This is a genomic window from Streptomyces sp. NPDC001135 (genome assembly GCF_053598395.1).
Window position 1 is genome coordinate 1 of record NZ_JBSFKD010000002.1, and the last position, 436,923, is coordinate 436,923.

Below are 436,923 nucleotides of genomic sequence, written 5' to 3' on the forward strand. Positions count from 1 at the left end.
ACGAGCCCGACTCCGGGACCTCCGCGTCCTGTCCCGTCGCGTCCGGTGTGGTGGCCGCGGTGCGCTCCCAGCTGCCCGTCTCCGAGCTGTCCCCGCCCGGTGCGGCCGGAGCAGCCGGCCCCGGCCGCCGCACCGGCACCTCCGGCACGACCGGCACCTCCGGCACGACCGGCCCCCACGCGACCACCGGCAGGAACACCACCACCGGCGCCGCGGCCACCACCGCCCCCGACCAGGACACCACCGTCCTCGCCGCCACCCCCGGCGACGGCCGGCCCGCCGGAGGCGACGGAAAGGGCAAGGGGAAGAAGCCCAAGCGGCCCAAGCGGACCGGGTGGCGGCGGATCATCCCGACCTGGCGCATGGTGCTCGGCACCGTCGTCATCGGGATCCTCCTCCTCGTCGGGCTCTTCGTTCTCGGCTACTCCCTCGTGAACATCCCGCCCGCCAACGCCCTCGCCACCAAGCAGGCGAACGTCTACTTCTACGCCGACGGCTCCCAGATCGCCCGCGACACACGCGACAGCCAGGTCAACCGTGAGAACGTCGGCCTCGCCGAGGTCTCCAAGGACGCCCAGCACGCCGTACTGGCCGCCGAGGACCGCGACTTCTACACCGAGTCCGCCGTCGACCCCAAGGCCATGCTCCGCGCCGCCTGGAACACCGCCACCGGCAAGGGCAAGCAGTCCGGCTCCACGATCACCCAGCAGTACGTGAAGAACTACTACCTGGCCCAGGAGCAGACGCTCACCCGCAAGGCCAGGGAGTTCTTCATCTCGATCAAGCTGGACCGGACCAAGTCCAAGGACCAGATCCTGGAGGGCTACCTCAACACCAGCTACTTCGGCCGCGGTGCCTACGGCATCCAGGCCGCCGCCCAGGCCTACTTCGGCGCCGACGCCAGGGACCTCGACCCGGCCCGCGCCGCCTACCTCGCCGCGCTCGTCAACGCGCCCAGCGAGTACGACGTCGTCGCCCACCCGGAGAACAAGGCCGCGGCCGTCGCCCGCTGGAACTACGTCCTGGACGGCATGGTCAAGAAGGGCTGGCTCAGCGAGTCCAAGCGCGCCGGCATGAAGTTCCCCATGCCGAAGGAACAGACGGTCTCCACCGGCCTGTCCGGCCAGCGCGGCTACCTCGTGGACGCGATCAAGCACTACCTGGCCGCGAACAACATCCTCGACGCCGACCAGCTCGCCGCCGGCGGCTACCGCATCACCACCACCATCCAGAAGAACAAGCAGGACGCCTTCGTCAAGGCGGTCGACGACCAGCTGATGTCCAAGCTGGACAAGAAGAACAACCCGAAGGACAAGTACGTCCGCGCGGGCGGCGCCTCCATCGACCCGAAGACCGGCAAGGTCGTCGCCATGTACGGCGGCATCGACTACGTGAAGCAGTACACCAACGGCGCGACCCGCGGTGACTTCCAGGTCGGCTCCACCTTCAAGCCCCTCGTGTTCACCTCGGCGGTGCAGAACGGCTCCACCACCCAGGACGGCCGCACCATCACCCCGAACACCGTGTACGACGGCACCAACAAGCGGCTCGTCGAGGGCTGGAGCGGCGCGCCCTACAACCCGGAGAACGAGGACCAGAAGTCGTACGGACCGATCACCGTCACCAAGGCGACGGACCTGTCCGTGAACTCCGTCTACGCGCAGATGGCCGCCGACGTCGGCCCGTCCAAGGTCAAGCAGACCGCGATCGACCTCGGTATCCCGGCCGACACCCCGGACCTGTACCCGTCCCCGTCGATGGCGCTCGGCACCGCCACCGCCAGTGTCCTGGACATGGCCGAGGCGTACGCGACGATCGCCAACCACGGCAAGCACGGCACGTACACCCTGATCGAGAAGATCACCAAGGACGGCACCAAGGACGTGTCGCTGCCCGACCAGCCGGTCAAGCAGGCCGTCAGCCGGGAGGCCGCCGACACCACCACGTCGATGCTGCAGAGCGTCGTCGACAACGGCACCGCCGTCGCCGCGCAGGACGCGGACCGCCCGGCGGCCGGCAAGACCGGCACCGCCGAGAACGACACCGCCGCCTGGTTCGCGGGCTACACCCCCGACCTGGCCACGGTCGTCTCCGTCATGGGCCAGGACCCGGTGACCGCCAAGCACATGCCGCTGTACGGCGCCCTCGGCCAGCCCCGTATGAACGGCGGCGGCCCGCCCACCCAGATCTGGGCCCAGTACACGCGCACGGCCCTCAAGGGCACCCCGGCGAGCGACTTCGACCTGCAGCTGCAGCAGGGCGCCGACCAGCCCCAGCCGCCCAGCACCGGCTCCTCCGCCCAGCCGGGCACCACCGGCAACCAGAACACCGGCGGTACGACCACCGGCGGCGGCCCGGGCAACGGCGGAGCGACCGCGAGCCCGACCGGCGGCGGCACCACCACCGGGACCCCCACCACCGGCGGCGCGACCACCGGCGGTGACACCACGGGCACCACCACCGGCGGCACCACCGGGACCCCCACCACCGGCGGCGGCACCACCACCGGTGGGGACCCCACGGGCGGTGACACCACCGGCGGCGACACGACCGGGGGCGACACCACCGGCGGCGGTACGGACACCGGCGGTGCCACCGACGCCGGCAATACGACCGGTACGACCGCCGGCCCCGGAGGCGGCCCCGTCACCTGACGTCCGACCGCTCCCGGTCAGTGACCGCTGGTCGCCTTCAGCCCCACCACGGCGACCAGCAGCAGACACACGAAGAAGACCCGGGCGGCGGTGACCGGCTCACCCAGCACCACCATGCCGAGCACCGCCGCACCGGCCGCCCCGATGCCCACCCACACGCCGTAGGCGGTACCGATGGGCAGCGACTTCGCGGCGTACGACAACAGGACCATGCTGGCGACGATCCCGGCACCGGTGCACACACTGGGCACCAGCCGGGTGAAGCCCTCGGTGTACTTCATCCCGATCGACCAGCCCACTTCCAGCAGACCGGCGACGACCAACACCACCCAGGCCACGACAGGCACCTCCAGGACGAACGACGACTCTCTTCTCGCGGTGCGTCGTCTTTGCCTGCATCCCGGTACGGCGCGTCTCGTCGGGCTCGCTCCCGAACATAGCAAAGGCAGCGCGAAGGGGCCGGTGAGCGTCGTCACCGGCCCCTTCGCGCTGCCGAATTACAGCCAGGCCCCGTTACAGGTACAGACCCGTGGAGTCCTCCGACCCCTCGAACCGGTCCGCGGCCACGGCGTGCAGATCCCGCTCGCGCATGAGCACGTACGCCACACCCCGCACCTCGACCTCGGCCCGGTCCTCCGGGTCGAACAGGACCCGGTCACCCGGCTCCACGGTCCGTACGTTCTGCCCGACCGCGACGACCTCGGCCCAGGCCAGCCGCCGTCCGACCGCCGCGGTGGCGGGAATCAGAATGCCGCCCCCCGACCGCCGCTCGCCCTCACCGGTCTCCTGCTTGACCAGAACCCGGTCGTGCAGCATCCGGATCGGGAGCTTGTCGTGATGAGGGGTGCTGTGCTGGTTTCTGTTGGCGCTCACGCCTCGAACCTACCTGTCCTCGCCCTGCCCGTACGCGCCCGGGTCAGCCCTTGCGCCGCCGCGAGCCCACGGTGAGCAGCCCGACGACGCCGACGGCCAGCAGCGCGACCGGCACGACCCGCTCCACCCGCAGCCCGCCCTTCTCGTCGACGAACTGCGCCCGCACCTCACTCACCACGCGATTGACCTGGACGTACGCCCGGCCGACCGTGTGATCGATGTTCGCGACGACCTTGGCCTTGGCATCCCCGACGATCGTCTTCGGATGCACCCGCACCCCGATCTCGTCGAGCGTCTCGGCCAGCACTTCACGGCGGCGCTTGATGTCCGCCTCGATCTGCGCCGGGGTTCTGGTGTCCGACGTGTCCGCCACCGTACGGCCTCCGAAGTCTCCTGATGCTGTCCCGGACAGTCTGTCAGCTTCTGCGCCCGGCGCACCGCAAGGCCCCCCGGTTACCCTGGCCCGATGAGCGAGCGACTCCAGCCGGGGGACGTGGCCCCCGCCTTCACCCTCCCCGACGCCGACGGCAACGACGTATCCCTCGCGTCACACAAGGGCCGCAAGGTCATCGTCTACTTCTACCCGGCCGCCCTGACCCCCGGCTGCACCAAGCAGGCCTGCGACTTCACCGACAACCTGGAGGTCCTGGCCGGCGCCGGCTACGACGTCATCGGCATCTCGCCCGACACCCCGGAGAAGCTGGCCAAGTTCCGCGACAAGGAATCCCTCGAGGTCACACTGCTGGCCGACCCGGAGAAGAAGGTCACCGAGGCCTACGGCGCGTACGGCGAGAAGAAGAACTACGGCAAGACCTACCTGGGCGTCATCCGCTCCACGATCGTCGTGGACGAGGAGGGCAAGGTCGAACGGGCCCTGTACAACGTCCGCGCCACGGGCCACGTGGCAAAGATCATCAAGGATCTGGGCATCTGACCGACGGGTCCCACTGCCCGGCCGCTAGCATGGCCGGGCAGTACCACGCGGCCGTGGTGGAATTGGCAGTCACGCTGGGTTTAGGTCCCAGTGGGGTAACTCCCGTGAGGGTTCGAGTCCCTCCGGCCGCACCAGAGTTCAGTCGAGCAGCTCCCGGACGACCGGCACCAACGCCCGGAACGCCTCCCCCCGATGGCTGATCGCGTTCTTCTCCTCCGGGCTCAGCTCGGCGCACGTCCGCGTCTCGCCCTCCGGCTGGAGGATCGGGTCGTAGCCGAAGCCGTTCGTGCCGACCGGGGCGTGACGGAGGACGCCCCGGAGCCGGCCCTCGACCACCCGCTCCCTCCCGTCCGGCAGCGCCAGGGCCGCCGCGCACGCGAAGTGCGCCCCCCGGTGCTCCTCCGCGATGTCGGCGAGCTGGGCCAGGAGGAGGTCCAGGTTGGCCTTGTCGTCGCCGTGGCGGCCGGCCCAGCGGGCGGAGAAGATGCCGGGGGCGCCGTTGAGGACGTCGACGCAGAGGCCGGAGTCGTCGGCGACGGCGGGCAGCCCGGTGGCCTGGGCGAGGGCGTGTGCCTTGAGCAGGGCGTTCTCGGCGAAGGTGACGCCGGTCTCCTTCACGTCGGGGATGTCCGGGTAGGCATCCGCACCGACGAGTTCATGCGGCAGGCCTGCTTCGGCCAGGATGGCCCTCAGTTCGGTGATCTTTCCGGCGTTGCGGGTGGCGAGGATCAAGCGGGTCATGCCCGCCAGTATTCCTCGCCCCGCCCTCACAGCTCCGCCTGGCCCGCGCCGTTGAGGGTGCCCAGGTCGAACACCTCGGCCATCCTGCCGAAGCCCAGGTCGCTGGGGTGCAGGTGGTCGCCGGAGTCGTAGTCGGGGCGGAGGCGGTGGGGGGCGTAGGGGTCGCGGAGGGCGCTGTCGAAGTCGACGACCGCGTCGTAGACGCCGCCGGACCGGATCTGTGCGTTGATCTGCTGGCGTACCGCCTCGCGGGCCGGGGTGTAGCCGCGGTGGCCCTGGAAGGGCGTCAGTGTGGCGCCGACGACCTTCAGGCCGCGTGCGTGGGCCTGGCGGACCAGGGTGCGCAGGCCGTTGAGGATGCGGTTCGGGTCGGCGAGGTCGGGGTTGCGCAGGATGTCGTTGATGCCCAGGTCGATGACGGCGACCTTGACGCCCGGGTGGGAGAGCGCGTCGCGGCCGAAGCGGGCGAGTCCGGCCTGGTTCTCGGGGGGACGGCCGAGGCCGTCGGCCAGGACCTGGTTGCCGCTGATGCCCTCGTTCACCACGCTGTAGCGCGGCAGGTGCCGGCCGCCCTCGAGCGCGGTGCGCAGTCGGCCCGCGAGGAGGTCCGGCCAGCGGTGGTTGGCGCCGGTGGTGGAGGTGATGCCGTCGGTGATGGAGTCGCCGAAGACGACGACGGTGCCGTCGGCCTCGTTGCTGAGGACGTCGAGGCCGGTCAGGTAGCGCCAGTACGGCGTCTGTTCGGTGTACGGGGTGCCGGTGGAGTCCTCGGTGCGGTCGCCGTCGGCGACGTAGGAGATCTGCCGTGCGTGCGGGTGGTAGGTGACCGGGCCGGACGGGGTGGGGGAGTAGGTGGTGACCAGGACGTCGCTGTCGTGCGGGACGGTGAGGCGTACGGCGTCGCTGGTGATCTGTCCGCCGGCGGGTATGACGACGCCGGTGGCGCCGTCGAAGGTGAGGCGGCGCATCGAGTCCGGGTCGGCCGCGGCGGTGGCGTCCCCCGCGGACAGGGCGATCGAGGCGTGCGTGAGGGTCAGCGGGGCCTGGCCGTAGAGGTTGGAGAGGGTGATCCGGGCGCTCGTACCGCCGGTGCTCGTGTGGACGATGTTGCGCACCGAGTGGCCCGCGAGGCCCGTGGTCTCGGTGCCGGGCTCGCCGCCGACCGGGGCGGTGGCCCAGGCGCCGACCCAGGTGCCGGTGGAGGCGGGGGCGACGGAGGAGCCGTGGTGGGGGCGGTTGTCGGCGAGAGTGCCGCGCGGGGTGCCGTCGTCGGCGGCCACGGTGAGGTAGATGGCGGCGGACACGGCCAGCACCAGGGCGACGAGCGCGCTGAGCACCGCATAACCATGACGCTTGGTCATGCTTGTGTTGTTCTCCTCGGGATGGGAGCTCAAAGCTCCGATCTTGACGAGCCCATGATGCGTCATGGGCCGGCGAGACCTGTCAGGGCCCTGCCCAATCCCCCGCTCTGACAGACGCCGGGAACTCGTTTTCCGTTCCGGGAGTCGGTCAGGAAGGGACAATTGTGGGCGGGATCACCGACCGGGTGGAGCTGAACGGGTGGAGCTGATGGGACCTACGGAGACCGGAACGGCGCCGGCGCGGGGTGTGTCGTACAAGACCATGACGGCCTTCACCCCGGCCGACGAGGAGCGCCGGCGCGGGGTGCGGCGGATGAAGCTCACGGCGACGGCCATGCTGCTGTTCGTGGCGGTGGTCTACGTCCTGGCCAAGGTCGCCGCGCACGAGGGCGCCGGCCCCTGGGCGGGGTATGTGGCCGCCGCGGCGGAGGCCGGCATGGTGGGCGCGCTGGCCGACTGGTTCGCGGTCACCGCGCTCTTCCGCCACCCGCTGGGGCTGCCCATTCCGCACACCGCGATCATCCCCACCAAGAAGGACCAGCTGGGTGTCTCGCTGGGGGAGTTCGTCGGCGAGAACTTCCTCTCCGAGGACGTCGTACGGCAGCGGTTGCGCGCGGTGGGCATCGGCAGCCGGCTCGGGGCGTGGCTGGCCGAGCCGGAGCACGCGGACCGGGTGACGGCGGAGCTGGCCACGGCGTTGCGGGGTGCGCTGACGGTCCTCAGGGACTCGGACGTGCAGGCGGTCGTCGGTGAGGCGATCACCCGGCGGGCGAACGCGCAGGAGATCGCGCCGGGCATCGGCAAGACGCTGGAACGGATCGTCGCCGACGGCGGGCACCGGCGGGTGGTGGATCTGGTGGTGGCCCGTGCGCACGACTGGCTGGTACTGCACCGCGACGACGTGATGGTGGCCGTGGAGGGCGGCGCGCCCGGCTGGACGCCGCGGTTCGTGGACCGCAGGGTCGGCGAGCGGGTCTACAAGGAGTTGCTGCGGTTCGTGATGGAGATGCGGGACATGCCCTCCCATCCGGCGCGCGGCGCGCTCGATCGTTTCCTGACCGACTTCGCCTCCGACCTGCAGTCCGACACGGACACCCGGGCGCGGGTGGAGCGGCTGAAGGGGGAGGTGCTGGGCCGGGGCGAGGTGCAGGACCTGATCGCGTCCGTCTGGACGGCCGTTCGGTCCATGATCGTGGCGGCGGCCGAGGACGAGCGCAGTGAGCTGCGGATCCGGGTGCGGGCGGCGCTGCTGTCGCTGGGTGCGCGGATGGCGACCGAGCCGAAGGTGCAGCAGAAGGTCGACAGCTGGGTCGAGGGCGCGGCGGTGCACGTGGTGACGACGTACCGTGCGGAGATCACCTCGCTGATCACGGAGACCGTGGCGGGCTGGGACGCCGAGCACACCACTCGGAAGATCGAGGCGCACATCGGCCGTGACCTGCAGTTCATCCGGATCAACGGCACGGTGGTGGGGTCGCTGGCGGGGCTGCTGATCTATGTGGTGACACGGACACTGGGTGCCTGAGTCCGGGGCCGGGCCCGACTGATTCCGCGGGGTGCGGGCACCCGTGCCGCTGTGTCCCCCTCTGGTCGGGGGGCCCTTCGACGAGGAGGGAGCCCATGAGCGCAGCCGAGGCGACATCGCCGGAGTCCGGCAGGAGCATCACCACCGACATCCCCGCCCGGCTGGACCGCCTGCCCTGGTCCCGCTGGCACTGGACGATCGTGATCGGCCTGGGCACCGTGTGGATCCTGGACGGCCTGGAGGTCACGGTCGTCGGCAACATCGCCGGCCGGCTGGCCGAGCCCGGCAGCGGGGTGTCGATCACCTCGGGCCAGATCACCGGTGTGGCCGCCGCGCTGTACGTGGCCGGCGCCTGTTCGGGCGCGCTGTTCTGGGGCCGGCTGACCGACCGCTACGGCCGCAAGAACCTCTTCATGATCACGCTGGCGGTGTACCTGGCGGCGACGGCCCTGACGGCGGTCTCCTGGGAAGCCTGGTGGTTCTTCCTCTTCCGCTTCCTGACCGGATTCGGCATCGGCGGCGAGTACGCGGCGATCAACTCCGCGATCGACGAGCTGATCCCGGCGCACTACCGCGGCCGGGTCGACCTGATGATCAACGGCAGTTTCTGGCTGGGCGCGGTCGGCGGCTCGCTGCTGTCGATCGTCGCGCTCGACACCGACCTGCTGGCCCGGAACGTCGGCTGGCGGCTGACGTTCGCCCTCGGTGCCGTACTCGCCCTGGTCATCCTCCTGGTACGGCGTCACGTCCCGGAGAGCCCGCGCTGGCTGCTGATCCACGGCAGGGACGGGGAGGCGGAGCGGATCGTCTCGGGTATCGAGCGCCGGGTGGAGCGGGAGAAGGACGTGACGCTGCCCGAGCCGGAGGGTGAGTGGGAGATCCACCAGCGCAGGAGCGTGACGTTCCTGGAGATCGCCCGCACGGTGTTCGGCCGTTACCGGCGCCGGGCGGTACTCGGCTTCTCCCTCTTCATCGGCCAGGCGTTCCTGTACAACGCGATCACCTTCGGCTTCGGTGCCATCCTGACCAGGTTCTTCGACGTGCCCTCCGGCCACACCGGCTACTACTTCGCGGTGATCGCCGTCGGCAACTTCTGCGGTCCGCTGGTGCTGGGCAAGCTGTTCGACACGGTGGGCCGCCGGGTGATGATCTCCTCGACCTACCTGCTCTCGGGCCTGCTGCTGTTCGGTACGGCCTGGCTGTTCGACCGGGGTGCGCTGAGCGCGGGCACGCTGACGGCCTGCTGGTGCGCGGTGCTGTTCTTCGCCTCGGCGGGCGCGTCCAGTGCCTACCTCACCGTCTCGGAGATCTTCCCGATGGAGACGAGGGCGATGTCCATCGCCTTCTTCTACGCCCTGGGCACCGCGGCCGGCGGCATCAGCGGCCCGCTGCTGTTCGCCGATCTGACGGGTACGGGCAGGACCGGCGACACGGTCCTGGCGTTCTCCATCGGCGCGGCCCTGATGTGCGCGGCGGGCCTGGTCGCCGCCTTCCTGGCCGTACGGGCCGAACGCCGCTCCCTGGAGGACATCGCCCGCCCGCTGACGGCGGTGGCGGGCCGGGCCGGGGCGGTGGCCCGGGGTACGCGGGGCACCTCGGGTACGCCGGGTACGCCGGGCATGCAGGGGCCCTCGGCACCGCCGGCGCCGAGCACGCCGTGACGGACGGGTGTCGGGTACCGGTGGTGGGGCCGGGCGCGCACGATCACCAGGACGGTGACGGCGGCCTTCAGGCCTTGCGGTCGGCGACGGCCCAGGAGGCGAGGGCGACGGCGCCGGCGACGCCGAGGACGGACGGCCAGGCGCCGACCTTCTTCGCCAGCGGGTGGGACCCGGCGAACGCGGCAACATAGGCGGCGGTCAGCGCACCAGCGGCCTTCCCGCCGGCCTGCTTGCGCCACTGCTGAGCGGCCGCAGCCCCCGCGACGGCCAGCACAGCCCCGCCGAGCTGCCGCTTCTTGGTCCACCGGGCGACGCCGTACCCGCCGACGAGCCCGCCGCCGGCGATGACCGCACTGGGAACCCTGGCCATGACTGCCTCCTCTTGTTCGGTTTCGCCGAGGCTAACCCAGAGCCGACCAGACTCCCCTGACTTGAGTCTAGGCTTGTCAAGTCTGAGGCATCGAGCTATATAAGAAGCCGTAGGGCATCGCCCCCAGTTCCTGAAGAAGAGGAGTGACCTGTGATGCTCATGCGTACGGACCCCTTCCGTGATGTCGACCGTCTCACGCGACAGCTCTTCGGAGACACGACGCGCCCGGCAGCGATGCCGATGGACGCCTACCGGGCAGGTGACGACTTCCTCGTCCACTTCGACCTGCCCGGCATCGACCCCGAGACGATCGAGCTGGACGTCGAACGCAACGTCCTCAACGTCCGCGCCGAGCGCCGCAGCCCGGCCCCCGAGAACGCGGAACTGCTCGTGGCGGAACGCCCCACGGGCACCTTCACCCGCCAGCTGTTCCTCGGCGACACCCTCGACATGGACCGCATCGACGCGTCGTACGACGCCGGCGTACTGACCCTGCGCATCCCGGTGGCCGAACAGGCGAAGCCACGCCGCATCCAGATCACGGGCGGCGACGCGGGCCGCAAGCAGATCAGCAGCTGACGGCGCGTCGGCCGGCCGACGAAACCACGCGTCCCGGGCTCCGGACGAGCCCCGGGACGCGGTGGCCTGCCCAGACAGCACCGCACCGCATGCGACCGACACCACACCTCCACCACTCAAGCCACCTGCGACCCGAATGCCACACCTTGGCCGAACCCCCACTCATGACCGAGGCGTTACGGGGTACCGGGGGCTCTGCCCCCCGAAGCCCGCGGTGCCGAACGGTCGAACGGCCCAACTGAACAAGCCGAACGGCCCAACTGAATAAAGCGTCGAAGCGTCCGGAGGAGAAGCACGATGACGGTGACGACCCCGCAGCCGAGAACGACCCTTCCCACCCCGCCCCCTCCGGCCCGTGACGCCGACATCACGCGCTGGGCCGAACTGACCGAGGCGGTACGCGAGGCAGGCCAGTACGCCACGCGGACGGAGGCGGAACGCGTGACCCGCACGGTCCTCTCGGCCCTGGGCGCCCACGTGACCGGCGACGAACGCGTGGCCCTCGCCCAGGCCCTCCCCCAAGAGGCAGCCCGAGTGATCGCCTCCCAGATCCCCACCAACCACCCCCTGACGGCAAGGGAGTTCGTGGAGTCGGTGGCAACCCGCATCGAGGGCTCCACGCCCGCAACGGCCCGCTGGGACGTCAGCTCGGTCCTGAGCGTCCTGGCGAACTGGGTGGGCACCGGCCTGACCACCCGCCTCCTCACCCAGCTCCCCCCGGGCTACGCCCTCCTCTTCGGCCGGGCGGACCTGGCCCCGACGGCATAGCACACGGACCCGGGCGCCGCACACCTCCTGCGCGGCGCCCGCCGTCCACGACCGGAGATCCGCACAACCGTTCGCGTCCGTCAGGGGTCTTGGGGGTGCAACCAATCGAGTTCTTGTATCGGGCTCTTCTCTGTCGAGCCCTTCTATGGGGGGAACGGACGTGCGCAGCCATATCCGTCACGCAGTCGTGATCGTCGCAGCCGCCACGACGACCATCACCGGGGTCTTGCTGACCTCCACCGGCGCCCAGGCCGCCACCACGACGGGTCCCGCGCCCACCCGGTACACCGACGACTTCAACGGTGACGGGTACCACGACCTCGCGATCGGCGCCCCGGACGGCGCGGTGGACGTCCCCGGTCCGGACGGGACCCCCGCCCGGGCCCTGAACGCGGGCTACGTCACCGTCTCGTACGGCTCGAAGTACGGCGCCCAGCAGACCGGCCTGAAGGCCGTCACCCAGAACAGCCCCGGCGTGCCGGGCGACGCGGGGCAGGACCAGCGGTTCGGCCGGACCCTCGCCAACGGCGACTTCAACGCCGACGGCTACGCGGACCTCGCGGTCGCCTCACGCTCCAAGGACCTCGACGAGGTCACCCTGCTCTGGGGCGGCCCCACCGGCCTCAAGGGCGGCGTCCGGATGCCCGGAAGCGAGGCCGCGCCCGGTTTCGGCGCGGTGCTGAAGGCCGGCGACTTCACCGGAGACGGGAAGAGCGACCTGATCGTCGGCTACTCCACGTCGATTCGCCTGTACCGGGGGCCCTTCACGGCGGACGGCTCGCCCGCCTCGGTCCAGCCGGTGGACGTGGGCGCCTCGTTCCTCTACACCGGCGCCCAGAAGCGGCTGGCCGTGGGCCGGATCAACAAGGGCACCACCGACGACCTCGTGGTGCTCGGCGAGGACCGCAGACGGGGCCGGGTGCTGCTCGGCGGCGCGTCCGGGCTGCGTCAGACCCCGGCCACCGTCCGGGGTGGCGACAGCGTCGTGATCGCCGACTTCGACAAGGACGGCTACGGCGACATCGCGGTGGGCGACCCGGCGTACGAAACGGGCTCCGAGCGCCACGCGGGCCGGGTCCAGACAGCTACGGCGCCTCCGGCGGCGTGGACGAGAACCGCGGCACCAAGGTGTTCACCGAGGACAGCACCGGTATCCCGGGCGGCGTGGAGGCGGGGGACAACTTCGGCGCCGACGTCGCCGCGGCCGACCTCGACCGGGACGGCTACGCCGAGCTGATCGTCGGCGCTCCCGGTGAGCGGCACGCCACCTGCGAGCACTGCTACATCAGCGGGGGCGGAATGTACGTCCTCAAGGGCTCGGCCCGGGGGGCGACCGGCACCGGTGCCGCGTTCTACGGCTACGACACGGCCGGCCTGCCCCGCCCCGCCGGCGTCTACCGCATCCCCCAGCTGCTCAAGACCACCGACCTGAACGGGGACGGGCAGCCCGAGATCACCTTGCCGGTCCGGGCGAACACGTCGGAGGTCTGGTCGGTCGGAACGAAGGCCGGCAAGATCGCCGGCACCACACCCACCCGCGTGGTGAAGCCCCCGGTCGACTCCCAGGTCCCCTGGCCCGGAAACGAGTTCGGCGTACTCACCGACTGACGCCCCGGCCTCACGCCACTCGAAGTCCCCAGGGCCCGTGCTCGCCCCGCCGGCGGCACGGCCCCTGGGGCACCACCAAGCGCGGACCCCGGAAGACGCCCCGAGTGACCGCTTTCCAGCCCCTCACCGACCGCCCTCCGCCGCCGAACGCCCTGGCATGCAAGCGAGACGCCCCTGCACCCCGGCCGCCGCCGCGAACGCAGCCGCCCCAAGGGCCCAACCTTGCCGAGCCGCCCACTTTCCCCGGCTGCCCGCTCGCTTCTTCCCCGTGCCGGAGCGAGCCGTGTCAGGGGGCGGCCCTACGGCACCTTCGCCGCCGACGGCATCCTCGACACCGTCTCCGCGACGTCGGAGGTACGTCAAGCCAGTGACTTCCGAACTGCGTCGACCAGGGACTGTGGACGTGTGTCGCCGCAACCACTGATGATGTGGTTCGTGACGTAACAGAAGGTGATGCCGTGTTCAGGGTCGGCGAAACCGAGTGAGCCGCCCCGCCCCGTGTGGTCGAAGGCACTCGGTCCGGTCATGGGGTTGGTCTCGGTCGGCAGAATGTATCCGGCGCTGAATCGGCTCGGCACCAGCATCACCCGGTCCTTCCCGCTTGCCTGCTCCCTGGTCGCCGATGCGAGGGTTTCCGGGGCGAACAAGCGCACACCGTCCACCTCGCAGATCAACGCGGCATACATGCGTGCGAGTGACCTGGCGGTGCCGATGCCGTTGGAGGCAGGAAGCTGCGCGGCCTGAACCTCGGGCAGGTTGAAGTCGATTTCGGCCGGGTCGGTGACGGCGTACGCCCTGTTGCTGAGCGAGTCCGGGTTGCGCCAGGCCGCGACTTGCTCGTGAAGTTCCTCGGGGATCGACCCGGGTGGCAGAGTGGTGAGATCGAGGTCCGGCTTACGGAAAACCATGCGGCTGACACGATCGCGTTCAGTTGCGGGAAGTCCGATGAAGAAGTCCAGTCCGAGGGGTGAAGCGATCTCGTCGGCAAAGAAGGGGCCCGGCATACGTCCCGACACCCGGCGGATCACCTCGCCGACCAACCAGCCCCAGGTCCTGCCGTGATAGCCGTGTGCGGTTCCCGGAGCCCACACCGGACGTTGAGCGGCCAGCGCGGCGGTCATCGGATGCACGCCAACGCCTCGGCCAACGGTACCGGTCGGTCCAATGCCACCAGGCCGGCTTGGTGGGACAGCAACAGACGGACCGGAATCTCTGCCTTGCCCATCGCGGCGAACTCGGGCCAGTACTCGGCCACCGGGGTGTCCAGGTCCAGCAATCCGCGCTGGACCAGCAGATGTGCTGCCGCCGCGCTTGTCCCCTTCGTCGCTGAATAGACCAGTTGCATGGTGTCCCGCGCCCATGGACGAGACGTGTCGGAATCCGCGACCCCGCCCCGCGCTCGGTGAAGTTCTCCGCGAACGCCTCGCGCACGGCTTCGAACCCGGCTTCGACCTCGCCGTCGATCCTCGTCATACCGCCCATCCCGGCACTTCGCCCGTCGGCTTCGACGGGTTGGGCTCGCCGTCGGCGGACGGGGGCGACCGCTGTCAGAACCCGGCGGACAGTGCTTGAAGACGTTCGCGGAACTCCCTGACGGACGGCACGGACTTGTGTGGTTCGAGCCGCAAGGAGAACTCCTTCAGAGGGTCCACCGCCCGTACGGAGCCGACCTTTTCCTCGAGAAGCCGGGCGCCCTGGTTCGCAGCGTCCACGGCTCCGTCCAGGTCACCACCGGTCAGCCGGGCCTCGGCAGGCTCGGGCAGAACACGAGTCTGAAGACCTGAAGATCCCAGCGGCTCCCCGCTGGGCTCGTAACGCCTGAGGCGAGTCGAGCCCTTGAGACAGCAGCGTTCATACGGCTTATCGTATTAACTCTGTCACCTATGAGGGGGTCGAAGTGGCCGGTGCAGCACCACAGTTGGAGATTCGCTTCCGGGGTAGGGTCATCGAGCACCTGGGCATCGACATGTACCAGTCGCCGGTGGCGGCCATCGCCGAGCTCGTCTCCAACGCCTGGGACGCGGACGCGACCGATGTCCGGGTGACCCTACCTGGGAACGTCAGAGACGAGAACGCATCGATCGTGATCGTGGATGACGGCGAGGGAATGACCCTGCGTCAGTGTCAGGACCGCTATCTCAACGTGGGCTATGACAGGCGCCGGGACAGAGGGACGGAAAGAACGCCCTTCGGTCGGCCGATGATGGGTAGGAAGGGAATTGGCAAGTTCGCTGGCTTCGGCATCGCCCGCTTCGTTCAGGTCGACACGGTCAGCAAGGAAACTGGCGAGCGTACTGTCTTCCGGCTGGATGCAGAGCAGTTGATCGGCGAGTCGGCCGGCTATGCGGACAGCCAGCCACTGAAGGTTGACGTGCTGACATATGAGGGTCCATCTGAGGAACGGAAGAACGCTCACGGCACGAGGATTACGCTCGAAGACCTTACACTTAAGGTGACGCCGAATTCCAGTCGATTCCGTGTCAGTATGGCCCGTCGGTTCCTGCTCCTCGAACGTGCTGATCAGTTCAAGGTATGGGTGAACGACGAACCGATCGGCGAAGAAGAACAGGTCGAAAAAATCGAGTTCTCCTTCCCCAAGGCTTATCGTGAACATAATCTAAAATCGCCGGACGGCCTGACGATCGAGGGAGAGTGGGGGGTTGAAGAAATTTCGTCGGGGCATGTGATTCGCTGGCGTTTCGTGTTCTATGAGCAGCCCATCTCCGATGAGGAACTGGTCGGGGTATCAGTCTTCAGCCACTACAAACTGGCCCAACGGCCCTTTCTCTTCAACCTCACGGGTGGTCTCGGCGGACAGCAGGGGACGCATTATATTTCGGGTCGCATAGAAGCCGACTTCTTGGACGAGCAGCCGAAGGACTTGATTTCGACGGAGCGTCAGCGTGTCAATTGGGACGTTGACGAGTCACGCCCACTGCTTGAATGGGGGCAAAATCGTGTCCGAGAATTGCTTCGGCACTGGCAGAATCTGCGCGCACAAGGAAAAGTGGATGCAATCCGTAACCGCGTACGACCTTTTTCTCAGAGGCTTGGCAGGTTGGAGCCGCATGAACGCCGAATCGTTGACAAGGCCCTGAATTCGCTGGCGAAAGTGCCGTCGCTGACCCAGGATCAGTTCGCAGACTTGGCCGAGTCGACACTGCAGGCCTGGGAGGGTGGCCGTCTCAAGGAGCTCATAGATGACCTGGCTCAGGCCGAGTCGATGGACGCCGAGAAATTGGTGACGATCCTCGCGGAGTCGCGCGTGATGAGCGCATTGCACGCCGCCGAGCATGTCAAGGGTCAGTTGAACCTTATAACTGGCTTGGAAGAGCGTGTGCGGCTACGTGCCTTGGAGCTGGAGGTACGGGACTACATCGCGGAAAACCCGTGGCTGATCTCACCGGAGTGGGAGACGTTTCGTGTCGAGCGTGGTATCGAGGGGCTTGTCAATGAAATTGCGAAGGTCGCGTATGGCGGGGATTGGAACGCTCGCGTTGACCTGGTGCTCTCCTCGGGTTCTCAGCTGCTCGTCATAGAGTTCATGCGACCGGGGTTGAAGGTCGATTGGGATCATCTGAACAGATATGAGCGTTACGTAACCAAGTTGCGTCACGCGACGATTGCTCGCACCTCAGATTTCAAGCTTGTGTCGGGACTCCTTGTGGCCGACAAGATTGATCAGAGTGCGGATGTGATGGGCAAGATTGCGAGCCTGCGAAAGGATGGCATGGACGCCACGGACTGGGCGGGCCTCTTGCGAGGAGCTCGAAAGCAGTGGCAGAACTACTTTGATATTTTGTACCATCGCGCACCCGACGACCCGCGTATGCAGCAGTTGGGTTCTGGTCGGCAGGCGACGGCCTAGCCGGCAGGGTTGAGGCGCTGTTCGGCCGGTGCCCGTCAAGAACGCCGGCCGGACACACACCGTCACTGCATGAGAGCCGCACGGGCATCGCGCCGGACAGCCTGGATCAGGCGGTCGAGTTCGTCGTCGGACTGGGCGTCGAGATCCACGAACGCGGTAAGTCTCAGTAGTCGAACAAGCGTTTCGCGTAGTACCTTGCGGGACGGAACCGATGCGTCTTTGTGCGCCGCTTCGTCCCGGTGGCTGCGAACGACGGCCCGGACAAGTGCCGGAGATCCGGCCAGGGCCGAACGCCTGGCCATGATCTGATCGAGGTCCGCTTCGCCGAGCACAGACAGGAGTGCATAAGGATCGGCGGTGTGAGGCTCGTGCAGTACGTGGGCACGTGTCCAGAGACGAGCCAAAGCATGGCGTGTGAGGTCGGTTCCCTTGAACCGGTCGGCTGTGTAGCGTCCCTGTCCGTCGGCCGGCCAGCGCCACGCGCACACATCAGGTAGCAGGATGAGTGCGAGAAACGCCCAGACCTGGCGCTGCGCCGCCTCCCCCGGCACCATCGCGCTCTGCTGATGCAGAATCCTGGCGACTCGTTGATCGAAAGAGTTCCGCCACGCCGGACGAAGAGGGCTGGGGTGGCCGTGATCTCGAGCGGCGAGGAGAACGCTGCTTCGCAGTCCGTCCAACTCTTCTCTCGTGGCTCTTCTCCCGCCAGTTGCCGCGTAGACGGCTCGAGCGGAATGATTGGCGACCAAGGTCACGTGCTGGTCGACAGGCGTCTCATGAAGGAGACGGAACCGGCGTTCGGCCTCACCCGGAAGTAGCCTTGGATATAGGAGACTCATGCATGTTCCCTGGGGAATCTGACACCTGCTTGGACATTGGCGCGGAATCGTGACGGATCCCTTCGTCGCTCGTCGCGGAGACGTTTGACCGACTGCTCCGTGGTTTCACCAGGCCGTGCCAGATAGGTTCGTATCAGGGCACGTACAAGTCCTGCCATGGTCACTTCGTCGTCTGAGTCGCCGGCCGATTCCTCGTCCGTGAATGCCTCGTCGTCCAAAGCGCGGCCTACAAGATCGGAAACGATGTCTGCCTCCAGTATTCCCCACAGAACGGCAGAGGTCTCGTCCCCTTCAGCGTTCATCGCCCGCTTTACAGTGAGGTTGTCCTCATTCAGGAGCACGAGCAGGCTCCCCATCGCTGCCTGCTGCCAGTCACCGCTGTCCATACTCACGTACCAAGCTGCGCACTCGGGAAGTCCGGCCTCTCGGAAGGAGACAGGAGCAACGGGGAGAAGCCCCGATGCTCCCTCCAGATGAACCGTAGTCCGGTCGCTCCAGAGAATGGAGCCCAACCTGGTGGCCACGAATGGGTCTGAATACGGAAGATCGCTGGCCAGCTCCAGGGTCGTTTCTACCGTGAGCATTCCGCCGAGATCCGTACCGGTCGCAGTGAAATGCAATTCAGAGGTGACGGCGTCCTCTCCAATGGGCAGGACTTCCTGTACTACTGACACGCGTATCTGCGAGGTGGAAGGCCAGTAGCGGACACAGAGCCGCAACGGAGCATCCGCTGGAAAACCGCAGTCCTCGCGGGCCCCTGTCTGGTTCACTCGTATCAATCGGGTGACCGTGACGTCGGTTGCGTAGTCCCACGCCGGGAGAGCCACCGGCATGGGAGAGCCGGCAGGATCGTCGCGTCTCCACGGCTCAGCGCTGACACGCCCCGATGGTCGGCGATAGGGCCAGACGCGAATGCTCATGATCGCCCCACCACACTGATGTCGATAAGGACGTCTGCCACCGCGGTGATGACGACCTCCACCTCGGTAGCACCCCCTGAGTGGTACAGGACTTCACCGGGAACGAACTTGCTGTCGGCCGATCGCCATCCCAGCACCGTAGGCACTGCAGCGCCCGTAGGTGTTTCGTTTTCGGTGCTGCCGTCACCCGTGAGTACTCGTACCAGTGCTTCCGCATAGGAAGGCCCATGCAGTTGAACGCGCTGGACCACAACTGGCCGACCGGACATCACGTCGAACATGGGGGTGCCAGTCAGAGTTGGTCTACGAGTCCTTGGGGTGCTCGGGGCCGATACAGAGCCCGGCTCGGCGACATCCCGGCCATTGAAGCGGGCACCCTGATCCGACTCGCCAGAGTTTCCGGTGGGAAGCGGACCTCCGCCATCTGGGCCCACGAACCCTGTGCCATGAGGTGAGATCTGATGCAGTACAGCTGTTCCGGTACCTCCAGGGCCGGCCAGGAGGTGGCCGAGTCGTTGTGCCACCGAGCCCATGGCGTACTGCCCTACCTTTACGGCCCGTCTGGCCTGCGCGCCACTCAGGACATCGCAGCGCTCCTTCAGTCTCCGCCCCGCAGTCCGAACGAAGGTCGCCTCACGTCCCTTCAACTGTTGGTATTCCCACGCGTCATGGGAGGGGGGCTCGGCACGGGCAAAGGTGCCGTCCAGGTCGTCCGTCACCTTGAAGACACCGACATAACCAGAGTCCGGTGCCAATCGCTCGGGTCCGGAATGGTACCGGCTCACCAGCTCAGGGCCTCGGAGGAGACAGATGTGGTGGGGTGCACCTTCGAGACCGAGTTCGCGGGCCGCCGGCGAACCCACGACGGCACCGTAGGTGAACTGCGATGAAAAGAAGCCGAGCTGTTTCTTGGGGTTGCCACACATCAGCATTTCTCCTGAGCCGTCGATGACTTGACGGTAGGCCTCTGAGAAGAATGCCAAGGTCGCGTCGGTATCCGGCCCGGGTACCTGGACGTCTACGCCGTTCGCCGTGACCGTGACGGACATCTGCCTTTCGCGTCCCATCAGCATGATGGGCCACAGGTTCCACGCTGCCGCATCGGCCAAGTAGATGCCGGCATCCTCCATGGTGAGCTCGGCGGCCTGTTCCGTGTCGGGCAACGTCGGATCAGTCAGGTCCGGATCCACCACGACGATCGTCGTGCCTGTATCGTCTCCGGCGAAGCCCCTGATGCCGAGACGACGTGCAGCTGTATCTGCGTCTGCATCGTGCAGAGGCTCGCAGTGATCCTGTTCTGGAACGCCCCACCAATGCCTACCTGTGAAGCGAGTGGTTCCCTTCCAGAACGCAGAACGCATCATGATTCCAATGAAGCGTGACCGAAGGGACCCGGTTTCATCCCTGAACCGAGTATGTACCAGTACGCATCCGGCCTTGGACATACGGAACAAGGCGCCTTTGCCGTACCCGAACGTCCCGCCGCTTGGAGCGTCGCCGGAACCCTCGCGATCGCCGCTGTTGAGGACAAAGCGAGGCCATTCGCGCCGCGCGCTCGGGCCCGCGTCCGACCTGGTTGGGCCGGCAAGACCACGTGTCCCACGGTCAGAGATGGACAAGTAGCGAAGGCTGTTGGTTGTACTCAGGTGGCTGTATGACCTTTCTTCCTCACTTCCCCTGAACAGACCGGGGTCGAACAGCCGACGCCATTCCCTGATGTGACCCGCACCCACGGTGCCGAGGTCGAGGCGAAAGTGAACGACTGACTCCTCCGGCAGACGTGCGTCCCACGAATTCTGAGCGGCCTCTCGAACGAGCAAGGTGAGCTTGGACAGACTTGGTCGTCCCAACTGGTTCAAGAGCCCATCGGCTGTGATACCGCCGTCAGCACGGAAGGGCTGCGCATACCAGGCACTTTCAGTCACAGATCCGCCCCCAGTCTGTCCAACACCCTCTGCGCCTCCGCGGTGACAGGCGTGGTGTCGAGATCTACCGAATACTCGATGTCTGTTACGCCAGCAGGGGAGGATCGGCGTGCGAAGCTGGTGGATATGATGCGAGGGAATGCATCGTCTACTTCGTACCAGCGTCGTTCGGTAGCCAGGAAACGGTTTCCGCTGATTGAACTGGTATCCGTCGGATCCAGCCCCAGGGCGAGCATGCGCGCATCGATCTGGCCGGGGTCGTCTGCTTCGGCGCGACAGGAGTCAATTACTTCGACGACCGTACGGGCAGCTGGAGACGAGGACTCGACAACTCTGAACCAGGCCAGAGCAAGCGTTCCATCGGTTGGTGCTTCCAGCTGGTCGATACCGTGCACACGAATGACCCGGCCGTTCATCGAAGTTGAGGCTTTGACTTCGATGGCGTGATGAGTACTTCGGAAATCCTGTGCACATCCGAGGGGGCCGAGCCAAGTTCGTACAGCGCTTGGATTGCGAGACAACAACTGCTCAAATACCAGGAGCTCGGCGAAGAGGCCGGCCAGGCGCGGAACCGTCCACCTCTGCGTCCCGCTTCCGAACAACAGGCGCCAGGAGCTCAGTGCTCGAGCAATCTGGACTGCCGGACCTTGAGGTTCGATGGCTATTCGCGAGCAGATGTCAGCAATCAGTCCGGTGAATGTGCCGGCCAGGTCCGCCCGCTTGCAGGCTACGTCGGCGTAGCGCACCGGCAACGCGTCTCCGAGGAGGAGCGTTCGAGTCGTGAGGTGAACGCCGGCACTGCGTTGGTCGTCAACCAGCCGTTCCGAGGCAGACATGGGAACCAACAGGTGCCGCATACCGTCCGAGTCGCGGCCCAGACGAACCGGACCCTCGGGGGTCGATATCTGCAATTCTGCCGAGAGTAGTACGCCGGTCGCCGTGGAGGCGGCTTCATCGTCCAGGCGTGCCCACAGTTTTTCCAGCAGTTCTCGTAGTCTTTTGGAAGCTGTTGGCAGAATCTGTTCGGTCATGCGCTGTGCTCCGGACAGGTGTCGAGGTCCAAATCCAGGACGGAGGCGTCGTCATCCATGTCGTCTTCGGCCGAGGACGGAAACACCTTCGACAGGTCGGCCTGTAGGTAGTCGTATTCGATCGTCGCGTCAGTTCCTGTTGGCTGAGGAAAAACGACAGCGACACCCCAGACGACGTCGCCGGGAGCGTTCAGGGGGGCTCGTCCCGGGACAGCTTCTTCCACACCGTTTCGTTTCCTTGTTGGCACCGGGGATTCGGCGTCGATCGGGTAGAGGAGGATCAACCCACGATCTGCCTGCTGTTTTACTCGCAACCGTTGGAGCAGCGAGCGATTGACCTTTCCCTCGTCTTTGGGAATCTCGAGGTCCAGAGCCTCGTCTCGGGAACCGGTGAGCGTCTTGATGTCGGCGACGGGGTCGCCGGCGTTCGAACCGAGTCGGGTGCGGATCACCCGTCCGACAACGAGTCCGTTCGGCAGCAGTACGGGTGCATGGCCGGTTGCCGGTTTGTTACCGACCACGCCGACGTTCCAAGTAAGAAGAGCACCTGACTTGTTGCGTCGTTTGATGTATTCACGCACGAGGTCCCGGTCCGCCTCCACCGTATTGCGATGGAATCGATAGGAGCCCAGGAAGTCGAGGACCGGGTCCATGGGGACCTCTCGCCAGAGAGCCCGGCCAGGTGAGACCTGACTGTCGACCCGGCCATCGCGCTGTGACGCCCTCAGGAGCTCCTGTACCGAAGTTGCATTGTCAGCGTGCCACTGTTGGTCGTGCTCTGTCTCCCGACAAGGGAAATACCGGGTCTCCATCAACTGCCCCCCGTAGGAGGCGGCGGCACGGACCGCGTCCCTGGACTTCGAAGGTGCGGTCACACGCATCTTCGGATGACATTGGATTCTTACCGCCATATCCAGGGGACTCTGATGCTCTGTGAGATATCGGTCGATGTCGAGGCGCATCTCGGCTTCGACGGTCGCCAGGTGTGTGAACCATCGTCGCGTTTCGTCGGGCATGAAGATCCGCGGAAGGTCCTCGTAGCCTGGCCGGTATCCGAACCAGCGTCCCATTTGAAGGAGTGAGTCATAGACGTTCGAGGATCGAACGAAGTAACTGACGACGAGCCCTTCCAGCGTGAGACCCCGGGACAGTGTGTTCCCGCCTACGGCGATCACGTTCACGGGGCCGGAGTCGTAGTCAAGGCGGTGCGTGCTTCGATAGTGGTCCATGATGACGCGTGTGGTGGCGACGACACCCGGCAGGCGATCCAGAACCGCTTCGTAAGCCAGGACGCTGTTTCCCCACTCGTTCGGGTCTACTCGTACTGCTTCCTCTTCCCAGAGCCGACGCATCTCGTGCAGGATTTCCGATCCCTCACTCAACCCTTGTACGACTTCGGTGCGCAGAGCTTCGAGCAGGGGGCCGTAGGAGTCGTGGACTCTGGTATCGGAGTGGGCATGGATCAGCATCGACGAGTGCTGGTCGATCTGTCCGCGACAGTGTCGGGCCGCAGTGGCCAACCAGAACCACAGAACAGCGCGCCGCAGGGATGGCGTAATGCCGGGAGTGAACCCGGAGATGGCGGCCCTGTTCGCGGGGCGAAGGTAGTTGAGCTCGGCGGGTGCAACGGTTCGAATCATGTCCCGCCCGCCAGGGACCTCAGCCGGGTCTTCCCCGTCGAGGGGATTACGGCCGAACAGTGCTTCCGGACCCTGATACGCCTCGCTGCGCGGCAGACTGAGGATGAAATCCCTCGGGTAGAAGTCCTCTTGGTTGGCGGGATCTATCAGAAGGTTGGCGAAAGGTGTAGCGGTGTAGCCGGCGTAGCAGACTTTGGTGAGTCGCCCGATGACATCCCGAATAAGAGGATTGATTCTTCTGGTGGCGACTGTCGCCTGGTCGGCCTCATCGTCGATGATCAGGGTTGGGCAATTCACCAATTGCTCACGCGCTTCTTCGAGCCAATCGCGCAATTTTCGCAGGACTGGGCCGTTCTTCTTGACGACCAGGAGGAGGCGCTGATCCTTGGAGGCAAGGAACGACTGGGCGTTGGGGGGTGGAACGAAGTCATGTTCGGGTTTGGTGATCTGGTGCCACAGCGGAGGGTTGAGATCAACGAGGTCCCGGATGAGGCGCGTCTGCGTTTGGCGGCGAAGGGAGTTGGTGATTCCTGAGAGTACGATGAACATGCGATAGCCGCGGTCGGCTGCTTTGCAGACGACGGCGTTGAAATTGCTCGTCTTGCCCGATTGGACATGGCCCAATACAAGGCCGCGAGAACGGAACGCAGGTGTGGCTGGATGGTCCATCATTGCGACCACGCGGTCCGACGCCTCGTCGATCTTTTTGACCTCAGCGGAGTCGAGAGTGCGGAGCAGGTGCTTCTCGTAAGCCGGCCAGTTCTTGTCATCGGCGCGTGGTCCCGCATACCAGTGCAGTGCGTTCTCCCGCCCGAGGCCCAGGGGCTCCTCAAGCGTGGCGATCCGTGCCGTCGAGGCTTCGTGGCGCCGAACCATCTCCTCGATGATGTCGTCGGGGACGCAGAAGTCGTGCAGTTGCTGCGTCGCCTCGTGCGGCAGCATGCCGTCGATCATGCTCTGGAAGCGCTTCCATGCCGCGTCCATGCGTGGGTCGCCCACAGTCCCTCACAGGTGCCTCGGGCCGATCCGCGCACCGCAGTGCGCGGATCGAATACGACAACGGTGTACGAGACTTACGTTACCCACTGTCGCAGATGAGGACCTCCGAGAAGGAGTTCGACTCTCGTGTGGGTGGTCGGCCGATGACCGACCCAGAAGCCGCTATGGATGATGGCTTGACGGATGCAGCGGTCGAGGTGGACAAGTACTTCTGTCCCCGCAGCCGTAACGCCGTAGTTCTTCTGTGACTTCAGGTGAGACGGCAGGCCAACTGTCCATCTTTGCAAGCGCGGATTTGACGTGCGCCTCGTCCAGTCCGAGCGCTGCGGCGATCAAGTGCACGCCGAAGCGGGGTGGGACCGCGTTTCCGACCTGTTGTGCTTGGTCCCTTCCGGACCACGGGAAGTTGTGGGGGAAGGTCTGAAGCAGGCCTGATTCGGAGATCGTGAATCTGGGGAGCGTGCGGCCGTCCTCCGCTATCACGGTGTTGCGCGACACCTTGCCGGTGACGGTGAACGCCGGCTCCGAGGAGAGGCGGCGTCCTCGGTTTCGGGGATCCCCGCCGGATCCGTAGTTGGAGACGACGACGAACGAAGCGGGGCGGCCCAACTCCTTGCTGGTCGACGCGAGAGCCTGCCCCATGGATACCCAATTGCGCCTGTGGCGTACGCGGGTGACTGCGTCATGGGCGGGATCCGGGTCCAGGGCCGAGTCAAGAGTAGGTGCTGCGTCGGCCTTGGGGCGAAGGAAGGCGTGATGCGTGGGAGTGGGCAGGGAGACCTTGCCCTTGCGGTCGAGACGGGCGATGAGTACTGCCCGACGCCGTGATTGAGGGACGCCGTACTCCTCGGTCCTCAGGACATCACATTCAGCCTGATACCTGACATTTCTGGGCAGGCGGCCGCTCTCCAGGACGTCCTTGTAGACCTGCCACAGAGGAAGAACCGTGGGGACCTGTTCGAGGATGATGGCTTCATAGGGTTTGTCCGCTTCAATGGCCGCCATCAGCCAACGCAGAGGTTCGAGGACCAATGCAGTGCGTGGATCTCCCAGGTCGGCCAACTCTTTGTCGATGACCTCCGGCGACTCATTGCCGTCCACCAGGCGCGTGATAAAGCCCTTGACCTCTTCCAGGGCTCGACGTCCGGCGCCCTTTCCGGCGACGGAGAACGTCTGGCATGGAGGGCCTCCTGACAACACGTTGAAGTCATGGGAGAGGTCGGCGAAACGCTGTTGGCGAACGGTGCTGACGTCGGCGTGCAGCGTGCGCAAACCTGCCGCGTAGCGGGTCTCGCACGCGTTCGCGTCCCACTCGATGCCGGTGCTCTCGACTCCCAGGAGCCGTGCAGCCACATCCAGCCCACCGGGCCCGGCAAAAAGATCCACCATGTGGAAATCGCCGGGATGCGAGTGCTGCGCTTGGGGGCTGGTCATGGGGGTGAAGTGTAGCCGGCGGTGGGCCGTGTGCTCTCCGTCACTTCGGGCGGGCGGTTACTCGCCTGTCTCGATCGTCGAGGCATTGGATCGCTGCTTCTCGATGATCTCTCGCACCTTTTTGGTGACCTCGTCTGGCGCCTCGTGCTCCCAAAAGCGCAGAACTGTCCAACCTGCAGCAACAAGATGCTCGGTCGTTTCTCGGTCGCGCGCCATGTTCTTGTCGAGCTTCGCTCGCCACCACGTAGCGTTCGCCTTCGGATGCGTCGCGTGTTCGGGGCAGCCGTGCCAGAAGCAGCCGTCCAGGAAGATCGCGACCTTGGCTTTGGTGAACACGATGTCGATCGTCCGCCGAGGCATCCCCGGCACCGGCCGGTTCACTCTGTAGCGCAGTCCTGCTGCGTGAAGGAGGCGGCGGACTGCGACTTCGGGCGCCGTGTTGCGCGACCCTTGTCGGCTCATGCGAGCTGAAACAGCGGCGGAGGAGGGCACTACATGTGGCACGGCAGCATTCTGCCGGCGCGATCGGAGCAGTGAGCTTGCCCGGCAGGAAGCGTCTCGGAACAAGAGTCGTAGACGCAGCCGACCAGGCCGCCCGCTTCTCGGCATTGTCGTGCTTCCGTGGCCCGCCTCAAGGGCGCTCCCGTTTCGCTGCGCTCCACTCCCGCGTCGGCTGGCGCCGCTGGCCCTTCGGGCCACCATTGACCCGGGCCGCTCCAGCACAGGAAGGATGCGAGCGAGCGGCCCGGTGAAGGCGGGGCCCAGGGGTGTGGTCGTTCGGCGGGCCGGATGGACAGCCGGAGTGAGGGGCGCGCCGGCTGGGTGGCGGCACGCCGGGTCGGGTTGGCGGCTTGCGGTGGTGAAGGACGGGGCGTCCTGCCGGAAGCCGGCTTTATGCGCCGTGGCACTCCGCATAGACCTGCCCCGCCCCGCACCAGCACTCGGCCCCTTGCTGAGGCGGCCAAGCCGCGGCCCGTCCCCGGGCCGCCAGGGTTGTCGCGTACTGCGGGAGCAGGGTGGCGTCCGTCGGGGACGAGCCCTCCGACGCCGCGAAGGCCTCGTACGACGGGACCGTGCCCGTGACGATGCCCAGGTTGGCCGTGCCCGAGGAGGAGAGCTCGCGCAGCGAGGACTCTATGGTCTGCAGGTGGGTCTCGTGGGACGGGTACTCCGAGGACAGAGGCGGGTACGCCGACAGCAGCTCCGCCAGTTCCGGCGCCGGCCAGTGCAGGACCGCCACCGGGAAGGGGCGGGAGAGGGCCTCTCGGTAGGCGCCCAGTTCGGCTCGCAGGCGGGAGATCTCCGCCGCCAGTTCCGCCGGGTTGTCCGAGCCCAGGGACCATACGCGTTTGGGGTCGTGGAGTTCGTCCAGCGACACCGGGGACGTGTGGAGCGTGTCGGCCAGGGTGTCCCAGGCGTCGTGCGGCAGGCCCCGCATGCGGCGGACGCGGTGGCGGCCGTAGAGGAGGGGGTGGGTGGAGGGGGCCACACCCTCCGGTGTCCCGGCCGTGTCCGGCAGGAGGAGGCGGGCCGCCTCCGTGAAGGTCTCCTCCGCCGCCTCCAGCTCGTCGTGCGACTCCAGGGACTCCGCGATGATCACCCAGGGGGCCGGGTCCCGGGGAGCGGTCGTGCGGATGCCGTCGATGATGGCTCTCGCCTCCGCCTCGTGGCCGTACTCCCACAGGTTCGACGCCTTCAGGGCGCGGACCAGGGGAGGGTTCTCCAGGCCGTCCGTCGTGGACAGCAGGCGGTCGTAGAGCGCGGTGGCCGCGGGGCGGTCACCGGACAGTTCGAGATGGGCCGCCGCCCTCAGCAGCAGGGCCTCGGCGTCCTCGGGATACAGTCCGGCGGTCCGCTCCAGGCGTGCCGCTTCGGCGGTGTGGTCGACGTTCTCGGCAGGCGTGTCGGGGCGCATGGGGGACACCGTACTGCCGAGCAGGGACGGAGGGGGGTATGTGCTGGTCATCGGCTCCCCGTCCCCCTGCGGCGTCACTCCGCCCGAAACCGGTCGATGAGGGCCGGCGGTTCCGGGGACGTCTTCTCGTGTGCGGCTATGGCCAGTTGTGCCCGGTGCGCCTATCGTGCCGTCGGCTCCCGTGGAGGTGGATGCGGATGCCGATCCGGTCGGGCGTGCGGGTCGTACGGCACAGCGATCGGCGCAGGCGTGCCCGGCGCCGGCGGGTGCTGTGGGGCGGGGGCGAGGCGCTCGTCACCCTCGGCGTGCTGCTCATGCTGCTCGTCGTGCACCAGCTGTGGTGGACCAACCGTGAGGCCCGGCGCGGGGCCGAGCGGCAGGTGGAGGCGCTGGAACGGGAGTGGGGCCCGGCCACGGGCACCGGCCGTGCCTCCGCGTCGCCGGACGCCTCCGTCTCGCCGGAGCCCTCCGCCGCGCCCGCGTCCGACGCCGGCTCGCCCGGGTCCCGTGCGCCGCGGCGGCCGTACGTCCCCGCCGCCCTGCCCCGGCGGTCCCAGGCGTACGCCGTCCTCACCGTCCCCCGGCTGGGGCTGCGCGTCCCCGTCGCCGAGGGGGTGGGCAAGGCCGACGTCCTCAACAAGGGGTACGTCGGCCATTACCGGGGGACCCAGCAGCCGGGCCAGGCGGGGAACTTCGCGCTCGCCGGGCACCGGAACACGCACGGCGAACCCTTCCGGTATCTGCCCCGGCTGCGGCGCGGGGACGACATCGAGGTGGAGACGCGGACGGCGACCTACACGTACGAGGTCGACCAGATCCTGCCGCGGACCTCGGCGGCGGACTCGGGGGTCGTCCGCGCCGTGCCGCGCTCCCTCGTCCGGCCCGCGTACGGGTACGACGCGCCCGGCTACTACATCACCCTGACCACCTGCACCCCCGAGTTCACCTCGCGGTACCGGATGGTGGTGTGGGGGAAGCTGGTGTCCATGCGGCCCCGCTGACCGGCTACTGCGCGGCCCCACCGGCCGGATACGGCTACCGCCGCTCCCGCGGCACCACCACACTCACCGCCCCCACCGCCCCCAGCCCCGCCGACACCAGCAGGGCGAGGTTCGCGCCGGCGGTCGGGGTGTGGGCGGAGGTGGCGACGGCGATGGTCAGGGCGACGCCGGCGCTGGAGCCGATGTAGCGGAAGGTCTGCTGGGCGCCGGAACCCATCGCGGCGCGTTCGCGCGGGACCGATTCGACGGCGAGCAGCGGCAGCGCGCCGTTGAGCAGGCCGCTGCCCACGCCGCCGACGACCAGGCCGGGCAGCAGACGGGTCCAGGAGCCGGAGGCGGCGGCTCCGAGCATGGTCAGGACGGCGACGGTGTGCAGGGCGAAGCCGACGGCGAGCTGGACGCGCGGGGCGATACGGCCGGCCAGGTGCTTGACCTGGAGGGCCACCGCGAAGCTCAGCCCGGACCAGAGCAGGAACAGCCAGGCCGTCTCCATGGGGGACAGACGCAGGGTCCGCTGGAGCAGGGTCGGCAGGAAGCTGAACAGGGCGATCACCGCGAGGCCGGTGAACAGACCGCCGGCGGCGGAGGCCAGGAAGCGGGCGTGGCGCAGCAGGCCGAGGTCGATCATCGGGGTGCGGGTGCGGTGTTCCACCGTGGCGAAGAGTGCGATCAGGACCGCGGCTGCCGCGAGGAGGAGTCCGACCGGGGCGCGCAGCCAGCCGTCGCGGCCCAGGGCCAGGGCGGCCAGCAGGGCCACCAGAGCCAGGCCGAAGGTCAAGGCTCCCAGGACGTCCGGGCGGCCGTCGCGCGGGGCCCGGGACTCGGTGAGCGCGCGGGTGCCGAGTGCCGCGACCAGGAGGGCGGCGGCGCCGAGGACGCCGTATGCGATCCGCCAGGTCGGCAGGGCGCCCGCGACCAGCGGGCCCACCGCGATGCCGCCGCTGACGAAGGCACCCCACACGCCGGTCGCGTGCAGGCGGCCGCGCGGCGACGGGTAGGCGGCCACCAGCAGGCCGAGGCTGCTCGCCAGGATCGCCGCGCTCGCCGCTCCCTGGGCGATGCGGGCGAGGGTGAACTGCCAGGTCGAGGTGGTGAGGGCGCCGAGGGCGGTGGTGAGGCCGAGGGCCAGGGTGCCGGTGAGGAAGATCCGGCGGCGGCCGTGGTCGTCGGCGAGGCTGCCGGCCACCAGCAGCAGGGCGGCGAGGCCGAGGGGGGAGCCGTTGAGCAGCCAGGCCTGGGCGGAGACGGGGGTGTGCAGGGCCGTCGCCGTGTCCCGGAGGGTGACCATCGGGGCCGTGTACGTCATCAACGCGACGGCGGTGGCCGCACTGGTGACGGCGAGGGTGGCCCGGGGGTGTCCGGGGGCGTCCCGCGTGGGTTCGCCGCGTACGGCTGTGGGGGCGGGGGCGGGGGAGTCGAGCCCGGTCATGGCGTGGTCCTGTCCTTCCGGGGACTGCGCGGGGGCACCGAACGCGTCACGGTTCGGTCATTGAACTGACCCCGTCCCCCTTACCGTAACACCTAAGTTCGGTCACCGAACCGAGGTGTCGGAAAGTGGCTACAGTGGACGGCATGGCACTGGGCAAGGACTACGCGACACAGGAGTGCTCGATCGCCCGCGCGCTCGAGATCGTCGGCGAACGCTGGACGCTGCTCGTCGTCCGCGACGCGCTCTACGGCGTGCGGCGGTACAACGACTTCCTGGTCCACCTCGGCATCCCGCGCGCCGTCCTGGCCGCCCGCCTGCAGGCCCTGACCGCCGAGGGCATCCTCGAAAAGCGCCGCTACCAGCAGTCGCCGCCGCGCGACGAGTACGTCCTCACCGAGCGCGGCCTCGCCCTGTGGCCCACCCTGCGGGCCCTCGGGCTGTGGGGGCGCGAGCACTTCGGCGAGAGCCAGCTGCGGTACTTCCGGCACGTGGCCTGCGGCACCGAACTCGGGCCGTACGGCGAGTGCGCGGTGTGCGGAGCGGTCGTACCCGTCGAGGACGTGGTCATGGAGCCCGGTCCGGGGCTCGACCCGAATCCGGCGGATCCCGTCAGCCGGGTGCTGCTGAAGCCGAAGCGGCTGCTGGAGCCGCTGGAGACGGAGCCCGCCTGACCACCCGGGCGTGGCTCAGGAGGCCCCGGAGCCGCCGCCCGCCACCAGCTCGACACCCATGCGGTCGGTCCGGTTCGACCGGCCGCCCAGCCGGTGGACCACCACCCACCGGCCGTCCGTCATGGCCCCGGCGAACAGCGAGGCGTGCCGGGTGGCGCCGTTGTGCCAGCGCAGCCGGCCGGTCGTCACCCAGGAGGGAGCGGGATCTCCCAGCCGGCGCTCCACCGCCAGCCGGACCAGCAGATCGGCGACGGCGCGCGGGGTGGCCCACAGGCCGCCCGCCGGGAGGATCGCCCCGTCCATGGTCCAGGGCCTGCGCTCCCTGCCGAACAGCCCGCGGGCGAGCAGACGCCGGCCGGGGGCGGGCCGGACGCTCACCTCGTCGACGTCCAGCGGTCGCAGGACGTGTTCGGCGAGCAGCTCCTCGTACGGCGCACCGGCCGCGCTCACCAGCGCCGCGCCCAGGACGGCGTACCCGAGGTTGGAGTACTCCTCCTGCTGTCCCGGCGGCCGGACCGCGACCTCGTCCAGCCGGCCGACCAGCCGGTGCAGGGCGGCGTCGTCGAACGGGGCGTAGGGGTCCAGGGGACGGGTGCCGGGCGGGAGGCGCGGCAGCCCGGAGGTGTGCTCGGCCAGGTGCCGCAACGTGATCCCGGTGCGGGGCGCGCCGGGGAACCAGCGCTCGACCGGGTCGTCGGCGTCGAGCAGACCCGCGGCGGCCATGCGCATCAGCGCCGTACCGGTGAGCACCTTGGTGAAGGAGCCGATCTCGACGAACCGGTCCACCGCGTGACCGCCGCTGACCCGTGCGGGAGACGCGTCGCTCAGGACACACGTGGGAATGCGCGGCATGTGCGGGCCCTTCGGGGTGCGGCGGGCGGTGTCGTAGGGCCGGTGGGCCCCGCCCATTGTCCGTCGGGGACGCGGCGACGCGAGCGTGTTCTTCGTCATCACCGGCCGCTCTACTCACCGTTCACGCAGGTCAGGTATAAAGAGCAGGCAGGTATGGGCAGTTGTGGCCGTGGGGAGGGGAGCCGAGTGGTCCGCAGTCTTGCGCGGTCGCGTGCGCTCGCCCCGCTGCTGCTTCTGCTGCTGCCGGTCATGCTGCTCGACACCGGCAGCCTCTCCGCGACCGTGGCCCTCGCCGCGACCGCCGCCGCCGGTTCCGCGCTCGCCCTGTGCTCCCTCCTCAGCGCCCGCTCGGCACCCGCCGTCCCGCCGACCCGGGTGCGCACGGCGATACGCGACCGGGCCCGCCGTACGGCCTTCCTGCCGCAGCGCGATCCCGACGCGCCCGGCCGGCGCCGGCCGAGGGCACCCGGGCGCGCCCTTCCGGCGACCGCCGCGTAGGGCACCTCACCTTCCGTACGTGACCCCGCGCGGGTCGTCATGCCGTTCTGCTCATCTCCAGCACGCTTCCGGCACGACGAGACCCCCGGAGGGCTCACCCATGTCCGTCTTCTCCCTGTTCGCCCACCTGGTCGAGCAACTCGCCGACCTGCTCCAGCCGCTCTTCCACGCCTCCGCGGCCGCCGCCGCGATCGTCCTGTTCACCGCGTTCGTACGACTCCTCGTCCACCCCCTGTCCCGCGCCGCCGCCCGCGGCCGGCGCGCCCGCGCCGCACTCGAGCCGCGCATCGCCGTCCTGCGCGAGAGGCACGCCGGGGACCCGCGGCGGCTGCAGAAGGCGGTGCTGGAACTGCACGCCGAGGAACAGGTCTCGCCGCTGTCCGGCTGCCTGCCCGGCCTGCTCCAGCTGCCCGCCTTCTTCCTGCTCTACCACCTCTTCTCCAGCCCCACGATCGGCGGCGAGGGGAACGCCCTGCTCAGTCACCGGCTGTTCGCGGCGCCGCTCGGCGGGCGGTGGTCCGACGCGCTCGGCGGGGACGGGGTGTTCGGTCCGGCCGGGCTGGTCTACCTCGGGCTCTTCGTCCTCGTCGCCGCCGTCGCCACCTTCAACTACCGGCGTACCCGGCGGATGACGGCGGCCGGTCCCGTCGCGGGGGGCGCCGGGGGCGGTGAGCAGGTGCCGGGGCTCGGCGCGGTCAACAAGGTCGTGCCGTTCATGTCCTTCTTCACGCTCGTCACCGTGGCCGTCGTACCGCTCGCCGCCGCGCTGTACGTCGTCACCAGCACGGCCTGGAGCACGGTGGAGCGGGCCGCTCTCTATCGGTAGGAGCCGTGGTGACGGTCCAGTACCTGAACAGGGTCTTGCGGAGTGGACAGCGGGATTGGAGGATCAGCCAGTCCTCCGATGGCTGCACCCATCGGCCGGGCGCCCGCGATCGAGGGAGATGCTGACCATGAAGCTGCTGCGAGTCGGGACGGCGGGGGCGGAGCGGCCCGCGCTGCTGGACGCCGGGGGAACCCTCAGGGACCTGTCGGGGATCGTCGAGGACATCGACGGCGCGCTTCTCGCGGACGAGGCCGCGCTCGGCCGGGTGCGGGCCGCCGCCGAGGGCGGTGCGCTGCCCGCGCTGGACGCGACGGGCCTGCGGATCGGGCCGCCGCTCGGCCGCATCGGGAAGATCGTGTGCATCGGGCTCAACTACCACGACCACGCCCGTGAGACGGGCGCCGAGCCGCCCGCCGAGCCGGTGGTCTTCTTCAAGGCGCCGGACACGGTGGCCGGGCCGAACGACACGGTGCTGGTGCCCCGCGGTTCGGTGAAGACCGACTGGGAGGTCGAGCTGGCCGTCGTCATCGGGCGTACGGCCCGCTATGTGGAGTCGGCCGAGGCGGCGCTCGGACATGTCGCCGGGTACGCGGTGGCCCACGACGTGTCCGAGCGGGAGTTCCAGATCGAGCGCGGCGGGACCTGGGACAAGGGGAAGAACTGCGAGACGTTCAACCCGCTGGGCCCGTGGCTGGTGACGGCGGACGAGGTTCCGGATCCGCAGGAGCTGTCGCTGAAGCTGTGGGTCAACGGGGAGTTGAAGCAGGACGGTACGACGGCCGAGCAGATCTTCCCGGTGGGTGAAGTCGTGCGGTACGTCAGCCAGTTCATGACGCTGTACCCCGGGGACGTCATCAACACCGGGACGCCGGCCGGGGTGGCCATGGGGCAGCCCGAGCCGAAGCCGTATCTGCGGGCCGGGGACGTGGTCGAGCTGGAGATCGCCGGGCTCGGCCGTCAGCGGCAGGAGTTCAAGGACGCCTGACGGGGCGGGGTTGCGCGGGCCGGGCGGCCGACGGGTCCGTCGTCGCCGCTCGCGCCCACGCGGCGGCGGCCGCAGATCCGGTCCCGCCCCGCGCCCTACGGGGCGCCGCCCGCCCCGTGCCGGCCGGGCGGCGGGTCGGTCGCCGCGAGCAGGGCGAGCACCGCGGTCCGCATGGCGCGGCGGGCGGTCCCGGTGTCGAGGCCCGCGCCGCGCCAGTGGTGCCAGGCGGACCATGTGGTGACCGCGTCCAGGGCGTTGAGGAGATCGGACCTCTCCGCCTCGGGCAGCCGGTCGAGTTCGGCGCGGAACACCTCGGCCAGGCGTGAGCGGGCGAAGTCCAGCAGCTGCTGGGTGGTCTGCCGGACGCGGGGGGAGGGGTCGTCCAGGCGCAGGACGGCCAGGTAGGCGGGGGTGAGCCACTCCAGGATGCGGGCCCGCTGCTCGGTCAGGGCGTCGACGCGGGCGGCGCGCGCTCCCTCGGTCGGCAGCGGCCGGACCTGGGCGGCGATCTGCTGCAGCCGGCGTTCGATGGCCGCGTCGGCGAGCGCCGACATGTCGGCGAAGTGATGGAACACCAGGCGCCTGGACACCCCGGCCCGTTGGGCGACCTGCTCGGCCGGGAACTGGCTGTGCCCCTCGTCGAGGAGTGCCAGCACGGCGTCGGCGATCTTCTCCCTGGTGCGTCTGCCGCGCGCCGCGGGACCGGTCCCGGTGCCCGCCGCGTCCGGATCCCCGGAGAACAGCACGGACGGCAAGTCCGCCGACTCGCCCGCGCGCCCGGCCGGTGTGCCGCTTCGTTTCGCCGTCATGCCCTCTCCTCGCCCGCTCGGATTGACATTATTGCACTACGAGTGCAACCTGTGCCGGTCCCGGTTCATTGCACGGTGAGTGCAATAAGTCGGGTGCAGGTTGTCTCTCGTCACGAAAGCCGAGCGCATGTTCTCTGCAGTGGGGCGCCGGTGCGCCCGCAGACCCGGAACGGTCGTCGTCGCCTGGGTCCTCATGCTGGCCGCCGCCCTGGGGGCCGCCGGCTGGTTCGGCCGGGCCGTCACGGACGTCGTCTCACTGCCCGGCAGCGACAGCCAGGCCGCCGTCGACGTGATCGACAAGGCCTTCCCCGGCTCCGGGACCGGCGCACAGCCCGTGGTCCTGCACACCTCGGCCGACGGGCCCGCGCTGACCACCGACCGGTCGCGGTCGGCCGTCACCTCCGCCGCCCGCGCGATCGCCGCGGTGCCCCACGTCACCGCCGTCACCACGCCCTACGAGACGGCCGGGCGGGCCGCCATGAGCAAGGACGGGCACACCGCGTATCTCACCGTGCGCCTGGACGTCTCCGGCCGGAACATCACGCCCGACCTCACCCGTCGCGTCACGGCCGCCGCGCACCCGGCCGCCGACGCGGGCATCGAGGTCACCCCGGGCGGCCAGCTCGCCGCCGCCGTCGACAAGGGCACCACCGGCCGCAGCGAGGCCATCGGCGTGGCGGCGGCGTTCCTCGTGCTCGCCCTGGCCTTCGGCGGTCTCCTCGCCGCCGTGCTCCCCCTGGCGCTCGGCGCACTCGGCCTGGGCATATCCCTGTCCCTGCTCGCCCTCCTCGGCCACCTGACGGACGTCCCGTCGTCGGCCGAGACCATCGCGGCGATGATCGGCCTCGGCGTCGGCATCGACTACAGCCTGTTCTCCCTCAGCCGGTTCCGGCAGCTGCGCGCCGCCGGGGCCGGTATCGAGGACGCCGCCGTACGCACCACGGCCGGGTCCGGCAAGTCGGTCGCCTTCGCGGGGACCGCCGTCATCGCGGCCCTGGCCGGCCTCGCCCTCGGCGGACTGCCCCTGCTCGACGCCCTCGCGCTGGCGCCCGGCATCGCGGTGCTCACCGCACTCCTCGTCAACCTCACCCTGCTGCCCGCCCTGCTCAGCCTGCTCGGCCGCCGCCTCACTCCCAAGAAGGCGGCGCCCGCGGAGGAAGCCCGCGGCTGGGCCCGCGTGGCCGAGCACGTCGCGGCCCGCCCCTGGCGTCTGCTGTTCGCGGCGACCGCCGTCGTCGCGGTCTGTGCGGCCCCGGCCGCGACGCTCGCCTTCGGTCAGCTCGACGCCGGCACCAAGGCGGCCGGCACCGACAGCCGTATCGCCTACGACCGTATGACGGACGCCTTCGGCCCGGGCTCCAACGGCCTCCTCCAGGTCACCGACACCCTGCCCACCCCGGCGTCCGGCCCCACCGACCCACGGCTGACCGGGCTCACCCGGGCCCTGCGCACCACGCACGACGTGGCCTCGGTTGCGGAACCGCAGCTGAGCACCGACCGCCGCACCGCACTGTGGCAGGTCACTCCGGGTACGGCGCCCGGCGACCCGGCGACGGCCGCGCTCGTACGGCACCTGCGCGACACCACCCTGCCCCGGGCGGGAGGGCACGGCGGACAGGCCACCCACGTGGGCGGCACCCCGGCCACGCAGACCGACCTGAACGCCCGGATCGCGGCACGGATGCCCCTGGTCGGCGGCTTCGTCCTGGCCGTGGCGGGCCTGCTGTTGCTGCTCGCCTTCCGCTCGCCGCTGGTCGCCGCGAAGGCCGCCGTCATGAACCTGGTCTCCGTCGCCGCCGCGTACGGCATCCTCACCGCCGTCTTCCAGTGGGGCCGAGGAGCCTCCCTGATCGGCCTCGACGGCGCGGTGCCCATCCCCGGCTATGTGCCGCTCCTGATGTTCGCCGTCCTGTTCGGCCTCTCGATGGACTACGAGGTGTTCCTGCTCAGCGCCGTGCGCGAGGCGTACCTGAGGCACGGGGACAACCGGCGCGCCGTGGTCGACGGCCTCGGCTCCACGGGGCGGATCATCAGCTCCGCCGCGCTGATCATGGTGAGCGTCTTCCTCGGCTACCTGCTGTCCGACGACCCCGTCGTGAAGATGTTCGGGATCGGCCTGGCCTGCGCGGTCGCGCTGGACGCGACCGTCGTCCGGGGGATCCTGGTCCCGGCGAGCATGGTTCTGCTCGGCCGTGCCAACTGGTGGCTGCCGAAGTGGCTGGACCGGGTGCTGCCCCACGTGGACGTCGAGGGCGCCTGAGGGGCCGGGCCGGTCACCCCAGCAGAGAGGCGAGCCTGCGCCACTCCTGCCTCGGGAGGTCCTCCCTCTCCCCCTCTGCCACCACCTGGAGGGCCACGTGGTCGGCGCCCGCCCGGTGGAAGTCCTCGATGCGGTCGCGGATGCGCTGGTCGTCGCCCCAGGCGAAGAGCGCGTCGACCAGGCGGTCACTGCCGCCGTCGGTCAGGTCGTCCTCGGTGAAGCCGAGGCGCAGGAAGTTTCCGGTGTAGTTCGGCAGGGCGAGGTACATGGCCAGGGTCCCGCGGGCCAGGGAGCGGGCGCGGGACGGGTCGGTCTCCAGGACGACCTTCAGCTCCGGCGCGAGCAGCGGGCCCTCGCCGAGGATCCCGCGGGCCTGGGCGGTGTGCTCCGGGGTGACCAGGTACGGCACCGCGCCCGCCGCCCGGTCGCCGGACAGCTGGAGGGTCTTCGGGCCGAGGGCGGCCAGCACCCGGCGGTCCGCGGGCACCCCGGCCGCGTCGAGGGCGTCGAGGTAGGAGACGAGGGCCGAGTACGGGCGGCGGTACTGGTCGGCGAGCTTGGCGTGGCTCACCCCGAGGCCGAGCAGGAAGCGGCCGGGGTGGGCGGCGTCCACCTCGGCGAAGGCCGCCGCGCTCGCCTCGGCGTCGTACTGCCAGATGCTCTGGATGCTGGTGCCGACGGCGAGGGTGGTGGTGGCCTCCAGGAGCGGTACGGCGTGACGGGCGGCGCTGCTGCCGCCCAGCCAGGCGGCGCCGTAGCCGAGGCCCTCCAACTCCGCTGCCGCGTCCGCCAGTTCACCGCGCCGGGAGGGGTCCTCCGTGCGCAGGCCGACACTCCAGATGCCGTACCGGCCGATCCTGTCCTTCACGGTGCTCATGGGTCGATCCCTCCGGGTGGGGCCGTGATCGTCTACGTCTGCAGCCATCCCAACCGGAGGGATGCCTCAGGTGATTCCCGAGGGCGTTGACTCCCGAGGGTGTCACTCCTTCAGGAACCGCTCCAGCGCCTCCACGACGAACCGGTGGTCCCGCAGCTGGGGAAGGCCGGAGACGGTGACCGCGCCGATGACGCCCGCGTTCTCGACGGTGATCGGGAACGAGCCGCCGTGGGCCGCGTAGACGTCGGGGTCCAGGCGGGAGGAGTCCTCGAAGGTCGTTCCCTTGGCGCGGAAGCGGGCGCCGACCAGGTAGGAGGAGGCGCCGTAGCGCTCCACCACGCGGCGCTTGCGGGCGATCCAGGCGTCGTTGTCCGGGGTGGAGCCCGGCAGGGCCGCGTGGAAGAGCTGCTGCCCGGCGCGGTGGATGTCCACGGCGACCGGGAGCTCGCGCTCCCGGGCCAGCTCGACGAGGAGCGAGCCGAGGGCCCAGGCGTCGTCGGGGGTGAACCGCCGGAAGACCAGGCGGCGTTCCTGTGCCTCCAGCTCCGTGACGGACAGGTCCGCGACGGACGGGGCAGGCCCCGGGGCGGTCCTCGCGGTGGTCGGCGAAGGGTGCTGAGGGCTCTGCTGGTGCTGCTGGTGCTGCATCAGAGGGTCACCGTCACCTTGTCCCGGGCGGACCTGCGGGCCGCTTCCAGTACGTCCAGGGCGGCGGCCGCCTCCAGCGCGGTCACCGGGTTGGGGCCGGCGCCGGTCAGGGCACGCGCGACGGCCGCGTAGTAGGCCGGGTAGTCGCCGCGCAGGGTCGGTACGGGGGTGCCGCCGCCGGTCAGCGGGGACTCTCCGGCGCCGATACGGCCGTGGAGGGACTCGGGCTCCGCGCCCCACTGCGGACCCGGGCGCAGCCCCTCCCGCAGGGCCGCCTCCTGCGGGTCGAGGCCGTACTTCACATAGCCGGCGCGGGAGCCGAGGACCCGGAAGCGGGGGCCGAGCTGGGCGGTCGTCGCGGAGACGTAGAGGTGGGAGCGGACGCCGTTCGCGTGGGTGAGCGCGATGAAGGTGTCGTCGTCGGTCTCGGCGCCGGGGCGGCGGATGTCCGCCTCGGCGTACACCTCGGCCGCCGGGCCGAAGAGGACCAGGGCCTGGTCGACGACATGGCTGCCGAGGTCGTAGAGCAGACCTCCGATCTCCGCCGGGTCGCCGGACTCGCGCCAGCCGCCCTTCGGCTCGGGGCGCCAGCGCTCGAAGCGGGACTCGAAGCGCCGGACGTCGCCCAGCTCCCCCCGGGAGACCAGCCGGCGCACTGTCAGGAAGTCGTTGTCCCAGCGGCGGTTCTGGAAGACGGACAGGAGCAGGCCGCGCTCCTCGGCGAGGGCGGCGAGGTCGCGCGCCTCGGCCGCGGTGCCGGCGACCGGCTTGTCGACGACGACCGGCAGGCCCGCCTTCAGGGCGGCGGAGGCGAGCGGTACGTGTGTCCTGTTCGGGGAGGCGATGACGACCAGGTCCAGCCGGTCCGCGCGGTCGAAGAGCTCCTCGGGCGTGGCGACGGGCGTCACGTCCGGGAACTCGGCGCGGGCCTGTTCCTGCCGCTCCGGGCGGGAGGTGACGACGGTGTCCAGGGTGAGGCCGTCGGTGGCGGCGATCAGCGGGGCGTGGAAGACGGAGCCGGCGAGGCCGTAGCCGATCAGGCCGACGCTAAGGGGGGTGGCAGTCGTGCGTCCTGTCATGGGACCCACTTTCGCAACGCTGTTGCCAAAGTGCAAGCGGTGGGGACAATGGGTGGCGTGAACAGCACGAGGGCGACGACGAGGACGGGCGGCGGGGCCGGGGGTGCCGGGCCGGCGGGGGCGAATCTCGGCGTGGTGCGCAGCCACAACACCGCGCTGGTGCTGGGGCTGCTGCGGGACGCCGGGGCCGAGGGCATCAGCCGGCTCGAACTGGCCGAGCGGACCGGTCTGACCCCGCAGGCCGTCAGCAAGATCACCGCGCGGCTGCGGGAGGAGGGGCTCGCGGCGGAGGCCGGGCGGCGGGCCTCGACGGGCGGCAAGCCGCGCACCGTACTGAGGCTCGTACCGGAGGCCGGACATGCGGTGGGGGTGCACCTGGACCGCGACGAGCTGCGGGTGGTGCTGGCCGATCTGGACGGGGCCGTGGTGGGGGAGCGGCGGGCCGGGCTGGATCTCGGGGCGGGGGCGGAAGCCGTGCTGGGGGCGGTCGTCGGCGCGGTGGAGGGGGTGGTGCGGGACGGACTCGGCCCGGGTGCGCACGGGACCGCCGGGGCCGGGACGCCGGCCGGCGCGGGGACGCTGCTCGGGGTGGGAGTGGCGCTCCCGGGGCCGCTCGACCACGCGCGGGGGGTGCTGCACCGGGTCACCGGGTTCCCCGAGTGGGACGGGTTTCCGCTGCGCGACGCGCTCGGGGAGCGACTGGGGGTGCCGGTCGTGGTCGACAAGGACACGAATGCGGCGGCGCTCGGGCTGTCGGTCGGGGGCGAAGGGGGATCCTTCGCCTATCTGCATCTCGGGACGGGGCTCGGCGCCGGGCTGGTGATCGGCGGGCGCGTGCATCGGGGGGCGCGGACGGGGGCCGGGGAGTTCGGGCACCAGGTGATCCAGCTGGACGGGCCGCTGTGCGAGTGCGGGAACCGGGGGTGCGTGGAGGTGCTGTGCCTGGCGGCGGTGGGGCGCGGGGAGACCTCGGAGGCGGCGCGGGTGCTGGGGGTGGGGGCGGGGAATCTGGCCGGATTGCTGGACATCGACGTGGTGCTGCTCGGGGGGCGGACGGTCGCGCGGGCGCCGGGGGCGTTCGTGCGGGGGGTCGACGAGGTGCTTCGGGCCCGGGCGGCGCGGGAGGGGATGCGGGGGGAGCCGGTGCCGGTGCGGGTCGCTCCGCGGGGGGAGCGGGCGGTGGCCGAGGGGGCTGCGCAGCTGCTGCTGGCGCCGGTGTTCGGGCGGGGCGACGCCTAGGGGGTTTCGTCTGGACCGGGTCGGACCAGGCCGTGCCGGGCGTCGCGGACCCGGGCTGACCCACACGCCCCCCGGGTCCTCTCGTCGCACGCCCGTCGTCGCCCGGAGGGCGGCCCTGCGGCGTCGGCCGCGTGCTCTGGGGCCCCGGCCGGAGGCCGGGAAGTGCCGGGCGGAAGGCCTCGTACTGGATGTACCCGGGCTTTCGCCCGGTGCGGCGCGAGCGCGTGCCTGGCGGCGGGGGCAGGCGGGAGATTGACGACAGGGCCTGGGCGGGGCCCCGCGCCGGGGCCGGCCGGGGAGGGAGCCGCTCGACGGCGCCGGCCGGGTGGCCCGGCCCCGGTTCGGGGTACCCCCAGCGCCCACCGCCGGGGGTCCTCCCAGGCCCTGGGACACCGGGGGAGGTACGACTTCCGTGGAGTTTCGCGGGCACCTCGGTACGTGGGCCGGGGGCGCGCCCTGGGTACTCGGTGCGCCGGGCTTTCCCCGGCAAGGAGGTAGCACGTGCACGCGACCAGGATGGGAACGGTCGCCGGTCTGCTGGGGGCCGCCGCGCTCTGCCTCGCGGTGCCCGCCCAGGCTTTCGCCGACACCGGCGCGGACCGGAGACCCACCTCTTACTGCGGAACGGACCGGGCCTCCGGGCTCGGCGTGTCGGCCACCGGGAACGTGCCCTGCACCACCGCGCTCCGGACGGCGGCCGCCTACACCGAGGTCTGGCACGGCACGAAGGGCGCGCCCGTCGAGGTGCGTGCGGCCGGGGCCACGTGGACGTGCCGGGAACGCCGGGGCGACCCCGACCCGTACCAGGAATGCGCCGACACACAGGACCCCACCCGGCTGGTCCTGCTGTCCTCCTGATCCCGCACTTCGGAGGTGTCATCCCATGACGTCCCCACGTCTGCCGGCGGCCGTTGCCGCGGCCGGTGCCGCGCTGCTCCTCGCGTTCCCCCCGGCGGCCCATGCCGCCTCCGTGCGCACGGACACCGCGTGCGACCAGGCCGTGTCGGCCGCCGCGACCGCCGAACACGACTACGAAGCCCTGAAGAACGGCATCCAGCGCCAGGTCGCCGATGGCGGGCATCCGGACCAGTCCCAGCTGCAGGCGCTCCAGGACGCCGACGCCCGGCGCGTCGCGGCGGCCACCCAGGCCCAGCGCCTCTGCGGTTCCTGACCCCCCGCCCGCCGGACCTCCGCCGACCGGGCGGAGTTCCGGCCGGCCGGCGGAGTGGCGTCCGCGGTCCCCGCCCGCCACCCGGCATGGTCATGTGTTCATGCGACTGTGCACGCCCCTGTCCCTCTGCCTTGCCGCAGCCGCCGCCGTGGTCGTCCCCGTGTCGTCGCCGGCACCCGCCTTCGCCGACACACCCCCCGCCTGCGTCGGCGCCGACGCGCACGCCTTCCCGCTGACCACCCGGATCCGCGGCGGCCCGGCCTCCTACGAGGCGGGCGGCGGATACGGCACCTGGTACCTCGACCTCACCAACACCACCCGCCGGACCTGCACCGGCGTCCACCCGGTGGTCGTCCTCGTCGACGACAAGCGCGCCCTGAAGCCGGACCGGGCCGAGCTGGAGTTCTACGACGGCCCCCGGGCCCGGCCGGTGACGTTCGAGAGCACCGACGAACAGGAGCTGGTCGGCGTGCTCGACGGCGAGGGGTTCGACGGGTTCGCCGTACCGCCCGGCGGGACCGTCAGCGTCAGGCTCAGGCTCGCGCTCCGCTCCGACGTCGTGGCCGACCGGGTCACCGCCACCGCCGCCGTGGTCCAGCGCCGGGGGGACGACGGGGACTGGGTCGGGGAGTCCAACGCGTACCGGTTCGGGGTCGCCCGGGACGGCGAGGAGCCGCCGCAGGACGCGACGCCGGGCCCGGCCGGCACACAGGAGGGCGATGGTGTGGGCCCCAGTGCGTCCGCCGGCCCGCAGGCCACCTCCGGCACCGGAGCCCCCACCCCCGCCCCCACCCCCGCCCCCGGCACCGGGACCCCCACCGCCACGCCCGCCCCGTCCCTGCCGTTCGCCCAGGAGGTGGAGGCGGCCGGGGAGTGGGCCCACGAGCTGGCCCGTACCGGACCCGGCCGCGCCGGCGCGCTGCTCATGGCCGCCATCGCGCTCCTCGGGGCCGGCGGCGGAGCCCTGCTGCTGGCCCGCAGACGCCGCTGAACCGTGAACCGGGGTCCGCTGGGGCGCGACCCGCCCCGTCTGCGACGATCCCTGCGTGGACTACCCGAACGACCAGGCCCCCGGCGCCCCCGTCCGCTCCGGCATTCCCGAGCACGGCCGCATCCCCAAGTACTACGCGGTGAAGGCGCGGATCGCCGCCCTGCTGGAGGAGCTCGGGGAGGACAGCGTCATCCCCACCGAGCGGGACCTCGCCGAGCGCTACGACGTCGCCCGGGAGACCGTGCGGCAGGCCGTACGGGAACTGGTGCTGGAGGGGCGGCTGCGGCGCCGGGGCCGCGGGACGGTCGTCGCCGGGCCCAAGCTCGCCCAGCCGCTGTCCCTCGCCAGCTACACGGAGGGCGTGCGCCGCCAGGGCCGTACGCCCGGACGGACCCTCGTCACGCTGGACCGCTTCCCCTGCCCGGACGCCCTCGCCGCCGAGACCGGGCTCACCCGGGGCGAACCCGTCTGGCACCTGGAGCGCGTGCTGCTCGCCGACGAGGAACGGGTCGGCCTGGAGAGCACGTACGTCGCCGTCGAGCGGGTGCCGCGGCTGGACAGCGACTTCGACCCCGACTCCTCCTTCTACGGCTACCTCACCACCCAGGGCATCACCTTCGGCGACGCCGACGAGCGGATCGAGACCGTGCTGGCCACTCCCCGCGAAGCCCTCCTCATCGGCACCCCGCCCGCCCTGCCCATGCTGCTGATCCACCGGATCTCCCGGGACACCGAGGGGCGGCCCCTGGAGCGTGTGCGGTCGCTGTACCGGGGCGACCGGTTCTCCTTCACCACGCGTCTCAACGGCTGAGAAACGTCCCGCGCGACAGGGTGCCGCATTGTAACGAAAGGATAACGGGTCTAGCCCAAAGGTGATGGGTCGTTCACGCTCTCGTTGTCAGCCGGACCCTTCCGGTTCCCCGATCGCGAGGAGCGTTGCAGCCGTGAGAGTGACAGTCGTCGGAGCCGGCGTGGTGGGCACCATGCATGCCTGGCACGCGGTGGAGCGCGGCCACCGGGTCGTCCAGATCGAGCGCGAGGCCGAGGCGCGCGGCGCCTCGCTGCGCAACTTCGGGCAGATCTGGGTCAGTGGGCGCGCCGGTGGGGAAGAGCTGGAGACCGCGCTGCGGGCGCGGGAGCTGTGGGAGGACATCGGCGCGCGCGTGCCGGCGCTGGGCTTCCGGGCCAACGGGTCCCTGACCCCCGTCCGGGGCCCCCTGGAACTCGCCGTCGCCGAGGCCGCCGCGGCCCGCCCGGACGCCGCCGCCCGCGGCTACAAGCTCCTCACCCCGGGCGAGGCCCGTGACCTCAACCCGGCCCTGCGGGGCGACTGCACCGCCGCCCTGTACTGCGAGCGGGACGCCGCCGTGGAGCCCAGAACGGCCCAACTCGCGCTGCGGACAGAGCTGTTGAGGCACCCGAACTACACCTTCCTGCCGGGCCGGGAGGTGCGCGACGTCGTCGGCCCCGGCACCGTCCGCGACGACCACGGCGACGTGCACCACGCCGACGCGGTCGTCCTGTGCACCGGCGCCTGGCTCGGCGGCCTGGTCCGCGAACTCGCCGGACCGGACCTGCCCGTGCGCCGCGTCCGCCTCCAGATGATGCAGACCGACCCGCTGGGCGAGCCGCTGACCACCTCCGTCGCCGACGCCGACAGCTTCCGCTACTACCCGGCCTACGCCTCCCCGGCCCTGGACCGGCTCAACGCCGGACAGCCGCAGCCGAAGACCGCCGCCACGCACAGGATGCAGCTGCTCATGGTGCAGCGCGCCGACGGCGGCCTGACCATCGGCGACACCCACGAGTACGAGCACCCCTTCGCCTTCGACACCGTCGAGGAGCCCTACGAACACCTCACCGGCGTCGTCGAGTCCCTGCTCGGCCGGCCGCTGCCGCGCATCCGCCGCCGCTGGGCGGGCGTGTACGCGCAGTGCACCGAGCCCGGCCGGGTGGTGCACCGCCAGCAGGTGCGCGAGGGGGTGTGGCTGGTCACCGGGCCCGGCGGGCGCGGCATGACCTGCGCCCCCGCGATAGCCGAGACCACCGCGAACGAACTGGACTGGTGAGCACGTTGAACACCACGACCGACATCCGTCTCGTCGTCCTCGACATGGCCGGTACGACCGTCGCCGACGGCGGACTGGTCGAGCGCGCCTTCGAGGCGGCGGCCACCGAAATGGGCGTCACACCCGGCTCGGCCGAGCATGCCGACCACCTCGCCCACGTCCGTGCCACCATGGGCGAGTCCAAGATCTCCGTCTTCCGGCACCTGTTCGGCGCCGAGGAGCGCGCCCGGCGCGCCAACGCCGTCTTCGAGAAGGCGTACGGCGCGCTCGTCGGGGAAGGTCTCGTCGCGCCCGTCCCCGGCGCCCGCGAGGCCATCGAGGCACTGGCCGGCAGCGGCCGTACCGTCGTCCTGACCACCGGGTTCGCCCGTGTCACCCAGGACGCCGTCCTCGACGCCCTCGGCTGGCGCGACCTCGTCCCGCTCACCCTGTGCCCGGCCGACGCGGGCGGGCGCGGGCGGCCCTTCCCGGACATGGTGCTGGAGGCGTTCCTGCGCACCAAGGCCGCCGAGGACGTGACCCAGGTCGCCGTCGTCGGCGACACCTCTTACGACGTGCTCAGCGGCGTACGGGCGGGCGCCGGCATCGTCGCCGGCGTGCGCACCGGCGCACACGGGGACGCGGAGTTCCGCGCCGCCGGCGCCACCCACGTCCTGGACTCCGTCGCCGGCCTGCCCACCCTGCTCACGGGAGCCCGGTGAGATGAGCATCCGCTTCGACCCCGTCACCGTCGCTACGACGGCAACGCCGTCCTCGAATCGCTCGACCTGACCGTCGAGCCCGGCGAGGTCATGGCGCTGCTCGGGCCGTCCGGCTCCGGCAAGACCACCGCGCTGCGGGCGGTCGCCGGGTTCGTACGGCCCGTGTCCGGGCGGGTGCTCCTCGGCGGCCGGGATGTGACGGACCTGCCGCCGTACCGCCGGGGCATCGGGATGGTCGTCCAGGGCTACGCCCTCTTCCCGCACATGCGGGTCGACGAGAACGTCGCCTTCGGGCTCAGGGCGCGCAGGACGGCCAGGAGCGAGATGCGGCAGCGGGTCGCCGAGGCGCTGGAGATGACCGGCATGGCCGCCTACGCCCGCCGGTACCCGCGTGAGCTGTCCGGCGGGCAGCAGCAGCGGGTCGCCATCGCCCGCGCGCTGGCCGTCCGGCCGGACGTGCTGCTCCTGGACGAGCCGCTGTCCGCGCTGGACGCCCGGCCACGGTCGGGGATGCTGGCGGAACTCGCGCGGCTGCACCGGGAGTTGCCGGACGTGACGATGCTGTACGTCACCCACGACCAGGTCGAGGCGCTGACCCTGGCCGACCGGACCGCGGTCATGGACAAGGCGCGACTGCGGGCCTGTGGGACGCCGAGGGAGCTGTACCGGGCGCCCGCCGACGCGTTCACGGCGTCCTTCCCCTGGTGGGGCTGGGGACCGGTCCCAACCGGCTCGACGGTGTCGTACGGGAGATCCAGTGGCGAGGAGCCACACACCGGCTGGACATCGACAAGAACCTCACGTCGTACGTCGAGGACCGGAAGTCGGCCACCGGCAGCTGATCGCGCCCACGCGGCGGAGTACCGGCAGGTGTCCCCGCAGAAGGGCGCGCGTCCGCTTCCGCTACACCGGAGGCAACAACTGGTACTGGGTGATCGACGGGGTCCGGATCACACAGGTCTGACTAGGCTGGGGGCGTCGGTACGCCGTGGTTCCGGCGCCCCCCGTTTTCTTGACCGTACGTACGCCAGGAGACGCACAACATGGCAGACCGCAAGCCGATCGAGTCGTGGCTGACCGACATGGACGGTGTCCTGATCCACGAGGGCGTCCCGATTCCCGGAGCCGACGCCTTCCTGAAGAAGTTGCGCGAGTCCGGCCGGCCCTTCCTGGTGCTGACCAACAACTCGATCTACACCGCCCGTGACCTGCACGCCCGGCTGCGCCGGATGGGCCTGGACGTGCCGGTGGACAACATCTGGACCTCCGCCCTGGCCACCGCCCAGTTCCTGGACGACCAGCGCCCCGGCGGCAGCGCCTACGTCATCGGCGAGGCGGGCCTGACCACCGCGCTGCACGACATCGGATACATCCTCACCGACCACGAACCCGACTTCGTGATCCTCGGCGAGACCCGCACCTACTCCTTCGAGGCCCTCACCAAGGCCGTCCGGCTGATCAACGACGGCGCCCGGTTCATCGCCACCAACCCCGACAACGTCGGCCCGTCCACCGAGGGCGACCTGCCCGCCACCGGCTCGGTCGCCGCCCTGATCACCGCCGCGACCGGCAAGAAGCCGTACTTCGTGGGCAAGCCGAACCCGCTGATGATGCGGGCCGGGCTCAACGCCATCGGCGCGCACTCCGAGGCCTCCGCGATGATCGGCGACCGCATGGACACCGACGTCCTCGCGGGCCTGGAGGCCGGTATGCGCACCTTCCTGGTGCTCAGCGGCGTCACCCAGCCCGACGACGTCGACCGCTACCCCTTCCGGCCCTCGCGGGTCGTCGACTCCATCGCGGACCTGGTCGACCTGGTCTGACCGGTCCCAACCGGGTTTGACCTGGGGTTTTCACCCCCCGATCCACCCATTCGGAGCAAGGGGGCGCCCCCCTGGGATGCGGGGGCGCTCCGGCCGGGGGAGCCTCCTGATATCTGGAGGTTCACGATGGGCTCACTACGCCTCACGTTGTGTACAGGAATCCTGGCCGTCGCCGCGTTCGCCCCGGCCGCCCACGCGGCCGACGGAGCCTCGGTCTCCGTGACCCCCGCCTTCCCCGGCCCCGGCTCCGACGTGTCCCTGCGGGTGCGCGGCTGCTCCGGGCAGCAGGGCACCGCCACCTCGGCCGCGTTCGTCTCCGACGCGCGGCTGACCGGCAGCCAGGGCGCCCTGTCCGGCGAGACCCGCGTCCGTTCCTCCCTGCGGCCGGGTGTCTACGACGTCAGGATCACCTGCGCCGACTCGGTGATCACCGGCAAGGTCACGGTGGGCGGCGCGGGAGCCGGGCAGTCCGCCGAGCCCGGCCGGCAGCCCACCGCGGACACCACGCCCGTCGCCCCCGTCAACGCGGGCGGCGGCGGCACCGCGCACTTCGCCACGGTGGCCACCAGTGGGTCCGGACCCGACACCGTCCAGTCGGTGACCGGACTCGCCCTCGCCGGGATCGCGGCCGTCGCCGTCGGGCTCGGCGCCCGCCGCAGTCGCCGTACGCGCTGAAGCGGCCCATGTCCGACGACCGCGGGCGAGCCCCCGGCACCGGGCGGCTCCTCACCGGCCTCACCTGGACCCTGCTGCTGCTCGGGCTGTGGCTGTGGGGGCGCGGGCTGACCGGCGTACCGCAGGGCACGGCCGGCCCCGCCACGGGTGACCTGTTCGCCGTCGGACCCGCCGACCCCGCCCGGCTGCCCCGCCCGGCCACACCGCTCGGGGACGCCGTACCCCAGCGGGTGGACATCCCGCAGCTGCGGGTGCGGGCACCGGTGGTGAGCCGCGGCCTGGACGCCCAGGGCGCCGTCGACCCGCCACCCCTCGACCAGCCGGGTGTGGTCGGCTGGTACGGCGCGGGCACCGCCCCCGGTGCCCGGGGTGCGGCGCTCCTGGTCGGGCACGTCGACACCGCGACCCGGCCCGCGGTCTTCTACCGGCTCAGCACGCTCACGCCCGGCGAGACGGTCCGGGTGGTCCGCTCGGACGGCACGGTCGCCGAGTTCACCATCGACGACGTCCGTGTCCTGCCCCGCGCCGGCTTCGACGCCGATCAGGCCTACGGCCCCCACCGGCCCGGCCGCGCCGAGCTGCGCCTGATCACCTGCGGCGGCTCCTTCGACCGCACCGGCCACCGCTACACGGCCAACGTGGTGGTCTCCGCGTACCTCACCGGAACCACCCGCTGACCCCCGTACGCCCCGCCACGCGACCTCGTGACGCACCGGCCGGATATGCCACGATTGGCACCCTGACCAGATCGCCCAGGGGGCCAGGGGGAATCGTATGTACGACAGCAGGGGGGCCCGTTCTTCCGCGCGCGCGTCGGCGGCGATGGTGCTGGGAGCGGCACTGCTGCTCGCCGGATGCTCCTCCGGAGGCGGGGACGAGAAGGGGGATCCGGCGTCCCGCATCACCCAACAGCCCAAGGCCGCCGACCCGTTCTGGGTCAACCCGGACGGCACCGCGGCCCGCCAGCTCGCCGCCTACGCCACATCCGGCAGGAAGTCCGAGGCCGAGCAGGTCAGAAAGATCGCCGAGCAGCCGGTGGGGGAGTGGATCGGCCCCGAGAACCCGGAGAAGGAGGCCCGGGGCTTCACCGAGGCCGCCGAGAGGTCCGACCGCACGGCCCTGCTCGTCCTGTACAACATCCCGCACCGCGACTGCGGCCAGTACTCCCAGGGCGGCGCCGCCGACGGCAACGCCTACCGCGCCTGGATCGACGGCGTGGCCCGGGGCATCGGCGACCGCTCCGCGATGGTCGTCCTGGAACCCGACGCCGTCCTGCACCTCGTGGACGGCTGCACCCCGGCCCAGTTCCGCGAGGAGCGCTTCGACCTCCTCAAGGGCGCGATCAACAAGCTCAAGTCCCTGAAGAACACCAAGGTCTACCTGGACGCGGGCAACGCGGGCTGGGGCCACCCCGACCAGATCTACCAGCCCCTCCGGCAGGCGGGTGTCGACCGGGCCGACGGCTTCTCCGTCAACGTCTCCAACTTCTACTCCACCCAGGACTCCGTCGCCTACGGCAAGCAGCTCTCGGCCAAGGTGGGCGGCGCCCACTTCGTCATCGACACCAGCCGCAACGGCAAGGGCCCCTACACTGGCGGCGACCCCGCCCAGCGCTGGTGCAACCCACCGGGCCGGGCCCTGGGCGAGACCCCGACGACGAAGACGGCCGACCCCCTGGTGGACGCCTACCTGTGGGTCAAGCGCCCGGGGGAGTCCGACGGCACGTGCAAGGGCGGACCGAAGGCGGGGAACTGGTGGGCGGCCTACGCTCTTGAACTGGCGAGGAACAGCCGGCCCTAGGGCGCGGGGAACCGCGCGGCACGCCACGACGAGCCCGCGGCCGTCGAACCGGCGCGGTTCCCCACCCCTTCGGCTACGGCACCTTCACCCACTGCGCCTTCGACGGCGTCCCCTGGTCGTCGTCCACGAACAGCATGTACCACCCGGACTGCACCAGATTCCGGTTCCTGGGGACGGTCACCGTGATCTTGTTCCCGGCGGTCCTGAAGTCCAGCGCGATCGACCGCTGATCCACATCGGTCACGTGGGTCGAGGCGCTGGGCCGGATCAGCCGTACTTTCCTGATGCCGGCCGTGTGATCCGACGTGAACGTCCCCGAGGCGCCGCGGGCGATCGTCTGCGGGCCTCCGCTGAGCGTCGGCCGGGAATCCCGGTACAGATAGGGCGGCGTGTAGATCTCGATCCGCTGCTCGAACTTCCCCGGCTTGGTGTTCGCCTTGTCCCCGTACAGCGAGTCGGACCCGAAGAACATCACCCGCCCGTCCGGCAGCAGGATCGACCCGGAGTGGTAGTTGCGCCCCACCAGCGGATCGGCGACCTGCGTGAAGCTGTTGCTGTCGGGGTGGTACAGCCGGGCCTGGAGGATGTCGGAGTCGCTGCGCCCCCGGTAGTCCTCCGAGCCGCCGGACACCAGCACGGTGTCGTCGGGCAGGACCGAGGACTGCGGATACCGGGTCCCCTTCTGCAGCTCGGGCCCGTCCACGAACTTCGGGTTCCGGGCCTTCAGGTCGATCAGCCGCGTCTTGTTGCTCGACAGCTTCGACTCGCCGACACCGCCGCCCCCGATCACCATGAACCTCTCGTTCTGCGCCGGAGGCAGCAGCACGGTCCCGGAGGTCTCCATCCTGTCCGGATCGCTGAGGCCGGGCAGCTTCGTGAACCTGTTCGTGTCCACGTCCCAGATCCCGGGGTCACGGCCCACGTCGTCCGGCCCGTACCCCGCGTTCGACCCCGAGTAGAAGATCTTCCCGTTCTGCATCAGGAACAGCGCCGGATACGTCGGGAACTGCCGGATCGTCTTCGTGTACGTCCACTTCCTGGTCTTGGGGTCGAAGATCTCGTTCTTGCCCGGCACCAGCTGGCCGATGTCGTCCAGGCCGGACACACTGAGGATCCTGCCGTCCGACAGGGTCGTGAGCGTCGGGTACCAGCGGGCCTCGTTCATCGGGTCGACCTTGATGTACCGCTCGGCGACCGGGTCGAACTCGTAGGCGTCGCGGATGCCCTGGAAGTCCTTCTTGTCGAGGGCGAGTTTCTGCGCGATGCCGTACGTGTTGCGCGCGTCGACGCCGGTCAGACCCTGGATCCGGTAGTTGTCCTGGGTACCGGTCTCGTACTGGGTGCCGCTCTTCTGGGCCTCGACGTAGATCCGCCCCAGGCCGGGATCGTTGCGCAGGAACGCGCCGGTCTTCGGGTCGAACACCTTCTTCGCCCGCGGGACGAGCACCGGGTCCTTGGACACGAACGCCTTGCCGTTGGTCCTGCCGGTGAACTTCGTGCCGGCGGGCAGCGTGATCGGCTTGTCCGGGTTCTCGTTGTGGACGATCATCAGGCCGCCGGCCTTGGTGACGTCGCCCTTGAGCTTCTCGTACCGCTTGGTGCCGCCCGCGATCAGCAGGTTGCCGTTGGCCAGCTGGGTGTGGCCGGTGCAGAACAGGTCGTTGGGCGTGGGGACCTTCTTGATCGTGCCCTTGACCGGGTCCCAGATCCGGGTGTCGAACTTCTTCTTGTCGAAGTTGTCCTGGTTGTTGCCCGACCCGGCGACCAGCAGCACCTTGCCGGTGTGCAGGAGCGCCGCGTGGATGGTGTCCTGACGGTACTCCGGCGGGAACTCGATGATGTCCCAGTGGCCGTTCTCGGCCTTGTACTCGGGTCTGTTGATCTTGTACTGGTGGTACTGCGCGGTGCCGAAGCGGTACACCCACGGCCCGTTCATCCCGGCCAGCGCGAGTACCACCGCCGTACCGATCGCGAGTCGACGGGCGCGACGGCGGCCTGCCTGGTCCTTCATTCCTTACGTCCCCCAAGTCCGCCAAGGGCGATCTGCATGGTCTGTTCGTTCTCCCCGGTCCGGTTCCGGTCGCCGTGCCCGGCGGTCGCCCAGCTGGGCCGCTGCTGTGGCACGTGCGGCGCGTGGGCCGCGTGCGGCGCCGGTACCGCGTCCTGCGGTTCGGCGACCGGTCCGGCCGCCGCCGGCTTCGGCTGCCGCTTCTCCCGCCGCAGCGTGTACTGCCAGGCGAAGACCGGCGAGGCGGTGATCAGCAGGGCGAAGCACGCCCAGGTGATCATCGCGGGGTGGGAGTGCCCGAACGCGAAGCCGGCCGCGAGGGAGCCGGCGAAGACCAGGATGAAGAACCAGTGGATCCGGAAGGTCCCGAACAGCGTGTCGGGGCTCGCCGATTCGCCCTTGGGCGTCACCACGAACTTGCTCTTGCGGCGCAGTACGGCGTCCATGAGGGAGCGCGCGTAGATCGGGGCGGACAGGGCGGACATCACCATGCCCGCGACACCGCCGGAGCCCTCCGGCTCGTGCGGGGAGACGTTGTGCCGCCGGTTCCAGACGTACAGGCCGATCTGCAGCGCGGAGGCGTTGCCGTACAGCATCAGCCACACGGTCGGGTCGATGTTCACACCCGAGGCGCCCAGGCCCAGGAACAGCGCGCAGCTCAAGGCGGCGAGGATCCAGTTGAGGGCGGACATCGGGTAGAAGATGATCATCATGGTGTAGTTGAAGAGCTTGCCCGGCCCCAGCGTGAACAGGCCCTTCCAGTACTGCTTGAGGATCGTCTCGTACGTGCCCCGGGACCAGCGCAGCTGCTGGGTGAAGAAGTCGGTCCAGGCGTTCGGGCCCTCACCGACGGCGAGCACGTCCGGGGTGTAGACGGACCTCCACTTCCGCCCGGTCGCCGGGTTCTTGGCACGGTGCATCTCGAAGCCCGTCGCCATGTCCTCGGTGATGGAGTCGTACAGGCCGCCGATCTGCTTGAGCGCCTTGATGCGTACGGCGTTGGAGGTGCCGACGAACATGGGGGCGCCGTAGCGGTTGCCGGCGCGCTGGATCAGGGCGTGGAAGAGGAACTGCTGGGACTCGGCGGCCTTGGTGACGAACGTGTCGTAGTTGCCGTAGACCTGCGGGCCGATGACGAAGCCGACGTCCGGGTCGCGGAAGTAACCGAGCATCCGCTCCAGGTAGTTGGGCAGCGGCACGTGGTCGGTGTCGACGGAGGCGAAGAAGTCGTAGTCGTCGCCGTGCGCCTCCAGCCAGGCGTTGTAGTTGCCGTGCTTGGTCTTCGCCCGGTGCGGGCCCTTGGGCTGGTTCCACTGCGCGACACCCTTGCGGGAGAAGTGGTGCACACCGAGCCGGGCGCAGACCTCCTTGACCGCCGGGTCGTCGCCCTCGTCCAGCAACCACACGTGCAGCAGGCCCCGGTGACGCAGTTTCACCGCTGCCTCCAGGGTCTTCGTCACCATCTCCAGCGGCTCCTTGCCGGGCACGAAGGAGGTGAGGAAGGCGACGCGGGTGCCGGTCTCGGGGACGACCGGGACCGGGTCGCGGGCGACGAGCGTGGCGTGCGCGTTGGACAGTACGTTCATGCAGCGGAAGAACTCGATCAGGCCGATCGAGACGAGCATGACGGTGTCGAGGGCCGGCAGGAAGTCGTGGGCGGGGTAGTCGCGTTCGGTCCAGTGCTCGGGCTGGAGCAGCCAGAACAGCAGCACCAGGGAGAGCACGGGGGCCGCGCCCAGCATGAGCGCGGCACGGATGCGGTGCGGCTCCTGCGAGAGCAGCGACCGGTACTGCACCCTGTACGGCTGGGTCGGGTCGGGCTGGGTCAGGGGGCCCGCGAGCCGGCTGTAGTGCTCGTAGTCGTATCTCGGCAGGCTCTTCCTCATCCGGCGGAACTGGCCGGTCCGGTGTGCAACCGCCCGAAGCTGTGTGGTCTGTGACGGGTCGTTGTGAGTGTGGCTCGGTCCGGCGCCCGGCGGCGTCGACGTCATGAGTCATTCCCCCCACACGCAGGTCACCGCGTGTTTCGTCGGTCCTTTCCGCCCGGCCGGCTCCCCTTAAGCCCGCGCGCGGATCAGTGGTGGCTCGCAGTCCCCACGTCTTCATCACCTTATAGACATGGGACGGCGAGCTTCCGGTTGCATGATGCCCCCCTCGGCATCGATTCATGAGCGGGGCCCCCTCCCCGCCGTTCGGCAACCGCTTGATTCCCCCCAACTGGCGCCAAACGGCGGCAGCTTGGACATCCAGAGTTCTACGGTGCTCCGCATGATCGCAAGACGCGAAACGCGGTGTTTACCGGTCAAACCCGTTCATTGTGGCGCGCGTGGGGGTCGGGAGGCGGGGGTGCGCCGGTGGTCTTCGGTGGCCGGGGCGCGCCGGTGGTGGAGAGGCGGACACGGATGTTGCCGAAGTGGTCCCGTATGGCCTCCTCCGCCCGCAGTGAGTCGCCGGACCGGACCGCGTCCAGGATCTCCCGGTGCTGGCGGCAGGTGACCCTGGGGTCCTGCGGCACGTCCACCAGATCCCGCTGCACCCGGTGGAAGGCGTCCCAGAACGCCTCCAGCACCTCGCTCAGCAGCACGTTGTCCAGCCCCCGGTAGAGGGTGGCGTGAAAGGCGCGGTCGGTCTCGGCGAGGCCCGCCCCCTCGGCGGCCTCCTGTTCCATACGGTCCACGAGGGCGTCCAGTTCAACGAGGTCCGCCTCGGGCAGCCGTCCGGCCAGCCGTGAGACCAGCCCGGTCTCCACGGCCTCGCGCAGCTCCAGCAGCTGCAGCAGGGAGTCCTCGCCCCGGTAGTGCCCGGCGACGGTGCGGAAGGCGAGCCCCTCGATCATGGGCGCGAACGACATCGAGCCGACGTACGTCCCGAAGCCGTGCCGGATCTCCACGATCCCCATCGCCTGCAGCGCCTTCAGGGCCTCACGCACCGAGTTCCGGCTCGCGCCGAGGTACTCCATCAGCTCCGGCTCGGTCGGCAGCGGGGCTCCCGAGGGCAGCCGCCCGTCGACGATCAGCTTCTTGATCCGCTCCTGAAGGTCCCGGGCTGCCATGGCGAGAGGGTATCCGGCCAATCGGGGCATGCGAAAAGCCCCCCGCTTGCGCGAGGGGCCTTCCGGTCGGTGCGCCGCCAGGGACTCGAACCCCGGACCCGCTGATTAAGAGTCAGCTGCTCTAACCAACTGAGCTAGCGGCGCCTGCTGACGGAGATAACTCTACCCGACCTTTCGGGGTGCCTCCGACCACCTGCCGGGGCCGGACGATCACCTCGGGGGCCGCGTACATCGTTCGGACCGTCAAAGTGGCGGTCGGATGGACAGTTGAGAAACTGATCATCGTGCACAAGCGTGGACAAAACACCCATGAATGTGAGGTAGATCGCATGACCACTCCGGTGTTCGAGGAAGTCGAGCCCGCGAGGGACTGCGACTGCCCCGGTTGTGTCGAAGGGCGACGGACGAGCCCCCGTCCGTCGTCCGGGCGACCCGGCGGCCGCCCGGCGGCCTGCGGAATCGTTGTCGTGGCCGCCGCGTCGGCCGTCCTCGGCGCGGTCACCCCGGCCGCCGCCCTCACCCCCGGCCGGCCCGCCGGTCAGCGCCCCCACGTCCCCGCCGACGGCGAGACCGAGACCCCCCAGGGCGGCAGGGCCCCGCTGCACGGCGCGGCGGGCAAGCCGGCCGAGCTCACCGCTGTCCCCATCCCCGCGACCACCCGGGCCGACATCATCAAGCGCGCCAAGGTCTGGGTGGCCGCCCAGGTGCCGTACAGCATGTCGGACTACTGGTCCGACGGCTATCGCCAGGACTGCTCCGGCTATGTCTCCATGGCCTGGAACCTGGGGAGCAACGAGTGGACGGGCAGCCTCGACCAGTTCGGCGTGAAGATCACCAAGGACGAGCTGCAGCCCGGGGACATCCTGCTCTACCACAACCCCGACAACCCCGAGAAAGGCTCCCACGTGGTGATCTTCGGTGGCTGGACGGACTCCGCGCACACCTCTTACACGGTCTACGAGCAGACGCCCCCGCACACCCGCAGCCAGCCCACCCCCTACCCCTACTGGAGCAACGCCGACAAGTACGTCCCCTACCGCTACAAGGGCGTGACCGCGGAGGCGGCGGGCGCGCAGCGGACCGACGGCAAGGCCGGTGGTCCGGGCCGGCCCGCCTCGCACGGGGTCCCCGGCTATCCCGGCCGGAACCTCTTCCGTCCGGGTGCGGAGAACACGTACGTCACACAGCTGGGCCGCCGGCTGGTGGAGAAGGGGTTCGGCAGGTTCTACGCCACCGGTCCCGGTCCGCGCTGGGGCGAAGCGGACCGGCGTGCCGTGGAGGCCTTCCAGCGTGCCCAGGGCTGGCGCGGCGGCGCGGCGGACGGCTACCCGGGGCCGGAGACCTGGCGACGGCTCTTCGCGGACGCGGCCACCGGCCACGAGAGCGGCCGGTGACCGCCTGACCCTTCCATCCCCCCTGTTCATGACGTATCTGGCGCGGAGGCTGGAGCAACGCATGAGTACGACCACGTCACACACGCCGCCCGAGTCCGAGGGGCAGCCGGAGGGCGCACCGGTGCCGGGCGGGCGTCCGGCCCGGCTGATCCAGAACGAGGTGACCACCGAGATCCCCGTCCATCTGCTCTTCCGTGACGACCCCGACCCGGTGAACCCGGTGAAGGTGCCGCTCAAGCCCGCCGTGGTGGGCCGCCGGCAGGGCACCGGCGAGCAGCCGCGCCTGGGACGCCCGGCGCCGGTGCGCCGCCGGCCGCTGCCGGAGGTCGACCCGGAGCTGGTGGAGCGTCCGGCGCGGGTCCTGCCGGGGGTGGCCGGGGTGCTCGCCGGGGCCTGCGGTTTCATCGGGTGTCTGGCGACCTCCTGGTGGGCGGGGCTGCTCCCGCCGGCCGTGGCGGAGGCGCTGCGGCTGCCCGCGTGCGCGGGCGCGGGACTCGGCCCGGCGCAGTGGGCGGCGTACGCCGGGGCCGGGGCGCTCGGGACGCTCGGCCTGGCCGGGCTGGCCCGGGGGCGGTCCGGGCGGGCCTGGGTGCTCGGGATGTTCGGCGGTTACCGGGGGACGGTCCGGCGCACCGGGCTGCTCTGGGTGAACCCGCTGCTGCCGCGCCGCCGGGTCGATGTGCGGCTGCGGCACTGGCGCAGTGAGGCGATGCCGGCGGCGGATCCCGACGGGATGGCGCTCAGGGTGTCGGTGCTGGTGGTGTGGCGGGTGCGGGACACCGCGCGGGCCGCGCTCGGCGTCGAGGACCACGAGAAGTATCTGCGCGAGTGCGTGGAGGCGGCGCTCGCCCGGGTGCCGGTGGAGCCGGCGGGCGGGCCGCGGGGCGGGGTGACGGCGGCCGGGGACGCGCTGACCCGGCTGGTGGCGGAGGAGGCCGCGCCGGTCGGTGTGCAGGTGTTCTCGGTGCAGCCGGTCCGGGTGGAGTACGCCCCGGAGGTCGCCGCCGTGATGCACCGGCGCAGGATCGCCGCGCTGGACGCCCGGCAGCGGGCCAGCATGCTCAGCTCGGTGGTGGACTCGGTGGAGGACACGGTGACCCGGCTGACCGTGCGCGGCCTGGTGGAACTGGACGACTACGAACGGAAGGTGCTGGTGCGGGACCTGACGGTCGCCTTCTGCTCGGGGCGCGGGGAGCCCTTGTAGCGGCGGCGCGGTTGGTGCCCGTCTTTTGTATGGACACAGTCAACCAACGGCAATAACCTGACACTTGGTCTAGACCTACCTGCACGGCTCACCGAACTCCCCACGTTCTCCAGGAGCGGCAGTATGCACACCAGGACCAAGGTGTCCGCGGTCGTGCTGGGCGTGGTGACCGCCGGAGCGTTCGCGCTCTCCACCGGCGGCGCCAGCGGGCACGGCTACACCGACCTCCCCATCAGCAGGCAGAAACTCTGCGCCAACGGCACCGTGACGGGCTGCGGCGAGATCCAGTACGAGCCGCAGAGCGTCGAGGGCCCCAAGGGCTTCCCGGCCGCGGGGCCCGCCGACGGCCAGCTCTGCAACGGCGGCCTGAGCCGGTTCGCCCAGCTCAGCTCGCCGACCACCCCGTCCGGCGGAGCCTGGCCCACGACCAGGGTGACGGGCGGCCAGTCGTACACCTTCCGCTGGCAGTTCACCGCCATGCACGCCACGACGGACTTCAGGTACTACGTCACCCGGCAGGGCTGGAACCAGAACCACGCCCTGTCCCGCTCGGACCTCGACCCCACCCCGTTCCTGACGGTCCCGTACCACGGTCAGCGCCCGCCGCAGACCCTCAGCCACAGCGGCACCTTGCCGACCGGGCTGAGCGGGCACCACGTCATCCTCGCGGTGTGGACGATCGCCGACACGGGCAACGCGTTCTACGCCTGCTCGGACGTCACCTTCTGAGGACCGTTTCGCCACAGCACGGAAACTGAGGTTCTCCTGAGGCCGGTCGCCCCTACCGGCGGGTACGTTCCTCGCACGCCGACCGAGCGGGGACGGCGTACCGGACCTCGGGGGAACCTCATGTTCGAGCTGCTCTTCTACGCCGTACCGACCCTCATGATCGCCGTGGCGGTCTTCGCCCTGGTCGGGCTCCTTCGCCGGTCGCGGGAGGTGCGCAGGGTCTGGGCCGGCGGGCTGACGGCCGAGGCGCGCTGTTTGCGGACGTACACCACGACCAGCGGTGGCGGCGGTGACACCTCCGTGAGGACGACGCTCCACCACGTGTACGAGTTCACCACCCGCGAGGGCCGTACCGTGCGCTTCGAGGAGGCCAACGGGCCGGGGACGACGATCGCGGGCGACATCGTCACCGTGCACTACGCGGCCGAGCGCCCCGAGCGGGCGACGGCCCACGCCCCGGCGCGCGGGAGGCTCGCCGCCGAATCCGGCTGCCTGGTGGCGTTCTTGGGCGTGTTCATCGCAGGCTGCGTCCTCTTCATGGCCACCGCCCACTCGGTGTTCTCGACGGCGGACGACTTCATGCCCTAGCCTCCCCATCTGACGTCAAGTCAGCTACCGTGCGCTCCCATGGAGTCCGAGGCGCGCACGGTCGCCGAGCTGGTCGCGGCGCGGTGGGGCGACCACCGGCCGGGGCTCAGCTGCGAGGGCCGGTCGCTGACGCAGCACGAGATGGCCGCCGGTGCCGCCGCACGGGCCGCGCTGCTGACCGACCTGCTGCCACCCGGTGCCCCACCGCATGTCGGCGTGCTCCTCGACAACACCGAGGAGTTCCCGCTGTGGCTCGGCGCCGCCGCCCTCGCCGGAGCGGCCGTCGCCGGGATCAACCCCACCCGCAGGGGTGGTGAGCTGGCCCGCGACATCCTGCACACCGAGTGCCCGCTGCTGGTCACCGAGCGGGCCCACCTCCCCCTGCTGGCGGGCCTGGAACTGCCGGGGGTGCGGATCCTCGTGACGGACGGGGACGAGCACGGCGAGGAGTACGGGGCCCTCCTCGCCCCGTACGCCGGCGCCGTACCCGACCCGTCCCGCGCCGCCCCCGCCGACCGGCTGCTGCTGTACTTCACCTCCGGGTCGACCGGCGCGCCCAAGGCCGCGCTCTGCTCCCAGGGCCGGCTGGCGGCGGCCGGGCAGTCACTGGTCCGGCAGTTCGGGGTGCGCCCGGACGACGTGCACTACATCTGCATGCCGATGTTCCACGGCAACGCGGTGATCGCCGACTGGGCGCCCGCGCTGGCCGCCGGTGCGGGGGTCGCGCTGCGGCGGCGGTTCTCGGCGTCCGCGTTCCTCGCCGACGTACGCCGCTACCGGGCGACCTACTTCACCTATGTCGGCCGGGCCGTCCAGTACGTCCTCGCCACCGAGGAGCGCGCGGACGACCGTGACAACCCGCTGCGGACGGGCTTCGGCACCGAGGCCGGTGCGGTGGACGCCGCTGCCTTCGAGCGGCGCTTCGGGGTGCGGCTGGTCGAGGGCTACGGCTCCTCCGAGGGCGGCGCGGCGATCCGGTGGACCCCGGGCACGCCGAAGGGGGCGGTGGGACCGGCCGGGCCGGGGCTGGCGGTCCTCGCCCCGGGCACCAACCGCGAGTGCCCGCCCGCCGTGTTCGACTCCGCCGGGCGCCTGCTCAACGGGGACGAGGCGATAGGGGAGCTGGTGAACCGGGGACCCAACCCCTTCGAGGGGTACTGGCGCAACCCGGCCGCGGAAGCCGAACGGCGCCGGGGAGGGGCGTACTGGACGGGCGACCTCTTCTACCGGGATTCGGCGGGATACCTGTACTTCGCCGGGCGCACCGACGACCGCATCCGCGTCGACGGGGAGAACCTGGCCGCCGCGATGATCGAGAACATCGTCGCCCGGTACGAGGGTGCGGCGGCCGTCGCCGTGTACGGGGTGCCGGACCCGGTGACCGGGGACCAGGTGATGGCGACCGTCGCCGGGACCTTCGACCCGGAGGGCTTCGCACGGTTCCTGGCGGCCCAGCCCGACCTGGGGACGAAGATGGCACCCCGGTTCGTGCGGGTGGTGGAGCGGATGCCGGTGACGGCGACGAACAAGATCCACCGGGCGCAGCTCAGGCGCGAGGGGTACGGGTGCTCCGACCCGGTGTGGTGGCGGCCCCCGGGGGAGACCTCGTATCGACGCCTCACCACGGAGAACGCCGAAGGGCCCCTCGCTTTCGCGAAGGACCCCTCGTCCATGTGCGCCGCCAGGGACTCGAACCCCGGACCCGCTGATTAAGAGTCAGCTGCTCTAACCAACTGAGCTAGCGGCGCATGACTCTCGCCTGCTGCGGTTTTCTGCCTTCCGCGGCTGGCGACGAAGAAAATACTACCTGGTCCTGGGGGGTGCTCGTGACCACCCCCGCGTGCGCCCTAGATCGTCAGCGAGAGCAGCACCGGGGTCGCGCTCCGGTTGAGCGTGTCCGCCGCCTGCTTCAGCCGGTGCGCGTGTTCCACGGGAAGCGACAGCGCCAGGCAGCCCACCGAGGAACCCGCCGTGATCGGGACCGCCGCGCAGACCGTGCCGACCGCGTACTCCTGGAGGTCCAGGACCGGCACCGTGGGCGGCTGGGACTCCAGGCGGGACAGCAGCAGCTTGTCGCTGGTGATGGTGCGCGAGGTGAGACGCGCCATCTTGTACCGGGAGAGGTGGTCGCGGCGGGCGTTGTGGTCCAGCTGGGTCAGCAGGCTCTTGCCGACCGCCGTGGCGTGGGCGGAGCAGCGGAAGTCGACCCACTCGTTGACCGCCGGGGTGGTGGGCCCGGCGGCGTACTGGGTGACCTTGACCTCGCCGTCGACGTACCGGCTCATGTAGACCGCCGCGCCGACCGAGTCGCGCAGCCGGTCCAGGGTGTGCTGGAGCTTGTCGCGCAGGGCCCGCTCGCGGTCGTGCGAGGAAGTGAGGCGGCGCAGGGTGTCACCGGTGACGTACGCCCCGCCGGTGATCTGCTCGACGTAGCCCTCGCGGCGCAGCATCCGCAGCAGGGCGGTGAGCCGCTCGGAGCCGAGGCGGGTGCGGCGGGCCAGCTCGGTGTCGGTGACACCGGCGGAGTGGCGTGCGACGGTCTCCAGCACGCGCAGCGCGTCCTGGGCGGAGTGGTACGGGGCGGTAGGCTCGTGCATCAGCGCCACGGTGGTCCCCCTGCGCTCGCCTGTCGGTGGCCGCGAGATCCGGTTCGCGGATCGCTTCCACGATAACGGGCAAACCCCCTGGCGGGAGAGGGGGTTGGCGAGATTCTCCGGCCCGCCCGCCCCTCCCGACCGCGGGGTGGATCCGCTGACATATGCCGACGGCACGCCCCAGCGGCCGGACCTCGGCATCTTCCGGATCCACACGCCGCGGTCACAGCACCGCGCTGAGGAATTCCCGGGTCCGGTCCTGCTCCGGCTCGGTGAAGATCTTCTCCGGCGGGCCCGCCTCGATGACCCGGCCCCCGTCGAACATCAGCACCTGGTCGGAGATGTCGCGGGCGAAACCCATCTCGTGGGTCACACAGAGCATCGTGATGTCCGTGCTGCGGGCGATGTCCCTGAGCAGATCGAGCACGCCCGCGACCAGCTCCGGGTCGAGCGCGGAGGTCACCTCGTCCAGGAGCAGCACCCGTGGCCGCATCGCCAGCGCCCGGGCGATCGCCACCCGCTGCTGCTGCCCGCCGGACAGCCGGGTCGGCCTGGCGTCGCACTTGTCGGCCAGCCCCACCAGGTCCAGCAGCTCCCGGGCCCGCTCCTCGGCCTCGTCCCTGGGCATCCCGAGGACCTGCACCGGGGCCTCGGTGATGTTGCGCAGCACGCTCATGTTCGGGAACAGGTTGAACTGCTGGAACACCATCCCGATCTTCTTGCGGACCTCCCGGACCTGTTTCTCCGGCGCCGGGAACAGCTGCTCCCCGTCGACGGTGATCGTGCCCTCGTCCGGCTTGGTCAGGGTCATCAGGAGTCTGAGGATCGTGGTCTTGCCGGACCCGGAGGGGCCGATCAGGGTCACGTGCCTGCCCGGGTCGACGGTGAAGCTCAGGTCGTCGAGCACGGTGTTCGCGCCGAACCGCTTGGTGATGTTCGCGAGGCGGATCAGCTCGCCCGGCTGGGCGTCGCTCGGGGACGGATGGGGGCGGGTCTCAACGGACAAGGCGTCGCTCCAGGGCTCGCAGGAGAAGGGAGGCCAGGTAGGAGATGAGGATGAAGGCGGCACCGATCACGGTGATCGGCTCGGTGAACTGGAAGTGCTCCTGGGAGAAGAGCCGGGCCTGCTGGAGCATCTCGGGCACGGTGATCACCATCAGCACGGGTGTGTCCTTGAGCATGGCGATCACGTAGTTGCCGAGCGCGGGAACCACCCGGCGGATCGCCTGCGGCAGGATCACCGCGGTCCAGGTCCGGTGCCGGGGCAGGTTCAGCGCGGTCGCCGCCTCCCACTGGCCGGCCGGGACCGCCTCGATACCGGCCCGGTAGACCTGCATGGTGTACGTCGAGTAGTGCAGGCCGATCGCGACGACCCCGGTGGTCAGCGCCGAGAAGGTCAGGCCCCACTCGGGCAGCACGTAGAACAGGAAGAACAGCTGCACCAGCAGCGGGGTGTTGCGCACGAACTCCGTGACCACCCCGACCGGCCAGCGCACCCACCGGGCCGGTGTCCGCATCAGCAGCGCCCACACCAGTCCGAGGGTGAAGGACGCCAGCGAACCGAGGGCGAGGGCCTGCAGGGTGACCAGCAGGCCGTGCCAGAAGGCCGGCATGAAGTCGCCGACGGCGTTCCAGTCCCACTTCATGCGGCACCCCCGCCCACACCCACGCCGCCCGCGGCGCCCACTCCGGTCGTCTGGGCCCGCTTGAGCTCACGTGCCGCCGTCTCGGTCCCGGGATCCTTGCCGACCCCGGCCTTCAGCCGCTTCTCCACCGAGCGCATCAGCCGCGTCAGCACGAAGGCGATCGCGAAGTAGATCAGCAGGATGTACGTGTAGATCTCCGCGCTCTGCTGCAACGCCAGCCGCACCAGGTTCGCGCTGAACGTCAGATCGCCCATGCCCATGACCGACACCAGCGCGGTGCCCTTGAGCAGCTCGACCAGCAGATTGCAGAAGGTCGGGATCATCTCCGGCACCGCCTGCGGCAGCACGATCAGCCTGAGCCGCTGCCAGGGCGTGAAGCTGAGCGCGATCCCGCCCTCCTTCTGCGCCGGGTCCACCGCGTTCAGCGCGCCGCGCACGATCTCCGAGCCGTACGCGCCGTACGTCAGGCCGAGCGCCAGCGTGCCCGCCCACATCGGCACCAGCTGCCAGCCGAAGGCGAGCGGCAGCACGAAGTACGTCCAGAAGATCATCACCAGCGCCGAGGTGCCGCGGAACACCTCGGTGTAGAAGCCGGCGACGAACCGCACGATCCACAGCCGGTGGGTGCGCGCGACGCCGACGACGAAGGACACCGCCACGGTCAGCAGTGCGCTGAACACCAGCAGCTGGATCGTGGTCCAGACGCCCTTGAGTACGAGTTCCCACAGTCCCGGGGTCATCCGCCGCACAGCTCCTTCGCGGTGAGGTCGGTCATCTCGGCCCCGGTGAACCCGAAGGGCCGAAGGATCCGGAACAGCTCCCCGCTCTTCTTCAGCTTGTGCAGCTCGACGTTGAAGGCGTCCCGCAGCGTCGTCTCCGCCGGCCGGAACGCGAACGCGCCGCCGTCGACGTGCGGTTTGCCCTTGACCAGCGGCGCGAACGGCGCGGTGGCCTCCGCCTTGCCCGACTTCTTCACCACTTCCCGCGTGGTGATCGCCGTACCGGCGAAGACGTCGGCCCGGCCCGTCTCGACGGCGTTCAGCCCGGCGACCTGGTCCGGGACGATGAGGATGTCGCCCCGCTCGTACCCGGCCTCGACCGCGTACTGGATGTCGGCGTATCCGGTGCCGGTGGCGAACTTGGCCTTCTTCGCGACGACGTCCTTGTAGGAGTGCAGGCCCAGCGGGTTGCCCTTGCGCACGATGAACGAGTCCAGCATCTGGTAGTCCGGATCGGCGAAGATGACCTGCCGGCAGCGCTCCGGATTGACGTACATCCCGGCCGCCACGACGTCGAACTGCTGCGAGTTGAGCCCCGGGATCAGCGAACCGAACTCGGTCGGCACCGGCTGGATCCGGTCCACCCCGAGCCGCTTGAAGATCACCTTCGCCAACTCCGGCGCCTCACCGGTGAGACGGCCGTCCTTGTCGATGTACCCGAACGGGACCTCGCCGGCGATCCCGAGCCGTACGACGCCCTGCGCGCGCAGCCGTTCCAGCAGGTCGCCGCCCGGCTTGCCGGAGGCCTCGGCCACCCGGGTGCAGCCCGTCGCGCCCAGCACACCGAGGGCGGCGAGCCCGCCGAGCACGGACCGCCGGGTGTGTCTGTGTTCCGACCGAATGGTGTGTACGTCGTTCCCAAGTGGTGGAGCCATGGCGGCGCGGCTACCCAAGCGCTCTGCGGCTATGCACCCTGGGTTTCATGGCCGATCGATTCGTCACCGTCTCGCTCGACAAGCGGGACGTGCGCTGCACGGCACGACTGCTGACCGACCGCGCGCCCCTGACCTGCGCCGCGGTATGGGAAGCCCTGCCTGTCTCGGGCGACGTCTACCACGCCAAATACGCCCGCAACGAGATCTACGCCCTCTTCCCGCCGTTCGCCTCCACGGAACCCCCACTGGAGAACCCGACGGTCACCCCGATTCCCGGCGACCTCTGTTACTTCTCCTTCGCGGGCGCCGAACTCGGCACCAGGGCCTACGGCTACGACCGCGAGGTCCGCCCCGGCACCACGGTGGTCGACCTGGCCCTGTTCTACGAGCGCAACAACCTGCTGCTCAACGGCGACGTGGGCTGGGTGCCCGGGATCGTGTGGGGCCAGGTGGTGGAAGGGCTGGAGGCGATGGCCGAGGCCTGCAACGACCTGTGGCGCACGGGGGCGGCGGGGGAGACGCTCGGTTTCCGGCGGGCGTGAGCGCGCCACCCCGGCGGTAGTCTTCTTGTCAAGATCACGCCATCGGGGGAGGCGGTTCGGGTCGTGGGCTGTCCTCCGCGCAACGGAAGGGGCAGTGCATGAGATCGGTACTCGCCAAGGCGTCCGTCGCCGTCGTCGCCATCGGGTCGCTCGCGGCCTGCGGCGGCGGATCGGGCACGGCGAAGACCGCCGGCGGTGACAAGAAGCCGTCCGCGCACGCCTCGGCACCGGCGCCCCTGCGCAAGCTCGCCGTCCCGGCCGGGTACGACACCTCACGGGGCTGGCAGCTTTCGCAGAAGCAGCTCGGTTCGTACGTCATGCTGCCGAAGTCCGGCGCGGTGGCCACGACGACCACCGAGGGGTCCGGCGACGGATCCGCCTACCGGGTGACCGTGCGGGACGCGGTGACGGGCCGGGTCCGCTGGACGGGCAAGCCGTTCAAGAACATGTTCGAGGGCGAGGCGCCCCGTGTGTTCGTCGCCACGGCCGGCGGCAGGGAATACCTGGTGGCCTGGTCCCGGGGGAAGCAGGGCGAGGACGCCCTGTCCAAGGCGAAGAACGTGTACGCCGTGGACATCTACGCCGCCGACGGCTCGGGCGACGCGGTCGCGCCCGCGCACCACGTCGAGCTTCCGGCGACCGAGTTCGACGAGGACGACGTCACCGACGGCGGGGAACGCCTGCTGGTGCCCGTGGCGGACAAGCGCAGGATCGCCGTGGACGTGGCCACGGGCCGCACCACCACGTACGACACGGGTTCCCTCACGCCGCCCGCCTGCCCGGCGTGTTCCGGGGACATCGGCAACGACATCGCCGCCCTGACGGAACGGGACCCGGTGGTGGCCAACGAGGGCGCCGGCGCGTTCGGCATACCCGGTTCCTGGAACGACGACCGCATCGCCCCCGCCGAGGCCGATCACGCGACCGGTGAGGTGTGGCCGGGCACCGGCGGGTACCTCGTCGCCCGCTGGGAGCAGAAGAACTTCGGCAACCACAACGTGTGGGCCGTGCTCGACGGCAGGACCGGCCGGGTCCAGGCGTCGGTGCTGTGCGCCAAGCCGCCCACCCCCACACCGGACGCCCCCCACCCCGTGCTCTCCCCGAACGGCCGGTACCTCGTCTCGGAGCACCTCGCCTTCGACCTCAAGGCGAAGAAGGGCTACTGCTTCGAGGAGACCGACGACAGCAAGCCCCTCAGCTTCGTCTCCGTCACCGACGACGGCACCGCCTACGGCACCTCGCTCACCAAGGACAGCCTGACGGGGACCACGGCCCCCGTCCAGCTCCCCCTGGCCACGGGTACCCCGAAGGCGCTGCCCGGTGGCTCCGAAGTACCGATCGCCGACTTCGACGGAGTCGGTGTCTTCGCCCACAACGAGGGCAACGTGCCGTATCTGGTCGTCTACCGGCACAAGGGCTAGGGAGGCTTGGCGCCAGCGCGACCAGCCCCGTCAGGTCCCGGTGACCGGCGGTGCCGAAGCCGCGCCGGCCTCGTACAGGGCGTGGGCCGCGCGCAGTACCAGGTCGTCGCGGTGGCGGGCGGCCACGAGCTGCAGGCCGACCGGGAGGCCGTCACCGTCCTTGCCGACGGGGACCGAGGCGGCCGGCTGCTGGGTCAGGTTGAACGGGTACGTGAACGGGGTCCAGCCGGTCCAGCGCCGGAAGGCGGAGCGGGCCGGCACCTCCGGCCCCGCCTCGAACGCCGTCACCGGCAGGGTCGGTGTCACCAGCAGGTCGTAGCGCTCGTGGAAGCGGCCCATGCGGCGGCCGAGGTCCATGCGGACGTCCACCGCGGCCAGATAGTCCAGCGCGCTGTACCGGGCGCCCTGGACGCAGATCTCGCGCAGACCGGGGTCCAGGAGCTGGCGGCGGCGCGGGGAGAACCGCTCGGTGAGGCGGGCCGCTCCGCTGAACCACAGGACGTGGAACGCCTCCACCGGCTCGCTGAAGTCGGGGTCCGTCTCCTCGACGTACGCACCGAGGTCCGCCAGGCGCGCCACCGCCCGCCGGACGGCCGCCGCGACCGCCGGCTGGACCGCGACCTGGCCGCCGAGGGACGGGGAGTACGCCACCCGCAGTCCCCGTACGCCCCCCTCCAGCGCCTTGCTGAAGGGGCCCGCAGCGGGCGGCAGCGCGGACCAGTCGCGCGTGTCGGGCGCGGCGATGACGTCCAGCAGCAGGGCCGCGTCCGCCGCGTCCCGGGTCAGGGGACCCGCGTGCGACAGCGTGCCGAACGGGCTCGCCGGGTAGAGGGGCACCCGGCCGTACGTGGGCTTCAGGCCGAAGACGCCGCAGAACGAGGCCGGGATACGGATGCTGCCGCCGCCGTCCGTGCCCAGCGACAGAGGGCCCGCGCCGAGCGCCACGGCCGCCGCGCTCCCCCCGCTGGAGCCGCCCGCGGTGCGCGAGGGGTCGTGCGGGTTGCGGGTGATGCCGGTGAGGGGGGAGTCCGTCACGCCCTTCCAGCCGAACTCGGGGGTCGTCGTCTTGCCGAGGAAGACGGCACCGTGCTCGCGCAGGCGGGCCACCGAGGGCGCGTCCTCGGTCCAGGCGCCCTGCTCGGAGACCGTCTTAGAGCCGCGCAGGGTCGGGTGGCCGCGCATCAGGAGGAGGTCCTTCACCGTCACCGGCACCCCGTCGACCAGCCCGGCCGGCTCACCGCGCCGCCAGCGTTCCGCCGACTCCCGCGCGCGTGCCAGCGCGTCCTCCTCGGTGAGCCGCACGAACGGGTTCACCCCCGGCCGGCTCCGCCGCGCCCGCTCCAACGCCTGCTCGGTCGCCTCCACGGGACTGAACTCGCCCTTGCGGTAACCATCGAGGAGTTGTACGGCGGTGAGGTCGGTGAGCTGCATGCACCCTCCAAGGGGGGTCAGTGACCGGGGACGTAACCACGCTGTTTGTCGACCACGTTCACCAGTGATCTGCCCGCCGCCCAGCGGTCGTACAACTCGACGAACTGCGCGCCCAGTTCGTCCCGCCAGCCGACCGTGTCGCCACTCATGTGCGGGGAGACGATCAGCCCCGGCAGGGTCCACAACGGGCTGTCGTCGGGCAGGGGTTCGGTGGTGAACACGTCCAGTGCGGCGCCCGCGATCCAGCGCCGGGCCAGGGCGTCGGCGAGGGCCTCCTCGTCCACCAGGGCACCCCGCCCGACGTTGACGAAGAACGCCGACGGCTGCATCACGCCGAACCGGCGGCGGTCGAACATGCGGTAGGTCTCCTCGGTGAGCGGGGCCGCCGCGATCACCCAGTCCGCGCGGGAGATCAGCCGGTCCAGGTCGGCCGGGCCGTGGATGCCGGTCCGTGGCACCCGCCCGACCAGCGCCGTCGTCACGCCCAGCGCCTTCAGGGTACGGACGATCGCCCGGCCGATCGGGCCCGAGCCGACCACGCACGCGCGCGTGCCCGCCACCCGCCGGCCCTCCCGGTGCCGCCAGGTCCGCTCCCGCTGGTACTCCAGCGTGCGCGGCAGGTCCTTGGCGACCGCCAGCACCAGGGCCGCCACGTACTCGGCGATCGGCTGGTCGAAGATCCCGCGCGCGTTGGTGACCACCGTGCCGGACGCGGCGAGTTCCGGGCACATCAGATGGTCCACGCCCGCGCTCGCCGTGTGCACCCAGCCCGGCCTGGGCCCGTCCCCCGGCCAGGCCTCGCGGACCGCGGACGAGGTGAAGTCCCAGACCAGGAGCACGTCCGCGGCCGGCAGCCGCTCGGCCAGGTGGGCGGCGTCGGTGTGCACGAGCCGGGCGCGGCCGGTGAGCCGGCCGAGCCGGGGCGGCGGCTCGGCGTCCAGGACGAGGACGGTGGGGAGGGTCGTCATACGGGGCGGCTCCCGGCGTCTGTCAGACGTCTGACGTATGCGGTGACATGCGCGGATTGACCACGCTCGCACCCGAATCTACCTTCGTCAACACGGGCGTACTCGCGATCCGTTGCCCACTCGTCTCCCAGCGTGAGGCCGGTGCCAGCCATGGACGTCTCCTTTCTCGGCGGCCCCCGCCCCCAGCGCGGTGTCGGCGTGGTGGCTCCCTTCGACTTCGCCCTCGACCGCGAGCTGTGGCGCTGGGTGCCCGACGAGGTGTCGCTGCATCTGACCCGGACCCCGTTCGTGCCGGTGGAGGTGAGCCTGGACCTGGCCCGGCTGGTGAGCGAGCACGAGACCCTCGGTGACGCCGTGCGCGCGCTGACCGCCGTCGCGCCCGAGGCCGTCGCCTACGCCTGCACCTCCGGCAGCTTCGTCGGCGGGATCGCCGGGGAACGGGCGATGCGCGCGGCGATGAGCCTGGCGGGCGCGCCACCCTCCGTGACCACCTCCGGTGCGCTGCTGGAGGCGCTGGCCGAGCTGCGGGTACGACGGGTCGCGCTGGTCACGCCGTACACGGTGTCCGTGACCCGGGCGCTGGAGGAGTTCGTCGCCGAGGCGGGGGTGCGGGTCGCCGGCTGTGCCTTCATGGGGCTGACCCGGCACATCTGGCAGGTGCCGTACCGGGACGTCGTCGCCATGGCGCGGCAGGCGGTCGTCCGTCCCGGCGCCGCCGACGCGCTGTTCATCTCCTGCACCAACCTGCCGACGTACGACGTGATCCCCCAGCTGGAGGCCGAGCTGCGCATCCCGGTCCTGTCCGCCAACCAGGTCACGATGTGGGCTGCGCTGCGCCGACTGGGTACCCGAGCCGTGGGGCCCTATCAGGCGCTGCTGGACGAGGCCGCGCGTGCCTGGCCCCCGGTACTGCCGGAAGAGACGCAGGAAGGCTGGACATGACCGCACTCGGATTCCTCTACCCGGGCCACTCCGCCGAGGACGACTATCCACGCATCGAGCAGCTCCTGGGCAGCGACATCCGGGTGGATCTGGTCCACACCGACATCGGTGAGGACGCGCACCGGGTGGCGTCGCTGCGCGAGATGGGGTCCGCCGAGCGGCTCGCGGCGGGCATGGAGGGGCTGCGGCTGACCGGTGCCGAGACGGTGGTGTGGGCCTGCACCAGCGGCGGCTTCGTGCACGGCTGGGAGGGCGCGCAGGAGCAGGTGCGCACACTCGCCCGGCTGGCCGGGATGCCCGCGTCCTCGACGTCGTTCGCCTTCGTGCACGCGGCCCGGGAGATCGGCGTACGGCGGGTCGCGGTCGGGGCGACCTATCCGGAGGACGTGGCCGCGCTGTTCGCGGACTTCCTGAGGGCCGGGGGCCTGGAGGTGGCCGGGATGCGGTCGTCCGGGATCGTCACGGCCGCGGAGGTCGGCACGTGGGGCGAGGAGGACGTGCTGACGCTGGCGCGGGCGGCGGACGTCCCGGACGCGGAGGCGATACTGCTCCCGGACACGGCCCTGCACACGGTCGCGCATCTGTCGTTGCTGGAGAAGGCGCTGTCCAAGCCGGTGCTCACGGCTAACCAGGTCACGGTGTGGGAGGGGCTGCGGCTCGCCGACCGCCGGGTGAACGCGCCGGCACTGGGGACGCTGTTCACGAGGGAGCCGATCGTCCAGGTCCGCTGACCGGCGGGAGGGGAGAGGAATAAGCGGAGACCGCCTCCTGTTACGGCACCTCAGGACAGCCACGCCACAAACAGGAGGCCCACACCGTGTCGGCAGACGAGATCCGGGGCACGACGCACGGGACCGCCCCCGTCCCCCTCTCCGTACTGGACCTGGTGACCGTCGGCGCGGGCAGTACCGCCACCGACGCCCTGCGCACCAGCGTGGCGCTGTCCCGGCTGACGGAGGCGCGCGGCTTCCACCGGTACTGGGTCGCCGAGCACCACTCCATGCCCGGCGTGGCCTCCTCCTCGCCCGCCGTGATCCTCGCCCACCTCGCCGCCCGCACCGACCGCATCCGGCTCGGCTCGGGCGGCGTCATGCTGCCCAACCACGCCCCGCTGGTGATCGCCGAGCAGTTCGGCACGCTGGAGGCGATGGCGCCGGGGCGGATCGACCTGGGCCTCGGCCGGGCGCCGGGCACGGACGGGGCCACGGCCGCCGCACTCCGCCGTACCGACACGCTCGACGAGGGCGCCGACGACTTCCCTCAGCAGCTCGCGGAGCTCATCCGCTTCCTGGACGACGACTTCCCCGACGGGCATCCGTACCGGCGTGTCCACGCGATCCCCGGCCCGGTGCAGGGCAGCGCCCCGGGCGGTGTCCAGTCCCCGCACCGGCCGCCGGTCTGGCTGCTCGGCTCCTCCGGCTTCAGCGCCCGCCTGGCCGGAATGCTGGGCCTGCCGTTCGCCTTCGCGCACCACTTCTCGGCGCAGAACACGATCCCGGCCCTGGACCTGTACCGGCAGACCTTCCGCCCCTCCGCGGTCCTGGACGAGCCGTACGCCCTCATCGGTGTCTCCGCCCTCGCCACCGACGACGCGCGCGAGGCCCGCCGCCAGACCCGCGCGGTGGCCCTGAACATGCTCCGGCTGCGCACCGGACGGCCGGGCCTGTTCCCCGACCCGGACGAGGCCGAGAAGCACGAGTTCGGCCCGATGGAGGAGGAGTTCATCACCTCCTGGACGGCCAACATCGTGCACGGCACCGCCGACGAGGTCCGCTCGGGCCTGGACGATCTGCACAAGCGCACGGGCGCCGACGAACTGATGCTGGTCAGCCACGCCCACCGCGGTGAACTGCGCCTGCGTTCCTACGAGTTGATCGCCAACGCCTACGGGTTGCCGACCGCGTAGGTCTGCTCGCCGAGGAGTTCGGAGATACGATCCGGCGGCACCGGGCGGGAGTACAGCCAGCCCTGGCCGGTGTCGCAGCCGATGCGGCGCAGCCGGGTGGCCTGGGCGGAGGTCTCCACGCACTCGGCGGTGACGGTGATGCCGAGCCGGTGGGCGAGCTGGATCATCGCCTCGACGATGACCATGTCGGCGGGGTTGGCGGGGATCGCGGGGTTCTTGTCGGCCTCGTACTGGAAGCCGCGCACGAAGGACCCGTCCAGCTTCAGTGTCGAGACCGGCAGCCGGCTGAGGTAGGCGAGGTTCGAGTAGCCGGTGCCGAAGTCGTCGATGGCGATGCGCACGCCCATGTCGCTGAGCGCCTGCAGGGCCTGCAGCGGCCGGCCGGCCGAGCCCATCACCGCGGACTCGGTCAGCTCCAGCTGCAGCAGATGCGGAGCCAGTCCGGTCTCGGCCAGGACCTCCGCCACGTCGGCCACCAGGTCGGAGTCCCACACCTGCCGTACGGCCACGTTGACGCTGACGAAGATGGGCGGCTCGTCGGGATGGTCCAGCTGCCAGCGACGGGCCTGGCGGCAGGCGGTGTTCAGCGCCCAGCGGCCGAGTTGCACGATCGAGCCGTCCTCCTCGGCCAGTCCGATGAACCGATTCGGCGTCAGTGTGCCGAACTGAGGATGATTCCAGCGGATCAACGCCTCGACGCCGGACAGGCGTCCGTCCTCCATGCCCACCAACGGCTGGTATTCGAGCGCGAATTCGTCGCGGTCGATGGCGGGGCGCAGAGTGGACGACAGGGCCTGGCGGGTCATCCGGTGCGCGTTGCGCTCGGGGTCGAACAGGGTCCAGCGGCCCTTTCCGTCGGCCTTCGCCCAGTACAGGGTCGTGTCCGCGGCCTGCATCAGGCCGGTGGCCGTCGTACCCGCCGCGTGCCGTTCGACGACCCCGATGGAGGCGGTCAACGACAGCCGCTGCCCGGCCAGATCGAAGGGTTCCTCCAGCGCCTTCAGCGCCGACTCGGCGAGTTCGGCGAGCTGCTCGGTGCCGGTGGAGTCCTCCACGAGCAGGGCGAACTCGTCGCCGCCGAGGCGGGCCACCAGCGGGGTCACGGCGCGGGCGTAGCCGGCCTCGTCGGCCACCCGGGTCAGGCGCTCGGCGACGGCCGCGAGCAGCCGGTCGCCGACGCGGTGGCCGAGGGTGTCGTTGACCGCCTTGAAGCCGTCGAGGTCCAGGTAGCACAGGCCGATCCGGCCGGTGCCGCTCTGCTCGTACGACTCCGCCTCCAGCGCGGCCGACAGCCGCTCGAAGAACAGCGTGCGGTTGGGCAGCCGGGTCACCGGGTCGTGCATCTGCAAGTGCCGCAGCCTCGCCTGGAGTTCACGGCGGGCGCTGATGTCGGCGACGGACAGCAGCACCCCGGCCTCCCCGCTCAGGGGGGCCACGGTCACCTGCACCCACAGCGAGTGCCCCTCGGGATGTTTCAGCCGGCGGGTGCAGCGCAGCTTCGCCTGCCGGCCGCGCAGCACCTCGCGGTAGGCGTGCCAGCTGCGGGTGTCCGAGGCCAGGTCCACCAGGTCGGCGGCGACCCGCCCGGTGAGCGTGTCCGGATCGGTGCCGAGCAGCTCGCCGAAGGCCGCGTTGGCGCCGGTGACGAGTCCGGCGCTGTCCACGACGGCCATGGCGAGCGGGGCCGTCGCGAAGACACGGTGGTAGGTGGTGTGGTCACTGTCTGTGACGGCTGACCGGTCGAGGTCTGCCGCGGGCGTCGGCCCTTCGGACGTTCCGCTCACCGCTCGCTCCCGCAGTGCACTCGATCGATGTCCGTGCCGGAAAGTGTGCCGATCATAGAGGCTGGCCCCGGGCCCTTCCAGCCGGTGTCCAGTGTCCCGGACCGAACACCGGTTCTGACAGATCGTTTCTGCCCGCGCCTGGACGGGTTCTTCAGGCCCCCGACCAGTTGTGACGTTCCGTGAGTGTTCCGGGGTGTCGGGCGCCGGAGCGCGCCGGAGCAATCAGGGGGCGCACTCACCCTTGTGGTGCAGGTAAACAGGGCATAACGCAACACATCACAGCAATCTGGATGCTGGTCCCGCCGAACCGCGTCCGGAGGTCATGTCCGTGCCCAAGCTGCGCAGCACCGCCGCCGTGTGCACCACGCTGTCGGCGCTCGCCGCGACGTCGATCCTCAGCGGCCCGTCGGTCGCCGAACCCTTCTCCACCACCCCCTGCGCCCTGCACCGCACCGACGCCCACCACTCCGAGGGCGTCGACACCTGGAACACCGGCTACACCCGCCCCACCGGCGTGCTCGACGCCGTGATGGTCTTCCTGTCCTTCCCGGACTCCGCCCCGCGCACCACCCCCGCCCAGCTGGCCGCCGACCACTTCCCGGCCACCAGCCGCTACTTCGAGCAGGCCTCCTACGGCAGGTTCACCCTCCGCCCGCACCCGGTGAAGCAGTGGCTGCGCATGCCCCGGCCGTCCACGGCGTACGCCATAAGGCGGGACTGGAGCGTGGAGGACCGGGCCGCCTATCTGCGCGACGCGTTCTCGGTGGCCGACCGGGAGGTCGACTTCTCCCGCTACCAGGTCGTGTACCTCGTCGCGGACCCGGACGCACCCGGCGTCGACTCGGACGCCACGAAGGTCGTGAACCTCGACACGCCCGTGCACGCGGACGGCACGGACATCCGCCGGGTCGTCACGGTCTTCGAGAAGCACCCGCCGGACCGCCTCGTCCTCGCCCACGAGACCGGCCACGTGTTCGATCTGCCGGACCTCTATCACCGCCCCGTCGACGGCAAGGGCGACTGGGACACCTACGTCGGCGACTGGGACCTGATGGGCAGCCAGTTCGGCCTCTCGCCCGACCTGTTCGCCTGGCACAAGTGGAAACTGGGCTGGCTGGATCCGCGCCAGGTGATGTGCGTGCGCGGCGCGGGGTCGACCCGGCTGACCCTGGAACCGCTGGAGGCCGGCCCGGAAATCCCGGCGCTGGGCACGGCGGGCGCCCCGGCCTTCGGTCTCGGGCACGGGGTGAAGCTGGCCATCGTGCGCACCGGGCCCGACAGCGCCCTGGGCTTCGAGGCGCGCGGCCCGGCCGGCAACGACCGGGCGGGCTGCCGGCAGGGGGTGCTGGTGTACCGGATCAGGAGCGGGGCGGAGTCCGGCGGCGGCCCGGTGGAGGTGGTGGACGCCCACCCGCACACCGAGGGCTGCTGGGAGGACTCGGTCTACCCGCCCCTCGCCGACGCCCCGGTCGCCCTCGGCGAAAGCTTCACCGTGCCCGGGCAGGGCGTACAGGTGGAGGTGGAGGGGAGAACGGCGTCGGGGGCGTGGACGGTACGGATCACGCCGCGCGTCGCCGGCTGATGCCGGCTGGATGTGCATACGAAAACGGCGGGCCGGATTCTTTCGAACCGGACCCGCCGTTTCCTTCGCGTGCGCCGCCAGGGACTCGAACCCCGGACCCGCTGATTAAGAGTCAGCTGCTCTAACCAACTGAGCTAGCGGCGCCTGCTGACGTCGTAGACCTTAGCATCCTGGTCGGCGGGAGGAAAAATCGAAATCCGTACGGCCGCGCGGGCCGCCCGTACGGCCGCCCAGAGCACCACCTCGGGGCCCGGCAGCCAGGGGTGGCGCGTGTCCGGGGCGACCAGCCAGCGGGCGGTACCGGCGCCGTCGTCCCCGGTGGGGGCCGGGACGGTCACCGCGTCGCCGGTGCCGTGGCACAGCAGCGGCGGCACCGCCTCCGTGCGGTTCGAGCCCCATTCCTCCCACGCCAGCAGCGAGGGCAGCCGCTGGGCCGTGCCCGGCGCGGCGAACAGCAGCACGCGGCCCCGGAACACCGCGACCGGCCCCGAGCCCGGGCCGTCGTCCCAGAGCCGGTCCAGCATCCGGCGGCCGAAGATCGCCGGCGCGCTCACCACGTCGAAGACGGTGCCGCAGGGCAGGACGACAGGGGCGTCCGGGCGCTCCTCCCAGAGAGCGAGCGTGCTGCGTGGATACGTTGCCGCCGAAGCGAGCCAGTCGACTCCGTCGGAGGTGACCCGGGTGACGTGCGGTGCGCTGCTCATGCCACCCAGGTGTACCCGGGGTGAGCGGGCCGTTCTTCTGAGTTGCCGAAACTCGGGACAGGGGCGGTGGGGGAGGAGTATCTTGCCCCCCTGGCATATGCCAGACGGGTTAATCGCGGGCTCCGTGTTGACGCGGCCTGGGGGTCACACGGGGTCGGGGTCACACGGGGTCGGCGGTCGTCCGGCCCTCGGTGTTGCCGCGCAGGAGGTCCCGCCCGAACTCGACCATCCTCTTCGCGTAGTCCTCGGTCCACTCCGCGCGCTCGGCGATGTCCGCCGGGGTCAGCCGGTCGAACCGGCGCGGGTCGGCGAGCTGGGCCGCCGCGACGGCCTGGAACTCCACGGCCCGGTCGGCGGCCGCGCGGAACGCCTGGGTCAGCTCCGTGGCCCGGGCCAGCAGCGCCCGCGGATCCTCGATCGACTCCAGGTCGAAGAAGTGCTCGGGATCGGAGGCCGCCTCCGCGGGCTCGAAGATCAGAGGCGCGGGGCGTAGCCGCGGTTCGTTACGACGCGGCGTGGGCTCCGCCATGTCTTGTCTCCTCCTCGTACGGTTCGCTGGGCACCGCCTTCAGGTGGGCCACCGTCCATTGTCCCGCGCGGGCGCAAGGCCCCCTCATGGCCGCCGGTTCACACGGTGTTCCGTCAGACGGGCCGACAGGACCGCGTGGTTCGCCTCCCAGCCGTCCGGGCTGTTTCCCGTGGCCGCCTGCGGCGGTTGGTGCGGGGTGGCGCTGATCCTGTGCCTTGGCAGGTGCCGGGGGAGTGGTCAGGGTCGCCAGATCACCCGGTGTTCGGACCAGTGGTCCCATGTGGACATCATCGCCTCCCAACCGTCCGGAAACTTCACCAGTGTGCCCAGCTGGACCGGTTCCGTGGACGGGTAGGAGTCCAGGAGGTCGCTCACGCCCGCGCGGCAGACCACGATGCAGGCGTGGCGGTGCCGGGAGGCCAGGACGCACAGGCGGCCGGTCTCCAGGTGGAAGGCCGTGGCGTCGGGGCGGCCGGACAGCGGGTGCAGGACGACCGTGATGTCGTACTCCCGGCCCTGGAGACGGTTCGCGGTGTCGACCGTGACCCCCGCCACGCCCAGCTCGGCCAGGGCCGCGCGGACCGCCGCCGCCTGGTCGCGGTGAGCGGTGCCGACGGCGATGCGGTCGGCCGTGAGGGGGGTGGGGGCCGAGGACCGTTCCGAGGCCGCCGCGCCGCCCCTGTCCAGCAGACGGCGTACGACCGTCGCCACCGCCCGCACCGCCTCCGGGTCCGTGCGCGGGGTGTGCCGCGCGGGCAGTTCCAGCAGGCCCCAGCCGGATTCCGCCGCCTCGTCGATCACCTGGTCCGGGCCGGAGCCGTCGGAGGCGACGGCGAAGGCGAGGCGGCGGTCGCCGTGACCGGTGCCGCTGCGGAACGGCGTGTAGGGGTAGAAGGCGTCCGAGACCAGGGGCGCCGCGGAGGCCGGCAGGCGCCAGGAGACGGGCAGGCGGTGCTGGGGCAGGCCGGGGTTGTGGGCCAGGAGGGTGGTCACGGCGGACGCCGAGGGGTCGTACGACAGGCCCGCCCACTGCTCGCTGCCGACGACCGCGAACGGGTCCAGCTGGCCGGGGTCGCCGACGAACAGCGCCCGCTCGAAGAGCCCCGCCACGGCCAGCAGGGAGTCGGAACGCATCTGGTACGCCTCGTCCACGATCGCGTGCCGCCACGGCTCGTCGACCTTCACATGCGCCCACTTCGCCGCCGTGGACAGCACGACCGGCAGGCCGTTCAGGTCGGCCGCCTTCGCTGACGTGCGCACCTGCGGCAGATCGTCCAGCGCCTTGTCGTAGGCGTCGGTGTCGCTGCTGTGCAGCCGGCCGACCGGCAGATCCGGGTTCTTCTCGGCGAGCCGGAGCACGAGATCGTCCACCTGGGCGTTCGTCTGTGCCACCACCATCAACGGGCGGCCCGCCCCGGCCAGTTCCAGGGCCGCGCGGACCACCAGCGTCGACTTGCCCGCGCCGGGCGGGGAGTCCACGACCACACCGCGCTCGCCGCCGTGCAGGGTGTCGTGGAGGATCGCGTCGGTGGCGCGGGCGGCGGCGGCCCCGGGATCGAAGTCGACGGTCGTCACAGCACGTCCTCCGCGGTCACGGTGTCGGGTGCCTCCGGTACGGCCTCACCCGGCGGGCCGCCGTGTGTCCACGGGGTCTCCTCCGGGTCGGGCAGCTTCGCGCCACCGCGCTGCTCGTGCTCGAAGAGGGTGAAGCACACCCGGTCGCCCTTCTCCGGCACCGACCCGGGCTCGGGCTCCTTGCCGCGCCCCATCTTGTCCACGATCCGCAGCACGACGGCGTCCTCCGAGTCGTGTCCGACGAACTCCGCCGACTGCGGCTTGCCGCCCAGCGAGCGGTACACCTTCGCGCGCTCGGCGAGATGCGGCCGGTCGTCCGTGCGGACCGTCACCAGCGGGCGCGGGCTGGGCCGCCTGCCCTCGCTGTACGCCATCACGACATCGGTCACCTCGCCCGTGAACGCCTCCCCGGCCAGCCGCCGCCCCGCCATCACCAGCGGATCGTCCAGCGCCTCCTGCGCCTCCAGCCGGCCCTGCTCGCGCTCGCGCGTGGCCAGCTTGTTCGCCGCCGTCACCGCGTCGTCCCGGCGCGGCTGCGGGGGCTCGCCCGCCAGCACCCGGTCGCGGTGGCCGGTGAACGACCAGCGGTCCCGGGTCCAGCGCTCCTCGACGTGTGCCCCCTCCGGCAGCGCCCGCAGCAGGTCCAGGCCCCGCCACACCGCGTCCCAGGTGGGCCGGGTGCGGCTTTCCACCAGGTCGCGGATCTCCCGCTCGGCCGCCGTGAGCGCGGCCAGCCGGTCGTCGGCGGCCGGGGCGTCCTCGGCGGCGGCGAGTGCCCCGCGCGCGCGGTCGTAGCGCTCGATCGCCGGGGCCAGCAGCTTGTTGTCGAACGCCGGGTCGGTGGCGGGACCGGCCGGCGGGCACAGCAGCTGGCCGGTCGCGTCCCGCGCCAGCTCGGCCCGGTGCGCGGCCTCGGTGCCGGAGGTGCCCTCGGGAGGGTCGATCCAGGCGAGCAGCGCCCCGAGGTGCTGGTCCTCCAGACCGGACTGGCCAGTCGCCCAGTGCCGGGACAGGAGATCGGTCAGGGCCAGCAGGAGCGAGGACCCCGGGACCCGGGACCGCTCGCCGTAGTGGGTCAGCCAGCGGCCCAGCAGCGGCACCCGGGGCGGCGCCGGGTAGGGCGCCTCCGGGTCCTGCTCGGCGGTACGGCGGAACCGCATCGAGCGGCCCAGCAGCCGTACGAAGTCCAGGCCCGCGCGGCTCGGCACGATCAGCTGGGGCGCGTCCGCGCACAGTTCCACCTCGACCTTGACCCGTTTGCCGGTCTCCGGGTCGGTCTCCGTGCGCTCGGCGGCCTCCACGGCCTCGGCACAGGAGTCGATGTACGGCAGGACGACGTCGGCCAGGTCGGCGAGGAACGTGAAGCGCAGGTCGCGGTCGCGGGGCTGCGGTACGACCAGCAGACGCGGCGCGTCCCGGTCGGTGCCGACGAGCGCGCCGAGCGGGGCGCCGGCCTCACCGGCGGTGGTGAGCGGTACGAACACCAGGGGGCGCGTGGACAGATGCCGGTGCCGGACGGTCGCGGCGGGCTGGGCCCGGCCGGTGGCGACCGCCTCGAGCCGGGCCAGGGTGGTGATCAGGGACACGGGGCGGCCTCCCGGTGAGCCGCGTCCGCCAGTGCCTCCGCGCGCAGGACGGCCGCCCGGCGCAGCGCCGCGACCGCGGGGTCGTCCGGGTCGCCGGTCTCGCCGCGGGCCGCCGCGAGGACGTCCCCGACCGTGGTCAGACCGCCCAGTTCGGCGCGCAGGGGACGGCCGAGACGGGTGACGGTGCCCTCCGCGCGGGAGCGTTCCCGGCAGTGGAAGGCCAGCTCGCACGCGGACAGGCACTCGGGCGCGTACGCCGCCGGGACCGCCTCCACGGCCGCCGTCAGCTCCTCGGCGCCCCGGTCGGGCGCGAAGCACAGGCCCTCGGGCAGAGCCCTGGCGATCTCCTCGATCCGGGTGAGCCGGGCCAGCTGACGGGCGGTGACCGCGCGCTGCTTGCGGACGTCCACGGCGGAGCCGGCGGGCAGGTTCGAGAAGTCCTTCGGACACACCAGCAGGATCCGGTGGTGCACGCGCGCAGGGGCGTCGAGACGCGCCGCGACCTCCTCCAGCGCCAGGACGTACACCGCCGCCTGCCGGGCCGCCGCGCCGACCTTCGCCGGGTCCGCCGAGCCGTCCAGCAGGGGGAAGGACTTGATCTCCACCACCGACCAGCTGCCGTCCGGGTGCACCACCACCGCGTCCGGCTCCAGGAAGGCGAGCGAACCGGCCACGTCCAGCGCCAGCATCGGATGGTCCAGCAGGGTCCAGCCGCCCGCGCGCGTGGCCTCGCGCAGCGCCAGCGCCGTGCGCGCCGTACGCCCCTCGGGGCCGTGCGCGGTCAGATCGGGTACGGCGGCCCCTTGCGGCGCCGCGGCGTCCGGGTCGAGGCGGGCGTGCGCCAGCCGGAGCAACTCGGCGCCGCCGTCGGCCTTCACCTTCGCCTCGAACGCGTTCCCGCGCGTCAGCGCGAACTGCGACTGACCGAACGCGGACGGCGCGCCCAGCGCACCCGCCAGCCGCGCCTTGTCCACCCCGGCGCCGTCCAGGATCGCGCGCCGGGCGCACCCGGGGTTCGCGGCGAGCGCCGCCAGGGCGCGCGCGTCCAGGGCCTTGGCCGGTACGTCGGGACCGCGCAGCTCAGCGAGCCGGTGTCGGAGCCTGTTCTCCCGCGTCGCTGCGGGAGGTGTCCGGTTCGGCCCCGGCGTCGAGCTGCGACTGGCGCTGCCGTGGAATTCGCTCACCCGCGGAAGTCTGGCATCCGGCACTGACAATCGGGGACCCGGTGCCGTCCGTGACCGGGGTGCGGCGCGGGAACAGCCGGGGCAGGCGGGCCCGGAGCAGGTCCAGGGCCCGCATCACGGGCGACGCCAGCAGGAGGCCGGCGCCCATCACGGCGACACCCGCGACCGCGTCGAGGAAGTAGTGGTTGGCGGTGCCCATGACCACCAGCGCGGTCCCCAGCGGGTAGCCGACGGCGAGGACCTTCGAGAGGCGGGTCCGGCCGTGGCGCCACAGCATCACCCCGCACCACAGCGCCCAGCCGACGTGCAGGCTCGGCATCGCGGCGTACTGGTTGGTCATCCCGCCCATGCCGCGCGGCGCGCTCGCCTCGCCGCCCCACCAGCCGTACGAGCTGTAGTGCGCCATGGTGTCCACGAAGCCGTGGCCGGCGGAGAGCAGCCGGGGCGGGCAGGTGGGCAGCAGCGTGAAGCCGATCAGGCCGATGAACGTGGACGCCATCAGCCAGGTGCGGGCCCGCCGGTAGTGCTCGGCGTGGGCCCGGAACAGCCAGATCAGGAGTGCGGGCGTGACCAGGTAGTGCAGCGAGGCGTACCAGAAGTCCGCCGGCACACCGAGCCAGGGCTCGCGCGTGAACACGCGGTTGAGGGGGTGCTCCGCGTTGAGGTGCAGGGCCTTCTCGAAGCGCAGGATCGCCAGGCCGTGGTCGACGGCGGAGGAGACGTCACCGCGGGCGAGGAGGCGGCCGGCCGAGTAGCAGCCGTAGACCAGGAGGATCAGTGGCAGCTCGGTCCACCAGCGCAGCCGGGTTCGCGGGGTCACCTCGGTGCCCGGTGTCTCGGTCTGCGGCATCCGATCGCCCTCCCCCTTCTGCAGTGCGGCGCGCCCTCGGAGGGCGACCGTGCCACCTTACGGTGTCCGTATCTCGCCGTTGAGGGCGCTCCGGCCCACAAAGACGTCGAGATCGCCCTCCGGGTTGCCCCGAGCGGGTGTGAGCGATGATGGAGAGGTCCTCCCTTGTCGTTCTCGCGGCGTCCCTGTGGCGTCCACCTCCCGGAAAGGCCTCCCATGGCACCGCGCATCCTGCTGGCCCGGCACGGGCAGACGGAATGGTCGCTGTCCGGCAAGCACACCGGCAGGACCGACGTGCCGCTGCTGGAGGAGGGCCGGCGGGGAGCCAAGCTGCTCGGCGAGCGACTGCACCGCCCTCCGCTGGACGGGCTGCCGGGCGTGGAGGTGCGCACCAGTCCGCTGGTACGCGCGCGTGAGACGTGCGAACTGGCCGGCTTCGGGGACCGGGCCACCGCGTGGGACACGCTCCTGGAGTGGGACTACGGCGCCTACGAGGGGATGACGCCGGCCGAGATCCAGGCCGTGCGGCCGGGGTGGCTGATCTGGCGGGACGGTGTGCCGCAGGGCGAGAGCCTCGCCGAGGTGACCGCACGTGCGGACGAGGTGGTCTCCTGGGCCCGCTCGTCCGACCGCGACGTCCTGGTCTTCGCCCACGGGCACATCCTCCGCTCCATAGGCGCGCGGTGGCTGGGCCTGCCGCTGGACTTCGCGGCACGGATACGGCTGAACCCGACCTCGCTGTCCGTCCTGGGCTGGGCCTACGGGGAGCCGGCGATCGAGAGCTGGAACGACTTGGGGCACTTGGCGGGGTAATCGGAATGCGGGGGCTGGGCAGCGTCCCGGAACGGCGCGGGGAACTGCGCGGGCAACCCCCACGCACCTGGCCCGGCGACCACCGGCAGGCCCTCCCCGGACCGCTTACGCCCTCCCCGTCCTCGGCACGGAAGCGTGCCGGTCCAGGAACTCCGACACCCCCGACGCCCGCCGGTGAGGCAACAGCACCCGAGCCGTCCCCGCCAGCATCGCCTGGATGCGGGAGGACTGGACCTGGTCCAGCAGGGCCAGCACCCGCAGCCCGGCCGCGGCCGCCTCGTCGGGACGGCCCTCGCGGGCCAGGTCGTCGGCCAGCTCGGCCATGTACAGGGCGATGTTCCGCGTGAAGTGCGGATCCTGCAGATGCGCCGCCCGGCGCGCGTGCCGGGACGCGCGCCGCCAGTCACCCAGCGTGGACCAGCACTGCGCTTCGAGCCCCTCCAGTTCGGCCTCGCCGTAGAAGCTCATCCACTCGGGGTCGGCGTCCGAGCGGCCCCGGGCGAAGAGCGTCTGGGCCCGGACGAGTGCCTGTTCACAGCCCGTGCGGTCGGCGAGCCCCGCCCAGCCGCCGGCTTCGCGCAGCGCGAGCAGGGACATCAGACGCGCCGAGCCCAGCGGAGCGGCGGCGCGCTGGGCGGCCTGCGCGGCACGGACCGCCTCCCGGGGGCGGCCGGCGTCCCGCGCCAGGAACGCGGTGTTGCAGAAGGCGTGTGCCTCCAGTGCCGGGTCCCCGGTCATCCGGGCCGTGGCCAGCGCCTCCGCGTAGTGCGAGCGGGCGTCGTCGAAGCGGCCGGAGTCGTGCGCCAGCCAGCCCACGGAGATGGCGAGTTCACCGGCGCCCGAGTGGAGCCGGTCGGCGGTGGTCTGCCGGGTCGCGCCGGCGTCCAGCAGCGCGTAGGCCGCGCGCAACGGAGCCGCCGCGCGCCGGTACAGGCCGTCCGCGCCGTGCCGGTCGTCGAGCAGCCGGATCCGGCGGACCGCCTCCTCCAGGGCGGCCGCCTCGGGAGTTCCGGGCCGGCGCGCGGTCCGGACCGCGGCCGCGGCGTCCGTGGTGAGCCCCAGCGGGCCCAGCGTGGCGGCGGCCACCGTGGCGCCCCCGCCGGTCATGAATGCGCGACGCAGCACGTCGCTCTCCTCGTGGTTCAGATGGTCTTTCGCGTACGGCTCGTGCGGGCCGTACGGGTCCTGCGTGTCATACGGTTCGAACGCCGCCGGAGTCTCACCGGCCCCCTGGCCCGCACCGGTGATCAGCGCTTCGGACGTGTCCGCCGTCGGCCGCGCCGCGCGCCCGCGGACGGACGAGCGGGGCGCGAAGCCGAGGTCGGTGAGCGTGCGACCGGGGAACATATGCAGGAACACCCGTTCGTACGCGTAGTTCGGGCAGCGGATCTCGCCCGCCTCGACCCTGCCGACGTAACGCGCGTCACAACTGACCCGCTCACCGATCTCGCGCGCGGCACGGCGTACCAGTGCCGCGAACTCGGCCGGTGAACGACTGCCGCGCAGGTGCCGGAAGGCGAGGTTCGGCCGGGGTGGCCGTTCGGGCTGTGACGCGGTCTCGGTTGACGACGCCATGGCCGGGTCCTCTCGTGCGAACCGTCGAACCATGCCGGATCCGGGACGGATTCGGGACGAGTTGTCCGAGTGACGCCCTGGTTCCGGCGGGCATGAACGTACCTGCTGTGAAGGCCCCGCCACGCTGTGTTTGGCTACAAACCGGATATCTCATCCACGATCTGCCATGAACTGCCATCCTTTGCGGCGCACTTGTGCCGTAGCCGTTGACGCGTTCACGCGTTGGACCCCGTGGACCGCAACAGGGCTGTGTGGTGGAGGCCGGCATGGAGACCAGCCAGAGCAACGAACCTTGTACCTCGCCGTCGTCGGCCGTGCAGACCGAGGCGGCGGCGTCGGCCTGCGACCTGGTGACGGTACCGGCCCGGCAGGGCCTCGAGGCGGTCGACATCCTGCGGCGCGGCGCCGGCGACGCGATGGGGCCCGTGCTGCACGACGGCAGCTGCGCCACCCTCGGCTTCCTGGTTCCGGCCGGCACGGCGGCCTGCTGGGACGTGCCGGGCAGCACCTGCACGGAGACGGACGGGCGCGGACTCAGGCTCGACCCCGAGCCACCGGTCGAGGGCTCCGACTGGCTGCTGCCGCCGGGTGAGGCCGACCTCGCCACCGACCCGGTGGTGCTGCGCCGGGCCCTCGGGGAGGCGGCCCGGATGATCGAGGCGGCCGACAGCCGCCGGTGAGGCGGCCGCCCGGACGGGCTGCGAAAATGGTCCGATGGGCAGGTCCAGGAGCACACGGCGGACACGGGACACGCGGCGCGGGCCGGCCGCCGTCGAAGCCGTCGTGGAGGCGGTCGACGGCGGGCTCGCACAGCTCGTACCCGACCCGGACCGCAGCCGGGCCTGGACCCTGCTGATCGACGGCGCGCCCCAGTCGCACGTCGACCTGGACGACCCCGCGTATCTCTCCTTCGAGTACCAGCGCCGGCTCGGCCATGTCATCGACCTTCTCGCCCCGCCCGGCAAGCCCGTGCACGCCGTGCACCTCGGCGGCGGCGCGTTCACCCTCGCCCGGTACGCCGCCGCGACCCGCCCCCGGTCCACCCAGCAGGTCGTCGAGCGCGACGCGGCCCTGGTCCAACTGGTCCGCCGCGCGTTGCCGTTGGACCCGAACGCGCGGGTCCGGGTGCGCTCGGCGGACGCCCGCGCGGGGCTGGCGAAGGTCCCGGACGGGTGGGCGGACCTGGTCATCGCGGACGTCTTCAGCGGCGCCCGCACCCCCGCCCACCTCACCTCCACCGAGTTCCTGGACGAGGTCCGCCGGACCCTGAAGCCGTCCGGGGTCTACGCCGCCAACCTGGCCGACGGCCCGCCGCTCGCCCATCTGCGCGGCCAGATCGCCACCGCCGCCGCCCGGTTCGCCGAACTCGCCCTGATCGCCGACCCGGCCGTCCTGCGCGGCAAACGCTTCGGCAACGCCGTCCTGGTCGCCTCCGACGCCCCGCTCCCGCTCGCCGACCTCACCCGCCGGGCCGCCTCCGACCCGCACCCGGGCCGGGTCGAACACGGCAGGCCGCTGAGGGACTTCACCGGCGGCGCACTCCCGGTGACGGACGCCACGGCGGCGGCCTCCCCGGCCCCACCACCCTCGGTGTTCCGCTGACGCGCCGCACCGGGCGGTCAGGGGACTCCACTGCCCCCGTCCAGTCGTCCTTCTCCGCCCGGGGCTGCGACCAGGACCCTCAGTAGGTCCCCACCTCCACCCGCGGCGGCCCGTCGTGCCAGGTGCAGAACACCGACACCCGGTCGGTGCCCCTGCTGAACTCCACGCGGATCCACGTCTGTGTCTTCCACACCTGCATCGACCAGCCGGTCCCCGGCGTCGCCGACACGAGGGTGGCGCTGGACGCGCCCAACTCGAACACCGCCCGGCCGCCGTCGGTGTCGTAGGACTTGACCCGGCCGGACGCGGACGCCGACGCGGTGGAGTGGCTCGGCGTGCGGGGGGACGCCGAGGGCGTGGCCGGAGGTCGCTTCGACGGGGACGGCCGGCGCGTCGGCGGGGGCAGCGCCTTCGTGCCCCGCGCGGTGGCATCGGTGTTTGTGACGGGCAGGGCGCGCGGCGGGTCGTACGCCGTGCCCGCCATCACCGTGTGCACGCCCCACCACGACAGCGTGACCGCCGCTCCCGTCGCGAGCAGCCACGCCAGTACGTGTACGAGTCCTCTGCGCATCGCGGGCCATACTGCCTCACGGTCACCGCGGTGCGCACATGCTCCGAGTTGTCCACAGGCGCCCGCCCGGTGTGGTCCCCATGGCGTACGGTGCGGCGCATGGCAAGTGTGCTCGTGGTCGAGGACGACCAGTTCGTACGCTCGGCGCTCATCCGGCATCTGACCGACGCCGCACACACCGTGCGCAGCGTCGGTACGGCACTGGAGGCGCTGCGCGAGGTCGCCCATTTCCGCTTCGACGTGGTCATCCTCGACCTCGGACTGCCGGACCTGGACGGCTCCGAGGCGCTGAAGATGCTTCGCGGCATCACCGACGTGCCCGTCATCATCGCCACCGCACGGGACGACGAGACGGAGATCGTCCGGCTGCTCAACGCCGGTGCGGACGACTACCTGACCAAGCCGTTCTCCGTCGAGCACCTCTCCGCCCGGATGGCGGCCGTGCTGCGCCGGGCCCGCTCCGGCGGCGGGGAGGCCCCGCCCTCGTCCGTGCTGCGCGTCGGCGGCCTGACCGTCGACCCGCTGCGCCGCCAGGCCGAACTGGACGGGATCCGCCTCGACCTGACCCGCCGCGAGTTCGACCTGCTCGCCTTCCTCGCCGGGCGGCCGGGGGTCGTCGTCCCGCGCAAGGAACTCCTCGCCGAGGTCTGGCAGCAGTCCTACGGCGACGACCAGACCATCGACGTGCATCTGTCCTGGTTGCGCCGGAAGCTGGGGGAGACGGCCGCCCGGCCCCGCTACCTGCACACGCTCCGGGGTGTCGGCGTGAAGCTCGAACCCCCCGTGGAGCCGTCCGCGGACGGGGAGCCGGTGCGATGAGATGGGCCCTGGTCAAGGTCTGCCTGGCGGTCACCACGATGGTCGTCGTCGCCTTCGCGGTCCCGCTCGGCCTGGTCGTCAGGGAGATGGCCCGCGACCGGGCCTTCTCCAACGCCGAACGGGAGGCCGCCGCGGTGGCGCCCGCGCTGTCCATCACCACCGACCGGGACAAACTGGAGCGCGTCGTGGCCTCCGCCGGCGCCGACTCGGGAATGGCCGTGCACCTGCCCGCAGCCGACGGCCGCTCCGCGCTCGACCTCGGCAAGCAGCGCGCCGCCGGCCGGGACATCCAGGCGGTGCGGAAACTGGGCCGGGCCTCCACGACCTCCGTCTCCGGCGGCTCCACGCTGCTCCAGCCGGTCGCGCTCGGCTCCGGAGCCATAGCCGTCGTCGAGGTCTACGTCCCCGAGTCCGCGGTGACCAACGGCGTCGGCACGGCCTGGGCGGTCCTCGCGGCCGTCGGCCTCGCGCTGATCGTCGGCTCGGTCGCGGTCGCCGACCGTCTCGGAGTGCGCATGGTGCGGCCCGCCCAGCGGCTGGTCGAGGGCGCGCACGAACTGGGCGAGGGCCGGCTGGGCGCCCGGGTGCCGGAGGACGGCCCGACCGAACTCCGGCTGGCCGCCGTGGCGTTCAACTCCATGGCCGACCAGGTCGTCCAACTCCTCGCCAACGAGCGGGAGCTGGCGGCGGACCTCTCCCACCGGCTGCGCACCCCGCTCACCGTCCTGCGGCTCAACGCGGCCTCCCTGGGTGCGGGGCCGGCCGCCGACCAGACCCGGGCCGCCGTCGCCCAGCTGGAGCGCGAGGTCGACACCATCATCCGTACGGCCCGGGAGGCCAAGCCGCAGACGGTCGCGGCCGGGCCCGGCGCGGGATGCGACGCGGCCGAAGTGGTGCGCGAGCGGATGGAGTTCTGGTCGGCGCTCGCCGAGGACGAGGGCCGCAAGTGGCGGGTGGCCGGCGTCGAGCGGCCGGTGCGCATCCCCGTGGCCCGCGCCGACCTGGCCGCGGCCCTGGACGCCCTGCTCGGCAACGTCTTCCGGCACACCGCCGAGGGCACCGCCTTCGCGGTCGACGTGCACAACGGCGAGGACGCGGTGATCGTGCTGATCTCCGACGCGGGCCCCGGCATACCCGACCCGGACGCCGCGATGGCCCGTGGCCGCGGTTCCGGGAGCACCGGCTCGACCGGACTCGGCCTCGACATCGTGCGCCGGCTCGCCGAGGCCACCGGCGGGGACGTCCGGATCGGTTCCTCGGTGCTGGGCGGCACCGAGGTGCGGATCTGGTTCCAGCTGGACGGCCGGGGGCCGGTGGCGCGGGGCCGGACGAGAAGACGCCGATCAGGCAAACCGGTCCCGACTGGTCTCGACCATTAATCGTCCCCGATCCCTTCCTTAAGCGAACCCTAAGGTCTGCAACGGCCGTCCCGATCAGGCCGTTTGTCCGATTCCGGATCGCTAGCGTGCTGCCGCACCTCACCCCGTGAACAGCGAAGGCAGGCACGCGCATGAGCACGCACCGGCGCAGGATCAGTGGCAGGAACAAGGCGATAGGCGGTCTCGTGGCAGCGGCCGTCGCCGGCGGCGGCGCGGTCCTGCTCACCGGCACCGCCAACGCGGCCGGTGTGAACGCCGCGTACACCAGGACCAGCGACTGGTCGACCGGCTACACCGCCCAGTACGTCGTCACCAACAACAGCGGCCAGCGGGAGAAGACCTGGACGCTGGAGTTCGACCTCCCGGCGGGCGCCACACTCAGCTCCCTGTGGAACGGCGAGTCGAGCGTCAGCGGTTCGCACGTCACCGTGAAGCCGGCGAGGTGGGACACCGAGGGCCTCGCCCCCGGCAAGTCGGTGACCGTCGGCTTCGTGGTCGAGGGCAGCGGCGCCCCGACGGGCTGTCGTATCGACGACACCCGGTGTTCCGCGGACGCGGGACCCACCCCCGAGCCGAGCGGCCGCCCCACCGGGACCCACTCGCCGGCTCCGACCGCCACCCCCACCAGGAGTGCCACCCCGACGCCGACCAGGACGGCCACTCCCACGCCGACCGCCCCCCACACCACCGGCAGCGGAACCACAGCCTCGGCCGGTTTCGCCCCGTACGTCGACACCTCCCTCTACCCGGCCTTCGACCTGGTCGGGACGGCCGACGCGACCGGCGTGAAGACCTACAACCTCGCGTTCATCACCGACGGCGGCGGCTGCACCCCCAAGTGGGGCGGTGTGACCGACCTGACCAGCGACGCGGTCGCCGCGCAGATCGGCTCCCTGCGCGCCAAGGGCGGTGACGTCCGGGTCTCGTTCGGCGGCGCGTCCGGCTCCGAGCTGGCCACCACCTGCTCCTCGGCGGACGCGCTGGCGGCGGCGTACGGCAAGGCGGTCGACGCGTTCAAGCTGACCAAGGTCGACTTCGACGTCGAGGGTGGCGCGCTGCCGAACACGGCGGCGAACACCCTCCGGGCGAAGGCGATAGCGAAGCTCCAGGCGCAGCACCCGGACCTGGACGTCTCCTTCACCCTCCCGGTGATGCCCGAGGGCCTCACCCAGGACGGCGTGAACCTGCTGTCCGACGCCAAGTCCAACGGCGTGAGGACCGGCACCGTCAACATCATGGCGATGGACTACGGCCCCTCGTACAGCGGCGACATGGGCGACTACGCCCAGCAGGCCGCCACGGCCACCCAGGCGCAGGTCAAGAGCGTCCTGGGCCTGTCCGACGCCGCCGCCTGGAAGACCGTCGCGGTCACCCCGATGATCGGCGTCAACGACGTCTCCTCCGAGGTCTTCAAGGTGGACGACGCCACCCAGCTGGTGAACTTCGCCAAGTCCAAGGGCCTGGGCGGCCTGTCGATGTGGTCCGCGGCCCGCGACAAGCAGTGCGCCGGCGGCGCCAAGAACTCCGCCGACCCCACCTGCAGCTCGATCCTCCAGGACAAGTTCGCCTTCTCGAAGGCGTTCGGCGCCTTCAACTAGCGGAGGCCATCCGCCGACGGGTCGGCAAGCGTGAGTTCTCGGCCTTGTCTCCGAGCAGTCCAGGGAGCGGGCCCGGCAGGTCTTCGACGAGGTGTTCGCCGAGGAGGGCCAGTGGCCCGCCGCAGGCTGAGCCACGAGGGCACCCTCGTGCTCGACTGCTCATCGGGTCCGCGCACAGTCGCGTGAACAAGGCGCGGCTCGCCTGGGCGTTGTCCGGTATGCGGATCGTGCCGGTCGGCGACGAGGAGGCGAAGGCGGCCTCGGCCCTGCTGATCGGCGCCGGTCTGCACGGCCACGAGTACGCCGTCGTCGCCGAGATGGCGCTGCGGCAACGCCGACCAGCGGTGATGCTCACCTCGGACGTGGACGACATGACCAAGCTGTGCGGCGGCGGGGTACGGCTGGTCGCTGTGTAGCCGGGCTTGTGCCGACCGCTGGGCACCGGGTGACCGGTAGCATCTGAGCATCCGTGCACAGGGGAGGCGCAGTGATCGAACTGTCCGACATGCTCCGTGAGTTGAGGGGGCAGCTCACGTCGGCCGTGGCAGACGGGGACGGGCAGCTGGTGCGGTTCGAGCTGGGGCCCGTGGAGGTTGAGGCGACGGTCGCGGTCACGCGTGAGGCGGGCGCGGACACCAAGGTGAAGCTGTGGGTCGTCGACGCGGGCGCGAACGGCAAGTACGCACAGGCGCAGACACAGCGGATCAAGGTCACCCTGACCCCGAAGGCCTTCCCGGCGGACGGCGGTCCGGTTCGGCCTGTACTGATCGCAGGCGGCGAGGTTGAGGGCGAGCGCTGACCAGGGCCTTCGGCCGGAGCTTGTCGCTGAGATCATCGTCGGTCTGCCGGATGGCGGGGGCCGGCGGGGGACCGGGTATCTCGTCTCACCGGACCTGATCCTGACCGCCGCGCACGTGGTCGACGGCGGCGTGGAGATCCGGGCGCGGTTCCAGGCCGACCGTCCCGAGCAGTGGAGCGCCGAGGCGGCGGTGACCTGGCGGCATCAGGGCATCGACATCGCGATTCTCGCCGTAGAAGCCGTAGAAGCCGTAGAAGCCGTAGAAGCCGTAGAAGCCGTTGCCCCCGGCGTAGGCGTCCCGCCGGTCTCCTTCGGCCGGATCGGTGAGCTGGACGCGGTGCTGACGTGTACCACCCTCGGCTTTCCCCGCTTCAAGCTCCGCGCAGGCGATGACGGTTCGCGCTTCCGGGACGCCGAGCACGTGCAGGCCACCTGCGCGGTCCTCTCCAACCGGCGCGAGGGAACGCTCGACCTGGCGATCGCGTCGCCGCCTCCGGACGACCCGGACCCCGAGCGCAGTCCGTGGGAGGGCATGTCCGGCGCACCCGTCCTCAGCAACGGCCGACTGGTCGGGGTAGTGGCCCGTCATCACCGCAGCGACGGTCCGGGACGCCTGGCCGCAAGCAGGGTGGACCGCTGGGCCGACGACTTGGACCCAGCGGAACAGACCGGACTGGAGCAGCTGCTCGGCCACGAACTGCGCTCCTCCGCGCTGCCCGCTGCCGCGCCGGTCGACGGGGCCGAGCTGGTCCAGGAGATCTACCGCGCCCAGCTCGCCGACGTCGCACCACACCAGTTGGAGGACAGACGGACCGAGCTGGAGGACCTGGTCTCCTTCTGCGCCGGTGCCCAGCCCTATCTGTGGCTCCAGGGTCCGCCATGGGCGGGCAAGACCGCGCTCGCGGCCTGGTTCGCCCTTCACCCGCCGCGCGGCGTCGTACCGGTCTGGTTCTTCATCACCGCCCGCTACGCGAGCCAGTCGGACAGCTCGGCGTACACGGACGCGGTGATCGACCAGCTCGCCACCATCGCCGGCCGGGAACCGGTCCGCAATGCCTCCGCCGTGGCACGTGACGGAGAGCGCCGACTGCTCCTGACCAAGGCTGCCGAACGGGTCGCCGAGCGCGGTGGCACCCTGCTCCTCGTCGTGGACGGCCTCGATGAGGACCAGTCCCTGGCACCTGGCGGCGGCGTGGCGAGCATCGCCTCGCTCCTGCCGGAGCGGCCACCGCCGAACGTCCGTGTCCTGGTGACCAGCCGGACCAGCCCGGGTATCCCGGCCGACGTCGGGGGCGCACATCCGCTGCGGCACTGCCAGGTGGAGAAACTGTCCGCGGCCCCCGCAGCCCGGCACACCGAGTACGAGGCGAAGTACGACCTTCAGCAGGCCCTCTCCGGCGACCGGCTCCAGCGCGATCTCGTCGGCCTGCTCACCGCCGCACGCGGCACTCTGACCATCGACGACCTGCGCGAACTCACCGATGAGCCGGTCTACGAGCTGCAGCGGCGGCTGGGCAGCGCGTTCGGGCGCATTCTGCGGCTGAGGGGAGGCGCGTACACCGGAGGTTTCGTCGGCAGCGCCGGTCTCGACAGCTCCGGTCTCGATGGCTACGGCTACGGCGGACCCAGTGACGACGTGACGCTGTATGTGTCCAGCCGCGGCTATCTCTTCGCTCACGAGACCCTGCTGACAGCGGCGCAGGACGCGTTCGGTCCGGATGTGGCCACGTACCTGGAGCGCCTGCACGCCTGGGCCGGGAGCTACCAGCGGCGAGGCTGGCCGGAGAGCACCCCGCTCTACCTGCTCCAGTCCTACGGCCGCCTGGTCTCCTTTCTCCGGGACACCACGCGTGCCCTCGCGCTCGCCACCGATGCCCGGCGCAGCGACCGGCTGCGCGCGGCGACCGGCAGTGACGCGGCGTGCCTCGCGGAGATCGCGGCGGTCCGGGAGAACATCCGCAGTGTCACCCCGGACGACCTGGGGGCGCTGGCGGCGCTCGCGGTCGCGGAGGATCTGGTGGCACGCCGTAACCAGTCCCTGCATCCGGCTGCCCCCGAGGTGTACGCGCGCCTCGGCCGTGTCCGGCAGGCGATCGGTCTCGCGCGGAGCGTCTTCTGGCCGATGAGCCGGGGGCTGGCCCTGTCCCGCGTGGCTCGCGTTCTCGCCGAGGCCGGTGATCGCCGCGCCGTGGGACTGGCGGAGGAGGCCGTAGGGCTGATCGCGACGGCGTGCGAGGAGGGCGCCGGGGTCTACGACGACTTCTACCCGCTGGTGGCCCTGGGCCGGATGGCCACGGTTCTGGCCCTGGTGGGGAGAGAGACGGAGAGCTTGCGCAGACTCCGGGAACTGCCCCTGTCGGGTCACGGCACAGGGGCCGGCGTGGTGGTCCGTGCGTACGTCGAGACCGCCGCAGCGCTCAAGGACACCTCGTCCGCCGCCCGTCTGCTGCGTGAGGCCGAGGTCTGTGCCGGGAGCATCGGATTCCTGCCGTACCGGATCCGCGCTGTGGCGGCCGTCGCCGAGGGATGGCAGCTCATCGATGAGCCGGGCCACGCGACAAGGCTCTACGACTGTGTGGAGAAGCTCGCTCGGAATCACGCCGATCACGGCGACGTGCTCGGTGCCGCCGCCGAGGTTCTGCGTCAAGTCCGTCCCCGTGTGGTGGAACGCGCTGCCCGACTCGCCCTGGACCGTGTGGACACGGCGCTGCGTGAGCCCGAGGGTGGGATCGACTGGTGCGAGGGGTCCGGTGTGGTGCGGGCGCTTGTCGCGACGGGACGGGTGGATGAAGCCCAGTCGTTCCTCGAAGCCCTGCGGGAGACGGTGCTTCCGACCGAACCGGACCCCTGGGCAGACGCCTGGCTCACGATCTCGGAAGGACGCGCCCGGGAAGGCCGGGCCGAGGACGCCTGGGCAGCCTTGGCCGCCTTCCAGGAGGGCGCCGAGGAGTTCTTCGGCGAGGACGATCACCCTGCCGCCGGTGTCGCTGGTCTGCTCGCTGAGGCCGGAGCCGCCGACCGGCTGGAGTCACTGCTGTCGGCCTCGACGGAGATGTCGCCGTGGACCGTCGCCGAAGCGTTCGCCGCCCTCGCCCTCCACTTCACCGACACGGATCCGGAACGGTCTCTGCGCCTGCTCGACGCGGCTGAGCACGCGCGGCAGACAGGGCGCCGGGTCGCCTACAGTGCCCTGCCCGGTCGACTCGCCGTCCTGGCGGGGGCGCTCGCTCGCGCGGGCCGTCCCGACGAGGCAGAGCGCATCGTGGGGGAGATCGGCACACCGGATGTACGTGCCTGGGGGTACGCGGCCGTGTCGGTGGCCCTCGCGGACCAGGACACCCACCGTGCGCGGCGCTGCGCCCACCACGCGGCCGGGGTGACGGGCGTGTCGGACCGCTCGCTGGTGAGCGTCCACACATCGACGGCGATCATTCAGGCACTGGCGTGGTCGGGGGCGACGGAGCCCGCCGTTGCGGCGATCGGACAACTCTCCGGGAGGCTGGCGGACTTCCCCATGGGGGCGCGCTTCCTCAGCCGTGCCTCCGCGGTGGCCGCCGAGGGACTGTGGGCCCATGACCCGGAGGCGGCGGAGCGGCTCGTCGACCGGTTCCTCGCCGGCACGCCTCGTCCTTCCGTGCCGGGAGCGGCGGACTTCCTCGCCTCGGCACAGCCCTACGACCCCGCGCGCAGTCGGCTCCTCATGGGGCTCCTGCTCCGCGCGGCGGACGCGGCCCAGCGCCCGTCGTACGAGGAAAAGGCGCTGGACTGTCTGCTCACCGCGACCACGGATTTCGCCTTCGCCCAGTGGAGCTTCGAACAAGTGATGCTCGATTGGGAAAGAGAGAAGCTCCATCACGACAAGGTGACCGGACTCGCCGTCGTGTGCGCCGCGCTCCGCGACCCCGGGGCGGCCCTCGCCCTGGCGCTGGGCAGGGCGACCGAGGAGGAACGCTCGGAGACGCTCGCAGGCCTCGCCGCCTACACGGCCGACGTACCGGGCGACCCTATGGTCACCTGGCCGACGAGGCAGCCTCGGAGCCTCTGCCATACGCTGCGGCGCCTCGCCTCGCTCCTCCTCCCCCCACCAGGGGGCCCGGACCTCCCCCGTGCCCGGGCACTGCTCGCGGACGCGCTCACGCGGGACGGCTGGCACCACGCCGTACCGGTCCTCGCCTCCATCGACCCCGACGCGGTCCTCCGCATACGGGACGTGGTCTTCGCCCATACGGGGCTCAGCGAGTGAACAGACGGCACGGGGTGCGGCCCGCCCCCACGGCGGGCCGCACCCCCCCCGTCTTCAGGCGGCGGAGTCCGCCGCCGGCAGCACCCCCGTCCGCGCCACCTCGCCGTACCACCGCGCGCTCGACTTCGGCGTCCGCTCCAGGGTGGCGTAGTCCACGTACACCGCGCCGAACCTCTTGCCGTAGCCGTACGCCCACTCGAAGTTGTCCAGCAGGGACCACAGGTAGTAGCCGCGGACGTCGGCGCCGTCGGTGAGGGCCCGGCGGACCGCCGCGAGGTGGTCGTGCAGGTAGGCGATGCGCTCGGGATCGTGCACGCGGCCGTCTGCGTCGGGCTTGTCGTCGTAGGCGGCGCCGTTCTCCGTCACGTACAGGGGCAGACCGGGCGCCTCCCTCGTGTAGCGCAGGAGCAGGTCGTACAGGCCCGTCGGGTCGATCGTCCAGCCCATCTCGGTGCGCTCGCCCGGGGTCTGGTGGAAGAGGACGTCGTCGGCGCCCGGCCAGGGGGAGTGGTCGCTGGCGCCGTGGCCGTCCGCCCGGGGGCCCCTGACTCCGCCGGGCGCGGCCGAGACCAGGGCCGGCGTGTAGTAGTTCAGGCCCAGCGCGTCCAGCGGGACGTTGATCGTGCGGGTGTCGCCGTCGAGGACGAACGACCAGTCCGTGACCGGGGCGGTCGCCTCCAGCAGCGACGAGGGGTACGCGCCGTGCAGCATCGGGCCGTGGAAGACACCGTTGGCCAGGTCGTCGATCCTGCGGGCCGCCGCGACGTCGGCGGGGTCCTGGGAAAGCGGCCGTACCACGGACGAGTTGAGGCTGATCGCGATCTCGTTCCGGGCCGGCATCACCGAGCGCAGGGCCGAAGCCGCCAGGCCGTGCGCGAGGTTCAGGTGGTGGGCTGCGCGCAGGGAGGCCGCCGCGTCGGTGCGGCCCGGGGCGTGCACACCGGAGCCGTAGCCCAGGAACGCGCTGCACCAGGGCTCGTTGAGGGTGATCCACTGCTCCACCCGGTCACCCAGCGCCTCGCCGACCAGCCGGGCGTACTCGGCGAACCGGAACGCGGTGTCCCGCTGCGGCCACCCGCCCGCGTCCTCCAGCTCCTGCGGCAGGTCCCAGTGGTAGAGGGTGAGCGCCGGCTTGATGCCATGGGCGAGGAGCTCGTCCACCAGGCGGCGGTAGAAGTCCAGGCCGCGCTGGACCGCGGGACCCCGGCCCGTCGGCTGCACCCGGGACCAGGAGACCGAGAAGCGGTACGCGGTCAGGCCCAGCTGAGCCATCAGCGCCACGTCGTCGCGGTAGCGGTGGTAGTGGTCGACAGCGATGTCACCGTTCTCACCGCCGGCCGTCCTGCCCGGCGTATGACTGAAGGTGTCCCAGATCGAAGGGGTGCGGCCGTCCTCCCGCACCGCCCCCTCGATCTGGTACGCCGAGGTCGCGGCACCCCAGAGGAAGGCGGAGGGAAAGGTCACGGAGGTAACGGGTTCAGGCATGGAAGCGCTCCCATGGGGGGTCGTAGCAGACCTGGTGTCGTAGCGGACCTGGCGTGGCGGGACAGGGAGGGGAGAGGCGGAGAGGGGCCGGGGCGGCGGCGGCCCGGCCCCTGGGGGAAGACCGTCAGCCCTTGATCGCGCCCTGCATGATCCCGCCCACGATCTGCTTGCCGAACAGGACGAACGCGATCAGCAGCGGCAGCGTGCCGAGCAGCGCACCCGCCATGATCACCGCCTGGTCCGGGACATAGCCGGTGCCGAGCGAGTTCAGGGCCACCTGCACGGTCGGGTTCTGCTGGGTCAGAGCGATGATCGGCCACAGGAAGTCGTTCCAGGCGAACACGAACGTCAGCAGGCCGAGTACGGCCATGGCCGGACGGGCCGCGGGGAAGACCACGTGCCAGACGATCCGCACGCTGCTCGCACCGTCCACCCGGGCCGCCTCGATCAGCTCCGTCGGCAGCGCCTGCACCAGGTACTGCCGCATGAAGAACGTACCGAACGCCGTCACCAGGCTCGGCAGGATCACCGTCTGCAGCTGGTTCGACCAGCCGAGATCCGACATCCACAAGTACAGCGGTACGACGGCCAGCTGCGGCGGGATCATCATCGTGCCGACGGTCAGCAGGAGCAGCAGGCCGGAGAAGCGGAACCGCAGCTTGGCGAAGGCGAAACCGGCCAGGGTCGAGAACAGCACCGTGCTCACGGTGATCGTGCCCGCCACGATCACCGAGTTGAACATCGCGGTACCGAGCCCCGCCTGGTCCCAGGCCGTGTGGAGGTTCTTGAACAGGTTGCCGCCGAACCACAGCGGCGGCGGGGTCTCGGCCAGCCGGTGGGCGTTGCGGGACGCGGCGATCGCCGTCCACACCAGCGGGGCGAGGGAGACCAGCGCGAAGACGGTGAGCACGACGTACGTCACCGGGCCCGCGTGCAGCTGCTTGCCCGCGCCCGTCCGGCCCCGGCGCCGGACCGTCTTCTGGGGCCCCGTCAGTTCAGTGGTCGTCATGGGACTTCCTCAGCCGTCGGGTGAGCAGCAGATGGACCGCGGCGACGACCAGCAGGATCAGGAACATCGACCAGGCGATCGCGGACGCCTTGCCGAGGTTGCCGATGATCCAGCCCTGGTCGTACATGTACAGGCCGAGCGTCTGGTACTGGTGCTCGGAGCCGCCCTTGGACCCGCTGACCCCGCCGAACAGCAGCGGCTCGCCGAAGAGCTGGGTCGCGCCGATGGTGGAGACGACGACCGTGAACAGGATCGTGGGCCTGAGCTGCGGGATCGTCACATGCCGGAACTGCTGCCAGCGGTTGGCGCCGTCGATCGCGGCCGACTCGTACAGGTCGGTGGGGATCGCCTGCATGGCCGCCAGATAGATCAGCGCGTTGTACCCGGTCCACCGCCAGATCACGATCGACGACACCGCGAACTGCGAACCCCAGTCGGACTCACGCCAGTTGACCGGGCCCACCCCGAGGAAGTGCAGGATCCAGTTGACCATGCCGCCGTCCCACGAGTACAGCAGCGTGAACACCAGGGTCGCCGCGGCCACCGAGGTGGCGTACGGGGTCAGCATCACCACGCGCCAGACGATCGAGCCGCGCAGCCGGTAGTTCAGCAGGTGGGCCAGGCCGATCGCGGCCAGCAGCTGCGGCACGGTCGAGATGACACCGATGGTCAGGGTGTTCCTCAGGGCGTTCCAGAAGAAATCCGAGGACCACAGGTTCCTGTAGTTGTCCAGGCCCGCCCAGGTCTGGTGGTCCAGCGCGGACAGCTGCACGTGGTGCAGCGAGTACCAGGCCGTGTAGAGCAGCGGGACCAGGGTGAACGCCGCGAACAGGACGAAGAACGGGGACACGAACGCGTACGGCGAGGCCTTCAGGTCCCAGCGGTACAGCCGGCTGCGCCAGGATTCGTTGCGCGCCGGCGCACGGCGACCGCGAGCGCCCCGGGCCGCGCCCGGCGGGGTGCCGGGCGCGGCCTCGGCGCTCGACGCGGAGTGCGCGAGAGCCTGCTCGGGGCTGGTCACTGGCCGAGCACGTCCTTGATCTCCTTGGACGCGGCGTCCCAGCCCTGCGCGGGCGACTTGCCCTTCTGCTCGACCTGGAGGATGCCGATGTCGCTGATCGCGGTGTCGATCGGCTTGTCCTTGGGGCCGAGGGGCTGCGCCGGGATGGTCTTCGCCGAGTCGGAGAAGATCTGGGTGATCGGCGCGCCCGAGAAGTAGGCCGTGGTGTCGGGCTGCGGCTTCAGGCTCGGGTACACCGACGGGATCGACGGGAAGCTGGCCTGCTTGGCGAAGACCTTCGCCTGCTGCTCGGGCGCGGTCAGCCACTTCGCCAGCGCGACGGCCTCCTTCTGGTGCCTGGTCGCGGTCGGCACGCCGAGGAAGGAACCGCCCCAGTTGGACGCCGCCGGCGCCGCCGCCACGTCCCACTTGCCCTTGCCGGAGTCACCGGACTTCTGCTCGATGTAGCCGATCATCCAGGCCGGGCAGGCGACGGAGGCGAAGCTGCCGTTGGCGAACCCCTGGTCCCAGGTCGGGTCGAACTGCTTGAGCTTCGCCGACATGTCGCTGGTGGCAACGGTCATGGCGGCGTCCCAGGCCTTCTTCACCCCCTCGGACCTGTCCCAGACGACGTTGCCGTCCTTGTCGTAGTACCGCTCGCTCGCGCCGCCCACCGCCGCCATGTAGACGGAGGCGGCGGAGTCCACGAACTTGGTGTTCTTGGGGGCCTTCTTCATGTACTGCTTGCCGACGTCGACGTACTTGCTCCAGTCGCCCTTCCACATCTGGGCGAGTTTGGTCCGGTCGGTCGGCAGCCCGGCCTGCTGGAACAGGTCCTTGCGGTAGCAGATGGCCATCGGACCGGTGTCGGTCCCGAGCCCGATGAGCTTGCCGTCCTTGGTGGTGGCCTGGGTGTTCTTCCAGTCCAGCCACTGCGACTTGTCGACCTCCTTGCCGAGGTCCACGAACTTGTCCGCCTGGGTCTGCACGGCCTCGGTGATGTTGCCGATCTCGATGGCCTCGATGTCGTCCGTGCCGGAGCCGGCCTGCAGGCGGGTGAGCACCTTCGGCCAGTACACGTCGGTACGGGTGGTGACGTTTTCCTTGATGTTGATGTCCGGATGCAGCCTCATGTACTCGTCGTAGAGACCGGCCTGCTGGTAGCCGAAGACACCGAAGGTGCCGATGGTCAGCGTGATCTTGCCCTTGCCACTGCCGTTTCCGCCGCCGCCCGAGTCGTTGGACGATCCGTCGTCCGAGTCCTTGGCACAGCCGGCCAGCAGCCCCGTGGTCAGCGCGGCCACGGCCGCGAGGGCCATCAGCCGCTGGGACCGGCGGATGCTCGTGCGCATTGCGTCCTCCTGTTGCCTGACGTGCCGACCCCCCGGCCGACTGCATGGAATCGGGCCCGTTCGTACGCGCTGCGGCTCGGGCGGGGAACGTGCGGGTTGTGTAGGTGTCAGGTACTGTGGGAGCGCTCCCACCAGTGATGTGTTGAAGAGTCGTCGGTTCGGCGCGGGGTGTCAAGGGAGCGGACTGCGGCAACTGTGTTCAGTTATCGGCCCGTTGAGGGGACCACTGTCTTCCGGTATTTCCAGGCGTACGTCCGCACAATCAGCCCGTCCGGAGCTTCAGGACGAGGCCGGAGGCCGGCAAGCCGGGGCCGGGGGCGCGGCCCCCGGGGTCGGCAGCCGCAGCGAACGGTGCTGTTACATTCCAGCCAGCACAGATCGCGGCGAGAAAGGCGGAGCCCATGGCAAGCCACGGAGCGCGAGGCCGCGGCGGGGGTCGGCCCACGCTCGAGGAGGTCGCCGCCCGGGCCGGGGTCGGCCGGGGCACGGTCTCGCGGGTGATCAACGGCTCACCCCGGGTCAGCGACGCCACCCGTGCCGCGGTCCAGGCGGCTGTGGCCGAACTCGGGTACGTCCCCAACACGGCGGCCCGTGCCCTCGCGGCCAACCGCACCGACGCCATCGCCCTCGTGGTCCCCGAGCCGGAGACCCGGTTCTTCGCCGAGCCGTACTTCTCGGACATGCTGCGCGGTGTCGGCTCCCAGCTCTCCGACACCGAGATGCAGTTGCTGCTGATCTTCGCGGGCAGTGACCGGGAGCGGCAGCGCCTCGCGCAGTACCTGGCGGCCCACCGCGTGGACGGCGTCCTGCTCGTCTCGGTCCACGCCGACGACCCCCTGCCCGACCTGCTGGCCCAGCTGGAGATCCCGGCCGTGATCAGCGGACCCCGCTCGGCCGGCGAGACGCTCACCTCGGTGGACTCGGACAACTACGGCGGCGCCCGCTCGGCGGTGGAGCACCTGCTGTCCCGGGGCCGCACCCGCATCGCCCACATCACCGGCCGCCTCGACGTCTACGGCGCCCAGCGGCGCGTCGACGGCTACCGCGACGCCCTGCGTGACGCGGGCCGGGAGGTGGACGAACTCCTCGTCGAACCGGGGGACTTCACGGAGGAGGGCGGTCGCCGGGCCATGACCGTGCTCCTGGAGCAGTGCCCGGACCTGGACGCGGTCTTCGCCGGCTCGGACGTGATGGCGGCCGGCGCCCGGCAGGTGCTGCGTGAGGCGGGCCGCCGCATCCCGGACGACGTGGCGCTGGTCGGCTACGACGACTCCGCCATCGCCCGCCACATGGACCCGCCGCTCACCAGCGTGCGCCAGCCCATCGAGGAGATGGGCCGCGCGATGATCGACCTGCTCCTCACCGAGGTCGCCGACCGCCGCCCGCCCCTGTCCCGGGGGCTGGAGCGGCGGCACGCGGTGCTGCCCACGGAGTTGGTGACACGGGCGTCGTCGTAGCGGACCGCGGGGGGCCGAGGCCGCCGGTCGTCGGTCTACCCGCCGTGTCCGGCCCCGCCGAGCCCGGTCACCTCGGATCGGTGCCCGGCGCCGGGCGTGTGCCGCAGAGGTGGTCCGTGGTGGCGTCACGTGCTGCGGTGCCGCTCAATTCCCAGCCCAGGAGCGAGAGGAGCACGATCAGCACCCCGCCGCAGACGATCGCCCAGTCCGCCAGGTTCGTCACGCTGAAGCCGCGGACGGCGATGAAGTCGACCACCGCGCCCCGCAGGCCGCCGGGAGAGACGGTCGGTCAGATTGCCCAGCGCGCCGCCCAGCAGCAGTCCGAGGGCCACCGCCCACGGGGTGCTGCACAGCTTGCGGGCCAGCCGGGCGACGACGCCGACGACCGCCGCGGCGATGGCCGTGAACACGTAGGTCATTGCCGTGCCCATGCCGAACGCGGCGCCCGCGTTCCGGGAGACCCGCAGCTCCACCCGGGCGCCGATCACCTCGACCGGGGCGCGGTGCTCCAGGTGCGCGACGACGAGCAGCTTGCTGCACAGGTCGATCGCCCAGGCCAGTCCGGCCACCGCTGCGGTTGTCACGGGTAAAAAGTTGACCCGTTGCACTGGGTAAGTCCGTGCGTTTTTGCGGTACGGCAGAAAAGAAACAGCCGGTGACCCGTCTCGCGACGGAGTCACCGGCTGATCGGTGAGGGTGAGTGACGGGACTCGAACCCGCGGCATCCTGGACCACAACCAGGTGCTCTACCAGCTGAGCTACACCCACCATGACCGGTAGTGGGAACTTGTCGTTTCCCCGACCGGCCGAGAAGAAGTCTACAGGGTCCGAAGGGGTGCTCGCGCACACGTTTTCGCGAGCCCCCCTTCAGCGCTACCGCGCGGGCAGGACGTGCTTGGCGGCGATCGCCTTCGCGGTGTCGGAGTCCGGGCCGGGCTGCGGGACGAAGATGGCCTCGCGGTAGTAGCGCAGCTCGGCGATCGACTCGCGGATGTCGGCGAGGGCCCGGTGGTTGCCGTTCTTCTCCGGGCTGTTGAAGTACGCCCGCGGGTACCAGCGGCGGGCCAGCTCCTTGATGCTGGAGACGTCCACGATCCGGTAGTGGAGGTAGCTCTCCAGGGCGCCCATGTCGCGCTCCAGGAAGCCGCGGTCGGTGCCGACGGAGTTGCCGCACAGCGGGGCCTTGCCGGGCTCCTTCACGTACTCCTTCACATACGCGAGGACCTGCTCCTCGGCGTCCCGGAGGGTCGTACCGTTCTCCAGTTCGGCGAGCAGGCCGGACGCGGTGTGCATCTGACGCACCACCTCCGGCATCGTCTCCAGCGCCTGCTCCGGCGGGCGGATGACGATGTCCACCCCCTCGCCGAGTACGTTCAGCTCGGAGTCGGTGACGAGGGCGGCCACCTCGATGAGAGCGTCGTCGGACAGCGAGAGGCCGGTCATCTCGCAGTCGATCCACACCATGCGATCGTTCATGCGACCACCCTAAGGCGGACCTGCGCGATTCGGTGCCCCCGTGCTGTGCGGGGACGGGCCGCCGAGAAGAGACGAGAAGAGAGGGGGCGAGCACACGCTCGTCCCCTCCCCTTCTCTCAGCTACCGCTCCGCGGCCCCGGCAGCAGTCCCACCGCGCCCGCCGCCGTACGGCGGCTCTGCATCGGTACTCCGCTGTCGCGGTCCGGGTGCAGTACGGGTGCGTGGCCCATCGGGCCGGGGCCCGGCAGACCCAGCGGCCCGCCCGGCTGGCCGGCGGCGTGCACCGGTGGCTCCGGGTCGGCGGGCCTGTCGGCCTGCGGCCTGCGGGCCCGGTAGGCGGCCCGGTAGGCGGCGGGGGACGAGCCGAGCTGGCGGCGGAAGTGCCCGCGCAGCGCGACGGGGGAGCGGAAGCCGCACCGGCCCGCCACCTCGTCCACGGAGTAGTCCGACGTCTCCAGCAGGCGTTGGGCCTGGAGCACACGCTGCGTGATCAGCCATTGCAGCGGCGCGCTGCCCGTCAGCGAGCGGAACCGGCGGTCGAACGTACGGCGGCTCATGTAGGCGCGTGCCGCCAGGGTCTCCACGTCGAACTGCTCGTGGAGGTGTTCCAGCGCCCAGGCGACGACCTCGGCGAGCGGGTCGGCGCCGATCTCCTCTGGTAAAGACCTGTCGAGGTAGCGCTCCTGACCGCCGCTGCGGCGCGGTGGGACCACCAGGCGCCGGGCGAGCGCGCCGGCCGCCTCGTTGCCGTGGTCCGTCCGCACGATGTGGAGACAGAGATCGATTCCGGCCGCGGTACCCGCCGACGTGAGCACATCGCCGTCGTCGACGAACAGCTCCCGTGGATCGACGTGCACCGACGGGTAGCGCTTGGCCAGCGTCGGCGCGTACATCCAGTGGGTGGTCGCCGGGCGGCCGTCCAGCAGTCCGGCCGCCGCGAGCACGAACGCGCCCGTGCACAGCCCGACGATCCGGGCACCCTCCTCATGCGCGCGGCGCAGCGCGTCGAGCGCTTCCTCCGGTGGCGGCGCGGTGATCGAACGCCAGGCCGGTACGACGACCGTCCCGGCGCGCGATATCGCCTCCAGCCCATGTGGTGCCGTGAGTTCCAGGCCCCCTGTGGTCCGCAGCGGGCCCTCTTCCCCGGCACACACCAGCAGTCGGTAGCGCGGGACGCCGGCGTCCTGGCGGTCGATTCCGAACACCGACAGCGGAATGGAACTCTCGAAGATGGGGCCGCCGCTGAACAGCAGCACCGCGACGATCTCCTTGCGGCGGCGTCCGGAGAGTTTCCGGCCCGCGGCTTCCGGCGTGGCAGTGGAGTCGTGGCTCATACTGCTAAGCCCCCCTCGGTGGTCGCGGCTCCTCGGTTGTGTCGCTCCTGCACGTTTCCCCTCGGTCCTGCACGAGTCCCCCGCCGTAAAGACAGTCAAGATCGAATCTACTGGCTCCCGCGGTCTCACGGTGACCAGTTCCACACGCCCCAGTTTGTCGACATGACAACTTGGCGTGAAGCATTCGATCACGAAGCGTTGCACTCGCGGAGCGTGGAGGGAAGTGCGCCTTGTCGCAGTGGCCAAACCGCGTAGGGTGCGCAACTGCCCGTGGACCCTTTCCGTGCAGGTCGAACGGGGGTTGAAGGGCGGTTGGAGCCCCTGCGGGGCGACATTCAGAAGTTGGCTGAAAAGATACGTTCGGGGGTACGGAAACAGGTCAGTCGACCGGTGTCCGCCTGCGGGTGTGACGTCCACCTCTTTGCTTCGGGCAACGCCTGCGACCGCGCGCGTTCCGCTCGGCGCACCGCTCCGACCGGCGCAGCAGGAGCCGGCAGACGGCCGTGACGGCGGCCAGGCCCAGGGCCGCGCCCGCCGCCCCGGCCAGCGAGGTGCCGTACCAGACCAGGACGACGGGGACGAGGACGCAGCTGAAGGCGGCCCAGCGGATCACATCGCTCACGGTGTCCGGCGCGGGGTGCGGATCGGAGGTGGATCGGGGACCGGGCATCACTCGTACTCCCTGTGGCGGTGGCTCACCCGGTTCAACGTCTGTTCGAGCGGTCGGTCACCGGCCGTACGTCTGTGAATCCTGAGCAAACCGCCTGTACGGGGCAGCAACCATTGCGTTACGGGCGCGGCTCGTGCATGCTCCGGTGAACCCCTACGGATGTCGGGGACCGCTTACGGAGCGTGCGCGGGAACTGGGCTCAGGAGGCGTGCCGCCGTACCCTTGGGGGTATGGGGTGGGGAAGATGTTTCCCGGACACAGCTCCGCCGCACACTGTCGTCCCACCCACAAAGGATCACAACGCCGAGACAGCCATGGCCGGTCACGAATTCTTCGAACCCGCGGACCGCAAGCGGCCGGTCGCCGACCCCACGGCGGCCGATCCCCTGGCGGCGGAAGAGTCACGTCCCTCGTGCGACCCGGCCTTCCGGCACGGAGTCGTCGTCGGCTTCGACGGCTCGACCTCCAGTGAACGCGCCCTCGCCTACGCCATCGGCATGGCCCACCGCTCGCACTCCGGCCTGATCATCGTCCATGTCGCCAACCGGCTGCCGACCACCGTGTGGGCCGGCTGCGAGCCGCCCGTCTTCGTCGACGTGCCGGACCACCGCACCGAGGTCCTCGGTCTCGAGCTGGCGTGCGCGGACTATCTGGCCGAGGTGCCGTGGATCCTGGTGGAGCGCGGCGGCGACATCTGTCACGAGCTGGAAGAGGTCGGCAAGGAGTACGAGGCGGACGCGATCGTCGTCGGCTCCACGCACGGCATCGTCGGCCGGATCTTCGGCTCCGTCGCGGGGCGGCTCGCCAAGCGGGCCCAGCGTCCCGTGATCGTCATTCCCTGACGCTCCCAACTCCCCGGTGCTGCGCGCCACTTCCTTTGTACAGCGCGAAACTACTCGCGCGTAGAGGTGGTTTGTGCCCTTGTGAAGGGCATATATCGGTCACCGCGCAACTGCACGACATGAAGGGAGCCCGCCGTGGACAACGAAGTCTCTGCGGGAAGCGGAAGCACTGCCGTGGTCGGCCGACTCGCCCTGGGGACAACCCTGTTGGCGTTCGGGCTCGGTACGACCGGAGTGATCCATGGAGTGGCGGTGTCCGACGCCGTGTCACTGGCCCACTACGTGGGCGGAGTTGCCCTGTTCCTCGTCGGCCTGCTGGCCTTCCGCGGCGGTGACGCCGTCTCCGGTACGGGCTCCGTGGCCCTCGGCGCACTGTGGTTCACCTGGGCCGTCGCGAGCCGGTCGTCCGCCAACGGAGCCGGGCTCTTCCTGCTTCTGTTCGCCCTCGTGGCGCTCACGCTGACCCTCGCGGGCGGCGACGGTCTCGGTCAGGTCGTGCACGGCTCGCTGTTCCTGGCGATGCTGGTGCTCGCCGTGGCGCAGTTCGCGGACAGCTCGGCTCTGACGAAGGTCGGGGGCTGGGTCGCGGCCGTCTCCGGGGCGGTGGCGTGGTACGCGGCTACCGCGGCGCTGGCTCACTGGCCGACGGCTCTTCCCAGGCGTGCCGCCGGCCGGGGAGTGACGGCCACCGGCTGAAACACAGCGGCACCGAACGGACCCCCACGTGCTGGTGGCACACGTGGGGGTCCGTTCTGTTTTCCTATTCCACCGTCACCGACTTGGCGAGGTTCCTCGGCTTGTCGATGTCCCGGCCCAGGGCCTTGGCCGTGTGGTAGGCCAGCAGCTGGAGCGGGATGCCCATCAGGATGGGGTCCAGTTCGTCCTCGTTCTTCGGGACGACGATCGTCTGGTCCGCCTTGTCCTGGTGCTGGTGGGCCACCGCGAGGATCTTGCCGCTGCGGGCCTTGATCTCCTCCAGGGCCGCGCGGTTCTTCTCCAGCAGGTCGTCGTCGGGGACGATCGCCACCGTCGGCAGGGCCGGCTCGATCAGGGCCAGCGGGCCGTGCTTCAGCTCGGAGGCGGGGTAGGCCTCGGCGTGGATGTAGGAGACCTCCTTGAGCTTCAGGGAGGCCTCGCGGGCCACCGGGTAGCCCCGGACGCGGCCGATGAAGAGCATCGAGCGGGCGTCGGCGTACAGCTCGGCCAGCTCCTTGATGGTCTCCTCCTGCTTGAGGATCTCGGTGATCTGCTCGGGCAGCTTGCGCAGGCCCGCGATGATCCGCTTGCCGTCGCGGACCGAGAGGTCACGGGTGCGGCCCAGGTGCAGGGCGAGCAGGGCGAAGGCCACTGTCATGTTCGTGAAGCACTTCGTCGAGACCACGCAGACCTCCGGGCCCGCGTGGACGTAGATCCCGGCGTCGGCCTCACGGGCGATCGCCGAGCCGACGACGTTGACGACGCCGAAGACCTTGGCGCCCTTGCGCTTCAGCTCCTGGACGGCGGCGAGGACGTCGTACGTCTCACCGGACTGGGACACGGCCACGTACAGGGTGTCGGGGTCGACGACCGCGTTGCGGTAGCGGAACTCGGAGGCCGGCTCGGCGTCGGCGGGGATACGGGCCAGCTCCTCGATCATCTGGGCACCGATCATGCCCGCGTGGTACGAGGTGCCGCAGCCGAGGATCTTCACGCGGCGGATCTGCCGGGCCTCCCGGGCGTCCAGGTTGAGCCCGCCGAGGTGCACGGTGGAGAAGCGGTCGTCGATGCGGCCGCGCAGCACGCGGTCCACGGCGTCGGCCTGCTCGAAGATCTCCTTGTGCATGTAGGTGTCGTGGCCGCCCATGTCGTACGACTCGGCCTCCCACTCCACGGTCGTGGGCTCGGCGGTGGTGCGCGTGCCCTCGGTGGTGTAGGTGCGGAAGTCGTCGGCCTTCAGGGTGGCCATCTCGCCGTCGTCCAGCGTCACTATCTGGCGGGTGTGCATGACCAGGGCGGCGATGTCGGAGGCGACGAACATCTCCTTCTCGCCGATGCCGAGGACGACCGGGGAGCCGTTGCGGGCCACCACGATCCGGTCGGGGAAGTCGGCGTGCAGGACGGCGATGCCGTACGTGCCCTCGATCACCCGGACCGCCTGGCGGACCTTGTCCTCCAGCTTCTCGGCCGTGGCGCGGGCGATGAGGTGGGTGAGCACCTCGGTGTCGGTCTCGGAGAGGAACTCGACACCGTCCGCCTCCAGCTTGCGGCGCAGGTCGGCGGCGTTGTCGATGATGCCGTTGTGGACGACGGCGACCTTGTTGTCGGCCGACATGTGCGGGTGGGCGTTGACGTCGGAGGGGGCGCCGTGGGTGGCCCAGCGGGTGTGGGCGATGCCGGTGGTGCCCTTGAAGCGCGCCGGGACCTTGGCCTCCAGGTCGCGCACCCGGCCCTTGGCCTTGACCATCTTCAGTCCGGGCGCCTTCGGGGAGGTGACGACGATGCCCGCGGAGTCGTAGCCACGGTATTCCAGCCGCTGCAGCCCCTCGAGCAGCAGCGGGGCCACGTCACGCTTCCCGATGTATCCGACAATTCCGCACATGTATAGGTATTCCTAGCCGTAGACGATGCGGCGCAGCTGCCGGAGCGTCAGCTCGGGCGGTGCCACCGCTCGGTACTTGAGGTCCGTCGAGATCCGTTCGAAGATCTCCGTGTTGACCAGCCCCTGGGCCTGCAGTTCACGGTGACGGCGGCGGACGTAGTCCTCCGTCGACTCGTCGAAGTAGGCGAGCACGTCCTGGATCACCCGCAGCGCCTCACCCCTGGCCAGGGGCGTGGACCGCGTCAGATGATCAACGAGTTCGTCGTGCACCCGGTAGATCCTGGGGTACGGCGCACGGTTTCGCAAGAATCGTGCCCGATTTCGGGCAGGTGCCCGTCGTGAGTGCTGTTGGATCTCTGTTCGCAAGCTGTCCACTCTGTGTCTTGCGTCTCGTTGCCCGGACCCACGAGTTTCGGACGCCATGGACATTCCTCGTATGGGCGTACCCGAGAAGCTGGCCGAGCGCATGAGCATGGCCGAGCAGCACGAGTACCTGCGCGCCAGATTCTCGCGGCGCAACCTGATCAGAGGCGGCGCCGTCACGCTGGGCGCCGTCGCGGGCGGCGCGTTCGTGCCGGGCGCCACCGCACAGGCGGCCGTGCCCACGCAGCGGACGGCGCCCGCCACCGAGACCGTGGACGGCGCCCTCGTCGCCCCCTTCGGCCGCCACCTCGCCTACGGCAACGACCCCCGCACGGAGATGACCGTCTCCTGGCAGGTCCCGGTCGCCGTGAAGAAGCCGTTCATCCGCATCGGCGCCCACCCCTGGGACCTCTCCCGCAGGATCGAGGCCGAGGTCCGCAGCCTCTACACCCCGGCCGGCGTCGGTGCGAGCGGCGACCACACGCAGTACTACCTGCACGCCCAGCTCACCCACCTGCGCCCCGGCAGGACCTACTACTACGGCGTCGGCCACGAGGGCTTCGACCCGGCCGAGCCGCACCTGCTGGGCACCCTGGGCACCTTCACCACCGCCCCCGCCCGCAAGGCGCCGTTCACCTTCACCGCCTTCGGCGACCAGGGCGTCAGCTACCACGCCCTGGCCAACGACAGCCTGATCCTCGGCCAGAACCCGGCCTTCCACCTGCACGCCGGCGACATCGCCTACGGCGACCCGGCCGGCCAGGGCAAGACCACCGACACCGGCTTCGACTCGCGCACCTGGGACCAGTTCCTGTACCAGACCGAGTCGGTCGCCAAGCAGATCCCGTGGATGGTCTCGTACGGCAACCACGACATGGAGGCCTGGTACTCGCCCAACGGCTACGGCGGCGAGGAGGCCCGCTGGACCCTCCCGGACAACGGCCCGGACGCGAAGAACCTGCCCGGTGTCTACTCGTTCGTCCACGGCAACACCGCGGTCATCTCGCTGGACCCGAACGACGTCTCCTTCGAGATCCCGGCGAACCTGGGCATATCCGGTGGAACCCAGACGAAGTGGTTCGAGGTCCAGCTGAAGAAGTACCGGGCCTGTGACGACGTCGACTTCATCGTCGTGTTCTTCCACCACTGCGCGTACTGCACGTCCACGGCGCACGCCTCGGAGGGGGGCGTGCGCCAGGAGTGGGTGCCGCTGTTCGAGAAGTACCAGGTCGACCTGGTCATCAACGGCCACAACCACCAGTACGAGCGCACCGACGTGATCAAGGCCGGCCAGGTCACCAAGAAGCTCCCGATCGGCGGCACCGCCTACCCCGAGACCGAGGGCGTGGTCTACGTCACGGCGGGTGCGGCGGGCCGCAGCCTGTACGCCTTCTCCGCCCCCGACTCCTACGAGGGCCACGAGCACGAGGTGGACTCGGTCGCCTCCTTCATCAACACCAAGGACGGCAAGGTCAACGAGACCGTCACCTGGTCCCGGGTCCGCTACCTCAACTACTCCTTCCTGCGGGTGGACGTCACCCCCGCGCCGAAGGGCCGCCAGACCACCCTGACGGTGTCGGGCATCGCCGAGACCGGCGACCGCATCGACCACTTCACGGTGTCCCGCACGGCGAAGTGAGGATCCGGCGGGCGGTCCTCACATCCGCTTGAGGACCGCCTGCTTGGCCAGGGCGAACTCCTCCTCGGTCAGCACCCCGTCTCGGTGGAGTTCGCCCAGCTCGCGCAGACGGCGCAGCAGGGCGTCGTGGTCGCTCTCGGCGGGCGCCTTGTCGAGCACCGGCACATCCTTTGGCGCCTCCGGCTCCGCCGCGGCGGGATGCGGCAGCCGGGCCTGTACGGCTGCGGCCACCAGCGCCATCAGCGGGTCCTTCTTGAAGCCCCACAGCTCGACCGCGTTCGGGTCGTACTTGGCCGTCGCCGTCGCCGGGGCGCCGCGCACGTGGAAGCGCAGATGCCCGTTCTCCAGCCCGGCCGCCGGCTGCCACTCCACGCCGAGGACTTCCGCGAGCGGAATGGTCCGGGTGCCGACGTTCGCCTTGGCGTTCTCGGTCTTCCAGTTCCACTCCAGCCGCACCCGCTCCCCGTCGAAGCTCGCCATGCCGTCCCCGGCCGCGGCGGACACCGGCAGCGGCGGCCCCGGCAGCAGATAACCGGCGACCGGATCCGGTGAAACACCGTCCAGCAGGAGCGCGTTGCGCACCTCGTCCGCGAAGTACTCGGCGACGCCGTACCGGTCGGACTCCACGGTCAGCTGATACGGGTCGTGCGGCTCGCCGAGCCGGCCGCCGGTGGCCTGTGTCAGCGGATCGGCCCCGTCTCTCAGCCGCAGCCGCAGCCGCCCCGACCTCCGCCCCTGCTCGAAGGAGACACCGGCCAACGCCCCCAGGGGCACGACGAGTTCACCCAGCTCCTGGCGGAGCAGGCTCACGTTCTTGTCCCGGCCCGGGGTGAGCCGCAGGGCATCGCCGTCGAAGGTCCAGGTGCCGTCCTTCTGGATGATTTCCGCCATGGAGGGATTGTTTCACCGGATCTGCGGGAGAGTGGTCTCGACCACATCTGAAGGGAGCGCATGTGAGACGCCCACACAGTACGACTCCCCGCACCACCCGCATCCTCGGATCGCTGCTGCTGGTGGCGGCGGCCGGTGTGTTCACGCTCGGCGCCGCCCCCGCGGCACCCGCGGCGAGGACGGCTGCCCCCACCCCGCTGGACCGGGTGATCCCGGCACCCGCCTCCGTCACGCACGGCGGAACGCCCTACCGCCTCACGCGGGCGACGAGCGTCCGTGTCGACGACTCGGCCGAGGTCCGCCGGATCGGCGCGTATCTCACCGGCATCCTGCGGCCGTCCACCGGCTACCCGCTGCCGCTCGCCGACCACGGCAGCGGAGGCATCCGACTCCACCTGGCCCAGGGCGACTTCGGCGCCGAGGGCTACCGGCTGCACAGCGACGCGGGCGGCGTCACCATCACCGCGAGCGCCCCAGCGGGCCTCTTCCACGGTGTGCAGACCCTGCGTCAGCTCCTCCCGCCCGCCGTCGAGAGGAAAACGGTGCAGACGGGCCCCTGGCAGATCGCCGGCGGCACCGTGGAGGACCACCCCCGCTACTCCTACCGGGGCGCCATGCTGGACGTCTCCCGGCACTTCCTCACCGTCGACCAGGTCAAGCGGTACATCGACCAACTGGCCCTCTACAAGATCAACGAGCTGCATCTGCACCTCAGCGACGACCAGGGCTGGCGCATCGCCCTCGACTCCTGGCCGCGCCTGGCCGCCTACGGCGGCTCCACCGAGGTCGGCGGCGGCACCGGCGGCTACTACACCAAGGCGCAGTACCAGGAGATCATCCGGTACGCGGCCTCCCGCTATCTGGAGGTCGTCCCCGAAATCGACATGCCCGGCCACACCAACGCGGCCCTCGCCTCCTACGCCGAACTCAACTGCGACGGCGTGGCACCCCCGCTGTACACCGGCACGAAGGTCGGCTTCAGCTCGCTGTGCGTGGCCAAGCAGGTCACCTACGACTTCGTGGACGACGTGATCCGGGAGCTGGCCGCCCTCACCCCCGGCCGCTACCTCCACATCGGCGGCGACGAGGCGCACTCCACCAGCCACACCGACTACGTGACGTTCATGGACCGCGTGCAGCCGATCGTCGCCAAGTACGGCAAGACGGTCATCGGCTGGCACCAGCTCACCGGTGCCCACCCGGCCCAGGGGGCCCTCGCCCAGTACTGGGGCCTGGACAGCACCAGCGCGGCGGAGAAGGACCAGGTCGCCAAGGCCGCCCGGAACGGCACCGGCCTGATCCTCTCCCCGGCGGACCGGATCTACCTCGACATGAAGTACACCAAGGACACCAAGCTGGGCCTGGACTGGGCGGGCCTGGTCGAGGTCGAGCGGTCGTACGACTGGAACCCGGGCGCCTACCTCCCGGGCGCCCCGGCTTCGGCCGTCCGGGGCGTGGAGGCGCCCCTGTGGTCGGAGACCCTGAAGAAGTCCGCCGACATCGAGTACATGGCGTTCCCGCGCCTGCCCGGCGCCGCCGAACTGGGCTGGTCCCCGGCGGCCACGCACGACTGGGACACGTACAAGGTCCGACTGGCGGCCCAGGCACCACGCTGGGACGCCCTGGGCATCACCTACTACCGCTCCCCCCAGGTCCCCTGGCCCACGAACTGACCCACACGCCGACGGGCACCCCGCAGGACCGCACTCCGGGGTGCCCGTCGATCTCCGGCCCGTCCGCGGCGAGCTGGAACTCCCCGGCACCTTCGCGCGTTGCGGAAGACGACCTGATCGTTCGACGCGTCAGACGACGGCGGGGTCGCCGTCACGGGGAGTGACCAACCCATGGCCATGGTGGGGCTGTTCTGCATCGTCGGGAGCGACGTGTACCTGGGCGCGAAGCCGTCCGGTCTGGCTCCCGGGGTACGCCTGGTCCCCGAGGGCGTGGTGGCCCTCGGCGACAGGCAGTCCGGCCTCTACCCGTGGGAGGACGTGCAGGCCCTGACGGTGGCGGACGTCCCCGTGAGGTCCCTGAAGCGGCAGGCCGGCGTGGTCAAGGACCTGGCCCTGGGCATGGTGCTGGACGTGGCCCTGTCCGGGGGCGTCGGCCTGACGGGCGAGGACCCGCCCATGATGAGGGTGTGCGTGGAATCGACCGACGGTGACCACGAGTTGACGGCGTACGTCGCCGTGACCGTCGGCTACTCCCAGACGGAGGTCGACCTCTCCCGCTCCCTCCTGTCCCGCCTCACGGAGGGCGCCGCGACGATGGCGACGACGCTGGCGGCCATGTCGGAATGGGGCCGCGCGTGGGAAGGAGGGTCGCCCCGCAAGACGGAGCGGGAGGAGTTGTTGCGGGGGTGGGTGGGCTGACGCCCCGGAAGTGAAGTCCGACGCCGGGCTACAGCTCGTCTCTCAGCCGCGCCCGGGTGTGGCTGTCCAGGCCGTCATGGGGGCCGATGCGGGAGAGTTCGGTGCCGTCGGCGGCCAGGGCCGCGATGACGGGACGGGTCCCGTGGCCGGTGCCGGTGCGGGGAGACGTCCAGACAGCGATGAGCCCGCGCCGCTCGGGAGCCTCGATCCGGCGGGCACCGATGAGGACATGACCCACGTCCGGCCCGAGGCGCACGATGCCGCAACCGATCCACGGGGCTGCGGTGAGGGAGCCAGGAGGGCCGAGGCGGCGGGTGAGGCTGAGGGAGCCCGCGGCGGTGCGGACGTCGAGCACATCGACGTCCGCACCGTCGTCGTCTCCGTCTCCGTCGCCCCAGCCGCCTCCCAGGTACTGCCACCGCTCGTCGTACCACTCCAGCAACTCGGTGTGCTCGCGCGTCCGCCGTGACTTCGGACGCCACAGCATCCAGACCGCCGCGACTGCGGAGGCGGCGTCGACATCGGCCGACACCACGGTCAGCACGCGCCGGGGCATCCACCACGGCTGCGGATCGGCCCTCGCCTGCACCCGCCTCACCACGCCCAGTACGAAGGCCTCCCACCAGGGCCCCGTCCACCCGGCCGCCCGCCATGCCCGCATGTGCCTGTGATACCCGGTGCGCGGGGGCACCAAGCCACGCTCAGAGGCCGGCGATCGGGTTCTTCAGGGTGCCGATGAGCTGGAGGGCGCCCGAGGGGTCGGTCAGGTCCACCATCTGCTTGTTGTTGCGCAGCTGGAGGCGGTTGAGGCAGGACAGGGCGAACTCCGGGGTGAACATGTCGTACTGGCGGAATCTGTCGGCCAGTTCGGGGTTCGCGTCCTGGTACTCGTGGGTGATCTCGGCGACCGTGCCCCAGAAGGCGTCCTCCTCCAGGATTCCCTCGGCGGCCAGGTCGGCGGCGAGGAAGCGGAAGAAGCAGTCGAAGACGTCCGTGAAGACCGACAGCAGCTTCTTGTCGTCCGGGACCTCGGCGCGGATCCGCTGGACGTCCGGCGGCAGGACCGCGTCCGGGTCCATCACCACTATCTCCTCGGCGATGTCCTTGTAGACCGCCCGCTGTACCACCCCGTCCTCCAGCACCAGGATCACGTTCTCGCCGTGCGGCATGAAGACGAGGTCGTAGGCGTAGAAGCTGTGCAGGAGCGGGGTGTAGTAGGCGCGGAGGTAGCGGCGCAGCCACTCCGTCGGGGTGAGGCCCGAGCGGGTGATCAGGGCGCCCGCGAAGGAGGCGCCGGTGTGGTCCACGTGCAGCAGGGAGGCCATGGTGGCCAGGGACTCGCCGTCCTGGAGCGAGGGCACCGGGCTCTCCCGCCACAGTGCGGCCAGCATCTTGCGGTAGGGGGAGTGGCGGTCGGTGGCCTGTTCGTACTCCAGGTGGCGGTAGCCGACCGCCGCGCGTTCCCGGATGATCGACAGGCCCGTCGACTTCAGCACCGGGTCGTCCTCGATCAGCTGGGCCAGCCAGTCGTTGATGGCGGGCGTGGCCTCCATGTAGGCGGCGGACAGGCCGCGCATGAAGCCCATGTTGAGGACGGACAGGGCTGTCTTGACGTAGTGCTTCTCCGGGTGCGAGGTGTTGAAGAAGGTCCGGATGGACTGCTGGGCCAGGTACTCGTCGTCGCCCTCGCCGAGGCAGACCAGGTGCCGGCGGGCCACCTCGGCGGCGAAGGTGACGGACAGCTTGTTCCACCACTGCCAGGGGTGGACGGGGATGAGGAGGTAGTCGGCGGGGTCGAGGCCCTGGGCGGTGAGCCGGCCGTGGAACCGGTCGAGCGTCTCCGTCCCCAGCTCCTGCCGGACGAAGTCCTCGTACGCGATGCCGGCGCCCGCCGTGAACGCGGCCCGCGAGCGGTGCGCGGCCAGCCACACCAGCCGGACGGGGCTCGCGGTCTCGGGGGCGTAGGAGAGGTACTCGTGGATGCCGAACCCGAGCCGGCCGTTGTTCGCGACGAAGCAGGGGTGCCCCTCGGTCATCCCGGTCTCGATCGCCTGGAACCCGCTGCCCGCCAGCTCGGCGGAGGTGATGGGGGGTTTGGTGAGCTTGTAGCAGGTGCCGGAGAGGGTCGAGGAGATCTCCTCCAGGTAGACCGGCAGGATCTCGTCGCTCAGCCCCAGGGACTCCTTCAACTCGATGAAGAAGTCCAGGGCGGCCAACGGGAGTTCACCGCCGTCGCGGTGCCGGGTGAGGGACTCCGCGTCGACCTGCCAGTGGTCGAGGGCGCGCCGGACGGCGGAGAAGCGGTAGGAGGTCAGGCCGTCGTCGCTGCGGACGACATAGCCGTCGCCCTCCTGGGCGGGCGTGATCAGGCGCTCGTGCGCGAACTCGGCGACAGCCTTGCGGATCAGCAGCCGGTTGGCGGTCTCCCAGCGCTCGGGGGAGAGGTGGGCCACGGCGTCGGCGAGGGTCATCGGGCCACCCCCGTCGCGGCGACGAACTGCTCGCGTGTGCAGAAGCTCAGCAGCGCCTCCTTCTCCGGCTTCCGGATCGCCCGGTCGGGCACGAACCCGACGGCTTCGTTCAACGCGTGTACGGCCGTGTTGCGGACGTCGGGTTCGACCACGACGCGCTTGACCGCCGGGTCCTCGAAGAGGTGGGTCATGACCGCGGTGATGACGGACCTGGTGAATCCGTGGACGGGCGTGTCGGTCGCCGGGGTGAGGAAGTGCATGCCGATGTCCCCGGGCCGTGCCTCGTACAGGCCGGCCAGCTCGCGGTGCGCGGGGTCGTACTTCTCCATGAGGAAGGCGGGTGCGCCGCCCCGCAGCCCGAGCAGTGCGTGGTGGTGATCGTCCGCCGCGATCTCCATGTAGGCCCGCTCGACGTCCTCCAGTTTCGCGTCCTGCATCATCCAGAAGGACGCCTTGGGGTGGGTGACCCAGGAGTGCAGGAGTTCGCCGTCCTTCAGCGGATCGACCGTTCGGAAAGTGAAAGTCATACTGCGAACTCCTGGAACGCGATGGTCTTCTCGACCGGGTAGTACTCCGTGCCGAGCAGTTCGCGGATGATGTACGCGTTGCGGTAGGCACCCATGCCCAGGTCGGGGCTGGTGATGCTGTGGGTGTGGACACCGGCGTTCTGCAGGAACACGCCGCGGCCGGTGACGTCGATGGCGTAGTTGCGGGCGACGTCGAAGCGGCCGTGGCCGTCGAAGCGGAGGCGGTCCCGGACCGGGGTGAGGAAGGCGGGGGGCTCGTAGTGGTAGCCGGTGGCCAGCAGCAGGCCCTCCGTGCGGATCTCGAAGTCCTTGTCCTGCTCGTCCTGGTGGAAGCCGAGGGTGTAGGCGCCGTCGTCGTAACGGGCGCTCGTGAGGCTGGAGTTGGTGAGGAGGCGGGTGGGGACCGGACGGTCGCCGCTGACGGCGTTCTTCTGGTAGAGCAAGTCGAAGATCGAGTCGATCAGATCCGAGTTGATGCCCTTGAACAGGCCTTTCTGCTGCTTCTCCAGCCGGTAGCGGGTCTCCTCGGGAAGGGCGCGGAAGTAGTCGATGTAGTCCGGGGAGGTCATCTCCAGGGTCAGTTTGGTGTACTCCAGCGGGAAGAACCGGGGGGAGCGGGTGACCCAGTTGAGCTGGTAGCCGTGGACGTCGATCTCGGCGAGCAGCTCGTGGTAGATCTCGGCCGCGCTCTGGCCGCTGCCGACGATCGTGATGGACTTCTTCGCCTGCAGCTCCGCCTTGCGGTGCATGTACTGGGCGTTGTGCAGGACGGCGTCCCCGCCGAGCCCCTGGCAGGCCGGCGGTACGTAGGGGACCGTGCCGGTGCCGAGGACCAGGTGCCGGGCGCGGTAGACGGCGCCGGAGTCGGTGCGGACGACGTACAGCTCGTCCTCGTAGGCCACCTCGGTGACGGTCGTGTTGAACCGGACGCTGCTGAGCTTGTTCGCCGCCCAGCGGCAGTAGTCGTTGTACTCGGCCCGCAGCGGATAGAAGTTCTCGCGGATGTAGAACGAGTACAGTCTGCCCTTCTCCTTCAGGTAGTTGAGGAAGGAGTACGGCGAGGTCGGGTCGGCGAGGGTGACCAGGTCCGACATGAACGGGGTCTGCAGGTGGGCGCCGTCCAGGAACATTCCGGCGTGCCACTCGAAGTCCGGCTTGGAGTCCAGGAAGACGCCGTGCAGACCGGTGATCGGTTCGGTGAGGCAGGCGAGGCCGAGGTTGAAGGGGCCGAGCCCGATCCCCACGAAGTCATAGGTGGTGTCCAGGGCTTCAGGACGCGCGGTCAAGGGACTCTCCCAGGTACTGCTCGGCGTGGCCGGCGATCAGGTCGAGGACGGCGGCGATGTCGGCCGCCCGTGTCTCGGGGTTGAGCAGGGTGAACTTCAGGTAGTGGCGGCCGGCGACCTTGGTGCCCGCGACCACGGCGTCGCCGGAGGCGAACAGGGCCTTGCGGGCGTAGAGGTTGGCGCGGTCGATCTCGGCCGGGTCGGTGACGGCCGCCGGGATGTAGCGGAAGACCAGGGTGGACAGGGAGGGCTCGACGACGACGTCGTAGCGGGGGTCGGCGGCGAGCAGCCGCCAGCCCTCGGCGGCGAGGTCGCAGACCTCGTCGAAGAGTTCACCGATGCCGTCGGCGCCCATCACCCGCAGGGTCATCCACAGTTTCAGGGCGTCGAAGCGGCGGGTGGTCTGCAGGGACTTGTCCACCTGGTTGGGGATACGTTCCTGCACCATACGGCGGGGGTTGAGGTAGTCGGCGTGGTAGGTGGCGTGCCGCAGGGTGGCCGCGTCCCTGACCAGGACGGCGGACGAACTCACCGGCTGGAAGAAGGACTTGTGGTAGTCGACGGTGACCGAGTCGGCGCGCTCGATGCCGTCGATACGGTGCCGGTACTTCAGGGAGGCGAGCAGCCCGCAGCCGTAGGCCGCGTCGACGTGCATCCACACGGCGTACTGGGCGCACAGTCCGGCGATCTCCGGGAGCGGGTCGACGGAGCCGAAGTCGGTGGTGCCGGCGGTGGCGACGACCGCCATCGGCGCCAGCCCGTCGCGCCGGCAGCGCTCCAGCTCGTGGGCGAGGGCGACGGTCTGCATCCGCTTGTCGCGGTCGACGGGGACGGCGACGACGGAGTCCGGGCCCAGGCCGAGGAGTTTCGCGGACTTCTGCACGCTGAAGTGGCTGACCTCGGAGGCGAAGACCCGCAGGTCGGCCAGGGCGTCGGTCTTGGTCTCCTCCCTCGCCAGCAGCAGCGCCTGGAGGTTGGACTGGGTGCCCCCGGAGGTGAACACACCGTCGGCGGCGGGGCCGAGGCCGATGCGCTCGGCGGTCCAGTCGATGAGCTTGCGCTCGATGAGGGTGCCGCCGGCCGACTGGTCCCAGGTGTCGAGGGAGGAGTTGACCGCGGAGAGGACGGCCTCGCCGAGCACCGCCGGGATGACCACGGGGCAGTTGAGATGGGCGAGGTAGCGGGGGTGGTGGAAGTACACGGCGTCCCGGAGGTAGACGTCCTCCAGTTCGTCGAGGACGGCGGTGGTGTCGCCGAGTGGCCGGTCGAGGTCGATGGCGTCGATCCGGGGGGAGAGGGTGTCCACGGTGACACCGGTGAACGGACGGTCGGTGGTGGCGAGTTTGGCCGCCACCCGCTCGACTCCTTCGGTCACGGAGCTGCGGTAGTGCTCCGCGGTGAGGCCATTGAGCAGGTGCGAGCGCATGTGGGGGTCCTCCGAGGGGACAATCCGTGCGGGGATTTAACTTAGGTTAGCCTAACCTAAGTTATTTGGATCAAGGCATGCCGGACCCGTGACCGGGGTCACTCCAGGGGGAGTTACCCGGCGACCCGCAGCTGTTCCTCGGTCATCCCCTGCCGCCAGTACCCGACGAAGGTCACCCGCCCCCGGTCCACGCCACGTTCGCCGACGAAGTGCCGCCGCAGCGCCTTGACCTGCCCCGACTCACCGGCGATCCACACGTACGGCCGCTCGGCGGCGGGCAGTCGGGCGGCTCGTACGGCATCGACGGCCGTGGGGGACCCGTCGTGCCGTACGAGCCACGTGATCTCCGCGTCCGCCTCCGTGCGCACGTCCTGGATGTCCCCGGCGTGTGGCACCTCCAGCCAGGCGCGGGCGCGGGTGCCGGAGGGGAGGGATTCGAGGATCGCGGTCGCGGCCGGTACGGCGGTCTCGTCGCCCCACAGGACGACGAGGTCGGTGTCCTCGGGCGGGCGGAAGCGGATCGCGCGGTTGTCGGCGACGGCCGGCCCGAGCAGCAGCACCCGGTCACCGGCACTCGCCCGGGAGGCCCAGCGGGAGGCGGGTCCGGCCGGGGTGGGTGCGCCGGGCTCGATGCCGTGCAGGGCGAAGTCGATGTCCATCTCGTCCGGGTCGCGCCTGAGGGCCCGGAGCGTGTACGAGCGCATCACGGCCCGTACGTCGTCCGGCAGTTCCCGCCACCCCTGCCACCAGCCGTCCCCCAGGTCCAGCGGGACCACGGGCTCGGTCTGGCCCGGGTGCGGCAGGAAGAGGGACAGGGACTGGTCGCGTCCGAGGGAGTGGAAGGCGTGCAGATCTGCTCCGCCGAGGGTGACGCGGACGAGCGACGGCCCCAGCCGCCTCGTCCGTACGACCTGCAGGGAAAAGAAGCGGAACGGGGCGGCTACGGCCGTCGTCATGGGTGGCTCCTGAGGGTGGGGTTCAGGGCTGTGTCAGGGGTGTGCCCGGGTCAGCTGACCTTCTTCGCCTTCTCCAGGGCCTCCGCCAGGTTCGTCAGCAGCGGCACGCACTTGTCGTACGACAGGATCGGCTCGGGGGAGCGGGCGATGACCTGCCCGGCCTTCACCGCGGGCAGCTTCTTCCAGGTCGGCTTGGTGATGTCGGCGGGCTGGATCGTCGAGGACCGGTCGTCCATCATGATGATGTCGGCCTGGTACTTGTCGACGTTCTCCCAGCTCAACGACTCGTACCAGCCACCGCCCTGCTTCTTGGCGCTCTCCGGCGGCTCCACGAAGTTCACGCCGAGCGCCTTGAAGTACTCCAGGTCCACGGACAGGTTGGTGCCGGAGACGTAGAACAGCTGGTCGCTCGCGCTGCCGGCCATCACCTTGATGCCGGGCCTGGCCTTGGCGGCGGCGCGCAGCCGGGCGGCGGCGGCCTCGAACCGCTTCCTGGCGTCGGTGACCTTCGCGGCCTTCATGTCGGCGCCGAGCGACTCGGCCAGGTCCCACATGCGCTGCAGCGGCCCGGTGAGCTGACGGTCGTAGACGGAGATGCCCACGCTGGGGGCCAGCTGGGCGATCTTCTTCGTCGACTCCTCGGGGACGTACCAGAGCGTGCCGGCGTCGTCGAACATCGTGGAGACCAGCACGTCGGGCGCGAGCGAGGCGTACTTCTCGATGTTGAACTGGCCGAAGGTGTTGCCGAGGACCGTCACCTTGCTGACGTCCATGTCGCCGGCCTGGACATCGGCCTTGCCGTCCTTGGTCGTCGTCGGGCCGAAGACGCCCTTGACCTGGACGCCGTAGTCGTGGAGCGCGGCGCCGACGCCGGTGAAGGCCACGATGTTCGCGGGGACCCTGTCGCGCTTCACGGCCGTGCCGCGGTCGTCCTTGAAGGACCAGGGGCCGGACGTGGCCGCCTTCGACCCGCTGCCCCCGCCACTGTCCTTGCCCCTGCCGTCCCCGCAGGCGGTGACCGCGGCGGCCAGTCCGACGGCGCCGCCCGCGGCGAGGAGGCCGCGGCGAGTGAGATGGGTGGCACGGGCGTGGGGCATGGGTATGACTGCTTTCGAACGGGGCGAAGCGCCCGCCGGACAGGTTCGAAGGTAGGTTAGCCTAACCTCAGTCGATGTCCAGGGGGTGGGGCGGTCCGCACGCGGAGACGCACGCGGTGGAGCAAGTCGTCCGCCTGGATGCCGCGTTGCCGGCCATCCCCGCACCACGAGGGAACTCGCCCGACGGCTCCGCCTCAGCCGTGCGACCGTCTCCTGCCGTCTCCGGATCCTTCACCGTGCCGGGCTGCTCCCGCGCAGTCACCACTCCCGGCACGTCTTCCACGCCGTCGGGGCGGGGACCGACCGGGAGCGGGGCGTGACGCCCCGCTGCCCGCCGTGATCCCCCAGCAGCCTCGGACGGGTACCTCAGCCCACCAGCCCCAACTCCCGTGCGACCAGCATCCGCTGCACCTCGCTCGTGCCCTCGCCGATCTCCAGGATCTTGGAGTCGCGCCACATGCGGGCCACCGGGTACTCGTTCATGAAGCCGTAGCCGCCGTGGATCTGGGTGGCGTCGCGGGCGTTGTCGACGGCGACGGTGGAGGAGTGGAGCTTGGCCAGGGCCGCCTCCTTCTTGAAGGGCTCGCCCGCGACCAGGCGGGAAGCGGCGTCGCGCCAGGCGAGGCGGGCCGTGTGGGCCTTCATCTCCATGTCGGCGATCTTGAACTGGATGGCCTGGTTGGCGCCGATCGGCCTGCCGAAGGCGTGGCGCTCCTTCGCGTACTTCACCGACTCGTCGACGCAGCCCTGCGCCAGGCCCGTCGCCAGCGCCGCGATCGCGATGCGGCCCTCGTCCAGGATGCGCAGGAACTGGGCGTAGCCGCGGCCCTCCTCGCCCAGGAGGTTGGCGGCCGGGACGCGCACGTCCTGGAACGACAGCTCGCGGGTGTCCGAGGCGTTCCAGCCGACCTTCGAGTAGGGGGCGGCGACCGTGAAGCCCGGGGTGCCGGACGGGACGATGATCGCCGAGATCTGCGGTTTGCCGTCCGGCTTGCGGCCGGTCACGGCGGTCACCGTCACCAGGCCCGTGATGTCCGTGCCCGAGTTGGTGATGAAGCACTTCGTGCCGTTGATCACCCATTCGCCGGTGTCCGGGTCCAGGCGGGCCGTGGTCCGGGTCGCCCCTGCGTCGCTGCCGCCGTCCGGTTCCGTCAGGCCGAACGCGCCGAGGATCTCGCCCGAGCACAGGCGGGGCAGCCACTCGCGCTTCTGCTCGTCCGTGCCGAAGAGATGGATCGGCATGGCGCCCAGGGAGACGCCCGCCTCCAGGGTGATCGCCACCGACGAGTCCACCCGGGCCAGTTCCTCCAGGGCGATGCCGAGGGCCAGATAGTCGCCGCCCATGCCGCCGTACTCCTCCGGGAACGGCAGCCCGAACAGGCCCATGCGGCCCATCTCGCGGACGATCTCGTACGGGAACTCGTGCCGCTCGTAGAAGTCGCCGATCTTCGGCGCCACCACGTCGTGCGCGAACTCCTCCACCGTACGGCGGAGTTCCTCCAGCTCGGGGCTGAGACGGTGGTCCATGCTGATCACTGGTCCTTGTGGGAGAGAGCGCGGACGGTACGGGACGGGCTGGGCCGGTCCAGATGGGCGGCCATCCACACGCTGGTGGCGGTGAGACGGCCGAGGTCGACGCCGGTCTCGATGCCGAGGCCGTGCAGCATCCAGACGAGGTCCTCGGTGGCGAGGTTGCCGGTGGCGGACTTGGCGTACGGGCAGCCGCCGAGCCCGCCGGCCGAGGCGTCGATCGTGGTCACCCCGTGCTGCAGGGCCGCATAGGTGTTGGCGAGCGCCTGGCCGTAGGTGTCGTGGAAGTGCACGCCGATCACGTTGGTCGGCACGCCCTTCTCGTTGAGCAGGTTGAGCAGTTCGAGCACATGGCCCGGCGTGGCCACGCCGATCGTGTCGCCGAGGCTCAGCTCGTCGCAGCCCATGTCCCTGAGGGCCGTGCAGACACGGGCCACCTGGTGGAGGGGGACCGCCCCCTCCCAGGGGTCGCCGAAGCACATGGAGACATAGCCGCGTACGTGCGCGCCCGCGTCCTTCGCCTGCCGGACCACCGGCTCGAACACGGCCAGCGACTCGTCCAGCGTGCGGTTGAGGTTGGCCTTCGCGAAGGACTCGGTGGCGCTGGCGAACACCGCGATCCGGCGGGCGCCGAGTGCGAGGGCACGGTCCAGGCCACGCTGGTTCGGCACCAGGACGGGCAGGTCCACACCGAGATCGGCGACCTGCCGGAACAGGTGCTCGGCGTCGGCCAGCTGGGGCACCCACCTGGGGTGCACGAAACTCGTCGCCTCGATCGTCGTCAGGCCCGCGTCGGCCAGGCGGCGGATGAACTCCGCCTTCACCGACGTCGGTACGGCCATCTTCTCGTTCTGCAGCCCGTCCCGCGCGCCGACCTCGTGGATCCGCACCCGAGCGGGCAGGGCGGCGGCCGGTACGACCATGGGCAGTCCGTCGGCGGTCACTCCGCCACCTCCCCTTCCTCGTCGTGTGGTGCGATCACGGCGAGCACCTGGTCCATGGCGACCGTCGTGCCCGGCGTCACGTCCAGCTCGGCGACCGTGCCGGCGTGCGGGGCGGAGATGACGTGCTCCATCTTCATCGCCTCGACCACCAGCAGGCTCTGGCCCGCGGCCACTTCATCGCCGACCGCGACCTTCACGACGGTCACCGTCCCGGGCATGGGCGCGGTCAGCGAGTCCGCGCCCGCGTGCCCGGACCGGGTGAGGGATGCGGCGACCGGGTCGTGGTCGTGCACGTGCCAGGTGTCGCCGTCCCGGCCGATCCAGTCACCGGCCCGGTGGAAGGCGTGGCGGACGCCGTCCAGGGTGACGCTCACCCGGTCGTCGGTGACGGTGTGGGTGCCCCGGGGGGTGTACGTCACCGGTTCCTGCACCCGGAGGTGGAAGGCGGGCGGCTTCGGGGTGCCGCCGAGCCGCCATCCGCTCGGCACCGAGAACGGGTCGGTCCAGCCCTCCGCACGGGGCTTCAGCGCCTCCAGGCGCACGGCGGCCGCCGCCTCGTACACCGCCTCCGGCACGTCGGCGGGGACCAGCTCGTCCACCACCCGCTCCACGAGCCCCGTGTCCAACTCGCCCGCCACGACCGCCGGATGCGCCAGCAGCCGGCGCAGGAAGCCCGCGTTGGTCTGCACCCCCAGCGTGACCGTCTCCGCCAGTGCCACCCGGAGCCTTCTGAGCGCCGTCGCCCGGTCGGGGCCGTGGGCGATCACCTTGGACACCATCGGGTCGTACAGGCTGCCCACCTCGGTGCCCTCGCTGAGCCCGGAGTCGGTGCGCACGCCGTCGCCCTGCGGCTCCTCCAGGAGCAGGACGGTGCCACCGGAGGGCAGGAAGCCGCGTGCGGGGTCCTCCGCGCAGATGCGGGCCTCCACCGCGTGCCCGGTCAGCCGCACGTCCTCCTGCCCGAAGCCGAGCCGCTCCCCGGCGGCGACCCGCAGCTGCCACTCCACCAGGTCGAGTCCGGTCACCAACTCGGTGACCGGGTGCTCCACCTGGAGACGGGTGTTCATCTCCATGAAGTAGTACTGCGTCGGGTCCCCGCCCGGCACGATGAACTCCACCGTGCCCGCGCCCCGGTACCCGCAGGACCGGGCCGCCTGCACGGCCGCCTCGCCCATCGCCGCGCGGGTCCGCTCGTCCAGCAGGACCGACGGCGCCTCTTCGATGATCTTCTGGTGCCGCCGCTGGAGCGAGCACTCGCGCTCGCCGAGGTGGACGACGTTGCCGTGGCCGTCGGCCAGGACCTGGATCTCGATGTGCCGGGGCCGGTCGACCCACCGCTCCACCAGCAGGGTGTCGTCGCCGAAGGAGGCGCGGGCCTCACGGCGGGCGGCGGCGATCTCCTCCTCCAGCACGGCCATGTCCCGCACCAGCCGCATGCCCTTGCCGCCGCCCCCGGCGGAGGGCTTGAGCAGCACGGGCGCGCCCAGCGCGCGGGCGGCCTCGGCGAGCTCGGGGTCCCGGCCTCCCGGCACCACCGGAACCCCGGCGGCCTGCACCGTCTCCTTGGCGCGGATCTTGTCGCCCATGAGCGCGATGGCGTCCGCCGACGGGCCGATGAAGACGAGCCCCGCCTCCTCGCAGGCGCGCGCGAAGCCCGCGTTCTCGGCGAGGAAGCCGTACCCGGGGTGGACGGCCTGGGCGCCGGTGCGGGCGGCGGCGTCCAGGAGGCGGTCGATGGACAGATAGCTCTCGGCGGCAGGCGCGGGCCCGATCCGTACCGCCGTGTCGGCCTCCCGGACGTGCCGCGCGTCCGCGTCGGCGTCGGAGAAGACCGCCACCGAGCGCACGCCCAGCGAGCGGAGCGTACGGATGACGCGTACGGCGATCTCGCCCCGGTTGGCGACCAGCACTGTGTCGAACACGGTTCCCCTCCTCACATCCGGAAGACGCCGAACTGGGGCTCTCCCAGAGGCGCGTTGGCGCAGGCCGTCAGGGCGAGTCCGAGGACCTGACGGGTTTCCAGCGGGTCGATCACGCCGTCGTCCCAGAGGCGGGCGGTGGCGTAGTAGGCGTTGCCCTGGCGCTCGTACTGCGCGCGGATCGGCGCCTTGAAGGCCTCCTCGTCCTCGGCGGGCCACTCCTCGCCGCGCGCTTCCAGCTGGTCGCGCTTGACCGTGGCGAGGACGGACGCCGCCTGCTCGCCGCCCATGACGGAGATCTTGGCGTTGGGCCACATCCACAGGAAGCGGGGGGAGTAGGCCCGGCCGCACATCGAGTAGTTGCCCGCGCCGTACGACCCGCCGACCACCACGGTCAGCTTCGGTACGCGCGTGCACGCCACCGCCGTCACCATCTTGGCGCCGTGCTTGGCGATGCCGCCCGCCTCGTAGTCCTTGCCGACCATGAACCCCGAGATGTTCTGCAGGAACACCAGCGGGATTCCGCGCTGGTCGCACAGCTCGATGAAGTGGGCGCCCTTCTGGGCGGACTCGGAGAAGAGGATGCCGTTGTTGGCGACGATGCCGACCGGGTGGCCGTGGATGTGCGCGAAGCCGGTGACGAGCGTCTGCCCGAACTCGGCCTTGAACTCGGCGAACCGGGAGCCGTCGACCACGCGCGCGATGATCTCGCGGACGTCGTAGGGGGTGCGGGAGTCGACCGGGACGGCGCCGTACAGCCCGTACGGATCCGCCTTCGGCTCGACCGTCGGCCGCACCGCCCAGGGCAGGGACCGCCGGGCCGGGAGCGTGGCGACGATGTTCCGGACGATCCTGAGGGCGTGCGCGTCGTCCTCGGCGAGGTGGTCGGTGACCCCGGAGACCCGGGAGTGGACCTCGCCGCCGCCCAGCTCCTCCGCCGTGACGACCTCACCGGTGGCGGCCTTCACGAGCGGCGGGCCGCCGAGGAAGATCGTCCCCTGGTTGCGGACGATCACGGCCTCGTCGCTCATCGCCGGGACGTACGCCCCGCCGGCCGTGCACGAGCCGAGGACGGCCGCGATCTGCGGGATCCCGGCGCCGGACATCCGGGCCTGGTTGTAGAAGATCCGCCCGAAGTGGTCCCGGTCGGGGAAGACCTCGTCCTGCATCGGCAGGAAGGCGCCACCGGAGTCGACCAGGTACACGCACGGCAGCCGGTTGTCGAGGGCCACCTCCTGGGCGCGCAGGTGCTTCTTCACGGTCATCGGGTAGTACGTGCCGCCCTTGACCGTGGCGTCGTTCGCGACGATCACGCACTCACGTCCGCTGACCCGGCCGATCCCGGCGATCACCCCGGCCGCCGGGGCCTGGCCGTCGTACATCCCGTCGGCCGCGAGGGGAGCCAGCTCCAGGAACGGCGACCCGGGGTCGAGCAGCGTGTCCACCCTGTCCCTCGGCAGCAGCTTGCCGCGCGCGGTGTGCCGGGCCCGCGCCTTCTCACCGCCGCCGAGCGCCGCCGCGGCCAGCTTGCCGCGCAGCTCCTCGACGAGCGCGAGATGAGCCTGTTCATTGGCCCGCCAGGCCTCCGACGCGGGATCTGCCGCGCTCCGGAGCTCCGGTGCCTCCTGCATCCTGCGGTCCCCTCACCGGTGATCGAACCAGTCGGTCGAACGAGTTAATGAGCGTTAACCATCTCCTTCAGGTTAACGACCGCTAACCTCGCTGTCTAGAATTGCCTGCATGGTCACCAGAACCGACGCCCCGACCCGCCGCGAGCAGATCCTCAAGGAGGCCGCCCGGCTCTTCGCCGAGCGCGGCTTCCACGGCGTCGGTGTCGACGAGATAGGCGCCGCGGTCGGTATCAGCGGCCCCGGTCTGTACCGGCACTTCCCGGGCAAGGACGCGATGCTCGCCGAGCTGCTGGTGGGCATCAGCGGCCAGCTGCTGACCGGGGCCAAGCGGCGCCTGGCGGAGGCGGACGGCCGGATGGGCGCCTCCGAGGTCCTCGACTCCCTCATCGAGGGCCACATCGACTTCGCGCTGGACGACCGTCCCCTGATCACCCTGCACGACCGCGAGCTGGACCGCCTCCGGGACAGTGACCGCAAGCTGGTCCGCCAGCTCCAGCGGCAGTACGTCGAGCTGTGGGTGGAGGTGGTCCGCGAGGTGTATCCGGGCCTGTCGGAGCCCTCGGCCCGCTCGGCGGTCCACTCGGTCTTCGGTCTGCTGAACTCCACACCGCACCTGGGCCGGGCGGGGACCCTGCCGGGGCGCGCGGCGACGGCGGCGCTGCTGCACCGGATGGCTCGGGGGGCGTTCGCGGCGGGGGAGGGGTGACGCGGTGCCCTCCGGTCCCCGGACCGCGGACACCCCCGGGTTCCTCCGCTGCGGCGAGGCCGGGTGCCGGCCCGGGCGCGTGGCCAAGGTCACCCTGGACGCCAGAACATACTCACCAGTACCTTGGAGTCTGAGCAAGCGCTTAGACAGGTAGCTGGAGGTGGGCGGCGTGCGCCGTACGGTGTTCAACGAGGATCACGAGGCGTTCCGGGAGACCCTGCGCGCCTTCATCGAGGCCGAGGTCGTCCCCGTCTACGACGAGTGGTTCGCCGCCGGCCAGGCGCCGCGCGACTTCTACTACAAGCTCGGCGAGCTGGGCATCTTCGGCATCAACGTCCCCGAGGAGTTCGGCGGCGCGGGCCTGGACAGCCACAAGTTCGAGGCCGTCCTCTACGAGGAGACCGCCCGCGCGGGCGTGCAGTTCGGCGGCTCCGGCGTGCACGTGCTGCTCGCCCTGCCGTACATCAAGATGCTCGCCACCGACGAGCAGAAGAAGCGCTACCTGCCGAAGTTCGTCACCGGCGAGGAGATGTGGGCCATCGCGATGACGGAGCCGGGCACCGGCTCCGACCTCGCGGGCATGAAGTCCACCGCCAAGCTCTCCGAGGACGGCACGCACTACGTCCTCAACGGCGCCAAGACCTTCATCACCGGCGGCGTCCACGCCGACCGTGTGATCGTCTGCGCCCGCACCGCCGCACCGACCGCCGAGGACCGCCGCCACGGCATCTCCCTGTTCGCCGTCGACACCAAGTCCGAGGGCTACTCCGTCGGCCGCAAGCTGGACAAGCTGGGCCTGAAGACCTCCGACACCGCCGAGCTGGCCTTCGTCGACGTCAAGGTCCCCGTCGAGGACCTGCTCGGCGAGGAGAACAAGGGCTTCTACTACCTCGGCCACAACCTGGCCTCCGAGCGCTGGGGCATCGCCTTCGGCGCCTACGCGCAGGCCAAGGCCGCCGTCCGGTTCGCCAAGCAGTACGTCCAGGAGCGCACCGTCTTCGGCAAGCCGGTCGCCCACTTCCAGAACACCAAGTTCGAGCTGGCCGCCTGCCAGGCCGAGGTGGACGCCGCCGAGGCCGTCGCCGACCGCGCCACGGAGGCCCTCGACGCCGGCGAGCTGACCCCCGCCGAGGCCGCCAGCGCCAAGCTGTTCTGCACCGAGGTCGCCCACCGCGTGATCGACCGCTGCCTGCAGCTGCACGGCGGCTACGGCTACATGAACGAGTACCCGATCGCCCGCCTGTACGCGGACAACCGCGTCAACCGCATCTACGGCGGCACCAGCGAGATCATGAAGTCGATCATCGCCAAGGACATGGGCCTGTAAGGGCCGTGCGACCGGGCGCGGTCACCGGCCGGTACCACCAGAACCCATGAGTCAGGCACTCCAGGATCTCCTCGATCTGCTCGACCTGGAGCACATCGAGGAGAACATCTTCCGCGGCCAGTCCCGCTCCGCCGTCGTCCCCCGCGTCTTCGGCGGGCAGGTCGCGGCACAGGCGCTGGTCGCCGCCGGGCGGACGGTCCCCGCGGACCGTCCCGCCCACTCCCTCCACGCCTACTTCCTGCGCCCGGGCGACCCCGGCGCGCCGATCGTCTACACCGTCGACCGCATCCGCGACGGCCGTTCCTTCACCACCCGCCGCGTGGTCGCCGTCCAGCACGGCAAGCCGATCTTCCACCTCTCGGCGTCCTTCCAGACGTACGAGGAGGGCCTGGAGCACCAGGCGCCGATGCCAGCCTCGCCCGACCCGGCGACCCTGCCCACCTCCCAGGAGCGGCTGCGCGGCTACGGCCACCTCGCGCCCGAGGTCGTCGAGAGGTTCCTCCAGGCCCGGGAGGCGATCGACCTCAGGTACGTCGACGAGCCGCCGTACGGGCAGTTCGGCGCGCCCCGCGAGCCGCACAGCCAGGTGTGGTTCCGCACCAACGGCAAGCTCGGCGACGACCCGTTGCTGCACGTCGTCCTCGCCACCTACGTCTCCGACATGACCCTCCTCGACTCCGTGCTGCTCGCGCACGGCCGCGGCGGCTGGGCCGTGGGGGATGTCGTGGGCGCCTCCCTGGACCACGCGATGTGGTTCCACCGGCCCTTCCGCGCCGACGAATGGCTGCTGTACGACCAGGAGTCGCCGTCCGCGCACGGCGGCCGGGGCCTCGGCCAGGCCCGTATACACACCCAGGACGGCCGGCTCGCCATCACGGTCATCCAGGAGGGTGTGGTCCGCGTCCCGCGCTGAGCCCGCCGTCGGCGTTACGCCAGTCCCGCCTCGGCCAGCAGATACGCCGTCAGGGGGTCGTAGTAGCGCGGGCTGACCACGTGGTCGTCGAGCGGTACGACGACCTGCAGGGTGCCCTCGGACTCGGCGAGGAACAGCGCCGGGTCGTTGGAGTCGGCGTACCCGACCGCGTCCAGGCCGTGCTGTCCGGCGTACCCGGCCCAGCCGTGGTCGGCGACCACCAGGTCCGGCAACGGGCGGCCCGCCCGCTCAAGTCCTGTCAGAATGGCCCGCATCGGCTCCCCCGAGTGGGTGTGCCACAGCGTCGCCCCGTGCTCCAGCACGGCCACGTCCGCGAACTGCATGACGTACCCCTCGTCCGTCTGCAGCCCGTCCGGGACGACCACGATCTCGCAGCCGGCGGCACGCAGCGCGACGGCCGTGGCCCGGTGCACGTCCAGCAGGCCGCCCGGGTGACCGGTCGCGAACAGCACCCGCTGCCGCCCGTCGGCCGCCTTGCGCAACCGTGCCGCCATCCGCTCCAGCGCGTCCACGGTCAGCTCGGGGTCGATCGTGTCCTGCCCGTACCGGTACTCGGGATCGTCGCTGACACCCACCCGCTCGGCCATCACCGCGAGCACGTCCTGCTCGTCCGTCCAGCGCTCGCCCAGCTCCAGGCCGAACCAGAAGGTGCGGACACCGTTGGCGAGCTGGCGGTAGTGGGAGAGGTTGTTCTCGCGGGGCGTGGCGACGTCCCCCGCGATACGGGTCCTCACCAGGTGGTCGACGAGCTGGGCGCGGCTGGGTGTCCCGGATATCGGCATGCCTCCCATTGTGGGGCAGCGCACTGCGGGCGTCCTCGGCATATCGCCCGGTGGGACGCGGCTCACCCGCCGGATCGGCCGTGCCGCAGCGCGAACCACAACTCCATGCGTACGTCCGGGTCGTCCAGGTCGGCGTCCAACAGGGCGGCGCAGCGGGCGATCCGCTGCCGCACGGTGTTGCGGTGCACGTCCAGCGCCACCGCTGTGCGGTCCCAACTTCCGTGCAGAGACAGCCAGTTGCGCAGGGTTTCGGTCAGCTCGGGCCGGTCGGCGAGCGGCGCGAGTACGGCCCGGGCATGTGCCTCGGCGTCCGCCCGCGGCACCAGGGCCTCCCACCCCGGCCGGGTGCCGTGGCGGACCAGCGGGGTGCGGGTGGCGCGGGCCCGGGCGAGGGCACGGGCCGCCTGGGCGTCGGCGTCCGCCCACTCCCGCGGCGCGACGGCGGCGCTCACCCCGAGCGTCCACCCGGCCTGCGGCCCCGGTGCCCGCCCGCCCGGCACCAGCACCCGTACGACGTCATGGGCGAGGTCGACCAGTGGCGAACCCAGGGCGGCGCCGAGCGCGGAGGCGGCGACGGCGTCCGGGGGCTGCCCCTCGGGCCGGGCGTGTACGACGACCCAGCCGCCCTCCCCCAGCAGCGGAGCGACCGCCTCCGGCGGGGCACCGAGCAGCAGCCGCACCAGCGCCGAGGACCGTGCCGCCCCGGCACCGCTGTGATGCTCCCCGGTCAGCAGGGACAGCAGGACCGCGGCGACGGAGGCGATGGTGTGGTCCCCGGGCTCCCGCCGGGCGCCGGCCACGGCGAGTACGAACCCGTCACCGGCACCGAGGGCGTAGACGGCGAGGTGGGCGGAGCCGGCGGTGGCGGTGGCGGAGGCGGGGAGGGGGCGGGAGGGGGCCGGGGCGGTGTCCGCGCCCGGCGCGTGCGGGGCCGCCCCGGGTGCCGGGCCGCCGGTGGCGCGTACCACGGTCGCCAGTTCGGCCAGTGCGTCGCGTACCTCTGCGGCCGGCTCGCGGCCCGCGGCGGCGAGGGCGGTGCCGTCCGGGCCGTAGAGCACCGCGTGCCCGGACAGGTGCTGGGCCAGGCGGCGCAGCACCGACGGCACCGGGTCCGGGCGGGCGGCGGCCGAGGCGAGGCCCTGCTGGGCCTCCGTGACGCGGCGCAGCTCGGCGAGCCGGGCCTGGGCCATCAGCTGCCACACCGCGCGGGCCACCCCGGAGAAGGTGGTCTGGGGCGGGACCTCCAGCAACGGCAGTCCGTGGCGCTCGCAGGCGGCGACCAGCGCGCGCGGCACCATGTCGTGCACCGGCGCGAGGCCGAACCCGAGGGCGGCTCCGCCCGCCGCCACGATCCGCGAGACGTAGTCGTCGAAGTAGTCCCCCGGTCCCGAGTCCTCCCCCACATGACCGGGGGCACCCCCGTCCGAACCCGCCGCCTCCGGGACGTGCACTCCCGCCGTGAGCAGCAGCTCACCGCCCAGCAGATACGGGTACGGGTCGGCCATCTCCGAGGTGTGCGCCCAGTGGATCACGAGGGAGGGGTCGGACGGGCCCGCGATCTGCCGCAGACCGAGATCGTCGCGGGCGAGCAGGGCCGACAGCGGTACCGGTGGGGTCGGTGGGACCGCTGGGGTGATCGTCTCCGGCATGGTGTGCGTTTCCTCCATCCCGCCCCGTTCATATGGATGAAACGTACACTTCGCAGTCGCTTTCCGGCCACCTAGTGTCAAGTCAGCACGGCAGCCGCGGGTACGGGCGGATGTCCCCGCGAGCCGCTGCCGTCCGTTTCCCCTGCATCTGCACGACACGCCACCGGACAGTGCGCGAAGGAGGGCCCCATATGGCCGTCGACTACACAGTGATCGTCGTCTATCTCGCCAGCATGCTGGCCATGGGCTGGTGGGGCATGCGCCGCGCCAGGTCCAAGAGCGACTTCCTGGTGGCCGGCCGCCGCCTGGGCCCGGCCATGTACTCCGGCACCATGGCGGCGATCGTCCTCGGCGGCGCCTCCACCATCGGCGGCGTGGGCCTCGGCTACCAGTACGGCCTGTCCGGCGCCTGGATGGTCTTCACCATCGGCCTGGGGCTCCTCGCGCTCTCCGTCTTCTTCTCCGCCCGCATCGCCCGCCTGAAGGTCTACACCGTCTCCGAGATGCTGGACCTGCGCTACGGCGGGCGGGCCGGCGTGATCTCCGGCGTGGTCATGTGGGCGTACACCCTCATGCTGGCCGTCACCTCGACCATCGCCTACGCCACGATCTTCGACGTCCTCCTCGACATGAACCGGACCGTCGCGATCGTCCTCGGCGGCTCCATCGTCGTCGCCTACTCCACCCTCGGCGGCATGTGGTCCATCACACTGACCGACATGGTCCAGTTCGTGGTGAAGACCATCGGCGTGCTGCTCCTGCTCCTGCCCATCGCCGTGGTCAAGGCGGGCGGCTTCTCGGAGATGAAGGCCAAGCTGCCGACCTCGTACTTCGACCCGCTGGGCATCGGCGGCGAGACGATCTTCACCTACGTCCTGATCTACACGTTCGGCATGCTGATCGGCCAGGACATCTGGCAGCGCGTGTTCACCGCCCGCAGCGACAGGACCGCCCGGTGGGGCGGCACGGTGGCCGGCACCTACTGCCTGGCCTACGCCCTCGCCGGCGCGGTGATCGGCACCGCCGCCAAGGTGCTCTACCCCAAGCTCGGCAGCCCCGACGACGCCTTCGCCACCATCGTCAAGGACGAACTCCCCGTCGGCGTGCGCGGCCTGGTCCTGGCCGCCGCCCTGGCCGCCGTGATGTCCACCTCCTCCGGCGCCCTGATCGCCTGCGCCACGGTCGCCAACAACGACATCTGGTCGCGGCTGCGCGGTGCCGTACGGAGCGGCGGCGAGGACCACGACGAGGTCACCGGCAACCGGGCGTTCATCCTGGTCATGGGCGTCGCGGTGATCGGCACGGCGATCGCGCTGAACAACGTGGTCGAGGCGCTGACCGTGGCGTACAACCTGCTCGTCGCCGGCCTGCTCGTGCCCATCCTCGGCGGCCTGCTGTGGAAGCGCGGCACGGTGCAGGGCGCGCTGGCCTCCGTGATCGTCGGCGGCCTCGCGGTGATCGGCCTGATGGCCGGGTACGGCATCCTCGCCAACGAACCCGTCTACTACGGCCTGCTCGCCTCCCTCGCCGCCTACCTCGTCGTCTCGCTGGCGACGCGGCCCACCGACGAGACCGTCCTCGCCGTCTGGCGCGAGCGCCTGGCCGGACGGTCCCCCGAACTCGCGTCCGAACCTGTCCCGGCTCACCAGTAGAGTCGTAGGGAAAGCAGTACATGCGCGATGAAGCGCAAGAAAGAAGGCAATTCACCATGAGCAGCAACGAGACGCCCCGCGGCCCTGTCGACTCCTCCCGCATCCCGCGGTACGCCGGACCCGCGACCTTCGCCCGGCTGCCCCGCCTGGACGAGGTCGGCACCGCCGACGTCGCCGTCGTGGGCGTGCCGTTCGACTCCGGTGTCTCGTACCGGCCGGGCGCCCGCTTCGGCGGCAACGCCATCCGCGAGGCGTCCCGGCTGCTGCGCCCGTACAACCCGGCGCAGGACGCCTCCCCCTTCGCCCTGGCGCAGGTCGCCGACGGCGGCGACATCGCGGTGAACCCGTTCAACATCAACGAGGCCGTCGAGACGATCGAGGCGGCGGCGGACGAGCTGCTCGGCACGGGCGCCCGCCTGATGACCCTGGGCGGCGACCACACCATCGCGCTGCCCCTCCTGCGCTCGGTCGCCAAGAAGCACGGCCCGGTCGCCCTGCTGCACTTCGACGCCCACCTGGACACCTGGGACACCTACTTCGGCGCCGAGTACACGCACGGCACCCCGTTCCGCCGCGCGGTGGAGGAGGGCATCCTCGACACCTCCGCCCTCTCCCACGTCGGCACCCGCGGCCCGCTGTACGGCAAGCAGGACCTCACCGACGACGAGAAGATGGGCTTCGGCATCGTCACGTCCGCCGACATCTACCGCCGGGGCGCCGACGAGGTGGCCGACCAGCTGCGCCAGCGCATCGGCGACCGCCCGCTGTACATCTCCATCGACATCGACTGCCTCGACCCGGCCCACGCGCCCGGCACCGGCACCCCCGAGGCCGGCGGCATGACCTCCCGCGAACTGCTGGAGATCCTGCGCGGTCTGGCGTCCTGCAACCTGGTCTCGGCGGACGTCGTCGAGGTCGCGCCCGCGTACGACCACGCCGAGATCACCTCGGTCGCGGCCTCGCACACGGCCTACGAACTGACCACCATCATGAGCCGCCAGATCGCGGCGGCCCGCAACGTCTAACTCTCCTTAGGGGACCGAGAGCAGTGACCCACGACCACGACCTGGTACTCCGCCCGACCGAGGCCCAGCAGGAGGCCGCGCTGAATCCTCCCCCCGGCCGCAACGGCGGAGACCTGGTCGTGGAGACCCTCGCCGGACTGGGCGCGACGACCGTCTTCGGCCTGCCCGGCCAGCACGCCCTCGGGATGTTCGACGCCCTGGGCCGCTCCTCCCTGCGGTATGTCGGTCTGCGGGTGGAGAACAACGCGGGCTTCGCGGCCGACGCGTACGGCAGGATCACGGGAGAGGCGGCCCCGCTGCTCCTCTCGACCGGCCCGGGAGCCCTGACCTCCCTGGCCGCCCTGCAGGAGGCCGCCGCCGCCTCCGCCCCCGTGCTGGCGATCAGCAGCCAGGTCCCGACGGCCGGCCTGGGCGGCGGCCGTCACGGCTACCTCCACGAACTCCCGGACCAGGCCGCCTCCTTCCGGGGCGTGGTCAAGTCCGTCCACACCGTCCGCACCCAGTCCCAGATCCCCTCCGCCGTCGCGGCGGCGTGGAAGTCGGCGCTGACCGCACCGCACGGCCCCGTGTGGGTGGAGATCCCGCAGGACGTGCTGCTGGCTCCGACCGCGCTGCCGGTGGTGACGGCGCCGGACGCCACACCGGAGGACCTGGTCCCGCGCCCCGAACTGACGGCGGTGGCAGCCGACCTGCTGTCGCGTGCGGCCCGCCCGGCGATCATCGCGGGCGGCGGGGTCGTACGATCCGACGCCTCGGGAAAGCTGCTGCAGCTGGCCGAGCGGCTCGACGCCCCCGTGGTCACGACCTTCGGCGGCAAGGGCGCGTTTCCCTGGGAGCACCCTCTTTCGATGCAGTCCTGGCTGGAGGACCGGCATACGACGGACTTCCTGGAGGACGCGGACGTCCTGCTGGTGGTCGGCTCGGGGCTCGGTGAACTCTCCTCCAACTACCACACGTTCAAGCCGCGTGGCCGGGTGATCCAGATCGAGGCGGACCTCGGCAAGCTGGAGTCCAACCATCCGGCCCTCGGTATCCACGCGGACGCGCGACTTGCCCTGCAGGCGCTGCTGGAGACGGTCCAGGAGCGCACGGACGAGTCGGCGCCGGGGCGGGTGCGGGAGCTGCTGTCCCGAGTCGGCGAGCGCATCGCCTCCCAGGAACTCACCCTGGAGCAGGAGCTGTTGGCGTCCGTCCGCCGTGCCCTGCCCTCGGGCGCCCCCTCCTTCTGGGACATGACGATCCTGGCGTACTGGGCGTGGTCGGCCTTCGATCCCCGGGGCACGAACACCATGCACTCCGCACAGGGCGCCGGCGGCCTCGGCTACGGCTTCCCGGCGGCGCTGGGCGCGGCGGCGGCCGACCCGACGCGCCCGGTGCTGGCGGTGTCCGGCGACGGCGGCGCGCTGTACTCGATCGCGGAGCTGGCCACGGCGAAACAGTACGACCTGCCGGTCACCTGGCTCATCGTCGACGACGGCGGCTACGGCATCCTCCGCGAGTACATGACGGACGCCTTCGGCCGGGCGACGGCGACGGAACTGACCCGCCCGGACTACGTGGCCCTGGCCGAGTCCTTCGGCGTCCCCGGGGTACGGACGACCCCGGAGACCCTGGAGGAGGACCTGGCGAAGGCGCTGTCCGCGCCCGGCCCTTCGGTGGTCGTGCTCCCGGCGGTCCTGCGGATGTTCGCGCCGACGCACCTCACGGCGTGATCCCGGCCCGCCGGATCCGGGGGTGCCTCAGTGGCACGTGCTCGACGTGCTGATGTACACCTGCGTCGGGTGCGCCGAGCCGAAGGACCAGCCCTGTCCCGGCTTCATGCAGATCGTGTGGTAGTCGGAGAACTTCACGTAGGCCACGTCGTCGTGCCGGGTGTTGACCGCGCCCTTCGCCCTGCGGCTCGCGCCGAGCGTCTGCCAGTACCCGGTGTCCTTGAACTTTCCCGTCATCGTGTTGCCGTTGTAGAAGCACACGTACGGATACGGACAGCTCGGCCGGGCCGCGGTGGACGCCGAGGCGGTCTGCGCGGAGAGGGCCAGACCGCTCCCGGCCATGGCGCACGCGGTCAGGACGGCGGCGGTCGCGCTACGGAATCGCATGGATGCTCCTTGGACTCGGTTGTCTGAGGCGGCCCGCCCCACCCCCGTGGGAGCGGGCCGCCGAATGCCTGGGGCGGTGCGGGGTGGACCGCACCGCCCGTCGTGCAGCACCGACAGTGCAGGCCGAGTCCAGGACGGGGCCAGGGCCGCCGGGCAGTTGCCGCCGACGCGGGACGTCCCACCCTGGGACCTGCGCAGACGCCGTGCGCCATGAGGCACCGGCGGGACGCGGGAACGCCCCCGGAGACGGCCGAAATCATGCGCTCACGCGCCGGGCCACGGGAACCGGGCGCCCTGTGTGGGGCATCCTCCTTGCGGGGAGTTGCAACAGACATGGGGTGGAGCATGTCTCGTTGGAAACAGTTGCCGGACTCGCTCGACCCACGAGTGCGGCAACTCGCCGTACGGATGCGCCGTATCAAGGACCACAGCGGTCTGAGCCTGCAGGCACTGGCCGCCCGGACGGGCTACAGCCGTGCCTCCTGGGACCGCTACCTCAACGGCCGTTCCCTGCCGCCGAAGGAGGCGGTGGCGGCGCTGGCCCGCGCCTGCGACATGGACCCGGCCCGGCTGCTGGCCCTGCACGAGGTGGCCGTGGCGGCGGGGCGCGGGGGCGGTCAGGAGCGGCCGGCGGAACCGGGCGCGGATCCGGGCGCGGATCCGGACTCGGGTCCGGCCGGGGAGGAACCGGCGGGCACGGGCCGGGAGAAGGGCACACGGGGACGGAAGGCGCTCACCGTCGTACTGGCCTCGGCCGTGCTCGTCACCGCGGTGATCGTCCTCCTGGTGGCCGCGCCGTGGCACGGCGGACCGGGGCGCGGCGACGGCCGGCCGGTCCCGGCGCAGACCGCGCCGTCGGCCTCCGGGACGGGGACGGGCGCGGACAAGGGGGCATTCGTGTACCGGGCCGGAAAGGACTACCCGTGCCGGGTGCACCGGGCCGCGGACGGGCTGCTGTACGCGGGGTACAGCACGACCCGTGTCGGCCTGATCGGCAAGGGATCCGCACAGTGGGACGTCGTCGAGGCACAGTGCCTGCTGCGCCACCACGGCCTCTCGCCGGGGGTCGCCGACGGTGCGTTCGGCTCCCGCACCGAGCGTGCGGTGGAGCGGTTGCAGCAGGGGGCACACCTGCGCGTGGACGGGGTCGTCGGCGAGGACACCTGGGGGGTGCTGCGGAAATGACGTCCGGCGACCGGCCGGTGGAGTGCGAGCGGCTGGCGCAGGCGCTGCGCGGGCTACGCGCCCGGACCGGGCTGAGCCTGGCCGCACTGGCCGCGAAGACGCCGTACAGCAAGTCGTCCTGGGACCGCTATCTCCGTGGCGGGACCGTTCCGCCGCGGCAGGCCGTGGCGGAACTGTGCGAGCTGGCGGGCGAGGACCCCGGCCGTCTGCTCGCCCTGTGGGAACTGGCCGACGCGGTGTCGAGCGGGCGTGCGGCGGGCGGGGCCCCGGCGGCCGGGCGTGCGGCGGGCGGTCGCCCCGAGGGCGTACGTGCGCCGGGTGGGCACCCGCTCGCGGCGGTGCCGTCGCCCGCTCCGGCCCCGGCCGGGACACTCCCGCCCGAAGAAGGCGACCGCTCACCCCGGCGCCCGTCGCGGCACCTGATCGCCGTCGTGGGTGGTGCGCTCGCGGTCGTCGCGGCCCTCGTGCCGCTGGCGGCGACCGGCGCCTTCAGCGGGTCCGACCCGGGCCCGCGCACCCCGCCCCCGGCGTCCCCGTCCGCGCTGGTGCAGGGATGCCACGGCGGTGGCTGCACGGGCAAGGACCCCGAGACGTACGGCTGCGGAGCCGCCCCCGTGCCGGTGACCCTGGGCCGGCAGAGCTTCCCCGGGCCGACCGTGGTCAAGATCCGGCACAGCACCGCCTGCGGTGCGGTGTGGGTGCGGATCGACCTCGGGAAGGTGGGGGACCGGGCGGAGATCCTCGTACCGCACCACGCGCCGTGGCGCATCGAGGTCAAGGACCGGTACGACGCCCAGGACTCCCTGTCCACCCCGATGGTCGCCGCCTCCCGGTCCGACCTGGACCGCGTACGCGCCTGCCTGGTACGCGACGGCGAGCGGCACTGCTTCGGCACCCAGGGGTAGCGACGCGTCCGCGGACCCGGTTGCTACCTCAGGGGTTCCCGTCCGGTGCCAGGACCGCGGCCGCCAGGTGGTCACGGAACCAGCGGTGGCCCGGGTCGGCCGCGTTGCGGGGGTGCCAGGCCATCCCGAGGTCCAGGGGCGCCAGGTCGAGGGGGACCGGGAAGGTGCGCAGGCCCAGCGCGGCGATGGTGCCGGGGAGCCAGTCGGGCAGGGTGAGCGCGACGAGGTCGGTGTCCCGGGCCAGCATCAGCGCGGCCGTGTAACCGGGCACGACCACCGCGGTCCGGCGCCGCAGTCCGAGGTCCGCGAGCGCGCGGTCGACCGGCCCGGTGCGCTTGCCGAGCCGGGAGACACCGATGTGGTCGGCCGCGGCGAAACGGCGGGCGTCGATCCGCCGGCCGAAGAGGGGGTGACCGCTGCGGGCGACACCGACCAGGTGCGCGCGCCTGAGCTGCCGGGTGTGGATCTCGGGATCCAGATGGTCGAGGACGCCCAGTTCGACGTCGACCAGCCCCTGCCGCAGCCCGGGGCCGCCCTCCACCGCCTCCGGCAGGAAGACGACGTCCACGTGCGGGGCCTCCGCGTGGATCCGGTCGGTCAGGGTCCGGGCCAGCCCCGTCAGCAGCAGGTCGGTGGCCTGCACCGTGAACGTGCGCCGCAGATGCACCGGGTCGAAACCGGCCCCGGGACGAAGGACGTTGTCGCAGCCGCGCAACAACCCGGCCACCTCTTCGCGGAGTTCCAGCGCCCGCGGCGTCGGTACCATCCGCTGGCCCGCGCGGACCAGCAGCGGATCACCGACGGCACGGCGGAGCCGGGCCAGCGTACGGCTGACCGCCGCGGGTGAGGTGCCGAGCCGCTCGGCGGCACGGGTCACGCTGTTCTCCTGGAGCAGGGCGTCCAGGGCGCGCAGCAGATTGAGATCCATGGACGCTCCTGAGCGGCGTTCTCGAGCTGCGTTCTTACGTCTGAGGCAATGATTGCGTGCCGATCTTTGCATTGCTGCGGAATTCCCCGGTGCGGAGAGTGGAGGTGTCCGCGAAAACCCCCATGAGCCCCGTCGAGGAGTCCCCTGTGCAGCAGTCACCCCGTGCCGGCCGAGAAGGCGATGTGCTGGCCGTCGTCAGCCAGAGCGGGCCGGCGGTCTCGTTCTACGACGCCGCCCGCGACCGGCACCTCGGTACGGTCGAAGTCCCCGCCGAGCCCCATGAGTTGTGCTTCGACCCGGTGCGGCGGCTGCTGTGGTGCAGCAGTACGTACCGCTCCGGCTACTACCACGCCAACGGCGGCCGCGGCACCGAGCTGACCGCCATCGATCCCGACACCCGCCGGATCGTGGAGGTCGTCGACCTCGCGCCCGAACACGGGCCGCACGGGCTGGCGCTGGACCCGGTCCGCGGCCGCCTCTACGTCAGCGTGGAGGGCGCGGCGGACCGGCCCGGCGGCGTCGTGGTGATCGACACCGCCACCCGCCGGCCCCTGGGCAGGATCGACACCGACGCACCCGGACCGCACTGGTTCGCCATCGATCCGACGGGGCGGACGGGCTACGCCAGTAACAAGGAGGCGCCGTTCGTGTCGGTGGTCGACCTGGAACGCGGCGGCCTCACCGCGAAGGTGGAGGTGCCGGGCAGCGAGGGGCTGGCGGTCTCCGCCGACGGCGCGCACGTCTTCGTCGCCGCCCCGTACGCCGGTGCGCCCGAGGGGCAGACGCCCGGCATCCGGGTGATCGACGCCGGCACGCTGTCCGTGACCGCCACCCTGCCCACGGACCACGTCGTCATGCCGGTGCACCTGACCGCGACCGGCAAACTGCTCACCGGCGAGGTGCGCATGCGGCCGGCCCCCGACTCCGACGGCGTCTCCGGCTCCGGCTCCGGCTTCGGCTCCGGCCTCGGCCGTCAGGCGCCGGGCCGCCTCACCGTCTTCTCGGCGGCCACCCGCGAACGCCTCGGCGAACTGGAGGTGGGGGTGATGCCCCTGACCGTCCGGTCGTCCCCCGACGGCCGACTGGCCTACGTGGCCTGCGTCGTCTCCTCCACCGTCCACGTGATCGACCTGGACACGCTGCAGACCCTGGCCCGGCTGGACATCGCCAAGCGCGGCGAACCGGGAGCGCACGGCCTGGCGTACGTCCCACGCCCGTGACGGCAGGGTGGAGGGGGCCGTGGGCCGGCCGGGGCGGCGGCCCGGCCGGTCACCATCCGTTCTTCGTGCGGATCCGGGCCGGTGCCCGGGCCGAGGCGGAGAAGCCGGGCGTGGACCTGACCGTCACCGACGCCCGGAGCGACGCCTCCCAGCAGGCCGACCCGTTGCGGAACTTCACTTCGGCTTCGACGGCACCCCGGACGGGCCGGCGGCGGTGAAGGACGGCACGCTGTACGCGTAGGTCGCCCAGCAGCCGGGGCAATCGGGGAGGATCGCCGTGGACAACGCGCTGAAGGCGGTCCGGGGCAAGAAGGCGGAGCCGACGGTGAAGGTGCCGGTGAAGGTGGTCACGAGGGACAACGTGGCCGGCTTCAGCGGCTGACGACGACGGACGGCGGGCGGCCCCCGGAGCATCTCCGGGGGGTCCGCCCGACGTCATCCGGCCGGGGAGTTGCGGGGAGTCATGGGGAGTCACGAGATGTACGACTACGACCTGTTGGTCGTGGGTTCGGCCAACGCCGACCTGGTGATCGACGTCGAGCGGCGGCCGGCCGCCGGAGAGACGGTGCTCGGCGGCGACCTGGCCGTCCACCCCGGTGGCAAGGGCGCCAACCAGGCGGTCGCCGCCGCCCGGCTCGGCGCGGCTACGGCCCTGCTGGCCCGGGTCGGTGACGACGCTCACGGCCGGCTCCTCCTCGACTCCCTGCGCGCGGCCGGCGTCGACCCGGTCGGGGTGCTGGTGGGCGGGGCGCCGACCGGGGTGGCACTGATCACCGTGGACCCGTCCGGGGACAACAGCATCGTGGTGTCGCCGGGTGCCAACGCCCGGCTCACCCCGGCGGACGTCCGGACGGCGGTGAGCCTGTTCCTGGCCTCCCGGGTGGTGTCCGCCCAGCTGGAGGTCCCACTGGAGACGGTCGTGGAGGTCGTACGGAACCTGTCCCCGGACAGCCGCTTCGTGCTGAACCCCTCCCCGCCCCGGCCCCTGCCCACGGAGGTGCTCGCGGCCTGCGATCCGCTGATCGTCAACGAGCACGAGGCGCGGGTGATCCTCGGCGATGCCTGTGTGAGCGAGGAGCCGGCGGACTGGGCACGGCTGCTGCTGGCCAAGGGCCCGCGCTCGGTGGTGGTGACGCTGGGCGCGCAGGGGGCGCTGGTGTGCGACGACTCCGGGGTGACGCGGGTCGCGTCGGTGAAGGTGGACGCGGTGGACACCACGGGGGCCGGGGACGCGTTCACAGCCGCGCTGGCCTGGCGGCTGGGCACGGGTGCCCCGCTGGCCGAGGCGGCGGCCTACGCGGCCCGGGTCGGTGCGGCGGCCGTGACGAAGCGGGGCGCGCAGGAGTCGTATCCGACGGCGGAGGAGGTCGACGCCCTGTGAGGAAGGCGTTCTCCTGGGGCCTGTCGTCACATTCCCGTCTGCCCGGCGGCGTCATGCACGCTCCCCCACTGCCTCAAGGGCGTGGGAGGTGCCCCCACTCGCCGCACCGGACGCGGACCCGAGTACGTCCAGTACGCGGGTCCACGCCCGGCACGCCGAGAGCACGCACCTGACGCCGCCAGACCGCCCTTCGGGCAACGACGGGAATGTGACGACAGACCCTAGTGCCCTGACGCGTGAGGATCGTCCAGGACGATGCCCCAGGCGTCGCCCTTCGCGACCCGCACGGTGAGTTCCTCGGTCCGGCGCGGGCCGGAGAAGTGGAGAACCACCTCCTGGCGTACGGAACCCTCGTCGAGGAAGTCGGCGGTCACCTCGGCGCGGGCCGCCCGGCCGTAGGCCTTGACCCAGGCGCGGGCCGCCGGACCCGCGTCGCCGCCCTCGGTGTTCAGGGCGGCGAGGCCGTCGGCGTCCCCGTCGGCGAGCCGCCAGACGACCTTCTGGACCGTCTCCAGACTGCCCGCGCTGGGGTGGCCCGTGACGCGCAGCGGACGGTGGTTCGCGTAGTCCGTCTGGTAGTCCAGGCCGTCCTGTCCGCCGGAGCAGGCCGTCAGGGCGGCACCGAGGGCGAGGGTGACCGCGGCGGCCCTCATCGGCTTCGGTCGCACGGTCAGCTCCTCGGCTCGGGGCGCGGTGATCACGCGCTCGATGGGGTTCCTCTTGAACAGGACGGCGTCGCCGGGCCCGCCGTTCCCCGGGCCAGCCGTGTCCCCTGCTCTCCGCGACCCGCCCACTGGACCAGGTCCACGAACCGCGCCGCCGTCTCCGCCAGTACCTCCCGCCCGTCCCGGGCCCACAGCTCCTCGTTGAACAGCTCGACCTCGATCGGGCCCGTGTAGCCGGCCGCCTCCACGTAACCCCGCCACTCGCGCAGGTCGATCGCGCCGTCGCCGATCTGGCCACGGCCGGTCAGCACCCCCTCGGGGAGGGGGGTCGTCCAGTCGGCGAGCTGGAAGGCGTGGATGCGGCCCCCATCGCCCGCGCGGGCGATCTGCGCGGGTGCCTGGTCGTCCCACCAGACGTGGTACGTGTCCACCGCGACGCCCACCTGCTGGGCCGGGAGGCGTTCGGCGAGGTCCAGGGCCTGGGCCAGCGTCGACACCACGCAACGGTCGGACGCGTACATCGGGTGCAGGGGCTCGATGGCCAGGCGTACACCGTGCTCCTCGGCGTACGGTCCCAGTTCCGCGAGGGCGTCCGCGACGCGCTCGCGGGCCGCCCGCAGGTCCTTGGAGCCGGCCGGCAGGCCGCCCGAGACCAGGACCAGCACGTCCGTGCCGAGCGTGGCCGCCTCCTCGATCGCCCGGTGGTTGTCGGCCAGGGCCGCGGCGCGTGCCTCCGGGTCGGTCGCGGTGAAGAAGCCGCCCCGGCACAGGGTCGTCACCGTCAGGCCCGCCTCACGGATCAGCCTCGCCGCCGCCTCCACGCCGTACTCCTGGACCGGTTCCCGCCACAGGCCGACCCGGCCGACGCCCAACCGGCCGCAGGCGTCGGCCAGTTCCGGCAGCGACAGCTGCTTCACCGTCATCTGGTTGATGCTGAAGCGCGCGAGAGCGGTCACTGGTTCACCCCGTACAGCGACAGCAGGGTCTTCATGCGTTCCTCGGCGAGCTTCGGGTCCGGGAACAGGCCCAGTCCGTCGGCGAGTTCGTAGGCGCGGGCCAGGTGCGGGAGGGAGCGGGCCGACTGGAGGCCGCCGACCATGGTGAAGTGCGCCTGGTGGCCCGCGAGCCAGGCGAGGAAGACCACGCCCGTCTTGTAGTAGCGGGTCGGGGTCTGGAAAAGGTGGCGGGACAGCTCCACCGTGGGGTCCAGCAGCCCCCGGAAGCCGGACACGTCCCCCGTGTCCAGCACCCGTACCGCCTCCGCCGCCAGCGGGCCCAGCGGGTCGAAGACGCCGAGCAGGGCGTGGCTGAAGCCCTGGTCGTCGCCCGCGATCAGTTCGGGGTAGTGGAAGTCGTCGCCGGTGTAGCAGCGGACCCCGCGCGGCAGGCGGCGGCGGAGGCGGATCTCACGCTGCGCGTCCAGCAGGGACACCTTGATCCCGTCGACCTTGTCGGGGTGGGCGGCGACGACCTCCAGGAAGGTGTCCGCCGCCGCGTCCAGGTCGGCCGAGCCCCAGTAGCCCTCCAGCGCCGGGTCGAACATCGGGCCCAGCCAGTGCAGGATCACCGGCTCGGCCGCCTGGCGCAGCAGCCGGCCGTAGAGCTCCTGATAGTCCTCGGGACCGGACGCGGCCGAAGCCAGCGCCCGTGACGCCATCAGGACCGCCTGGGCGCCCGACTCCTCGACCACGGTCAGCTGTTCCTCGTAGGCCGCGCGGATCTCCGCCAGGGAACCGCCCGGGATCTGGTCGGTGCCGACCCCGCAGGCGATCCGGCCGCCCACGCCGCAGGCCTCCGCCGCCGACCGGCGGATCAGCTCGGCCGCGCCCGCCCAGTCCAGGCCCATGCCGCGCTGGGCGGTGTCCATCGCCTCGGCGACGCCGAGCCCGTGGGACCACAGGTGGCGGCGGAAGGCGAGGGTGGCGTCCCAGTCGACGGCGGCCGGGGAGCCGGGGTTCGTGTCCGCGTACGGGTCGGCCACGACGTGGGCCGCGGAGAACACCGTACGGGAGGTGAAGGGGGTGCCCGGGGTCACCGCCAGGGGGTCGGTGCGGGGCTCGTGGGTCCGCAGCCCCCCGTGGAAGTCCGGCAGTCGGATGGTCACAGCATGATCTCCGGTACGTCGATGCGGCGACCCTCCGCCGAGGACCTCAGGCCGAGTTCGGCGAGTTGCACACCGCGGGCGCCGGCCAGCAGGTCCCAGTGGTAGGGCGCGCCGGCGTGGACGTGCTTGAGGAACAGCTCCCACTGGGCCTTGAAGCCGTTGCCGAAGTCCCCGTTGTCCGGGACCTCCTGCCACTGGTCGCGGAAGACCTCCGTGGCGGGGACGTCCGGGTCCCAGACCGGCTTGGGGGTCGCCGAGCGGTGCTGGACGCGGCACCTGCGCAGGCCGGCCACCGCGGAGCCCTCGGTGCCGTCGACCTGGAACTCCACCAGCTCGTCACGGTTGACCCGGACCGCCCAGGAGGAGTTGATCTGGGCGATCGCTCCGCCCTCCAGCTCGAAGACGCCGTAGGCCGCGTCGTCCGCCGTCGCGTCGTAGGGTTTGCCGTTCTCGTCCCAGCGCTGCGGGATGTGGGTGGTGGCCAGGGCCTGGACGGAGGTCACCCGGCCGAACAGCTCGTGCAGGACGTATTCCCAGTGCGGGAACATGTCGACGACGATGCCACCGCCGTCCTCGGCGCGGTAGTTCCAGGAGGGGCGCTGGGCCGGCTGCCAGTCGCCCTCGAACACCCAGTAGCCGAACTCGCCGCGGACGGAGAGAATCCGGCCGAAGAAGCCGCCGTCGATCAGCCGCTTCAGCTTCAGCAGACCCGGCAGGAAGATCTTGTCCTGGACGACGCCGTGCTTGACGCCCTTCTGGTGGGCGAGGCGGGCGAGGTCGAGGGCGCCCGCCAGTCCCGTCGCCGTCGGCTTCTCGGTGTAGACGTGCTTGCCCGCTGCGATCGCCTTCCTGACCGACTCCTCGCGGGCCGAGGTGACCTGGGAGTCGAAGTAGAGGTCGACGGTCGGGTCGGAGAGGACCGCGTCCACGTCGGTGGACACGTGCTCCAGGCCGTGCCGGTCGGCGATCTCCCGTAAGGCGTGCTCGCGGCGGCCGAGCAGGACCGGCTCCGGCCACAGCACGGTGCCGTCGCCGAGATCGAGGCCGCCCTCGTCGCGCAGGGCGAGGATCGACCGGACGAGGTGCTGGCGGTAGCCCATGCGCCCGGTCACGCCGTTCATGGCGATACGCACCGTCTTGCGTGTCACGTCAGTTCCCTTCGCCCACGATGGAGCCCCGTGCAGCAAGCGCTTTCTATCGGATGAGACGCTAGTCCCTGGACGGTGTCCGTACAAGTCCGTGTCCCCTTCGAGTTGTTCGAGGGGGCGAACAAACCAGGGCCATGGCTTTAAGGTCTGCTCGACGGATTCCCGGAACCGGCAGCCCGACCTGGCTGTCTACGAGGGCGTACGACACGATGCGCGACCGGAGGACGACGACATGACGGTGACCCTGGCGGATGTGGCGGCCCGCGCCCAGGTCTCCCCAGCGACGGTGTCGCGCGTGCTGAACGGCAACTACCCGGTGGCCGCCTCCACGCGCGAACGGGTCCTGCGGGCGGTCGACGAGCTGGACTACGTCCTCAACGGCCCGGCGAGCTCCCTCGCCGCCGCCACCTCCGATCTGGTCGGCATTCTCGTCAACGACATCGCCGACCCGTTCTTCGGGATCATGGCGAGCGCGATCCAGGCCGAGATCGGGGGACCGGGCGGCCGGGCGGGCGGTGAGCGGCTCGCGGTGGTCTGCAACACGGGCGGCTCGCCCGAGCGTGAGCTGACGTACCTGACCCTGCTGCAGCGGCAGCGGGCGGCGGCCGTGGTCCTGACCGGCGGGGCCGTGGAGGACGCGCCGCACGCGGCGGCGGTCGCGGCGAAGCTGCGCAAGCTCACGGAGGCCGGGACCCGGGTGGTGCTGTGCGGACGGCCGCCGGCGCCCGACACCGGCGCCGTCGCCCTCACCTTCGACAACGGGGGCGGTGCCCGCCGGCTCACCGAGCACCTCCTCGGCCTCGGCCACCGCCGCCTCGGCTACATCGCGGGTCCGCAGGAGCGTACGACCACCCGGCACCGCCTGGAGGGCCACCGGGCGGCCCTGGCCGCGGCGGGCATCGAGGAGGACCCCCGCCGGACGGTGCACGGGCGCTTCGACCGCCAGTCCGGTTACGAGGCCACGGTGGAGCTGTTGCGCCGCGATCCGTCGCTGACGGCGGTCGTCGCCGCGAACGACTCCGTCGCGTTGGGGGCGTGCGCGGCGTTGCGGGAGTCCGGGTTGCGGATCCCCGAGGACGTCTCCGTCGCCGGGTTCGACGATCTGCCGTTCAGTGTGGACGCGGTGCCCGCGCTGACGACCGTGCGGTTGCCGCTCGCGGAGGCGGGCGCGCGGGCCGGGCGTATCGCCATGGGGCGGGAGGATGCGCCGCCGGGGGGTGTTGCCGCCGTTCAGGGGGAGTTGATGGTTCGGGCGTCTTCCGGGGTGCCCCGCGCCTGAGGGGCCGTGAGGGACCCCGCTCACTGCCGGCCGGGAAGCGACCGGCCCAGCAGCGGCAGCGCGGCCTCGCCCCTGCGGCGGGCCCGGTACCAGCGCTTTCCGGTGTCGTAGGACCGTCGTGCCTGGCGCACGGCGGCGATCTGGGTGGCCAGGTGGGCCTGGTAGCGCCAGGGGTTCTGACGGCCCTGGCGTACCGACATCGCGTAGGCGAAGGAGACGGGGTCACGGTCCAGGTAGTCGTCCAGCTGCTCGAACCAGGCCATGCTGGAGCGCGCCGCCGCCTGGGTCCGGTGCAGCTCCGCACGGCGGCGCCGGTCGTACTCGCGCAGCGCCACCCGGGGATCCGGGAACCGGGTGAGGGCCTGGGCCAGCACGATCCCGTCGATCATCGCGAGCCGGGTCCCCGAGCCCAGTGTGAAGTGCGTGGTGTGCGCGGCGTCGCCGGCCAGGACCACGTTGCCGTCGACCCACGTGCGGTTGCTGATGTGCGGGAACCGCTGCCACTTCGCCGGTTCGCCGCGTGAGCTGCTGATCAGACGGTGGCCGTCGAGCGCGCGGTGGAAGATCTTCTCCAACAGGGGCAGGGTGTCCTCGGGTTCGAGCGTGTCGAGCCCCAGGCCCTGCCAGGTCTGTGGTGAGCACTCCACGATGCAGGTGCTGATCCCCCGGAACGACGGGTAGGCGTGGAACCAGATCCAGCCCGCGGGGGTCTCCTCGAAGTCGAACACGAAGCTGTCGAACCGCCGGTCCGTGCCGAGCCAGACGTAGGGGTTGCGGCCGGTCTCGATCCGGGTGCCGAAGTGCTCGGTGCGGCTCTGCCGGATCCGGCTGCCCGCGCCGTCGGCGGCCACGACCAGGTCGGCCTCCGGCAGCTCGTCGGGGTCCTCGAGCCTGTGGCCGTGCCGGACGTCGACGCCGAGGGACCGCGCGCGCCGGGTCAGGACCTCCAGCAGGGCCGCACGGCCCATGCTGTAGCCGTAGCCCCCGAAGTACGCCGTGCCGTCGTGCCGGCTGCCGTGCAGGTGGATCTCCTGGTCCTGCCAGAGCACGGAACCGGCGCTCACCGCGCGGGCGCTCTCGGGGTCGTTGCGGTGCAGGAGGTCCAGCAGGCCGTTCCAGTACACGACACCCCAGCCGTACGTGGCCTCGGGCGGGTCGCGCTCGATGACGGTGATCTCGTGTCCGGCGTCACGCAGCTTCGCGGAGATCGAGAAGTACAGCCCGGCCGGGCCTCCGCCCACGCAGACAATCCTCATCGGGTCCCACCGCCTTCACGGCCACGGGGCCTTCAAGGCCCCCTCCGTCCGCACACCAGGGAGGTCGACAGGGAAGTCGTCATGTGGATCCGGGTGCCCTGGGTCGGGCACCCGGATCCGCCTTTCGCTCTCCGAGGGCGTCGGTCACGCTTGCCGGTGCTCAGTCGTCCTCGTCGTCACCCCAGCCCCAGCCGCCGCCGTGGTCGTCTCCACCCCAGCCGCCGCCGTGGTCGCCGCCTCCGTAGCCGCCTCCGCCGCCGTGGTCGCCGCCTCCGTAGCCGCCTCCGCCGCCACCGTGGTTGTCGTAAGCGGCGACGTGGTCGGGCGCGGCGGTGTTGGCCGCGCTGGCGGCTCCTGCTCCGGCTGCGATCGCCAGGATCGGTGCCGAGCAGACCGCGATGGCCACTCTCTTGATGCGTGTGGTGTGCGCGCGCATGGTAAGCCCCTCTCCGGAGGGTGTGGATGATTTCCCCGACGGCCATGACGGGCCGTCAGCCCTCGCACCAGGGCCTGCGCGTAGCCCTGTGCGTCGTCCGCCGCGCGCGATGACATGCGCTGGACAGCGGATCGTCACTTCCGATGCGAAACGGACATATGTGACGTTTGTTCTTAAACTACGACGAGTTTCCGACGAAGTCAAAACGAGCGGCGGCGCGCGGGGGAAGTGTGGCGAGGCCCCAACTCCCCCTCGGCGAACGGCGTTTCCCCAGCCGCCTCCCCAGTCGTGGACGCGGGCGGGCCGCGGGCTTACGCTCGGTGGGTCGGTATCTCTGACTGAGTCAAGAATCCGGGGCCGCTCATGACCGTCCAGGACGTCCGTGCCTTCAACCGCTTCTACACGGGCGTCATCGGCGCCCTCGACTACGGCCGCCATCTCTACGCCCCGTACACCCTCACCGAATCCCGCGTGCTGTACGAACTCGCCCAGGTCCCGTACCTGGACGCGGTCGACCTGCGCACCCCGCTCGGCCTGGACGCCGGATACCTGAGCCGGATCCTGAACAAGTTCGAGGACGCCGGGCTGATCGAGCGCGGGCCCTCCGAGAAGGATCCGCGCCGGCGACGGGTACGGCTGACCACGCGGGGCCGGGAGGCCGCCGCCCTGCTGGACGAGCGGGCCCGGGAGACGGTCGTGGCCATGCTCGACACGGTGGCCCCGGACGACCGGCCGCGGCTCGCGGAGGCCATGCGGACCATCCGGGACCTCCTCGGCGAGGGGCACGCCCGCTCCGGCGAGGTGGTGCTGCGCGAGCCGCTCCCCGGCGACCTCGGCTGGATCGTGCAGCGCAACGCCGCGCTGTACGCGGCCGAGTACGGCTGGAACGCCGACTACGAGGGGCTGGTCGCCCGGATCGTCGCCGACTTCGCCGAGGACCACGACCCGCATCTGGAGCGGGTGTGGATCGCCGAGCAGGGCGGGCGGCCGGTGGGCTGCGTGATGTGCGTACGGGACGACGCGCCCGGCACCGCGCGACTGCGGCTGCTGCTCGTCGAGCCCGAGGCACGCGGGCACGGCATCGGGGACCGGCTGGTGCGGGCCGTGATCGACTTCGCGCGCGGGGTCGGCTACCGCGACCTGGTGCTGTGGACCAACGACGTGCTGAGCGGCGCCCGCCGCATCTACCAGCGACACGGCTTCACCCTCACCACCGAGCAACCGCACCGCTCCTTCGGCAAGGACCTGATCGGCCAGGACTGGCGGCTGGAGTTGCGCGGGCCGGGTGTGTGACGAAGGGTGTCCGTCGCCCCCGGTCGGTGGTGTCCGTCCGTCTGTCGGTGGCGGTGCTTCGTCCGTGCCGTTGAGAGGCGGCGCCGTTCCTGTGGTGAGGACCTGATCGGCCGGGACTGGCGGCTGGATCTGCGCGGATCGGGTGCGTGGCGAGTAGGGTCCGCCCCATGAAGCTGGCGTTCTCCACTCTCGGTGTCCCCGGCCTGCCCGTCCCGGAGGTCCTCGCGCTCGCGACGGCGCACGGCTACCACGGCGTCGAACTGCGCGCCCACCCGGAGGAACCGGTGCACCCCGGTCTCTCCGCCGCCGAACGCGCCGCGACGGCCGCCCTGTTCAAGGCGGCCGGGGTCGAGGTGCTGGGCGTCGCCGGGTACGCGCGCGTCGCCGCCCCCGGCGACGACGCGCCCGTCCTGGCGGAGATCCGGGACCTCCTCCACCTCGCCCACGACCTGGGCGCGCCCTTCGTCCGGGTCTTCCCCGGCGCCGACCCCGCACGCCCCGCCGAGGAGTCCGACGCCCTCGCCGCCCGGCGGCTCGGCACCGCCGCGGAGGACGCTGCCGCGCTGGGGGTGCGGATCCTGCTGGAGACGCACGACTCGCATCGCACCGGTGCCGACGTGATCCGGGTGCTGGGCCCGGTGGGACACCGGCAGGTGGGTGCGCTGTGGGACGTCATGCATACCTGGCTGGGCGGCGAACAACCCTCCGACACCTACGCGGCACTTGCTCCCCACCTGGGATATGTGCAGGTCAAGGACATCGCGTCGGCCGACGACACGCTGCCGCTGCCGCTGGGCTCGGGGGTGCTTCCGCTCACCGAGTGCGTGGACGTGCTCCTGCGGCGCGGATGGGACGGGTGGTTGTGCTGGGAGTACGAGAAGCGGTGGTACGAGGCCGCCGCCCCGCTTGCGGCGTTGCTGGGTGCCGGCCGGGACCATCTGTTGCGCCTGCTGGACGAGGCGGCGTAGGTCCACTGCGGCTGCCGGCCCGGGGCTGCGCCACCAGGGCCGGGTGCGGGTCCGTCGTGGCTTCCCGCGCGGTTCCCCGCGCCCCTGACGGGGCGCTGCCCCACCCCTCGTAATTCCGTGGCCGGGGTGTGGGCGCCCGGCTAGCCTCCCCCGGTGATCCAGGGCTCGCTCATCGACGTACGGCCGCTGCGTACCTCACCCGTCTTCCGGCGGCTGCTGATCGGACGGGCCGTGTCCACGCTGGGCGGCTTCATGACCGTGGTGACGGTCATGTACCAGGTGTGGGACGTGACCCGCAGTACGGCCTGGACCGGCGCGGTCGGGCTCGCGCAGGCCCTGCCGCTGGCGGTGTTCGGGCTGTTCGCGGGGGCCTGGGTGGACCGGGCGGACCGGCGGCGGATCTTTCTGACGGCGACCGTGGGCCAGGCGGCCTGCTCCCTGCTGCTGGCCGTGCAGGGGTTCACCGGGCACGTCCCGGTGGTGGCCGTCCTCGCGCTGGTCGCCACCCGGTCGGCGTTCGGCGCGCTGGGTGCCCCGGCGGCCGGGGTCTTCGTGCGACGGCTGCTGCCCGGGGAGCAGGTGGCCGCCGGTCTGGCCCTCAACCAGATCACCGCCCAGTCGATGATGCTCCTCGGCCCCGCGCTGGCCGGTGTGCTGCTGGGCCGGCTGGGTATCGGCGTCTGCTATCTGCTGGACACCCTCAGCTTCGGCCTCGCCTTCTACGGCGCGTTCGGGCTGCCCGCGCTGCCGCCGCAGGGCGAGCCGTCGCGGGCGGGCGTGCACGGGGTGCTGGACGGGCTGCGGTTCCTGGCCGGGCACCGGGTGGTGCGCGGCGCGTTGGTCACCGACCTCGCCGCGACCGCCCTGTCCTTCCCGGTCAGTCTGTTCCCCCTGGTCAACGCCGAACGGTTCGGCGACGACCCGCGCACCCTGGGCCTGTTCCTGTCGGCTCTGGCGGTGGGCGGCATCGCGGCGACGGCCCTGTCGGGAACCGTGACCCGGTTCGGCCGGCCGGGCCCGGTCATGCTGGGCGCGGCGGCCCTGTGGGGTGCCGCGCTGGTCCTGTTCGGGCTGACGACGAGCCCGTGGACCGGCCTCGCCCTGCTCGTCCTCGCGGGCGCGGGGGACACCCTCTCGGTCGTCTCGCGGTCCACGATCGTGCAGACCCGCACCCCGGACGCGCTGCTCGGCCGGGTCACGGCGGCCGAGCAGATCGTCGGTCAGGCGGGCCCGAGCCTCGGCAACGTGCGCGGTGGCCTGGTCGCGGGCTGGACCTCCGGCGCGACCTCGCTGATCACCGGCGGTCTGCTGTGCCTGCTGGCGGTGGCGACGGTCGCCGCGACGACACCGGAGCTGAGGGAGCGGTCCGCGTCCGGCCAGGGGGCCGACGGCAGCTGACCGGCCCTCACCCCTGGGTGACGGCTCGTCATCAACCGCCTCGGCCACCCCTCTTGCCCAGTCTCAGCGCAATTCCCCCTGGTGTTGCCCCAGTTGCTCCGATAGCTTCCGGCGCACATGTGTCTCACAACAGTCACCCAGGGGAGAGTGCGCATGCGCAAGGTGCTCAGATGGCTGCTGGCGCTCGCGGTGTTCATAGGAACACTGAGCGGCACGGCGGCCGGCGCGGCCACCGCCGCACAGTCCGGGCCCACCGACATCAAGGACCGGCTGCTGTCCATACCGGGCATGAGCCTGATCGAGGAGAAGCCGTACCCCGGCTACCGCTTCTTCGTCCTGAACTACACCCAGCCGATCGACCACCGGCACCCCGACCGCGGCACCTTCCAGCAGCGGATCACCGTGCTGCACAAGGACACCAGCCGCCCGACGGTCTTCTACACCAGCGGCTACAACGTCTCCACGGCCCCCTCGCGCCGCGAGCCCACGCAGATCGTGGACGGCAACCAGGTCTCCCTGGAGTACCGTTTCTTCACTCCGTCGCGCCCCGACCCCGCCGACTGGTCCAAGCTCGACATCTGGCAGGCGGCCAGTGACCAGCACCGGGTCTACGAGGCGCTGAAGCCGGTCTACGGCGGCCACTGGCTCGCCACCGGCGGCTCCAAGGGCGGCATGACGGCGACGTACTACAAGCGGTTCTATCCGCGTGACATGGACGGCGTGGTGGCCTACGTCGCCCCCAACGACGTCGTCAACGACGAGGACTCCGCCTACGACCGCTTCTTCGCGCACGTCGGCACCAAGGAGTGCCGGGACCGGCTGAACGCCGTCCAGCGGGAGGCGCTGGTGCGCCGCAAGCCGCTGGAGCAGCGGTACGCGCGGTACGCCGCCGAGAAGGGCTACACCTTCGACACCGTCGGCGGGCTGGACAAGGCGTACGAGGCGGTCGTCCTGGACTACGTGTGGGGCTTCTGGCAGTACAGCCTGCTGAAGGACTGCGACACCGTCCCGGCGCACGCGGCCACGGCGAGCGACGAGGAGATCTGGAACTCGGTCGACACCATCTCCGGCTTCTCCGCCTACACCGACCAGGGCCTCGCGCAGTACACGCCGTACTACTACCAGGCGGGCACCCAGCTCGGCGCGCCGACCATCCACTTCCCGTCCATCGAGCCGAAGCTGATCCGCTACGGCTACCAGCCGCCGCGCGACTACGTGCCCCGCTCCATCCCGATGCGCTTCCAGCCGCACGCGATGCGGGACGTGGACACGTGGGTGCGGCACCACGCCACGCAGATGCTCTTCGTGTACGGCCAGAACGACCCCTGGGGTTCGGAGCGGTTCCGGCTCGGTACGGGTGCGCGTGACGCGTACGTCTTCACGGCGCCCGGCATGAACCACGGCGCGAACGTGGCGGGCCTGGTGCCGGACCAGAAGGCCCTGGCCACGGAGCGCATCCTGCGGTGGGCCGGGGTCTCCCCGGCCGACGTGGCACGGGCCAGGCCGTTGGCGAGGTTCGACGCCGGGCTGGACGGCCGGGACGCCGAGCGCGAGCCCGGGCTGCGGCCGTAGGGACCGGTCACACCCGCCTGGCGCAGCCCACCGGGTTCCGGCCGCCCAGCTGGACGTACAACGCCGTCGACGCCGGGCAGTCCTCGCGGACCGGTGCCGCCTTGGTGATCCGGTACTGGGGCCGGTGCCGGCCGGAGCCGTCGCAGGGCGTCTCGCGGACCTGGCCCTCGCCGGAGGTGTACACGCAGTCGCCGGGGATCGTGCGCGGGCCGCCCCCGCCGCCGGGGTCGCCGGGGTGCGGCGGCTCCAGGTTGCGCATGCAGGCGTAGCCCTGGGGGACGGCGCCGTCGCCGTCCTCGTCGCCGGCCGGGGCCCGGGCGCTGATGTGCAGCACGAAGTCGGTCGTCGCCGGGCACGAGGGGCCGTCGCTCGCCGCGCCGTCGTAGCGGGCGACGACCCGGGCCGCCGCCCGCTCGCCGGCGCAGGGCACCTCGGTGAAGCTGGTCGCGCCGAAGGAGCTGCACTCGCCGACCGCGAGGAACTCGGCGCCGTAGCCGCTGGTCGCGGCGGGGGTGGGGCGGGCGTCGCCGACGGGGGCGCCCGCCGGGCCCCGGCAGCCGGTCAGCAGGGATGCCAGCAGCAGGCACGCGAGTCCCGCGGCACCCTTCCCCGGCATGGCCACCCCCTGACACCCCGTCCAGCGTGGCCCTTGGCGGCGCGGCCACGCCAGACATGCAGGAGGGTTTCCGCCCATTGGGAGTATTGCGCCCGGTGTGTGGCGTACGGCTAGTACGTCAGCCCGTGCCCGATCGGGTACAGCACCTGCGTGGGGTCGTCGGCCCGCTGCACCGGCACCGGCAGCCTGCCGCGCGGCGCCACGCGTCCGGCGATCACCCGTGCGGCGGCGCGGACTTCGACGTCCGTCCAGCCGTAGGACGCCAGGCAGGCCTTGGCGGCGGGGAGTTGGGCCACGTCGTAGGGGTTGCGGACGGCGAGGGCCACCAGGGGGCCGCCGGTGGCCAGCAGGCGGTCCACCAGCGTCTGCTGGGCACTGCCCGCCGTCACGTTGTACGTCGCCACGATCACCGCGTCCGCGTCCCGCGCGGCCGCGACCGCCTGGGCGATGGTCGCGGCGGAGGGCGAGGTGCCGGTGGACAGGGCCGTGGCGGTGAAGCCCAGCTCGGTGAGGGCGGCCGCCAGCACGGTGGTGGGCGGACCGGTGGTCCCGGAGGGGGAGGCCGGGTCCGCGCCGACGACGAGGAGGCGGGGCTCGGTGCGCGGGTCGAGGGGGAGGGTGCGGTCCTCGTTGACCAGCAGGGTGGTGGTCCGCTCGGCGATCCGGTCGGCGGCGGCCAGGTGCGCCTTGGTGCCCACCGTGCGCTCGATGCGGGTCCGGTCGGTGTACGGATCGTCGAGGAGGCCGAGCCTGGCCTTCAGGCGCAGGATGCGCAGGATCGATTCGTCCAGCCGGGACTCGGTCAGCTCACCGTCCTGGACGGCCTTCAGTACGGCATTCCAGGCCACGTCCAGGAAGGGCGGGTTGAGCAGCTGGTCGGCGCCGGCCTTGAGCGCGAGCACCGGCACCCGGTCGTCGCCGTACTTGGTGCGGACGCCCTCCATGCCGAGGGAGTCGGTGATCACGACCCCGTCGTAGCCGAGTTCGCCGCGCAGGATGCCGCTGAGGACGGGGTGGGAGAGGGTGGCCGGGTCGCCGGAGTCGTCGAGGGCCGGGAACTGGATGTGCGCGGTCATGACGGAGTCGATGCCGGCGGCGATCGCCTCCCGGAACGGTACGGCGTCCAGCTTCTCCCACAGGTCCCGGCTGTGGGTGATGACCGGGAAGCCGGTGTGGCTGTCGACGGCGGTGTCGCCGTGGCCCGGGAAGTGCTTGGCGGTGGCCGCCACCCGGGACTCCTGATAGCCCCTCACCTCGGCGGCCACCAGCGCGGCGACCGCGTCCGGGTCGGCGCCGAACGACCGTACGCCGATGATCGGGTTGGCCGGGTTGACGTTGACGTCGGCGTCCGGGGAGTAGTCCTGGTTGATGCCCATGGCGCGCAGTTCGGCGCCGGAGATCCGGCCGAGGGTGTGCGCGTCGGAGCGGGAGCCGCCGGCACCGATCGCCATCGCACCGGGGAAGAGGGTGGCGGGCTTGCCGACCCGGCAGACCGCGCCGTGCTCCTGGTCGGTGGCGATGAGCACCGGCAGGCCGCGCGGCTGGTCCAGGGAGGCCTGCTGGATACCGGCGGAGAGGTCCGCGATCTGGTGCGGGTCGCGGGTGTTGTGCGCCCAGGTGAAGTAGATGATCCCGCCGACGTGGTACTTCGCGATCAGCTCGGCGGCCGTGCGGACGCCGATCTCCTTGAGGTTGGCGTCGATGTCGGCCTGGTCGGGGGCGGTGGCGGAGTGGCCGTAGACGCGCATCACGAAGAGCTGGCCGACCTTCTCCCGCAGCGTCATCCGGGAGATCAGGGCGTGCAGCCGGCGGTCGTCACCGGGTGCGGCGGCGCGGGCGGCCGTCGGTGCGGTCAGCGCGGCGGTGAGGCCGGCGGTGGCGGCGAGGACGGCGCGTCTGGAGGGCCCCGCGGTGTTTCCCGTGCTTCCCGTGCTGGTGTCGCTTCCCGTGCTGGTGTCGGGCACGTGCGCTCCTTCCAGAGGAGAACCGCTGAAGGAAACTTCCGAGGAGTCACCAATATCCAGGAAGTTTCTTTCCGTCAAGGGAATGCACAGTAACCGCAGAAGGGGCCGCCACCGGCGCAGGGGAGGGGGGCGCGTCGGTGGCGGCGGGCTGTCGGCCGTGCCGCGGCGGAGAGGGTGGGTCGGCGTTCGCGGCCAGTCGCGAGGGGCCGACACCACGGCACGGGGACTCGTCCGGCAACCTGCGCGTTGGACGGAGCCGGCCCGCGCCGGGTTCCCGCGCGGGGCACGGCGTCGCCCGGACGGACCCCCGGTGGCGCGTGGCCGGGGGCGGGCGAGGCCCGGCTTCCGGGCCGGGCGTCCGGCCCGCTGGGGGAGGCGCACCGGCTCGACGAGGTGTTCACGCCCGTCCGGCCCCTGGACGTCCGGGACCGCTCCCCGGCCGACCGGCCATCATGCGGCCATGCCCGCAGTCGCCCTCCCCGGTTCCAAGTCCATCACCGCCCGCGCGCTGTTCCTCGCGGCCGCCGCCGACGGTGTCAGCACCCTCGTCCGCCCCCTGCGCTCCGACGACACCGAGGGCTTCGCCGAGGGGCTGACGGCTCTCGGCTACCGGGTGGGCCGTACTCCGGAGACCTGGCAGGTGGACGGCCGGCCGCAGGGACCCGCGCACGGCGAGGCCGACGTCTTCTGCCGCGACGGCGCCACCACCGCCCGCTTCCTGCCGGTGCTGGCCGCCGCCGGGCACGGCACCTACCGCTTCGACGCATCGCCGCAGATGCGCCGCCGCCCCCTCGGCCCGCTCACCCGCGCCCTGCGCGACCTCGGCGTCGATCTGCGGCACGAGGAGGCCGAGGGCCACCATCCGCTCACCGTCCGGGCGGCCGGGGTCGAGGGCGGCGAGGTCGTGCTGGACGCCGGCCAGTCCTCCCAGTACCTGACCGCGCTGCTCCTGCTGGGCCCGCTGACCCGTACCGGCCTCAGGATCCGGGTGACCGAGCTGGTCTCGGCGCCGTACGTGGACATCACGCTCGCGATGATGCGGGCGTTCGGCGTGGAGGTGACCCGGGACGGAGAGGTGTACGACGTCCCGGCCGGCGGCTACCGCGCCACCACCTACGCCATCGAGCCGGACGCCTCCACGGCGAGCTACTTCTTCGCCGCGGCCGCCGTCACCCCGGGCCGCGAGGTGACCGTGCCGGGCCTCGGCACGGGCGCGCTCCAGGGCGACCTGCGCTTCGTCGAGGTGCTGCGGCGGATGGGTGCCGAGGTGGAGATCGCGGCGGACCGGACGACCGTACGCGGTACGGGGGTGCTGCGCGGGCTCACCGCGAACATGCGGGATATCTCGGACACCATGCCGACGCTGGCCGCGATCGCGCCGTTCGCCTCCGGCCCGGTCCGCATCGAGGACGTGGCCAACACGCGGGTGAAGGAGTGCGACCGGCTCGAGGCGTGCGCGGACAACCTGCGGCGGCTCGGCGTGGGCGTGACGACCGGCCCCGACTGGATCGAGATCCAGCCCGGCACGCCCGCCCCCGGCACCGGGATCAGGACCTTCGGCGACCACCGCGTCGTGATGTCCTTCGCGGTGACGGGCCTGCGCACCCCACGTCTCACCTACGACGACCCCGGCTGCGTCCGCAAGACGTTCCCGCAGTTCCACGAGACGTTCGCGCGGCTCGCGGGAAACGGGGTGACCGGGCCGTCCGTCAGCACAGGATCCAGCCGGAGCTGGTCGACCCGTGCGACCCCACCGAGCCCCTGATCCACACACAGCGACGGCCTGCGTGGACCGTCACCGGGCCCGCGTGATGCCGGTAGAGGCCCTGGTCGACGACCGCCCGGCCGCCGCGGGCCTGGACGCTGACCGACATCGTCTGGGCGGGGCCGGGGTGCCGGGCCACGGTGACGGCGCAGATGTAGCCGTCGCGCTTGTACACGTGCGTGACCCCGCTGCTGAACGGCAGGGCCCGCACCTCCCGCCCGGCGCACCCGCCGGCCGTGCCCGCCTCGGCGGTGCCCGATGTCACGAGGCCGAGCACCCCGCTCGCGGCCAGCACAGCCGCGCCGAGCGCCAGGCGCCGACGTATCCCACCACTGTCCACTGTCGTCCTCCCCCGCATGCGGTCGCGCACCCGCGGATGCCGTACTGATGTACGGACGCGCGACGTATGTCGGATGGTTGCACGGCCGTCAGCGGCACGCGTCGACGGGGTCCTCGGAAACGTCCTCAGCGGGACGCGGTGACCGGCTCCTCGGGCTCGGGGCGGCCGATGAAGGTGCGCCACAGTCCGGCGTACCGGCCGTCGCGGGCGAGGAGCTCGTCGTGGGTGCCGTCCTCCACGACCCGGCCGTGGTCCATCACGACGACCCGGTCCGCGCGGGCCGCCGTGGTCAGCCGGTGGGCGACCACCAGCGTCGTACGGCGGCCCGCCAGGCGGTCGGTGGCCTGGTTGACCTGGGCCTCGGTGGCCAGGTCCAGGGCGGCCGTGGCCTCGTCCAGCAGCAGGATGTCGGGGTCGACCAGTTCGGCGCGGGCGAGCGCGATCAGCTGGCGCTGGCCGGCCGAGAGGTTACGGCCGCGCTCGGCGACCTCGTGCAGATAGCCGCCCTCCAGCGTGGCGATCATGTCGTGCGCGCCGACCGCCCGCGCCGCCGCCTCCACCTCGGCGTCGGTGGCCCCGGGACGGCCGTAGGCGATGGCGTCGCGGATCGTGCCCGGGAAGAGGTAGGCCTCCTGCGGAACGACTCCGAGGCGGTGCCGGTACGAGGCCAGGTCCAGGGCGCGCAGATCCGTGCCGTCGACCGTGACCCGCCCCGCGGTGGGGTCGTAGAAGCGCGCGACCAGCTTGACGAGGGTCGACTTGCCGGCGCCGGTCTCGCCGACGAAGGCCACGGTCTGCCCGGCGGGGATCGTCAGGTTAATGCCGGTCAGCGCCTCTTCCTCACCCGAGTACGCGAAGTGCACGTCCTCGAAGGCGATGCCACCTCGCAGGCAGGGGACCTCCAGGGGCTCGTCCGCCGACTTCGTGGACGTCGGTTCGCGCAGCAGTTCCTGGATGCGGCCCAGGGACACCGTGGCCTGCTGGTAGCCGTCGAAGACCTGGGAGAGCTGCTGGACCGGGGCGAAGAACAGGTCGATGTAGAGCAGGTACGCGACCAGGGCGCCGGTCGTCAGGGTGGCCGCCTCGATCCGGTGCGCGCCCGCGATGAGCACGCTCGCCGCCGCCACCGAGGACAGCAGCTGCACGAACGGGAAGTAGACGGATATCAGCCACTGGCCGCGGATGCGGGCGCTGCGGTAGCTGTCGCTGCGCTCGGTGAACCGCCGCCCGCCGTCCCGCTCGCGCCGGAACGCCTGCACGATCCGCAGCCCGGCGACCGACTCCTGCAGATCGGCGTTGACCGTCGAGACCCGTTCCCGGGCCAGTTCGTACGCCTTCACGCTGGCCCGGCGGAAGAAGAAGGTCGCGACGATCAGCGGGGGCAGCGTCGCGAAGACCACGAGGGCGAGCTGAGGGTCGATCACCAGCAGGGCGGCCATGATGCCGAAGAAGGTGACGACCGAGACGAACGCCGTGACCAGGCCCGTCTGCAGGAAGGTCGACAGGGCGTCGACGTCCGTCGTCATCCGCGTCATGATCCGGCCGGTCAGCTCCCGCTCGTAGTAGTCGAGCCCGAGCCGCTGGAGCTGCGCGAAGATCTTCAGCCGCAGCGCGTACAGCACCCGCTCGCCGGTACGGCCGGTCATCCGGGTCTCGCCGATCTGCGCGGCCCACTGCACCAGCACGGTCAGCAGCGCGACCAGCGAGGCGGCCCAGACCGCGCCGAGGGCCGACTTCGTCACGCCGGAGTCGATGCCGTGCCGGATCAGCACCGGCAGCAGCAGACCCGCGCCCGCGTCCACGGCGACCAGCAGGAGGCTGAGCAGGAGGGGCCCGCCGAAACCGTGCAGCAGGCGGCGCAGGCCGTAGGAGTCCTCGCGGCGCACCGCCCGGGCCTCGTCGACGTCCGGGGTGTCGGTGGCCGGCGGCAGCGCCTCGACCTGGGCGAGGAGCTGCGGGGTGGCCGGAGTGCCGGTCAGCGCCTGGTCCTTGGGCTCCCGGTCGCCGGTCCACAGCCGGGGGGTCACGCCCCGCTCGGCGTCGAACTCGGCGTCCAGCTCCTCGCGGACCGAGGTGTCCTCGCGCGGCGGGGCGGGCTCGGCGTGGCCCGGCGAGACCCCGCCCAGCTCGTCCGGGTCGGTGAGCAGCCGCCGGTACAGCGCACTGCGCCGCTGGAGCTCCTCGTGGGTACCGAGGTCGGCGAGCCGGCCGCCGTCGAGCACGGCGATGCGGTCGGCGAGGTTGAGGGTGGAGCGGCGGTGCGCGATGAGCAGGGTCGTACGGCCCTCCATGACGTGCTTCAGCGCCTCGTGGATCTCGTGCTCGACACGGGCGTCCACGGCCGAGGTGGCGTCGTCCAGGACCAGCAGGCGCGGGTCGGTGAGCAGGGCGCGGGCGAGCGCGACGCGCTGGCGCTGGCCGCCGGACAGGGTCAGGCCCTGCTCGCCGACCTTGGTGTCGTAGCCGTCGGGCAGCTCGGCGATGAAACGGTCCGCCTGGGCGGCGCGGGCGGCGGCCTCGATCTCCTCCCGGGTGGCGTCCGGGCGGCCGTAGGCGATGTTGGCGCGGACGGTGTCGGAGAAGAGGAAGGAGTCCTCCGGCACCAGCCCGATCGCGGCCCGCAGCGAGTCCAGGGTCAGCTCGCGGACGTCGTGGCCGCCGATCAGGACGGCGCCGTGGGTGACGTCGTAGAAGCGCGGGAGCAGCAGGGAGAGGGTGGACTTGCCGGAGCCGGAGGAGCCGACGACGGCCAGGGTCTCGCCCGGCCGGATCTCGAAGCTCAGCCCGTCCAGGACCTTGGATCCGCCGCCGTACCCGAAGGACACGTCGTCGAACTCGACGGTCGCGGGCGCGTCGGCCGGCAGCGTCTTCGTGCCGTCCTGCATCGTCGGCTCGGTGTCGATCAGCTCGAGGACGCGCTCGGTGCCGGCCCGGGCCTGCTGGCCGACGGTGAGGACCACCGCGAGCATGCGCACCGGGCCGACCAGCTGGGCGAGATAGCTGGAGAAGGCGACGAACGTGCCGAGCGTGATGTGCCCCCGCACGGCCAGCCAGCCGCCGAGGGCCAGCATGGCGACCTGGCCGAGGGCGGGGACGGCCTGCAGGGCGGGGGTGTACCTGCTGTTCAGCCGGATGGTGCGCAGCCGCCCGGCGAAGAGCCGGCGGCCGACCTCCCTGAGCTTCCCGGTCTCCTGCTCCTCCTGCCCGAAGCCCTTCACCACGCGGACGCCGCTGACGGCACCGTCGACCACGCCCGCGACGGCGGCGGCCTGGGCCTGGGCGTACCAGGTGGCGGGATGCAGCCTGCTGCGGCTGCGCTTGGCTATCGCGTACAGGGCCGGTGCCACGGCCAGGGCGACGAGGGTCAGCGGCAGCGACAGCCACGCCATGATCACCAGGGAGATCAGGAAGAGCAGGACGTTCCCGAGGGTCATCGGCAGCATGAAGAGCAGGCCCTGGATCAGCTGCAGGTCGCTGGTGGCCCGCCCGACCACCTGCCCCGTGGACAGCTCGTCCTGGCGGCGGCCGTCCAGGCGGGTGATCGTGCCGTACATCTCGGTCCGCAGGTCGTGCTGGACGTCGAGGGCGAGCCGGCCGCCGTAGTAGCGGCGGATGTAGGCGAGGACGTAGACGAGCAGGGCGGCGGCTACGAGAGCGCCGGCCCAGGGGCCCATGGAGCGGGTGTGGTTCCCGATGACGTCGTCGATGATCACCTTGGTGATCAGCGGGACCACGGCCATGACGGCCATGCCGGCGAGCGACGAGCCGAGGGCGAGGACGACGTCCTTCGGATACCGCCAGGCGTATGCGGCCAGACGTCGTGCCCATCCCCGTTGCGCTGCCACGCCGGTGCCTCCCTGTTGTCCTGCCCTACCGGAAGACACCAACGCCGGCGGATGCGGATTTCATCCCTCCGCAACAATCGGCACGCGCACCCTCAGGTAGAAGAACCGCGTCGTCTGGGCCGGGTTCTGGTTGTCGTCGCTCACCAGCAGGACCTTCAGACGGCCGGTGCGGTCACGCCCCGTGATCGTCATGCCCTCGATGTTGTCCAGCAGAGGGTTGGGCTGGGGCTGTCCGGCCGTGGCGCCGAGGCTCGGGCAGTCGGCGATGTCCGCCAGCAGGGTCTTGTCGGCCAGGTGGACGGAAGGCTGACCGGTCAGGTTCTCGATGCCGCTGGTGTCGGTCGCGTGGCGGAGGTCGGCCAGGTAGAGGCGGACGGTGTTGCCGACGCCGGCGGTGAAGCCGCGTTCCAGGACGAGGAGGCGGCCGTCCGGGGTGGCCCGCCCCTCGGGGACACCGAGGCCGGCGTCGGTGCGGTAGGCGTACTGGGCGGCGGGACGGAAACGGCCGTGGTGGCGGGTCCAGGTCTGGAAGCGGACGATCCCGGTGGAGTCGCCCGAGATCGCGTCCTCCATGGAGGCCAGCAGGGTGCGGCCGCCCGGCAGCAGGGTCAGGCCCTCGAAGGTCTGGTTGGCCGTGGCGCGGCCGGCCGGGGCGACGAGGAGGGGGGACGGGACCGGAAGCCGGTCGAGGATCCTGCCGTCGGCGGAGTAGCGGCGGACGGACGGCTCGGTCTCGGAGGTGATCAGCCGGGTGCCGTCCCGGTCGACGACCAGGCCCTCGGAGTCCAGGTCGGCGCCCTTCTCGTCGGCGAGGTGGACGGCCGCCCTCGGCTGAAGGGTCGTCGGGTCCAGGCTGAACAGGGACGAGCGGTCCTCCAGGGCCGCGATCGAGCCGTCCCGGTCCATCGCGAGGGCGGAGAGGTTGCCGACGAAGGTGCCGTCGTACGTCGTCTTGTCCAGCGCGTCGGAGAAGCGGTCGAGGGAGACGGCCGGCGAACAGCGGTGGCCGCTCGCGGAGTCGGAGGCGGTCGCGGGCCCGGCGGCGGTCACGGGGGTGACCGCCGCCAGGCCGGCGGTGAGGGCGGCGAGTACGGTTCTCAGGCGCATGCCGGTCACCGTAGGGCGGACGGGTGTCCGGCGGGAGTCCGCCCCGTGAACCGCCTCGTGCGGAGTCAGCCCTGCGGCGGCACCGCGACGAACGCCTCGCTGGGCCTGCTGGTCGGGGTGTAGACGGCCGTGCCGGGCGTGGTCGGCACCAGGTCCTTGTGGATGGCCCTGGCGACGTTCTGGATGGTCGTGACGCCGTAGTCCATGGTGCTGTCGTCCTGCGTCAGCACCGACATCACGTAGTCGTGGCCGGCGCCGTTGAAGGTGCCGAGGCTGTGCACCCGCCAGCCGTGCGTCGCGCGCTGCAGCCAGCCGTTCTTGACGTGCACGGAGACCGTGGAGGGAGCCCCGGCCGGGGTGCCCCAGCGCTGGTCGGAGACGACCTGGCCCATCAGCTTCAGGATGTAGGCGCGGGCGTTGTCGCTCAGCACACTGTTCCCGGCGGTGACGAGCTGGAGCAGCTTCTGCTCGTCGGTGACGTTCTCCTGGGTCAGGCCCCAGTAGCCGTCCGCGCCCGGCACGGTCTTCGTCATCCCGGCGGCGGCCAGGAAGCCCTTGATCTTCGTCAGGCCCAGCTGCTTCCACAGCGCGGTCGTCGCGTCGTTGTCCGACTGGGTGATCATGGCCTTGGCGAGCGAGGTCTCACGGTCGGTCAGATAGCGGTTGTGCTTCTTGGCGTCCCACAGCAGCGTGGCGAGCACGGTGACCTTGACGGTGCTGGCCGAGTCGTAGGAGCTGGTCGCGCGCAGGGTGCAGGTGGTGCTGGTGCTGCGGTCGTACAGACCGATGGCAACCGTGCTCGTGCGGTTCGCGAGGGCGGCCGTGATGTCCTTCTGCAGCTTGGCGGCGAGGCCCGCCTTGGCGGACGTGCAGCTGACGGCGGGCGGGGCCGCGGCGGCCGGGCCGGCGGCGGCCACGGTGGGTATGAGCACGCCGGCGCCGAGCGCTGCCGCCAGCACTCTGGCACGTCGGGTCATGCGGTGGGTCATGGAAGGGTCCCCCTGGGAACGTCGTCGTGGGCGCGACACCGGCGCCTGCTGGGGTTGACTCCTCGCGGCGGCCGGAAGTTGTACGCATGTTCCCAGGGCGGCAGTTCCAAGTGGCCGACGGGTGGCAGTGATTCGTTCATGCCGGGACAAAGGAAGGGTCAACCACCGGACTGGAGACGGCCGTTCGCGACACGTTCCCGTCGATACCGGACGTGCTGCCGCCGAACGGGCCCGCCCCCGTCCACAGCCTCCGGCCAGGTGCCCCACAGCCCGCGCCCATCGCCGCTCTGCAGGGTGCCCCGGCGGTGGCGGGGACGCCGGACGTGACCCGACGGCGGACAGGACCCCGTGTCAGACCCCACCGGTACTGTCGGGTCATGGCTGGACAGGTGGGGACCCAGACCGGTGAGCGGCGGCTCGCCGTGCTCGAAGGCGTGCTGGAGCGCGTCACGTACGCCAACGAGGAGAACGGCTACACGGTCGCCCGGGTCGACACCGGCAGAGGCGGCGGCGACCTCCTCACGGTCGTCGGCGCGCTGCTCGGTGCCCAGGTCGGGGAGTCCCTGCGGATGGAGGGCCGCTGGGGGTCGCACCCGCAGTACGGCAAGCAGTTCCACGTCGAGAACTACACGACCGTCCTGCCCGCCACCGTCCAGGGCATCCGGCGGTACCTGGGGTCCGGGCTGGTCAAGGGGATCGGGCCGGTCTTCGCCGACCGGATCACGCAGCACTTCGGGCTGGACACCCTCCGGATCATCGAGGAGGAGCCCAAGCGGCTCGTCGAGGTGCCCGGCCTCGGGCCCAAGAGGACCAAGAAGATCGCCGACGCCTGGGAGGAGCAGAAGGCGATCAAGGAGGTCATGCTCTTCCTCCAGACCGTCGAGGTCTCCACGTCCATCGCCGTGCGGATCTACAAGAAGTACGGCGACGCCTCGATCCAGGTCGTGAAGGAACAGCCGTACCGCCTGGCCGCCGACGTCTGGGGCATCGGCTTCCTCACCGCCGACAAGATCGCCCAGTCCGTCGGTATCCCGCACGACAGCCCGGAGCGGGTGAAGGCCGGGCTGCAGTACGCCTTGTCCCAGTCCGCCGACCAGGGTCACTGCTTCCTTCCCGAGGAGAGGCTGATCTCGGATGCGGTGAAGCTGCTCGCCGTCGACACCGGGCTCGTCATCGAGTGCCTCGCCGAGCTGGCCGAACCCACGGAGGACGGCGCCGATCCCGGTGTCGTACGGGAGAAGGTGCCCGGACCGGAGGGTGACGCCGACGAGCCCGTCACCGCCGTCTACCTCGTCCCCTTCCACCGCGCCGAGCTGTCCCTCTCCGCCCAGCTGCTGCGCCTCCTGCGGACCGGCGAGGACCGGATGCCCGCCTTCCGGGACGTGGACTGGGGGAAGGCCCTCGGCTGGCTGAAGGGCCGTACCGGCGCCGAACTCGCCCCCGAGCAGGAAGCCGCCGTCAAGCTCGCGCTCAGCGAGAAGGTCGCCGTGCTCACCGGCGGGCCGGGCTGCGGCAAGTCCTTCACCGTCCGCTCGATCGTGGAACTGGCCCGGGCCAGGCGGGCCAAGGTGCTGCTGGCCGCCCCGACCGGGCGTGCCGCCAAGCGGCTGGCCGAGCTGACCGGGGCCGAGGCCTCCACCGTGCACCGGTTGCTGGAGCTGAAACCGGGAGGGGACGCGGCGTACGACCGGGACCGGCCGCTCGACGCCGACCTCGTCGTCGTGGACGAGGCCTCCATGCTGGACCTCCTCCTCGCCAACAAGCTGGTCAAGGCCGTACCCCCGGGTGCCCATCTCCTCTTCGTCGGGGACGTGGACCAGCTGCCCAGCGTCGGCGCGGGCGAGGTGCTCCGGGATCTGCTCGCCGACGGCAGCCCCCTCCCCGCCGTCCGGCTCACCCGGGTCTTCCGGCAGGCCCAGCAGTCCGGCGTCGTCACCAACGCGCACCGGATCAACGCCGGGCAGCATCCGCTCACCGACGGGCTGCAGGACTTCTTCCTCTTCGTCGAGGACGACACCGAGGAGGCCGGGCGGCTCACGGTGGACGTGGCCGCCCGCCGGATTCCGGCCAAGTTCGGGCTCGACCCGCGGCGGGACGTGCAGGTCCTCGCGCCGATGCACCGGGGGCCGGCCGGGGCCGGTGTGCTCAACGGGCTGCTGCAGCAGGCCATCACGCCCGGGCGGCCCGATGTGCCGGAGAAGCGGTTCGGAGGACGGGTGTTCCGTGTCGGCGACAAGGTCACCCAGATTCGCAACAATTACGAGAAAGGGAAGAACGGTGTCTTCAACGGCACCGTCGGCGTCGTCACCGCGCTCGACCCGGTCGAACAGCGCCTGACGGTGCTGACGGACGAGGACGAGGAGGTTCCGTACGAATTCGACGAACTGGACGAACTGGCCCATGCGTACGCGGTGACCATCCACCGTTCGCAGGGGAGTGAATATCCCGCCGTGGTGATTCCCGTCACGACCGGAGCATGGATGATGCTCCAGCGGAACCTGCTCTACACGGCGGTCACCCGGGCCAAGCAGCTGGTCGTCCTCGTCGGTTCACGCAAGGCGATCGGACAGGCGGTGCGCACGGTGTCGGCCGGACGGCGGTGCACGGCCCTCGACTTCAGGCTGGCGTAACCGGCTCGTACGCCTGGCGGACGGCATCACGAAAAATGATCGATCAAATGAGTCGTGAAGGTCACAGAGCACTTCCAGATGCCGTTCGGAGGGGGCAGGATGAGCAGGTTGGCGGCACTGAGTGCCGCCGATAGGCCCAATGGTCGACCCCGAGTGCACTCTCCTGAGCCAAATGGGGGATGGTAGAGACAGTCAGGGCACCTCGAAGATGAGGCACTACGTCGGTGAGGGAAGACGTGAGCGACAACTCTGTAGTACTGCGGTACGGCGACGGCGAGTACACCTACCCGGTGGTCGACAGCACCGTCGGCGACAAGGGCTTCGACATCGGGAAGCTCCGCGCCCAGACCGGTCTGGTGACTCTGGACAGCGGTTACGGCAACACGGCCGCCTACAAATCCGCGGTCACCTACCTCGACGGCGAGGCGGGCATCCTCCGCTACCGCGGCTACCCCATCGAGCAGCTGGCCGAGCGTTCCACCTTCCTCGAGGTGGCGTACCTGCTGATCAATGGTGAGCTGCCCACCGTCGACGAGCTGACGACGTTCAAGAACGACATCACGCGGCACACCCTGCTGCACGAGGACGTCAAGAACTTCTACAAGGGCTTCCCGCGCGACGCCCACCCGATGGCCATGCTGTCCTCGGTCGTCTCGGCGCTGTCCACCTTCTACCAGGACAGCCACAACCCGTTCGACGAGAAGCAGCGCGACCTCTCCACGATCCGGCTGCTCGCGAAGCTGCCGACGATCGCGGCGTACGCGTACAAGAAGTCGATCGGCCACCCGTTCGTCTACCCGCGCAACGACCTCAGCTACGTCGAGAACTTCCTGCGCATGACCTTCTCGGTCCCGGCGCAGGAGTTCGAGCTGGACCCGGTCGTCGTCGCCGCGCTGGACAAGCTGCTGATCCTGCACGCCGACCACGAGCAGAACTGTTCGACCTCGACGGTCCGCCTGGTCGGTTCCTCGCAGGCCAACATGTTCGCGTCGATCTCGGCCGGCATCAGCGCGCTGTGGGGCCCGCTGCACGGCGGTGCCAACCAGTCCGTCCTGGAGATGCTCGAGGGCATCCGCGACTCCGGCTCCGGCGTCGACACCTTCATCCGCAAGGTGAAGAACAAGGAGGACGGCGTCCGCCTGATGGGCTTCGGCCACCGGGTCTACAAGAACTTCGACCCCCGCGCCAAGATCATCAAGGCCGCCGCGCACGATGTGCTCTCCGCGCTGGGCAAGGAGGACGAGCTCCTCGACATCGCCCTGAAGCTGGAGGAGCACGCGCTGTCCGACGACTACTTCGTCGAGCGCAAGCTGTACCCGAACGTCGACTTCTACACCGGTCTGATCTACCGGGCCATGGGCTTCCCGACCGAGATGTTCACGGTCCTGTTCGCCCTCGGCCGCCTGCCGGGCTGGATCGCCCAGTGGACCGAGATGATCAAGGAGCCGGGTTCGCGCATCGGCCGCCCGCGCCAGATCTACACGGGTGTCGTCGAGCGCGACTTCGTGCCGGTCGAGGAGCGCTGACACCTGCCGGTGGGGGCGCCGCTTCGGTGGTGCCCCGGCACTGGAGTTGTTGCCCGGGGTTTCGCCGGGGCGTTCGCCCGAGAGGTTGCCGCTGCCGGGAGCGGGCGGCTGGGCCGGTCGCGGCCGGTCGCGCGGCTCCCCGCGCCCCTTGGGTGCGGGCCCGGGCGCATGGCCGTAGGAACGTAAAAGGCCGTAGGAACGTAAAAGCGGAAGGCGCCCTGTCGCCGGTCCCCCCACGGGCCGACGATCAGGGCGCCTTCCCATGTCCCGGTGCGGATTCCCCCCACGGGATCCGGCCGGGCGCTCGGAGAGGACAGCGCCTGAATCGCTGTCTGTGAGCAGAATGAGCAAAACTCGTCCTGCCCCAGTGATGTGGTGCGATCTGCCGGGACAACACACGCTGGGAGGGCCGCTCAAAGCTTCCCGGTGTGCGTGCCCCGGCAACGCATCTCTGAGGAAGTCCCCCAAGACATCCCCAGATGCCGACCGACGCCCCCCAAGACGCCGAACCGACATCGCCAACTTAGACCTTCGAACCCCTTCGATGGTTACGTTCGCATCACTGTGATCTGCGTCTCTTGCATATGTCCCTTAGGTGCGCAAGAGCCCCGATACGGCGATCGAGGCTCAAGCGTAAGGATGATGCGCGAGCCTTGTGAAGAGCTTATGTGAGGCTCGCGCAGGACTCTAGAGGGTCTCTTGCCTCAGCTGCCGGTGAACCGCCGGTAACCCCGCGGTACTTCAGCGGAACCGGCGCAGCCGCAGACTGTTGGTCACCACGAAGACCGAGGAGAAGGCCATCGCCGCGCCCGCGATCATCGGGTTGAGCAGCCCGGCGGCGGCCAGCGGCAGCGCGGCCACGTTGTAGCCGAAGGCCCACACCAGGTTGCCCTTGATGGTGGCCAGCGTCCGCCGGGACAGCCGGATGGCGTCGGCGGCCACGCGCAGGTCCCCGCGCACCAGCGTCAGATCGCCGGCCTCGATCGCCGCGTCCGTGCCGGTGCCCATGGCGAGGCCCAGGTCGGCGGTGGCGAGCGCGGCGGCGTCGTTGACGCCGTCGCCGACCATGGCCACGGCCCGCCCCTCGCGCTGCAGCCGCCGTACGACGTCCACCTTGTCCTCGGGCAGCACCTCGGCGAACACGTCCCCGGCGTCGATGCCGACGGTGCGCGCGACCGCCTCGGCGACCGTACGGTTGTCCCCGGTGAGCAGCACCGGCCGCAGGCCCAGCGCGCGCAGTTCCCGTACCGCCTCGGCGCTGGTCTCCTTGACCGCGTCCGCGACGGCGAGGACCCCGCGGGCCTGCCCGTCCCAGCCGGCCACGACGGCCGTACGCCCCTCCTGCTCGGCCTCGCGTGCCGCGCGGGCCAGCTCCTGCGGCAGCTCGTCGTACAGGCGCCCCACGGCCACCTCACGGCCGTCCACGCGCCCGCGTACGCCCCGCCCGGGGACGTTCTCGAAGTGCTCGACCGGCGGCAGCTGCCCGGCGCGTTCCTCGGCGCCGGCGGTGATCGCGCGGGCGACCGGGTGCTCGGAGGCGTGTTCCAGGGCGCCCGCGAGCCGCAGCAGCTCCTTCTCGTCCTCGCCGCCCGCGACGTACACCGCCTGGAGGGTCATCCGGCCGGTGGTGACGGTGCCGGTCTTGTCGAGGACGACCGTGTCGACGCGGCGCGTGGACTCCAGGACCTCGGGGCCCTTGATCAGGATGCCGAGCTGGGCTCCGCGGCCGGTGCCCACCATCAGCGCGGTCGGCGTGGCGAGCCCCAGCGCGCAGGGGCAGGCGATGATCAGGACGGCGACGGCGGCGGTGAACGCGGCGGCCGTGTCACCGGTGACGCCCAGCCAGACGCCGAAGGTGGCGAGCGCGACGAGGATGACGACCGGGACGAACACCGCCGAGATCCGGTCGGCGAGCCGCTGCACCTCGGCCTTGCCGTTCTGCGCGTCCTCCACCAGCTTCGCCATCCGGGCGAGCTGGGTGCCGGTGCCGACCCGGGTGGCCTCGACGACCAGCCGGCCGCCCGCGTTGACCGTGGCGCCGGTGACCCGGTCGCCGGGCCCCACGTCCACCGGCACCGACTCGCCGGTCAGCATGGACGCGTCGACTGCGGAGACGCCCTCGACCACCGTGCCGTCGGTGGCGATCTTCTCGCCGGGCCGTACGACGAACCGGTCGCCCACGGCCAGATCCGCCACCGGAACGCGCACCTCAGCGCCGCCCCGCAGCACCGCCACGTCCTTGGCGCCCAGCTCCATCAGGGCCTTCAGGGCCGCCCCGGCGCGCCGCTTGGAGCGGGCCTCCAGGCAGCGGCCGAGCAGGATCAGGGCGACGACTCCGGAGGCGACCTCCAGGTAGATGGTGGAGGCCCCGTCCATGCGGGAGGCGGTGAAGCGGAACTCGTCGTGCATGCCCGGCATGCCCGCGTCGCCGAAGAACAGCGCCCACAGCGACCAGCCGAACGCGGCCAGCGTGCCGACCGAGACCAGGGTGTCCATGGTGGCGGCGCCGTGCCGGGCGTTGGTCCAGGCGGCCCGGTGGAAGGGTGCCCCGCCCCAGACGACGACGGGCGCGGCGAGGGTCAGCGAGAGCCACTGCCAGTTGTCGAACTGCAGCGCCGGGATCATCGCGAGCAGGACCACCGGCGCGGCGAGCAGCGCGGAGACGAGCAGGCGGTGGCGCAGGGCGCCGAGTTCGGGGTCCTGCCCGGGGGCGTTGGGTGCCGTCTCGGGTTCGGGCTCGGGCGGCGCGGGCTCCTCGGCGGTGTACCCGGTCTTCTCCACGGTGGCGATCAGGTCGGCCACCTGGACGCCCTCACCGAAGGCGATCCTGGCCTTCTCGGTGGCGAAGTTGACGGTGGCGCTGACGCCCTCCATCCGATTGAGCTTCTTCTCCACCCGGGCGGCGCAGGAGGCGCAGGTCATCCCGCCGATGAGCAGCTCGACCTCGGCGGTTGTGCCCGTGGCTATGGCTGTCTCTGCGGTGGTGCTGGTCATGTCCGGACTCCAGACATCGGACCGGACCGTGCGGATCCAGTATGAGCTGGTCGGCGCGGCCCGGTCGGGGAAGGGGTGGTGTTCAGGCCCTGCCGGCCAGCTCGAAGCCGGCCTCGTCCACGGCGGCGCGCACGGCTTCGTCGTCCAGCGGGGCGTCGGAGACGACGGTCACCTCGCCGGTCGACGCGACGGCCTTCACCGAGCTGACGCCGGGGATCTCGGAGATCTCACCGGAGACGGAGCCCTCGCAGTGGCCACAGCTCATGCCGGTCACCTTGTAGACGGTGGTGACGGAGCCCGGGGTGTCGGTGTGGGCGGTCATGTCGTTACTCCTCGTCGAGGCGTGTGGGGCCGGTGGGGTCCACGGGGGGAGCCCCACGCTGTTCACACTATACCCCTAGGGGGTATTTCTCCAAGGAGTGTCCCGGCGAGCCAGTGAGCACGCCCACCCGACGCCCGCCAGGCCGACCAGCGCCAGTCCGCCGACCGAGAACAGCGTGAAGAGGTGCTCCTGCCCGGGGCTCGGCCGGACGAGGTACCCCTGGGTGAACAGCCGTCCCTGTATTCCGGTGCCCGTCAGCCGGGCGGCCATCCAGATCGCGATGCCCTGGGTGGAGTCCCACAGTGCGTGCAGCAGGGAGACCCCCAGGCCGGTGCCGATCATCGGCGCGGCGAACCGGAAGTGGCCGTTCAGACGGCGCCGGGACAGCAGCACACCCCCGGCGATCGCGGTCCACAGGCCGTGCCCGAAGGGGGCGAGCACCCCGCGCAGGAACTCCGTCTCCAGCAGTGCGCGCAGCTCGATGCCCTCGGCCGAGACGGCCGCGGTGAAGGCGTACCCGACGCTCTCCAGGGCCGCGAAGCCGAAGCCGACGGCCGCGCCGAGCACCAGCCCGGCGCGCAGTCCGCGGATGCCCGGCTGCCGGCGCAGCACGAACACCAGTGCCGCGAGCTTGGCCGCCTCCTCGATCAGGCCGGCCCCGACGAACATCCCGGGGGAGGGGCGCAGCAGATACGACCCGGTCAGCGAGGCCCCGGGCGCACCGAGGGCCCCGCCCGCCAGGAAGCAGCCGAGGATCGCGCTGACGCCCAGGTCGCGGCCGTGCCGCTCGTACGCCCACAGGACGAAGGCGACCGGTACGAGAAAGCCGCCGAGCAGGATCAGCGTGGGCAGCAGTGCGCCGTTCGTCTCGAACGTGACCCACGCGGTCAGCGCCCACACGGCGAACCCGCCGCCGAGACAGCGCCGCCACAGACCGGCGGGGATACGGGGGTAGGGCGGTGGGGGCTGCTGCGGGCCGGGTATGCGGGCCTTGGGCGTGCCGGGAGGCGGGGAGTGGCTCACGGGGGTCCCCTCGGACAGCTGCTGGGCGTTTTATCCGCACTCTAGGCAGATGTGCCGTGAGTCGCAGTCCGGGTGATTCCCGGGACGGCCCTTCCGGGACGGCGGCCCGGGGACCACCGCTCCGGGGCCGCCTCCGGCGTCACCCGGGGCCGAGCCGGTCGCCCACCAGCGGTTCCAGGTAGCGGATCAGGACGTCCTTGATCTCCTGGACATAGGCCGCCCGCTCGGCGCCCTCATGGGCGAGGACCAGTTCCAGGCCGGCCTTGTAGACACCGAGGCAGACATGCGCCGTGCGGGTGATGTCGGCCTGGGCGGCGCCGGGCATGAGCGAGGCGAGCAGGCCCTCGATCCGGCCGAGCACGGTGGTGTGCAACTGGTCGTGCTGCTCGGCCATCCGGCCCGGGACGTCGGGGCCGTGCATCAGCGCGAAGAACACCGGGTGCTCGGTGTTGAAGGTGATGAACCGGTCGACGGCGGACCCGATGGCCTGCTCCAGCGGGGTGGCCGGGTCGACGGGGCCCAGCGCCTCGCCGTAGGCCGCCCGCATCCCGTGGACGAGCCGGTCGCCCAGCTCGATCGCGATCGCCTCCTTGTTCGGGAAGAACTGGTAGAGGGTGCCCGGCGAGACGCCGGCCTCGCGGGCGATGGCGTTGGTGCTGGCGGCGGTGTAGCCGGTGGCGCAGAAGACCCGGGCGGCCGCTTCGAGCAGCTGGGCGATACGGCGCTCCCCGCGGGCCTGTCGGCGACGGGGCTGCTCCTTCTCCCGCGGCTGCTCCTTCTCCGAGGTGTCGGACACGCGTTATCCCCAGCTCTCCAAAGGTCATTGACAAACGCGAGCGGTCGCTCGCATTCTTGTGAAACGCGAGCGATCTCTCGTGTTTGCCAGTTTATGGCAACGACTCCTCCGTGCCGTCTGTCCGTGCGGGCACGGGTCGTGGTGAAGGGGACACCGCAAGATGACCGAAGTCAACACGCCACCGCGGACAGAGGAGGGGGCGCCGGCGCAGACACCGCCCCGGACCGGCCGCTACACCCGCCTCGTCACCGCACGCCCACGCCTGTCACTGCTGGTGGCCCTGCTCCTCACCGCACTCGCTGTGCTGGCCGGCAGCGGGGTCGCGGACCGTCTGAGCAGCGGAGGCTGGGAGGACCCGGCCGCCGAGTCGACGTACGCGGCCAAGGCCCTGGAGCGCGAGTTCCCCGACTCCCAGCCGAATCTGCTGCTCCTGGTCGACTCGGGCCGCGCCCCGGTCGACGATCCGGCGGTCGCCGCCGAGGCCCGCGACCTGGCCGGCCGGCTGGCCGGCGAGAAGGGCGTGACCGGTGTCGGCTCCTACTGGCAGAGCAGGTCACCGGCCCTGCGCGCCAAGGACGGCCACGAGGCGCTGATCGCCGCGCGCATCACCGGCGACGAAACGGCGATGGGCAGGACGCTCGACCGCATCGCGCCCCACTACCGGGGCGCGCACGGCCCGGTCCGGGTGAAGCTCGGCGGCATCGTCGCCGTCCGGCACGAGATGCAGACGATCATCAAGGAGGACCTGACGCGCGCCGAGCTGATCGCCCTGCCGATCACCCTCGTGCTGCTCGTGATGGTCTTCGGCAGCGCCGTCGCCGCCCTGCTGCCGCTCGGCATCGGCATCGTCGCCATCCTCGGCACCAACGCCGTCCTGCGCGGACTGACGGCCTTCACCGACGTCTCCGTCTTCGCACTGAACCTCACCACGGCCCTCGGGCTCGGCCTCGCCATCGACTACGCCCTGTTCATCGTCCGCCGCTACCGCGAGGAACTGTCCACGGGCGCCGACCCGTTGACCGCGGTCGGCGCGACCCTGCGCACGGCCGGGCGCACGGTGCTCTTCTCCGCCCTCACGGTGGCGGTGTCCCTGGCCGCCATGATGGTCTTCCCGCAGTACTTCCTGCGGTCCTTCGCCTACGCCGGCATCGCCGTGGTCCTGCTCGCCGCGGCCGCGGCCCTGATCCTGCTGCCGGCCGCGCTGGTCCTGCTCGGCCACCGGGTCAACTCCCTGGACCTGCGCCGCCTGCTGCGCCGGCGCCGCGGTCCGAAGCGTGCCGAGGGGGCGGCCTGGGCACGGACCGCCGGCCTGGTGATGCGCCGCGCCCCGCTCTTCGCGCTCGGCACCACCGTCCTGCTGGTCACCCTCGGACTGCCCTTCCTGGGCGTGAGGTTCGGCACCGCCGACGACCGCCAGCTGCCCTCGACCGCCGAGTCCCACGTGGTGCAGGTGCACATCCGGGAAGGCTTCCCGGGCAGCCCCGGCGGTGGTCTGGAGGTCCTCGCCGAGGGCAGGGCCACCGAGTCCCAGTACGCCGCGTACAAGCAGCAGGTGGCCGCCCTGCCCGGGGTGGTCCGTGTCGACGGGCCGCTGGTCAGGGGGGACTCCGCCTACTTCACGGTGCAGGCGGAGGGAGAGGCCGTGGACGAGGCGGCCCAGCACCTGGTCGGCGATCTGCGCGCGCTGCACACCCCCTTCGGCACCAAGGTGACCGGCACGGCCGCCGTCCTCGTCGACACCAAGCACGCGATAGCCCGGCGCCTGCCCTGGGCGGCCGCGTTCATCGCCGTCGTCACCCTCCTGCTGGTCTTCCTGCTCACCGGAAGCGTGCTGATACCCGTGCAGGCCGTGGTGCTCAACGCGCTCAGTTTGACCGCGATGTTCGGCGCCGTGGTCTGGGTCTTCCAGGACGGCCACCTGTCCGGGGCCCTCGGCTTCACCAGCTCCGGTTCCATCGAGACCACCCTGCCGGTGCTGATGTTCTGCGTGGCCTTCGGGCTCTCCATGGACTACGGCGTGTTCCTGCTCTCCCGCATCAAGGAGGAGTACGACCGCACGGGCGACCACGACACGGCGGTACGGCACGGGCTGCGGCGCACGGGCGGACTGATCACCGCGGCGGCGGTCATCCTCGCGGTGGTGATGGTCGCGATCGGCACGTCCCGGGTGACCAACACGAAGATGCTCGGCCTGGGCATCGCGCTCGCCGTACTGATGGACGCGATGGTCGTCCGGAGCTTGCTGGTACCGGCGATCATGCGGTTGACGGGCAGGGCCACGTGGTGGGCACCGGGGCCCCTGCGGCGCCTGCACGAATGGTTCGGTCTGAGCGAGGGCGGCGAAGACACGCCCCGCGGGGGCGCGGGAGCGGCGGCGGGTGCGGCACCGGGCGCCGGGGTCACGGTCGAGCCGTGGAACCGAGAGCGGCCCACTCCCGGTCCAGGATCGACATGATCACCTCGTCGGCCCAGACTCCGTCCCGCTGCTGGACCTCCCGCCGTACGCCCTCGACCACGAAACCGACCTTCTCGTAGACCCGCCGGGCCCGCGCGTTGTGGCCGTACACCTCCAGCTGGACGCGGTGCAGGCCGAGTTGCTCGAAGCCGTAGCCGACGATCAGCCGGGTCGCCTCGGTGCCGATGCCCCGGCCGCGGCCCCCAGGGCCGACGAGCGTGCGGAAGGTGCAGTTCCGGGTTGCCGGGTCGTAGTCGTACAGGACGACCTCGCCCAGGACCTCGCCGGTCTCGGGGTCCGTGACGGCGAGGTCGAGGCGGTCGGGGGCGGTGGCCCGGGAGCCGTACCAGAACCGCAGCCGTTCCCGGGTGAGTTCGGTGGACGACTCGTAGGTGAAGCGGATGACCTCGGGGTCGGCGATGATCTCGCCCATGATGTCGGCATCGTCCTCGGTGAAGGGCCTCAGGACGGTCTTCTGGCCGGTCAGGGTGGGTTTGACGGAGAAGTTCATGGCGTGACTGTGCCCCATCCGGCAGATGGGGCGCAGCCGATTTGCGGTGCGGGTCAGTCCGGCCGGCGGCCGCGGTTGCCGGGCCGGGAGGCGACCCAGGCGCGGACGGTGTCGGCGTACCAGTAGGGCTTGCCGCCCTCCACGTGGTCGGGCGGGGGCAGCAGCCCGTGCTTGCGATAGGACCGTACGGTGTCCGGCTGCACTCTGATGTGCGCCGCGATCTCCTTGTACGACCAGAGCCTTTGGTCGGTCATGAGTTGCACCTCCCTGCGCGCGCCGCAGCGGCGACCGGGGGCGGTCGTCGGGGGAGCCGGGCGCTGCGCTGGCGATCACCAAGCCTGTGTCCGGTGAACGACGCGGAGTGACCGCAGGACAGTGCCTGTCGAGATGGTGTGACGCACAACCGGCGTACACGGGACATGTGTGACACACGCGTGGTGTTTGTGACACAGCCGCCGCAAAGGGCGTACGCCGGGGCGGCGGCGGGTCGCGTTGGTTTCGCGGCGGTCCGTGAGCGGCTGAACCGGTCGTCGAGAACCCGCCGGCCGATGACGGGCCGGGTCCGCTGCGTCAGACCCGGCCCGCCGGCTCCCCCGCGTCCTCCGGCGGCCGCTTCCCCCGGGGGGCCTCTCGGACCGGACCCGCTTGGCGCCGGAGGCCCCCGCTTCCCGCGGGACCCCCGAAGGCCGGACGATCAGCGTGTCAGGCCCTGCCCGCGCGGGTCTTGGAAAAAAGCGCACCGCGGTCGGAGGTGAGGAGGAGTCCGGCCGGCTCGCCCGCCAGCCGGTCGGTCACCGCGTCCGCGGCCGGCAGCCGCCGGGCCGCCAGGAACTCCCCCGGGGTGCAGCCCGTCATGCTCTTGAAGTCGCCGCTGAAATGCGCCTGGTCGTAGTAGCCGCACATCGCCGCGGTCTCCGCCTGACCGTGCCCCGCGGCCAGCAACCGCCGCGCCCGTTGCAGCCGCAGCACCCGTCCGGCCGCCTTGGGGGACAGTCCGATCTGCTCCCGGAAGCGGTTCTCCAGGTGCCGCACGCTCCAGCCCACCTCCTCGGCCAGCCGGGGTACCGGGACCGTGCCGGCGCCGCGCCGCAGCAGCGACCAGGCGTGCACCACCCGCTCGGACACGGGCACACCCGGGCGGAGCCGCTCCAGCAACACCCGGTCGAGCAAGGCGAACCGCTCCGGCCAGCCGGGCAGGGCGGCGAGGGCTCCGGCCAGTCGGCCGAGGCCCGGGTCCAGCTCGTCCAGGCCGGCCGAGCGGTTGGCGAGTTCGTACTGCTCCGTGCCGAACAGGGCGAACGCGGTCCACGGTTCCAGCAGCACCTCGATCCCGGACAGCCGGCCGCCGTGCTCACCGAGGGCGGGGGTCGTGGTCAGCCCGTTGACCACCGAGACGAGCGAAACCGGGGCCCGCCCCGCCCGGCTGATGCGCACCGGCTGCTCGAAGCCCAGCAGCAGGGTGGCGGCCGCGATCGGCGTCTCCAGCCGACGGCGTGGCCGATCGAGGGCCATGCGTATCCCGCGATAGCTGATCACCCCGGGCCGCAACGCCGGGTGGGGCCAAGCGGGCACGATCTCCCACACGCCACCATGCTACGAGCGGCACGGCCAACTCCCCCCGGGGTACGGGGAACTGGGCGGAAACCAGGAACAGCCGGGGGCTCGTCGGCGCGTGGCGCGGGGTCGCCGGGGGGACCGGCACGGGTGGTGAGGAGAAGAGTGACGCTGGTCCGAATGTCTGGACAAAACATTGACAGGGCTAGGCGTGCGGGACTAGAAATCCGGGGAGAGCCATGACGAAGGGAAGCCGATGGCCTACGACCTGATCACCATGGGGCGGATCGGAGTGGACCTCTACCCGCTGCAGACCGGTGTCCCGCTCGCCCAGGTGGCGTCCTTCGGCAAGTTCCTCGGCGGGTCGGCGACGAACGTCGCGGTCGCCGCGGCCCGGCTCGGCCGGCGGACCGCTGTGATCACCCGCACGGGCGACGACCCGTTCGGCGCCTATCTGCACGAGGCGCTGCGCGGCTTCGGCGTCGACGACCGCTGGGTGAGCCCCGTCCCCGGACTGCCGACCCCGGTCACCTTCTGCGAGGTCTTCCCACCGGACGACTTCCCGCTCTACTTCTACCGGCAGCCCAAGGCGCCCGACCTGGAGATCGACGCCCATGAGCTGGATCTCGACGCCATCCACGAGGCCCGCGTCTTCTGGGTCACCGGTACCGGCCTGAGCGAGGAGCCCAGTCGTACGGCCACCCTCGCGGCCCTCGCCCACCGGGCGAAGGCGGGCACGACGGTCTTCGATCTCGACTGGCGGCCCATGTTCTGGGCCCACCCCGACGAAGCCCGCCGCTACTACGCCGAAGCCCTGAAGCACACGACCGTCGCCGTCGGGAACCTGGACGAGGTGGAGGTCGCCACCGGGGTGCGCGACCCGCATGAGGCGGCCCGAGCGCTCCTGCGGGCCGGCGTCGAGATCGCCGTGGTCAAGCAGGGACCGAAGGGTGTGCTCGCCGTCGGCCGCGACGGCGGCTCGGCCGAGGTCCCGCCCCTGCCCGTCGACGTCCTCAACGGCCTCGGCGCCGGAGACGCCTTCGGCGGCTCCCTGTGCCACGGCCTCCTCGAGGGCTGGGACCTGGAGACGATCATGCGGCACGCCAACGCGGCCGGCGCCATCGTCGCCTCCCGCCTGGAGTGCTCCTCCGCGATGCCCACCCCGGACGAGGTGGCCGCCGCGCTCGACGCCGGAGCGGTGCTGTGAGGGCCGGCCGCGTCACGGGCACGCACACCGAGGGCGGGGCGGGCCCCGACACCCCCGCCACCCCCCACCGCGAGGGCGCCGCGGACACCGGCCCCGAAACCGCCGCCACCCCCCGTCGCGAGGGTGCCGCGGGCTCCCCGTGGTCTCGGGTCGACGTGGCCGAACTCGTCCGTGTCCGTACCCATCACCCCGAGGCGATCGCCGAGGCCGCCGTCCGCCGGGTCCGGCGCCCCCTGCTGAACGACAACGGCAGGCTGATGATCGTCGCCGCCGACCACCCGGCCCGCGGCGCGCTCGGTGTCGGCGACCGCAGGCTCGCCATGGCCAACCGCGCCGACCTGCTCGAACGCCTCTGCCTGGCGCTGAGCCGCCCCGGTGTGGACGGCGTCCTCGCCACCGCCGACATCCTGGACGACCTGCTGCTGCTCGGCGCCCTCGACCACAAGGTGGTCATGGGCTCCATGAACCGGGGCGGGCTGCAGGGGGCCAGCTTCGAGCTGGACGACCGCTTCACCGGGCACCGCCCCGAGGACATCCAGCGGCTCGGCTTCGACGCGGGCAAGCTGCTGCTGCGCATCGACTACGACGACCCCGGCTCCCTGACCACCCTGGAGTCCACCGCCCGCGCCATCGACGAGATGGCCGCGCGCCGGCTGCCGGTCTTCGTCGAGCCGTTCATCAGCCGCCGCACCGCCGAGGGAAAGGTGCGCAACGACCTGTCCGCCGACGCGGTCACCAAGTCCATCGCCATCGCCTCCGGCCTCGGCGGCTCCTCCGCCTACACCTGGCTGAAGGTGCCGGTCACCGACAACCCCGACGACATGGCCCGCGTGATGGAGACCTCCACACTCCCGGCCGTGCTCCTCGGCGGCGATGTCGGGGACGACCAGGAGAAGGCGTACGAGAAGTGGCGCGGCGCGCTGCAACTCCCCACCGTGCGCGGCCTGGTGGTCGGCCGCTCACTGCTGTACCCGGCGAACGGCGACGTGGCCGCCGCCGTGGACACCGCCGTAGGACTGCTGTGAGGGCCCTATGACCAGCACCGACCTGCACCTGCCCCGGGGTGCCACCGCGAACGCCCGGTACGCCGTCGACATCGACCCGAAACGGGCCGGCTGGACGCACAGCAGCCTGCGTGTCGTGGAGTTGGCACCGGACGGTACGCATACGTTCACCGCGGGGGACAGCGAATGGATCGTGCTTCCGCTGCAGGGCGGATGTACCGTACAAATTGAGACAGCGTCAACTGAGAAGGACGAGTTCCAACTCCTGGGCCGGGAAAGTGTGTTCGCGGACGTCTCCGACTTCGCGTACGCGCCCCGGGACGCCCGGGTCCAGATCGCCTCCGGCGCGGGAGGCCGCTTCGCCCTGGCAGGAGCGAGGTGCGAGCGACGACTCCCCGCCCGCTACGGCCCCGCGCCGGAGGTCCCCGTCGAGGAGCGCGGCAGCGGCACGTGCGCCCGCCGGGTGCGCAACTTCGCCTCCGCCGACTCGTTCGAGTGCGACAGGCTGATCGCCGTCGAGGTGCTCACCCCGGGCGGCAACTGGTCCTCGTACCCGCCGCACAAGCACGACGAGCACCGGCCGGGCGAGGAGTCCGAGCTGGAGGAGATCTACTACTTCGAGATCGACGGCCCGAACGGTCTCGGCTATCAGCGCGTGTTCCCCTCGCGCGAGGGAGGCTCGGACGTCCTCGCCGAGGTCCGCTCCGGCGACGCCGTCCTCGTCCCCGACGGATGGCACGGCCCGTCCATCGCCCAGCCCGGGCACGACATGTACTACCTGAACGTCATGGCGGGTCCGGGCGAGACCCGGGAATGGCGGATCTGTTTCCACCCCGACCACGCAGAAAGCACAGGGGGCTACCGATGACGACGATCCGGCTGACCGTCGCGCAGGCGCTGGTCCGTTTCCTCGCCGCCCAGTACACCGAACGCGACGGCGAGCGGCAGCGGCTGATCGGCGCCACCTGGGGCATCTTCGGCCACGGCAATGTCGCGGGGATCGGCCAGGCGCTGATCGAGTACGCGGAGGTGATGCCGTACCACCAGGGCCGCAACGAGCAGTCCATGGTGCACGCGGCCGTCGGCTACGCCCGCCAGTCGAACCGCCTGTCCACGCACGCGGTGACGACGTCGATCGGCCCGGGCGCGACCAACCTGGTCACGGGCGCCGCCCTGGCGACCGTCAACCACCTCCCGGTCCTGCTCCTGCCCGGCGACGTCTTCGCCACCCGCCCCGCCGACCCGGTCCTGCAGCAGCTGGAGGTGCCGTACGCGGGTGACGTGTCGGTCAACGACACCCTGCGCCCGGTGTCGAGGTACTTCGACCGCATCACCCGGCCGGAGGCGCTGATCCCGTCGGCCCTCCAGGCGATGCGGGTCCTGACCGACCCGGTGGAGACGGGCGCGGTCACGCTCGCGATGCCGCAGGACGTGCAGGCGGAGGCCTTCGACTGGCCGGAGGAGTTCTTCGCCGAGCGCGTGTGGACCGTACGACGGCCGGGCGCGGACCCGACCGAGCTGGCCGAGGCGGTGCGGGCCGTCCGCGCGGCGCGCAGGCCGCTGGTCATCGCGGGCGGCGGCGTCCACCACAGCCGCGCCGAGTCGGCCCTCGCCGAGTTCGCCTCGGCCACCCGCATCCCGGTCGCCTCCACCCAGGCCGGCAAGGGCTCCCTGCGCCACGACCATCCGCAGGACGTCGGCGGGGTCGGCCACACCGGCACCGCGACCGCCGACGAGCTGGCCCGCACGGCGGACCTGGTCATCGGCGTCGGCACCCGGTACACCGACTTCACCACGGCCTCCGGCACCCTCTTCGAGAACCCGGACGTCCGATTCCTCAACCTCAACATCGCGCCGTTCGACGGCCACAAGCTGGCCGGACTCCCGCTCGTCGCGGACGCCCGCAGCGGCCTGGGCGAGCTGACCGAGGCACTGGTGATGCACGGGCACAGGGTGCCGGACGCGTACGTCGCCGAGTACACCGAGGACAAGGAGCGCTGGGAGCAGCGCGTCGACGCCTGCTTCGAGGCCCAGGAGGCCGACGCACGCCCGACCCAGCCGCAGGTCGTCGGCGCCCTGAACGCCCTGGTGGACGAGTCGGACATCATCATCAACGCGGCCGGCTCGCTCCCGGGCGACCTGCACAAGCTGTGGCGGACGCGGTCCCGCGACCAGTACCACCTGGAGTACGGCTACTCCTGCATGGGCTACGAGATCCCGGCCGCGCTCGGTGTGAAGCTGGCCGCGCCCGAGCGCAACGTGTGGGCGCTGGTCGGCGACGGCACGTATCTCATGATGCCGACGGAGATCGTGACCGCCGTCCAGGAGGGCGTCGCGATCAAGATCCTGCTGGTGCAGAACCACGGGTACGCCTCCATCGGCGGGCTCTCGGAGTCGGTGGGCGGCGAGCGGTTCGGCACCGCGTACCGCTACGCCTCCGGTGACGGCACCTTCACCGGCGCCCCGCTGCCCGTGGACCTCGCCGCGAACGCGGCCAGCCTCGGCATGCGGGTGCTGCGCGCGAAGACCGTACGGGACCTGCGCGAGGCACTCGCCGAGGCGCGGGCCACCGACACTCCCACATGTGTCTACGTGGAGACCGAAACGTCCGACACTGTGTCGGGCGCGCCTCCGGCGCAGGCCTGGTGGGATGTTCCTGTGGCCGAGACCGCGACCCGAGCGTCGGCGGTCAAGGCACGTGAGCTGTACGAACGGCACGTCTCGACCCGACGCCGCCATCTGTAAGAAGGAGTCTCTGGGCATGACGAAGATCGTCAACCACTGGATCGGCGGGAAGACCGTCGAAGGCGCGTCGGGCACGTACGGGCCGGTCACCGACCCGGCGACCGGCGCGGTCACCACGAAGGTCGCGTTCGCGTCGGTCGAGGAGGTGGACGCGGCCGTCGCGGCGGCCAAGGACGCCTTCGTGACCTGGGGCCGGTCCTCGCTGGCCCAGCGCACCTCGATCCTCTTCAAGTTCCGGGCGCTGCTGGACGCCAACCGGGACGCCATCGCGGAGCTGATCACCGCCGAGCACGGCAAGGTGCACTCGGACGCGCTCGGCGAGGTGGCGCGCGGCCTGGAGATCGTCGACCTGGCCTGCGGCATCAACGTGCAGCTGAAGGGCGAGCTGTCGACGCAGGTCGCGAGCGGCGTGGACGTCTCCTCCATCCGCCAGCCGCTCGGTGTCGTCGCCGGCATCACGCCGTTCAACTTCCCGGCGATGGTCCCGATGTGGATGTTCCCGATCGCCATCGCGACCGGCAACACCTTCGTGCTGAAGCCGTCCGAGAAGGACCCGTCGGCCTCCGTCAAGATCGCCGAGCTGCTGTCGGAGGCCGGTCTGCCGGACGGCGTGTTCAACGTCGTGCACGGCGACAAGGTGGCCGTCGACCGCCTCCTGGAGCACCCGGACGTCAAGGCCGTCTCCTTCGTCGGCTCGACCCCGATCGCCCGCTACATCCACACCACGGCCTCCGCCAACGGCAAGCGGGTGCAGGCCCTGGGCGGTGCCAAGAACCACATGCTGGTGCTGCCGGACGCCGACCTGGACGCGGCGGCCGACGCCGCGGTGTCCGCCGCCTACGGCTCCGCGGGCGAGCGCTGCATGGCCATCTCCGCGGTCGTGGCCGTGGGCGCGATCGGGGACACGCTGGTGGAGAAGATCCGCGAGCGCGCCGAGAAGATCAAGATCGGTCCGGGCAACGACCCGGCGTCGGAGATGGGCCCGCTGATCACCAAGGTCCACCGCGACAAGGTGGCCTCCTATGTCGAGGGCGCGGCGGCCGAGGGCGCCGAGGTGGTCCTCGACGGCACCGGTTACACGGTCGAGGGCTTCGAGGACGGCCACTGGATCGGGATCTCGCTGCTGGACAAGGTGCCGACCAGCGCCAAGGCCTACCAGGACGAGATCTTCGGCCCGGTGCTGTGCGTGCTGCGCGTGGACACCTACGACGAGGGCGTGGCCCTCATCAACGCCTCGCCGTTCGGCAACGGCACCGCGATCTTCACCCGGGACGGCGGCGCGGCCCGTCGCTTCCAGCTGGAGATCGAGGCGGGCATGGTCGGCGTGAACGTCCCGATCCCGGTCCCCGTCGGCTACCACTCCTTCGGTGGCTGGAAGGACTCGCTCTTCGGCGACCACCACATCTACGGCAACGACGGCACGCACTTCTACACCCGCGGCAAGGTCGTCACCACCCGCTGGCCCGACCCGGCCGACGCCCCGGCGGGCGTGGACCTGGGCTTCCCGCGCAACCACTGAGGGCCCCAGCCCTTTGTCAGGCCGTCCGGATTCCGGACGGCCTGACATTTTTTTGACACGCCGGCTTCGGTTCCCGTTTACGGGGGATGAAACGGGTGGCTAAGGGTTAGTCCGTAGTTGACCTTTGAAAGCAAGGTCACTTTGCCGCAAAGCTTGATGGATGCCCCCATAGGGCGTCGCGGCCTACGAATCTGATGTGGAGTGAGCCTCGTCGGAAGTGCGGATTCCGAAGGTAAACGGCCATTGACTCAGCGGTTTTCGTCGGGGTTCTCTATGCAGCGTCGGGAGCGGACGAGTGACCGTACGACGATCCGCCGGAGGCGATAGCGCTCCCGTCCCCACCCTCAGTCACACGAGTCGATCGGAACCGCCGCATGACCGATACGCTCCGCCCTGTCGACACAGCCGTCACAGACGCTTCCGACAGTCCTCAGAAGCTCAAGCGTTCGATCGGTGTCGTCGGCGGCACCCTCCTCACCCTCTCGTGCGTCACGCCCGCCTCCACGCTCTTCGTGATCGTGCCCGACCTGTTCTCCAGCCTGGGTACGGCGACGGCGCTCTGTATCGCCATCGGTGCGCTCCTCTGTATCCCCGTGGCGTTCTGCTACTCGGAGCTGGGCACCCTCATCCCCAGCGCGGGCGGCGAGTACGCCATCGTCTCCACCCTGGCCGGACGGCTCGCCGGCTGGCTGGCCTTCGTGATGTCACTGCTCGTCGTGATGATCGTCCCTCCGGTCATCGCGATGGGCACCGCGGACTACCTCGCCCCGGTCATCCACCTCGACCCGGCCTTCACGGGCGCCGGCGTGATGATCGCGGCCACCCTCGCCGGTCTGCTCGACCTGCGCGCCAACGCCTGGATCACCGGCATCTTCCTGGTCCTGGAAGTCGTCGCCGCCGGCGTGGTGGCCGTACTCGGCTTCAGCCACCCGCACCGCGGGGTGGGCAGCCTCGGCTCACTGCAGGCCGCCGGTGAGCACGCGCACGTCAACCCCGTCACGGCCATGATGGTCGTCTCCGGGCTCGCCATCGCCCTCTTCGTCACCCAGGGCTTCTCCACCGCCGTCTACCTCTCCGAGGAACTGGAGAACCCGCGCCGCAACGTCGCCCGTACCGTCCTCGCGACACTCGCCATCTCCACCGTGGTCATCCTGGTGCCGGTCGCCGCGATCACCGTGGGCGCCGGTGACCTGAAGACCCTGACCGGCGGCGACATCTCCAGCATGGTCATCGCCTGGAGCAACTCGGCCGTCGGCACCTTCGTCAGCCTGTGCGTCGCCCTCGCGATCATCAACGCGGGCATCGTCATGGTCATCCAGAACTCCCGCGTCCTGTTCGCCTCCGCCCGCGACAAGGCCTGGCCCTCGCCGGTCAACAAGGCCCTGGCCAAGCTGGGCCGGTTCGGCTCCCCGTGGGTCGCCACCCTCGTCGTCGGCGTCCCCGGTGCCTTCCTCTGCTTCGTCAACCTCGACACGCTCTACGGCGTCACCGGGGTCGCCGTCACCGGCCTGTACCTGCTGGTCGCGGTCGCCGCGCTGCTCGCCCGCCGCGGGGCGCACGGCGGCAGGCAGGCGTGGCGGATGCCGCTGTGGCCGGCCATGCCGGTCCTGCTGATCGCGGTCCTTGTCTACATCCTGGTCGAGCAGGACCCGACGTACCTGTGGTGGACCGGCGGCATCACCGCCGTCGCCACCCTCTACTGGGCCTTCTACCTCCGCCCGCGCCGCGAGACCCGCTGGCTGGTCTCCCTGCCGGAGGACGTCCAGGCGGAGGAGACGGCGTAAGGGGGGCTTCCGGGGCCGGCGGCGCCGCCGGCCCCGAGGGGCGCGGGGCACCGCGTGACCAGCCCGCCCGCGCCCGCACCCGGCAACGACGATGCCCGGGACGGTGTTCGGCCGACAGGCCGCCGTACCGCGTCTGCTGTACGCCGGGCCCGCTCCGTACTCCCGGGGGAGGGCCCGGCATTCAGCCCACCGGCTGCCCCGGTTGTCGGTGGCCGCCCGTACCGTTGAGTGCATGGATCTTCGGGTGCCTTCGGTGCGGGGGCTGCTCAAGGGGCCGCGCCGGCTGTGTGCCGCCGCGGCCGCCGTGGTGGTGCTCGCCGGTGCCGGCACGTGGACGGCCGCCGCATCCGGTGACACACCCCCGGTGCACAGGACCGACCAGGTCATGGCGGTGGACGGCGTCCGCCTGGACACGTCGTTCTTCACCCCGGCCACCGCCGGACGGCACCCCGCAGTCCTGCTGGCGCACGGCTTCGGCGGCAGCAAGGACGACCTGCGCGAGCAGGCCGAGGACCTCGCCCGGGACGGCTACGCGGTCCTGACCTGGTCCGCGCGCGGCTTCGGCAGGTCCACCGGAAGGATCGGGCTCAACGACCCGAAGGGCGAGGTCGCCGACGTCTCCCGGCTCGTCGACTGGCTGGCGGAGCGGCCCCAGGTCCAGCTCGACCACCCGGGCGACCCGCGCGTGGGCATGGCAGGCGGCTCCTACGGCGGCGCGATCTCACTGCTCGCCGCGGGATACGACCACCGGGTCGACGCCATCGCCCCGGCCATCACCTACTGGGACCTCGCCGACGCCCTCTTCCCGAACGGCGTCTTCAAGAAGCTGTGGGCCGGTGTCTTCTTCAACACCGGCGGCGGCTGCGCCCGCTTCGAGCCCGCGCTGTGCCGGATGTACGACCGGGTCGCCGAGTCCGGCACCCCGGACGCGGCCGCCCGCGAGCTGCTCCAGGCCCGCTCACCGTCCGCCGTTGGCTCCCGTATCAAGGTGCCCACCCTGCTCATACAGGGCCAGACGGACTCCCTGTTCACCCTCGCCCAGTCCGACGCGGCCGAGAAGGCGATCCGGGCGAACGGCGCCCCCGTGGACGTCGACTGGATCGCGGGCGGCCATGACGGCGGCGACATGGAGAGCGGCCGGGGCCAGGCACGCGTGCGCGCGTGGTTCGACCGGTATCTCAAGGGCGACGAGCACACCGGTACCGGCCCGGCCTTCCGGATCACCCGCACCGGAGGAGTGAACTCCACCGACGGCACGGCCCAGCTGCGCGGCGCGAGCGCCGCCGGCTACCCCGGTCTGCGCGACCACCCACGCCGCATCGCCCTGACCGGCGGCACCCAGCACCTCACCAACCCGGCCGGCGCCAGCCCGCCCGGCGTCTCCGCGCTGCCCGGCCTCGGCGGCTCGGGCGGCCTGACCCAGCTGTCCGCGCTCGGTCTCGGTGTCTCCCTGGACTTCCCCGGTCAGTACGCGAAGTTCGACTCCGCACCGCTCACCGGAGACCTGCAGATCACCGGCACCCCGACCGTCACCGTCCACCTCACCTCGACCAGCGACGACGCCGTCCTGTTCGGCAAGGTCTACGACGTCGGCCCCGACGGCACCCAGCCGGTGCTGCCCGCGCAGCTCGTCGCCCCCTTCCGGGTGACCGGCGCCCGGGCCGGCAAGGACGTCACGCTCACCCTGCCGGCCATCGACCACGAGGTGCAGAAGGGCCACCGGCTCCGCCTGGTCCTCGCCTCCACCGACCTCGGCTACGCCTCACCGGCCGCCCCGGCCACCTACACCGTCTCCCTCAGGAGCGACCTGAGCGTGCCGACGGCCCCGGCCGTCACCACCGCCGCGGCACCCCTGCCCGCCTGGGTGTGGTGGCTGCCGGTGGCCGCGGCGGGGGCCGCGCTCGCCCTGCTCCTCACCGCCCGTCGCCGTACGGCCGGCCCCGCGCCCGACCCCGAGGCGGCCGACGTCCCGCTGGTGATCAAGGGCTTGAGCAAGCGGTACGCGAAGTCCGCCGACCGGTACGCGGTGCGTGACCTGTCCTTCCGCGTCGAGAAGGGCCAGGTGCTCGGCCTGCTCGGACCCAACGGCGCGGGCAAGACCACCACCCTGCGCATGCTGATGGGCCTGATCACCCCGGACGCCGGCGAGATCCGCGTCTTCGGCCACGCCGTCCGGCCCGGCGCGCCCGTGCTGTCGAGGGTCGGCGCCTTCGTGGAGGGCGCGGGCTTCCTGCCGCATCTGTCCGGCCGGGCGAACCTGGAGCTGTACTGGCAGGCCACCGGCCGCCCGCCCGAGGACGCCCACCTGGACGAGGCCCTGCGGATCGCCGGGCTCGGCGACGCGCTCGCCCGCGCGGTGCGCACCTACTCGCAGGGCATGCGCCAGCGCCTCGCCATCGCCCAGGCCATGCTCGGCCTGCCCGACCTGCTCATCCTCGACGAGCCCACCAACGGCCTCGACCCGCCCCAGATCCGCGAGATGCGCGAGGTGATGATCCGCTACGCGGCGGGCGGCCGTACGGTGATCGTCTCCAGCCATCTCCTCGCCGAGGTCGAGCAGTCCTGCACCCATCTGGTGGTCATGGACCGCGGCCGGCTCGTCCAGGCCGGTCCGGTCGGCGACATCGTCGGCTCCGGCGACACCCTGCTCGTCGGCACCGCCGGCCCGGTGGAGGAGCCGGTCGCGGAGAAGGTGGCCGCGCTGCCCGGCGTCGCCTCCGCGGTGCGCACCGACGACGGTCTGCTGATCCGGCTGGAACCCGGCGGCACCGCCGAGCGGCTGGTCGTGGAGCTGGTCCGGCTGGACGTGCCCGTCGCCTCGGTCGGCCCGCACCGCCGCCTGGAAGACGCCTTCCTCACCCTGATCGGAGGTTCCGCATGAGCGCGCTCACCGAGGTCGCCTCCGGTTACCGGACGCGGCACACCCTGCCCCTGCGGGTCGAGCTGGTCCGCCAGCTCAAGCGGCGCCGCACCCTGGTCATGGGCGCGATCCTCACGCTCCTGCCGTTCGTGCTGCTGATCGCCTTCGCCGTCGGCGGTGACCCGGGCGGCCGGAACAACCAGATCACCCTGATGGACACGGCCACCGCGTCCGGCGCCAACTTCGCCGCCGTGAACCTGTTCGTCTCGGCCGGCTTCCTGCTGGTCATCCCGGTCGCCCTGTTCTGCGGGGACACGGTCGCCTCGGAGGCGAGCTGGTCCTCCCTGCGCTATCTGCTCGCAGCCCCCGTGCCGCGGGCCCGGCTGCTGTGGTCCAAGCTGGTCGTGGCGCTCGGGCTGAGTCTCGCCGCGATGATCCTGCTCCCGGTGGTCGCCCTCGCCGCCGGTACGGCGGCCTACGGCTGGGGCCCGCTGCAGATTCCCACCGGCGGCGCGCTGGACCCCGGCACGGCGCTGCAGCGCCTGGCGGTGACCGTGGCGTACGTCTTCGTGTCCCAGCTGGTCACCGCGGGGCTCGCGTTCTGGCTGTCGACGAAGACCGACGCCCCGCTCGGCGCGGTCGGCGGCGCGGTCGGCCTGACCATCGTCGGCAATGTCCTGGACGCCGTCACCGCCCTCGGCCACTGGCGTGACGTCCTGCCCGCGCACTGGCAGTTCGCCTGGGCCGACACCGTCCAGCCGCACCCCGAGTGGACCGGCATGATCCAGGGGACGGCGATCTCCCTGAGCTACGCACTCGTGCTCATCGCCCTGGCCTTCCGCGGGTTCGCCCGCAAGGACGTGGTGTCGTAGTTTTCCCACGCTTGACGCACCATACGATCAATCGATTCGCCGACCAGATGTGAATACCTCTGTATAAAACCCGGGAATGCGCTCCTTCACTCCCATGGCATTCATGCGTATGGAGTAGCGCGTCGCTTTGGGTGCACTGTGGACTGCTATGTTCTGCGTCTGTCGGATCAGAGGTAACTTCAAGTGAGGTGAATCATGAAGAAAGCAGTTTTCACAACTGCGGCGTTGGCGATCGGCGCGAGTCTCGTGGGTGGCTCCGCCGTCGCGGCCTCGGGCGCCGGTAAGACGCCGGCCCACGAAACCGGCCCGCTCGGCCTCATGTCCCAGACCGAGGTGACTCCGGCCCTGGTGCCCGCGGCCGACACCGTGATGCGGGTGGCCAAGCAGGGCAACCTCACCAAGGGCAGCGCGTTCGACGAGAACCAGGCGTCGTCCGTCACCGGCAAGAACAAGGCGGCGAAGGTCTCCGGCGTTTACCTGGACGGCATGGGCCGCGGCACCAACAAGAAGCCCGCAATTCCGGTGAAGAATCCACTCGGAAGTGGAGCCGTTCAGCTCCACCCGTTGAATGGGCCGACCAGCGCCGGGGTCGGTAGCCTGCTCAACCAGGGGTGACGCGGAAACCGTCAGGAGTCGGCGTGACCGGGATTCTGAGACTCTGATCCGGTTCCCTCGCCGGAGACCCGACACCGCAGTGCCGCGCACCCACCCCGGCGCCGATGTCGTGCCGCACACACGCCACAAAACCTGTCCGGCCCACTGGATTCCTCCTTGCCAGTGGGCCGGACGCATGTCGGCGCTGACGCCGGGCCCGTGCAGCTCGAATGAATCGGCCCACGGCTGCCGTTCCGCCATCCGGTGGAATCCGCCCGGTATGCCCGGTGTCCGCGTGACTTTTCGCCACATATTTCGGTTTCTTGCTATGTAAGCGCGGCTTACCGTGAATCCAGGAAGGAACCGAGTTGACCAGGAAGTTCGCGGTCGTCACTGCACTCGCCCTTAGTGCGCTCTGCGGCAGCGCTGGCGTTGCCTCCGCCCATTCGAACACGACGAACGTCACTGGTGGTGACGGCTTTTCGGAGTCCCCGGTCGTCGTGAACGCCCCTCAGCAGGGGGTGGTTGTCGTCAACGGCTCGCTCATCGACGGCCGCTGCATCGCGCCGTGGTCCAACGGCGCCGTCGGCGTCCTCGGCGGCGCCGCGACCATCGTGCCGAACTCGCACTACGCCGCCTGCAACACAGCGCCGGTCGACCAGTCGCAGAGGGCCGCTTACCAGGGCGGCCTGCTCTTCTGACCCCTGCTTCGAGTCATTCCGAGCAGGTGAACCCCCTCGCAGTCCGGAAAGGACACTCCATGCGTAACAAGGTTACGGCCATCTCTGCCCTCGCCGCGGGCGTCGTCCTCGCGGCGGCCGGCACTGCCGCAGCCGACAACTGCACCACGGTCACCGGCGGCAACGGCTTCTCGTCGTCCCCGGTTGTCGTGAACGCCCCGCAGCAGGGCGCCGTCGTCTCCAACGGCACGCTCGTCGACCTGCGCTGCGTCGCGCCGTGGTCCAACGGCGCCGTCGGCGTCCTCGGTGGCGCCGCGACCATCGTGCCGAACTCGCACTACGCCGCCTGCAACACCGCGGGCGTCGACCAGTCGCAGCGTGCCACGTACACGGGTGGCCTGCTCTTCTGAGCCCCCTTCGCGCTCCGAACCATCCCGGAGCAGGGCGGGGACGTCGGCAGACGCTCCCGCCCGACCTGCCCCTCCCATCCGAAAGGCGCATCCATGCGTAAGAAGGTTACGGCCCTGTCCGTCCTGGCAGCGGGCCTCGTCCTGGCGGCCGGTGGCGCCGCAGCGGCCGACGACAACACCACCACGGTCACCGGCGGCAACGGCTTCTCGGAGTCCCCGGTCGTCGTGAACTCCCCCCAGCAGGGCCTCCTGGTCTCCAACGGCTCGGTCATCGACGGCCGCTGCATCGCGCCGTGGTCCAACGGCTCCGTCGGCGTCCTCGGCGGTGCCGGTGTCGCGGCGCCGAACTCGCACTACGCCGCCTGCAACACCGCGGCGGTCGACCAGACGCAGCTGGCCCCCTACGCCGGTGGTCTGCTGTTCTGAGCAGCCCGGAGCCTGGCGGCCCGCCGACGCTCGGCGGGCCGCCATCTGCTTTTCCCGCACACGAAGAAGGCCGGCTCCGAGAACCCGGAGCCGGCCTGAAAAGACCCAGCGGATGCGTCTTCTACTTCAAGACGGGAAGTGCGGCGGGCGGCTTGCCGTTGAGAGGGTTCGGCAGGGCGCCGCCGAAGACGGGGGTCTTGACGACACCCGACTTCTTCACGCCGTCCGCCGCGTGCTTGACGTCGCTGGCCAGGGCGCCGGTCGGCATCTCGGCTGCGGTGGGGAGAGACCGGGCAACCGTCTTCCCGTCATCGATGAGGCCCTGCGCCGGCACGTCCGCCGCGAAGGCGGGCGCCGCGACGCCCGCCATGGCCAGGGTGCCGACAACGATGGCGGCAGCCTTCAGACTCTTCATTGTGTTCCTTTCTCTCGCTTCCGCTGAGCTAACGAGAGAGGGGCGCCACGGGAAACTCCGTGGGCCGCAAGTTCCCCGGAACTCATACATCCTGAACGACATCGCAGGAATTCTTATCGGATTATCTGCGCATTACGCCGGTCTGTCACAGTGCCAAGCAGGTGAATTATTCCGACACGATTGACGGCTCCGCCGAAAAAGGGACCAGATGCTTTGCGCTGGTTCCAAGTGTTTCTTCGGAAGGGAAGCCTCGGTCATGCGCATTCCCCGTGAGCCGCACGTCCTGCACGTCACTCAGCCGGTCGAGGGCGGTGTCGCACGGTTCGTGACGGACCTGGCGGCAGCGCAGCTCGCCGCGGGGCTGCACGTCCGCGTCGCCTGCCCGCGCGGCGGCACACTGACCGACGCGCTGCGCGCGGAGGGCTGCAGGGTGCTTCCGTGGCACGCGACCCGCTCACCCGGACCCCGGCTCCCCGGTGAAGTGGCCCTGCTGGCCCGGGTACTGCGCGAGGTACGTCCCGACGTGGTGCACGCGCACGGCGCGAAGGCGGGGCTCGCCACGCGGCTCGCGGTGCGCGGCCGGCTCCCGACCGTCTTCCAGCCGCACGCCTGGTCGTTCGAGGCCGCGGACGGCGTCAAGTCCCAAGCCGCCGTGCGCTGGGAGCAGTTCGGGGCGCGGTGGGCGGCGCGCGTCCTGTGCCTGAGCGAGGCGGAACGGCGTACCGGGGAACGGCACGGCATCACCGCCCAGTGGCTCATGGTCCCCGACGGCGTCGACACCCGCAGGTTCCGGCCGGAGGGGAGCATCGCCCGGTCCGCGGCGGGCCCCCTCGTCGTGTGCGTGGGACGGCTGTGCCGGCACAAGGGCCAGGACGTGCTCCTGCGGGCCTGGCCCGCCGTCGTACGGCAGGTGCCGGACGCCCGGCTGGTGCTGGTCGGCGACGGTCCGGACGCGGGTCGGCTGCGTGCCGCGGCGCCCGCGTCGGTGGAGTTCGCGGGCCCGGCGGCCGACGCCGCCCCCTGGTACCGGGCCGCGGACGTGGTGGTCCAGCCGTCCCGCCGGGAGGGCCGGGCACTCGTCCCCCTGGAGGCCATGGCGTGCGCCCGGCCGGTCCTCGTGACGGACGTGGACGGCGTGCGCGAGAGCCTGCCGCCCGGCCATCTGCCGCACTGCCTGGTGCCGCCGGAGGACGCCGACGCGCTGGCGCGGGCGCTGACGGCACTGCTGCGCCGTACGCCGCTGCGCGCGGCCCTGGGCGCGCAGGGCCGCGCGTACGTGGTCGCCGCCCACGACATCCAGCAGACCAGGGACGCGGTGAGCGACGTGTACCGCGAACTGCTCGGCGTCGGCACCACGCCGTTCGTGCCCAGCCAGAGCAGGGAGTCGATCACCACGTGAGGGCGCCGCCCCCTCAGGCGTCGCCCCCTCACCGCGCCCCGGCCGGTCACTTGGCGGCGAACGCGGTCACGTCGAGCGGTGCCGACCGGGGCGTCGTGTTCTTTCCGTCGGTGACAGCGATCGTGTAGCGGTGGTGAGAGCCGGGGGAGACCTCATCCGTGTACGACATCTCCGGGCGGTACCACTCGGCCGACGGCTGCTTCCGCGTGGCCACGAGGACCCCGTCCCGGTAGATCCGGTAGGCCAGCTCCGCGTCGTCCCTGTCCCAGGAGGCGCGCCAGACCAGCGTGACCTTCCCGGTGCGTGAGCCGTCGCTCGTCAGCCGGGGGGACTCCTGGGGAGGCGTGTTGGCCGGACCGGCCCCGAAGCGCGTCAGGCCCTGCTGGGGTGTGCCGTTGACCGCGGTGAACTCACCGCCCGCCCACAGGATGTCGCCCGCCATCGCGAGCGCTCGCGGGCCGACCCCCTCGCCGATGCCGTCGTCGGTGTCGGGGAACCAGTGCAGGATGCGCTTGTCGCCGGCCGACTGCGCGAGGAAGTGCCGACGGGCCCCGTCGGGGAAGCCGCCCGGCGTCAGCGCGCAGTAGTGGGCGTGGGAAGCGCTGTACAGGACGCCCTTGTGCAGGACGAGGTCCTGGGTGGCACCCAGGCAGGTGTCCTTCCAGACCATCGAGCCGTCCGACAGCCGGCCGGCGATACGTCCGTCGAAGATCCCCGTACCCGAGCCCTCGGCTCCCAGATAGAAGTGGTCGCCGTTGCGCGCCAGCGACGTCACCGCGGACCGTTCCGGAATCCAGTCCGGAAAGGACCGTACGGTCGCACCGGTTGTGGGGTTCAGGGAGACCAGCGCCTGCTCCGGACGGCCGTTGACGCTGTGGAATTCGCCGCCGACGAGGACCTGCCCGCGATCGGGCGCGGCCAGGATGGCACGGACCGGCTCGTCGATGCCGGCACGGAACGGCAGCAACGAGCCGCTCGGGGTGAAGGCCGCGACGCGGTTCCTGGGCCGGCCGTCGACGACGGTGAACTCACCGCCCAGGTAGACGGTCTTACCGGTGGTCTCGACGGCCCGCACGAGCGAGCCCATCGCGGGGCGGAAGTCCTTGCGCAGGGAGCAGCCGGCCGTGTCGAGCGCGACCGCACTGGCCACATCCGTGCGGTCGACGTGGCCGAACGATCCGCCGACGTAGAGCACTTTGCCGTCGGGCGAAGCCTTCAGAGCCCGGACCGTGTTCATACCGCCGGTGAAGGAGTGCGCACACGGCAGCAGTTTGCCGGTCACGGCGTCGAACGCGGCGAAGTTCCTCCGGGTGACCTCCTTCTCGCCGGGCTTCGCGCCGGGCGGGCGGACGCTGTCGAAGGTGCCTCCGACGTACACGACACCGCGTGCGTACTCGACCGACCAGACGACACCGTCGGTCTGCCACGTCGCCAACGGCGCGGCCGTCAGGGTCTTTTCGTGGCCGGCCTGCGCGCCGGAAGCGCTCGTGAGCGATGCGGCGGCAAGGAGTGCCACTGCGGAGGCCGTGGTGGCGGTCCTGGAAGTGCTTTTCCTTAGACGCATGGAACATCCCGGGTCGAGGGATACGGGGGCGAGAAGCTTTCCGAAAGTAGACACCCGGCCGCGTATCACCGGATTCGACAAGCGGGTGCTCCACCCTTCAGGCTCCTACTGAAGCTCAAATGGCCTAGGAAAAGGAGTCGTAATCCATAACGGCAGTCCACTCGTGCGAGTGTAAGCACGCCCGGCGGCGGACGCTTGGTCAAGCTCGAACTGCCAATGGAAATGGCGTGAGAGTTCGCCAGGGCGAGATCAGGTACCCGAGGTCAGGTACCCAAGCATGGAGGAGGAGTACTCGTAATGCGAGTAGCTGCCCGAACGAAAACGCAGGCCCCGGCGCGGAGTTGGGGAGCCCGGCTCGTCGGCGCCGGCCTGACCGCGACCGTGGCATTCGGTATCGCCGCCGGCCCCGCGTCGGCCCACGCGGTTCCCCGAGTGATGCCGGCGTGCAAGTCATGCCCGACGACCGGCACGTCGGGGTGCTCGTCGTGCCAGACGAGCGGCACATCCGGGTGCTCGGCGTGCCAGCCGACGACGCCGCCCACGTCCGGCTGCACGCCCTGCCAGACGACCCCGCCCCCGCCCCCGCCGGGGACCTGCCCGACGGGCACGACCGGGTTCAGTGTGATCATTCCGGTGAGCGGGCCCGTGGCGATCCCCGGCGACGGGAACCTCCAGCTCACCGTCAGCAACGGCACCCAGGGGCAGGTGTTCGGCTTCAGCATCCCCTCGTCCGCCCACCGTTCCGCCGTCCAGGTCACGGTCACGAGCAGCACCGGCGCCAAGGTCTACAAGTACGACAGCTCGACGGGCTTCCCCGACGGCACGGCGGCCGACGCGGGACTCCACGCCCCGGCCACCTCGAGCGGGAAGGACCCGGACATCACCCGTATCGACTTCTGCGTCAAGACCACCAAGTACGTCTGACGCGGCGGCGCCCGGCATCGCCTGCCCCTGCCGCGCCACCGCGCCGTACACAGATGTGGGGGCCCGGGACATCCCGGGCCCCCACACGCCGGGGCAGTCGGACGGCCGGGGTTCAGTCCGTGGGGGAGGTCTCACCGGGGGACACGGGCGGGGTGGCGGGCGTGGCCGGTGCGGATCTGGTGCCGGCGGGGTCGGCGTCGATGCAGTCGGTGAAGCGTACGAAGGGGGCCGGGAGCGCGCGGGGGCCGTCGGTGACGGCGAACTCCCGCTGCGGCCGGCTCCGCAGCAGGCACATGTCGTAGCGGACGACGGCCGGCTGGGTGTCCTGCCGGTCGGTCGTCCGGTACTGGTGACGGCCCACGAGCTGGCAGGAGTCGTAGCGGATCAGCGGGCCCCGCGGGCCCACGCTGTACTGGTGCGGACGGACGTCGGCGGAGAAGTCCTTGTAGGCGTTCGCGGTGTCGTCGCAGTCGGTGAAGTGGACGGTTCCGCTGCTCCACACGCAGTCGATGATCCGCACATCCGGGTCGCGTACCTCGAAGCGGATGTCCTGGGCGTGGAAGCGCTGTACCGAGTCGTGGTGTTCGCTGACCGGGAAGCGGAAGAAGGTGCTGGTGGTGCCGTACTCCGCGGTGCTCTGGGGGCGTTTGCCGGTGATGATGTAGGAGCCGCCCCGGCAGGAGATGGATCCGCCGTAGGGGAATTCCAGGAAGTTGCCCCACTCGTATTCGACCTTCATGTCGGTGAACCAGTAGTTCAGGAACTGGTCCTGGTCGTTCGGCGCGGCCTGTTTGTGTCCCGTGAGCCCCGAGTAGAGAAACGCCTTGCGGTAGCTGCCGGCGACCGTGCAGGCCTGCCACAGCATCTCCGAGTTGGTGTTCGTGCCGTCGAGGGCCAGCCCGTACTCCCATTCCCCGAGCCATTCGCACTCCGAGAACCGGTAGTCCTGGGCCAGTCCGGTGGAGTACGAACGGAAGAAGGACGCGCCCGGTGTGGCGGAGCGGAACTGCATGCGCTCGAAGGAGAGGTTGGACCAGCTGTCCTCGTTCCGGCACAGATAGGAGCCCGGGCCGGTGTCCGGACGGAAGACGAGGGCGGTCATGTTCTTGCCCGCCCCGACGAAGCGCAGACCGTTCGCGGGCCGTGGCGGGGCGACGCCGTTCAACAGGGCGTGCGGGCGCGTGATGAGGAAGTCGCCGGCGGGGATCTCGACCACCAGCCGGCCCACGCCGCCCCGGACGCGGGCGGCGGCGAGCGTGTACGCGGTCTCGAACGCCTGGGTGTCGTCGGTGCGTCCGTCGCCCACGGCACCGAGGTCGGTGATGTTGACCGAGGACATCGGCCCGATGTCCGCACGCTTGGCGGACGCACTTTTGGCGGTCGCACTGTTGGCGGGCAGGGCTGCCGCGACCAGCAGCGATGTTCCGCCGCGCAGAATACGCCGACGATTGCGGGCCATCTCGCCACCCTGTTCTGTCATAGTTGCCTTCCTTTCTCACGCGGTGTGTCACCAAGGAGGGTTATGGCCGAGTTCGCGGAAATGCTGAGGCAACTGTCGACGGCGCAGAAACCGGCGAAGGGGGTGTCGGTCTACAGCCGGTTCGTCAATCGTCCGGCCGGCCGTGTGATGGCGGCGCTGGCCTCCCGGCTCGGTGCGACCCCCAATCAGCTGACGCTACTCGGTGCCCTGTTCACTTTTCCGGCCCTGGCCGCGGTGGCCCTGCTGCGGCCCGGGCCCGTGATGTCGGTCGGTGTCGGTGTGGCCCTTGCCGTGGGTTTCGCCCTGGATGCCGCGGACGGTCAGCTCGCGCGGAGCCAGCGCTGCGCGACCTTGTCGGGTGAATGGCTGGACCATGTGCTGGACTGCGTCAGGATCGTCATGCTGCACCTGGTGGTGCTGGTGGCGTTCTACCGTTTCTTCGCCCTTCCCAGTCCGCTCTTCCTGCTGGCCCCCATGCTGTTCCAGCTCGCCGCGGTGGTGATCTTTTTCGCCGGCATTCTCACGCAGCAGCTCAAGGGGCGGGTGGTGGCGGGAAGGGGCGGCGGCCCTGCCTCGGCGTGGGGGTCCGTCCTGCTTCTGCCGGTCGACTACGGCACGACGTGCGTCTGTTTTCTATTTCTGGGCAGTCGGGATCTCTTCCTTGCCCTGTACTGCGTGCTCCTCGTGGCTCATGTCCTGTTCATGGTGGCCTTCTTGGTGAAGTGGTTCCGCGAGCTCCATCAGCTCCAGTGCCCTGCGCAGTAGCGTGCTGGACGTGTGCACGGTGTAGGGGAAGTAGACGACTTCGACACCGACCTTCGCGAAGCGGCGTTCGAGGATGTCCCATTTGGGGGTGCCCTTCCAGTCGTCGCCCTTGAACACGACATGGAATCCGACCTGCTTCCAGATCTGCAGTTTGTCCCCGTGCGTCTCCACGACGACGTCGTCGACGTGGCGCACACCGCGGACGATCTCCAGGCGCTCGGCCAGCGGGATCACCGGCGGCCTGCCCTTGAGGCGCCTGGTCAGCTCGTCGGACGCCAGCCCCGCCACGAGCCGGTCGCAGTGCCGGCGCGCCTCCCGCAGGATGCTGAGGTGCCCGATGTGGAACAGGTCCCAGACGCCGGGCGCATACCCGATGCGTGTCGCTGTCACAGCTCAGGCTCCGCTCGTCCGGCCCGTGCGCGCGGGCACCGTCACGAACATCGCGGACCGGGGCGAGGTGCGGCTGCCGTTCGTCACCTCGATCGCGTACTGGTGGCGGGAGCCGGCGGCCACCTGGTCGGTGTAGCTCATGGCTGGAAGGTCCCAGGCCGCGGATGCCTTGGCCTGCCGGGAGACGAGCCTTCCGTCCCGGTAGAGCCGGTACGTCAGGACAGCGGTGCCGCGGTCCCACACGGCATGCCAGCCGATGGTGACCTTCCCCGGGTGCGCGGCCAGGACCCCGAGGGCCGGGGACTGGGGCACGCTCGTGGGGGCGGTGGCGCCGAAGCGGGTGAGCCCCTGCTGCGGCCGGTCGTTGACCTGGGTGAACTCACCCCCGACCCACAGGGTGTCCCCGGCCGCGGTCAGGGTGCGGGGGCCCACTCCCTCGCCGAGTCCGCCGTCGGTGTCGGGGAACCAGTGCAGGATCCTCCGGTCGGTGACCGACTGGGCCAGCAGGGTGTGCCGGACACCCCGCTCGGGAAAACCGCCGGGGGTCCGGGAGCAGTCGTGCGCGTGGGAGGCGCTGTAGAGGACACCGTTGTGGGGCAGCACGGCCTGGGTGGCGCCGAGGCAGGTGTCCTTCCACAGCATGGCGCCGTCCCGGAGCCGGCCCGCGATGCGTCCGTCGAAGACGCCCAGCCCCTCGCCTTCGGCACCGATGTAGAAGCGGGAGCCGTCCTGTGCGATCGTCTTGACCGTCGAACCGGACGGCAGCCAGCCCGCAAAGGTGCGGACCGTCGCCCCGGTGGTGCGGTCCAGCGCTGCCAGGGCGTGGACCCGCCTGCCGTTGACGGACTCGAAATCCCCCCCGACCAGGATCTCCCGCCCCGAGGTCGCGGCCGACAGGGCGCGCACGGGAAGGTCCACGTTCGCCTTGAAGGGCAGGAGGGAGCCTGCGGGGGTCAAGGCGGCGACGCGGGTCCTGCCCTGGCCGTAGACCTGGTCGAAGTCGCCGCCCAGGTACACCGCTCGGCCGGTTGCCGCGATGGCCCGGACGGTCGCGGACACCGCGGGCCGGAAGTCCGTGCGCAGGGTGCAGTCGGCGGTGTTCAGGGCCACCGCGTTGGCCACCCCCATGGACCCGACGTGGCCGAAGGAGCCGCCCACGTACAGCACCCGGCCGTCGGGGGAGGCCTTCATGGCCCGTACCGTGCCGGCGCTGTAGGGGCCGGCACCGTCGCTGAAGGACGGGGCACAGGGCAGCAGCGCCCCGGTCGCGGCGTCGAACGCGGCGAAGTTGTGCCGCGGGATCTGCCGGGTGTCGGGGGCGGCACCGGGCGGGCGGACCGCGTCGAAGCTGCCCCCGGCGTAGACGACACCGCGGGCGTAGGCCAGGGACCAGACGATTCCGTCCGTCTGCCAGGTGGCCAGGGGATCGGCGGTGAGTGTTGCCGGATCGTGCCGCGTGACCGCGGCGGCGGGGGAGCAGAGCAGGGCGCCTGCGCACATGAGGGCTGCGGCAGCCGGACCCGTGACCGCCTTCTTGCGGAGCTTGCCGTGGAGCAAGGGACACCTCGAAGGAAAGGGGCGGGCAGGTTGAGGGGCGATGCCTCATACGGTGCGACGGCGCAGCACCTGGACCAGTTCGCTTACTCCCAGAGGCGTACGGTATCGCCACAAAAAAGTACCAAATACGGACATTCCGACTGTCAGGCTGAGTGCGAGTCCTGACGGGGTGTCACCCGACAGGGTGCGCACGCCCGCCAGCGCCACCGAGACGGCCACGGCGATGCCGAAGGCCCGGGTGTAACCGGCGGCCACGGTCGTGAAGCCGAGGCGCAGCCGGACCAGCACGGCGGCCGAGAGGTTCTCCACGACGACGGCCGTACCCCAGGAGACGGCCGCGCCGAGGATGCCCCACCGGGGCACGGCGAGGAGGCCCACGGTGAGCTGCACCGCGAACGCCGCGGCGGTGCAGGCCAGATGCCACGAGCTCTTCCCGGCCATGAGCAGCACGGTCTGTGCGTTGCCGACCGCCACGTTGACGACGGCGGCGGCACACAGCACGACCAGGGCGGGCGCTCCCTGGGTGAACTCGGGCCCGAACACGGTCAGAACCGTGCGGGGAAACCCCGCGATCAGAACGAACAGCGGCCAGGAGAACAGGACGATCCAGCAGGTGGAGGTGCGGTGCAGATGCTGCGCCTCGGCGAACTCGCCGACCGCGAGGAGCCGGCTGAGCTGGGGCGCCACGGCCAGCCGGACGGCGAGCTGGAGGAGGGTGCCCGCGGTGACGACGCGGCCGATCGCGGTGTAGATCCCCGCCTCGGCGTCCGTGGCCAGCGCCGACAGCAGGAGGACCCCGACCCAGACCGCGCTGATGTCGAAGACGGAGGAGACCGCGCGGGGGGCGGAGAAGGTCCAGAAGTCCCGCCAGGAAACGGACTCTCCCCCCGCGGGGAGGGTGGGGGGGTGGGGGGCCCGGCAGCGGCGCAGGCCCAGCCAGGCGGCGGCGAGACCGGCCAGTGCGGGCAGCAGCCACGCCGCCGCCAGGGACAGCATCCCGGGCGCCCAGTACGCCACCGGCACCGCGATCAGCACCCGCAGCACGGGCTTGCCGATCTGCTCCACGGAGACGAACGGCACCACGGTGCTGTATCCCTGGGTGGCGCCGAGCAGGATCAGGCTGACGGTGGCGGCCGGCAGGACCAGGCCGAAGAACCGGATCAACGCGAGCGCGTCGGCACGCGGCAGGTGCGGCAGCAGCGTGGTCGCCACCGCGGGACACCACAGCAGCACCATGGCCGCCGCGGTGGAGGCCGCCAGGGCCGGCAGCACCGCCATCCGCAGCAGCGAGCCCACCGAGCGGCCGCCGTTGAGGACGAGATCACCGGGGATGAAGCGGACGAGTCCGGTGTCGGCGCCGAGCTTGCAGACGTTGCTGGCGATGGTGAACAGGGCGACACCGGTGAAGATCGCTCCGGCCCCGTGGGCTCCGACCGCCCGGGTGATCAGGCCCACCAGGAGGAAGGCGAACACGGCGTTCGTACCGGAACCCACCGCGCCCCACACCCCGCCCCGTGCGGCGGCGGCGACCGTGCTGCGGGCGCCGGACCCGGCGGCGACGGGAGGGGCCGCCCCGGGCGCGGTCATCCCCGGGTGACCGTGAGGGTGTCGTGCTGCCCCGCCCGCTGCGTGGCCGGCAGGACGCCCTCGGCACGGGAGCGGGGCTTGACGCGCCGGAGCACAGCGGCGCCGAGGCCTCGCCGCGTGCGCCCGGAGTCCACCACGGCGCCCAGCAGGCGTCCGCCGGAGCAGCCGATGAGTTCGCTCACCTGCCTGAGGTCCTGCCGCCGGGTGTCGCGTCCGGTGACGACCAGGACACCGCCGAAGCCGTCGGCGGCGGCCAGCGCGTTCGGGTTTTCCAGCAGGGGCCCGGCGGCGACGACCGTGACGGGCGAGCCGGCGCCGGACGCCACCTGCTCCGTCGTCCCGGACCCCCCGGCCCGAGCGGGCACGCCGGTCCCGTCGCCGGAGCACAGGGCGAACCGTCCCGCGGACCCCGCGTCGACGAGGACACCCCCTTCGGGCAGTGGTGTCTCCTGCCCGGCGCGCTCCGCGTCCGGCACCAGCGGCAGGCGCGCCGCGAGAGAGGGCGCGTCGGGGTCGGCGTCCACGAGTACCGCCTGCCGCCCGCACTCCGCGAAGGCCGCGGCCAGGTTCGCGGCGACCGTCCCGGCGGCGTCGCGGCGCCGCGGGGCCACCACGAGGAGACAGCCGCCACCCCCGGAGAGCCCGGTCCGCGCCAGCCGGTAGGCCACCGAGCGGAAGGCCTGTGCACGGGCTCCGCGGGTACGGCCGACCGTCAGCGCATTGCCTCCCGAGCGGCGCTCGTGGGGCAGGACGCCCAGCACGGGTGCGCGCAGGGCGGCCTGCACCTCGCGGGCCGACCGGACGCGGCGGTCGAGGGCCGAGCACAGCCAGGCCAGCATGATGCCCAGGACGACACCGCCGGCCAGGCCGAGGACGACCAGGGTCCGTACCCCCGGGCCCGAGGGCCTGGCGGGCGCGGCGGCCCTGCGCACGATGTCGCCGCCGTCGGTGTCGCGGGAGCTGATCTCGGACACGCGCTTGTGCAGGCTGTTGATCTCGCTCTTCGCGGGGGAGGTGCCGCTGTCGTCGTCCGCTTCCTTCTTCGCCTGCCGGGACAGCGCCGTGATCTGCTGCTTCATTCCGGCGACGGCCCGCTGTACGGCCGCGTGGCCGCGGCTCTCGCGGTCGGCGAGATAGGCCTCGGCGAAGGCGTTGGCGCCGCGTGCCGCGCGCCGGGGGGTGTTGGCGGTGAACTCGAAGCGGAGCACCTGGGACTTGCCCGGGTTGGTGACCCGCAGGTGCTTCTGCAGTGCGGTGGCCCGGCTGTCCGGCTGGCCCAGGGTGTGCGCCGCGCGGACGGCGACGGTGGCGCCGGCGGCGATCTGCTGCTCGGTGCCCATGCTGACCTGGTTGTCGGCGGGCACGCTGACCGAGCCGAACGGGTCGGCGCCGGCACGGACGAGGACGTCACTGGCGGAGCTGTAGGTGCCGGCGCAGTACCACGCCGCGGCCAGCCCGCCGAGCAGGCCCAGGGCGACTCCCAGTGCCATCGCGACGCGGTGGCGAAGGAGCAGGCGCAGTTGCTCGCGGAGCTGTTCCGGTTCGTCGTAACGGTCGTCGAAGGGGATGGGGCCGGTCACAGGTGTCCTCCTGCGTGCGAAGGTGAGGCGTGCGGGGTGGGGGCGGACAGCGGCGCCGGTGAGGCGGGTCCAACGGCCCGGCGGCCCGGGGTGGAGATCAGCAGCGGGACGGTCAGCAGCAGGAGCATCGGGCCGGTGATGCCGAGCAGGCTGCCGCGCAGGAACATCAACTGGTAGAAGGCGAAGGCGGGTACCAGCAGGCCCGCCAGCGTGCCGGGCCGGCCGAGCAGGCGGTCGCGCACCTCGTCCATACGGCGTCCTGCCGTGCCCAGCAGCAGGAACACGAGGGCGACCGCGGGCGGGCCGGCCCACAGATAGCTCTCGATCCACAAGGGCGCCGACAGGTTCAGGAAGTCGTAACCCGCGTACTGCGCCAGCGCGATACCGGTGTCGTCGGGTTTGCCCGGCCACACCGAGCGCGGCACCATGAAGAACAGCGGGCCGAGCGCCCGCCGGGGCGAAATCCCCTTGTCGCGCGCGTAGTCGAGGCCGGTCTGCACCTGCTGGAAGGCGTCGTAGTCGCCCTTGGTGGTGAACTGCTCGGACAGGGAGACGACGGAGACCGCGTGCCGGTCGTCGTAGCGGAAGTAGTCGCTGTAGGGGAAGACGACGAGCACCGTGGCGAGCACGGCGACGGCGAGCGCGCGGGTGGCCCGCGGCCGGCACAGCCGGGACACGTTGAACAGCAGCGTCAGCAGCACCGTGCCGGCCCAGAACCTCGGCTTGCTGATGGGGTTGTTGACGATGATGTTCACCGCGGCGAGCAGGGGCAGCAGCAACCACCGCAGAGCGCGCAGCAGGCGGTCGCCGTCCGGCAGGCGCGGCAGGCGCAGCAGACCCAGCAGACCCCAGAACGCGGGCACGGACAGGGACCAGCTGCGCAGCGGCTGCAGGAAGGCGTCCGGTGCCTCGTCCAGGGCACCGGTCTCGTTGATGGCCTCCCGGCTGGTGAAGTAGGCGCCGATCCCGCCCGGTTGGCCGTGCAGCAGCAGCACCGCGAGGGCCAGGGCGCATCCGCACAGCACCAGGACGCGCCAGGGGGCCAGACGGCGGGCGAGCAGTCGTTCCGGCAGGCCGGGCCGGGCGGCGTGCAGGTGCGCACGCCGGGCCGCGAGGGCGGTTCCGGCGCTGTAGGCGAGCAGCCCCAGCTCGACCATCGCCACGGCCCGCAGGGAGGTTTCCGCGCCGGCCCGGTACGGCCAGGGATAGGTGTCCGAGGTGAGCATCGGCAGGGGAGCCAGCCCGAACCAGATGTAGGAGAACATCCAGAAGCCGAGACCGACGAGCCGGACCTTGGGTGCGGTGAGCACACGGGCTAGGGCGCCCCCGGTGTGCGCCACGACGACAGCCTGCAGGACGAGCGCCGCCGGCACGGGTCCGTTGGGCGACCGCAGGACCAGCACCGGCAGCAGGACGGTCAGGACGACGGTCCAGACGCAGAGCGCGGGCACACTGCGCACGCCCGCGCCCCGCATCGGGACTTCTGCGGCCGACGACTGCTGCTGCGGAAACCTCACTGGCCGATATATAGCGCCGTTATGCCGTAAATCACCCAGGGCGCGCCAATGCGGGGCAAATAGGGCAGAAATGAATACTCTGGGCGGGCGGAAGTCCAGTGCCGGCACGGTCGGCCCCACCTCAGGTCTCCCCATCACCAGAGGAGTTGTCCATGAACAAGCAGGTCGACGCCGTCGTTGCCGGTGGCGGGGGATTCATCGGCGGGCACCTCGTGGGCGCCCTCCTGGCCCAGGGGCTGACGGTCCGTTCCATCGACATCAAGCCCCTGCGCGCGTGGTACCAGGTCCACGAGGACGCCGAGAACGTCATCGCGGACCTCTCGCTCCTCGACGGCGCGCGCAGCGGCGTCCAGGGCGCCCGGTACGTGTACATGCTGGCCGCGGACATGGGCGGCATGGGCTTCATCGAGAACAACAAGGCCGCGTGCATGATGTCGGTGCTCACCAGCACCCACATGCTGCAGGCCGCACACGAGGCCGGTGCCGAGCGCTACTTCTACTCCTCCTCCGCCTGCGTCTACGCCGCCGGCAAGCAGACGGACCCGAACGTCACCGCGCTCAAGGAGCAGGACGCCTATCCGGCGCAGCCGGAGGACGGCTACGGCTGGGAGAAGCTCTTCTCGGAGCGCATGTGCCGGCACTACGCGGAGGACTACGGGTTCACCACCCGCGTCGCCCGCTACCACAACGTCTACGGGCCGCACGGCACATGGGCCGGCGGCCGGGAGAAGGCCCCGGCCGCGGTCTGCCGCAAGGTGGCGGAGGCCGTGCTCAGCGGTGACCACCGGATCGAGATCTGGGGCGACGGACAGCAGACCCGCTCCTTCATGTACATCGACGACTGTCTGCACGGCACCCGGATGATCATGGACGGGGGCAGCGGCGTACCGGTCAACCTCGGCTCCTCGGAACTCGTGACCATCAATCAGCTCGTCGACCTCGTCGAGCGGATCGCGGGCATCCGCTGCGAACGCAGCCACCGGCTCGACGCCCCGCAGGGAGTGCGCGGCCGCAACTCCGACAACACCCTGATCCGCGAGATCTACGGCTGGGAACCCTCGATCCCCCTGATCAACGGCCTGGAGCGGACCTACGCCTGGATCTACGACCAGGTGAAGCGCTCGCACGGCTGAACCGACGGTGCGGGAAGGCGACAAGCCGATGAGGATCTTCGTTCACGACTACAGCGGTCACCCCTTCCAGGCCCAGCTCAGCCGGGAGCTGGCACGCCGTGGGCACGCGGTGGTCCACTCGACCTGCGCGGCCTATCTCAGCGGCAAGGGCGACCTCGGGGCGGACGTCGCCGGCCTGCGCTTCGCCACCATCGGGGAGCGTACGGTGCTGAGGAAACAGGCCTATGCGCACCGGCTCCTGCAGGAGACCCGGCTCGGCGCCGAGCTGGCCCGGCAGGTCGCACGGGCCAGGCCCGAGGTGGCGCTGCTGTCCAACCTGCCGATTCCGGTCCTCGCGGTGACCGCGGCGGCCCTGAAGCGGCTGCGCATCCCCTGGGTGCTGTGGCACCAGGACATCACCGCCGTCGCGCTCAAGAGTTTCGCCGCCGCCGATGTCGCCGGCGCGATGGGCATCGCCGCGAAGGTGTTCGGTGCCGGCGAGAAGTGGGCGGCGCGGCAGGCCGCGGCCGTCGTGGTGATCGCCGACTCCTTCGTGCGGGTGCACCGGCAGTGGGGCACCGCCGACAAGGTCACCGTGATCCCCAACTGGGCGCCGCTGGACGAGATCGTACCCGTGGCCAGGGTCAACGCATGGTCGGACGAGCAGCGGTTGAGCGGCGAGAAGACCCTGCTCTACGCCGGCACGCTGGGCCTGAAGCACAACCCCGTGCTGTTGGTGCAGCTGGCGGAGCGCCTGCGCCGGCGGGGCGAGCGGGTGCGTCTCGTGGTCGTCAACGAAGGCCCGGCCGTGCCCGTCCTCAGGGCGGCCGCCGCCGCCCGCGGGGTCGAGCTGACGCTGCTGCCCTTCCAGCCGTACCGGCGGTTGCCCGAGGTGCTGGGTACGGGCGACGTGCTCGTCGTCCTTCTCGAAGGGGACGCCGGGATGTTCTCGGTGCCGTCGAAGACGTTGTCGTACCTGTGCGCCGGGCGTCCGGTGCTCGGCCTGATGCCCGCGGACAACCTGGCCGCCCAGCTGCTGCGGCAGGCCGGCTCGGCGGTCTTCCCACCGGACGAATCCTCGCTGGAGGGCGCCGCCGCGTGGGTCCGGGACGTCCTGTCCGACCCGGAACTCGCCGCGTCCCTGGGCAAGCAGAGCCGTGTCCTTGCCGAGCGGGAGTTCGCCCTGGAGTCCTCCGCCTCCCGCTTCGAGCGGATCCTCACAACGGCGGCAGCGCGCGGGTGATCCCCCGCAGAGGGTCCTCTGCTGACACCGGCCCCCGGGGCGGGGGGATGTCGTGCGCCCCCGCCGGCAGCACCCTGGGCCGGCAGCCTTCTGGCGGGCAGTACCGCCCCACAGGCAGCACCCTCACCGTGGCAGCGTCCCCGGGCCGTGGGCTTGGGCCGAGCGCTCCGCGTCGGCAGCCCCCGCCCGTGCGATTCCCCTCGCGTCGGCGGACCCCCGGCTGTGGCCCCCGCCAGCAACACTCCCGAGGGCGAGCGCCCCCGCCCCCGCCAGCGGCGTCTCCGCCCCCGCCAGCGGCGTTCCCCCGGCCATCAGCGTCCCCCCGCCAGTCCCCCCGGCCGCCCGATCCCCCAACCTGCAGCCCCCGATCCCCCCACCTGCAGCCCCGGTCGCCCCCCCGGCAGCCCCTTGTCGCCCACCTGCAGCCCCCGTCCCCCCCGCAGCCCCGGTCGCCCCCGCAGGCCGTGGCCTCTCTACCGGGACTGGTCGTGGTAGATCGCCTCCAGGCGGTCCGTTACCGCGTGGATGGAGAACGTCTCCTCGATGGCGCGGTGGCCGGCGTCGGTCAGGCGGTGGCGTAGGGAAGCGTCGGTGAGGAGGGTGCTCACCGCCTCGGCCAGGGCCTCGGGGGTGCCGTCGGTGACCATCGCGGCCTGCCGGTGCGCCAGTTCCTCGGCGATGCCGCAGCTGCTCGTGCACACCACGGGTGTTCCTTCGGCCAGCGCTTCGAGAACCGTCATGGGGAACGGCTCGTTCACACTGGGCAGGACGTACACGGCAGCCCTGCGGTAGGCCTCCAGCGCCGCGGAGTGTTCCAGCGGGCCGCCGTAGCGGACCACGTCGGTCAGTCCCCGGTCGGCGACGAGCTGGTGCACCTGCCCCAGGGATCCCTCGTCGGCGCCGTAGAGCGTGAACCGCGCCTGGGGGATCTCCTTGTGGACCAGGGCCGCCATCTCCACGAAGGCCTCGGGGCGTTTGCGCGGGTGCAGCCGGGCCAGGAAGATCACTTCGTGGGTGTCGCGTGGCGGCGTGTGCCGCGCGTGAGGGGAGAGCCGCAACCCGTTGGGCAGCGGCACCAGCGGCGGGTGCCCGGTGCCGAGGACCGCGGACAGGGCCCGCCGTTCCCGCTCCGTGAGCACGAGACAGCGGCGCGCCCGCCGCAGCAGGGGGACGTAGACGCTGTCGAAGACGCGCGCGACGATCCCGGTCCGGGGTTCGACCATGCCGTGGGTCTGGACGACGAAGTCGACCCGCCGCAGCCGGGCGACGGCGAGCGCCGCCAAGGACACGAGGTCCCTTCCCACATGGAGGTGCACGGCACCGGCGCGCTCCATGGCCCGCCACAGATCCCGCAGCAGCAGGGGGTGCATGAGGCCGAGGCACCCCCGGCCGGGGACGACGGTCCACGCCCGGCGGGAGACGAAGGGGACGGTGCCGAGGCGCGGCGGAGCCGGCGTCGCGCCCCGCCACAAGGACACCAGCCGTACGTCGTGGCCGCGTTCGGCCAGCTCCTGGAGCTGGGCGAGTGCCACGCTCGGCGGGCCGCCGAAGGTCCCGTCGTCGCTGACGAGCGTGACCACCTGGACCACTCTCATGCCCTGACCTCCTTCATGGGTGCGGACGCGGTCGTCCCCGGTGTGCCGCCCGCCGTCAGGACGGTGCCCGGCGCCAGGTCCCGGTGGGCCACGGCGCCGGCGCCCACCACGGCGCCCTGGCCGACGGTGACGCCGCGCAGGACGACCGCCCGCGCGGCGACCCAGCTGCCCGGCTCCAGCCGGACGGGACCGTTGTCGTACTCGAACGTGGGGGAACGGCGCAGATGACCGCCCGTGCACAGCAGCGCGTCCTGCGAGACGCAGCAGTCGCTGCCGATGGTGACGGGTTCGAGGTTGACGATCCAGGCGCCCTCGCCGATCCAGACGTCGTCGCCGACGTCCAGCTTCCACGGCCAGTGCACCCGTACCCCGTGCCGGATCAGCACCCGCTGTCCGACGCGGGCGCCGAAGGCCCGCAGCAGCGGCGGACGCCAGCGGTCCGGGCACCACCACTTGACGAAGACGAGGTGCTGGACGGCGAACCAGGCGGCCTGGACGAGCAGGGGCCGCCCCTTGTCGTATCCGGTACCGGTGAAGCCGCGCAGAGACCATGTCGCTGCCATGACGCTGTACCTTTCAGTAGGCGCCCTGGCCGTCCAGTACCGCTCGCACGGTGCGGGCCATCACGTTGACGTCCCCGGCCAGGGACCAGTTGTCGATGTAGCGCAGATCGAGCGCGACGGTCTCGTTCCAGGAGAGGTCCGCTCGTCCGCTCACCTGCCACAGCCCCGTCAGGCCCGGTTTGACGGTGAGCCGGCGCCGTTCCACGGGGTTGTACTTGACGACCTCCTCGGGCAGCGGAGGGCGCGGTCCGACCAGGGACATGTGGCCGAGCAGAACGTTGAACAGCTGGGGCAGCTCGTCGAGCGAGTAGCGGCGCAGGACACGTCCCACGGGAGTGATCCGCGGGTCGCGGCGCAACTTGAACATGTGCCCGTCGTTCTCGTTCGCCTCCTCCAGCTCGCTCTTGAGCCGGTCCGCGCCCACCACCATGGTGCGGAACTTCCACATGGAGAAGTGCGTGTCGCACCGGCCCACGCGTGTCTGCCGGTACAGGGCGGGACCGGGTGAGCCGAGCCGCACCGCCAGTGCCACGCCGAGCAGCAGGGGGGAGAGGAGGACGATCAGCAGCAGCGCGCCCACCCGGTCCACGACGGTCTTGAACAGGGCCGCGATCCCGCGGCGCGCGGGGGGTGCGATGTGCAGCATCGTCAGTCCGGCGGCGGAGGTGGCCCGCAGCCGGCGGCGCGCGACGTCGACGATGCCGGGCAGCACGACGAGGGGGCAGCCCCGGTCGTGCAGCGCCCAGGACAGCCGGCGCAGCCGCTCGCCCGACATGTGGCGGCTCACCGCCACGAAGACCAGGTCGGCCGCCAGTTCGTCGACGGCGCCGAGCACCCCCGCCGCGTCCGTCTCCGGCGGCTGCGGCGCCTCGCCGGCCAGCCGTACGCACACGGCGACTCCCGAGGACACCGGATGCTCGCCCACCGCGCAGGCGCCGACGATGACGTATCCGTGGTCGGTGCGCTGGGCGAGCTGGGCGACCACGGCGTCCACCAGGGGCCCTTCGCCGATGACGAGGACGCGGTGCAGCACGCGGGCGTCCCTGCGGGCGGCCCGCAGCCGGCGGCGGATCACCGTCTGGCAGGTCGCGGTGAGCACCAGCGCGGGCAGCAGCGCGGTGAAGGCAGCGATGGGGCCGTTGTCCGGTCCGCACAGCACACGGAGCACGGCCAGGGCGCCGACCAGGATCAGCCAGTCCCTCAGGACGGCCCGCAGATCGACCGCGTCGGCCCCGACCCCGGACGCGTAGCGCTTGCTGGCCACGCCGATCAGTGGCCACAACGCGGCGGCGGCAGCGGCCAGGAGCAGCGCCCGCGGCTCCCGGCCCTGCAGGACAGCCGCCGGTACGGGCAGCGCCGCCCCGACGAGATCCACACAGACGGAGAGCGCGCCGTACCCGTGAACCCGTGTGCCTTCGCGGTGAAGAGTCGTGTACGGCGTGGAGAACGGCGCCCGCCCGGACACCGCGTTGGTGGACCGCCCCATGGCTCTCCTTCAGAAGCCCCCAGTCGCTCTCGTCGGCCACTACTTATATCAGGCATTCTTCACAAAACAATGTCATTCGGTACGAGGTTGTGGTCGGTGACGAGGGCGTGCGAGGGGCGTGTGTGAGGAAAGTGTGAGAAGCGGATCATATGTGTACTATCAGGACATTGAGGAACCATCAGCCGCATCTGAGGGGCGCTTATGTGGAACAGAGTGCTGGCGGTCGGAGCTCACCCGGACGACATCGAGTTCGGTTGCGGAGGTGCCCTCTTGCGGCACGCGGCACAGGGCGCGTCGATCACCCTGGTCGTCGTCAGCGACGGAGCCCTCGCCGGGGACGCCGTGGTGCGCGCCGCCGAACAGGACCACGCCGCACAGCTCCTGGGCGCCAAGGCGGTGATACTGCACCGGCCCGACGGACAACTCGGCCCGCTGCGCGAGCTGGTGGGCCGCCTCGAGGAGGAGATCGCCAACGCGGCGCCCGACCTGGTCTACGCGCATCTGCCCGAGGACATCCACCAGGACCACGTCAGGACCCACCAGGCCCTCAGGATCGCCGCTCGGCGCCTGGACAACGTACTGCTGTACGAGTCCCCCCGGTCCCCCCTGCTGTCGTCGGGCATCAGCGTGGACATCAGCCCGGTGATCGAGCGGAAGACCGCCCTCCTCGCGGCGCACGCCTCACAGATCGGCACCCGCAGCGAACTGGGCGCCGAGGCGGTCCGCGCACGGGCCGTCCTGCACGGCAGCAGGGTCGGCTGCGCCCACGCCGAGATGTTCCAGCCCCTGCGCTTCACCATGCCGTTCGGCCACGCCGTGTGAGGCCGCCCCGGGGCCCCTCCCGCCGGCGTCACCCGGTGACGGCGGCGCGGCCTTCGACGACGCGCCATTCGGGGGACATCCCTCCCGCACGCCAGCGAGCCCGCGCCGCGACCCATGGCCTCGCGATCACCGTGGGGGAGAAGCCGGTGGACCGAGGGAGGAGAGAACGATGCCGGTATTTGCCGTGCTCGCCCACACCGAGCCCCAGCTGTTCGCGCGGCTGGCCGAGCGGCTGGCGCCGTACCCGGTCGTCGTCCACGTCGACGCACGCTCGCGCGCCGCCGACTTCGCGGGGGTGCCGCGCGCCACGTACGTCCGCGACCGCGTCGCCGTCCGGTGGGGAGGTTTCTCGGTCGTCCGCGCGACGCTCGCCCTGTACCGCACGGCACTGGAGCTCGCGCAGCCGTCCGACCACATCGTCCTGCTGTCCGGGCAGTGCTACCCCGCCCGGCCGGTGCGCGCGTTCGCCGCACACCTCGCCTCGGCGCCGTTCCGGCAGCACTGCCGGGCGGCCGCGGTGCTCGACGACAGGACCACCGCCGGCCGTGTCCTCAAACGGTGGTGCCTGGACGCCGTGCCGACCGGACCGGGGCCGACCTATCTCCCCCGTGCCCTGCTGCGCAGAGGGATCTCGGAGCTGACCCCCCGGCGCAGGCCCTCCGTGTTCGGTGACATCGAGCCGGTGGCGGGCAGCCAGTGGACGGCGTTGACCGCCGACTGCGTCGCGGACCTGCTCGGCAAGGCGGAGGACCCCCGCTGGGAGAACCTGTTCCGTACGACGCACGCGCCCGACGAGATGTTCTTCCACACGCTCGTCTGGAACAGCGGCTGGCGCGAGGAGGTGGAGGACCCGGTCCTGCGGCCGAGGGCCGGGCGCGGCACCGCCGACTTCACCAACTTCCACCACCTGGACCGGCTGCTCAAGGGCACGCGGACCCTCGCCGACCTCCCGGCGATCGAAGCCTCCCGGATGTTCTTCACCCGCAAGGTCGCCTCACCGCAGTCGGCGGAGTTGCTCGACGCCCTCGACGGACGGGCGTGAGCCGGGGCTCACCGGCGGTCCCACCCGGCCGCCGCGCTCCCGGCTCGGGCGGCGCGGCGGCCGGATGGGGAACCGGCGGGTGCCGGGCGCGAGGCGTCCGGCACCCGGTGCACTAGCGTCGGGCCGCGGCCCGGCCTCGCCGGTACAGGACGGTCCCGGCGGCCAGCAGCGCACCGCTGGCGGTGATGGCTCCGGAGGTGGTCTCCGCGCCGGTCTTGGCCAGCTCCGGGGGCGGCGGAGTCCGCTTTACGGGCGGTGCCTTCACGGGGACGGGCTTGGGGGCCGGGGTGTGTTTGCGGGGCGGCGGCGGAACGGCCTTGGTGGGGGGAGGCGTGGGCGTGTCCTCGCCGTAGCAGCCGCAGGAGGACCCGTAACTCGGCTCGTCGTCGCCGTAGCTGGAGCTGGCGCTGCCGGCGGTGGAGCTGGCGTCGTCGTCGGAGCCGTAGCCCTGGTCGCTCGCCTTTGTCGTCGGGTCGTCGGAAGCCGGGGCCGTGGGCCCCGCCTCCCGGTGCGCCTGCCGCACGGCGGCCTGTGCGCGAGCGATTGCCCTCAGGGCACTTGACTCACCGGGGATGACCTGCTGGGGAGCCGTATCGCCCGACAGCACCGTGTGTGAGTCCGCCCCTGTCGCCTGCGGACCGGAGTCCGCGAACGCCCATGTGCCGGACAGAGTCAGGGCGCTTGTCGCGGCGGCGGCCACGACCAATCCCTTGGTCAGGGTCTGTCGCACTCTCGTTGTCTTTCTCTCAGGCGGGAAGGGGAAGCCGGCGTCGGCCGTTGATCCGGCCTTCCTGATTGCCGGGTTCCACAGGGTCGCCGCAGGGGACCGTGATGCCGCACGCTCACACTCGCCACGACCTGCGAACTGTGAACGAGATATGAAGGCCCGAAGATACCGAGAGGCGTGGATTGCCGGAGAATTCACCCGATTGCCCGCCCGTGCACAGAGTGCGTGCGGAGGGCGTGCCCCGAACGGACGGGCTGGTTCACCGGAATGCCCCCGACCGGTTGCCGAAGCCGACGGGTGGTCCCACGGTGGGTTCAGGAACCGACGCACCAGTGATCCGACGCACCGGTGAAAGGAACGTCCATGGGCGGTCCACCGGCGAGACCGACAACGGCCGGTTCGCCATCGATCAGGCCACCACCCTCGCCCAGGCCGTCGAGGACACCGTCACCAAGGTGACCTCCCGGTCTCCTGACGAGGCGCCGGCCTGGGCCGTACCGCAGCGGCGGCCCAGGCGCGCGTCGCAGGGCGCGCCCCCCGATACCAGGGTCGAGGGGCGCGCCCATGGTTGCCCGGCGGGAGCCGTCCCATGACGTCCCTCGATCGTGTGGAGCGCCGGCCGCCGTCCTCCGGTCGGGTGAAGCGCGCACCGGGCCGTCCCCTCCGGTGCCGATAGGGTCGCGCGGTGACCTCAGCCGCCGCCGGCACGCGCCTGTTCCGCCGCGCCGCCCCGGGCCGTCCCGCCCGGTCCGGCCGGACGGTCCCGCCGGCGCGGGAGGTCCGGGCGGTCGTCCCCGTGCCGTCCCGGTCCGCCCGGGCCGAGGTCCGGTACGACGGCGTGGGCCGCGGCCCGCACGGTCTCCCCGCCCGATCCGCGTCGGCACGGGCCCGCCGGCCGTCACCGCGGCCTTCACCGGCCGGTCACCGACGTGCGTCCGGACCGGCTGAACCACTCCCGTCGGCGCCGGTGGCCGCCCCCCCCGGGCGGGACCCCGCGGCAGGCCCGGCCCGGGCCCGGGTCACCGGTCCGGCCGCACGTCGGTGACCGGCCGGGCCGTACGTCGGTTACGGCTTCGGACATCCGAACCGGACGAGGAGTGAACGATGGTTCTTGGCGTCGGCGGAGTGCCGGGGGGCGGGCAGCGCGGGAGGCCGGTCGCGGGCGGAGCGCGGCCCCGGGGCAGAACGCGGCGGGACGTGACGCGCAGGCTGCTCGCCTCGGTCGTCGGCGTGGCGCTCGCCCCGGTGGCCGCGGCCTGCGGGCGGCCCCCGCACACCCCGGACGACGGCCGGCAGGCCGGCGCCTTCGACGAGACCTACCGTGGGCGTCACATCCGCGGTGTCGAGGTCCGCACCACTGGCCGGGCCGCCGCCGCCCAGTGGGCGGTCACGATCGACGGCCGCCCCCTGCACCTGATGCGCCGCGCCGACGGCAGCTGGCTGAGCATGGTCGACCACTACCGTTCGTACGCGACCCCGCTCGCCGCGGCCCGTGGAGCGGTCGACGAACTGGGCCCCGACGAGCAGGTGCGCGACCTGGCACCGGGACCGATGGGCGGCGGACCGGGGCACGGGGGAGGCGGGCATGGCGTACACGCGTAAGAACGTCAGCAAGCTGACCCGCACCGAGCGGCGCCGGTTCGTGGAAGCCCTCCTGGAGGTCAAACGGCGCGGTGAGTACGACGAGTTCGTGCGGATGCACATCAGGTACAACACCCCCGACGGTGAACGCGGGCTGCGCACCGCCCATATGACGCCCTCCTTCCTGCCCTGGCACCGCAAGCTGGTACTGGAACTGGAGCGGGCGCTGCGCCGGGTGGACGCGTCGGTGACGGTGCCGTACTGGGACTGGACCCGCGACCGCACGGCCACTTCGCTGCCGTGGACCGACGATCTGATGGGCGGCGACGGCCGGCGCTCGGACCGGCAGGTGATGACCGGTCCGTTCGCCTACCGGGCGGGCCACTGGAAGATCACCGAAGGTGTGACCGACCGGCAGTACCTCACCCGCGACCTCGGCCGCGCCCGCAACCCGATCCAGCTGCCGACCGCCCGTGACCTGGAGTCGGCGCTGGCCGACCCGGTCTACGACACGGCGCCCTGGGACTCGACGGTCACCAGGGGGTTCCGCAACAAGCTGGAGGGGTGGGGGCAGGGCCGGGGCAGCGTCTCCTGGCACAACCACAACCGGGTGCACCGCTGGGTGGGCGGAGTGATGGTCGGCGGCGCCTCCGTCAACGACCCCGTCTTCTGGCTGCACCACTCCTTCGTCGACCTGCAGTGGACCCGCTGGCAGCAGCGGCACTCCGAGCACCGCTACCTCCCGGCCGAGCCGCCCGGTGCGCGCGACGCCCAGCACGGCCGGATCGTGGCCCGCCACGAGCGACTGCCGCCGTGGGACGTGACGCCGGACCAGTTGGAGGACGTCAGCAGCATCTACCGGTACGAGTGAGGCCGCCTTCCGGCAGAGGGCACACGGATTCCGGCAGACGCCACACAGCGGGAGCGCCGGTGCACGAGACGCCGGCGCTCCTCCCCGGGGGTGCCACCACGCCAACTTCCCGTTTCCGCCCGCGCGTTCGCTTCGCAGTTCGAGGGGTCACACGTCCCGCTGAAAAGCCGGCGACACGGCAACCCGCCACTCGTTCCCGGCTCCCCCTTGATCAAGTCTGTGTCTTCTGCGAAGGAGACGCCCCCGTGCGAATTTCTGACATTCAGCGCTGCGAAGTACGGCCCGGCCGGCTCGTCGAGTGGACGTTCAGCCCGGCGACCGTCGCCACCGCGGCAGCGCTGCCGCCGGATCCGCGGCCGCCGGCGTACATCCAGGAGTCGCACATCAGGACCGCCCGGTCCGTGCGCGAGGGCGGACTGTTCGTGCCGACCTGGATCGGGGCGGCGTTCGATCTGCCGGGCCGGGCCGAACTCGGCGCGTTGGAGCGGGCGTTGCGCGGCTGGACGCTTCGGCACGAGACGCTGCGCAGCGGCTTTCGGTGGGCCGGCGACGACATGCACCGGTTCACCCTCGACGAGGACGACGTGTCACTGTGCCGCGAGGTGGTCGGCGACTTCACCGACGGGGACACCCTGGCCCGGTACCTGCAGGACCGGTTCGACGTCGCGGCGGACGCGCTCGGCTGGCCGAACCTCATCTACGCGGCGGTCGTGCGCGACGATTCCACCAGCGTGTACCTGGCCTTCGACCACACCAACGTCGACGCCTACTCCCTCCAGCGGATCCCGGACGAGATCCGCGAGTTGTACGCGGCGGGCCTCGCGGGGCGGTCCGTGGCCGGGCACGCCGTGGGCAGTTACGTAGACTTCTGCGAGCAGGAGCGGACGAACGCGGACGGCATCGACGACACGCACGCGATCGTCGCCCGCTGGCGGGAGTTCATCGCCCGGTGCGACGGGAGACTCCCGGACTTCCCCGTCGACCTGGGCCTGCGGCCCGGTGGCGCACTGCCCGCCCAGCAACTGCTGCGCGAGCCGCTCGTCGACGCGGACGCCGCCGCCGCGTTCGAGGCGTACTGCCGGCCCTACGGCGGCAGCATGGTGGGCGTCCTGGCCGCGACCAGCGTCATCGTGCACCAGCTCGGGGGGCGACCGGTGTACCGCACGGTCGTGCCGTTCCACACCCGGGTGAAATCCGCGTGGTCGGACTCCGTGGGGTGGTACGTCGGCGGCGCGCCCATCGAGGTGCCCGCCACGGGGGACTTCGACACCGCGCTCGCCACGGTCCGCGCCGAACTGCAGGCCAACCGGTCACTGGCGCGGATTCCGCTGGCCCGCGTACTGCGCCTGCTCGGCGCGGACTTCCGGCCGACCTCCCCCGACCTGTACTCGATCGTCTCGTACGTCGACGCCCGCGTGGCACCCGGTTCGGCCCGCTGGAGTGAGCAGAAGGCGTACGGGCTGATCCGGGTGTCGTACGGCGACCAGGTGTGTGTCTGGGTCAACCGGCTGCACGAAGGCCTGTGGCTCGCCTGCCGCCATCCCGACACCGACCTCGCGTACAAGAACATCCGGCGGTACATCGAGGCGCTGCGGGACCTCGTCGTCTCCGTGCCCGCACCCGCTCGCATCCGGGCGGCGGAACCGACCTTCTCGTAATACAACTGCCTTTTCCTGCATTCGTGTTGGCGTGCCGGACGACAACGCGCGGAAGTGCGGCGGCAGTTGTCGTCCCCCAGGAATGCATTCGCGCTCATGTCCCCTTTTGGACACGGATATCCGCCAAAGTGGAATACCGAGTATCGCTACTGCTAGTGTTCAGTCAGTCACGGTAGGCAATCAGCCTCGACGTACAAGCAAGAAGAGCCGAGGGTTCCATGCGCAAGCTTCAGCAGGTCGTGATCGCAGCAGTGGCGGCCGGCGGTCTGTCCGCCGTCGGCGGCGCCGCCGGTACCGCCTACGCTCACGGCAGCGGCGGGCTGGAGGTGAACGACCTCTACCGCCCGTACCAGGAGTGCAGCCCGCAGACGGTGGCCGACGGCAACCTCCCGATCGGCGTGCTCGGTCTCGCCCAGACCCTGGACACCACCTGCGGCCAGTTCAACAACGCTTTCACTGGCTGAGGTCGACGGCGTCATCGCGTGCGACGCCTTCCGCGGAACCCTTCGGGCCACCTCCCGAAGGGTTCCGTGCACGCCGGGCCGGTTGCCTGAACTCGACAAAGGAAACGCATCACATGCTCAGTAGGAAGAAGATCGCGGCTGTTTCGGGGCTTGTTGGCGGCCTCGCCGTGACCTGCGCCGGTCTCACCCCGGCGTACGCCGCGGCCGGTCCGGGCGTCTGTACGCGCGACCTCCAGGGCAACGTCAGCTGCATCCAGCGGATCCAGGGCGAACTGCCCGAGAACGGGGTCATCCCCCACCAGGAGAACTGCATGCCGATGCAGCCCCTGTTGCTGCCCGCGGCCCTGGGCAACGGGACGATGCGGATCGGGCCCGAGGTGACCTGCAGGGCGTCGGCGCCCGACAAGGGTGACAAGCCCGAGGTGTCCGACCTGTTGGGCTGAGCCTTCGGGCGGAAACCTTCCGGCACAACCTTCCGGCACGGCTTTCGGCGGAATTCTCGCCGTAATGCGACACGACGTGTGGAGAAGATCCCAAATTGCTACCGACCGTGTGTATATGCTCACACTAAGTAGTCAAGCCAGGGCTTCGTGCCCGGGTAAGAAAGGGTCAAACCATGCGTAAGTTTCAGCGCGCCGCAGTCGTAGCCGCGGCGGTTGCGGGTCTGTCCGCCCTCGGCGTCGGCGTCAGCTTCGCCGGCGGCTACGACGACACCCCTCCGCAGATCAACGCGGTGGCCAACTCGTCGGCCAACGCCGTGGCCACCTGGGGCGGTTACTTCACTCCCCAGCCGGGTGACGGCGGCCACAAGGACGCTTCCGCGCCCGAGGAGGGTTACGGCCAGTACTCCGCCCCGACCGAGGGCGGCCAGCAGCAGCAGTAAGGAACCCCCAAGGTCTCGATGCGCACGTGTGAGCGCGCTGCGGTCGTAGCGCATCGACGCCCCTTTGGAGCACGACATGCACATCGCACGAACTGAACGTCCCTTTCCTGGATCAACTCGGACTGTTCGCCGGTGTGCTGAGTAATACCCCATGGCGAAGGCAGCCCGGACGCGCGGCAGACACCTCAGGGTGCGCGTCCGGGCTGCGGCTGTGTCGTCGCCGGACGCACCTGACAAGGCGTCGGGGCGCTGGGTCCCACGTTCGACTTTCTCCAAGGCCCGGGTGCACGCCGGTTGACGGCGTCGGACCCGGGCCTCCAGTGCAAAGGAACGCAAACCATGTTCACTCGGCAGAAGATCGCGACCGTCTCGGGGCTTGTCGGAAGTCTCGCCGTGATCTGCGTCGGCGCCGCGCACGCGCACGCCGATGAACCCAGGAGCGAGTGCCGGAACACCGTTCTGGGCGACACCATCTGCATGCGCAAGAGCGAGACCCACTTCGACAAGCGCGGCACCCGCGCCATCAAGCAGTCGCGGGACTGCTCGGTCAGCGACCGGCCGCGTGTGGTGTTTCCCGACGACGACCTGCTGGCCGGCGGAACCAAGAACGTCGGGCCGACCGTGGACTGCTCCAACAACGTGGAGCTGCCCAAGGGCTTCAAGAAGCCTCAGATCAAGAAGCCCCAGACCCCGAAGCTGAAGTTCAAGAAGCCCCACATCGGGTTCTGACGACCGGCAGCGAAATGCCGGACCGGGATCGCCCCGGTCCGGCATTTCGGCTTTGCGTGGCCGCAGCAGCCTTCTGGTGATATGGAATTCCCCGGCGCCCCGGCCTGCGGCCGGAACACCGGGGAAATGTTCCTACTTGCTTTCCTGCTTACTTTCCGACTTTTCTGCTTACTTTCCGACGCCGTTGTTGCAGCCCATGTTCGAGCCGAGGGACGACTCCTGGGCTCCCGCGTTGCCCTCGCCGTTCAGCAGGTTGCCGCCCAGGCCGTTCGCGATGCCGACCTCGCCGAGGACGTCGACGTTGCCGTCGTGCGACCTGCAGGTGGTGCTCTGCAGAACGCTGAAGCGGTCGCCGTCGCCGCCCTTGCGCCAGCCCTGGTCGGCGTGGGCGGCGCCGGCGCTCAGGAGTCCGATGCTCCCGAGGGCGGCGACCAGGACGGCAGCCTTGCGGAGCTTGTGCATGTCATCTCCGGTGGGGTGATGAGTGGATGCGATCCGTGACAGATCGACTTCGTACGGTTATGGAGGCTAATACGAAATAACCAAGGCCAATCGACGACGCGCCGAATTCGGAATTCCTGTCACTCTTAATGCCCATGCGCGCACAAAAAGGAACCGGCCCCGAGCCTGGGGCTCGGGGCCGGTATTATTTCCCGCTTTTAGTCGCCCTGCGACCGTGCGCTCAGAAAGCGCTGTTGTTGCAGCCCATGGTCGAGCCGATGTGGGTCGACTGGGCACCCGGGTCGCCCTCGCCGTTGAGCGCGTTGCCCAGGAGGCCGTTGAGGATGCCGACCTCGCCGAGGACGTCCAGGTTCAGGTCGTGCGACTTGCAGTTGGAGCTCTGCAGGACGCTGAAACTGTCCTTGCGCTCCCCGCCGCCCTTGCCGCCTCCCCAGCCGTCCTGGCCGGCGTGGGCGGTGCCGCTCATGAGGGCGATGCTACCGACGGCCGCGACCAGGACGGCAGCCTTGCGAAGCTTGTGCATGTCATCTCCGGTGGAGTGAAGTGAGTTGCGATCTGCGACAGATCGACTTCTTACAGTTACGGGAGGTTAATCAGAAATGTCTCAAAGCGGACAGCGACGCGCCGAGTTCATGATCTCTGGATAAAAGCACCCGAAAGCCGCAACGCACGCGAACGGGCCCTCCGGGAGGATCCCCGGAGGGCCCGTGCTGGGCGTCGACGTCTGGCTTGTCCCGTGTCCCCAGGGCCAGTTGACCTGGTGCGCGAGCCGGTCCGAAAGCGGAAGGGTCCTAGTGCGCGGTCGCGTGGGCGAGGGCGTTCGACTGCACGTTGGACTGGCCGCAGTCGATGCCGTGGGTGTCGGCGGCGGCGAGCACGGCGACCGGGACGGCCGCGTTGAGCAGGGACTGCGGGCTGCACTCCTGGGACGGGCGGAAGAGGTTGCTCTGCAGGGACGAGGAGTCGCCCTGCCCCGGGGTGGCCTGCGGGCTGATCTGCGGGCTGATCGACGGGCTCAGGGTCGGGTTGACCTGCGGGGTGACCTCGGCGCCGCGCTGCGGGGTCTGCGGGGCTCCGTACGACTGCGTGCTGGCCTGGGCGGAGGTGGCCGAGTCGGCCTGGGCGTCCAACTGCGAAACAGGGGGCGGAGCGGCGCCGTTGTATCCGTTGTAGGCGGGAGCCGCGGCGGAGCTGGGGCCGGCGCCGACGGCGGACAGACCCCCGGCTGCTGCGACGACGAGCGCGACTTGCTGAAGCTTGCGCATGGAACCCTCGGCCCTTCATTGACCTGTGCACGGAACGTGTCGGAATACTGGTGTCTCAGTGCAGCTGTTTAGTGTTCTCGCTGCCCTGGGCGGCTGCGATGGACCATCGCTCTGTCCCCGTGGGGAACGACACAACTGCGGAGCCGGATACGGGTGTCGGGACCTGGTCACCCATTTGCCCCAGGGGTGCGCGCGTCTCGGTACCGCGTTCCGGCCCCCCTGCAATCCTGATCTGACGCGTCCGTCCGTCAATGGCAAACGGGTGACGGACTTCCGGGTCCCGTGACCGGGGTGGGGGAAATGTCGTTGCCAGCTGGGAGAGGGCAGCGATCATGGATCACGGAGGGGTAAAGGGAGTTCGCTGCCAGCTCTGGCGTAAGTCCGTGTGCCGCCCGTGAGTTACCCCGTTACGACGCAGTACGACCATACGAACATCGGGTTGAGCGCACACGAGACCGCACCGAATACAACGGATTTCCCTGTTCAGGTATTGAAGGGCCGAGGGTTCCATGCGCAAGATTCACAAGGCCGCGCTCGTCGTAGCGGCGGCCGGCGGCTTGTCCGCCATCGGCGCCGGCGTCAGCCATGCCGACACTCCCGTCGGATACGGCGGTGGTGCCGCTCCAGCGCCGGCTCCCGAGTACCCCGCACCCCCGTACGCGGCTCCCCAGTACGCGCCACCGCAGTACGCACCGCCCCAGTACGCGCCACCGCAGTACGTGGTACCCCAGTACGCGCCACCGCAGTACGCGGTACCCCAGTACGCCCCGCCCCCGCCGAGCGGTCCGCAGGCCGCGGCGTCGGCCAACTCGCGGGGCGTCGCGCAGGTCGCCGCTCCGCCGCCGTACGCCCAGCCGGTGATGCCTCCGCCTCCCCCGCCCGCGCCGCCCGCCCCGCCGCAGCAGACCGGTTACGCCTCCGCGACGGCCACGTCGGGTGGCTCCGCGCAGGCCTCCAACTCGCCGTACGCCCCGCAGCAGGCCGCCCCCCAGGCCGCTCCCGTCGCCCCGCCGGCGGCGCAGGTCATGCCCCAGGTCAGCCCGCAGTCCGCGCCGGAGGTCATGCCGCGGGTCGCCCCGCAGGTCGCCGTGCCCCAGACCTTCGGTGCGACGGAGGCCCCGCCGCGGGTCGCCCCGCAGGTGAACCCCCAGGTGAACCCCCAGGTGAACCCCCTCGTCAACCCGCTGGTCGCAGGGGCCGGCACGCCGCAGGTTCCCGGGCTCGGCCTCGGACAGGTCGCGGCGCCCCCCGTCGGCCAGCTGGGTCTTCCCCGCCTCGGCTGATCGCTCCCCGCACTCCGCCGCCCCCTCTCGATCTGCTGCAGATCGCATCCGTCAGACCATCGGAGAAGTAATGCGCACGTTTCACAAGGCCGTCCTCGTGGGCGCCGTTCTCGGCAGCGTCGGCACCTTCGGCGTCAACCCGGCCTTCGCACACGGCGAGCCGGGCCACGACCTCGACGTCACGCAGGGCATCGAGTGCCGCTCGCACGACATGAACATCGATGTGCTCGGCAGCGTCGGCGCCGTCAACGGCCTGGCGGGCAACCTGCTGAACGGCGAAGGCAACCCGGGCGCGCAGCAGAGCCACCTCGGCTCGGACATGGGCTGCAACAGCAAGGCGCTCTGACCGCCCGCGACGCACGCCGGAGTTGTACGGCTCCGGCGGCGGACAGACGGCGCCGGACCCTCCCCGTGAACACCGGGGCAGGGTCCGGCGCTGTTCTGTGTGCGTGCCTTCGCTCCGTGTGCCGCCCCGGCCATGTCCTGAACGGCGAAAACGCCCTCCCGGAGGGAGGGCGGAGACCGGCGCCCCCGGCAGGACTCGAACCTGCGGCCAAGCGCTTAGAAGGCGCCTGCTCTATCCACTGAGCTACGGGGGCCTGGTGTGGTGGCCTCGTGCCGGGTGCCCCGAAGGGGCCGATCCCTGACGTTGCCCGGGGACAAGGATAGAGCTCCCGGTTCCCTGACCCTGTCGCTTCCCCTCCGTGGCTCGATGTGGAGGTTCAGTGAAGCGGTCCTGATAATCGCAGGCAGGTGCGATTCGTGCATCGCTTTTGGCCTCCGACGCACCGGGTGTTGTGCACTCGTTATGCCTCGACTGCGCCCGTGTCCCAATGGTTCCTTCCGTCCGTTCTGTCCCCTCGGCGCGCAGACATGTCTATATGCTTCAGAATTCCCCTAAAATTGGGCATTCTTCGCATGTGGTGACCTTGGACGTACGGCCTCAGCTGCTCGACACACTCTCCGCTCTGCGCGACAGTGTCGCCGCCACACGCTTTCCGCTGCCCCTGCCCGGGGCCGCACGCGCGCGTGCCAACCGCGACGAACTCCTCGCGCAGCTCGACGACTATCTCGTACCCCGCCTGCGAGAGCCCGAGGCGCCGTTGCTCGCCGTCGTCGGCGGATCCACCGGCGCGGGCAAGTCCACCCTCGTCAACTCACTCGTCGGCAAGCGCGTGAGCGAGGCGGGCGTGCTGCGGCCGACGACCCGGACACCGGTCCTCGTCTGCCACCCCGACGATCATCACTGGTTCAGCGGGATGCGCGTGCTCCCCCAGCTCACGCGCGTGTGGGCGCACCAGCAGGACCCCGTCGAGGATCTGCTGCTGCCCGACCGCGAGCCCCCCGCGCGCGTGCTGCGCATCGAGACCACCGAGACCATCCCGCGCGGGCTCGCCCTCCTCGACGCCCCCGACATCGACTCGCTGATCGCCGACAACCGGGTCCTCGCCGCGGAGCTGATCTGCGCCGCCGACATCTGGATCATGGTCACGACGGCGACCCGCTACGCCGACGCCGTGCCCTGGCACCTGCTGCGCACCGCCAAGGAGTACGACGCCACCCTCGTCACCGTCCTGGACCGGGTCCCCCACCAGGTGGTCTCCGAGGTCTCCCGGCAGTACGGAGCCCTGCTCACCAAGGCCGGGCTCGGCGACGTACCCCGCTTCACCGTCCCCGAGCTGCCCGAGTCGGCGTGGGGCGCGGGCCTGCTGCCCGCCACCGCCGTGGCCCCCCTGAGGACCTGGCTGGTGCACCACGTCCAGGATCCCGCCGCCCGGCAGCAGGTGATCGCCCGCACGGCCTACGGCCTCCTCGACTCGCTCAAGTCGCGCATGCCCGAGCTGGCCAGCGCCGCCGCCGTCCAGTACGCGGCCGCCCTGCGGCTCACCGCCGCCGTGGAGACCGCCTACGACAGCGAGCACGCGCGCGTGCGCGGCCGTCTGCAGGCCGGCGCCGTACTCGCCGGGGACGCGCTCAAGCGCTGGCGGGCCTTCCCCCTGGACTGCACTCCCGGGGAACTCCTCGACGCGCTGGTGGAGAGCCTGGCCGCCCTGCTGCTGTGCTCCGTCACCGCCGCCGACGAGCGGGTCGACGAGGCCTGGCGGCACGAGCCCGCGGCCGACGCCCCGGACCTCGCCGGCCGCGACCACTCCCCGGAGAGCGCCGAGCACCGCATCGGCCTCGCCGTACGGCGCTGGCGGCGGGAGCTGGAGGAGTACGCCGAGGACGAGGTGCGGGTGCTGGAGCGCACGTCCGCACCCGATCCCGAGGTCGTCGCCGCCGTCGTCGCCACCTCGCTGCTGGGCGGGCGCCGGACGCGCAACGTGGGCGAGGGGCTCGCCGACAAGCTCGGTGCCCATGGCGCGCTGCGGCTGCGTGACCGGGCGGCGCGCCTGCTGGCCGACTACGTGGACCGGGTCATGCACGCCGAGCGCGAGCGGCGCCTCGCCCCGCTGGACGCCCTCGCCGTGAACCCCGGGCCCCAGGCCGAACTCATCGCCGCGCTGTCCGTACTGCAGAAGGAGAGGTGACCGGTGACGGCCGCCACTGATCAGGACCACAGGGAGCACACCGACCGCATGGCGCCCACCGGGGACAGCGGTCACACGGATGCCGAGGTCAGGAGACCAATGGAGCGTGGCGATCGGCTCGGGGAGCTGCCGTCCCCGAACCCGGGCGTGCACGGCGCCGCCGGTGCCGGGCCGGAGGACGGCACCCCGGGTGGTACCGCCGCCCCCGGGAACCGGGCCGAGGGCGCGGGCGGGGACTGCGGACCGTCCGCCTCGCCGCCGGCCGCGGACGCGGCGGACAACCCGGCCGAGGCCGACGGCCAGGAAGGCGACACGGGCGCGGCCGAGAGCAGGGGCGAGGACTTCGAGCGGGGACGGCACGCACGCGTGAGCGGGACGGACGCGGACCCCGAGCCACAGACCCGCGCGGTACCGGCGACACCGGCCGGCGAGCGCGACCCGCGCGGGACGGACCAGGGCGCGGACAGGCCCGCGCAGGGGAAGGACACCGACACACACGTGGCGGCCAAGCCCCCGGGCGGGCCCGGGCTCGGGGAGGGCGCGGTCGCGGGGGCGGCGGACCGGGCTGTGACCGGGAGGGGTGGCGACGCACACGTGGCGGCCAAGCCCCCGGGCAGGCCCGGGCCCGGGGAGAGCGCGGACGCGGGGGCGGCGGACCGGGGTGTGGGGCGGGACGGGGCTGTGTCCGGGAGGGGTGGCGACGCGCGGGCGGGGGACAAGGGGCCGGGGAGGCCTGGGCTCGGCAAGGGCACGGACGTGCGCGAGCCGGGCCGGGTGCCTGCCAGGCCGGTGCCCGGCAAGGCCGCCGAGGCGGAGGGCGCGGGGCGGGAGAGGTCTGCGCCGGGGGAGGGCACGGACGCGCGCGTGGCGGGTCGGACGCCGGTCAGGCCTGAGCCCGGCAAGGCCGCCGAGGCGGAGGGCGCGGGGCGGGACAGGGCTGTCTTCGGGAAGGGTGCCGACGGGCGGGTGACGGACCGGGGCGCGGGCCGGGACAGGGCCGCCCTTGGCAACGGCGCCGACGCGGGTGGCGGTCGGCGCTCCCGCCCGCCGCACCGCACCCCCCGGCAGTCCGGCCCCAGCGACGAGGCGCCCCCCCGCCGCACGCCCGACACCAGCACCGCCGATCCCGACACCCACACCCACACCCACGCCGACGGCGACGCAGGCTCCGACTCCGCGGAGACGTGGGACGACGGCCTCATCGCGCGGCGTGTCACAGACGCCGGAGCCGCCGCGCTCGCCGCCGAACGCGAGACCACCAGCCGGAACCTGGGCAACAACCCGCCCGCCCCGCTGGCCTACGACGGCCCGCTGCGCTCCCGCCTCGACGCCCTGCGCGAACTCGTCGGCCTCTCCCGCGCCCGGCTGGACAAGCGCACCCTCGCCGAGGCCGGCCGGGTCCTGGACGAGGCGGCCGCCCGCCGCAAGCTCTCCGGCCGGCACACCGTCATCGCCATCGCGGGCGCCACGGGCAGCGGCAAGTCACAGCTGTTCAACGCGCTCGCCGGGGTGGCCATCTCGGAGACCGGCGTGCGGCGCCCGACCACGGCCGCACCCATCGCGTGCAGCTGGAGCGACGGCGCGGCGGGCCTGATCGACCGGCTGGGCATCCCGGGGCGGCTGCGCCGCCGCCCCGTGCACAACCCGGACACCGAGGCGGAGCTGCGCGGGCTGGTCCTGGTCGACCTGCCCGACCACGACTCCGCCGCCGTACAGCACCGCGAACAGGTCGACCGGATCCTGAAGCTGGTCGACGCGGTGATCTGGGTGGTCGACCCGGAGAAGTACGCCGACGCCATCCTGCACGAGCGCTATCTGCGCCCCATGGCCGGCCATGCCGAAGTCATGTTCGTCGTCCTCAACCAGGTCGACCGGCTGCCCGGGGAGGCCGCCGACCAGGTCCTGGACGACATGCGGCGGCTGCTGGACGAGGACGGCGTCGCGCTCGGCGAGCACGGCGAGCCGGGCGCGACCGTGCTCGCGCTGTCCGCGCTCACCGGCGAGGGCGTCGGCGAACTGCGCGAGGCGCTCGGCCAGTTCGTCGCGGAGCGCGGCGCGGCGGCCCGCCGGGTCGCGGCCGACGTGGACGCCGCCGCGAGCGAACTGCGGCCCGTCTACGCCGCGGAACGGCGGGTCGGCCTCAGCGAGGAGGCACGCGAGGAGTTCGCGGCGCGGCTCGCCGACGCGGTGGGCGCCACCGCGGCGGGCGACGCCGCCGAGCGCGCCTGGCTGCGCAACGCCAACCGGGCCTGCGGCACGCCCTGGCTGCGGCTGTGGCGCTGGTACCAGGGGCGCGGCGACTCCACGACGGGCCGCCACGCGGTGCGCACGCAGGCCGACGAGGAGGCCACGGCACGGCAGCGCGTCGAGCAGGCGGTCCGTACGGTGGCCGACCGCGCCTCGGCCGGGTTGCCGGGGCCGTGGGCGCAGGCGGTGCGCGAGGCGGCCGTACGCGGCTCGCAGGGGCTGTCGGAGGCGCTGGACGAGCTGGCGGCGCGGGCCGGACTGCCGCCGGGCCGGCCGCCGCGGCCGGGCTGGTGGCCGGCCGCGGTGCTGGTCCAGGCGGCCATGACCCTGCTGCAGGTGGTGGGCGGGCTGTGGCTGGCGGGCCAGATCGCCGGCGTCATGGCGCCCAACCTCGGAGTCCCGGTGCTGCTGATGCTGTGCGGGATCATCGGCGGGCCGCTGGTGGAGTGGGGCTGCCGGATGGCGGCCAGAGGACCGGCCCGGCGCTACGGCCAGGACGCGGAACGGCGCCTGCGGGAGGCGGCCGCCGGCTGCGGCCGGGCCCGGGTGCTCGACCCCGTGGCGGCGGAACTGCTGCGCTACCGGGAGGTGCGGGAGCAGTACGCGCGGGTCGCGCGGACGGGGCCGGGGGTGCGGGTCGGCTGAAGGGCGCTGAAGGGGCCCTGAAGGGGCGGCTGGAGGGCCGAGTGACGAGCGGATGCGGTCACCGGGGGTGAAGGCGGTGGCGGGGGGACGGGCGTCACTCGTGTGGGTGGCGGGGTTGTCCACAGGCAGGTGGCCGTCCACAGCGCTCAGCGGGCCCGGCCCGGCGGAGGCAGTCTGGGGTCGCGGCGATCGCACGGCGGGTCCGGCCGGAGGGACGGCGGACGCGGGACGCGATCGGCGGGACGCGCGGACACGTACGGCGGTCGTACGTGCCGGCGCGGCAGACGCAGCCGTACGGGACGGGCCCGTACGCGTGTCCGCCCGGCCGTGACGGGCCGGGCGGGGGAGGGGAGCGAGGACATGAACGAGACGATCGTCTGCGTGGTGGGCAACGTGGCGACCGCGCCGGTGTACCGGGAGACGCCGGCGGGTCAGTCGGCCCGGTTCCGGCTGGCGGTGACCACGCGGTACTGGGACCGGGAGAAGAGTGTCTGGACGGACGGGCACACCAACTTCTTCACGGTGTGGGCCAACCGCCAGCTCGCCGTCAACGTGTCGGCGTGCGTGGAGGTGGGCCAGCCGGTCGTCGTACAGGGCCGGCTGAAGGTGCGCACGGAGGTGCGCGACGGACAACAGCAGTGGGCCTCCGCCGACATCGACGCCGTGGCGATCGGCCACGACCTCTCCCGCGGTACGGCCGTCTTCCAGCGCGCGGGCAGGCCGGAGGCACCTGCGACGGCGAGCCGGCCGGAGCCGGACTGGGAGACACCACCCGGACCCGCCGGCACAACGGGTCGGGCCACCGAGCAACGGGCGGCGCAGGAACTGGCGGTGACGTGACGTCAGCACCAACGGGGGCCGCTGTCCGTTCACCGCCTCCCCGGTCGCCGAACACCCGGCACGAACGGGTGGATTTGTCGATATGCCCAGCTCATGGACGGTCCCGGCGATAACGATTACGGATCGGATCGCCCATCGGATCATCCGACCGGCCGGAGAGGCTCCGCCTGATCCATAGGATGCCGGGCGTGCCCCTAGGGGCTGCCGATTCTGCTGGTGGGACCGTCCCCCACGTCCAACGGGTCCTGCTCGAAGGGGAATTCTGTGCTTGCTGCGTTCTCTGGGTTCCGCCGTTCCGCCCAGGCGGCCCGCGTGGCCGCCGCCGCCGCGTCGGCGTCCGGTCTGGTGGCGGCCGGTGTGCTGTCCGGGGCCGGTACGGCCGCGGCCGACGGGACACCGCAGACCCAGGGCGGGGCGACGGCCACGATCAACGGTCTGAAGACCTACGGCGAGGCCGTGATCCACGAGGACGGTGGCGACCAGCCCGTGGAGGCCGGTCTGTTCGAGATGTCCGTCGACGGCGGCGGCACCCTGCAGACGTACTGCGTCGACCTGCACAACCCCACCCAGCGCGACGCCCGCTACCAGGAGACGCCCTGGAGCGGCACCTCGCTGGGCGCCAACAAGGACGCCGGCCGGATCCGCTGGATCCTGCAGCACTCCTACCCCCAGGTCAACGACCTCGCCGCGCTCGCCCGCCGGGCGGGCGCCGGCACCCTGACCGAGCAGGACGCGGCGGCCGGCACCCAGGTGGCCATCTGGCGTTACTCCGACGGCGCGAAGGCCGACGCGGTCGACCCGCAGGCCGAGAAGCTCGCCGACTACCTGCAGAAGAGCGCCCGTGACCTCGGCGAACCGCAGGCCTCGCTCACCCTGGACCCGCCCGCGGTCTCCGGCCGGCCGGGCGGTGTGCTCGGACCGGTGACCGTGCACACCAACGCGGGCACGGTCGCGGTGAGTCCGCCGGCGGACGCGGCCACCAGCGGGGTACGGATCACCGACAAGACCGGCAAGGCGATCACCTCCGCGAAGGACGGCAGCCGGCTGTACTTCCACATCCCCGAGGGCGCGTCCCCCGGCACGGCCCAGCTGACCGTGCAGGGGTCGACCACCGTGCCCGTGGGCCGTGCCTTCGCCTCCGACAGCCGCAGCCAGACCCAGGTCCTGGCCGGATCGAGCGAGTCCACGGTCTCCGCGACCGCGACCGCCAGCTGGGCGGCCGAGGGTGCCATACCGGAGCTGTCGGCGCACAAGGACTGCGCCAGGAGCGGCGTGGACATCGTCGCGGCCAACAAGGGCGACAAGCCCTTCACCTTCGAGCTGATGGGCGCCGAGCACACCATCCCCGCGGGCGCCTCCCGCACGGTGACCGTCCCCCTCCAGGAGGACCAGGCCTACGACTTCACGATCACCGGTCCGCACGGCTTCAGCCAGCGCTTCACCGGAGTCCTCGACTGCAGGACGCAGGGCACGATCACGACGAAGACGGCCAAGGTCCACAACGAGCCCAGCCCCGCCACGGTCGGCGGCGGCACCACGGCTCCCGACACCGACCTCGCCGCGACGGGCGGCTCCGCGATCACCCCCCTGATCGCCGGCGTGGCCATCGGGTTCGTGGTGATCGGCGGGGCGGTCCTGGTGGTGCTGCGCAAGCGCGAACAGCCGGGCGACTGACGGACCGCCGGGGCTACCGTCCGGCGGCCTTCTGCGAGATCGTCTACGAGATCCCGATCAGCCGTGAGTCGGCGCCGTCGGCAGCGAGCCAATCGCCGAGTGCCGAGAAGTCGGTGTCCACGAGTCCTTGAGCCGGGTCGACGCGATGAAGCAGCGACGGCCCAGGATGGTGGGCATCGACCCACAAGCGATCCATGGCGCTGATTTCGTCGTCGACCCAGATGAACGGTCGACCGTCGGCCCACTCGACCAAGGGGCGGGTCTTCCAGTGCAGACCGCGGGGTCCGTCGTCGGCGCCGGCGTCCGGCCACTCCACCACGGGCAGCTTCGGCAGTCCCAGGCGCGGAGCGACGGCCTCGTTCGCCTCCTCCCTCCACGTCGTGGCCCACACGAGAGGGCAGCCCAGGGCGAGGAGGCGCGATCCGATGCCGGGATCGAGCCGATCAAGCAGCGGGTTGCCCTGATCGACAGAGGTCGAGGAGCCGTACGGCGCCCCGAACGGAATGAGGGGACCGTCGATGTCGAGGAAGAGGACGGGGCGCTCCGCTGCGCTGGTCACCACCGCACGATAGCCCGGCGCGGTGGCGGCGGGGACTCTGCCTCCTGGGCCCTCCCCGGGCCGTGCGAGGGTGCCCGAGGCCACCCAACGGCAACCGACAGCGACGGACGAGCCACCGTCGCCCCGACCGAAGCCCCAGGTCACAGCCCCTCGACCTCACGCGTTTCCGCCCAGGGGTGGCCGTACGGCAAGATGGGGTGTATCTGCCCACTGCCAGATTTCAAGCTGCCGGACGGTTTCTCTTGGCTGAGTTCATTTACACCATGCGCAAGGCGCGCAAAGCGCACGGCGACAAGGTGATCCTCGACGACGTCACCCTGAACTTCCTGCCGGGGGCGAAGATCGGCGTCGTCGGTCCGAACGGTGCCGGTAAGTCGACCGTGCTGAAGATCATGGCGGGTCTGGAGCAGCCGTCGAACGGCGACGCGTTCCTGTCCCCGGGCTACAGCGTCGGCATCCTGCTGCAGGAGCCCCCGCTGAACGAGGAGAAGACCGTCCTGGAGAACGTCCAGGACGGTGTCGCCGAGGTCAAGGGCAAGCTCGACCGGTTCAACGAGATCGCCGAGCTCATGGCGACCGACTACTCCGACGCGCTGCTCGACGAGATGGGCAAGCTGCAGGAGGAGCTCGACCACGCCAACGCATGGGACCTCGACGCCCAGCTGGAGCAGGCCATGGACGCGCTCGGGTGCCCCCCGGGCGACTGGCCCGTCACCAACCTCTCCGGTGGTGAGAAGCGCCGCGTCGCGCTGTGCAAGCTGCTCCTGGAGCAGCCCGACCTGCTGCTCCTCGACGAGCCCACCAACCACCTCGACGCCGAGTCCGTGAACTGGCTGGAGCAGCACCTCGCCAAGTACCCGGGCACCGTCGTGGCCGTCACCCACGACCGGTACTTCCTGGACAACGTCGCCGGCTGGATCTGCGAGGTCGACCGCGGCCGCCTGCACGGCTACGAGGGCAACTACTCCAAGTACCTGGAGACCAAGGCCGCCCGTCTGAAGGTCGAGGGCCAGAAGGACGCCAAGCGGCAGAAGCGGCTCAAGGAAGAGCTGGAGTGGGTGCGGTCGAACGCCAAGGGGCGTCAGGCCAAGTCCAAGGCCCGTCTCGCGCGCTACGAGGAGATGGCCGCCGAGGCCGACAAGATGCGGAAGCTGGACTTCGAGGAGATCCAGATCCCGCCGGGGCCGCGGCTCGGCAACGTCGTCGTCGAGGTCGACAAGCTCAGCAAGGCCTTCGGCGACAAGGTCCTCGTCGACGGGCTCTCCTTCACGCTGCCGCGCAACGGCATCGTGGGTGTCATCGGTCCGAACGGCGCCGGCAAGACCACGCTGTTCAAGATGATCCAGGGCCTGGAGACCCCGGACTCCGGCGACATCAAGGTCGGCGAGACCGTCAAGATCTCCTACGTCGACCAGAGCCGCGCGAACCTCGATCCCAAGAAGACGCTGTGGGAGGTCGTGTCCGACGGGCTCGACTACATCAACGTCGGCCAGGTCGAGATGCCCTCCCGCGCGTATGTGTCCGCCTTCGGGTTCAAGGGCCCGGACCAGCAGAAGCCGGCCGGTGTCCTCTCCGGTGGTGAGCGCAACCGCCTCAACCTGGCGCTGACCCTGAAGCAGGGCGGCAACCTGCTGCTCCTCGACGAGCCCACCAACGACCTCGACGTCGAGACCCTCTCCAGCCTGGAGAACGCGCTGCTGGAGTTCCCCGGCTGCGCCGTGGTCGTCTCCCACGACCGCTGGTTCCTCGACCGCGTCGCCACCCACATCCTCGCCTACGAGGGTGAGTCGAAGTGGTTCTGGTTCGAGGGCAACTTCGAGTCGTACGAGAAGAACAAGATCGAGCGGCTCGGGCCGGACGCCGCGCGTCCGCACCGTGCCACCTACAAGAAGCTGACCCGGGGCTGATCGATCTTGCGCCACATCTACCGCTGTCCGCTGCGCTGGTCGGACATGGACGCGTACGGACATGTCAACAACGCGATCTTCCTCCGCTATCTGGAGGAGGCTCGTATCGACTTCCTGTCCCACCGAGGCGAGGAGTCCAAGCAGGGGTCCGTGGTGGCGCGCCACGAGATCGACTACAAGCGGCAGCTCGTCCACCGGCCCACTCCCGTGGACGTCGAGCTGTGGGTCACGGAGATCAAGGCCGCGTCCTTCACCGTCTCCTACGAGGTGAAGGACGCGGAGGCCGTGTACGTGCGCGCCCGCACGGTCGTCGTGCCGTTCGACTTCGAGGGGCAGCGGCCGCGCCGGATCACCGCTGAGGAGCGGGAGTTCCTCCTGAAGTACCAGGACGACGCCGACGAGGAGGCCGTCGCCGCATGACGGTGCTGCACCTGGCCGACGAGACGGAGGCGGCCGACCTCGCCGCCTTCCTCTCCCGGCTGCTCCACTACGACCGTGGAGCCGCGGTGCGTCTGCAGGCGGCCGGCACGGCGCTCGCCGTCTTCGGCCGCCCGCCGTCCTTCGAGGTGCTGGCCGTACGCGCGGTACGGCTGGCGAAGCCGTACGAGAACGGGCTCGACGTCACCCTCGACGTGACCGTCTCCGCCGGTGAGCTCCTGGAGTCCGTGGACGAGCGCGCGGCCACGGCCGCCGTACCGGCCGCGGTCACCGGTCCGCCGTGGGCCGGGGTGCTGCCCCCGCGCGGCGGCTGGCAGGCCGAGCCGGGGCTGCCCGCCCCGGACGCGCTGCGGGCGACCGTCGCCGCGGCGGTCGCCGAGTTCCGCTCGCGTACGGAGGAACTGGCACCGGGCGGCCGTACCCGCGCGGAGCTGGACCGGATCGGGCGGGACATCTGGTCCCGGGACATAGCGGGGACCGGGCTTCCGGTGCGGGCCGTGCACGCCGCCCAGTCCCTGGGCTTCCTGCGGCCGGGCGCCGGTCCGGCCGACACCGGGCTGTTCTCCTCCGGGGCGTGGCTCCGGCTGCGCACCCCCTACGGGTCCGTCGCGGTACGGCGGGCCGGGCTCGGCTCGCTGGGTGTCAGCGTGCGCTGAGCCCCCGCGTTCACCGCGTGTCGCCGTCCGGCCCTACCCCGATGCGGTCCGGTTCCGGTTTCGGGGTCACGCGGTCGCGCGCGTACCCGGCGAGCAGCGCGGCAGTAGGCGGTGCGCACGCGCGCGTGAGAGGACGAACCCCCGTCACCCGGCCCCCGTGTGTCCGGAACGTCAGTCCGGCGTGTTGACCATCGACGCGGCGGCGTACGTCAGGTAGTTCCACAGCGTCGTCTCGTGCTCCTCGGACAGCCCGAGTTCGTCGACGGCCACCCGCATGTGCCGCAGCCAGGCGTCGTGCGCCGCCCGGTCCACCGTGAACGGGGCGTGCCGCATGCGCAGCCGGGGGTGGCCGCGGTTGTCGCTGTAGGTCGTGGGGCCGCCCCAGTACTGCATCAGGAACAGGGCGAGGCGCTCCTCGGCCGGGCCCAGGTCCTCCTCCGGGTACATCGGCCTGAGGAACGGGTCCTCGGCGACTCCCTCGTAGAAACGGTGGACGAGCCGGCGGAAGGTCTCCTCCCCGCCGACCTGCTCGTAGAAGGTCTGCTCCTGAAGCGTGCCACGCCGAATCTCATTCACCCGTACATCGTCTCAGACCGGGTGACCCAGGACTCAAGGCTTAGGACCCCGGGGAGCGGCTCGCCCCTACTGTGGATCCATGGGCGCCTACGACACCGAGACCGACCGCCTGGCCGCCGTCGCGCGGGCCGCGCTGGTGCGGGAGATCGACGCCGAAGGGGCCTTCGCCGAGGACCCGGTGTGGAGGGAGACGTTCGCCACGGTGCCCCGGCACCTGTTCGTGCCGTACTACTACGTCGCCGGTGCGCGCGGGTACGAGCGCCGCTGGGGCGAGAGCCCCGACCCCGAGGACCGTGCCCGCTGGGTGCACGGCGCCTACGCGGACGTACCGCTCGCCACCCGGCTGCGCGACGGCGAGCTGCTCTCCTCCAGCAGCCAGCCCTCCCTGATGGCCCGGATGCTGGTCGCGCTGGAGGTCGAGGACGGCGACCGGGTCCTGGAGGTGGGCGCCGGCACCGGCTACAACGCGGCCCTGCTCGCCCACCGGCTCGGCGACGACGACCTCGTCACCACCATCGACCTGGAACCGGAGATCACCGAGTCGGCCCGCCGGCACCTGGCCGCGGCCGGCTACCACCCGGCCGTCGTGACCGGCGACGGCGCGCGCGGGGTGCCCGAACGCGCCCCCTTCGACCGGATCATCGCCACCTGCGAGCTGTCCACGGTCCCGCGCGCCTGGCTCGTCCAGTGCCGGCCCGGCGCCCGGATCCTGACCCCGCTGGCCACCGGACTGCTCGCGCTCACGGTGCGGGACGCGGCACACGCCGAGGGCCGGTTCCTGTCCTCGGCGGCCTACTTCGTACCGCTGCGCGGCGAGGGCAGGACGCGGCCGGAGGGGGTGTCGCTCGCCGGGCTGCCGGGCCGGGCCCGCGAGGACGAGACGTTCCGCTTCCTGCTCGCCCTGACCCGGGGCACCCTCGATCCGCGGGAGGCCTACGCGCTGTGGGAGCGCGAGGGCATGCCGGAGCGCGAGCGGTACGGCGTCACGGTCGGCGGCGAGCACACCTGGGCGTGGCTGGACGAGCCGGAGGGGCCGTACGCCTGGCCCCTGCCCTGACTCCTGCTAGCCGCGGCGGATGGTGATCGTCGTCCAGGCGCCCACGTGCACCCGGTCGCCGTCCTGCAGCGGAACGGGCACGAACGGCTGGATCGGTTCCTCGGACATGTTGACGGTGGTGCCGTTGGTCGAGTTCTGGTCGACGACCGCCCACGTGCCGTCCGGCTGCTGCACCAGCACCGCGTGCTGGTGCGAGACACCCGGGTCCTCCGGCGGCACCGCCAGGTCGATGTCGGGGGTGTCGCCGGTGGAGTGCCGGCGGCGGCCGATGGTGATCTGGTTGCCGCTGAGCGTGCGCTGCTGCTCGGGCGAGTACGCGGGCAGGTTCAGACCCGCGGCCTCGGGGCCCGAGCGGTGCATCATCGCCATGAAGTACTGGCGGTCCGGGCCGATGGTCGCCGTCCAGGTGACCGGTCCCGCGGGCTGGTGCGGGAAGCCGGAACCGCCCGGCGGGGCCTGTGCGGCGCCGGGCTGCGGGTAGCCGTACCCGCCGGCCGGGCCGCCACCGGGACCCTGCGGCTGCCCCGGTCCCGAGGGGCCGGTGGACGACGGCGGGGAGATCACCCAGTCGTCCTCACCGCCGCCGAAGGACGGGCCGCCGGCCGGGGGCCGTCCGGTCTCGTGCGGGAACACCGGCGGCGCGGGCGGGCCGGACTGCTGGTACGCCTGCGGGCCACCGCCGGGACCGGCACCGGGGCCGGCGGACGGGGTGGGGCCGGGCGGCGGGGGGACCGGGCGCGAGGGGTCGCCGCCGAAGCCGGAGGGGCCGGGCGTGCCGGGGCCGCCCTGGGTCGGCGCGGGCGGCGTGGGGCCACCGGGACCGGAGGGCTCACGGCCGAACGGGCCGCCCGGACCGGACGGCTCACGGCCGAAGGGCGGCGGACCGGCGGGACCGCCCGGGCCCGGGCGCTGGCCCTGACCGGGACCCTGCCCCTGACCACCGCCGAAGCCGGAGGGACCACCGAAACCGCCGGGCCCCGCAGGACCGCCGGGACCCTGACCCTGCGCCGGGCCGCCGCCGAAACCGGTGGGGCCGGAAGGGCCACCGGAACCCGGGCCCTGACCCGGACCGCCACCGAAACCGGACGGACCGCCGGGACCCTGACCCGGACCGCCGCCGAAGCCGGGACCGCCCGGACCGGACGGGCCGGGTGAGGCGGGCGGTGCCGACGGGCCGCGGTCGCCGCCGAACGGCGTCGGGCCCGACGGCTCGCTGCCGAAGGACGGGATCGGCTCGGCGGGCCGGTTCACCTGCGAGGGCCGCGAGCCCTGGTACTCGTACCCGTCACCGCCGCCGTACGTCGCGCTCGGCGGCTGGAACCGCGGCTGCGGCGAGCGCGGCGCGGCCGGGGTGTACGAGGTGGCCGTGTTGGTCAGGAAGTTCCACCGGCACTCCTCGCAGAAGGGCGCGCCGCCCTCGCGAGGCGTACGGCACTGCGGGCACAGCTCCGGCTCCGGGGCCGACGCGGCCGGCGGGCGTCCGCCGGCCGGGCCGCCCTGCGGGGGCGGGAAGCCGTAACCGCCCGCGGGCGGGGGCGGCGGAGGGGGCGGAGGTACGGCACCGGCCATGCGGTGACCGCAGACCTCGCACCAGTCGTCGGAACCCGACTGGTGTCCGTTCGGGCAGGTCGGCATGTCGGCGCTTCCCCTTCTCCGGATGTTCTACTGGGTCACTTCTTTACACGAACAGTCTTTGTGGACCGGGTCTCCAGAGTCATCTCATCCGCCTCCGCGACCTTCGTCTTCAACCGCACAGTACCTGTCGCGGCGTCGACCACGTCCACCACCTTCGCAAGCAGTTTCGCAGTATCCGCATTCCCGGAGGCGTTGGCGAGCTGAACAGCGCGCCCCAGTTTGGCCGTTGCTCCATCGAAATCGCCCGCTTTGCGAAGGTCTAGCCCTTGCTGGATGGCTTGTGCCAGTTCGGCCTGCCCGGTGTAGTGGGCGACCTGGGGGTTGATCGAGGTGGAGGCCACCATGTCGTCGGTCCATACCGCCCGCACCAGGCCCTGCGCGCCCAGGTTCTGTACCGATCCGTCCGGTTGTGGCACGACCAGGGAGACCCGGGCGGCGAGCATCTCCTGGCCGAGCCCGGCCGGCGGGACCTGAACGCACAGGTGGTAGTCGCGGGACTCGTCGCCCCAGGACCCCGTCGGGTAGTCCCCGGCGCGCGGCCCGGCCTCGGTGCGTCGGGCCGTCAAGTCCTCGACGGCGGGCGCCACTTGCTTGACGAAGCGAATGCTCGTGCCGACCGGCGTCCACACCCTGAGCGTGACGTCGGCGACCTCCTTGCCCATCGCCGTCTCCATCATCCGCGTGAAGTCGGCGGCGAGGCCGGCCGGGTCGGCGACGATGTCGGCCGTGCCGAGCAGCGCGGAGGCGATCCCTGTGACTTCTTTCACTTCCCAGTCGGTGCCCACGCCCCGCGCGTCGCAGGTGAACCGTCCGGCACAGGCCTCCAGCGTGGCCCCCAGGTCCTCCGGCGACTCGTGCTCGTTGCGTCCGTCGGTGAGCAGGATGCCGTGCCGGATGGTGACGTCCGCCGAGTTCAGCAGCCGGTCCGCCAGACGCAGCCAGGTGCCGATGGCCGTACCGCCGCCCGCGCTCAGCCGTCGCAGGGCCTGCTTGGCCTGCTCGCGGGTGGTGGCGTCGGCGACCGCGAGCCGCCCGCCGCCCGGAAAGACCTCCTTGGCCACGTGCGTGCCGCCGATCACCGCGAAGTGCGTGCCGTCGCGCAGGGCGTCGACCGCGGCGGCCGTGGCGTCCCGGGCGCCCCGCATCTTGGTCGGCGGGTAGTCCATGGAGCCGGAGCAGTCGACCATGATCGCCACCGCGGCGGACGGGCCGTGGCCCCGCGGGTACACCGGAGCCGCGGTGCTGCCGATGGTGCCGCCGCCGGTCGCCGTCACGGTGACGACGGCGTTGACCTCGCGCCCGCCCTCGGGCAGGTACTCGTTCTGGTAGACGTCCATCGAGAACTGCGGCATCTGCGGCTTCGCGAAATTGGCCATGCGTACTCAAATCCCCCTCGACCGCCCTGCTGACACAGGGCGATGGCTGTGAAGGGACCGGTCCCCTCCGGTCCTTTGAGGCTTCCCCGCGTCCGCGGCCTCAGGCCGATCCTGCCCCCTGGGGCGACGCGGGGAACGGCACGACGGCCACTGTTACGTTGTCGTGGCCCCCGCCGTCCAGGGCGTGGCCGACCAGGACCCGGGCGCTGTGCAGCGGGCGGGCGGCCGCGTCCGCGGGCACGACCTCGGACATCTCCTCGGCCGTCTCGGCGTAGTTCCACAGGCCGTCGGTGCACACCACCACGACACCGGACCGGTCCGGCTTGAAGGACGCGGTGTGCGGCTCCAGTTCGTAGGCGTCCGCGCCGAGCCAGCCGGTGATCGCGTGGGCGCGCTCGTCGGCGTACGCCTCGGCCTCGCTCATCAGACCGGCGGCGACCATCTGCGCCGCCCAGGAGTCGTCCTCGGTCAGCCGGGCCGCCGGCGCGCCGCGGTCGTCCGGCACCCAGTAGACGCGGCTGTCGCCGACCCAGCCGACGACCAGCAGCCCGGCGGCGACCACCGCGCCGACGATCGTGCAGGCGGGGGCGTTCTGGTGCGGGGCCTGCTCGCCGGCCGTGGCGGGTTCCTCGGCGAGCGCGTTGACGGCCTGCGCGGCGGCGACGATCGCCTCGTGCATCGCCGTCTGCGGATGCGTGCCGCGCGGCAGCGCGGCCAGCAGGGTGTCACCGGCCGCCTGGGACGCGGCCGTCGACGCGTCGTCGGGGCGGGTCGCGGAGGACACGCCGTCGCAGACGATCGCGAGGACGGCCGGGGTGCCGTCGGGCAGTGTGGTGCGGCCGACGGTGAAGGCGTCCTCGTTGCGGTGGTGGCGCAGGCCCCGGTCGCTGACAGCGGCCACCGGGCCCGACTCGCGCTCCAGGTGGTCGCGTTCACGGGGCTGGGCGTGCCCGCAGTTCTCGCAGTAGCCGTCGCTGTCCACCCGGCCCGCCCGGCAGGCCACGCACACCTGCGCGGGCTCCTCGGGTGCGGCGATGGTCTCGGGGGTCTCGGCCACGCGCGGGTCGGGTGCCTGCAGCGGGTACTCCTCGGGCTCCGCGGGCCGGTCGAAGCGCACCCCGGAACCGGCCTGCTGCTCCGCACCCCCTTGCGGACCGGACTCGTGCTCGGGCAGCGGTGTGCCGCCGGAGTCGGTGCCGGGCAGGTCGGCCGGCAGATGCACCGCCGACGGGGTGCCGGAGCTCTCCGGCTCGGGGGCGGGCCAGTCCACGCCGTCCGCGGGGGAGCCGGCCGCGGAGCCGGTCATGGTGAGCGTCGGATGGTCCTGCGGCGGCGAGGGTACGACGGAGAGGTCGTACCCGCACGCTCCGCAGAAGAGGTCACCCGACTCGACGGGCTCCGCGCAGCTCGGGCACTTCGACAGTGCGGCCTGCTGGGGCATCTGCGACATCAACTACACCCACGTCCGGGGGCGGTAACGGTTCGCCCGTTCCACCAGTTCGATCCTCTCCTCGCCGCCGGGCGCCAGCCGGGCCAGCGTGCGGTAGGCGCGCTCCAGGCCGAAGCGGAGGCCCCGCTCGTCCAGACCGCTGCCCAGCAGCACCCGTCCGCCGGCGGCCTGCCGGGTGCCCTGGCCCCCGGAGAGTATCCAGTCCAGCGCCGATCCGAGCACTTCCGTGGCCAACTGTCCGCGCCGCGCCGGGTCCAGGCCGTACGCGTCCAGCGCCTCGACCTGCCCGGCGGCGGCCGTCAGGTCGTCCAGGAACGGTACGTCACCGGCGGTCGCGGTGCGCTGTCTGAGCCGCGCCCGGACGGCGGCGACCCGGGCGGCCGTGTAGTGGATGGAGGACTCCGGCACCGACTCCAGGGTCCGCACGGCGCCGTGCCGGTTCCCGGCCGCGAGCTGCACCCGGGCGAGCCCGAAGGCGGCGCTCACGAAGCTCGGGTCGGTCGCCCACACCAGGTGGTAGTACTCGGCCGCGTTGTCCAACTGGCCCAGCACCTCCGCGCACAGGCCGAGCGCGAGCTTGGGCGCGGCCTCGCCGGGGAAGGCGTCGTAGACCGCGTCGAAGGCGAGCGCGGCGCCCTCGAAGTCACGGGTGACCAGGGCGGCCACACCCCGGTACCACACCACCCGCCAGTCGTCGGGCCGTTCCTCGTCCAGGGTGGCCAGGCTCATCAGCGCGGCGTGGTGGTCCCCGCTCTCCAGCCGGGCGCGGATCTGCCGGAGCCGGGTCTCCACGGTCCGCGCGGGCGCCGCGTCGAGCGCGCTGATCAGCTCGGCCGGCGCGGAGGCGAGCAGACCGGCCAGGAAACCCGCGTTGGGATCGCCCGGGTCGACCAGCGGGACCGGCAGGGCGAGGGCGGCGGCGGGGGTGTCGACGGGCTTGACGAGAGCGGCCGGGAGCGGCGCCGGGGCGCCGGGCGGCACGGCCGCCGGGGCGGCCCCGCCGGCTCCCGCCCCCGGGGCCGTCCGCCTGCGGCCCCGTACCTCGCGCGCTCCCAGCAGGGACACGTCACCGTCCAGCCTGGGGAACAGCTCCCGGTCCATCACCCTGACCTCGGGACCGAACAGCGTCGACAGGGCGGGCCGTGCGTGCCCGGTCTGCAGCGAGACCACCTCGCGCAGTACACCGGTCAGCTGCTCGGCCATCTCCTGCGCGGAGGCGAACCGGCGGGCGGGGTCGGGGTCGGTGGCGCGGACCAGGAGCCGGTAGAAGGACTCGTAGCGGCGGAAGACGTCGATGGTGTCCGGGTCGGGCAGGGAGTCGACGTAGACGTTGGTGTAGCCCTGGAAGTCGAAGGTGAGCACGGCGAGCGTACGGCCCACCGTGTACAGGTCGCTCGCCACCGACGGGCCGGCCTCGGCGACCTCCGGCGCCTGGTAGCCGACCGTGCCGTAGATCGCCGACTCCTCGTCGTCCATGCGGCGCACCGCGCCCATGTCGATCAGCTTGAGCTGGTCCTCGGTCTGGATGGCGTTGTCGACCTTGAAGTCGCAGTACAGGAGGTTGCGGCTGTGCAGGTGGCCGAGGGCCTCCAGGGCCTCGATGCCGTACGCGCAGGCCTGTTCCACCGGCAGCGGGTCCCGGCGGCCCTCCGGGGTGCGGCGGGCGTTGGCGATCTCCTTCAGGGACTTGCCGCCGACGTACTCCATGACGATGTAGCCGTCGAGGGAGCCGGTGCGCTGGTCGAGGTGCTCGACGAAGTTGTAGATCCGCACGATGTTGGCGTGCTCGATCTCCGCGAGGAAGCGCCGCTCGGAGATCGCCGCCGCCATCGCGTCCTGGTCACCGGTGTCCAGCAGGCCCTTGAGCACCACCCACCGGTCGGAGACGGCCCGGTCCACGGCGAGATAGATCCAGCCGAGCCCGCCGTGCGCGAGACAGCCCGCGACCTCGTACTGGCCGTGCACGATGTCCCCGGCCCTGAGCTTGGGCACGAAGGAGTACGGATGGCCGCACTTGGTGCAGAAACCTTCCGTGCGCCCCGGCCGGTCGCCCCGGGCCCGGCCCACCGGCACCCCGCAGTCCGAGCGCGAGCAGAACCGCTTCCGCTCGGGCACCTCCGGGTTGTCCAGCACCATCGCGCGCGGGTCGGGCCGGGGCACCTGCGGCACGTTCACCAGCCCGGCGCCGAGCCGCCCGCGCGTGGAGGCGCCGGAGGAGGAGCCGGAGCTGCGCACCGACACCGAGCGCCCGGTGGACCGGCCCGACAGGGACCGGGAGAGCCGCCCGGACACCGAGCGGCGCGACCTCGACGACTGCGAGGACGTACGCGAGCTGCTGCGGGAACTGCCGCTGTCGGCCGCGCCCCTGGTCAGCCCGGTGGGCTGCGAGCCGACATTGCCTTTCGCCGACACCACCGGTGCCAGGCCGCAGGTGTCGCAGTACAGCTCACCGCCGCCGACGTCCTCGTACGACCCCTCGCAGCCCGGCCGCTGACAGGACTGCCCCGGCTGACTCATGACTGCTCCCCCTTACGGTCCTCGGGCGCCCGGGCGCCGCCGAGCAGCTCGGACGCCAGCTGCTGGTAGCGCAGCACGGCCTGTTCGGCCACCCGCAGGTCGCACGGCGCGCTCCACAGCATCCGCCGGGCCGCGTCGTACCGCTCGACCAGGAACGGGTCCTCGGCGAGGCCGTGCCGGGCGACCTTCGCCCGGTACGCGTCCAGCCGGCCGCGCAGTTCGGCGCGGACCGCGAGGGGCGCGGTGACCGCGGTCAACGACTCGCGTGCGCGCAGCAGTTCGTCCTCGGCCTTCTGCTCCAGGGACTCCAGCAGCGGGGACAGCCGGTGCCACTGGGCCTGCCGCCGGTACTCGGCCGCCGTCGCCAGCTGCTCCTGCAGCACCGTCGGCGGACCGCTGACCACCGGCACCTCGGTCGCCGCGATCTTCGCCAGCACCTCGCCGCGCGCGGTGCGGGCCTCGGCGAGGGTGCGGTCCGCGCGCGAGAGCACGTCCCGCAGCCGGATCAGCCGCGCCTCCGCGTCCTGCCGGACCGTCAGCACGGCGTCGATCTCCCGGCGCACGTCCTCCAGGGCGCGCGCCTCACGGTCGTACACCAGGGTGTCCGGACGGCCGCCGCCCGGCGCCGAACTGCCCTCGGCCGGCACCCAGAAGGCGAGCGGGTCCGCGACGACGTCCTCCCGCAGCCGGGTGAGGGTGCGGGTGATCCGCTCCAGGTCGTCACCCGCCGGGTGCTCGCCGGGACGTACGCCGACGGAGTGCGCGAGCGTCCGGGTGCGCTGGAGCTCCGCGGCCAGTAAATCGATCCGCGCGGGCAGCGCCGACCACACCGCGTCGGCGGCGACGACCAGGTCCAGGCTCGTCGCGTACAGCTCGTTCATCCGGTCCACCAGCGCGGCCAGCGAGAAGGACTCGCTGAGCCGGCCGTTCCCGGCGACGGTCACGGACTGCCCGCGCAGCAACTCGGTCAGTTCCAGCAGGTCCTCACGGCTGGCCCAGCGGCGCCGGGCGCGGATCTCGCGGGCGGAGCGCAGCGCGTTGGCGTAGGCGTCGAAGTACCCCCACAGCTGGGTGATCCGGGCCTCCGTGGCCTGCCAGCGTTCCCTGGTCACGCCGGCCAGCTCGGCGCCTTCGAGGAGTCTGCGGCCCGCGTGGTCCTGCAGCGCCAGCAGCGAGGTCTCGATCGCCTCGTGCTCCTGGCCGAGCCGCGCCAGCGCACGGTCCACCTCGTCCCGGTCCATCACCGGCCCGGCGGGGTCCGTGACGCCCATCGATCACCTCTCGCTGCGTTTCAGTGTTCCGGTCTTCGGGTCGGATGTGACTCAACTCGTGCGCAGATAGCGCGGCGCGGGCGGCTTGGACGCGCTCGAGTCCTTCCCCAGTGTCGCCGACAGCCACGTGTCGTACGACGCCTGCCAGCCGCTGGCGCGGTAACCCACCAGAACGCGATTGACCCGGCGTACCAGATCGGAGGCGTCCTTCTTCATCGCCACGCCGTAGTACTCGGTGGTGAACGCCCCGCCCTTCAGTTCGACGGTCGGGTCCTGCGCGGCCTGGCTGGCGGCGAGCGCGCCGTCGGTCACCACCGCGTCCGCCTCGCCGAGTTGCAGCCGGACCAGGCAGTCCAGCTGGTTCGGGACGGTGGTGGAGATGTCGGTGGAGGCGGGCAGGGCGCCGCTCTTCCGGTCGGCGTCCAGCTTGGTGTACGCCGTCGAACCGGCCGCCGTGCAGACCCTCTTGTGCGCCAGGGTGCCGTTGTACCCGGTGATCGAGGACGACTTCGGCGCGAGGACCTGCTGCCCGGTCTTGAAGTACGGCGCGGAGAACGCGACCTGGGACAGCCGGTCGCAGGTGATGGTCATGGTCCGTACGACCATGTCCACCCGCCCGTCCTCGATCGCCGAAGTCCGCTGGCTGGTCGGTATCGCCTTGAACTGCACCGCGTCCGGGTCGCCGAGGAGGTCCTGCGCGATCCGGTGCACCAGGTCGATGTCGAAGCCCTCCAGCTCCGCGCCCTCGGTGTTCGGGTTGCGGTAGCCCCAGTGGTAGCTGTTCTGGTCGACACCGACGATCAGCTTGCGCCGGGCGCCCGTACGGGCCTTGATCGCGTCTATGGTCGGCCCGTCCGCGCCGGACGGCGACAGCGTCTGGTCCTGCGCCTCGGAGTCCTTGCAGTCCCCGGCGCGGGCCTGGATCCCGGCGGCCACCGGCTGTCCGGCGGACCTGCCCCCCGCCGACGCCTTCTGGGTGCACGGCAGCAGCAGGGCGAACGCGAGGGCGAGCGCGCACAGCACCGCCATCGCGCCGACCCCGCCCCAGCCCCGCAGGGAGGCCCGTACACGTGCCGCGTACGCCGCGTACATCGTCATGCCCCCTGTCACCGGTACTCCGAGAGTCTGCGCCCGATGCCGGCCAGCGCGCCGGCCGCGCCGAGCACCGCGAGCACGGCCGCGCCCACCGGCAGCCCCGTCATCGCGTCCCGCCCGTCACCGGCGGCCCGCTGGAACTCGCCCTGCTCATGGTCGATGGCCTGGGCGAGATTGCGGTCGACGCTGTCGAAGCACTCACCGGTGGCGCCCTTGGCGCCGATGACCTTGTCCAGCGCCTGCTGGTAGTTGCCGTTCTCGTCCTCGGTGCGGGCGGAGGAGTGGCGCTGCTTCCACACCACCATGTTCCCCTCGGCCGCCTTCACCGGCGTACGGCCGCCCTGGTCGTCGGCAAGCCTCTCCGCCCCGGTCAGGCCCTCGCCGAGCACGGCCATGTCCTTGTCGAAGTCGTGGTAGTAGGTGTCGTACGTCCTGCCGCCCACCGTGACGGTCTCGGCGCCGCGCGCGACCAGGCTCAGGTTCTCGTTCCCGCGCGCCTTCAGGGAGGCGATCCGGGCGTCGTGCAGCACGGTCAGCGAGCGGACGCCGTGGTCGTAGGAGCCGTTCAGCTCCGAGCGGGCCACCGCGTGTCCGGCGACCAGCCACAGCAGGGCGACGGCGGTGCCGGCGCTGGCCGCGACCAGACCGTGGTTGAGCACGCGGTTCGTCCGCCGGTACGAGCGGTGCTGGGCCCAGCCCAGCGCGGCCAGCGCGAGCACACCGAGGGCGATGGCGATCCACGGGTACGGCGTCGCGGACGCGTAGTCGGCGTCGAGCCGGGCGTTCTCCTTGGTGTAGAGATCCTCCGCCGCCGGGAGCATCTCCTTCTGCATCTTCTCGTTGGCGTAGCGCAGATAGGCGCCGCCGACGGGATACCCCTGCCGGTTGTAGGTCCGGGCGCGCTCGACGAGCCCCTTGTACTCGGGCAGCAGTTTGTTCAGCTTGGTGATCGTCGCCTCGGAGGCCGAGCCCGGCTCGGCGTTGGCGGCGGCGGTCACCAGCCCCGAGGCGGCGGTCCGGATGTCCTTCTCGTACCGGTCCCGGGAGGCGGCCGTCTCCTGGCCGCCCGCCAGGAAACCGCTGGAGGCGGCCGTGTTGGCATCGGCCAGCGACCGGTAGATGTCAGCGGCACCCGAACTGAGCGGCTGACTGCGGTGCAGCACGTCGTCGGCGGCGGCCGCCCGCTCGCTGGCCTGCCAGGCGGTGACCGCGCCGAACGCCACGACCAGCAGCGCCAGTACGGCCCCGATGATCCGCAGCCGCCCCGGCTCGGTGGTCGCCGCGGCCCGCAGCCGGTCGACGCCCTCGGCGAACGCGGTCCGCCGGGCGGGGGGCACGGGGGAGCCCGCGGGGGCCGGCCGGGCGGGCTGCGCGGGGACACCGGGGGCGGCGGGCACACCGGGGCCCGCCACCGGCGGTGCCGCGCTCTTCGGCGGGTGTGTCACTTGACCTCCCCCATGGTCATCCGTTCGCCGCCAAGTATCACCGCACGGACCGGCATCCGCACCGGCCTTCACTGGATCTTGATCGGATCGCAGTGTGCCCGACGGCGCGCAGCGCCGGGCACACCACCCCCTGCGAAGGAACACGCCGGTCCGGGCGGATCGGTTCCCCGGTCCGGCGGGTGAGTGCCGGACCGGGGACGTATCCGCCCCGCCGATGGCTCAGCCGGCGCTGTCGCAGCCGGTGAAGGTGTCGCTGGTCTGCGCGAGATAGACGCTGGCGCCGCCCCGGTCGTCGGTGCGCAGCGGGACCGTCAGGGTGTCGTCGGCGGTCCAGGCGTACCCGTTCACGTCGAACGTCCAGGTGCCGGTGACCTTCGCCGCCAGCTCCGACAGGGCGACCCAGCCGTACTGCCGCGGTGGCACCGTGACGGTGAGGCTGTTGCCGAGGTCCTCGACGAGGTTCTGCGAGACGCTGCCGGTGATCTGCTGGCTGACCTGGGCGGTGACCGGGGACGCCCCGCCGGCGCCGAGCGCGGCGCTGAAGGCGAAGCCGAGCGTGGAGGTCCAGCCGGTGTGCCTGTTCATGGTGAACGTCCACGGCACCGGCGCCGACGTGCCGTTGTACCAGACCGGCGAGACGCACTTCCTGGGCAGCGGCGCGGCCGGGGCCTGGGACCGGGTGCGCCAGGAGCAGCTGGAGGTGTCCTTGGCGCAGCGCGCCGCCGCGTGGTCGACGGCCGCGGCGACGGCGGCGTCCTGGGCGCCGGCGGGCAGCCGCCACTGCTGCGCCCCGGTGCCGTTGCAGTCGTAGGTGTCGGTCCAGGCGTCGTCGTACCGGGCGTCGTACCAGACGTCCAGACACTTGCCGTCCCGGGCGCTGCGGATCATGAAGGTGCCGGGGGTGCCGGTGACCGGCTGGAAGTACCAGCGTTCCGTGGCCCGGCCGTCACAGGACTGCTGTCTGAGCGGCAGCCCGGCGTCCGCGCACTTGCCGGTGTCGTTGTTGACGAGGGCGAAGGAGCCGTCGGCGCCGGTGAGGTCCGCGCTCCACCTCTGGTGGTGGCCGGGGGCGGAGTTGGTCACGAGGAAGACGCCGTCTCCGGTGTTGCCGTTCTGGACGTCGAGGTTGCGGCCGTTGCTCGACGACGTGAGGGTCAGGTCCTTCAGCGCGGACGGGTCCGCGCCCGCCTTCGGCGCGGCGCTCGCGGGGTGTGCTGCGAGTCCCACGAGCGCCGCTGTCGCGACCACACCGGCGGCTGCTGTACGTCGGAACACAGGCTGTCCTTCCCTGGGCGGTTGGTGCAGACCTGCGTGAAGCTAGCCGTACCGGTTCCCGGACTCCACGGATTCCGGGCGATCTTGTGAACAAACCCGCTTCTTCAGGTCAGTGGCTCTTTCCGGACAGCTCCCAGTACCCTCGCGCCCGCTCCCGCGCCGCCGCCCCCGCACTCAGCCGGTCCAGGCCCAGCAGGGCCGCGCCCAGGACCGGGCTCGCCGTCACCACGCGGACGCGGGCCTTCGGGGCGCGGGCCGTCAGCAGGGCGTGGACGGCGTCGTCGAGCAGGGCGTGGCCGGCCGTCAGGACGCTGCCGCCGAGCAGGACCGGCGTCTGCTCGCCGAGCAGCTCCAGACGGGTCAGCGCCACCGTGGCCATCACCGCCACCTCCTCCGCGAGCCGGGCGACGATCGCGCGGGCCACCGCATCGCCCCCGGCGGCCGTCGCGAACAGCACCGGGGTCAGCTCGTGCCGTCGGTCGTGGTCGACGTGCCCCAGGTGCAGCGCCTCGATCAGCGCGTACATCGTCGGCAGCCCGAAGTGCCCGGGCAGGGTCCGGGCCAGGGCCGTCGGCCCGCCCCGGCCGTCCTCCGCGCGGGCCGCGTGCCACAGCGCCTCCTCGGCCAGCCCCCAGCCCCCGCCCCAGTCACCGGAGATACGGCCGATGGCCGGGAAACGCGCGGTACGGCCGTCGGGGCGCATGCCGACGCAGTTGATGCCCGCACCGCACACCACGGCCACCCCGCGCGGCTCGGCGACGCCCGCCCGCAGGATCGCGAAGGTGTCGTTGCGGACCTCCACCGACGCACCCCACCCCCGTGCCCGGAGCGCGGTCGCCAACTGCTCCTCCTCCACGGGAAGATCCGCGTTGGCCAGGCAGGCTGACACATGCGCGACCGACGTGACGCCCGCGTCCGCGAAGGCCCGCGCGACCGGTTCGCCCAGCGCGTCCAGCGCCGCCGGCACGCCCACCGCGGGCGGGCGGAAGCCGCCGCCGCGGGCCGTGGCCAGGACCTCCCCGGCGGCGGTGACCACGGCCACGTCGGTCTTGCTGTTGCCCGCGTCCACCGCGAGCACGGTCGAGGTCACGCCCACGCGAGGTGCTCCCGGTTGTGTGCGATCAACTGGTCGGTCAGGGCGTCGGCGTACGCGTACTGGCCGATCAGGGGGTGGGCGAGCAGGGCGCGGAAGACGCGGTCGCGGCCGCCGCGCAGCGCCGCCTCCAGCGCCAGGTCCTCGTACGCCGTCACGTTCGCGATCAGCCCGGCGAACAGCGGGTCCGGCTCCGGTACCGGCAGCGGGGCCGGGCCGTTCGGGCCGACCGCCGCCTGCACCTCGATCACCGCGTCGTCGGGCAGGAAGGGCAGCGTGCCCCGGTTGACCGCGTTCACCACCTGGTACGGGCTGCCTGCCCCGCCGAGCAGCGCGGCCACCAGGTCCACCGCCGCCTCCGAGTAGTAGGCGCCGCCGCGCTTCGCGAGCAGCGCCGGCTTCTCGTCCAGGGCGGGGTCGCCGTACATCGCCAGCAGCTCACGTTCCATGGCGGCCACTTCGGCGGCGCGGGACGGCTTGCCGCGCAGTTCGCGGACGACCTCGTCGTGGGAGTAGTAGTAGCGCAGGTAGTAGGAGGGGATCACGCCCAGGCGGTCCAGCAGGGGGCGCGGCAGGCGCAGGTCGTCGGCGATCGCGTCGCCGTGGTCGGCGAGGAGCTTCGGCAGGACGTCGTCCCCCTCGGGGCCGCCCAGGCGCACACCGGTTTCCCACGTGAGGTGGTTGAGCCCCACATGGGCGAGGTGCACATCCGCCGGGCTCACGCCGAGCAGCCCCGCGAACTTCCGCTGGAGGCCGATCGCCACGTTGCACAGCCCGACCGCCCGGTGCCCCGCCTGGAGCAGTGCGCGGGTGACGATGCCGACCGGGTTGGTGAAGTCGACGATCCAGGCGCGGGGGTTGCTCCGGCGGACCCGTTCGGCGACGTCCAGGACGACCGGGACCGTGCGCAGCGCCTTGGCGAGGCCGCCCGCACCGGTGGTCTCCTGGCCGATGCAGCCGCACTCCAGCGGCCACGTCTCGTCCTGCTGCCGGGCCGCCTGTCCGCCGACGCGCAGCTGGAGCAGTACGGCGTCGGCGCCGTCGACGCCCGCGTCCAGGTCGGCGGTGGTGACGATCCGGCCGCCGTGGTCCTGCTTGGCGAAGATGCGCCGGGCCAGGCCGCCGACCAGTTCCAGGCGTTCGGCGGCCGGGTCCACGAGGACCAGTTCCTCGACGGGCAGGGTGTCCCTGAGGCGTGCGAAGCCGTCGATGAGTTCGGGGGTGTAGGTCGAGCCTCCGCCGACCACGGTGAGTTTCATACAGGGTTAACCCTTCACTCCGGTGAGCGTGACGCCTTCCACGAACGCCTTCTGGGCGAAGAAGAACACGAGGATCACGGGGGCCATGACCAGCACCGTCGCGGCCATGGTGAGGTTCCAGTCGGTGTGGTGGGCGCCCTTGAAGGACTCCAGGCCGTAGGACAGGGTCCAGGCGCCGGGGTTCTCGGACGCGTAGATCTGGGGTCCGAAGTAGTCGTTCCAGGCGTAGAAGAACTGGAAGAGGGCGACGGCCAGGATGCCCGGCCTGGCCATCGGCAGCACGACCCTGAGCAGGGTCCTCAGGTCTCCGCAGCCGTCGACCTTCGCCGCGTCCAGGTACTCGTTCGGGATCGTCATCAGGAACTGGCGCAGCAGGAAGACGGAGAACGCGTCGCCGAACGCCATCGGAATGATCAGCGGCCACAGTGTTCCGGACAGGTCCAGCTGCTTGGCCCAGAACAGGTACATCGGGATGACGATCACCTGCGGGGGCAGCATCATCATCGAGATCACCAGCATGAGCGACAGATTGCGGCCCCGGAAGCGGAACTTGGCGAGTGCGTACGCCACCGGGACCGACGACGCCACCGTCAGCACCGTGCCGAGGCCGGCGTAGATCAGGGTGTTCTTCCACCACGTCAGAAAGCCCGGCGTGTCGAAGACCTTCGTGTAGTTGCCCCACTCCCAGGTGTGCGGGACCAGGTCGCGGCTGAGTGCCTGGGTGTCGCTCATCAGGGAGGTCAGGAAGACGAACACGAAGGGGAGCGTGAAGAACAGGGCGGCGGCCACGCCCAGGGAGTGGACCGCTATCCATTCGAGATGTGCCTTGCGGCGGGTCATACGTCAGTCACCTGCCTGGATGAGACCGCCCCGGCGCCGCATCAGCAGTGCGGTGAACACCATCGACAGCGCGAACAGCACCAGGGCCACCACACAGGCCGAGCCGTAGTCGAAGCGCTGGAAGCCGAGGTTGTAGACGAGCTGGGGGAGGGTGAGCGTGGACTTGTCGGGGTAGCCGGGCTCGAACTGGGTGCCCGCGCCCTGGATCACCCCGGAGGCGACCTTTCCGGCGATCAGCGGCTGGGTGTAGCACTGCATGGTCTGGATCACGCCGGTGACGACGGCGAACATCACGATGGGGGAGATGTTCGGCAGCGTGACGAACCGGAAGCGCTGCCACGCCGACGCCCCGTCCAGCTCGGCCGCCTCGTACTGCTCGGCCGGCACGTCCAGCAGCGCGGCCATGAAGATGACCATCAGGTCGCCGATGCCCCACAACGCCAGCAGGGTGAGGGCCGGCTTGGACCAGGCGGGGTCGTTGAACCAGCCCGGCGCCGGGATGCCGGCCTTCTCCAGGACGGAGTCGACCGGTCCCGTGCCGGGGTTGAGGAGGAACGCGAAGGCCATGGTCGCCGCGACCGGCGGGGCGAGGTACGGCAGGTAGAACAGGGTGCGGAAGACCCCCGTCCCGGTCTTGATCCTGGTGATGAGCAGGCCGATGCCGAGCCCGAAGACGACCCGGAGGGTCACCATGACCAGGACCAGCCAGAGGGTGTTGCGCAGGGCCGGCCAGAACAGCGGGTAGTGCGCGAAGACGTAGGTCCAGTTCTTGGCCCCGCTCCACGCCGGCGGTCGGAAGCCGTCGTAGTGCATGAAGGAGAAATAGACCGTCGAGATCAGCGGGTACGCGAAGAAGACCGCGAAGCCGATCAGCCAGGGCGACATGAAGGCGGCCGTGCGAAGCGCCGAGCGGCGGCGTTTCGACGCCGGAGTGGGCTTACCCATCGGCTACTTCGCCTGCGCGATGTCCGTGTCGATCTGCGCGGCCGCTTTCTTCAGGCCGGCCTTCAGATCGGTGACCCTGCCGCTTTCGTAGTCGTACCCGAGCTGCTGGATCGTCACCAGGTACTGGCCGCCGTTGAGGGAGGCGGGAGACGTGGTGGAGTTCGGGTCGGCGGCGATGTCCAGGAAGGTCTTGAAACGCGGGTCGTACGTCAGCTTCGGGGACTTCAGGGCGGCCAGCGTGGAGGGCACGTTGTGGATGCCGTTGGCGAAGCCGACCACGGCGTCGGTGTCCGTGGTGATGTACTTGACGAACTCCCAGGCCGCGTTCTGCTTGTGGCTGGTGGCGGCGATGCCCGTGACGGTGCCGGTGATGTAGCCCTTGCCGTACTGGCTCACCTGGTCGTCGGGGACGGGCAGCGGGGCGACCCCGATCTCGAACTCCGGCTTGGTCTGCTCGGCCATGCCGAGCCGCCACTCGCCGTCCAGCTGCATGGCGACCTGACCGGTGTGGAAGGGGTGCTTGGGACCCCACTCGTCGCCGAGCGTCGCCCGGAACCTCTCCAGCTTCTGGAATCCGCCGAGTTCGTCCACGAGCCGCTTCTGCAGCTCGAAGCCCTTCCGGAACGCCGGATCCGTGGCGAGGTCCGACTTTCCGTTCTTGGCGAAGTACGTCGGCGAGAACTGCCCGAAGTAGTGCTCGGTGGTGGTCTCCCAGCCGTGGTAGTCCGGCATGAATCCCAGCTGTTCGTAGGAGTCGCCGTCGGACACGGTCAGCTTCTCGGCGTCGGCCTCGAACGCGGACCAGGTCTTCGGCGGGTTCGCGATACCCGCCTTCTTGAACGCCGTCTTGTTGTAGTAGAGCCCGTACGCGTCACCGAGCAGCGGCGCCGTGCAGCGGTTGCCGCCGAACCGGGTGTACTCGTTCATCGGCTTCGGGAAGGTCGCCTGCGGATCGATGCCCGACTTCTTGAAGAAGGGGGTGAGATCGACCAGCGCGCCGGAGGAACAGAACCTGCCGACGTTGTTGGTCGTGAAGGAGGAGATCACATCCGGCGCTCCGTCACCCCCGGACCGCAGCGCCTGGTTGATCTTGTCGTCGGTCATGTTGCCGACGACGTCCACATGGATGTTGGGGTGCGCCTTCTCGAAGCCGGCGACCAGCGACTTGACGGCCTTCACCTCGTTCGGCGCGCTCCAGGCGTGCCAGAAGGTGATCGTCGTGTCCTTCGAGGCGTCGTCCGTGGCGCCGGAGCCCGACTGCCCGGTGCAGGCGGTGGCGAACAGGGCGAGGGACGCAGTCATGGCAAAGGCCGCTTTTCGGGCAGCGGACGGTATGACTTCGGGCATGGCGAGGTCTCCCGGGGGATGGGGTCGGGGAAAGCGGGGGCGCTCTAGCGCGAGGTGTCGAAGACCTCGTCGCGGGTGGTGACGAGCGCGGACTCCAGCGCGCCGCGCAGTACGGGGTGTTCCTGGACGTCACCGACGACCAGCCGGGGGCGGGCCGCGGCCAGCTCTTCCAGCTCGGCCTGGACGAGGGCGCGCAGCACCTCGCCGCCGGCCGTCAGTGCGGAGCCGCTGAGGACGACGAGTTCGGGGTCGAGGACGGAGACGAGCGAGGCGAGACCGATGGCGAGCCGTGTCGCGTAGCTCTCCAGCAGCTCGCGGTAGGGGCCGCTCGCGTGGTCGGCGGCACGGGCGACGAGTGCGGCGGCGACCTCCGTGCACGGCCCCGACGGCACGTCCTCGATGCCGAGTTCGCGGGCCAGCCCCGGTACGGCCTGGGAGCCGGCCAGCTCCTGGTAGCCACCCGTGTTGGCCTTGGCCACCTGGCGCACCAGGGGGGTTCCGGGCACCGGCAGGAAACCGACCTCGCCGGCGCCGCCGGTCCAGCCGCGGTGCAGCCGGCCGCCGAGGACCAGGGCGGCGCCGAGTCCCTCCTCGTTCCACAGCAGGACGAAGTCCCCGTGGCCGCGGGCGGCCCCGAGCCGCTGTTCGGCGAGGGCGACGAGGTTGACGTCGTTCTCGTACTCGACGGGCATGGGGAGTGCCGCCGCGAGTTCCCCGAGCAGGGTGGGGGAGTGCCAGCCCGGCAGATGGGAGGCGTAGCGCAGCCGCCCGGTGTTCGGGTCGAAGGCGCCCGGGGTGCCGATGACCAGCCGGTGCACGTCGGACCGTGCGAGCCCGGCCGCCTTCACGGCACCGTCGAGCGCGTCGGTGACCTGCTGGACGACGGGCTGCGCCGGGTACCGCCCCGGTGTGGGCAGTTCGAACTCGCCCACCGTCCGGCCGGTGATGTCGGCGACGGCGGCGCGGATGCGGTCGGGGGTGACGTCGAGTCCGGCGGCGTGCGCGGCTGTGGGGTTGACGGCGTACAGCTGGGCGTTGGGGCCCGGCCGGCCCTCGCTGGTGCCGGTCACCCGGACCAGGCCGGCCGCCTCCAGGCGGGCCAGCAGCTGCGAGGCGGTGGGCTTGGACAGGCCGGTGAGCTTGCCGATCCGGGTGCGCGAGAGCGGTCCGTGCTCCAGCAGGAGGTCCAGTGCGGCACGGTCGTTCATGGCGCGCAGTACACGCGGGGTGCCCGGCGTACCGGCGGTTCCTGCCATGGAGTTCGACACCTGCCTTTCCAGCCACCCAGCTTTTCAGTGACCCGGGCGTGGCGTCCAGCCTTGATCACCGGCCGCCGGGAGATCACTGTTAGGAAAGTTTCCTATCGTGGTGCGAGGAACGTAAGCCCAGGAGGAAGGGGGCGTCAATAGACAACGGCCCCGAGGCGACGGAGTCGTTGTCTCGGGGCGGGGAGACCTCGGGTTCAGCTGTCGAGGAAGGGGGTGGTGTCGAGGGTGGGATACGGGGCTGGGAGGGGGAGGGGGGCGCCGAGGGTGACCTTGGTGTCCGTGTCGTAGTAGGCCTCGGTGGGGTCGTCACCGGGGAGGATGGGGTCCGTGTAGCAGTGGGCCGTCTTGGAGTGGCGGTCGATGAGGACGTAGACGGGGACGCCGGCGGCGGCGTAAGCGCGGAACTTGGGGCCCGTGTCCGTCTCGTGGTTGGTGGAGGTGACTTCGCCTACCAGGGCGATCATGTCGATGGGGTACCAGCCCTTGTGAGCCTTCAGGTAGGACTCGTCGAGTTCGGACGGCTCACGGCGCAGGATGTAGAAGTCAGGGATGACCAGGGTCGTAGTGCTGCCGTCCCTGTTCGCGGCCCGGTAGCCGTTGCCCATGCCTGCCAGGCCCAGCCCCGCAGTGAAGAGCTGGACGGCGAGCTTGAAGGCTCCGTCGTTGTGTTCATGGTTCGGCTGCGGCGGCACGATGACCGTCCCCTCGACGTACTCGGGTCGGATCGGCGCCACCGACGCCTCCTCGATCGCGATCAGCAGATCGATGGGGTCCTGCGTCATCACCGGCTCCATGAGAGGTTCCGCGCTCATCGCTCGTTCTCCTTGTCGCACTGATGTCAGGCTAAGCCCACGCCGGGCGCCCCGGGCAGAACGATGGGGCACCCCGTACGCCCTCGGCGCCGGAATGCCCCACCTGTTCACTCGAACGTGTGTGCCGAACCGTTCCGCTATTTCGCCGGAGGTGCCGGCCGCTGGGAAACGATGGGTGCTGCCGCAACCGACTGCGTGGAGTCCGCGTTGGCGTACACCGACGGCGCCGCCACCGCCGCCGTCGGGTCCGGGGCGTCCTCGACGTCCTCCGTCGCCGTCGCGCCGCCCACGATGCGGATGCTCGCCCGGTCGAACGCCCGCTTGATCCGCCAGCGCAGCTCCCGCTCGACCGTCAGCGCCTTGCCCGGCATCGTCCTGGCCGACACCCGCACCACCATGGAGTCGATCAGGACGGAGTCCAGGCCGAGCACCTCCACCGGGCCCCACAGCATCTCGTTCCAGGGCTCTTCCTTGCTCATGTGCTCGGCGACGTCGTCGAGGGTGGCCTTGACCTGGTCCAGGTCCTCGGACGACTTCACGGTGACGTCCACGCCCGCCGTCGCCCAGCCCTGCGAGAGGTTGCCTATCCGCTTGACCTCGCCGTTGCGGACGTACCAGATCTCGCCGTCGGACCCGCGCAGCTTGGTCACCCGCAGCCCGACCTCGATCACCTCGCCGGTGGCCACCCCCGCGTCGATCACGTCCCCGACGCCGTACTGGTCCTCCAGGATCATGAACACGCCGGAGAGGAAGTCCGTGACGAGGTTGCGTGCGCCGAAACCGATCGCCACACCGGCCACACCGGCCGACGCCAGCAGCGGCGCCAGGTTGATCTTGAAGGTGGACAGCACCATCAGCGCGGCCGTACCGAGGATCAGGAAGCTCGCCACCGACCGCAGCACGGAACCTATCGCCGCCGACCGCTGCCGCCGCCGCTCGGCGTTGACCAGCAGTCCGCCCAGCGCCGTGCCGTCCACGGCCTGCGCGGTGCGGCCCATCCGGTCGATCAGCTTGGTGATCGCCCGCCGCACCGCCGCGCGCAGTGCCACCGCCACGACCACGATCAGCAGGATCTGCAGACCCATCGCGAGCCAGGTCGACCAGTTCTGTTCGACCCAGCTCGCCGCGTTCGTCGCGCTCTGCTGGGCGTCCTGGAACGACGGCACGGCAGGGGTCGTCTGGGAGGGGGAAGGGGACGGGGTCGGCGACGCACCGGCGGCCAGCAGGACGGCGGGCAAGGACGACACGGCAGGTACCTCCAAGGTGCTGCGCGGTCCGGCCGGCGGGGCGGTCAAGGTCACGAAAAGGTCACCGGACGGACAGGACCACCACACTAACGGGGCATTGTGTGTGCCCCGCGCGGATCCGCCAAGGAGGGGCGCAGGAGAGACAGGGCTCACCCTGGCTTGAACCGGCCATGATCCGGGGGATGAATCGGATGTGGTCGAAAACACTCCCAGCCCGTTACCGGGACATGGTGGCGCTTCCACCAGGCATGAGGGGAGACTGACTGCAGATCGTCCCGGCGCGAGCCACGCGCCGCCGACGCCCAAGGAGGCACCCGTGCCGCACGTCCTGGTCCTCAACGCGTCGTACGAGCCGCTCGGCGTCGTACCGCTCCGCCGCGCGCTCGTCCTCGTCCTGGAGAACAAGGCCGTCTCCCTCGAGGAATCCGGCGCCTATATGCACAGCGCGACCGTCACAGTCCCCGCACCCAGCGTGGTCCGGCTCAAGCGATTCGTACGGGTTCCCTACCGGGGGCCCGTTCCTCTCACCCGCCGCGCGCTCTTCGCCCGCGACGGGGGCCGGTGCATGTACTGCGGTGGCGTCGCAACCAGCGTCGACCACGTCATCCCCCGCAGCCGCGGGGGCCAACACCGCTGGGACAACGTGGTGGCCTCCTGCCGCCGCTGCAACCACGTCAAGGCCGACCGCCACCTCGTCGAACTCGGGTGGCGGCTGCGGCACAAACCGGCTCCGCCGACCGGGCTCGCCTGGCGGATCATCGGGACCGGGCATCGGGATCCGCGGTGGCTGCCCTATTTGCAGCCGTACGGCGCGGACGATGCCCTGGCCCGGATCGACGGCATCTCCGCCTGAGTTCCGGGCCGGTGTTTTTTTGCGCCTGCCAGGGGGCGTGGTGAGGCTGTCCGGCGGCTGCGGGTCGTTCGCGGCCGGTCGCGCAGTTCCCCGCGCCCCTGGGTGATCCGCCCCGCCCGGAGGTTCAACCGCGAGGTCCCTCCGTGCGGGCACCCGCTGTCGCGTACAGCGCGGTTCCCAGCGTGAACGCCACCAGCGCCGCCGCCCACGCGCCCCGCTCCGCCCCCGGCTGCAGGGGCCAGGCCCATACCGCTGCCGCGTGTCCCTGTGCGCCGGAGCCGCCCATGTACACGGCGGAGACATAGGCGAAGGCCGGCAGCCAGCTCAGGCGGGCGCCCAGGAGGGCGGCGGCCGTGGCCGTGATCCCCGTGCAGCCCAGGGTGTTGCGGACCATGGCGGGCGGCCCGAAGGTCTGGGTGTGGCCGAGGACCGCCAGCGGCAGGAGGACCGCCGCCAGTGCGGTCAGCAGCCCGAGGTGGGTCAGCCGGCGCGGCCACCACGGTCGTACTGCCGTACGGTCCAGTTCCTCCGAGGCCGTGTACAGGCTCGTCCCGATCACGGCCGAGGCCAGCAGCGGGGCAAGCGCCACGACCGGCACCCGGCGGTCGGGGTCCAGGTAGCTGTCCAGCTGTCCGGCGGACCACACCGCGAACGCGGTGGTCCCGGCGAGCGCGGCCAGCGCGAGCGGCAGGGCCCGGGAGCGGGCGTAGAGGACCAGGCCGTTCACAGGGCCGGCACCCCCGTGACGTCGCAGCTGTCCGCCGTCGCGAAGTACGCCGACAGCCATGCCCTGCGCTCCTGCTCGCCCATCGACGCCAGGTGCGCCCGGGCGGCCACCCTCCCGCGCAGCTCGGCCCGCGAGGTCTTGGACCCGCTCGCGTCCAGGTCGTCGAAGTGGGACTCGGCGGGAGAGGGCGCCAGATAGTGCTCGACCAGCTCGTCCAGCTCCCGTACGCGCCGGTCCGCGCACTCCCCGTGCCGCCCCAGCGCGGCGGCGGCCTCCCAGGCGTACTCCCGGGGATCCGTCAGCCGCCCCCGTACGACCGCCCAGCCGACCGGTGTGACGATCGGCAGCTGCGCCTCGTCGTGGTGCCGCCCGTCCGGCCCGTCCGCCCAGCGCACCGGCAGGTTCCGCACCCCCTCCAGCTTGCCGGTGATCCCGGACACGGCCGCTTTGACCTGCGGCAACAGCTTCCCGTACCGGGCGTTCACACAGACCGCCGGAGTGGTCGAGGTGTCACAGACCTGGCGCCGGGAGAGCGGGTCGCGGTGCCACGGGGCATCGCCGTTCTGCACCAGCAGCGTGCCCGCGGCCACGGCGGCGGCCAGCGGCAGCAGGGCCGTCACCCGGCGCCGGGCGGCGTACGCCAGCACGACGGCGAGTGCCACCCCGCCGGTCCACCCGGCCATCGCCACCGGCTGCCACCACACCGGCAGTTCGTCGTCGCCGATGGGCAGGGCCGGGCTGAGCGGGGTGCTGTAGCCCGGCGAGCCGATCGTGATCACCCCGAGCCCCGCGTACCCGGCCACGGCCAGCAGGGGCGCCGCCAGCCGCGTCGGCAGGACCCGGCCGGCCACATGCCCGAACAGCACGGCCGATGCCAGGGCCACCGTGTCCCCGGGCAGCAGGCCCAGGTGCGGCCGGTCGCCCAGCGCGTACGGCTGCGTCGCGAGCAGCGCGGCGGCCACGGCGACCAGGTAACCGGCCGTCACCCAGGCCGTCAGCGGGAGCGCGGCGGCCAGGAACCGCACCAGCGGCGGCCGTACGGCCGTCCCCCACAGCTCCTCGGTCCGGCGGCGCCGCTCCCGTCCGCCCTGCCAGCATCCCGCCGCGGCGCCCAGCGGCATCACCATCAAGAGGGCGTCGTGCACCCGCGCGGCGGTCGCCCCCCAGTCCCCCTGCCACCGGTCCGCCGTGCGGACCAGCATCACGCCGAGCGCCACCACGACCACGGCCCCGGCAAACGGCGCGAAGCCGCGCACGGCCTCCGCCCGGACGGGGTGCGGCGTCCGCCTCTTCGCCTTCGGTGCCTTCCGTTCGACGACGAGCGTCATCACACCGCCTCCCGCGCGCCCGTACCCGCTGCTGCGCGGTGGGCCCGCAGCACGGCGGTGTACCCGCGCTCGATCGGATGGTCGCCCGGGCCGTCGGACGCCTCGCCGAGCAGTGTGAGGGCCTCCGGGGTGCCCCGGTAGGCGACCCGGCCGCCCTCCAGGAGGGTGACCTCCGTGCAGGCGGCGGCCACGTCCTCGACCAGATGGGTGGAGACGACGACGGTCGCTTCGGCACCCAGCTCGCGCAGCAGCGCACGGAACTCCACGCGCTGTTCCGGGTCCAGTCCGGCCGTCGGCTCGTCCAGCAGCAGGACGGCAGGGTCGTTGACGACGGCCTGCGCGATGCCGACCCGGCGGATCATGCCCCCGGACAGCGTGCGCACCTTCGCGTCGATCCGTTCCCCGAGGCCCACCCGGGTCACGGCCCGCTCCACGGCGTCCGGCACCCGGTCGGCGGGCACCTCCTTCAGCCAGGCCACGTACGCGACGAACTCCCGCACGGTGAAGCCCGGGTAGTAGCCGAACTCCTGCGGCAGATAGCCGAGCCGGCGCCGCACCTCGGCCCGGCCGTGGCGCTCGGCGGTGTCCTCGCCGAGGATCTCCACCCGCCCGGCGTCCGGCCGGGCGACCGTGGCCAGCACCCGGATGAGCGAGGTCTTCCCGGCCCCGTTCGGACCGAGCAGCCCGTGCACACCGGTGCCGAGGCCGAGGTCGAGGGAGTCGAGGGCAAGCGTCCTGCGGTGCCGGACCCGCAGTCCGGTCACACGTATGGAGGTCACGTTCTCTCCGGAGAAGAGCGGTTCTGAAGTCGGGAAAGGGGGTCTTGCGACGTGGCGCCCGCCGGCCGTCACCGCCCGAGCGGGCGGTCGTACGCGGGACGGCGGGCGGTCAGCAGGACGGCGCTCAGCACGGCCGCCGCCGCCCACGCGCTCTGTACGCCGCCGCCGTCGAGGCAGCGCGAGAGCTGCTCGGCCAGCCGTGCGCCGGCCGTAGCACCGGGCGCGGCGGGTACCGGGCCCAGGACGGCCGCCAGCCAGCCGCCCCCCGTCACCAGGGCGGCCGCCCGGCAGCCGACGAAGGAGGCCAGGGCCAGCGAGCCCAGCGCCAGTGCCAGCCCCGGCAGCAGCCAGGCCGCGGCGGCCGGTGCCCCCGAGGCGGGCAGCAGCAGGCCGGTGAGGGTCAGCAGCGGCAGGCTCACCGCGAGGACAGCGACGGTACGGGTGAGCGCGAGCCGCAGCCCGCCGCCCGGGGTGGCCGCGGCGACCTCGTGCAGCGGATCGGCGTGCGGGCCGTAGGACAGGGCGATCCCGGCCACCGGGACGACCGGCGCGACCGCCAGCAGCAGCGCCCGCGCACCGGGGAACCCGGCGCCGTAGGCCAGCCCCAGCGCGCCGGCGGCCACGACGAACACGGCGGGCAGCCACGCCCCGCGCACGGCGGGGCCGGCGGCCCACAGCAGTCGGACGAGACGCGACACCGGGGCGGACGGCTGCGGTCGGGACACCGGGGCGGGCCGCCGCCGTCGCGGCACCGGGCCGGGCGGCTGCCACACCGGAGACTTCGCCTGTCGCACCGGAGACTGCGTCCGCCGTACCGGAGAGTCCGCCTGTCGTACCGCGGACTCCGTCCGCGCGGATTCCGGAGCCGGCTTCAGGACCGTCGCCAGTACCGCCGCCCGGACCTCCGCGAGCACCGTGCCGGAGGCCGTCGCGCCCACCGCGTCCGACACCCGGGACGCGCAGCCCGCGCAGTGCTCCACATGCTTCTCCAGGGACCACGCGTCCGGTTCCGGCAGCGTGCCCTCGGCATAGCGGGCGGCGAGGTCGCCGGAGACGTGCCAGACGTGCGGGTTGCCGTCTCTCATGCCGTGCCTCCGATCGGGGACGGGTTCAACCGGTCGAGCGCGGCCCGCAGTTCGGCCCGGGCGCGCCGGGCGCGGGACTTGACGGTGCCCTCGGGTATGCCGAGCAGCCGGGCCGCCTCGCGGGTGCTCAGCCCGTCCACGACGGTCGCGCGCAGCACCTCGCGCAGTTCGGGGGAGATCCGGCCGAGGGCGGTGCCGACATCGCCGTACTCCAGCCCCGCCAGCACCCTGTCCTCGGCGGACGGCGCCGCGGCCGGCTCATGGGAGCCGTCCGCCGGCTCCAGGGGTGCCGCCGCCACCCGCGCGGCTCGCTCCTGTGCCCGCCGGGCGTCGACGAGGCGGCGCGCGGCGATCGTCCACAGCCAGCCGCCGGCCTCCTGCCCGCGGTGCCCGGCCGCCGACCGCCACACCGTGACGAACGTGTCCTGCAGCACCTCGCGCACCACCTCGGGGTCGGCGCACCGGCGGGTCAGCCGCGCGTGCAGCCAGCCCGCGTGCCGGTCGTACAGCGCGGCCATCGCGGCCGCGTCCCCTGCGGCGACGGCCCGCACCAACGCCGCGTCCCCGTCGGCGCCGCCGGTTCCCCCGTCGCCCTCCCGCTGGCCCCCCATGGGGCGGAACAGTTTCACACCCTCTCTATCGATCAACGGTCCGGTGCCGGATCACGGCCCTTCCCGCAGGCGCACGCCAGGTGCTCCCTCAGGGCTCCATCACGGTTCCGGCAGGGCTCCGGCAGGTGCTCCGAAAACGGCCGCGAGTGCGGACGCCGTCACGGGGTAGGCCTGCCGTAACCCGTTCAAAGCCGCATCATCCGGCCCGAGCGACCGACCCACCCGAAGGAGGCCCCCGTGGCCGCACCGGCCCGACTCTCGATCCCGGCCCAGTGGAAACCCGTGGCGGAGCCGTCCGCCACGACCGCCGAGGCACCGCTGGGCGTCTGCAGCGCGGAGGGCGCCCGCGCCCAGGCCCCGCTGACCAGCGAACCGCCCCTGCCCGACGCCGAGCCCCTGACCAGCGAGCCGCCGCTCGCCGAGGCCACCCCGCTGACCAGCGAGTCCGACGGCTTCGGCGCGGGGTTGTAGATGGCCGCGGCGTTCGAGGACCTCGCGGACGCGGAGCTGTCCCGGCTCGCCGAGCTGCACGGGGTCGCCACCTCCTACAGCCCCGCCCCGGGCCGCGACGTCCCGGTCCCCGCCTCCGCGGTGGTCGCCGCGCTGGCCGCCCTCGGCGTCGCCGCGGCCGGCCCCGACGCCGTACGCACCGCGCTCGCCGCCCGCGAACGCGAACTGCGCGAGCGCCTGCTGCCGCCGACGGTCGTGCACTGGGCCGGCGACCCGCAGGGCCCCGCCGCCCTCGCCGCGCTGCCGCCCGGCACCCGCCTGCGCGTGCGGACCGAGGAGGGGGAGGAGCGGGACGGGACCTGGAACCTCCCGCTCGGTGTGCACCGCGTGACCGCCGCTGCCCCCGACGGGCGCACCGGCCACGCCCACCTCGTCGTCGCCCCCGACCGGCTGCCCGCCCCGCCCGGCCGCTCCCACGGCCTCCTCGTCCAGCTGTACTCCCTGCTCTCCCGCCGCTCCTGGGGCATGGGCGACCTCGGCGACCTCACCGAGCTGGCCGGCTGGGCCGGACGCACCACCGGCGCCGGATTCGTGCAGGTCAACCCCCTGCACGCGGCCGTACCCGGCGCTCCCACGGACCCGTCCCCGTACCGCCCCTCCTCCCGCCGCTTCCCCGACCCCGTGCACCTGCGGATCGAGGACGTCCCCGAGTACGCGTACGTGGCGGACCGGGAGCGGCTGGGCGGGCTGCTGGAGCGGGCCGAGCGGCTGCGCGCCGCCGTCCTCGACAAGGGCGCCCTCATCGACCGCGACGCCGTGTGGGAGCTGAAGCGGGAGGCACTGGAACTGGTCCTGGCCGTCCCCCTGGGCCCCGGCCGCCGGGCCGCCTACGACGACTTCCGCGCCGCCCACGGGCAGGCCCTCGACGACCACGCCACCTGGTACGCCCTCGCCGAGACCCATGGCTGCGACTGGCACTCCTGGCCCGAGGGCCTGCGCGACCCCCGCTCGGCCGGAACCGCCCGCGCCCGCGCCGAGCTCGCCGACCGGGTCGAGTTCCACGCCCGCCTCGCCTGGCTCACCGACGGCCAGCTGCGTGCCGCCCAGCGCGCCGCCCGCGAGGCCGGCATGCCGGTCGGGATCGTGCACGACCTGGCCGTCGGCGTGCACCCGGCCGGCGCCGACGCCTGGGCGCAGCAGGACGTGTTCGCCGCCGGCATGTCCGTCGGCGCCCCGCCCGACGCCTTCAACGCCCGCGGCCAGGACTGGGGCCTGCCGCCCTGGCGCCCCGACCGCCTCGCCGCCACCGGGCACGCCCCCTACCGCGACCTCCTGCGCGCCCTGTTCCGCTACGCCGGCGCCCTGCGCATCGACCACGTCATGGGCCTGTTCCGGCTGTGGTGGGTCCCGCAGGGCAGCCCGCCCACCGAGGGCACGTACGTCCGCTACGACGCCGACGCCATGCTCGCGATCCTCGCCCTGGAGGCCACCCGTGCCGGGGCCGTCGTCATCGGCGAGGACCTCGGCACCGTCGAGCCGGGCGTGCGCGAGACGCTCGGGCGGCGCGGGGTCCTCGGCACCTCGGTGCTGTGGTTCGAACGCGACTGGGAGGGGGACGGCCGCCCGCTGCCGCCCGACCGCTGGCGCGCCGACTGCCTGGCCACCGCCACCACCCACGATCTGCCGCCCACCGCCGCCCGGCTCACCGGCGACCACGTCGACCTGCGCGACCGCCTGGGCCTGCTCACCCGCCCGGCGGTCGAGGAGCGCGCCGAGGCCACCGCGGACGCCGCCGAGTGGCTCGCCCTGCTCGGCAGCCTCGGCCTGCTGGACCTGACGGCCGCCGGCCCGCCCGGCACCGACGAGGAGGAGGAGATCCGCGCCGTCCACCGCTTCCTGCTGCGCACCCCGGCCCGGCTGATCGGCGTCTGGCTCCCGGACGGCGTCGGCGACCGCCGCCCGCAGAACCTGCCGGGAACCTGGGACCAGTACCCGAACTGGCGGCTGCCGATCGCGGACCGCGCGGGCCGGCCGGTGCCCCTGGAGGAGCTGACGGCCGCGCCCCGGCTGCGCGCCCTGCTCGCCGTGTTCACGCAGCTCGGAGACGGGTGAACCCCCGCTACCGGACCCCGCGCGCGCGGCCTTCCGGGTGATTCGCTAACTTGAGACCGTGGACAAGAAGAACGCCCTGCGCGCCGGCGCCCTGGCCGCCGGTACGACGCTGATGATGCTGCTCATGTCGTCCCCCGCGCTCGCGCTGACCCGCGACGACGGCGACGACCCCGGCCAGCCCCTGAGCGTCGTCCAGACGCTGGGTCTCTACGTGCTGATCCCGCTCGCGCTGTTCGTGGTCATCGCCGGACTGGTGATGGCGCTGGACAAGTCCAAGATCAGGGTCACGACCCCCTCGTCCAAGGCGAAGTCCGAGGCCAGGGCGAAGGCCTGACCGGACACCGGTTCTGCCGCCGGGGGCGCCCGTCCTCCCGCTGGTACGCGCGTGATGCCGTACCCGGGTGAGGACGGGCGCCCCCGGCGTTCTGCCGTCCGGCTCGGGCCTTCGCGCGGCCCGGACCGGTGCGGCGGTCGCCCCCGTCGTCGTGCGGACGGCGGTCCGGTACCCGGCCGGGCCGGGGCTCGGCCGCCCATGGACGCAGGTCACCCACGGGGCAGGAGGAGGCGGGAGACCGCGGCGGTGGTGAGGAGGAGGGCGGCGACGGCGAGCAGGCCGAGGCGCATGCCCGGGAGGGAGAAGCCGCCGTCGGCGCCGGAGAGCAGGCTGCCGAAGAGGGCGACGGCGAGCGCGCCGCCGGTCTGGCGGAACGAGTTGAGCAGCCCCGACGCGGTCCCCGCGCGCTCCCCCGGTACGGCGTCCATCAGCAGCGCGGTCAGCGCGGGCACCACGAGCGCCCCGCCGATGCTCAGCGGCACCAGCAGGACCAGCACCAGCCACACCGCGGTGTGCGCGGCCAGCGGCAGCATCGCCAGCATCGCCCCGGTGAAGATCAGCTGGCCGGCGACGATCACCGGCCGCCGCCCGATCCGCTCCGCCAGCCGCGGCGAGACGAGGTTGGTCGTCGTCACCACCGCGGACATCGGGACGAACATCAGCCCGGCCGCGATCCCCGACATCTCGCGCAGCTGCTGGTAGTACAGCCCGAGGAGGAAGATCCCGCCGTAGAAGGCCGCGTTGACGGCGAATCCGACCGCCAGCGGGACGGCCACCCGGCGGTCCTTCAGCATGTCCAGGGGGACCATGGGCTGGCGGTGCCGGGCCTCCACGACGCGGAAGGCGCACCCGGAGACGACGGCGAGCGCGGCGGCGGCCAGCACCGGGCCGCTGGTCCAGCCCCGGTGGCCGCCCTCGATCACCGCGAACGCCAGCCCGGCCAGGGCCAGTACGGCGGTGAGCTGGCCACCGCCGTCCAGCGCGGCGGGCCGGCGCGGGGAGCGCGGCACGCGGACCAGCAGGCCCAGGATGACCGCGCCCACCGGGAGGTTGAGCAGGAAGACCGCCCGCCAGCCGGCCGAGTCGGTGAGCAGCCCGCCCAGTACCGGGCCCGCGGCCATCGCCACCGAGCCGCCGACCGTCCACAGCGCGATGGCGCGGGCACGCTGCCGGGCGTCCTCGTAGGAGTGCCGGATCAGCGCCAGTGAGGCCGGCAGCACGACCGCGGCGGCGCCGCCCTGCGCCACGCGGGCGCCGACCAGTACACCGATGCCCGGCGCGAGCGCGCAGCCGAGGGAGGCCAGGGTGAACAGGGCGATGCCCCAGGCGTAGGCGCGGCGGGCGCCGGCGCGGTCGGCGAGGGCGCCGGCGGAGAGCATCAGGGCCGCGAACATCAGGGTGTACGCGTCCACCACCCACTGCAGTCCGGCCATCCCGCCGCTCAGGGAGTTCCCTATCGCGGGCAGGGCGATGTTCACGGCCGAGACGTCGATGGTGATCACCGTGAAGCCGAGCAGCGAAGCGACCAGCGCGACGCCGCCGCGCCGCGGCACGGTGGGTGCGCCGGCGGGCGGCCCGGCTGGTCGGGACCGGTGCGGGTGCCGTCGCCGGAGCGTGGGCACCGACGGCCCCCGGCCGTGCCCGTCGGCGGACGCGGGGGACGAGGACACGGAAGGGGACGGGGTGGACCGCATGGAGAACTCCTTCGTGCGAAAAGGGAATTGACGGCTGATCGGGGGGTGGGCGGGCGGCGCCGGTCCGCTGGGGCCGCGGTCCTGTGCCTCGCACTCCCTGGGCCCCGGCGGCCGGGCCGCCCGCTGCGGGACCAACTCTCCGCCGCCACGCCGCCGCCTGGCAGACCGGGCTGTTCCCGGGGTGCGGCGTTCCAGGCAGTGACAGGGCCCCCCACGTTCCCGTCCCACCTGCCACAATGGGCCGAATGGCAGCAGCAGACGCACGGGGCACCGAGCTCGGCAGATATCTGAAGGCCCGCAGGGCGCAGGTCCGCCCTGAGGACGTCGGCCTCCCGGCCGGCGCGGGTCTGCGCCGCACTCCCGGACTGCGCAGGGAGGAGTTGGCCGCGCTGGCCGGGGTGAGTGTCGACTACTACATCCGCCTGGAGCGCGGCCGGGAGACCAACCCGTCGCCCGCCGTCGTGGACGCCATCGGCCGCGCCCTGCGACTGCGCGGCGACGGTTACGAACGCCTGCACGAACTCGTGGAGTTGGCCTCCGGCCGGACCGCCGAGCTGCCCGCCTCCTCCGACCACACCGTCCGCGACTCGGTGCTGCGGATGCTGGAGTCGGTGCGCCCGCTCCCCGCCTATGTGGTGAGCCGCTACAACCGCCTGCTGGCCGCCAACCCGCCCGGCCGGCGCCTGCTGCCCGGACTGTGGGACTGGCCGCAGGACCAGCGCAACCTGACCCGCTATCTCTTTCTCCACCCGGTCGGCCGGACGCTCTACGAGCCGTGGGAGGAGACGGTCGCGCTCTCGGTGGCGCATCTGCGAGCCGTCGCCGGGGCCGATCCGGACGACCCCGAGCTGACCGCGCTCGTCGGCGAACTGGCGCTGAAGTCGCCGGAGTTCGCGCGGCTCTGGGAGCGGTACGACGTGTGCGAGCGTGGCGGCGGGCAGAAGTTCTTCCGGCATCCGAAGGTCGGGCCGATGACCCTGACCTACGAGGTCATGCGGCTGGCCCGGACGGGTGGTCAGCGGATGGTGGTCTACCAGGCGGCTCCTGGCACCCCGGACGAGGAGGCCATGCTCCGCCTGGGCTCCGCGGACACCCGGCCGGAGTCGGTGCCCTCGGGCCGTCCTGAGCCGGCCGGCGAGCCGTGTCCCGCCCAGGCGCCGTCCCAGGTCCACGCCTCCGCCGGCTGAGCCCGGGTTTCCGTTCGTCCGGCGGTGCGGCTCAGGGACTCGGCGCCGTCAGGTACCGCTGCACGGTCGGGCCCAGCCATGCCAGCAGTTCCCCGTGGGTCAGCTCCCGGGCCGGCGGCAGGCGCAGCACATAACGGGTCAGGGCCAGCCCGAGCAGCTGCGCGGCACACAGCGCGGCCCGCGCCGGGACCTGCTCGGGGTCGGGGCACACCTGCCGGGCGACCGGAAGCAGCTGGTCCCGGAAGATGCCCTGCATCCGCTCGGCCCCGGCCTGGTTGGTGACGCCGACCCGGAGGACGGCTGTCAGCTCCTCGTTCTCCTCCCACAGGCCGAGGAAGTGGGTCACCAGTGCCCGCCCGACCTCGTCCTTCGGTACCCGCGTCAGATCGGGCAGCCGCAGATCCAGCGCGACGGCCGCCGCGAACAGCCCCTCCTTGCTGCCGTAGTAGCGCATCACCATCGACGGGTCGATGCGCGCGTCCTTGGCGATCGCCCGGATGGTGGCCCGCTCGTAGCCGTCGGCGGCGAACCGCTCGCGGGCGGCGCCGAGGATGGCGTTACGGGTCGCGTCGGAGCGGCGTGCCTGCGGGGGCCTGGTGCTGCCGGTCATGCCGACGAGCGTAGGCCAACATGTGTGGGCCAACAAGTGTTGACTTCCCGTGCGGCCCGCTTCTACCGTGGCCAACAAGCGTTGACCAACGGGCGTTGGCATCCAGGAGGCCACCGTGAACGGCACCAAGGGAAACATCATCGTCGTCGGCTCCGGCCCCACCGGCCTGCTCCTCGCCGGTGACCTCGCCACCGCCGGGGTCCCGGTCACCGTCCTCGAAAAGCGCCCCCGCGGCATCAGCAACCTCTCCCGCGCCTTCGTCCTGCACGCCCGCACCCTGGAACAGCTCGACGCGCGCGGCCTCGCCGACGACCTGGAGGCCGTGGGGCAGCCCCTCGACCGCCTCCGTCTCTTCGGCCGGCTCACCGTGGACCTCGCGACCCTCCCCTCCCGCTTCCGCCACCTCCTCGTCCTGCCGCAGTACGAGGTCGAGAAGGTCCTGGAGCGACGCGCGGTGGAGGCGGGGGCCGCCTTCCGCCACGAGACCGAGCTGACCGGGCTCACCCAGGACGCGGACGGGGTGACCGTCGAGGTGCGCGGCCCCGAGGGGCGCACGGAGAGCCTGCGCGCCGCGTACGTCGTCGGCGCCGACGGCATGCGCAGTGCCGTACGGGACGCGATCGGGCTGCCGTTCCCGGGGAAGTCGGTGATCCGGTCGGTGGTCCTCGCGGACGTCAGGCTCGCCGAGAAGCCGCCGGCCCTGCTCACCGTCAACGCCGTGGGCGACGCCTTCGCCTTCCTCGCGCCGTTCGGCGACGGCTACTACCGGGTGATCGGCTGGCACCGGGGTCGCAACGTCCCCGACACCGAGCCGCTGGACCTCGCCGAGATCAAGCAGATCACCCGCCTCGCCCTCGGCCGGGACTTCGGGATGCACGACGCCCGCTGGATGTCCCGCTTCCACAGCGACGAACGGCAGGCGCCCGCCTACCGCGCCGGGCGGGTCTTCCTGGCCGGCGACGCCGCGCACGTGCACACCCCGGCCGGCGGCCAGGGCATGAACACCGGGCTCCAGGACGCGGCCAACCTGAGCTGGAAGCTCGCGGCGGTCGCGGGCGGCCACGCGGCCCCCGCCCTGCTCGACACCTACCAGGCCGAGCGGCACCCCGTGGGCCGGGCGGTGCTGCGCAGCAGCGGCGGGATCGTCCGCCTCGCCATGGCCAAGCGCCCCTGGGCCCTCGCGGCCCGCGCCGCGCTCACCGCGTTCCTGAACGCCGTCGGCCCCGCCCGGCGCAGGGTCGCCGCCCAGGTCACCGGCATCGGCTACCGCTACCCCGCGCCCCGCGGCACCCACCCCCTGACCGGCGCCCGCGTCCCGGACGTCGCCCTGGCCGGCGGCGGCCGCCTCCACGAAGCGCTGCGCGGCGGCCGGTTCGTGCTGATCGCCGCCGAGCCGTACGGGCCGGACCCCGCCCGCGCGGACCGGCTGGCGGTGGCGCGCTGGGCGGGCGACCGCCGTACGGCCGTGCTGGTCCGCCCCGACGGGTACGCGGCCTGGGCCGCCGACTCGGCCACCGCGGCCGACGTCGAGGCGGCGATCGCCGCGCACGTCGGCGGCTAGGGGGTTTCGTTTGGATCAGGTCGGATCAGGCCGTGCCGGGCGTCGCGGACCCGGGCTGATCCAAACGAAACCCCCTGGGGGACACCCTAGTGCGGGGCCTGAAGGGTTCCGGCGAGCAACTGCCTCAACAGGTCGGCCAGTTGGCCGACCTGTTCGTCGTCGAGGCGTGACAGGGCCTCCGTCTGGACCGCGAGGCCCGCGCCGACCGCCCGGTCGATGACGTCCAGCCCTCTCTCGGTCAGTGTCACCTTCAGGCCCCGGCGGTCGTGCGGGTCGGGGGAGCGGCGCAGCAGTCCGGCCTTCTCCAGCTTGTCGAGGCGACCGGTCATCCCGCCGGTGGTGAGCATCAGGGTGGCCGACAGCTGACGCGGCGAGAGGGTGTACGGCTCGCCGGCGCGGCGCAGGGTCGCGAGGACGTCGAACTCGCCGCGGGAGATGCCGTACGGCTGGTACGCCTTCTCCACGCGGTCGCCCATGGTCCGGGAGAGGCGGTAGATCCGCCCGAAGACCTCCATCGCCCTGGAGTCGAGGTCGGGCCGCACGGCAGCCCACTGGTCGATGATCGCGTCGACGGGATCCTTGGCTGCACTCATGCGCCGAGTATCGCCCCGCGGACGGTCGTCAGCAAGAAAGTGGCTTGATGGAAAGTTGCTTAGTGCTAAGCTACTTTCTACTGAGCTACTTCCAGGGGGCATGATGAGAGACAGCGAACGCATCCCCGGCGAGTGGGCCCTGCCCCTCACCGCCGCCGTCAACGGCGTCGGCACCGGTATGTACGTACCGTTCACGCTCGTCTTCTTCCACGCCGTGACCGGACTGTCCTTCACGGTCGTGGGTGCCGTGCTCACCGCGACCGGCCTCGCGGGCATCGCCGTACTGCCGCTCGCCGGGACGGCGGTGGACCGGTACGGGGCCAAGCGCGTGCAGTACGCGCTGTACGGCGTCCGGGTCGCCGGCTTCGCCCTCTACCCGTTCGCCCACTCCCTCGCCGCCTTCGCGGCCGTAGCCCTGGTCACCGCCGCCGCCGACCGGGCCTTCCCCGCCGTGCAGCAGTCCCTGATCGGCGAGGTCGCGCGCGGGGCGGGGCGGGACCGGCTGCAGGCGTCGACACGCGCGCTGCAGAACGCCGGCAACGGCGCGGGCGCGCTGCTGGCCACGCTGGTCATCTCCCTCGCGGGCGGCGCCGGTTACACGTACGCCGCCTGGGGCAACGCCCTCTCCTTCGCGCTCGCCGCCCTGCTGCTGCGGCCCCTGCGGCCGGCGCGTACGGCAGGTGGGGCCCCGGTTCCGCACCGGGCGGGCGCCGGCTACCGGCTCGTCCTCGCCGACCGGCCCTTCCTGGTCGTCACCGGCGCCAACTTCCTGAACGCGCTGAGCTATTCGGCCCTGTCGGTCCTCTTCCCGCTGTTCCTGGTGGAGTGGCTGCACGGCCCCTCGGTGCTCACCGGCGCCGCGTTCACCCTCAACACCGTGCTGTGCGCGGTGGCCGGGGTCGGCGTCGGCGCGCGGGTCAGGAGGACCGGTGCCCGGCGCACCCGGGCGGCGGCGCTGGGCGGGGGCCTGTTCGCGACCGCATTCGCCGCGCAGATCGTCCTCGGAACCGTGCGGCCGACGTCGGTCGCGGTCCTGAGCGGCGCCCTGGTCGCCGTGGTCGTCGTCTACACCGTCGGTGAACTGATCCACAGCCCCGCGTCCCAGGTGCTCGCGGTCGAGGCGGCGCCCGAGGCGGTGCGCGGGCGGTACCTGGCGGCGTACCAGATGTCCGGGTCGCTGGCGAAGGCGGTGGCACCCTCCCTGTTCACGGCCCTGCTCGCCGTGGATGCCCGGGCTCCGTGGGCCGTCCTCGTCCTGACCTCGGCGGTGGCCGCCGCCCTCCTGATCCGCACGGAACGCCACCTGCCGCCGCAGGCAGTACGCCCGCTGCCGGCGGATGCGCCGCCGGCCCCGGTGGCCCGCGGCGGCGCCCCCGCCCGGGCCCGGGCCGCCGTTCCCGTCCCGGCCACCGCGTCCGCCCCCGTCCCCGCCGACCCCGAAGGGAGCCGGTCATGAGGCGATCCGGCACCGTCCTGCTCACCGCGCTCGCCCCGGTCTCCTGGGGCACCACCTATGCGGTCACCACCGAGTTCCTGCCGCCGGACCGCCCCCTGTTCACGGCGCTGCTGCGGGCCCTGCCCGCTGGACTCGTCCTGCTGGCGCTGACCCGGGTGCTGCCGCGCGGCGCCTGGTGGGGGAAGTCGCTCGCGCTCGGCGCGCTGAACATCGGTGCCTTCTTCCCGCTGCTGTTCGTGTCGGCGTACCGCCTGCCCGGTGGCATGGCCGCCGTCGTCGGCTCGGTGCAGCCGCTGTTCGTCGTCGGTCTCTCGGCGCTGCTGCTCGGTCAGCGACCGGCCCCGCGCACGCTCGTCACCGGCGTCGTCGCCGCACTCGGCGTCAGTCTCGTCGTCCTCCAGGGGGCCGGAGGGCTCGACGCCGTCGGCGTGCTCGCGGCCGTCGCCGCCACCGCCTCGATGGCCGCCGGTACGGTCCTGACCAAGCGGTGGGGCCGTCCGGACGGGGTCGGCCCGCTGGCGCTCACCGGCTGGCAGCTCACCGCGGGCGGCCTGCTCATCGCGCCGGTCGCCTTCCTGGCCGAGGGCGCCCCGCCCGCACTGGACGCGCGGGCCGTCGGCGGCTACGCCTACCTGGCGCTGGCCAACACGGCGGTGGCGTACTGGCTCTGGTTCCGCGGCATCGGCCGGCTCAGTGCCCCCCAGGTCTCCTTCCTCGGCCCGCTCTCCCCGCTGACCGCGGCCGTCGTCGGCTGGGCGGCCCTCGGGCAGTCGCTCACGCCGGTGCAGGTGACGGGCATGGCACTGGCGTTCGGCGCGACCCTGGCGGGCCAGCGCGGAGGCCGACCTCGATCGTTCAGTTCCTCTGAAAAGACTCGTCGTCAACTTTCGATGGACCTGACAGGTGGGCCGCTGCGACGGTAGCGGGGACACAGCCCGCCCCGCTCCGCGCCGAAAGGACCCCTGTGACTGCCGTCCTGCACCGGACCAGCACCCCCGCGACCCCGGCCGCCGCCCGCCGCCCGCGCGAGGCCGCCCCCCTGCTCGGCCTCGCCTGCGCCGCGCTCGCCACGGTCGTCTGGTCGGGCAGCTTCGTCACCTCCCGCGGCCTGCACGACAGCGTCCCGCCCGTCCAGCACGCCTTCTGGCGCTGGGTGATCGCCCTCCTCGCCGTGGCGCCCTTCGGCGCGAGGCGGGCCTGGCGCCAGCGGGGCCTGCTGCGCCGCCACGCCCGCTACGTCCTGCTCGCCTCCCTCCTCGGCGTGGCGGTCTACAACACCCTCGTCAACCAGGCCGGACTGACCACCCCCGCCGCCACCATGGGCATGATCATGGCCGCCTCGCCGGTGCTGATGGCGGTGTTCGAACGGCTGGGCGGCGTACGGCTCGGGGCACGGCGCACCACCGGGTTGCTCATCGCCTGCGCGGGCGTGGCCCTGCTGGTCGGCGGCGGCGCGGACTTCTCGCCCGGCGACCTGTGGATGACCGCCGCGGCCTGCTGCTTCGCCGGCTACAGCGCGCTGCTGCGCCGCAGGCCCGCCGGACTCGGCGGCACCGCGTTCCTGTTCACCACGTTCCTCACCGGCACCGTCCTGCTGCTGCCCGCGCAGGCGGTGAGCGTGACCGTGCAGGGCTCCTTCCACCCCACCCCCGGCACGGTCCTGCCCCTCCTCTACGTCGGCGTGGCCTCCTCCGCGCTCGCCTTCTTCGCCTGGAACAAGGCCGTCAGCCTGATGGGCGCGACCCGCGCGGGCATCGTGTACTACCTCCAGCCGGTCTGCGTGGCCCTGCTGTCCTGGGCCGTACTCGGCGAGACGACGGGCCTGTCGCAGCTGCTGTCGATGGCGCTGATCCTGGGCGGGGTCATCCTGGGCGCCGGCTCCCGGCGCTGACGGCGGCGGCGTCGCCGGCGTGTCCCAGCAGGATCATGGCGTCGTTCGACGCGATCGCCCGGGACGTACGGCACTTCGGCCCGGCCGGCGCGGGCACCCGCTTCAAGCTGATCCTCAACGCCCTCCAGGCCGTCCACCTGGCCGGCTTCGGCGAGGCCCTGCGGCTGGCCGAGGCGGCGGGCCTGGACACGCGCCAGGTCGGCGAGGCCCTGCTGGACCGCCCCGGAGGTGTGGTCACCCAGCTCGCCTGGGACAGCCACCTCACTCCGCCCGAGCCCGTCAACTTCTCGGCCGAGTGGGCCCACAAGGACCTCGCCTACGCGGCCGGCATGGCCGACGCGGCAGGACAGCGGCACCACCCCCTCCTCGACGGGGTGCTCACCCTGTTCGCCACGGCGCTCGCCGAGGGGCGCGGCAAGGAGGGCTGGAGCACGGTGAATCCGGTCGCCCGGGAGAACGGCAGGTAGCGTGCCCGCATGGCCGAGTGGGACATCCGGAAGCTGCAGATCCTGCGCACCCTGCGCGAGCGCGGGACGGTGACCGCGACGGCCGAGGCCCTGCACATGACCCCGTCCGCGGTCTCCCAGCAGCTCACCAACCTCTCCCGGCAGCTCGGCGTACCCCTGCTGGAGGCGCGGGGCCGCCGGGTCCGGCTCACCGACGCGGCGCGCCTGGTGCTGGTCCACACAGAGCCGGTCTTCGCACAACTGGAGCGCGCGGAGGCGGTGCTGGCGGCGTACGGCCAGGGGGAGGCGGGGGAGGTGCGGGTGGGTGCCTTCTCCACGTCGGTCCCCACCCTGGTCGTACCGGCCGTACGGGCCCTGCGGGACACGCACCCCGGGGTGACCGTCCGCGTACGGGAGGCGGAGGCCGCCGAGGCCTACGACCTGCTGGCCGCCGGAGAGGTCGACGTGGCCCTGTCCCTCGCGGCGTCGGCGCCCAGCGCCGCCGACCCCCGTTTCACCCGCGTGCCCCTGCTCACCGACCCCCTCGACATCGCCCTGCCCCCCGACCACCCCCTCGCGGGCGCGGACTCCCTGACCCTCACCGACCTGGCCGCCGAACCCTGGATCTTCGGCGGCAGCGGCCCCTGGTCCGACATCACCCGCCGCGCCTGCGAGACCGCCGGCTTCTCCCCCCACCAGGGCCACTCGGCCTCCGGCTGGACCGCGATCCTCGCCATGGTGGAGGCGGGCATGGGCGTGGCCCTGGTCCCGAGAATGGCCGCCGCCCCCCGCGACGGCGTCGCCATGCGCGCCCTCGGCCCAAACGGTCCGGTCCGCCATGTGACGGCGGCGGTACGCAGGGGCGGCGAGACGGGCCGGGCGGTGGCACACGTACTCGAAGCACTGCAGAACACGGCCACGGCCCGGGTCACTGCGGGGTGAACTCGTGCCGCGGCTCGTCCGCGCACCGGCCGACGTCGGCGGAGTTCAGGCCACGCACGCGAAAGGGCGCCCGGTGTGTGGCCGGGCGCCCTTCGGTGGTGTGCGCAGTACTACTTCGCGGTCGCCGCGTCCGCCGCCTGGGCCCGCAGGGCCCGTTCGATGCCCGCGCGGGACTCCGAGACGAGGCGGCGCAGGGCCGCGTTCGGCTCGGCTGTGGCCAGCCAGCTGTCGGTCTTGGCGAGGGTCTCCTCGGAGACCTGGACCGTGGGGTAGAGGCCGATGGCGATCTGCTGGGCGATCTCGTGCGAACGGGCGTCCCAGATGTCCTTGACGACCTCGAAGTAGCGGTCCGCGTACGCCGCGAGCAGCTCGCGCTGGTCGGTCTGGACGAAGCCGCCGATCACGGCCTCCTGCACGGCGTTCGGCAGCTTGTCGGAGTCGACGACCGACGCCCAGGCCGCCGCCTTGGCCTCCGCCGTCGGGCGGGCCGCGCGGGCGGTGGCCGCGTGCCGCTCACCGGCCGCGGTCTTGTCCCGCTCGTACTCGGCCGCGATCTCGGCCTCGTCGAAGCGGCCGACCGCCGCCAGCCGCTCCACGAACGCCCAGCGCAGCTCGGTGTCCACGGCCAGGCCCTCGATGGTCCGGGTGCCGTCCAGCAGGGCCTCCAGCAGGTCCAGCTGCTCGGGGGTGCGGGCGGTCGCCGCGAAGGCACGGGCCCAGGCCAGCTGGTGGTCGCTGGCCGGCTCGGCGCCGCGCAGGTGGGCCAGCGTGGCGTCGGTCCAGCGGGTCAGCAGGGACTCGCGGGCGGCCGGGTCGGCGTACAGGTCGATGGCGAGCTTGACCTGCCGGTGCAGCGACTGCACGACGCCGATGTCGGACTCCTTGCCGATGCCCGACAGGACGAGCGAGAGGTAGTCGCGGGTGGCCAGCTCCGCGTCCCGGGTCATGTCCCAGGCCGACGCCCAGCACAGGGCCCGCGGGAGGGACTGCTCGAAGTCGCCGAGGTGCTCGGTGACCGTCTTCAGCGACTCCTCGTCCAGGCGGACCTTGGCGTAGGACAGGTCGTCGTCGTTGAGCAGGACGACCGCCGGGCGGCGCGTGCCCGTCAGCTGCGGTACGGCCGTCAGCTCGCCGTCGACGTCCAGTTCGAGGCGGTTGGTGCGCACCAGCTTGCCGGAGCCGGCGTCGAGGTCGTACAGGCCGATGGCGATGCGGTGCGGGCGCAGGGTCGGCTCGCCCTTGGCGCCGGCGGGCAGCGCCGGGGCCTCCTGGCGGACGGCGAAGGAGGTGACGACCCCGTCGGCGTCGGTGTCGATCTCCGGGCGGAGGATGTTGATGCCCGCCGTCTCCAGCCACTTCTTCGACCAGGTCTTCAGGTCACGGCCGGAGGTCTCCTCCAGCGCGCCGAGCAGGTCGGACAGGCGCGTGTTGCCGAACGCGTGCGCCTTGAAGTACGCCTGCACGCCCTTGAAGAACTCGTCCTCGCCGACGTACGCGACGAGCTGCTTGAGCACGCTCGCGCCCTTGGCGTACGTGATGCCGTCGAAGTTGACGAGGACGTCGTCCAGGTCGCGGATGTCCGCCATGATCGGGTGCGTGGACGGCAGCTGGTCCTGCCGGTACGCCCAGGTCTTCATCGAGTTGGCGAACGTGGTCCACGAGTGCGGCCAGCGCGAGCCGGGGGCGGCGGCCTGGCAGGCGATGGAGGTGTAGGTGGCGAACGACTCGTTCAGCCACAGGTCGTTCCACCACTCCATCGTCACGAGGTCGCCGAACCACATGTGGGCCAGCTCGTGCAGGATCGTCTCGGCCCGGACCTCGTACGCCGCGTCGGTCACCTTGGACCGGAAGACGTACTGGTCCCGGATGGTGACGGCACCCGCGTTCTCCATCGCGCCCGCGTTGAACTCCGGCACGAACAGCTGGTCGTACTTCGCGAACGGGTAGGCGTAGTCGAACTTCTCCTGGAACCAGTCGAAGCCCTGCCGGGTCACCTCGAAGATCGCGTCCGAGTCCAGGAACTCGGCGAGGGACGGGCGGCAGTAGATGCCCAGCGGCACGCTCTGCCCGTCCTTCTCGTACACGCTGTGCACGGAGTGGTACGGGCCGACGATCAGCGCGGTGATGTACGACGAGATGCGCGGGGTCGGCTCGAAGGCCCAGACGTTGTCCTTGGGCTCGGGCGTCGGCGAGTTCGAGATCACCGTCCAGCCCTCGGGCGCCTTCACGGTGAACTGGAAGGTGGCCTTCAGGTCCGGCTGCTCGAAGGAGGCGAAGACGCGGCGGGCATCCGGGACCTCGAACTGGGTGTAGAGGTACGCCTGCTCGTCGACGGGGTCGACGAAGCGGTGCAGGCCCTCACCGGTGTTGGTGTAGGCGCAGTCCGCGACGACCCGCAGGACGTTGCGCCCCTCCAGCAGCCCCGGCAGGGCGATCCGCGAGTCCTTGAAGACCTGGGCGGGGTCCAGCTGGTCGCCGTTGAGGACCACCTCGTGGACGGCCGGCGCCACCAGGTCGATGAACGACTCGGCGCCCGTGCGGGCGGCGTCGAAGCGCACCGTGGTCACGGACCGGTAGCTACCGCCCTCCTGCGCACCGGAGAGGTCGAGATCGATCTCGTACGAGTCAACGGTGAGCAGCTCGGCCCGCTGCTGCGCCTCTTCGCGAGTCAGGTTTGTGCCAGGCACGCGGTCATCTCCTCGTTATGTGTCGGTTGCGCCATCCTTCCATGGGACCCACGGCAAACGCGATGTCCGGTTCCCGCCGGTCAGCGGGGCGCCGCGGCGGCACGCTGGACCCATGACGACGACACACACCCCGCGCGCCGTCCCGTCGCGCGTTCTGAAGGAGCTGCGGACCGCCGACGACGCGGGGCGCCCCATGGCCCCCTTCACCGACGAGGAGGGCGGCGCCCCGCTGCGCTGCTGCCTGCGCCGCAGCACGCCCGGCGAACCGATCGCCCTGGTCTCCTACGCGCCGCTGCGCCGCTGGGCCGCCGAGACCGGCGCCGCGCCCGGCGCGTACGACGAGCAGGGCCCGGTCTTCATCCACGCCGAGGACTGCGCGGGCCCGTCCGGCACCGCCGCCCTGCCCTTCCCGGGCGCCCACCGCGTACTGCGCCGCTACGCGGCCGACGGCCGCATCCTGGGCGGTCGCCTGGTGGCGCCCTCGGAGAGCTTCGAGGAGGCCTTCGCGGACGCCTTCGCCGACCCGGAGGTGGCGGTGGTGCATGTGCGGGCGGTGGAGTACGGGTGCTTCCTGTACGAGGTACGCCGCGAAGCCGGCCGACGCCGGTAGGCGGAGGCCGGTACGGAGACGGTGACCCGGTCCGGCGGGTCCGGGTGGCGCGCGCTGGGCGTCATCCCGACCGGGTCGCGCACCTCCGGTCCGGTGAGCGGCAGGCCGTACTCGGGCCGTTCGGTGCCGGCGGCCTTTAAGAAGGGGGCCAGTGCCCGGTGCGGGGGGGCAGCGATCCCGCGGACCGCGGCCGACCCCGCCAGCACCCGTGCGAACTCCCGTACCGTCCCGGTCTCCGTCTCCCGGTGCCAGACCAGATGGGCGGCCCTGGGACGGCACAGCAGCAGCGCGCCCCGCCAGTACGCGGGCGCCGGTGACGCCGCCCTCCGTGCTGGTGACGGGGGCCGCTCCGGCCGGGCTGGCGGCCCTCACCCTGGGCCGGCGTACGGAAGGGGCGGCCACGTGACCGTGACCGCCCCTTCCGTACGGGGGACCTACTTGGCGGACAGCTCCGCCGCCACCAGCTCCGCGATCTGGACCGCGTTCAGCGCGGCGCCCTTGCGGAGGTTGTCGTTGGAGACGAACAGGGCGAGGCCGTTGTCGGCCGTCTCGTCGCGGCGGATGCGGCCGACGTACGACGGGTCCTGGCCGGCCGCCTGCAGCGGGGTCGGGATGTCGGAGAGGGCCACGCCCGGCGCCTTCGCGAGCAGCTCGGTCGCGCGCTCCGGAGTGATCGGGCGGGCGAAACGGGCGTTGACCTGGAGGGAGTGACCGGAGAAGACCGGGACGCGCACGCAGGTGCCGGAGACCTTCAGGGCGGGGATCTCCAGGATCTTGCGGGACTCGTTGCGCAGCTTCTGCTCCTCGTCGGTCTCGTTCAGACCGTCGTCGACGATCGAGCCCGCCAGCGGGAGCACGTTGAAGGCGATGGTGCGCTTGTAGACGTTCGGCTCGGGGAAGTCGACCGCCGCGCCGTCGTGCGTCAGCTTGTCGGCCTCGGCGGCGACCTTCTGGACCTGGCCGTGCAGCTCGGCCACGCCCGCCAGACCCGAGCCGGACACCGCCTGGTAGGTGGCGACGACCAGCGCCTGGAGGCCCGCCTCCTCGTGCAGCGGCTTCAGGACGGGCATCGCGGCCATCGTCGTGCAGTTCGGGTTGGCGATGATGCCCTTGGGGCGGTCCGCGACCGCGTGCGGGTTCACCTCGGAGACCACCAGGGGGACGTCCGGGTCCCGGCGCCAGGCGGAGGAGTTGTCGATCACGACGGCACCCTGGGAGGCGACCTTTTCGGCCAGCGCCTTGGAGGTCGCGCCGCCCGCGGAGAAGAGCACGATGTCCAGGCCGGTGTAGTCGGCGGTCGCCGCGTCCTCCACCGTGACGCCGTCCAGCACGGTGCCGGCCGAGCGGGCCGAGGCGAACAGACGCAGCTGCGTCACCGGGAAGTTCCGCTCCGTGAGGATCCTGCGCATGACCGTGCCGACCTGACCGGTGGCTCCGACGATTCCGACCCTCACAGTGACTCCCTCTTTGTGTCTCTTTGCATGACCGGGGCTTTTCCATCATGCGGCCGACCCCGGTCCACCTGTCCAATTCTTTGCGAGGCGTGCCCGAGGAGTGGGACACGATCACCGGGCGGACGGTTCCGTACGTCCGCCCAGCACCCCCGCTGAGCTGGATAAATTCCCTCGTCCGGGCATCGGGGCCGCAAGCTGTGCTGTTGCGCCCCTGCCCGTGCGGGGCACGGCCACACGGCGGTGTGACGTACGCCTCCGCGGGCGGGCGACGCGGGTGGGGGCGGGTGCCCGCACGGACACCCGCCCCCTGAGCCGCTCCGGGCTACGGAGTGACCTTCCCGATCTTCACGCTGCCGGTGCCGGCGACCGTGCCGCGCGCGTTCACCAGCTGGACCCGGCCGAAGAACTCGCGGCCGGCCGGTGCCTCGGCGGCGGCCGTGACCTGGCCGGTGACCGTGGCAGAGTCACCCGTGCCGAGCGTGACCGGCGTCGAGTCGTCCACCGTGACCGTGCCGAGCGCGGGGGAGAAGAACACGTCCCGGTAGTCGTAGTCGGTGGCACCCGACGGGACCGAGTAGCCGACGACCGAGACGGTGTACGTCCCGGCTGCCGGGGACGGCACGGACACCGCCTCCTCCGAGTCGCCGTCGGCGGACTGGGCGACCTGCTTGCCGCTCGCGTCGTACACGGTCAGGTCGAGGTCGGCCGCCGCGTCGGAGACGTTGCCGATCGCGACGTCCAGGGACTTGGCGCCGGCCGGGACGTCCACCGTGGTGGTCTGCGTCTCACCCTGCTTGAGGGACGGACGGGTCGTCTTCGCGGAGCCGAGCGGGCCGCCGACGAGCCTGCCGTCCAGGGCCGCGTACGTGTTGGTCACCTTCCAGGAGGCGGTGGCCGGAGTGCCCGCCTTCGCCTCGGGCACGGTCACCGTCGCCGGGTCGAAGGCCGCCCCGAGGACGGAGACGTCCAGTGTGTACGGGTTGTCCAGCAGCGGGGACGTACGCCGGGCCTCGACCTCCACCTCCCAGACACCGGGCTGCGGGTCGGCGTAGGAGCGCACGTCGGGCTTGCAGCCGTTGCCGTCCAGGTAGTTCGGGTAGCAGTACGGGGTGCCGGTGTTGTCCACCGGGGTGCCGTACGGGTGGATCGCGATGAACCGGGTCTGGCTCTTGTCCTTCAGCCCGCCGATCGCGACCTCCAGTGACTTCGCGCCCTCGGGCACGGTCAGGAAGTACGACCGCGTGCTGTTGCGCTGCACCGAGCCCTGCGCCGAGTAGGTGTACCGCACCGGGGTGGCGACGACCACCGTGGTGAGGATCTGCTTGTCGACGCCCTCGGTCCGCGGGTCGTCGACATCGAGGATCGCGCTCTTGATGCCCGCGGAGCCCGGGGCCGCCTGGACCTTCACCGTCACCGGCTGGTTCAGCGGCAGCCGCACCGCGTCGTCACCGACGATCCGGAAGGTGTGTCCGGCGTTGTTGGCGAAGTGCAGCTCGTGCCGGACCGCCTTGTCCGGACCGGAGGTGCGGGTGACGGTGATGTCGTACGTCTTCTTCCCGCCCGCCTGCAGGCCGCCCTCGCGGTCGTACAGGCCGGTGCCGAAGCCGGGGGTCTTCAGGTTCTGGTCGAGTGCGGTGTCGACCGGCGCCTTCACCGTGTACGCGTGTGCGTCGGCGCCGTGCCGGATGGCGTCCCAGGCGTCCACGACGTCGATCAGACCCGCGCCCTCCTCGTACGCCTGCACCCCCTTGATGTGGTGCGCCGTCGAGGTCAGCGCCGTGCGCAGGGTGGCGGGCGGCAGTGCGACGCCCTTCTCCTTGGCGGCGCTCAGCAGCAGGGCGGAGGCTCCCGCCGCCTGCGGGGAGGCCATCGAGGTGCCCTGGAGCATGGAGTAGCCGGCCGGCAGCGAGTAGCCCGCCTCGGCGACCGGGGAGCCGGGCAGCCAGGTCTGGGTGGAGTTGATCGCGGCACCGGGCGCGACCAGGGTCGGGGTGAAGCCGCCGTCCTCCCGCGGGCCGCGCGAGGAGAAGGGCATCATCTGGTACTTCTTCTCCACCGCCGAGCCGTAGTTCGCGGCCCAGGTCCGCCGGGAGACGGCGGCGCCGACCGAGATCACCTTGTCCGCGAGGCCGGGGTCGCCGATGGTGTTGGCGCCCGGTCCGGAGTTGCCGGCCGAGATCACCAGCTGCACGCCGTAGGTGTCGATGAGCCGGGTGTACAGCTCGGCGCGCGCGTTGTTGCCGTCGTTCAGGGCCGGCAGGCCGCCGATCGACATGTTGACGATGTCGACGCCCCGGTTCGCGACCAGGTCGATCATGCCCTCGGTGAGGGCGACGTTGGTGCAGCCGCCGGTCCAGGTGCAGGCGCGGGACGACACGAGCTTCGCGCCGGGGGCCGCGCCGTTCATCTTCCCGCCGAACAGGCCGTTGGCGGCGGTGATGCCCGCGACATGCGTGCCGTGCTCGGACTCGATGACACCGATGTTGACGAAGTCCGCCTTCTTGCCGACCCAGGTCCCGCCGTAGGGGTCCATCGGCACGTCCTTGCGGATCTGCACGACGAACGGCACCCGCTCGGCCACGTCGGTCTTCGGGTCGTCGGTGCCGAAGTATCCGACCTGGTAGCCGTCCTTGTACGGCTTCATCGGCGTGTCGTCGGTGAAGTCGTGGTTGTTGTCCAGGTCGACGGTGACCGTGCCGGCCGCCGGGTCGTACAGCACGCCCCAGCTGTCGGTGGTGTCGCCGTCCCGGTTCAGGTCGCCCTTCTCGTCGCCGCCCGTGGTGGCGGACTCCTTGAAGGTGCTGATCCGGTACGAGCCGGAGGGCGCCGTCCAGGTCGCGCCGCCGTAGGAGAAGCCGGGCCCGGAGACCTCGGTGACCATCGGACGCCAGGTCTGGTCCCCGTCGGCGATCGGGTCGGTCGAGGTCACCCAGTCGACGATCTTCCGCTCGCCGGTGGTGGTCTTCTGCAGCGCCGGGTGGCCGAGGTCGACGCCGGAGTCGAGGATGCCGATGGTGGTGCCGCGGCCGTCCGCCTTCGGGTGCTCCTTGACGAACTCGACGGCACCGGTCTCGAAGGAGGGGTTGTACGGGTTCGCGGCGGGGGTGTCCTTGCCGGGGCCGGGGTAAGTGGCCGTGACGGTCCCGGACTTCGTGCCGTTCGGTGCCGGGTCGTCGAGCGGTATCTCCTGCTTGAGGTCGATGGCGTGGACCGAGGAGAGTTTCGCGGCGGCGGCGATGGCCGAATCCGCCCCGGCCGTCGGCACGGTGGCGCGGACATAGCCGACCTTGTCGTAGGTACGGCCCACCGAGCCGCCCTTGACCGCGTCCAGCTCCTTGACGACCTGCTCGGTCTGCCCGGGGGCCGTCGCGATCATCATCGTGACGTTCTTGTCGCCGTCGGCCTTGGCCTCGGCGAGCAGACCTGCGTCGTCCGAACCCAGCTTGCCCTGGGCGGACTTGACGCCTGACCCGGCGGCCGGGGCGGGGGGCGTGTCCGCGGCGAGGGCCAGGGGTATCGGCCCGGCCGCGGACAGGGCGGCCACCACGCCCACGGCCACGGCTATGCGGGCCAGGCGTCTCGGGCCGGGTATGGGATCACGCTCGTGCGTGCGGTTCATCGGCATCCCTCAGGTAAAGGAATTGAGCGGACGAGAGCGCTCAGCTTTACCCAAGGGGCAGTTCTTTGGGGACCGTTGACCGAATCGATATCGATGTATGGGGAAAACCCCCGATGCCGCTGCCGGTGCCGGCCTCGCTGTCGGTGCCGGCCTCGTGCGGCCGGTGCGCGGTCAGTTCTCCTTCGAGCGCGCGTAATGCCGGGACGCCTTCGCGCGGTTGCCGCACGCGGCCATCGAGCACCAGCGGCGGGTGCCGTTCCGGGACGTGTCGAGGAAGTGCAGGATGCAGCTGCCGCCGGCGCAGGTCCGGATGCGCTCCGGGGCCCGGGTGATCAGCTCCAGGTAGTTCCGGGCCGCGAGCCAGGCCGGCCCCCACGACGGATCGGCGAACTCGGGTTCCTCGGCGGGGCCGTCGGGGGTCAGCCGGGCCCGGATCCGCCCGTGCGCCAGCACGGCGTCCACGAGCGGTGCCGCCTCCCGCGGCGACCCGTGCACCGCGACCCTGATCGCCTCGCGGGCCTCGCGCAGATGCCGCAGGACCTCCGCGCCGGCCGGATGGTCCCCGGCCAGCCGGTTGCTCGCGAGCCACACCGCCAGCCCCTCGGTGTCGGCGAGCAGGTCCTGGGTGACGCCTTCCCGGTTCCACCGGGTGTTGAGCAGATCGAGCGCGAGGGGCTCGCCGGTCAGGGGGCGGGGGTCGCGAGGGGCGGTCATCGGGCACTCCTTCTCTTCTAACCGCTCAATTGTATGTGAGCGGTTGACCTTCCGGTCTCTAACCCTCTAACGTGAATAACGAAGGTTATATACGGCTCGAAGGGAAACGCCATGGCTCCGCGCATCGCGCACGCAGGTCTGAACGTCACCGACCTGGACCGCTCGCTCGCCCTGTACCGCGACCTCCTCGGCTTCGCCGTGCTCGCCGAGGGCAAGGAGGACGGCCGGCGCTGGGCGATGCTGGGCGAGAGCGGCGGCGCCCCGCTCGTCACCCTCTGGCAGCAGGCGCAGGGGTCGTACGACAGTGGTCGCCCCGGACTGCACCACCTCGCCTTCACGGTCGACTCGATCGACCGCGTCCAGGAGTACGAGACCGCGCTGCGGGCCGCCGGAGTGGACTTCGCCCACGACGGCGTGGTCGCCCACCGCGAGGGCGCGACGTCGGGCGGGATCTTCTTCCACGACCCGGACGGCATCCGCCTGGAGATCTCCGCCCCGCTCGGCCCCGACGGTGCCCCGGCCCCCCATGCCTCCGCTCCGACCTGCGGTTTCTTCTAATCATGGGCGCCTATCACGCGGGCTCGCTCGCCGTGCAGGAACTGATGGGCGTACGCGACCGCGCCGACCACGTGGGCCGCTCCCTCGGCCAGGACATCAAGCCGATCGCGGCGGCCTTCCTGGAGCTGCAGCCGTTGCTGGTGGTGGGAGCGGTGGCCCCGGAGGCGGGGCAGGTGTGGGCCTCCGCGCTCACGGGCCGCCCGGGTTTCGTCCGCGCCACGGGCCCGAGGCGGATGTCGGTCGTCGCGCAGAACGACCCGGACGCCCCCCTCGCGACCGCGTTGAAAACCCCCGGCACCCCCGTCGGCACCCTCGCACTGGATCCCCGGACCCGCCGCCGCATGCGTCTGAACGGCCGGCTGGGGCCGACACCAGGAGGCTTCGCGGTCGAGGCGGACCAGGTCTTCTCCAACTGCCCCAAGTACATCCAGCGCAGGACCTCGTACGAGACACTCCCCGACCGCCCGCCGGGCAGCCCGCGCCGGCTCACCCGGCTCGGCCCCGAAGAGGCGTCGTTCATCACAGCGGCCGACACCTTCTTCCTGGCCACCGTGCACCCCGGCGGAGCCGACGTCAGCCACCGCGGCGGCAACCCCGGCTTCGTCCAGGTCACGTCCTCCCGCGAACTGACCTGGCCGGACTACCCCGGCAACGCCATGTTCCTCACCCTCGGCAACCTGCGCACCGACTCCCGCGCCGGCCTCCTCTTCCTCGACTGGACCACCGGCACCACCCTCCAGGTCACCGGCGAGGCCCACACCGCCTTCACCGCCGGAGGCGACCGCAGCGTCCACTTCCGGCTCGCGGGGGCCCTGTGGACCCCGGCCGCCCTGCCCCTGCGCTGGTCCGCGCCCGAATATTCACCGGCCAATCCGGACGTGTCGGGCTAACGTCCCGGAATGCGACGGAACTTGAGGGTGGCGGCCTACGCCGTATGCGTCCGGGACGGTCAGATCCTGCTCGCTCGTTCACCATCCCCCGACGGAACCCCCGAGTGGGTCCTGCCCGGTGGTGGCATGGAGCACGGCGAGGATCCGTACGACACCGTCCGCCGCGAGGTCACCGAGGAGACCGGCTACCGCATCGAGGTGACCGGTCTGCTCGGCGTGGACTCGAGGCGCCATCTCTTCCGCCGCCGGGGGCTGCGGCGCACCACCGCCCACCACGCCCTGCGTCTCCTCTACGAAGGAGAGGTCACCGGCGGCGAACTCCGGTACGAGATCGGCGGGTCCACCGATTTCGCCGCATGGCAGGACCTCTCGGCCGTCCCGGCCCTGAACCGGGTGCGCCTGGTCGACATCGCGTTGCGGCTGTGGCGGGAGCGCCCCGCGGACGGTCATCTCGCCACCGGGGCCGGTCTCCTACCCCAAGAGATGAACGAGGAGTAGCCGCCCCTCGGCCACGCGCAATCCACTCCGTGACCGCGTTCCGTACCCCGTGATCCACGTACGGTGATCGGCGCTGCGCGTTGCCGCCGCGTTCACGCGCAGGTCATCCCGGGTGCCAAGCATCCAGAGTGAGCGGGGCGTTCGCGCAGGCGACGGCCCGCGACCACTGCCGACGCGTTCGCACCCGGGGAGATCGCGCCATGTCGCGCACACGCTCTGTCGCCACCTCCGCTCTGGGGGTCAACCGCCGTACCGTCCTCGCCGCCGCCGGAGCGGTCTCGCTCTCCGGGGGCGTCGGCTACGCCCTGCGCCCCACCGACAGCCAGGCCGCCGCCTCCTCGACCGGGGCTCCCGTGGCGGCCTCCCGGAGGGTTTCCGCCGCGGCCTCGCTCGCCCCCTACACCAAGGGCACCACCCTCGCCTCCGTCGCCACCCCCCGCAACAGCTCCGGCTACCGGCGCCTGGCCGACGGCCCCGGCTGGAAGCGGGTGGTGCGCAGCGAGCTGGCCGCCCCCAAGTCCGGCCGCGCGGACCGCCGTTCGACCCTCGCCGCGTTCGTCCAGTTCACCGACCTGCATCTGATGGACGTCCAGCATCCCCTGCGCTGGGAGTTCCTGCGCTCGGCCGACCCGCACTCCTGGCGCCCGCACGAGGCGCTCACCGTGCCCGGCGCCGTCTCGCTCGTCGAGCGGGTGAACGCGCTGCGGGCCGCCCCCGTCACCGGTGCCCCGCTCCAGTTCGTCATGACCACCGGCGACAACACCGACAACAACACCCACTCCGAACTGGAGTGGTTCATGAAGGTGATGAGCGGTGGCCGCATCACCCCCGACACCGGGGACCCCAGGCACTACGAGGGTGTGCAGAACAGCGGTCTGAAGCTGTACTGGCAGCCCGACTCCGCCACCCGCGACGGCGACAAGGCCCTCGGCTTCCCGCACCTGCAGGGCTTCCTGGCCGCCGCGGTCCGCGAGGTGCGCAGCCCCGGCCTCGACCTGCCCTGGTACTCCACGGTCGGCAACCACGACGCCCTCCCGCTCGGCGCGTACGGCTCCCACGGCGACCCCTACCTCGCCGAGGCGGCCATCGGCGGCAAGAAGCTGATGAGCGTCCCCGCCGCCGACGCCAGAAAGCTCCTGGACGCCATCAACAACGCCAAGGACCCCAAGGGCACCGGCTACCGCGACTTCCTCAAGGCCCACGCCCGGTCCATGCGCTCGGTCACCCCGGACGACAGGCGCGCCCCGTACACCCCGGCCGACTACCTCAAGGCCCACCTGGACCCCGCCCACCAGGGCCACGGCCCGGTCGGCCACGGCTACTCCTCGGCGAACGTCGACGCGGGCACCCAGTACTACGCCTTCCGCGTCTCCGAGGACGTCATCGGCATCAGCCTCGACACGACCGACCCCGGCGGCCACTACAACGGCTCGATCGGCACCGCCCAGCTCAGGTGGCTCGACCGGACGCTCAGGGACAACAAGGACGCGTACGCGGTCGTCTTCAGCCACCACACCAGCACGAGCATGAACAACACCCGCCCGGACCCTGCCCGCCCCGGTGAGGGGCGCCACACCGGTGCCGAGGTGCTCTCCGTCCTCTCCGCCCACGCCAACGTCCTGGCCTGGGTGAACGGCCACGTCCACAGGAACGTCATCACCCCGCACCCGACCTCCGGCGGCCGGTCCTTCTGGGAGATCTCCACCGCCTCGCACATCGACTTCCCCCACCTGGCCCGCATCATCGAACTGGCCGACAACAAGGACGGCACGATCTCCGTGTTCACCACCCTGATCGAGTCCGCCGCCCCGCACCGCACCGACTACACCGACCTCTCCCAGACCGGCCTCGCCGCCCTCTACCGGGAGCTGGCCTACAACGCGCCCGGCGCCAGCAAGGCCCTCGCGGGCGGCGCGGCCGACCGGAACACGGAGCTGGTGCTGAAGAAGGGCTGAAAGTGATCCACTCCCGCGGAGAGGAATTCTGGTAGCCACCGTTTCGCGCGCGACATTCCGTGTTAACCCGTATGTAACGTCCGTACCGCCTCATATCGGCTAACCCGCTTTGGACGGGGATGGCTCGATCTTCTCGATCATTTATGCAAGGCGGGTGGTCGCGTGCGTCAGAGGCACGGACTCCGGGTGCTGTCGGTCTACGAGGGTTTCTTCTCCGGAGGAGCCCGGATCGTGCACAGCGACGTCATACGGGGACTGGCCGAGGGCGGCCAGTCCCACCAGGTCCTCAGCATCCACGGCGAGGTCCGGCGCGAGGCCACCCGGCAGCGCATGGAGGACGACGCCTGCTACCGGGCGCTGACCGCCGACGGCATCGGCGTCACCTCGCTCGGCCGCAGCGCGGGCCTGGTGGACGGGGCTCTCGCGGCGAACGTTTTCAGCGGGCCCGAGATGGCCGAAACGGCCCGGTCGATGGCCGGGGCCGATGTGATCCTCTCCCTGAAGGAGCAGCCGCTGGCCCTGCTGAACCAGGCCGGCCTGCCGCGCCGCCCGGTCGTGGTCTGCCTGCACCGCTCGGACCCGGAGAACCAGGGTCCGGCACTGGACGAGCTGAAGGCCGCCATCGCCGACGGCACCGTGGCCGCGTGCGTGTGCTGCGCCGAGTCCACGCGGGCCGCCTACGAGGCCGCCGGCATCCCGGGCCGGCTGCTGCACGTCATCCCCAACGGCGTCGACCTGCTCCGCTTCCGTCCGGACCCGGCGGCCCGGCTGGCGTTCCGCGCGTCCCTGGGCGTCCCGGCCGCCGCACCGGTGGTCGTCTTCGCGGCCCGCTACGCCCCGATGAAGAACATCCCGCTCCTCCTGCGCGCCGCCCGCGCCTGGCTCGCCCGCGAGCCCGAGGGCCACGTCCTGATGTGCGGTGCGGGCATGAACGACACCAACCCCGCCCTGTGGTCCGACATCGAGGCCGCCTTCGGCGCGGACCGGCAGCTCGCGGAGCGGATCCGCCTTCTCGGTGTGCGCCGCGACATGGAGACCGTCTACGCCGGCGCCGACGTCGTCGCGCTGACCTCCGCCTCGGGGGAGGCGGCGCCGCTGTGCCTGATCGAGGGCATGATGTGCGGCGCCGTGCCCGTGACGACGGACGTGGGGGACAGCGCGGACATCGTCCGGGGCCACGGTTTCGTGACCCCGCAGGACCCGGAGGCCGTCGCCCTGGCCTGGAGCGCGGCGGTCGCCGGCCGCGCCGGTCTCGCCCCGGCACTGGCGGCGAGCCGCGAGCGCTTCAGCCGTACCCGCATGATCGCGGCGTACGCCGCGCTGCTGGACGGCGTCCACCTGAGCAGCGCCACGCGGCTGCCGACGCTGCCCGAGCCGCTGTAGCGGTCAGGACACCCCCGTCCGGACACCCCGCGGTCAGGACACCCCGGTGAGGACCGCGAGGTAGCCGAGGGACTGTCCCGGTGCCGTGGGGTGGTACGACTCGGTGATCGCCGGCACGTCGACACCGTGCAGCCAGGGGCTGGCCGAGCAGATCTCGTGGCCGGCGAAGGCGGCGGTGACGTCGGCGAAGGTGAAGCCGTGGTCGACGGCGGCCTTGGCGATCACCCCGTCGAGGTGGTCCACGGCGCTGTTGACGGCGGCGCGGTCCTTGTCCGCGAGGCCCAGCCGGCAGGTGCCCCTCAGGTGGTACAGGTGCGGATATCCCAGCACCACGACGTGGGCGGCGGGCGCCCGGTCCCTGATCGCCGTGTAGAGGCGGTCGAGGTTGCGGGCGAGCGTCCCGTCCATCGAGGCGCGGGCACGGGAGACGGCGGACAGGCACCGGCTGTCGCCGCCCAGCGCGCAGGTCGCCATCACCGCGGCGAAGCCCGAGTCACTGCCGCCGACGGTGAGGGTGACCAGGCCCGTGCGCGCGCTGAGGTGCCCGAGCTGGTCGGCCAGGACGTCGGTCGTGCGGGCGCCGTTGCAGGCGGCGAAGGCGAACGACGACGGTGCGTGGGCCTCGGCCCACAGGACCGGGTACGCCCGGGCGCTGCGCTTGCACTCCTTGCCGGAGGACAGGTAGTCGCCGGCTCCGACGCCGGCCGAGTAGGAGTCTCCGAGGGCCACATAGCCGGTGGCCGCGGGGGCCACTTGCGCCGTCGCGGGGTCGGCGAAGGCGCAGGCAGCCGCCAGGAGGAGGGAGCAGGCACCCGCCGCTGTTCGGGACTGTCTCATGACTCCCCTCCTATCGCGGGGCCGCCCGGCCCCGCCCGCCGTGCTCGTCCGCCCGGGTGAACCCTCACCCGGGTGGCGCACCAGAAGTTGACGGGTGGCGGCACGCACGAGGAGGGGCCACCGGATGCGGTGGCCCCTCCTCTCCCCTCCTGGTGTCCTCTCCGGCCGTCACTACCGGGGAAGCACCACGACATAGGCGGCCGGGTCGCGGTCGGCCGACGCCATCAGGGCCGTACGGATCACCGCCGCCTGCTGTTCCATCCCCTCCCGCAGCTTCTTCGGGGTGATGTACACGACCGTGATCCCCAGGCGTTCCAGGTGTTCGCGCTTGCGGGCGTACTCCGACCACAGGGCGTCCTCGTCCTGCCGAGGGCCTTGCCGGGTCGCGCGCGTGTCCAGTTCCACCGCCACCGCCTGGTCGGGCCAGTACGCGTCCAGGCCGCCGAGGTGAGGGCCGCCGGGCAGCCGCAGGTCGACGTTCCAGACCGGGTCGGGCAGCCCGTACTCGGCGACCATCCGGTACAGCCGGTCCTCGGCGATCGAGCGGCCCTCCGCCACGAGCGCGTCCACCGCGTTCACCACGTGCGGGCGGTTCAGCAGCTTGGCGTGGGTCAACTCCCGTACCACCGCAGCGGGTTCGCAGTGCCCGCCGCGCACCGCCTCGGTCAGCAGCCGGCGTACCGCCTCCGCGTCCGTCAGCTCCGCCACCGCGTCCGCCAGGGCCCGCGGCACCGGTGCCACCGGCAGGCCCGTGACCAGCCTGGGCCTGGGCAGGGAGGGGGTGCGCAGGACGCGGACGAAGCCCGTGGAGCGCAGCCGGCGCAGCCGCGGGACGAGGACGTCGACGTGGTCCAGGGATTGCAGCGGCGGGGTGGCCGAGAAGCCGTGGAGGGTCAGGGCGGCCAGGCCCGTGAGCATCGCCTCCGCGTAGACCGGGCGGTGCGGTTCCTGCGCCGTCGGCTGGGCCGGGACGCCGGGCGTGGACTCGCGGGCCGCGTACATCAGGGCCCCGTGCAGCCACTCCTCGCTCGTCGGTGGTCCGGGGTGCAGCAGGACCACGTTCGGCAGCAGCAGCTGCCAGGGGCCGCCGGGGCGGCACTGCTCGGTCAGCTCGGCCGTCGTCACGCCGTGGGCGCGGAGCTGAGCCGCCGTCAGGACGCGGCGGTGGACGTCGGAGAGGTGGCGGAGGGGGCGGGGGGAGAGCGGGGTGTTGTGCGTCATGGCGTCGAAGTTCCCGCGCCCGGTCCCCGCTGTAACCGCTGTTACACGCCCGTCGAGAAATGCGGACAAGCTGGGACTAAAGGTCAGGTGTTCGGATGCCGAGTAGGGAAGCAAAACCCCTGGTCCGATCGGGTGCGGACCAGGGGTTACGGCTACTCTTGCCCGAATTTCGTAACGGTCACCGGCCGGGAAAGCTCAGGCCAAGGCTCAGGGGCCGACGGCCGTCGCATCGCACTCCTGTGCGCGCAGCGCCCGCGCCAGGTCGTCCCGTGCCTCCAGCACCAGCCGGCGCAGTGCCGGCGCCGCGTCCCGGTGCGCGTCCAGCCACGCGTCCGTCGCCCGAAGGGTCTCCGGGCGGTCCTGGAGGGCCGGGAACAGGCCGCGTACGACGTCCATGCCGATCTGGATGGACCGCTCCCGCCACAGCCGCTCGATCGCCGCGAAGTACTTCTGTGCGTACGGCGCGGTCAGCTCCCGCTGCGAGGGCTGGCCGAAGCCCGCGATCGTCGCCTCCACCAGGGCGTTGGACAGGGCGTCGGACTCCACCACCTGTGCCCACGCCTGCGCCTTGACCGCGGCCGACGGACGGGCCGCCAGGCAGCGCACCTGGTGACGCTTGCCGGACGCCGTGTCGTCGCGGGCCAGTTCCGCCGCCAGCACCGCCTCGTCCGCCGCCCCGTGCGCGGCCAGCGGCTCCAGGAAGGCCCAGCGCAGCTCCTGGTCCACCGTCAGGCCCTCGATCGCCGACGTGCCGTCCAGCAGCTCCCGCAGCAGCTTCAGGTCCGGCTCGGCACAGGCCACGGACGCGAAGAACCGGGCCCAGGCCAACTGGTGCTCGCTGCCCGCCCCGGCCGCCCGCAGCTCCCGCAGCGCGCCCTCGGCCAGCAGTTCCCCGCCGGTCTGCCGCCACTCCGGTGCCACGTAGTGCACCAGCGCCGAGTTCGCCCACGCGTGCAGCATCTGCAGCACCCCGATGTCCGACTCGCGGCCCGCGAACCGCAGCACCAGGTCCACGAAGTCCCGTGCCGGCAGCAGCGCGTCCCGGGTCAGGTTCCACAGCGCCGACCAGCACAGGGCACGGGCCAGCGGGTCGGTCAGCGCCCCCAGGTGCTCCCTGAGCGTGGCCAGCGAGGTGGTGTCGAAGCGGATCTTGCAGTACGTCAGGTCGTCGTCGTTGACCAGGACCAGGTCCGGGGCCTCGGCACCCGCCAGGTCCGCGACGACCGTGCGCGGGCCCTCCACATCCGTCTCCACGCGCGCGTACCGCTCCAGCGCGCCCTCGGGCGTACGCCGGTACAGGCCCACCGCGATGCGGTGCGGACGCTCCTCGGGATGCGATTCCGGCGCCTCCTGCACCACCGCCACCTCGGCCACCCGGCCCCGCGCGTCCAGCAGCACCTGCGGCGTCAGCGCGTTGACCCCGGCCGTCTGCAGCCAGGAGCGGGCCCACGCGCTCATGTCCCGGCCGCTGGTCTCGCCCAGCACCGACAGCAGATCGCCCAGGCGCGTGTTGCCGTACGCGTGGCGCTTGAAGTAGCGGCGGGCGCCCTCCAGGAACGCGTCCTGGCCGACGTAGGCCACCAGCTGCTTGAGCACCGAGGCGCCCTTGGCGTAGGTGATGCCGTCGAAGTTCAGCTTGGCGTCCTCCAGGTCACGGATGTCCGCCGTGACCGGGTGCGTGGACGGCAGCTGGTCCGCGCGGTACGCCCAGGCCTTGCGGCGGTTGGCGAAGGTGATCCACGCGTCCTTGAAGCGGGTCGCGCCGACGTTCGCGAAGGTGCCCATGAAGTCCGCGAAGGACTCCTTCAGCCACAGGTCGTCCCACCACTCCATGGTGACCAGGTCGCCGAACCACATGTGCGCCATCTCGTGCAGGACGACGTTGGCCCGCGCCTCGTACGACGCCTGCGTCACCTTCCCGCGGAAGATGTACTCCTCGCGGAAGGTCACCAGACCCGGGTTCTCCATCGCCCCCAGGTTGTACTCGGGCACGAACGCCTGGTCGTACTTCCCGAACGGGTACGGGTAGTCGAAGTGGTCGTGGAAGAAGTCCAGGCCCTGCTTGGTGACCAGGAAGACGTCGTCGGCGTCGAAGTGCGGGGCGAGCCCCTTGCGGCACATCGCGCCGAGCGGGATCTCCAGCTTGGTGCCGTCCTCGAACACCCGCTCGTAGGAATCCGTCACATAGTGGTACGGCCCCGCCACCACACACGTGATGTACGTCGAGATCGGCTTGGTCTCCGCGAACCGCCAGACCCCGTCGGCCCGTTCGCCCGCGCCGTTGCTCCACACCGTCCAGCCCTCCGGGGCCCGCACCTCGAAACGGTAGGGCGCCTTCAGGTCCGGCTGCTCGAAGTTCGCGAAGACCCGGCGGGCGTCGGCGGGCTCGTACTGGGTGTAGAGGTAGACCTCGCCGTCCTCGGGGTCGACGAAGCGGTGCAGTCCCTCGCCGGTGCGGGAGTAGGCGCACTGCGCGTCCACCACCAGCTCGTTCTCGGCGGCCAGGTCCTCCAGGGTGATCCGGGAGCCGTCGAAGACCTCGCTCGGGTCCAGGTCCCGGCCGTTGAGGGAGACGGCGGTCACGCTCGGTGCGATCAGATCGGCGAAGCTCGCCGCGCCCGGCTCGTTGCAGCGGAAGCGGACCGTGGTCACCGAGCGGAACGTACGCGGCTCCCCGCCCCCGTCGCCGACGGCGGACCTGAGGTCCAGGGACACGTCGTACCCGTCGACGGACAGCAGAGCGGCCCGCTCCCGGGCCTCGTCGCGGGACAGATTCTCACCGGGCACGGGCGATTCTCCCTCAGGGCGTCTCGAATGCTGAACAGGACCGATCCTGCCATGTGCCCCTGACAGGGGGCAGCAGGGAATGGCCGGACGGCCAAAGGCGTTCTCCGGGAAAAGAGTTCCCCTTGAGGAGAGACATGTCGGACAAGACCCCCGTCGACTTCTGGTTCGACCCGGTGTGCCCCTGGGCCTGGATGACCTCCCGCTGGGTCCTGGAAGTGGAGAAGGTCCGCGACATCGAGGTGCGCTGGCACGTGATGAGCCTGGCGGTGCTCAACGAGAACAGGCTGGACGAGCTGCCGGAGGAGTACGCCGAGAACATGCGGCCCGGCGGCAGGACCTGGGGGCCGGTCCGCGTGGCGATCGCGGCCCAGCAGCTGCACGGCGACGCGGCGGTCGGCAGGCTCTACACCGCGTTCGGCACCCGTTTCCACAACGAGGGCCTCGGCGTGAACCGCGACAGCATCGCCGCCGCCCTCGCCGACGCCGGCCTGCCCGCCGACCTGATCGAGTTCATCGACAAGGACACCTACGACACCGAGCTGCGCGCCTCCCACAAGGAGGGCATCGAGAAGGTCGGCCAGGACGTCGGCACCCCGGTCATCGCGGTCCCGGGCCCCGACGGCGAGCAGATCGCCTTCTTCGGCCCGGTCGTCACCCCGGCCCCCAAGGGCGAGGAGGCGGCCCGCCTGTGGGACGGCACGCTCGCGGTGGCCTCGGTGCCGGGCTTCTACGAGATCAAGCGCACCCGCACCAAGGGCCCCGACTTCAGCAACCTGTAGGCCGTACGCCGGGCCCGGCGGCCGGCGCCGGGCCCGTTCCCGCGCCGGCGGCTCCCGCCGCCGTGACGTCACGGCCCGCGCAGCAACCCCCGCTCCATCGCGACGACCACCGCCCGCGTCCGGTCGTTGACGTCCAGCTTGGCGAACAGGCGCAGCAGATGTGTCTTGACGGTGGCCTCGGAGATGACGAGGCGGCGGCCGATCTCGGCGTTGGTCAGCCCGTCGGCCACCGCGGTCAGCACATCCGTCTCGCGGGCGGTGAGCGGATCGTGGACGGGGCGCCGCATCCGTGCGACCAGCTTCTCCGCCACCCGGGGCGCGAGCACGGTCTCACCGCGCGCGGCCGAGCGGATCGCGTCGACCAGCTGCTCGCGGGTGGTGTCCTTGAGCAGGTAGCCGATGGCGCCGGCCTCGACCCCGCGCTCGATGTCGGCGTCGGTGTCGTAGGTGGTGAGGATCAGCACCCGGGTGCGCGGGTGACGGGTCACGATCTCGGTGGTCGTCGCGACACCGTCCAGCACCGGCATGCGCAGGTCGACCAGGGCCACGTCCGGATCGTGGCGGGCGACCAGGCCGAGGGCGGCGCGGCCGTCGCCCGCCTCGCCGACGACCTCGATGTCCGCCTCCCCGTCCAGCAGGGCGATCACCCCGGCCCGCATCACGGTGTGATCGTCCACCACGACGATCCGGAGCCTGTCCTCGCTCATGCCGCTCCCTCCACCGGGATCACCGCGAGGATCCTGGTCCCGTCCCCGACCGAGCTGGTCACCGTGAGCCGTCCGCCCAGTTCGGCGAGCCGTTTGCGCATTCCGTCGAGGCCGAAGCCGGGGGAGGCCTCGACCACGAACCCGGTGCCGTCGTCCGTGATCTCCAGTTCCACGCCGTGGGGACGCCGGGCCAGTACCACCCCGACCGTCGAGGCGCGGGCGTGCCTGCGCACGTTGGCCAGGGACTCCTGGGTGCAGCGCAGCAGCGCGACCCGGGTCTGCTGGTCGCAGTCCAGGTCGGCCAGTTCGGCGGTCACACTCAGCCCGGTGTCCTCGGCGAACCGGTCCACGATCCGCCGCAGCGTCTGCGCCACCGAGCCGGCGTGCGCGTCGCCCGGCGGCCGGCCCGAGCCGACCAGTTCCCTGGCCTCCGCCAGGTTCTCCCGGGCGGTCGTCTCGATCGACACCAGCTGCCGGGCGGTGCGTCCGGGGTCGGTGGCGAGCCCGGCGCGGGCCGCCTCGGCCAGCACGACGATCGAGGCGAAGCCCTGCGCGAGCGTGTCGTGGATCTCCCGCGCCATCCGCTCGCGCTCCTCCGCCGCGCCCTGCCGCAGGTGCGCCTCGGCCAGCTCCGCCTGGGTGCGCTCCAACTCCCCGATCAGCCGCGCGCGTTCACTGCTCTGCTCGACCACCGCGCGGGCCCACAGCCCGATCAGGACGCCGACCGCGACCACGATCAGTGTGCCCACGACCGTCTCGCCGAAGAACTTGCCGGACCAGCCCTGCCGCACCCAGCCCCCGAGGAGCGTGCCGGCGGTGGCCAGCCCCAGGAAGGTGAGGGAGACCCTCGGGGTGCGGCCGAACATCCAGTAGTGCGGCAGCGTGACCATGAACAGGGCCGCGTAACTGGTCCGCAGATAGGCCAGACCGGCGAGGGCGATCACCAGCACCGCCAGGTAGCCGTGCGGCCGTACGACGGGATGGGCGGGGAAGCGGACCAGTACGGCGAAGCACACGGCCACGCTGCCCAGGAGGGCGAGGGCCGCGTACCGGTCGGCGCCGTGGCTCAGGGCCGTGATCCCGACCGCCATCGCGGCGAACAGGACCCAGCACACCGCGTTCCAGCGGCGCAGCGAGGTCGCCCACAGGGCGTCGGCGGTGTTGGTCATGTCGGTCAACCTACGTCGAGCAGGGCGGAGTTCGTGACGGCGGCGGTCCGGGCGGGCCGCACAGGCCACCAGGTGCGCTCGCCGAGCAGCAGCAGGGCCGCCGGCAGGATCAGCACGCGCACCACGAAGGCGTCCAGCAGGACGGCCGCGGCGAGCACGAAACCGATCTGCTTCATCTCGATGAGGTGCAGGAAGACGAAACTCACGAAGACCGTCGTCATGATCACGGCCGCGCTGGTCACCACGCTCGCCGAACGCCGGACGCCCTCGACGACGGCCTGCCGGGTGGGCGTGCCGGCGAGCACCGCCTCCCGGATCCGGCTGACCACGAAGACCTGGTAGTCCATCGACAGACCGAAGAGGATCACGAACAGGAACAGCGGCACACGCGAACCGATGGTCCCCGTGGAGCGGAAGTGGAGCAGCCCCTCGGCCCAGGTGTGCTGGAAGACCAGCACGAGCAGACCGAGCGAGGCCGCCGCCGACAGCAGGTTCAGTACGACACCGAGCAGGCCGAGCACGACCGAGCGGAACGCGCACAGCGTCATCAGGAACGTCACCAGCAGCAACGCGCCGATGACCAGGGGCAGTCTGCCGTCCTGATGGGCCGGATAGTCGGTGTAGCGGGCCACGTCGCCACTCACGCCGTACCGCGCGCCGGTGACCTTGCCGACGGTGGCGGGCAGGTAGTCGTGCCGCAGATGCCGCAGGGAGGCCTGCGCCTGCGGGGAGTCGCCCAGGTGGGGCACCCGCAGTTCGAGGGTGCTGGTCCGGTGGTCGGCGGCGGTGCGGACGCGGGCGTAGCCGGTGAACAGCGGGTCGGCCGCGGCCCGGCGGGCGAGGGCGCGCAGTTCCCCGGTGACCTGGGCGGAGCGCGCGGCCGGGGCCTGTACGACGACCTGGTGGGTGACCCGCCGGTCGGGGAACTCCGCGTTGAGGCGGTCGTACACCCGCATGGCGGGGATCGCGCGGGAGTGGGTGTCCCGGCTCATCTCGGTGATCTTCAGGCCGGTCAGCGGGAGGGTGAGGGCGAGCAGGGCCAGGAGGGAGCAGCACAGGGTGGCGAGCGGATGCCGGGCGGCGGGGCGCAGCAGCGCGGACCACAACCGGCTGTCGCCCCCGCCCCGCGCCCGTCGCGAGGACCTGCCGCGCTCCGCGCGGCGCCGCGCCCTGCGCTCGGCCCGCCTGCCCAGCAGGGTCAGCAGTGCGGGCAGCGCGGTCAGCGAGCTGGCCACCGCGACCAGGACGACCACGACCGTGCCGGTGGCGAGCGAGGAGAAGATCACGTCCGAGGCCAGGTACAGGGTGGCGGTGGAGGCGGCCACCGCCAGCCCGGAGACCACCACGGCCCGTCCGGACGTGGCCGCCGCCAGCTCCACCAGCGCCTCGGTGCCGAGCCGGCCGCCGGAGCGGGCCCGCTCCTCGCGCTCCCGCTTGAGGTAGAAGAGCGTGTAGTCGACGCCGACCGCGAGACCGATCATGAGGATGACGTTCTTGCCGACCCCGGCGTCGGGGGTGAGGTGCGAGGCGACCATCGCCAGCCCGATGGCCGCCGCGATCGACGACAGGGCGAGCAGCAGCGGTACGGCGGCCATGGTGAGCGAGCCGAACACGATCAGCAGGGTGACGAGGGTGAGGGGCAGGCTGATCCTCTCGGACAGGGCCAGGTCGTCGTCGCGCTGCTGGTCCACTCCCTTGCTGACGGAGGCGGAGCCGGTCTCCTGCACCAGCAGCCCGGGGTGGGCCCGCTGCACGGCCCGGGTCTGCGCGAGGAGCGCGCCGACCTTGGCGTCGGCCTCCAGTTCCTCGCCCTTCAGGGACACCTCGACCATGAGGACGTGTCCGTCAAAGGACCGTACCGGGGCTGCCACCTGAGCGACCTCGGGCAGCCGGCGCATGCGTGCGGTGAGCTCCTGCGCGGCGGATGCGGCGGGCCCCTCGTCCAGGGCGCCGGTGCGGGCGGAGATCAGGACCTGTTCGGTGGACAGGCGGCCCAGGTGCCCTTCGGCGGCCATGGCCTCGGCCCGCCCTGCCTCGCCCACCCGGTAGTCGGCGGTCTTCGCGCTGTCGGTGCCGACGGCGCTGCCGACGCCCAGGCACAGCGCCATGAAGAGCAGCCAGCCGCCGAGCGCCCGCCAGGGGTGCCGGGCGCTCAGGCGTGCCATGCGCACAGTCAGTGAGTTCATGCCCAAGAGCCTTGTTGAGCAGGGCATGTGGCGGACACGGGTGCTCGGTGGAACTTCGGGTCAGCCGTTCGGTGGACCCCCGGGGTGGGGAAGACCCCCGCAAGTCACGTCCTTGCGGGGGTCTCCTCTCATCCGCCTGCCCGCGTGAAGGGTGAGAAGACGATCACGAGGCAGGACGACGGGGGGCGCCTCAGGGGGCGAGCAGGAGCACGTCCGCGCGGGACTTGGCGGCCTCGTAGCGGCGGGCCACGTCCTGCCAGTTGACGACCTGCCACATGGCCTCGATGAAGTCCACCTTCTGGTTGCGGTACTGGAGGTAGAAGGCGTGCTCCCAGGCGTCGAAGACCAGGATGGGGGTCGAGCCCTGGCCGGCGTTGCCCTGGTGGTCGTAGACCTGCTCCACGATCAGCCGGCCGCTGAGCGGTTCGTACGCCAGCACGCCCCAGCCGGAGCCCTGGGTGGTGGCCGCCGCCTTGGACAGCTGGGTCCTGAAGGCGGCGAAGGAGCCGAAGGACTCCTTGATCGCGTCGGCCAGCTCGCCCACGCCGTCCTGGGCCAGCGGCTCGCCGCCGCCGTCCTTCGGGCCGGTCATGTTCTGCCAGTAGATGCTGTGCAGGATGTGGCCGGACAGATGGAAGGCCAGGTTCTTCTCCAGGCCGTTGATGGAGCCCCACGACTCCTTGTCCCGCGCCTCGGCCAGCTGCTCCAGCGTGTCGTTGGCGCCCTTCACATAGGCCGCGTGGTGCTTGTCGTGGTGCAGTTCGATGATCTCCGGGCTGATCACGGGGGCCAGCGCGGAGTAGTCGTAGGGCAGGTCGGGCAGCGTGTAGACGGGCATGGGTGATCCCCTCCGGAACCTTATTGCAAGTATCTTGCAACTACACGCTAGCAACAAGAGCGTACGGGCAACGCAAAGGCCCCCATGTGTCGCACATGGGGGCCTCGCCGGTGTCGGGCGGCGTCAGCGCCGGGCGCGCGCCCGCTGCCAGGCGTAGCCGACCGCCGCCAGGAACAGGGTCATGGCGCCGGTGGAGTACAACTGCACGCGGGTGTCCTGCTCGCGGGCCATCAGGGCGAAGATCGTGACCATGCCGGCCAGCGCGATCCAGGTCAGCCACGGGAACGCCCACATGCGCACGACGAGCTTCCCGGGGGCCTCGCGCTCGATGCGGCGGCGCAGCAGCAGCTGGGAGACCGCGATGAACATCCAGACGACCAGGATGACCGCGCCGATCATGTTCAGCAGCCACTTGAAGACGTCGTCCGGCCGCCAGTAGCTGAGCAGGACGCAGACGAATCCCAGGACGCAGGAGGTCAGCACGGCGACGCGCGGGACCCCGCCGGAGAGCTTCGCCAGCACCTTCGGGCCCTGGCCGCGCTCGACCAGCGAGTAGGCGATGCGCGAGGAGCCGTAGATGTTGGCGTTCATCGCGGAGAGCAGGGCGACCAGGACGACCACCTTCATCAGCTGGCCGGCGCCGGGGATGCCGAGGTGGTCGAGGGTGGCGACGTACGGGCCCTTCTCCACGACGTCCTTGGAGTCCCACGGCACCAGGGTGACCACGACCGCCATGGAGCCGATGTAGAAGACGGCGATGCGCCACATCGCCGTACGGACGGCGGAGGCCACACCCTTGACCGGGTTCTCCGACTCGGCCGCCGCGATGGTGACCGTCTCCAGGCCGCCGTACGCGAAGACGGAGGCGAGCAGGCCGATGATCAGGCCGTTGCCGCCGTGCGGGAGGAAGTGGGTCAGGTTCGCGGTGCCGGGGGCGTCCGTGCCGGGCAGCACGCCCGTGATCGCCAGCACGCCGAGGACCAGGAAGAGGGAGATCGCGCCGACCTTCAGCGCGGCGAACCAGAACTCGAACTCGCCGAAGTTCTTCACGGCGGCCAGGTTCGCGCCGCAGAAGACGACCATGAACAGCGCCACCCAGAGCCACTCGGGGGTACCGGGCAGCCAGCCGGAGACGATGTGCGCGGCGCCGATGCCCTCCAGGCCGACGGCCGTGCACAGCAGCACCCAGAACGACCAGCCGGCGGCGAAGCCCGCCCAGGGGCCGATCGCCCGCTCGGCGTGCGCCGAGAAGGAACCGGACGACGGGTACGCGGCGGACATCTCGCCCAGCATCCGCATCACCAGCATCACGAGGAGGCCGGAGAGCGTGTAGGCGACGACGATGGACGGGCCGGCGGCGGCGATGCCCGCGCCCGATCCGACGAACAGGCCCGCGCCGATCACCCCGCCGAGGGCGATCATCGACAGATGGCGCTGCTTGAGGCCGTGGGAGAGGGAGGTGCCGTCCTGGTGCTGTGGCGGCGTCTCGGTCGTCGTGCTGCTGCTGGGCATGGGCGCGGCTCTCCCGGGCAATGGGCGGGTAAAACGCCGCCAGTCTGGGCGGCCCGTCCGCTCACGCGGAGGGGCCGTCCAGTATCCGGACACCTGCTGTACGCAGGGTCACCGCGGGGTCACGCGGCCACCGGTGTGTAGTGCGAGGCGTCCCCCTCGATCGAGTAGCTCTCCTTGCCCTCGATGCCCGCCGGGACGTCACCGGCGACGGTCACCCGGTGCAGGCGGCGCGGCAGCCCGTCGTAGTTGTCGATGGCGTAGTGCTGGGTGATCCGGTTGTCGAAGAGGACGAGCTCGTTCTCCGCCCAGCGGTGGCGCAGGATGTTCTCCGGGCGGGTCACGTACGCCTGCAGCAGGTCCAGGATCTTGCGGGACTCGCCGGCCGACAGGCCCACGATCCGCTGCGCGAACCCGCCGATGAACAGCCCGCGCTCCCCGGTCAGCGGGTGCACCCGGACCACCGGGTGGGCGGTGCGGTAGGTGATGGAGGTGAACTGGGCGCGCTGGGCGGCCGTCTCCTCGTCGACCTCCTCGTCCGGTACGGCGTAGTCGTAGTCGTTGGTGTGCTCGGCCCACAGGGTGTCCGCGAGGCGGCGCAGCGGCTCGGGCAGGTCGCGGTAGGCGGCCGCCGCGTTCGCGATCAGGGTCTCCCCGCCGTACGGCGGGACGGTGATCGACCGCAGGGTGCTGGCCTGCGGCGGGTTGAGGACGAAGGTGACGTCCGTGTGCCAGTGGTTGGCGCGGCCCCGCTCGCTGTCCACCGGCAGCACGTTCGGGGCGCCGTCCACCGCGCCGACCGTCGGGTGGGCCGTGGTCAGGTCGCCGAAGTGGCGGGCGAAGGCCTGCTGGCCGGCGTCGTCGAACCCTCCGGCGGCACCCGCCTCGAAGACGAGCGCCTTGTGGACGTTCAGGGCCTCGCGGATCCCGGCGACCTCCTCCGGGGCGAGCGGCCGGGTGATGTCGACGCCGGAGACACGGGCGCCGATACGTGCGGTGACCTTGGTGATCTCGATGGACATGGAGGTTCCTTTCAGGCGAACGCGGGGCTCAGGTGCTGGTTGGCGGGGCGGGGGAGGCCGTAGCGCTCCCGGAGGGTCTGCCGGGGGCCGTACGCGTCGCGGAACAGGCCACGGGCGCGCAGCAGCGGTACGACGTGCTCGACGAAGGCGTCCAGGCCGGAGGGGAGCACGGCCGGCATGATGTTGAAGCCGTCGGCCGCGCCCTGGGTGAACCAGGTCTCGATCTGGTCGGCGACCTGCTCGGGTGTCCCGGCGAAGGTGAGGTGGCCGCGCCCGCCGCCGAGCCGCGCGATCAGCTGCCGGACGGTGAGCCGTTCGCGCCGGGCCAGCTCGACCACGAGCGTGTAGCGGCTCCTGGCCCCCTCGACGGCGGACTCGGGCGGCAGGCCGGCGGGCAGCCCGGCATCCAACTCCAGTGTCCCGGAGGGGAGTTGCAGCAGGCTCTCCAGCCGGTCCACCCCGTGCTCGTACACGATGTGGTCCTCCAGCAGCTGTTCGGCCGCGCGTGCCTCCGCCTGTGTCGACCCGAGTACCGGCACGATCCCGGGCAGCACCTTGATGTGCTCGGGGTCGCGTCCGGCCCGCTCGGTGCGGGACTTGAGGTCGGCGTAGAAGGCCTGGGCGTCGGCGAGGGTCTGCTGGGCGGTGAAGACCGCCTCCGCGTACCGGGCGGCGAAGGCCTTGCCGTCCTCGCTCGACCCCGCCTGCACCAGGAGCGGGTAGCCCTGGGGCGTGCGGGGGACGTTGAGGGCGCCGGCGACACCGAAGTAGGTGCCCCGGTGCCGGGCCGGGTGGATCTTGCTGTCGTCGCCCCAGACACCGGCCGCCTTGTCGGCGACGACCGTGTCGTCCTCCCAGCTGTCCCACAGCTTCCGCGCCACGTCGAGGAACTCGGCGGCACGGGCGTACCGCTCGGCGTGCGCGGGTTCGGCGTCCAGCCCGAAGTTCCGGGCGGCCTCGGCTCCCGCCGTGGTGACGATGTTCCACCCGGCCCGGCCGCCGCTGATGATGTCCAGGGAGGCCAGCTTGCGGGCCAGGTTGTAGGGGGAGTTGTAGGACGTGGAGGCGGTGGCGATCAACCCGATGTGCTCGGTGGCCGTCGCCAGCGCGGTCAGCAGGGTGAGCGGCTCCAGGGCGCCGGCCGGGCGCTGGGCGAGGTTGCTCCACAGCTGGGGGCCGTCGGCGAGGAAGAGCGAGTCGAAGGTGCCGCGCTCGGCGATCCGCGCGAGCCGCACGTAGTGCTGGAGATCGACGTGCGCGTACGGGTCGCTCTCCGGAAGCCGCCACGACGCCTCGTGGTGCCCGGTGTTCATCAGGAACGCGTTCAGACGGAGCTGTCTTTGTGTCACTGGTGGTCCTCCGTGACGCCCAGGGCGGCCAGGAGCCGCTCGCGGTACTCGCCCAGGACCGGCTCGCGGTAGGAGCGGGGGTGGGGGCGGTCGATGGTCAGGTCGAGGCCGATCCGGCCCCGGTCCAGGACGAGGACGCGGTCGGCGAGCACGATCGCCTCGTCGACGTCGTGCGTGACCAGCAGCACGGACGGCCGGTGGCGCTGCCACAGGTCGCGCAGCAGGGCGTGCATCCTGATCCGGGTCAGCGCGTCCAGCGCGCCGAACGGCTCGTCCGCCAGCAGGAGTTCGGGTTCGCGGACCAGGGAGCGGGCGAGGGCGGCCCGCTGGGCCTCGCCGCCGGACAGCTCTCCGGGCCAGGCCCGCTCGCGGCCCTTCAGCCCGACCTCCGTGAGGGCGGCCCGGCCGCGTTCCTCGGCGTCCTTGCCGTCGGTGCCGAGCACGACGTTGTCCAGCACACGGCGCCAGGGCAGCAGCCGGGAGTCCTGGAAGACGACCGAGACCCGCTCGGGGGCGGTGAGCCGTCCACTCCCGGCCACCCCGTGGTCCAGCCCGGCCACCGCCCGCAGCAGGGTGGACTTGCCCGAGCCGCTGTGCCCGAGCAGGGCCGTGAACTGGCCGGCGGGCAGATCGAGGTCGATGCCGTCGAGGACCGTACGGCCGTCGAAGGACCGGGTCAGGCCGCGGAGCCGGACGGTCGGCCGGGTCAGTTGCCCAGTGTGCGGCGCCACGACAGCACCCTCCGTTCGATCAGACGGACCACGCTGTCGGAGACCAGGCCGAAGACGCCGTAGATCAGCAGGCCGACCAGGATCACGTCGCTCTGGCCGTAGTTCTGCGCCTGGAACATCAGGTAGCCGAGCCCGCTGGTGGCGTTGATCTGCTCCAGCACCACCAGGCCCAGCCAGGAGCCGGTCACACCGAGCCGGAGTCCCACGAAGAATCCGGGCAGCGCGCCGGGGATCACCACCTGGCGGACGAAGGCGAGCCGGGACAGGCCCTGCACCTCGGCGAGTTCGACGAAGCGGCTGTCGATGCCGGACAACGCGGCATGTGTGTTGAGGTAGACCGGGATGTAGACGACGATCGCGATGATGGCGATCTTGAAGGTCTCCCCGATGCCCAGCCAGAGGATGAACAGGGGGATCAGACCGAGGGTCGGGATCGCCCGGTTGAGCTGAACGGTCCCGTCGATCAGCGCCTCCCCGGTCCGGCTGAGTCCGGAGGCGAGGGCGAGGAGCACACCCGCGGCGAGGCCGATCGCGAAGCCGTACCCGGCCCGTGTCAGCGAGGTCAGGACGTCGGTGGGCAGCGTGCCGTCGGTCCACAGGTGACCGGCGGTCCTCAGCACCGTCCAGGGCGCCGGTATCGCGCCGGTGTCGAGGGTTCCGGCGGCGGAGGCGGCGGCCCACAGGGCGAGGACGGCGAGGGGGCCGGCCAGCCGGGCGGCGGGCAGCCGGCGGCCGGGGGAGAGGCGGCGGCGCCGGCGGACCCCGGGAAGCTCCCCGGCCTCCGCCGCCGCGAGGGCGGTCGTCGTGGTGGTCACGGCGCTCATTTCCGGTACTCCTCCGGTACGGCCTTGGCGGCGATCGGCTCGAAGCGGTGGTCGAAGAGCGAGGAGACGTCGAACTTCTTCACGAAGCCGCCCTCGGCGAGCAGATCGGCCGTCTCCTGCTCCCATCGGATCGCCTCGTCCCAAACGGGCGGGAACAACGGCTTGTTGGCGAGCCTGCTGATGCCCTGTGCCTGCGGGAGGGTCAGGTTCTGCGTCTTGACGTAGAACTCCTCGTTCCACACGTCCGGGTGCTCGTACTGCCACACCTGGCCCTTGGCCCACTGCGGGATGTACGCGGCGATCGCGGCGGCCTTCGCCGGGTCGTCGAGCACGGACTGCGGCGCCCACAGCACGTTCAGCAGGTCGACCACGTCGGTGGGGATGGTGCGGGCGCCCTTGGCCTCGTACTGCTTCAGATAGGCGGGCACCTGGCTGTTGGCGAGGGGGGCCACGTCGACCTGACCGGACTGCAGAGCGGTCAGGAACTGGTTGCTGGTCAGCGGGACCAGCGTCACCTCGTCGTACGTCAGGCCCGCCTGCCTCAGCGCCCGCAGCAGGACGACACCCTGCGCCTGCCCCTGCGAGAAGGCGAGCCGCTTGCCCTTGAAGTCACCGACCGCGCGGATGTCGCTGCCGGGCTTGGTGGCGAAGGCGTAGTTGGGCTTGCGGGTGAGGTCGATCGCCACGATCTTCGCGTCGAAGCCCTGGTAGTGCGCCTGGATCGGCGGGATGCCCGCGTTGTTCGAGAGGTCCAGGGAATGGGCGCGGAAGGCGTTGATGACATCCGGACCGGCCCCGATGTTCAGCCAGTTCGACACCGTGAACGGCAGCTTGGGCAGCTTCGCCAGTCTGAACTGCAGCTGCTGCACGCCCTGATAAGAGGCGATCTTCAGGCTGGTGCCGGCCGGGACCTTGTCGGCGAGCGGTTCGGCCGCGGCGCCGCTGGTGTCGGCGGAGGCGTCGCCCTTGGCGCAGCCGCTGAGGCCCACGGCGGCGGCGGACGCGCCCAGCAAGGAGGTGAGAAAGACACGACGGTGCATGGGAGGACTCCCCGGAGGAAAGGAGGGGAAAGGCAGGAGGAATTCCGGAGCGAGGAAGCCGGATGAAAGACAGAGCACGGAGCTGGAAACACGCGCTTCACGCGCGGCAATGTGTCAGCAACAAAGGGTGCGACAGCTCGTAAGAAGGCTCATGACCAGCATGTTCCTGTCCGTCGTCGATCCCTGTCAACATTCGGAGTTTCTGAATTAAATACCCTCAGGTGACGTACCCAGCGGATCCCGGAACAGCACGTCGAGAATCACCGAACCGCCCGCCACCGCCAGCACGGAATCCGGGAAACTCGTCGGCAGTACGGCCGCCGCTCGCCGTGTTCCGGCTGCCTCCCGGAGCGCGCTCAGGCAGTCCTCGAAGTGGATGGTCCCCACCTCGGTCACCACGACCGTCTCCGGATTGAGCACGTCCAGCAGCAGCCGGGCCGCCCGCCCGGTCGCCCGGGCCCGCTCCACCAGCAGCCGCCGGGCCACCGCGTCCCCGGCCGACGCCGCGGCCACCACGTGCATCGGGTCGGCCGAGTCGATCACCCCGGCCGCCCGGGCCCGCCGGCACCACGTCCGCTCGCTCAGCTCCACCTGCAGGCAGCCGGTACGGCCGCACGCGCACGGCTCGGTGCCGCCCGGCACCGGCAGGTGCGCGATCGCCCCGGCCGCCGAACGCGGCCCGTGGTGCACCTCGTCGTTGGTGGCGAAGGCCGCGTCGACCACGTTCCCCACGAACAGGTGCAGCACGCTCCGGCTGCCCCGGGCCCGCCCGAACAGCCGCTCCCCGTTCACCAACGCCCGCGCGTGCCCGTCCACATGAACCGGCAGGCCGGTGCGGGCGCCGAGGAGCTCGCGCACCGGCACCTCGCGCCAGCCCAGCAGCTCGTGCTCGACCACGCTGCCCGTCTCCCGGTCCACCCAGCCGCCGACCGCCACCCCGACCCCCAGCGGCCGGCGGCCCGGCACCCCGGCCAGCAGCTCGGAAAGCCCCTCGGCGGCCCGCGCCAGCACCCACCCCGCGTCGGTCCGTTCGTGCTGCAGCTCGCGCCGGGCCACCACCCGGCCGCGCAGATCCAGCAGCGCGACCGTCGTGTACGGCACGGCCACGTGCACCCCGCCGACCAGGAACCCCGAGTCGTCCAGGTCGACGGGCACATGCGGCCGGCCCACCCCGTTCGAGCGGCGGGGCACGGCGGACTCCCGGATCAGGCCGAGTCCGGTGAGCCGGGCGCAGTGCTCGGTCACCGACGCGGGCGACAGCCCGGTCAGCCGGGCGATGGTGCTGCGCGCCACCGGCCCGTGCTCCAGCACGGACCGCAGCACGACACTGGCGCTGGTGCGCCGCCGGTCGCTGTCGGCGGCACGCGGAACGGGCGAGACAAGAGTGGATGCCGCGGTACGGGGCATGGAGGACCGTCCTCGGGAACGGGGCCGACACGTCTCGGAAAGGCGAGGCGCGCCGCGAGGCCCGCCCCTACCCCGGGCGGCGACAGGTGGCCGTGCCCTGGCGTCGCAGGTCGACATAGCGACGCGACGTGAAGTACCGGGCCTGGGCAACCATGGCTGGAAGGGTAGGGCAGGAAAGGCGAATCCGGCCAGACCGCCGGCATCCGTTCGCACGGAGTTCTTTTGGTGGGATCCCACAGTCCCCATGGCGGCCCAGCGGGTGGGTGACACCTCCCTGCCTCAGTGACCAGTGTCACGCCTGATCGATGCAGCCCCCACTCTTTGTCCGGATCCCATCAAGCTCTCGTTCCGCGGTTTGTCGAACGCCGACGGTGATCGGCCCGAGACGGCCGGGATAGCGTCGCCGTGTCCCAGCATGTTCCCGTCACCCGCGGAGTCCCCATGAGCACCGCCACCGCCACCGCTCGCCCCGGCGCAGTCCTCGCCGACCTGCTGCCCTCCCCCAGGCTCTCGGCTTCGCTCGAGCGGGGCGGTGCCCCCACCCGTGTCCGCGACGCGGCCCTCGTCGTCGGCGGCGCCGTGCTCACCGGCCTCGCGGCCCAGGTGGCCGTCCCGGTGCCCCACTCCCCGGTGCCGGTGACCGGCCAGACCTTCGCCGCGCTGCTCGTCGGCACCGCGCTCGGCACCCGCCGCGGCTTCCTCTCCCTCGCCCTGTACGCGCTCGCCGGTGTCGCGGGCGTGCCGTGGTTCGCGGGCGGCACCTCCGGCGCGGCCTCGGTCTCCTTCGGCTACATCCTCGGCATGCTCCTCGCCTCGGCGGCCGTCGGCGCCCTGGCCCGGCGCGGCGCCGACCGCTCGCCGCTGCGCATGGCGGGCACGATGATCCTCGGCGAGGCGATCATCTACGCCGTCGGCGTGCCCTACCTGGCCCTCGCCGCCGACCTGCCCCTCTCCCAGGCCGTCGCGCTCGGCCTCACCCCGTTCCTGATCGGCGACGCCCTCAAGGCCGCCCTGGCGATGGGCATGCTGCCCACCGCCTGGAAGTTCGCGAACAAGCGATAGACGCCGTAGTTCCCGCGGAAGAGGTTCGCCGGGTCACAGGTCTCCTTGACCCGGGCGAGCCTCTTACGTGTTTTGGGGGCGTACAGCCCGGTGTTCCTGTCCCCGGCCCGCGAGGGTGAGGTCGGGGGAGCGTCCGAGGGCGTCCTCGTCCGGCAGCGCGAACGCCGGGTCCAGCACGGGCCGCGCCTGATCGCGCTCCCCGGCCGCCGGCAGCCGCACCGGAAACCGCCCCTCGCGGTACGGCGCCGCGTCCGACGCCGGCCGGGCGGGCACCCCGCCGAGGTGAAGGACGTCCCTCCTCCACTGCCTGAAGCGTGGGAGGCCCCCCATGCGCGGCGCCGGCCCGTACGGCTCGCCGGCGGCGACCACCCGGCCCTGCCGCACCCCGGCCTGGATCCGGACGGTACGGCCCCGGGGCCGACGCCGATCCCGCCCAGCCGCCGCGTGGTGACGAGCACCCCGACGGGCAGAAAGCAGCATGGCCGCACAACCTGACAGGAGTCGTCAGGTTGTGCGGCCATGTCCGGCCGGAGGGCGGATCAGCCGACGGACACCTTGTCGACCGGGGCCTCGGCCGCGGGGGCCGGGCGGTCCGCCGTGACCTTCTGCTTCACCACGGCGATCAGCACCACGACCGCCGCGACGCCCACGGACAGCAGGACGGTCGTACGACCGCTGCTCTCGCCCTTGGTGTCGGTCAGCATGTAGCCGAGCACGAAGACGATGAAGGCGGCCGTCACCCAGGTCAGGTACGGGTACAGCCACATCTTCACGACGAGCTTCTCCGGCGCCTCCCGCTGGATGATCTTCCGCATCCGCAGCTGCGAGAAGCAGATGACCAGCCACACGAACAGGGCGACCGCACCGGAGGAGTTGACCAGGAAGAGGAAGACGGTCTTCGGGTAGGCGTAGTTGAAGAACACCGCCACGAATCCGAAGACGACCGACGCCAGGATGGCCGTCATCGGCACACCGCGGGAGGTGGTGCGGGCGAACGCCTTCGGGGCGTCACCGCGCTGGCCGAGCGAGAAGGCCATCCGGGAGGCGGTGTACAGGCCGGAGTTCAGGCAGGACAGCACCGAGGTCAGGACGATGACGTTCATGATCTCGCCGGCGTGCGCGATGCCCAGGGAGTTCAGGGCGGCGACGTAGGAGCCGTCCTTCTTGATGGCCGGGTCGTTCCACGGCAGCAGCGAGACGACGACCAGGATCGAGCCCAGGTAGAAGACGCCGATCCGCCAGATGATGCTGTTGGTGGACTTGGTGACCGCGCGCTGCGGGTCCTCCGACTCACCGGCCGCCAGGGTCGCGATCTCGCTGCCCATGAAGGAGAAGACGACCAGCAGCACACCGGTCAGGATGGTGCCGGGGCCGTGCGGCAGGAAGCCGCCGTGGTTGGTCAGGTTGCCGAAGGACGCCTTGTCGGCGTGCACGCCCGGCAGGACGCCGAACACGGCCAGCAGGCCGATGACGATGAACGCGCCGATCGCCACGACCTTGATACCGGCGAACCAGAACTCGAACTCGCCGTAGGAGCCGACGGAGACGAGGTTGGTCGCGGTGAGCACGGTCATCACGATGAGCGCCCAGGCCCATTGGGGCACGGCGGGCACCCAGCCCGCGAGGATCCCGGCGCCGGCGGTGGCCTCGACGGCCAGCACGACGACCCAGAAGAACCAGTAGAGCCAGCCGATGGAGAAGCCGGCCCAGCGGCCGAGGGCACGGTCGGCGTGCGCCGAGAAGGAGCCGGAGGTGGGGTTGGCGGCGGACATCTCGCCGAGCATTCGCATCACGAGGACGACGAGGGTGCCGACGAGGGCGTACGACAGGAGGATGCCGGGTCCCGCGGTGGCGATGCCGGAGCTGGAACCGACGAAGAGGCCGGCGCCGATCACACCACCGATCGCGATCATCGAAAGATGGCGGTTCTTCAGTCCTGCTTGAAGGCCCGAACCAGGGGTCATGGACGGATTTCCTTTGCGCCAGGAGGAGCAGCTCGTATGAGCGGTGTACGAGTCGGTCCAGTGAATCCGAGGCGAACGAATTCGGGAACCTCTGAATCCGTATCGTTACTTGAGGTTCCCTTGAGGTTCTATGGCCGGGCTCACATTTTTGGCACTCCTTTGGGACGCCGCCACCCGGCGCTGCTGCCCCCCCATGAGGCGTGTCACACTCATTGCATGCGCGTGTATCTCGGCTCCGACCATGCGGGCTACGAACTCAAGAACCACCTCGTCGACTGGCTCAAGGCGGCGGGGCACGAGCCCGTCGACTGCGGGCCGCACATCTACGACGCCCAGGACGACTACCCGCCCTTCTGTCTGCGCGCCGCGGAGAAGGCGGCCGCGGACCCCGACGCCCTCGGCATCGTGATCGGCGGCTCGGGCAACGGTGAGCAGATCGCGGCGAACAAGGTGAAGGGCGTGCGGGCCGCGCTGGCCTGGAGCGAGGAGACCGCGGCGCTCGGCCGGCAGCACAACAACGCCAATGTCGTGGCCGTGGGTGCGCGCATGCACAGCACCGAGGAGGCGACGAAGTTCGTCGAGGTGTTCCTGAACACCCCGTTCTCCGGTGACGAGCGCCACATCCGCCGGATCGACATGCTGGCGGGCTACGAGACGACGGGTGACCTCCCGCCGATCCCGGCCCACCACCCCCAGCAGTAGCCTCCGCCGCCTGAGCCGGATCGCTCCGCCCAAAGCCCGTCCTCCGGCGGGCTTCCCCCCGCCCCCGCTCGCCCACCCGCCCACCCTCTCCGTCCGGCCGAAGGACCGACCGCCCGATTCACCCGGCCGGAAGGCCGGTCGATACGGCCTGGCGGGCCTGGGAGGGCGGTCGGTACGGCCCGGTGGCTGGAAGGCCGGCGGTACGGCCTGGCGGGCCTGGGAGGGCGGTCGGTGCGACCCGGTGGCTGGAAGGCCGGCGGTACGGCCTGGCGGGCCTGGGAGGGCGGTCGGTGCGACCCGGTGGCTGGAAGGCCGGCGGTAGGGCTCGGTGGCTGGAAGGCTGGCGGCAGGGCTCGGTGGGCTGGAAGGCTGGGCGGTGCGGATCGGTCGGCTGGAAGGCGGGTCGGTCCGGCTGCTCGGCCGGGACGTGCGCCCACCCCCGACGTCAGCCCGCCCCGGACGCAGCCCGCCCCCGACGTCAGCCCGTCCCGGACGCAGCCCGCCCCAGCCGCAGCCCGGTCCGTTCGTCCACCTCTCGGCCGACCGAGTCGGGTGGGTGGGTGGGCAAAGACGTGAAAGGACACCCGCCTTGCCGGAAGGGCACACCATCCATCGGCTGGCCCAGGACTACGCCGCCCGCTTCCGCGGCACGGCCCCCCGCGTCACCAGCCCCCAGGGCAAGTTCTCCGACGCCGCCGCCCTCCTGGACGGAGCCGCGCTGACGGCCACCGAAGCCCACGGCAAGCACCTCTTCCTCCGCTTCCGGGACACCGACTGGGTCCACATCCACCTCGGCCTGTTCGGCAAGGTCGGCTTCGGTGACGCCCCCGCGCCCCCGCCGACCGACACCGTCCGGCTCCGGCTCGCGAACGACACGTCGTACGTCGACCTCCGCGGCCCCACCACCTGCGCGCTGATCACGGACGAGGAGAAGCGCGCGATACACGACCGCCTCGGCCCCGACCCGCTCCGCGAGGACGCCGACCCCGCCGCCGCGTACCGCAGGATCTCCCGCAGCCGTACGACGATCGCCGCGCTGCTCATGGACCAGAAGATCGTCGCCGGCGTCGGCAACGTCTACCGCGCCGAGGTCCTCTTCCGGCACGGCATCGACCCGTACCGGACGGGCAGGGACATCACACCGGCCGAGTGGGACACCCTGTGGGCCGATCTCGTCACGCTGATGCGCGAGGGCGTGCGCAACAACCGGATCGACACCGTACGGCCCGAGCACACCCCGGAGGCCATGGGCCGGCCGCCACGCGTGGACGACCACGGCGGCGAGGTGTACGTCTACCGCCGCGCCACCCTGCCCTGCCACATCTGCGGCACCGGGATCCGCACCGCCGACCTCGCCGCCCGCAACCTCTTCTGGTGCCCCGCCTGTCAGAAGCGGTGACGGCGAGGATCCAGGGGTTTTCGTCTGGATCAGCCCGGGTCCGCCCCGGTCCGGACGAAACCCCCTAGAAGCCGTGCGGCAGCCACGGGGCCACCGCCGAGCCGAACGCCACCGACGCCTCCGCCAGCGCCCCCGGCCGCAGCTCCCGCACCCGCCCGGCCCCCGCCAGCGACAGCAGCGAGACCCCGCCGAGGTAGGCCGCGCCCAACTCCCGTACGGACAGTGACAGTTCGGCCGTATCGGACGTGCGCTCGCAGGATGCCCCCTTGGCGTCCCCCGTGAGCCGCCAGCGCCCCGCGTTCCAGGGGCAGAAGGTGTCCTCGACGTCCAGCACGACGTCCACCGGCGCCAGATACGTACGCGCCGACAGGGCCGTGCCCACGTCCACGAGGCGCAGGTGTCCGGCGTCCCGCAGCCGCAGCCGGCAGCGGCGGATGTCGGAGACCAGGTGCTGCCAGGCCTCGTCGACCGGCCGTCCCCGCACCGCCAGCGTCGTCATCAGGTCGATGCCGAACAGGAAGCGCCACAGCGCGGCCTCGGTCGCCGGATCGAGGGCGGCCAGGTCCTCCAGGGTTACCGTGCCGTCGTGTCCGCCCGGCCCCCAGCCCTCCTTGGTGCGGAAGCGGGTGTACCCGGTGACCTCCCCGTCCCGTTCGGCGACCACGCACTGCAGGGCCGACGCCCCGTTCCGCTCGCTCTCCGGGTCGAGCAGGCCGGCCTGCTCCCAGCCGGGCTGCCGGGCCAGCATGCCGGGGCGGCGGGGCACCAGCGCCGCGTACACCGCCTCGCACTCCTTCAGGACCTCGGCGGGCGGGGCGTAACGCACGCGCACCTCGTCGGTGCCCGCGGGCAGTGCCAGGGTGACCCGGCCGGTGTCGATCTCGGCGCTGATCTGGTGGGTCGCCGTGCCGTACCCGAAGCGGCCGTAGATCGCGGGCTCGGAGGCGAACAGGGCCGCCAGCGGCTCGCCCTTGGCGTGCGCGTCGTCCAGCAGCCGCCGCATCATCGACGTCAGGATCCCGCGCCGCCGGTGCGTCGCGGCCACGCTGACCATGGTCACGCCGGCCGTGGGCACCACCGCTGCGCCTGGCACGGTCATCCGGAAGCTGAAGGCTCCGGACGTACCGACGATCGTGTCCGCGTCCCAGACGGCCAGGGAGCGATCGAACTCGGTGACGGATTTGTCCAGTTCGCGCTCCTCGGGAGAGGCCGGCCCGCCCCCGAACGCACGGACCAGGTGGTCCCACCACCGGTCGAACTCCTCAGGGCGCAACGTCTTCGGTCCGGTCCAGCGGTCAGTCCCCATGAGCCATGCCTATCAGGGCATTGCGGGACGAGCCAGCGAATTTCTCCCGGGCGGCGGCGCGACGACCCCGTGTGCCGTTCACTGTGAGGACGCACCACGAGGCGAACCACGGCGCGAACCGCGGCACGAACCACGAAGTTGGGCCTCGCACGGGGGACAAGTGGGACCTCCCGTGCCAAGCAGCCGGTCCGATGGATAGGGTCCCGAACTAATGGCAGCAGGACGAGGGCGGCGCGCGAAGGCCGAGACGTTCACGGCCCGGTGGAAGATGCAGTGGCACCGGGCCCGCGTCGGCCTGCGCAGAAGCGCCGTGGACTACTTCCGGGGCGACGGCTCCGACTGGATCGCCTTCGCCGGACTGCTGCTCACCGTCCCGCTCCTCATGACCATGACACTCGCCGACTCGGTGTGGTGCTCCCCGGCCACGCTGGTGCTGCCGATCGTCGCGGGCGGCCTGCTGCTGCGCCCGGCGAGCCTGCTCGGCCTGTACGCGGCGGCGGCCACCGCGCTGATCGTGGAGTCGGTACGGCTCGGCCCCTACACCGAGGGCCCCTCCCGGGTCACCCCGGGCGTCGTCCTGGTCGTGGCGGCCTGCGGTTTCTTCGGCCTGCTCACGGCCCAGTTCCGCAGCCGGGTCGGCGTGCCCTGGCGGCGCGGCGGCACCATGCTGTTCGACCTGCGCGAGCGGATCCGGGTGCAGAGCAAGCTGCCGAAGCTGCCGCAGGGCTGGCACCACGAGATGGCGCTGCGCCCGGCCGGCGGCCAGTCCTTCTCCGGCGACTTCGTCGTCGCGGCCCGTACGAACGGCGGCCGGACCCTGGAGGTCGTCCTCACGGACGTGTCCGGCAAGGGCATGGACGCGGGATCGCGCGCCCTGCTGCTCTCCGGCGCCTTCGGCGGCCTCCTCGGCTCCCTGTCCCCGCACGCCTTCCTCCCCGCCGCCAACGGCTACCTCCTGCGCCAGGACTGGGACGAGGGCTTCGCCACCTCCATCCACCTGGTCCTGGACCTGGACTCCGGCGACTACGAGCTGTACTCCGCCGGCCATCCCCCGGGCCTGCAGCTGAGCGCGGGCAGTGGACGCTGGGAGGAGAAGGCCGCCGAGGGCCCGCTGCTCGGTGTGTACGACGGTGCCCAGTTCGATCCCGTGAAGGGCTCCCTGCGCCCCGGCGACGTCCTGATGCTGTTCACCGACGGCCTGGTGGAGACCTCCGACCGCGACATCGTCGAGGGCATCGACCGCCTCACCGGCGAGGCCGACCGCTATGTCGCCGGCGGCTTCCACGGTGCCGCCTGGCACCTGATCGAGGCGGTCGCCAAGGACGTCAACGACGACAGGGCCCTCCTCCTGATCTGCCGCCAGGCCTCGGCGCTCACCCGCTGAGACCGCCGGCCCCGCTCCGGGGGCGGGGGGGCCGTACCCACCGTCGCTCGTCCACGGCGCGTTCACGGACGGCGTCCTGTTCCTCGCCCCGGCCTCGGTCACCCTCCCGGCCTGCGCCGCCCCGCGAGACACTGGGCCGATGACACAGCTCACGCTCGCCGAGGTGGAGGCTCTCGCCCGGGCCGCACACGAGGGGCAGACCGACAAGGCGGGACGGCCGTACGCCGAACATCTCGCGGCCGTCGCCGAGGGCGTACGCGCCCGGGGCGGGGATGCCGAACAGATCGCGGCGGCCTGGCTGCACGACTCCGTCGAGGACGACGCGCTGAGCGAGGAGTGGCTCGCGGCGGCCGCCCTGAGCCGGCGCACCAAGGACATCGTGGGCGCCGTCACCAAGCGGGCCGGCGAGGAGCCGGAGGCGTACGCGCGGCGGATCCTCGCCACCCCGGGTGCGTTGCTGGTGAAGGAGGCCGACCTCGCCCACAACGCCGACCCGGAGCGGCTCGCGGTCCTGGACGAGCCGACCCGGAAGCGGCTGACAGCGAAGTACGCCCGGATGCGCGCACTCCTCGGTCTCGGCCGGGGCGGGTCAGAAGGGGGCTGAGGGCCTGTCCGCCGAGGCGCCTCGCCCGGCACCGCCGGGCGGAGTCCGGCCGCTGCCGGCCGCCCGGCCCGGCGCACTCGTCCACGCCGACGTCAACGAGCTCGGCGACATCCCGCCCGGTCCGCCTCCGGCCCCGCGTCCGTGACGCGCATGGCCGCGCTCAGTGGGGCCAGCACGCGCCAGCCCAGGGCCTCGTACAGCGCCCGGCCCTCCTCCGTCGCACCCAGCACGGCCGCCCTCGCCCCCTGGCGGGCGCCGGCTGCGGCGAGCGTGTCCAGTACCACGCGCCCGAGGCCCCGCCGCTGATGGGCCGGGTCGGTCTCCACCTGGTCGACGACGGCGGTCGCACCGGTGACGGCCGTCTGCCCGCGCGCGGCGAAGGCCCCGTCGGCGGCCCGCACCACGACCCGGGTGACCCCGCCCCGGCTCCAACTGCTCAGCCGGTAGCCGTCGGGGAGGTCGGGCGCGGCCCCGGCCTCGGCCAAGGAGGCCGCCATGAAGGCGGCGTGACCGTCCAGCAGCCTCCACCCCGGCGGGAGCCACGCCTGGAGGGTCCGCGCCGGCACGAACGCCTTCAGCGCGACACCGGCGGCGCTGTTCTCGGCCAGCTTCCGGACGGTCGCCTCGTCGGCGTCGGTCAGTACATGCCGGGCCACCTCCTTCGGCAGGCCGACCTCGACCGTGAAACCCCAGGGTTCGCGCGTCGGCTCGGCAGCCCCGCGCGACACGACCCAGCCCTCCACCCATGCGCGTACAGCTTCGGCAGTACTCCCGAAAGGCACGGCCCCTCCATGAGTAGGTAACAGGTGCTCATGAATAGTGTCTATTACATGATGGCACCGCGCGACCAGGCGCACAACGCCGGCCCGGAGCGGCGCGCGGTCCCGGGCGAGCCGACCCGGAAACGACCGACCGAGAGGTGCGCACCGGACGTGCGCACCTCTCGGCCCGGGGGAGTCGGAGTCGGAGGACTAGACGCTGACCTTCTCGCGCTCCTTCTTCTGGCGCTCGCGGGCCAGTTCGGCCGCGTCCTGCCTGAACGCCCACTCGGTCTTCGGTTCCATCGCGAAGCGGAACACCCGCTGCACCGGCCGGGTGCACAACAGCGTGACGGCGGCGGCCGCGAGGACGGTGACGGCGGCCGAACCGAGCAGGCCGTACCGCTGGGCGTAGTCGAATGCGCCCGCGTAGAGGCAGCCCTTCACCACGAAGCCGTGGAGCAGATAGCCGTACAGCGTGCCCGCTCCGAGAGCGGTGAACCACATCCTGCGGCGCGGCACCCAGGCGAAGAAGCAGGCGGTCAGCAGCACGGCGCAGCCGAACAGCGCCAGCGTCATGAGCGGCCCGGCCCACCAGGGCGCGCCCAGGTCCTGCGCCGCGCTCTCCCGGTAGAACCAGCCGACGTCCATGCGGGGCGCGCTCCACCAGCCGACGGCCAGTGCCGCTACGACCACCGGCACCGACGCGATCCGCACCCACCTGCGGCGCAGCATGGTGAAGTGCTCGGGCCTCAGACACAGGCCCAGCACGAAACAGGGCAGGAACTGCAGCACCCGGCCGAGGTCGAGACCGCCTCCCGTGCCCGCGGACACCGAGCCGAGCATGGCGACCCCCAGCGCGATGGGCACCGGCCAGCGCACCAGCTTCCACAGGGGGCTGAGCAGGCGCCAGACGAACAGCGCGCACAGGAACCAGGTCAGGTACCAGGGGGAGAAGAGGTTGAACGGCTGGTCGGTGACGTGGCCGACGTAGCGCCGGAACAGTGAGTAAGCCGTCTGGAACAGCACGTACGGCAGGGCGACACCGGTGATCAGACGCTTCAGCCGGTCCGGCCGCAGGTCGAAACCGCGGGAGAAGTAGCCGGAGATGATGATGAACGCCGGCATGTGGAAGGTGTACACCACGTCGTACAGGCCTTCGAGGATCCGGCTGTCGCTCTTCACCGGAGCCCAGGAGTGCCCCACCGCCACCAGCACGATCGCCAGGTACTTGACGTTGTCGAAGAACGCGTCGCGCTGTTTGCCCGGTCTGTCCGCCGGGGGCCGCCGCTCCTGCGCACCCGTCGGGGTGTGCGGACCGGCCGCTCCGTCCGCCGGCGACTGTGCCGGGGGGAGCGGCCTGCGGTGCTGGCCGGGGAGCGAGGCGGCGTCAAACATCTGAGGCACCCTAGCGTCGCCTGTGGGATTTCGTAAAACTCCCCCGGGCATTCCTGGTTAGCGGCTTCGTATACCCCCGATTTAGCGAACTCGACGCCTGGACCCACGTGATGATGGGCACACGGCAGGCTGTCTGTTCGTCCCCGTTGTCCTGTTCATCCCGGCCAATCGGTGCATATGTCGTGCCTGTGCGGTCAATTCGAATTACCTGCGCAGATGGTGTGTGCGCAGCGAAACGAAGTCGCGCGATATCCCGTGGGGGCTCCCGCGGGTGCCTCCTCGAATTACCGTGAGGCGCGTCCCCCGTGCCGAGCCCGCGCCCGACGTTGTGTCACGGGCCGCATACGCCGGCCGGGTTGGTGGCACGATGGTTCTGGCGGGGGTGCGCGGGCCGTACCCCCGGGCCGGGAGAGCGGACCGACCGAGGGTGTGATCAGTTGTGGCCATTTCACTGTCTGTGGTGCTGCTGTTGGCGATCATCCTTGTAGTGCTGCTGAGAGGGGGGAGTATCAAGGCAGGACCCGCGATCGTCGCGATCCTCTTCGGCTTCTTCCTCGCCTCGACCGGCATGGCCCCCTCCATCGACCGCTTCCTGAACTCGATAGCGGACTCCATCAGCTCGATCAAGTTCTGACCGGTGCGGGGGCGACCGGAGCGGAACGCGCTGAACAACTGAAGCAACGGGGGACCCACGGGTATGGCGCTGCGCGAGACGGACCCGCCGGAGATCGGCGGCTACCGGATCGAGGACCGCCTGGGCAGCGGCGGCATGGGCGTGGTGTACCTCGCCCGGTCCGCCTCCGGCCGCCGGCTCGCGGTCAAGGTCGTCCACGGCCAGTACGCCGACGACGACGAGTTCCGCATCCGGTTCAGCCGCGAGGTGGCCGCCGCACGCCAGGTCAGCGGCGCCTTCACGGCCCCTGTGGTGGACGCGGACGCCGACGCCCCGCGGCCCTGGATGGCCACGCTCTACATCCCCGGCGAGGACCTCGGCACCCACGTCCGCCGCCACGGCCCGCTCCCGCCGCACCGGCTGCGCGAACTCGCCGCCGGCCTCGCCGAGGCGCTGCGCGACATCCACCGCGCCGGAGTCGTCCACCGGGACCTGAAACCGGCCAACGTCATGCTCGCCGACGACGGCCCGCGCGTCATCGACTTCGGTGTCTCGCGCGCCGCCGAGTCCACCGCCGCCGACGCCCTCACCCAGACGGGCCGGGTGATGGGCACCCCGCCCTTCATGTCCCCCGAGCAGTTCACCTCCCCGCACGAGGTCGGCCCCGCCACCGACGTCTTCTCCCTCGGCTCGGTCGTCGCGTACGCCGCCACCCGGCACGGCCCCTTCGACAGCGTGAGCCACTGGGAGACGGCGACGAGGGTCGTCGAGCGCGAGCCCGACCTCGACGGCGTCCCCGCCGACCTGCTCCCCTTCGTCCGCCTCTGTCTGGAGAAGCACCCCAAGACCCGCCCCACCCCCGACGAACTCCTGCGCTTCCTCCGCGACGGCCGCCTGCCCGACCGGGCCCCGGACACCGGCCTCGACCCGGCCCGGCCCGACCCGTCCCGGACGCCCACCGAGCAGGCCCGCCGTCGCCGCCGGGCGGCCCTGGTGGCCGCCGCCGTCGCAGCGGCCGTCCTGGCCGCCACCGGCACCGTCGTCCTGGCCCGTGACGGCGGGGGCGCCCCGCACGCCCTGCCGGCGGGCTGGCACGCCTGGCACCGGCAGGCCGGGGACCCCGCGGGCAGGAACCGGAGCATCGCGGTCGCCAGCGGTCCGTTCAGCGGGTGTGTCACTTCGCAGACGTCCCTGGTGTGCGCCGGCAGCGGCATCAAGGCCGCCCGGTTCGCCCTGGCCGACGGCCGAAACGCCTGGACGCTGCCCATGGACCACAGGCCCGTGTCCCTGACCCCGGACGGTGGCACGGTCATCGGCGCCCGCCCCGGTGGCGTGTACGTCATCGGCACCGACGAGCGCAACGCCGGGTCGACGAAGGATCCGGAGATCCAGACCCGCTACACGGTGCAGTCCCTCGACACGGCCACCGGCAAGGCCGTCTGGCGGACGACCGTCGCCGACAACACCGACGGCATGGGCCCGGACACCGGCGGCGCCGTCGCGACCCCGGCCGGCGTCTTCACCACCTACGGCAAGGACTCCGACTCCTACGCCCTCCTCGACGCCGCCCACGGCACCGTCCGCTGGCACCACCGGATGCCCTACGGCGTGAAGGACGACGGAGAGTGCCAGGTCTCCGGCGCCGCCGGACAGGCGTACCTGGTCTGCCACGCCATCAACGCCCACGGCGACCCGGACCGCACCACGATCGCCCAGCTCGACCCCGCCACCGGCAAGGCCCGCTGGACGCGGACGGTCAAGGGCGGGGTCGCCGTGCTGGGCGAGGCACACCGGACTCTGGTACTGGGCGCCGACCCGACCGTGCAGAAGCTGAGCGGCCTGACCCTGATCAACCTCGACTCGCACGTCGTGACGACGGTACGGCTGTCCGCGCCGCACCCCGCCTCGGCCGCCTACCTGGTGCGCGGCACCGTGTATCTCACCCTCACCAGCGGCAGCGTCCGGGCTGTCGACCCGGCCACCGGACGCGAGCTGTGGCAGAGCAACTCCACCGTCGAACAGCCCGGCCCGCCCACCGCCTCCGCCACCCGGCTCTACGTGGCCTCGCCCAACGGCCGCCTGGCCGCCCTCGACCTGCGCACGGGCCGGGTCACCGGCACGCTCCCCGGCCGCGACGACAGCGACACCGACGGCTTCACCGACACCCCCGGGGCCCCCGTCCTGTCGGGCGACGCCCTCTACGTCCCCTACGGCGTGCGCTCGGTGTACAGCGTGGACGTGAACACCCTCCAGAACCCCTGAGGCCGTCACCCGTCGAACAATCGGATACGCCGATGATCACCGGCCTGGGCCGCCGGTGATCTGCGGTCATGTGGATGCGGGCACGCGGGGGACACGCCCATGGGGAGCCGTGTCCGGTGTTCGTCATGGTCGTTGGAGCGAGCATGCGAAAGATCATCATGACCGCCACGCTGGCCGTGGCCGCCATCGCCATGGCAGCTCCCGCCCATGCGGACAACACCTCGACCCCGTTCGCCAACTGGACCTTCGCGCCGGCATCCGTCTGCGGGCTGGAAGGGGCGGAGGTGTCGGCGCTGCCCATCCTGGCCAACTACATCCCCATCCACTCCAACAGCTGCTCGAACGGCAACGTGCTCGATCACCCGACGGTCTAGACCGAACGATCCCCGCGGCCCGGCAGCACACTTCCGATCGACGTGAACGGGAGATCGCCGACGGGGCGGACGAGGCGATCGTGAACGCGCTGAGGACGGCCGAAGGCCCAGGAAGAGGAAATCAACCTCTCACCTGGGCCTTCGGCATCCAGAGCGGGCGACGGGAATCGAACCCGCGTAGCTAGTTTGGAAGACTAGGGCTCTACCATTGAGCTACGCCCGCAACAGTGCGCCGCAGGTCGGTGACCGCGGCACTGGAGGCATCGTAGCGGGTCGCCCGCCGCCGAGGCCAACGAGTTGGTCCCGGAGCCGTCGCGCGTGCCGTCTGCGGGAATGCAGCCGACGTAATCGTCCGGGGCATGTACCCTACGTGTCGCACCAGACGGGGTGTGGCGCAGCTTGGTAGCGCGTCCGCTTTGGGAGCGGAAGGCCGTGGGTTCAAATCCCGCCACCCCGACCAACGGCTCGCGACGTCGCGATGATCGCCTTTTGGGGCGCTGACCGGCTGCGGTTACTATGCAAGCTGCGCGCCCGTGTGTCCCGGCCCACTCGGCCTACGAACTCCTCCGGGCGGCGAAATCCGCCGGACCAGTCTGGCTCCGGCAGAACCCAAGAAGTCAGCCACAAGGAGACCGAACCGTGAAGAGCGCCGTGGAGACCCTGAACCCGACCCGGGTTCGGCTCACTGTCGAGGTGCCCTTCGAGGAGCTCAAGGACAGCCTCGACGCGGCGTACAAGAAGATCAACCAGCAGGTCACGGTGAAGGGCTTCCGCAAGGGCAAGATCCCGGCCCGCGTCATCGACCAGCGGTTCGGCCGCGGTGCGGTGCTGGAGGAGGCCGTCAACGACGCGCTGCCGAAGTTCTACACCGAGGCGGTCAACGAGGCCGAGCTGAGCCCGCTGGGCCAGCCCGAGGTCGACATCACCGAGCTGAAGGACGGCGAGACGCTGAACTTCACCGCCGAGGTCGACATCCGCCCGGCCCTGGAGATCCCGGACTACTCCGGCATCGAGGTCGAGGTCGACGCCGTCGAGGTCACCGACGAGGACATCGAGAAGTCGGTCGAGCAGCTGCGCGAGCGCTTCGCCTCCACCTCCCCGGTCGAGCGCGCCGCCGAGGACGGCGACGTCGTCACCATCGACCTGGAGGCCAAGGTCGACGGCGAGGTGCTGGAGGACGGCATCGCCAACGGCGTGTCCTACACCATCGGCTCCGGTGAGCTGCTCGACGGCATCGACGACGCCGTCAAGGGCCTGTCCGCCGGTGAGGAGGCCACCTTCACCTCCGAGCTGAAGGGCGGCTCCGCCGCGGGCAAGGAGGCCGAGGTCACCGTCAAGGTCACCCAGGTCGCCGCCCGTGAACTGCCCGAGCTGGACGACGAGTTCGCGCAGCTCGCCTCCGAGTTCGACACCCTGGACGAGCTCAGGGCCGACAGCCGCAAGCGCCTCGCGAACATGAAGCAGTTCGACCAGGCCACCCAGGCCCAGGAGCGCGTCCTGGAGAAGCTCCTCGAGCTGGTCGAGGTCCCGGTCCCCGAGAAGCTGCTCGAGGACGAGATCAACACCCGCAAGCACAACCTGGAGCACCACCAGCTCGGCCAGATGGGCCTCACCCTCGACAAGTACCTGGAGATCCAGGGCAAGACCGCCGAGGAGTTCGACACCGAGACCCGTGAGGCCGCGGTCAAGGGCATCAAGACCCAGTTCGTCCTCGACGAGCTGGTCAAGAAGGAGAACCTCAACGTCAACCAGGAGGAGCTCACCGAGCACCTCATGCGGCGTGCGGCCTCCTCCGGCATGTCCCCCGACCAGTTCGCCCAGGCCGTCGTCGAGGGCGGCCAGGTGCCGCTCCTGGTCGGCGAGGTCGCCCGCGGCAAGGCCCTGGCCGTCGTGGTCGAGGCCGCCACGGTGAAGGACACCAACGGCGAGATCGTCGACCTGGACGACGAGGAGGAGGAGACCGAGGCCGCCGAGGCGTCGGAGACCTCCGAGGAGACCACCGAGGGCTGAGCGGCCCCGCAGCGCCTCTGAAGCGCGTACACAGGCCCCTGGGAGTCTCTCCCGGGGGCCTGTGCCGTACTGCGGCAGCAGCCGGCCCGAGGGGCACGGGGAAGGGCGCGACGGGCCACAACGGGCCCGCGGCCGCCGGTGCACCGCGCATCCGACGGCGAGGACGGTCCCGGTCCGCGCGGAGCGCTACGCCCCCGGCGAACACCACCATCTCCGGGATTCCCCGAAGGGACCCTCGCGTTAGGGTCCATGAAAGGCAGAACAATGAGACGGCCCGGCGCCGTCGCAAGACGAGCAGGTGGATACGTGACGAATCTGATGCCCTCCGCCGCCGGCGAGCCTTCCATCGGTGGTGGCCTCGGTGACCAGGTGTACAACCGGCTGCTCGACGAGCGGATCGTGTTTCTCGGTCAGCAGGTCGACGACGACATCGCCAACAAGATCACCGCGCAGCTGCTGCTCCTCGCCGCCGACCCGACCAAGGACATCTACCTCTACATCAACAGCCCCGGCGGCTCGGTGACGGCCGGCATGGCGATCTACGACACCATGCAGTACATCCCGAACGACGTGATCACCATCGGCATGGGCATGGCGGCCTCGATGGGCCAGTTCCTGCTCACCGGCGGCACCGCCGGCAAGCGCTTCGCCCTGCCGCACACGGACATCATGATGCACCAGGGCTCCGCGGGCCTGGGCGGTACGGTCTCGGACATCAAGATCCAGGCCCAGTACCTGCTGCGCACCAAGAAGACCATGTCCGAGCTGACCGCGCTGCACTCCGGCCAGTCCGTCGAGACGATCATCCGCGACGGCGACCGCGACCGCTGGTTCACCCCGGAAGAGGCCAAGGAGTACGGTCTCATTGACGAGATCATCACGCATGCCTCGGGTGTTCCGGGAGGCGGCGGCACCGGTGCCTGACCGGCCCGGCCGCGCCACGCGCCGCCGAGACACCAGCCCCCCGAACGCCACCAGGACGGTGAACCCCATGAGCAACTTCTCCGGTGCCGCCAGCGGTATGTACGAAGGGCCCCGCCCCGACAGCCGCTACGTCATCCCGCGCTTCGTCGAGCGCACCTCCCAGGGCATCCGCGAGTACGACCCGTATGCGAAGCTCTTCGAGGAGCGCGTGATCTTCCTGGGCGTCCAGATCGACGACGCCTCCGCCAACGACGTCATGGCGCAGCTGCTGTGCCTGGAGTCGATGGACCCGGACCGGGACATCTCGATCTACATCAACAGCCCTGGTGGCGACATGACCGCCCTGACGGCGATCTACGACACGATGCAGTTCGTGAAGCCCGACATCCAGACGGTCTGCATGGGCCAGGCGGCCTCCGCCGCGGCGATCCTGCTCGCCGCCGGTACGCCCGGCAAGCGCATGGCGCTGCCGAACTCGCGCGTTCTGATCCACCAGCCGGCGGGCTCCACCGGCCGCGGTCAGCTCTCCGATCTGGAGATCATCGCCAACGAGTTCACCCGGATGCGTGAGCAGCTGGAGGACATGCTGGCCAAGCACTCGAACCAGCCGATCGAGAAGATCCGCGAGGACATCGAGCGCGACAAGATCCTCACGGCCGAGGAGGCGCTGGAGTACGGCCTCGTCGACCAGATCATCTCCACCCGCAAGCTGAACAACGCCGCGGTCCGCTGACACGAAGCGGCACGCTCTTTGCCCCTCTTGGCACGGTGCACGTCAAAGTGAACCCTGCCAAGGGGGGCCCGAACACCGGGCCCGGCAAGGTACCGTCGGACATAAGGCAGCACCAGGAGCCGCTGGATTCGAAAGCGTCCAGGCGTCTCCCAGGCGAAGGGGAAGCACACCGTGGCACGCATCGGTGACGGCGGCGATCTGCTCAAGTGCTCGTTCTGCGGCAAGAGCCAGAAGCAGGTCAAGAAGCTCATCGCAGGGCCCGGTGTGTACATCTGCGACGAGTGCATCGATCTCTGCAACGAGATCATCGAGGAGGAGCTCGCCGAGACGAGCGAGGTGCGCTGGGAGGAACTCCCGAAGCCCCGCGAGATCTACGAGTTCCTCGAGGGCTACGTGGTCGGCCAGGAAGCGGCCAAGAAGGCGCTCTCCGTCGCGGTGTACAACCACTACAAGCGGGTCCAGGCAGGCGAGAACGGCGGCCCGAGCGGCCGTGACGACGCCATCGAGCTGGCGAAGTCCAACATCCTCCTGCTGGGCCCCACGGGCTCCGGCAAGACCCTCCTCGCGCAGACCCTGGCGCGCATGCTGAACGTCCCCTTCGCGATCGCCGACGCGACGGCGCTCACGGAGGCGGGTTATGTGGGCGAGGACGTCGAGAACATCCTCCTGAAGCTGATCCAGGCGGCGGACTACGACGTCAAGAAGGCCGAAACCGGGATCATCTACATCGACGAGATCGACAAGGTGGCGCGCAAGAGCGAGAACCCGTCGATCACGCGCGACGTATCGGGTGAAGGCGTGCAGCAGGCCCTCCTGAAGATCCTGGAGGGCACCACGGCCTCGGTCCCGCCCCAGGGCGGCCGTAAGCACCCCCACCAGGAGTTCATCCAGATCGACACGACGAACGTCCTGTTCATCGTGGGCGGTGCCTTCGCCGGCCTGGAGAAGATCATCGAGGCCCGCGCAGGCGCGAAGGGCATCGGCTTCGGCGCCACGATCCTCTCCAAGCGCGAGCTGGAGTCCAAGGACGTCTTCGAGGACGTCATGCCGGAGGACCTGGTCAAGTTCGGCATGATCCCCGAGTTCATCGGCCGTCTGCCGGTGATCACGTCGGTCCACAACCTCGACCGCGAAGCACTGCTCAAGATCCTCGTGGAGCCCCGCAACGCCCTGGTCAAGCAGTACCAGCGCCTCTTCGAACTCGACGGCGTGGAGCTGGACTTCGAACGCGAGGCCCTGGAAGCCATCGCCGACCAGGCCATCCTCCGCCAGACCGGCGCCCGCGGCCTGCGCGCCATCATGGAGGAAGTCCTCCAGGGCGTCATGTACGAGGTCCCGTCCCGCAAGGACGTGGCCCGCGTGGTCATCACAGCCGACGTGGTCCTGTCCAACGTCAACCCGACGCTGATCCCTCGGGATGCGCGGGGGCGGGGCTCGGGGGAGCAGAAGTCGGCGTAGCGCCGTACCGCACACAGAAGTGATGCCCGGCACCGGTGGTGCCGGGCATCACTCATGTGCGTCACCCGGCGAAGACAATCAGTCGGGCACACGTCATTTCTTGAGGCAGGATCTGCATCCGTGCAGTCCCGCTGGCGACCGCCACGTCGGCAGGCGCCGATCAGAACGACAAATAACGCGACGGCCGCTTGCAGCTTGGCCTAGGTGCTGAGTTCTTGGGTCCGGCAGGGTGTCCCACCTTGTCGGTGGACGCCCCGCCGGATGGGGTGCACTGCTACGCCAACATCACATCTTCACGCGGACGTCGTTGCGCAGCTTGGCCGTGAGCTCAGCGGCGTCGCTCATCGAGCCGCCCTGGCCGGAGGCGAGAGAGGCGACGCTGAACGACGTGACGGTGACGACCGTGCTGTGGTCGCCCCAGATGCAGATCGGCACCTGCATGGTCTTGGGCACCCCCGACTCCGAGCTCGACGAGCCGCTGGTGTCGATCTGAGCCATCTGGCACTTCATGACGCCGTTGGAGAACCCTGCCGGGTGGACGGTCTCGGGGCTGCCGATCAGCTTGCCCTTGGTGTCGGAACCACTCTGGTCCTTCTCGGACTCCGTCTTGGCCTTGGCGAACAAGCCGTCGACGACCGTCTCCGGGTCGGCGACGGTCCCGTACACGCCGTGGAAGCCGAGAGCCTTCATGGTCAGGCCCTTGCCGTTCTGGTACTTGGCGCTCACCTCCGTGGGGTTCTTCACCCCCCAATTCTCGAAGTCCGATTTACCGGCGCCGCTGGGATCCGAGGAGTTGGAGCTCGCCTGCTTCGTGTACGTCCCGTTGATGACCGCCTCCGGCGCCGTCAGCTTGTGCGGACCGTCATCCGCCACGCCGTTGCTGCTCCCGCTGAAGAGCAGGTACCCCGCCACCGCCACGGCCGCCACCACGGCCACCCCGCCGATGATCAGGCCCGTCTTCTTCTTGCCGCCGGCCGGAGCCGGAGGCTGCGGCATGCTGTACGGCTGCTGGCCGTAGGGACCCGGCTGCTGGCCGTACGGGTTCGGCTGCTGCGGCATGCCCTGCTGCGGGTAGCCGTACCCGGGCTGCGGCGGGCCCGCAGGCGCCTGCTGGGGGTAGCCGTAGCCGGGCTGCGGAGCCTGCGGCTGCTGGCCGTACGGGCCGGGCTGGCCCGGCTGCCCCGGCTGGCCGTAGGGCCCCGGCTGGCCGTACGGCCCAGGCTGCCCCGGCTGGCCGTACGGACCCGGCTGCTGGGGCGGCCCGCCGTACGGGCCCGGCTGGTTGTTGCTCATGGCTGGGGTTCCTCCCGTTGTGTGTTCCTCGGACGGAATCCTCGCGGAAGGCACCACAGCTTGAATCACCGGGGGCCGCATCGTTACGAAACATGCAAACGATGCGGCCCGGCGCGCTGCGAAGAGCTGTCAGGGCTGGGACAGGCTCAGAAGTGGCTGGCAGGCTACCAAATGTCGTTTCTCTCGGGTTGTGTGGTGCAATTCGAGAGCTCAGAGCTCCCTTGGAACACTGCGACCTCACGCCAGACCAGGCGTATGCCGCCCGGATCGGATGCTGTCGTGTACCAGGTCTGGCTTGTGCCTTGTCCTGCGTAGAGGTGGTGCCAGCTCCAGTAGTGATCGGTGCCGTTCGATCGGCGTGTCACCAGCCTGACCGCTACATTGCGCCCGTCTGCCGCCGTGTCCTCGACCTTGAGACTGACGTCGTCCAGAGAGTTCTTGCCAGTGAATGTCTGGCTGCCGCCTCCGGTGGCGGCGATGTACGGGTTGCCGTGCATCCAGTAGACGGCAGGGCACTCCCTCCAGGCAGCGGCAGCAGGGGGAGCGGCGAGAGTCGTGATCACGAGACTGGCTGCCGCTGCAAGTCCCCCTGCTGCTGCCATTCGATAGGTTTTCAACGAATCTCCTGCTCTTGAACCTTGCGTGACGTGGACATGCACATTCTAGTCGGTACCTGTCTACGTTGAACCTGTGTTCGATGAAGGGGGATGCAGGTAGCTACTGCCTGCTGGGACTTGGGTTTCGGGGCGGCGCTCCGACACCTCTAAACTGACCCCGTGACCGAGAACGCTCAGCAGCAGCCACCCGCGCCCGACCCCGAACTGCCGACCCAGTACGCGCCGGCCGATGTAGAGGGGCCGCTGTACGAGCGCTGGGTAGAGCGCGGTTACTTCGAGGCGGACGAGAAGAGCGACAAGCCGCCGTACACCGTCGTCATCCCGCCGCCGAACGTCACGGGCAGCCTGCACCTGGGCCACGCCTTCGAGCACACCCTCATCGACGCGCTGACCCGCCGTAAGCGCATGCAGGGCTACGAGACGCTGTGGCAGCCCGGCATGGACCACGCCGGTATCGCCACGCAGAACGTCGTCGAGAGGGAGCTGGGCAAGGAGGGCAAGTCCCGGCACGACCTCGGCCGTGAGGCCTTCGTCGAGCGCGTCTGGCAGTGGAAGGGCGAGTCCGGCGGGCAGATCTCCGGGCAGATGCGGCGCCTCGGTGACGGCGTCGCCTGGTCGCGCGAGCGGTTCACCATGGACGAGGGGCTCTCCCAGGCCGTTCAGACCATCTTCAAGCGGCTCTACGACGACGAGCTGATCTACCGCGCCGAGCGCATCATCAACTGGTGCCCGCGCTGTCTGACGGCCATCTCGGACATCGAGGTCGAGTACCAGGACGACGACGGCGAGCTGGTCTCCATGCGCTACGGCGACGGGGACGACTCCATCGTCGTCGCCACGACCCGCGCCGAGACCATGCTCGGCGACACCGCCGTCGCCGTCCACCCGGACGATGAGCGCTACCGGCACCTCGTCGGCAAGCTCATCAGGCTCCCGCTGACCGACCGCTCCATCCCGGTCGTCGCCGACACCCACGTCGACCCCGAGTTCGGCACCGGCGCCGTCAAGGTCACCCCGGCCCACGACCCGAACGACTTCGAGATCGGCCAGCGGCACGACCTGCCGTCCATCACGATCATGGACGAGCACGCCGTCATCACCGCCCACGGACCCTTCCAGGGCCTGGACCGCCTCGAGGCCCGCTCCGCCATCGTCGCCGCGCTGCGCGCCGAGGGCCGGATCGTCGCCGAGAAGCGGCCGTACGTCCACTCCGTCGGCCACTGCTCGCGCTGCAAGACGACCATCGAGCCGCGCCTGTCGATGCAGTGGTGGGTCAAGGTCGGCCCGCTGGCGAAGGCGGCGGGCGACGCCGTCCGCGACGGCCGCGTCAAGATCCATCCGCAGGAGATGGAGAAGCGCTACTTCGACTGGGTCGACAACCTCCACGACTGGTGCATCTCGCGGCAGTTGTGGTGGGGGCACCGGATTCCGGTCTGGTACGGCCCGGGCGGGGAAGTCGTGTGCGTCGGGCCCGACGACGAGGCCCCCACCGGCGAGGGCTGGCACCAGGACACCGACGTCCTCGACACCTGGTTCTCCTCCGGCCTGTGGCCGTTCTCCACCCTCGGCTGGCCCGAGCAGACCGAGTCGCTCGCGAAGTTCTACCCGAACTCCGTCCTGGTCACCGGCTACGACATCCTCTTCTTCTGGGTCGCCCGGATGATGATGTTCGGCCTGTACGCGATGGACGGCACCCCGCCGTTCCACACCATCGCCCTGCACGGCATGGTCCGCGACCAGTTCGGCAAGAAGATGTCGAAGTCCTTCGGCAACGCGGTCAACCCGCTGGACTGGATGGACAAGTACGGCAGCGACGCGCTCCGGTTCACCCTGGCCCGTGGTGCGAACCCCGGTGTCGACGTCCCGATCGGCGAGGACTGGGTCCAGGGCTCCCGCAACTTCGCCAACAAGATCTGGAACGCCACCCGTTTCGCCCTGATGAACGGCGCCACGGTGGAGGGCCCGCTGCCGGACCCGTCCGCGATGTCGGCGACGGACCGCTGGATCCTCTCCCGCCTGAACTCGGTCGTCGCCGAAGTCGACGCCTTCTACGACGACTTCCAGTTCGCCAAGCTGTCGGACACCCTCTTCCACTTCGCGTGGGACGAGGTCTTCGACTGGTACGTCGAGCTGTCCAAGACCGTCTTCCAGGCGGGCGGCGAGCCGGCCGAGGTCAGCAAGCGGGTCCTCGGCGAGGTTCTCGACGTCACCCTCAAGCTCCTGCACCCGGTGGTCCCGTTCGTCGCCGAGACCCTGTGGACGACGCTGACCGGCGGTGAGTCGGTCGTCATCGCCGAGTGGCCCAAGGACAGTGGCTTCCGGGACCAGGCGGCCGAGAAGGAGATCGAGACCCTCCAGTCGGTCATCACCGAGGTCCGCCGCTTCCGCGCCGACCAGGGCCTCCAGCCCGGCCAGCGGGTCCCGGCCCGGCTGACCCTGGACGGCACGGCCCTCGCCCCGCACGAGGCCGCCATCCGCCAGCTGCTGCGTCTGCAGCCGGAGGGTGACTCCTTCACGGCCACGGCCACCCTGCCGGTCGCCGGTGCCGAGGTCGCGCTCGACCTGTCCGGCACGATCGACGTCGCGGCCGAGCGGAAGCGGCTGGCGAAGGACCTGGCCGCCGCCGAGAAGGAGAAGGCCCAGGCCACGGCCAAGCTCGGCAACGAGGCGTTCCTCGCCAAGGCCCCGGACAACGTGGTGGACAAGATCCGCACGCGCCTCTCCAAGGCCGAGGACGACATCGCCCGCATCAGCGCCCAGCTGGACCGCCTGCCGCAGGCGTAAGCGTCCGTACGCTGCCCAAGGCCCCCGGAGCCGTTCAGGCACCGGGGGTCCTCGCGTGCCCGAAGGGGAAGGGGCTGTACCGATGTGCGGCTCCGCCGCGTGGGCGGGATCAGCCACGACGCACCCGCGGCCGGCCTACGGGACAAGCCACCCCGTACCGGCGCCCGAAGCCACCGCACCCTTTGTCACTGCCGCTCCGTAGACTGGGCCCCGTGAGCGACCACCCCGGCACCAGCGACACCCCCGAGCCCCTCGACAGCTTCGACGAGATCATCGAGGCCGAAACCACCCGCGACCCCGACCTCGCCGTGATCGAGGCCGGCAGCCGAACCCTGCGTACCCAGGGCGGGCAGCCGCACGCCGACGTGCCCGCGCGGCCGGAGGACCCGGAGGTCGACCGGGCCCTGCGCGAGGTCGAGGCGGAGCTGGCCACCCGCTGGGGCGAGACCAAGCTGGAGCCCTCGGTCAGCAGGATCTCCGCGTTGATGGACGTACTCGGCGAGCCCCAGCGCTCGTACCCCTCGATCCACATCACGGGCACCAACGGCAAGACCTCCACCGCCCGCATGATCGAGGCCCTGCTCGGCGCCTTCGAGCTGCGCACCGGCCGGTACACCAGCCCGCACGTGCAGTCGATCACCGAGCGCATCAGCCTCGACGGCGCCCCGGTCTCCGCCGAGCGGTTCATCGAGACGTACCAGGACATCAAGCCGTACGTCGAGATGGTGGACGGTCAGCAGGAGTACCGGCTGTCCTTCTTCGAGGTCCTCACCGGCATGGCGTACGCCGCGTTCGCGGACGCCCCCGTCGACGTGGCCGTCGTGGAGGTCGGCATGGGCGGCTCCTGGGACGCCACCAACGTCATCGACGGTGACGTCGCCGTGATCACCCCCATCGACCTGGACCACACCGACCGCCTGGGTGAGACGCCCGCCGAGATCGCCGGTGAGAAGAGCGGCATCGTCAAGCAGGACGCCACCGTGATCCTGGCGCAGCAGCCGGTGGACGCGGCGCAGGTGCTGCTGAAGAAGGCCGTCGAGGTGGACGCCACGGTCGCCCGCGAGGGGCTGGAGTTCGGGGTCGTCGACCGGCAGATCGCCGTCGGCGGGCAGCTGCTCACGCTGCGCGGCCTCGGTGGCGAGTACCCCGAGGTGTACCTCCCGCTGCACGGCGCCCACCAGGCGCACAACGCGGCCGTCGCCCTCGCCGCCGTCGAGGCGTTCTTCGGTGTCGGCGCGCAGCGCGCGGAACCGCTGGACTTCGACACCGTCCGCAAGGCCTTCGCCGCCGTGTCGTCGCCGGGGCGCCTGGAGGTCGTACGGCGCTCTCCGACGATCGTGCTGGACGCCGCGCACAACCCGGCGGGCGCCCGCGCCACCGCCGAGGCCGTGCAGGAGGCGTTCGACTTCAGCCGGCTGATCGGCGTCGTGGGCGCGAGCGGCGACAAGAACGTGCGGGGTCTGCTGGAGGCCTTCGAGCCGATCTTCGCCGAGGTCGTCGTCACACAGAACTCCACCCCCCGGGCCATGGACGCGGACGAGCTGGCCGCGATCGCGGTCGAGGTGTTCGGCGAGGAGCGGGTGCAGGTCGAGCCGCGGCTGCCGGACGCCCTGGAGGCCGCGATCACGCTGGCCGAGGAGGAGGGCGAGTTCGCGGGCGGCGGTGTGCTGGTCACCGGTTCCGTCATCACCGTCGGCGAGGCCCGGCTGCTGCTGGGGAAGGGCTGAGGACCGCAGATGCGTACGCTGTGTGCGTCGACCCTGATCGGCGAGTTCTTCGTCATCGGGTTCGCCGGGCTCGTCGCCATGAAGGACCCGAGCCTGTCCCTGTCGACGGTGTGGCTGGTCAGCGGTATCGCCATGCTGCTGAGCGTGCTGCTGTGCGGCATGGTGACCCGGCCCGGCGGGGTGGCCCTCGGCTGGGCCCTGCAGATCGCGCTGATCGCCTCCGGTGTCTTCGTCCCGACCATGTACTTCCTGGGCGCGGTCTTCGCGGCGCTGTGGTGGGCGTCGGTGCACTTCGGCAGAAAGGTGGACGAGGCGAAGGCCAGGTTCGCCGCGCAGGCGGAGTCCGGATCCACCCCGGCTGACGCTGCGTAACGGGCCCTTCGACACGCCCTGTAACCTCGTCCCACCGCAGACGTCAGTCAACAAGGAGTCCTCCCGTGAGCCAGCGCACCCTCGTCCTCCTCAAGCCCGACGCCGTCCGTCGCGGCCTGACCGGCGAGATCATCAGCCGTATCGAGCGCAAGGCCGGCTGGCAGATCACCGCGCTGGAGCTGCGCACCCTGGACCAGGACACCCTGGAGCAGCACTACGGCGAGCACAAGGGCAAGCCCTTCTACGAGCCGCTGGTCGAGTTCATGTCCTCCGGCCCGGTCGTGGCGCTGATCGTCGAGGGCGAGCGGGTCATCGAGGGCGTGCGCGCGCTCGCCGGCCCGACCGACCCGATCGCCGCCGCCCCCGGCTCGATCCGGGGCGACTACGGCGTGATCGTCCGCGAGAACCTGATCCACGCCTCGGACTCCGAGGAGTCCGCCGAGCGCGAGGTGAAGATCTTCTTCCCGGGCCGGGCGTGAACCGCGGCGAGCTGAGTTTTCGGTAATTTTTCTGAGTGGGCGTCAGTTTCGCCGGGTGGCGCCTGACCAGGGACGGCCGTACATTTCCGGCCGTCCCTTGGCATATGCATTGCCGATCGGGGGAACGCGTGCCTCCGTTGGACCGTCTCCACAAGCGAGGCGGCCCGCCATCTGGTGACAATGGCGGAGACCCTCGCACAGTGTCCGTGCAGGCGCGTTTACGATGGAAGCCTTCACGTCACAGCACCCGCCTCGCCGTCCTGACATGCCCTCAAACGTTCGGGAAGGCCAGATGAATCCGGATGGGGAACTCAATGTCGTTCATCGGCCGTGACATGGCTGTCGACCTCGGGACCGCCAACACGCTGGTGTACGTCAGGGGTCGCGGAATCGTACTCAACGAACCGTCCGTCGTCGCGATCAACACCAACACGGGTGGGATCCTCGCGGTCGGTGCCGAAGCGAAGAAGATGATCGGCCGGACGCCGGGCAACATCGTGGCCGTCCGCCCGCTGAAGGACGGTGTGATCGCCGACTTCGAGATCACCGAGCGGATGCTCCGCTACTTCATCCTGAAGATCCACAAGCGGCGGTATCTCGCCCGTCCGCGGGTGGTCGTCTGTGTGCCCTCGGGCATCACGGGTGTCGAGCGCCGCGCCGTGATCGAGGCGTCCTCCCAGGCCGGTGCGCGCCAGGTGCACATCATCGAGGAGCCCATGGCGGCCGCCATCGGCTCCGGTCTGCCGGTCCACGAGGCCACCGGCAACATGGTGGTGGACATCGGCGGCGGCACCACGGAGGTCGCGGTCATCTCGCTCGGCGGCATCGTCACCGCCCAGTCCATCCGGGTCGCGGGCGACGAACTGGACAACGCGATCATCCAGTACATCAAGAAGGAGTACAGCCTTCTGCTGGGTGAGCGCACGGCCGAGCAGATCAAGATCACGATCGGTTCGGCGTACGACCTCGACGCCGACGAGCACACCGAAGTCCGCGGCCGGGACCTGGTCTCCGGGCTGCCGAAGACGGTCGTGATCTCGGCCGCCGAGGTCCGCAAGGCGATCGAGGAGCCCGTCAACGCGATCGTGGACGCGGTCAAGACGACCCTCGACAAGTGCCCGCCGGAGCTGTCCGGCGACATCATGGACCGAGGAATCGTTCTGACCGGCGGCGGAGCCCTGCTGCGCGGGCTCGACGAGCGGCTGCGGCGGGAGACCGGCATGCCGATCCACATCGCCGAGGACCCGCTGGACAGCGTCGCGCTCGGCTCCGGGAAGTGCGTCGAGGAGTTCGAGGCGCTGCAGCAGGTCCTGGACGCCCAGCCGCGCAGATGACATAACACTTCGATTCCGCCGTACGAGACGTTCTCCGCTCGTGCGGCGGATCGTTGATGAGAGGCATAAGCTCCCACAAATGGCCCCTGGGGCTTGCGTATCGCGCCCGCAAAGGGGCTCCCGAATTCCTATTGAGGAAGGGCACGGCCGCCGCACGTGAGGGACACGAAAGAGAGCCGGCTGCTCCTGGTCCTGCTGGTTGCCATCGCATTCGCGCTGATCACGGTGGACATCCGCGGGGGCAGGAACTCCCCGGTCGACGGTGCCCGGCAGGCCGCGGCCGCGGTGTTCGGCCCGGTTGAGAACGGGCTGTCCTCGGCGGTCGACCCGGTCGGCAACGCCGTCTCGGCGATCCGGGACTCCGGCAGCCGGCACGACCGGCTCGCGACCCTGGAGAAGGAGAACGCGGCCCTCAAGGCGAAGCTCGGCAGCGACGACCGCAACCGCAGCCGCCTCAACCAGTTCGACAGGATGCTGAAGATCGCCGGCGAGGGCCAGTACGGCATCAAGGGCGCCCAGGTCATCGCCATAGGCGCGGCGCAGGGCTTCTCCTGGACCATCACCATCGACGCCGGCGCCAACGACGGCATCAAACGGGACATGACCGTCCTCAACGGCGACGGGCTCGTCGGCCGGGTCACCACCGTCGGCCCCGACACCTCCACCGTGCTGCTCGCCAACGACCCCGACTTCACCGTCGGCACCCGCATGGAGGGCAGCGACGAACTCGGCTTCGCCTCCGGGCAGGGCGACCGCCCGCTGCGCGTGGAACTGCTCAACGGCAAGGCGGAGGTGAAGAAGGGCGACCGGCTCGTCACCTTCGGCTCGGAGGCCGACCGTCCGTTCGTGCCGGGCGTCCCGGTCGGCGTGATCTCCCGGGTCGAGCCCTCCAACGGCGGCCTCACCCGCACGATCTACGTCACCCCGTACGTCGGCTTCACCAAGCTCGACATCGTCGGTGTGGTCGTCCAGGCCCCGAAGAAGGACCCGCGCGACGAGGTCCTGCCGGCCAAGCCCAAGCCGGTTCCGACGCCGACGGTGACGGTCACCGTCAACCCGTCCGCCGACGCGACCGCCAACGACGAGCAGCAGTAGGAGCTGAATCCCCATGCGTGTCAACCGGATCCTGCTCTCCTCCGCGCTGGTCGTCGTGGCCCTGGTGATCCAGGTGAGCGCCCTCGCCCGCCTGCATCTGCCGGGCGCCGTGCCCGACCTGCTGCTGCTCACCGTCCTCGGCCTCGCCATGGTGTACGGCCATGTCGGCGGCGCCCTCGTCGGCTTCGGCGCCGGGCTGCTCGCCGACCTCGCGCCGCCCGCCGACCACGCGGCGGGCCGCTATGCCCTCGTGCTGTGCGTCACCGGCTACTTCGCCGGGCTCATCAGGCCGGAGAACGGCCGCCTGAAGTCGGCGACCGGCCCGATGGCCGTGGTGGTCGCCGCCGCCATCGGCTCCACGCTGCTGTACGCGGGCGTCGGCGCGCTGGTCGGTGACACCGCCGCCCGCCATGTCGGCCTGCCCGGGCTGCTGTTCTCGGCGGCCCTGTACGACCTGCTGCTCGCCCCGTTCGTGGTCCCCGGGATCATGTGGCTGGCCCGCCGCTCCGACAACGACCCGCTCGCCGAGACCGGCCCCGCCACCAAGGCGGGTGACATCTCCACCGGCTGGCTCTCCTCCGGCACCGGCCTGCGCATCGGCAGCCAGCGCGGAGGCCTCGGCGCACTGAAGGCCAAGGCGCGCACCCGCTCCGCGCGGGTCAGCCGGATCAAGGGGGTCAAGCGGCTGTGAGTGCCCCCGAGTTCACTCGAACGGGTCAGTCTTCGCGGAACGCGGGCTCACAGGCTGATCGTTCACCATTCGTACGTGTACTCGCATTTGCGCACTGAGAGGGGGAGACAGCCGCAGTGACCAACATCCCCGAGACCGGTCGGACCCCACGGGTCCAGATCCGGCTCGTCGTGATCCAGATCCTTGTCCTCTCCCTCCTCGGCACGCTCGGCGGCCGGTTGTGGTACCTGCAGATCCGCGAGGGCGCCCAGTACCAGAAGGAGGCCTCCGGCAACCACGTCCAGCAGGTCGTCGACCCCGCCGTGCGCGGCGACATCCTGGACGCCCGCGGCGTGCCCCTCGCCGACAACGAGACCCGCCTGGTCGTCTCCGCCTCCCGCACCGACCTGCTCAAGCAGAAGGACGACGGCAGAGCGGTCCTCACCAAGCTGGCCGGTGTCCTCGGCATGAAGCCCGAGGAGGTGATCCAGAAGGTCCGGCTGTGCGACGCCAAGACCCCCCAGCCGTGCTGGAACGGCTCGCCGTACCAGCCGATCCCGATCACCGACGAGGCCACCCCCAAACAGGCGCTGCAGATCCGCGAGCGCTCCGAGGACTTCCCCGGCGTCACCGCCGAGCCCGAGGCCGTGCGCCGCTACCCGGGGCCGGGCAAGTCCAACACCGCGCAGGTGCTCGGCTATCTCTCGCCCGTCACCGACGCCGAGATCCAGAAGGCCAAGGACACCGACTCGCCCTATCTGCGCTCCGACATGGTCGGCCGCTCCGGTCTGGAGCGGCAGTACGACAAGCAGCTGCGCGGCAAGGCCGGCGTCACCCGCTACGAGGTGGACAACCTCGGCCGGGTCATCGGCAAGGCCAAGTCGGACGCCGCCGAGTCCGGATCCAACCTGGTCACCAGCATCGACTCCCGGGTCCAGCGCGTCGCCGAGTACGAACTCGACAAGGCGATGAAGGCCGCCCGCGGAACGTACGACAAGATCACCGGCGAGAACTACAAGGCCGACTCCGGTGCCGTCGTCGTCATGGAGGCCAAGACCGGCCGGATCGTCGCGATGGCCTCGGCACCGACCTACGACCCGAACGTGTGGGTGGGCGGCATCTCCGCCAAGGACTACAAGGCCCTCACCGGCAAGGACTCCGACTACCCGCTGCTCAACCGGGCCATACAGGGTCAGGCCGCACCCGGCTCGACGTTCAAGGTGGTCTCCACGGCCGCCGCCGTCAACGCCGGTTACGTCTGGGACGGCGGTTACCCGTGCACCAGCTCCTACTCGGTGGGCGGCCAGGTCTTCAAGAACTTCGAGGGCGAGAACTTCGGCCCCATCTCCCTCGGCCGCGCCCTGGAGGTCTCCTGCGACACCGTCTTCTACGGCCTCGCCGACAGGGAGTGGAAGAGGGACGGCGGCCTCAACCCCAAGAAGGGCCAGCCGAAGGACTACTTCTTCAAGACCGCCCACCAGTTCGGCCTCGGCAAGGAGACCGGCATCGACCTGCCCAACGAGGTCGCCGGCCGCGTCCCCGACCGCCAGTGGAAGCTCGACTACTGGAAGGCCAACAAGGACGCCTGGTGCAAGAGCGGCAAGAAGGACGGCAGCTACGTCGAGAAGATCGCCTACGAGAACTGCCTCGAGGGCAACAAGATGCGTGAGGGCGACGAGATCAACTACTCCATCGGCCAGGGCGACACCCTCGTCACGCCGATCCAGGAGGCGATGATCTACGGCGCGGTCGCCAACGGCGGCACCGAGTACTACCCGACCATCGGCAAGGCGATCATCAGCCCCGACGGCAAGACCGTCCAGGAGATCAAGCCCAAGGTGCAGCGCAAACTGCCGGTCAGCCAGGCCACCCTCAAGGGCATGGACGACGCCTTCGCGGGCGTCATCACCCGCGGTACCGCCGCCTGGAAGTTCGGCGGCTGGCCGCAGAACAAGATCCCGCTGCACGGCAAGACCGGTACGGCGGAGGTCTACGGCAAGCAGACCACGGGCTGGCTGGCCACGTACTCCAAGGACTACTCGGTGATCATGACGATCTCCCAGGCCGGTACCGGTTCCGGTTCCGCCGGTGAGGCCGTGCGCAACATCTACAGCGCGCTCTACGGCGTCCAGGGCGACGGCTCCATCGACAAGAAGAAGGCGCTGCTGCCCAAGCCGCAGACAGGCCTGCCGAAGGTCCGCACGGACGGCACGATCATCAACCCCAAGGTCACCGGCGACCCCGCGAAGGACGCCGAGAAGGCCCAGCAGGACAACCCCAGCAACGGGGACGACCAGCAGCCCGCCACCACGGCCTCGCCCGGCACGGGCAACCGCAACACCCGCAGACGGCCACGCGGCAACCGCCGGAGGGGAAGCCGGAGGATGCCCTCATGACCGGCGCGAACAGCTTCTCCGTCTCCGGGTACGGCCCCGAGCGGGCCCGCTGGACCAGGATCTTCGCCCGTGACTCGCTCACCCGCCGGCTCGACTGGCCGATCCTGTTCGCGGCCGCCGGGCTGTCCCTGCTGGGCTCGCTGCTGGTGTACTCCGCGACCCGCAACCGCACTGAGATCAACCAGGGTGACCCGTACTACTTCCTGATCCGGCACCTGATGAACCTCGGCATCGGGCTCGCCCTGATGATCGGCACCATCTGGCTCGGGCACCGCGCCCTGCGCAACGCCGTGCCGATCCTCTACGGCATCTCGCTGTTCGGGGTGCTGCTGGTGCTCACCCCGGTCGGCGCCACCATCAACGGCAGCCGCAACTGGATCGTGTTCGGCGGCGGCTTCTCGCTCCAGCCCGCCGAGTTCGTGAAGATCACGATCATCCTGGGCATGGCGATGATACTGGCGGCCCGGGTCGACGCCGGGGACAAGCCGTACCCCGACCACCGCACGGTCCTGCAGTCGCTCGGTCTGGCGGCCGTGCCGATCCTGATCGTGCTGCTCATGCCCGACCTCGGCACGGTCCTGGCCATGGTGTCCATCATCCTGGGCGTGCTGCTCGCCTCCGGCGCCTCCAACCGCTGGATCTTCGGCCTGCTCATCGCCGGTGTGATGGGCTGTGTCGCCATCTGGCAGCTGCACATCCTGGACGCGTACCAGATCAACCGCTTCGCGGCCTTCGCCAACCCGGACCTGGACCCCGCGGGCGTCGGCTACAACACCAACCAGGCCCGCATCGCCATCGGCTCCGGCGGCCTGACCGGCGCCGGCCTCTTCCACGGCTCGCAGACCACCGGCCAGTTCGTGCCCGAGCAGCAGACGGACTTCGTCTTCACGGTGGCGGGGGAGGAGCTGGGCTTCCTCGGTGCGGGCCTCATCATCTTCCTGCTGGGCGTGGTGCTGTGGCGCGCCTGCCGCATCGCCCGTGACTCCACCGAGCTGTACGGGACGATCGTGGCCGCCGGGATCGTCGCCTGGTTCGCCTTCCAGTCCTTCGAGAACATCGGTATGACCCTCGGCATCATGCCGGTCACCGGTCTGCCCCTGCCGTTCGTCTCCTACGGCGGCTCGTCGATGTTCGCGGTCTGGGTGGCCGTGGGACTGCTGCAGTCGATCAAGGTGCAGAGACCCATGTCGGCGTAGGTCGGTGGCGGTCCCGCCGCGACCCCGACCGGTGTTCACCGGGTGAATGGCCGGAGTTTTCCCGCCATTCACCCGGGACGGACTCTGCCGCGCCGCCCCGCGGCCCACTAGATTCAATTCATGGCGGATGCGAAACGCGAGATCGAGCGCAAGTACGAGTCCGACGACAGCGGGCTGCCCGACCTCACCGGTGTCGGCGGAGTGGCGGCCGTCCTGGACAAGGGCCTGATGGAGCTCGACGCCACCTACTACGACACCGCTGACGAATGCCTGGCCGCCGCCGCACTCACCCTGCGCCGCCGCACCGGAGGCTCGGACGCCGGCTGGCATCTGAAGTTCCCGGTCGCTCCCGGGGTGCGGGACGAGATCCGGGCCCCGCTCTCCGACACCGTCCCCGAGGAGATCGCCGCCCTCGTGCGCTCCCGGGTCCGGGGCGCCGAGCTGGTCCCGCTGGTCCGGCTGCGCTCCGCCCGTGACGTGCGCCACCTCGTCGACGCCGACGGTGCCCTGCTGGCCGAGGCGAGTGTCGACGCGGTGACCGCCGAGCGGCTCACCGGCGGGGGCGGGGCAGCCCAGTGGACCGAGATCGAGGTGGAACTGGCCGACGACGGCGACCCCGCCTTCCTCGACCGGGTGGAGAAACGGCTGCGCAAGGCCGGGGTGCGCCCTTCGGCGTCGCCGTCGAAGCTCGCCCGCGCCCTGGAGCAGACCGCCCCGGAACGCAGCCGGACCAGCGGGAAGGGCGAGCCCGCACCGCCGGAGACGGCCGGCGACCACGTCCTCGCCTATCTGCGCGCCCAGCGGGACGCACTGGTCGAGCTGGACCCCGCCGTCCGCCGGGACGTGCCCGACTCCGTGCACCGCATGCGGGTCGCCACCCGCCGGGCCCGCAGCACCCTGCGCAGCTTCCGCTCCGTCCTCGACCGGGCCGTCACCGACCCCGTCGGGGACGAGCTGAAGTGGCTCGCGGGCGAGCTGGGCCTGGACCGCGACCAGGAGGTGATGGCCGAACGCCTGGGGGCCGCCCTCGACGCCCTCCCACCGCACCTCGTCATGGGCCCGGTCCACGAACGCGTCACGTCCTGGGCCGAGGCCCGGCACGGCGGCGCACACGCCCATCTGACCGCCGTCCTGGACTCCCGCCGCTATCTGACCCTGCTCGACACCCTGGACGCCCTGCTCGCCGACCCACCCCTGCGCAAGGCCGCCGCGAAACGGCCGGAGACGGCACTCGCCAAGGCCGTCGACAAGGACCTGGCGACCCTGTCCGCCCTGATCGAGCAGGCGATCGCCGCCCCGCCCGGCGAGGAACGCGACCTCGCCGTGCACGAGGCCCGCAAGAAGGCCAAGCGCACCCGGTACGCGGCCGAGGCGGCCACCCCGGCCCTCGGAAAACCGGCCCGCACCCTGACCAAGGGCATGAAGTCCCTGACCACCCTGCTCGGCGACCACCAGGACAGCGTCATGACCCGGCTGACCCTGCGCGAGCTGTCCGCGGTGGCACACGCGGCAGGGGAGAGCACGTTCACGTACGGGGTGCTGTACGGACGCGAGGAGGCCCGGGCGGCGCAGGCCGAGGCGGAGCTGCCCGGCCTGTGGAAGGAGATCAGCTCGGCGGCGTCCGGCTGAGCGTACGGGGGAGTCCGCCGGGCGGGTTACGCTTGATGGTCACCCCTGTCAGCTCACGAAGGTTCGCGAGATGCCTGCCGAAGCCGCCGAGTCGGTGTTCCCGCAGCTCGAAGCACTGCTCCCGCACGTGCAGAAGCCCATCCAGTACGTCGGCGGAGAGCTCAACTCCACGGTCAAGCCGTGGGACGAGTGCGACGTCCGCTGGGCCCTCATGTACCCGGACGCGTACGAGGTGGGTCTGCCCAACCAGGGCGTCATGATCCTCTACGAGGTCCTCAACGAGCAGGAGGGCGTCCTCGCCGAGCGCACCTACAGCGTGTGGCCGGACCTCGAGGCGCTGATGCGCGAGCACAACGTCCCCCAGTTCACGGTGGACACCCATCGCCCGGTGAAGGCCTTCGACGTGTTCGGCCTGTCCTTCTCCACGGAACTGGGCTACACGAACATGCTCACGGCCCTGGACCTCGCCGGGATCCCCCTGGAGTCCAAGGACCGCACGATCGAGGACCCGATCGTCCTGGCCGGCGGCCACGCCGCCTTCAACCCGGAGCCGATCGCCGACTTCATCGACGCGGCGATCATCGGCGACGGCGAGCAGGCCGTGCTCGACATGACCCGGATCATCCGCGAGTGGAAGGCCGAGGGCTGCCCCGGCGGCCGCGAGGAGGTCCTCTTCCGCCTGGCGAAGACGGGCGGGGTGTACGTCCCGGCGTTCTACGACGTCGAGTACCTCCCCGACGGCCGTATCGCCCGCGTGGTCCCGAACAAGTCGGGCGTCCCCTGGCGCGTCTCGAAGCACACGGTCATGGACCTGGACGAGTGGCCCTACCCCAAGCAGCCCCTCGTCCCCCTGGCGGAGACGGTCCACGAGCGCATGTCGGTGGAGATCTTCCGCGGCTGCACGCGCGGGTGCCGCTTCTGCCAGGCCGGCATGATCACCCGCCCGGTGCGCGAGCGCTCGATCACGGGTATCGGCGAGATGGTCGACAAGGGCCTCAAGGCGACAGGCTTCGAGGAGGTGGGCCTCCTGTCCCTCTCCTCCGCGGACCACTCGGAGATCGGCGACATCGCCAAGGGCCTGGCCGACCGCTACGAGGACGACAAGATCGGCCTGTCCCTCCCCTCCACGCGCGTGGACGCCTTCAACGTGGACCTGGCGAACGAGCTGACGCGCAACGGCCGCCGCTCCGGTCTGACCTTCGCCCCCGAGGGCGGCTCGGAGCGCATGCGCAAGGTCATCAACAAGATGGTGTCCGAGGAGGACCTCATCCGCACCGTCGCCACCGCCTACGGCAACGGCTGGCGCCAGGTGAAGCTGTACTTCATGTGCGGCCTGCCCACGGAGACCGACGACGACGTGCTGCAGATCGCCGACATGGCGACGCACGTCATCCAGAAGGGCCGTGAGGTCTCCGGCTCGAACGACATCCGCTGCACGGTCTCGATCGGCGGCTTCGTCCCCAAGCCCCACACCCCCTTCCAGTGGGCCCCGCAGCTCTCCGCGGAGGAGACGGACGCCCGCCTGGCGAAACTGAGGGACAAGATCCGCGGCGACAAGAAGTACGGCCGCTCGATCGGCTTCCGCTACCACGACGGCAAGCCGGGCATCGTCGAGGGCCTGCTCTCGCGGGGCGACCGCCGCATCGGCGCGGTGATCCGCGCGGTGTACGACGACGGCGGCCGCTTCGACGGCTGGCGCGAACACTTCTCCTACGACCGCTGGATGGCCTGCGCCGACAAGGCCCTCGCCCCCTACGGCGTGGACGTCGACTGGTACACCACCCGCGAGCGCACCTACGAGGAGGTCCTTCCCTGGGACCACCTCGACTCCGGCCTGGACAAGGACTGGCTCTGGGAGGACTGGCAGGACTCCCTCGACGAAACAGAGGTCGAGGACTGCCGCTGGACCCCGTGCTTCGACTGCGGTGTCTGCCCCCAGATGGACACGGCCATCCAAATCGGCCCGACCGGCAAGAAGTTGCTGCCGCTGACGGTCAAGAACGCAGGTCCGACGCCGGCTTCGAGTGGTCACACCCACTGACGTGAGCGAGACACTCGATCGGGTGGTTGAGGCGCTGGCGGGGGCGAGCGAGGACGAGGTGGCGGCTGCGCTGGCTGCGGCCGGGTCCGGCTTGCCCGACTGCTCGGACCCCGGCCGGGTCTGCGCTCCTGTCTCCGCCCTGCCCTGCTCCAGCCGGCCGGCGCCCGTGCCGCACACACAGCGATCAGCCGCCTGAGGCCAGGGAAGGGGTACGTCGTGGCTGGGGCGGTCGGTTAAGACCCTGCCGACCTGGCACGCCCGACAGCGGCATTGCCTGGGCGCTCTCATCTGGGCTGCGTGTTGGTTTGGGCGGGACAGGCGATGGAGCTGGTCGCTGCTGGGCGGGCGGGTACCGGGGTCAGAGGTGTGCAGACAGGTGTGGCGACTCCGATGAGTTCGACCAGGCCGTTGCCGCCGGTGGGTGGAACGAGTTTGGACCAGTTGTTGGCCAGCCAGACGTTGCCGGACTGGTCGAGTTGGATGGCGGTGAGGTGCTGGATGGAGTTGCTGCGGTAGCCGTGCGGCGGCGACAGCAGCGAACCGGTGGAGGAGCCGGGCGGGCAGGCGCTGGTGTTTACGCCGCACAGGACGGAGACGGAGGGGGTGCCGAAGCCGGCGATCCATATGCGGTCCGACCCGTCGATGGCCACGGACCAGGGAGCGATGGCGGTTGGCAGTTTGTACGCGCCTGCGACCTTTCCGCTCGGCTCGATCTCGGTGACCGAGTTGCTGACGAAGCTGGGCACCCAGACGTTGTTCTTGGAGTCGACGGCCAGGGCGAGAGGCCAGTCGAGTGAGTTGTCCTTGACGGGGGAGAACGAGGTCGGCTTGAAGTCGGGTCCGATCACGGTGACGCTCCCGCCCACGTGGCCCTTGGGCACGCGTGTGTCCAGGAGCTCTGCCCCGTTGAGGCGGGCATTGCTGACCCAGGCGCGGCCGTAGCCGTCGATCTGGATGGAGAACGGGTGGTCGAGACCGCCGCCCTTGATGGTGATCGCTTTTGAGGGGTCCCCGTGGGGGTAGACGATCACGCTTCCCTGGCCGCGGTTGCCTTTCAAGCCGTAGAAGTTGGCGATCCAGATGTTGCCCTTCTGATCGACTGCGGTGCCCTGGGGGTGGTCCAGGTCACCATTCCTGAATCCTGAGCCGGTCGACAGCGGCTTTCCTGTCGACGAGTACTTCGCCATGGCGTCGCCGCCGTAGCTGGGCACCCACACGGCGCCATCGTGGTCGATGGCGATGCCCCAGGCGCCTGCCTTCATGCCGCCGCCGCTGATGGGGCTGTTCAGAGTGGGGTTGCCCACCGGGTCCTGCACGGTGACGTAAGGGCTGGGGTTTCTCGTTCCGGGCAGCCAGTTGTTGGAGGCCCAGACGTTGCCCTTGGCGTCGATGGCCATCCGGCCGGGGGCGTAGACGTCGGGGGCGGTGTAGTGCAGGGCCAGGACCCAGGCTGCCGGTGCCGCGGTGAGCGCGGGGGTGTAGGTGGGTGCCTGCCGGGTCAGGGCGTACAGCTTGCCGGTGGCCAGGCGCGGGTCGTGGGCGAGGTTGAGCACGGCTTGTGCCGTGTCGGCGGGAGTGCTCCCGTGCTGCGGTGTTGCCAGGCGCAGCATGTCGTGACATCGCCCGGTGTGCGCCGCCGGCGCGCAGAGGGAGACGAGGTTGGCCAAGGTGCCAAGGGTGGCCAGGGTGTCGTTCCTGCTGCCGTTGTTCTGGTCGGTGACGACCTTGCCAGGTCTGCCGGAAGCCGGATCGGCGAGGTTGTAGGACGTGGCTGCGGCGTTTTCCAGGCCAGGGCTCGGCCCGGCGATGCCGTGGGAGTCGGTGAACTGGGCCAGTGCGTAGGAGGCGGCGACGGTCGTGATTTCGTTGACCGTGACAGCGGACTCGGAGCGTCGGGTGACGCCGCCTCCGGAGCCGAATCCCACGACGGAACGCAGGCGCAGCGACCGGTCGCCGTGGGGCGTGGCGTCGACGTACAGCACCGAGCTCGCGGGCCGGGTGGACCGGATCTGGAAGGCTCCGTTGGCGTCGGTCATGGCGCGCCCCAGTTCCCGGACGCCTTGCCGATCTCCAGTGAAGAGAGTGACGTCGGCGTGAGACAGCGGTTCTCCCGCACTGGTGACTGTTCCGTGCAGCGCTGTCGGCGTGCTGGGGGGCGTGGCGGCAAGCAGTCCCGTCAAGGCCAGTGCCATGGTGGCCGATGCCGTCAGGGCAGCGACCGTCCGGTGCCGGGAGAGCTTGGCCGGTGCCGAGCCGTGCGACGTGTGGTGTGCGGCTCTGTGAGGGCGATCCATAGAGGGAGGCAAGGTCATGACCTCTCGCGATGTCGGCACGGCGCTGAACCCTCACCCGCGGACTGAATAACCGACGCGCTGCCGGGTCTCGCTGAGTGTTCGCGGGGAGGCCGCCCTATCGCGGCGGGCGCTGGAACGCCGGTGATCAGGGCACCGGGGTTTCGGTGCGGTTGGTCCTATGCGTTGCTGTTGTCCGCAGAGTCCGGGTGGCGCAGCGTAAACCATCCGATCTTGCGGCCGGCCAGCCAGATCAGGCCCAGGTACAGGTGCGGGCCGACCTGACGGAGCTCGTCGCGCACGCCTCCGAACACCAAAGACGTGTGGGAGTAGTCGATGACGATGCACTCCTGGTCGTCCAGACGGCTCGGGCCGGGCCCGACCATGGCGGCGATGGACAGGATGTCCATCGCGGTGAGCCGGTTGCTGAGGTAACCGTCCGGGCTGAAGACCTTGCCTCGCCACGCGGTCAGGTTCACGAGACTGGCGAGCAGCCACGCTCCCGCACGTCCTGCCGCGGGGAAGATCGCCAGGCCCTCCATCGGGCCCCTGGGGATCTCACCTGCCGGACTCTTGCGGAACAGTTCCTCAAGCCGCTGATCGTCGGATTTGAGCAGTTCAGCCTCTGTAGTCATCGCAGCCTTCCTCACCCCGGCATCCCTGCGTTCATGGACTGGTCTCCGAGCGGCCGCCAGGCACGCACGGTGGTCATCTGCTCAACCCGCGCTCAGCGAGAGCACCGGCGCAAGCAGCGGAGCGCTACGAATTCATGACTATGACCAGTCCGACCGCATGATCACCGTTTTGCCATCTGGTCCGCCGCTGTCTCCATCCTGGACCCCCGAGGCGGGGCTCACCACCGGTGGTCGATGACTGAGGTCCGCGCAATGGTTCATTGCCGAAACCAAGTAGGAGCGCCCACCCACCGCAGCCAAGAGGTGTCCCACGCCTGGTCACCTGTAGACCGGAGCGCCTTCGCACCATGTCTGGCAGTGGCTGTTGTGCAAGCAGAGATCCCTTGCTCACCTCGGCTTCCCAAGCTGACAGCGCTGAGAGGGTGCTGGCCGATCGCTACCCGAGGAACGCCGGCCAAGGGAGCGACGCAGGCGGTGACAGGAGGTGGGCGACCACCCTCGGCTCGGCAAAGGGGCGGATGTGGGAAGCTGCCTGCACTGAGCCCCTTCCCTGACGGGGAGGGGGCTCGGTGGTGTCTGGTGGCGTGTGAGCCTGTGATCACAGGAGCCTCGTGCGTTGCGGACGTCGGCCTCGGCACCCGATCAGTGGTCCCCTGAAAGCGCTCACTGACCGAGCAGCCCGCGCAGCAGTCCGGGGCACGACACGAGTTAACCGAGGCCTCATTCGAAAGCGTCGGCCCACGCGTTGAGACGGTCGGGCCGCATGCGCCCGTACGGGGGCGAGTTGTCGCCCTGCGCGCGCCGACTGCTCGTCGACTTGCACGCCGCCCCGCTCCAGCCCGCGTGAGCAGCCCTCACGGCAATTCCCCATCTGCGCTGCCGCAGACGGGGACTCCGCCCTGTGCGTTAGTTCCTCCGGCGACGCCCCTGCGCATAGGGGCCACGACGATCATGTGCCCGCCATTCCTCCTCATGGGGGTCACGGTCTTCGCCGCCCGCGTTGTCTCCAGGGGTCGAAATGTGTTCTCCCTTGTTGACCTTGGCCAGCAGCGAGGCGAGGGGATCGGGGGGATCGTCGCTGAAGCGATCGGAGCCGCGCTCGGGCGGCGGCCCCGGCTCCGTCCTGTCGGGACGCGACCGTGACGTACCGCTCATGAGTAGCCCCCTCCGAACTCACTGAGATGCACTTGAGATCTTTCCCTGGAAGGTCGCGGGTAACCCGACTTCGACCTTGCCGGTGCTGTGCACTCTTGCCGGAAGCCGACGGCCATGGGACACACTCCAGACCTCAACGTCCGTCCGCACCTGGAGCTTCTTCGCGCAAGCCCTACGAGCTGCGACCACCTACGAGTAGTCCGTGGCTCAAGGCAGACCTACAGACCGGACGGCCGATCCCGTGCCAGACACGTGCCAGATCGTGCGGGGAGCCACGGGGAACGGCGGGGACCAGGCCGCCGGTCAGTCAGGCCCCGCGCCCGCTCCGCCGCAGTTCAGCCAAAGCGCCGGCCGGGGCGAGTGAGAGCGAGGTGGCGGCTGCGCCGGCTGCGGCCAGCGCTTCGCGTCCTGGCCCGTCGGCGCCGTCGGCGTCCTCCCCGAACACCACCGCCGGTTCCTCAGGAGAGGGCTCGGTGCTGCCCCCTCCGGGCCCGGGACCGCACCCTCGGCGGCCTCCTGAACCCCAGACCGGTGCCCCTGCCCCGACAGCCCTGCAGGGGTCTGGGCGCCCGGCTCGGTGTTTGCGCAGGCATAGGATCGAACAGTGATCCACAGTGAGGAGAGCGTCGCAGCCGAACGGGACCGCGTCCGGCAGCGCCCAGCAGCCGAGTCGGCTCCGCCGGTCCTGGCGGTCTTCACCGTCGATGTCGCCGAGGGGTCCTCCGAGGCGTACGCGCGGCGAGTACGGGACGTCCTGTCGGCGGCGCTCCACCTGGCCCGCACAGCGGAGTTCGACGACGAGGATCTGCCGGCGGACGGGTTCCCGGACTGGTTCACGACGGTCTGTGCCCCCAACGGTGAGGCGCCTCAGGGGTTCGCGCGGCACGGCCGCACCGCGTACACGGACCGGGGCGGAGGAAACCCGTGGTCCCTGCAGAACTGGATCCACCGCTTCGACCCGGACGAGGACTCCCGCGGCTGGGAGTTCTGGGACGCCGTGCCGGCGGGCCCGGCGCGGGTCCGTGTCTGGGTGGACAGCTGGGGGGAGTCCTTCTTCGGATCCCTGGAACTGCTCTGGCTGCTGTACACGGCCGGCGCCGCACACGTCGAGGGGCCGCAGGTCCGCAAGGCGGTCACCTGGGCGTTGGAGGCGGACGGTCGGTGACGGAGGCGCACCACGGTCGCCTCGTGCGGGCGACCCACCGGATCCGGGAGCCCGCCGATGCGCACCTCGCGGCGGGGTGTACTTCCGACGCGGCCTTCCGGCGCGCGAGTGCGGCAGTGAACCAGCGGGAAAGGGCTGCGAACCGCCGCGTTGTGAGGGCGCGGGCTCTGCGCGGTCAGTCGAACGCCACGACCAGGCGAACGCCGTCGTCTCCGAAGCGGCCTGCCAGGGCCTTCACCACGGCGAAGACGTGTGGCCAGTGGGTTTCGGGACCCAGGACGGCACCGGCCGTCAACGGCTCGTACGTGCAGGTCAGTTCGTCAGTGGTCCATTCCACGCGTTCCGTCGCGTCGCGCAGGTGCGCCGGCGGCGCGCCCGTCGCGGACAGGGTTTCCGCCGGCCATTGATCGGATACGAGCTGTTGGTGCACCGTCGATGGTGTCGCCTTCGCGCGCCAGGTCAGCCGACCGACGAAGTGATCGGGTGCGGCCGTGAGGTCGATCGCGGCAAGCTCCGCCCAGCTGACCCAGCTCGCGCTGTGCAGCGCACCCGACGCAGCCGCCCACGGCTCGCCCTCGTAGTGCTCGGTACCGACGCCGGGATGACGACATTCGATGCCGCCATGAATGTCCGTACTCACGGCGCGGCACCCTGACAGCGCGCGCGGCACCCTGACAGCGCGGCGGGGCCGGCGCAAGGGCGGGACCGATGCGTGGATCATGAGGAGGCGATGAAGTGGAACGAGGAGGCAGCGCCGGTGGAGCAGTCAGGTCCTGAACCGAGGTTCTCCGCCTACGAACAGGCTCTGCGGGACCGGTTTCTGGCGGCCCCCGTGGTGCCCGCTCCCGAACCGTGGCAGCCGGTCTTCGAGTACGAGTACGGCGTCCCTGTCGGCGGGCTCCTCGGGATCGGCTTCGCGTCGCACCCCGACGGCGGCCACGACCTGGTGATGGTCGTCTCGAGCGACGGTCACGGCCTCTTCGACGCTGTCACGGGGGAGAAGATCGCCCGGGACCGCGACCCCGACCCCGAGGGCAGCACTCCCGAGGCGGTCGCCGACCTGTCGTGCCCCGGGCTGGGACCGGTCGCCGGCAGCAGGGTGCGCATCGCAGGGCTCTTCGGGGGAGGATTCCACACCAGCACCCCGGACGGTTGGACCGTGGAGGCCGTTGCCCCGGCCTGGCCGAACGAGCGTGTCCTCCTCTCCCGCGACGGCGGACTGCCCCACTCGGGTCCGCACGGGGAGCAGTGGTGGCACATCTTCCATTCCCACTACTCCGAGCTTCGAGCGTTCGGTTTCTCGCCCTCCGGGCGGACTCTCGCCGTCGCGACGAGCAGTGACCTGTCGCTGTGGACCCGCGGCACGGGCCGGAGCCGAGGCGGCAGCGCCGAGACCTGACCAGGGACGCCGTCGTCTGTGGATGAATTCCCCATGCCGGCTTCACAGCCCGCGGGCCCGGTCATCACAGCCGGACCCACCCGGCGATTCCTCAGATGACTCCCTGGGCCGCGTGCGCTGCCTCGTTTGCCCCGTCCACTTACTCACTCACCGTTCATCCCATGGATACTCCTGGTGACGGGATGGCTGAGGAGCCGATGTGGTGGAGGAGGCCTCCTGTGCCAGTGCTGACGAAATCGTGGCGATGGGGCCGGTTACTCCTGGCCATAGCTGTCACCGCCGGCATACCGACCGCTGCCACACCCTCCGTCCGGGCGGCGACGGAAGGCGGGGCCGGCGGCGTTCCGCAGGACCTCACCCGGTACGTCAACCCGTTCGTCGGCACCAAGAAGACCGGCCGTACCAGCTACGACGGAGGCAACACCTTCCCCGGAGCCGACGCCCCCTTCGGCATGGTGCAGTGGAGCCCGGACACCCGCGGTCCCCAGCCCGGCGGCTACGCCTACACCGACCATGAGATCCGCGGCTTCAGCCTGACCCACCTTTCCGGTGCCGGCTGCACCGCCGCCCAGGACCTGCCCTTCATGCCCCACGCAGGCACGGTCGTCGCGTCGCCGGCCACCGAGCCCGACACCTATCTGGACGGCTTCTCGCACGACGCGGAGTCGGCGCGGCCCGGCTACTACGGTGTCACGCTGGCCTCCGGTACGAAGGTCGAGCTGACCGCGACCCAGCGTTCCGGTGCCGGCCGCTTCACCTACCCCACCGGCAGTACGGCGTCCCTCCTCGTCGATGTCTCCAGGTCCGTGCGCGGCGCGTCCGACGCCCGAGCAACCGTGGACAAGGCCCGCCGCACCATCACCGGCCATGTCACCAGCGGCGGCTTCTGCGGCAGTCGTAACCGCTACCGCGTGTACTTCTCGGCCGTCTTCGACCAGCCCTTCGCCTCTGTCGGCACATGGCACGACGCCGTCGTCTCCCCCGGTGGCGACAACGGGACGCACGGGGACGTCCGTGTCTCAGGGGCCCACTCGGGGGCCTACGTCACCTTCGACACCTCCCGGTCACAGACCGTGGGCGTCAAGGTCGGCCTGTCGTACGTCAGTGTGGCCGGCGCCGCCGAGAACGCGGCGCGGGAGCAGGGCGCGGCGGCGTTCGACACCGTTGCGGAAGGGACCCGGAAACAGTGGAACGCCCGGCTGCACCAGATCGAGGTCGCCGGCGGCACCGACATCCAGCGGACCACCTTCTACACGGCCCTCTACCACTCACTCCTCCAGCCCAACGTCTTCGACGACGTGAACGGCCGGTACACCGGCTTCGACGGCCGGGTCCACACGGTCCGCGAGGGCCACCACCAGTACGCCAACTTCTCCGGCTGGGACATCTACCGCTGTGAGGCGCAGCTGCTCGCCCTCCTCGCACCGAACGTGGCCTCGGACATCGCCCAGTCCATGTACAACCAGGCGCACCAGGCCGGTGACGTGTGGGACCGGTGGTCGGTCGACAACGATTTCACGGGCGTCATGAACGGCGACCCGTACCACTCGATCCTCGCCAGCATGTACGCCTTCGGGGCCACCGACTTCGACGCCGCGGCAGCCCTGGCGTCCATGGTCAAGGGTGCGACCACCCTCCAGGGGGCCGGCGCCCGTTACGTCGAGCGGCCCGGTCTCGCCGACTACCTGTCACTCGGCTACCTGCCCGACGACGCGTCGACCACCCTCGAGTACACCACCGCCGACTTCGGAATCGCGGCACTGGCCGGACGGCTCGGCGACACCGGTACCCGGACGACGTTCATGCAGCGGGCACAGAAATGGCGGAACCTGTTCAACCCCGCCAGTTCCTGGATCCAGCCACGCAGCCGTGACGGCTCTTTCGGGTCGCCGTTCAACCCGGCCGACGGCAAAGGCTACGTCGAGGGAAATGCCGCCCAATACCAGTGGATGGTGCCCTACGACCTCGCCGGCCTTTTCTCCGCGATGGGCGGCAACGGCAAGGTCGTCCCGCGGCTCGACGCGTTCTTCACCGAATTCAACGCCGGGCCCAACGTGCCGCACGCCTTCCTCGGCAACGAACCGTCCCTGAACGCTCCCTGGGCGTACGTCTACGCGAGCGCGCCGTACCGCACCCAGCACGTGGTCCGCCGGGCCGTCAACACCCTGTGGGGCCCCGGCCCCGACGGCGAGGTGGGCAACGACGACCTGGGCACCCTGTCGTCCTGGTACGTCTGGTCGGCACTCGGCATGTATCCCCAGGTGCCGGCCCGGGCCGAGCTGGTGCTGGCCAGCCCCCTGTTTCCGGCCGTCACCGTGCACCGTGACGGCGGCCCGTCGATGAGGATCAGGGCGCCCGGTGCGGACGCGGACACGCCTTATGTGCATGCCTTGAAGGTCAACGGCGCCGCGTCCTCCAGGGCCTGGCTCCCGGAGTCCTTCGTACGTGAGGGCGGCACCCTCGACTACACGCTCGGCGCCACCCCCGATCCCGCATGGGGCGCCGCGGAGGGGGACGCCCCGCCGTCCTTCGGCGGTGGACAGCCCCGGCAGCCGACAGCCACTTCGCGGCCCCGCCACCACTGTGCGCGGCAGGGCTGCCACCCCGGACGATGCCACCGTCACCACGGCCGGGGGCGATCCCATCATCCCGGCCGGTGTCACGCGCGCGGCCACGGCCAAACGGCCCAATGAAAGGAGTCGTAAAGCAGAATGACAGTCTGACCATGCGAATGTTGGCGAGCTCAGGTATCCGGAAATCCGGTACTGCCGGTCACCGAGGAAAAGGAGGAAAACTCGTCATGCGAGGAGCAGCGCCAGCAAAGACGCGGTCGGGACGGGCGAGATGGGGGGTGAGGATCGTCGGCGCCGGTCTGACCGCGACCGCGGCACTCGGTATCGCCGCCGGTCCCGCGTTGGCACAGGCGGGTCCCCCCAGCAACGCGGGCGTGCAGCCCGTGGAAGTGGACGACAACCCGCCCGTGTCCTGTCCCGCGGGCGCGACCGGGTTCAGGGTGGAGGACCCCACAACCGGAAGCGTATCGATCCCCGGCGACGGGACCTTGCAGATCACCGTCACCGACACCACGGCGGGACAGGTGTTCAGCTTCAACATTCCCGCGAGCGATCAGCGCGCCGCGGTCAAGGTGACCGCCAAGGGCGGGACCGGCGGTGCCAACGTCTACACGTACGACAGCACGACGGGCTTCCCCAACGGCATCACGATGGACGGATCGCTCCACGCCCCGATCAACCCGAGCGGCAAGTTCGCGGACCTCAGCCACATCGATTTCTGCGTCATTCCCAGCAAGTACTGAGAAGGCGCCCTGCTGAGCCCCCGTCCCGATCGCGGAGGGGGCTCAGTGGTGTCTCCGGTGTCACCCGCCGCCCCGCGCTGTTGCGGAGGCGAGCGCACCGGCGTTGCAATCAAGTGTGAGGCACTTTGGCGGCGCCGGGCCCGCCGACCGCCCCGCTCCCGGGACGGCGGCCGGCCACAAGGGGCTCAAGAACGACGCCCTGGGCATGTTCTCCTCGGTGGCCATGGGCCTGGCATCCACCGGCCCGGCGTACAGCCTGGCCGCCACGCTGGGCCTCATCGTGGCCGGGGTCGGACTGCAGGCCCCGATCGTCACGATGCTGGCGTTCATCCCGATGCTCCTGGTCGCGTACGCCTTCCGGGAGCTCAACGCGAGCAACGCCGACTGCGGGACCACCTTCACCTGGGCCACCCGCGCCTTCGGGCCGCGCACCGGCTGGATGGGCGGCTGGGGCCTGATCGTCGCCAACATCGTCGTCATGGCGAACCTCGCCGCGATCGCCGCCGCCTACGGCTTCCGGCTGGTCGGCCTGGACGACCTGGCGGGCAACCGGCTGTGGACCACCGTGGCGGGCATCGTATGGATCGCCGTGCTGACCGCGGTCTGCTACGTCGGCATCGAGGTCTCGGCGGCCGTCCAGCGCTGGCTGCTGTGTGTGGAAGTGGTGATGCTGGTCCTCTTCGCCGTCGCCGCGCTCATCAGGGTCTACACCGATCCTCCGCCGACGGCGATCCACGTCTCCGCGTCCTGGTTCAACCCCTTCCAGGTCCCCTCGGTGACGGCCCTGACCTCGGGCTTCCTCGCGGGCGTCTTCATCTACTGGGGCTGGGACACCGCCTTCTCGGTCAACGAGGAAACCGTCGACAGCACGCGCATCCCCGGCCGCGCCGCCGTCCTGTCCACCGTGCTGCTCCTAGTCATGTACGGGCTGGTGTCCACCTCGGCGCAGGCGTTCGCGGGAGTCGGTACCTCGGGCCTCGGGCTCGGCAACACGCACAACTCCGACGACGTGCTCTCCGGACTGGGCGAGGCCGTGTTCGGGAGCCAGGGCACCGGCCTGCTGCTGTCGAGGCTGCTGATCCTGATGGTGCTGACCTCCGCGCTGGCCTCCGCCGAGACCACCATCCTGCCCCTGGCCAGGACGGTCTTCTCGATGGCGGTCCACAAGGCGGTCCCCTCCCGGTTCGCCCGGGTCCACCGCAGGTTCCTCACCCCGACCTGGGGGACCCTCGGCATGGGAGCGGCCTCCATCGCCCTGTTCGGCCTGCTGGCGTCGTTCAGCCAGAACATCCTGGCCGACTCGATCGACTCGGTCGGTCTCGCGATCGCCTTCCAGTACGGACTGACCGGCTTCGCCTGCGTCTGGTACCACCGCAGGGTCCTCACCCGCAGTGCCAGGGACCTGGTCTTCAAGGGTGTCCTGCCCGGGCTCGGCGGGCTGGCCATGGCCCTGTTGTTCCTCTACGCCACCTTCGTCGTCTACGCGGACCCCAGGTACGGCACGACCTCCGTCGACCTGCCCCTGATCGGCAGGACGGGCGGGGTCACGGTCCTGGGTCTGGGCGCCCTGCTGATCGGTCTCCTGCTGATGCCGATGGTCACCCGGGGCCACGGCGTGGCCCTCAAACTCCAGCGGAGCCTGCTTCCGCGCCGCCTGCCGCCGCACGCCGCCGTGGAATCGGCGAGCCGCTATCTGCCCGCCGACAGCGGTTCCGGGGTGGGCGGCGACTGGTACGACGTCATCCCCCTGTCCGGCACCCGGATCGGGCTGGTCGTCGGGGACGTGCTCGGACACGGCCTGCGCGCCGCGGCCACCATGGGACGCCTGCGCACGGGGGTGCGCGTGCTGGCCCGGCTGGACCTGGCCCCGGACGAACTGCTGTCCCGCCTGGACGACCTGGTCGACCAGACCGGGGACGAGAGCGGCACCGGCCACGGCCCGGGCATCCGGCGCCACCAGCCCGACGAGGCCCTGGGTGTGAGCTGCCTGTACGCGGTGTACGACCCGGTCTCGGGCAAGTGCAGCCTGGCGAGGGCCGGGGATTCGGTACTGGCGGTCGTGGCGCCGTACGGGGGTGCCGTCGACCCTCTTCAGCTGCCGCCCGGACCGCCGCTGGGCATCGGCGGCCCGCCCTACCAGAGCATGGACGTGGAACTGGCGCCGGGCAGCCTCGTCGCCCTCTGCACGGGCGGCCTCCTCCAGGCGGCCGACGACCGTGCCGCCGGGCTCGCGCAGCTGTCCCGGGTCTTCGACGGCGCGGACACGTCACTGGAGGCGCTGTGCGACACGGCGGTGACCACCCTGCTGCCCGGGGCGGTGGACGTGGACGCGACACTGCTCACGGTCCGCACCCGCCGGCTCGACCGGAACCAGTTCGCCGAGTGGGCGCTGCTCGCGGACCCGGCGGCGGTGGCGACCATCCGCACCGCCGTCAGCAAACAGCTCGGCGACTGGGGGCTGGACGACCTGGCGTTCGCCACCGAACTCATCGTCAGCGAACTGGTCACCAACGCCATCCGCTACGCCGGCGGCCCGATCCAGGTACGCCTGATCCGCGACCGGACCCTGACCTGCGAGGTCTCCGACACCGGCCACACCTCGCCCAATCTGCGGCACGCCGCGAGCGACGACGAGGGAGGCCGGGGCCTGTTCATCATCGCCCAGATGACCCACCACTGGGGCACGCGCTACACCCCGACGGGCAAGACGATCTGGACCGAACAGGACCTGCCGTGACGAACCGCCGACGCCCCGACGGAAGGATCTCCCATGGTGCAGCAGACGGCGACGAAGGCCCCGGCCAGGAAGCCCGTCGGCACGGGCGACGTCTTCCTCTCGTTCGCCCCGTGGATCGTCTTCGGCGTGGTCGCCAGCCCCAGTACCTGGAAGTACGCGGCTTTCGCCGCACTGGTCGCCTCGATCGTCCTGTCGGGCCAGGACATGCTGGCCGGCAGACTCCGCATCCTCGACATGACCGGCATCGTGTTCTTCGCCGTCCTGTCGGTGCTCGGGTTGGCCCTGGACCGCGGACAGCTGCTCTGGGTGGAGACGTACGCCCAGGTCATCTCGAACGGACTGGTGGCCGTCGTCGCGCTCGGATCGCTGCTCGCCGACCCCTTCACCGCGCAGTACGCCCGGGAGCGCACACCGCCCGCGGTGTGGGACTCGCCCGTGTTCAAGCACATCAACAGAGTGCTGACGGCACTGTGGGGCGCGGCCTTCGCCCTCATGGCGCTCTCGACCTGGCTGGCCGTCCGCTTCCCCGCCCAGGACGACTGGTTCAACTGGGTCGTCCCGATCGCGCTGCTGGTGCTGGCCGTGAAGTGCACCGAGCGCTATCCCGAGTCGTACAAGGCGCGTGCGACCTAGGGCAAAACCCCCTGGCCGGATCCGAACGGGCGGGCCGGACGTCTACCCCGGTATGGAACCGTACAAGCCGCCTCCCCAGCCCCGGCAGCCGGAAGGGTGCCTCACCGTCGCGATCCGCGTCCCCCTGCGGATTCTCGTCCTGGTGCTGGTGGTGCCGGTGCGGATGGCGTGGGACGCCCTCGTCGTCACCGGAAGGTTTCTGCGGGACACCGTGTGCAGGCCGATCGGCCGGGCGCTGCTGTGGGCCACGAAGGCCCTGTTCGTCTGGCCGTTCGTGGGTCTGTGGCGCTATGCCCTGGTCCCCGTCGGCAACGCGCTCGCGTGGCTGGGCGCCGTCCTCGTCGTCGTACCGGCCGTGGGGGTGTACCGGTACGTGCTCACGCCCGTCGGGCACGCCGTCGCGTGGCTGGTGCGCGGGGTGGGCGCCGGGCTCGCCTGGGTGTACGCGCGCGTGCTCAGCCCGGTCGGGCACGCGGTCGCCTGGCTGCTGAGGGGCGTCGGCGCCGTGCTCGCCGCGGTGGGCACCGGCGTGTACACGGCCGTCGCCTGTCTGGTGCGGTATCTGCTCGTCGTGCCCGCGCGGTGGGTGTACGCGTGGATCCTCGCGCCCGTCGGACGTGCCGTCGCCTGGTGCGTGCGCGGGCTGGGGTGGCTGCTGGGCGTGATCGCCACCGGCGTCGGCGTCGCCCTGTACTGGACCCTGCGCGTCCTCCTCGTCCTGCCCGCCCTCGCGCTGTGGCGCTGGGTCCTCGCGCCCGTCGGCCGGTTCCTCGCCCTCGTGGCGCGGGAGGCCGGGGACGCCCTCGGGCACGCCTGGCGGATCGCCGGACGCATCTCCCGGGCCGTCGGCCGGGCGCTCGGGACCCTCTTCCGGTGGATCTTCGTGGAGCCGGTGCGCTGGGTCTACCGGACCGTCCTGACCCCGGTCGGCCATGTCGTCCGGGACGCGGTCCTGCGGCCCGTCGCCGAGGGCGCGCGCGTGGTGGGCCGGGCCGTGCGCGAGGCGCTGACCGGCGCCCGCGAGACGGTACGGCAGGCCCGGGCGGACGTCCGGCGGATGCTGTTCGGAGAGCCCCGGCAGCCGGCCGCCGTGGACCGGCGGGAACCCCAGGGGTCCGCGACACGTACTCTTGGTGGCAGTACAACCGCACTCACGAAGGACTAGGACACTGGGCAAGCGACAGCCCGAAGGCCCGCCGCCCGCACCCGCGGTGCAGCGCATCCGACTGCGCTACACCAAGCGCGGCCGCCTGAGGTTCACCAGCCACCGAGACTTCCAGCGCGCTTTCGAGCGGGCGCTGCGCCGTGCCGAGGTGCCCATGGCGTACTCGGCCGGGTTCACGCCGCATCCGAAGGTGTCGTACGCCAATGCCGCACCCACCGGCACGGGCAGTGAGGCGGAGTACCTGGAGATCGCGCTCACCGCACCGCGCGACCCGGAGACGCTGCGCGTCCTCCTCGACGAGTCGCTGCCCGCCGGGCTCGACGTCGTCGACGCGGTCGAGGCGCGGACCTCGGGTCTCGCCGACCGGCTCACGGCCTCCGTCTGGGAGCTGCGGCTGGACGGCGTCGACCCGGCCGACGCCGAGCGCGCGGCCCTGGCCTTCCAGGAGGCCGGGACCGTCGAGGTGCAGCGGATGACCAAGAACGGCGTCCGGACCTTCGACGCCCGCCCTGCCGTGGTGAGCCTGGAAACGCACGGTTCACCGGCTGATAGGCCGACCGACCAGCCCTGTGCGATACTGCGGCTGGTTGTTCGGCACGTGACGCCTGCCGTACGACCCGACGACGTCCTGTCCGGTCTCCGCGCCGTGGCCGACCTGGCGCCGCCGGTCCCCGCAGCGGTGACCAGGCTGGCGCAGGGGCTGTTCGATGAAGAGACCGGCACGGTGACCGACCCGCTCGCGCCCGACCGCGAGGCAGCCGAGGCCCTGACGGCCCAGCCGGCTGCCGCCGCGACGGCGCCGACGCCGGAAGGTCCCGCGTAGGGACGGACGTCGTAGCGCCGCCCTCGTACTCGGGAGCCACCTGGGTCGGGCAGCGCACCGACCAGAAGACTTTCGCCAGGCCGTACCGACAAGGCGTACGGAACCGGCGAGACAGGACACAGAGTGCTCCCGTGCGGCGCCCGCGCCCCGGACGGCGGCCATCGCGGATCACGCGGGCCGCGGACGTCAACGGCGGTCGGTCCCTCGAGACCGGCGCCGGACCAGGCGCGGCGCCCGGGAGCCTGACGGGAGAAACGCCCGCATGCTCGAGCCGACCGAACCCCATGAGGGTTCCGAACTGAACACTCCCAGCGACACCCTGCCGCCGCGCAGGCGTCGCCGTGCCGCATCCCGCCCGGCCGGGCCTCCGGCCGGCGCGGAGGCAACCGCCGAGGTGACGGTGCCGGCCATACCGGCCGCGGACTCCGACGAGATCACCGAGGCCGCTGCGACGCAGGGCACCGAAGAGGCTGTAGCCGCCCCCGAGGCCGAAGAGGCCCTTGAGGCGATCGAGGCCGAAGAGGCCGTTGAGGCTGTGGAGGCCGCCGTGGAGAGCCCCGAGACCACAGAGCCCGGCCGCCCGCGCCGTCGGGCCACGCGCCGCGCGTCCGCGCCGGCGGGGGCGCCGTCGACCGCCGAGGCCGTCGAGACCGTCGTACCGGTCACGCCCGCCGCCGAGACGGAGAAGCCCGCCGCCGTCGCCGAGGGCGGCGAGGTCGTCGTCGGCGAGGAGGCCGCCCCGCGCCGCGCCCGCCGCCGTGCCACGCGCAGCGTGTCCACGCCGACCGGTGTCACCGGTGCCACCGGTGTGCCGGAGGAGGCCGCCGAGCCCACGACCCCGGCCGAGCCCACGACCCCCGTCGAGGCTGCCGCTCCCGCCGAGACCGCTCCCGCCGGCCGTCCGCGCCGTCGGGCCACGCGCCGTGCGTCCGCGCCGGCCGGGGCGCCGGTGGCCGCGGAGGCCGTCGAGACCGTCGTGCCGGCCACCGCCGCCGCGGAGACGACCGCTGTCGCCGAGGCCGGGAAGGCCCAGGAGGAGCCTGCAGCCGCCGAGACTCCGGCCCCTGCCGAGGGCGCGCCCGCCGGCCGTACCCGCCGTCGTGCCACCCGGCGCGCGTCCGCGCCCGCCGGGGCACCGACGGCCGCCGCTGAGGCAGCTCCGGCCGCCCCCGCCGCCGAGGCCGCCCCCGCTGCCGAGGCTCCCGCTGCCGAGGCTCCCGCTGCCGAGGCCCCCGCTGTCGCCGAGGTGGCCGCTGTCGCCGAGGTGGCCGCTGTCGCCGAGGTGGCCGCTGCCGCCGAGGAGGCCGCCCCGCGCCGGACCCGGCGTCGGGCCACGCGCCGCGTGTCTGCGCCCGCCGAGGCCGCCGCCGCTCCGGTCGTTGAGGCCGAGGCCGAGAAGACCGCCGCCGAGACCGCGTCCGCCGCCGCCGGGACGCACACCTCGGAGGCCCCCGTCACTCCGCCCGCCACCGAGCCCGCCCCCGCCGAGGAAGCCGCTCCGCGTCGTGCCCGGCGTCGGGCCGTGCGCCCCGTGTTCGGGTTCTCCGAGCCCGCGCGGCCCGCGCCGGCCGCCGAGACCGAGGACGCCGAGGGTGGCGCCCCGCGCCGTCCCGCCCGTCCCGCCGTCGCCGTCTTCCAGGCGCCGGTGTTCGCCGAGCCGAAGTTCCAGACCCCGGAGCGTGCCGCAGCCGAGGCCGCCGCGGAGGCCGCCGAGGCGGAGGAGCCCGAGGAGCAGGCGGAGGAGCGGGTGGAGGAGCGCGCCGAGGCCGGCTCGCGTCGCCGCCGTCGCCGCCGGGGCGCCGCCGGCGCCGAGGAGACCGCCCAGGCCGAGGAGCCCCAGGAGCCGGAGCAGGCCGAGGAGTCCGTCGAGGACCTCGCCGAGGGCGAAGAGGCCGAGGAAGCCGACGAGGCCGAGGACACGGAGGGCGCCGAGGGCTTCGAGGAGGCCGGCTCGCGTCGCCGTCGCCGTCGTGGCGGCCGTCGCCGCCGTCGCGGGGACGCCGCCGACGGCGAGGGCGCGGACGCCGAGGAACTGGCCGCCGAGCAGGCCGCGCAGGACGCCGAGGACACCGCCGAGCAGGAGGAAGAGGACGCCGAGGAGGCCCACGACGAGGCCGCGTCCTCCAGCGCCGGCAGCCGGCGCCGCCGTCGGCGTCGTCGTCGGGCCGGTGACACCGCCGTCGACACCGAGCCCGATGAGGGCGACCCGGAGCGCACGGTCGTCAAGGTCCGCGAGCCGCGCAAGGCCAGCGAGCCGTCCGACGAGGTGCAGTCCATCAAGGGCTCGACCCGTCTGGAGGCCAAGAAGCAGCGCCGCCGTGAGGGCCGCGAGCAGGGCCGCCGGCGCGTTCCGATCATCACCGAGGCCGAGTTCCTGGCCCGCCGCGAGGCCGTCGAGCGCGTGATGGTCGTGCGCCAGCACGGCGAGCGCACGCAGATCGGCGTCCTGGAGGACGGCGTGCTCGTCGAGCACTACGTCAACAAGGAGCAGTCGACCTCGTACGTCGGCAACGTCTACCTGGGCAAGGTCCAGAACGTGCTGCCGTCGATGGAGGCCGCCTTCATCGACATCGGCAAGGGCCGCAACGCCGTCCTGTACGCCGGCGAGGTCAACTTCGAGGCGCTGGGCATGGCCAACGGCCCGCGCCGCATCGAATCCGCCCTGAAGTCCGGCCAGTCGGTCCTCGTCCAGGTGACGAAGGACCCGATCGGGCACAAGGGCGCGCGTCTGACCAGCCAGGTCTCCCTGCCGGGCCGCTACCTCGTGTACGTCCCCGAGGGCTCGATGACCGGCATCAGCCGCAAGCTGCCCGACACCGAGCGGGCCCGGCTGAAGACCATCCTCAAGAAGATCGTCCCCGAGGACGCGGGCGTGATCGTGCGCACCGCCGCCGAGGGCGCGAGCGAGGAGGAGCTGCGCCGGGACGTCGAGCGGCTGCAGGCGCAGTGGGAGGACATCCAGAAGAAGTCGAAGAACGGCAACGCCCCGTCGCTGCTGTACGGCGAGCCGGACATGACCGTCCGGGTCGTCCGCGACATCTTCAACGAGGACTTCTCCAAGGTCGTCGTCAGCGGTGACGACGCCTGGGAGACGATCCACGGGTACGTCTCGCACGTGGCCCCGGACCTCGCCGGCCGCCTGTCGAAGTGGACCTCCGAGGTCGACGTCTTCGCCACCTACCGGATCGACGAGCAGCTCGCCAAGGCGCTGGACCGCAAGGTCTGGCTGCCCAGCGGCGGTTCGCTGGTGATCGACCGGACCGAGGCGATGGTCGTCGTCGACGTCAACACCGGCAAGTTCACCGGCCAGGGCGGCAACCTGGAGGAGACGGTCACCAGGAACAACCTGGAGGCGGCCGAGGAGATCGTGCGCCAGCTGCGGCTGCGCGACCTCGGCGGCATCATCGTCATCGACTTCATCGACATGGTCCTGGAGTCCAACCGCGACCTGGTGCTGCGCCGCCTGCTGGAGTGCCTGGGCCGTGACCGTACGAAGCACCAGGTGGCCGAGGTGACCTCGCTGGGCCTGGTGCAGATGACCCGTAAGCGGGTGGGCCAGGGCCTGCTGGAGTCCTTCTCCGAGACCTGTGTCCACTGCAACGGCCGCGGGGTCATCGTGCACATGGAGCAGCCGACCGCCGCCGGCGGTGGCGGCGGCAAGCGCAAGAAGCGCGGGCGGGGCGGTGACGTGCACGAGCACGTGCACGAGACCGCCGCCGTGGCCGTGGAGACCGGTGAGGCCGTGGAGCCGGAGATCGAGACGGCCGTCGAGGTGGCCGCCGAGGTCGCCGAGCCGGTCGCCCTCCCGGCCCCGGACTTCGCGCCGGACGAGGAGCTGTACAGCAGCGTCGCCGAGGCGGAGGCGGCGGCCACCCGTGGCCGTACGCGGCGCCGGGCGAGCCGCCGGGCCTCGGCTCCGGCGGGCGCCCCGAAGGCGGAGCGGGCCGCGAAGGCTCCTCGTGAGAAGGCTCCGCAGGCTGAGGCCGCTGAGGCGGAAGCCCCGACGGTCGAGGCGCCGACCGCGCAGGAGGTCACCGCCGAGGAGGCGGCGACGCGCCCCGTGCGTCCGGAGCCGGCCGCCGAGGCCCTGGCCGAGCCCGCCGCCGTCGAGGACCAGGTGGTTGCGGCACCGCAGGCCGAGGCCGTCGAGGAGGCCGCGCCCAAGGGCCGTACGCGCCGTCGTGCGACCCGGAAGGTGTCGGCGCCGGCCGGTTCCCCCGCGGGTGCCGAGGCGGCCGTGGTGACGGTGCCGGAGACCGCGCCCGCGGCCGAGGCCCCGGTGGCACAGCCCGAGCCCGAGCCCGAGGCCGCGGCGCCGGCCGAGGAGGCGCCCGCCGAGAGCGCCGCCCCGGCCCGCCCGCGCCGCCGTGCCGTGCGCGTCGCCAGCGCGCCGGCCACGTCCGAGGAGGCGGCCGTCGTGGTCGTCCCGTCGGCCGCGGCGGAGGAGGCCCCGGTCGCCGAGGAGCCGGCCGAGGAGGCCGCTCCGGCCAAGAAGGCGGCCCGCAAGACCGCCAAGAAGGCCACGGCGAAGAAGGCTGCCGCCAAGAAGACGGTGGCCAAGAAGACCGCGGCCAAGAAGACGGTGGCCAAGAAGACGACGGCCAAGAAGGCGGCGAAGACCGCCAAGACGGCCGCCGCGAAGTCGACGGCGAAGAAGACCGCGGCGGGCCCGCAGACGGTGTCGTCCTCCGCCGACGACAGCTGATCCGCTGCCGTGACACGGTGTGGTCCTGTCCCCGTGCGGACAGGACCACACTCGTTTGCCGGGCCGGGCCACCGTGCCCCGGACCCGGTCTGACGGCGTCGTGGCGACGAGACCTCCGCCGCGACGCCGGTGCACAGGGGAAACAGCCGGTGCACATGGGAAACAAAGGAGAGAACCGCGATGATAGGCCTCGTGCTGGCGGCTGGTGCCGGACGGCGTCTGCGCCCCTACACGGACACCCTGCCCAAGGCCCTCGTGCCCGTCGGGGCACAGGACGCACCGGACGCCCTCACCGTCCTCGACCTGACCCTCGCCAACTTCGCCGAGGTGGGTCTGACCGAGGCCGCGATCATCGTCGGCTACCGCAAGGAGGCCGTCTACGAGCGCAAGGCGGCCCTGGAGCAGAAGTACGGCCTCAAGCTCACCCTCATCGACAACGACAAGGCCGAGGAGTGGAACAACGCCTACTCCCTGTGGTGCGGCCGGGACGCCCTCAAGGACGGCGTGATCCTCGCCAACGGCGACACCGTGCACCCGGTCTCCGTCGAGAAGACGCTGCTCGCGGCCCGCGGCGACGGCAAGAGGATCATTCTCGCGCTGGACACCGTGAAGTCCCTGGCGGACGAGGAGATGAAGGTCGTCGTCGACCCCGAGAAGGGTGTTCGGAAGATCACCAAGCTCATGGACCCGGCCGAGGCGACCGGCGAGTACATCGGCGTCACCCTCATCGAGGGCGACGCCGCCGAGGAACTGGCCGACGCCCTGAGGGCCACGTTCGAGCGCGACCCGCAGCTGTACTACGAGGACGGCTACCAGGAGCTGGTGAACCGGGGCTTCAAGATCGACGTGGCGCCGATCGGCGACGTGCCGTGGGTCGAGATCGACAACCACGACGACCTCGCCCGGGGGCGGGAGATCGCATGCCGGTACTGACCCGGCTGATCCCCTCGCCGGTCGTCGTGGACATCCGCCCGGGTGCCCTGGACGACCTGGCGAGTGTCCTCGCCGACGAGCGCGTCTCGCACTCCGGCCGGCTCGCCGTGGCCGTCAGCGGCGGCTCGGGGGCCAGGCTGCGGGAGCGCATCGCCCCGTCGCTGCCCGGCGCCACCTGGTACGAGGTCGGCGGCGGCACCCTCGACGACGCCGTCCGGCTGGCCGACGAGATGAAGTCCGGCCACTACGACGCCGTCGTCGGGCTCGGCGGCGGCAAGGTCATCGACTGCGCGAAGTACTCCGCGGCGCGCATCGGACTGCCCATGGTCGCCGTCGCCACCAACCTCTCCCACGACGGGATCTGCTCGCCCGTGTCCATCCTGGACAACGACGCCGGCCGCGGCTCGTACGGCGTGCCCACCCCCATCGCCCTCCTCATCGACCTCACGGTGATACGGGAGGCCCCGATCCGCTTCGTGCGCTCGGGCATCGGCGACGCCCTGTCCAACATCTCCGCGGTCGCGGACTGGGAACTGTCCCACCGCGTCAACGGCGAGAAGCTCGACGGCCTGGCCGCCGCCATGGCCCGCCAGGCGGGCGAGGCCGTGCTGCGCCATCCGGGCGGATGCGGTGACGACGGGTTCCTCACCGTGCTGTCCGAGGGGCTGGTGCTGTCGGGTGTCGCCATGTCGATCGCCGGACACACCCGGCCCTCGTCGGGCGCCTGCCATGAGATCAGTCACGCACTCGACCTGCTGTATCCGAGGCGGGCGGCGAGCCACGGCGAGCAGGTGGGCCTCGGTGCCGCCTTCGCCACGCACCTGCGCGGCGATCACGAGGGGGCCCGGCTGATGGCCGACGTGCTGCGCCGGCACGGGTTGCCCGTGGTGGCGGAGGAGATCGGCTTCAGCGACGACGAGTTCGTCCGGGCCGTGGAGTTCGCCCCGGAGACCCGGCCCGGCCGGTACACCGTCCTGGAGCACCTCGAGCTGTCGACGAGGGGTATCAAGGAGGCGTACGCGGACTACGTCACCGCGGTCGCCGCATGAGCCCGACGCCCAGTTTGACCCCTACGGCCGTGCCCCGTAACCTTGACCGTCGGCGTGTCCACTGAGCACGCCACATCCCCGTAAACCTCTTCCTCCCGGTCACTGGGTTGGCCGGGAGAGGTCGTCCATGGTGTTTCTGGGCGGCTGGCCTGCGGGGGTGCCGGTTCTGAACGAGCGAAAGAGAGATCCGCGTGTACGCCATCGTGCGCAGCGGTGGTCGCCAGCACAAGGTTGCTGTCGGCGACATCGTTGAGGTTGACAAGATTTCCACCGCCAAGGTTGGCGACACGGTCGAGCTCTCGACCCTGCTCGTTGTCGACGGCGACGCTGTGACCAGTGACCCGTGGGTGCTGGCCGGCATCAAGGTCCAGGCCGAGGTCGTGGACCACCACAAGGGCCAGAAGATCGACATTCTGCGCTACAAGAACAAGACCGGTTACCGCCGTCGCCAGGGCCACCGCCAGCAGTACACGGCGATCAAGGTCACTGAGATCCCCACGGCTGCGAAGTAAGGGACTGAGAACAGATGGCACACAAGAAGGGCGCATCGTCCACCCGGAACGGTCGCGACTCCAACGCCCAGCGGCTCGGCGTGAAGCGCTTCGGCGGTCAGGTCGTGAACGCGGGTGAGATCCTGGTCCGCCAGCGCGGCACCCACTTCCACCCCGGCGCCGGTGTCGGCCGTGGCGGCGACGACACGCTGTTCGCGCTGCAGGCCGGTGCGGTGGAGTTCGGTACCCACCGTGGCCGCAAGGTCGTGAACATCGTTCCGGTCGCCTGAATCGGTTGATTCAAGGAGTCTGAGATTCCAGGCTCCGACCGAACGCTTCGCGAGGCGGACCTCACTTCCCGGTCGGGAAGGCGGGTCCGCCTTTCGCGTGTTGACCCTGGTGTCAACGACGAGACACACCCGCACTTTCTGGAGGCACTGAACCATGACCACCTTCGTGGACCGCGTCGAACTGCATGTCGCCGCGGGTAACGGAGGTCACGGCTGTGCCTCCGTACACCGCGAGAAGTTCAAGCCGCTCGGCGGCCCGGACGGCGGCAACGGCGGCCGTGGCGGTGACGTCGTCCTGACCGTCGACCAGTCGGTCACCACGCTGCTCGACTACCACCACTCGCCGCACCGCAAGGCCACCAACGGCAAGCCCGGCGAGGGCGGCAACCGCTCCGGGAAGGACGGCCAGGACCTGATCCTGCCGGTCCCGGACGGCACGGTCGTCCTGGACCGGGCCGGCAACGTCCTCGCCGACCTGGTCGGCCACGGGACCTCGTACATCGCCGCGCAGGGCGGCCGTGGCGGCCTCGGCAACGCGGCGCTGGCCTCCGCCCGCCGCAAGGCACCCGGCTTCGCGCTGCTCGGCGTGCCCGGAGACGTGCAGGACATCGTCCTGGAGCTGAAGACCGTCGCCGACGTGGCGCTGGTCGGCTACCCGAGCGCCGGCAAGTCCTCGCTGATCTCCGTGCTCAGCGCGGCCAAGCCGAAGATCGCCGACTACCCCTTCACGACGCTCGTGCCGAACCTCGGTGTCGTCACCGCCGGTTCCACCGTCTACACCATCGCCGACGTGCCGGGTCTGATCCCCGGTGCCAGCCAGGGCAAGGGCCTGGGTCTGGAGTTCCTGCGGCACGTGGAGCGGTGCAGCGTGCTGGTGCACGTGCTGGACACCGCGACCCTGGAGTCCGACCGTGACCCGGTCTCCGACCTCGATGTCATCGAGGAGGAGCTGCGGCAGTACGGCGGGCTCGGCAACCGGCCCCGGATCGTCGTCCTGAACAAGGTCGACGTGCCGGACGGCAAGGACCTCGCCGAGATGGTCCGCCCCGACCTGGAGGAGCGCGGCTACCGCGTCTTCGAGGTGTCGGCGGTCGCCCACATCGGGCTGAAGGAGCTGTCGTACGGGCTCGGCGAACTGGTCGCCAAGGCACGTGCCGCGAAGCCGAAGGAAGAGGCGACGCGGATCGTCATCCGGCCGAAGGCCGTGGACGACGCGGGCTTCACGGTCACCCGCGAGGAGGTCGGCGGGGAGCCGCTGTTCCGGGTGCGCGGCGAGAAGCCCGAACGCTGGGTGCGGCAGACCGACTTCAACAACGACGAGGCGGTCGGCTATCTCGCCGACCGGCTCAACCGCCTCGGTGTCGAGCAGGAGTTGATGAAGGCGGGTGCCCGGTCCGGTGACGGCGTCGCCATCGGCCCCGAGGAGAACGCGGTCGTGTTCGACTGGGAGCCGTCGGTCACGGCCGGCGCGGAGATGCTCGGGCGCCGTGGCGAGGACCACCGCTTCGAAGAGGCCCGTCCCGCCACCCAGCGGCGCCGGGACCGGCAGGCCGAACGCGACGAGGCCAGCCGGCAGTTCGACGACTTCGAGCCGTTCTAGCCCGAGCCGTTCCACCCCACCGCGCGCAGCAGCGGCAACGAGAGAGGGCGGGCCGGAGGTTTTCCTCCGGCCCGCCCTCTCACCTTCTCGGTGCCGGCGTCAGCTGTCGTCGCCCGTCAGCTCCTGGCCGACATAGTCGCGGAGCCAGGTCCGGAAGCCCGGGCCCAGGTCTTCACGTTCGCACGCGAGTCGGACAATGGCACGCAGATAGTCGCCGCGGTCGCCGGTGTCATAGCGGCGGCCCTTGAAGACGACACCGTGCACCGGGCCGCCCACCTTCTCGTCCGTCGCGAGCTGCTGCAGCGCGTCGGTGAGCTGGATCTCCCCGCCGCGGCCCGGCTCGGTCTTGCGCAGGACGTCGAAGATGTGCGGGTCGAGGACGTAACGGCCGATGACCGCGTAGTTCGACGGGGCGTCCGCCGCGTCCGGCTTCTCGACCAGTCCGGTGACCCGCACGACGTCACCGTCGGCGGTCGCCTCCACGGCCGCGCAGCCGTAGAGGTGGACCTGCTCGGGCGCGACCTCCATGAGGGCGATCACACTGCCCCCGTGCTGCCGCTGCACCTCGATCATGCGCTGCAGCAGGGGGTCGCGCGGGTCGATCAGGTCGTCGCCCAGGAGGACCGCGAAGGGCTCGTGGCCGACGTGCGGGGCGGCGCACAGCACCGCGTGGCCCAGGCCCCTGGGGTCGCCCTGGCGCACGTAGTGCATGGTCGCCAGGTCGCTGGACTCCTGCACCTTCGCGAGCCGTTCGGCGTCGCCCTTCTTCTCGAGCGCCGACTCCAGCTCGTAGTTGCGGTCGAAGTGGTCCTCGAGGGGACGCTTGTTCCGCCCGGTGATCATGAGCACGTCGTCGAGCCCCGCCGACACGGCCTCCTCGACCACGTACTGGATCGCCGGCTTGTCCACGACCGGCAGCATCTCCTTGGGAGTGGCCTTGGTCGCCGGCAGGAACCGGGTACCGAGACCCGCCGCGGGAATGACAGCCTTGGAGATGGTGGGGTGGGAAACCATGTGGTGCTCGTCTCTCTCGTTCTGCACGTCAGGCGCCGATGAGGCCACGCTCGCCGGTCGGCTGCAGCGGAATACGCGCCTGGGCGAACGCGGTCGGCGCGGGCGCCGGAGTCCGCTCGTCCAGGGGCAGCACCGCGGGGGTGGGCTCCTGGCCGAGGAACAGGCGGCGCACCACGCGCTCCGCCGCGTTCCCGTCGTCGAACTGCACGAACCGCTCGCGGAACGCGGCCCGCAGCTCGGCGGCCCGGTCGCTGTTCCAGGCGCCGGAACGGAAGACCTCGATCAGCTCGTCCTCGGTGGTCGCGGTCGCGCCCGGGGTCTCACCCGGCTCGCCGGAGAGGATGTCGAAGTAGACGCCGCGGGCCTTGCGGTAGACCTCCCAGTCGTCCGCGTAGGTGACGATCGGGCGGTCGAGGCAGGCGTAGTCGAACATGATCGAGGAGTAGTCCGTGATCAGCGCGTCGGCGGCCAGGCAGAGGTCCTCCACCACCGGGTACTTCGACACGTCCTTGATCAGACCGCGCTCCTGCAGCGCCTCCAGCCGGGGGTCGGCGCCGTAGAAGTAGTGCGTGCGCACGAGGACGACGTGGTCGGGGCCCAGCTCGCGGCAGAACCGCTCCAGGTCGATGCGGGGCACGTAGCCCTTCTGGTAGTCGCGCACCGTCGGGCAGTAGAGGATGGCGGTCTTGCCTTCCTCGATGCCGAGTTCACGGCGAATCCGCAGGACGTCGTCCGCGGTGGCCCGGAAGTAGACGTCGTTGCGCGGGTAGCCGTACTCGACCGCCTCGAACGCGCAGGGGTACACCCGCTCCCAGATCTCCGTGGAGTGCTGGTTGGAGGTCAGGCTGAGGTCCCACTTGTCGGCCCGCTCCAGCATCTTGGCGAAGCTCATGCCCTTGGCGGCCGCGGGGTACTTCTGCTGGTCGATCCCCATCTGCTTGAGGGGGGTGCCGTGGTGCGTCTGCAGGTGGACCTGCTCCGGGCGCTTCACGAAGTTGTTGGGGAAGTTGACGTTGTTGACGAGGTACTTGGCGCGCGCCATGACCTCCCAGTAGCGGGGCGAGTTCGCCACCACGTAGTCGACGCCCGCCGGGACGGTGTCCACCGCGTCGCGCTTCACGATCCACACGCCGTGGACGTTCGGGGCGAGTTCCTTGGCCTTGTGGTAGATCGCCGCGGGGTTGCAGGCGACGCCGCGGTTCCAGTAGGCCGCGTAGACCGCGAGGTTCTCGTCGACGGGACGGCGCAGGTGCAGCTGGTACAGGCGGTTGTAGGCCGCCTTGCCGAGCTTCGTCTTGACCTTGGTGGCCCGCTTGATCACCTGGCGGCGGGTGTTGCCGGCGGCCGTCACCGCCGCGTACGCCGTGTAGGAACCGCGCTCCAGCAGCTGGAACCGGACGCCCTGCGAGCCCTCCGGCAGGACGAAGCCCTTCGGCTTGTAACGCCTGTAGCTGGCGGCCGACAGCTTGAAGAACTCCGCGCGGTCCTTGGGGACGATGCGGTCCTCGCGGGCCAGCGTGAACAGGTAGTGGCTGGCCGCGCGCTCGAACAGCAGCGCCCGCACCGGCTCCAGGTGGGGGCGCTCGTCCAGGAACTCGAAGAGCCGGGCGTACTGCTCGAAGATGCCGAAGTGCTTGCGGCCGGGCGTGCGCATGGAGTTGCCCTGGCGGCGCTGGCGGTACTCGACGCAGACGTGGTCGGTGGCGGCGATGCGCTCCGCGGTCAGCATGGTCTTGTAGACCATGAGCGCGTCTTCGTAGATACCGTCGGTGAAGGTGAAGTTGTGCCGGTCGACGTAGAACTCACGGCGGTAGGCGCGGTTCCACACCACGGCGAACATGGTGAGGTACTCGGGACGCTCCAGGGCCGTGAAGACGTCCGTGCCGGCGGCGGCGAGCATCTCGCCGGCCGCGCTCGCCTGGACGCGGTTGGTCCAGTAGGTGCGGACGTGGTTGAGCAGCAGGATGTCCGGATTGTCGGTGACCTCGAGGCGCTCGGCAATCGCCTCCAGAGCGCCCTCGGCGAGGGTGTCGTCGCTGTCCAGGAACAGGATGTACTCGCCGCGGGCCTTCAGCGCACCGGCGTCCCGGGCCTTTCCGATGCCCCGGTTCTCCTCGAAGTGCACCGGTACGACGCGGTCGTCCAGGGCGGCGTACTCGTCGAGTATGCGGCCGCAGGAGTCGGGGGAGTGGTCGTCTATGGCGACGATCTCGAAGTCCTCGAAGGACTGGGAGAGGATGGAATCCAAGCATGCGCGCAGATACCCCTGAACTTTGTAAACAGGGACAACCACGCTTATTTTCGGCGAAGCGCTTCCATTCGCGAGGGGCATGCTTGGGGCTCCTGGACTGTCGGTTCAGACGCAACGGCGTCCCGCTGCTGGACCGCGGGACGGGAGGCGAGAAGGCACAAGGAGTGCGAGGTTAACGTTGATTTAAGCCTACCCCAACGTGACTAGTGGGATGTTCTTACCTCGCACCGTCCGTCGCTGGTCAACCGGGGTGTGGCAAGGCTCACCCCGGTGGCCGTACGTCTTCCTATCAGACCAGTGCGTCCTTGTAGTAAATGCTCGCCCGCTTGCTCTGGTCGGTGTCCGAGGTGAACGACGCGAAGCCGCTGCACAGCCGCAGTGCCGACGGGTTGGCGGTGTCGGGGATCTGGATGGCCATGCCCTCGGGCTCGCGGTAGAGCAGCGAGGAGGCGGCCTTGGTGGGCTTCTGCTCCACGACCGTGCCGGTGTTCCAGTCCACGGTGGTGATGTACGTGTTGCCGTCCGGTGACACCGAGCCGTTGCTGCCGTAATCGGAGCCGGCCAGCAGGTAGAGGCAGCTGCCGTAGCTCGTGAACCCCTGGAAGACGTCGGTGTAACCGGGCTGCAGGTCGGCGGGCTGGGCGACGCCGGCGAGGGTGGTCCTGCCGCCCGACTTGAAGGCGGCGAGGTCGTACAGGCGGAAACGGAAGACCCCGTTCACGCGGCAGCGGGCCGCGAGCCGGTTGTTGACCGGGTCGATGGCGCAGGTGGTGCGGTCGACGCCGCTCTCCAGGGTGTAGCTGGGGCAGCGTGGGGGAGTCCGCGGTGAGCACCGATCCGTTGGCGAACTCGAACCGGGCGAGCCGGTCGCCCCAACCGGTGGAGGTGCCGTCGGAATTCGCGGTGCGGATGTTGTGCGTCTCCGTCCACAGATACGAGCCGGACGTGGTGGATTCCACGCCGATCTGCACGCCGTGCCCGAATCCGCGCAGATACATCGTGCCGAGGATGTTCCCGGAGAGGTCCAGCCGGGTCAGGACGAGGTCGCCGTTGGCCTCGCGGTCGGCGCCGGAGTACGTCTGGGTCTCCCCGGGCAGCTGGAGTCCGCCGTCGACCAGCTGCACGGTGAAGAGGTGCCCGCGGGTGTTGTCGAAGGCGAACGACTGCAGCACGCGGGTGCCGGTCAGCTGCACTTCCCGCAGGAGCATGTCGGAGGGGTCGGTCAGGTCGAACCGCTTGCTCGCGGTGACCGAGCCGGGTGTGGCGTCGTCCTGGGAGGACGTGCGCCGGGCGTGCGCGACCCCCTCGGCGGCGCCGACGGCGACGAGCGGGACGGCCGCCGCGCCGACGACGAGTACTGGGTGATCTCCGCCCAGAACGGCATGCGCTACTACTTCGGCTGGGGCCGCGCCGAGCGCAGCGGCGACCCGACCCACTCCGTGCTGACCGTCCCCGTGGCCGGTGACGACACGGGCGAGCCGTGCCACTCGCAGTTCCCGGAACCCTGCACCCAGGGCTGGTGCTGGAACCTGGACCGTGTGGTCGACCCGAACGAGGTCGAGAACGCCTACTTCTACGACAAGCAGACCAACTACTGCCGCTCGGTCATCAACACCGACAAGGCGCGCCAGTACGACGCGGCAAGCCATCTGACGAAGATCGAGTACGGCTGGGCCTCCCAGATCGCCGGCGCGAAGCTGCCCGCCAAGGTGGAGCTGAGCCACGTCGGCCGCTGCGTGGAGCGGATGAGCGACGCCGACCCGCTGGGCAAGGAGCCGGCGGCCTGCCCGGGCATCTCCGCCAACCCCGACTCGTACCCCGACGTGCCCACCGACCTGATGTGCGACGGCACCTCGGCGGACAACTACTGTGCGGGCAAGACGTACCACCCCACGTTCTTCAGCACCGACATGCTGTGGGACATCAAGACCTACGTCAGCGACGACGGCGGTGCGACGTGGGACCCGGCGATGCGGTACCAGATGAAGTACGGCCTGCCGAACCCCGACGGCACCATCGGCAAGACCCTGTGGCTCGACTACGTCCAGCGCGAGGGCTACGGCGACGGCCCCGACCAGCGCCTGCCGGTCATCAACTTCAACGGTGAGTGGCTGGACAACCAGGTCGGCTCCTCCACCCTCAACTTCCGCCGCGTCGACAAGATCTACGGCGACCTCGGCTCGGTGACCAGCGTCACCTACGGCCAGCCCGACGCCTGCGACATCAACAACCTGCCCAGCGAGTCGTCCAACACCCAGGACTGCTTCTGGCGGAAATGGACGCCCGGGGGTTCCACCGCCCCGGAGACCGGCTGGTTCAAGAAGTACCTCGTCACCCAGGTCTCCGTGGACCCCGGTGTGGGCCGGGGAGCGGACATCGACGGCGACCCGGTCATGACGACCCGGTACGAGTACCACGGCGGCGCCGGCTGGCGGTTCCCCAACGACCCGCTGATCGCCGACGCGGACGAGACCTGGTCCGAGTGGCGCGGGGCTGGTCGACGCGGACGACAACTGGCCCTTCGTGGCGGCGGCCCGTCTGGTCTGCGAACATCGAACGTGGCTGGACGATCCCAGTTTCTATCTTTTCATCCTGAAACTGGGGGCCAGTATGACGATGAACCACCCCATTCGTTTCATGACGGACCACGTGAATCTGCCGGAAAAGGTCAATGCGGCGGTCATGCTTGCGCTGGGCTATCCGCTGGGCCAGGGAGAAGACGTCGACCTGTTCTGCCCGCCCCGTTGAGCGGGCCACGGGAGTGCCGTCCGCCCACCGGACGCGGGCGCACCACCCGCACCCGTTCGCGTAGATTGCGGTGCGGGTGCAAGACCGGGTGAGGGGACGGACAACAAGGTGGCAAGGGCAAGGCAGGCCGTACACGAGGCTCGCAGGATCGTCGTCAAGGTGGGGTCCTCCTCACTGACCACGGCCGCGGGCGGCCTGGACGCCGACCGCGTCGACGCGCTCGTCGACGTCCTCGCCAAGAGCCGCAGCGGCGGCGAGAAGGAGATCGTCCTCGTCTCCTCCGGCGCCATCGCCGCCGGCCTCGCCCCGCTGGGGCTGCGCCGCCGCCCCAAGGACCTCGCCCGCCAGCAGGCCGCCGCCAGCGTCGGCCAGGGCCTGCTCGTCGCCCGCTACACCGCCTCCTTCGCCCGCTACGGCGTCCGCGTCGGGCAGGTCCTGCTCACCTCCGACGACATGAGCCGCCGCGCCCACCACCGCAACGCCTCGCGCACCCTCGACAAGCTCCTCGCGATGGGTGCCTTCCCGATCGTCAACGAGAACGACACCGTCGCCACCGACGAGATCCGCTTCGGCGACAACGACCGCCTCGCCGCCCTCGTCGCCCACCTCGTCCACGCCGACCTCCTCGTCCTCCTCTCCGACGTCGACGGCGTCTACGACGGCGACCCGAGCAAGCCCGGCACCTCCCGGATCGCGGAGGTACGGCGGCCCGAGGACCTCGCGCACGTGGAGATCGGCAGCGCGGGCAAGGCCGGTGTCGGCACCGGCGGGATGGTCACCAAGGTCGAGGCCGCCGCGATCGCCGCCGCCGCCGGCATCCCCGTGGTGCTGACCAGCGCCGTGCACGCGGCGGACGCCCTGAGCGGCGCCGACACCGGCACCCACTTCCACCCCACCGGCAAACGCTCCGCCGACCGGCTCCTGTGGCTCCAGCACGCCTCCACCCCGCAGGGCGCGCTGATCCTGGACGACGGCGCGGTGGACGCCGTCGTGAAGCGGCGCACGTCCCTGCTGCCCGCCGGAATCGCCGCCGTCGAGGGCGAGTTCAGCGCCGGCGACCCCGTCGAGCTGCGCGACACGGCGGGCCGCGCGGTGGCCCGGGGGCTCGTCAACTTCGACGCCAAGGAGATTCCGCGGCTGATCGGGCGTTCCACCCGCGAGCTGGCCCGGGAGCTGGGCCCCGCGTACGAACGTGAGGTCGTACACAGGGACGACCTGGTGCTGCTGCACTCCTAAAACGGGACGTAACGACAGCCCCCGGTGGGGGACGTTCCGTAAAACCGCCCCGCGGTGCCGTAGGGCCTGCTCAACTTTGTGTCAGGACACGTTTCCGAGTACTGGGTGAAGGAGGCCGTCGTGAGACGAGTGCGCCCTGGGGTGACAACCCGCGGTGCTCTGACGAGCGTCGCGGCCGGGGACGCCTACGAGGAGCCCAGGGACCTGCCCCGGCTGTGGCACGTCACCCTCAGCGTCTCCGGGGACAACGTCCCCCTGCCGGATCTGCGCCGTGCCCTGGAGCAACTGGCCCACGACCACCCCTTCCTCCTGACCAGCAGATACGCCACCGATCACGCCGAGATCAGGTACTGGGAAGAGGCCCGCGACCTGCACGACGCCGCCGCCGTCGCCCTGCGCCTGTGGGGGGAGCACCGGCAGAGTGCCGGGCTGCCCGCGTGGGAGATCGTCGGCTTGGAGGTCATCGACCGCGAGACCTACCACCAGCGCATCGCCGAGGGCTACGGGCCCGCCCCCGCCACCCCCGTCGGCGTCCACCCCTTCTGAATCCCGCCCCCTTCCGGTCCCGCGCCGGTGCCCGGGCCCCGCACACCGGCCGCCGGGGGCGGCCGGGTAGGTTCGGCGCGACGCATGTGGATCATGTGTCTCCGCTTACCAACCGCCACACAAGGGGGACCATGGAGCAGCACACCATCGGCCGTCGGGGGATCCTGCGGGCCGCGGGCGGTCTGGGGATCGCCGCGCTGGGCGTGGGGGCCGGGTCGGGCACGGCGTCCGCCGCGATCGCCGCCTCGCCGCGCTTCGAGCTCACCGCGCCGTCCTACGACCTGTTCCGCGGCCGGCAGCTGCACGACGACACCGTCCAGCAGGGCTTCGCCTTCGACAGCGTCAACAAGCGCCTCTTCGTCGCACAGCGACGCAACGGCAGCGGTGAGACGTCCGGCGACCTCTGCATCACCGAGCTGGACTTCGCCGGCAACCGCGTCTCGGCCATGCACCTGACGGGCTTCGGCCACGGCGTCGCCTTCGGCGTCGAGCCGCGGGGCCGCGACAGCTGGCTGTGGACGGAGGTGGACGCGAACAAGAACGGCTACGGCACCCGGCTCGGCCGCTTCAAGTTCGTGCGCGGCGGCTCCTTGTCCCACACCTCCTCCGCGATCAAGAAGTACCGGCCGGTGGCGAGCGGCGTGGAGTTCACCTGCTCCATCGACCAGGTGAACGGCATCATGGTCGTCCGCCACCAGAAGAACGGCGCCAAGTACATCGCCGCCTACCGGATGAGCCAGGCCTCCGCCGGCGACTTCAGCAGCCCGGTGGCGTACTTCAAGCAGCCCTCGATCCCGGGCACCGCGCAGGGGTACACCTCCTACGGCCGGTACCTGTACTTCCTGACCGGCAACGCCTACTCGGCGAGCAACCCGCGGCCCGGGAACACCCGCATCACCTGCGTCGACCTCAATTCGGGGGCCGTCAAGCAGGGGCCGGTCCTCACCAAGGCGGGCGAGAGCCTCTCCTACCGCGAGCCGGAGGGGCTGGCCGTCTACCGCACCGACTCCGGTCAGGCCCGCCTCTTCATCGGCTTCGCCTCCGGCGCCGCGGGCGACCGCCGCTCGAACATCTTCTACAAGAAGGCGCTGATCTGACCCCGTGACCGGGCCCCGTGCCACCGGAGCCGCCGGTGGCACGGAGCCCGCACGCCCCGGCGGGCCCGCCGTCTCGGCTTCCGGGACGGTTGTCGCCCCCCTCCGCAGGCGCACTACCCTGCGGGTATGACCACGCTCTCGCCGTACGACTCGATGTCCCCGGTCACCCAGGCCGCCTACCGGGCCAAGGCCGCCGCCGCCGACCTCGCGCCGCTCCCGCGCGCCGAGAAGGACGACGCGCTGCTCGCCATCGCCGACGCCCTGGAGGTCCGGACCAGCGAGATCGTCGAGGCCAACGCCAAGGACGTCGCCAAGGCGCGGGAGAACGGCATCAGCGAGGCCATCGTGGACCGGCTCACCCTCACCCCCGAGCGGGTCCGCGCCATCGCCTCCGACGTCCGGGACGTGGCGAAGCTGCCCGACCCGGTCGGCGAGGTCGTCCGTGGCTCCACCCTTCCCAACGGCATCGACCTGCGCCAGGTCCGCGTCCCGCTGGGCGTCGTCGGCATCATCTACGAGGCCCGTCCGAACGTCACCGTCGACGCCGCCGCCCTCTGCCTGAAGTCCGGCAACGCCGTCCTGCTGCGCGGATCCGCCTCCGCCTATGAGTCCAACACCGCCCTCGTCCGCGTCATCCGCGACGCCGTCGGCGGCGCCGGGCTGCCCGCCGACGCCGTCCAGCTGGTGCCCGGCGAGAGCCGCGAGTCCGTCCGCGAGCTGATGCGCGCCCGCGGCCTGGTCGACGTCCTCATCCCGCGCGGCGGCGCCTCCCTGATCCAGACGGTGGTCAACGAGTCCACCGTCCCCGTGATCGAGACCGGCACCGGCAACTGCCACGTCTACGTCGACGCGGCGGCCGACATCGACATGGCCATCGACATCCTGATCAACTCCAAGGCCCAGCGGGTCAGCGTGTGCAACGCCGCCGAGACCCTCCTCGTCCACCAGGACATCGCCCCCGCGTTCCTGCCGCGCGCCCTCGACGCCCTCGCCGAGGCCGGCGTCACCGTGCACGCCGACGAGCGCGTGCTGGCCTACGCCGAGGACTCCAAGGCGACGGTCGTGGAAGCCGTGGCCGAGGACTGGGAGACCGAGTACCTCTCGTACGACATCGCCGCCGCCGTCGTCGACTCCCTCGACAAGGCCGTCGAGCACATCCGGCTGTGGACCTCCGGCCACACCGAGGCGATCGTCACCACCTCCCAGCAGGCCGCCCGCCGCTTCACCCAGCTGGTCGACTCCACCACCGTCGCCGTCAACGCCTCCACCCGCTTCACCGACGGCGGCCAGTTCGGCTTCGGCGCGGAGATCGGCATCTCCACCCAGAAGCTGCACGCGCGCGGCCCGATGGGCCTGCCCGAGCTGACCAGCACCAAGTACATCGTCACCGGCGACGGCCACGTGCGCCCCTGAGGCTCACCCGTTCGGCCGCGCGTCCGGAAGGCGTCTCACCAGGCGGATGAATTTCCATACCGTCTGCCCAAATTGACCCCCCAGGTCTACTCTGGATCCGTGCCGGAGGACGTGGGGGGCACGCCGTTCTCGGACGGCTGGGAGCCCGACGACGACCACGACCACGGGGTGTCGGACGAAGAGTTCGCCTCCGTGGTCTTCGACGAGGCCTTCGTACAGGCGGCCACGGTCCACGAGCCGACCGCCGTCGAACGCCTCCTGGCCGCCGCGCAGGCCAGAGCAGAGGCCTCCGAGGCGGAGGCCCGCCGCGCCCACGCCCGAAGCGAGCGCTACGACGACGCCTACGGCCCCGAGGGCACCGACTTCGGTCAAGATCCGGACGACGACGAGCTGGAGGACACCTACGTCCTCGGCGACCGCCACTTCGACGGGTACGGCAAACAGGTCCGGTGGCACCGGCCCGTCGCCTGGGTGCTGGCCGTCGTGATGGGTATCGGCATGGTCGCCCTGGCCTTCGCCGCCGTCTATCGAGGCGGCTCCGCCACCACCCGTGACGGGATACCCACACCCGCCTCCACCGGCCTCGAACAGGGCAGCGCCGCCGCTCCCTCCGCCTCCGCCGAAACCTCCCAGCCGGCGGCCTCCGCCACCCCGCGCTCCCCCTGAACGCCCGCTTCACTCTTGGTGAGCACCTGTCAGAAGTTGTCGTGCAGCAGGGCGTTTACCCGAGGCCCACGAGACCTACCCTGAAAGTATGGGCGGGCCTGCAGACCCACCGGAGGGCACGCCCGAGGGCGGCCCCCCAGGTGGAGAGGACGAGTACCGATCCGTCGTCTTCGACGAGTCGTTCGTCCGTGCTGCCCGGATCCAGGAGTACTCCGCCCAGGAGCGGATGGCCGACCACGCGCCCGCCGTACGCCGGCGCCCGCCCCTGCACCGCGGACTCACCAGGCAGGTCCTGATCCTCGTCCTGCTGATCGCCGTCGCCTTCGTCACCGCCGTCTACATGGGTGTCCGCCACCCCTACAGCACCCCGCAGGCCCGACGTACCGTCGAACCCCTGCGGATGACGGTGATCCCGCTCGCCCCGACGGGCAAGGTACCCGGCTCCACCGACGCCGAGAGCCTGTACGCGCACAGCCCCGCCGCCCCCTACGCGGTCGGCGCGGAGGGCATACCCCTGCCGGCCTCCCACAGCACCGCCCACTTCTCCGACAGCCAGGTGGTGAGCGCCCTCACCACCGCCAAGGACTACGTCGTCCGCTCCTCCCTCTACCCCGAGGTGCTCACCGGCCGCCAGGTGCACCCCGCCCGGTCCCTCCTCGACGCCGGCCAGCTCGACCAGTTCGACCAGAGCATCCACCACCCGGCGGCGGACGGCCGGCACGCCGCCACCGGCTGGCTGGTCCGTCTCGACCCCTCCCGCGTCCAGCTCGCCGACGACAGGATCCGCGTCCAGGGCGACCTGCAGGCCACCGAGACCGACTCGGGCGCGCTGGAGGTCACCGCCGACCACACCTTCGTCTACGCCCTGCGCCCCGCCCGCGCCGCGGCGAACGCGGCCGTGTCCCTGTTCACGGTGCGCCGCGAGCTGACCTTCCGCTTCACCCGCGACGATCTGCGCACCCACCAGGTCCAGCTCGTTACGTCCTACGTCCAGGCGGGCCCTCTCGCCTGCGCCGAGGACTCCACCGCCTACCTCCGCCCCCTCCTCGCCGGCCAGACGGCCCGCGCCGGCGGCCCCGCGGGCACCGATCCCTATCGGACGGACAGCCCCGCGGCCCTGTGCGGGACGCTGGCCGCCGGGGCTCAGCCGACGGCGTAGAGGGGCGTTTTCCGGAACCGGGTCGGGGCCACGGCCGAGGAGGAGCCGGCACCCCGGAACCCGCCGTGGTGGCCGAGCGCCGTTGCGACGGGAAGGGGGATGCCGGTGCGGCGGAGGGGGGAGGGAAGGGGGCTACTCCTCGTACCCCGGGGTGTCCGTCGGGCCCCCCTTCGGCGGGGGCGGGGTCCGGAAGCCCTCGAAGCCTCGGCGGACCCGGCCGCCCAGGTCGCCCGCGCCGCCCGCGAGGTCCGTGACCAGCTTCATCAGCGGGTCCTTGGAGGCCTTCACATCGCTCGCGTAGCTGGCCGCCGACTCGCGGAAGGAGTCGCTGACCGAGGTGTCCTGGTCCTGGTCACGCCGCGGATAGTGGCCGTCCATGATCCGCTGGAAGTCGCGGGACTCGGCCCACTTCTTCAGCTCGGCGGCCCGCACGGTGGTGAACGGGTGCGAGCGGGGGAGTACGTTGAGGATCTTCAGCACCGAGTCGCGCAGATCGCCCCCGGAGTCGTACTCCTCGGCCTGCTCCAGGAACGCGTCCACGTTCATCTCGTGCAGGTGGTTGCCACCGGCGATCTTCATCAGGCCGCGCATGGAGGCCCGGACGTCCTGCCCCACCAGCAGCCCCGCCCGGTCCGCGGACAGCTCCGACTTGCGGAACCACTCCCTGAGCGCCGTGATGATCGCCATGATCGCGAGGTTGCCCAGCGGAATCCAGGCCACCTTCAGCGCCAGGCTGGTCAGGAAGAGCAGGATCGTGCGGTACACCGAGTGACCGGACAGCGCGTGTCCCACCTCGTGGCCGACGACCGCCCGCATCTCCTCCTCGTCGAGGAGTTCCACGAGCCCTGTGGTGACGACGATGATCGGCTCGTCCAGGCCGATGCACATCGCGTTCGGCTGCGGGTCCTGCGTGACGTACATCGGCGGGACCTTCTCCAGGTCCAAGATGTAACAGGCGTCCAGCAGCATGTCGTGCAGGTGCTGGAACTGCCGCTCGGAGACCCGCACCGAGTCGGACAGGAACAGCAGTCTCAGGCTCCGCTCGGGCAGCAGCCCGCTGAGCGCCTTGAAGACGGTGTCGAATCCGCTCAGCTTGCGCAGCGCGACCAGGGCCGAGCGGTCGGCCGGATGCTCGTAGGCACGCGAGGAGATCCCCGGGAAGCGCCTGCGCTGCCTGCTCGGCACGCGCTCGTGCCCCGTGTGCTGCGGGCCGTCGTCGGACATGTCTTCCCCCAAGTGCGTATGAGTGCCACTGTGCCCCCGAGGCGGGGCCCAGCCTAGGCGGAGATACCGTTGACGGGCAGTACAGCCGAAGGAGCCCACTCATGGATCACCACCCCGCAGCCGCCTGGCTGACCGAGGCCGCCTCGAGCGCCGTGCAGCAGCACGGGTCGGGGAATCTGCTCCGCATCGTCCTGATCGTGATGGCCCTGGGCTGTGTGCTGACCGCCTGGTTCCTGCTGCGCGGCTACAAGCGGAAAGACGACTGACAGCCGCCGGAAGTTCCGGTCGGCCGTCCCCAACGGAGGAGTCGGCGTGATCGCCGCGAGGCCGCCCGCTTACGATGAGCCGACATCTTTATCCCGCCCACACGCGATAGGTCCTGCCGAAGATGAGCTTCCACAGCGCCGCAGCCCAGTTGGTCACCCTTGCCGCCGAGGGCGAGCCGCACGGCGGAAACCACAACAGCCTGAACCCCGCCGTCACCGGTGGCAGCGCCCTGGTCATCCTGCTGCTCCTGCTGTGGATCACCACGCGCTTCAACCGCGACCGCTGAGCGGGGACCCCGTCCCCGGCCGGGCACCCGAGGCCGGGCCGGTAGGGTCTGCACGCATGGGAGAGCAGGACATGCCTACCGGTCCGGCGTACGAGTCCGCCGACGACACGGTGAAGCACCCGCAGTACGGACCGGGCAACGCGCCCGCCCACACGGGCAAGCGACGCCTCGGTGTCATGGGCGGAACGTTCGACCCGATCCACCACGGGCACCTCGTGGCGGCAAGCGAGGTCGCCGCGCAGTTCCAGCTGGACGAGGTGGTGTTCGTGCCCACCGGCCAGCCGTGGCAGAAGTCCCACCGCAAGGTCTCCCCGGCCGAGGACCGCTACCTGATGACGGTCATCGCGACCGCCGAGAACCCCCAGTTCTCCGTCAGCCGCATCGACATCGACCGCGGCGGCCCCACCTACACCGTGGACACCCTGCGCGACCTGCGCGCCCTGAACCCCGACACCGACCTGTTCTTCATCACCGGCGCCGACGCCCTCGCCCAGCTGCTGACCTGGCGGGACAGCGAGGAACTGTTCTCCCTCGCCCATTTCATCGGCGTCACCCGCCCAGGACACCACCTGACCAACCCGGGTCTGCCGGAAGGAGGCGTCTCGCTCGTCGAGGTGCCGGCCATGGCCATCTCCTCCACGGACTGCCGTGCGAGAGTCGCCAACGGAGACCCCATCTGGTACATGGTGCCGGACGGAGTCGTGCGCTACATCGCCAAGCGCCAGCTGTACCGCGGCGAGTGAGCCGAGAGGGGCACCGGTGAACGACCGATACGACACGGGCGACGGCGGCTACGGCGCCGGCCCGTACGAACTCGTCGGCTACGACGAGTACGGCCAGCCCGTGTACCGGCACGTCCCGGCACAGCAGGCCCAGCAGGCGACCTACGACCCGTACACCCAGCAACAGGGCTACGGCTACGACCCCTACGCCACCGGCCAGCAGCCGCCGGTACCCTCCTACGACACCGGCCGGCCCTCGCCGTCGTACGACGCCCCCTACGGCTCCCAGGCCCCCTACGACGCCTATGGCACCGGCACCCAGCACGGCACCGGCTACGACCCCTACGGGCAGGCCGCGAGCAGCGGGCAGCAGCCCCGGGTCGCCGAGCAGACCCCGTACATCCCGCAGCAGGCCGGTCCGGTGGAGCACCCGCACGCCCCGGCGCACCCCCAGGAGCCGCAGGAGGAGGGCGAACGGGACTACCACACCGAGCAGTTCGCGTTCGTCGAGGAGCCGGACGGCGACTCCGAGGACGTCATCGACTGGCTGAAGTTCACCGAGAACCGCACCGAGCGCCGCGAGGAGGCCCGCCGCCGCGCCCGCAGCCGGATCATCGCCCTCCTCGTGGTCCTCGCCCTCGTCGCCGTCGGCGGCGTCGGTTACCTCTGGTACGCCGGAAAACTGCCCGGCCTGTCCTCCTCCGGCTCCAAGCCCGGCGCGGCCACGCCCGTCAGCGCCCAGAAACGCGACGTGATCGTCGTCCACCTGCACAACACCGGCAAGGGCGGCACCTCCACGGCGCTGCTGGTCGACAACACCACCACCAAGCAGGGCAGCACCGTACTGCTGCCCAACTCCCTGGCCCTGAGCGGCGACGACGGCTCCACCACCACGCTCGCCAAGTCGGTGGGCGACGACGGCGCCTCCGGCACCCGCGACCAGCTCGACACCGTCCTCGGCACCAACATCCAGGGCACCTGGCGTCTCGACACCCCCTACCTGCAGAACCTCGTCGACCTGGTCGGCAACATCGACCTCGACACCAACACCGACGTGCCCGACCCGGACGCCAAGAAGAAGGGCGCCGAGCCGCTCGTCCACAAGGGCAGTGCGCAGACCCTCAGCGGCAAGATGGCCGTCGCCTACGCCACCTACCGCGCCGCCGGCGAGTCCGAGAACGCCCAGCTGGAGCGGTTCGGCCAGGTCATGCAGGGTGTGCTGCGCAAGCTGTCCTCCGACCCCTCGTCGGCGACGATCACCGTGCAGACCCTCGCGCAGATCCTCGACCCGCCGCTCACCGACAAGGACCTCGGCACCTTCCTCGCCAAGCTGGCCGACCTCGCCAAGAGCGGCGACTACAAGACCGCCCTGCTGCCCGTGCAGGCCGACGGCACCCTCAGCGCGAAGACCAGCGACAGTGTGGTGAAGGACATCCTCGGCGGCACCGCCAAGAGCCCTGACGCCGGCTCCGCGGTCCGGGTCTCCGTGCAGAACGCCACCGGTGTGAAGGACGACACCGAGAAGGCCCGCGTGGTGCTCCTCAACGGCGGCTTCACCTTCCTGGAGGGCGGCACCGCCTCCGGCGCCCAGGCCGCCTCGAAGGTGGTCTACTCGGACGCCTCCCACAAGCCGGACGCCACCGAGGTCGCCAAGACCCTGGGCCTGCCCGCCGGCTCCGTGACCAAGGGAACGGTCTCCTCGGGCGCCGACGTCTCGGTCGTCCTCGGTCAGGACTACAAACCCGCCGCATCCTGACCGGGGCCGCGCACCCCACGTGCCGCCGTAATCGCGTGGGGTGCGCCCGACGGTCCGTGAGACCCTTGAGGTCCAGTGACCGCCGACCGAAAGCTTCGTAGTGACCGCCACCGACCGTTCTCTTGATCTCATCAACACCGCCGCCCAGGCGGCGGCCGACAAGCTCGCCCACGACGTCATCGCCTACGACGTCAGCGACGTGCTGTCGATCACGGACGCCTTCCTGCTGGCCTCCGCACCGAACGACCGCCAGGTCAGGGCCATCGTCGACGAGATCGAGGAGCGCCTGCTGAAGGAACTGGGCGCCAAGCCGGTCCGCCGCGAGGGCGACCGCGAGTCCCGCTGGATCCTCCTCGACTACGTCGACATCGTCGTCCACGTCCAGCACAGCGAGGAGCGGGTCTTCTACGCCCTGGAGCGGCTGTGGAAGGACTGCCCCGAGCTGGAGCTGCCCGCCGACGCCAAGGCCACCCGCGGCAAGGCCGCGGAGCACGCCAAGCTCCAGGCCGCCGAGGCCGAGCAGGAGCCGGGCGGGGAGTGGTGATGAGCGCCACCGGAGAGGTGACCGACCGCAAGGGCCGCGGCCGCCGCATCATCCTGTGGCGGCACGGGCAGACCGCCTGGAACGTCGAGCGCCGCTTCCAGGGCAGCACGGACGTCGCGCTGACCGAGACCGGCATCGGCCAGGCCCGCCGCGCCGCCCGGCTGCTGGCCTCCCTGGGACCCGACGCGATCATCTCCTCGGACCTGCAGCGGGCGGCCAACACGGCCGCCGAGCTGGCCGCCCTCACCGGCCTCGACGTCACCCGCGACGAAGGCCTGCGCGAGACCTACGCGGGCGTGTGGCAGGGGCTGACGCACGAGGAGATCATCGCCCGCTACAACGAGGAGTACGCCGCCTGGAAGCGCGGCGAGGCGGTCCGCCGCGGCGGCGGCGAACTGGAGACCGAGGTCGCCGACCGCGCCGCACCCGTCGTCCTGCGGCACGCCGAGAAGCTGCCCGAGGAGGGCACTCTCGTCGTCGTCAGCCACGGTGGCACCATCCGCACCACCATCGGACGGCTCCTCGGCCTGGAGGCCCAGCACTGGGAGAGCCTCGGAGGCCTCTCCAACTGCTGCTGGTCCGTGCTCGGTGAGGGCGCCCGCGGCTGGCGCCTGCTGGAGCACAACGCGGGCACCCTTCCGGAGCCCGTCCTCGGCGACGACGACTGAACCGCCGCAGGCTCCCGGACCCCGGATTTCACTTTCTGGCAGGTCACAGGCTAAAGTTCTTCTTGTTCGCCCCGCCGAGCGGGAAGCGAAACTCCATGCGGTTCCACCGCGTGGCGAGGGGCTATAGCTCAGTTGGTAGAGCGCCTGCATGGCATGCAGGAGGTCAGGAGTTCAATTCTCCTTAGCTCCACTCGACACTCTGTTGAGTTGTCAAAGATCGATGGTGAAGATCCCGTCCCTCAGGGGGCGGGATCTTCTGTTGTGTACGCCGGTGCCCACAGTCGCTGCCGTCGCTCCCGCAGCAGCGCGACCTTCTCGCGCGACTCCTCGTCCTCCGGGGTGTAGGCGACGATCCGGCACTCGGGCATCCCGTCGACGGACAGCGACTGGGAGCTCATCCTCATCTCGCCCACCGCGGCGTGCCGGAACCTCTTCACCCGCGGCCCCGGAAGCACCACCTCACCGCTGGCCCACAGCGCCGCGAACCAGGGGCTCGCCCCGCACAGCCCGCGTATGTAGTCCTCCCAGGCGGGCTCGCCCACATGTCTGCCGTACGCCGATCGCAGCGTCGCCACCATCAGTGGCAGCTCCTGCTCCCGCCGCACCAGCGGGCAGGCGCCGTCCGGCAGCGTGAACAGCGTCCACAGCACGTTCGGCACGTCCATCCCGGGGGCGTCCGGAACCACGAACAGGTCCCGGTGGGCCGCGTTGGTGGCCAGGATGTCGTAGCGCGCGTTGTAGACCACCGCGAGCAGGGGATCGAGGGCGTCGATGATGCCCTGCACGTGCGGATCCACACGCCGGGTCAGGACCTCCCGGTCGGGCTCGAACGGCACCTCCGCCAGCCGGTACAGATGCTCCCGCTCCGGCGAGTCCAGCCGCAGGGTGCGGGCGACCGCGTCCAGCACCTGCGGCGAGGCGTTGATCGGCCGGCCCTGCTCCAGCCACGTGTACCAGGTCACGCCCACGCCGGAGAGCTGGGCCACCTCCTCCCGGCGCAGCCCGGGTGTGCGCCGCCGCAGGCCCGGCGGCATTCCCACGTCGGCGGGTGTCACCCGCGCCCGCCTGCTGCGCAGGAAGGCGGCCAGCTCCGGCCTGCGCCGCTGTGTGCTCGGCGCCCGTGTCGTCCTCGTCGTGATCGTCGGCTCCGTCGCCATCGTCCAGCCCCCCGTCGTCCCCGTCTCCATCGTCGGCACCCGGGCCCGGCCCTGCCAGGTGCTGGCAGTACCAGCATCGCCGGGCACTCGGCACCGGTACCGGCCCGTCGTCAGGCTCGACGCCATGACGACGACATCCCGGACCGGGCCGGGCACCGAGCCCCTCCCGAACCCTGCGAACAGTGAAGCGCCCGCCACTGACAGTGACCGATCGATCGCCGGGAGCGCGGATCCCTCCGTCACGGACAGTGAAGCACCCGGCACTGACAACCGGCCCGGGCTCCTGCTCGCGGTCCTGCTCGCCGCGCTGTTCATGGCGGCCCTCGACGTCTTCATCGTGAACGTCGCCGCCCCCACCATCGGTTCCGAACTCCATGCCTCGGGCGCCGATCTGCAGCTGGTCATCGCCGGCTACACCATTTCCTACTCCGTGCTGATGATCACCGGTGCCCGGCTCGGCGACCGGCTCGGCCACGGCCGGGTGCATCTCGCCGGAGTCGCCCTGTTCACCGCAGCCTCGCTCGCCTGCGGCCTGGCGCAGGGGGCGACCGAACTGATCGTCTTCCGGCTGGTGCAGGGTGCCGGTGCGGCGTCGGCCATCCCGCAGGTGCTCAGCCTCATCCAGCGCACGTTCACCGGCGAGGCGCGGGCCCGGGCGCTCGGCGCCTATTCGGCCGTCCTCGCCGTCGGCGCGGCGGCCGGGCAGATCGCGGGCGGAGTGCTGGTCGGCGCTGACCTCCTCGGCACGGGCTGGCGTCCGGTGTTCCTGGTCAACGTGCCCGTGGGTGCCCTGCTGCTCGTACTGGGCCGCCGGGCCCTGCCGATGGGCGGCCCGGGCCCCATGGAGCGGGCCCGGGCGCTCGACCTGCCCGGCCTGGTGCTGCTGGGCGCGGCGGTGTCGCTGCTGACGGTGCCGCTGGTGCTCGGGCAGGAGGAGGGCTGGCCGGTGTGGTCCTGGCTGTCGCTGGCCGCAGCCGCGGTGCTGTTCGGGCTGTTCTGCGGATACGAGTCCCGGCTGGCCCGGCGCGGCGGCGCCCCGCTGATCGCGCCCCGGGTGGTGCGCCATCCCGGGATCGGCCTGGCCGTCTTCCGGATCCTCGCCGTGATGTCCGTCAACGCCGGTTTCCTCTTCGCGCTGACTCTGCACGTCCAGAGCGGCCTCGGGTACAGCGCGCTGCGGGCCGGCCTGAGCTTCGTCCCGACCGCCGCCGTCTTCGGGGCCGTCGGCCTGACCTGGCGAAGGTGGCCCGCCGGCCTGCGGCGCGTCCTGACCCCGGCCGGGTTCGCGCTGACCGCGGCGTCCGTGGCCGTCGTGGGGCTGGCCTTCCATGGGGGCGGCGACGGCGGAGCGGTCCTGTACGCCGGATACACGGGCGTGGGCGCCGGGCTCGCGCTCGCCTTCAGCCCCACGCTCACGGGAGCGCTCGCCACGGTACGGCCCGAGGACGCGGCGGACGCCAGCGGCCTGCTGGCGACGGTCGCCCAGCTCGGTCAGCTGATCGGCGTCGCGTCTTTCGGCACACTGTTCCTGAACCGGCTTGAGTCACTCGGCGTCCTGCGCTCGTATACCTCCGCGGAGGCGTTTTCGGTGTGCGCCTGGGCGCTGGCCGCAACGGCCGCGGCGGGGGCCGTGTCCGGACTGGTACTGAGGCGTCGCTGACCGTATTGCTCCGGCCGTGGCAGAATCAAACGGCCGGAAGGGGGCGCGGCCCGACGGGAGGGAGTAGCGATGCCTGCGAGCATCCTTGAGGAGGTCGGCCACCTCCTCGGTGCGGCGTTGATACGGGACACGACCACCCGGCTGAGCTGCCCTTCCTGCGGTTCCGCGCATGTCGCCCAGGTTCTGGGCGACAACGGCGGAATCTCCTACGTGTGCACGGCCTGCGGCCACAGCTGGAGCTGATCGATGGGTGCACACAGGCGAAAGTGCGACTGGTGTGGCAGCGGTACGCCGATCGTCCGTGACATGGAGCCGCTCAATCCCGACTACCAGTACTGGTGCGAGGAATGCGCGCGGGCGCTGATCATAAAAGGCGACCCGATCGAGACGTACCGGGAACTGGAGGGCGAGCCGATCTACGGCCGCCTCCTCGAGGAACACTGCACACTCAAGCGGTTCTACTCCTTCGTGACGGCTTGACGCCGGACACGCCGCCGCGCTCCGGCAACGATGTCCGGGTCAGCACGAGGAAGCACACGCCGGCGCCTCCGTAGAGGGCCGAAAGGGTCAATTCCATTGCGTCCAGGTGCAGTTCGGGGTGTCCCGTTCCGTGCGGCACCCACCAGGGGGCGTACGAGCAGAAGACCAGCAGCGTGCCCAGGGCCGCGGCCCTGGAGCCGTGCGACCACAGCAGCAGCACGAGTGGCACGCACCACACCCAGTGGTGGGTCCACGACACCGGCCCGGCCAGGAGAGCGGTGACGGCGCAGGCGCACACCGCCCAGTTCCGCCGCCCGCGCAACTCCGCCGCCACGGCTGCCGCGAGGCCCAGGACGGCCACCACGGCCGCCAGGGCGACCCAGAGGGCTCCCGGGGCGGGTGTGTGCAGAACGCGCGCCAGAACGCCGCGCAGGGCCTGGTTGGCGGTGTCCTCGGCACGCCCGACCCGTCCCGGGCGGAACCCCAGGCCCGTCCAGAAGCGCCACGAGGCGTACGGCAGGACGGCCGCCGCCAGCAGCGTCGCCGCGGCGAACGCGACGCCCGCCCCGCGCGCGTGCCGCAACCACGGCCTCGCGTCCCTGCCCTGCAGTCGTGCCACGACACCCGTCACCAGGAGGAACACCGGGAACAGCGCGGGCGTCAGCTTGACCGCCGCGGCCAGCCCCAGCCCCGCTCCCGACCAGGGGGCGGGGCGGTGGGACAGATCCCACAGCACCAGCACGGCCAGCAGCAGGTTGACCTGGCCGTAGCGCAGGGTCGTCCACACCGGCTCGCACCACACGGCCGCCGCCGCGACCCACCAGACGGCATCCACGCGCGCGTGGCCGACGAGCCGCAGCGACAGCCGTACGAAGACGACCAGGAGCGCGAGGTTCCCGGCCGTCGCCAGGACGCGCAGGGGCCCGGTGTCCAGCAGGGTCAGCGGGGTGAAGAGCAGGGCCGCGAACGGCGGGTAGGTGGCGGGCAGATGCGCGGCCGTCGCCCGCAGCGCGTACAGGTCGCCGCCGGCGCGCACGGTGGCGCCCTCGGCCCGGTACACCAGCAGATCGATCATCGACACGTGCGCGGCGCGCTGCGCGGCCCAGAACGCCGCGAAGGACGCCAGGCACACCCCCAGCGCGACCGGCATCCGACGGGGGGCTGTTGACGACGCGCTCATGGTCACAAAAGCCGACATTAGCGGTCGTATGGGTGTAGAGGTGAAACCGATTTGGTGCTGCGCCGCCGGGCCTGTAATGTTTACGTCGTCGCCGGGGGAACCGGGCGAAACAACAAAACAAGGGGCTATAGCTCAGTTGGTAGAGCGCCTGCATGGCATGCAGGAGGTCAGGAGTTCAATTCTCCTTAGCTCCACAGAAATCGAAGGCGGACCATCCGAAGGATGGTCCGCCTTCGGCGTGTTGCGCGAGGACGAGGCCGGGCAAAGGGGTGGGTCGTCCGGCTCGGACGACCCACCCCCTCGTGTGCTCAGCGGCCGAGAGCGCGCCGGCCGCGGCCCTGGGAGACGACCGGCAGGTTGCGGGAGGGCGCCTGCCCGCGCGTGTCCTCCTCGATGCGCAGGGCGAGCGCCGGACAGCGACGCACCGCGCGCAGCGCCTTCGCCTCCGCGTAGCGCGGCACCTGCGCCTGGGCGACGGTCGGGAAACCGTCGGCACCGAGTTCGAACACCTCGGGAAGGATGTCGGCGCACAGTCCATGGCCCCGGCACAGCGTCCAGTCGACGTAGATCTTCTGGCGGCTGGAGCCGGTCTCCTCGGGCTCCGCGCCGCCGGGGATGCCCGTGGGGACCTTGCCCCCCTCGAAGAGCGGCAGAACGCCCTCCACGGGCCGTCCGCAGCCGTTCCCGAGGACATGCGCGGCCAGGTCGTCGGTGAACGCCTTGACGGTCGACTCCAGGAACATCGCCGAGCCGTCCGGATGCGAACACGCGCCACGGCGCTTGACGTTCTTCGCGACCTGCTTCAGCGCTTCCAGGGCGGCCGGTCCGCCGCCGTTGAGGATGTCCTCCATGCCGCGCGCCGCCGCCGGGAGTCCGAGGTAGCAGGGGCCGCACTGGCCGGCGCTCTCCTCGGCCAGCCACTGCGCCACCCGCAGTGACTCGCCCAGCGGGCAGGTCTCCTGGCTGATCGGCAGGATCGCGCCCGCACCCAGCGAACCACCCACGGCGTCCAGCGAGTTGCGGGAGACGATCGCCTCGTTGACGGTGGCCGCGTCGATCCACTTGCCGTGGTAGCCGCCGGTCAGCACGCCCTGCGGCACCGGCGGGGCGCCCGCCAGCTGCAGCACGTAGCGCAGCGGCACGCCCGTGGGGACCTCGATCACCATCGGGCGGGCGACCGCACCGGAGACCGTGAGCATGACGGTGCCCGGCTCGTCGTACAGGCCGGTGTTGCCGTAGCGCTCGGGGCCGATGCGGGCGGCGATGGCCAGCTGCGCGAACGTCTCCGCGTTGGACAGCAGCGTGGGAGCGCCGCCGACACCGCTCTGCGAGGCGCTGATCTTGCGGCCGGGAGGGATCGCCGGGCCGCCGTCGATGGAGCGGATCAGCGAGGCGGCTGCCCCGGTGACCATCCTCACAGGATTGCGCTGCACCCACGCGCGCAGCGCCGATCTGCGGCTGTTGCTCAGCCCGCGTTCGGCGAGCGCGGCCTCCATGGAGCGCTGTGTGGACTCACGGGTGACGCCGATCACGAGCGTCCGTGCGCCGAGGGCCTCGGCGCACAGCAGCGCGCCGTCCAGGATCAGGTGCGGGGCGCGGTTGATCAGCACCGTGTCCTTGCGGCAGGCCGGTTCGTCCTCGCTGCCGTTGACCACGACGACCGGCCGCACGCCGCGCTTGATCGCCGACTCGGCGACCGAGCGCAGCTTCTTGTGGAAGGGAAAGCCCGCGCCGCCGCGGCCCTTGAGGTTGATGCGTTCGGCGAGCTGCGCGAGCTGCTCGCCGCCGAGCGGGTCGAGCGGCCCGTGCACCTTCAGGTGCATGGGCAGGTCGAGTCGTTCCACAAGGTCGAAGCCCGACGTGAGCTGGGGAAGGCCGACCACGCGGACTTCGGGGACGTCGGGCAGGGCCTCGTTCACTTAAAGCCTCCGGACGGCATGTTCCAAGGTTCGCCCGAACCCGGTGTGTCGTACGACGCGCCGGGCAGCGTTTCGGTAGCGGGACCGCTGTTGTACGTGTCACTCGGGTTGTACGCGCCGTAGAAGCCGTTTGTCTCACGGGTGTCGTACATGTCACTCCCGCCGTAACCGGCGGTGTCCGCATTGCCGTAGACCGGGATGGTCTGCCCGGTGTCCTGGAGCGGGTCGTACGCGGACGGCGGGGCCTCGCCGACCGGCGGCGGGGACGGGATCGGCCAGCTGCCCGAGGTGCTGGAGGGACCGTCCACGCGCGGGACGGCCTCCGTGGCCTGCAGGTCCAGCGGCAGGTCCATGCGGCTGGTCTGGCCGGTCGCGTACGACGGCTGGGAGCGGCCCGGCGTGGAGACGGCGCGGTAGGCGGCGGCGAAGCCCGACGTGGGTTCCGCGGCCGGGGTGGCGGGGGACTGGTACAGCGGCGCGGAGGGGGAGGCCCCCGCCCGGGGCTCGCGCCGGCCCTCGAAGCCCGTCGGCGCCGGCTCGGCCACTCGGGAGCGGCTGGCGTCCAGCTCCTCGAGACCCGGCCGCTCCGAGCTGCCGAACAGCGCCACCAGGCGGTCGGCGACCCTGCGCTTGACCGGGCGCGGGGCGGCGCGCAGCGCGACGGCACCCATCACGCCCAGCAGCGACAGGCTGTAGAGGATCACGAAGACCGGCTTGGCCGAGCGACCCGCGTAGAGGCCGTGGATCAGCGCCGCACACCAGGCCGGGTAGGCCAGCATGTGCATGGCGCGCCAGCGGGCGGCGACGGGGGCCGGGGTGGCGAAATTGCTGCGCAGGGCGCCGGTGACACCCACGAAGATCATCAGCAGGCCCGCCAGCGAGCCCAGCCCGATCAGGCCGCCGATCCCCGTGACGCCGAGCGAGAACGGAATGATCGCGGCGATCACCTGGGTGTGGCCGAGCGCGACCTTCGTGGTGATGTGCAGCAGCAGGAACGCGATCGAGGCGACCGCCGTCGTCCGGTGCACCGCCTGGCCGATGATCCGCTGCCGCGTGTTCAGGAAGATCCGGTCCTGGGCGAACAGGCCCCAGATCACCGAGCAGCTGAGCGACACGAGGGAGAGCACGCCCGCGCCGAAGTTCAGGAAGTCGCGGAACTGGTTGCCTCCGACCAGCACGACCACGGGTATGAGCAGCAGGACGACAGCCGACGCCACCCCATAGGCCGAGCGGCCCGGTTTGGGAAGGGAGCTGGTACTACGACGAGGGTTCATGGGGGCAACTCCGAGCAGTTTCGGGAAAGCGGTCCCGCTGCCGAACTCTAAGTGGAGCCATACCGATCAGTACGGGGTTTGAGTTATTGCGTTGTTATCAACGGATGATGTGACTGGGACGATGTCCCTTAGCGGACGGTACGCGAAGTAATCCTTGACCTTGGTTCAGTTCCGGCGGGGTTCCTGGCATGTCCACAAGGGATACGGAGGCGCGTCGCGGCTTGCTCAAGCCGTCCCCGTCTGCCCGAGGTCGTCGCCGCTTGCTCGGGGCCTGCGGTACCCTAGCGCCATGCGTGCCGTACGCCTTCTGCTTAGCGGGCCGCGCTGATCAGTACCGACCCCCGGTCGAACCGTGAGGTCGGCATCGGCGCGGCGTCCCCTCCTGTGCGAGGGGTTTTTTCGTTTCTTTGAATGTCACAGCCGCAGGCAGAGACGATCGATGGAGCTTTGAGGATCATGAGCGAGACGAACCCCGCCGCCGAGGTGGCGGCGCCGCACCGCTACACGGCTGCCGTGGCGGCCGAGATCGAGGCACGCTGGCAGGACTTCTGGGACGCCGAGGGCACCTACGCGGCGCCGAACCCCAAGGGTGACCTGGCCGGCGACGCCGAGCTGGCCGCCAGGCCCAAGAAGTTCATCATGGACATGTTCCCGTACCCCTCCGGTGCGGGCCTGCACGTCGGCCACCCGCTGGGCTACATCGCCACCGACGTCTTCGCCCGGTTCCAGCGCATGACCGGCCACAACGTCCTGCACACCCTGGGCTTCGACGCCTTCGGCCTGCCCGCCGAGCAGTACGCCGTGCAGACCGGCACGCACCCGCGCGTGTCCACCGAGGCCAACATCGAGAACATGAAGGCCCAGCTGCGCCGGCTGGGCCTGGGCCACGACAAGCGCCGGTCCTTCGCCACGATCGACCCGGACTACTACAAGTGGACCCAGTGGATCTTCCTGCAGATCTTCAACTCCTGGTACGACGACGAGGCGCGGAAGGCCCGCCCGATCTCCGAGCTGATCAGCCAGTTCGAGTCCGGTGAGCGCGCGATCCCGGGCACCACGCGCGCGTGGAGCGAGCTGAGCCCCACCGAGCGCGCCGACGTCCTGGGCGAGTACCGCCTGGCCTACGCCTCCGACGCGCCGGTCAACTGGTGCCCGGGTCTGGGCACCGTGCTGGCCAACGAGGAGGTCACCGCCGACGGCCGCTCCGAGCGCGGCAACTACCCGGTCTTCAAGGCCAAGCTGCGCCAGTGGAACATGCGCATCACCGCCTACGCCGACCGGCTGCTGGAGGACCTGGAGGAGCTGGACTGGCCCGAGGCCATCAAGCTGCAGCAGCGCAACTGGATCGGCCGCAGCGAGGGCGCCCGCGTCGACTTCCCGATCGACGGCGAGCGCATCACGGTCTTCACCACCCGCCCGGACACCCTGTTCGGCGCGACCTACATGGTGCTGGCCCCCGAGCACCCGCTGGTCGAGAAGTTCACCCCCGAGGCATGGCCCGAGGGCACGCACGCGGTGTGGACCGGCGGTCACGCCACCCCGGCCGAGGCCGTCGCCGCGTACCGCGCGCAGGCCGCGTCCAAGTCCGACGTGGAGCGGCAGGCCGAGGCCAAGGACAAGACCGGCGTCTTCATCGGCGCGTACGCGACCAACCCGGTCAACGGCGAGCAGGTCCCCGTCTTCATCGCCGACTACGTCCTGATGGGCTACGGCACCGGCGCGATCATGGCCGTACCGGCGGGCGACCAGCGCGACTTCGAGTTCGCGCGCGCCTTCGAGCTGCCGATCCACTGCATCGTCGAGCCGACCGACGGCCGGGGCACCGACACCTCGACATGGGACAACGCCTTCGCGTCGTACGACGCCAAGATCATCAACTCGTCCAACGACGAGATCTCGCTGGACGGCCTGGGCGTCGTCGAGGCCAAGGCCCGCATCACCGCATGGCTGCAGGACAAGGGCATCGGCGAGGGCACCGTCAACTTCCGCCTGCGTGACTGGCTGTTCAGCCGCCAGCGCTACTGGGGCGAACCCTTCCCGATCGTCTACGACGAGGACGGCATCGCCCACGCGCTGCCCGAGTCGATGCTGCCGCTGGAGCTGCCCGAGGTCGAGGACTACAGCCCGCGCACCTTCGACCCGGACGACGCGAACACCCAGCCCGAGACCCCGCTGTCGCGCAACGAGGAGTGGGTCAACGTCACCCTGGACCTGGGCGACGGACCGAAGAAGTACCGCCGCGAGACCAACACCATGCCCAACTGGGCGGGTTCCTGCTGGTACGAGTTCCGCTACCTGGACCCGCACAACAGCGAGCGGCTGGTCGACCCCGAGATCGAGCAGTACTGGATGGGCCCGCGCGAGGGCCGGCCGCACGGCGGTGTCGACCTGTACGTCGGCGGCGCCGAGCACGCCGTGCTGCACCTGCTGTACGCGCGCTTCTGGTCCAAGGTCCTGTACGACCTGGGCCACGTCTCGTCGGCCGAGCCGTTCCACAAGCTGTTCAACCAGGGCATGATCCAGGCCTACGTCTACCGCGACAGCCGCGGCATCGCGGTGCCGGCCGCCGAGGTGGAGGAGCGCGACGGCGCGTACTACTACCAGGGCGAGAAGGTCAGCCGCCTGCTGGGCAAGATGGGCAAGTCCCTGAAGAACGCGGTGACCCCGGACGAGATCGCCGCCGAGTACGGCGCCGACACCCTGCGCCTGTACGAGATGGCCATGGGCCCGCTGGACGTCTCCCGTCCGTGGGACACGCGCGCGGTCGTCGGCCAGTTCCGGCTGCTGCAGCGGCTGTGGCGCAACATCGTCGACGAGGCGACCGGTGAGATCACCGTCACCGACGCCGAGCCGGACGAGGAGACCCTGCGCGCCCTGCACAAGGCGATCGACGGCGTCCGCCAGGACCTGGAGGGCCTGCGCTTCAACACCGCCATCGCCAAGGTCACCGAGCTGAACAACCACCTGACCAAGGCCGGCACCGCGGTCCCGCGGTCCGTGGCCGAGCCGCTGGTGCTGCTGATCGCCCCCCTGGCCCCGCACATCGCCGAGGAACTGTGGCGCAAGCTGGGCCACACCGACTCGGTCGTCCACCGGGACTTCCCGGTCGCCGACCCGGACTACGTCGTGGACGAGACCGTGACCTGCGTCGTGCAGATCAAGGGCAAGGTCAAGGCCCGTCTGGAGGTGCCGCCGGCCATTTCCGAGGAGGAACTGGAGAAGGTGGCCCTGTCCGACGAGAAGGTCGTCGCGGCGCTGGGCGGCGCGGGCATCCGCAAGGTGATCGTCCGGGCACCCAAGCTGGTGAACATCGTTCCGGCGTGACGCACATCGGTACAGCGCGGCCAGGGGGCTGGTGACCGGACGCCGGCCACGACCGGCATCGGGGTAGTCCCCTACGGGCAGGATCGGGGTTCTTCCGGAACTCCGGACCTGCCCGCTGCGTTTACCGTGGAAAGCGCAGCGGCGAGTGCCGCGCCGGCCGGAGGAGGAGCGTCATGGAAGCAGTGATCGCCGTGTTCGCCCTGCTCTTTCTGCTCCTCATCGGCCTGGGCGCGTACGTCACGGTCAAGGTGGTGGGCGCCGCCAAGCGCGGGGTCGACCGGAGGATCGAGCAGGCCCGCCGCACGGTCGAGGACCACACGCTGCGTGCCAAGTCCTTCGTCCAGGTCGGTCCGGCCGCCGAGATCGCGCAGCTGCGGCTCGCACTGCGCACCTCGATGCGCGCCACCCAGGACGCGCTGCGCGCGGGCGCGGCAGAGGACGAGTCACTGAAGGAGTCCCTCGGCCTCTTCGAGCGACTCAGCGCTCATGGACACGAACTGGACGCCGACCTCAGGCGCCTGGAGTCGGAGCCGGACCGGGCCGAGGTCACCGCACGGCTGCCCGAGCTGCGCGCCCGCACGGAGCGCATCACCAAGTCCGCGGACTCACTGCGCTGGGCCGTCCGTGACCGTGCGCGCCGCTTCGTCGAGGACGATCTGGGCGCGCTCAGCGACCAGATAGACATCGAGGCCGACGCCTTGCGCCACTGGACCCCGGCCGGCCCCGCGCCGGCGCCCGGTCAACGGCCCGACGCATCCGCTCGGTCCACGGCTTCGTCCCCCGCGGAAGACCCGGCAGCGTGGCACGCCCACACGTCCCGCTCCGCCGAAGAGCCGCCGCAGGTCACCCCGTCGTCGCCCCGCCCCGCCTATCCCTGGCAGAAGAGGCCGCGCCCCGAGAGCACCACCTGAGCGGCCGTCCCGGCCCGCACCACAGGGGCCGGGCTGCCGCGCGAGCACTACGGCAGGTAACCTCCAGGTCATGTCCCGCCATGTCGCGATCGTCACCGATTCAACGGCCTACCTGCCGCCGCGGACGATGGAGCGTCACGGCATCACGGCGGTGCCCCTGACCGTCGTCCTCGGTGACCAGGCACTCGAGGAGGGCACCGAGATCTCGACGCGCTCGCTCGCCCAGGCGCTGCAGAAACGCCGTCCTGTCACGACCTCCCGGCCGAGCCCCGAGGTGTTCGCGGAAACCTACCGCAGGGTCGCCGCGTCCGGCGCGAGCGGAATCGTCTCCCTGCACCTGTCCGCCGAGCTGTCGGGCACCTACGACGCGGCGGTCCTCGCGGCGCGCGAAGCACCGGTGCCGGTACGGGTGGTGGACACCGGGATGGTCGCGATGGCCCTCGGCTTCTGCGCGCTCGCCGCGGCCGAGACCGCGGAGGCCGGCGGCACCGTGGACGAGGCCGTCACGGCCGCCGAGAAGCGGGCCGCGGGCACGTCCGCCTACTTCTACGTCGACACCCTCGACTATCTGCGCCGCGGCGGCCGCATCGGAGCAGCACAGGCCCTGCTCGGATCCGCGCTCGCCGTCAAACCCCTGCTCCAGCTGGACGGCGGCCGCATCGAACTGCTCGAGAAGGTCCGTACGGCCTCCAAGGCCATCGCGCGACTCGAGGAGATCGCCGCCGAGCGGGCGGGCGGCGCCGAGGTCGACATCGCCGTCCACCATCTCGCCGCACCCGACCGGGCCACCGCGCTCGCCGACCGGCTGCGGGAACGGGTGCCGGGCCTGGCAGACCTGCATGTCAGCGAGGTCGGGGCGGTGATCGGGGCACACACCGGTCCCGGGCTGCTGGGAGCGGTGGTCTCGCCCCGCTGATCCTTCACCATCCGCCGGCCCTTCCTTCGCGGGCTGACCCTTTCACTCGTGCGGGTGGTGGAGTTGTCCACAACCGGGCCGTCGTCCCCGGGAATTGACCAAGATCATCGCGAATCGGCGGGATGTTCCATCCTCGTCGCATGGCACTTCGATCACGTACCCGCACAGCCACGGCGACCAGCGGCCCGGGCCGCGGTCCCACCTCCGACGGCCGAATCCGCCACCGCCGCGGCATCGACCACCGCCGCCGCCCGCCGGCACCGGCCGAGGAACTGCGCCGCCGAGCCGAACTCCTCTTCGGCGAACGAGCCGCGCGATGGCGCGAGTCGGGCAACGGACCTCCGGACGGGGAGGCTCCCGAGTGTCCGGTGACCGACACGGTGACGACGGCGGCCCCGGCATCCGGTCCGAGTCCGGCGAGGACAGCGGCCACTGCCGTACCTCGCCCGGCCACAGCACCGAACGCCCTGCCGGCTGACGAAACGGGGCCACCGTCGAGCACATCACCGGAACCCGAACCTGCCGACACCGCAAACCGGTTGGCGCCCCGGAAGCCCGCCGGTCCCGGATGGCGGGAGCGGGCCGGGCTGGCGTTGCGAGAGCGGATGCCGGTGCGGTTGCAGGCGCAGGTCGCCGTGGAGCGGCGCGGAGTCGTGGCGCTCTCCGTGGTCCTCGTGGCCGCCGCGGTGTTCGCCGCACTGCACTTCTGGGCCGGGCGTACGGAGTCCGTGAGCGCCCCTCAAGTGGTGCGGGCGCAGACTCCCTACGCCAGGAAGGAGGACGACGCGAAGAGCGGTGCGCGAGCGGGCGCGTCGCCGACGCCTGGCGGACAGATCGTCGTGGACGTCAGCGGCAAGGTCCGTGAACCGGGGATCCGGCGCCTGCCGGCCGGTTCCCGGGTGGCCGACGCGCTGCGGGCGGCCGGCGGTGTCCGCCCGGGCGTGAGCACCGACGGGCTCAACCGGGCCCGATTCCTGGTCGACGGCGAACAGGTCGTCGTAGGCGCGCCCGCCGGGGCGGCACCGGCACCCGGACCGGCCGCCGGGCCGGCTCCCGGACCGGCCGCTGCGGGTCCGGCGGCGCCCGTCTCCCTCAACACGGCCACGGCGGACCAGCTCGACACCTTGCCCGGGGTCGGCCCGGTGCTCGCCCAGCACATCATCGACTACCGCACCCAGCACGGCGGTTTCCGTTCGGTGGACGAACTGCGCGAGGTCCACGGCATCGGCGACCGCCGCTTCGGTGATCTGCGGAAACTGGTACGGCCATGAGCCGGGTCACCGACGGCGGGCCGCCGGTACGGGGAAGGCCCGGCGCACGCACCGCTGCCGGGCCAGGGCGTGGGCGACCGAGGGTCCTGGGCTCCGCAGATGCCGTGGTCCGTGCCCCCGGGGAGGACGGGGCCGCGCGCGGCGACCGGGCCGGGCCCATGGACCTGCGCCTGGTGCCGCCCGCGCTCGCCGCCTGGGCCACGGCGGCCCTGACCCTGGAGACACCGCCGGCCTGGACGGCCGGCGTCGCGGTCGTCTGCCTGGTGGGCGGGATCGTTCTGTTGTCGGCGCGCAGGCCCGCGCGGTCCGGGCGGCCCACACGGTCCGCCCGGGCCGGACCGGGGACACAGGGCGGACGGACACTCCAGCGGTTCGCCTGGGCTCGTGCCTCGATCGCCGCCGTGCTGCTCTGCGTCGCCGCCGCGGCCGCCTCTGCCGGACTGCACGGGGCGGATGTACGGCGCGGGCCGGTGCCCGAGCTGGCCCGGCGGTATGCGGCCGTGACCGCCGAGGTCGAGGTGAGCGGCGATCCCTGGCTGAGCCGGCCGCGAGTGCGCGGTGATCACGCGACGCCGGTGGCGGTACTGGCCCGGGCGGAGGTGCGGCGCGTCGATCGGCCCGACGGGACGAGTGTGCGGACGCGGACTCCGGTGCTGCTGGTCGTCGACGCGGATGTGCCGGCGCCGCAGGGTGCCGCTCGCAACGGCGGTTCGGCGGAGGAGGGTGCGGTGGGCCCCGCGGTCCGGGGCGCGCGGGGTGCGCGTGCGGCCTGGCTCAGGGTGTTGCCGTCCACGCGGTTGCGGGTGGGTGGGCGGCTGGCACCCGCACTGACCGGCGGGGACCGCTCCGCGGCCGTGCTGCGGGTGCGTGGCCGCCCAGGGCCGCGGATCGTGGCGGGCCCCAGCGGGCCGCAACGGCTCGCGGGACGGCTCAGGGCCGGGCTGCGGGAGGCGACCGGCGGTCTGCCGGGGGACGCGCGGGCCCTGCTTCCCGGGCTGGTCGTCGGGGACACCTCACGGATCACACCCGAGCTGGACGACGCCTTCAAGGAGACGGATCTGGCACACACGCTGGCCGTGTCCGGCAGCAACCTCACCATCCTGCTCGCACTGCTGATCGGGCCGCCCGGACTGGCCCAGCAGGTCGAGCGCCGCGGCCTGGCCCCCCGCCTGGGGCTCTCGCTGCGGGTGACCGCGCTGCTCGCCGGAGGGCTCACGCTGGGGTTCGTGGTCGTGAGCCGGCCCGACCCCAGTGTGCTGAGGGCCGCCGTCTGTGGCGCGGTGGCGCTGCTCGCCCTGGCCACCGGGCGCCGCAGGTCCCTGGTCCCGGCACTGGCCACGGCCGTTCTGCTGCTGGTGCTCTACGACCCGTGGCTGGCCCGCACTTACGGCTTCCTGCTCTCCGTGCTGGCCACCGGCGCGCTGCTGGTGCTGGCACCGGGCTGGAGCGAGGCGTTGCGGCGGCGCCGGGTGCCGCCGAGGCTCGCGGAGGCGCTGGCGGCGGCCGCCGCGGCACAGGCGGTCTGCGCCCCCGTCACGGCCGTGCTGTCGGCGCGGGTGAGCCTGGTGGCGGTGCCGTGCAACCTGCTGGCGGAGGTGGCGGTGGCGCCGGCCACGGTGCTGGGGTTCGCGGCGCTCGTGACGGCACCGCTGGCGATGGCACCGGCCAAGGCGCTGGCCTGGTGCGCGAGTTGGCCGGCCGGGTGGATCGCCGAAGTGGCCCGGACGGGGGCGTCGCTGCCCGGTGCGGGAGTGGGCTGGCCGGGAAGCTGGCCGGGGGCGCTGGCGCTCGCGGCGGTCACCGTGGTTGTCGTCCTGGCCGGCCGGCGCTTGTCGCGGCACCCGTGGTGCACCGGGTTGCTCGCGGTGCTGCTCGTGCTGGTGGTGGTGCGGCCGGCGCCGCTGACCCGGGTGATCACGGGCTGGCCGCCGCCGGGCTGGCGGTTCGCGATGTGCGACGTGGGGCAGGGCGACGCGACCGTACTGGCGGCGGGCGAGGGGGCCGGGGTGGTCGTGGACGCCGGACCCGATCCGGCGCTGGTGGACCACTGTCTGCGGCAGCTGGGCATCACGCGCGTCCCGCTGCTCGTCCTGACCCATTTCCACGCCGACCACGTGGCGGGGCTGCCCGGTGTCCTGCGGGGCCGTTCGGTGGCCGCGATCGCGACCACCGGCTTCGAGGAACCCGCCGACCAGGCCGAGTTCGTCACCAGGCAGGCGGCGGCGCGGCACATCCCGGTCACGCGGGCCGTCGCGGGTGAGGAACGGCACACCGGTCCGCTCTCCTGGCAGGTCCTGTGGCCCCCGCCGAGCACGCGGCCGTCGTCCGACCCGCGGTACCCGGCGTGGCCGGGCCCCGTGCCGGAGCCGGACGGGCCGAACGACGCCAGCGTCGCGATGCTGGTCCGTTCCGGCGGACTGCGGCTGCTGTTGCTGGGCGATCTCGAACCGCCGGCCCAGCAGGCGCTGGCGCGGTCACCGGCGGCGGCCGAGCTGGCCGGTGTGGACGTACTGAAGGTGGCCCACCACGGCTCGGCCTATCAGGACCCGGAGCTGATGCGGCTGGCGGCTCCCCGGGTGGCGCTCATCAGCTGCGGTGCGGACAACCCGTACGGACATCCGGCTCCGGCGACCGTGGCCGCGCTGCGGGCGGGCGGCGCGCTGGTGCTGCGCACCGACCGGGACGGAGAGCTGGCGGTCGGCGGGACGGGAGGGGCCAACGGGGAGGTGCGGGTGGCGAGGGACTGAGAGCGGGGTTTCACCCAGACTGGGTGCATGGATTCGAGCCAGGTCGACGACTGCCTCCGCCGGATCGGGGCCGAGCGCCCGCGGCGGCCCACCGGGCGGGCCCTGCGTGAGCTGCATCTGCGGTATCTGCGGTCCGTCCCCTTCGAGAACCTGTCCATCCACCTCGACGAGGAGATCGTGCTGGAGGAGGAGTGGCTGCTGGACAAGGTGACAGGACGCGGGCGGGGCGGCTTCTGCTACGAACTGAACGGCCTGTTCGGCGCGTTGCTCGCCGCTCTCGGCTACGAGGTCGAACTGCTCGCGGCCCGGGTGTACGGCGACGAGGGGCGGCTCGGCATCCCGTACGACCACCTGGCCCTGCGGGTGCGGACGGTGGAGGGGGACACCTGGATCGCGGACGTCGGGTTCGGGGCGCACAGCCACTACCCCCTGAGGTACGCGGAACGCGCGGAGCAGGCCGACCCGGGCGGTGTGTTCCGGGTCGCGGAGGCCGGGCCGGACGCGGCCGGGGCGCGCGGCGGCGGCCCGGCGGGGGACGGGGACCTGGACGTCATACGGGACGGCAGGCCGCAGTACCGGCTGGAGACCCGGCCCCGGGTGCTCGGGGACTTCGTGGCCGGGGCCTGGTGGCACAGGACCTCGCCGTTGTCGCACTTCACCCAGTCGCTGGTCTGCTCACGGATCACCGAGGACGGGGGGAGGATCACGCTCAGCGGGCGCGTGCTGAAGACGACGGCGGGTGACGGGAAGCGGGGGAAACGGGAGTTGGAGACGGACGAGGAGGTGCTGACCGTGTACCGGGAGCGGTTCGGGATCGAGCTGGACCGTGTGCCCACGGTGCGGAACCGGAAGCCGAACCCCTGATCCGGAGCCGAGCCGGCGGTCCGCGCCGCCACGCGCTCCGGTCGACCTCGAGGTGCGGGGTGCGCCCGAGGCCTGACCTGGGGATTCGGTTCTCGTGCGGTACCGGAGAATGGCCCCGTGAGCGATGTGAGACACGTACTGGTGCTGCCCGACCGGGATGCCGCCGAGGAGGCGGCCGAGGCACTGGGGGAGCGGTTCGGGCTGGATGAGGAGCCGCGGCTCGTCCGGGACGCTCTGGCCGGCGAGGACGATGCCGAGGACGCGCAGTGGCTGGTGGTGCTGCGCGACGAGGAGGGGCGGCTGGATCCGGCGGAGCTGGACGCGTTCGCGGAGGAGTGGGACGGGTGGCGGGAGGAGCCCTGACCCCAGGCCTCGGGTCGCGGGAGGAGCCCTGACCCGCTCCCGGGTGGATGTGGGAGGAGCCCTGGCTCAGCCCGCTTGCCCGTCCTCGGCGCACCGCGGCGTGGGTCCGTTGTCAGTGCCTCGTGGGATGCTGTGAGCGATGGCCAGGAAGACTGCGAATGACGACCCTCTCGCCCCGGTGACGCTTGCCGTGGGCCAGGAGGACCTCCTGCTCGACCGTGCCGTGCAGGAGGTGGTGGCCGCCGCCAAGGCCGCCGACGCCGACACGGACGTACGCGACCTCACCCCGGACCAGTTGCAGCCCGGCACGCTCGCCGAGCTCACCAGTCCCTCGCTCTTCGCCGAGCGGAAAGTCGTGGTCGTGCGCAACGCGCAGGACCTGTCCGCCGACACGGTCAAGGACGTGAAGGCGTATCTCGGGGCGCCCGCCGAGGAGATCACCCTCGTGCTGCTGCACGCGGGCGGGGCGAAGGGCAAGGGGCTGCTGGATGCCGCGCGCAAGGCGGGGGCCCGCGAGGTGGCCTGCCCGAAGATGACCAAGCCGGCGGACCGGCTGGCCTTCGTGCGCGGGGAGTTCCGGGCGGTGGGACGGTCGGCGACGCCCGAGGCGTGTCAGACACTGTGCGACGCCATCGGCAGTGATCTGCGGGAGCTGGCCTCGGCGGTGTCTCAGCTGGTCGCCGACGTGGAGGGGACCATCGACGAGGCCGTCGTCGGGCGGTACTACACCGGCCGGGCCGAGGCCTCCAGCTTCACGGTCGCCGACCGGGCCGTGGAGGGCCGTACGGCGGAGGCGCTGGAGGCGCTGCGGTGGTCGCTGGCGACGGGCGTGGCGCCGGTGATGATCACCAGTGCGCTGGCCCAGGGCGTGCGGGCGATCGGGAAGCTGTCCTCCGCGCGCGGGGTGCGGCCGGCCGATCTGGCGCGGGAGCTCGGGATGCCGCCGTGGAAGATCGATCGGGTGCGGCAGCAGATGCGGGGGTGGACGCCGGACGGGGTCGCGTTGGCGATGCGGGCCGTCGCGGAGGCCGATGCGGGGGTGAAGGGCGGGGGTGACGACCCCGAGTACGCGTTGGAGAAGGCGGTCGTGACCGTGGCGCGTGCCGCTCGGTCCCGCGGGCGCGGGTAGACACGCCGAAACCCCGGCACCCGCCCTGGGGAAGGGAGGGATGCCGGGGTTTCCGGTTCAAGCTGTCGAGCCCGTTCCCGCGTGGCGAACGCAGGCCGCGAACAGGCTCTGGGGTGCCGGGCGGGAGCGGATGAGAGAGGGCCCGCTCTGGGTCCGTCCGGCGGTCAGATCACAAAGGGGTTCAGCCCTTGAGGGACGCGACCTTGGAAGCAAGCGCCGACTTCTTGTTGGCGGCCTGGTTCTTGTGGATGACGCCCTTCGAGACGGCCTTGTCGAGCGCACGCGCGGCAGCGCGCTGCAGCTCGGTGGCCTTCTCGACGTCACCCGCGGCAGCGGCCTCACGGGCCTTGCGGACCGCGGTCTTCAGGGAGGACTTGACGGCCTTGTTGCGCAGCCGAGCCTTCTCGTTGGTCTTGATCCGCTTGATCTGGGACTTGATGTTCGCCACGAAGGAGCCTTTTCAGGTTCTGGTGCGGGGCCGTGAGGGTCCCGTACCGGTGATCCAAAATTTCTCTGACGCGCCTCGCGCTGAGAGGGCATGAGGCACAGCCATCTACAGTACCAGTGGCCCTGCGAGCGGCCCAAAACGGTGCCCGGTCCCTCCGCGTGGGACCATGGAGACTACGTATCGATCCGACCCGAGGCATAAGGCGCCTCAAGAGACAGGACCCTGCGTGCCCGCGACCCCTAACCATGTGCCCGAGCCGAGCCGTACCGCCCCGGCTCTGATCCGCAATTTCTGCATCATCGCGCACATCGACCACGGCAAGTCCACGCTCGCCGACCGGATGCTCCAGCTGACCGGTGTGGTCGAGCAGCGGCAGATGCGTGCTCAGTACCTCGACCGGATGGACATCGAGCGCGAGCGCGGCATCACGATCAAGTCCCAGGCGGTGCGTCTGCCCTGGGCCCCGACCGAGGGCCCCGACCAGGGCACGACCCACATCCTCAACATGATCGACACCCCGGGGCACGTCGACTTCACCTACGAGGTCTCGCGGTCGCTCGCCGCCTGTGAGGGGACCATCCTCCTCGTCGACGCCGCCCAGGGCATCGAGGCGCAGACCCTCGCCAACCTGTACCTGGCGATGGAGAACGACCTCACGATCATCCCCGTGCTGAACAAGATCGACCTGCCGGCCGCCCAGCCGGAGAAGTTCGCCGAGGAGCTGGCGAACCTGGTCGGCTGCGACCCGGACGACGTCCTGAAGGTCTCCGCGAAGACCGGTCTCGGCGTGGACGCGCTGCTGAACAAGGTCGTCAAGGAGATCCCGGCGCCGGTCGGTGTCGCCGACGCGCCCGCCCGCGCGATGATCTTCGACTCCGTGTACGACTCGTACCGCGGTGTCGTGACGTACGTCCGTGTCATCGACGGCCAGCTCAACAAGCGCGAGCGCATCAAGATGATGTCCACCGGCGCCACGCACGAGCTGCTGGAGATCGGCGTCAACTCGCCCGAGATGCTCCCCGCCGACGGCCTCGGCGTCGGCGAGGTGGGTTACCTCATCACCGGTGTGAAGGACGTCCGGCAGTCCAAGGTCGGTGACACCGTCACCAGCCAGAGCAAGGGCGCCACGGAGGCCCTCGGCGGGTACAAGGACCCCAAGCCGATGGTCTTCTCCGGGCTGTACCCGCTCGACGGTTCCGACTATCCGGAACTGCGCGAGGCCCTGGACAAGCTCCAGCTCAACGACGCCGCCCTCGTCTACGAGCCGGAGACCTCCGCGGCCCTCGGCTTCGGCTTCCGCGTGGGCTTCCTCGGCCTGCTGCACCTGGACGTGATCCGGGAGCGCCTGGAGCGCGAGTTCGGCCTCGACCTGATCGCCACCGCCCCCAACGTGGTCTACCGCGTGGTCATGGAGGACGGCAGCGAGCACACGGTCACCAACCCGAGCGAGTTCCCCGAGGGCAAGATCAACGAGGTCTTCGAGCCGGTCGTGCGGGCCACCATCCTCGCGCCGACCGAGTTCATCGGCTCGATCATGGAGCTGTGCCAGACCCGGCGCGGCACCCTGCTCGGCATGGACTACCTCTCGGAGGACCGCGTCGAGATCCGCTACACGCTGCCGCTCGCGGAGATCGTCTTCGACTTCTTCGACCAGCTGAAGTCCAAGACCCGCGGCTACGCCTCGCTGGACTACGAGCCCACCGGCGAGCAGACCAGCTCCCTGGTCAAGGTCGACATCCTGCTGCACGGCGACAAGGTCGACGCGTTCTCGGCGATCACCCACAAGGACCAGGCGTACGCCTACGGCGTGCGGCTCGTCGCCAAGCTCAAGGAGCTGATCCCGCGGCAGGCCTTCGAGGTGCCGGTGCAGGCCGCCATCGGCTCCCGGGTCATCGCCCGCGAGACCATCCGCGCCATCCGCAAGGACGTCCTCGCCAAGTGCTACGGCGGTGACATCTCCCGTAAGCGGAAGCTGCTGGAGAAGCAGAAGGAAGGCAAGAAGCGGATGAAGATGGTGGGTTCCGTGGAGGTTCCGCAGGAGGCCTTCATCGCCGTCCTGTCCAGCGATGACAGCGCGGGGTCGGCCAAGGGCAAGAAGTAACCGAAGGTAACAACCGGTTGCGTGCCCATAAAGGACACGCGGGGGCCTGTCGTGCGAAAGCGCGGTGGGCCCCTACGCGTGCGTAGCGTCGCTCTCCGTGGAAAGTGACAGGCCGAAGCCCCTTACGCAGCGGCCGGTCGCGGCTTACTCTGATCCCTGCTCGATAGTTACTCGCGAGTTAAACAATAGCGAAGCAGCAGCACGAACCCCCACCGTGAGTTAACCCAGCCGCACCGAGTCAGCCGCACCGTCGCGGGCCCCCGGAGGATGTCGTGAGCGACACACAGACCCTGATCGAGAACCGTCCGCCGTCCGTGGCGGCCCTCTTCCTGGAGCGCGTGGCGGCCACACCGGACGCCGAGGCCTACCGCTATCCGGTGCCCGCCGCCGGCCAGGGCCCCGACGACTGGAAGTCGCTCAGCTGGGCGCAGGCGGCCGAGCGGGTGTACGCGATCGCGGCCGGCCTCATCGAACTGGGCGTGCAGCCCGAGCAGCGGGTGGCGCTCGCCTCCTCCACCCGGGTCGAGTGGATCCTCGCCGACCTCGGCATCCTGTGCGCCGGCGGCGCCACGACCACCATCTACCCGCAGACCAACGCGGACGAGTCGGCCTTCATCCTCTCCGACTCCGAGAGCCGGGTGCTGCTCGCCGAGGACGCGGCCCAGGCCGCCAAGGCCGTCGAGAAGCGCGCCGAACTGCCCGACCTCGCCAAGGTCGTCGTCATCGACCCGGCCGGCGTCGAGACGAGCGACTGGGTGATCACCCTCGCCGAGCTGGAGCGGCGCGGCGCCGCCTATCTGGAGCAGCACCCGCAGCTGATCAAGGAGCGGGTCGGCGCCATCACCAAGGACCAGCTCGCCACCCTCATCTACACCTCCGGCACCACCGGCCGCCCCAAGGGAGTCAGGCTCCCGCACGACAACTGGGCGTACATGGCCAGGGCGATCGCCGCGACCGGGCTGATCACCAGCGAGGACGTGCAGTACCTGTGGCTGCCGCTCGCGCACGTCTTCGGCAAGGTACTGACCTCGGGCCAGATCGAGGTCGGCCATGTCACCGCCGTCGACGGCCGGGTCGACAAGATCATCGAGAACCTTCCGGTGGTGCAGCCGACGTACATGGCGGCGGTGCCCCGCATCTTCGAGAAGGTCTACAACGGCGTCGCCGCCAAGGCCCGCGAGGGCGGCCCCGCCAAGTACAAGATCTTCCAGTGGGCCGCCGAGGTCGCCCGCGAGTACGCCAAGGTCAGCCAGGACAACTTCCGCCGCACCGGCACCCACGCCGTGCCGTTCGGCCTGGCCGCCAAGCACAAGGTCGCCGACACCCTCGTCTACGGCAAGCTGCGCGAGGCGTTCGGCGGCCGGCTGCGCGCCTGCGTCTCCGGTGCCTCCGCGCTCGCCCCCGAGATCGGCTACTTCTTCGCCGGCGCCGGCATCCACATCCTGGAGGGCTACGGCCTCACCGAGTCCTCCGCGGCCTCCTTCGTCAACCCCGGCGAGGCCTACCGCACCGGCACGGTCGGCAAGCCGCTGCCCGGCACGGAGGTGCGCATCGCCGACGACGGGGAGATCCTGCTGCGCGGCCCCGGCATCATGCAGGGCTACCACAAGCTGCCCGAGAAGACCGCCGAGGTGCTGGAGTCCGACGGCTGGTTCCACACCGGGGACATCGGCGAGCTGTCGCCCGACGGCTATCTGCGCATCACCGACCGCAAGAAGGACCTCATCAAGACCTCCGGCGGCAAGTACGTCGCTCCGGCCGAGGTCGAGGGCCAGTTCAAGGGGGTGTGCCCGTACGTGTCCAACATCCTGGTACACGGTGCCGACCGGAACTACTGCACGGCCCTCATCGCCCTGGACGAGATCGCGATCCTGGACTGGGCGAAGGAGAACGGCCTGGAGGGCAGGCCGTACGCCGAGGTCGTCGCCGCGCCGCAGACGGTCGAGATGGTCGACGGGTACGTGCGGGAGCTCAACAGCGGGCTCCAGAAGTGGCAGACCATCAAGAAGTTCCGGCTGCTGCCGCGGGACCTCGACGTGGAGCACGGCGAGATCACACCGAGCCTGAAGCTGAAGCGACCCGTGGTGGAACGGGAGTACAAGCACCTCATCGACGAGATGTACGCCGGGACGCGGGAGGCGTAGCCCGGTTCCGGAGGGGTGGCGGGGGCTGTACGGCGGCGGCGGGTCGGTCCCGCGGTTGCTCGCGCGGTTCCCCGCGCCCCTCTTCGTGCTCGCTGGTGCTCAAAAGGTTCCCTCTTCTGTCCGCTTCAGTGACTCAGCGCTTATAAGTGCCCTCTGTCTGTCACCCTGGGCCGCATGGACATGGCGGCCATACCCACGCAGCGGGAGAGCGAGGCGCCCCGGGCCCGGGAGGCGGAGGGGCGGGCCACGCTGTCCGGGAGTCCCGTCGCGCCCGGCTCGGCCCGTGCGCTGGTGCGGGCCGCGCTGACCGCGGCACCCGGGGTCTCGGCCCGGCTCCTCGACGACGCCATGGCCGTCGTCAGCGAGCTGGTCACCAACGCCGTCGTGCACGCCGGCACGGACGTGGAGGTCGACTGGCGGCTGGAGGAGACCGGCGCGTTCGTCGTGGAGGTGGGCGACCGCCATCCCTCCCGCGCCCCGCGCGACCCCCTGGGCGCCCAGGGGGCGTACGACACCCCCGAGTACGGGCGCGGCCTGCGGCTGGTCACCACGCTCGCCGAGTCCTGGGGCGTCACCTACCGGGCCGACGCCAAGACGGTCTGGGCGCGGCTGCCCCCGGGCGGTGTGGCGGACCCGGACACGCCCGTGCCGGACGCGGCCCTGGAGGTCGCCCAGGACCTCGCCCCGCAGCCGCACCGCCACGACGGCGACCGGGACTGGCTCGGCCGGGGCGCGCTGTCCTTCCTCGCCGAGGCCTCCGACCTGCTCGCCGGTCAGCTGGACGAGAACCTGGTCACGGCCCTGACCGGCCAGCTCATCGTGCCCCGGCTGGCCGACTGGTGCGCGGTGTGGCTGGAGGACGAGGCGACCGTGCGCGGCGGCGTGGGAGGCGGTCCCGACCGGGTCTGGCACGCCAGCGAGAGCCACGCCGAGGAACTGCGGTGCGCCCTGGAGAAGGAGCCGCCCTGCCCGCGCGACGGTGTGCGCTCGGGCCCGGAGGCGTACCCGTGGCCCGGCCACGCGCTCGGCCCGCAGGGCGCCGACGGCACGGCGCTGGCGTACCGGCTGATCGCGGGCGGCCGGCCGCTCGGCACGCTGGTCATCGGCCGGTGCGGGCTGCTCGGCTTCCCCGACGAGGTCACCGGGCTCGTGGAAGACCTCAGCCGCCGGGTGGCCCTCGCCATCGGCGCGGCCCGCCAGTACGCCCGCCAGGCCACCATCAGCGCCGTCCTGCAGCGCGGTCTGCTGCCCGGCGCGGTCGCCGAGATCCCGGGCGTGCGCAGCGCGCTCGTGTACGAGCCCTGCGACAAGGGCGGCCCCAGCGGCGACTTCTACGATCTGTTCCCGGCCGGTGACGGCCGCTGGTGCTTCGCCGTCGGCGACGTCCAGGGCAAGGGCCCGGAGGCGGCGGTCGTGATCGGTCTCGCCCGCCCCTGGCTCCGCCTCCTCGCCCGCGAGGGCTACCGGGTCGCCGACGTCCTCGACCGGCTCAACCAGCTCCTCCTGGACGACGCCACCGAGGCCGCCGACGCCGCGGCCCGCGCCCTCGTCGCCGCGGGCGGACGGTCCCTGGCCTCCGGGGACGGCCCGCAGACCCGCTTCCTGTCCCTGCTCTACGGCGAGCTCACGCCGTACGAGGGCGGTGGGGTCCGCTGCACCCTCGCCTCCGCCGGCCACCCGCTCCCGCTCGTCCTGGGCCCCGACGGCACGGTGCGCACCGCCGCCCGCCCGCAGACCCTGCTCGGTGTGGTCGAGGACGAGACCTACACCAGCGAGACCCTCGACCTGCGGCCCGGCGACAGCCTGCTGTGCGTCACCGACGGGGTGACCGAGCGGCGCTCCGGCTCCCGGCAGTTCGACGACGGCGACGGCCTCGCCCGCGCCCTGTCCGGCTGTGCCGGGCTCAGCGCCGAACTGATCGCGGAAAGGATCCGCCGCCTGGTGGACGACTTCGGCGGGGGCCGGCTGCCCGAGGACGACCTGGCGCTGCTGGTGCTGCAGGCGGAGTAGGCGCGCCGGTGCTGGACAATGGAAGGCATGCCTTCCGCACTCCCCGACGGCGAGCCCGTCCCCGCCGACGGTGCGCTGCCCGCCGACGCGCTCGCCGGGGCCGCCGACCGCCCGCTCGGTTTCTATCTGCACGTGCCGTACTGCGCGACCCGCTGCGGCTACTGCGACTTCAACACCTACACCGCGACCGAGCTGCGCGGCACCGGCGGCGTGCTGGCCTCCCGCGACAACTACGCGGACACGCTGACGGACGAGATCCGGCTCGCCCGGAAGGTGCTCGGCGACGACCCGCGCGAGGTCCGCACGGTCTTCGTCGGGGGCGGTACGCCCACACTGCTGGCCGCCGACGACCTCGTACGGATGCTCGGGGCGATCCGCGACGAGTTCGGTCTGGCACCGGACGCGGAGATCACGACGGAGGCGAACCCGGAGTCGGTGGACCCGGCCTACCTCGCCACGCTCCGTGAGGGCGGCTTCAACCGGATTTCCTTCGGCATGCAGAGCGCGAAACAGCACGTGCTGCGCGTCCTCGACCGCACCCACACCCCGGGCCGCCCCGAGGCCTGCGTCGCGGAGGCCCGGGCGGCGGGCTTCGAGCACGTGAACCTGGACCTGATCTACGGCACCCCCGGTGAGAGCGACGACGACTGGCGGGCCTCGCTGGACGGGGCGATCGGCGCCGGTCCGGACCACGTCAGCGCCTACGCGCTCATCGTCGAGGAGGGCACGCAGCTGGCCCGCCGGATCCGTCGGGGCGAGGTCCCGATGACCGACGACGACGTGCACGCGGACCGCTATCTGATCGCCGAGGAGACCCTGTCCGCGGCGGGCTTCGACTGGTACGAGGTCTCCAACTGGGCCACCTCCGAGGCGGGCCGCTGCCTGCACAACGAGCTGTACTGGCGCGGCGCCGACTGGTGGGGCGCGGGACCCGGGGCGCACTCGCACGTGGGCGGGGTGCGCTGGTGGAACGTCAAGCATCCGGGGGCGTACGCGGCGGCGCTGGCGTCGGGTCGGTCGCCGGGGGCCGGGCGGGAGCTGCTGTCCGAGGAGGACCGGCGGGTGGAGCGGATCCTGCTGGAGCTGAGGCTGCGCGAGGGGGTGCCCCTGGCTCTGCTGAAGGAGGAGGGGCTTGCGGCGTCCCAGCGCGCGCTGGCGGACGGGCTCCTCCAGGAAGGGCCGTACGACGAGGGGCGGGCCGTGCTGACGTTGCGGGGGCGTTTGCTGGCGGACGCGGTGGTGCGGGACCTGGTGGATTGATCACTCCCGCGAGTGAATCCCTCCGGAACGCCGGTTCGGTCCCTAACCTGGTTCGTAGGCTGCCGCCGTAATTGCACGGTGGCGGAAACCGGAGGGCTGCGGAGATGACCGCTGTGGACGACCGACCGATGACCACCGGCATGGTGAAGATCTTCGAGGAGCTCGAGCCTCCTGAGGGCGTCAAGATGGAGCTTCTCCGGGGGGTAATCGTGATGATGGCCAGCCCTGACATCGTGCACAACATGATCGTTGCCGATGTACAGGACCAGATCCCGCGACAGCGCTGGTCTCGCCTTCAGACTCAGGACGTGGACATCCTGGACGAGGCCAGCGAGCCAGTTCCGGACCTGGTGGTCGTGGCGCGAGACGCGCTACCCGACTCGGGCCGTCTGCTGCCCTCCAAGCTGGTCACGATGGTCATGGAGGTCGTCTCCAAGTCCAGCATTCATCAGGACTACGTGGTCAAGCGCTCGATCTACGCGGCCGGAAGGATCCCCGCCTACCTCATCCTCGACCCGATCATGGCGCACTGCGTCTTGCTGACGAAGCCTGCGGGCCAAGGCGAGGACGCCGACTACCTGAGCCAGGAGATCATTAAATTCGGCGATCCAGTTCCGGTGGAGGTTCTGGGACTCGAACTGGACACCACCGAGTTCGGAACGTTCCCCAACGTCAGGCCCCACCGCTACCCGTGACGAAGTCGATCAGCTCCTCCACCCTCCCCAGCAGCTCCGGCTCCAGGTCCCTGTAGGACCCCACCCGCTTCAGGATCGCCTGCCACACCGCCCCGGTGTTCTCCGACGGCCAGCCCAGCGCCCGGCACACCCCCGTCTTCCAGTCCTGCCCGCGCGGCACCCTCGGCCAGGCCTCGATCCCCAGCGACGACGGCTTCACGGCCTCCCAGATGTCGATGTACGGGTGGCCCACCACCAGCGCGTGCTCACTCGTCACCGACTCCGCGATCCGCCACTCCTTCGTGCCCGGGACGAGGTGGTCCACAAGCACACCCAACCGCGCGTCCGGACCCGGTGCGAAGGACGACACGATCGACGGCAGGTCGTCCACGCCCTCCAGGTACTCCACCACCACGCCCTCGATGCGCAGGTCGTCGCCCCACACCTTCTCCACCAGCTCGGCGTCGTGCCGGCCCTCGACGTAGATGCGGCCGGCCCGGGCCACGCGGGCGCGGGCGCCGGGGACGGCGACCGAGCCGGAGGCCGTACGGGCGGGTCGTACCGGAGCCGGTGACGAGGGGCGGACCAGCGTCACCACGCGCCCCTCCAGCAGGAAGCCCCGCGGCTCCAGGGGGAACACCCGGTGCTTGCCGAAGCGGTCCTCCAGCGTCACCGTGCCCGCCTCGCAGCGGATCACCGCCCCGCAGAACCCGGTGCCGGGCTCCTCCACCACCAGGCCCGGCTCAGCGGGTACCTCCGGTACCGGCTGCTGCCTCTTCCACGGCGGGGTCAGGTCGGCGGAGTACGTGCGCATTCGGATGACGATAGGAGAAGCCGTACGCGAAGACTCACGACACGCCGAAACGCGCCGCCAGTTGATCACGCTGGCGTCGTACGAACCCCGCGTCCACCACCGCTCCGTGACCGGGCACGTACAGCGCGTCCCCGCCGCCCAGGGACAGCAGCCGGTCGAGGGCGTCCGGCCAGCGGGACGGGACCGCGTCCGGGCCCGCCTGGGGTTCGCCGGACTCCTCGACCAGGTCGCCGCAGAAGACCACCTCGGGATCTCCCGGCACGAGCACCGCGAGATCGTGCGCCGTGTGCCCCGGGCCCACGTTCGCCAGCAACGCCTGGCGGCCGCCCCCGAGGTCCAGCGTCCACTCACCGGAGACCGGATGCCGGGGCGGGGCCAGCGCGTCCACCGCCTCGTCGGCGTCGGCGACCGGCAGCCCGTTCCTGATCGCGTCCAGGCGCAGGTCCTCGCGCTCGTACGCGAAGACCGCGTCCAGCCCCACCGGGCCGTACACCTGCGCTCCCGCCATCGCCGCCGCCCCGAAGACATGGTCGAAATGGGGGTGGGTCAGCGCGAGATGGGTCACACGGCCGCCGGCCAGCTCCTCGGCCTGTGCCCGCAGCCGCGCGCCCTCGGCCAGGCTGGAACCGGCGTCCACCATGAGGGCCGTACCCGCCCCGAGGACCAGCCCGACCGTGCAGTCCCAGCCCGGGAGGCGCCGGCGTCCGACCCCGGCGGCCAGCCGTTCCCACCCCAGCTCTTCCCAAGTCACCGTCATACCGCGACGCTAGCTGCACGAGCCGCCGCGACCGTACCGACCTTGCCCCGGGTGTACCCGACAGCCGTACACTGGGCCCGGGAACGCTGGCACTCGCGTGCGAAGAGTGCCAGGCGGACGAACCGCGGAACAGAAGGGGACGACGTGCTGGAGGTGCGCGCCGAATGCTGAGTGAACGCAGGCTTCAGGTACTGCGCGCCATCGTCCAGGACTACGTCGGCACCGAGGAGCCGGTCGGGTCGAAGGCCCTGACCGAGCGGCACAACCTCGGGGTCTCCCCGGCCACCGTCCGCAACGACATGGCGGCCCTGGAGGACGAGGGGTTCATCGCGCAGCCGCACACCAGCGCGGGGCGCATCCCCACCGACAAGGGTTACCGGCTGTTCGTGGACAAGCTCGCCGGCGTCAAGCCCATGACGGCGCCCGAGCGGCGCGCCATCCAGAACTTCCTGGAGGGCGCCGTCGACCTCGACGACGTCGTGGCGCGCACGGTGCGGCTGCTCGCGCAGCTGACCCGGCAGGTCGCCGTCGTGCAGTACCCGTCCCTGACCCGGTCCACCGTCCGGCACGTGGAGCTGCTCTCGCTCGCTCCCGCGCGCGTGATGCTCGTGCTGATCACGGACACCGGCCGGGTCGAGCAGCGGATGGTCGACTGCCCGGCGCCCTTCGGTGAGAGCTCGCTCGCCGACCTGCGCGCGCGGCTGAACAGCCGGGTCGCGGGCCGCCGGTTCGCGGACGTGCCGAGGCTGGTCGAGGACCTCCCCGAGGCCTTCGAGGCCGAGGACCGCGGTACGGTCTCGATGGTGCTCTCCACTCTCCTGGAGACACTCGTCGAGGAGAACGAGGAGCGGTTGATGATCGGCGGTACCGCCAATCTCACCCGCTTCGGGCATGACTTTCCCCTCACGATCCGGCCCGTCCTGGAGGCCCTTGAGGAGCAGGTCGTGCTCCTCAAGCTCCTCGGCGAGGCCAAGGATCCGGGCGTGACCGTGCGCATCGGGCACGAGAACGCCCACGAGGGGCTCAACTCCACCTCGGTGGTGTCGGTGGGCTACGGTTCGGGCGGCGAGGCGGTTGCCAAGCTCGGCGTGGTCGGACCGACCCGCATGGACTACCCGGGAACGATGGGAGCGGTACGCGCAGTGGCACGGTACGTCGGACAGATCCTGGCGGAGTCGTAAGTGGCCACGGACTACTACGCCGTTCTCGGCGTGCGCCGCGACGCGTCGCAGGATGAGATCAAGAAGGCGTTCCGTCGGCTCGCGCGCGAGCTGCACCCGGACGTCAACCCGGATCCGAAGACCCAGGAGCGGTTCAAGGAGATCAACGCCGCTTACGAGGTGCTGTCGGACCCGCAGAAGAAGCAGGTCTACGACCTGGGCGGCGATCCGCTCTCGCAGTCCGGCGGTGCCGGTGCGGGCGGCTTCGGTGCCGGTGGCTTCGGCAACTTCTCCGACATCATGGACGCGTTCTTCGGTACGGCGTCGCAGCGCGGGCCGCGCTCGCGCACCCGGCGCGGCCAGGACGCGATGATCCGCATCGACGTGGAGCTGGACGAGGCGGCCTTCGGGACCACCAAGGACATCCAGGTCGACACGGCGATCGTCTGCAACACCTGCAACGGAGAGGGCGCGGCGCCCGGTACGACCGCCCAGACGTGTGACATGTGCCGGGGCCGTGGTGAGGTCTCGCAGGTCACCCGGTCCTTCCTGGGTCAGGTCATGACCTCGCGTCCCTGTCCGCAGTGCCAGGGCTTCGGGACCGTGGTGCCGACCCCGTGCCCGGAGTGCGCCGGTGACGGCCGCGTCCGCTCCCGCCGCACGCTCACCGTCAAGATCCCGGCCGGTGTCGACAACGGCACGCGGATCCAGCTCGCCGGTGAGGGCGAGGTCGGGCCCGGCGGCGGCCCCGCCGGTGACCTGTACGTCGAGATCCACGAGTTGCCGCACTCGATGTTCCAGCGGCGCGGTGACGACCTGCACTGTACGGTCACGATCCCGATGACGGCCGCCGCGCTCGGCACCAAGGTGCCGCTGGAGACCCTGGACGGCATGGAGGAGGTCGACATCCGGCCCGGCACCCAGTCCGGCCAGTCGATCCCGCTGCACAACCGGGGCGTCACGCATCTGCGCGGCGGCGGCCGGGGTGACCTGATCGTGCACGTCGAGGTCCAGACCCCGACCAAGCTGGACCCCGAGCAGGAGCGCCTGCTGCGCGAGCTGGCCAAGCTGCGCGGCGAGGAGCGTCCACAGGGCCAGTTCCAGCCGGGGCAGCAGGGGCTGTTCTCGCGGTTGAAGGACGCGTTCAACGGTCGCTGACGGCGGCTGGAGGATGTCGCCGACGGGTGCTGCGACCTGGGCACAGGGGGTGCTTCGGCACCCCCTATGCCGCTGTCCTATGCCGTGCGACGCCCCGATTCGGACTTGTTCGAAGGACGTGACAACATGCGGTCATGTCCTCCGCGCTGACCGATCTCTTCCCCCACCCGATCGTGCAGGCCCCCATGGCGGGCGGAGTCTCCGTCCCGCAGCTCGTCGCCGCCGTCTCCGAGGCCGGTGGCCTCGGGTTCCTCGCCGCCGGATACAAGACCGCCGACGGCATGTACCAGGAGATCAAGCAACTGCGGGGGCTCACGAGCCGCCCCTTCGGCGTGAACGTGTTCATGCCGCAGCCCGACCACGCCGAGTCGGGCGCCGTAGAGGTCTACGCGCACCAGCTGGCCGGCGAGGCCGCCTGGTACGAGACCGAGCTGGGTGACCCGGACAGCGGCCGGGACGACGGTTACGACGCCAAGCTCGCCGTACTCCTCGACAACCCGGTGCCGGTGGTCTCCTTCCACTTCGGTGTGCCGGGCCGGGAGGTGTTGGACAAGCTGCGGCGGGCCGGCACCCTCACCCTGGTCACCGCCACCACCGCCGAGGAGGCCCGCGCGGTGGAACAGGCCGGTGCGGACGCGGTGATCGCGCAGGGCGTGGAGGCCGGCGGTCACCAGGGAACCCACCGGGACCTCGCCGAGAACGACGGCTCCGGCATCGGGCTGCTCTCGCTGGTCGCGCAGATCCGTGAGGCCGTGCGCATCCCGATCGTCGCCGCCGGCGGCATCATGCGCGGCGGCCAGATCGCCGCCGTCCTCGCGGCCGGCGCGAGCGCGGCCCAGCTGGGCACCGCCTTTCTCGCCACGCCCGAGTCCGGCGCCAGCGCCCTGCACAAGCAGGCGCTGACCAACCCCCTGTTCGCACGCACCGCGTTGACCCGGGCCTTCTCCGGGAGACCGGCCCGCGGTCTGGTCAACCGGTTCCTGCGCGAGCACGGCCCGTACGCCCCCGCCGCCTACCCGGAGCTCCACCACCTCACCGCGCCGCTGCGCAAGGCCGCCGCCAAGGCCGGGGACGCGCAGGGCATGGCGCTGTGGGCGGGCCAGGGCCACCGGATGGCCCGCGAGCTGCCGGCCGGGCGGCTGGTGGAGGTGCTGGCCGAGGAACTCGACGCCGCTCGGACAGCGTTGTCGGCCGAGGGGGACCTGCGATGACCGCGCCGGTGTTCGTCGTCGACTCGCTGGAGGGCGTGGGCCCCGGATCGGCCGTCGACGTCACGGGTCCCGAGGGGCGGCACGCGGTCTCCGTACGGCGGATGCAGCCCGGCGAGCACGTGGTGCTGACGGACGGCAGGGGCCGGGGCGCGGCCGGGGTCGTCGTCAGCGTGTCGGGCAAGGACCACCTGGTGGTCGAGCCGTTCGAGTTCCCGGTGGAGCCGGAGCCCAGCCCCCGGATCACCGTCGTCCAGGCGCTCCCCAAGGGCGACCGGGGCGAACTCGCCGTCGAGACCATGACGGAGACCGGGGTCGACGCGATCGTGCCCTGGCAGGCCGCCCGCTGCATCACCCAGTGGAAGGGCGAGCGGGGTCTGAAGGCGCTCGCCAAGTGGCGGGCCACCGCGCGCGAGGCCGGCAAGCAGTCCCGTCGGCTGCGCTTCCCCGAGGTCGCGGACGCGGCGAGCACCAAGCAGGTTGCCGCACTTTTGGCCAAAGCCGACTTCGCCGCCGTACTGCACTCCGACTTCGAGCACGTCAGCGAGCCGCTGGCCACCGCCCCCCTCCCCGCCGAAGGCGAGATCGTGCTGGTCGTCGGCCCCGAAGGCGGCGTGGCGCGCGACGAGTTGGCGCTCTTCGAGGAGGCGGGTGCGAAGGCGTGCGTGCTCGGTCCTACCGTGTTGCGTACATCCACCGCCGGCACCGCCGCCGTGGCCCTGCTCCTGGGCCGCACCGGCCGCTGGTCCTGACACCGCCCGAGGACACCGTGGAACTCGCTCAAGTCCGCCTCCTGGTCACCGACTTCGCCGCCTGCTACCGCTTCTACGCCGACGTCCTCGGCCTCAGGCCGCAGTCCGGCGCGGCCGAGGGTCCGTACGAGAAGTTCAGCCCGCACGCCGGCTCCGCGGGGATCGCGCTGCAGGACCGCTCGATGATGGCCGAGGTCCTTCAGGAGCTGGGCGAGTCCGCCACCGGCCACCGCTCCCTGGTGGTCCTGCGCGTCGACGACCTGGACGCCTACTGCGCGCGGATCACCTCCCGCGGTGCCACCCTGCTGCACGGCCCGGCGCCCATGACCGACCGCATGCGCGTGGCCCACCTCAAGGACCCGGAGGGCAACCTCGTCGAACTCCAGCAGTGGCTGCTGCTGCGCGGTTAGGGGTTTCCGCTGGTTCGGCCGCCTCGGGGAGGTGACGGGCACATTCGGGGAAGTGCCGGGCGCATGGCGTCGGGCGGCTGCGGCGCCGTCGCGGTCGCCCGCGGGGTTCCCCGCGCCCCTGAAGGGGCGCCTGCGGCTTCCCGAACGGGTGAGTGGCCGTAAGCGGCCTTTCCCTGTGCACCGTCCGGTGGCACTCTGCCCAGCATGGGGGTTTTGAGAGGGAATCGACGCGTAGTGCGGGCCGTGGCCGTCGCCGGGCTGGTCGTGGGGGCCGGCACGGCCGTGGTGGCCTGTCAGCCCGGGGACCTCAGTTCCGCCTCCGCCGCGTACACCACCGGCACCACGGCCACGGCCAGGCTCAAGCAGCAGCACGTCGACGTCAGTTGGCTCACCTGCACCGGTGACCGCGGGGGCGGCTCGACGGGGAAGTCGCCCTCGCCGGCCGAGAGCACCGTCGTCTCCGTCGACTGCAGAGGTGAGACCAGGGGCGGGCGGAAGATCACCGTCACCGGGAAGGTGACCAGGGCCGTCGACGGTGCGTGTGTGCGCGGCGATCTGACGGCCAGGGTCGGCGGCAGGCAGGTGTTCCACGTCGACGGGCTCGGGGACTGCGACGCCAAGCCGGGGCCGACGTACCGGCCGCCCACCTATCGTCCCGGCGGCGGTCGGCCGACCGTGACCGTCACCGTCACCCGGACCCTCTGGTGCAAGGGCGACCCCACCTGCTGGCCCGTCGAGGGGAAGTGATCCGAACACCGGGCGGGGCGCACCCGTCGCTGCGTACAGTGACGGGGTGACTCAAGGTGCGGCGTATCTCCGATTTCCCCATGTGCAGGGTGACTTGGTGACGTTCGTCGCCGAGGACGACGTGTGGCTCGCGCCGCTCGACGGCGGCCGGGCCTGGCGGGTCAGCGCCGACAACAGACCCGTGACCACGCCCCGGATGTCCCCGGACGGCCGGTTCCTCGCCTGGACGTCCACCCGGGACGGCGCGCCCGAGGTGCATGTCGCCCCCGTCGACGGCGGCCCCGCCGACCGGCTGACGTACTGGGGCAACCGCCGTACGGAGGTCAGGGGCTGGACCGCCGACGGACGGGTGCTCGCGCTCGGCGCGCACGGCCGGCACAGCTTCCGGCACAGCTGGGCGTACGCCGTGCCGCTGGACGGCGGACCCGCCGAGGCCCTGCCGTACGGCCCGGTCGGCGACGTGGCCTCCGGCCCGGCCACCGTCCTGCTGTCCGCGCCGATGGGCCGCGAGGCCGCCCACTGGAAGCGCTACCGGGGCGGTACGGCGGGCAAGTTGTGGATCGACCGGGAGGGGAGCGGGGAGTTCGTCCGGCTGCACGAAGAACTCGACGGGAACATCGAGTGCCCGGTGTGGGCGGGGGACCGGATCGCCTTCCTCTGCGACCACGAGGGCACCGGCGCCCTGTACTCCTCCCTCGCCGACGGCTCCGACCTGCGCCGGCACACACCGCTCGACGGCTTCTACGCCCGGCACGCGTCCGGTGACGGCACCCGGGCCGTCTACAGCTGTGCCGGTGAACTGTGGCTCCTCGACGACCTGGAGGGCGCCGAGCCGCGCCGGCTGGACGTGCGCCTCGGCGGCCCCCGGATCGACCTGCGCCCCCGCCCGGTGAACGCCTCCCGCTGGTTCGGCGAGGCGTCCCCCGACCACACCGCGCGCGGCAGCGCCGTGTGCGTGCGCGGCGGGATCCACTGGGTCACCCACCGCTCCGGGCCCGCCCGCGCCCTCGCCGCCACCCCCGGCGTCCGCGCCCGGATGCCGCGCGCCTTCCGTGCCGAGGGCGAGGAATGGGTGGTGTGGGTGACGGACGCGGAGGGCGACGACGCCCTGGAGTTCGCCCCGGCGACCGGCACCGTGCCCGGAGCGCCCCCGCGCCGCCTCGCGGCCGGACAGCTCGGCCGGGTGCTGGAGCTGGCCATGGCCCCGGACGGCAGCCGGGCCGCCGTGGCCGCGCACGACGGGCGGCTGCTGCTCGTCGAGCGGGAGACCGGCGAGGTCCGCGAGGTCGACCGCAGCGACGACGGCGAGGTCTCCGGGCTCGCCTTCTCACCCGACTCCGCCTGGCTCGCCTGGGCCCACCCCGGCCCCCGCCCGCTCTCCCAACTGCGCATCGCCCACACCACCGACCTCTCGGTCACCGAGGCGACCCCGCTCCGCTTCCAGGACTACGCCCCCGCCTTCACCCTCGACGGCAAACACCTCGCGTTCCTCTCCAACCGCGCCTTCGACCCGGTCTACGACGAGCACGTCTTCGACCTCGCGTTCGTGGTCGGTGCCCGCCCGCACCTGATCCCCCTGGCCGCCACCACGCCCTCGCCCTTCGGCCCGCAACGCCACGGCCGCCCCTTCGAGGCCCCCGACAAGGACGAGACCCCCGACAGCGAGGGCACCCCGGCCACCCGCATCGACCCCGAGGGGCTCGCCGACCGCATCGTCCCGTTCCCGGTGGAGGCCGGCCGGTACTCCACCCTGCGCGCCGCCAAGGACGGCGTGCTCTGGCTGCGCCATCCCGTGCAGGGCGTCCTCGGCGCCGCCCGTGCCCACCCCGAGGACCCCGATCCGCACACCGAGCTGGAGCGCTACGACCTCGCCCAGCGGCGCCTGGAGCACCTGGCCTCCGACGCCGGCCACTTCGAGGTCAGCGGCGACGGCAAACGCGTGCTGCTGTGGAGCGACGGCCGGCTCCGGGTCGTCCCCGGCGACCGCCGTACCGGCAGCGACGACGACGGCGACACCAGCGTCTCGGTCGACCTCACCCGCGTCCGGCAGACCCTCGACCCGGCCGCGGAGTGGCGGCAGATGTACGACGAGACCGGCCGCCTCATGCGTGACCACTTCTGGCGTCCCGACCTCGGCGGCGCCGACTGGACCGGCGTCCTCGACCGCTACCGCCCCCTCCTGGCCCGCCTCGCCACCCACAGCGACCTGACCGACCTCCTGTGGGAGGTGCACGGCGAACTGGGCACCTCGCACGCCTACGTCATCCCCTCCGGCGGCACCGGCGGCGGCCCCCGGCACGGTCTGCTCGGCGCCGACGTCTCCCGCCATCCGGACGGCAGTTGGCGCATCGACCGCATCCTGCCCGCGGAGACCTCCGACCCCGACGCCCGCTCCCCGCTCGCCGCGCCCGGAGTCGCCGTCCGCCCCGGCGACGCGATCATCGCCGTCGCCGGCCACACCGTCGACCCGGTGACGGGACCGGGCCCGTTGCTCGTCGGCACGGCGGGTCACCCGGTGGAACTGACCATCTCCCCGGCGGGCGGCGGCGAACCCCGTCACACCGTCGTCGTCCCGGTCGCCGACGAGGAACCCCTGCGCTACCACGCCTGGGTGGCCGACCGCCGCGCCCACGTCCACGCGGCCTCCGACGGCCGCCTCGGCTACCTCCACGTCCCCGACATGCAGGCCCCCGGCTGGGCGCAGATCCACCGCGACCTGCGTGTGGAGGTCGCCCGGGAGGGTCTGGTGGTCGACGTCCGCGAGAACCGCGGCGGCCACACCTCCCAGCTCGTCGTCGAGAAATTGGCCCGCCGCATCATCGGCTGGGACCTCCCGCGCGGCATGCGCCCCACCAGCTACCCCCTCGACGCCCCGCGCGGCCCGGTCGTCGCCGTCGCCAACGAGTTCTCCGGCTCCGACGGCGACATCGTCAACGCGGCGATCAAGGCCCTCGGCATCGGCCCGGTCGTCGGCACCCGCACCTGGGGCGGCGTCATCGGCATCGACAGCCGCTACCACCTGATCGACGGCACCCTGGTCACCCAGCCGAAGTACGCGATGTGGCTGGAGGGGGTGGGCTGGGACGTCGAGAACCACGGGGTGGACCCGGACGTGGAGGTCGTACAGCGCCCGCAGGACTGGGCGGGGGGCAGGGACGCCCAGCTCGACGAGGCGATCCGGCTCGCGCTGGAGGCACTGGAGGAACGGCCCGCGAAAACTCCGCCGGGTATGCCCACCTGATACGACTACGATGCACCGGTATTGATCATCGGCGTGAGGAGGCACACGCATGGCAGGCGAACCCCAGGACGACTGCCTGTTCTGCAAGATCGTCGCGGGCCGGATCCCGGCGACGATCGTCCGCGAAACAGACACCACCGTGGCCTTCCGGGACATAAACCCCCAGGCCCCCACCCACATCCTGGTGATCCCCAAGGCCCACTACGAGAACGCCGCCATCCTCGGCGCCGAAGCACCGCAACTCGCCGCCGACGTGCTCGCCGCAACCCAGGCCGTGGCGGACGAGGAGAAGCTCGACAGCTACCGCACCGTCTTCAACACGGGTGCCGGCGCAGGCCAGACCGTCTGGCACGCCCACGCGCACGTCCTGGGCGGCCGTGGCATGCAGTGGCCCCCCGGGTAAGCAACAGTGTCCGTACGTGAACTGGTCGTCCTCGGCACCGCCAGCCAGGTCCCGACCCGGCACCGCAACCACAACGGCTACCTGCTGAGGTGGGACGGCCAGGGCATCCTGTTCGACCCCGGCGAGGGCACCCAGCGGCAGATGCTGCGCGCCGGGGTCGCCGCCCACGACCTGAACCGGATCTGCGTCACCCACTTCCACGGCGACCACTCCCTCGGCCTGGCCGGAGTCATCCAGCGGATCAACCTCGACCAGGTGCCGCACGAGGTCACCGCGCACTACCCGCGCTCCGGGCAGCGCTTCTTCGACCGGCTGCGCTACGCGACGGCCTACCGGGAGACGGTCCGCCTCACCGAGGAACCGGTCGCCGCCGACGGCATCCTCGCGGTGACCCCGTCGTACACCCTGGAGGCCCGCAGGCTGTCGCATCCGGTGGAGTCCTACGGCTACCGCCTGATCGAACCCGACGGCCGCCGCATGCTGCCGGACCGGCTCGCCGCGCACGGGATCAAGGGCCCGGACGTCGGCCTGCTGCAGCGCGAGGGCCGGCTCGGCGACGTCACGCTGGCGGACGTCAGCGAGGTACGGCGCGGGCAGCGGTTCGCGTTCGTCATGGACACCCGGCTCTGCGACGGCGTCCACGCGCTCGCGGAGGGCTGCGACCTGCTCGTCATCGAGTCGACCTTCCTGGACGACGACGTCGAACTGGCCGTCGAACACGGCCATCTGACGGCGGGCCAGGCTGCGGCGGTGGCCCGTGAGGCCGGGGTGCGGCACCTCGTCCTCACCCACTTCAGCCAGCGCTACACCGAACCGGACGAGTTCGAGCGGCAGGCGCGGGCGGCCGGCTTCGACGGGGAGCTGACCGTGGCGCACGACCTGCAGCGGGTGCCGGTTCCGAAACGGCGATAAAAGATCCGTACGATGCTTTGATGCCCCTCCCGAAAGCAGAACTGCACCTCCACATCGAAGGCACCCTGGAACCGGAGCTGGCGTTCGAGCTGGCCGCCCGCAACGGCGTCGAGCTGCCGTACGCCGACACGGACGCGCTCCGCGAGGCCTACCGGTTCGAGGACCTCCAGTCCTTTCTGAACCTGTACTACGAGCTGATGGCGGTCCTGCGCACCGAGCAGGACTTCGCCGACCTGGCCAACGCCTACCTGGCCCGCGCCGCCGCGCAGGGCGTCCGGCACGCGGAGATCTTCTTCGACCCGCAGGCCCACCTCGCCCGGGGTGTGTCCATGGGCACGGTCGTGGAGGGGCTGTGGCGGGCGCTCGGCGGCAGCGAGCAGAACCACGGCGTCTCCACCAGGCTCATCCTCTGCTTCCTGCGGGACGAGTCCGCCGAGTCGGCGATGGAGACCCTCGAGGCCGCCAGGCCGTACCTGGACCGGATCACCGGCATCGGCCTGGACTCCGCCGAGGTCGGGCATCCGCCGGTGAAGTTCCGGGAGGTGTACGAGGCCGCCGCCGGGCTCGGGCTGCGCCGTGTCGCGCACGCCGGTGAGGAGGGGCCGCCGGAGTACATCCGCGAGGCCCTGGACGTGCTCGGGGTGGAGCGCGTCGACCACGGGCTGCGCTGCATCGAGGACCCGGCGCTGGTCGAGCGGCTGGTGCGGGAACGGATCCCGCTCACCCTGTGCCCGCTGTCCAACGTCCGCCTGCGGACCGTCGACACCCTGGCCGACCACCCCCTGCCCGCCATGCTCGACGCCGGCCTGCTGTGCACGGTCAACTCCGACGACCCGGCGTACTTCGGCGGCTACGCGGGCGACAACTTCACGGCCGTGCACCGGATTCTGGGCCTGTCCGAGGACCGTCTGCGCGAGCTGGCCCGCAACTCCTTCCTCGCCTCCTTCCTGGAGGACGACGAGGAGCGCAGGGCCCGCTATCTGGCGGAGGTGGCGGCGTACGAGTTCGGGGACGCGGTGTCGTAGGCGTGCCGCACGGGTACGGCGGGCGTCTCCACCGGGAGTTCCACCACCGGCAGGGGGCGCCTGCCCGCCCGCAGCGCCACCGCCGTCATCGGGACGGCGACCAGCAGCAGCCCGGCACCGAGCACCCTCCCCATCACCGGGAAGCCCGCGCCCGCCGCCAGCACACTCCCCGTCAGCGGTCCCGCCGCCGTCCCCAGTGAGGACGCCGAGCCGACCAGGACCGCCCAGCGGCCCCGCGGGTCGAGGGAGGCGGCGAGGCCGATGACGTACGACAGGACGACCGGGTAGAGCAGGTTCCAGGAGATCTCGCCGGCCGCGAACGCCGGCAGGTCCCGCGCGGAGGCGCTGAGTGCGACGCAGCCCGCGATCAGTGCCGTACCGGCGCCGACGGGGACGGCCCGGCCCAGCCGCTCCCCGAGTGCGCCCGCGCCGACGACCCCGACGAGCCCGGCGCCGAGGGCGACCGCGAACACCGCGCCGACGGTGACCTCGGAGAGACCGGCCTGGTCGAGTCCGATCCGGCCGCTGACCCCCCAGAGGGAGTTCTGGGCGAGGGACCAGCAGGGCATGGCTGCGGCCAGCAGCAGTCCGGCGCGCAGGCGGGGGAGCCGGCCGTGGGCGACGGTCGTACGGGCCGGTGCGTCGGGACCGGACAGGCGGCCGGTGAGCGGCAGGACGGTGAGCGCGGTGAGCGCGAGGGCGGCCAGGGGCAGGCCGTGGCCGGGGCCGAGGTGCGGGATCGTCAGGTACAGGGCGCCGGCGAGGGCGGAGACACCGAGCAGGCCGAGCGTGGTGACCCGGTGGGGGTCGCTCCCCCAGGTTCTCGGCTCCGCTCGGGCCGGGGGCACCCCCAGCGCGGCGATCCCGCTCGCGGCGACCGCAGTGACCGTGCCGGACCCGAGTCCGCCGATGACCGCGCCCGCGACGACGGCCGGTACGAAGCCGGTGAGGGCGGCACCGCCGTAGCCGAGGACGGCGAGTGTGAGGCCGAGCCGGGCGAGGGTGCGGGGGCCGACGCGGTCGACCCGGGAGGCGAGCAGGAAGCCCGCCGCCGCCGAACTCAGCAGCAGCGCACTGCCGATCGCGCCGGCCTGGGTCGCGGTGAGCGGAAGCGCGGAATCGAGCCGGCCGACCGTGGTCGGCAGCAGATAGGGCGCGAGATAGCCGGCCGTGAAAAGGGCGACGAGGGGCCAGGGCGGGGTGCGGGGGGCGGACACGGGCGTTCCCAGGGCAGGCGAAAACAAGGTGCGGGGAAGGGGGGTGGGGCGACGGCTGTCGATGGACAGGAACGCGCGAGCAAGTTGTATCAAGCACGCGGTTCCGGAAGAAGATCAGGGAGTGCGATCTGTGTCACTTCTCGGTTTGCCTGGCGAGGTCGCGGGTATAGAGACTACGCTGCGTTCTCATATGTAGACGTCATTCATAAGGCGAGATGTGTGCGGTGGTCGGCGACCCGGAGGGCGCCGCTCGCCGGCGGAGTCGCCTCGTAGGAGCCTTTCTGTGACCCGTGACCTGACCATCGCCGAGGTGCGGCTGACGCCGATCCTGGTCGCCGACGCGCCGCTGCTCAACACCCAGGGCGTGCACCAGCCCTACACCCCGCGGCTGATCGTGGAGATCGTCACCGCCGACGGGATCACCGGCCTCGGCGAGACGTACGGCGACACCAAGTACCTCGAACTGGCCCGCCCGCTGGCCGAGCGCCTCACCGGACGCTCGGTCATGGATGTGAACCGGATGTTCGGGATCGACCTCGATGTGGACGAGTCGCGGGTCGAGGGACAGGTGGACGCCGGCGGGCTGCGCGGGGTGCAGAGCGCCGACAAGCTGCGGCTGTCGGTGCTGTCCGCCTTCGAGGTCGCCTGCCTGGACGCCCAGGGCAAGGCGCTCGGGCTGCCCGTGCACGCCCTGCTCGGCGGCAAGGTGCGCGACGCCGTGGAGTACAGCGCCTACCTGTTCTACAAGTGGGCCGGGCATCCCGAGGGGGTGGTCTGCGAGCCGGACGACTGGGGAGCCGCCCTCGACCCGGCCGGGGTGGTGGCGCAGGCACGGCTGTTCAAGGAGCGGTACGGGTTCACGTCGTTCAAGCTCAAGGGCGGTGTCTTTCCGCCCGATGAGGAGATCGCGGCCGTACGGGCCCTCGCCGGGGCCTTCCCCGGGCATCCGCTGCGCCTCGACCCCAACGGCGCCTGGTCGGTCGCGACCTCGCTGAAGGTGGCGGCCGAACTCGGGGACGTCCTGGAGTACCTGGAGGACCCGACGCTCGGTACGGCAGCGATGGCCGAGGTGTCGGCGGGGACGGAGGTCCCGCTCGCCACCAACATGTGCGTGACCACCTTCGGGGAGATCAAGGAGGCGTTCCGGCGCGACGCCGTTCAGGTCGTGCTCTGCGACCACCACTACTGGGGCGGGCTGCGCAACACCCAGCGGCTCGCCGCGGTCTGCGCCGCCTTCGGGGTCGGGGTGTCGATGCACTCCAACACGCACCTGGGGATCAGCCTCGCCGCGATGACGCAGGTCGCGGCCACGGTCCCCGGTCTCCAGCATGCGTGCGACTCCCACTACCCCTGGCAGTCCGAGGACGTCCTCACCGAGCGGCTGCAGTTCCGCGGCGGGCGGGTCGCGGTCTCCGACGCGCCGGGCCTCGGCATCGAGCCGGACCGGGACGAGCTGGCCCGGCTGCACCGTCGGTGGGCCGAGGACGACGGCTCGCTGCGGGACCGCGACGACGCGGCGGCGATGCGGGTGGCCGAACCGGGCCGGCGGCAACCGGTGATGCCTCGCTGGTAACCCCCTGCGCGGCGCGGCGAGTGGTGCACACTGGCCAGATCCGCACCACGCCAGGGAGCGCACCGTGACCCCGTCGCAGACCATCACCGGAGAGGAACCGGAACACCTCACCCCCGCCGCACGCTGTCAGGCCCAGGTCGACCCGCTCGCCGCGCTGCGCGCACCCGGTGACCCGCCCTGGGACGTCTACCTGACGGGCACGGTCTTCCTCGACATCATCTTCACCGGCCTGGACTCGGCGCCCGTGCGCGGCACCGAGTCCTGGGCCCGGGGCATGGGGTCCAGCCCCGGCGGGGTCGCCAACATGGCCACCGCCCTGGCCCGGCTCGGCCTGCGGACCTCCCTCGCGGCGGCCTTCGGGGACGACCACTACGGCGAGTACTGCTGGGACGCGCTCGAACAGGGCGAGGGCATCGACCTGTCGGCGTCGCGGACCGTGCCCGGCTGGCACTCGCCGGTGACGGTGTCCATGGCGTACGAGGGCGAGCGGACCATGGTCTCCCACGGGCACGAGCCGCCGCCGCGGGCCGTGTTCGGCGCGGAGGGGGCTCCGGCGCGCCCGTCCCGCGCGCGTGCGGCCGTCGCCTCGCTGACGCCCGGCACGCGGGCGCCGTGGATCGCGCAGGCCGCGCGGGAGGGCACCAGGATCTTCGCCGACGTCGGCTGGGACGAGACCGGGGCGTGGGACCTGGCCGGGCTCGCCGACCTGCGGCACTGCGAGGCGTTTCTGCCGAACGCGGAGGAGGCGAAGCGGTACACCGGGGCGGACTGCCCGCGGCTCGCCGCCCATGCCCTGACCGAGTACGTGCCGGTGGCGGTCGTCACGCTGGGCCCGGAGGGGGCCTACGCGGTGGACCGGCGGACGGGGGAGGCGGCGGAGGTGCCGGCGATCGCCGTGGAGGCGCTGGATCCGACGGGGGCGGGGGACGTCTTCGTCGCCGGGTTCGTGACGGGGTCGCTGGCGGGGTGGCCGCTGGCGGACCGGCTGGCGTTCGCCGGGCTCACGGCGGCCCTGTCGGTGCAGGAGTTCGGGGGGTCCCTGTCGGCGCCGGGGTGGTCGGAGATCGGGGCGTGGTGGCGGCGGGTCCAGTCGGTGCCGGGGCAGGACCCGGCGGCGCTTCGGCGGTACGCGTTCCTGGAGGGGCTGGTGCCGGAGGAACTGGACCGGCCCTGGCCCCTGCGCCGTGCCGTGCCGACCATCGGGTTCCGTCGTTCGACGTGACGGGCGGACGGGAGCGGCTCCGTCTGCCCCCGGAAAAGTCCTACGGGCTTGTCAGTGCACCGTCGTACCCTGGAAGCGCGAGGCCGCCCTCAGCTACGCGGCCGTGAGAAGGAGGAAGCGCAGGCCTTCAGCGCCGGCCCATGACACAGACACCCACAGCTCACACCGCCCCCGCGCAGGAGCAGGCCCGAGCGCAGCTCACCGTCCCCGCCCAGCACCCCATGGTGACCGTGCTGGGTTCCGGCGACTCCCTCCTGCGCGTGATCGAGAGGGCCTTCCCGGCGGCCGACATACACGTCCGGGGAAATGAGATCAGCGCGGTCGGTGACCCCACCGACGTCGCCCTCATTTCGCGCGTGTTCGACGAGATGATGCTGGTGCTCCGCACCGGACAGCCGATGACGGAGGACGCAGTGGAACGCTCGATCGCCATGCTCAAGGCGAGCGAGAACGGGACGAGCGACGGGCCCGAGACCCCGGCGCAGGTACTGACGCAGAACATCCTGTCCTCGCGCGGGCGCACCATCCGCCCGAAGACCCTCAACCAGAAGCGCTACGTCGACGCGATCGACAAGCACACGATCGTCTTCGGCATCGGGCCCGCCGGTACCGGCAAGACCTACCTGGCCATGGCCAAGGCCGTGCAGGCCCTGCAGTCCAAGCAGGTCAACCGGATCATCCTCACCCGCCCCGCCGTGGAGGCCGGTGAGCGGCTCGGCTTCCTGCCCGGCACGCTGTACGAGAAGATCGACCCCTACCTGCGCCCGCTGTACGACGCGCTGCACGACATGCTCGACCCGGACTCCATTCCACGGCTCATGGCCGCCGGGACCATCGAGGTCGCGCCGCTCGCCTACATGCGTGGCCGCACGCTCAACGACGCCTTCATCATCCTGGACGAGGCCCAGAACACGAGCCCCGAACAGATGAAGATGTTCCTCACCCGCCTCGGCTTCGACTCGAAGATCGTGATCACGGGTGACGTGACCCAGGTGGACCTCCCGGACGGCACCAAGAGCGGTCTGCGGCAGGTGCAGGAGATCCTGGAGGGCGTCGAGGACGTCCACTTCTCCCGGCTGTCGTCCCACGATGTCGTACGGCACAAGCTGGTGGGCCGTATCGTCGACGCGTACGAGAAGTACGACGACAAGCACGGCACCCAGAACGGCGCGCACAAGGTGCAGGGCCGGGGCAAGGCCGGACACAAGGGGAAGTAGACCAGCACGACCATGTCGATCGACGTCAACAACGAGTCCGGCACCGAGGTAGACGAGCAGGCGGTCCTCGACATCGCCCGCTACGCACTCGCGCGGATGCGCATCCACCCGCTCTCCGAGCTCTCGGTGATCGTCGTGGACGCCGACGCCATGGAGCAGCTTCATATCCAGTGGATGGACCTGCCGGGTCCCACCGATGTCATGTCGTTCCCGATGGACGAGCTCCGGCCGCCGTCCAAGGACGACGACGAGCCGCCGCAGGGGCTGCTCGGGGACATCGTGCTCTGCCCCGAGGTCGCCAAGAAGCAGGGCGAGGAAGCGCCGACCCAGCACTCCATGGACGAGGAGCTGCAACTGCTCACCGTCCATGGAGTGCTGCACCTGCTCGGGTACGACCACGAGGAGCCCGACGAGAAGGCCGAGATGTTCGGGCTCCAGGCGGCCATCGTGGACGGATGGCGGGCCGAGCGCGGCCTGACGGGGCCGTCCCCGGCGCCGACCGTCTCGTAAGCGGGCCGCATGTCTCCGCAGATCGTGGTCGGCGCGATCGCGCTGGTCGTCGTCGCCTGGCTCGCCGCCTGCGCGGAGGCGGGCCTCGCCCGGGTCTCCAGCTTCCGCGCCGAGGAGGCCGTCAAGTCCGGGCGGCGCGGCAGCGCGAAGCTCGCCCAGGTCGCCGCCGACCCCACCCGCTATCTCAACGTGGCCCTGCTGGTCCGCGTCGCCTGCGAGATGGCGGCCGCGGCCCTGGTGACCTACGCCTGCCTGCAGGAGTTCGCCGCCACCTGGCAGGCCCTGCTGGTCGCCATCGGGGTGATGGTGCTGGTGTCATACGTCGCCGTGGGTGTGTCGCCGCGCACCATCGGCCGCCAGCACCCGCTGAACACGGCGACCGTGTCCGCGTACGTGCTGCTGCCCCTCGCCCGGATCATGGGCCCGATCCCGTCCCTGCTGATCCTCATCGGTAACGCGCTCACGCCCGGCAAGGGCTTCAGACGCGGCCCCTTCGCCTCCGAGGCGGAGCTGCGCGCGCTGGTCGACCTCGCCGAGCAGGAGTCGCTGATCGAGGACGAGGAGCGCCGGATGGTGCACTCGGTCTTCGAACTGGGCGACACCCTGGTCCGCGAGGTCATGGTGCCGCGGACCGACCTGGTCACCATCGAGCGCTTCAAGACCATCCGGCAGGCCCTCACCCTCGCGCTGCGCTCCGGGTTCTCCCGGATCCCGGTCACCGGCGAGAGCGAGGACGACATCGTCGGGATCGTGTATCTGAAGGACCTGGTCCGCAAGACGCACATCAGCCGCGACGCGGAGAGCGACCTGGTCTCGACCGCCATGCGGCCCGCCGTCTTCGTGCCCGACACCAAGAACGCCGGTGACCTGCTGCGCGAGATGCAGAAGGAACGCAACCACGTCGCCGTCGTCATCGACGAGTACGGCGGCACCGCCGGCATCGTCACCATCGAGGACATCCTCGAGGAGATCGTCGGCGAGATCACCGACGAGTACGACCGCGAGATACCGCCGGTCGAGGACCTCGGCGACCACCGCTTCCGGGTCACCGCCCGCCTGGACATCACCGACCTCGGCGAGCTGTACGGCCTGGAGGAGTACGACGACGAGGACGTGGAGACCGTCGGCGGACTGCTCGCCAAGGCCCTCGGCCGTGTCCCCATCGCGGGGGCGTCCGCCGAGGTCGAACTGCCCGACGAACGCCGGCTGAAGCTGACCGCGGAGGCCGCGGCCGGACGCCGGAACAAGATCGTGACGGTACTGGTCGAGCCCGCCGAGGAGGCGAAACCCGAATGACCCCCGAGGCACTGCGCGCGTTCTGTCTGTCCTTCAACGCTGCCGAGGAGGACTTCCCGTTCAATCCGGAGACGTCGGTCTTCAAGGTGCTGGGCAAGATGTTCGCCCTGACGAGCCTGGGCGCGCGGCCGCTGACGGTCAACCTCAAGTGCGACCCGGAGGACGCGGTCCGGCTGCGCACCGAGCACGAGGGGCTGATCGTCCCCGGGTGGCACATGAACAAGCGGCACTGGAACACCGTGACCGTGGCCGGCGGACTGCCGGAGCGGCTGGTGCGGGAGCTGATCGAGGACTCGTACGACCTCGTCGTCGCGGGGCTGCCGAGGGCCCAGCGGCTGCGGCTGGACCGGCCGTGAACCCTGGATCCCCTCCGCTTCCCAACGGCGCGCGCGGCCGTGCGGTGTTGCTGGGAGGCGGTGTTGTCGGCGGTGGTGCGCAGCTCCAGGCGTTCGAACCCCTGGTCGCGGAACAGC

372 protein-coding genes, 10 tRNA genes, 10 pseudogenes and 1 riboswitch are annotated in these 436,923 nt (G+C 71.5%); of the genes and pseudogenes, 217 read left to right on the forward strand and 175 right to left on the reverse strand.

Going from position 1 to position 436,923, the window contains the following annotated elements:
- The first annotated feature begins 362 nt into the window (after positions 1-362).
- Positions 363-2,654 (forward strand): transglycosylase domain-containing protein, encoded by a 2,292-nt coding sequence (locus tag ACWC94_RS03025; protein WP_450795008.1) that lies wholly within the window; start codon positions 363-365, stop codon positions 2,652-2,654.
- 17 nt (positions 2,655-2,671) lie between these two features.
- On the opposite strand, the gene sugE is transcribed toward ACWC94_RS03025, so the two are convergent.
- The 3 genes from sugE to ACWC94_RS03040 all read right to left on the reverse strand — a co-directional run bounded on the left by sugE (position 2,672) and on the right by ACWC94_RS03040 (position 3,900).
- Complete coding sequence (gene sugE / locus ACWC94_RS03030; RefSeq protein WP_450794619.1) at positions 2,672-2,992, reverse strand: quaternary ammonium compound efflux SMR transporter SugE; 321 nt, start codon at positions 2,990-2,992, stop codon at positions 2,672-2,674.
- Positions 2,993-3,031: 39 nt separating this feature from the next.
- A riboswitch (guanidine-III (ykkC-III) riboswitch) is annotated at positions 3,032-3,100 on the reverse strand.
- Positions 3,101-3,167: 67 nt separating this feature from the next.
- Complete coding sequence (locus tag ACWC94_RS03035; RefSeq protein WP_031159553.1) at positions 3,168-3,527, reverse strand: GroES family chaperonin; 360 nt, start codon at positions 3,525-3,527, stop codon at positions 3,168-3,170.
- Between the two features lie 43 nt (positions 3,528-3,570).
- Positions 3,571-3,900 carry a DUF3618 domain-containing protein gene (locus tag ACWC94_RS03040; RefSeq protein WP_450794620.1) on the reverse strand — a complete coding sequence of 110 codons (330 nt, stop codon included), beginning with the start codon at positions 3,898-3,900 and terminating at the stop codon, positions 3,571-3,573.
- A gap of 93 nt (positions 3,901-3,993) precedes the next feature.
- Between ACWC94_RS03040 and bcp the strand changes: the two genes are divergently transcribed.
- The gene (gene bcp / locus ACWC94_RS03045) at positions 3,994-4,461 is read left to right on the forward strand and encodes a thioredoxin-dependent thiol peroxidase (protein ID WP_450794621.1); all 468 of its coding nucleotides are present in this window, start codon (positions 3,994-3,996) and stop codon (positions 4,459-4,461) included.
- 47 nt (positions 4,462-4,508) lie between these two features.
- Positions 4,509-4,595: transfer RNA gene (locus tag ACWC94_RS03050), tRNA-Leu, on the forward strand.
- Between the two features lie 4 nt (positions 4,596-4,599).
- Here the strand turns inward: ACWC94_RS03050 and rdgB are convergent.
- Both rdgB and ACWC94_RS03060 read right to left on the reverse strand, forming a co-directional pair.
- Positions 4,600-5,202 carry an RdgB/HAM1 family non-canonical purine NTP pyrophosphatase gene (gene rdgB / locus ACWC94_RS03055; protein WP_450794622.1) on the reverse strand — a complete coding sequence of 201 codons (603 nt, stop codon included), beginning with the start codon at positions 5,200-5,202 and terminating at the stop codon, positions 4,600-4,602.
- A 26-nt stretch (positions 5,203-5,228) separates the two neighbouring features.
- Positions 5,229-6,563 carry an SGNH/GDSL hydrolase family protein gene (locus tag ACWC94_RS03060; protein WP_450794623.1) on the reverse strand — a complete coding sequence of 445 codons (1,335 nt, stop codon included), beginning with the start codon at positions 6,561-6,563 and terminating at the stop codon, positions 5,229-5,231.
- A 208-nt stretch (positions 6,564-6,771) separates the two neighbouring features.
- Here ACWC94_RS03060 and ACWC94_RS03065 point away from each other — a divergent pair, with 208 nt between their 5' ends.
- Positions 6,772-8,088 carry a DUF445 domain-containing protein gene (locus tag ACWC94_RS03065; RefSeq protein WP_450794624.1) on the forward strand — a complete coding sequence of 439 codons (1,317 nt, stop codon included), beginning with the start codon at positions 6,772-6,774 and terminating at the stop codon, positions 8,086-8,088.
- 95 nt (positions 8,089-8,183) lie between these two features.
- On the forward strand, positions 8,184-9,749 hold the full coding sequence (locus tag ACWC94_RS03070) for an MFS transporter (protein WP_450794625.1): 1,566 nt from the start codon (positions 8,184-8,186) through the stop codon (positions 9,747-9,749).
- A gap of 67 nt (positions 9,750-9,816) precedes the next feature.
- On the opposite strand, the gene ACWC94_RS03075 is transcribed toward ACWC94_RS03070, so the two are convergent.
- Positions 9,817-10,119 (reverse strand): hypothetical protein, encoded by a 303-nt coding sequence (locus ACWC94_RS03075; protein ID WP_450794626.1) that lies wholly within the window; start codon positions 10,117-10,119, stop codon positions 9,817-9,819.
- A 153-nt stretch (positions 10,120-10,272) separates the two neighbouring features.
- Between ACWC94_RS03075 and ACWC94_RS03080 the strand changes: the two genes are divergently transcribed.
- The 4 genes from ACWC94_RS03080 (at position 10,273) to ACWC94_RS03095 (ending at position 13,074) form a co-directional block, all read left to right on the forward strand.
- Positions 10,273-10,698, forward strand: a complete 426-nt coding sequence (locus tag ACWC94_RS03080) for an Hsp20/alpha crystallin family protein (protein ID WP_450794627.1) — start codon at positions 10,273-10,275, stop codon at positions 10,696-10,698.
- A 297-nt stretch (positions 10,699-10,995) separates the two neighbouring features.
- On the forward strand, positions 10,996-11,466 hold the full coding sequence (locus ACWC94_RS03085) for a DUF2267 domain-containing protein (RefSeq protein ID WP_450794628.1): 471 nt from the start codon (positions 10,996-10,998) through the stop codon (positions 11,464-11,466).
- Positions 11,467-11,653: 187 nt separating this feature from the next.
- The gene (locus ACWC94_RS03090; protein ID WP_450794629.1) at positions 11,654-12,703 is read left to right on the forward strand and encodes an FG-GAP-like repeat-containing protein; all 1,050 of its coding nucleotides are present in this window, start codon (positions 11,654-11,656) and stop codon (positions 12,701-12,703) included.
- Complete coding sequence (locus tag ACWC94_RS03095) at positions 12,631-13,074, forward strand: FG-GAP repeat protein (protein ID WP_450794630.1); 444 nt, start codon at positions 12,631-12,633, stop codon at positions 13,072-13,074. The genes ACWC94_RS03090 and ACWC94_RS03095 overlap by 73 nt, the downstream gene beginning before the upstream one ends.
- Before the next feature lie 359 nt (positions 13,075-13,433).
- Here the strand turns inward: ACWC94_RS03095 and ACWC94_RS03100 are convergent.
- Together ACWC94_RS03100 and ACWC94_RS03105 are read right to left on the reverse strand one after the other, a co-directional pair.
- Positions 13,434-14,547 (reverse strand): annotated as a pseudogene (locus tag ACWC94_RS03100) (serine hydrolase domain-containing protein).
- A 74-nt stretch (positions 14,548-14,621) separates the two neighbouring features.
- A pseudogene (locus tag ACWC94_RS03105) lies at positions 14,622-14,825 on the reverse strand (transcriptional regulator); the annotation flags it as partial.
- A gap of 146 nt (positions 14,826-14,971) precedes the next feature.
- On the opposite strand from ACWC94_RS03105, the gene ACWC94_RS03110 reads away from it, so the two are divergent.
- Positions 14,972-16,942: an ATP-binding protein gene (locus tag ACWC94_RS03110; protein WP_450794631.1), complete on the forward strand. Its 1,971-nt coding sequence runs from the start codon at positions 14,972-14,974 to the stop codon at positions 16,940-16,942.
- A gap of 62 nt (positions 16,943-17,004) precedes the next feature.
- Here the strand turns inward: ACWC94_RS03110 and ACWC94_RS03115 are convergent, their stop codons facing one another.
- The 8 genes from ACWC94_RS03115 to ACWC94_RS03150 form a co-directional block, all read right to left on the reverse strand.
- A complete protein-coding gene (locus tag ACWC94_RS03115; protein ID WP_450794632.1) occupies positions 17,005-17,781 on the reverse strand; it encodes a DUF6339 family protein in 777 nt (258 codons plus the stop codon).
- On the reverse strand, positions 17,778-18,614 hold the full coding sequence (locus ACWC94_RS03120; RefSeq protein WP_450794633.1) for a hypothetical protein: 837 nt from the start codon (positions 18,612-18,614) through the stop codon (positions 17,778-17,780). The genes ACWC94_RS03115 and ACWC94_RS03120 overlap by 4 nt, the downstream gene beginning before the upstream one ends.
- Positions 18,615-18,697: 83 nt before the next feature.
- Positions 18,698-19,891, reverse strand: coding sequence for a hypothetical protein (locus ACWC94_RS03125; protein WP_450794634.1), 1,194 nt, complete (start codon positions 19,889-19,891; stop codon positions 18,698-18,700).
- A 731-nt stretch (positions 19,892-20,622) separates the two neighbouring features.
- Entirely contained in the window at positions 20,623-21,657 is a 1,035-nt protein-coding gene (locus ACWC94_RS03130) for a PD-(D/E)XK motif protein (protein ID WP_450794635.1), read from the reverse strand.
- Positions 21,654-24,251, reverse strand: a complete 2,598-nt coding sequence (locus tag ACWC94_RS03135; RefSeq protein WP_450794636.1) for a Z1 domain-containing protein — start codon at positions 24,249-24,251, stop codon at positions 21,654-21,656. The genes ACWC94_RS03130 and ACWC94_RS03135 overlap by 4 nt, the downstream gene beginning before the upstream one ends.
- A gap of 207 nt (positions 24,252-24,458) precedes the next feature.
- Positions 24,459-25,730 (reverse strand): DNA cytosine methyltransferase, encoded by a 1,272-nt coding sequence (locus ACWC94_RS03140; protein WP_450794637.1) that lies wholly within the window; start codon positions 25,728-25,730, stop codon positions 24,459-24,461.
- 57 nt (positions 25,731-25,787) lie between these two features.
- Positions 25,788-26,192, reverse strand: coding sequence for a very short patch repair endonuclease (locus ACWC94_RS03145; protein ID WP_450794638.1), 405 nt, complete (start codon positions 26,190-26,192; stop codon positions 25,788-25,790).
- Between the two features lie 430 nt (positions 26,193-26,622).
- Positions 26,623-27,645, reverse strand: coding sequence for an SEC-C metal-binding domain-containing protein (locus tag ACWC94_RS03150; protein WP_450795009.1), 1,023 nt, complete (start codon positions 27,643-27,645; stop codon positions 26,623-26,625).
- Between the two features lie 191 nt (positions 27,646-27,836).
- Here ACWC94_RS03150 and ACWC94_RS03155 point away from each other — a divergent pair, with 191 nt between their 5' ends.
- Complete coding sequence (locus tag ACWC94_RS03155; protein ID WP_450794639.1) at positions 27,837-28,646, forward strand: class E sortase; 810 nt, start codon at positions 27,837-27,839, stop codon at positions 28,644-28,646.
- 34 nt (positions 28,647-28,680) lie between these two features.
- Here ACWC94_RS03155 and ACWC94_RS03160 read toward each other — a convergent pair whose 3' ends face one another.
- Complete coding sequence (locus ACWC94_RS03160; RefSeq protein WP_450794640.1) at positions 28,681-30,075, reverse strand: MFS transporter; 1,395 nt, start codon at positions 30,073-30,075, stop codon at positions 28,681-28,683.
- A gap of 143 nt (positions 30,076-30,218) precedes the next feature.
- Here ACWC94_RS03160 and ACWC94_RS03165 point away from each other — a divergent pair, with 143 nt between their 5' ends.
- Positions 30,219-30,746 carry a winged helix-turn-helix transcriptional regulator gene (locus ACWC94_RS03165; RefSeq protein WP_450794641.1) on the forward strand — a complete coding sequence of 176 codons (528 nt, stop codon included), beginning with the start codon at positions 30,219-30,221 and terminating at the stop codon, positions 30,744-30,746.
- A gap of 15 nt (positions 30,747-30,761) precedes the next feature.
- Here ACWC94_RS03165 and ACWC94_RS03170 read toward each other — a convergent pair whose 3' ends face one another.
- The gene (locus ACWC94_RS03170) at positions 30,762-31,697 is read right to left on the reverse strand and encodes a serine hydrolase domain-containing protein (RefSeq protein ID WP_450794642.1); all 936 of its coding nucleotides are present in this window, start codon (positions 31,695-31,697) and stop codon (positions 30,762-30,764) included.
- 87 nt (positions 31,698-31,784) lie between these two features.
- Between ACWC94_RS03170 and ACWC94_RS03175 the strand changes: the two genes are divergently transcribed.
- From ACWC94_RS03175 to ACWC94_RS03185, 3 genes are all read left to right on the forward strand, one after another.
- Positions 31,785-32,096, forward strand: coding sequence for a DUF6412 domain-containing protein (locus ACWC94_RS03175; RefSeq protein ID WP_450794643.1), 312 nt, complete (start codon positions 31,785-31,787; stop codon positions 32,094-32,096).
- A gap of 100 nt (positions 32,097-32,196) precedes the next feature.
- Complete coding sequence (locus ACWC94_RS03180; RefSeq protein ID WP_450794644.1) at positions 32,197-32,922, forward strand: YidC/Oxa1 family membrane protein insertase; 726 nt, start codon at positions 32,197-32,199, stop codon at positions 32,920-32,922.
- A gap of 127 nt (positions 32,923-33,049) precedes the next feature.
- A complete protein-coding gene (locus tag ACWC94_RS03185; protein ID WP_450794645.1) occupies positions 33,050-33,907 on the forward strand; it encodes a fumarylacetoacetate hydrolase family protein in 858 nt (285 codons plus the stop codon).
- Positions 33,908-34,002: 95 nt separating this feature from the next.
- On the opposite strand, the gene ACWC94_RS03190 is transcribed toward ACWC94_RS03185, so the two are convergent.
- Positions 34,003-34,716, reverse strand: a complete 714-nt coding sequence (locus ACWC94_RS03190) for a TetR/AcrR family transcriptional regulator (protein WP_450794646.1) — start codon at positions 34,714-34,716, stop codon at positions 34,003-34,005.
- Between the two features lie 127 nt (positions 34,717-34,843).
- Here ACWC94_RS03190 and ACWC94_RS03195 point away from each other — a divergent pair, with 127 nt between their 5' ends.
- Positions 34,844-36,976: an MMPL family transporter gene (locus ACWC94_RS03195; RefSeq protein ID WP_450794647.1), complete on the forward strand. Its 2,133-nt coding sequence runs from the start codon at positions 34,844-34,846 to the stop codon at positions 36,974-36,976.
- Between the two features lie 13 nt (positions 36,977-36,989).
- On the opposite strand, the gene ACWC94_RS03200 is transcribed toward ACWC94_RS03195, so the two are convergent.
- The 3 genes from ACWC94_RS03200 to ACWC94_RS03210 form a co-directional block, all read right to left on the reverse strand.
- Positions 36,990-37,853 carry an LLM class F420-dependent oxidoreductase gene (locus tag ACWC94_RS03200; protein ID WP_450794648.1) on the reverse strand — a complete coding sequence of 288 codons (864 nt, stop codon included), beginning with the start codon at positions 37,851-37,853 and terminating at the stop codon, positions 36,990-36,992.
- 102 nt (positions 37,854-37,955) lie between these two features.
- Positions 37,956-38,501, reverse strand: coding sequence for a heme-degrading domain-containing protein (locus ACWC94_RS03205; protein ID WP_450794649.1), 546 nt, complete (start codon positions 38,499-38,501; stop codon positions 37,956-37,958).
- Positions 38,501-39,580 carry a Gfo/Idh/MocA family protein gene (locus ACWC94_RS03210; protein WP_450794650.1) on the reverse strand — a complete coding sequence of 360 codons (1,080 nt, stop codon included), beginning with the start codon at positions 39,578-39,580 and terminating at the stop codon, positions 38,501-38,503. Before ACWC94_RS03210 ends, ACWC94_RS03205 begins: the two co-directional genes overlap by 1 nt.
- Positions 39,581-39,628: 48 nt before the next feature.
- Between ACWC94_RS03210 and ACWC94_RS03215 the strand changes: the two genes are divergently transcribed.
- The 12 genes and pseudogenes from ACWC94_RS03215 (at position 39,629) to ACWC94_RS03270 (ending at position 50,049) form a co-directional block, all read left to right on the forward strand.
- Complete coding sequence (locus ACWC94_RS03215) at positions 39,629-40,819, forward strand: ROK family transcriptional regulator (protein WP_450795010.1); 1,191 nt, start codon at positions 39,629-39,631, stop codon at positions 40,817-40,819.
- Positions 40,820-41,320: 501 nt separating this feature from the next.
- Positions 41,321-41,677 carry a hypothetical protein gene (locus tag ACWC94_RS03220; RefSeq protein WP_450794651.1) on the forward strand — a complete coding sequence of 119 codons (357 nt, stop codon included), beginning with the start codon at positions 41,321-41,323 and terminating at the stop codon, positions 41,675-41,677.
- Between the two features lie 25 nt (positions 41,678-41,702).
- A complete protein-coding gene (locus tag ACWC94_RS03225; protein ID WP_450794652.1) occupies positions 41,703-41,990 on the forward strand; it encodes a hypothetical protein in 288 nt (95 codons plus the stop codon).
- A 94-nt stretch (positions 41,991-42,084) separates the two neighbouring features.
- On the forward strand, positions 42,085-42,981 hold the full coding sequence (locus ACWC94_RS03230; protein ID WP_450794653.1) for a hypothetical protein: 897 nt from the start codon (positions 42,085-42,087) through the stop codon (positions 42,979-42,981).
- Between the two features lie 55 nt (positions 42,982-43,036).
- Positions 43,037-43,792, forward strand: a complete 756-nt coding sequence (locus ACWC94_RS03235; protein ID WP_450794654.1) for a GntR family transcriptional regulator — start codon at positions 43,037-43,039, stop codon at positions 43,790-43,792.
- A gap of 133 nt (positions 43,793-43,925) precedes the next feature.
- Positions 43,926-45,050 (forward strand): TIGR03364 family FAD-dependent oxidoreductase, encoded by a 1,125-nt coding sequence (locus tag ACWC94_RS03240; protein ID WP_450794655.1) that lies wholly within the window; start codon positions 43,926-43,928, stop codon positions 45,048-45,050.
- The gene (locus tag ACWC94_RS03245) at positions 45,047-45,751 is read left to right on the forward strand and encodes an HAD family hydrolase (protein WP_450794656.1); all 705 of its coding nucleotides are present in this window, start codon (positions 45,047-45,049) and stop codon (positions 45,749-45,751) included. Before ACWC94_RS03240 ends, ACWC94_RS03245 begins: the two co-directional genes overlap by 4 nt.
- A gap of 1 nt (position 45,752) precedes the next feature.
- Positions 45,753-46,542 (forward strand): annotated as a pseudogene (locus ACWC94_RS03250) (ABC transporter ATP-binding protein); the annotation flags it as partial.
- Positions 46,543-46,794: 252 nt separating this feature from the next.
- Positions 46,795-47,574: an HAD-IIA family hydrolase gene (locus ACWC94_RS03255; RefSeq protein WP_450794657.1), complete on the forward strand. Its 780-nt coding sequence runs from the start codon at positions 46,795-46,797 to the stop codon at positions 47,572-47,574.
- A gap of 126 nt (positions 47,575-47,700) precedes the next feature.
- The gene (locus ACWC94_RS03260) at positions 47,701-48,249 is read left to right on the forward strand and encodes a hypothetical protein (RefSeq protein WP_450794658.1); all 549 of its coding nucleotides are present in this window, start codon (positions 47,701-47,703) and stop codon (positions 48,247-48,249) included.
- Between the two features lie 8 nt (positions 48,250-48,257).
- On the forward strand, positions 48,258-48,926 hold the full coding sequence (locus ACWC94_RS03265; RefSeq protein WP_450794659.1) for a class F sortase: 669 nt from the start codon (positions 48,258-48,260) through the stop codon (positions 48,924-48,926).
- Positions 48,927-49,023: 97 nt separating this feature from the next.
- Positions 49,024-50,049 (forward strand): glycoside hydrolase family 6 protein, encoded by a 1,026-nt coding sequence (locus ACWC94_RS03270; RefSeq protein ID WP_450794660.1) that lies wholly within the window; start codon positions 49,024-49,026, stop codon positions 50,047-50,049.
- A 73-nt stretch (positions 50,050-50,122) separates the two neighbouring features.
- Here ACWC94_RS03270 and ACWC94_RS03275 read toward each other — a convergent pair whose 3' ends face one another.
- The 4 genes from ACWC94_RS03275 to ACWC94_RS03290 all read right to left on the reverse strand — a co-directional run bounded on the left by ACWC94_RS03275 (position 50,123) and on the right by ACWC94_RS03290 (position 55,253).
- Positions 50,123-52,060 (reverse strand): galactose oxidase-like domain-containing protein, encoded by a 1,938-nt coding sequence (locus ACWC94_RS03275; protein ID WP_450794661.1) that lies wholly within the window; start codon positions 52,058-52,060, stop codon positions 50,123-50,125.
- A complete protein-coding gene (locus ACWC94_RS03280; protein ID WP_450794662.1) occupies positions 52,057-54,048 on the reverse strand; it encodes a glycosyltransferase family 2 protein in 1,992 nt (663 codons plus the stop codon). Before ACWC94_RS03280 ends, ACWC94_RS03275 begins: the two co-directional genes overlap by 4 nt.
- Before the next feature lie 311 nt (positions 54,049-54,359).
- Positions 54,360-55,109: a FadR/GntR family transcriptional regulator gene (locus ACWC94_RS03285; protein ID WP_450794663.1), complete on the reverse strand. Its 750-nt coding sequence runs from the start codon at positions 55,107-55,109 to the stop codon at positions 54,360-54,362.
- A 70-nt stretch (positions 55,110-55,179) separates the two neighbouring features.
- A tRNA-Lys gene (locus ACWC94_RS03290) sits at positions 55,180-55,253 on the reverse strand.
- A gap of 323 nt (positions 55,254-55,576) precedes the next feature.
- On the opposite strand from ACWC94_RS03290, the gene ACWC94_RS03295 reads away from it, so the two are divergent.
- The 5 genes and pseudogenes from ACWC94_RS03295 to ACWC94_RS03315 all read left to right on the forward strand — a co-directional run bounded on the left by ACWC94_RS03295 (position 55,577) and on the right by ACWC94_RS03315 (position 60,733).
- Complete coding sequence (locus ACWC94_RS03295; RefSeq protein ID WP_450794664.1) at positions 55,577-56,503, forward strand: peptidoglycan-binding protein; 927 nt, start codon at positions 55,577-55,579, stop codon at positions 56,501-56,503.
- 61 nt (positions 56,504-56,564) lie between these two features.
- Positions 56,565-57,707 (forward strand): SPFH domain-containing protein, encoded by a 1,143-nt coding sequence (locus tag ACWC94_RS03300; protein WP_450794665.1) that lies wholly within the window; start codon positions 56,565-56,567, stop codon positions 57,705-57,707.
- Positions 57,708-57,830: 123 nt separating this feature from the next.
- A complete protein-coding gene (locus tag ACWC94_RS03305; protein WP_450794666.1) occupies positions 57,831-58,436 on the forward strand; it encodes a lytic polysaccharide monooxygenase auxiliary activity family 9 protein in 606 nt (201 codons plus the stop codon).
- A gap of 120 nt (positions 58,437-58,556) precedes the next feature.
- A complete protein-coding gene (locus ACWC94_RS03310) occupies positions 58,557-59,024 on the forward strand; it encodes a hypothetical protein (protein ID WP_450794667.1) in 468 nt (155 codons plus the stop codon).
- 39 nt (positions 59,025-59,063) lie between these two features.
- A pseudogene (locus tag ACWC94_RS03315) lies at positions 59,064-60,733 on the forward strand (AMP-binding protein).
- On the opposite strand, the gene ACWC94_RS03320 reads toward ACWC94_RS03315, so the two are convergent.
- From ACWC94_RS03320 to ehuB, 6 genes are all read right to left on the reverse strand, one after another.
- Positions 60,699-60,772, reverse strand: a tRNA-Lys gene (locus ACWC94_RS03320). The pseudogene ACWC94_RS03315 and the gene ACWC94_RS03320 sit on opposite strands and share 35 nt — an antisense overlap.
- A gap of 99 nt (positions 60,773-60,871) precedes the next feature.
- Entirely contained in the window at positions 60,872-61,630 is a 759-nt protein-coding gene (locus ACWC94_RS03325) for an IclR family transcriptional regulator (RefSeq protein WP_450794668.1), read from the reverse strand.
- Between the two features lie 211 nt (positions 61,631-61,841).
- Complete coding sequence (ehuA, locus tag ACWC94_RS03330) at positions 61,842-62,624, reverse strand: ectoine/hydroxyectoine ABC transporter ATP-binding protein EhuA (RefSeq protein WP_450794669.1); 783 nt, start codon at positions 62,622-62,624, stop codon at positions 61,842-61,844.
- On the reverse strand, positions 62,614-63,264 hold the full coding sequence (gene ehuD, locus ACWC94_RS03335) for an ectoine/hydroxyectoine ABC transporter permease subunit EhuD (protein ID WP_450794670.1): 651 nt from the start codon (positions 63,262-63,264) through the stop codon (positions 62,614-62,616). The genes ehuA and ehuD overlap by 11 nt, the downstream gene beginning before the upstream one ends.
- Complete coding sequence (gene ehuC / locus ACWC94_RS03340; RefSeq protein WP_450794671.1) at positions 63,261-64,004, reverse strand: ectoine/hydroxyectoine ABC transporter permease subunit EhuC; 744 nt, start codon at positions 64,002-64,004, stop codon at positions 63,261-63,263. The genes ehuD and ehuC overlap by 4 nt, the downstream gene beginning before the upstream one ends.
- Positions 64,001-64,918, reverse strand: coding sequence for an ectoine/hydroxyectoine ABC transporter substrate-binding protein EhuB (ehuB, locus tag ACWC94_RS03345; protein ID WP_450794672.1), 918 nt, complete (start codon positions 64,916-64,918; stop codon positions 64,001-64,003). Before ehuB ends, ehuC begins: the two co-directional genes overlap by 4 nt.
- A gap of 47 nt (positions 64,919-64,965) precedes the next feature.
- Between ehuB and ACWC94_RS03350 the strand changes: the two genes are divergently transcribed.
- Together ACWC94_RS03350 and ACWC94_RS03355 are read left to right on the forward strand one after the other, a co-directional pair.
- Entirely contained in the window at positions 64,966-65,460 is a 495-nt protein-coding gene (locus ACWC94_RS03350) for a DUF3830 family protein (RefSeq protein WP_450794673.1), read from the forward strand.
- Between the two features lie 98 nt (positions 65,461-65,558).
- Positions 65,559-66,881, forward strand: a complete 1,323-nt coding sequence (locus tag ACWC94_RS03355; RefSeq protein ID WP_450794674.1) for a hypothetical protein — start codon at positions 65,559-65,561, stop codon at positions 66,879-66,881.
- A 30-nt stretch (positions 66,882-66,911) separates the two neighbouring features.
- Here ACWC94_RS03355 and ACWC94_RS03360 read toward each other — a convergent pair whose 3' ends face one another.
- A complete protein-coding gene (locus tag ACWC94_RS03360; RefSeq protein WP_450794675.1) occupies positions 66,912-68,312 on the reverse strand; it encodes an amidase in 1,401 nt (466 codons plus the stop codon).
- Between the two features lie 17 nt (positions 68,313-68,329).
- A complete protein-coding gene (locus ACWC94_RS03365) occupies positions 68,330-69,280 on the reverse strand; it encodes a D-2-hydroxyacid dehydrogenase (protein WP_450794676.1) in 951 nt (316 codons plus the stop codon).
- Between the two features lie 150 nt (positions 69,281-69,430).
- Between ACWC94_RS03365 and ACWC94_RS03370 the strand changes: the two genes are divergently transcribed.
- The 3 genes from ACWC94_RS03370 to ACWC94_RS03380 all read left to right on the forward strand — a co-directional run bounded on the left by ACWC94_RS03370 (position 69,431) and on the right by ACWC94_RS03380 (position 72,128).
- Complete coding sequence (locus ACWC94_RS03370) at positions 69,431-70,222, forward strand: maleate cis-trans isomerase family protein (RefSeq protein ID WP_450794677.1); 792 nt, start codon at positions 69,431-69,433, stop codon at positions 70,220-70,222.
- On the forward strand, positions 70,219-70,953 hold the full coding sequence (locus ACWC94_RS03375; protein WP_450794678.1) for a maleate cis-trans isomerase family protein: 735 nt from the start codon (positions 70,219-70,221) through the stop codon (positions 70,951-70,953). Before ACWC94_RS03370 ends, ACWC94_RS03375 begins: the two co-directional genes overlap by 4 nt.
- Positions 70,954-71,039: 86 nt before the next feature.
- On the forward strand, positions 71,040-72,128 hold the full coding sequence (locus ACWC94_RS03380; RefSeq protein ID WP_450794680.1) for an LLM class flavin-dependent oxidoreductase: 1,089 nt from the start codon (positions 71,040-71,042) through the stop codon (positions 72,126-72,128).
- On the opposite strand, the gene ACWC94_RS03385 is transcribed toward ACWC94_RS03380, so the two are convergent.
- The gene (locus ACWC94_RS03385; RefSeq protein ID WP_450794681.1) at positions 72,107-73,912 is read right to left on the reverse strand and encodes a putative bifunctional diguanylate cyclase/phosphodiesterase; all 1,806 of its coding nucleotides are present in this window, start codon (positions 73,910-73,912) and stop codon (positions 72,107-72,109) included. The two genes, ACWC94_RS03380 and ACWC94_RS03385, sit on opposite strands and share 22 nt — an antisense overlap.
- Positions 73,913-74,234: 322 nt before the next feature.
- Here ACWC94_RS03385 and ACWC94_RS03390 point away from each other — a divergent pair, with 322 nt between their 5' ends.
- Entirely contained in the window at positions 74,235-75,494 is a 1,260-nt protein-coding gene (locus tag ACWC94_RS03390; RefSeq protein WP_450794682.1) for a M6 family metalloprotease domain-containing protein, read from the forward strand.
- Between the two features lie 70 nt (positions 75,495-75,564).
- Here the strand turns inward: ACWC94_RS03390 and ACWC94_RS03395 are convergent.
- The 7 genes from ACWC94_RS03395 to ACWC94_RS03425 all read right to left on the reverse strand — a co-directional run bounded on the left by ACWC94_RS03395 (position 75,565) and on the right by ACWC94_RS03425 (position 81,922).
- A tRNA-Lys gene (locus tag ACWC94_RS03395) sits at positions 75,565-75,638 on the reverse strand.
- On the reverse strand, positions 75,629-76,198 hold the full coding sequence (locus tag ACWC94_RS03400; protein ID WP_450794683.1) for a bifunctional DNA primase/polymerase: 570 nt from the start codon (positions 76,196-76,198) through the stop codon (positions 75,629-75,631). Before ACWC94_RS03400 ends, ACWC94_RS03395 begins: the two co-directional genes overlap by 10 nt.
- A 160-nt stretch (positions 76,199-76,358) precedes the next feature.
- Positions 76,359-76,727: a hypothetical protein gene (locus ACWC94_RS03405; protein WP_450794684.1), complete on the reverse strand. Its 369-nt coding sequence runs from the start codon at positions 76,725-76,727 to the stop codon at positions 76,359-76,361.
- A 237-nt stretch (positions 76,728-76,964) separates the two neighbouring features.
- Positions 76,965-78,302: an AAA domain-containing protein gene (locus ACWC94_RS03410; RefSeq protein WP_450794685.1), complete on the reverse strand. Its 1,338-nt coding sequence runs from the start codon at positions 78,300-78,302 to the stop codon at positions 76,965-76,967.
- Positions 78,299-79,888, reverse strand: coding sequence for a hypothetical protein (locus ACWC94_RS03415; protein ID WP_450794686.1), 1,590 nt, complete (start codon positions 79,886-79,888; stop codon positions 78,299-78,301). The genes ACWC94_RS03410 and ACWC94_RS03415 overlap by 4 nt, the downstream gene beginning before the upstream one ends.
- Positions 79,879-80,967: a hypothetical protein gene (locus ACWC94_RS03420; protein ID WP_450795011.1), complete on the reverse strand. Its 1,089-nt coding sequence runs from the start codon at positions 80,965-80,967 to the stop codon at positions 79,879-79,881. Before ACWC94_RS03420 ends, ACWC94_RS03415 begins: the two co-directional genes overlap by 10 nt.
- A gap of 1 nt (position 80,968) precedes the next feature.
- Positions 80,969-81,922 (reverse strand): phosphatase PAP2 family protein, encoded by a 954-nt coding sequence (locus tag ACWC94_RS03425; RefSeq protein ID WP_450794687.1) that lies wholly within the window; start codon positions 81,920-81,922, stop codon positions 80,969-80,971.
- Positions 81,923-82,138: 216 nt separating this feature from the next.
- Here ACWC94_RS03425 and ACWC94_RS03430 point away from each other — a divergent pair, with 216 nt between their 5' ends.
- On the forward strand, positions 82,139-82,735 hold the full coding sequence (locus ACWC94_RS03430) for a histidine phosphatase family protein (protein ID WP_450794688.1): 597 nt from the start codon (positions 82,139-82,141) through the stop codon (positions 82,733-82,735).
- Between the two features lie 105 nt (positions 82,736-82,840).
- Here ACWC94_RS03430 and ACWC94_RS03435 read toward each other — a convergent pair whose 3' ends face one another.
- Complete coding sequence (locus ACWC94_RS03435; protein ID WP_450794689.1) at positions 82,841-84,310, reverse strand: hypothetical protein; 1,470 nt, start codon at positions 84,308-84,310, stop codon at positions 82,841-82,843.
- 266 nt (positions 84,311-84,576) lie between these two features.
- Here ACWC94_RS03435 and ACWC94_RS03440 point away from each other — a divergent pair, with 266 nt between their 5' ends.
- Together ACWC94_RS03440 and ACWC94_RS03445 are read left to right on the forward strand one after the other, a co-directional pair.
- A complete protein-coding gene (locus tag ACWC94_RS03440) occupies positions 84,577-84,990 on the forward strand; it encodes a hypothetical protein (protein WP_450794690.1) in 414 nt (137 codons plus the stop codon).
- Between the two features lie 34 nt (positions 84,991-85,024).
- Positions 85,025-85,912 carry a spermidine synthase gene (locus ACWC94_RS03445; RefSeq protein ID WP_450794691.1) on the forward strand — a complete coding sequence of 296 codons (888 nt, stop codon included), beginning with the start codon at positions 85,025-85,027 and terminating at the stop codon, positions 85,910-85,912.
- Between the two features lie 79 nt (positions 85,913-85,991).
- Here the strand turns inward: ACWC94_RS03445 and ACWC94_RS03450 are convergent, their stop codons facing one another.
- Positions 85,992-86,483 carry a hypothetical protein gene (locus ACWC94_RS03450; protein ID WP_450794692.1) on the reverse strand — a complete coding sequence of 164 codons (492 nt, stop codon included), beginning with the start codon at positions 86,481-86,483 and terminating at the stop codon, positions 85,992-85,994.
- A 99-nt stretch (positions 86,484-86,582) separates the two neighbouring features.
- On the opposite strand from ACWC94_RS03450, the gene ACWC94_RS03455 reads away from it, so the two are divergent.
- The 6 genes and pseudogenes from ACWC94_RS03455 (at position 86,583) to ACWC94_RS03480 (ending at position 95,321) form a co-directional block, all read left to right on the forward strand.
- Entirely contained in the window at positions 86,583-87,302 is a 720-nt protein-coding gene (locus ACWC94_RS03455) for a response regulator transcription factor (protein WP_450794693.1), read from the forward strand.
- Positions 87,299-88,681 carry a sensor histidine kinase gene (locus ACWC94_RS03460; RefSeq protein ID WP_450794694.1) on the forward strand — a complete coding sequence of 461 codons (1,383 nt, stop codon included), beginning with the start codon at positions 87,299-87,301 and terminating at the stop codon, positions 88,679-88,681. Before ACWC94_RS03455 ends, ACWC94_RS03460 begins: the two co-directional genes overlap by 4 nt.
- 131 nt (positions 88,682-88,812) lie before the next feature.
- Entirely contained in the window at positions 88,813-90,279 is a 1,467-nt protein-coding gene (locus tag ACWC94_RS03465; RefSeq protein WP_450794695.1) for a glycoside hydrolase family 18 protein, read from the forward strand.
- A 111-nt stretch (positions 90,280-90,390) separates the two neighbouring features.
- Positions 90,391-90,695 (forward strand): annotated as a pseudogene (locus ACWC94_RS03470) (DNA-binding protein).
- A 71-nt stretch (positions 90,696-90,766) separates the two neighbouring features.
- Complete coding sequence (locus ACWC94_RS03475; protein WP_450794696.1) at positions 90,767-91,078, forward strand: trypco2 family protein; 312 nt, start codon at positions 90,767-90,769, stop codon at positions 91,076-91,078.
- Positions 91,062-95,321: a trypsin-like peptidase domain-containing protein gene (locus ACWC94_RS03480; RefSeq protein ID WP_450794697.1), complete on the forward strand. Its 4,260-nt coding sequence runs from the start codon at positions 91,062-91,064 to the stop codon at positions 95,319-95,321. Before ACWC94_RS03475 ends, ACWC94_RS03480 begins: the two co-directional genes overlap by 17 nt.
- Before the next feature lie 54 nt (positions 95,322-95,375).
- Here the strand turns inward: ACWC94_RS03480 and ACWC94_RS03485 are convergent, their stop codons facing one another.
- The 4 genes from ACWC94_RS03485 to ACWC94_RS03500 all read right to left on the reverse strand — a co-directional run bounded on the left by ACWC94_RS03485 (position 95,376) and on the right by ACWC94_RS03500 (position 100,167).
- Positions 95,376-96,806 carry a GH1 family beta-glucosidase gene (locus ACWC94_RS03485; protein ID WP_450794698.1) on the reverse strand — a complete coding sequence of 477 codons (1,431 nt, stop codon included), beginning with the start codon at positions 96,804-96,806 and terminating at the stop codon, positions 95,376-95,378.
- A gap of 124 nt (positions 96,807-96,930) precedes the next feature.
- Entirely contained in the window at positions 96,931-97,815 is an 885-nt protein-coding gene (locus tag ACWC94_RS03490) for a carbohydrate ABC transporter permease (protein ID WP_450794699.1), read from the reverse strand.
- The gene (locus ACWC94_RS03495) at positions 97,802-98,836 is read right to left on the reverse strand and encodes a carbohydrate ABC transporter permease (protein WP_450794700.1); all 1,035 of its coding nucleotides are present in this window, start codon (positions 98,834-98,836) and stop codon (positions 97,802-97,804) included. Before ACWC94_RS03495 ends, ACWC94_RS03490 begins: the two co-directional genes overlap by 14 nt.
- Positions 98,833-100,167 carry an ABC transporter substrate-binding protein gene (locus tag ACWC94_RS03500; protein WP_450794701.1) on the reverse strand — a complete coding sequence of 445 codons (1,335 nt, stop codon included), beginning with the start codon at positions 100,165-100,167 and terminating at the stop codon, positions 98,833-98,835. The genes ACWC94_RS03495 and ACWC94_RS03500 overlap by 4 nt, the downstream gene beginning before the upstream one ends.
- 401 nt (positions 100,168-100,568) lie before the next feature.
- Here ACWC94_RS03500 and ACWC94_RS03505 point away from each other — a divergent pair, with 401 nt between their 5' ends.
- Complete coding sequence (locus tag ACWC94_RS03505) at positions 100,569-101,624, forward strand: LacI family DNA-binding transcriptional regulator (protein ID WP_450794702.1); 1,056 nt, start codon at positions 100,569-100,571, stop codon at positions 101,622-101,624.
- 67 nt (positions 101,625-101,691) lie between these two features.
- Here the strand turns inward: ACWC94_RS03505 and ACWC94_RS03510 are convergent.
- The 5 genes and pseudogenes from ACWC94_RS03510 to ACWC94_RS03530 all read right to left on the reverse strand — a co-directional run bounded on the left by ACWC94_RS03510 (position 101,692) and on the right by ACWC94_RS03530 (position 105,104).
- Positions 101,692-102,349: pseudogene (locus ACWC94_RS03510) on the reverse strand (signal peptidase II).
- Positions 102,320-102,392, reverse strand: a tRNA-His gene (locus ACWC94_RS03515). Before ACWC94_RS03515 ends, ACWC94_RS03510 begins: the two are co-directional and overlap by 30 nt.
- A 105-nt stretch (positions 102,393-102,497) precedes the next feature.
- On the reverse strand, positions 102,498-103,100 hold the full coding sequence (orn, locus tag ACWC94_RS03520) for an oligoribonuclease (protein WP_450794703.1): 603 nt from the start codon (positions 103,098-103,100) through the stop codon (positions 102,498-102,500).
- Between the two features lie 116 nt (positions 103,101-103,216).
- A complete protein-coding gene (locus tag ACWC94_RS03525) occupies positions 103,217-104,434 on the reverse strand; it encodes a helix-turn-helix domain-containing protein (protein WP_450794704.1) in 1,218 nt (405 codons plus the stop codon).
- 379 nt (positions 104,435-104,813) lie between these two features.
- On the reverse strand, positions 104,814-105,104 hold the full coding sequence (locus ACWC94_RS03530; RefSeq protein WP_450794705.1) for a hypothetical protein: 291 nt from the start codon (positions 105,102-105,104) through the stop codon (positions 104,814-104,816).
- Between the two features lie 314 nt (positions 105,105-105,418).
- Here ACWC94_RS03530 and ACWC94_RS03535 point away from each other — a divergent pair, with 314 nt between their 5' ends.
- Both ACWC94_RS03535 and ACWC94_RS03540 read left to right on the forward strand, forming a co-directional pair.
- Positions 105,419-105,946 carry a universal stress protein gene (locus ACWC94_RS03535; RefSeq protein WP_360740538.1) on the forward strand — a complete coding sequence of 176 codons (528 nt, stop codon included), beginning with the start codon at positions 105,419-105,421 and terminating at the stop codon, positions 105,944-105,946.
- A gap of 135 nt (positions 105,947-106,081) precedes the next feature.
- Positions 106,082-106,642 carry a hypothetical protein gene (locus tag ACWC94_RS03540; RefSeq protein WP_450794706.1) on the forward strand — a complete coding sequence of 187 codons (561 nt, stop codon included), beginning with the start codon at positions 106,082-106,084 and terminating at the stop codon, positions 106,640-106,642.
- A gap of 64 nt (positions 106,643-106,706) precedes the next feature.
- Here the strand turns inward: ACWC94_RS03540 and glmS are convergent, their stop codons facing one another.
- Positions 106,707-108,524: a glutamine--fructose-6-phosphate transaminase (isomerizing) gene (gene glmS / locus ACWC94_RS03545; RefSeq protein ID WP_450794707.1), complete on the reverse strand. Its 1,818-nt coding sequence runs from the start codon at positions 108,522-108,524 to the stop codon at positions 106,707-106,709.
- Positions 108,525-108,536: 12 nt separating this feature from the next.
- Positions 108,537-108,794, reverse strand: a complete 258-nt coding sequence (locus tag ACWC94_RS03550) for a hypothetical protein (RefSeq protein ID WP_450794708.1) — start codon at positions 108,792-108,794, stop codon at positions 108,537-108,539.
- A gap of 166 nt (positions 108,795-108,960) precedes the next feature.
- Between ACWC94_RS03550 and ACWC94_RS03555 the strand changes: the two genes are divergently transcribed.
- Complete coding sequence (locus ACWC94_RS03555; protein WP_450794709.1) at positions 108,961-110,526, forward strand: fibronectin type III domain-containing protein; 1,566 nt, start codon at positions 108,961-108,963, stop codon at positions 110,524-110,526.
- A gap of 18 nt (positions 110,527-110,544) precedes the next feature.
- On the opposite strand, the gene ACWC94_RS03560 is transcribed toward ACWC94_RS03555, so the two are convergent.
- Entirely contained in the window at positions 110,545-111,417 is an 873-nt protein-coding gene (locus tag ACWC94_RS03560; protein ID WP_450794710.1) for a DUF4429 domain-containing protein, read from the reverse strand.
- 62 nt (positions 111,418-111,479) lie between these two features.
- On the opposite strand from ACWC94_RS03560, the gene ACWC94_RS03565 reads away from it, so the two are divergent.
- Together ACWC94_RS03565 and ACWC94_RS03570 are read left to right on the forward strand one after the other, a co-directional pair.
- Entirely contained in the window at positions 111,480-113,090 is a 1,611-nt protein-coding gene (locus ACWC94_RS03565) for a beta-N-acetylhexosaminidase (RefSeq protein WP_450794711.1), read from the forward strand.
- A 171-nt stretch (positions 113,091-113,261) separates the two neighbouring features.
- Positions 113,262-113,789 (forward strand): hypothetical protein, encoded by a 528-nt coding sequence (locus tag ACWC94_RS03570; RefSeq protein WP_450794712.1) that lies wholly within the window; start codon positions 113,262-113,264, stop codon positions 113,787-113,789.
- Between the two features lie 28 nt (positions 113,790-113,817).
- On the opposite strand, the gene ACWC94_RS03575 is transcribed toward ACWC94_RS03570, so the two are convergent.
- The 7 genes from ACWC94_RS03575 to ACWC94_RS03605 form a co-directional block, all read right to left on the reverse strand.
- Positions 113,818-114,450, reverse strand: a complete 633-nt coding sequence (locus tag ACWC94_RS03575) for a hypothetical protein (protein ID WP_450794713.1) — start codon at positions 114,448-114,450, stop codon at positions 113,818-113,820.
- Between the two features lie 40 nt (positions 114,451-114,490).
- The gene (locus tag ACWC94_RS03580; protein WP_450794714.1) at positions 114,491-116,260 is read right to left on the reverse strand and encodes an IucA/IucC family protein; all 1,770 of its coding nucleotides are present in this window, start codon (positions 116,258-116,260) and stop codon (positions 114,491-114,493) included.
- Positions 116,257-116,787 (reverse strand): GNAT family N-acetyltransferase, encoded by a 531-nt coding sequence (locus tag ACWC94_RS03585; RefSeq protein ID WP_450794715.1) that lies wholly within the window; start codon positions 116,785-116,787, stop codon positions 116,257-116,259. Before ACWC94_RS03585 ends, ACWC94_RS03580 begins: the two co-directional genes overlap by 4 nt.
- A complete protein-coding gene (locus ACWC94_RS03590) occupies positions 116,784-118,073 on the reverse strand; it encodes a lysine N(6)-hydroxylase/L-ornithine N(5)-oxygenase family protein (RefSeq protein WP_450794716.1) in 1,290 nt (429 codons plus the stop codon). The genes ACWC94_RS03585 and ACWC94_RS03590 overlap by 4 nt, the downstream gene beginning before the upstream one ends.
- On the reverse strand, positions 118,057-119,499 hold the full coding sequence (gene desA / locus ACWC94_RS03595; protein ID WP_450794717.1) for a lysine decarboxylase DesA: 1,443 nt from the start codon (positions 119,497-119,499) through the stop codon (positions 118,057-118,059). The genes ACWC94_RS03590 and desA overlap by 17 nt, the downstream gene beginning before the upstream one ends.
- 113 nt (positions 119,500-119,612) lie before the next feature.
- Complete coding sequence (locus ACWC94_RS03600; RefSeq protein ID WP_450794718.1) at positions 119,613-120,455, reverse strand: siderophore-interacting protein; 843 nt, start codon at positions 120,453-120,455, stop codon at positions 119,613-119,615.
- Between the two features lie 50 nt (positions 120,456-120,505).
- Positions 120,506-121,552, reverse strand: a complete 1,047-nt coding sequence (locus tag ACWC94_RS03605) for an ABC transporter substrate-binding protein (RefSeq protein WP_450794719.1) — start codon at positions 121,550-121,552, stop codon at positions 120,506-120,508.
- A gap of 85 nt (positions 121,553-121,637) precedes the next feature.
- Between ACWC94_RS03605 and ACWC94_RS03610 the strand changes: the two genes are divergently transcribed.
- Positions 121,638-121,892, forward strand: coding sequence for a helix-turn-helix domain-containing protein (locus tag ACWC94_RS03610; RefSeq protein WP_450794720.1), 255 nt, complete (start codon positions 121,638-121,640; stop codon positions 121,890-121,892).
- Positions 121,893-121,918: 26 nt separating this feature from the next.
- Here the strand turns inward: ACWC94_RS03610 and ACWC94_RS03615 are convergent, their stop codons facing one another.
- From ACWC94_RS03615 to ACWC94_RS03630, 4 genes are read right to left on the reverse strand one after another with little or no spacing between them, the layout of a single operon-like run.
- Positions 121,919-123,079: an acyl-CoA dehydrogenase family protein gene (locus ACWC94_RS03615; RefSeq protein ID WP_450794721.1), complete on the reverse strand. Its 1,161-nt coding sequence runs from the start codon at positions 123,077-123,079 to the stop codon at positions 121,919-121,921.
- 5 nt (positions 123,080-123,084) lie between these two features.
- Entirely contained in the window at positions 123,085-124,026 is a 942-nt protein-coding gene (locus tag ACWC94_RS03620) for a hydroxymethylglutaryl-CoA lyase (protein ID WP_450794722.1), read from the reverse strand.
- On the reverse strand, positions 124,023-125,948 hold the full coding sequence (locus ACWC94_RS03625) for an acetyl/propionyl/methylcrotonyl-CoA carboxylase subunit alpha (protein WP_450794723.1): 1,926 nt from the start codon (positions 125,946-125,948) through the stop codon (positions 124,023-124,025). Before ACWC94_RS03625 ends, ACWC94_RS03620 begins: the two co-directional genes overlap by 4 nt.
- A gap of 11 nt (positions 125,949-125,959) precedes the next feature.
- A complete protein-coding gene (locus tag ACWC94_RS03630; RefSeq protein WP_450794724.1) occupies positions 125,960-127,576 on the reverse strand; it encodes a carboxyl transferase domain-containing protein in 1,617 nt (538 codons plus the stop codon).
- Positions 127,577-127,685: 109 nt separating this feature from the next.
- On the opposite strand from ACWC94_RS03630, the gene ACWC94_RS03635 reads away from it, so the two are divergent.
- From ACWC94_RS03635 to tesB, 3 genes are all read left to right on the forward strand, one after another.
- Complete coding sequence (locus ACWC94_RS03635) at positions 127,686-128,282, forward strand: SACE_7040 family transcriptional regulator (protein WP_450794725.1); 597 nt, start codon at positions 127,686-127,688, stop codon at positions 128,280-128,282.
- Positions 128,283-128,451: 169 nt separating this feature from the next.
- Positions 128,452-129,609: an acyl-CoA dehydrogenase family protein gene (locus ACWC94_RS03640; protein ID WP_059415810.1), complete on the forward strand. Its 1,158-nt coding sequence runs from the start codon at positions 128,452-128,454 to the stop codon at positions 129,607-129,609.
- A gap of 46 nt (positions 129,610-129,655) precedes the next feature.
- Entirely contained in the window at positions 129,656-130,522 is an 867-nt protein-coding gene (gene tesB / locus ACWC94_RS03645) for an acyl-CoA thioesterase II (protein ID WP_450794726.1), read from the forward strand.
- A gap of 14 nt (positions 130,523-130,536) precedes the next feature.
- On the opposite strand, the gene ACWC94_RS03650 is transcribed toward tesB, so the two are convergent.
- Both ACWC94_RS03650 and ACWC94_RS03655 read right to left on the reverse strand, forming a co-directional pair.
- Positions 130,537-131,325, reverse strand: coding sequence for a phosphatase (locus ACWC94_RS03650; protein ID WP_450794727.1), 789 nt, complete (start codon positions 131,323-131,325; stop codon positions 130,537-130,539).
- 62 nt (positions 131,326-131,387) lie between these two features.
- Positions 131,388-132,974 (reverse strand): helix-turn-helix domain-containing protein, encoded by a 1,587-nt coding sequence (locus ACWC94_RS03655; RefSeq protein WP_450794728.1) that lies wholly within the window; start codon positions 132,972-132,974, stop codon positions 131,388-131,390.
- A gap of 191 nt (positions 132,975-133,165) precedes the next feature.
- On the opposite strand from ACWC94_RS03655, the gene ACWC94_RS03660 reads away from it, so the two are divergent.
- From ACWC94_RS03660 to ACWC94_RS03670, 3 genes are read left to right on the forward strand one after another with little or no spacing between them, the layout of a single operon-like run.
- Positions 133,166-134,626 (forward strand): sodium:solute symporter, encoded by a 1,461-nt coding sequence (locus ACWC94_RS03660; RefSeq protein ID WP_450794730.1) that lies wholly within the window; start codon positions 133,166-133,168, stop codon positions 134,624-134,626.
- Between the two features lie 56 nt (positions 134,627-134,682).
- Positions 134,683-135,651 carry an agmatinase gene (gene speB, locus ACWC94_RS03665; RefSeq protein ID WP_450794731.1) on the forward strand — a complete coding sequence of 323 codons (969 nt, stop codon included), beginning with the start codon at positions 134,683-134,685 and terminating at the stop codon, positions 135,649-135,651.
- A gap of 23 nt (positions 135,652-135,674) precedes the next feature.
- Positions 135,675-137,363 carry a thiamine pyrophosphate-binding protein gene (locus ACWC94_RS03670; protein WP_450794732.1) on the forward strand — a complete coding sequence of 563 codons (1,689 nt, stop codon included), beginning with the start codon at positions 135,675-135,677 and terminating at the stop codon, positions 137,361-137,363.
- A gap of 27 nt (positions 137,364-137,390) precedes the next feature.
- Here ACWC94_RS03670 and ACWC94_RS03675 read toward each other — a convergent pair whose 3' ends face one another.
- Positions 137,391-137,750 (reverse strand): hypothetical protein, encoded by a 360-nt coding sequence (locus ACWC94_RS03675; protein ID WP_450794733.1) that lies wholly within the window; start codon positions 137,748-137,750, stop codon positions 137,391-137,393.
- Positions 137,751-138,095: 345 nt separating this feature from the next.
- Between ACWC94_RS03675 and ACWC94_RS03680 the strand changes: the two genes are divergently transcribed.
- Positions 138,096-138,935, forward strand: a complete 840-nt coding sequence (locus ACWC94_RS03680) for a helix-turn-helix domain-containing protein (protein WP_450794734.1) — start codon at positions 138,096-138,098, stop codon at positions 138,933-138,935.
- A complete protein-coding gene (locus tag ACWC94_RS03685; RefSeq protein WP_450794735.1) occupies positions 138,932-139,840 on the forward strand; it encodes a helix-turn-helix domain-containing protein in 909 nt (302 codons plus the stop codon). The genes ACWC94_RS03680 and ACWC94_RS03685 overlap by 4 nt, the downstream gene beginning before the upstream one ends.
- Positions 139,841-139,868: 28 nt before the next feature.
- On the opposite strand, the gene ACWC94_RS03690 is transcribed toward ACWC94_RS03685, so the two are convergent.
- Positions 139,869-140,768 (reverse strand): LysR family transcriptional regulator, encoded by a 900-nt coding sequence (locus tag ACWC94_RS03690; RefSeq protein ID WP_450794736.1) that lies wholly within the window; start codon positions 140,766-140,768, stop codon positions 139,869-139,871.
- A gap of 146 nt (positions 140,769-140,914) precedes the next feature.
- On the opposite strand from ACWC94_RS03690, the gene ACWC94_RS03695 reads away from it, so the two are divergent.
- The 4 genes and pseudogenes from ACWC94_RS03695 (at position 140,915) to ACWC94_RS03710 (ending at position 143,369) form a co-directional block, all read left to right on the forward strand.
- Positions 140,915-141,988 (forward strand): YncE family protein, encoded by a 1,074-nt coding sequence (locus ACWC94_RS03695; RefSeq protein WP_450794737.1) that lies wholly within the window; start codon positions 140,915-140,917, stop codon positions 141,986-141,988.
- Positions 141,985-142,206 carry a hypothetical protein gene (locus ACWC94_RS03700; protein WP_450795032.1) on the forward strand — a complete coding sequence of 74 codons (222 nt, stop codon included), beginning with the start codon at positions 141,985-141,987 and terminating at the stop codon, positions 142,204-142,206. The genes ACWC94_RS03695 and ACWC94_RS03700 overlap by 4 nt, the downstream gene beginning before the upstream one ends.
- Positions 142,170-142,370: pseudogene (locus tag ACWC94_RS03705) on the forward strand (substrate-binding domain-containing protein); the annotation flags it as partial. The gene ACWC94_RS03700 and the pseudogene ACWC94_RS03705, both read left to right, overlap by 37 nt.
- Before the next feature lie 96 nt (positions 142,371-142,466).
- Entirely contained in the window at positions 142,467-143,369 is a 903-nt protein-coding gene (locus tag ACWC94_RS03710; protein WP_450795012.1) for a ribokinase, read from the forward strand.
- Positions 143,370-143,590: 221 nt separating this feature from the next.
- Here ACWC94_RS03710 and ACWC94_RS03715 read toward each other — a convergent pair whose 3' ends face one another.
- From ACWC94_RS03715 to ACWC94_RS03730, 4 genes are read right to left on the reverse strand one after another with little or no spacing between them, the layout of a single operon-like run.
- On the reverse strand, positions 143,591-144,037 hold the full coding sequence (locus ACWC94_RS03715; protein ID WP_450794738.1) for a hypothetical protein: 447 nt from the start codon (positions 144,035-144,037) through the stop codon (positions 143,591-143,593).
- Positions 144,038-144,066: 29 nt separating this feature from the next.
- Positions 144,067-144,957, reverse strand: coding sequence for a sugar phosphate isomerase/epimerase family protein (locus ACWC94_RS03720; protein WP_450795013.1), 891 nt, complete (start codon positions 144,955-144,957; stop codon positions 144,067-144,069).
- Between the two features lie 29 nt (positions 144,958-144,986).
- Positions 144,987-146,138: a dihydrodipicolinate synthase family protein gene (locus ACWC94_RS03725; protein WP_450794739.1), complete on the reverse strand. Its 1,152-nt coding sequence runs from the start codon at positions 146,136-146,138 to the stop codon at positions 144,987-144,989.
- Positions 146,135-147,286 (reverse strand): Gfo/Idh/MocA family protein, encoded by a 1,152-nt coding sequence (locus ACWC94_RS03730; RefSeq protein WP_450794740.1) that lies wholly within the window; start codon positions 147,284-147,286, stop codon positions 146,135-146,137. Before ACWC94_RS03730 ends, ACWC94_RS03725 begins: the two co-directional genes overlap by 4 nt.
- Positions 147,287-147,518: 232 nt before the next feature.
- Here ACWC94_RS03730 and ACWC94_RS03735 point away from each other — a divergent pair, with 232 nt between their 5' ends.
- Positions 147,519-148,565: a LacI family DNA-binding transcriptional regulator gene (locus ACWC94_RS03735; RefSeq protein ID WP_450794741.1), complete on the forward strand. Its 1,047-nt coding sequence runs from the start codon at positions 147,519-147,521 to the stop codon at positions 148,563-148,565.
- Positions 148,566-148,585: 20 nt separating this feature from the next.
- Here ACWC94_RS03735 and ACWC94_RS03740 read toward each other — a convergent pair whose 3' ends face one another.
- Both ACWC94_RS03740 and ACWC94_RS03745 read right to left on the reverse strand, forming a co-directional pair.
- A complete protein-coding gene (locus tag ACWC94_RS03740) occupies positions 148,586-149,806 on the reverse strand; it encodes an FAD-dependent monooxygenase (RefSeq protein ID WP_450794742.1) in 1,221 nt (406 codons plus the stop codon).
- 175 nt (positions 149,807-149,981) lie between these two features.
- Positions 149,982-150,257, reverse strand: a complete 276-nt coding sequence (locus ACWC94_RS03745) for a hypothetical protein (RefSeq protein ID WP_450794743.1) — start codon at positions 150,255-150,257, stop codon at positions 149,982-149,984.
- A 363-nt stretch (positions 150,258-150,620) separates the two neighbouring features.
- Here ACWC94_RS03745 and ACWC94_RS03750 point away from each other — a divergent pair, with 363 nt between their 5' ends.
- The 4 genes from ACWC94_RS03750 (at position 150,621) to ACWC94_RS03765 (ending at position 155,488) form a co-directional block, all read left to right on the forward strand.
- A complete protein-coding gene (locus tag ACWC94_RS03750) occupies positions 150,621-151,550 on the forward strand; it encodes a GNAT family N-acetyltransferase (protein WP_450794744.1) in 930 nt (309 codons plus the stop codon).
- Positions 151,551-151,717: 167 nt separating this feature from the next.
- A complete protein-coding gene (locus ACWC94_RS03755; protein WP_450794745.1) occupies positions 151,718-152,518 on the forward strand; it encodes a sugar phosphate isomerase/epimerase family protein in 801 nt (266 codons plus the stop codon).
- A gap of 153 nt (positions 152,519-152,671) precedes the next feature.
- Positions 152,672-153,916 carry an MFS transporter gene (locus ACWC94_RS03760; RefSeq protein ID WP_450794746.1) on the forward strand — a complete coding sequence of 415 codons (1,245 nt, stop codon included), beginning with the start codon at positions 152,672-152,674 and terminating at the stop codon, positions 153,914-153,916.
- Between the two features lie 153 nt (positions 153,917-154,069).
- A complete protein-coding gene (locus ACWC94_RS03765) occupies positions 154,070-155,488 on the forward strand; it encodes a S28 family serine protease (RefSeq protein ID WP_450794747.1) in 1,419 nt (472 codons plus the stop codon).
- A 7-nt stretch (positions 155,489-155,495) separates the two neighbouring features.
- On the opposite strand, the gene ACWC94_RS03770 is transcribed toward ACWC94_RS03765, so the two are convergent.
- On the reverse strand, positions 155,496-156,104 hold the full coding sequence (locus tag ACWC94_RS03770; protein ID WP_450794748.1) for a hypothetical protein: 609 nt from the start codon (positions 156,102-156,104) through the stop codon (positions 155,496-155,498).
- A gap of 110 nt (positions 156,105-156,214) precedes the next feature.
- Complete coding sequence (locus ACWC94_RS03775; protein WP_450794749.1) at positions 156,215-158,068, reverse strand: glycoside hydrolase family 3 protein; 1,854 nt, start codon at positions 158,066-158,068, stop codon at positions 156,215-156,217.
- 460 nt (positions 158,069-158,528) lie between these two features.
- On the opposite strand from ACWC94_RS03775, the gene aroA reads away from it, so the two are divergent.
- The gene (gene aroA / locus ACWC94_RS03780) at positions 158,529-159,833 is read left to right on the forward strand and encodes a 3-phosphoshikimate 1-carboxyvinyltransferase (RefSeq protein WP_450794750.1); all 1,305 of its coding nucleotides are present in this window, start codon (positions 158,529-158,531) and stop codon (positions 159,831-159,833) included.
- Here aroA and ACWC94_RS03785 read toward each other — a convergent pair.
- The 4 genes from ACWC94_RS03785 to ACWC94_RS03800 all read right to left on the reverse strand — a co-directional run bounded on the left by ACWC94_RS03785 (position 159,778) and on the right by ACWC94_RS03800 (position 166,114).
- Positions 159,778-160,173, reverse strand: coding sequence for a hypothetical protein (locus tag ACWC94_RS03785; RefSeq protein WP_450794751.1), 396 nt, complete (start codon positions 160,171-160,173; stop codon positions 159,778-159,780). The genes aroA and ACWC94_RS03785 overlap by 56 nt on opposite strands.
- A gap of 125 nt (positions 160,174-160,298) precedes the next feature.
- On the reverse strand, positions 160,299-164,018 hold the full coding sequence (locus ACWC94_RS03790) for an ABC transporter ATP-binding protein (protein ID WP_450794752.1): 3,720 nt from the start codon (positions 164,016-164,018) through the stop codon (positions 160,299-160,301).
- A 60-nt stretch (positions 164,019-164,078) separates the two neighbouring features.
- On the reverse strand, positions 164,079-165,125 hold the full coding sequence (locus ACWC94_RS03795; RefSeq protein ID WP_450794753.1) for an esterase-like activity of phytase family protein: 1,047 nt from the start codon (positions 165,123-165,125) through the stop codon (positions 164,079-164,081).
- A gap of 65 nt (positions 165,126-165,190) precedes the next feature.
- On the reverse strand, positions 165,191-166,114 hold the full coding sequence (locus ACWC94_RS03800; RefSeq protein ID WP_450794754.1) for a serine hydrolase: 924 nt from the start codon (positions 166,112-166,114) through the stop codon (positions 165,191-165,193).
- A gap of 377 nt (positions 166,115-166,491) precedes the next feature.
- On the opposite strand from ACWC94_RS03800, the gene recD2 reads away from it, so the two are divergent.
- On the forward strand, positions 166,492-168,744 hold the full coding sequence (recD2, locus tag ACWC94_RS03805) for an SF1B family DNA helicase RecD2 (protein ID WP_450794755.1): 2,253 nt from the start codon (positions 166,492-166,494) through the stop codon (positions 168,742-168,744).
- A gap of 236 nt (positions 168,745-168,980) precedes the next feature.
- Positions 168,981-170,270 (forward strand): citrate synthase, encoded by a 1,290-nt coding sequence (locus ACWC94_RS03810; RefSeq protein WP_450794756.1) that lies wholly within the window; start codon positions 168,981-168,983, stop codon positions 170,268-170,270.
- A gap of 741 nt (positions 170,271-171,011) precedes the next feature.
- Here ACWC94_RS03810 and ACWC94_RS03815 read toward each other — a convergent pair.
- The 4 genes from ACWC94_RS03815 to ACWC94_RS03830 all read right to left on the reverse strand — a co-directional run bounded on the left by ACWC94_RS03815 (position 171,012) and on the right by ACWC94_RS03830 (position 175,405).
- Positions 171,012-173,264, reverse strand: coding sequence for a heavy metal translocating P-type ATPase (locus tag ACWC94_RS03815; RefSeq protein ID WP_450794757.1), 2,253 nt, complete (start codon positions 173,262-173,264; stop codon positions 171,012-171,014).
- Positions 173,265-173,346: 82 nt separating this feature from the next.
- Entirely contained in the window at positions 173,347-173,586 is a 240-nt protein-coding gene (locus ACWC94_RS03820) for a heavy-metal-associated domain-containing protein (protein ID WP_450794758.1), read from the reverse strand.
- 75 nt (positions 173,587-173,661) lie between these two features.
- Positions 173,662-174,609: a PrsW family intramembrane metalloprotease gene (locus ACWC94_RS03825; RefSeq protein ID WP_450794759.1), complete on the reverse strand. Its 948-nt coding sequence runs from the start codon at positions 174,607-174,609 to the stop codon at positions 173,662-173,664.
- Positions 174,610-174,748: 139 nt separating this feature from the next.
- The gene (locus ACWC94_RS03830; protein ID WP_450794760.1) at positions 174,749-175,405 is read right to left on the reverse strand and encodes a TetR family transcriptional regulator; all 657 of its coding nucleotides are present in this window, start codon (positions 175,403-175,405) and stop codon (positions 174,749-174,751) included.
- 160 nt (positions 175,406-175,565) lie between these two features.
- On the opposite strand from ACWC94_RS03830, the gene ACWC94_RS03835 reads away from it, so the two are divergent.
- A complete protein-coding gene (locus tag ACWC94_RS03835; protein ID WP_450794761.1) occupies positions 175,566-177,860 on the forward strand; it encodes an MMPL family transporter in 2,295 nt (764 codons plus the stop codon).
- On the opposite strand, the gene ACWC94_RS03840 is transcribed toward ACWC94_RS03835, so the two are convergent.
- The 3 genes from ACWC94_RS03840 to ACWC94_RS03850 form a co-directional block, all read right to left on the reverse strand.
- Positions 177,805-178,371 carry a GNAT family N-acetyltransferase gene (locus tag ACWC94_RS03840; protein ID WP_450794762.1) on the reverse strand — a complete coding sequence of 189 codons (567 nt, stop codon included), beginning with the start codon at positions 178,369-178,371 and terminating at the stop codon, positions 177,805-177,807. The genes ACWC94_RS03835 and ACWC94_RS03840 overlap by 56 nt on opposite strands.
- 53 nt (positions 178,372-178,424) lie before the next feature.
- Positions 178,425-178,625, reverse strand: coding sequence for a helix-turn-helix transcriptional regulator (locus ACWC94_RS03845; RefSeq protein ID WP_351217265.1), 201 nt, complete (start codon positions 178,623-178,625; stop codon positions 178,425-178,427).
- Between the two features lie 448 nt (positions 178,626-179,073).
- Positions 179,074-179,883, reverse strand: a complete 810-nt coding sequence (locus ACWC94_RS03850; RefSeq protein WP_450795014.1) for a helix-turn-helix domain-containing protein — start codon at positions 179,881-179,883, stop codon at positions 179,074-179,076.
- A gap of 298 nt (positions 179,884-180,181) precedes the next feature.
- Here ACWC94_RS03850 and iolC point away from each other — a divergent pair, with 298 nt between their 5' ends.
- From iolC to ACWC94_RS03910, 12 genes are all read left to right on the forward strand, one after another.
- The gene (gene iolC, locus ACWC94_RS03855; RefSeq protein WP_450794763.1) at positions 180,182-181,132 is read left to right on the forward strand and encodes a 5-dehydro-2-deoxygluconokinase; all 951 of its coding nucleotides are present in this window, start codon (positions 180,182-180,184) and stop codon (positions 181,130-181,132) included.
- 155 nt (positions 181,133-181,287) lie between these two features.
- Positions 181,288-182,157, forward strand: coding sequence for a Cgl0159 family (beta/alpha)8-fold protein (locus tag ACWC94_RS03860; RefSeq protein ID WP_450795015.1), 870 nt, complete (start codon positions 181,288-181,290; stop codon positions 182,155-182,157).
- Positions 182,158-182,164: 7 nt separating this feature from the next.
- A complete protein-coding gene (gene iolB / locus ACWC94_RS03865; RefSeq protein ID WP_450794764.1) occupies positions 182,165-183,004 on the forward strand; it encodes a 5-deoxy-glucuronate isomerase in 840 nt (279 codons plus the stop codon).
- Entirely contained in the window at positions 183,001-184,881 is a 1,881-nt protein-coding gene (gene iolD, locus ACWC94_RS03870) for a 3D-(3,5/4)-trihydroxycyclohexane-1,2-dione acylhydrolase (decyclizing) (RefSeq protein WP_450794765.1), read from the forward strand. Before iolB ends, iolD begins: the two co-directional genes overlap by 4 nt.
- Before the next feature lie 16 nt (positions 184,882-184,897).
- Positions 184,898-186,400 (forward strand): CoA-acylating methylmalonate-semialdehyde dehydrogenase, encoded by a 1,503-nt coding sequence (gene mmsA / locus ACWC94_RS03875; protein WP_450794766.1) that lies wholly within the window; start codon positions 184,898-184,900, stop codon positions 186,398-186,400.
- 374 nt (positions 186,401-186,774) lie between these two features.
- Complete coding sequence (locus ACWC94_RS03880; protein WP_450794767.1) at positions 186,775-188,184, forward strand: APC family permease; 1,410 nt, start codon at positions 186,775-186,777, stop codon at positions 188,182-188,184.
- Positions 188,185-188,416: 232 nt separating this feature from the next.
- The gene (locus tag ACWC94_RS03885; RefSeq protein WP_450794768.1) at positions 188,417-191,065 is read left to right on the forward strand and encodes a CocE/NonD family hydrolase; all 2,649 of its coding nucleotides are present in this window, start codon (positions 188,417-188,419) and stop codon (positions 191,063-191,065) included.
- A complete protein-coding gene (locus ACWC94_RS03890) occupies positions 191,062-191,916 on the forward strand; it encodes an ABC transporter permease (protein ID WP_450794769.1) in 855 nt (284 codons plus the stop codon). The genes ACWC94_RS03885 and ACWC94_RS03890 overlap by 4 nt, the downstream gene beginning before the upstream one ends.
- Before the next feature lie 195 nt (positions 191,917-192,111).
- Positions 192,112-192,531 (forward strand): hypothetical protein, encoded by a 420-nt coding sequence (locus tag ACWC94_RS03895; protein ID WP_450794770.1) that lies wholly within the window; start codon positions 192,112-192,114, stop codon positions 192,529-192,531.
- Positions 192,532-192,878: 347 nt separating this feature from the next.
- Positions 192,879-193,211: a hypothetical protein gene (locus ACWC94_RS03900; RefSeq protein WP_450794771.1), complete on the forward strand. Its 333-nt coding sequence runs from the start codon at positions 192,879-192,881 to the stop codon at positions 193,209-193,211.
- A 59-nt stretch (positions 193,212-193,270) separates the two neighbouring features.
- Positions 193,271-193,600 carry a hypothetical protein gene (locus tag ACWC94_RS03905; protein ID WP_351245713.1) on the forward strand — a complete coding sequence of 110 codons (330 nt, stop codon included), beginning with the start codon at positions 193,271-193,273 and terminating at the stop codon, positions 193,598-193,600.
- Between the two features lie 93 nt (positions 193,601-193,693).
- A complete protein-coding gene (locus ACWC94_RS03910) occupies positions 193,694-194,026 on the forward strand; it encodes a hypothetical protein (protein WP_450794772.1) in 333 nt (110 codons plus the stop codon).
- A 121-nt stretch (positions 194,027-194,147) separates the two neighbouring features.
- Here the strand turns inward: ACWC94_RS03910 and ACWC94_RS03915 are convergent, their stop codons facing one another.
- Positions 194,148-194,441 carry a hypothetical protein gene (locus ACWC94_RS03915; RefSeq protein ID WP_450794773.1) on the reverse strand — a complete coding sequence of 98 codons (294 nt, stop codon included), beginning with the start codon at positions 194,439-194,441 and terminating at the stop codon, positions 194,148-194,150.
- Positions 194,442-194,697: 256 nt separating this feature from the next.
- Here ACWC94_RS03915 and ACWC94_RS03920 point away from each other — a divergent pair, with 256 nt between their 5' ends.
- On the forward strand, positions 194,698-195,840 hold the full coding sequence (locus tag ACWC94_RS03920; protein ID WP_450794774.1) for a glycosyltransferase: 1,143 nt from the start codon (positions 194,698-194,700) through the stop codon (positions 195,838-195,840).
- Positions 195,841-195,886: 46 nt separating this feature from the next.
- Here ACWC94_RS03920 and ACWC94_RS03925 read toward each other — a convergent pair whose 3' ends face one another.
- Positions 195,887-197,356, reverse strand: a complete 1,470-nt coding sequence (locus ACWC94_RS03925) for a fibronectin type III domain-containing protein (RefSeq protein ID WP_450794775.1) — start codon at positions 197,354-197,356, stop codon at positions 195,887-195,889.
- Between the two features lie 681 nt (positions 197,357-198,037).
- On the opposite strand from ACWC94_RS03925, the gene ACWC94_RS03930 reads away from it, so the two are divergent.
- Complete coding sequence (locus ACWC94_RS03930) at positions 198,038-198,328, forward strand: hypothetical protein (protein ID WP_450794776.1); 291 nt, start codon at positions 198,038-198,040, stop codon at positions 198,326-198,328.
- 112 nt (positions 198,329-198,440) lie between these two features.
- On the opposite strand, the gene ACWC94_RS03935 is transcribed toward ACWC94_RS03930, so the two are convergent.
- Positions 198,441-199,808 carry a glycosyl hydrolase family 28-related protein gene (locus tag ACWC94_RS03935; RefSeq protein WP_450794777.1) on the reverse strand — a complete coding sequence of 456 codons (1,368 nt, stop codon included), beginning with the start codon at positions 199,806-199,808 and terminating at the stop codon, positions 198,441-198,443.
- A 42-nt stretch (positions 199,809-199,850) separates the two neighbouring features.
- On the opposite strand from ACWC94_RS03935, the pseudogene ACWC94_RS03940 reads away from it, so the two are divergent.
- A pseudogene (locus ACWC94_RS03940) lies at positions 199,851-200,558 on the forward strand (CDP-alcohol phosphatidyltransferase family protein); the annotation flags it as partial.
- Here ACWC94_RS03940 and ACWC94_RS03945 read toward each other — a convergent pair.
- Genes ACWC94_RS03945 through ACWC94_RS03965 form a run of 5 tightly spaced genes read right to left on the reverse strand, consistent with a single transcriptional unit; the run spans position 200,442 to position 207,204 of the window.
- Complete coding sequence (locus tag ACWC94_RS03945) at positions 200,442-200,963, reverse strand: adenylyltransferase/cytidyltransferase family protein (protein WP_450794778.1); 522 nt, start codon at positions 200,961-200,963, stop codon at positions 200,442-200,444. The pseudogene ACWC94_RS03940 and the gene ACWC94_RS03945 sit on opposite strands and share 117 nt — an antisense overlap.
- A gap of 3 nt (positions 200,964-200,966) precedes the next feature.
- Positions 200,967-202,520 (reverse strand): fibronectin type III domain-containing protein, encoded by a 1,554-nt coding sequence (locus tag ACWC94_RS03950; RefSeq protein WP_450794779.1) that lies wholly within the window; start codon positions 202,518-202,520, stop codon positions 200,967-200,969.
- A 45-nt stretch (positions 202,521-202,565) separates the two neighbouring features.
- On the reverse strand, positions 202,566-204,107 hold the full coding sequence (locus ACWC94_RS03955; RefSeq protein WP_450794780.1) for a lipopolysaccharide biosynthesis protein: 1,542 nt from the start codon (positions 204,105-204,107) through the stop codon (positions 202,566-202,568).
- Positions 204,104-205,687 (reverse strand): YveK family protein, encoded by a 1,584-nt coding sequence (locus tag ACWC94_RS03960; protein ID WP_450794781.1) that lies wholly within the window; start codon positions 205,685-205,687, stop codon positions 204,104-204,106. Before ACWC94_RS03960 ends, ACWC94_RS03955 begins: the two co-directional genes overlap by 4 nt.
- Positions 205,684-207,204 carry a hypothetical protein gene (locus ACWC94_RS03965; protein ID WP_450794782.1) on the reverse strand — a complete coding sequence of 507 codons (1,521 nt, stop codon included), beginning with the start codon at positions 207,202-207,204 and terminating at the stop codon, positions 205,684-205,686. The genes ACWC94_RS03960 and ACWC94_RS03965 overlap by 4 nt, the downstream gene beginning before the upstream one ends.
- 152 nt (positions 207,205-207,356) lie before the next feature.
- Here ACWC94_RS03965 and ACWC94_RS03970 point away from each other — a divergent pair, with 152 nt between their 5' ends.
- Both ACWC94_RS03970 and ACWC94_RS03975 read left to right on the forward strand, forming a co-directional pair.
- Positions 207,357-208,337 carry an NAD-dependent epimerase/dehydratase family protein gene (locus ACWC94_RS03970; protein WP_450794783.1) on the forward strand — a complete coding sequence of 327 codons (981 nt, stop codon included), beginning with the start codon at positions 207,357-207,359 and terminating at the stop codon, positions 208,335-208,337.
- Between the two features lie 28 nt (positions 208,338-208,365).
- Positions 208,366-209,559, forward strand: a complete 1,194-nt coding sequence (locus ACWC94_RS03975) for a glycosyltransferase (protein ID WP_450794784.1) — start codon at positions 208,366-208,368, stop codon at positions 209,557-209,559.
- Between the two features lie 473 nt (positions 209,560-210,032).
- Here the strand turns inward: ACWC94_RS03975 and ACWC94_RS03980 are convergent, their stop codons facing one another.
- The 3 genes from ACWC94_RS03980 to ACWC94_RS03990 are packed head-to-tail and all read right to left on the reverse strand — an operon-like array spanning position 210,033 to position 213,203.
- Positions 210,033-211,154, reverse strand: coding sequence for a glycosyltransferase (locus ACWC94_RS03980; protein WP_450794785.1), 1,122 nt, complete (start codon positions 211,152-211,154; stop codon positions 210,033-210,035).
- Positions 211,151-211,717, reverse strand: a complete 567-nt coding sequence (locus ACWC94_RS03985; protein WP_450794786.1) for a putative colanic acid biosynthesis acetyltransferase — start codon at positions 211,715-211,717, stop codon at positions 211,151-211,153. Before ACWC94_RS03985 ends, ACWC94_RS03980 begins: the two co-directional genes overlap by 4 nt.
- Before the next feature lie 13 nt (positions 211,718-211,730).
- Positions 211,731-213,203: a sugar transferase gene (locus tag ACWC94_RS03990; protein WP_450794787.1), complete on the reverse strand. Its 1,473-nt coding sequence runs from the start codon at positions 213,201-213,203 to the stop codon at positions 211,731-211,733.
- 201 nt (positions 213,204-213,404) lie between these two features.
- Between ACWC94_RS03990 and ACWC94_RS03995 the strand changes: the two genes are divergently transcribed.
- Positions 213,405-214,025, forward strand: coding sequence for a PIG-L deacetylase family protein (locus ACWC94_RS03995; protein ID WP_450794788.1), 621 nt, complete (start codon positions 213,405-213,407; stop codon positions 214,023-214,025).
- Between the two features lie 169 nt (positions 214,026-214,194).
- Positions 214,195-215,067: a beta-1,6-N-acetylglucosaminyltransferase gene (locus tag ACWC94_RS04000; RefSeq protein ID WP_450794789.1), complete on the forward strand. Its 873-nt coding sequence runs from the start codon at positions 214,195-214,197 to the stop codon at positions 215,065-215,067.
- 112 nt (positions 215,068-215,179) lie between these two features.
- On the opposite strand, the gene ACWC94_RS04005 is transcribed toward ACWC94_RS04000, so the two are convergent.
- Positions 215,180-215,797 (reverse strand): LPXTG cell wall anchor domain-containing protein, encoded by a 618-nt coding sequence (locus ACWC94_RS04005; protein WP_450794790.1) that lies wholly within the window; start codon positions 215,795-215,797, stop codon positions 215,180-215,182.
- Positions 215,798-216,126: 329 nt separating this feature from the next.
- On the opposite strand from ACWC94_RS04005, the gene ACWC94_RS04010 reads away from it, so the two are divergent.
- The 8 genes from ACWC94_RS04010 (at position 216,127) to ACWC94_RS04045 (ending at position 221,980) form a co-directional block, all read left to right on the forward strand.
- Entirely contained in the window at positions 216,127-216,387 is a 261-nt protein-coding gene (locus ACWC94_RS04010) for a hypothetical protein (RefSeq protein WP_450794791.1), read from the forward strand.
- 511 nt (positions 216,388-216,898) lie between these two features.
- Complete coding sequence (locus ACWC94_RS04015; protein ID WP_450794792.1) at positions 216,899-217,396, forward strand: tyrosinase family oxidase copper chaperone; 498 nt, start codon at positions 216,899-216,901, stop codon at positions 217,394-217,396.
- A complete protein-coding gene (locus tag ACWC94_RS04020; protein ID WP_450794793.1) occupies positions 217,380-218,246 on the forward strand; it encodes a tyrosinase family protein in 867 nt (288 codons plus the stop codon). Before ACWC94_RS04015 ends, ACWC94_RS04020 begins: the two co-directional genes overlap by 17 nt.
- A 245-nt stretch (positions 218,247-218,491) precedes the next feature.
- The gene (locus ACWC94_RS04025) at positions 218,492-219,904 is read left to right on the forward strand and encodes a condensation domain-containing protein (RefSeq protein ID WP_450794794.1); all 1,413 of its coding nucleotides are present in this window, start codon (positions 218,492-218,494) and stop codon (positions 219,902-219,904) included.
- 218 nt (positions 219,905-220,122) lie between these two features.
- Positions 220,123-220,368 carry a hypothetical protein gene (locus ACWC94_RS04030; protein WP_450794795.1) on the forward strand — a complete coding sequence of 82 codons (246 nt, stop codon included), beginning with the start codon at positions 220,123-220,125 and terminating at the stop codon, positions 220,366-220,368.
- 113 nt (positions 220,369-220,481) lie between these two features.
- The gene (locus tag ACWC94_RS04035; RefSeq protein ID WP_450794796.1) at positions 220,482-220,811 is read left to right on the forward strand and encodes a hypothetical protein; all 330 of its coding nucleotides are present in this window, start codon (positions 220,482-220,484) and stop codon (positions 220,809-220,811) included.
- Positions 220,812-220,984: 173 nt separating this feature from the next.
- Positions 220,985-221,251, forward strand: coding sequence for a hypothetical protein (locus tag ACWC94_RS04040; RefSeq protein ID WP_450794797.1), 267 nt, complete (start codon positions 220,985-220,987; stop codon positions 221,249-221,251).
- 339 nt (positions 221,252-221,590) lie between these two features.
- Positions 221,591-221,980: a hypothetical protein gene (locus ACWC94_RS04045; protein WP_450794798.1), complete on the forward strand. Its 390-nt coding sequence runs from the start codon at positions 221,591-221,593 to the stop codon at positions 221,978-221,980.
- A gap of 168 nt (positions 221,981-222,148) precedes the next feature.
- On the opposite strand, the gene ACWC94_RS04050 is transcribed toward ACWC94_RS04045, so the two are convergent.
- From ACWC94_RS04050 to ACWC94_RS04060, 3 genes are all read right to left on the reverse strand, one after another.
- A complete protein-coding gene (locus ACWC94_RS04050) occupies positions 222,149-222,442 on the reverse strand; it encodes a hypothetical protein (protein WP_450794799.1) in 294 nt (97 codons plus the stop codon).
- Positions 222,443-222,662: 220 nt separating this feature from the next.
- Positions 222,663-222,965: a hypothetical protein gene (locus ACWC94_RS04055; RefSeq protein ID WP_450794800.1), complete on the reverse strand. Its 303-nt coding sequence runs from the start codon at positions 222,963-222,965 to the stop codon at positions 222,663-222,665.
- A 268-nt stretch (positions 222,966-223,233) separates the two neighbouring features.
- Entirely contained in the window at positions 223,234-223,707 is a 474-nt protein-coding gene (locus ACWC94_RS04060) for a hypothetical protein (RefSeq protein ID WP_450794801.1), read from the reverse strand.
- A gap of 509 nt (positions 223,708-224,216) precedes the next feature.
- On the opposite strand from ACWC94_RS04060, the gene ACWC94_RS04065 reads away from it, so the two are divergent.
- Positions 224,217-224,990: a hypothetical protein gene (locus ACWC94_RS04065; RefSeq protein WP_450794802.1), complete on the forward strand. Its 774-nt coding sequence runs from the start codon at positions 224,217-224,219 to the stop codon at positions 224,988-224,990.
- Between the two features lie 70 nt (positions 224,991-225,060).
- Positions 225,061-225,336: a hypothetical protein gene (locus tag ACWC94_RS04070; protein WP_450794803.1), complete on the forward strand. Its 276-nt coding sequence runs from the start codon at positions 225,061-225,063 to the stop codon at positions 225,334-225,336.
- A 180-nt stretch (positions 225,337-225,516) separates the two neighbouring features.
- Here ACWC94_RS04070 and ACWC94_RS04075 read toward each other — a convergent pair.
- Positions 225,517-225,589: transfer RNA gene (locus tag ACWC94_RS04075), tRNA-Arg, on the reverse strand.
- A 321-nt stretch (positions 225,590-225,910) separates the two neighbouring features.
- Here ACWC94_RS04075 and ACWC94_RS04080 point away from each other — a divergent pair.
- The 4 genes from ACWC94_RS04080 to ACWC94_RS04095 all read left to right on the forward strand — a co-directional run bounded on the left by ACWC94_RS04080 (position 225,911) and on the right by ACWC94_RS04095 (position 232,927).
- Positions 225,911-227,521, forward strand: a complete 1,611-nt coding sequence (locus ACWC94_RS04080) for a dynamin family protein (RefSeq protein WP_450794804.1) — start codon at positions 225,911-225,913, stop codon at positions 227,519-227,521.
- Positions 227,522-228,310: 789 nt separating this feature from the next.
- A complete protein-coding gene (locus tag ACWC94_RS04085) occupies positions 228,311-230,413 on the forward strand; it encodes a GTPase (protein WP_450795016.1) in 2,103 nt (700 codons plus the stop codon).
- 360 nt (positions 230,414-230,773) lie between these two features.
- Positions 230,774-231,253, forward strand: coding sequence for a single-stranded DNA-binding protein (locus tag ACWC94_RS04090; RefSeq protein ID WP_450794805.1), 480 nt, complete (start codon positions 230,774-230,776; stop codon positions 231,251-231,253).
- A 264-nt stretch (positions 231,254-231,517) separates the two neighbouring features.
- The gene (locus tag ACWC94_RS04095; RefSeq protein WP_450794806.1) at positions 231,518-232,927 is read left to right on the forward strand and encodes a Cys-Gln thioester bond-forming surface protein; all 1,410 of its coding nucleotides are present in this window, start codon (positions 231,518-231,520) and stop codon (positions 232,925-232,927) included.
- A gap of 43 nt (positions 232,928-232,970) precedes the next feature.
- Here ACWC94_RS04095 and ACWC94_RS04100 read toward each other — a convergent pair whose 3' ends face one another.
- Complete coding sequence (locus ACWC94_RS04100) at positions 232,971-233,486, reverse strand: HAD domain-containing protein (protein ID WP_450794807.1); 516 nt, start codon at positions 233,484-233,486, stop codon at positions 232,971-232,973.
- A gap of 242 nt (positions 233,487-233,728) precedes the next feature.
- On the opposite strand from ACWC94_RS04100, the gene ettA reads away from it, so the two are divergent.
- The 3 genes from ettA to ACWC94_RS04115 are packed head-to-tail and all read left to right on the forward strand — an operon-like array spanning position 233,729 to position 236,487.
- Positions 233,729-235,393, forward strand: coding sequence for an energy-dependent translational throttle protein EttA (gene ettA / locus ACWC94_RS04105; protein ID WP_450794808.1), 1,665 nt, complete (start codon positions 233,729-233,731; stop codon positions 235,391-235,393).
- Positions 235,394-235,399: 6 nt separating this feature from the next.
- The gene (locus ACWC94_RS04110; protein WP_450794809.1) at positions 235,400-235,813 is read left to right on the forward strand and encodes an acyl-CoA thioesterase; all 414 of its coding nucleotides are present in this window, start codon (positions 235,400-235,402) and stop codon (positions 235,811-235,813) included.
- Positions 235,810-236,487 carry a hypothetical protein gene (locus tag ACWC94_RS04115; protein WP_450794810.1) on the forward strand — a complete coding sequence of 226 codons (678 nt, stop codon included), beginning with the start codon at positions 235,810-235,812 and terminating at the stop codon, positions 236,485-236,487. The genes ACWC94_RS04110 and ACWC94_RS04115 overlap by 4 nt, the downstream gene beginning before the upstream one ends.
- 171 nt (positions 236,488-236,658) lie before the next feature.
- Here the strand turns inward: ACWC94_RS04115 and ACWC94_RS04120 are convergent, their stop codons facing one another.
- Positions 236,659-237,063 carry a globin gene (locus ACWC94_RS04120; RefSeq protein WP_450794811.1) on the reverse strand — a complete coding sequence of 135 codons (405 nt, stop codon included), beginning with the start codon at positions 237,061-237,063 and terminating at the stop codon, positions 236,659-236,661.
- A gap of 79 nt (positions 237,064-237,142) precedes the next feature.
- On the opposite strand from ACWC94_RS04120, the gene ACWC94_RS04125 reads away from it, so the two are divergent.
- Positions 237,143-238,120: a methyltransferase domain-containing protein gene (locus ACWC94_RS04125; protein ID WP_450794812.1), complete on the forward strand. Its 978-nt coding sequence runs from the start codon at positions 237,143-237,145 to the stop codon at positions 238,118-238,120.
- A 6-nt stretch (positions 238,121-238,126) separates the two neighbouring features.
- On the opposite strand, the gene ACWC94_RS04130 is transcribed toward ACWC94_RS04125, so the two are convergent.
- The 4 genes from ACWC94_RS04130 to ACWC94_RS04145 all read right to left on the reverse strand — a co-directional run bounded on the left by ACWC94_RS04130 (position 238,127) and on the right by ACWC94_RS04145 (position 244,822).
- On the reverse strand, positions 238,127-239,755 hold the full coding sequence (locus ACWC94_RS04130; protein WP_450794813.1) for an FHA domain-containing protein: 1,629 nt from the start codon (positions 239,753-239,755) through the stop codon (positions 238,127-238,129).
- 35 nt (positions 239,756-239,790) lie between these two features.
- The gene (locus ACWC94_RS04135) at positions 239,791-241,131 is read right to left on the reverse strand and encodes a vWA domain-containing protein (RefSeq protein ID WP_450794814.1); all 1,341 of its coding nucleotides are present in this window, start codon (positions 241,129-241,131) and stop codon (positions 239,791-239,793) included.
- Positions 241,132-241,231: 100 nt separating this feature from the next.
- Complete coding sequence (locus tag ACWC94_RS04140) at positions 241,232-242,581, reverse strand: PP2C family serine/threonine-protein phosphatase (protein WP_450794815.1); 1,350 nt, start codon at positions 242,579-242,581, stop codon at positions 241,232-241,234.
- Between the two features lie 3 nt (positions 242,582-242,584).
- Positions 242,585-244,822: a tetratricopeptide repeat protein gene (locus ACWC94_RS04145; RefSeq protein ID WP_450794816.1), complete on the reverse strand. Its 2,238-nt coding sequence runs from the start codon at positions 244,820-244,822 to the stop codon at positions 242,585-242,587.
- Between ACWC94_RS04145 and ACWC94_RS04150 the strand changes: the two genes are divergently transcribed.
- On the forward strand, positions 244,782-245,075 hold the full coding sequence (locus tag ACWC94_RS04150; protein ID WP_450794817.1) for a hypothetical protein: 294 nt from the start codon (positions 244,782-244,784) through the stop codon (positions 245,073-245,075). The two genes, ACWC94_RS04145 and ACWC94_RS04150, sit on opposite strands and share 41 nt — an antisense overlap.
- A gap of 19 nt (positions 245,076-245,094) precedes the next feature.
- On the opposite strand, the gene ACWC94_RS04155 is transcribed toward ACWC94_RS04150, so the two are convergent.
- From ACWC94_RS04155 to ACWC94_RS04210, 12 genes are all read right to left on the reverse strand, one after another.
- On the reverse strand, positions 245,095-246,369 hold the full coding sequence (locus ACWC94_RS04155) for a hypothetical protein (RefSeq protein ID WP_450794818.1): 1,275 nt from the start codon (positions 246,367-246,369) through the stop codon (positions 245,095-245,097).
- Positions 246,370-246,420: 51 nt separating this feature from the next.
- Positions 246,421-247,467, reverse strand: a complete 1,047-nt coding sequence (locus tag ACWC94_RS04160) for a glutamate ABC transporter substrate-binding protein (protein WP_450794819.1) — start codon at positions 247,465-247,467, stop codon at positions 246,421-246,423.
- A gap of 8 nt (positions 247,468-247,475) precedes the next feature.
- Positions 247,476-248,909: a hypothetical protein gene (locus ACWC94_RS04165; protein ID WP_450794820.1), complete on the reverse strand. Its 1,434-nt coding sequence runs from the start codon at positions 248,907-248,909 to the stop codon at positions 247,476-247,478.
- A gap of 219 nt (positions 248,910-249,128) precedes the next feature.
- Positions 249,129-250,184 (reverse strand): RICIN domain-containing protein, encoded by a 1,056-nt coding sequence (locus tag ACWC94_RS04170; RefSeq protein WP_450794821.1) that lies wholly within the window; start codon positions 250,182-250,184, stop codon positions 249,129-249,131.
- A gap of 109 nt (positions 250,185-250,293) precedes the next feature.
- Positions 250,294-251,280, reverse strand: coding sequence for an N-acetylglucosamine kinase (locus ACWC94_RS04175; protein WP_450794822.1), 987 nt, complete (start codon positions 251,278-251,280; stop codon positions 250,294-250,296).
- On the reverse strand, positions 251,271-252,536 hold the full coding sequence (locus tag ACWC94_RS04180) for a 6-phospho-beta-glucosidase (RefSeq protein ID WP_450794823.1): 1,266 nt from the start codon (positions 252,534-252,536) through the stop codon (positions 251,271-251,273). The genes ACWC94_RS04175 and ACWC94_RS04180 overlap by 10 nt, the downstream gene beginning before the upstream one ends.
- A gap of 6 nt (positions 252,537-252,542) precedes the next feature.
- Complete coding sequence (locus tag ACWC94_RS04185) at positions 252,543-253,376, reverse strand: carbohydrate ABC transporter permease (protein WP_450794824.1); 834 nt, start codon at positions 253,374-253,376, stop codon at positions 252,543-252,545.
- Positions 253,377-253,379: 3 nt separating this feature from the next.
- Complete coding sequence (locus ACWC94_RS04190) at positions 253,380-254,321, reverse strand: carbohydrate ABC transporter permease (RefSeq protein ID WP_450794825.1); 942 nt, start codon at positions 254,319-254,321, stop codon at positions 253,380-253,382.
- A 3-nt stretch (positions 254,322-254,324) separates the two neighbouring features.
- Positions 254,325-255,623, reverse strand: a complete 1,299-nt coding sequence (locus tag ACWC94_RS04195) for an ABC transporter substrate-binding protein (protein WP_450794826.1) — start codon at positions 255,621-255,623, stop codon at positions 254,325-254,327.
- Between the two features lie 89 nt (positions 255,624-255,712).
- Positions 255,713-256,924 carry an ROK family transcriptional regulator gene (locus tag ACWC94_RS04200; protein ID WP_450794827.1) on the reverse strand — a complete coding sequence of 404 codons (1,212 nt, stop codon included), beginning with the start codon at positions 256,922-256,924 and terminating at the stop codon, positions 255,713-255,715.
- A 206-nt stretch (positions 256,925-257,130) separates the two neighbouring features.
- Entirely contained in the window at positions 257,131-257,748 is a 618-nt protein-coding gene (locus ACWC94_RS04205; RefSeq protein ID WP_450794828.1) for a Uma2 family endonuclease, read from the reverse strand.
- 137 nt (positions 257,749-257,885) lie between these two features.
- On the reverse strand, positions 257,886-258,995 hold the full coding sequence (locus ACWC94_RS04210) for a mechanosensitive ion channel family protein (RefSeq protein WP_450794829.1): 1,110 nt from the start codon (positions 258,993-258,995) through the stop codon (positions 257,886-257,888).
- Positions 258,996-259,311: 316 nt separating this feature from the next.
- Here ACWC94_RS04210 and ACWC94_RS04215 point away from each other — a divergent pair, with 316 nt between their 5' ends.
- On the forward strand, positions 259,312-259,848 hold the full coding sequence (locus ACWC94_RS04215; protein WP_360086768.1) for an HNH endonuclease: 537 nt from the start codon (positions 259,312-259,314) through the stop codon (positions 259,846-259,848).
- 124 nt (positions 259,849-259,972) lie between these two features.
- On the opposite strand, the gene ACWC94_RS04220 is transcribed toward ACWC94_RS04215, so the two are convergent.
- The 5 genes from ACWC94_RS04220 to ACWC94_RS04240 all read right to left on the reverse strand — a co-directional run bounded on the left by ACWC94_RS04220 (position 259,973) and on the right by ACWC94_RS04240 (position 264,378).
- The gene (locus ACWC94_RS04220) at positions 259,973-260,575 is read right to left on the reverse strand and encodes a hypothetical protein (RefSeq protein WP_450794830.1); all 603 of its coding nucleotides are present in this window, start codon (positions 260,573-260,575) and stop codon (positions 259,973-259,975) included.
- Entirely contained in the window at positions 260,572-261,903 is a 1,332-nt protein-coding gene (locus tag ACWC94_RS04225; protein WP_450794831.1) for a hypothetical protein, read from the reverse strand. The genes ACWC94_RS04220 and ACWC94_RS04225 overlap by 4 nt, the downstream gene beginning before the upstream one ends.
- The gene (locus ACWC94_RS04230; protein WP_450794832.1) at positions 261,903-262,682 is read right to left on the reverse strand and encodes an ABC transporter ATP-binding protein; all 780 of its coding nucleotides are present in this window, start codon (positions 262,680-262,682) and stop codon (positions 261,903-261,905) included. The genes ACWC94_RS04225 and ACWC94_RS04230 overlap by 1 nt, the downstream gene beginning before the upstream one ends.
- A gap of 68 nt (positions 262,683-262,750) precedes the next feature.
- A complete protein-coding gene (locus ACWC94_RS04235; protein ID WP_450794833.1) occupies positions 262,751-263,767 on the reverse strand; it encodes a zf-HC2 domain-containing protein in 1,017 nt (338 codons plus the stop codon).
- Positions 263,764-264,378 (reverse strand): RNA polymerase sigma factor, encoded by a 615-nt coding sequence (locus tag ACWC94_RS04240; RefSeq protein ID WP_450794834.1) that lies wholly within the window; start codon positions 264,376-264,378, stop codon positions 263,764-263,766. Before ACWC94_RS04240 ends, ACWC94_RS04235 begins: the two co-directional genes overlap by 4 nt.
- Before the next feature lie 237 nt (positions 264,379-264,615).
- On the opposite strand from ACWC94_RS04240, the gene ACWC94_RS04245 reads away from it, so the two are divergent.
- From ACWC94_RS04245 to ACWC94_RS04255, 3 genes are read left to right on the forward strand one after another with little or no spacing between them, the layout of a single operon-like run.
- Positions 264,616-264,849 (forward strand): hypothetical protein, encoded by a 234-nt coding sequence (locus tag ACWC94_RS04245; protein ID WP_450794835.1) that lies wholly within the window; start codon positions 264,616-264,618, stop codon positions 264,847-264,849.
- Positions 264,850-266,940 carry a 4-alpha-glucanotransferase gene (gene malQ, locus ACWC94_RS04250; protein WP_450794836.1) on the forward strand — a complete coding sequence of 697 codons (2,091 nt, stop codon included), beginning with the start codon at positions 264,850-264,852 and terminating at the stop codon, positions 266,938-266,940.
- Between the two features lie 58 nt (positions 266,941-266,998).
- On the forward strand, positions 266,999-267,274 hold the full coding sequence (locus ACWC94_RS04255; RefSeq protein ID WP_450794837.1) for a hypothetical protein: 276 nt from the start codon (positions 266,999-267,001) through the stop codon (positions 267,272-267,274).
- Positions 267,275-267,483: 209 nt separating this feature from the next.
- Here ACWC94_RS04255 and ACWC94_RS04260 read toward each other — a convergent pair whose 3' ends face one another.
- On the reverse strand, positions 267,484-268,968 hold the full coding sequence (locus tag ACWC94_RS04260) for an MFS transporter (protein ID WP_450794838.1): 1,485 nt from the start codon (positions 268,966-268,968) through the stop codon (positions 267,484-267,486).
- A 245-nt stretch (positions 268,969-269,213) separates the two neighbouring features.
- Here ACWC94_RS04260 and ACWC94_RS04265 point away from each other — a divergent pair, with 245 nt between their 5' ends.
- A complete protein-coding gene (locus ACWC94_RS04265) occupies positions 269,214-270,155 on the forward strand; it encodes a helix-turn-helix domain-containing protein (RefSeq protein WP_450794839.1) in 942 nt (313 codons plus the stop codon).
- 31 nt (positions 270,156-270,186) lie between these two features.
- Here the strand turns inward: ACWC94_RS04265 and ACWC94_RS04270 are convergent, their stop codons facing one another.
- On the reverse strand, positions 270,187-270,765 hold the full coding sequence (locus tag ACWC94_RS04270) for a TetR/AcrR family transcriptional regulator (RefSeq protein ID WP_450794840.1): 579 nt from the start codon (positions 270,763-270,765) through the stop codon (positions 270,187-270,189).
- 115 nt (positions 270,766-270,880) lie between these two features.
- Between ACWC94_RS04270 and ACWC94_RS04275 the strand changes: the two genes are divergently transcribed.
- A complete protein-coding gene (locus ACWC94_RS04275; protein ID WP_450794841.1) occupies positions 270,881-272,326 on the forward strand; it encodes an FAD-dependent monooxygenase in 1,446 nt (481 codons plus the stop codon).
- Positions 272,327-272,412: 86 nt separating this feature from the next.
- Here ACWC94_RS04275 and ACWC94_RS04280 read toward each other — a convergent pair whose 3' ends face one another.
- Positions 272,413-272,919, reverse strand: coding sequence for a MarR family winged helix-turn-helix transcriptional regulator (locus tag ACWC94_RS04280; protein WP_450794842.1), 507 nt, complete (start codon positions 272,917-272,919; stop codon positions 272,413-272,415).
- Between the two features lie 103 nt (positions 272,920-273,022).
- Between ACWC94_RS04280 and ACWC94_RS04285 the strand changes: the two genes are divergently transcribed.
- Genes ACWC94_RS04285 through ACWC94_RS04305 form a run of 5 tightly spaced genes read left to right on the forward strand, consistent with a single transcriptional unit; the run spans position 273,023 to position 277,654 of the window.
- A complete protein-coding gene (locus ACWC94_RS04285; protein ID WP_450794843.1) occupies positions 273,023-274,375 on the forward strand; it encodes an MFS transporter in 1,353 nt (450 codons plus the stop codon).
- Entirely contained in the window at positions 274,372-275,298 is a 927-nt protein-coding gene (locus tag ACWC94_RS04290) for an EamA family transporter (RefSeq protein WP_450794844.1), read from the forward strand. The genes ACWC94_RS04285 and ACWC94_RS04290 overlap by 4 nt, the downstream gene beginning before the upstream one ends.
- Positions 275,299-275,351: 53 nt before the next feature.
- Complete coding sequence (locus ACWC94_RS04295; RefSeq protein WP_450795017.1) at positions 275,352-276,266, forward strand: DMT family transporter; 915 nt, start codon at positions 275,352-275,354, stop codon at positions 276,264-276,266.
- 35 nt (positions 276,267-276,301) lie between these two features.
- A complete protein-coding gene (locus ACWC94_RS04300) occupies positions 276,302-276,733 on the forward strand; it encodes an NAD-binding protein (protein ID WP_450794845.1) in 432 nt (143 codons plus the stop codon).
- Positions 276,734-276,742: 9 nt separating this feature from the next.
- Positions 276,743-277,654 (forward strand): LysR family transcriptional regulator, encoded by a 912-nt coding sequence (locus tag ACWC94_RS04305; RefSeq protein ID WP_450794846.1) that lies wholly within the window; start codon positions 276,743-276,745, stop codon positions 277,652-277,654.
- A gap of 110 nt (positions 277,655-277,764) precedes the next feature.
- Here the strand turns inward: ACWC94_RS04305 and pepN (ACWC94_RS04310) are convergent, their stop codons facing one another.
- The gene (gene pepN, locus ACWC94_RS04310) at positions 277,765-280,341 is read right to left on the reverse strand and encodes an aminopeptidase N (RefSeq protein ID WP_450794847.1); all 2,577 of its coding nucleotides are present in this window, start codon (positions 280,339-280,341) and stop codon (positions 277,765-277,767) included.
- Between the two features lie 112 nt (positions 280,342-280,453).
- Here pepN (ACWC94_RS04310) and ACWC94_RS04315 point away from each other — a divergent pair, with 112 nt between their 5' ends.
- Positions 280,454-280,951, forward strand: coding sequence for a DUF1203 domain-containing protein (locus ACWC94_RS04315; protein WP_450794848.1), 498 nt, complete (start codon positions 280,454-280,456; stop codon positions 280,949-280,951).
- A gap of 434 nt (positions 280,952-281,385) precedes the next feature.
- Here the strand turns inward: ACWC94_RS04315 and ACWC94_RS04320 are convergent, their stop codons facing one another.
- From ACWC94_RS04320 to ACWC94_RS04330, 3 genes are all read right to left on the reverse strand, one after another.
- A complete protein-coding gene (locus ACWC94_RS04320; RefSeq protein WP_450794849.1) occupies positions 281,386-282,405 on the reverse strand; it encodes an aspartate-semialdehyde dehydrogenase in 1,020 nt (339 codons plus the stop codon).
- A 322-nt stretch (positions 282,406-282,727) separates the two neighbouring features.
- Entirely contained in the window at positions 282,728-286,024 is a 3,297-nt protein-coding gene (locus ACWC94_RS04325; protein ID WP_450794850.1) for a S8 family serine peptidase, read from the reverse strand.
- Positions 286,025-286,195: 171 nt separating this feature from the next.
- Positions 286,196-286,738 (reverse strand): CGNR zinc finger domain-containing protein, encoded by a 543-nt coding sequence (locus ACWC94_RS04330; protein WP_450794851.1) that lies wholly within the window; start codon positions 286,736-286,738, stop codon positions 286,196-286,198.
- A 111-nt stretch (positions 286,739-286,849) separates the two neighbouring features.
- On the opposite strand from ACWC94_RS04330, the gene ACWC94_RS04335 reads away from it, so the two are divergent.
- From ACWC94_RS04335 to ACWC94_RS04355, 5 genes are all read left to right on the forward strand, one after another.
- Entirely contained in the window at positions 286,850-287,296 is a 447-nt protein-coding gene (locus ACWC94_RS04335; RefSeq protein ID WP_450794852.1) for a VOC family protein, read from the forward strand.
- A gap of 2 nt (positions 287,297-287,298) precedes the next feature.
- Positions 287,299-288,186, forward strand: coding sequence for a pyridoxamine 5'-phosphate oxidase family protein (locus tag ACWC94_RS04340; RefSeq protein WP_450794853.1), 888 nt, complete (start codon positions 287,299-287,301; stop codon positions 288,184-288,186).
- Between the two features lie 9 nt (positions 288,187-288,195).
- Positions 288,196-288,684: an NUDIX hydrolase gene (locus ACWC94_RS04345; RefSeq protein ID WP_450794854.1), complete on the forward strand. Its 489-nt coding sequence runs from the start codon at positions 288,196-288,198 to the stop codon at positions 288,682-288,684.
- A 200-nt stretch (positions 288,685-288,884) separates the two neighbouring features.
- Positions 288,885-290,639, forward strand: a complete 1,755-nt coding sequence (locus ACWC94_RS04350; protein ID WP_450794855.1) for a TIGR03767 family metallophosphoesterase — start codon at positions 288,885-288,887, stop codon at positions 290,637-290,639.
- Between the two features lie 186 nt (positions 290,640-290,825).
- Positions 290,826-292,022: a glycosyltransferase gene (locus ACWC94_RS04355; RefSeq protein WP_450795018.1), complete on the forward strand. Its 1,197-nt coding sequence runs from the start codon at positions 290,826-290,828 to the stop codon at positions 292,020-292,022.
- A gap of 33 nt (positions 292,023-292,055) precedes the next feature.
- Here ACWC94_RS04355 and ACWC94_RS04360 read toward each other — a convergent pair whose 3' ends face one another.
- The 3 genes from ACWC94_RS04360 to pepN (ACWC94_RS04370) form a co-directional block, all read right to left on the reverse strand.
- Positions 292,056-292,859 (reverse strand): SGNH/GDSL hydrolase family protein, encoded by an 804-nt coding sequence (locus ACWC94_RS04360; protein ID WP_450794856.1) that lies wholly within the window; start codon positions 292,857-292,859, stop codon positions 292,056-292,058.
- Between the two features lie 171 nt (positions 292,860-293,030).
- Positions 293,031-294,080: a hypothetical protein gene (locus ACWC94_RS04365; protein ID WP_450794857.1), complete on the reverse strand. Its 1,050-nt coding sequence runs from the start codon at positions 294,078-294,080 to the stop codon at positions 293,031-293,033.
- Positions 294,081-294,287: 207 nt separating this feature from the next.
- A complete protein-coding gene (gene pepN / locus ACWC94_RS04370) occupies positions 294,288-296,867 on the reverse strand; it encodes an aminopeptidase N (RefSeq protein ID WP_450794859.1) in 2,580 nt (859 codons plus the stop codon).
- Positions 296,868-297,001: 134 nt separating this feature from the next.
- On the opposite strand from pepN (ACWC94_RS04370), the gene ACWC94_RS04375 reads away from it, so the two are divergent.
- Positions 297,002-297,646 (forward strand): mycothiol-dependent nitroreductase Rv2466c family protein, encoded by a 645-nt coding sequence (locus tag ACWC94_RS04375; protein WP_450794860.1) that lies wholly within the window; start codon positions 297,002-297,004, stop codon positions 297,644-297,646.
- Positions 297,647-297,714: 68 nt separating this feature from the next.
- Here the strand turns inward: ACWC94_RS04375 and ACWC94_RS04380 are convergent, their stop codons facing one another.
- The 11 genes from ACWC94_RS04380 to ACWC94_RS04430 all read right to left on the reverse strand — a co-directional run bounded on the left by ACWC94_RS04380 (position 297,715) and on the right by ACWC94_RS04430 (position 310,428).
- Entirely contained in the window at positions 297,715-298,353 is a 639-nt protein-coding gene (locus ACWC94_RS04380; protein WP_450794861.1) for a response regulator, read from the reverse strand.
- The gene (locus ACWC94_RS04385; protein WP_450794862.1) at positions 298,350-299,522 is read right to left on the reverse strand and encodes a sensor histidine kinase; all 1,173 of its coding nucleotides are present in this window, start codon (positions 299,520-299,522) and stop codon (positions 298,350-298,352) included. The genes ACWC94_RS04380 and ACWC94_RS04385 overlap by 4 nt, the downstream gene beginning before the upstream one ends.
- A gap of 5 nt (positions 299,523-299,527) precedes the next feature.
- On the reverse strand, positions 299,528-301,708 hold the full coding sequence (locus ACWC94_RS04390; protein ID WP_450794863.1) for an MMPL family transporter: 2,181 nt from the start codon (positions 301,706-301,708) through the stop codon (positions 299,528-299,530).
- Between the two features lie 190 nt (positions 301,709-301,898).
- Positions 301,899-302,546 (reverse strand): superoxide dismutase, encoded by a 648-nt coding sequence (locus ACWC94_RS04395; protein WP_450794864.1) that lies wholly within the window; start codon positions 302,544-302,546, stop codon positions 301,899-301,901.
- A gap of 123 nt (positions 302,547-302,669) precedes the next feature.
- Positions 302,670-304,058: an amino acid permease gene (locus ACWC94_RS04400; RefSeq protein ID WP_450794865.1), complete on the reverse strand. Its 1,389-nt coding sequence runs from the start codon at positions 304,056-304,058 to the stop codon at positions 302,670-302,672.
- Between the two features lie 119 nt (positions 304,059-304,177).
- Entirely contained in the window at positions 304,178-305,077 is a 900-nt protein-coding gene (locus tag ACWC94_RS04405; protein ID WP_450794866.1) for a TauD/TfdA dioxygenase family protein, read from the reverse strand.
- Positions 305,078-305,088: 11 nt separating this feature from the next.
- Positions 305,089-306,426 (reverse strand): LLM class flavin-dependent oxidoreductase, encoded by a 1,338-nt coding sequence (locus ACWC94_RS04410; protein ID WP_450794867.1) that lies wholly within the window; start codon positions 306,424-306,426, stop codon positions 305,089-305,091.
- Complete coding sequence (locus tag ACWC94_RS04415) at positions 306,423-307,157, reverse strand: ABC transporter ATP-binding protein (protein WP_450794868.1); 735 nt, start codon at positions 307,155-307,157, stop codon at positions 306,423-306,425. Before ACWC94_RS04415 ends, ACWC94_RS04410 begins: the two co-directional genes overlap by 4 nt.
- Positions 307,133-307,981, reverse strand: a complete 849-nt coding sequence (locus ACWC94_RS04420; RefSeq protein ID WP_450794869.1) for an ABC transporter permease — start codon at positions 307,979-307,981, stop codon at positions 307,133-307,135. The genes ACWC94_RS04415 and ACWC94_RS04420 overlap by 25 nt, the downstream gene beginning before the upstream one ends.
- Positions 307,978-309,021, reverse strand: a complete 1,044-nt coding sequence (locus ACWC94_RS04425; protein WP_450794870.1) for an ABC transporter substrate-binding protein — start codon at positions 309,019-309,021, stop codon at positions 307,978-307,980. The genes ACWC94_RS04420 and ACWC94_RS04425 overlap by 4 nt, the downstream gene beginning before the upstream one ends.
- Positions 309,022-309,228: 207 nt before the next feature.
- Entirely contained in the window at positions 309,229-310,428 is a 1,200-nt protein-coding gene (locus tag ACWC94_RS04430) for an ROK family protein (protein WP_450794871.1), read from the reverse strand.
- 441 nt (positions 310,429-310,869) lie between these two features.
- On the opposite strand from ACWC94_RS04430, the gene ACWC94_RS04435 reads away from it, so the two are divergent.
- Positions 310,870-311,490 carry a biotin transporter BioY gene (locus ACWC94_RS04435; protein ID WP_450794872.1) on the forward strand — a complete coding sequence of 207 codons (621 nt, stop codon included), beginning with the start codon at positions 310,870-310,872 and terminating at the stop codon, positions 311,488-311,490.
- A 63-nt stretch (positions 311,491-311,553) separates the two neighbouring features.
- Here the strand turns inward: ACWC94_RS04435 and ACWC94_RS04440 are convergent, their stop codons facing one another.
- Both ACWC94_RS04440 and ACWC94_RS04445 read right to left on the reverse strand, forming a co-directional pair.
- The gene (locus ACWC94_RS04440) at positions 311,554-311,763 is read right to left on the reverse strand and encodes a hypothetical protein (RefSeq protein ID WP_450794873.1); all 210 of its coding nucleotides are present in this window, start codon (positions 311,761-311,763) and stop codon (positions 311,554-311,556) included.
- A gap of 266 nt (positions 311,764-312,029) precedes the next feature.
- A complete protein-coding gene (locus ACWC94_RS04445) occupies positions 312,030-313,454 on the reverse strand; it encodes an amino acid permease (protein WP_450794874.1) in 1,425 nt (474 codons plus the stop codon).
- A 216-nt stretch (positions 313,455-313,670) separates the two neighbouring features.
- Between ACWC94_RS04445 and ACWC94_RS04450 the strand changes: the two genes are divergently transcribed.
- A complete protein-coding gene (locus ACWC94_RS04450; protein ID WP_450794875.1) occupies positions 313,671-314,156 on the forward strand; it encodes a ribose-5-phosphate isomerase in 486 nt (161 codons plus the stop codon).
- Between the two features lie 589 nt (positions 314,157-314,745).
- The gene (locus ACWC94_RS04455) at positions 314,746-315,555 is read left to right on the forward strand and encodes an Fpg/Nei family DNA glycosylase (RefSeq protein ID WP_450794876.1); all 810 of its coding nucleotides are present in this window, start codon (positions 314,746-314,748) and stop codon (positions 315,553-315,555) included.
- A 64-nt stretch (positions 315,556-315,619) separates the two neighbouring features.
- Here the strand turns inward: ACWC94_RS04455 and ACWC94_RS04460 are convergent, their stop codons facing one another.
- On the reverse strand, positions 315,620-316,861 hold the full coding sequence (locus ACWC94_RS04460; protein ID WP_450794877.1) for a GNAT family N-acetyltransferase: 1,242 nt from the start codon (positions 316,859-316,861) through the stop codon (positions 315,620-315,622).
- A gap of 211 nt (positions 316,862-317,072) precedes the next feature.
- On the opposite strand from ACWC94_RS04460, the gene ACWC94_RS04465 reads away from it, so the two are divergent.
- Complete coding sequence (locus ACWC94_RS04465; protein ID WP_450794878.1) at positions 317,073-318,245, forward strand: PP2C family protein-serine/threonine phosphatase; 1,173 nt, start codon at positions 317,073-317,075, stop codon at positions 318,243-318,245.
- A gap of 139 nt (positions 318,246-318,384) precedes the next feature.
- Positions 318,385-318,849 (forward strand): HD domain-containing protein, encoded by a 465-nt coding sequence (locus tag ACWC94_RS04470; protein WP_450794879.1) that lies wholly within the window; start codon positions 318,385-318,387, stop codon positions 318,847-318,849.
- Between the two features lie 92 nt (positions 318,850-318,941).
- Here ACWC94_RS04470 and ACWC94_RS04475 read toward each other — a convergent pair whose 3' ends face one another.
- Together ACWC94_RS04475 and ACWC94_RS04480 are read right to left on the reverse strand one after the other, a co-directional pair.
- Positions 318,942-319,577, reverse strand: coding sequence for a GNAT family N-acetyltransferase (locus ACWC94_RS04475; protein ID WP_450794880.1), 636 nt, complete (start codon positions 319,575-319,577; stop codon positions 318,942-318,944).
- A gap of 243 nt (positions 319,578-319,820) precedes the next feature.
- Positions 319,821-321,005, reverse strand: coding sequence for an acyltransferase family protein (locus ACWC94_RS04480; protein ID WP_450794881.1), 1,185 nt, complete (start codon positions 321,003-321,005; stop codon positions 319,821-319,823).
- Positions 321,006-321,444: 439 nt separating this feature from the next.
- On the opposite strand from ACWC94_RS04480, the gene ACWC94_RS04485 reads away from it, so the two are divergent.
- The 3 genes from ACWC94_RS04485 to ACWC94_RS04495 all read left to right on the forward strand — a co-directional run bounded on the left by ACWC94_RS04485 (position 321,445) and on the right by ACWC94_RS04495 (position 324,254).
- On the forward strand, positions 321,445-321,639 hold the full coding sequence (locus ACWC94_RS04485; RefSeq protein WP_351026539.1) for a hypothetical protein: 195 nt from the start codon (positions 321,445-321,447) through the stop codon (positions 321,637-321,639).
- Positions 321,640-321,702: 63 nt separating this feature from the next.
- Positions 321,703-323,880, forward strand: coding sequence for a protein kinase domain-containing protein (locus ACWC94_RS04490; RefSeq protein ID WP_450794882.1), 2,178 nt, complete (start codon positions 321,703-321,705; stop codon positions 323,878-323,880).
- 143 nt (positions 323,881-324,023) lie between these two features.
- Positions 324,024-324,254 carry a hypothetical protein gene (locus tag ACWC94_RS04495; RefSeq protein ID WP_450794883.1) on the forward strand — a complete coding sequence of 77 codons (231 nt, stop codon included), beginning with the start codon at positions 324,024-324,026 and terminating at the stop codon, positions 324,252-324,254.
- Between the two features lie 152 nt (positions 324,255-324,406).
- Here ACWC94_RS04495 and ACWC94_RS04500 read toward each other — a convergent pair.
- Positions 324,407-324,477: transfer RNA gene (locus ACWC94_RS04500), tRNA-Gly, on the reverse strand.
- 160 nt (positions 324,478-324,637) lie between these two features.
- Between ACWC94_RS04500 and ACWC94_RS04505 the strand changes: the two genes are divergently transcribed.
- The 5 genes from ACWC94_RS04505 to clpX all read left to right on the forward strand — a co-directional run bounded on the left by ACWC94_RS04505 (position 324,638) and on the right by clpX (position 329,379).
- Positions 324,638-324,714, forward strand: a tRNA-Pro gene (locus tag ACWC94_RS04505).
- Positions 324,715-324,893: 179 nt separating this feature from the next.
- Complete coding sequence (gene tig, locus ACWC94_RS04510) at positions 324,894-326,264, forward strand: trigger factor (protein ID WP_450794884.1); 1,371 nt, start codon at positions 324,894-324,896, stop codon at positions 326,262-326,264.
- A gap of 318 nt (positions 326,265-326,582) precedes the next feature.
- Complete coding sequence (locus tag ACWC94_RS04515; RefSeq protein WP_450795019.1) at positions 326,583-327,188, forward strand: ATP-dependent Clp protease proteolytic subunit; 606 nt, start codon at positions 326,583-326,585, stop codon at positions 327,186-327,188.
- A gap of 67 nt (positions 327,189-327,255) precedes the next feature.
- Positions 327,256-327,921 carry an ATP-dependent Clp protease proteolytic subunit gene (locus tag ACWC94_RS04520; RefSeq protein ID WP_450794885.1) on the forward strand — a complete coding sequence of 222 codons (666 nt, stop codon included), beginning with the start codon at positions 327,256-327,258 and terminating at the stop codon, positions 327,919-327,921.
- A gap of 171 nt (positions 327,922-328,092) precedes the next feature.
- On the forward strand, positions 328,093-329,379 hold the full coding sequence (gene clpX / locus ACWC94_RS04525) for an ATP-dependent Clp protease ATP-binding subunit ClpX (RefSeq protein ID WP_365728501.1): 1,287 nt from the start codon (positions 328,093-328,095) through the stop codon (positions 329,377-329,379).
- A gap of 285 nt (positions 329,380-329,664) precedes the next feature.
- Here clpX and ACWC94_RS04530 read toward each other — a convergent pair whose 3' ends face one another.
- Positions 329,665-330,672, reverse strand: a complete 1,008-nt coding sequence (locus tag ACWC94_RS04530; protein ID WP_450794886.1) for a hypothetical protein — start codon at positions 330,670-330,672, stop codon at positions 329,665-329,667.
- A 164-nt stretch (positions 330,673-330,836) separates the two neighbouring features.
- Entirely contained in the window at positions 330,837-331,169 is a 333-nt protein-coding gene (locus ACWC94_RS04535; RefSeq protein WP_450794887.1) for a hypothetical protein, read from the reverse strand.
- Positions 331,170-331,448: 279 nt separating this feature from the next.
- Between ACWC94_RS04535 and ACWC94_RS04540 the strand changes: the two genes are divergently transcribed.
- From ACWC94_RS04540 to ACWC94_RS04590, 11 genes are all read left to right on the forward strand, one after another.
- A complete protein-coding gene (locus ACWC94_RS04540) occupies positions 331,449-334,073 on the forward strand; it encodes a valine--tRNA ligase (RefSeq protein ID WP_450794888.1) in 2,625 nt (874 codons plus the stop codon).
- Positions 334,074-334,285: 212 nt separating this feature from the next.
- The gene (folC, locus tag ACWC94_RS04545) at positions 334,286-335,800 is read left to right on the forward strand and encodes a bifunctional tetrahydrofolate synthase/dihydrofolate synthase (RefSeq protein ID WP_450794889.1); all 1,515 of its coding nucleotides are present in this window, start codon (positions 334,286-334,288) and stop codon (positions 335,798-335,800) included.
- A 9-nt stretch (positions 335,801-335,809) separates the two neighbouring features.
- Entirely contained in the window at positions 335,810-336,172 is a 363-nt protein-coding gene (locus ACWC94_RS04550) for a DUF4233 domain-containing protein (RefSeq protein ID WP_450794890.1), read from the forward strand.
- Between the two features lie 65 nt (positions 336,173-336,237).
- Positions 336,238-336,651, forward strand: a complete 414-nt coding sequence (gene ndk, locus ACWC94_RS04555) for a nucleoside-diphosphate kinase (RefSeq protein ID WP_189941963.1) — start codon at positions 336,238-336,240, stop codon at positions 336,649-336,651.
- A gap of 314 nt (positions 336,652-336,965) precedes the next feature.
- Positions 336,966-337,985 (forward strand): rod shape-determining protein, encoded by a 1,020-nt coding sequence (locus ACWC94_RS04560; protein ID WP_031158632.1) that lies wholly within the window; start codon positions 336,966-336,968, stop codon positions 337,983-337,985.
- Positions 337,986-338,141: 156 nt separating this feature from the next.
- On the forward strand, positions 338,142-339,080 hold the full coding sequence (gene mreC / locus ACWC94_RS04565) for a rod shape-determining protein MreC (protein ID WP_450794891.1): 939 nt from the start codon (positions 338,142-338,144) through the stop codon (positions 339,078-339,080).
- A gap of 13 nt (positions 339,081-339,093) precedes the next feature.
- Positions 339,094-339,771 carry a rod shape-determining protein MreD gene (gene mreD, locus ACWC94_RS04570; RefSeq protein ID WP_450794892.1) on the forward strand — a complete coding sequence of 226 codons (678 nt, stop codon included), beginning with the start codon at positions 339,094-339,096 and terminating at the stop codon, positions 339,769-339,771.
- A 116-nt stretch (positions 339,772-339,887) separates the two neighbouring features.
- Positions 339,888-342,146, forward strand: a complete 2,259-nt coding sequence (gene mrdA, locus ACWC94_RS04575; protein WP_450794893.1) for a penicillin-binding protein 2 — start codon at positions 339,888-339,890, stop codon at positions 342,144-342,146.
- Positions 342,143-343,342 carry a rod shape-determining protein RodA gene (gene rodA, locus ACWC94_RS04580; RefSeq protein ID WP_450794894.1) on the forward strand — a complete coding sequence of 400 codons (1,200 nt, stop codon included), beginning with the start codon at positions 342,143-342,145 and terminating at the stop codon, positions 343,340-343,342. The genes mrdA and rodA overlap by 4 nt, the downstream gene beginning before the upstream one ends.
- Positions 343,343-343,462: 120 nt before the next feature.
- Positions 343,463-344,971 carry a CYTH and CHAD domain-containing protein gene (locus tag ACWC94_RS04585; RefSeq protein WP_450794895.1) on the forward strand — a complete coding sequence of 503 codons (1,509 nt, stop codon included), beginning with the start codon at positions 343,463-343,465 and terminating at the stop codon, positions 344,969-344,971.
- Positions 344,972-345,041: 70 nt separating this feature from the next.
- Positions 345,042-347,012, forward strand: a complete 1,971-nt coding sequence (locus ACWC94_RS04590; RefSeq protein WP_450794896.1) for a TIGR03960 family B12-binding radical SAM protein — start codon at positions 345,042-345,044, stop codon at positions 347,010-347,012.
- 284 nt (positions 347,013-347,296) lie between these two features.
- On the opposite strand, the gene ACWC94_RS04595 is transcribed toward ACWC94_RS04590, so the two are convergent.
- Both ACWC94_RS04595 and ACWC94_RS04600 read right to left on the reverse strand, forming a co-directional pair.
- On the reverse strand, positions 347,297-349,048 hold the full coding sequence (locus ACWC94_RS04595; RefSeq protein ID WP_450794897.1) for an NHL repeat-containing protein: 1,752 nt from the start codon (positions 349,046-349,048) through the stop codon (positions 347,297-347,299).
- Positions 349,049-349,482: 434 nt separating this feature from the next.
- Positions 349,483-349,938 carry a hypothetical protein gene (locus tag ACWC94_RS04600; protein ID WP_450794898.1) on the reverse strand — a complete coding sequence of 152 codons (456 nt, stop codon included), beginning with the start codon at positions 349,936-349,938 and terminating at the stop codon, positions 349,483-349,485.
- A 1,759-nt stretch (positions 349,939-351,697) separates the two neighbouring features.
- Between ACWC94_RS04600 and ACWC94_RS04605 the strand changes: the two genes are divergently transcribed.
- Positions 351,698-352,258: a hypothetical protein gene (locus ACWC94_RS04605; protein ID WP_450794899.1), complete on the forward strand. Its 561-nt coding sequence runs from the start codon at positions 351,698-351,700 to the stop codon at positions 352,256-352,258.
- A gap of 175 nt (positions 352,259-352,433) precedes the next feature.
- Here ACWC94_RS04605 and ACWC94_RS04610 read toward each other — a convergent pair whose 3' ends face one another.
- Positions 352,434-352,898 carry a hypothetical protein gene (locus ACWC94_RS04610; RefSeq protein WP_450794900.1) on the reverse strand — a complete coding sequence of 155 codons (465 nt, stop codon included), beginning with the start codon at positions 352,896-352,898 and terminating at the stop codon, positions 352,434-352,436.
- A gap of 90 nt (positions 352,899-352,988) precedes the next feature.
- Between ACWC94_RS04610 and ACWC94_RS04615 the strand changes: the two genes are divergently transcribed.
- From ACWC94_RS04615 to obgE, 13 genes are all read left to right on the forward strand, one after another.
- Positions 352,989-353,657, forward strand: a complete 669-nt coding sequence (locus ACWC94_RS04615; RefSeq protein WP_450795020.1) for a hypothetical protein — start codon at positions 352,989-352,991, stop codon at positions 353,655-353,657.
- A 224-nt stretch (positions 353,658-353,881) separates the two neighbouring features.
- Positions 353,882-356,350, forward strand: a complete 2,469-nt coding sequence (locus ACWC94_RS04620; RefSeq protein WP_450794902.1) for a GH92 family glycosyl hydrolase — start codon at positions 353,882-353,884, stop codon at positions 356,348-356,350.
- Positions 356,351-356,604: 254 nt separating this feature from the next.
- A complete protein-coding gene (locus ACWC94_RS04625) occupies positions 356,605-356,973 on the forward strand; it encodes a hypothetical protein (RefSeq protein WP_450794903.1) in 369 nt (122 codons plus the stop codon).
- Positions 356,974-357,088: 115 nt separating this feature from the next.
- On the forward strand, positions 357,089-359,710 hold the full coding sequence (locus ACWC94_RS04630; protein ID WP_450794904.1) for an amino acid permease: 2,622 nt from the start codon (positions 357,089-357,091) through the stop codon (positions 359,708-359,710).
- A 33-nt stretch (positions 359,711-359,743) separates the two neighbouring features.
- Entirely contained in the window at positions 359,744-360,343 is a 600-nt protein-coding gene (locus ACWC94_RS04635; RefSeq protein WP_450794906.1) for a hypothetical protein, read from the forward strand.
- A gap of 52 nt (positions 360,344-360,395) precedes the next feature.
- On the forward strand, positions 360,396-361,508 hold the full coding sequence (locus ACWC94_RS04640; RefSeq protein ID WP_450794907.1) for a hypothetical protein: 1,113 nt from the start codon (positions 360,396-360,398) through the stop codon (positions 361,506-361,508).
- Between the two features lie 46 nt (positions 361,509-361,554).
- Entirely contained in the window at positions 361,555-362,331 is a 777-nt protein-coding gene (locus ACWC94_RS04645) for a TIGR03936 family radical SAM-associated protein (RefSeq protein ID WP_450794908.1), read from the forward strand.
- A 262-nt stretch (positions 362,332-362,593) separates the two neighbouring features.
- Positions 362,594-367,036, forward strand: a complete 4,443-nt coding sequence (locus ACWC94_RS04650; protein ID WP_450794909.1) for an Rne/Rng family ribonuclease — start codon at positions 362,594-362,596, stop codon at positions 367,034-367,036.
- A 180-nt stretch (positions 367,037-367,216) separates the two neighbouring features.
- On the forward strand, positions 367,217-367,969 hold the full coding sequence (locus ACWC94_RS04655) for a phosphocholine cytidylyltransferase family protein (protein ID WP_450794910.1): 753 nt from the start codon (positions 367,217-367,219) through the stop codon (positions 367,967-367,969).
- On the forward strand, positions 367,957-369,018 hold the full coding sequence (locus tag ACWC94_RS04660) for an iron-containing alcohol dehydrogenase family protein (protein WP_450794911.1): 1,062 nt from the start codon (positions 367,957-367,959) through the stop codon (positions 369,016-369,018). Before ACWC94_RS04655 ends, ACWC94_RS04660 begins: the two co-directional genes overlap by 13 nt.
- A gap of 191 nt (positions 369,019-369,209) precedes the next feature.
- Positions 369,210-369,530 (forward strand): 50S ribosomal protein L21, encoded by a 321-nt coding sequence (gene rplU, locus ACWC94_RS04665; RefSeq protein ID WP_003990208.1) that lies wholly within the window; start codon positions 369,210-369,212, stop codon positions 369,528-369,530.
- A gap of 14 nt (positions 369,531-369,544) precedes the next feature.
- A complete protein-coding gene (rpmA, locus tag ACWC94_RS04670) occupies positions 369,545-369,799 on the forward strand; it encodes a 50S ribosomal protein L27 (protein ID WP_023550764.1) in 255 nt (84 codons plus the stop codon).
- A 154-nt stretch (positions 369,800-369,953) separates the two neighbouring features.
- A complete protein-coding gene (gene obgE, locus ACWC94_RS04675) occupies positions 369,954-371,399 on the forward strand; it encodes a GTPase ObgE (RefSeq protein WP_450794912.1) in 1,446 nt (481 codons plus the stop codon).
- A gap of 99 nt (positions 371,400-371,498) precedes the next feature.
- On the opposite strand, the gene galU is transcribed toward obgE, so the two are convergent.
- The 4 genes and pseudogenes from galU to ACWC94_RS04695 form a co-directional block, all read right to left on the reverse strand.
- Complete coding sequence (gene galU / locus ACWC94_RS04680) at positions 371,499-372,413, reverse strand: UTP--glucose-1-phosphate uridylyltransferase GalU (protein ID WP_450795021.1); 915 nt, start codon at positions 372,411-372,413, stop codon at positions 371,499-371,501.
- Positions 372,414-372,441: 28 nt separating this feature from the next.
- Positions 372,442-374,745 (reverse strand): bifunctional glycosyltransferase/CDP-glycerol:glycerophosphate glycerophosphotransferase, encoded by a 2,304-nt coding sequence (locus ACWC94_RS04685; RefSeq protein WP_450794913.1) that lies wholly within the window; start codon positions 374,743-374,745, stop codon positions 372,442-372,444.
- Between the two features lie 208 nt (positions 374,746-374,953).
- Positions 374,954-375,385 (reverse strand): teichoic acid biosynthesis protein C, encoded by a 432-nt coding sequence (locus ACWC94_RS04690; RefSeq protein ID WP_450795033.1) that lies wholly within the window; start codon positions 375,383-375,385, stop codon positions 374,954-374,956.
- 241 nt (positions 375,386-375,626) lie between these two features.
- Positions 375,627-375,872: pseudogene (locus tag ACWC94_RS04695) on the reverse strand (Tat pathway signal sequence domain protein); the annotation flags it as partial.
- A gap of 84 nt (positions 375,873-375,956) precedes the next feature.
- Here ACWC94_RS04695 and ACWC94_RS04700 point away from each other — a divergent pair.
- The 7 genes from ACWC94_RS04700 (at position 375,957) to ACWC94_RS04730 (ending at position 383,529) form a co-directional block, all read left to right on the forward strand.
- On the forward strand, positions 375,957-377,504 hold the full coding sequence (locus ACWC94_RS04700; RefSeq protein WP_450794914.1) for a hypothetical protein: 1,548 nt from the start codon (positions 375,957-375,959) through the stop codon (positions 377,502-377,504).
- Between the two features lie 16 nt (positions 377,505-377,520).
- Positions 377,521-378,648 (forward strand): glutamate 5-kinase, encoded by a 1,128-nt coding sequence (proB, locus tag ACWC94_RS04705; RefSeq protein WP_450794915.1) that lies wholly within the window; start codon positions 377,521-377,523, stop codon positions 378,646-378,648.
- A 120-nt stretch (positions 378,649-378,768) separates the two neighbouring features.
- The gene (locus tag ACWC94_RS04710) at positions 378,769-379,194 is read left to right on the forward strand and encodes a hypothetical protein (protein WP_450794916.1); all 426 of its coding nucleotides are present in this window, start codon (positions 378,769-378,771) and stop codon (positions 379,192-379,194) included.
- A gap of 131 nt (positions 379,195-379,325) precedes the next feature.
- Complete coding sequence (locus ACWC94_RS04715; protein WP_450794917.1) at positions 379,326-380,291, forward strand: phage baseplate protein; 966 nt, start codon at positions 379,326-379,328, stop codon at positions 380,289-380,291.
- Positions 380,292-380,417: 126 nt separating this feature from the next.
- On the forward strand, positions 380,418-381,704 hold the full coding sequence (locus ACWC94_RS04720; RefSeq protein WP_450794918.1) for a glutamate-5-semialdehyde dehydrogenase: 1,287 nt from the start codon (positions 380,418-380,420) through the stop codon (positions 381,702-381,704).
- Positions 381,705-381,803: 99 nt separating this feature from the next.
- Complete coding sequence (locus ACWC94_RS04725) at positions 381,804-382,370, forward strand: SCO2584 family spore wall biosynthesis protein (RefSeq protein WP_450794919.1); 567 nt, start codon at positions 381,804-381,806, stop codon at positions 382,368-382,370.
- An 88-nt stretch (positions 382,371-382,458) separates the two neighbouring features.
- A complete protein-coding gene (locus tag ACWC94_RS04730; protein WP_450794920.1) occupies positions 382,459-383,529 on the forward strand; it encodes an SCO2583 family membrane protein in 1,071 nt (356 codons plus the stop codon).
- A gap of 132 nt (positions 383,530-383,661) precedes the next feature.
- Here ACWC94_RS04730 and ACWC94_RS04735 read toward each other — a convergent pair whose 3' ends face one another.
- Positions 383,662-384,753, reverse strand: a complete 1,092-nt coding sequence (locus ACWC94_RS04735; RefSeq protein WP_450794921.1) for a M48 family metallopeptidase — start codon at positions 384,751-384,753, stop codon at positions 383,662-383,664.
- A gap of 101 nt (positions 384,754-384,854) precedes the next feature.
- Here ACWC94_RS04735 and ACWC94_RS04740 point away from each other — a divergent pair, with 101 nt between their 5' ends.
- The 7 genes from ACWC94_RS04740 (at position 384,855) to ACWC94_RS04770 (ending at position 389,186) form a co-directional block, all read left to right on the forward strand.
- On the forward strand, positions 384,855-385,019 hold the full coding sequence (locus ACWC94_RS04740) for a hypothetical protein (protein WP_450794922.1): 165 nt from the start codon (positions 384,855-384,857) through the stop codon (positions 385,017-385,019).
- A gap of 122 nt (positions 385,020-385,141) precedes the next feature.
- Positions 385,142-385,306, forward strand: coding sequence for a hypothetical protein (locus tag ACWC94_RS04745; RefSeq protein WP_360097134.1), 165 nt, complete (start codon positions 385,142-385,144; stop codon positions 385,304-385,306).
- A 56-nt stretch (positions 385,307-385,362) separates the two neighbouring features.
- A complete protein-coding gene (gene nadD, locus ACWC94_RS04750) occupies positions 385,363-386,049 on the forward strand; it encodes a nicotinate-nucleotide adenylyltransferase (protein ID WP_450794923.1) in 687 nt (228 codons plus the stop codon).
- 16 nt (positions 386,050-386,065) lie between these two features.
- On the forward strand, positions 386,066-387,784 hold the full coding sequence (locus ACWC94_RS04755) for a LytR C-terminal domain-containing protein (protein WP_450794924.1): 1,719 nt from the start codon (positions 386,066-386,068) through the stop codon (positions 387,782-387,784).
- A gap of 100 nt (positions 387,785-387,884) precedes the next feature.
- Complete coding sequence (gene rsfS / locus ACWC94_RS04760; RefSeq protein WP_450794925.1) at positions 387,885-388,328, forward strand: ribosome silencing factor; 444 nt, start codon at positions 387,885-387,887, stop codon at positions 388,326-388,328.
- Positions 388,328-388,996, forward strand: a complete 669-nt coding sequence (locus ACWC94_RS04765) for a histidine phosphatase family protein (protein WP_450794926.1) — start codon at positions 388,328-388,330, stop codon at positions 388,994-388,996. The genes rsfS and ACWC94_RS04765 overlap by 1 nt, the downstream gene beginning before the upstream one ends.
- A gap of 117 nt (positions 388,997-389,113) precedes the next feature.
- Positions 389,114-389,186: transfer RNA gene (locus ACWC94_RS04770), tRNA-Ala, on the forward strand.
- A gap of 49 nt (positions 389,187-389,235) precedes the next feature.
- Here the strand turns inward: ACWC94_RS04770 and ACWC94_RS04775 are convergent.
- The gene (locus ACWC94_RS04775) at positions 389,236-390,153 is read right to left on the reverse strand and encodes a helix-turn-helix transcriptional regulator (protein ID WP_450795022.1); all 918 of its coding nucleotides are present in this window, start codon (positions 390,151-390,153) and stop codon (positions 389,236-389,238) included.
- Positions 390,154-390,448: 295 nt separating this feature from the next.
- On the opposite strand from ACWC94_RS04775, the gene ACWC94_RS04780 reads away from it, so the two are divergent.
- The 3 genes from ACWC94_RS04780 to ACWC94_RS04790 all read left to right on the forward strand — a co-directional run bounded on the left by ACWC94_RS04780 (position 390,449) and on the right by ACWC94_RS04790 (position 392,293).
- Positions 390,449-391,813: an MFS transporter gene (locus tag ACWC94_RS04780; protein ID WP_450795023.1), complete on the forward strand. Its 1,365-nt coding sequence runs from the start codon at positions 390,449-390,451 to the stop codon at positions 391,811-391,813.
- A gap of 69 nt (positions 391,814-391,882) precedes the next feature.
- Positions 391,883-392,056, forward strand: coding sequence for a hypothetical protein (locus ACWC94_RS04785; protein WP_014672673.1), 174 nt, complete (start codon positions 391,883-391,885; stop codon positions 392,054-392,056).
- Between the two features lie 3 nt (positions 392,057-392,059).
- Positions 392,060-392,293: a hypothetical protein gene (locus ACWC94_RS04790; RefSeq protein WP_019523121.1), complete on the forward strand. Its 234-nt coding sequence runs from the start codon at positions 392,060-392,062 to the stop codon at positions 392,291-392,293.
- On the opposite strand, the gene ACWC94_RS04795 is transcribed toward ACWC94_RS04790, so the two are convergent.
- Positions 392,262-393,479 (reverse strand): glycosyltransferase 87 family protein, encoded by a 1,218-nt coding sequence (locus tag ACWC94_RS04795; RefSeq protein WP_450795024.1) that lies wholly within the window; start codon positions 393,477-393,479, stop codon positions 392,262-392,264. The two genes, ACWC94_RS04790 and ACWC94_RS04795, sit on opposite strands and share 32 nt — an antisense overlap.
- A 115-nt stretch (positions 393,480-393,594) precedes the next feature.
- On the opposite strand from ACWC94_RS04795, the gene ACWC94_RS04800 reads away from it, so the two are divergent.
- Positions 393,595-393,667, forward strand: a tRNA-Ala gene (locus ACWC94_RS04800).
- Positions 393,668-393,781: 114 nt separating this feature from the next.
- On the opposite strand, the gene ACWC94_RS04805 is transcribed toward ACWC94_RS04800, so the two are convergent.
- Both ACWC94_RS04805 and ACWC94_RS04810 read right to left on the reverse strand, forming a co-directional pair.
- On the reverse strand, positions 393,782-395,392 hold the full coding sequence (locus ACWC94_RS04805) for an NADH-ubiquinone oxidoreductase-F iron-sulfur binding region domain-containing protein (RefSeq protein WP_450794927.1): 1,611 nt from the start codon (positions 395,390-395,392) through the stop codon (positions 393,782-393,784).
- Entirely contained in the window at positions 395,389-396,666 is a 1,278-nt protein-coding gene (locus tag ACWC94_RS04810; RefSeq protein WP_450794928.1) for a cytochrome b/b6 domain-containing protein, read from the reverse strand. The genes ACWC94_RS04805 and ACWC94_RS04810 overlap by 4 nt, the downstream gene beginning before the upstream one ends.
- Positions 396,667-397,122: 456 nt before the next feature.
- Here ACWC94_RS04810 and leuS point away from each other — a divergent pair, with 456 nt between their 5' ends.
- The 8 genes from leuS (at position 397,123) to holA (ending at position 408,191) form a co-directional block, all read left to right on the forward strand.
- On the forward strand, positions 397,123-399,990 hold the full coding sequence (gene leuS / locus ACWC94_RS04815) for a leucine--tRNA ligase (RefSeq protein ID WP_450794929.1): 2,868 nt from the start codon (positions 397,123-397,125) through the stop codon (positions 399,988-399,990).
- Positions 399,991-400,163: 173 nt separating this feature from the next.
- Entirely contained in the window at positions 400,164-400,901 is a 738-nt protein-coding gene (locus tag ACWC94_RS04820) for a hypothetical protein (RefSeq protein ID WP_450794930.1), read from the forward strand.
- A 70-nt stretch (positions 400,902-400,971) separates the two neighbouring features.
- Positions 400,972-401,817, forward strand: coding sequence for a DegV family protein (locus ACWC94_RS04825; RefSeq protein WP_450794931.1), 846 nt, complete (start codon positions 400,972-400,974; stop codon positions 401,815-401,817).
- Between the two features lie 140 nt (positions 401,818-401,957).
- A complete protein-coding gene (locus ACWC94_RS04830) occupies positions 401,958-403,088 on the forward strand; it encodes a helix-hairpin-helix domain-containing protein (RefSeq protein ID WP_450794932.1) in 1,131 nt (376 codons plus the stop codon).
- Positions 403,085-405,835 (forward strand): ComEC/Rec2 family competence protein, encoded by a 2,751-nt coding sequence (locus ACWC94_RS04835; RefSeq protein WP_450794933.1) that lies wholly within the window; start codon positions 403,085-403,087, stop codon positions 405,833-405,835. The genes ACWC94_RS04830 and ACWC94_RS04835 overlap by 4 nt, the downstream gene beginning before the upstream one ends.
- A gap of 27 nt (positions 405,836-405,862) precedes the next feature.
- Positions 405,863-406,699 carry an arylamine N-acetyltransferase family protein gene (locus tag ACWC94_RS04840; RefSeq protein WP_450794934.1) on the forward strand — a complete coding sequence of 279 codons (837 nt, stop codon included), beginning with the start codon at positions 405,863-405,865 and terminating at the stop codon, positions 406,697-406,699.
- A 117-nt stretch (positions 406,700-406,816) separates the two neighbouring features.
- Positions 406,817-407,062 (forward strand): hypothetical protein, encoded by a 246-nt coding sequence (locus tag ACWC94_RS04845; protein WP_450794936.1) that lies wholly within the window; start codon positions 406,817-406,819, stop codon positions 407,060-407,062.
- Between the two features lie 139 nt (positions 407,063-407,201).
- Positions 407,202-408,191: a DNA polymerase III subunit delta gene (gene holA / locus ACWC94_RS04850; RefSeq protein ID WP_450794937.1), complete on the forward strand. Its 990-nt coding sequence runs from the start codon at positions 407,202-407,204 to the stop codon at positions 408,189-408,191.
- Positions 408,192-408,372: 181 nt separating this feature from the next.
- On the opposite strand, the gene rpsT is transcribed toward holA, so the two are convergent.
- Positions 408,373-408,639, reverse strand: coding sequence for a 30S ribosomal protein S20 (rpsT, locus tag ACWC94_RS04855; RefSeq protein ID WP_089106790.1), 267 nt, complete (start codon positions 408,637-408,639; stop codon positions 408,373-408,375).
- Positions 408,640-408,865: 226 nt separating this feature from the next.
- On the opposite strand from rpsT, the gene lepA reads away from it, so the two are divergent.
- From lepA to ACWC94_RS04880, 5 genes are all read left to right on the forward strand, one after another.
- The gene (lepA, locus tag ACWC94_RS04860; protein ID WP_450794938.1) at positions 408,866-410,740 is read left to right on the forward strand and encodes a translation elongation factor 4; all 1,875 of its coding nucleotides are present in this window, start codon (positions 408,866-408,868) and stop codon (positions 410,738-410,740) included.
- 272 nt (positions 410,741-411,012) lie between these two features.
- A complete protein-coding gene (locus tag ACWC94_RS04865; RefSeq protein WP_450794939.1) occupies positions 411,013-412,884 on the forward strand; it encodes an AMP-dependent synthetase/ligase in 1,872 nt (623 codons plus the stop codon).
- Positions 412,885-413,064: 180 nt separating this feature from the next.
- Positions 413,065-414,894, forward strand: coding sequence for a SpoIIE family protein phosphatase (locus tag ACWC94_RS04870; protein WP_450795025.1), 1,830 nt, complete (start codon positions 413,065-413,067; stop codon positions 414,892-414,894).
- A gap of 27 nt (positions 414,895-414,921) precedes the next feature.
- Positions 414,922-416,154: a radical SAM family heme chaperone HemW gene (gene hemW / locus ACWC94_RS04875; RefSeq protein ID WP_450794940.1), complete on the forward strand. Its 1,233-nt coding sequence runs from the start codon at positions 414,922-414,924 to the stop codon at positions 416,152-416,154.
- A 104-nt stretch (positions 416,155-416,258) separates the two neighbouring features.
- Positions 416,259-416,849, forward strand: coding sequence for a Uma2 family endonuclease (locus ACWC94_RS04880; RefSeq protein ID WP_450794941.1), 591 nt, complete (start codon positions 416,259-416,261; stop codon positions 416,847-416,849).
- Here ACWC94_RS04880 and ACWC94_RS04885 read toward each other — a convergent pair.
- On the reverse strand, positions 416,827-417,642 hold the full coding sequence (locus ACWC94_RS04885; RefSeq protein WP_450794943.1) for a DUF3097 domain-containing protein: 816 nt from the start codon (positions 417,640-417,642) through the stop codon (positions 416,827-416,829). The two genes, ACWC94_RS04880 and ACWC94_RS04885, sit on opposite strands and share 23 nt — an antisense overlap.
- 34 nt (positions 417,643-417,676) lie before the next feature.
- On the reverse strand, positions 417,677-418,399 hold the full coding sequence (locus ACWC94_RS04890; protein WP_450794944.1) for an MBL fold metallo-hydrolase: 723 nt from the start codon (positions 418,397-418,399) through the stop codon (positions 417,677-417,679).
- A gap of 164 nt (positions 418,400-418,563) precedes the next feature.
- Between ACWC94_RS04890 and hrcA the strand changes: the two genes are divergently transcribed.
- The 10 genes from hrcA to ACWC94_RS04940 all read left to right on the forward strand — a co-directional run bounded on the left by hrcA (position 418,564) and on the right by ACWC94_RS04940 (position 429,415).
- Positions 418,564-419,580, forward strand: coding sequence for a heat-inducible transcriptional repressor HrcA (gene hrcA / locus ACWC94_RS04895; RefSeq protein ID WP_450794945.1), 1,017 nt, complete (start codon positions 418,564-418,566; stop codon positions 419,578-419,580).
- On the forward strand, positions 419,581-420,717 hold the full coding sequence (gene dnaJ / locus ACWC94_RS04900; protein ID WP_450794946.1) for a molecular chaperone DnaJ: 1,137 nt from the start codon (positions 419,581-419,583) through the stop codon (positions 420,715-420,717).
- 134 nt (positions 420,718-420,851) lie between these two features.
- Entirely contained in the window at positions 420,852-421,928 is a 1,077-nt protein-coding gene (locus ACWC94_RS04905; RefSeq protein WP_450794947.1) for a nitronate monooxygenase, read from the forward strand.
- Positions 421,925-422,677: a 16S rRNA (uracil(1498)-N(3))-methyltransferase gene (locus ACWC94_RS04910; RefSeq protein WP_450794948.1), complete on the forward strand. Its 753-nt coding sequence runs from the start codon at positions 421,925-421,927 to the stop codon at positions 422,675-422,677. The genes ACWC94_RS04905 and ACWC94_RS04910 overlap by 4 nt, the downstream gene beginning before the upstream one ends.
- 17 nt (positions 422,678-422,694) lie before the next feature.
- Positions 422,695-423,087, forward strand: a complete 393-nt coding sequence (locus ACWC94_RS04915; protein WP_450794949.1) for a VOC family protein — start codon at positions 422,695-422,697, stop codon at positions 423,085-423,087.
- 204 nt (positions 423,088-423,291) lie between these two features.
- On the forward strand, positions 423,292-423,834 hold the full coding sequence (locus tag ACWC94_RS04920) for a hypothetical protein (protein ID WP_450794951.1): 543 nt from the start codon (positions 423,292-423,294) through the stop codon (positions 423,832-423,834).
- A gap of 94 nt (positions 423,835-423,928) precedes the next feature.
- Positions 423,929-427,075 carry a S41 family peptidase gene (locus ACWC94_RS04925; protein ID WP_450795026.1) on the forward strand — a complete coding sequence of 1,049 codons (3,147 nt, stop codon included), beginning with the start codon at positions 423,929-423,931 and terminating at the stop codon, positions 427,073-427,075.
- Between the two features lie 49 nt (positions 427,076-427,124).
- Positions 427,125-427,478 carry a histidine triad nucleotide-binding protein gene (locus ACWC94_RS04930; protein WP_450794952.1) on the forward strand — a complete coding sequence of 118 codons (354 nt, stop codon included), beginning with the start codon at positions 427,125-427,127 and terminating at the stop codon, positions 427,476-427,478.
- Positions 427,479-427,484: 6 nt separating this feature from the next.
- On the forward strand, positions 427,485-428,390 hold the full coding sequence (locus ACWC94_RS04935) for a ribonuclease Z (RefSeq protein WP_450794953.1): 906 nt from the start codon (positions 427,485-427,487) through the stop codon (positions 428,388-428,390).
- Between the two features lie 20 nt (positions 428,391-428,410).
- Positions 428,411-429,415: an adenosine deaminase gene (locus tag ACWC94_RS04940; protein WP_450794954.1), complete on the forward strand. Its 1,005-nt coding sequence runs from the start codon at positions 428,411-428,413 to the stop codon at positions 429,413-429,415.
- Here ACWC94_RS04940 and ACWC94_RS04945 read toward each other — a convergent pair.
- The gene (locus ACWC94_RS04945; protein ID WP_450794955.1) at positions 429,367-430,632 is read right to left on the reverse strand and encodes an MFS transporter; all 1,266 of its coding nucleotides are present in this window, start codon (positions 430,630-430,632) and stop codon (positions 429,367-429,369) included. The two genes, ACWC94_RS04940 and ACWC94_RS04945, sit on opposite strands and share 49 nt — an antisense overlap.
- A gap of 283 nt (positions 430,633-430,915) precedes the next feature.
- Here ACWC94_RS04945 and ACWC94_RS04950 point away from each other — a divergent pair, with 283 nt between their 5' ends.
- The 6 genes from ACWC94_RS04950 to ACWC94_RS04975 all read left to right on the forward strand — a co-directional run bounded on the left by ACWC94_RS04950 (position 430,916) and on the right by ACWC94_RS04975 (position 436,806).
- Positions 430,916-432,205 (forward strand): glucarate dehydratase family protein, encoded by a 1,290-nt coding sequence (locus ACWC94_RS04950; RefSeq protein WP_450794956.1) that lies wholly within the window; start codon positions 430,916-430,918, stop codon positions 432,203-432,205.
- Between the two features lie 64 nt (positions 432,206-432,269).
- A complete protein-coding gene (locus ACWC94_RS04955; RefSeq protein ID WP_450794957.1) occupies positions 432,270-433,427 on the forward strand; it encodes a carbohydrate kinase family protein in 1,158 nt (385 codons plus the stop codon).
- Between the two features lie 140 nt (positions 433,428-433,567).
- The gene (locus ACWC94_RS04960; protein ID WP_450794958.1) at positions 433,568-434,644 is read left to right on the forward strand and encodes a PhoH family protein; all 1,077 of its coding nucleotides are present in this window, start codon (positions 433,568-433,570) and stop codon (positions 434,642-434,644) included.
- Positions 434,645-434,656: 12 nt separating this feature from the next.
- Positions 434,657-435,154, forward strand: a complete 498-nt coding sequence (gene ybeY / locus ACWC94_RS04965; protein WP_450794959.1) for an rRNA maturation RNase YbeY — start codon at positions 434,657-434,659, stop codon at positions 435,152-435,154.
- A 9-nt stretch (positions 435,155-435,163) separates the two neighbouring features.
- Positions 435,164-436,450: a hemolysin family protein gene (locus ACWC94_RS04970; protein WP_450794960.1), complete on the forward strand. Its 1,287-nt coding sequence runs from the start codon at positions 435,164-435,166 to the stop codon at positions 436,448-436,450.
- Complete coding sequence (locus tag ACWC94_RS04975) at positions 436,447-436,806, forward strand: MmcQ/YjbR family DNA-binding protein (RefSeq protein WP_450794961.1); 360 nt, start codon at positions 436,447-436,449, stop codon at positions 436,804-436,806. Before ACWC94_RS04970 ends, ACWC94_RS04975 begins: the two co-directional genes overlap by 4 nt.
- Before the next feature lie 47 nt (positions 436,807-436,853).
- On the opposite strand, the pseudogene ACWC94_RS04980 reads toward ACWC94_RS04975, so the two are convergent.
- Positions 436,854-436,923: pseudogene (locus ACWC94_RS04980) on the reverse strand (GNAT family N-acetyltransferase); the annotation flags it as partial.

What these genes read in the sequence shown, in the direction of transcription:
- ACWC94_RS04495 (WP_450794883.1), top strand. Translation starts at nt 324,024, where the DNA reads ATGCGAAAGATCATCATGACCGCCACGCTGGCCGTGGCCGCCATCGCC.
- ACWC94_RS03165 (WP_450794641.1), top strand. Translation starts at nt 30,219, where the DNA reads ATGGCACTGGGCAAGGACTACGCGACACAGGAGTGCTCGATCGCCCGC.
- ybeY (WP_450794959.1), top strand. Translation starts at nt 434,657, where the DNA reads ATGTCGATCGACGTCAACAACGAGTCCGGCACCGAGGTAGACGAGCAG.
- ACWC94_RS04825 (WP_450794931.1), top strand. Translation starts at nt 400,972, where the DNA reads ATGTCCCGCCATGTCGCGATCGTCACCGATTCAACGGCCTACCTGCCG.
- bcp (WP_450794621.1), top strand. Translation starts at nt 3,994, where the DNA reads ATGAGCGAGCGACTCCAGCCGGGGGACGTGGCCCCCGCCTTCACCCTC.
- ACWC94_RS03180 (WP_450794644.1), top strand. Translation starts at nt 32,197, where the DNA reads ATGTCCGTCTTCTCCCTGTTCGCCCACCTGGTCGAGCAACTCGCCGAC.
- ACWC94_RS04420 (WP_450794869.1), bottom strand. Translation starts at nt 307,981, where the DNA reads ATGAGCGCCGTGACCACCACGACGACCGCCCTCGCGGCGGCGGAGGCC.
- ACWC94_RS04730 (WP_450794920.1), top strand. Translation starts at nt 382,459, where the DNA reads ATGGGCGGGCCTGCAGACCCACCGGAGGGCACGCCCGAGGGCGGCCCC.
- ACWC94_RS03130 (WP_450794635.1), bottom strand. Translation starts at nt 21,657, where the DNA reads ATGACCGAACAGATTCTGCCAACAGCTTCCAAAAGACTACGAGAACTG.
- ACWC94_RS04655 (WP_450794910.1), top strand. Translation starts at nt 367,217, where the DNA reads ATGATAGGCCTCGTGCTGGCGGCTGGTGCCGGACGGCGTCTGCGCCCC.
- ACWC94_RS04020 (WP_450794793.1), top strand. Translation starts at nt 217,380, where the DNA reads ATGGCGTACACGCGTAAGAACGTCAGCAAGCTGACCCGCACCGAGCGG.
- ACWC94_RS03505 (WP_450794702.1), top strand. Translation starts at nt 100,569, where the DNA reads ATGGCAAGCCACGGAGCGCGAGGCCGCGGCGGGGGTCGGCCCACGCTC.
- ACWC94_RS03970 (WP_450794783.1), top strand. Translation starts at nt 207,357, where the DNA reads ATGAACAAGCAGGTCGACGCCGTCGTTGCCGGTGGCGGGGGATTCATC.
- ACWC94_RS04735 (WP_450794921.1), bottom strand. Translation starts at nt 384,753, where the DNA reads ATGTCCGACGACGGCCCGCAGCACACGGGGCACGAGCGCGTGCCGAGC.
- ACWC94_RS04975 (WP_450794961.1), top strand. Translation starts at nt 436,447, where the DNA reads ATGACCCCCGAGGCACTGCGCGCGTTCTGTCTGTCCTTCAACGCTGCC.
- ACWC94_RS03915 (WP_450794773.1), bottom strand. Translation starts at nt 194,441, where the DNA reads ATGAAGAGTCTGAAGGCTGCCGCCATCGTTGTCGGCACCCTGGCCATG.
- ACWC94_RS03675 (WP_450794733.1), bottom strand. Translation starts at nt 137,750, where the DNA reads ATGCGATTCCGTAGCGCGACCGCCGCCGTCCTGACCGCGTGCGCCATG.
- ACWC94_RS04335 (WP_450794852.1), top strand. Translation starts at nt 286,850, where the DNA reads ATGGCTCCGCGCATCGCGCACGCAGGTCTGAACGTCACCGACCTGGAC.
- iolB (WP_450794764.1), top strand. Translation starts at nt 182,165, where the DNA reads ATGACCAGCACCGACCTGCACCTGCCCCGGGGTGCCACCGCGAACGCC.
- ACWC94_RS04070 (WP_450794803.1), top strand. Translation starts at nt 225,061, where the DNA reads ATGCGCACGTTTCACAAGGCCGTCCTCGTGGGCGCCGTTCTCGGCAGC.
- ACWC94_RS03605 (WP_450794719.1), bottom strand. Translation starts at nt 121,552, where the DNA reads ATGCCCCACGCCCGTGCCACCCATCTCACTCGCCGCGGCCTCCTCGCC.
- ACWC94_RS03685 (WP_450794735.1), top strand. Translation starts at nt 138,932, where the DNA reads ATGACGTCCGGCGACCGGCCGGTGGAGTGCGAGCGGCTGGCGCAGGCG.
- ACWC94_RS04375 (WP_450794860.1), top strand. Translation starts at nt 297,002, where the DNA reads ATGTCGGACAAGACCCCCGTCGACTTCTGGTTCGACCCGGTGTGCCCC.
- ACWC94_RS04015 (WP_450794792.1), top strand. Translation starts at nt 216,899, where the DNA reads ATGGTTCTTGGCGTCGGCGGAGTGCCGGGGGGCGGGCAGCGCGGGAGG.
- ACWC94_RS03400 (WP_450794683.1), bottom strand. Translation starts at nt 76,198, where the DNA reads ATGAGCAGCGCACCGCACGTCACCCGGGTCACCTCCGACGGAGTCGAC.
- ACWC94_RS03525 (WP_450794704.1), bottom strand. Translation starts at nt 104,434, where the DNA reads ATGAGCCACGACTCCACTGCCACGCCGGAAGCCGCGGGCCGGAAACTC.
- ACWC94_RS04960 (WP_450794958.1), top strand. Translation starts at nt 433,568, where the DNA reads ATGACACAGACACCCACAGCTCACACCGCCCCCGCGCAGGAGCAGGCC.
- ACWC94_RS04970 (WP_450794960.1), top strand. Translation starts at nt 435,164, where the DNA reads ATGTCTCCGCAGATCGTGGTCGGCGCGATCGCGCTGGTCGTCGTCGCC.
- ACWC94_RS04400 (WP_450794865.1), bottom strand. Translation starts at nt 304,058, where the DNA reads ATGCCCAGCAGCAGCACGACGACCGAGACGCCGCCACAGCACCAGGAC.
- ACWC94_RS03025 (WP_450795008.1), top strand. Translation starts at nt 363, where the DNA reads ATGGTGCTCGGCACCGTCGTCATCGGGATCCTCCTCCTCGTCGGGCTC.
- ACWC94_RS04885 (WP_450794943.1), bottom strand. Translation starts at nt 417,642, where the DNA reads ATGCGCACGTACTCCGCCGACCTGACCCCGCCGTGGAAGAGGCAGCAG.
- ACWC94_RS04550 (WP_450794890.1), top strand. Translation starts at nt 335,810, where the DNA reads ATGCGTACGCTGTGTGCGTCGACCCTGATCGGCGAGTTCTTCGTCATC.
- ACWC94_RS04905 (WP_450794947.1), top strand. Translation starts at nt 420,852, where the DNA reads ATGTCCTCCGCGCTGACCGATCTCTTCCCCCACCCGATCGTGCAGGCC.
- ACWC94_RS04465 (WP_450794878.1), top strand. Translation starts at nt 317,073, where the DNA reads ATGGCAGCAGGACGAGGGCGGCGCGCGAAGGCCGAGACGTTCACGGCC.
- ACWC94_RS04920 (WP_450794951.1), top strand. Translation starts at nt 423,292, where the DNA reads ATGGGGGTTTTGAGAGGGAATCGACGCGTAGTGCGGGCCGTGGCCGTC.
- ACWC94_RS04045 (WP_450794798.1), top strand. Translation starts at nt 221,591, where the DNA reads ATGTTCACTCGGCAGAAGATCGCGACCGTCTCGGGGCTTGTCGGAAGT.
- ACWC94_RS04160 (WP_450794819.1), bottom strand. Translation starts at nt 247,467, where the DNA reads ATGACGATGTACGCGGCGTACGCGGCACGTGTACGGGCCTCCCTGCGG.
- ACWC94_RS04530 (WP_450794886.1), bottom strand. Translation starts at nt 330,672, where the DNA reads ATGAGCAACAACCAGCCGGGCCCGTACGGCGGGCCGCCCCAGCAGCCG.
- ACWC94_RS04050 (WP_450794799.1), bottom strand. Translation starts at nt 222,442, where the DNA reads ATGCACAAGCTCCGCAAGGCTGCCGTCCTGGTCGCCGCCCTCGGGAGC.
- ACWC94_RS03710 (WP_450795012.1), top strand. Translation starts at nt 142,467, where the DNA reads ATGTACGACTACGACCTGTTGGTCGTGGGTTCGGCCAACGCCGACCTG.
- ACWC94_RS03530 (WP_450794705.1), bottom strand. Translation starts at nt 105,104, where the DNA reads ATGCCCGGTCCCCGATCCACCTCCGATCCGCACCCCGCGCCGGACACC.
- ACWC94_RS04790 (WP_019523121.1), top strand. Translation starts at nt 392,060, where the DNA reads ATGGGTGCACACAGGCGAAAGTGCGACTGGTGTGGCAGCGGTACGCCG.
- iolD (WP_450794765.1), top strand. Translation starts at nt 183,001, where the DNA reads ATGACGACGATCCGGCTGACCGTCGCGCAGGCGCTGGTCCGTTTCCTC.
- ACWC94_RS04650 (WP_450794909.1), top strand. Translation starts at nt 362,594, where the DNA reads ATGCTCGAGCCGACCGAACCCCATGAGGGTTCCGAACTGAACACTCCC.
- ACWC94_RS04840 (WP_450794934.1), top strand. Translation starts at nt 405,863, where the DNA reads ATGGATTCGAGCCAGGTCGACGACTGCCTCCGCCGGATCGGGGCCGAG.
- ACWC94_RS04430 (WP_450794871.1), bottom strand. Translation starts at nt 310,428, where the DNA reads ATGCCCCGTACCGCGGCATCCACTCTTGTCTCGCCCGTTCCGCGTGCC.
- ACWC94_RS03445 (WP_450794691.1), top strand. Translation starts at nt 85,025, where the DNA reads ATGGGCAGGTCCAGGAGCACACGGCGGACACGGGACACGCGGCGCGGG.
- ACWC94_RS04460 (WP_450794877.1), bottom strand. Translation starts at nt 316,861, where the DNA reads ATGGGGACTGACCGCTGGACCGGACCGAAGACGTTGCGCCCTGAGGAG.
- ACWC94_RS04390 (WP_450794863.1), bottom strand. Translation starts at nt 301,708, where the DNA reads ATGAACTCACTGACTGTGCGCATGGCACGCCTGAGCGCCCGGCACCCC.
- ACWC94_RS04480 (WP_450794881.1), bottom strand. Translation starts at nt 321,005, where the DNA reads ATGTTTGACGCCGCCTCGCTCCCCGGCCAGCACCGCAGGCCGCTCCCC.
- ACWC94_RS03975 (WP_450794784.1), top strand. Translation starts at nt 208,366, where the DNA reads ATGAGGATCTTCGTTCACGACTACAGCGGTCACCCCTTCCAGGCCCAG.
- ACWC94_RS04890 (WP_450794944.1), bottom strand. Translation starts at nt 418,399, where the DNA reads ATGACGGTGACTTGGGAAGAGCTGGGGTGGGAACGGCTGGCCGCCGGG.
- aroA (WP_450794750.1), top strand. Translation starts at nt 158,529, where the DNA reads ATGCCCGCAGTCGCCCTCCCCGGTTCCAAGTCCATCACCGCCCGCGCG.
- ACWC94_RS03195 (WP_450794647.1), top strand. Translation starts at nt 34,844, where the DNA reads ATGTTCTCTGCAGTGGGGCGCCGGTGCGCCCGCAGACCCGGAACGGTC.
- ACWC94_RS04535 (WP_450794887.1), bottom strand. Translation starts at nt 331,169, where the DNA reads ATGCACGGCAACCCGTACATCGCCGCCACCGGAGGCGGCAGCCAGACA.
- rpmA (WP_023550764.1), top strand. Translation starts at nt 369,545, where the DNA reads ATGGCACACAAGAAGGGCGCATCGTCCACCCGGAACGGTCGCGACTCC.
- ACWC94_RS04520 (WP_450794885.1), top strand. Translation starts at nt 327,256, where the DNA reads ATGAGCAACTTCTCCGGTGCCGCCAGCGGTATGTACGAAGGGCCCCGC.
- malQ (WP_450794836.1), top strand. Translation starts at nt 264,850, where the DNA reads ATGGCCGCGGCGTTCGAGGACCTCGCGGACGCGGAGCTGTCCCGGCTC.
- ACWC94_RS04740 (WP_450794922.1), top strand. Translation starts at nt 384,855, where the DNA reads ATGGATCACCACCCCGCAGCCGCCTGGCTGACCGAGGCCGCCTCGAGC.
- ACWC94_RS03170 (WP_450794642.1), bottom strand. Translation starts at nt 31,697, where the DNA reads ATGACGAAGAACACGCTCGCGTCGCCGCGTCCCCGACGGACAATGGGC.
- ACWC94_RS03720 (WP_450795013.1), bottom strand. Translation starts at nt 144,957, where the DNA reads ATGACGGTGAAGCAGCTGTCGCTGCCGGAACTGGCCGACGCCTGCGGC.
- leuS (WP_450794929.1), top strand. Translation starts at nt 397,123, where the DNA reads ATGAGCGAGACGAACCCCGCCGCCGAGGTGGCGGCGCCGCACCGCTAC.
- ACWC94_RS04055 (WP_450794800.1), bottom strand. Translation starts at nt 222,965, where the DNA reads ATGCACAAGCTTCGCAAGGCTGCCGTCCTGGTCGCGGCCGTCGGTAGC.
- ACWC94_RS03655 (WP_450794728.1), bottom strand. Translation starts at nt 132,974, where the DNA reads ATGCCGGAGACGATCACCCCAGCGGTCCCACCGACCCCACCGGTACCG.
- ehuC (WP_450794671.1), bottom strand. Translation starts at nt 64,004, where the DNA reads ATGACCCCGGGACTGTGGGAACTCGTACTCAAGGGCGTCTGGACCACG.
- ACWC94_RS04300 (WP_450794845.1), top strand. Translation starts at nt 276,302, where the DNA reads ATGGCGTCGTTCGACGCGATCGCCCGGGACGTACGGCACTTCGGCCCG.
- speB (WP_450794731.1), top strand. Translation starts at nt 134,683, where the DNA reads ATGAGCAGCAACGAGACGCCCCGCGGCCCTGTCGACTCCTCCCGCATC.
- ACWC94_RS04940 (WP_450794954.1), top strand. Translation starts at nt 428,411, where the DNA reads ATGCCCCTCCCGAAAGCAGAACTGCACCTCCACATCGAAGGCACCCTG.
- ACWC94_RS04585 (WP_450794895.1), top strand. Translation starts at nt 343,463, where the DNA reads ATGGCGGATGCGAAACGCGAGATCGAGCGCAAGTACGAGTCCGACGAC.
- ACWC94_RS04030 (WP_450794795.1), top strand. Translation starts at nt 220,123, where the DNA reads ATGCGCAAGCTTCAGCAGGTCGTGATCGCAGCAGTGGCGGCCGGCGGT.
- holA (WP_450794937.1), top strand. Translation starts at nt 407,202, where the DNA reads ATGGCCAGGAAGACTGCGAATGACGACCCTCTCGCCCCGGTGACGCTT.
- nadD (WP_450794923.1), top strand. Translation starts at nt 385,363, where the DNA reads ATGGGAGAGCAGGACATGCCTACCGGTCCGGCGTACGAGTCCGCCGAC.
- ACWC94_RS03485 (WP_450794698.1), bottom strand. Translation starts at nt 96,806, where the DNA reads ATGCCTGAACCCGTTACCTCCGTGACCTTTCCCTCCGCCTTCCTCTGG.
- ACWC94_RS03910 (WP_450794772.1), top strand. Translation starts at nt 193,694, where the DNA reads ATGCGTAAGAAGGTTACGGCCCTGTCCGTCCTGGCAGCGGGCCTCGTC.
- ACWC94_RS03795 (WP_450794753.1), bottom strand. Translation starts at nt 165,125, where the DNA reads ATGCGCCTGAGAACCGTACTCGCCGCCCTCACCGCCGGCCTGGCGGCG.
- ACWC94_RS04365 (WP_450794857.1), bottom strand. Translation starts at nt 294,080, where the DNA reads ATGACGCACAACACCCCGCTCTCCCCCCGCCCCCTCCGCCACCTCTCC.
- recD2 (WP_450794755.1), top strand. Translation starts at nt 166,492, where the DNA reads ATGGCTGGACAGGTGGGGACCCAGACCGGTGAGCGGCGGCTCGCCGTG.
- ACWC94_RS03680 (WP_450794734.1), top strand. Translation starts at nt 138,096, where the DNA reads ATGTCTCGTTGGAAACAGTTGCCGGACTCGCTCGACCCACGAGTGCGG.
- ACWC94_RS04560 (WP_031158632.1), top strand. Translation starts at nt 336,966, where the DNA reads ATGTCGTTCATCGGCCGTGACATGGCTGTCGACCTCGGGACCGCCAAC.
- ACWC94_RS03370 (WP_450794677.1), top strand. Translation starts at nt 69,431, where the DNA reads ATGGACGTCTCCTTTCTCGGCGGCCCCCGCCCCCAGCGCGGTGTCGGC.
- ACWC94_RS03460 (WP_450794694.1), top strand. Translation starts at nt 87,299, where the DNA reads ATGAGATGGGCCCTGGTCAAGGTCTGCCTGGCGGTCACCACGATGGTC.
- ACWC94_RS04130 (WP_450794813.1), bottom strand. Translation starts at nt 239,755, where the DNA reads ATGCCGACCTGCCCGAACGGACACCAGTCGGGTTCCGACGACTGGTGC.
- ACWC94_RS04445 (WP_450794874.1), bottom strand. Translation starts at nt 313,454, where the DNA reads ATGACCCCTGGTTCGGGCCTTCAAGCAGGACTGAAGAACCGCCATCTT.
- ACWC94_RS03260 (WP_450794658.1), top strand. Translation starts at nt 47,701, where the DNA reads ATGGGCTCACTACGCCTCACGTTGTGTACAGGAATCCTGGCCGTCGCC.
- ACWC94_RS03935 (WP_450794777.1), bottom strand. Translation starts at nt 199,808, where the DNA reads ATGACAGAACAGGGTGGCGAGATGGCCCGCAATCGTCGGCGTATTCTG.
- ACWC94_RS04185 (WP_450794824.1), bottom strand. Translation starts at nt 253,376, where the DNA reads ATGACCCGCCGCAAGGCACATCTCGAATGGATAGCGGTCCACTCCCTG.
- ACWC94_RS04820 (WP_450794930.1), top strand. Translation starts at nt 400,164, where the DNA reads ATGGAAGCAGTGATCGCCGTGTTCGCCCTGCTCTTTCTGCTCCTCATC.
- mreD (WP_450794892.1), top strand. Translation starts at nt 339,094, where the DNA reads ATGCGTGTCAACCGGATCCTGCTCTCCTCCGCGCTGGTCGTCGTGGCC.
- ACWC94_RS03255 (WP_450794657.1), top strand. Translation starts at nt 46,795, where the DNA reads ATGGCAGACCGCAAGCCGATCGAGTCGTGGCTGACCGACATGGACGGT.
- ACWC94_RS04195 (WP_450794826.1), bottom strand. Translation starts at nt 255,623, where the DNA reads ATGACTGCGTCCCTCGCCCTGTTCGCCACCGCCTGCACCGGGCAGTCG.
- ACWC94_RS04190 (WP_450794825.1), bottom strand. Translation starts at nt 254,321, where the DNA reads ATGGGTAAGCCCACTCCGGCGTCGAAACGCCGCCGCTCGGCGCTTCGC.
- ACWC94_RS03800 (WP_450794754.1), bottom strand. Translation starts at nt 166,114, where the DNA reads ATGACCCACCGCATGACCCGACGTGCCAGAGTGCTGGCGGCAGCGCTC.
- ACWC94_RS03085 (WP_450794628.1), top strand. Translation starts at nt 10,996, where the DNA reads ATGACGGTGACGACCCCGCAGCCGAGAACGACCCTTCCCACCCCGCCC.
- iolC (WP_450794763.1), top strand. Translation starts at nt 180,182, where the DNA reads ATGGCCTACGACCTGATCACCATGGGGCGGATCGGAGTGGACCTCTAC.
- ACWC94_RS04635 (WP_450794906.1), top strand. Translation starts at nt 359,744, where the DNA reads ATGGTGCAGCAGACGGCGACGAAGGCCCCGGCCAGGAAGCCCGTCGGC.
- ACWC94_RS03280 (WP_450794662.1), bottom strand. Translation starts at nt 54,048, where the DNA reads ATGACGTCGACGCCGCCGGGCGCCGGACCGAGCCACACTCACAACGAC.
- ACWC94_RS04515 (WP_450795019.1), top strand. Translation starts at nt 326,583, where the DNA reads ATGCCCTCCGCCGCCGGCGAGCCTTCCATCGGTGGTGGCCTCGGTGAC.
- ACWC94_RS03140 (WP_450794637.1), bottom strand. Translation starts at nt 25,730, where the DNA reads ATGACCAGCCCCCAAGCGCAGCACTCGCATCCCGGCGATTTCCACATG.
- ACWC94_RS03580 (WP_450794714.1), bottom strand. Translation starts at nt 116,260, where the DNA reads ATGACCCTCGCCGACGCCGTGGCCCACCTCTCCCCCGAGCGCTGGGAG.
- ACWC94_RS03355 (WP_450794674.1), top strand. Translation starts at nt 65,559, where the DNA reads ATGAGATCGGTACTCGCCAAGGCGTCCGTCGCCGTCGTCGCCATCGGG.
- glmS (WP_450794707.1), bottom strand. Translation starts at nt 108,524, where the DNA reads ATGTGCGGAATTGTCGGATACATCGGGAAGCGTGACGTGGCCCCGCTG.
- ACWC94_RS04785 (WP_014672673.1), top strand. Translation starts at nt 391,883, where the DNA reads ATGCCTGCGAGCATCCTTGAGGAGGTCGGCCACCTCCTCGGTGCGGCG.
- mmsA (WP_450794766.1), top strand. Translation starts at nt 184,898, where the DNA reads ATGACGAAGATCGTCAACCACTGGATCGGCGGGAAGACCGTCGAAGGC.
- ACWC94_RS04280 (WP_450794842.1), bottom strand. Translation starts at nt 272,919, where the DNA reads ATGAGTGCAGCCAAGGATCCCGTCGACGCGATCATCGACCAGTGGGCT.
- ACWC94_RS03375 (WP_450794678.1), top strand. Translation starts at nt 70,219, where the DNA reads ATGACCGCACTCGGATTCCTCTACCCGGGCCACTCCGCCGAGGACGAC.
- ACWC94_RS04765 (WP_450794926.1), top strand. Translation starts at nt 388,328, where the DNA reads ATGAGCGCCACCGGAGAGGTGACCGACCGCAAGGGCCGCGGCCGCCGC.
- ACWC94_RS03185 (WP_450794645.1), top strand. Translation starts at nt 33,050, where the DNA reads ATGAAGCTGCTGCGAGTCGGGACGGCGGGGGCGGAGCGGCCCGCGCTG.
- ACWC94_RS03405 (WP_450794684.1), bottom strand. Translation starts at nt 76,727, where the DNA reads ATGGCGGAGCCCACGCCGCGTCGTAACGAACCGCGGCTACGCCCCGCG.
- orn (WP_450794703.1), bottom strand. Translation starts at nt 103,100, where the DNA reads ATGAACGATCGCATGGTGTGGATCGACTGCGAGATGACCGGCCTCTCG.
- ACWC94_RS04115 (WP_450794810.1), top strand. Translation starts at nt 235,810, where the DNA reads ATGACGGTGCTGCACCTGGCCGACGAGACGGAGGCGGCCGACCTCGCC.
- ACWC94_RS03820 (WP_450794758.1), bottom strand. Translation starts at nt 173,586, where the DNA reads ATGACCGCCCACACCGACACCCCGGGCTCCGTCACCACCGTCTACAAG.
- ACWC94_RS03455 (WP_450794693.1), top strand. Translation starts at nt 86,583, where the DNA reads ATGGCAAGTGTGCTCGTGGTCGAGGACGACCAGTTCGTACGCTCGGCG.
- ACWC94_RS04490 (WP_450794882.1), top strand. Translation starts at nt 321,703, where the DNA reads ATGGCGCTGCGCGAGACGGACCCGCCGGAGATCGGCGGCTACCGGATC.
- ACWC94_RS03765 (WP_450794747.1), top strand. Translation starts at nt 154,070, where the DNA reads ATGCGCAAGGTGCTCAGATGGCTGCTGGCGCTCGCGGTGTTCATAGGA.
- ACWC94_RS03745 (WP_450794743.1), bottom strand. Translation starts at nt 150,257, where the DNA reads ATGCGCGCGCACACCACACGCATCAAGAGAGTGGCCATCGCGGTCTGC.
- ACWC94_RS04835 (WP_450794933.1), top strand. Translation starts at nt 403,085, where the DNA reads ATGAGCCGGGTCACCGACGGCGGGCCGCCGGTACGGGGAAGGCCCGGC.
- galU (WP_450795021.1), bottom strand. Translation starts at nt 372,413, where the DNA reads ATGGTTTCCCACCCCACCATCTCCAAGGCTGTCATTCCCGCGGCGGGT.
- ACWC94_RS04240 (WP_450794834.1), bottom strand. Translation starts at nt 264,378, where the DNA reads ATGGGGGGCCAGCGGGAGGGCGACGGGGGAACCGGCGGCGCCGACGGG.
- hrcA (WP_450794945.1), top strand. Translation starts at nt 418,564, where the DNA reads ATGCTGAGTGAACGCAGGCTTCAGGTACTGCGCGCCATCGTCCAGGAC.
- ACWC94_RS04830 (WP_450794932.1), top strand. Translation starts at nt 401,958, where the DNA reads ATGGCACTTCGATCACGTACCCGCACAGCCACGGCGACCAGCGGCCCG.
- ACWC94_RS04745 (WP_360097134.1), top strand. Translation starts at nt 385,142, where the DNA reads ATGAGCTTCCACAGCGCCGCAGCCCAGTTGGTCACCCTTGCCGCCGAG.
- ACWC94_RS03920 (WP_450794774.1), top strand. Translation starts at nt 194,698, where the DNA reads ATGCGCATTCCCCGTGAGCCGCACGTCCTGCACGTCACTCAGCCGGTC.
- ACWC94_RS03210 (WP_450794650.1), bottom strand. Translation starts at nt 39,580, where the DNA reads ATGACAGGACGCACGACTGCCACCCCCCTTAGCGTCGGCCTGATCGGC.
- ACWC94_RS03060 (WP_450794623.1), bottom strand. Translation starts at nt 6,563, where the DNA reads ATGACCAAGCGTCATGGTTATGCGGTGCTCAGCGCGCTCGTCGCCCTG.
- ACWC94_RS03225 (WP_450794652.1), top strand. Translation starts at nt 41,703, where the DNA reads ATGACGTCCCCACGTCTGCCGGCGGCCGTTGCCGCGGCCGGTGCCGCG.
- ACWC94_RS04395 (WP_450794864.1), bottom strand. Translation starts at nt 302,546, where the DNA reads ATGCCCGTCTACACGCTGCCCGACCTGCCCTACGACTACTCCGCGCTG.
- ACWC94_RS03200 (WP_450794648.1), bottom strand. Translation starts at nt 37,853, where the DNA reads ATGAGCACCGTGAAGGACAGGATCGGCCGGTACGGCATCTGGAGTGTC.
- ehuD (WP_450794670.1), bottom strand. Translation starts at nt 63,264, where the DNA reads ATGAAGTGGGACTGGAACGCCGTCGGCGACTTCATGCCGGCCTTCTGG.
- ACWC94_RS03555 (WP_450794709.1), top strand. Translation starts at nt 108,961, where the DNA reads ATGGGCGTACCCGAGAAGCTGGCCGAGCGCATGAGCATGGCCGAGCAG.
- ACWC94_RS04450 (WP_450794875.1), top strand. Translation starts at nt 313,671, where the DNA reads ATGCGCGTGTATCTCGGCTCCGACCATGCGGGCTACGAACTCAAGAAC.
- ACWC94_RS03440 (WP_450794690.1), top strand. Translation starts at nt 84,577, where the DNA reads ATGGAGACCAGCCAGAGCAACGAACCTTGTACCTCGCCGTCGTCGGCC.
- ACWC94_RS03215 (WP_450795010.1), top strand. Translation starts at nt 39,629, where the DNA reads ATGGGTGGCGTGAACAGCACGAGGGCGACGACGAGGACGGGCGGCGGG.
- ACWC94_RS03305 (WP_450794666.1), top strand. Translation starts at nt 57,831, where the DNA reads ATGCACACCAGGACCAAGGTGTCCGCGGTCGTGCTGGGCGTGGTGACC.
- ACWC94_RS03990 (WP_450794787.1), bottom strand. Translation starts at nt 213,203, where the DNA reads ATGGGGCGGTCCACCAACGCGGTGTCCGGGCGGGCGCCGTTCTCCACG.
- ACWC94_RS03835 (WP_450794761.1), top strand. Translation starts at nt 175,566, where the DNA reads ATGACCGAAGTCAACACGCCACCGCGGACAGAGGAGGGGGCGCCGGCG.
- ACWC94_RS03435 (WP_450794689.1), bottom strand. Translation starts at nt 84,310, where the DNA reads ATGGCGTCGTCAACCGAGACCGCGTCACAGCCCGAACGGCCACCCCGG.
- ACWC94_RS04880 (WP_450794941.1), top strand. Translation starts at nt 416,259, where the DNA reads ATGACCGCTGTGGACGACCGACCGATGACCACCGGCATGGTGAAGATC.
- ACWC94_RS03615 (WP_450794721.1), bottom strand. Translation starts at nt 123,079, where the DNA reads ATGGACCACCGTCTCAGCCCCGAGCTGGAGGAACTCCGCCGTACGGTG.
- ACWC94_RS04155 (WP_450794818.1), bottom strand. Translation starts at nt 246,369, where the DNA reads ATGGGCGTCACGGACCCCGCCGGGCCGGTGATGGACCGGGACGAGGTG.
- ACWC94_RS03080 (WP_450794627.1), top strand. Translation starts at nt 10,273, where the DNA reads ATGCTCATGCGTACGGACCCCTTCCGTGATGTCGACCGTCTCACGCGA.
- ACWC94_RS03065 (WP_450794624.1), top strand. Translation starts at nt 6,772, where the DNA reads ATGGGACCTACGGAGACCGGAACGGCGCCGGCGCGGGGTGTGTCGTAC.
- ACWC94_RS04360 (WP_450794856.1), bottom strand. Translation starts at nt 292,859, where the DNA reads ATGAGACAGTCCCGAACAGCGGCGGGTGCCTGCTCCCTCCTCCTGGCG.
- ACWC94_RS03270 (WP_450794660.1), top strand. Translation starts at nt 49,024, where the DNA reads ATGTACGACAGCAGGGGGGCCCGTTCTTCCGCGCGCGCGTCGGCGGCG.
- ACWC94_RS03995 (WP_450794788.1), top strand. Translation starts at nt 213,405, where the DNA reads ATGTGGAACAGAGTGCTGGCGGTCGGAGCTCACCCGGACGACATCGAG.
- ACWC94_RS03885 (WP_450794768.1), top strand. Translation starts at nt 188,417, where the DNA reads ATGGATCTTCGGGTGCCTTCGGTGCGGGGGCTGCTCAAGGGGCCGCGC.
- ACWC94_RS03850 (WP_450795014.1), bottom strand. Translation starts at nt 179,883, where the DNA reads ATGGCCCTCGATCGGCCACGCCGTCGGCTGGAGACGCCGATCGCGGCC.
- ACWC94_RS04350 (WP_450794855.1), top strand. Translation starts at nt 288,885, where the DNA reads ATGTCGCGCACACGCTCTGTCGCCACCTCCGCTCTGGGGGTCAACCGC.
- ACWC94_RS03490 (WP_450794699.1), bottom strand. Translation starts at nt 97,815, where the DNA reads ATGACGACCACTGAACTGACGGGGCCCCAGAAGACGGTCCGGCGCCGG.
- ACWC94_RS04380 (WP_450794861.1), bottom strand. Translation starts at nt 298,353, where the DNA reads ATGAGCGAGGACAGGCTCCGGATCGTCGTGGTGGACGATCACACCGTG.
- ACWC94_RS03630 (WP_450794724.1), bottom strand. Translation starts at nt 127,576, where the DNA reads ATGCAGGAGGCACCGGAGCTCCGGAGCGCGGCAGATCCCGCGTCGGAG.
- ACWC94_RS03360 (WP_450794675.1), bottom strand. Translation starts at nt 68,312, where the DNA reads ATGCAGCTCACCGACCTCACCGCCGTACAACTCCTCGATGGTTACCGC.
- tesB (WP_450794726.1), top strand. Translation starts at nt 129,656, where the DNA reads ATGAGTCAGGCACTCCAGGATCTCCTCGATCTGCTCGACCTGGAGCAC.
- ACWC94_RS03905 (WP_351245713.1), top strand. Translation starts at nt 193,271, where the DNA reads ATGCGTAACAAGGTTACGGCCATCTCTGCCCTCGCCGCGGGCGTCGTC.
- ACWC94_RS04035 (WP_450794796.1), top strand. Translation starts at nt 220,482, where the DNA reads ATGCTCAGTAGGAAGAAGATCGCGGCTGTTTCGGGGCTTGTTGGCGGC.
- ACWC94_RS03890 (WP_450794769.1), top strand. Translation starts at nt 191,062, where the DNA reads ATGAGCGCGCTCACCGAGGTCGCCTCCGGTTACCGGACGCGGCACACC.
- ACWC94_RS03650 (WP_450794727.1), bottom strand. Translation starts at nt 131,325, where the DNA reads ATGCCGATATCCGGGACACCCAGCCGCGCCCAGCTCGTCGACCACCTG.
- ACWC94_RS04090 (WP_450794805.1), top strand. Translation starts at nt 230,774, where the DNA reads ATGAACGAGACGATCGTCTGCGTGGTGGGCAACGTGGCGACCGCGCCG.
- ACWC94_RS03190 (WP_450794646.1), bottom strand. Translation starts at nt 34,716, where the DNA reads ATGACGGCGAAACGAAGCGGCACACCGGCCGGGCGCGCGGGCGAGTCG.
- ACWC94_RS03600 (WP_450794718.1), bottom strand. Translation starts at nt 120,455, where the DNA reads ATGACGACGGCCGTAGCCGCCCCGTTCCGCTTCTTTTCCCTGCAGGTC.
- ACWC94_RS04290 (WP_450794844.1), top strand. Translation starts at nt 274,372, where the DNA reads ATGAGGCGATCCGGCACCGTCCTGCTCACCGCGCTCGCCCCGGTCTCC.
- ACWC94_RS03895 (WP_450794770.1), top strand. Translation starts at nt 192,112, where the DNA reads ATGAAGAAAGCAGTTTTCACAACTGCGGCGTTGGCGATCGGCGCGAGT.
- ACWC94_RS04260 (WP_450794838.1), bottom strand. Translation starts at nt 268,968, where the DNA reads ATGCGGTCCACCCCGTCCCCTTCCGTGTCCTCGTCCCCCGCGTCCGCC.
- ACWC94_RS04200 (WP_450794827.1), bottom strand. Translation starts at nt 256,924, where the DNA reads ATGGCAGGAACCGCCGGTACGCCGGGCACCCCGCGTGTACTGCGCGCC.
- ACWC94_RS03840 (WP_450794762.1), bottom strand. Translation starts at nt 178,371, where the DNA reads ATGAACTTCTCCGTCAAACCCACCCTGACCGGCCAGAAGACCGTCCTG.
- ACWC94_RS04040 (WP_450794797.1), top strand. Translation starts at nt 220,985, where the DNA reads ATGCGTAAGTTTCAGCGCGCCGCAGTCGTAGCCGCGGCGGTTGCGGGT.
- ACWC94_RS04225 (WP_450794831.1), bottom strand. Translation starts at nt 261,903, where the DNA reads ATGACGCTCGTCGTCGAACGGAAGGCACCGAAGGCGAAGAGGCGGACG.
- ACWC94_RS03575 (WP_450794713.1), bottom strand. Translation starts at nt 114,450, where the DNA reads ATGCGGGCATGGCGGGCGGCCGGGTGGACGGGGCCCTGGTGGGAGGCC.
- ACWC94_RS03500 (WP_450794701.1), bottom strand. Translation starts at nt 100,167, where the DNA reads ATGCGCACGAGCATCCGCCGGTCCCAGCGGCTGATGGCCCTCGCGGCC.
- ACWC94_RS03155 (WP_450794639.1), top strand. Translation starts at nt 27,837, where the DNA reads ATGCGGATGCCGATCCGGTCGGGCGTGCGGGTCGTACGGCACAGCGAT.
- ACWC94_RS04425 (WP_450794870.1), bottom strand. Translation starts at nt 309,021, where the DNA reads ATGCACCGTCGTGTCTTTCTCACCTCCTTGCTGGGCGCGTCCGCCGCC.
- ACWC94_RS04930 (WP_450794952.1), top strand. Translation starts at nt 427,125, where the DNA reads ATGGCAGGCGAACCCCAGGACGACTGCCTGTTCTGCAAGATCGTCGCG.
- ACWC94_RS03365 (WP_450794676.1), bottom strand. Translation starts at nt 69,280, where the DNA reads ATGACGACCCTCCCCACCGTCCTCGTCCTGGACGCCGAGCCGCCGCCC.
- ACWC94_RS04060 (WP_450794801.1), bottom strand. Translation starts at nt 223,707, where the DNA reads ATGCGCAAGCTTCAGCAAGTCGCGCTCGTCGTCGCAGCAGCCGGGGGT.
- ACWC94_RS04385 (WP_450794862.1), bottom strand. Translation starts at nt 299,522, where the DNA reads ATGACCAACACCGCCGACGCCCTGTGGGCGACCTCGCTGCGCCGCTGG.
- ACWC94_RS04640 (WP_450794907.1), top strand. Translation starts at nt 360,396, where the DNA reads ATGGAACCGTACAAGCCGCCTCCCCAGCCCCGGCAGCCGGAAGGGTGC.
- desA (WP_450794717.1), bottom strand. Translation starts at nt 119,499, where the DNA reads ATGCGCTCGCACCTGCTCAATGGCCTCACCGCGGAGCACTACCGCAGC.
- hemW (WP_450794940.1), top strand. Translation starts at nt 414,922, where the DNA reads ATGCCTTCCGCACTCCCCGACGGCGAGCCCGTCCCCGCCGACGGTGCG.
- ACWC94_RS03750 (WP_450794744.1), top strand. Translation starts at nt 150,621, where the DNA reads ATGACCGTCCAGGACGTCCGTGCCTTCAACCGCTTCTACACGGGCGTC.
- ACWC94_RS04265 (WP_450794839.1), top strand. Translation starts at nt 269,214, where the DNA reads ATGGCAGCAGCAGACGCACGGGGCACCGAGCTCGGCAGATATCTGAAG.
- ACWC94_RS04180 (WP_450794823.1), bottom strand. Translation starts at nt 252,536, where the DNA reads ATGAAACTCACCGTGGTCGGCGGAGGCTCGACCTACACCCCCGAACTC.
- ACWC94_RS03120 (WP_450794633.1), bottom strand. Translation starts at nt 18,614, where the DNA reads ATGCCGGTGGCTCTCCCGGCGTGGGACTACGCAACCGACGTCACGGTC.
- ACWC94_RS03770 (WP_450794748.1), bottom strand. Translation starts at nt 156,104, where the DNA reads ATGCCGGGGAAGGGTGCCGCGGGACTCGCGTGCCTGCTGCTGGCATCC.
- ACWC94_RS04065 (WP_450794802.1), top strand. Translation starts at nt 224,217, where the DNA reads ATGCGCAAGATTCACAAGGCCGCGCTCGTCGTAGCGGCGGCCGGCGGC.
- ACWC94_RS04340 (WP_450794853.1), top strand. Translation starts at nt 287,299, where the DNA reads ATGGGCGCCTATCACGCGGGCTCGCTCGCCGTGCAGGAACTGATGGGC.
- ACWC94_RS03425 (WP_450794687.1), bottom strand. Translation starts at nt 81,922, where the DNA reads ATGCCGCAGACCGAGACACCGGGCACCGAGGTGACCCCGCGAACCCGG.
- ACWC94_RS03535 (WP_360740538.1), top strand. Translation starts at nt 105,419, where the DNA reads ATGGCCGGTCACGAATTCTTCGAACCCGCGGACCGCAAGCGGCCGGTC.
- ACWC94_RS04000 (WP_450794789.1), top strand. Translation starts at nt 214,195, where the DNA reads ATGCCGGTATTTGCCGTGCTCGCCCACACCGAGCCCCAGCTGTTCGCG.
- ACWC94_RS03310 (WP_450794667.1), top strand. Translation starts at nt 58,557, where the DNA reads ATGTTCGAGCTGCTCTTCTACGCCGTACCGACCCTCATGATCGCCGTG.
- ACWC94_RS03115 (WP_450794632.1), bottom strand. Translation starts at nt 17,781, where the DNA reads ATGAGTCTCCTATATCCAAGGCTACTTCCGGGTGAGGCCGAACGCCGG.
- ACWC94_RS03815 (WP_450794757.1), bottom strand. Translation starts at nt 173,264, where the DNA reads ATGACCAGCACCACCGCAGAGACAGCCATAGCCACGGGCACAACCGCC.
- ACWC94_RS03145 (WP_450794638.1), bottom strand. Translation starts at nt 26,192, where the DNA reads ATGAGCCGACAAGGGTCGCGCAACACGGCGCCCGAAGTCGCAGTCCGC.
- ACWC94_RS04235 (WP_450794833.1), bottom strand. Translation starts at nt 263,767, where the DNA reads ATGAGAGACGGCAACCCGCACGTCTGGCACGTCTCCGGCGACCTCGCC.
- ACWC94_RS03985 (WP_450794786.1), bottom strand. Translation starts at nt 211,717, where the DNA reads ATGGCAGCGACATGGTCTCTGCGCGGCTTCACCGGTACCGGATACGAC.
- ACWC94_RS04870 (WP_450795025.1), top strand. Translation starts at nt 413,065, where the DNA reads ATGGCGGCCATACCCACGCAGCGGGAGAGCGAGGCGCCCCGGGCCCGG.
- ACWC94_RS04595 (WP_450794897.1), bottom strand. Translation starts at nt 349,048, where the DNA reads ATGACCGACGCCAACGGAGCCTTCCAGATCCGGTCCACCCGGCCCGCG.
- ACWC94_RS03285 (WP_450794663.1), bottom strand. Translation starts at nt 55,109, where the DNA reads ATGGCAGCCCGGGACCTTCAGGAGCGGATCAAGAAGCTGATCGTCGAC.
- ACWC94_RS04720 (WP_450794918.1), top strand. Translation starts at nt 380,418, where the DNA reads ATGACCACGCTCTCGCCGTACGACTCGATGTCCCCGGTCACCCAGGCC.
- ACWC94_RS03570 (WP_450794712.1), top strand. Translation starts at nt 113,262, where the DNA reads ATGGCCATGGTGGGGCTGTTCTGCATCGTCGGGAGCGACGTGTACCTG.
- ACWC94_RS03980 (WP_450794785.1), bottom strand. Translation starts at nt 211,154, where the DNA reads ATGAGAGTGGTCCAGGTGGTCACGCTCGTCAGCGACGACGGGACCTTC.
- ACWC94_RS04140 (WP_450794815.1), bottom strand. Translation starts at nt 242,581, where the DNA reads ATGTCGCAGATGCCCCAGCAGGCCGCACTGTCGAAGTGCCCGAGCTGC.
- ACWC94_RS03265 (WP_450794659.1), top strand. Translation starts at nt 48,258, where the DNA reads ATGTCCGACGACCGCGGGCGAGCCCCCGGCACCGGGCGGCTCCTCACC.
- ACWC94_RS03135 (WP_450794636.1), bottom strand. Translation starts at nt 24,251, where the DNA reads ATGATCGACGGCATGCTGCCGCACGAGGCGACGCAGCAACTGCACGAC.
- ACWC94_RS04345 (WP_450794854.1), top strand. Translation starts at nt 288,196, where the DNA reads ATGCGACGGAACTTGAGGGTGGCGGCCTACGCCGTATGCGTCCGGGAC.
- ACWC94_RS03660 (WP_450794730.1), top strand. Translation starts at nt 133,166, where the DNA reads ATGGCCGTCGACTACACAGTGATCGTCGTCTATCTCGCCAGCATGCTG.
- ACWC94_RS03735 (WP_450794741.1), top strand. Translation starts at nt 147,519, where the DNA reads ATGACGGTGACCCTGGCGGATGTGGCGGCCCGCGCCCAGGTCTCCCCA.
- ACWC94_RS04810 (WP_450794928.1), bottom strand. Translation starts at nt 396,666, where the DNA reads ATGAACCCTCGTCGTAGTACCAGCTCCCTTCCCAAACCGGGCCGCTCG.
- ACWC94_RS03275 (WP_450794661.1), bottom strand. Translation starts at nt 52,060, where the DNA reads ATGAAGGACCAGGCAGGCCGCCGTCGCGCCCGTCGACTCGCGATCGGT.
- ACWC94_RS03465 (WP_450794695.1), top strand. Translation starts at nt 88,813, where the DNA reads ATGAGCACGCACCGGCGCAGGATCAGTGGCAGGAACAAGGCGATAGGC.
- ACWC94_RS04660 (WP_450794911.1), top strand. Translation starts at nt 367,957, where the DNA reads ATGCCGGTACTGACCCGGCTGATCCCCTCGCCGGTCGTCGTGGACATC.
- ACWC94_RS04435 (WP_450794872.1), top strand. Translation starts at nt 310,870, where the DNA reads ATGAGCACCGCCACCGCCACCGCTCGCCCCGGCGCAGTCCTCGCCGAC.
- ACWC94_RS04615 (WP_450795020.1), top strand. Translation starts at nt 352,989, where the DNA reads ATGAAGTGGAACGAGGAGGCAGCGCCGGTGGAGCAGTCAGGTCCTGAA.
- ACWC94_RS03350 (WP_450794673.1), top strand. Translation starts at nt 64,966, where the DNA reads ATGGCCGATCGATTCGTCACCGTCTCGCTCGACAAGCGGGACGTGCGC.
- ACWC94_RS03880 (WP_450794767.1), top strand. Translation starts at nt 186,775, where the DNA reads ATGACCGATACGCTCCGCCCTGTCGACACAGCCGTCACAGACGCTTCC.
- ACWC94_RS04775 (WP_450795022.1), bottom strand. Translation starts at nt 390,153, where the DNA reads ATGGCGACGGAGCCGACGATCACGACGAGGACGACACGGGCGCCGAGC.
- ACWC94_RS03160 (WP_450794640.1), bottom strand. Translation starts at nt 30,075, where the DNA reads ATGACCGGGCTCGACTCCCCCGCCCCCGCCCCCACAGCCGTACGCGGC.
- rodA (WP_450794894.1), top strand. Translation starts at nt 342,143, where the DNA reads ATGACCGGCGCGAACAGCTTCTCCGTCTCCGGGTACGGCCCCGAGCGG.
- ACWC94_RS03635 (WP_450794725.1), top strand. Translation starts at nt 127,686, where the DNA reads ATGGTCACCAGAACCGACGCCCCGACCCGCCGCGAGCAGATCCTCAAG.
- ACWC94_RS03690 (WP_450794736.1), bottom strand. Translation starts at nt 140,768, where the DNA reads ATGGATCTCAATCTGCTGCGCGCCCTGGACGCCCTGCTCCAGGAGAAC.
- ACWC94_RS03955 (WP_450794780.1), bottom strand. Translation starts at nt 204,107, where the DNA reads ATGACCGCGCCCGGGGCGGCCCCTCCCGTCGCCGCCGGGTCCGGCGCC.
- ACWC94_RS03450 (WP_450794692.1), bottom strand. Translation starts at nt 86,483, where the DNA reads ATGCGCAGAGGACTCGTACACGTACTGGCGTGGCTGCTCGCGACGGGA.
- ACWC94_RS03390 (WP_450794682.1), top strand. Translation starts at nt 74,235, where the DNA reads ATGTCCGTGCCCAAGCTGCGCAGCACCGCCGCCGTGTGCACCACGCTG.
- ACWC94_RS04305 (WP_450794846.1), top strand. Translation starts at nt 276,743, where the DNA reads ATGGCCGAGTGGGACATCCGGAAGCTGCAGATCCTGCGCACCCTGCGC.
- ACWC94_RS04405 (WP_450794866.1), bottom strand. Translation starts at nt 305,077, where the DNA reads ATGTCCATCGAGATCACCAAGGTCACCGCACGTATCGGCGCCCGTGTC.
- ACWC94_RS03755 (WP_450794745.1), top strand. Translation starts at nt 151,718, where the DNA reads ATGAAGCTGGCGTTCTCCACTCTCGGTGTCCCCGGCCTGCCCGTCCCG.
- ACWC94_RS03300 (WP_450794665.1), top strand. Translation starts at nt 56,565, where the DNA reads ATGAGTACGACCACGTCACACACGCCGCCCGAGTCCGAGGGGCAGCCG.
- ACWC94_RS03845 (WP_351217265.1), bottom strand. Translation starts at nt 178,625, where the DNA reads ATGACCGACCAAAGGCTCTGGTCGTACAAGGAGATCGCGGCGCACATC.
- ACWC94_RS04715 (WP_450794917.1), top strand. Translation starts at nt 379,326, where the DNA reads ATGGAGCAGCACACCATCGGCCGTCGGGGGATCCTGCGGGCCGCGGGC.
- ACWC94_RS04285 (WP_450794843.1), top strand. Translation starts at nt 273,023, where the DNA reads ATGAGAGACAGCGAACGCATCCCCGGCGAGTGGGCCCTGCCCCTCACC.
- obgE (WP_450794912.1), top strand. Translation starts at nt 369,954, where the DNA reads ATGACCACCTTCGTGGACCGCGTCGAACTGCATGTCGCCGCGGGTAAC.
- ACWC94_RS03205 (WP_450794649.1), bottom strand. Translation starts at nt 38,501, where the DNA reads ATGCAGCACCAGCAGCACCAGCAGAGCCCTCAGCACCCTTCGCCGACC.
- ACWC94_RS04590 (WP_450794896.1), top strand. Translation starts at nt 345,042, where the DNA reads ATGCCTGCCGAAGCCGCCGAGTCGGTGTTCCCGCAGCTCGAAGCACTG.
- ACWC94_RS04125 (WP_450794812.1), top strand. Translation starts at nt 237,143, where the DNA reads ATGGGCGCCTACGACACCGAGACCGACCGCCTGGCCGCCGTCGCGCGG.
- ACWC94_RS03070 (WP_450794625.1), top strand. Translation starts at nt 8,184, where the DNA reads ATGAGCGCAGCCGAGGCGACATCGCCGGAGTCCGGCAGGAGCATCACC.
- ACWC94_RS04270 (WP_450794840.1), bottom strand. Translation starts at nt 270,765, where the DNA reads ATGACCGGCAGCACCAGGCCCCCGCAGGCACGCCGCTCCGACGCGACC.
- ACWC94_RS04205 (WP_450794828.1), bottom strand. Translation starts at nt 257,748, where the DNA reads ATGAGCGCGGAACCTCTCATGGAGCCGGTGATGACGCAGGACCCCATC.
- rdgB (WP_450794622.1), bottom strand. Translation starts at nt 5,202, where the DNA reads ATGACCCGCTTGATCCTCGCCACCCGCAACGCCGGAAAGATCACCGAA.
- ACWC94_RS04315 (WP_450794848.1), top strand. Translation starts at nt 280,454, where the DNA reads ATGACGACGACACACACCCCGCGCGCCGTCCCGTCGCGCGTTCTGAAG.
- ACWC94_RS03585 (WP_450794715.1), bottom strand. Translation starts at nt 116,787, where the DNA reads ATGACTTTCACTTTCCGAACGGTCGATCCGCTGAAGGACGGCGAACTC.
- ACWC94_RS04910 (WP_450794948.1), top strand. Translation starts at nt 421,925, where the DNA reads ATGACCGCGCCGGTGTTCGTCGTCGACTCGCTGGAGGGCGTGGGCCCC.
- ACWC94_RS04330 (WP_450794851.1), bottom strand. Translation starts at nt 286,738, where the DNA reads ATGACCGCCCCTCGCGACCCCCGCCCCCTGACCGGCGAGCCCCTCGCG.
- ACWC94_RS03150 (WP_450795009.1), bottom strand. Translation starts at nt 27,645, where the DNA reads ATGCGCCCCGACACGCCTGCCGAGAACGTCGACCACACCGCCGAAGCG.
- ACWC94_RS04600 (WP_450794898.1), bottom strand. Translation starts at nt 349,938, where the DNA reads ATGACTACAGAGGCTGAACTGCTCAAATCCGACGATCAGCGGCTTGAG.
- ACWC94_RS04685 (WP_450794913.1), bottom strand. Translation starts at nt 374,745, where the DNA reads ATGCCCCTCGCGAATGGAAGCGCTTCGCCGAAAATAAGCGTGGTTGTC.
- ACWC94_RS04135 (WP_450794814.1), bottom strand. Translation starts at nt 241,131, where the DNA reads ATGGCCAATTTCGCGAAGCCGCAGATGCCGCAGTTCTCGATGGACGTC.
- ehuB (WP_450794672.1), bottom strand. Translation starts at nt 64,918, where the DNA reads ATGGCTCCACCACTTGGGAACGACGTACACACCATTCGGTCGGAACAC.
- ACWC94_RS03560 (WP_450794710.1), bottom strand. Translation starts at nt 111,417, where the DNA reads ATGGCGGAAATCATCCAGAAGGACGGCACCTGGACCTTCGACGGCGAT.
- ACWC94_RS04325 (WP_450794850.1), bottom strand. Translation starts at nt 286,024, where the DNA reads ATGAACCGCACGCACGAGCGTGATCCCATACCCGGCCCGAGACGCCTG.
- ACWC94_RS03430 (WP_450794688.1), top strand. Translation starts at nt 82,139, where the DNA reads ATGGCACCGCGCATCCTGCTGGCCCGGCACGGGCAGACGGAATGGTCG.
- ACWC94_RS04470 (WP_450794879.1), top strand. Translation starts at nt 318,385, where the DNA reads ATGACACAGCTCACGCTCGCCGAGGTGGAGGCTCTCGCCCGGGCCGCA.
- ACWC94_RS03075 (WP_450794626.1), bottom strand. Translation starts at nt 10,119, where the DNA reads ATGGCCAGGGTTCCCAGTGCGGTCATCGCCGGCGGCGGGCTCGTCGGC.